Annotated in this window: 382 protein-coding genes, 1 other RNA gene and 1 pseudogene (2 of these 384 running past the window's edge); 114 read left to right on the forward strand and 270 right to left on the reverse strand. The window is 58.2% G+C overall.

Annotation, left to right across the window (positions count from 1 at the left end; translation table 11 throughout):
- The 3 genes in view from C0039_RS02625 to C0039_RS02635 are tightly spaced (at most 54 nt apart) and all read right to left on the reverse strand, a layout consistent with a single transcriptional unit that may run on beyond the window.
- A protein-coding gene (locus C0039_RS02625) for a sodium-translocating pyrophosphatase (protein WP_101517149.1) crosses the window boundary here: on the reverse strand, positions 1-1117 show its 5' portion. 1082 nt of this gene lie to the left of the window's left edge; 1117 of the gene's 2199 nt are visible here — the first part of the coding sequence; the start codon lies at positions 1115-1117; its stop codon lies beyond the left edge, outside the window.
- 4 nt (positions 1118-1121) lie between these two features.
- A complete protein-coding gene (locus C0039_RS02630; RefSeq protein WP_101517150.1) occupies positions 1122-1904 on the reverse strand; it encodes a hypothetical protein in 783 nt (260 codons plus the stop codon).
- A gap of 54 nt (positions 1905-1958) precedes the next feature.
- Positions 1959-3629: a DUF3336 domain-containing protein gene (locus C0039_RS02635; protein WP_243391537.1), complete on the reverse strand. Its 1671-nt coding sequence runs from the start codon at positions 3627-3629 to the stop codon at positions 1959-1961.
- A 245-nt stretch (positions 3630-3874) separates the two neighbouring features.
- Between C0039_RS02635 and C0039_RS02640 the strand changes: the two genes are divergently transcribed.
- Both C0039_RS02640 and C0039_RS02645 read left to right on the forward strand, forming a co-directional pair.
- On the forward strand, positions 3875-4948 hold the full coding sequence (locus C0039_RS02640) for an efflux RND transporter periplasmic adaptor subunit (RefSeq protein ID WP_101517152.1): 1074 nt from the start codon (positions 3875-3877) through the stop codon (positions 4946-4948).
- Positions 4945-8001 (forward strand): efflux RND transporter permease subunit, encoded by a 3057-nt coding sequence (locus C0039_RS02645; RefSeq protein ID WP_101517153.1) that lies wholly within the window; start codon positions 4945-4947, stop codon positions 7999-8001. The genes C0039_RS02640 and C0039_RS02645 overlap by 4 nt, the downstream gene beginning before the upstream one ends.
- A gap of 33 nt (positions 8002-8034) precedes the next feature.
- Here C0039_RS02645 and C0039_RS02650 read toward each other — a convergent pair whose 3' ends face one another.
- Together C0039_RS02650 and C0039_RS02655 are read right to left on the reverse strand one after the other, a co-directional pair.
- A complete protein-coding gene (locus tag C0039_RS02650) occupies positions 8035-9591 on the reverse strand; it encodes an acyl-CoA synthetase (protein WP_101517154.1) in 1557 nt (518 codons plus the stop codon).
- 75 nt (positions 9592-9666) lie between these two features.
- Positions 9667-10506 (reverse strand): acyl-CoA thioesterase, encoded by an 840-nt coding sequence (locus C0039_RS02655; protein WP_076000651.1) that lies wholly within the window; start codon positions 10504-10506, stop codon positions 9667-9669.
- A 103-nt stretch (positions 10507-10609) separates the two neighbouring features.
- On the opposite strand from C0039_RS02655, the gene C0039_RS02660 reads away from it, so the two are divergent.
- From C0039_RS02660 to alr, 7 genes are all read left to right on the forward strand, one after another.
- On the forward strand, positions 10610-11395 hold the full coding sequence (locus C0039_RS02660; RefSeq protein WP_101517155.1) for a putative hydro-lyase: 786 nt from the start codon (positions 10610-10612) through the stop codon (positions 11393-11395).
- A gap of 19 nt (positions 11396-11414) precedes the next feature.
- Positions 11415-12146, forward strand: a complete 732-nt coding sequence (locus C0039_RS02665; protein WP_101517156.1) for a 5-oxoprolinase subunit PxpA — start codon at positions 11415-11417, stop codon at positions 12144-12146.
- Between the two features lie 6 nt (positions 12147-12152).
- Positions 12153-12830 carry a 5-oxoprolinase subunit PxpB gene (gene pxpB / locus C0039_RS02670; RefSeq protein ID WP_101517157.1) on the forward strand — a complete coding sequence of 226 codons (678 nt, stop codon included), beginning with the start codon at positions 12153-12155 and terminating at the stop codon, positions 12828-12830.
- Positions 12827-13765 (forward strand): 5-oxoprolinase subunit C family protein, encoded by a 939-nt coding sequence (locus C0039_RS02675; RefSeq protein WP_101517158.1) that lies wholly within the window; start codon positions 12827-12829, stop codon positions 13763-13765. Before pxpB ends, C0039_RS02675 begins: the two co-directional genes overlap by 4 nt.
- A complete protein-coding gene (locus C0039_RS02680) occupies positions 13762-14598 on the forward strand; it encodes a glutamate cyclase domain-containing protein (protein WP_076000646.1) in 837 nt (278 codons plus the stop codon). Before C0039_RS02675 ends, C0039_RS02680 begins: the two co-directional genes overlap by 4 nt.
- Positions 14599-14706: 108 nt before the next feature.
- Positions 14707-15564 (forward strand): aminotransferase class IV, encoded by an 858-nt coding sequence (locus tag C0039_RS02685; RefSeq protein ID WP_101517159.1) that lies wholly within the window; start codon positions 14707-14709, stop codon positions 15562-15564.
- Positions 15564-16649 (forward strand): alanine racemase, encoded by a 1086-nt coding sequence (gene alr, locus C0039_RS02690; protein WP_101517160.1) that lies wholly within the window; start codon positions 15564-15566, stop codon positions 16647-16649. The genes C0039_RS02685 and alr overlap by 1 nt, the downstream gene beginning before the upstream one ends.
- Before the next feature lie 24 nt (positions 16650-16673).
- Here alr and C0039_RS21000 read toward each other — a convergent pair whose 3' ends face one another.
- Positions 16674-16814 (reverse strand): hypothetical protein, encoded by a 141-nt coding sequence (locus tag C0039_RS21000; protein ID WP_165787014.1) that lies wholly within the window; start codon positions 16812-16814, stop codon positions 16674-16676.
- Positions 16815-17417: 603 nt separating this feature from the next.
- Between C0039_RS21000 and C0039_RS02700 the strand changes: the two genes are divergently transcribed.
- From C0039_RS02700 to C0039_RS02715, 4 genes are all read left to right on the forward strand, one after another.
- Positions 17418-21149 (forward strand): two-component regulator propeller domain-containing protein, encoded by a 3732-nt coding sequence (locus tag C0039_RS02700; RefSeq protein ID WP_133125927.1) that lies wholly within the window; start codon positions 17418-17420, stop codon positions 21147-21149.
- Positions 21150-21324: 175 nt separating this feature from the next.
- A complete protein-coding gene (locus C0039_RS02705) occupies positions 21325-21564 on the forward strand; it encodes a TIGR02647 family protein (protein ID WP_076000641.1) in 240 nt (79 codons plus the stop codon).
- 94 nt (positions 21565-21658) lie between these two features.
- Entirely contained in the window at positions 21659-23722 is a 2064-nt protein-coding gene (locus C0039_RS02710; RefSeq protein ID WP_101517163.1) for a DUF3604 domain-containing protein, read from the forward strand.
- 99 nt (positions 23723-23821) lie between these two features.
- Positions 23822-25330 (forward strand): Ppx/GppA phosphatase family protein, encoded by a 1509-nt coding sequence (locus tag C0039_RS02715; RefSeq protein WP_101517164.1) that lies wholly within the window; start codon positions 23822-23824, stop codon positions 25328-25330.
- On the opposite strand, the gene C0039_RS02720 is transcribed toward C0039_RS02715, so the two are convergent.
- From C0039_RS02720 to C0039_RS02735, 4 genes are all read right to left on the reverse strand, one after another.
- Complete coding sequence (locus C0039_RS02720; protein ID WP_076000638.1) at positions 25321-26310, reverse strand: alpha/beta fold hydrolase; 990 nt, start codon at positions 26308-26310, stop codon at positions 25321-25323. The two genes, C0039_RS02715 and C0039_RS02720, sit on opposite strands and share 10 nt — an antisense overlap.
- Positions 26311-26363: 53 nt before the next feature.
- Positions 26364-27308 carry a Solitary outer membrane autotransporter beta-barrel domain gene (locus C0039_RS02725; RefSeq protein WP_101517165.1) on the reverse strand — a complete coding sequence of 315 codons (945 nt, stop codon included), beginning with the start codon at positions 27306-27308 and terminating at the stop codon, positions 26364-26366.
- Between the two features lie 32 nt (positions 27309-27340).
- Positions 27341-27580: a hypothetical protein gene (locus C0039_RS02730; protein ID WP_101517166.1), complete on the reverse strand. Its 240-nt coding sequence runs from the start codon at positions 27578-27580 to the stop codon at positions 27341-27343.
- A gap of 116 nt (positions 27581-27696) precedes the next feature.
- Positions 27697-28035, reverse strand: coding sequence for a P-II family nitrogen regulator (locus C0039_RS02735; RefSeq protein ID WP_076000635.1), 339 nt, complete (start codon positions 28033-28035; stop codon positions 27697-27699).
- A 213-nt stretch (positions 28036-28248) separates the two neighbouring features.
- On the opposite strand from C0039_RS02735, the gene C0039_RS02740 reads away from it, so the two are divergent.
- Positions 28249-29661 carry an alkaline phosphatase gene (locus C0039_RS02740; protein WP_101517167.1) on the forward strand — a complete coding sequence of 471 codons (1413 nt, stop codon included), beginning with the start codon at positions 28249-28251 and terminating at the stop codon, positions 29659-29661.
- 3 nt (positions 29662-29664) lie between these two features.
- On the opposite strand, the gene C0039_RS02745 is transcribed toward C0039_RS02740, so the two are convergent.
- Together C0039_RS02745 and C0039_RS02750 are read right to left on the reverse strand one after the other, a co-directional pair.
- A complete protein-coding gene (locus tag C0039_RS02745) occupies positions 29665-30495 on the reverse strand; it encodes a general secretion pathway protein GspB (RefSeq protein WP_101517168.1) in 831 nt (276 codons plus the stop codon).
- Positions 30496-30498: 3 nt separating this feature from the next.
- Entirely contained in the window at positions 30499-32166 is a 1668-nt protein-coding gene (locus C0039_RS02750) for an ExeA family protein (RefSeq protein ID WP_076000632.1), read from the reverse strand.
- Between the two features lie 130 nt (positions 32167-32296).
- Here C0039_RS02750 and C0039_RS02755 point away from each other — a divergent pair, with 130 nt between their 5' ends.
- The 7 genes from C0039_RS02755 to C0039_RS02785 all read left to right on the forward strand — a co-directional run bounded on the left by C0039_RS02755 (position 32297) and on the right by C0039_RS02785 (position 42349).
- Positions 32297-34609, forward strand: coding sequence for a patatin-like phospholipase family protein (locus C0039_RS02755; protein ID WP_084179685.1), 2313 nt, complete (start codon positions 32297-32299; stop codon positions 34607-34609).
- Positions 34610-34664: 55 nt separating this feature from the next.
- Positions 34665-36125, forward strand: coding sequence for a M48 family metalloprotease (locus tag C0039_RS02760; RefSeq protein ID WP_101517169.1), 1461 nt, complete (start codon positions 34665-34667; stop codon positions 36123-36125).
- Positions 36125-36997, forward strand: a complete 873-nt coding sequence (locus tag C0039_RS02765; protein ID WP_076000630.1) for a DMT family transporter — start codon at positions 36125-36127, stop codon at positions 36995-36997. The genes C0039_RS02760 and C0039_RS02765 overlap by 1 nt, the downstream gene beginning before the upstream one ends.
- Before the next feature lie 123 nt (positions 36998-37120).
- Positions 37121-38353, forward strand: a complete 1233-nt coding sequence (locus tag C0039_RS02770) for an HD-GYP domain-containing protein (RefSeq protein WP_101517170.1) — start codon at positions 37121-37123, stop codon at positions 38351-38353.
- A gap of 105 nt (positions 38354-38458) precedes the next feature.
- Positions 38459-39559: a hypothetical protein gene (locus C0039_RS02775; protein WP_133125928.1), complete on the forward strand. Its 1101-nt coding sequence runs from the start codon at positions 38459-38461 to the stop codon at positions 39557-39559.
- A complete protein-coding gene (locus C0039_RS02780; protein WP_101517172.1) occupies positions 39556-40926 on the forward strand; it encodes a hypothetical protein in 1371 nt (456 codons plus the stop codon). Before C0039_RS02775 ends, C0039_RS02780 begins: the two co-directional genes overlap by 4 nt.
- A gap of 118 nt (positions 40927-41044) precedes the next feature.
- The gene (locus C0039_RS02785; RefSeq protein WP_101517173.1) at positions 41045-42349 is read left to right on the forward strand and encodes a serine hydrolase domain-containing protein; all 1305 of its coding nucleotides are present in this window, start codon (positions 41045-41047) and stop codon (positions 42347-42349) included.
- 101 nt (positions 42350-42450) lie between these two features.
- Here the strand turns inward: C0039_RS02785 and C0039_RS02790 are convergent, their stop codons facing one another.
- Entirely contained in the window at positions 42451-43011 is a 561-nt protein-coding gene (locus tag C0039_RS02790) for a PadR family transcriptional regulator (RefSeq protein ID WP_076000626.1), read from the reverse strand.
- A 118-nt stretch (positions 43012-43129) separates the two neighbouring features.
- The gene (locus C0039_RS02795; protein ID WP_101517174.1) at positions 43130-45151 is read right to left on the reverse strand and encodes an oxidoreductase; all 2022 of its coding nucleotides are present in this window, start codon (positions 45149-45151) and stop codon (positions 43130-43132) included.
- A 95-nt stretch (positions 45152-45246) separates the two neighbouring features.
- Here C0039_RS02795 and C0039_RS02800 point away from each other — a divergent pair, with 95 nt between their 5' ends.
- Positions 45247-45900 (forward strand): TetR/AcrR family transcriptional regulator, encoded by a 654-nt coding sequence (locus C0039_RS02800; protein ID WP_243391538.1) that lies wholly within the window; start codon positions 45247-45249, stop codon positions 45898-45900.
- Here the strand turns inward: C0039_RS02800 and C0039_RS02805 are convergent.
- The 9 genes from C0039_RS02805 to C0039_RS02845 all read right to left on the reverse strand — a co-directional run bounded on the left by C0039_RS02805 (position 45866) and on the right by C0039_RS02845 (position 59129).
- Positions 45866-47911, reverse strand: coding sequence for a glycoside hydrolase family 2 TIM barrel-domain containing protein (locus C0039_RS02805; protein WP_101517176.1), 2046 nt, complete (start codon positions 47909-47911; stop codon positions 45866-45868). The two genes, C0039_RS02800 and C0039_RS02805, sit on opposite strands and share 35 nt — an antisense overlap.
- 45 nt (positions 47912-47956) lie before the next feature.
- Complete coding sequence (locus tag C0039_RS02810; protein WP_243391539.1) at positions 47957-51100, reverse strand: efflux RND transporter permease subunit; 3144 nt, start codon at positions 51098-51100, stop codon at positions 47957-47959.
- A gap of 1 nt (position 51101) precedes the next feature.
- On the reverse strand, positions 51102-52181 hold the full coding sequence (locus C0039_RS02815; RefSeq protein WP_076000624.1) for an efflux RND transporter periplasmic adaptor subunit: 1080 nt from the start codon (positions 52179-52181) through the stop codon (positions 51102-51104).
- Positions 52182-52353: 172 nt separating this feature from the next.
- A complete protein-coding gene (locus C0039_RS02820; RefSeq protein ID WP_076000623.1) occupies positions 52354-53022 on the reverse strand; it encodes an exonuclease domain-containing protein in 669 nt (222 codons plus the stop codon).
- Positions 53022-54929: a DUF294 nucleotidyltransferase-like domain-containing protein gene (locus tag C0039_RS02825; protein ID WP_101517177.1), complete on the reverse strand. Its 1908-nt coding sequence runs from the start codon at positions 54927-54929 to the stop codon at positions 53022-53024. Before C0039_RS02825 ends, C0039_RS02820 begins: the two co-directional genes overlap by 1 nt.
- A gap of 8 nt (positions 54930-54937) precedes the next feature.
- Positions 54938-55402 (reverse strand): hypothetical protein, encoded by a 465-nt coding sequence (locus tag C0039_RS02830; protein WP_101517178.1) that lies wholly within the window; start codon positions 55400-55402, stop codon positions 54938-54940.
- A gap of 293 nt (positions 55403-55695) precedes the next feature.
- Entirely contained in the window at positions 55696-57432 is a 1737-nt protein-coding gene (locus C0039_RS02835; protein ID WP_076000621.1) for a sodium:solute symporter family protein, read from the reverse strand.
- Between the two features lie 11 nt (positions 57433-57443).
- Positions 57444-57713 (reverse strand): DUF4212 domain-containing protein, encoded by a 270-nt coding sequence (locus C0039_RS02840; RefSeq protein WP_076000620.1) that lies wholly within the window; start codon positions 57711-57713, stop codon positions 57444-57446.
- 93 nt (positions 57714-57806) lie between these two features.
- Entirely contained in the window at positions 57807-59129 is a 1323-nt protein-coding gene (locus tag C0039_RS02845) for a DcaP family trimeric outer membrane transporter (RefSeq protein ID WP_101517179.1), read from the reverse strand.
- Positions 59130-59281: 152 nt separating this feature from the next.
- Between C0039_RS02845 and C0039_RS02850 the strand changes: the two genes are divergently transcribed.
- Positions 59282-60124 (forward strand): response regulator transcription factor, encoded by an 843-nt coding sequence (locus tag C0039_RS02850; protein WP_243391540.1) that lies wholly within the window; start codon positions 59282-59284, stop codon positions 60122-60124.
- A gap of 51 nt (positions 60125-60175) precedes the next feature.
- Positions 60176-61978 carry a DNA helicase RecQ gene (gene recQ, locus C0039_RS02855; RefSeq protein ID WP_076000618.1) on the forward strand — a complete coding sequence of 601 codons (1803 nt, stop codon included), beginning with the start codon at positions 60176-60178 and terminating at the stop codon, positions 61976-61978.
- Between the two features lie 85 nt (positions 61979-62063).
- On the opposite strand, the gene C0039_RS02860 is transcribed toward recQ, so the two are convergent.
- Positions 62064-63662, reverse strand: coding sequence for a sulfatase-like hydrolase/transferase (locus tag C0039_RS02860; RefSeq protein ID WP_243391541.1), 1599 nt, complete (start codon positions 63660-63662; stop codon positions 62064-62066).
- Positions 63663-63945: 283 nt separating this feature from the next.
- Between C0039_RS02860 and arfB the strand changes: the two genes are divergently transcribed.
- Together arfB and C0039_RS02870 are read left to right on the forward strand one after the other, a co-directional pair.
- A complete protein-coding gene (gene arfB, locus C0039_RS02865) occupies positions 63946-64365 on the forward strand; it encodes an alternative ribosome rescue aminoacyl-tRNA hydrolase ArfB (RefSeq protein ID WP_076000616.1) in 420 nt (139 codons plus the stop codon).
- A gap of 15 nt (positions 64366-64380) precedes the next feature.
- Positions 64381-65049, forward strand: coding sequence for an energy-coupling factor ABC transporter permease (locus C0039_RS02870; protein WP_101517180.1), 669 nt, complete (start codon positions 64381-64383; stop codon positions 65047-65049).
- A 29-nt stretch (positions 65050-65078) separates the two neighbouring features.
- Here the strand turns inward: C0039_RS02870 and C0039_RS02875 are convergent, their stop codons facing one another.
- Positions 65079-66212 carry an Rv3169 family protein gene (locus C0039_RS02875; RefSeq protein WP_076000614.1) on the reverse strand — a complete coding sequence of 378 codons (1134 nt, stop codon included), beginning with the start codon at positions 66210-66212 and terminating at the stop codon, positions 65079-65081.
- Between the two features lie 181 nt (positions 66213-66393).
- Between C0039_RS02875 and C0039_RS02880 the strand changes: the two genes are divergently transcribed.
- Positions 66394-67257 (forward strand): heme-dependent oxidative N-demethylase family protein, encoded by an 864-nt coding sequence (locus C0039_RS02880; RefSeq protein ID WP_076000613.1) that lies wholly within the window; start codon positions 66394-66396, stop codon positions 67255-67257.
- Positions 67254-68954 carry a TonB-dependent receptor gene (locus tag C0039_RS02885; RefSeq protein WP_101517181.1) on the forward strand — a complete coding sequence of 567 codons (1701 nt, stop codon included), beginning with the start codon at positions 67254-67256 and terminating at the stop codon, positions 68952-68954. Before C0039_RS02880 ends, C0039_RS02885 begins: the two co-directional genes overlap by 4 nt.
- A gap of 10 nt (positions 68955-68964) precedes the next feature.
- On the opposite strand, the gene C0039_RS02890 is transcribed toward C0039_RS02885, so the two are convergent.
- Positions 68965-69735: a glucose 1-dehydrogenase gene (locus C0039_RS02890; protein ID WP_076000611.1), complete on the reverse strand. Its 771-nt coding sequence runs from the start codon at positions 69733-69735 to the stop codon at positions 68965-68967.
- A gap of 185 nt (positions 69736-69920) precedes the next feature.
- Here C0039_RS02890 and C0039_RS02895 point away from each other — a divergent pair, with 185 nt between their 5' ends.
- Positions 69921-71657 carry an N-acyl-D-amino-acid deacylase family protein gene (locus C0039_RS02895; RefSeq protein WP_101517182.1) on the forward strand — a complete coding sequence of 579 codons (1737 nt, stop codon included), beginning with the start codon at positions 69921-69923 and terminating at the stop codon, positions 71655-71657.
- 301 nt (positions 71658-71958) lie between these two features.
- Here C0039_RS02895 and C0039_RS02900 read toward each other — a convergent pair whose 3' ends face one another.
- From C0039_RS02900 to C0039_RS02930, 7 genes are all read right to left on the reverse strand, one after another.
- A complete protein-coding gene (locus C0039_RS02900; protein WP_101517183.1) occupies positions 71959-73113 on the reverse strand; it encodes a pectin acetylesterase-family hydrolase in 1155 nt (384 codons plus the stop codon).
- A 242-nt stretch (positions 73114-73355) separates the two neighbouring features.
- A complete protein-coding gene (locus tag C0039_RS02905; protein ID WP_101517184.1) occupies positions 73356-74759 on the reverse strand; it encodes an MBL fold metallo-hydrolase RNA specificity domain-containing protein in 1404 nt (467 codons plus the stop codon).
- A 133-nt stretch (positions 74760-74892) separates the two neighbouring features.
- Positions 74893-76935 carry a molybdopterin-containing oxidoreductase family protein gene (locus C0039_RS02910; protein WP_101517185.1) on the reverse strand — a complete coding sequence of 681 codons (2043 nt, stop codon included), beginning with the start codon at positions 76933-76935 and terminating at the stop codon, positions 74893-74895.
- A 97-nt stretch (positions 76936-77032) separates the two neighbouring features.
- A complete protein-coding gene (gene purU, locus C0039_RS02915) occupies positions 77033-77899 on the reverse strand; it encodes a formyltetrahydrofolate deformylase (RefSeq protein WP_101517186.1) in 867 nt (288 codons plus the stop codon).
- A gap of 107 nt (positions 77900-78006) precedes the next feature.
- A complete protein-coding gene (locus C0039_RS02920; RefSeq protein WP_076000606.1) occupies positions 78007-78246 on the reverse strand; it encodes a YgaP family membrane protein in 240 nt (79 codons plus the stop codon).
- 30 nt (positions 78247-78276) lie between these two features.
- Positions 78277-78960: a GTP cyclohydrolase I FolE gene (folE, locus tag C0039_RS02925; protein WP_076000605.1), complete on the reverse strand. Its 684-nt coding sequence runs from the start codon at positions 78958-78960 to the stop codon at positions 78277-78279.
- A 102-nt stretch (positions 78961-79062) separates the two neighbouring features.
- Complete coding sequence (locus tag C0039_RS02930; RefSeq protein ID WP_198171612.1) at positions 79063-79974, reverse strand: TIGR01777 family oxidoreductase; 912 nt, start codon at positions 79972-79974, stop codon at positions 79063-79065.
- 299 nt (positions 79975-80273) lie between these two features.
- Between C0039_RS02930 and C0039_RS02935 the strand changes: the two genes are divergently transcribed.
- Positions 80274-82760 carry a penicillin acylase family protein gene (locus tag C0039_RS02935; RefSeq protein ID WP_165787016.1) on the forward strand — a complete coding sequence of 829 codons (2487 nt, stop codon included), beginning with the start codon at positions 80274-80276 and terminating at the stop codon, positions 82758-82760.
- Positions 82761-82835: 75 nt separating this feature from the next.
- Here C0039_RS02935 and C0039_RS02940 read toward each other — a convergent pair whose 3' ends face one another.
- The 4 genes from C0039_RS02940 to C0039_RS02955 all read right to left on the reverse strand — a co-directional run bounded on the left by C0039_RS02940 (position 82836) and on the right by C0039_RS02955 (position 86954).
- A complete protein-coding gene (locus C0039_RS02940; RefSeq protein ID WP_101517188.1) occupies positions 82836-83906 on the reverse strand; it encodes a phosphotransferase in 1071 nt (356 codons plus the stop codon).
- 55 nt (positions 83907-83961) lie between these two features.
- Positions 83962-85125, reverse strand: a complete 1164-nt coding sequence (locus C0039_RS02945; protein WP_101517189.1) for an Rv3169 family protein — start codon at positions 85123-85125, stop codon at positions 83962-83964.
- A 2-nt stretch (positions 85126-85127) separates the two neighbouring features.
- The gene (locus C0039_RS02950; protein ID WP_243391542.1) at positions 85128-85814 is read right to left on the reverse strand and encodes an enoyl-CoA hydratase/isomerase family protein; all 687 of its coding nucleotides are present in this window, start codon (positions 85812-85814) and stop codon (positions 85128-85130) included.
- A 117-nt stretch (positions 85815-85931) separates the two neighbouring features.
- On the reverse strand, positions 85932-86954 hold the full coding sequence (locus C0039_RS02955) for a medium chain dehydrogenase/reductase family protein (protein WP_101517190.1): 1023 nt from the start codon (positions 86952-86954) through the stop codon (positions 85932-85934).
- Positions 86955-87280: 326 nt separating this feature from the next.
- Here C0039_RS02955 and C0039_RS02960 point away from each other — a divergent pair, with 326 nt between their 5' ends.
- Entirely contained in the window at positions 87281-88720 is a 1440-nt protein-coding gene (locus tag C0039_RS02960) for an SDR family NAD(P)-dependent oxidoreductase (RefSeq protein WP_101517191.1), read from the forward strand.
- A gap of 102 nt (positions 88721-88822) precedes the next feature.
- Here the strand turns inward: C0039_RS02960 and C0039_RS02965 are convergent, their stop codons facing one another.
- Both C0039_RS02965 and recA read right to left on the reverse strand, forming a co-directional pair.
- Entirely contained in the window at positions 88823-89314 is a 492-nt protein-coding gene (locus C0039_RS02965) for a regulatory protein RecX (protein ID WP_207796356.1), read from the reverse strand.
- An 89-nt stretch (positions 89315-89403) separates the two neighbouring features.
- Entirely contained in the window at positions 89404-90465 is a 1062-nt protein-coding gene (recA, locus tag C0039_RS02970) for a recombinase RecA (protein ID WP_101517192.1), read from the reverse strand.
- 375 nt (positions 90466-90840) lie between these two features.
- Here recA and C0039_RS02975 point away from each other — a divergent pair, with 375 nt between their 5' ends.
- The gene (locus C0039_RS02975) at positions 90841-92190 is read left to right on the forward strand and encodes a malonyl-CoA decarboxylase (protein WP_101517193.1); all 1350 of its coding nucleotides are present in this window, start codon (positions 90841-90843) and stop codon (positions 92188-92190) included.
- A 193-nt stretch (positions 92191-92383) separates the two neighbouring features.
- Here the strand turns inward: C0039_RS02975 and C0039_RS02980 are convergent, their stop codons facing one another.
- The 7 genes from C0039_RS02980 to C0039_RS03010 form a co-directional block, all read right to left on the reverse strand.
- Positions 92384-94699 carry a TonB-dependent receptor gene (locus tag C0039_RS02980; protein WP_101517194.1) on the reverse strand — a complete coding sequence of 772 codons (2316 nt, stop codon included), beginning with the start codon at positions 94697-94699 and terminating at the stop codon, positions 92384-92386.
- 310 nt (positions 94700-95009) lie between these two features.
- Positions 95010-95774 carry an alpha/beta fold hydrolase gene (locus C0039_RS02985; protein ID WP_165787017.1) on the reverse strand — a complete coding sequence of 255 codons (765 nt, stop codon included), beginning with the start codon at positions 95772-95774 and terminating at the stop codon, positions 95010-95012.
- Positions 95775-95856: 82 nt separating this feature from the next.
- Complete coding sequence (gene mmsB, locus C0039_RS02990) at positions 95857-96741, reverse strand: 3-hydroxyisobutyrate dehydrogenase (protein ID WP_076000596.1); 885 nt, start codon at positions 96739-96741, stop codon at positions 95857-95859.
- A gap of 58 nt (positions 96742-96799) precedes the next feature.
- Positions 96800-97912: an enoyl-CoA hydratase/isomerase family protein gene (locus C0039_RS02995; RefSeq protein ID WP_076002309.1), complete on the reverse strand. Its 1113-nt coding sequence runs from the start codon at positions 97910-97912 to the stop codon at positions 96800-96802.
- The gene (locus C0039_RS03000) at positions 97912-98700 is read right to left on the reverse strand and encodes an enoyl-CoA hydratase (RefSeq protein ID WP_101517196.1); all 789 of its coding nucleotides are present in this window, start codon (positions 98698-98700) and stop codon (positions 97912-97914) included. Before C0039_RS03000 ends, C0039_RS02995 begins: the two co-directional genes overlap by 1 nt.
- A complete protein-coding gene (locus C0039_RS03005; protein WP_101517197.1) occupies positions 98697-99857 on the reverse strand; it encodes an acyl-CoA dehydrogenase family protein in 1161 nt (386 codons plus the stop codon). The genes C0039_RS03000 and C0039_RS03005 overlap by 4 nt, the downstream gene beginning before the upstream one ends.
- A 4-nt stretch (positions 99858-99861) precedes the next feature.
- The gene (locus C0039_RS03010; protein ID WP_101517198.1) at positions 99862-101265 is read right to left on the reverse strand and encodes an aldehyde dehydrogenase family protein; all 1404 of its coding nucleotides are present in this window, start codon (positions 101263-101265) and stop codon (positions 99862-99864) included.
- 103 nt (positions 101266-101368) lie between these two features.
- Here C0039_RS03010 and C0039_RS03015 point away from each other — a divergent pair, with 103 nt between their 5' ends.
- Entirely contained in the window at positions 101369-102247 is an 879-nt protein-coding gene (locus C0039_RS03015) for an AraC family transcriptional regulator (RefSeq protein WP_076000592.1), read from the forward strand.
- Positions 102248-102325: 78 nt separating this feature from the next.
- Positions 102326-103027, forward strand: coding sequence for a LolA family protein (locus C0039_RS03020; RefSeq protein ID WP_165787018.1), 702 nt, complete (start codon positions 102326-102328; stop codon positions 103025-103027).
- Between the two features lie 3 nt (positions 103028-103030).
- Here C0039_RS03020 and C0039_RS03025 read toward each other — a convergent pair whose 3' ends face one another.
- Positions 103031-104629, reverse strand: coding sequence for a thioredoxin family protein (locus C0039_RS03025; RefSeq protein WP_101517199.1), 1599 nt, complete (start codon positions 104627-104629; stop codon positions 103031-103033).
- Between the two features lie 223 nt (positions 104630-104852).
- Between C0039_RS03025 and C0039_RS03030 the strand changes: the two genes are divergently transcribed.
- Both C0039_RS03030 and C0039_RS03035 read left to right on the forward strand, forming a co-directional pair.
- Positions 104853-106322, forward strand: coding sequence for a purple acid phosphatase family protein (locus C0039_RS03030; RefSeq protein WP_165787019.1), 1470 nt, complete (start codon positions 104853-104855; stop codon positions 106320-106322).
- A gap of 102 nt (positions 106323-106424) precedes the next feature.
- On the forward strand, positions 106425-107222 hold the full coding sequence (locus C0039_RS03035; RefSeq protein WP_076000587.1) for a tetratricopeptide repeat protein: 798 nt from the start codon (positions 106425-106427) through the stop codon (positions 107220-107222).
- 445 nt (positions 107223-107667) lie between these two features.
- Here C0039_RS03035 and C0039_RS03040 read toward each other — a convergent pair whose 3' ends face one another.
- Together C0039_RS03040 and C0039_RS03045 are read right to left on the reverse strand one after the other, a co-directional pair.
- A complete protein-coding gene (locus C0039_RS03040) occupies positions 107668-109263 on the reverse strand; it encodes an isocitrate lyase (protein WP_076000586.1) in 1596 nt (531 codons plus the stop codon).
- 330 nt (positions 109264-109593) lie between these two features.
- On the reverse strand, positions 109594-111273 hold the full coding sequence (locus C0039_RS03045) for a class I adenylate-forming enzyme family protein (RefSeq protein ID WP_101517201.1): 1680 nt from the start codon (positions 111271-111273) through the stop codon (positions 109594-109596).
- 164 nt (positions 111274-111437) lie between these two features.
- Between C0039_RS03045 and C0039_RS03050 the strand changes: the two genes are divergently transcribed.
- Entirely contained in the window at positions 111438-112505 is a 1068-nt protein-coding gene (locus tag C0039_RS03050; protein WP_165787020.1) for a helix-turn-helix transcriptional regulator, read from the forward strand.
- On the opposite strand, the gene C0039_RS03055 is transcribed toward C0039_RS03050, so the two are convergent.
- A complete protein-coding gene (locus tag C0039_RS03055) occupies positions 112502-113221 on the reverse strand; it encodes a dienelactone hydrolase family protein (protein ID WP_076000583.1) in 720 nt (239 codons plus the stop codon). The genes C0039_RS03050 and C0039_RS03055 overlap by 4 nt on opposite strands.
- Before the next feature lie 163 nt (positions 113222-113384).
- On the opposite strand from C0039_RS03055, the gene C0039_RS03060 reads away from it, so the two are divergent.
- Positions 113385-115370 carry an SDR family oxidoreductase gene (locus C0039_RS03060; RefSeq protein ID WP_076000582.1) on the forward strand — a complete coding sequence of 662 codons (1986 nt, stop codon included), beginning with the start codon at positions 113385-113387 and terminating at the stop codon, positions 115368-115370.
- Between the two features lie 28 nt (positions 115371-115398).
- Here C0039_RS03060 and C0039_RS03065 read toward each other — a convergent pair whose 3' ends face one another.
- The 26 genes from C0039_RS03065 to trmJ all read right to left on the reverse strand — a co-directional run bounded on the left by C0039_RS03065 (position 115399) and on the right by trmJ (position 135960).
- Positions 115399-116646, reverse strand: a complete 1248-nt coding sequence (locus tag C0039_RS03065) for an Nramp family divalent metal transporter (protein WP_101517203.1) — start codon at positions 116644-116646, stop codon at positions 115399-115401.
- Positions 116636-117706, reverse strand: a complete 1071-nt coding sequence (locus C0039_RS03070; protein ID WP_076000580.1) for a hypothetical protein — start codon at positions 117704-117706, stop codon at positions 116636-116638. The genes C0039_RS03065 and C0039_RS03070 overlap by 11 nt, the downstream gene beginning before the upstream one ends.
- A complete protein-coding gene (locus C0039_RS03075) occupies positions 117706-118560 on the reverse strand; it encodes an ABC transporter ATP-binding protein (protein WP_101517204.1) in 855 nt (284 codons plus the stop codon). The genes C0039_RS03070 and C0039_RS03075 overlap by 1 nt, the downstream gene beginning before the upstream one ends.
- Positions 118560-118931, reverse strand: coding sequence for a GntR family transcriptional regulator (locus tag C0039_RS03080; RefSeq protein ID WP_076000578.1), 372 nt, complete (start codon positions 118929-118931; stop codon positions 118560-118562). The genes C0039_RS03075 and C0039_RS03080 overlap by 1 nt, the downstream gene beginning before the upstream one ends.
- A 15-nt stretch (positions 118932-118946) precedes the next feature.
- Positions 118947-119759 carry a GIN domain-containing protein gene (locus C0039_RS03085; RefSeq protein ID WP_101517205.1) on the reverse strand — a complete coding sequence of 271 codons (813 nt, stop codon included), beginning with the start codon at positions 119757-119759 and terminating at the stop codon, positions 118947-118949.
- A 2-nt stretch (positions 119760-119761) separates the two neighbouring features.
- On the reverse strand, positions 119762-120061 hold the full coding sequence (locus tag C0039_RS03090) for a hypothetical protein (RefSeq protein ID WP_076000577.1): 300 nt from the start codon (positions 120059-120061) through the stop codon (positions 119762-119764).
- 11 nt (positions 120062-120072) lie between these two features.
- Entirely contained in the window at positions 120073-120270 is a 198-nt protein-coding gene (locus C0039_RS03095; protein WP_076000576.1) for a hypothetical protein, read from the reverse strand.
- 122 nt (positions 120271-120392) lie between these two features.
- Positions 120393-120782, reverse strand: a complete 390-nt coding sequence (locus C0039_RS03100) for a group III truncated hemoglobin (protein WP_232334749.1) — start codon at positions 120780-120782, stop codon at positions 120393-120395.
- A 74-nt stretch (positions 120783-120856) separates the two neighbouring features.
- A complete protein-coding gene (der, locus tag C0039_RS03105) occupies positions 120857-122263 on the reverse strand; it encodes a ribosome biogenesis GTPase Der (RefSeq protein WP_076000575.1) in 1407 nt (468 codons plus the stop codon).
- Positions 122263-123435, reverse strand: coding sequence for an outer membrane protein assembly factor BamB (gene bamB / locus C0039_RS03110; RefSeq protein ID WP_101517206.1), 1173 nt, complete (start codon positions 123433-123435; stop codon positions 122263-122265). Before bamB ends, der begins: the two co-directional genes overlap by 1 nt.
- A 2-nt stretch (positions 123436-123437) precedes the next feature.
- A complete protein-coding gene (locus C0039_RS03115) occupies positions 123438-124145 on the reverse strand; it encodes a YfgM family protein (protein WP_076000573.1) in 708 nt (235 codons plus the stop codon).
- A gap of 25 nt (positions 124146-124170) precedes the next feature.
- On the reverse strand, positions 124171-125457 hold the full coding sequence (gene hisS / locus C0039_RS03120) for a histidine--tRNA ligase (RefSeq protein ID WP_101517207.1): 1287 nt from the start codon (positions 125455-125457) through the stop codon (positions 124171-124173).
- 25 nt (positions 125458-125482) lie between these two features.
- Positions 125483-126613: a flavodoxin-dependent (E)-4-hydroxy-3-methylbut-2-enyl-diphosphate synthase gene (gene ispG, locus C0039_RS03125; RefSeq protein WP_076000571.1), complete on the reverse strand. Its 1131-nt coding sequence runs from the start codon at positions 126611-126613 to the stop codon at positions 125483-125485.
- On the reverse strand, positions 126603-127079 hold the full coding sequence (locus C0039_RS03130) for a helix-turn-helix domain-containing protein (RefSeq protein WP_165787021.1): 477 nt from the start codon (positions 127077-127079) through the stop codon (positions 126603-126605). Before C0039_RS03130 ends, ispG begins: the two co-directional genes overlap by 11 nt.
- 1 nt (position 127080) lies before the next feature.
- Positions 127081-127851 (reverse strand): type IV pilus biogenesis/stability protein PilW, encoded by a 771-nt coding sequence (pilW, locus tag C0039_RS03135; RefSeq protein ID WP_076000569.1) that lies wholly within the window; start codon positions 127849-127851, stop codon positions 127081-127083.
- Positions 127852-127867: 16 nt separating this feature from the next.
- Positions 127868-129016: a dual-specificity RNA methyltransferase RlmN gene (gene rlmN, locus C0039_RS03140; protein ID WP_076002306.1), complete on the reverse strand. Its 1149-nt coding sequence runs from the start codon at positions 129014-129016 to the stop codon at positions 127868-127870.
- Between the two features lie 18 nt (positions 129017-129034).
- On the reverse strand, positions 129035-129460 hold the full coding sequence (gene ndk / locus C0039_RS03145; RefSeq protein WP_076000568.1) for a nucleoside-diphosphate kinase: 426 nt from the start codon (positions 129458-129460) through the stop codon (positions 129035-129037).
- A gap of 199 nt (positions 129461-129659) precedes the next feature.
- The gene (gene iscX, locus C0039_RS03150) at positions 129660-129854 is read right to left on the reverse strand and encodes a Fe-S cluster assembly protein IscX (protein WP_076000567.1); all 195 of its coding nucleotides are present in this window, start codon (positions 129852-129854) and stop codon (positions 129660-129662) included.
- Between the two features lie 54 nt (positions 129855-129908).
- Entirely contained in the window at positions 129909-130247 is a 339-nt protein-coding gene (fdx, locus tag C0039_RS03155) for an ISC system 2Fe-2S type ferredoxin (RefSeq protein WP_101517208.1), read from the reverse strand.
- A complete protein-coding gene (gene hscA, locus C0039_RS03160) occupies positions 130244-132124 on the reverse strand; it encodes a Fe-S protein assembly chaperone HscA (protein ID WP_101517209.1) in 1881 nt (626 codons plus the stop codon). The genes fdx and hscA overlap by 4 nt, the downstream gene beginning before the upstream one ends.
- Positions 132125-132664 carry a Fe-S protein assembly co-chaperone HscB gene (gene hscB / locus C0039_RS03165; RefSeq protein ID WP_076000565.1) on the reverse strand — a complete coding sequence of 180 codons (540 nt, stop codon included), beginning with the start codon at positions 132662-132664 and terminating at the stop codon, positions 132125-132127. It abuts the gene before it with no gap.
- Positions 132665-132694: 30 nt separating this feature from the next.
- Positions 132695-133018 (reverse strand): iron-sulfur cluster assembly protein IscA, encoded by a 324-nt coding sequence (gene iscA / locus C0039_RS03170; RefSeq protein WP_076000564.1) that lies wholly within the window; start codon positions 133016-133018, stop codon positions 132695-132697.
- Positions 133018-133404, reverse strand: a complete 387-nt coding sequence (iscU, locus tag C0039_RS03175) for a Fe-S cluster assembly scaffold IscU (RefSeq protein WP_101517210.1) — start codon at positions 133402-133404, stop codon at positions 133018-133020. Before iscU ends, iscA begins: the two co-directional genes overlap by 1 nt.
- 10 nt (positions 133405-133414) lie before the next feature.
- The gene (locus C0039_RS03180) at positions 133415-134629 is read right to left on the reverse strand and encodes an IscS subfamily cysteine desulfurase (RefSeq protein ID WP_076000562.1); all 1215 of its coding nucleotides are present in this window, start codon (positions 134627-134629) and stop codon (positions 133415-133417) included.
- Between the two features lie 24 nt (positions 134630-134653).
- Positions 134654-135127 carry a Fe-S cluster assembly transcriptional regulator IscR gene (gene iscR, locus C0039_RS03185; protein ID WP_076000561.1) on the reverse strand — a complete coding sequence of 158 codons (474 nt, stop codon included), beginning with the start codon at positions 135125-135127 and terminating at the stop codon, positions 134654-134656.
- An 86-nt stretch (positions 135128-135213) separates the two neighbouring features.
- The gene (gene trmJ, locus C0039_RS03190) at positions 135214-135960 is read right to left on the reverse strand and encodes a tRNA (cytosine(32)/uridine(32)-2'-O)-methyltransferase TrmJ (protein ID WP_101517211.1); all 747 of its coding nucleotides are present in this window, start codon (positions 135958-135960) and stop codon (positions 135214-135216) included.
- Positions 135961-136054: 94 nt separating this feature from the next.
- Between trmJ and C0039_RS03195 the strand changes: the two genes are divergently transcribed.
- Positions 136055-136849, forward strand: coding sequence for an inositol monophosphatase family protein (locus C0039_RS03195; protein ID WP_101517212.1), 795 nt, complete (start codon positions 136055-136057; stop codon positions 136847-136849).
- 959 nt (positions 136850-137808) lie between these two features.
- On the opposite strand, the gene secF is transcribed toward C0039_RS03195, so the two are convergent.
- The 3 genes from secF to purL form a co-directional block, all read right to left on the reverse strand.
- Positions 137809-138723, reverse strand: coding sequence for a protein translocase subunit SecF (gene secF / locus C0039_RS03200; RefSeq protein ID WP_101517213.1), 915 nt, complete (start codon positions 138721-138723; stop codon positions 137809-137811).
- Positions 138723-140600 carry a protein translocase subunit SecD gene (gene secD, locus C0039_RS03205; protein ID WP_076000557.1) on the reverse strand — a complete coding sequence of 626 codons (1878 nt, stop codon included), beginning with the start codon at positions 140598-140600 and terminating at the stop codon, positions 138723-138725. The genes secF and secD overlap by 1 nt, the downstream gene beginning before the upstream one ends.
- Positions 140601-140778: 178 nt before the next feature.
- Positions 140779-144675, reverse strand: coding sequence for a phosphoribosylformylglycinamidine synthase (gene purL, locus C0039_RS03210; protein WP_101517214.1), 3897 nt, complete (start codon positions 144673-144675; stop codon positions 140779-140781).
- A gap of 141 nt (positions 144676-144816) precedes the next feature.
- Here purL and mltF point away from each other — a divergent pair, with 141 nt between their 5' ends.
- Complete coding sequence (mltF, locus tag C0039_RS03215) at positions 144817-146244, forward strand: membrane-bound lytic murein transglycosylase MltF (protein WP_101517215.1); 1428 nt, start codon at positions 144817-144819, stop codon at positions 146242-146244.
- Between the two features lie 30 nt (positions 146245-146274).
- Here mltF and tadA read toward each other — a convergent pair whose 3' ends face one another.
- A complete protein-coding gene (gene tadA / locus C0039_RS03220) occupies positions 146275-146736 on the reverse strand; it encodes a tRNA adenosine(34) deaminase TadA (RefSeq protein ID WP_076000554.1) in 462 nt (153 codons plus the stop codon).
- A 473-nt stretch (positions 146737-147209) separates the two neighbouring features.
- Here tadA and C0039_RS03230 point away from each other — a divergent pair, with 473 nt between their 5' ends.
- The 3 genes from C0039_RS03230 to C0039_RS03240 all read left to right on the forward strand — a co-directional run bounded on the left by C0039_RS03230 (position 147210) and on the right by C0039_RS03240 (position 152819).
- Complete coding sequence (locus C0039_RS03230) at positions 147210-148391, forward strand: acyl-CoA dehydrogenase family protein (protein WP_101517217.1); 1182 nt, start codon at positions 147210-147212, stop codon at positions 148389-148391.
- A gap of 151 nt (positions 148392-148542) precedes the next feature.
- Positions 148543-149646 (forward strand): efflux RND transporter periplasmic adaptor subunit, encoded by a 1104-nt coding sequence (locus tag C0039_RS03235; RefSeq protein ID WP_101517218.1) that lies wholly within the window; start codon positions 148543-148545, stop codon positions 149644-149646.
- Complete coding sequence (locus C0039_RS03240; RefSeq protein WP_101517219.1) at positions 149646-152819, forward strand: efflux RND transporter permease subunit; 3174 nt, start codon at positions 149646-149648, stop codon at positions 152817-152819. Before C0039_RS03235 ends, C0039_RS03240 begins: the two co-directional genes overlap by 1 nt.
- A gap of 113 nt (positions 152820-152932) precedes the next feature.
- On the opposite strand, the gene C0039_RS03245 is transcribed toward C0039_RS03240, so the two are convergent.
- Positions 152933-154621 carry a TonB-dependent receptor gene (locus C0039_RS03245; RefSeq protein WP_165787022.1) on the reverse strand — a complete coding sequence of 563 codons (1689 nt, stop codon included), beginning with the start codon at positions 154619-154621 and terminating at the stop codon, positions 152933-152935.
- Positions 154590-155300, reverse strand: a complete 711-nt coding sequence (locus C0039_RS03250; RefSeq protein ID WP_101517221.1) for a TonB-dependent receptor — start codon at positions 155298-155300, stop codon at positions 154590-154592. The genes C0039_RS03245 and C0039_RS03250 overlap by 32 nt, the downstream gene beginning before the upstream one ends.
- 382 nt (positions 155301-155682) lie before the next feature.
- On the opposite strand from C0039_RS03250, the gene C0039_RS03255 reads away from it, so the two are divergent.
- From C0039_RS03255 to C0039_RS03265, 3 genes are read left to right on the forward strand one after another with little or no spacing between them, the layout of a single operon-like run.
- Complete coding sequence (locus C0039_RS03255) at positions 155683-156834, forward strand: hypothetical protein (RefSeq protein WP_101517222.1); 1152 nt, start codon at positions 155683-155685, stop codon at positions 156832-156834.
- Positions 156831-158267, forward strand: coding sequence for a hypothetical protein (locus C0039_RS03260; RefSeq protein WP_101517223.1), 1437 nt, complete (start codon positions 156831-156833; stop codon positions 158265-158267). The genes C0039_RS03255 and C0039_RS03260 overlap by 4 nt, the downstream gene beginning before the upstream one ends.
- Complete coding sequence (locus C0039_RS03265; protein ID WP_101517224.1) at positions 158264-159652, forward strand: undecaprenyl-phosphate glucose phosphotransferase; 1389 nt, start codon at positions 158264-158266, stop codon at positions 159650-159652. Before C0039_RS03260 ends, C0039_RS03265 begins: the two co-directional genes overlap by 4 nt.
- Before the next feature lie 13 nt (positions 159653-159665).
- Here C0039_RS03265 and C0039_RS03270 read toward each other — a convergent pair whose 3' ends face one another.
- Entirely contained in the window at positions 159666-160751 is a 1086-nt protein-coding gene (locus C0039_RS03270) for a DUF1972 domain-containing protein (protein ID WP_076000547.1), read from the reverse strand.
- A gap of 679 nt (positions 160752-161430) precedes the next feature.
- Here C0039_RS03270 and C0039_RS03275 point away from each other — a divergent pair.
- Genes C0039_RS03275 through pseF form a run of 4 tightly spaced genes read left to right on the forward strand, consistent with a single transcriptional unit; the run spans position 161431 to position 165560 of the window.
- Positions 161431-162684 carry a lipopolysaccharide biosynthesis protein gene (locus C0039_RS03275; protein ID WP_101517225.1) on the forward strand — a complete coding sequence of 418 codons (1254 nt, stop codon included), beginning with the start codon at positions 161431-161433 and terminating at the stop codon, positions 162682-162684.
- Positions 162677-163678 (forward strand): UDP-N-acetylglucosamine 4,6-dehydratase (inverting), encoded by a 1002-nt coding sequence (pseB, locus tag C0039_RS03280; protein ID WP_101517226.1) that lies wholly within the window; start codon positions 162677-162679, stop codon positions 163676-163678. Before C0039_RS03275 ends, pseB begins: the two co-directional genes overlap by 8 nt.
- A gap of 11 nt (positions 163679-163689) precedes the next feature.
- On the forward strand, positions 163690-164856 hold the full coding sequence (pseC, locus tag C0039_RS03285; protein ID WP_101517227.1) for a UDP-4-amino-4,6-dideoxy-N-acetyl-beta-L-altrosamine transaminase: 1167 nt from the start codon (positions 163690-163692) through the stop codon (positions 164854-164856).
- Positions 164853-165560, forward strand: coding sequence for a pseudaminic acid cytidylyltransferase (pseF, locus tag C0039_RS03290; protein ID WP_101517228.1), 708 nt, complete (start codon positions 164853-164855; stop codon positions 165558-165560). Before pseC ends, pseF begins: the two co-directional genes overlap by 4 nt.
- 193 nt (positions 165561-165753) lie before the next feature.
- Here the strand turns inward: pseF and pseI are convergent, their stop codons facing one another.
- From pseI to C0039_RS03335, 9 genes are all read right to left on the reverse strand, one after another.
- Complete coding sequence (gene pseI, locus C0039_RS03295; RefSeq protein WP_101517229.1) at positions 165754-166812, reverse strand: pseudaminic acid synthase; 1059 nt, start codon at positions 166810-166812, stop codon at positions 165754-165756.
- Positions 166809-167696, reverse strand: a complete 888-nt coding sequence (locus tag C0039_RS03300) for a methionyl-tRNA formyltransferase (RefSeq protein ID WP_101517230.1) — start codon at positions 167694-167696, stop codon at positions 166809-166811. The genes pseI and C0039_RS03300 overlap by 4 nt, the downstream gene beginning before the upstream one ends.
- Complete coding sequence (pseG, locus tag C0039_RS03305; RefSeq protein ID WP_101517231.1) at positions 167693-168793, reverse strand: UDP-2,4-diacetamido-2,4,6-trideoxy-beta-L-altropyranose hydrolase; 1101 nt, start codon at positions 168791-168793, stop codon at positions 167693-167695. The genes C0039_RS03300 and pseG overlap by 4 nt, the downstream gene beginning before the upstream one ends.
- A 152-nt stretch (positions 168794-168945) precedes the next feature.
- Entirely contained in the window at positions 168946-169944 is a 999-nt protein-coding gene (locus C0039_RS03310; protein ID WP_101517232.1) for a polysialyltransferase family glycosyltransferase, read from the reverse strand.
- The gene (locus tag C0039_RS03315; protein WP_101517374.1) at positions 169941-170852 is read right to left on the reverse strand and encodes a class I SAM-dependent methyltransferase; all 912 of its coding nucleotides are present in this window, start codon (positions 170850-170852) and stop codon (positions 169941-169943) included. Before C0039_RS03315 ends, C0039_RS03310 begins: the two co-directional genes overlap by 4 nt.
- Positions 170853-170896: 44 nt before the next feature.
- A complete protein-coding gene (locus tag C0039_RS03320; RefSeq protein ID WP_101517233.1) occupies positions 170897-172453 on the reverse strand; it encodes an O-antigen ligase family protein in 1557 nt (518 codons plus the stop codon).
- 712 nt (positions 172454-173165) lie between these two features.
- Positions 173166-174107 (reverse strand): UDP-glucuronic acid decarboxylase family protein, encoded by a 942-nt coding sequence (locus tag C0039_RS03325; protein WP_101517234.1) that lies wholly within the window; start codon positions 174105-174107, stop codon positions 173166-173168.
- Between the two features lie 206 nt (positions 174108-174313).
- Positions 174314-176782, reverse strand: a complete 2469-nt coding sequence (locus C0039_RS03330) for a YbcC family protein (RefSeq protein ID WP_207796357.1) — start codon at positions 176780-176782, stop codon at positions 174314-174316.
- Positions 176779-178332 (reverse strand): NADH-quinone oxidoreductase subunit L, encoded by a 1554-nt coding sequence (locus C0039_RS03335; protein WP_101517235.1) that lies wholly within the window; start codon positions 178330-178332, stop codon positions 176779-176781. Before C0039_RS03335 ends, C0039_RS03330 begins: the two co-directional genes overlap by 4 nt.
- A 119-nt stretch (positions 178333-178451) precedes the next feature.
- On the opposite strand from C0039_RS03335, the gene C0039_RS03340 reads away from it, so the two are divergent.
- On the forward strand, positions 178452-179351 hold the full coding sequence (locus C0039_RS03340; RefSeq protein WP_076000533.1) for a LysR family transcriptional regulator: 900 nt from the start codon (positions 178452-178454) through the stop codon (positions 179349-179351).
- A gap of 65 nt (positions 179352-179416) precedes the next feature.
- Here C0039_RS03340 and C0039_RS03345 read toward each other — a convergent pair whose 3' ends face one another.
- On the reverse strand, positions 179417-181321 hold the full coding sequence (locus tag C0039_RS03345) for an amidohydrolase (RefSeq protein ID WP_165787024.1): 1905 nt from the start codon (positions 181319-181321) through the stop codon (positions 179417-179419).
- A gap of 98 nt (positions 181322-181419) precedes the next feature.
- The gene (locus C0039_RS03350; RefSeq protein WP_076000531.1) at positions 181420-181881 is read right to left on the reverse strand and encodes a hypothetical protein; all 462 of its coding nucleotides are present in this window, start codon (positions 181879-181881) and stop codon (positions 181420-181422) included.
- 412 nt (positions 181882-182293) lie between these two features.
- Here C0039_RS03350 and C0039_RS03355 point away from each other — a divergent pair, with 412 nt between their 5' ends.
- Complete coding sequence (locus tag C0039_RS03355; protein ID WP_101517237.1) at positions 182294-184213, forward strand: DUF3604 domain-containing protein; 1920 nt, start codon at positions 182294-182296, stop codon at positions 184211-184213.
- Between the two features lie 203 nt (positions 184214-184416).
- Entirely contained in the window at positions 184417-185358 is a 942-nt protein-coding gene (locus tag C0039_RS03360; RefSeq protein ID WP_101517238.1) for a winged helix-turn-helix transcriptional regulator, read from the forward strand.
- 17 nt (positions 185359-185375) lie between these two features.
- Here the strand turns inward: C0039_RS03360 and C0039_RS03365 are convergent, their stop codons facing one another.
- Positions 185376-186149 (reverse strand): SDR family NAD(P)-dependent oxidoreductase, encoded by a 774-nt coding sequence (locus C0039_RS03365; RefSeq protein ID WP_101517239.1) that lies wholly within the window; start codon positions 186147-186149, stop codon positions 185376-185378.
- 323 nt (positions 186150-186472) lie between these two features.
- Positions 186473-186697: a hypothetical protein gene (locus C0039_RS21005; protein ID WP_165787025.1), complete on the reverse strand. Its 225-nt coding sequence runs from the start codon at positions 186695-186697 to the stop codon at positions 186473-186475.
- A gap of 52 nt (positions 186698-186749) precedes the next feature.
- On the opposite strand from C0039_RS21005, the gene C0039_RS03370 reads away from it, so the two are divergent.
- Together C0039_RS03370 and C0039_RS03375 are read left to right on the forward strand one after the other, a co-directional pair.
- Positions 186750-188270, forward strand: coding sequence for a tannase/feruloyl esterase family alpha/beta hydrolase (locus C0039_RS03370; protein ID WP_207796358.1), 1521 nt, complete (start codon positions 186750-186752; stop codon positions 188268-188270).
- A 47-nt stretch (positions 188271-188317) separates the two neighbouring features.
- On the forward strand, positions 188318-189805 hold the full coding sequence (locus tag C0039_RS03375; protein ID WP_076000526.1) for a WS/DGAT/MGAT family O-acyltransferase: 1488 nt from the start codon (positions 188318-188320) through the stop codon (positions 189803-189805).
- A gap of 13 nt (positions 189806-189818) precedes the next feature.
- Here C0039_RS03375 and C0039_RS03380 read toward each other — a convergent pair whose 3' ends face one another.
- The 3 genes from C0039_RS03380 to C0039_RS03385 all read right to left on the reverse strand — a co-directional run bounded on the left by C0039_RS03380 (position 189819) and on the right by C0039_RS03385 (position 192434).
- Positions 189819-190688, reverse strand: coding sequence for an esterase/lipase family protein (locus tag C0039_RS03380; RefSeq protein ID WP_076000525.1), 870 nt, complete (start codon positions 190686-190688; stop codon positions 189819-189821).
- A gap of 218 nt (positions 190689-190906) precedes the next feature.
- Positions 190907-191080 (reverse strand): hypothetical protein, encoded by a 174-nt coding sequence (locus tag C0039_RS21010; protein ID WP_157516146.1) that lies wholly within the window; start codon positions 191078-191080, stop codon positions 190907-190909.
- 28 nt (positions 191081-191108) lie between these two features.
- The gene (locus C0039_RS03385) at positions 191109-192434 is read right to left on the reverse strand and encodes a phytoene desaturase family protein (RefSeq protein WP_165787027.1); all 1326 of its coding nucleotides are present in this window, start codon (positions 192432-192434) and stop codon (positions 191109-191111) included.
- Between the two features lie 355 nt (positions 192435-192789).
- On the opposite strand from C0039_RS03385, the gene C0039_RS03395 reads away from it, so the two are divergent.
- Genes C0039_RS03395 through C0039_RS03405 form a run of 3 tightly spaced genes read left to right on the forward strand, consistent with a single transcriptional unit; the run spans position 192790 to position 196867 of the window.
- Complete coding sequence (locus tag C0039_RS03395) at positions 192790-194406, forward strand: class I adenylate-forming enzyme family protein (RefSeq protein WP_101517243.1); 1617 nt, start codon at positions 192790-192792, stop codon at positions 194404-194406.
- A 17-nt stretch (positions 194407-194423) separates the two neighbouring features.
- Positions 194424-195671 carry an acetyl-CoA acetyltransferase gene (locus C0039_RS03400; protein WP_076000522.1) on the forward strand — a complete coding sequence of 416 codons (1248 nt, stop codon included), beginning with the start codon at positions 194424-194426 and terminating at the stop codon, positions 195669-195671.
- Positions 195668-196867: an acetyl-CoA C-acyltransferase gene (locus C0039_RS03405; protein ID WP_101517244.1), complete on the forward strand. Its 1200-nt coding sequence runs from the start codon at positions 195668-195670 to the stop codon at positions 196865-196867. The genes C0039_RS03400 and C0039_RS03405 overlap by 4 nt, the downstream gene beginning before the upstream one ends.
- 323 nt (positions 196868-197190) lie before the next feature.
- On the opposite strand, the gene C0039_RS03410 is transcribed toward C0039_RS03405, so the two are convergent.
- From C0039_RS03410 to C0039_RS03420, 3 genes are all read right to left on the reverse strand, one after another.
- Positions 197191-199185, reverse strand: a complete 1995-nt coding sequence (locus tag C0039_RS03410; RefSeq protein ID WP_101517245.1) for a TonB-dependent receptor — start codon at positions 199183-199185, stop codon at positions 197191-197193.
- A 9-nt stretch (positions 199186-199194) separates the two neighbouring features.
- Positions 199195-199425 (reverse strand): hypothetical protein, encoded by a 231-nt coding sequence (locus C0039_RS03415; RefSeq protein WP_133125931.1) that lies wholly within the window; start codon positions 199423-199425, stop codon positions 199195-199197.
- Between the two features lie 254 nt (positions 199426-199679).
- On the reverse strand, positions 199680-201212 hold the full coding sequence (locus C0039_RS03420) for a carotenoid oxygenase family protein (protein ID WP_243391543.1): 1533 nt from the start codon (positions 201210-201212) through the stop codon (positions 199680-199682).
- Positions 201213-201250: 38 nt separating this feature from the next.
- Between C0039_RS03420 and C0039_RS03425 the strand changes: the two genes are divergently transcribed.
- A complete protein-coding gene (locus C0039_RS03425) occupies positions 201251-202276 on the forward strand; it encodes an LLM class F420-dependent oxidoreductase (protein WP_341476642.1) in 1026 nt (341 codons plus the stop codon).
- A gap of 163 nt (positions 202277-202439) precedes the next feature.
- A complete protein-coding gene (locus C0039_RS03430; protein WP_101517248.1) occupies positions 202440-203567 on the forward strand; it encodes a hydroxymethylglutaryl-CoA reductase in 1128 nt (375 codons plus the stop codon).
- Positions 203568-203589: 22 nt separating this feature from the next.
- Here C0039_RS03430 and C0039_RS03435 read toward each other — a convergent pair whose 3' ends face one another.
- On the reverse strand, positions 203590-204939 hold the full coding sequence (locus C0039_RS03435) for a spinster family MFS transporter (protein ID WP_101517249.1): 1350 nt from the start codon (positions 204937-204939) through the stop codon (positions 203590-203592).
- Between the two features lie 139 nt (positions 204940-205078).
- Positions 205079-206026 (reverse strand): winged helix-turn-helix transcriptional regulator, encoded by a 948-nt coding sequence (locus C0039_RS03440; protein WP_101517250.1) that lies wholly within the window; start codon positions 206024-206026, stop codon positions 205079-205081.
- A gap of 180 nt (positions 206027-206206) precedes the next feature.
- Between C0039_RS03440 and C0039_RS03445 the strand changes: the two genes are divergently transcribed.
- Positions 206207-207892 (forward strand): class I adenylate-forming enzyme family protein, encoded by a 1686-nt coding sequence (locus C0039_RS03445; protein WP_101517251.1) that lies wholly within the window; start codon positions 206207-206209, stop codon positions 207890-207892.
- Positions 207893-208011: 119 nt separating this feature from the next.
- Here C0039_RS03445 and C0039_RS03450 read toward each other — a convergent pair whose 3' ends face one another.
- The gene (locus C0039_RS03450) at positions 208012-208824 is read right to left on the reverse strand and encodes a universal stress protein (protein ID WP_101517252.1); all 813 of its coding nucleotides are present in this window, start codon (positions 208822-208824) and stop codon (positions 208012-208014) included.
- Between the two features lie 275 nt (positions 208825-209099).
- Complete coding sequence (locus C0039_RS03455) at positions 209100-210179, reverse strand: AraC family transcriptional regulator (protein WP_165787029.1); 1080 nt, start codon at positions 210177-210179, stop codon at positions 209100-209102.
- A gap of 233 nt (positions 210180-210412) precedes the next feature.
- On the opposite strand from C0039_RS03455, the gene C0039_RS03460 reads away from it, so the two are divergent.
- Positions 210413-212767: an arylsulfatase gene (locus tag C0039_RS03460; RefSeq protein ID WP_243391544.1), complete on the forward strand. Its 2355-nt coding sequence runs from the start codon at positions 210413-210415 to the stop codon at positions 212765-212767.
- A 62-nt stretch (positions 212768-212829) separates the two neighbouring features.
- On the opposite strand, the gene guaA is transcribed toward C0039_RS03460, so the two are convergent.
- Both guaA and guaB read right to left on the reverse strand, forming a co-directional pair.
- A complete protein-coding gene (gene guaA / locus C0039_RS03465; protein ID WP_076000506.1) occupies positions 212830-214407 on the reverse strand; it encodes a glutamine-hydrolyzing GMP synthase in 1578 nt (525 codons plus the stop codon).
- 154 nt (positions 214408-214561) lie between these two features.
- A complete protein-coding gene (gene guaB / locus C0039_RS03470) occupies positions 214562-216031 on the reverse strand; it encodes an IMP dehydrogenase (protein ID WP_076000505.1) in 1470 nt (489 codons plus the stop codon).
- Between the two features lie 81 nt (positions 216032-216112).
- Between guaB and xseA the strand changes: the two genes are divergently transcribed.
- Positions 216113-217501: an exodeoxyribonuclease VII large subunit gene (gene xseA / locus C0039_RS03475; RefSeq protein ID WP_101517254.1), complete on the forward strand. Its 1389-nt coding sequence runs from the start codon at positions 216113-216115 to the stop codon at positions 217499-217501.
- Positions 217502-217583: 82 nt separating this feature from the next.
- Here xseA and C0039_RS03480 read toward each other — a convergent pair whose 3' ends face one another.
- Entirely contained in the window at positions 217584-218231 is a 648-nt protein-coding gene (locus tag C0039_RS03480) for a Crp/Fnr family transcriptional regulator (protein WP_076000503.1), read from the reverse strand.
- A gap of 198 nt (positions 218232-218429) precedes the next feature.
- Here C0039_RS03480 and C0039_RS03485 point away from each other — a divergent pair, with 198 nt between their 5' ends.
- The 3 genes from C0039_RS03485 to C0039_RS03495 are packed head-to-tail and all read left to right on the forward strand — an operon-like array spanning position 218430 to position 221789.
- Positions 218430-219875, forward strand: coding sequence for an adenylate/guanylate cyclase domain-containing protein (locus C0039_RS03485; protein WP_084179647.1), 1446 nt, complete (start codon positions 218430-218432; stop codon positions 219873-219875).
- Positions 219872-220243, forward strand: coding sequence for a response regulator (locus C0039_RS03490; RefSeq protein ID WP_076000502.1), 372 nt, complete (start codon positions 219872-219874; stop codon positions 220241-220243). The genes C0039_RS03485 and C0039_RS03490 overlap by 4 nt, the downstream gene beginning before the upstream one ends.
- Before the next feature lie 16 nt (positions 220244-220259).
- Complete coding sequence (locus tag C0039_RS03495; protein WP_076000501.1) at positions 220260-221789, forward strand: sensor histidine kinase; 1530 nt, start codon at positions 220260-220262, stop codon at positions 221787-221789.
- On the opposite strand, the gene C0039_RS03500 is transcribed toward C0039_RS03495, so the two are convergent.
- The 4 genes from C0039_RS03500 to C0039_RS03515 all read right to left on the reverse strand — a co-directional run bounded on the left by C0039_RS03500 (position 221740) and on the right by C0039_RS03515 (position 225881).
- Positions 221740-222327: a hypothetical protein gene (locus C0039_RS03500; RefSeq protein WP_084179645.1), complete on the reverse strand. Its 588-nt coding sequence runs from the start codon at positions 222325-222327 to the stop codon at positions 221740-221742. The genes C0039_RS03495 and C0039_RS03500 overlap by 50 nt on opposite strands.
- 69 nt (positions 222328-222396) lie before the next feature.
- Positions 222397-223890: a lysine--tRNA ligase gene (gene lysS / locus C0039_RS03505; protein ID WP_076000500.1), complete on the reverse strand. Its 1494-nt coding sequence runs from the start codon at positions 223888-223890 to the stop codon at positions 222397-222399.
- A 15-nt stretch (positions 223891-223905) separates the two neighbouring features.
- Positions 223906-225004, reverse strand: a protein-coding gene (prfB, locus tag C0039_RS03510) for a peptide chain release factor 2 (RefSeq protein WP_101517256.1) whose coding sequence is annotated in 2 segments (ribosomal slippage) — positions 223906-224928 and positions 224930-225004 — 1098 coding nt in all. Because the reading frame shifts where the segments join, the coding sequence is not laid out codon by codon here.
- Between the two features lie 88 nt (positions 225005-225092).
- Entirely contained in the window at positions 225093-225881 is a 789-nt protein-coding gene (locus C0039_RS03515) for a sulfurtransferase (protein WP_101517257.1), read from the reverse strand.
- A gap of 88 nt (positions 225882-225969) precedes the next feature.
- Here C0039_RS03515 and C0039_RS03520 point away from each other — a divergent pair, with 88 nt between their 5' ends.
- A complete protein-coding gene (locus C0039_RS03520; RefSeq protein WP_232334743.1) occupies positions 225970-226488 on the forward strand; it encodes a DUF2244 domain-containing protein in 519 nt (172 codons plus the stop codon).
- 52 nt (positions 226489-226540) lie between these two features.
- Here C0039_RS03520 and C0039_RS03525 read toward each other — a convergent pair whose 3' ends face one another.
- The 4 genes from C0039_RS03525 to C0039_RS03540 all read right to left on the reverse strand — a co-directional run bounded on the left by C0039_RS03525 (position 226541) and on the right by C0039_RS03540 (position 231358).
- The gene (locus tag C0039_RS03525) at positions 226541-226993 is read right to left on the reverse strand and encodes a nuclear transport factor 2 family protein (RefSeq protein WP_101517258.1); all 453 of its coding nucleotides are present in this window, start codon (positions 226991-226993) and stop codon (positions 226541-226543) included.
- 82 nt (positions 226994-227075) lie between these two features.
- Positions 227076-229574, reverse strand: coding sequence for a TonB-dependent receptor (locus C0039_RS03530; protein ID WP_243391554.1), 2499 nt, complete (start codon positions 229572-229574; stop codon positions 227076-227078).
- A gap of 144 nt (positions 229575-229718) precedes the next feature.
- The gene (locus C0039_RS03535) at positions 229719-230819 is read right to left on the reverse strand and encodes a FecR family protein (RefSeq protein WP_101517260.1); all 1101 of its coding nucleotides are present in this window, start codon (positions 230817-230819) and stop codon (positions 229719-229721) included.
- Positions 230820-230821: 2 nt separating this feature from the next.
- Positions 230822-231358 carry an RNA polymerase sigma factor gene (locus C0039_RS03540; protein WP_165787031.1) on the reverse strand — a complete coding sequence of 179 codons (537 nt, stop codon included), beginning with the start codon at positions 231356-231358 and terminating at the stop codon, positions 230822-230824.
- 475 nt (positions 231359-231833) lie between these two features.
- Between C0039_RS03540 and C0039_RS03545 the strand changes: the two genes are divergently transcribed.
- The gene (locus tag C0039_RS03545; protein ID WP_101517262.1) at positions 231834-233141 is read left to right on the forward strand and encodes a spinster family MFS transporter; all 1308 of its coding nucleotides are present in this window, start codon (positions 231834-231836) and stop codon (positions 233139-233141) included.
- Between the two features lie 27 nt (positions 233142-233168).
- On the opposite strand, the gene C0039_RS03550 is transcribed toward C0039_RS03545, so the two are convergent.
- Together C0039_RS03550 and C0039_RS03555 are read right to left on the reverse strand one after the other, a co-directional pair.
- Positions 233169-233942: a crotonase/enoyl-CoA hydratase family protein gene (locus tag C0039_RS03550; RefSeq protein WP_076000492.1), complete on the reverse strand. Its 774-nt coding sequence runs from the start codon at positions 233940-233942 to the stop codon at positions 233169-233171.
- A 33-nt stretch (positions 233943-233975) separates the two neighbouring features.
- A complete protein-coding gene (locus tag C0039_RS03555; protein ID WP_076000491.1) occupies positions 233976-235211 on the reverse strand; it encodes a DUF445 domain-containing protein in 1236 nt (411 codons plus the stop codon).
- 154 nt (positions 235212-235365) lie between these two features.
- Between C0039_RS03555 and C0039_RS03560 the strand changes: the two genes are divergently transcribed.
- A complete protein-coding gene (locus tag C0039_RS03560; RefSeq protein WP_101517263.1) occupies positions 235366-236274 on the forward strand; it encodes a crotonase/enoyl-CoA hydratase family protein in 909 nt (302 codons plus the stop codon).
- 409 nt (positions 236275-236683) lie between these two features.
- Here the strand turns inward: C0039_RS03560 and C0039_RS03565 are convergent, their stop codons facing one another.
- Positions 236684-237796, reverse strand: coding sequence for a Fic family protein (locus C0039_RS03565; RefSeq protein WP_232334742.1), 1113 nt, complete (start codon positions 237794-237796; stop codon positions 236684-236686).
- An 815-nt stretch (positions 237797-238611) separates the two neighbouring features.
- Between C0039_RS03565 and C0039_RS03570 the strand changes: the two genes are divergently transcribed.
- From C0039_RS03570 to C0039_RS03585, 4 genes are all read left to right on the forward strand, one after another.
- On the forward strand, positions 238612-238893 hold the full coding sequence (locus tag C0039_RS03570) for a type II toxin-antitoxin system TacA family antitoxin (RefSeq protein WP_101517264.1): 282 nt from the start codon (positions 238612-238614) through the stop codon (positions 238891-238893).
- Entirely contained in the window at positions 238894-239412 is a 519-nt protein-coding gene (locus tag C0039_RS03575) for a GNAT family protein (protein WP_101517265.1), read from the forward strand.
- Between the two features lie 410 nt (positions 239413-239822).
- Complete coding sequence (gene rimO, locus C0039_RS03580) at positions 239823-241151, forward strand: 30S ribosomal protein S12 methylthiotransferase RimO (protein ID WP_101517266.1); 1329 nt, start codon at positions 239823-239825, stop codon at positions 241149-241151.
- 7 nt (positions 241152-241158) lie between these two features.
- Positions 241159-241866: a 16S rRNA (uracil(1498)-N(3))-methyltransferase gene (locus C0039_RS03585; protein ID WP_076000485.1), complete on the forward strand. Its 708-nt coding sequence runs from the start codon at positions 241159-241161 to the stop codon at positions 241864-241866.
- Here C0039_RS03585 and C0039_RS03590 read toward each other — a convergent pair.
- Positions 241863-244328 carry a TonB-dependent receptor gene (locus C0039_RS03590; RefSeq protein WP_101517267.1) on the reverse strand — a complete coding sequence of 822 codons (2466 nt, stop codon included), beginning with the start codon at positions 244326-244328 and terminating at the stop codon, positions 241863-241865. The genes C0039_RS03585 and C0039_RS03590 overlap by 4 nt on opposite strands.
- 110 nt (positions 244329-244438) lie before the next feature.
- Here C0039_RS03590 and C0039_RS03595 point away from each other — a divergent pair, with 110 nt between their 5' ends.
- The gene (locus C0039_RS03595) at positions 244439-244981 is read left to right on the forward strand and encodes a CBS domain-containing protein (RefSeq protein ID WP_243391545.1); all 543 of its coding nucleotides are present in this window, start codon (positions 244439-244441) and stop codon (positions 244979-244981) included.
- A 21-nt stretch (positions 244982-245002) separates the two neighbouring features.
- On the opposite strand, the gene msrA is transcribed toward C0039_RS03595, so the two are convergent.
- Positions 245003-245659, reverse strand: coding sequence for a peptide-methionine (S)-S-oxide reductase MsrA (gene msrA, locus C0039_RS03600; RefSeq protein ID WP_076000483.1), 657 nt, complete (start codon positions 245657-245659; stop codon positions 245003-245005).
- Between the two features lie 216 nt (positions 245660-245875).
- Here msrA and C0039_RS03605 point away from each other — a divergent pair, with 216 nt between their 5' ends.
- From C0039_RS03605 to htpX, 5 genes are all read left to right on the forward strand, one after another.
- Positions 245876-246067, forward strand: a complete 192-nt coding sequence (locus C0039_RS03605; protein ID WP_076000482.1) for a hypothetical protein — start codon at positions 245876-245878, stop codon at positions 246065-246067.
- A gap of 31 nt (positions 246068-246098) precedes the next feature.
- On the forward strand, positions 246099-246785 hold the full coding sequence (locus C0039_RS03610) for a hypothetical protein (RefSeq protein WP_076000481.1): 687 nt from the start codon (positions 246099-246101) through the stop codon (positions 246783-246785).
- An 8-nt stretch (positions 246786-246793) separates the two neighbouring features.
- Positions 246794-247507 carry a DnaJ domain-containing protein gene (locus C0039_RS03615; RefSeq protein WP_076000480.1) on the forward strand — a complete coding sequence of 238 codons (714 nt, stop codon included), beginning with the start codon at positions 246794-246796 and terminating at the stop codon, positions 247505-247507.
- 73 nt (positions 247508-247580) lie between these two features.
- Positions 247581-247901 carry a hypothetical protein gene (locus C0039_RS03620; RefSeq protein ID WP_076000479.1) on the forward strand — a complete coding sequence of 107 codons (321 nt, stop codon included), beginning with the start codon at positions 247581-247583 and terminating at the stop codon, positions 247899-247901.
- Positions 247902-247905: 4 nt separating this feature from the next.
- The gene (gene htpX / locus C0039_RS03625) at positions 247906-248787 is read left to right on the forward strand and encodes a protease HtpX (protein WP_076000478.1); all 882 of its coding nucleotides are present in this window, start codon (positions 247906-247908) and stop codon (positions 248785-248787) included.
- On the opposite strand, the gene C0039_RS03630 is transcribed toward htpX, so the two are convergent.
- Positions 248788-249501 (reverse strand): hypothetical protein, encoded by a 714-nt coding sequence (locus tag C0039_RS03630; RefSeq protein ID WP_076000477.1) that lies wholly within the window; start codon positions 249499-249501, stop codon positions 248788-248790.
- A gap of 131 nt (positions 249502-249632) precedes the next feature.
- Between C0039_RS03630 and C0039_RS03635 the strand changes: the two genes are divergently transcribed.
- Together C0039_RS03635 and C0039_RS03640 are read left to right on the forward strand one after the other, a co-directional pair.
- A complete protein-coding gene (locus C0039_RS03635; RefSeq protein WP_101517268.1) occupies positions 249633-250349 on the forward strand; it encodes a DUF1499 domain-containing protein in 717 nt (238 codons plus the stop codon).
- Positions 250350-250358: 9 nt separating this feature from the next.
- Positions 250359-251411, forward strand: coding sequence for a S1C family serine protease (locus C0039_RS03640; protein WP_076000475.1), 1053 nt, complete (start codon positions 250359-250361; stop codon positions 251409-251411).
- Between the two features lie 12 nt (positions 251412-251423).
- Here the strand turns inward: C0039_RS03640 and C0039_RS03645 are convergent, their stop codons facing one another.
- The gene (locus C0039_RS03645; RefSeq protein ID WP_076000474.1) at positions 251424-252173 is read right to left on the reverse strand and encodes an SDR family NAD(P)-dependent oxidoreductase; all 750 of its coding nucleotides are present in this window, start codon (positions 252171-252173) and stop codon (positions 251424-251426) included.
- 251 nt (positions 252174-252424) lie between these two features.
- Between C0039_RS03645 and C0039_RS03650 the strand changes: the two genes are divergently transcribed.
- Genes C0039_RS03650 through C0039_RS03660 form a run of 3 tightly spaced genes read left to right on the forward strand, consistent with a single transcriptional unit; the run spans position 252425 to position 255145 of the window.
- On the forward strand, positions 252425-253639 hold the full coding sequence (locus tag C0039_RS03650) for an acyl-CoA dehydrogenase family protein (protein WP_101517269.1): 1215 nt from the start codon (positions 252425-252427) through the stop codon (positions 253637-253639).
- Between the two features lie 9 nt (positions 253640-253648).
- A complete protein-coding gene (locus tag C0039_RS03655; protein WP_101517270.1) occupies positions 253649-254788 on the forward strand; it encodes an acyl-CoA dehydrogenase family protein in 1140 nt (379 codons plus the stop codon).
- A gap of 15 nt (positions 254789-254803) precedes the next feature.
- Entirely contained in the window at positions 254804-255145 is a 342-nt protein-coding gene (locus C0039_RS03660; protein WP_076000472.1) for a nuclear transport factor 2 family protein, read from the forward strand.
- A 10-nt stretch (positions 255146-255155) separates the two neighbouring features.
- On the opposite strand, the gene C0039_RS03665 is transcribed toward C0039_RS03660, so the two are convergent.
- Entirely contained in the window at positions 255156-257474 is a 2319-nt protein-coding gene (locus C0039_RS03665) for a putative bifunctional diguanylate cyclase/phosphodiesterase (protein ID WP_076002294.1), read from the reverse strand.
- 175 nt (positions 257475-257649) lie between these two features.
- Between C0039_RS03665 and C0039_RS03670 the strand changes: the two genes are divergently transcribed.
- Complete coding sequence (locus tag C0039_RS03670) at positions 257650-258177, forward strand: hypothetical protein (RefSeq protein ID WP_133125932.1); 528 nt, start codon at positions 257650-257652, stop codon at positions 258175-258177.
- Between the two features lie 6 nt (positions 258178-258183).
- Here C0039_RS03670 and C0039_RS03675 read toward each other — a convergent pair whose 3' ends face one another.
- The 10 genes from C0039_RS03675 to C0039_RS03720 form a co-directional block, all read right to left on the reverse strand.
- A complete protein-coding gene (locus C0039_RS03675; RefSeq protein ID WP_076000470.1) occupies positions 258184-258519 on the reverse strand; it encodes a hypothetical protein in 336 nt (111 codons plus the stop codon).
- 250 nt (positions 258520-258769) lie between these two features.
- The gene (locus C0039_RS03680; protein ID WP_076000469.1) at positions 258770-259165 is read right to left on the reverse strand and encodes a hypothetical protein; all 396 of its coding nucleotides are present in this window, start codon (positions 259163-259165) and stop codon (positions 258770-258772) included.
- A 32-nt stretch (positions 259166-259197) separates the two neighbouring features.
- Positions 259198-259641: a CheW domain-containing protein gene (locus C0039_RS03685; protein ID WP_101517272.1), complete on the reverse strand. Its 444-nt coding sequence runs from the start codon at positions 259639-259641 to the stop codon at positions 259198-259200.
- 9 nt (positions 259642-259650) lie between these two features.
- Positions 259651-264048: a hybrid sensor histidine kinase/response regulator gene (locus C0039_RS03690; protein WP_101517273.1), complete on the reverse strand. Its 4398-nt coding sequence runs from the start codon at positions 264046-264048 to the stop codon at positions 259651-259653.
- 33 nt (positions 264049-264081) lie between these two features.
- A complete protein-coding gene (locus C0039_RS03695) occupies positions 264082-266493 on the reverse strand; it encodes a FimL-related protein (protein ID WP_101517274.1) in 2412 nt (803 codons plus the stop codon).
- A 62-nt stretch (positions 266494-266555) separates the two neighbouring features.
- Positions 266556-268655: a methyl-accepting chemotaxis protein gene (locus C0039_RS03700; protein ID WP_076000465.1), complete on the reverse strand. Its 2100-nt coding sequence runs from the start codon at positions 268653-268655 to the stop codon at positions 266556-266558.
- On the reverse strand, positions 268648-269214 hold the full coding sequence (locus tag C0039_RS03705) for a chemotaxis protein CheW (protein ID WP_076000464.1): 567 nt from the start codon (positions 269212-269214) through the stop codon (positions 268648-268650). Before C0039_RS03705 ends, C0039_RS03700 begins: the two co-directional genes overlap by 8 nt.
- Positions 269215-269218: 4 nt before the next feature.
- Positions 269219-269629: a response regulator gene (locus C0039_RS03710; protein ID WP_076000463.1), complete on the reverse strand. Its 411-nt coding sequence runs from the start codon at positions 269627-269629 to the stop codon at positions 269219-269221.
- A 227-nt stretch (positions 269630-269856) separates the two neighbouring features.
- Positions 269857-270432 (reverse strand): hypothetical protein, encoded by a 576-nt coding sequence (locus tag C0039_RS03715; protein ID WP_076000462.1) that lies wholly within the window; start codon positions 270430-270432, stop codon positions 269857-269859.
- A 15-nt stretch (positions 270433-270447) separates the two neighbouring features.
- Positions 270448-273000, reverse strand: coding sequence for an AAA-type ATPase lid domain-containing protein (locus tag C0039_RS03720; protein ID WP_076000461.1), 2553 nt, complete (start codon positions 272998-273000; stop codon positions 270448-270450).
- Positions 273001-273132: 132 nt separating this feature from the next.
- Between C0039_RS03720 and C0039_RS03725 the strand changes: the two genes are divergently transcribed.
- Together C0039_RS03725 and cls are read left to right on the forward strand one after the other, a co-directional pair.
- Positions 273133-274032 (forward strand): tyrosine-protein phosphatase, encoded by a 900-nt coding sequence (locus tag C0039_RS03725; protein ID WP_165787032.1) that lies wholly within the window; start codon positions 273133-273135, stop codon positions 274030-274032.
- A 3-nt stretch (positions 274033-274035) separates the two neighbouring features.
- On the forward strand, positions 274036-275475 hold the full coding sequence (gene cls, locus C0039_RS03730) for a cardiolipin synthase (protein ID WP_084179633.1): 1440 nt from the start codon (positions 274036-274038) through the stop codon (positions 275473-275475).
- 22 nt (positions 275476-275497) lie between these two features.
- Here cls and C0039_RS03735 read toward each other — a convergent pair whose 3' ends face one another.
- The 19 genes and pseudogenes from C0039_RS03735 to C0039_RS03825 form a co-directional block, all read right to left on the reverse strand.
- Positions 275498-276847 carry a sodium-dependent transporter gene (locus C0039_RS03735; RefSeq protein ID WP_076000459.1) on the reverse strand — a complete coding sequence of 450 codons (1350 nt, stop codon included), beginning with the start codon at positions 276845-276847 and terminating at the stop codon, positions 275498-275500.
- Between the two features lie 39 nt (positions 276848-276886).
- Positions 276887-278668 (reverse strand): aminopeptidase P family protein, encoded by a 1782-nt coding sequence (locus C0039_RS03740; RefSeq protein WP_076000458.1) that lies wholly within the window; start codon positions 278666-278668, stop codon positions 276887-276889.
- Between the two features lie 102 nt (positions 278669-278770).
- Positions 278771-278947, reverse strand: a pseudogene (locus C0039_RS03745) (rubredoxin); the annotation flags it as partial.
- 93 nt (positions 278948-279040) lie between these two features.
- Positions 279041-279787, reverse strand: a complete 747-nt coding sequence (gspN, locus tag C0039_RS03750; protein ID WP_076000456.1) for a type II secretion system protein N — start codon at positions 279785-279787, stop codon at positions 279041-279043.
- The gene (gene gspM, locus C0039_RS03755) at positions 279787-280260 is read right to left on the reverse strand and encodes a type II secretion system protein GspM (protein WP_076000455.1); all 474 of its coding nucleotides are present in this window, start codon (positions 280258-280260) and stop codon (positions 279787-279789) included. Before gspM (C0039_RS03755) ends, gspN begins: the two co-directional genes overlap by 1 nt.
- Entirely contained in the window at positions 280257-281456 is a 1200-nt protein-coding gene (gene gspL, locus C0039_RS03760) for a type II secretion system protein GspL (protein WP_101517275.1), read from the reverse strand. Before gspL ends, gspM (C0039_RS03755) begins: the two co-directional genes overlap by 4 nt.
- Entirely contained in the window at positions 281438-282514 is a 1077-nt protein-coding gene (gene gspK, locus C0039_RS03765; RefSeq protein ID WP_076000453.1) for a type II secretion system minor pseudopilin GspK, read from the reverse strand. Before gspK ends, gspL begins: the two co-directional genes overlap by 19 nt.
- Positions 282495-283151 carry a type II secretion system minor pseudopilin GspJ gene (gene gspJ / locus C0039_RS03770; RefSeq protein WP_076000452.1) on the reverse strand — a complete coding sequence of 219 codons (657 nt, stop codon included), beginning with the start codon at positions 283149-283151 and terminating at the stop codon, positions 282495-282497. Before gspJ ends, gspK begins: the two co-directional genes overlap by 20 nt.
- Positions 283138-283560, reverse strand: a complete 423-nt coding sequence (gene gspI, locus C0039_RS03775; protein WP_232334741.1) for a type II secretion system minor pseudopilin GspI — start codon at positions 283558-283560, stop codon at positions 283138-283140. The genes gspJ and gspI overlap by 14 nt, the downstream gene beginning before the upstream one ends.
- Complete coding sequence (locus tag C0039_RS03780; protein ID WP_076000450.1) at positions 283557-284123, reverse strand: GspH/FimT family pseudopilin; 567 nt, start codon at positions 284121-284123, stop codon at positions 283557-283559. Before C0039_RS03780 ends, gspI begins: the two co-directional genes overlap by 4 nt.
- 2 nt (positions 284124-284125) lie before the next feature.
- Complete coding sequence (gspG, locus tag C0039_RS03785; protein ID WP_076000449.1) at positions 284126-284563, reverse strand: type II secretion system major pseudopilin GspG; 438 nt, start codon at positions 284561-284563, stop codon at positions 284126-284128.
- Positions 284564-284567: 4 nt separating this feature from the next.
- On the reverse strand, positions 284568-285788 hold the full coding sequence (gene gspF, locus C0039_RS03790; protein ID WP_076000448.1) for a type II secretion system inner membrane protein GspF: 1221 nt from the start codon (positions 285786-285788) through the stop codon (positions 284568-284570).
- A 3-nt stretch (positions 285789-285791) separates the two neighbouring features.
- Positions 285792-287306 (reverse strand): type II secretion system ATPase GspE, encoded by a 1515-nt coding sequence (gspE, locus tag C0039_RS03795; protein WP_076000447.1) that lies wholly within the window; start codon positions 287304-287306, stop codon positions 285792-285794.
- Entirely contained in the window at positions 287306-289342 is a 2037-nt protein-coding gene (gene gspD, locus C0039_RS03800; protein ID WP_076000446.1) for a type II secretion system secretin GspD, read from the reverse strand. Before gspD (C0039_RS03800) ends, gspE begins: the two co-directional genes overlap by 1 nt.
- A 39-nt stretch (positions 289343-289381) precedes the next feature.
- On the reverse strand, positions 289382-290362 hold the full coding sequence (gene gspC / locus C0039_RS03805; RefSeq protein WP_157516142.1) for a type II secretion system protein GspC: 981 nt from the start codon (positions 290360-290362) through the stop codon (positions 289382-289384).
- Positions 290363-290587: 225 nt separating this feature from the next.
- Entirely contained in the window at positions 290588-290770 is a 183-nt protein-coding gene (locus C0039_RS03810; RefSeq protein WP_076000445.1) for a hypothetical protein, read from the reverse strand.
- Positions 290767-291468 (reverse strand): tRNA (guanosine(18)-2'-O)-methyltransferase TrmH, encoded by a 702-nt coding sequence (trmH, locus tag C0039_RS03815; RefSeq protein WP_076000444.1) that lies wholly within the window; start codon positions 291466-291468, stop codon positions 290767-290769. The genes C0039_RS03810 and trmH overlap by 4 nt, the downstream gene beginning before the upstream one ends.
- Before the next feature lie 51 nt (positions 291469-291519).
- Entirely contained in the window at positions 291520-292152 is a 633-nt protein-coding gene (gene can / locus C0039_RS03820) for a carbonate dehydratase (RefSeq protein WP_076002291.1), read from the reverse strand.
- A 12-nt stretch (positions 292153-292164) separates the two neighbouring features.
- Entirely contained in the window at positions 292165-293307 is a 1143-nt protein-coding gene (locus C0039_RS03825; protein WP_076000443.1) for a GGDEF domain-containing protein, read from the reverse strand.
- Positions 293308-293459: 152 nt separating this feature from the next.
- Between C0039_RS03825 and C0039_RS03830 the strand changes: the two genes are divergently transcribed.
- Positions 293460-293714 carry a YkoF family thiamine/hydroxymethylpyrimidine-binding protein gene (locus C0039_RS03830; protein WP_076000442.1) on the forward strand — a complete coding sequence of 85 codons (255 nt, stop codon included), beginning with the start codon at positions 293460-293462 and terminating at the stop codon, positions 293712-293714.
- On the forward strand, positions 293711-294589 hold the full coding sequence (locus tag C0039_RS03835; protein WP_101517277.1) for a choline/ethanolamine kinase family protein: 879 nt from the start codon (positions 293711-293713) through the stop codon (positions 294587-294589). The genes C0039_RS03830 and C0039_RS03835 overlap by 4 nt, the downstream gene beginning before the upstream one ends.
- Here the strand turns inward: C0039_RS03835 and C0039_RS03840 are convergent.
- The gene (locus C0039_RS03840) at positions 294586-295068 is read right to left on the reverse strand and encodes a YajQ family cyclic di-GMP-binding protein (RefSeq protein WP_101517278.1); all 483 of its coding nucleotides are present in this window, start codon (positions 295066-295068) and stop codon (positions 294586-294588) included. The genes C0039_RS03835 and C0039_RS03840 overlap by 4 nt on opposite strands.
- A gap of 89 nt (positions 295069-295157) precedes the next feature.
- Here C0039_RS03840 and C0039_RS03845 point away from each other — a divergent pair, with 89 nt between their 5' ends.
- On the forward strand, positions 295158-296054 hold the full coding sequence (locus C0039_RS03845; RefSeq protein ID WP_101517279.1) for a ketopantoate reductase family protein: 897 nt from the start codon (positions 295158-295160) through the stop codon (positions 296052-296054).
- Complete coding sequence (locus C0039_RS03850) at positions 296044-296712, forward strand: lysoplasmalogenase family protein (RefSeq protein WP_101517280.1); 669 nt, start codon at positions 296044-296046, stop codon at positions 296710-296712. The genes C0039_RS03845 and C0039_RS03850 overlap by 11 nt, the downstream gene beginning before the upstream one ends.
- Here the strand turns inward: C0039_RS03850 and C0039_RS03855 are convergent.
- From C0039_RS03855 to ampD, 4 genes are all read right to left on the reverse strand, one after another.
- The gene (locus C0039_RS03855) at positions 296709-298115 is read right to left on the reverse strand and encodes a serine/threonine-protein kinase (RefSeq protein WP_101517281.1); all 1407 of its coding nucleotides are present in this window, start codon (positions 298113-298115) and stop codon (positions 296709-296711) included. The genes C0039_RS03850 and C0039_RS03855 overlap by 4 nt on opposite strands.
- A 3-nt stretch (positions 298116-298118) precedes the next feature.
- Entirely contained in the window at positions 298119-299684 is a 1566-nt protein-coding gene (locus tag C0039_RS03860; RefSeq protein ID WP_101517282.1) for a sigma 54-interacting transcriptional regulator, read from the reverse strand.
- Between the two features lie 68 nt (positions 299685-299752).
- Positions 299753-300592: a regulatory signaling modulator protein AmpE gene (ampE, locus tag C0039_RS03865; RefSeq protein ID WP_101517283.1), complete on the reverse strand. Its 840-nt coding sequence runs from the start codon at positions 300590-300592 to the stop codon at positions 299753-299755.
- Entirely contained in the window at positions 300589-301179 is a 591-nt protein-coding gene (ampD, locus tag C0039_RS03870) for a 1,6-anhydro-N-acetylmuramyl-L-alanine amidase AmpD (RefSeq protein WP_207796359.1), read from the reverse strand. Before ampD ends, ampE begins: the two co-directional genes overlap by 4 nt.
- Positions 301180-301285: 106 nt before the next feature.
- Between ampD and nadC the strand changes: the two genes are divergently transcribed.
- The gene (gene nadC, locus C0039_RS03875; RefSeq protein WP_101517284.1) at positions 301286-302134 is read left to right on the forward strand and encodes a carboxylating nicotinate-nucleotide diphosphorylase; all 849 of its coding nucleotides are present in this window, start codon (positions 301286-301288) and stop codon (positions 302132-302134) included.
- On the opposite strand, the gene rraA is transcribed toward nadC, so the two are convergent.
- Positions 302129-302608 (reverse strand): ribonuclease E activity regulator RraA, encoded by a 480-nt coding sequence (gene rraA, locus C0039_RS03880; RefSeq protein WP_101517285.1) that lies wholly within the window; start codon positions 302606-302608, stop codon positions 302129-302131. The two genes, nadC and rraA, sit on opposite strands and share 6 nt — an antisense overlap.
- Before the next feature lie 2 nt (positions 302609-302610).
- Complete coding sequence (locus C0039_RS03885; protein ID WP_076000433.1) at positions 302611-304380, reverse strand: acyl-CoA dehydrogenase; 1770 nt, start codon at positions 304378-304380, stop codon at positions 302611-302613.
- 161 nt (positions 304381-304541) lie between these two features.
- On the opposite strand from C0039_RS03885, the gene C0039_RS03890 reads away from it, so the two are divergent.
- The gene (locus C0039_RS03890; protein WP_101517286.1) at positions 304542-305498 is read left to right on the forward strand and encodes a LysR family transcriptional regulator; all 957 of its coding nucleotides are present in this window, start codon (positions 304542-304544) and stop codon (positions 305496-305498) included.
- A 133-nt stretch (positions 305499-305631) separates the two neighbouring features.
- Positions 305632-307812: a malate synthase G gene (locus C0039_RS03895; RefSeq protein ID WP_101517287.1), complete on the forward strand. Its 2181-nt coding sequence runs from the start codon at positions 305632-305634 to the stop codon at positions 307810-307812.
- 53 nt (positions 307813-307865) lie between these two features.
- On the opposite strand, the gene C0039_RS03900 is transcribed toward C0039_RS03895, so the two are convergent.
- The 4 genes from C0039_RS03900 to C0039_RS03915 all read right to left on the reverse strand — a co-directional run bounded on the left by C0039_RS03900 (position 307866) and on the right by C0039_RS03915 (position 313182).
- Positions 307866-308735 (reverse strand): glycosyltransferase family 2 protein, encoded by an 870-nt coding sequence (locus tag C0039_RS03900; RefSeq protein ID WP_101517288.1) that lies wholly within the window; start codon positions 308733-308735, stop codon positions 307866-307868.
- Positions 308736-308738: 3 nt separating this feature from the next.
- Positions 308739-310649 (reverse strand): glycosyltransferase family protein, encoded by a 1911-nt coding sequence (locus C0039_RS03905; protein ID WP_101517289.1) that lies wholly within the window; start codon positions 310647-310649, stop codon positions 308739-308741.
- Complete coding sequence (locus tag C0039_RS03910; protein ID WP_133125933.1) at positions 310646-312604, reverse strand: hypothetical protein; 1959 nt, start codon at positions 312602-312604, stop codon at positions 310646-310648. Before C0039_RS03910 ends, C0039_RS03905 begins: the two co-directional genes overlap by 4 nt.
- Before the next feature lie 89 nt (positions 312605-312693).
- Positions 312694-313182 (reverse strand): pilin, encoded by a 489-nt coding sequence (locus tag C0039_RS03915; RefSeq protein WP_101517291.1) that lies wholly within the window; start codon positions 313180-313182, stop codon positions 312694-312696.
- A 434-nt stretch (positions 313183-313616) separates the two neighbouring features.
- Between C0039_RS03915 and pilB the strand changes: the two genes are divergently transcribed.
- The 4 genes from pilB to coaE are packed head-to-tail and all read left to right on the forward strand — an operon-like array spanning position 313617 to position 318085.
- Positions 313617-315332 (forward strand): type IV-A pilus assembly ATPase PilB, encoded by a 1716-nt coding sequence (pilB, locus tag C0039_RS03920; protein WP_076000425.1) that lies wholly within the window; start codon positions 313617-313619, stop codon positions 315330-315332.
- Positions 315333-315370: 38 nt separating this feature from the next.
- The gene (locus C0039_RS03925; RefSeq protein WP_076000424.1) at positions 315371-316591 is read left to right on the forward strand and encodes a type II secretion system F family protein; all 1221 of its coding nucleotides are present in this window, start codon (positions 315371-315373) and stop codon (positions 316589-316591) included.
- A 17-nt stretch (positions 316592-316608) separates the two neighbouring features.
- Complete coding sequence (locus C0039_RS03930; protein WP_076000423.1) at positions 316609-317475, forward strand: prepilin peptidase; 867 nt, start codon at positions 316609-316611, stop codon at positions 317473-317475.
- Position 317476: 1 nt separating this feature from the next.
- A complete protein-coding gene (coaE, locus tag C0039_RS03935; RefSeq protein WP_101517292.1) occupies positions 317477-318085 on the forward strand; it encodes a dephospho-CoA kinase in 609 nt (202 codons plus the stop codon).
- A 4-nt stretch (positions 318086-318089) separates the two neighbouring features.
- Here the strand turns inward: coaE and mutT are convergent, their stop codons facing one another.
- From mutT to rsmI, 23 genes are all read right to left on the reverse strand, one after another.
- Positions 318090-318476 carry an 8-oxo-dGTP diphosphatase MutT gene (gene mutT, locus C0039_RS03940; RefSeq protein ID WP_341476643.1) on the reverse strand — a complete coding sequence of 129 codons (387 nt, stop codon included), beginning with the start codon at positions 318474-318476 and terminating at the stop codon, positions 318090-318092.
- 2 nt (positions 318477-318478) lie between these two features.
- Entirely contained in the window at positions 318479-319705 is a 1227-nt protein-coding gene (gene argJ, locus C0039_RS03945) for a bifunctional glutamate N-acetyltransferase/amino-acid acetyltransferase ArgJ (RefSeq protein WP_076000420.1), read from the reverse strand.
- 14 nt (positions 319706-319719) lie between these two features.
- Entirely contained in the window at positions 319720-322428 is a 2709-nt protein-coding gene (gene secA, locus C0039_RS03950) for a preprotein translocase subunit SecA (protein WP_101517294.1), read from the reverse strand.
- An 85-nt stretch (positions 322429-322513) separates the two neighbouring features.
- Positions 322514-323443 (reverse strand): M23 family metallopeptidase, encoded by a 930-nt coding sequence (locus C0039_RS03955; protein WP_076000418.1) that lies wholly within the window; start codon positions 323441-323443, stop codon positions 322514-322516.
- Between the two features lie 104 nt (positions 323444-323547).
- Positions 323548-325101, reverse strand: a complete 1554-nt coding sequence (locus tag C0039_RS03960) for an FMN-binding glutamate synthase family protein (protein ID WP_101517295.1) — start codon at positions 325099-325101, stop codon at positions 323548-323550.
- Positions 325102-325315: 214 nt separating this feature from the next.
- Positions 325316-326230, reverse strand: coding sequence for a UDP-3-O-acyl-N-acetylglucosamine deacetylase (lpxC, locus tag C0039_RS03965; RefSeq protein ID WP_076000417.1), 915 nt, complete (start codon positions 326228-326230; stop codon positions 325316-325318).
- 72 nt (positions 326231-326302) lie between these two features.
- Entirely contained in the window at positions 326303-327469 is a 1167-nt protein-coding gene (gene ftsZ, locus C0039_RS03970; RefSeq protein WP_076000416.1) for a cell division protein FtsZ, read from the reverse strand.
- Positions 327470-327525: 56 nt separating this feature from the next.
- Positions 327526-328764 carry a cell division protein FtsA gene (ftsA, locus tag C0039_RS03975; RefSeq protein WP_076000415.1) on the reverse strand — a complete coding sequence of 413 codons (1239 nt, stop codon included), beginning with the start codon at positions 328762-328764 and terminating at the stop codon, positions 327526-327528.
- A gap of 13 nt (positions 328765-328777) precedes the next feature.
- Complete coding sequence (locus tag C0039_RS03980) at positions 328778-329719, reverse strand: cell division protein FtsQ/DivIB (RefSeq protein ID WP_076000414.1); 942 nt, start codon at positions 329717-329719, stop codon at positions 328778-328780.
- Positions 329719-330642: a D-alanine--D-alanine ligase gene (locus C0039_RS03985; protein ID WP_101517296.1), complete on the reverse strand. Its 924-nt coding sequence runs from the start codon at positions 330640-330642 to the stop codon at positions 329719-329721. The genes C0039_RS03980 and C0039_RS03985 overlap by 1 nt, the downstream gene beginning before the upstream one ends.
- The gene (murC, locus tag C0039_RS03990; RefSeq protein WP_207796366.1) at positions 330639-332078 is read right to left on the reverse strand and encodes a UDP-N-acetylmuramate--L-alanine ligase; all 1440 of its coding nucleotides are present in this window, start codon (positions 332076-332078) and stop codon (positions 330639-330641) included. The genes C0039_RS03985 and murC overlap by 4 nt, the downstream gene beginning before the upstream one ends.
- A complete protein-coding gene (gene murG / locus C0039_RS03995) occupies positions 332065-333162 on the reverse strand; it encodes an undecaprenyldiphospho-muramoylpentapeptide beta-N-acetylglucosaminyltransferase (RefSeq protein ID WP_101517298.1) in 1098 nt (365 codons plus the stop codon). Before murG ends, murC begins: the two co-directional genes overlap by 14 nt.
- Entirely contained in the window at positions 333159-334298 is a 1140-nt protein-coding gene (gene ftsW, locus C0039_RS04000) for a putative lipid II flippase FtsW (RefSeq protein WP_243391546.1), read from the reverse strand. The genes murG and ftsW overlap by 4 nt, the downstream gene beginning before the upstream one ends.
- A complete protein-coding gene (gene murD / locus C0039_RS04005; protein WP_243391547.1) occupies positions 334295-335662 on the reverse strand; it encodes a UDP-N-acetylmuramoyl-L-alanine--D-glutamate ligase in 1368 nt (455 codons plus the stop codon). The genes ftsW and murD overlap by 4 nt, the downstream gene beginning before the upstream one ends.
- 10 nt (positions 335663-335672) lie before the next feature.
- Complete coding sequence (gene mraY / locus C0039_RS04010; RefSeq protein ID WP_076000410.1) at positions 335673-336755, reverse strand: phospho-N-acetylmuramoyl-pentapeptide-transferase; 1083 nt, start codon at positions 336753-336755, stop codon at positions 335673-335675.
- Positions 336756-336757: 2 nt separating this feature from the next.
- Positions 336758-338119 (reverse strand): UDP-N-acetylmuramoyl-tripeptide--D-alanyl-D-alanine ligase, encoded by a 1362-nt coding sequence (locus C0039_RS04015; RefSeq protein ID WP_101517300.1) that lies wholly within the window; start codon positions 338117-338119, stop codon positions 336758-336760.
- Positions 338119-339576: a UDP-N-acetylmuramoyl-L-alanyl-D-glutamate--2,6-diaminopimelate ligase gene (locus C0039_RS04020; RefSeq protein ID WP_101517381.1), complete on the reverse strand. Its 1458-nt coding sequence runs from the start codon at positions 339574-339576 to the stop codon at positions 338119-338121. The genes C0039_RS04015 and C0039_RS04020 overlap by 1 nt, the downstream gene beginning before the upstream one ends.
- A gap of 8 nt (positions 339577-339584) precedes the next feature.
- Entirely contained in the window at positions 339585-341282 is a 1698-nt protein-coding gene (locus C0039_RS04025; protein WP_165787033.1) for a peptidoglycan D,D-transpeptidase FtsI family protein, read from the reverse strand.
- A gap of 38 nt (positions 341283-341320) precedes the next feature.
- Positions 341321-341662: a cell division protein FtsL gene (gene ftsL / locus C0039_RS04030; protein WP_243391548.1), complete on the reverse strand. Its 342-nt coding sequence runs from the start codon at positions 341660-341662 to the stop codon at positions 341321-341323.
- Positions 341659-342576 carry a 16S rRNA (cytosine(1402)-N(4))-methyltransferase RsmH gene (gene rsmH, locus C0039_RS04035; RefSeq protein WP_101517383.1) on the reverse strand — a complete coding sequence of 306 codons (918 nt, stop codon included), beginning with the start codon at positions 342574-342576 and terminating at the stop codon, positions 341659-341661. Before rsmH ends, ftsL begins: the two co-directional genes overlap by 4 nt.
- 9 nt (positions 342577-342585) lie before the next feature.
- Complete coding sequence (mraZ, locus tag C0039_RS04040) at positions 342586-343041, reverse strand: division/cell wall cluster transcriptional repressor MraZ (protein ID WP_076002282.1); 456 nt, start codon at positions 343039-343041, stop codon at positions 342586-342588.
- Between the two features lie 560 nt (positions 343042-343601).
- Positions 343602-344006, reverse strand: an RNA gene (rnpB, locus tag C0039_RS04045) — RNase P RNA component class A.
- 31 nt (positions 344007-344037) lie between these two features.
- On the reverse strand, positions 344038-344874 hold the full coding sequence (rsmI, locus tag C0039_RS04050) for a 16S rRNA (cytidine(1402)-2'-O)-methyltransferase (protein WP_101517302.1): 837 nt from the start codon (positions 344872-344874) through the stop codon (positions 344038-344040).
- A 67-nt stretch (positions 344875-344941) separates the two neighbouring features.
- On the opposite strand from rsmI, the gene C0039_RS04055 reads away from it, so the two are divergent.
- The 4 genes from C0039_RS04055 to C0039_RS04070 are packed head-to-tail and all read left to right on the forward strand — an operon-like array spanning position 344942 to position 348338.
- Entirely contained in the window at positions 344942-346744 is a 1803-nt protein-coding gene (locus tag C0039_RS04055) for a penicillin-binding protein activator (protein WP_101517303.1), read from the forward strand.
- A 38-nt stretch (positions 346745-346782) separates the two neighbouring features.
- Positions 346783-347142 carry a YraN family protein gene (locus C0039_RS04060; RefSeq protein ID WP_101517304.1) on the forward strand — a complete coding sequence of 120 codons (360 nt, stop codon included), beginning with the start codon at positions 346783-346785 and terminating at the stop codon, positions 347140-347142.
- Positions 347143-347157: 15 nt separating this feature from the next.
- A complete protein-coding gene (locus tag C0039_RS04065; protein WP_084179623.1) occupies positions 347158-347757 on the forward strand; it encodes a D-sedoheptulose-7-phosphate isomerase in 600 nt (199 codons plus the stop codon).
- Positions 347758-347762: 5 nt separating this feature from the next.
- Positions 347763-348338: a BON domain-containing protein gene (locus C0039_RS04070; RefSeq protein ID WP_101517305.1), complete on the forward strand. Its 576-nt coding sequence runs from the start codon at positions 347763-347765 to the stop codon at positions 348336-348338.
- A 24-nt stretch (positions 348339-348362) separates the two neighbouring features.
- Here C0039_RS04070 and rnhB read toward each other — a convergent pair whose 3' ends face one another.
- From rnhB to C0039_RS04140, 14 genes are all read right to left on the reverse strand, one after another.
- Complete coding sequence (gene rnhB, locus C0039_RS04075) at positions 348363-348965, reverse strand: ribonuclease HII (protein ID WP_076000403.1); 603 nt, start codon at positions 348963-348965, stop codon at positions 348363-348365.
- Positions 348958-350118, reverse strand: coding sequence for a lipid-A-disaccharide synthase (lpxB, locus tag C0039_RS04080; protein ID WP_101517306.1), 1161 nt, complete (start codon positions 350116-350118; stop codon positions 348958-348960). The genes rnhB and lpxB overlap by 8 nt, the downstream gene beginning before the upstream one ends.
- A 16-nt stretch (positions 350119-350134) precedes the next feature.
- Positions 350135-350905, reverse strand: coding sequence for an acyl-ACP--UDP-N-acetylglucosamine O-acyltransferase (lpxA, locus tag C0039_RS04085; RefSeq protein WP_076000401.1), 771 nt, complete (start codon positions 350903-350905; stop codon positions 350135-350137).
- The gene (gene fabZ, locus C0039_RS04090) at positions 350902-351333 is read right to left on the reverse strand and encodes a 3-hydroxyacyl-ACP dehydratase FabZ (RefSeq protein ID WP_076002280.1); all 432 of its coding nucleotides are present in this window, start codon (positions 351331-351333) and stop codon (positions 350902-350904) included. The genes lpxA and fabZ overlap by 4 nt, the downstream gene beginning before the upstream one ends.
- 46 nt (positions 351334-351379) lie before the next feature.
- A complete protein-coding gene (gene lpxD, locus C0039_RS04095) occupies positions 351380-352390 on the reverse strand; it encodes a UDP-3-O-(3-hydroxymyristoyl)glucosamine N-acyltransferase (RefSeq protein WP_076000400.1) in 1011 nt (336 codons plus the stop codon).
- Positions 352391-352397: 7 nt separating this feature from the next.
- Positions 352398-352916 (reverse strand): OmpH/Skp family outer membrane protein, encoded by a 519-nt coding sequence (locus C0039_RS04100; RefSeq protein WP_232334739.1) that lies wholly within the window; start codon positions 352914-352916, stop codon positions 352398-352400.
- 26 nt (positions 352917-352942) lie between these two features.
- Positions 352943-355528: an outer membrane protein assembly factor BamA gene (gene bamA / locus C0039_RS04105; protein ID WP_076000398.1), complete on the reverse strand. Its 2586-nt coding sequence runs from the start codon at positions 355526-355528 to the stop codon at positions 352943-352945.
- Between the two features lie 47 nt (positions 355529-355575).
- The gene (gene rseP / locus C0039_RS04110) at positions 355576-356931 is read right to left on the reverse strand and encodes an RIP metalloprotease RseP (protein WP_076000397.1); all 1356 of its coding nucleotides are present in this window, start codon (positions 356929-356931) and stop codon (positions 355576-355578) included.
- Positions 356931-358142: a 1-deoxy-D-xylulose-5-phosphate reductoisomerase gene (ispC, locus tag C0039_RS04115; RefSeq protein ID WP_076000396.1), complete on the reverse strand. Its 1212-nt coding sequence runs from the start codon at positions 358140-358142 to the stop codon at positions 356931-356933. Before ispC ends, rseP begins: the two co-directional genes overlap by 1 nt.
- A complete protein-coding gene (locus tag C0039_RS04120; RefSeq protein WP_101517307.1) occupies positions 358139-358978 on the reverse strand; it encodes a phosphatidate cytidylyltransferase in 840 nt (279 codons plus the stop codon). The genes ispC and C0039_RS04120 overlap by 4 nt, the downstream gene beginning before the upstream one ends.
- Positions 358971-359753: a polyprenyl diphosphate synthase gene (gene uppS / locus C0039_RS04125; protein WP_076000394.1), complete on the reverse strand. Its 783-nt coding sequence runs from the start codon at positions 359751-359753 to the stop codon at positions 358971-358973. The genes C0039_RS04120 and uppS overlap by 8 nt, the downstream gene beginning before the upstream one ends.
- Positions 359754-359783: 30 nt before the next feature.
- Positions 359784-360341, reverse strand: coding sequence for a ribosome recycling factor (gene frr, locus C0039_RS04130; protein ID WP_076000393.1), 558 nt, complete (start codon positions 360339-360341; stop codon positions 359784-359786).
- Between the two features lie 28 nt (positions 360342-360369).
- Positions 360370-361095 carry a UMP kinase gene (pyrH, locus tag C0039_RS04135; protein WP_076000392.1) on the reverse strand — a complete coding sequence of 242 codons (726 nt, stop codon included), beginning with the start codon at positions 361093-361095 and terminating at the stop codon, positions 360370-360372.
- A 171-nt stretch (positions 361096-361266) separates the two neighbouring features.
- Positions 361267-361893 carry a urate hydroxylase PuuD gene (locus C0039_RS04140; RefSeq protein ID WP_101517308.1) on the reverse strand — a complete coding sequence of 209 codons (627 nt, stop codon included), beginning with the start codon at positions 361891-361893 and terminating at the stop codon, positions 361267-361269.
- A 148-nt stretch (positions 361894-362041) separates the two neighbouring features.
- Here C0039_RS04140 and C0039_RS04145 point away from each other — a divergent pair, with 148 nt between their 5' ends.
- A complete protein-coding gene (locus C0039_RS04145; protein ID WP_101517309.1) occupies positions 362042-362623 on the forward strand; it encodes a Fe-Mn family superoxide dismutase in 582 nt (193 codons plus the stop codon).
- A 94-nt stretch (positions 362624-362717) separates the two neighbouring features.
- Here the strand turns inward: C0039_RS04145 and C0039_RS04150 are convergent, their stop codons facing one another.
- The 5 genes from C0039_RS04150 to C0039_RS04170 all read right to left on the reverse strand — a co-directional run bounded on the left by C0039_RS04150 (position 362718) and on the right by C0039_RS04170 (position 367366).
- A complete protein-coding gene (locus tag C0039_RS04150) occupies positions 362718-363413 on the reverse strand; it encodes a crotonase/enoyl-CoA hydratase family protein (protein ID WP_076000389.1) in 696 nt (231 codons plus the stop codon).
- A 224-nt stretch (positions 363414-363637) separates the two neighbouring features.
- Positions 363638-365281, reverse strand: a complete 1644-nt coding sequence (gene groL / locus C0039_RS04155; RefSeq protein ID WP_101517310.1) for a chaperonin GroEL — start codon at positions 365279-365281, stop codon at positions 363638-363640.
- Between the two features lie 59 nt (positions 365282-365340).
- Positions 365341-365631 (reverse strand): co-chaperone GroES, encoded by a 291-nt coding sequence (locus C0039_RS04160; RefSeq protein WP_076000387.1) that lies wholly within the window; start codon positions 365629-365631, stop codon positions 365341-365343.
- A 210-nt stretch (positions 365632-365841) separates the two neighbouring features.
- The gene (locus C0039_RS04165) at positions 365842-366267 is read right to left on the reverse strand and encodes an FxsA family protein (RefSeq protein WP_101517311.1); all 426 of its coding nucleotides are present in this window, start codon (positions 366265-366267) and stop codon (positions 365842-365844) included.
- Positions 366268-366319: 52 nt separating this feature from the next.
- Complete coding sequence (locus tag C0039_RS04170; protein WP_101517312.1) at positions 366320-367366, reverse strand: DUF481 domain-containing protein; 1047 nt, start codon at positions 367364-367366, stop codon at positions 366320-366322.
- A 23-nt stretch (positions 367367-367389) separates the two neighbouring features.
- On the opposite strand from C0039_RS04170, the gene C0039_RS04175 reads away from it, so the two are divergent.
- A complete protein-coding gene (locus C0039_RS04175; RefSeq protein ID WP_101517313.1) occupies positions 367390-367719 on the forward strand; it encodes an MGMT family protein in 330 nt (109 codons plus the stop codon).
- Here the strand turns inward: C0039_RS04175 and C0039_RS04180 are convergent.
- From C0039_RS04180 to C0039_RS04400, 45 genes are all read right to left on the reverse strand, one after another.
- A complete protein-coding gene (locus C0039_RS04180) occupies positions 367716-368825 on the reverse strand; it encodes a hypothetical protein (RefSeq protein WP_101517314.1) in 1110 nt (369 codons plus the stop codon). The two genes, C0039_RS04175 and C0039_RS04180, sit on opposite strands and share 4 nt — an antisense overlap.
- The gene (locus C0039_RS04185; RefSeq protein WP_101517315.1) at positions 368822-370096 is read right to left on the reverse strand and encodes an AmpG family muropeptide MFS transporter; all 1275 of its coding nucleotides are present in this window, start codon (positions 370094-370096) and stop codon (positions 368822-368824) included. Before C0039_RS04185 ends, C0039_RS04180 begins: the two co-directional genes overlap by 4 nt.
- A gap of 25 nt (positions 370097-370121) precedes the next feature.
- Positions 370122-372074 (reverse strand): sulfotransferase, encoded by a 1953-nt coding sequence (locus tag C0039_RS04190; protein WP_101517316.1) that lies wholly within the window; start codon positions 372072-372074, stop codon positions 370122-370124.
- Positions 372075-372108: 34 nt separating this feature from the next.
- Complete coding sequence (locus C0039_RS04195; protein WP_101517317.1) at positions 372109-375651, reverse strand: glycosyltransferase; 3543 nt, start codon at positions 375649-375651, stop codon at positions 372109-372111.
- Positions 375652-375720: 69 nt separating this feature from the next.
- The gene (locus C0039_RS04200; RefSeq protein WP_101517318.1) at positions 375721-376650 is read right to left on the reverse strand and encodes a glycosyltransferase family 2 protein; all 930 of its coding nucleotides are present in this window, start codon (positions 376648-376650) and stop codon (positions 375721-375723) included.
- A complete protein-coding gene (locus tag C0039_RS04205; protein ID WP_101517319.1) occupies positions 376647-377549 on the reverse strand; it encodes a peptidylprolyl isomerase in 903 nt (300 codons plus the stop codon). The genes C0039_RS04200 and C0039_RS04205 overlap by 4 nt, the downstream gene beginning before the upstream one ends.
- A 92-nt stretch (positions 377550-377641) precedes the next feature.
- Complete coding sequence (locus C0039_RS04210; protein ID WP_101517320.1) at positions 377642-379195, reverse strand: hypothetical protein; 1554 nt, start codon at positions 379193-379195, stop codon at positions 377642-377644.
- A gap of 102 nt (positions 379196-379297) precedes the next feature.
- On the reverse strand, positions 379298-379738 hold the full coding sequence (locus C0039_RS04215; protein WP_076000375.1) for a hypothetical protein: 441 nt from the start codon (positions 379736-379738) through the stop codon (positions 379298-379300).
- 247 nt (positions 379739-379985) lie between these two features.
- Positions 379986-382139 carry a type II secretion system secretin GspD gene (gspD, locus tag C0039_RS04220; protein WP_101517321.1) on the reverse strand — a complete coding sequence of 718 codons (2154 nt, stop codon included), beginning with the start codon at positions 382137-382139 and terminating at the stop codon, positions 379986-379988.
- Positions 382140-382180: 41 nt separating this feature from the next.
- Positions 382181-382915: a hypothetical protein gene (locus tag C0039_RS04225; protein WP_101517322.1), complete on the reverse strand. Its 735-nt coding sequence runs from the start codon at positions 382913-382915 to the stop codon at positions 382181-382183.
- Positions 382912-383481: a type II secretion system protein GspM gene (gene gspM / locus C0039_RS04230; protein WP_084179621.1), complete on the reverse strand. Its 570-nt coding sequence runs from the start codon at positions 383479-383481 to the stop codon at positions 382912-382914. Before gspM (C0039_RS04230) ends, C0039_RS04225 begins: the two co-directional genes overlap by 4 nt.
- Entirely contained in the window at positions 383478-384491 is a 1014-nt protein-coding gene (locus C0039_RS04235; protein ID WP_076000371.1) for a PilN domain-containing protein, read from the reverse strand. The genes gspM (C0039_RS04230) and C0039_RS04235 overlap by 4 nt, the downstream gene beginning before the upstream one ends.
- Before the next feature lie 21 nt (positions 384492-384512).
- Complete coding sequence (locus tag C0039_RS04240) at positions 384513-385349, reverse strand: hypothetical protein (protein ID WP_076000370.1); 837 nt, start codon at positions 385347-385349, stop codon at positions 384513-384515.
- Positions 385346-385948, reverse strand: a complete 603-nt coding sequence (locus tag C0039_RS04245; protein ID WP_243391549.1) for a prepilin-type N-terminal cleavage/methylation domain-containing protein — start codon at positions 385946-385948, stop codon at positions 385346-385348. Before C0039_RS04245 ends, C0039_RS04240 begins: the two co-directional genes overlap by 4 nt.
- On the reverse strand, positions 385935-386342 hold the full coding sequence (locus tag C0039_RS04250) for a type II secretion system protein (protein ID WP_101517324.1): 408 nt from the start codon (positions 386340-386342) through the stop codon (positions 385935-385937). Before C0039_RS04250 ends, C0039_RS04245 begins: the two co-directional genes overlap by 14 nt.
- The gene (locus tag C0039_RS04255) at positions 386329-386802 is read right to left on the reverse strand and encodes a GspH/FimT family pseudopilin (RefSeq protein ID WP_101517325.1); all 474 of its coding nucleotides are present in this window, start codon (positions 386800-386802) and stop codon (positions 386329-386331) included. Before C0039_RS04255 ends, C0039_RS04250 begins: the two co-directional genes overlap by 14 nt.
- 44 nt (positions 386803-386846) lie before the next feature.
- Entirely contained in the window at positions 386847-387272 is a 426-nt protein-coding gene (gspG, locus tag C0039_RS04260; RefSeq protein ID WP_076000367.1) for a type II secretion system major pseudopilin GspG, read from the reverse strand.
- 50 nt (positions 387273-387322) lie between these two features.
- The gene (locus C0039_RS04265; protein WP_101517326.1) at positions 387323-388528 is read right to left on the reverse strand and encodes a type II secretion system F family protein; all 1206 of its coding nucleotides are present in this window, start codon (positions 388526-388528) and stop codon (positions 387323-387325) included.
- A gap of 3 nt (positions 388529-388531) precedes the next feature.
- Positions 388532-390277, reverse strand: coding sequence for a GspE/PulE family protein (locus tag C0039_RS04270; protein WP_084179615.1), 1746 nt, complete (start codon positions 390275-390277; stop codon positions 388532-388534).
- A gap of 135 nt (positions 390278-390412) precedes the next feature.
- A complete protein-coding gene (locus C0039_RS04275; protein ID WP_101517327.1) occupies positions 390413-391615 on the reverse strand; it encodes an acetyl-CoA C-acyltransferase in 1203 nt (400 codons plus the stop codon).
- Positions 391616-391679: 64 nt separating this feature from the next.
- Positions 391680-392471, reverse strand: a complete 792-nt coding sequence (locus C0039_RS04280; protein WP_101517328.1) for an SDR family oxidoreductase — start codon at positions 392469-392471, stop codon at positions 391680-391682.
- A gap of 10 nt (positions 392472-392481) precedes the next feature.
- Positions 392482-393684 carry an acyl-CoA dehydrogenase family protein gene (locus tag C0039_RS04285; protein ID WP_076000362.1) on the reverse strand — a complete coding sequence of 401 codons (1203 nt, stop codon included), beginning with the start codon at positions 393682-393684 and terminating at the stop codon, positions 392482-392484.
- Positions 393681-394853: an acyl-CoA dehydrogenase family protein gene (locus C0039_RS04290; RefSeq protein ID WP_101517329.1), complete on the reverse strand. Its 1173-nt coding sequence runs from the start codon at positions 394851-394853 to the stop codon at positions 393681-393683. The genes C0039_RS04285 and C0039_RS04290 overlap by 4 nt, the downstream gene beginning before the upstream one ends.
- Before the next feature lie 53 nt (positions 394854-394906).
- Positions 394907-395794 (reverse strand): SDR family oxidoreductase, encoded by an 888-nt coding sequence (locus C0039_RS04295; protein ID WP_101517330.1) that lies wholly within the window; start codon positions 395792-395794, stop codon positions 394907-394909.
- Between the two features lie 170 nt (positions 395795-395964).
- Positions 395965-397116, reverse strand: coding sequence for an acetyl-CoA C-acetyltransferase (locus tag C0039_RS04300; protein WP_101517331.1), 1152 nt, complete (start codon positions 397114-397116; stop codon positions 395965-395967).
- A gap of 106 nt (positions 397117-397222) precedes the next feature.
- On the reverse strand, positions 397223-398266 hold the full coding sequence (locus tag C0039_RS04305) for an acyl-CoA dehydrogenase family protein (RefSeq protein WP_101517332.1): 1044 nt from the start codon (positions 398264-398266) through the stop codon (positions 397223-397225).
- 3 nt (positions 398267-398269) lie between these two features.
- The gene (locus C0039_RS04310; protein WP_076000357.1) at positions 398270-399436 is read right to left on the reverse strand and encodes an acyl-CoA dehydrogenase family protein; all 1167 of its coding nucleotides are present in this window, start codon (positions 399434-399436) and stop codon (positions 398270-398272) included.
- 39 nt (positions 399437-399475) lie between these two features.
- Positions 399476-400228, reverse strand: a complete 753-nt coding sequence (locus C0039_RS04315; RefSeq protein WP_076000356.1) for an enoyl-CoA hydratase family protein — start codon at positions 400226-400228, stop codon at positions 399476-399478.
- Positions 400229-400250: 22 nt separating this feature from the next.
- Positions 400251-401315, reverse strand: coding sequence for an NAD(P)H-dependent flavin oxidoreductase (locus C0039_RS04320; RefSeq protein WP_101517333.1), 1065 nt, complete (start codon positions 401313-401315; stop codon positions 400251-400253).
- A gap of 15 nt (positions 401316-401330) precedes the next feature.
- Positions 401331-402146 carry a CoA-transferase subunit beta gene (locus C0039_RS04325; protein WP_101517334.1) on the reverse strand — a complete coding sequence of 272 codons (816 nt, stop codon included), beginning with the start codon at positions 402144-402146 and terminating at the stop codon, positions 401331-401333.
- A 19-nt stretch (positions 402147-402165) separates the two neighbouring features.
- Positions 402166-403041 carry a CoA transferase subunit A gene (locus tag C0039_RS04330; RefSeq protein ID WP_076000353.1) on the reverse strand — a complete coding sequence of 292 codons (876 nt, stop codon included), beginning with the start codon at positions 403039-403041 and terminating at the stop codon, positions 402166-402168.
- A 12-nt stretch (positions 403042-403053) separates the two neighbouring features.
- The gene (locus C0039_RS04335) at positions 403054-403518 is read right to left on the reverse strand and encodes an Lrp/AsnC family transcriptional regulator (RefSeq protein ID WP_101517335.1); all 465 of its coding nucleotides are present in this window, start codon (positions 403516-403518) and stop codon (positions 403054-403056) included.
- Positions 403508-404002 (reverse strand): Lrp/AsnC family transcriptional regulator, encoded by a 495-nt coding sequence (locus tag C0039_RS04340; RefSeq protein ID WP_101517336.1) that lies wholly within the window; start codon positions 404000-404002, stop codon positions 403508-403510. The genes C0039_RS04335 and C0039_RS04340 overlap by 11 nt, the downstream gene beginning before the upstream one ends.
- On the reverse strand, positions 404002-405591 hold the full coding sequence (locus C0039_RS04345; RefSeq protein ID WP_101517337.1) for a FadD3 family acyl-CoA ligase: 1590 nt from the start codon (positions 405589-405591) through the stop codon (positions 404002-404004). The genes C0039_RS04340 and C0039_RS04345 overlap by 1 nt, the downstream gene beginning before the upstream one ends.
- Before the next feature lie 282 nt (positions 405592-405873).
- The gene (locus C0039_RS04350) at positions 405874-406710 is read right to left on the reverse strand and encodes an MBL fold metallo-hydrolase (protein ID WP_076000349.1); all 837 of its coding nucleotides are present in this window, start codon (positions 406708-406710) and stop codon (positions 405874-405876) included.
- Positions 406711-406713: 3 nt separating this feature from the next.
- Complete coding sequence (gene fabV / locus C0039_RS04355) at positions 406714-407904, reverse strand: enoyl-ACP reductase FabV (protein WP_076000348.1); 1191 nt, start codon at positions 407902-407904, stop codon at positions 406714-406716.
- Between the two features lie 107 nt (positions 407905-408011).
- Entirely contained in the window at positions 408012-409766 is a 1755-nt protein-coding gene (locus C0039_RS04360; RefSeq protein ID WP_101517338.1) for a sugar phosphorylase, read from the reverse strand.
- A 9-nt stretch (positions 409767-409775) separates the two neighbouring features.
- Positions 409776-410999 (reverse strand): glycosyltransferase family protein, encoded by a 1224-nt coding sequence (locus C0039_RS04365; RefSeq protein WP_101517339.1) that lies wholly within the window; start codon positions 410997-410999, stop codon positions 409776-409778.
- Positions 411000-411005: 6 nt separating this feature from the next.
- Positions 411006-411857 carry an HAD-IIB family hydrolase gene (locus tag C0039_RS04370; RefSeq protein WP_101517340.1) on the reverse strand — a complete coding sequence of 284 codons (852 nt, stop codon included), beginning with the start codon at positions 411855-411857 and terminating at the stop codon, positions 411006-411008.
- On the reverse strand, positions 411854-412750 hold the full coding sequence (locus C0039_RS04375) for a hypothetical protein (RefSeq protein WP_101517386.1): 897 nt from the start codon (positions 412748-412750) through the stop codon (positions 411854-411856). Before C0039_RS04375 ends, C0039_RS04370 begins: the two co-directional genes overlap by 4 nt.
- Before the next feature lie 78 nt (positions 412751-412828).
- A complete protein-coding gene (gene aceF / locus C0039_RS04380; RefSeq protein WP_101517341.1) occupies positions 412829-414484 on the reverse strand; it encodes a dihydrolipoyllysine-residue acetyltransferase in 1656 nt (551 codons plus the stop codon).
- A gap of 16 nt (positions 414485-414500) precedes the next feature.
- On the reverse strand, positions 414501-417152 hold the full coding sequence (gene aceE / locus C0039_RS04385; RefSeq protein WP_101517342.1) for a pyruvate dehydrogenase (acetyl-transferring), homodimeric type: 2652 nt from the start codon (positions 417150-417152) through the stop codon (positions 414501-414503).
- Between the two features lie 260 nt (positions 417153-417412).
- Positions 417413-420274 carry an insulinase family protein gene (locus tag C0039_RS04390; RefSeq protein ID WP_101517343.1) on the reverse strand — a complete coding sequence of 954 codons (2862 nt, stop codon included), beginning with the start codon at positions 420272-420274 and terminating at the stop codon, positions 417413-417415.
- 3 nt (positions 420275-420277) lie between these two features.
- Entirely contained in the window at positions 420278-421378 is a 1101-nt protein-coding gene (locus C0039_RS04395) for an AI-2E family transporter (protein WP_101517344.1), read from the reverse strand.
- Between the two features lie 19 nt (positions 421379-421397).
- Complete coding sequence (locus tag C0039_RS04400) at positions 421398-421631, reverse strand: sulfurtransferase TusA family protein (RefSeq protein WP_076000341.1); 234 nt, start codon at positions 421629-421631, stop codon at positions 421398-421400.
- A gap of 164 nt (positions 421632-421795) precedes the next feature.
- On the opposite strand from C0039_RS04400, the gene C0039_RS04405 reads away from it, so the two are divergent.
- Positions 421796-423268, forward strand: coding sequence for a M48 family metalloprotease (locus C0039_RS04405; RefSeq protein WP_423810679.1), 1473 nt, complete (start codon positions 421796-421798; stop codon positions 423266-423268).
- 7 nt (positions 423269-423275) lie between these two features.
- Here C0039_RS04405 and nadA read toward each other — a convergent pair whose 3' ends face one another.
- The 3 genes from nadA to C0039_RS04420 form a co-directional block, all read right to left on the reverse strand.
- Entirely contained in the window at positions 423276-424349 is a 1074-nt protein-coding gene (gene nadA / locus C0039_RS04410; protein ID WP_101517345.1) for a quinolinate synthase NadA, read from the reverse strand.
- A gap of 177 nt (positions 424350-424526) precedes the next feature.
- Positions 424527-426521, reverse strand: coding sequence for a DUF3604 domain-containing protein (locus C0039_RS04415; protein ID WP_165787034.1), 1995 nt, complete (start codon positions 426519-426521; stop codon positions 424527-424529).
- A 1-nt stretch (position 426522) separates the two neighbouring features.
- Positions 426523-427335, reverse strand: a complete 813-nt coding sequence (locus C0039_RS04420) for an enoyl-CoA hydratase/isomerase family protein (RefSeq protein WP_076000338.1) — start codon at positions 427333-427335, stop codon at positions 426523-426525.
- Positions 427336-427585: 250 nt separating this feature from the next.
- Here C0039_RS04420 and C0039_RS04425 point away from each other — a divergent pair, with 250 nt between their 5' ends.
- Positions 427586-429295, forward strand: coding sequence for a putative bifunctional diguanylate cyclase/phosphodiesterase (locus C0039_RS04425; protein ID WP_101517348.1), 1710 nt, complete (start codon positions 427586-427588; stop codon positions 429293-429295).
- 12 nt (positions 429296-429307) lie between these two features.
- On the opposite strand, the gene C0039_RS04430 is transcribed toward C0039_RS04425, so the two are convergent.
- A complete protein-coding gene (locus C0039_RS04430) occupies positions 429308-430558 on the reverse strand; it encodes a GGDEF domain-containing protein (RefSeq protein WP_133125934.1) in 1251 nt (416 codons plus the stop codon).
- A 115-nt stretch (positions 430559-430673) separates the two neighbouring features.
- Between C0039_RS04430 and C0039_RS04435 the strand changes: the two genes are divergently transcribed.
- The 6 genes from C0039_RS04435 (at position 430674) to C0039_RS04460 (ending at position 444633) form a co-directional block, all read left to right on the forward strand.
- The gene (locus C0039_RS04435) at positions 430674-432473 is read left to right on the forward strand and encodes a putative bifunctional diguanylate cyclase/phosphodiesterase (RefSeq protein WP_076000335.1); all 1800 of its coding nucleotides are present in this window, start codon (positions 430674-430676) and stop codon (positions 432471-432473) included.
- A 34-nt stretch (positions 432474-432507) separates the two neighbouring features.
- Positions 432508-434466, forward strand: a complete 1959-nt coding sequence (locus C0039_RS04440) for a S8 family peptidase (RefSeq protein ID WP_243391550.1) — start codon at positions 432508-432510, stop codon at positions 434464-434466.
- 360 nt (positions 434467-434826) lie between these two features.
- Entirely contained in the window at positions 434827-435909 is a 1083-nt protein-coding gene (locus tag C0039_RS21015; RefSeq protein ID WP_207796360.1) for a hypothetical protein, read from the forward strand.
- 181 nt (positions 435910-436090) lie between these two features.
- Positions 436091-440542, forward strand: a complete 4452-nt coding sequence (locus C0039_RS04450) for a hybrid sensor histidine kinase/response regulator (protein WP_101517351.1) — start codon at positions 436091-436093, stop codon at positions 440540-440542.
- Between the two features lie 21 nt (positions 440543-440563).
- Positions 440564-443641 (forward strand): ligand-binding sensor domain-containing protein, encoded by a 3078-nt coding sequence (locus C0039_RS04455; RefSeq protein WP_101517352.1) that lies wholly within the window; start codon positions 440564-440566, stop codon positions 443639-443641.
- Between the two features lie 95 nt (positions 443642-443736).
- The gene (locus tag C0039_RS04460) at positions 443737-444633 is read left to right on the forward strand and encodes an FAD:protein FMN transferase (protein ID WP_165787035.1); all 897 of its coding nucleotides are present in this window, start codon (positions 443737-443739) and stop codon (positions 444631-444633) included.
- A 6-nt stretch (positions 444634-444639) separates the two neighbouring features.
- Here the strand turns inward: C0039_RS04460 and C0039_RS04465 are convergent, their stop codons facing one another.
- Positions 444640-445398, reverse strand: a complete 759-nt coding sequence (locus tag C0039_RS04465) for an enoyl-CoA hydratase/isomerase family protein (protein ID WP_076000331.1) — start codon at positions 445396-445398, stop codon at positions 444640-444642.
- Positions 445399-445526: 128 nt separating this feature from the next.
- Between C0039_RS04465 and C0039_RS04470 the strand changes: the two genes are divergently transcribed.
- Both C0039_RS04470 and C0039_RS04475 read left to right on the forward strand, forming a co-directional pair.
- Complete coding sequence (locus C0039_RS04470) at positions 445527-446108, forward strand: DNA-3-methyladenine glycosylase I (RefSeq protein WP_076000330.1); 582 nt, start codon at positions 445527-445529, stop codon at positions 446106-446108.
- Entirely contained in the window at positions 446105-447448 is a 1344-nt protein-coding gene (locus C0039_RS04475; RefSeq protein WP_101517354.1) for an MATE family efflux transporter, read from the forward strand. Before C0039_RS04470 ends, C0039_RS04475 begins: the two co-directional genes overlap by 4 nt.
- Here C0039_RS04475 and C0039_RS04480 read toward each other — a convergent pair.
- The 13 genes from C0039_RS04480 to hrcA form a co-directional block, all read right to left on the reverse strand.
- Entirely contained in the window at positions 447445-448152 is a 708-nt protein-coding gene (locus tag C0039_RS04480; protein WP_101517355.1) for a histidine phosphatase family protein, read from the reverse strand. The two genes, C0039_RS04475 and C0039_RS04480, sit on opposite strands and share 4 nt — an antisense overlap.
- Entirely contained in the window at positions 448152-449903 is a 1752-nt protein-coding gene (aceK, locus tag C0039_RS04485; protein ID WP_243391551.1) for a bifunctional isocitrate dehydrogenase kinase/phosphatase, read from the reverse strand. The genes C0039_RS04480 and aceK overlap by 1 nt, the downstream gene beginning before the upstream one ends.
- On the reverse strand, positions 449900-450691 hold the full coding sequence (locus C0039_RS04490) for an SDR family oxidoreductase (RefSeq protein WP_101517356.1): 792 nt from the start codon (positions 450689-450691) through the stop codon (positions 449900-449902). Before C0039_RS04490 ends, aceK begins: the two co-directional genes overlap by 4 nt.
- Positions 450691-451731 (reverse strand): LLM class F420-dependent oxidoreductase, encoded by a 1041-nt coding sequence (locus C0039_RS04495; protein ID WP_101517357.1) that lies wholly within the window; start codon positions 451729-451731, stop codon positions 450691-450693. Before C0039_RS04495 ends, C0039_RS04490 begins: the two co-directional genes overlap by 1 nt.
- Before the next feature lie 64 nt (positions 451732-451795).
- The gene (locus C0039_RS04500) at positions 451796-452932 is read right to left on the reverse strand and encodes an acyl-CoA dehydrogenase family protein (protein WP_101517358.1); all 1137 of its coding nucleotides are present in this window, start codon (positions 452930-452932) and stop codon (positions 451796-451798) included.
- A 16-nt stretch (positions 452933-452948) separates the two neighbouring features.
- A complete protein-coding gene (locus C0039_RS04505) occupies positions 452949-454133 on the reverse strand; it encodes an acyl-CoA dehydrogenase family protein (RefSeq protein ID WP_076000324.1) in 1185 nt (394 codons plus the stop codon).
- A 129-nt stretch (positions 454134-454262) separates the two neighbouring features.
- Positions 454263-455267 carry a glycosyltransferase family 2 protein gene (locus C0039_RS04510; protein WP_076000323.1) on the reverse strand — a complete coding sequence of 335 codons (1005 nt, stop codon included), beginning with the start codon at positions 455265-455267 and terminating at the stop codon, positions 454263-454265.
- A gap of 52 nt (positions 455268-455319) precedes the next feature.
- Entirely contained in the window at positions 455320-456174 is an 855-nt protein-coding gene (trxA, locus tag C0039_RS04515) for a thioredoxin (RefSeq protein WP_101517359.1), read from the reverse strand.
- 110 nt (positions 456175-456284) lie between these two features.
- Complete coding sequence (dapB, locus tag C0039_RS04520; protein ID WP_101517360.1) at positions 456285-457094, reverse strand: 4-hydroxy-tetrahydrodipicolinate reductase; 810 nt, start codon at positions 457092-457094, stop codon at positions 456285-456287.
- Positions 457091-458227 carry a molecular chaperone DnaJ gene (gene dnaJ, locus C0039_RS04525; protein WP_101517361.1) on the reverse strand — a complete coding sequence of 379 codons (1137 nt, stop codon included), beginning with the start codon at positions 458225-458227 and terminating at the stop codon, positions 457091-457093. The genes dapB and dnaJ overlap by 4 nt, the downstream gene beginning before the upstream one ends.
- 186 nt (positions 458228-458413) lie before the next feature.
- Entirely contained in the window at positions 458414-460348 is a 1935-nt protein-coding gene (gene dnaK, locus C0039_RS04530; RefSeq protein WP_076000319.1) for a molecular chaperone DnaK, read from the reverse strand.
- An 86-nt stretch (positions 460349-460434) separates the two neighbouring features.
- Entirely contained in the window at positions 460435-461019 is a 585-nt protein-coding gene (grpE, locus tag C0039_RS04535) for a nucleotide exchange factor GrpE (RefSeq protein WP_076000318.1), read from the reverse strand.
- Between the two features lie 139 nt (positions 461020-461158).
- Positions 461159-461373, reverse strand: partial view of a heat-inducible transcriptional repressor HrcA gene (hrcA, locus tag C0039_RS04540; protein WP_076000317.1) — the 3' end only. It continues 820 nt past the right edge of the window; 215 of the gene's 1035 nt are visible here — the last part of the coding sequence; the start codon falls outside the window, past its right edge; its stop codon occupies positions 461159-461161.

Raw genomic sequence — 461373 nt, forward strand, 5'->3', positions numbered from 1 at the left:
CCACCCTGCGGGTAGGGGAGTAGCCCGGGGAAGTAGCGTACTCGGTAGCCCTGCCAACGACGATACCGGTGACCAGGCCGGACACGACCGCACCCCAGAGTCCCCAGGGATTGGTAATACCCAGGCCATGCAGCACCGCGGCGCTGGCCAGCAGGATAAGTACGGCGCTCACATTGATACCGCGGGAAAGCGATGCCAGCAGTTGCTTCTGACTCGCACCCTCCCTGGTGGTAACGATGAACACACCGACCACAGAGAGCAGAATACCCAGGCCGGCGACGGCTAACGGGGCAACCACCGCCTTCAGTTGCATGACCGGATCCTGCGACCATGCTGCCGCACCCAGCGCGGTGGCGGCCAGCAGCGAACCGCAATAGGACTCGAACAGGTCCGCGCCCATACCGGCAACGTCGCCGACGTTATCGCCGACATTGTCGGCTATCACTGCAGGGTTACGCGGGTCGTCTTCCGGTATCCCCTTTTCCACCTTGCCCACCAGGTCGGCGCCAACATCCGCGGCTTTGGTGTAGATTCCACCGCCCACACGGGCGAACAGTGCCTGCAGGGAAGCCCCCATGCCGAAAGAAAGTCCCGTGGTGGTGATCAATACCAGTCCACCGCCCTGCTCCGCCGTGGCCGGCATAAAGGCGGTTGCGAAAAGCAACCAGGCGAGCACATTGCCAAGGCCCAGTGCGACCACGACCAAACCCATCACCGCGCCGCTGCGAAAAGCCACCCTCAGAGCACCACCCAGCGAATGACGTGCCGCGGCGGCTGTGCGCACAGAGGCACGAGTGGCCGTTTGCATGCCCACGTAGCCGGCCAATGCGGAAAACGCGCCACCGGCAAGAAAAAGTGCCGGCAGATAGCGACTCTGCACGCCGAAGCCAAAGGATAGTAGAGTGAACAGCAAACCCAGGCCAAGGAACACCCACAACATAATCCTGTATTGCTGGGCAACATAGGCCATAGCCCCGCGCTGCACATGTCCGCCAATACGCTGCATATGCTCACTGCCTGCGTCCTGACGCAGCATATCGCGGTAAAAGAGTGCGGCGAACAGCAACCCGACGATCACACCAGCAGGTGCCAACCAGAAAACCAGCTCGGAAGTCACCCTGCTAGATCCATGGACGACTCGCGATCTGCGCCGAGCGCCACCAGCTGCGACAGCGGGTTTCCAACTCGTCTATTGACGGATAGGGGTAGTAGGCGAATTCCGCGTGATCGCCCACATAGAATCCGCCCTTGACCATGCGGTACAGCACGCCTTCGGTGGCCTGCTTGGCTACCAGTTTGGTTTCCTTGTGGCTGCTGTCTATCTGTGACAGGCAGTCTCTCAGGTGCTGCAGGTTATGGTACGGCAGGTCATGTGCGTCGCCGCGCTTCGGGTCGCTGGAGAGGCCGTTCAGGCGCAACTCGGAAAAGACAATTCGCGGCACATGTATCGGCTGTGACTGATCGGTAATGAAATCGCAGAACTGACGCGGATTGAGCCGGCTGGCCACCATCGGTGTGATCGGACAGAATTCCTGGTAGAGATGGAGCTCCTTCTCCTCGGATTCGGTGTACTGCATTTTGTTCAGCTCAAGAACAACCCCGTCAGGTGTGACCAGGTAAAGACTCCCCAGTGCGCTGACCGGCACCCGCGACAGCACGCGATAAATACCCATGTATACTGACTCTTTGGGCTGACCGTCGGGGCCGGGGACACATTTTTCTACGCTGATATCAAAAGGAAAATCGTCGGAGCGCCAATCCGGGTCGACCTCAAAAAAAATAGCCTCGCCGTGCGTGTGAGCCTGCTTGCCTGTCGCATAGTAGAGTCCGAAATCGTCCGGACTTAACATGGATGCCACTAACGCCTGTGGAATCAGGCTAAGGTAAAAGCGGACCTCGCTCATTTCGCCTCCAGCAGTGTCACATCGAACGCTTCCCCGGGGGAAAAGCGGGTGCCGTCAGGCCGCTTGCCTGCCGACCGTATCGCCCTCCTTGGCAGCGGCCTTCTTCACCGCCGTCTTGCGAGCCGGCTTCTTCTTGCGCGCTGGCGCCTTTTTCTTTTTAACCGGCGCGGCCGTGCCGACATCCTCACCGGCACGGGGCTCACGTTTGGCAGCGCGATCAGTGCGGATCGGTGGTGGGCGGCGCCGCGAGGAACGCGGACGATTGACTTCCAGCGTCTGCTCCCGCAGGTCGCCGGTTTCGAACCGGTTGAGGATCTCCTCCATGGTGCGGCTGATACGCGTGCACAACCTGATCTGCTCCAGCTGCGGATACGTGGAATGTTCGCCGCCTTTCATCAGGCCGATCAGGTCTTTTTCCGACAGGTGCGAAAGTAACTTGGTCGGGTTGTACCAACGGAAGCTGGGCACAATATTGATATCACCGCTATAGTCCTGGTCCATCAGTGCGTGCACCGTATTCATCAGCATGTTGAATCGGGGCCAGTTATCGCCGTCTTTTTGCACCATCCCGCGGTAGAAATTCAACACTTCGCGACCCACGCCGATGCCCAGGCCACCCAACGCACGCGACAGTGCGCTGCGGTCGTGATCAGAATCGAGGAACGGGGTGACAATAGGATTCACCATACTGACGATATAGTGATTGGTGCTGTACAGGCGGGACAGGCGCTTCGCCGGCAGGTCGTCGGCGATAGACCCGTCCACCCATTTGCGCGTGGGCAGGTACTGCTGGGCCTCTCCGTGCATGTTCCTGGCCATCAGGGTGACCGGTGGGAACACGCCGGGCACGGCGGCGGAAGCCATCACAGCGGAGCGAATCAGGACGTTGGGTGAGGTAATCGCGTTAAGCAGACGAGAGCGCTGGTGCGTTTCCGCCGGTGCGACCGTAATGCTGACCTGGCGACCGGTTTTTTCATAGGCCTCCTGAAAGGTCATATCAGGCACCATCCGGTCGATGAGCAACTCAAGATCGCCCACATCGATCTGCGGGTTGGTGCCGAAAAACATCTTGGAAAACAAGCTGGCTTCCCGCTCCGCCTCAAAATGCACATTGGCGGGTTCGTAAAAATGCATCATTTCCTTGTCAGTGTGGGTGCCGAGAACAGCCGCCATAATGGCGCCCGCGCTGGAACCGGAAACCACCCTGGGCAACAGGCCTTGCTCCAACAGCACTTTGACCACGCCCAGATGATAAAAGCCCAGGGCGCCACCACCTGACAGCATCAGTGCCGAGCGACCAAAACAGATATTGGCCCGATAAAAAAAGTCGAGCTTCTCCTGAGGGTCTACTATGTCAGACGGCAGTTCAGCGAGGTAGCGCAGGGCGTCATCGATTTCGTCTATGTATTGCTCAATCAGCACCTTGGTACCGAAGTTGGCACGCCGATACAGGCTGTCCCGGCCCATACCACCCATGTTGCCGTGAATACCTTCATTGAGTGTGTAGAGCAGACCGTGGTGGTCCTGACGAGCGCGCAAACTGCGCAGCCGGTCCAGGCGCATACGAATCTGGCCGTAGTCATATTGATTGGTATGGTCGACTTCCCGCCAGCGCCGGGCGCCGGAGATTTCGTCATGTTCGACAGCGGCCTCTACCCAGTCTGTGTAACTGTCAGCGGTATACATCCGTTTTTGAAGCTTTTTCAGTTTGCGGGATTTACGCACTTGATACCTCTCTTGCCTGGGGCCAACCCACAGGGGTTGCGACAGCATAAAACAATTGCCTAATGATACCCAGAGCATAGTGAACAGTGATCACATTGGGCCTTGATCTCCATCAAGCGCGGCGCAATCACAAAAATTACACAAATCGGGAGCCGCCCGCAAAAACGCCAACCCAGGAGTGCAGGCTTCCCAAAAAACACATAGAATACAGCCGGTTACACTTACACCTGAATCTGGGGATATCCGTGCGCGCCTACTTTTACGTTGCTCTGCTTCTGCTTCTGCTTTTCGGAGGCATTTCCGGGTACCTGTACAACACGTTTTCCACACTCGCGTCCATGGACTTCACTCCGCCGCCGGTCCGCGTTGCCGTTGCTACCGCCCGCGAGGAAACCTGGCCTTCGACACTGGCTGCCGTTGGCAGTATCCGCGCCACCCGCGGCGTCAACCTGGCGGCTGAAACCAGTGGTGAAATTATCAACATCAGCGTTAACTCCGGCGAGCAGGTCGTTGCCGGGCAGCTATTGCTGACCCTCAATGACAGCGTGGAGCAGGCCAGCCTCAGGCGAGCCAGGGCCAACCTGGTGCTGGCGCGCCAGTTGTTCGAGCGTGACGCCAGCCTGATCAGGCAGCAATCCATTCCCCAGAGTCAATTGGACCGCTCCCGGGCGGACCTGGATGTGGCGATAGCAAGCCTGGCCGAGATCGAGGCACAGCTGGACAACAAGCGCATCGTTGCCCCCTTCGCCGGCAGTGTGGGCATTATCGACGTCAAGCGCGGTGACTACATAGAAAATGGCACGGCCATTACCACCCTGCAGGACCTCAGGGAACTGGAGATCGACTTCTCTGTTCCAGCCCGCCATTTTCCCAGTCTGCGCAAGGGCCTGCCGATAACAGTGCGCACAGCCTCCAGCGATCGCAGCTATGCAGCCATACTGGAGGCTGTAGATGTGGCGGTAGACCCCGGCACACGCAACCTGGCACTGCGTGCGGCACTGCAAGAGAGCGATGGCTTGTTGCCGGGAATGTTTGCCGAACTGCGTATCGACCTGCAGCAACCCCGCCAGGTGATCACCCTGCCGGAGACCGCAGTGAGCTACTCGCTGCAGGGAGACACGGTATTTGCGGTAGAAGAGGATGCCGATGGTCTGCTGGTCAACCCGCGGGTGGTAAAGACCGGCGTGGTGCGCGATGGCCGCATTGCTATCAGCAGCGGAGTAATGGTCGGTGACAGAATAGCCAGTGTGGGACAGAACAAGCTCTACCGGGGCGCCCGCATCGTCGCCGAGGACAACCCGCCGGCCTTCACCCAATGAAATTTACCGATCGCTTTATTCAACGTCCGGTACTGGCGATTGTCGTCAGCAGCCTGCTGCTGCTGTTAGGCACCGCGTCCGCCTTTCGTGTCGGCATACGCGAGTTCCCGGAACTCGAGCGCAGCGTTATCTACGTGGAGACCATTTACCCCGGCGCCAGTGCCCGCACGGTGCAGGGTTTTGTGACCAACCCCCTGCAGGTCCGTATTGCCGGTGCCCGCGGTATCGAATATATGGTTTCGGAGAGCAATCCCGGCCAATCCAGCATCACCGTACATATGCGACTGGGCGAAAACAGCACCGACGTACTCAACGAAGTGATTGCCAAGGTCAATGAAGCCCGCGGCGATCTGCCGCGCGATATAGAGGACCCGATCATCAGTTCAGCGTCCGGTACCGATGCCATGATGTACCTGGGCTTTTACAGTAAACAAATGAGTGCCTACCAGGTCACGGACTTCCTGCTACGCAGTGTGCAGCCCGAGTTGGCGACGCTACCCGGCGTCGGCAAGGCGAACGTGTTTGCCCGCAAACTGGCAATGCGAATATGGCTGGACCCGGTAAGGATGGCGGCCCTGGGGGTTACCGCCAGTGACGTCAACGCGGCGATTAACCGCGACAACTTCATCTCGGCGGCCGGTGCCACCGACGGCAATATGGTGCGCGTTACCGTGGACGCCAGCACCGACATGCAGACGCCAGAGGAGTTCAGCAACCTGGTCCTGCGCCAGGCGGGGGATGAGCGTGTGCGCCTGGGCGATGTCGCCGACGTGGAACTCGCTGCGGAAACCACCCAGATAAAGACCCTGTCAAGCGGACGCGATACCGTATTCATGTCGATCACGCCTGCGCCCGACGCCAATCCGCTGGACGTTTCGCGAGCCGTGCATGAAGCCCTTCCGAAAATAGAAGCCATGCTTCCGGCTGATATGGAAATGCTGCTGGACTGGGACGGCAGCGTGGTTATTGACGAAGCACTGGGCGAGGTGATCACCACGCTGATAGAAGCAGCACTGATCGTGATCCTGGTGATCTACCTGTTCCTGGGCTCATTGCGCGTGGTGCTCATACCGCTGGTGGCCATACCATTGTCGCTGATCGGCGTGATATTCCTGATTTACTCACTGGGTTTCACCCTCAATCTACTCACCCTGTTGGCCATGGTGATCGCTATCGGCCTAGTGGTGGATGACGCTATTGTCGTGGTGGAGAATGTGCACCGGCACATCGAACTCGGCCTGAGCCCCATGCAGGCCGCAATCACCGGTGCGCGCGAGGTCGCCATGCCCGTGGTCGCCATGACCCTGACCCTGGCCGCGGTCTATGCTCCCATCAGCTTTATAGGCGGTCTCACCGGGGCCCTGTTCAGCGAGTTCGCCCTGACCCTGGCCGGTGCGGTGGTCATATCCGGTGTGGTGGCACTGACCCTCAGCCCGATGATGGCGTCCCGGGTACTGAAGGATGCTGCGCACCAGGGGCGCTTTGCCAACTGGCTGGACCGGCGCTTCGAGGTACTGATAGAGAAGTATCAGGGTCTGCTCGGCGCCTGCCTGAACAACCGCGGCGCAGTGTTGCTGTTGGCAGCGTGCCTGCTGGCCAGTCTGCCCGTGCTCTTTACCATCGCCCAGGAAGAACTGGCGCCAGAAGAAGATACCGGTGGTGTCTATGTGGTCGGCATTGCACCGCGCCACGCTAACCTGAACTACTCTGATCATTACCTTGCCGAGGTCGTGGACATCTGGAAAGACATCCCCGAATTCAGCCACTCCTGGCAGGTCATCCAACCCGACAGCAATTTTGGCGGCATTACCCTGTTCCCGTGGAGCGAGCGCGAGCGAACAATGGCCGAGGCGCAGGCGGAATTGCAGGCGAAACTGGGCCAGGTAGCCGGTATGGAGCTGTTTACTTTCGCCTCGCCGTCGCTGCCCGGCGCCGACGCCGGGCTACCCGTGAGTTTCGTTGCCGCATCCACCGCCGACTATCGTGAAGTCAAGCGGGTAGGCGATGAACTGCTGCAGGCCGCGCGTGAATCGGGCCTGTTCGCTTTTGTCACCCAGACCCTGCAGTTCAACCGGCCGGAAATCATGGTGCATATCGACCGCGAACGCGCCTCAAGACTGGGCATTTCCATGCAGGATATCGGCGAGACCCTGGCACTGATGCTCGGCGAAGCCGAGGTTAACCGCTTTACCCTGGACGGACGCAGCTACAAGGTCATTCCGCAAGCGGGCCGGGATTTCCGCCTTACCCGGGAAGAAATGGAGAAATACTACCTGCGCACCACTGCAGGTGAACTGGTGCCCATGTCCGCTGTGGTAACGCTGGACACGCGCGTGGAACCCAACACCCTCACCCAGTACCAGCAGCTGAACAGCACGACGCTGCAGGGCATCATGATGCCGCCCAACAGCCTGGGAGCCGGGCTGGCGTTTCTGGAACAAACGCTGCAGGAAATCGCGCCCCCCGGGTTCCGCACCGGATATACCGATGCCTCCCGTCGCTTCGTACAGGAAACCGGGGCCTTTCCCATACTCTTTGCCCTGTCGTTGATGCTGATCTTCCTGGTACTGGCAGCGCAGTTCAACAGCTTCCGCGACCCCCTGGTGGTACTGGTTACCGTGCCACTGTCGATCTTCGGTGCAATCGTACCCATCGCCCTGGGCTTCGCCACGCTGAACATCTACACCCAGGTCGGATTGCTGACGCTGATCGGCCTGATCAGCAAGCACGGCATCCTGATCGTGGAGTTCGCCAACAAGTTGGCGGAGACCGGACTGGACCGCAGAGAAGCGGTATTGCAGGCCGCTTCGCAGCGCCTGCGGCCTATTCTCATGACAACCTTTGCGACGGTACTGGGCGTGTGGCCACTGCTGATTGCCAGCGGCGCGGGTGCCAACAGCCGCTTCAGTATCGGCCTGGTGATTACCGCAGGTATGCTGGTGGGCACCCTGTTCACCCTGTTCGTGGTGCCGGCTTTTTACCTGCCGTTCAGTCAGCGCTACAAGCGCAAACAGCAAGAGGCCGCGCAGGCCGCAGTGCAAGCGCGGTTATAGGCAAAACCGTGCGCCGCAGCGCGCCACCGCACACTACTCCTCGGGCTTGTCGTCGGCGCGTGCGCCGCCCTTGTACTCTTCCATCAGGTGGCGCTTGTAGAGTTTGCCGTTATCCAGTCGCGGCAGCTTGGGAGAAAAGTCCAGGGCTTTGGGCAGCTTGATATGTGAAATCCGTTCGCGCAGCCATTCCAGGATTTCGATCGCGGTCTCATCGGTGGCATCTGCCCAGTTCATTGGCTCTACCACCGCCTGCACTTTTTCGCCGAATTCATCACAGGGCACGCCAAAGACCGCAACATCGGCTACCTTGTCGTGACCCACGAGCATGTTTTCAATCTCCTGCGGGTAGATATTCACCCCGCCAGAGATGATCATGTAATGCTTACGGTCCGTGAGGAAGAGATATCCGTCCTCGTCGAGATAACCCACATCACCGGTGGTCGCCCAGCCTGCTTCATTAAAGGCACCAGCCGTTTTCTCCGCTTCGCCATGGTATTCGAAATTTGCCTGCTCACCGCTGAAGTAGATGGTGCCCACTTCTCCCGGGGGCAGCTCATTACCATCGTCGTCGAGAATATGCAGCACTCCGGAAAGCGCCCTACCGACAGAGCCCTTGTGCTCCAGCCAGTCGGCTGAGTCAATAATGGTGGCTCCGATTCCCTCGCTGGCAGCGTAGTACTCGACGATAACCGGGCCCCACCAGTCGATCATCTTTTCTTTGACTTCGATGGGACAGGGGGCCGCTGCGTGAATAGCAAACTGCATGGAGCTCACGTCATAGCGCTCTCGCACCTCCTGCGGCAGCTTGAGCATACGAATAAACATGATGGGTACCCACTGGCTGTGGGTGGCGCGATGTTCCTCGATCAGCGCCAGGGCCCGCTCCGGCTCAAAGCGTTCCATAATGACCGACGTTCCGCCCTGATAGAGGTTCATCATGTTGTAGTGCAGCGGCGCAGCGTGATAGAGCGGTGCGGGAGAGAGATAAACTGTCTCCTCGCTAAAGCCGAAGGCAATGCCCAGGCTCTGGGCCATGGGGTGAGGCGCATCCACATCGTCACTGGGAGGCGGTACCAGAATCCCCTTGGGCTGACCGGTAGTACCCGAGGAATACAGCATTGGCACACCGTTCTTCTCGTCGCTGATGGGCTCCTCCGGTTGCGCAAACATGGCCTCTTCCCAGGAGTCGTAACCGTCGATCACGCCCCCAACCATCAGGAAGTGCGCGACACTGCCGGCCGAATTGAGCAACTTTTCAGCCAGGTCTTTCAACTCGTGCGAGCAAATAAACAGCCTGGCACCGCAGTTTTCCAGTATGTATGCCGCCTCACCGTGCTTCAGATGATTGGAGATGGGAGTATAAATAATACCCGCGCGCTGGGCTGCCCAGCAGATCTCCAGGAACCGGGCATTGTTTTCCATCATCAGGCCGATGTGGTCACCGGCTTGCAGCCCCAGCGATCGAAACAGCTGCGCCCCCTGGTTGGAACGCTCATCCAGTTGGCCGTAGGTGACCATTTCCCCGGAGTCACCCATGATGATGGCGGGCTTGTGGGGGTACGTTTTAGCGGTGTGTCGGGGATGCGGCATGATGCGTTCCTGCAGTCGTCGGGCTTAAGCCCCCGACATTATAAGGTCTCTTGTTACAACGCAACCGGCTCAGCGTCAGCGCTTACGCATAAGGCCCTGCTGCATCACAGTGGCCACGTGCAGTCCATCGCGCGTGTGGAATCGCCCACGCACCAGAGTCCGCCCCCCGCTATTGCGCTCCAGGTTAGCGGTATGCAGCAACCACTGATCGGTCCTGCAGGGTGCATGGAACCAGATTGCGTGGTCCAGGCTCGCCACCTGCAATTCCATCTGCATCCAGGACCGGCCATGCTGTATCAGCCCGGCGTCCAGCACCATAGTGTCTGACATGTACGTCAGCAGGCATGCATGCAACGCCGGGTTAATGCCGACGGGGCCGTTGGTTTTCATCCAGTTCAACAGCTCACCTTCGGCCTGCTGCGGATTCTCCCAGTCAATGGGACGCACCATACGCACGTCCAGGTCCTCCCCGGTGGTAATCATGAAGTTTTCATCCAGCGTCCCGCTGTCGATGGCGCGCTGCCTCTCGCTGGGCAAGGCTTCGGGCGGGACAACCTCCGGAATCGGCTCCTGGAAATCAAAGCCGCCGTCGTCGGTCTGGAAGGATAGCGAACACACCAGTATGGGGCGCCCCTTCTGCAGTGCCACCACCCGGCGGGAACTGAAGCTACCACCATCCCTGGCGCGCTCTACCTCATAGACTACCGGTTCAGCGCAGTCACCGGGGCGCAGGAAATAGGCATGCTGGGAGTGAATCACCCGCGCCGGGTCAACCGTTTGCTGGGCAGCGCTCAAGGCCTGGGCCAGCACCTGCCCACCATAAACCCTGAAGCCTTGCGGGTGCATATTGCGCCCACGAAAACGATCTTCGCCCAGTGATTCAAGGGTCAGAATATCCACTAACTGCTGCAGCATGTTCGTTCTTCCGGTTGGTCTTGATAAAGCCAGCGGCCATTATCCAGAAATCGCAATCTGTGCCAAACTTAAGCGACATCTTTTTTAAATGGCAGGATCACCGATGACCCGCGATTTCTCTCCCGCTGAACTGCGCCAGGCCATACGCGCCGGCGAATTCAATGGCAATACCTCGGGTATCGCGCCAGGCTATGTGCAGTGCAACCTCGCGATTTTACCGGCGGACTGGGCCGATGAATTCCTGCGCTTTTGCCAGGCCAACCCCAAGCCGTGCCCGCTGCTGGCCATTTCACCGTCACCGGGCGACGCATCCTTACCACTTTTGGGGGATATTGACGTCAGAACCGATGTGCCAAGCTACCGCGTCTTTCGCGATGGCAGGCTCAGTGAAGAAGTCGCGGATATTGCAACGCTGTGGCGTGATGACCTGGTGGCGTTTGCCCTGGGCTGCTCATTTTCTTTTGAAGAGGCGCTGCTGGCGGACAGTCTGGAGGTGCGCAACGTCAGCGAAGGGGTTAACGTACCGATGTATCGCACCAACATTGATTGTACCCCCGCTGGCCGTTTTCAGGGCAAGATGGTGGTGAGCATGCGGCCGTTCAAAGCGGCCGACGCCATTCGCGCCGTCCAGATATGCACCCGTTTTCCCTCGGTCCACGGTGCACCTGTGCACCTGGGCGACCCGGCACTGATCGGCATAGAGAAGCTCGAAACGCCCGACTTCGGCGACGCGGTTACGGTAGCGGAAGATGAATTGCCGGTATTCTGGGCGTGTGGCGTCACCCCGCAGGTGGCACTGGAAAAGGCCAGGCCGCCCTTTGCGATTACCCACAGCCCGGGACACATGCTGGTGACTGACTTGCGCAACAGCCGCCTGGCCGTAATGTAAACCAACAGGTAGGAAACGAATGCTACTGAACTGCGACCTGGGTGAAAGCTACGGCAGCTGGACTATGGGCCTTGACGATGAGGTCATGCCACACATCGACCAGGCCAATATTGCCTGCGGTTTTCATGGTGGCGACCCGCTGACCATGCGCAACACCCTGACACTGGCCGCCACACACGGCGTCAGTATCGGCGCCCACCCCGCCTACCCGGACCTGGTCGGCTTCGGGCGACGATCCATGACGCTCACCAGCGATGAACTCATCGCCGCGCTGCACTACCAGGTGGCAGCGCTGGATGGCATGGCTGCCAGCGCAGGATTGACGGTCGACTACGTCAAACCGCACGGCGCTCTATACAACGATATGATGTCCAAGGCAGAAGTACGCGCCGCCGTCATGGAGGCGCTGGCGGCCTACCACCGCCCTCTGCCACTGATGCTGCAGGCCACACCAGAAGCTCATACCCATCGCAACGAGGCAGCGGTCCTCGGGCTGGAGGTGTTGCTCGAGGCCTTCGCCGACCGCTGTTATGACGACGACGGCAAGTTGCTGTCCCGTCGCCTGCCTGGTGCAGTGCACAGCCGGGACAAGATGCTGGCACAGGTTGCCCAGTTGCAGAACCAGGGCAGCGTGACCACGATCAGTGGACATACACTGCCGCTGGCGGCGGACACCCTCTGTGTACACGGCGACAATCCCGAGGGCGTGCAGGCTATTCGCGAAATCCGTGCCCTGGTGGGCGGGAAGTAGCAAACCATGGAACTGCACAGTGCGGGTGAAAATGCCCTGATTCTGTACCTCGGTAACGCGACCAGTCCGGAAGTATCCGCGCGGGTACAGGCGGCCGCAGCCGCCGTCGAACTGGCGCTGGGTGACGACCTGATCGACCTCGTACCTTCTTACGCCTCGCTGCTGATCATCTACAATTCCTTCACCACCGATCACCTGTCTGTAGGGCGCCGGGTGCGGGAATGCGTCACTCACCTCGCCGCCGCTGGTGAGCTCGAGGGCAAGCTGGTTGTCTTACCGGTGTATTACCATCCCGAAGCCGGCGAAGATCTCGCCGCGCTGGCTGACCGCGCCGGCCTCAGCATAGACCAGGTCATCGCCCTGCACAGCGAGAGCGAATACCGTGTTTACGCCATTGGCTTTGCGCCCGGATTTGCCTATCTGGGCGAGGTTGATCCGCGCATCGCTGCACCACGCCTGTCTACGCCCCGGCAAAAAGTGCCCCGTGGCGCAGTGGCCATCGCTGATCGCCAGACTGCTGTATACCCCGCTGTCTCCCCCGGTGGCTGGAATCTAATAGGCCGCTGCCCGGTGCGAATGTTCAATCCCGATGCCAGCCCCATCATGCCTGTAACCGTGGGTGATCGTGTGCGCTTCGAACCTATAGCGCGCGCCCGCTTCCTGGCCCTGGGGGGTGAGCTGTGAGCCTGCGGGTTCTGCAGCCAGGCATACTCTCCCTGTTGCAGGACGGCGGGCGCCAGGGCAAGCATCGCATTGGCCTGACTAACGGCGGCCCATTGGATCCGCAGGCCTTCAATTGCTGCAACCGCCTGTTGCAGAACCCGGTGGGGGCGACAGCGCTGGAAATCAGTTTTGGCGGGGTACAACTGGAAGCCGAGGTCGACACCTTTATTTGCCTGACTGGCGCGCAGATGACACTGCGCATCAACAAGCAGCCACAACCGTGCTGGGAAACCCTGCGGGTAAGGGCCGGTGACAATATCGCCGTAGAATTCGCCGAGCGCGGCTGTCGCGCTTACCTTGGCGTGGCAGGTGGGTTTGATGTTCCCCTCAGCTTTGGCAGTAGCGCTACGGTGATGCGCGAGCATATTGGCGGCCTCAATGGCGGCAAAATTGAGTCTGGAGACAGGCTGCCCTGCAGTGAGTCAAACGCACGCCGCAGGCTCTATCTGCCCGAGGACCTACAGCCGCGTTATCACGACATCGTCACCGTGCGGGTGATACCCGGCTACCAACAGGAGCAGTTCAATCGCTATCAGCAACGCCGCTTCTTCAGTCACGCCTACAGGGTTGGCGATCGCTGTGACCGCATGGGCTATCGCCTGGAGGGCCCGGCAATTGACTGTGACCTGCAGGGCATCCTCTCCGAGGGTATTTGCTTTGGCGCAATCCAGATCCCCGCCGACGGCCAGCCCATTGTGCTGTTGAATGACCGCCAGACGATAGGCGGCTACCCGAAAATCGGTTCCGCATTGTCGCTGGATTGCGGGCTACTGGCGCAATTAAGACCCGGGGGCACCGTGTATTTCACTGCGATTACCCCTCATGCCGCGCACAACGCACTGCACCTTGCGCAAAGTTATTTCCGTCGCCAACCCCTGATGGAGCGTACTCCGTGAATGAACTGGAACTGAGCATTGCCATCGAGAACGCCCTGGTAACGCGTAACCCGCGCCAGATGCAGGTCGCGCAGGCTGCGCTGGAACCCGGCTACTACCTGCGCGCTGCGCGACACTTGCGCAATGCAAAAGGCACCGTTCTCATTGGCACCGGTTTCCCGGTAAATGAAACTTTCGAAACTGACGGCCCGGTGGGTGCGATTGCGCTGTATGACACGCTGACGACCCTGGGCGCAGAGCCGGTGATAGTCTGCGGACCACCGCTGAGTCACTGCCTGGCAGACCGGTACCGGGTGCTGCCACTACTGGCGAGGGACATCACCACCGCCGAGGCAGAAGCGGCAGCAACTCTGCAACGCCTGCAGCCTACGGCGGTTATTTCTATCGAGCGCCCGGGGCTGAGCGAGGATAATCGCTATTACAATATGCGCGGAGAGGACATCACTGTCCGCTGCGGTTTTTTTGACCCCTACATGAACCTGGCCAAGTGCCCAACTATTGCCATTGGCGACGGTGGCAACGAAGTCGGTATGGGTAACATTGCTGACGCTATTAGCGCGTTGGACATCAACGCTGCAGTGACTGGCTGTGACGAACTGTTGGTGGCGGATGTCTCCAACTGGGGCGCATATGGGTTAATTGCACTGCTCGCCCGTTGGCACGATACGGACCTGCTCGCCAACATCTCGCCGCTGGCGCTTCTCGACTACCTCTCCGCCCACGGCAGTGTGGATGGCGTCACCCGCGAGAACACGCTGACCGAAGATGGCCTGGAAGCAGCCGAGGGGCAAGGGGTGATCGAAGCGTTGCGCCTGATTACCGGATTTACATAACATGGCTGCCACAGAGCGCAAGGTTTGCATCGCTCTGGCGGGTAAAGCGCGGCACTGGAATAGCGTGCCCGGCACGCACTTCAACGACAACGGAAACTGGTGAAGAACATGAATATCGTATACCTGAACGGCGACTACATGCCGATGGAGGAGGCCCGTATATCGCCTATGGACCGCGGCTTTCTTTTCGGTGACGGCATCTATGAAGTAGTGCCCTCCTACGATGGTAAAATGGTGGGCTTCGGGCCACACCTGGAACGCATGCAGGACGGTCTGGATGCGATTGAAATAAAGCTGACGGTAAACCATGCCCATTGGCGCGCGATCGCCGACCAACTGGTTGCACGCAACGGCGGTGGCAACCTGGGTCTCTATTTCCATGTCAGTCGCGGTGCCGACAGCAAACGCCACCACGCCTATCCGGAAAATATCGCGCCTACCCTGTACGCCTTCGCTTTCGAGATACCGCCGGCGCCGAGACCGGAGAAAACATCGGCTACAACCTACACCGTCGCCACTGCCGAGGATTTGCGCTGGAAACGCTGCAACATCAAGTCCACGGCGCTGCTGGGTAACGTCATGCACTACCAGCACGGACACGCGCAGGGCCATTCAGAAACGATTCTCTACAACATGGACGGCGAGATTACCGAGGCTGCGGCCTGCAACGTTTTCGTGGTCAAGCACGGCATCGTTTCCACTCCCTTGCTGGACCACCAGAAGCTGCCTGGAATCACTCGCCTGATGCTGCTGGAAATACTGCGCCGGGACGGCAGCATTGCGGTGCAGGAACGCGTGGTCAAGATAGAAGAACTGGACAGCGCGGATGAGGTATGGATTACCAGCTCCTCCAAGGAGATTGCCCCGGTCATTGAAATCAACGGTAAACCGGTAGGCAATGGCGAGATCGGCGACACCTGGCTAGCGGCGCAAACACTGTACAGCAAGCACAAATTCGATTTCTGATGAGCAGGGCAAACCAGGCGAAACTCGATCTGAGCGCATTGCGCCACAATCTGGCACATGCCAGGACACTGGCGCCGGCATCCCGGGTCATGTGTGTGGTAAAAGCCAACGGCTATGGTCACGGTGCTGTGGAGGTGGCGACAGCGTTGGACCCACTGACGGACGCGCTGGCGGTTGCCTGTATCGAGGAAGCACTGGAACTGCGCGAGAACGGTATCACCTCGCCGATAATGTTACTGGAAGGTTGCTTTGAGTCAGAGGAACTGGTGATCGCCGCGGAGCACAACTTCTGGGTAATGATCGACAATCAACGCCAGCTGGAGTGGCTGGAGCAAACCAGGCTGCCCGCCCCCGTCACCTGTTGGCTGAAAATAAATACCGGCATGCACCGGCTGGGTGTAAGCCCGGGCGACGCTGCTGCTTTTCACCAACGCCTGCTGGACAATGACAACACGCATGGAGAGATTGTCACCTGCACACACTTCGCCTGCGCAGATGAACTGGACAACCCGATGACCAGCGATCAGCTGCAACAGTTTGCGAAAGTCACCGAGGCGCTGCCAGGGCCGCGCAGCGCAGCCAATTCCGCTGGTGTGCTGGCCTGGCCGCATTCGCATTATGACTGGATACGTCCAGGCTACATGCTCTACGGTAACTCCCCCCTGAAAACAACGCACCCCAATACCACTGGCCTGCGGCCGGTAATGACGCTGGAGTCTGCTGTCATCTCTGTGCGCGAAATCGAAACAGGCGAGACCGTAGGCTACGGCGCGAACTGGACCGCCCAACGCCCATCACGTATCGCCACGGTGAGCATAGGCTATGGGGACGGATACCCGCGTATGGCCGCCAATGGCACACCTGTACTGGTCAAGGGTAAGCGCGCACCGCTTGCGGGCCGCGTATCGATGGACATGATCACCGTCGACGTCACCGATCTGGACGAAGTGAACATCGGCGACCGGGTGGTACTCTGGGGCAAAGACCTTCCCGTTGCGGAAATTGCACAAAGGGCTGACACCATCGGCTACGAGCTGACCACGCGCATGCCGGCGCGTACGCCACGAGTAATAGTTGAGCGCTAATCAAAGTCGACCACTATGCCGGGGTCAGAGAGCATTCATGTGTTCCGGATAGGCCGCTGTGCAGTGCCAGTGCCAGTGCCAGTGCCAGTGCCAGTGATAGTGATAGTGCGCCGTCTGGGTCAAAACAATGAGCAGTAAGCCGGTTACTTCGCTTTCCTTATCCACCAGTACCCCACAACTGCAATAATCGGCAGGCATACCAACGACCAGAAATTAAGTGTGATCATGACCTCGTCACCGTCGATCTGACTACCGAGGATAGTGAACACAAACGTCCCCGCCAGTAACGCAGACACTAATGCGATTCTTACCGTTTTACTCATTGTACTTACCTGGCGCCTTTCCAGCTTGCAGACTCTGGATTATCGATTAAAAACCCAGGCAGCGCATTGAAAAACCGGGCACTGTACTAGGCAATGGGACGCACTGTCCCCCTCGGGAAGCCATTGGCGGGCTCATGGCGTGTCAGTGTACCGGTATGATGCCAGGTTTCATGCGCTGATGTGCGGGTTGCCCAGGGCACACCTGCGCGAGCAGAGGTGCCTGCACAGCAATTCAATAAAACGTTGAAAATGGGATCCTGCGGCGGATTCTACAATTTGTAATTTGCAGGCATCCTCAATATAGTCAATTGAATGCACGCTGTGCATACAAACTGAATTACTGAAAAACTTAGATGACGAATTCCCGGCTACACCTTCGCAAGGCCAGTAAAGCATTCGGCAGCAAACTTTTCTGTTCTGTGCCCGCTTGATAAGTGGCAGGCTTTTGCAACGACTTCCTGCTCTGTGGGATGCAGCACTCGCATTCAGTTTGCTGCTCCTGGCCTTTGCTGCGCGAGCCGAACAGCCACCCATGGTCTTCACACATTTGTCGACAGCAGATGGGCTCTCCCAGGTAACAGTCAATTCAATCTTCCAGGACACCAGGGGCTTCCTCTGGCTGGGCACGCAAAACGGCCTGAATCGTTACGATGGCAACCAGATAAAGCGCTACCACCGGGAACGCAATAACCCTGGAGGACTGGCCAGTGATTTCATCCGGGCAATAGACGAGGACGCGGCTGGCAATCTATGGCTGGCGACGGAAGGTAGCGGCCTTGTGGTCTGGGATCGCCTAACAGATACCTTCAAGAGCTATCGCCACAATCCTGGAGACCCGACTTCACTTGCCAGTGATTCCATACGCGGCGTAGTCGTCGACCGAGGCGGGCGTGTGTGGGCAGCAACCCGCGACCAGGGCCTGGACCGCCTGGATCCCGTCACCGGTGAAATAACCCATTTCGTCCACAACGGCAGTGTGCCTGGGTCGATCAGCAGCGACCGGCAACTGCTGGCACTGCTGGAGGATAGAGACGGCTCGATCTGGGTTGGCACCAGTGCGGGACTGGATCGCTATGACGAGGAAGAGAACCGCTTCCTGCACTTTCTGCCACCTCAGGCTGTAAACGGTGTCCATGAAATATCGTCACTGGCCCAGGACCACCGGGGCAACATATGGCTGAGTAGCTTCAACGCGGGCCTGCAGCGACTTGACCCTGCCACCGGAGAATTCACCGGCTATACCCACTCAAAAGACGACCCATCTTCACTTGGTAACAATCATGTCTCAGCGGTCTTCGAAGACTCTAACCAGCGACTCTGGGTTGGCCATGATGCAGGACTGAGCCTGTTTGATTGGCACACCGGTAAGTTCCAGACCTACGCGCACGAACGCACGCGCCCCAGCAGCCTCGCCGGAAGTATTGTCAGCAGCATCAGCGAAGATCGCAATGGCCTGCTATGGATTGGCACCGAGAACAGTGGCGCAAGCCGGTGGAACTCCCGCAGCTGGTCACTGGGGCACCGCATACCGACGTGGCTGCCCGATGTCTCGATGATAAACGCCTTCGCTGAAACCGATGAGGGTGGTTTGTGGTTAGGCACTTCCGTTGGACTACTGCGAATGGGGAAAGATGGACTGGTCACCAGGGTCGCAGAAGACCAGCCCCCGGGAAATAAAGTAGTGATGTCGCTGTTGACTGACCGCAGCGGCCAACTCTGGATTGGAACAATGAACAGCGGCCTCTATCTCAGGCATACGGATGGCAGCATTCGGCCCTTTAGAGCGGCAGCTGGCGGTGAGCATGGCCTCGGGGCCGACGGCATTATGGGGCTCTTTGAAGACAGCTCAGGGCGCATCTGGATAGGCACGTTCAATGGCGGTGTTAACGTCTATGATCCGAAAACGGACGAGATCAAACGCTCACTGGACGCCACCGGCAAGTTCCCCTGGTTCGAGAGAGTGCGAGCAGCGACGATTCGCGAGGACGAAGAAGGGAGAATATGGGTAGGCACCTACGGGGACGGCCTGCTGGTGATAGCACCGGACCAGGGGCTCGTTCATCAGTTCCTGCATGATCCGAAGCAGGCTGGAAGCTTGTCCTCGAACACGGTTTACGCGTTGCATGCTGATACACGCGGTGGCCTATGGGTCGGGACTGGCGGCAGCGGGCTGGATTACCTTGCCGATACCACGGGGGATTTTCGGACGCTGCGGTTTGAAAACATTTCCCAGGCCGACGGCTTATCCAACGACGTAATTTATGCCATTGTCGCTGACAGCACAGGCCGATTGTGGCTACCCAGCAATAATGGCCTGATGCGCCTGGACCCGGAAACCCGATCAATCCGCACCTATCACACCAGCCACGGCGCGCAGAGTGATGAATTTACCTTCGGCGCCTATTTGCAATCCAGTAGCGGGCGCCTGTTGTTTGCAGGCACCCACGGCTATAACGATTTTGACCCACTGGAATTGCTTGAAGACAATATTCCTCCGCCGGTAGTGATCACCCATATAGAGGTACAAAATGAACCCTTATCTTCCGCTGTCGCTGTGCCGATGCTGGATGGGCTCGAGCTGGAATACAACGAGAATGCGTTAACAATAGAGTTCGCTGCGCTGGATTACACTGACCCCCGGCGCAATCGTTTCGCCTATCGACTGATCGGCTTCGACGAAAAATGGATACAGCTTCAGAACGAGCATCGTGTCAGCTACACAAACCTCGCACAGGGCACCTATAGGTTTCAGGTCAAGGCGGCGGGGGCAGATTCAGTCTGGAACGACGAGGGTGCGCAACTTGCCATTACAGTGCGGCCAGCGCCCTGGCGAACCTGGTGGGCCTATGCAATCTACACTGTCCTGGCAACGCTACTGGCGGTGGCGGTTTATCGACAGCAGACTCGGCGCTTTCGCGAGCAGCAGAAGTACGCGAAGCAACTCGCGCATGAGGTAAAGGCCAGAACCGCAGAGCTTGACCAGCGCAACGCCGAACTGGCGCATGCCAGCGCAGCCAAAAGTAGTTTTCTGGCCCGCATGAGCCATGAGATCCGCACACCGATGAACGGCGTAATGGGCATGGCAGAGCTCCTGTCTGCAACGGACCTGAACCCGCAACAGCAAAGCTACACACAAACAATCTCTCGCTCAGCCCGAACGCTGCTACAGATCATCAATGACATTCTCGATTTGTCGAAAATAGAGGCTGAGCAAATAGAGCTGGAGACCAAACCGTTTGCGCTCAGAAAAGTGATAGAAGACTGCCTTGCCTTGATTGCACCGCAGGCGAAGAAGAAAGATCTGGAATTGCTCACTTCGGTGGACCCCGATATTCCCGGCGTATTGATCGGTGACCGGCTGCGCATCTATCAGGTGCTGACCAACCTCCTGAGCAATGCCTTGAAATTCACCACGGAGGGAGAAGTTGTGCTCCGCGCCCGGCTCAAGCAGTCATCGGGCGAGCGCATTGTTGTGCGACTGGAGGTATCTGATACCGGAATTGGAATAGAGGAAGACGCCCTGGACCGGGTGTTCGAGGTCTTTAGCCAGGCAGATGAAACCACCTCCCGTCGCTTCGGTGGCACCGGGCTTGGATTGTCCATCTGTAAACAACTGGTTGAACTCATGGGCGGACAGATCGGCGTATCCAGTCAGCTGAACGCAGGGTCTACGTTCTGGTGCGAATTACCGCTCGCGTTGCCCGATGAAACACCTCTCACAGACACCGCGCCGGGTTCTCAGTCTCAGGAAGCCGAACGCCCCCCTGCAATATCAGGCGAGACAATAAGGCGTGTACTGGTAGTGGAAGACAATGTCGTAAACCAGATGGTGGCAGAGGCCACCCTCTCCCATCTGGGGTATCGGTCGAGCACTGCGCCCGACGGTCAGGCCGCGATTGCGCTACTGGCTGCAGAGCACTTCGACCTGGTGCTGATGGATTGCGAGATGCCCGGTATGGACGGTTTCGAAGCGACTCGCTGTATACGCGCGGCAGAGCAAGGCGATCAACATATCCCCATCATCGGGCTCACGGCCCACGCCTCCGAACATGCACGCGACGCCTGCCTGAAGGCAGGCATGGACGACTTCATTAGCAAGCCCTGCGCTATCAACGATCTGGCGCTAGTGCTGTTACGATGGCTGAAGCCGGTGGTTGATGAAAACGGAGGGGGTTAGCGCGTATCGAACCGGCGCCCATCCGGGTTGGGAAAATGCGAGCCCCGTTACTATGCCAACCCCTGTTTCCACGAAACCCGACTATTGTTGACCCTCAGATTACTAAAGCCCTATCCTCGGGCAAATTACTGGCCTACTATGCTGTTGAGACTCGCCCCTACCAGAGGATAAGACCTTGCGATTCACCCCCACCTCACTGGAAGAACTCAATCTGCTGCTACAGTTTCCTGTGGCAACAGCCAGCACCGGCATAAAGGTGCACTCAACGACTCGCCCCGAAGTTATTGCCGCGTGCCAGAACCTGTTCGACAAGGGCCTGATAGACCAACCCGACGGCGGCTATCTCACGGATGCGGGCATAGAAGCCCTGGACCATGCGCAATCCCTTTGCGGCCTATTGGCAGAGAAGAAGTAGAAGCCCGGTTTTCCCGGGCACCGCACAGCGGCCCACGGCCCAGGTAGACCGCCAATATTTCCAGCCCGCCATCAACGTGCTTTAATCACGCACAATGAATATAACGATAAAACGTGCTGCTAAAGCACTGCTCTGGTTTTTGCTACTGCTACTGCTGGCCGCGCTGCTCTCCTTTTTCTGGTTGCGACATGAGTTCGCCCGCGTGCAGAGCGCGGGGATGCAAAGCGAATACTGGCGCAATGTGCCTGTGCAATCACTCGAACCGGGACTGACCGCACCGCGGCCCTGTCATCAGACGCCCCATACACGTGCCTTCTTCGGTGCACTGCACGTGCACACTGGCGCCTCCTACGATGCCAGCGCGTTCGGCATCACGGTCAGCGTCGATGACGCCTACCGCTTTGCCCGTGGCACAACCTTGCCACTGCGCCTGCGCGCTGACCCGGAGGGATTCGGCGCACCCGTACAGACCATTAGCACGCCCCTGGATTTCATGGCCGTCACCGACCATGCAGAATCACTGGGAGAGGCGCGTCTCTGTTACACGCCAGGCAGCAGGCCGTACGGCACGCTCGTATGCCGACTGTACCGCGGTGACGTCCGCCTGCCCGTGGCGGCTGACACGCAACCCATTATGCGCCTGGCCACCCTGGCGATTTTCGGTAAGGATCGCTCTGCACGTGTCTGCGGGAAGGATGGCAGCCTCTGTCGCGAGCGCGCGGCCGATACCTGGCAGGACAATCAGCGCAGCACCGAACGCTGGCATGACCGCAGCGAGGAATGTGACTTCACTACCTTGCATGCCTATGAATACACGCTCGCCGAAGCCTCATCCAACCTGCACCGCAACGTGATATTTCGCTCCGCGGTGGTGCCGCAGGCCCCGCTGGGGTCAAAAGACGCGCAAACACCGGAAGCACTGTGGCAATGGTTGAAGCAGACCTGTATCGACGGCAATCCGCAATGTGATGTTCTCGCTATTCCCCACAACGGCAACTGGAGCTCTGGTCGCATGTGGTATCCCTACAGTAACCGCGACCTGAGTGACAGAACACGCCGCCAACAGGCAGAGCTGCGCGCCGAGCTGGAACCCCTGGCGGAAATAATGCAGACCAAGGGTGATTCGGAATGTCGCAACGGCATCGATAGTGTGCTGGGCCCGGCGGACGAGTTCTGCGACTTCGAGAAACTGCGCGCCGCCAGCGAGCCGATTGAGGACTGCGAAGAGTCTTTCGGTAGTGGGGGCATGATGCTCTCCGGTTGTACGTCACGCTATAACTTTGTTCGCTACGCGCTTGCCGCAGGCCTGCGTGAACGCAGGGAACTGGGCGTAAACCCCTTTGCAATGGGGATTATCGCCGCCACGGACACGCATAACGGCATGCCCGCGGCTGACAGTGAAAGTCAATATATGGGCTCGCACGGTATGGACAGGAATGTGCTCAGCCGCCTGCAGGGCACCAAGGAAGTACCCGGGGGAATCGGCAAGGGCTCACCGGTTCGCTACGGGCCTGGCGGCGTAGCCGGTATCTATGCGCGCGAAAACAGCCGCGATGCACTGTTCGACGCCATGCGCAGGCGCGAGACCTTCGGCACCAGCGGACCGCGAATTGAGCCACGTTTCTTCGCCGGCTGGGAACTGGACCAGGTTGATTGCCAGTCACCGGACTTTGTGGAGCAGGCAGGTAGACTGGGCGTACCAATGGGAGCAGCGCTTTACTCACACGACGACAGCGCCGACCCCCTGGGACCCGTTTTTCTCGCCAGCGCAACGCGTGACCCGCGCGATGGTGCGGGCCTTTTACAACGGATTCAGGTAATCAAGTCGTGGGTGGATAGCGCAGGTGCGACACACCAGGCGGTGCACGATATCGCTGGCGACCCGAACAACGGCGCCGGCGTTGACCCGGAAACGTGTGCACTCAGCGGCAGCGGCTTCAACCAACTCTGTGCAACATGGCGCGACCCTGATTTCGACGCTGCTCTCTCGGCAGTGTATTACGCCCGCGTACTGGAGAACCCCAGCTGTCGCTGGAGTCGGCACGCGTGTATTCGCCTGCCGGAAGCTGGCCGAGCGCCTTCCTGTGGTGACCCGGACCTGCCCTGGCAGATTCAAGAGCGCGCCTGGACCTCGCCCATCTGGTACTACGCGGACTGAAGGTGCAGGCGCTAGCGCATGGTTGACCATAGATCATGTGCGTGAAGTAAACTAATCCATTACCATGGGTGCTCAAGAACGAAACAAGAGTCCAGCCACTTGGCAGCCGAGCACAATAACACCCTCCCCGATGGCAGCGTATTGGCCGCCATTGACCTTGGTAGCAACTCTTTCCACCTGATTGTCGCACGCATCGAACACGGCGAAATGCGTCCTGTAGAGGTGCTGGCAGAAAAAGTACAGCTGGGCGCGGGCCTGGAACAAGGTCGCTTATCGGCCGATGCCATACAGCGCGGCCTGGACTGCCTGTCGCGCTTTGCCCAGTTGCTGGACAGCCTGGAACCGACCCGTATCCGCGCCGTGGGCACCAATGCGCTGCGCCAGGCCAAGAACCGCCTGGACTTCACGCTGCCCGCCAAAGAGATTCTGGGTAGCCGCGTGGACGTAATCTACGGGAGAGAGGAAGCCCGTCTGGTCTATCTTGGTGTCGCCCACACACTAGCGGACGATGCCAACTCCCGGCTGGTCGTGGACATCGGCGGTGGCAGCACAGAGTTCGTCATTGGTGAGCGCTTTGAACCGCAAAAGCTGGAAAGCCTGCAGATGGGTTGCGTGTCGTATGGCCGCAAGTGTTTCCCAGGCGATGTGATCAATGCAAAAAACTACCGGCTGGCCTATGACCGGGCACGGGTGGAGACCTCACATATACGTCATCGTTATCGCGCCGAACACTGGGCTGAGTGTGTAGGCTCCTCCGGTACGCTGAATGCCATCGAGTCGATCGTTACTCTCAACGGCTGGAGCGATGGCGGCATTACCCGTAAATCACTGAGCAAGCTACAGCAGAAACTGCTCAGCTTCGGCCGCTTCGACGAGATACAGCTGGAGGGGCTTTCGGAAAATCGGCGCAATGTCATTGTGCCGGGTGTAGCCATCGCCAGCGCCCTGTTCGACATACTTGGCGTAGAACATATGCGGACTTCGCGGGGCGCCCTGCGCGAGGGCGTGATTTATGACTTGATGGGGCGACTCCGCCACGAGGATGTTCGCGAACGCACGATCAACGCACTGGTACAACGCTATTCGGCAGACGAGGATACCGCAGCAGTGGTGGAGCGACGCTGCCGTACATTATTCTCTGCTACCGCGGGCAGCTGGCGACTGCAGGATGAGGACTGGGAACTTCTACACTGGACCGCGCGCACCCATGAGATCGGCATGGCTATTTCCCATAAACACAGCAACCGTCACTCTGCCTACCTGTTACGGAATGCCGACCTTCCCGGGTTTTCGCAGGCGGAACAGGAAAACCTGGCCATACTGTCCCAGGGCCAGCGCGGCAAGATTCACAGTGACACGCTGGACGATCTACCCAAACCGGAACGCAGGCGGCTGCGTTACCTGCTGGTGATTATTCGCCTGGCGGTGCGTTTCAAGTACGTTGAAACGCTGGCCGAGTTGCCAGACTTCGGCGTAACGGCCGACGATTCATCGCTAGCGCTGGGCTTCCCGGAAGGCTGGCTGGAGGAACACCCACTCACACTAAGCGAGCTGGAGCAGGAAAAAGCCTATCTGGGCAGGCTGGAGATCGCACTGAGCTACTCCTGAGGCGCCTCAAGTTTCTGGTATATATCTGCAAGATACTCGAGCAGAATCGCGTTGACCTCATCGGCTGCTTCCAACTGCACCATGTGACCGGCACCGGGGATCATCCGCACCGCCCGTAGATCTGGAAAAACAGCGCGCATCAGCCCGATAGGGTCATCACCGTGAAAGCCTTCCAGGTCGACATCGTGCTCACTGCCAATAAAGTAGGCGGGTACAGCGCTCTGCACGCCCTCAAACGGCCTGCGATCCTGCCACTTGATATCCATGGAACGGTACCAGTTAAGGCCACCGGTAAAGCCACTGCGACTGTACTCAGTGACAAAGAACTCCATCTCCAGCTCAGAGAGCCAGGGCCAGGGCAGTGGCGGCGGCTCAGCCATCGCATCCATGTACGAGGTGCCAGGGGGATATTGGAAGCAGTCGAAGTAATTACCGGCACCGCTGAGCGTATGGAACACCTTGTGCAAAAAGCGCCGCGGTTGCGCCTCCAGCTCACGGTCTGCGCGCGGCGGCTCTCGAAAATACTCGATGTGCAGAAAATGCTCCTGCGCAACGCGATGGTACTCAGTAAGTGGCGGCTCTTCCGGGTTGTGCGGAGCAGCCGGATTCTCAAGACCGATGACGGCGATAACGCGCTGCGGTTGGCGCAGCGCCAGGTCATAGATTGCGAAGGCACCAAAATCGAGGCCGGCGAAAACAGCGCTTTCCAGCCCCAGGTGATCCAGCAGCCCGACCAAATCCCCCGTAATCGGGCCCACGCCATAGGCCTCCGGTTCTGCCGGTGCATCCGTCTGCCCCATACCGCGCATATCGGGCACGATCACCCGGTAACCAGCACCCGCCAATGCAGTGATTTGCCGGTGCCAGCTAAACCAGATGTGCGGGAAACCGTGACAGAGTACTATCGGTAGCCCCTCGCCCTCCTCCACATAGTGCATGCGGATACCGTTGATGTGGGCGTAGTGGTGAGTCCAATTCATGCTAGCCTCGTCCTGAACGTTCTTCGCCGGCCGTATCCAGGCCCGTAATCCTGCTAATAGTCATAATTAAAAACCAGGTTCCAACCGCGCAAATCACTGCCGGTAACGCCGTGCACGCCGACGGTGAACTTCTGCAAACCCAGTGAAAGACCCAGATCAGCAAAGCGACTGAAACCCAGTTCTTCACGATTGGCGCCGATAAACTGGGTGACACCGAGATGGCCTATTATATGCACGCGGTGATCACCTATCTCCCAGCCCAGCGGGTGACTGGCATCGATGCTCGCACCAATGTTGCCAGCCTCGTCAGTGAACCCGGAAAAACGGCGCGACTCATCAAAACTGTCAATATAGCTGCCACTCAAATGGGCCCTGGCCTTGATCCGCCACTTTTCGTACCGGCGATCGTAGCGCAATGCCCCGGAGGCCCGGAGAATACTCGCCATTGTGTCCCAGTTATACAGCACGCCGTCCAGCGCCGGGGCCACTATGGCCTCGAGCGCCCTGGAGTCATACCTGGCATTACTCTCCAGACGGGTCACCCCCACCCCCAGGCTGGGCGCGAAGTAAAGGTGCTCTGTCAGGGGCAAAATCATACCCCCTTCCAGCAGGGCACCGTAGCCTTTCCAGTTAAAGTCAATGCCAGTGCTCAACCCCGGAGCGAGCGACAGGTCAGCGTCTTCTTCCATATCGAGGTAACTGGCGGTGGCCTGGAAAAACCAGCGGCGACCTTCACTGCCCGAGGGAAACTCCCGGTAAAACGGTAGCTTCACGGTCAGAATTTCGAGATCGCCGACTGCGGGGTCGTTTTGCTCCGCCGTGTAACGCCCCGCGGCAATTTCAGGCTGGGCCTCAAAACTGACCATTTGTGCGTAGCCCGCCTGCAAGCTGCGGGTGTCGAGGTCCAGGTCCTGACTATGGGAAGCGCTGGCCAGGCAAGCCGCTGTTGCCAGAGCCGGCAGCTCACAGCCAAGCAAGCGATACAGAGATTGACGCATACTGGAAGCCACGCATCGCCCTTTAGTCACCACTACTGCTCCAAACTTTTCAGCGCGTCAGTCTCCACACCGTTGGTTACTTCATTTGCGACGTTATGGGGACGTGGCCAGGCCTTGCCACCTTCCTGCCCGACCCGGTAACCGGAATAGGCAGCGCCTGCCGCCACACCGGCGGTCTGCGACCGCGCCTGCAGGCGCTTGCCCTCAGCCTCCCCGGCAAGCCAGCCTTCGCGGTACCCTGCATCAGTGGCAAAACGCGCGATCAACTTCATTCACTTACCCCTGCCAGCATAGATCGCTGCAATCACGGCTCGCCGCCATCAAGTCCTTACAGATCGCAACCGCGTTCATACCGCCGCCAGCATGGATTTTATTGGTATACCCTTGATCACAGTGCGTCGTCACCCGTCTCGCCGGTACGGATGCGTATACTCTGTTCCAGCGGCGCGACGAAAAGCTTACCGTCGCCAATCTTGCCGGTGGCTGCGGCGCTGCAGATTGCCTCAATCGCCGCGTCCAGTTCCGTATCGCTGGCGGCGATCTGAAGTTTCACCTTGGGCTGAAACTCAACCAGGTACTCGGCACCGCGGTATAACTCGGTATGACCCTTTTGCCGTCCATAGCCTTTGACCTCTTCTACTGTCATGCCGGCAATACCCACCTCCTGCAAGGCCTCACGGACATCATCCAACTTGAAGGGCTTGATAATCGCAGTGATCATTTTCATTGAGAGAATCCCGGAAATTACATTTTTAGAACAGCGTTTCCGCACCACGTGGTGCTTTGGGGCAGCGCCAGCCCATCCGGCAAGCGGCCTCCGCAATCCTGCCACAAGATGCCCGTAAAGGTAAGCGCATGACCGGCCAGAGGTGCCGCCACTGTACCAAACACCTGCTTCGTGTTATCACCTTGCCTTCAATACAAGGCGGGGCAGCCCAGCATGAAATACCTGCATTCGATTGTTTGCGCTCTGGCCGTGGCAGCCGCACCTGCGGCGGTGTCACAGACCGGGCAGGAGGACACTACTCATTCCCGCCAGGTAATCCTGATCATTGGCGATGGCATGGGTGAGCAGCAGATCACCATCGCCCGCAACTACCTTGAAGGCGCCACAGGACGCCTGCTAATGGACAACATGCCTGTGCGCGCTGCGGTACAAGTGCTGACCATAGAGGACAAGCCGGCAGGCAAACCGGTGTACGTCGCCGACTCGGCCAATACGGCTACCAGCATCGCAACCGGAGTCATAACCAGCCCTGGTCGCATCGCCACCTCAGCAGGCACTGATGAAGACCTGACCACTATTGTTGAACTCGCCGAGTCCGCCGGCTTCAGGACCGGACTGGTCACCACTGCCAGCGTCACCGATGCCACTGCTGCCGCCTTCGTCGCCCATATCAGCATGCGGCTCTGCGAGAACCCAGAGCTTGTTGATGAAGTCTTCTATGACGCAGGGTACCGGGACATACATCTGGGCGGCTGCCCGCAAGACGCGAGGAAAAGGGGTGGGCCCGGCGCTATATCCGAGCAACTGGCAAGGTCCTCGGTAGATGTCATCCTCGGCGGCGGCGCCAGGCACTTTGCTGTGCGGACAGAAGCCGGCCATGGCAGCGTGCTGGAACTCGCCCGTGCTGAGGGGTTCCACACAATAGACAATCTGGAACAACTGCAGCGCAGCCAACCGGGGCGGCCCTTGCTTGGCCTCTTCGCCAGCGGAAACCTGCCGCTGCGCTTGCAGGGTGAAGCCGCACGCATTGCCGAAAAACCCAAACCCAGCCTGCTCAACCGGCTGCACCCTTACCTGGGCAGCGTGACTCTGCCTGAGACCATGGCCTGTGAACCGAATCCGGCGTTTAAGGGTACACCCAGCCTGAAAAAGATGACCGACACCGCGCTGGAACACCTTGCGGCGGACAACGACCGCGGCTTTTTCCTGATGATCGAGTCAGCCTCCATCGACAAGGCAGCCCACAAACGCAATCCCTGCGGATCAATTGGCGAAGTAGCACAACTGGAAGAGGCGCTGCACACCGCGCTAGCCTTTGCAGCGAAACACCCGCAGACACTGGTGCTGGTCACCGCTGACCATACCCAGGCCGCCCAACTGGTCCCCTACACCAGCCTCTATGCGCAGTTCCCCGTGCCAATCTATACGCCCGGGCATCTGGCACGTATTGAGACACCCGAGGGCGGTGTGATGGCTGTCAACTATGCCACCAACGACTTCCGCCGCGAGGAGCATACCGGCGCGGCTGTGCCGCTCTACGCCAATGCGGAGGGCATCGGTCGCGTATCCCCTTTCCTCCCGCAACCGGAGCTCTTCGCAATCATGGTGGATTACCTGGGACTGTGAGCGCTACAGGTTTACCCAGCTGTTGAGCGCCCGCAGGCGGAACTGCGTGCCCTCATGGTTCAGCACTACCGAGTCGGCCAGTATCTCTTCCACACGTATGCCCGGAGCAGGGCTGTCGCCCTTGGCAAGAGGCTTTCCATTGAGCACTACGCGAGACTGGCTGGCACGGCCTGAGTACTCGTGACGCTGGTAATAAACCGTAGGGATAGCATCCTTGGCCTGTTGTGAGAGTTCGCTGATAAACGGTGCCGGGTGCTCTGCCAACCTGGCGTCTTCCAAATCACCCTCGGCCTGGCGCACCAACCGACCTATATCCACGTCCGTCTCTTCCGGGGCAGCAACTGCCACCGGTGTGGGCGCTGCCTGCTCCCGTTCCAGCTGAGGTTTCGTCTTCGGCGCTGGCCCTGCCGCCAGGATATCGGGTGTGCGCTCAGCCGGCTGGTACAAAGCCTCAACTTCGGGCGCAACCGCTGGCTCGACGGCCGGAGTCGCAGGCTCCTTGATGGCGTTATCCGCGGAGTCCATGGCTGCCGCGGAATCCGCCTTCAACGGCTGGCGCTCCGGCAGTACAACAGGCGCGGCAGGCGCCACTGCGGACTGCCCCGGCCCGGCGGCAACCATCTCTTGCGGTGTCGCCATGTCAACGTGCTTGTCGCTATCGCTCCTGTCCCAGACCAACCAGGCTATCACCAGCAGCGTGCACAGCAATGCAATGACCAGCAACAGCAGGCGTCGATCCGGCTGCTGCTCACTGTATGCGTGGCGGGTGGCCAAACCAGGCACTTCTCCACTGTCTTCACGTGATCGGTTGAGCGCATCCAGAATCAGTGACATAGGCTACCCCCCTGCAGCCGCTGGCTGCAGCGCAATGCGGGCCTGCGTCGCGGTGATATCAATCCCCAGTGCTTCATTCAGTTTGAGCAGGGTTTGCCTGCCCACTACGCCGTCGTCCTCCAGGCCATGCTCGCGCTGGAACAACACCACACGTTGTTTCAGTGCAGCGCTGAACTGCTGTCCCGCGAGCGGACGGGTTTGCCCGTCCAGCCGGGCGAACAAATGCGCCACCCTGGCGACCACCGCACCGCTGTCGCCCTGGGTCAGGGCTTGCTCGAAACCTGGCGGGACATGCCACAGGTAGCGATAAGTCCCGGTCCAGAAAGGCGCCAGCTCAGCCAGCTGAACCTCGCTGGCCGCTCCGTTGACGACTACCCATGCGCGGCGACCCTCAATACCCAGAAGTAAAACCCCGGCGGCAAAGCGCTCGGGTGTAACCATATCCAGCAGCAGTGGCCGGTCAATCACGGCCAGTTCATCCCATGTTCCGGCCCGGGCTTCGATACAGGCGATACGCCCGGAGGGATCTGCACAGAGCAAGTCTGGCGCAGGCTGGTCGCTGGACATTGCCCACAGCCGGGCACTGGCATCATCCGGCGGCAACAGCCAGGCCAGCGTGTTTTCCGCCGGGTCCGGTTCTGTTCCGGGGCCTTCTGCTGCAAGCTGTTCCGGCGGCGCCTCGATTGGCACCTGTGCAACAACCGGTTGCTGGCTCACGGCAGGTGCCAACGATGGTGTGATTGCGCCCCCTGGCACCGGCGGCGCATCCATCTCCAGTACCCACCAGGTCACACCTGCCCCGATCAACACCAGCGCGGCCAGTGCCAGGGGCCAGCGCGCAGCATGCTTCGGCCCGTCTTCACCCAGCACCTCGCGCGCTGCCGCGCGCAGGGTTGCGCGGTCGGCTCGGCTCTTGTTGCCACCATATGCCCCAAGCAGCACACGGTCGCACAACACATTGATCAGCCTGGGAATACCCCGGGTACGCTGGTAAATACCACGGACCACGGCCGGGGGGAAAATCTCGCGATCGGGCGTCATGCCCGCTACCTGCAGGCGATGGTGTATATAGGCACCGGTCTCGATGAGGTTGAGTGGCTCCAGGTTGTAACGTGCGGTAATACGCTGGTTGAGCTGGCGCAGTTCCGGGCGAGCTAACATTTGTGCCAGCTCAGGCTGACCGATAAGAATAATCTGTAACAACTTTTCACTGTTGGTTTCCAGATTGGTGAGCAGCCTGATCTGTTCGAGCACATCGAAATCCAGATGCTGTGCCTCATCGATCATCAATACGGTCTTGCGCCCGCGGGCATGATTGTCCAACAGGAAACGGTGCAGGCTGTCGGTCAGGGTCTTCAGGGTGTGCTTATCGGCATCGTATTCTATGCCCAGTTCATCACAGACCGTCGCCAGCAGTTCCATGGCATTGAGCGCCGGGTTGAGAATGATAGCGACGTCAGTATCGTGGGGCAGCTGCTCCAGCAAGCAGCGGTTGATGGTGGTCTTGCCGGTACCCACTTCTCCGGTAAGAAGGATAAAACCGCCCCCTGCGCCGACCCCATAGAGCAGGTGCGCGAGCGCATCGCGATGCCGCGCACTCATAAACAGGTAGCGCGGATTCACGGCGATGGAGAACGGGGCCTCTGCCAGGCCAAAATACTGCTGATACATATCGCCCCATTATGCACCAACCCCGGTACTTCTTGAACGCTACACTTAGCGCTGGCCGGTTTTCTTTACCGCCCGGTAGCTTAAACCTGCCGCCTTTGGCGCAGGCAGCAGTTTCAACTGCACGCCGCCAATGGACCTGCACGGCAGTCACTGGGATAATCACGCCACGCTCACGCCGGATCAACCCATGTATCGCAAGCCGCTCCTGCTCATCGCCATCGCTATTGGTATGCTGTCTGCCTGCATACCGGTATATGCGACAGAACGTATCAGCCTGGTGCTCGCCGGCGGCGGCGCCCGGGGCATCGCCCATGTTGGCGCCATCACCGCGCTGGAAGAAATGCAGGTGCCCATCCACGCGGTCGCCGGAACCAGCATGGGCGCACTGGTCGGCGGACTTTACGCCATCGGCATGGACAGCGGACAGTTGCGTGAGGTCATTGAAACCATGTCCTGGGAAGACGCTTTCGTTGATTCGCTGGACCGCAGTGAACTGCCCCAGAGACGCAAAAGCGATGATTACGATTACCCGTCGTCTGTCAGCCTGAGCTTCCAGGACGGGAGAGTCTCCATCCCGTTGGGACTGGTGCAAGGTCAGCAGGTTCGCCAGATCATCAAGGAACTCACCACGGACGCAGCCAAGGTGCGCAATTTCGACGACCTCCCCACGCCCTATCGTGCGGTCGCCACCGACCTTGAAACCGGCGACCCTTACATCTTCAGTCGCGGCAGTATCGTCACCGCCATGCGCGCCAGCATGTCGTTGCCGGCCCTGCTGGCACCGGTTGAGCACGATGGCAGGTTGTTGGTGGACGGCGGCCTGGCAATGAACATCCCGGTAGAAGTCGGCCGGGAAATGGGAGCCGATCGGCTGATTGTCATTGATATCGGCACACCGCTGCGCAGCCGCGATGAAATAAACAGCGTGTTGGCCGTATCTGACCAGATGCTGGGATTCCTCACCCGCAAAAACTCACTGGAGCAGTTGGAGGCGCTGACGGCGCGCGACATCCTGATCAACCCCGATCTCACCGGCATTGGCATGCTCGACTTTGCGATGACGCAGGAAATATTCCAGCGCGGCTACCAGGCCACCATGGCACTTCGCGAGGAACTGGCTCCACTGGCCCTGGCCGACCCTGAGTGGGCAAGTTACCTGGCTGCCAGGGAACGCCCCGCCACCCATGCACCAGTAATCGAGCATATCGCCATCGTCAACGACAGCCCGCTGCGCGACGACCTGATTCGCGTGCGTCTGCGCCAGCGCATAGGGGAGCCATTGGATACCGAGCAACTGCAGGAGGATATTGCCGAGATCTATACGCTGGGGCACTGGCAGATCATCGACTTCGACGTGACCCAGGACCCTGTGCACGGGCAGGTGCTACAGGTTCAGGCGCAGGCTAAAAGCTGGGGTGACGATAGACTGAAGTTCGGCTTAAACCTGATCAGCGACCTGGATGGTGGCAGTGACATCAATCTGGGTGTGAGCTATCTGTGGGAAGGACTGACAGACCTCGGTGGTGAATTCTACGGACGAGCGCAAGTGGGCGACACCATCCTGTTCAGCGGCGAATTTTACCAACCGCTCGACCTGTACTCGCGCTTTTTCGTTGTGCCGCAACTTCACTATTACGATTACAACGTCAGCAACCTCAAACCCGATTTTGATTTCGATGAGAGTGGCTCGCTTGGTTCCTGGCGAGTCCGCAGATTCGCCGCGCAGATGGCGGGTGGCGCCAACCTGTTCGACGATACACAACTGCGGCTTGGGTTGTACTACAACGTCGGCGAATATGAGCCCGAGATAGAGATCGGCAGCCCTTTACCAGAGGACAACTTCCATGAAGGCGGCGCAATGGTCAGCCTTCGCTACGACACGCTGGACAAGGCCTACTTTCCGACGCGCGGCGGCTACTTCTCGGCAGAGTATCGCCTGCTGCGGGAGGACCTGGGGTCAGACTACAACTTCGAGCGCTGGCATGCCGTCGGCCAGGGTGCCTTCAGTTGGGGAAAAGACAAACGCAATACCCTCATCCTTACCGGTCGCACCGGGCAGTCAATTGACGCCCGGGACACTCCGCAGAACTACTTTCAACTTGGCGGATTATTCAATCTGTCCGGCGTCAGCCAGGACCTGTTTTCAGGCCAGCAAATGGCATTTGCCATGGCCCAGTATCAACGGCGGCTGACGGCAAAATCGGTTCTACCCTTCGATATGCCCACGTATTTCGGTGCCTCCCTGGAAGGCGGCCAGGTCTGGGTCGACCGCGATGCTGTCAGCAGCGGTGACTTCGTCAATGCGGGCAGCATCTACCTTGCGGTCAACTCGCCTATAGGCCCCGTTTACCTGGCCTACGGCCGGACCGAGAAATCCCAGGATGCGCTATACATTGCGCTGGGCTGGCCATTCATCAACAACCAGATGCTGATGGGGCGTTGAGCGCCCAAGCCTGCTAGAATCTGCGCCCTGTTTTCCACGACACGCAAATCAACCCATGAACCACCCGCCTGGCTGTATGAAAACGCTGCACATTCTTTCCGCAATTATCGTTTCGCTGCTGCTCTCCGGCTGCGTCACTGCGGTGGTTACGCCGCAGCAGGAAGCCGCAGCGGGCTCAGCGATGTCACAACAGGTCGCGGAGCAAATTGGCCTGTACCAGGACCCTGTGCTGGCCAGCTACGTCGAGGCAGTAGGTCAGCGACTGGTCGCCTCGCTGGGTGAGACACCCTACCGCTTCCAGTTTGCAATCGTCGACCAGTTCGAGCCCAATGCCTTCGCCAGTCCCGGCGGCTATATATACGTTTCCAGGGGCCTGTTAGCGCAGATGAACGACGAGGGGGAACTGGCCGGGGTGCTGGCCCACGAAATCAGCCACGTCACCCGGCGCCACCATGTACGCCAGGCGGGTCGCGCCCTGGGTACCGGGCTGCTCACCCTGCCAGGGCGTGCGGTGGGCGTGGTCAGTGAAGACCTGGGCAACATGATCAACAGCCCAATCGAACTGGCGGGGGAGGTTTATCTCTCGTCCTACTCACGCGGTCAGGAAAGTGAGGCCGACCAGTATGGCATGCGCCTGGCCTCTGCAGCCGGCTACGACCCGCTGTCACTGGCCGACGCACTGGAGGGCATAGAGCGCAGTGTCAACCTGCTTACCGGCAAAGAACACCAGGCCAGCTACCTGGACAGTCACCCCACCACGCCCGAGCGAGTCGCCTCCATCCAAAACCTGGCTGCGCAGCTGCCGCCGCTCACGGACGTCAGGGTGATCGCCAATCACCAACAACTGCAGGCAAAACTGGACGGCCTCTGGTGGGGCAGGCAGAACCCGCAGCAAGGTATATTCCGCAAAGACGTGTTTCTCAACGCCGACATGGACTTTACCGTTCGCTTCCCATCTGGCTGGCAAACCATGAACACACCACGTTTCGTCGGCGCGATGGAACCAGAGGGCAATGCCTACCTGGCACTGGGGGCGAACAGCGGTGAGTTCACCCCGGAAGGCTACGCAGCTGCACTGATTACCCGCATGCGCGATCGGTCTGGCCTGGACCCCGCGGTCAGTCGCAGCTTCCGTATCCAGGACTGGCCCGCTCATCTTGTACGCTACGATGACGGCAGCGAGGAAGGGGTAATCAGCCTGTTCTACGTTTTCCTCGACACACCAGGGGGCAGCTTCACCTTCATGGGAATGGGTTTTGAGCGCCTGCGCAGCCCTCTGCGCGATGCGGTAATGAGCATGCGACCGCTGACGGCCACGGAACGTAACAGTATAGGCGGTTTGCGTCTGCGCCTCGCCGATGTCCGCCCCGGCGAGAGCCTGCAGGCCTGGAGCGAGAGAGTTGGCAGCCAGTGGTCAGCTGACCTTGCGGGCGCGATCAACGGGGTCGATGCTGATTACCGTGGCTCGGGCGAGTCCCTCAAGTATGTGCGCCGGGAAACCTATTCGGCGCCCTGATGCCGCAGGCAGAACAAACCCGGCAAGCAATCTATCTCTCGCTGGTGATGGTCTCCATCGCCAGCACTGCTGCGGTAGTGACCAAATATGCTTCCGCACATGCCAGTATCGAGGCCATCGTTACCGTGCAGTACCTGGTCTGCCTGCTGCTGTGTGCGCGCGTCACCCTGCGCCCCGGATTAGCCAACCTGCGCAGCGAACGTCTGGGGCTACACCTGTTTCGCGGCGCGGTGGGCGTACTCGGCTTCTACCTGTTCTATGCTGCCCTGGAGCACATTCCGATGGTTGACGCGGTATTGCTTCGCCAGAGCGCGCCGCTCACAGTGCCGCTGGTACTCTGGGCATGGAACCGGGAACAGGTTCCCAACCGTGCGCTGTGGCCGCTCGCCATTGGCTTTATCGGTGTGGCTGTAATTCTACGCCCCAGCACTGCCGGTCTAAGTTGGTGGCATGCGGGGGGGTTCATCTCCGCGCTATGCCTGGGCATTTCCATGGTGGCAACGCATAAGCTCGCTACCTCGGAGCCAGCCTCCCGCATTCTGTTTTACTACTTTTTCCTGTCCCTGGCCTGTGTGGCGCCATTCAGTCTCGGCGACTTTGGCAGCCTGCGCTGGCAGGATTGGGCAGCCATGGTCTATGTGGGTGTCGCAATCTACGCAACCCTGAGGCTGTACACCCGGGCTTACGCCATCGCACCGGCACATGCCATCGCACCGGTAAACTACCTTGCCGTGGTGCTCGCGGCGTTCTGGGGGTGGCTGCTCTGGGGCCAGGTGCCGGACCGCTGGTCCCTGCTTGGCAGCGCACTGGTTATAGCCGGCGCCATGCTCACGCTTCACCTGTCGCGCACAGCCGGGAAACAGCCGGGTTAGCACCCGGAATCGGCGCATTTTGGCGATTTAGAAAAAGTTTAAAAAAGTACAGTTTTTTCAGACAGCGTCGGCCTGATCAGGTATTTTTGGCTTCTAAAAGCATATATTTTCTTGGACGTATCTATGCTCCAGACTGTGAAGGTGCCCACTACGGACCTCACCAAAGGCATGTTTGTCAGCGGCCTGGACCGCGAATGGCTGGGGACTCCGTTTCTAACCCAGGGCTTCCTGCTGCAGTCAGAAACCGATATCGAGCGCGTTCGTGACTACTGCGACTTCGTCTGGGTGGACATTCAGAAGTGTGTCTACGTCAGCGCCACGCTGCAGCGCCGGGCACAGGGTGATCGACCGCGCATCCCGTTGACAGAAATCTTCAAAGGCCGGGAGCTGAAGACTTACGCCGACCAGGCGGAGTGGAAAGAGGAGCACCCTAGAGCTACCAAGGCACTCAATACCCTGCTCACCGACATTACCGACATCTTCGACAAGGCCGCAGAGAGCGGCAAGCTTGATGCCATTCGCTTAAAAACATCAGCTGACCCCATCGTCGGCAGTATTAGCCGTAACCCCGACGCTTGCCTGTGGCTGGGCCGCCTCAAACAACACGATGAATATAGTTATCAACATTCGCTGAGTGTCGCCATCTGGGCGGTCGCTGTAGGCAGGCAGATTGGCCTGCACAAGCGTGACCTGCGCTCCCTGGCCATTGGTGCAATGCTCATGGACGTGGGCAAACTGCTGGTTGATCCCGAGTTGCTACAGGCCAACCGTGAGCTGACTGAAGAAGAAACCCGGGAAATGCGCCATCACGTGGCTCACGGCGTGCACCTTGTCAAAAAAAGCGGCATCGTCAATCAGGACGTTCTGGACATGGTCGCCTTTCACCATGAACGCCACGATGGCAGCGGCTACCCCCGCGGCCTCAAGGGCGACCAGATACCCGCTTTCGCCCGCATAGCCGGTATCGTTGACACCTATGACGCGATTACCTCGCAACGCTCGTATGCGGAGGCCAAGGCCCCGGCAGATGCAATTAAAATCCTCTATGAACAGCGCGACAAACGCTTTCAGGCAGAATTGATCGAGGCGCTTATACAGGCCATCGGCATCTATCCTGCAGGCACTATAGTGGAACTCACGTCCGGGGAAGTGGGTATCGTTGTCGCCGAGAGCCGCACGCGTCGCCTCTTGCCCAAGGTGATACTGGTGCTCAATCGCAAGAAGCAGGCCTACCCCCGCCCCAAAGTGGTAGACCTGCAGGACACCCAGGGCCGCTATCAGGAAAAACCTATTTCTATCTCCAGAAGCCTGGAGCCCGGCGCCTTCGGCATTGATATCGGACGCTACCAGTTCTAGGCACTCTACAAAACGTCGCCGGACTCATGCTAGACTTTATCTGCGCCATTCGCGCGCAGAAACTCAAAGCACTGCCACCTGAGGCCGGCAACGGAGTCGTCAATTTTGTCTAGAATCCGCCAGAGTCTGGTGTTTTTTTTATTGCTTATTGGCATTGCCGGGACGGCGCGTGCGCAGACCTGGTCTGCCGACGACTTCAGCGTCGAAATGGGGACGGTGGTTCACCAGGGCGCCGGTCTCACCCTTGAACCCAACGAACAAGGACAGGTTCTGCTCGGCATTCCCGGTGCGACAATAGCGCTCTCTTCCGGGCAACGCGCCCACTTCACATTCCTGGGCCCCCCGCCACCGAAAATCTACCTGATCTGGCGCCGCAGCGACTCGGAGCAGCTGTTCCAGCTCAGCTTTGCCACCCATGGCAATTCACGCCCCACGTTTGACCTCGCCACCGTGGCGGACTGGCGGGGACAAAGTGAATCACTGCAGCTGGGCTTCAGGCTCGAACCGGGAACCAGCCTTACCCTCGTCGACGTACGCCTGGCCGCTCCCGGGATACGAGAACGTGTGGCCGAGGCACTGCACAGCTGGCGGGCCTTTCGCCCGTGGGCACCGGCCGACATCAATGTCTTAACGGGAACCCTGACATTCAATGAAGGGCCCTACCCCGCCCAGGTTTTTGCCTTTTTTATCCTGCTGCTGCTACTTGCCTACCTCGCCTGGCAACGCAGCAGGGCCCGGTGGACCGCAGTGGCAACCATTATCCTGTGCGCCTGGGTTGCGCTGGATGCACTCTGGCAATGGCGCCTGTGGCAGCAACTCGGTGTCACACGAGCGAAATATGCGGGCCTGGGAAGCAGCCAAAAGATCCAGGTATCAGAGAGCAATAAGGTCGCCAACCTGGCCATGCGCGCGACACGGGCTATCGAAGGGCCCGACCCAAGAGTTTTTATCGCCAGCCAATCTGACCGTGAGGGTATGCTTGCCGCTTACTATATGGCGCCCCATAACACCTACTGGCATAGACGGGGTGACGAGTTACCGGAAAACCGTTTTCTACGACCGGGCGACTACATCCTCGCGGTAAACCCCTCGACTATTCTCTACGACCGCAGCGACGGCCTGTTGCGCCTACCCCCGGGGGATGCAATAAACGTTATCGAGCGCTTTGCCAACAACAAGGGCCTGCTGCTGGAGGTCGCACCGTGACCGCCTTGCAACTGTGTATCGCTGTGCTGATCACAGTGGCGCCTGCCTGGGTCTGGCTGGACCGGCTGGTACCTGCAAATCTGCCTGGTCGGGGGTTTCTCCTTACCGGCTATAGCACCGTACTGGGAGTACTGGCAACAACCCTGGTGATGCGCCTGCTGAGCCTTCTGGGCATACCCTTTTCCCTGTACAGCATTGGTGCCGCCGGGCTACTCCTGGCGCTGGCAGGGTGGTTTGCCCCTGCTCACTGGCGCAGTCCCACCTCTGCGGGCCAGGTCCAGGCCCTGCAACAACCGATGACCCGCCTGCAGGTATTGCTCATCACCCTGTGCCTGGCACTGCTGGCGGCACGTCTGCTGACACTGGGCCTGGAGGTGGGCACGCGTCCGGTAACATCCTGGGACGCCAAGCAACACTGGACCAAGCAGGCCAGGGTTTTCTTTGAACTGCGCAGCGTGGTCCCCTACGTTTCACTGCAGGAATGGCTGGACCTGGACGGACAAGGCGTCTTCACCAACATGCACCCGGACTATCCTGTTGCCACCCCACTGCTGCAGGCGTGGACTGCAGTCGCCATAGGACAGTGGCACGAGAGCCTGGTAAACCTGCCCTGGCTGCTGATCTGGATGGCAATGGGCCTGGTGTGCTACAGCCAGGCAAGACTCGCCGGCGCCAGTGCGGCCCTCGCCATCGGTGCAACCTACATGTTGCTGTCCATGCCCCTGCTGAACGTTCACGTGGCACTGGCGGGCTATGCTGACCCACTTATGGCCACATGCTACCTGGCAGCGGTAGCCGCCTTCTACAATTGGAGCCAGGGCCGCCAGGCCTGGCTGCTGATTCTCGCCCTGATCAGCGCCGCAGGGTGCATGCTGATTAAAAACGAGGGCTTCTACTGGTTTCTGTCGCTACTCCCCGGGATTCTGCTGGTACTGGCAGGATTGCGCAGGGGCCTGCTCATACTGGCCGTCATCGCGCTGGCGCTGTTGTGTGTGCTGTGGTTGATGCCCGCTGATACGGTCGTTGCCGGCCACTCGCTGGCGGGGGCCGATATCCGCTATCGTCCGCAGAGCTGGCTGCCGATCTACCTCAGTTTCCTGGTGCACGACAACTGGCACTTCCTCGCTTACCTGGTGCTGGCCGCCTTGTTGGCAGCGCCGCTGTTCTTTCGAGCAACACTGCCCCTGGCGGCGGTGATCGTCTCCGCCCTGTTGCTGTACCTGACCCTATACCTGTTCACCAGCAACGCAGCTGGCGCCGTGCGCTTCACTTCACTGAACCGGGTCGCCTTGCAGTTGATGCCCGCAGCAGGCTTTTTCAGCCTTGTCGTTCTGCTGCACTGGGGGCAGAGACAGGAATGCGACTGAGCCCAGCGTCGATGGATAGTGCCGAGACTCGCTATTACATCTGCGCGCAGAAAGACGCCCCTTTATCGCAAGCGGCTTTTACCCTACCCTGACATCAATTTGTCGACGGAGAAAATTCATGACCCTGGGATATGTTCACCAGCGCTTCAACAGGCGCCTCAACGCTACACCCCTGCCTCGCGATCTCGATGAGATCACCTGCGTGGACACAGCCAACGAAGTGTCGCCTGAACAGGCCGGAATGTCGCAGCGTGAAGTCGATGCAATCTGGGCGGACACCATCAAGCTTTATCGCAAGGGCATGCACCCCATGCTCAGCATCTGCCTGCGCCGCCAGGGCAAGATTGTTCTCAACCGCAGTATTGGCTACCAGCGCGGCGATGCGCAGAGTGAAGACGCGGTCATCGGTGACCTGAACACGCCCATCTGCCTGTTCTCGGCCTCCAAGGCTATCAGCGCGATGCTGGTGCATCTGCTGGCAGAGCAGGGTGAGATTCACCTGCTGGACCCCCTGAGCTATTACATTCCGGAATTCGCCGCCAACGGTAAGGGCTACACCACCATCTACCAATTGCTGACCCACCGCGCCGGCGTGCCCGGGCTGGGTGAAGGAGTGGATACATCACTGTTGTTTGACCGGGAAGCTGCCGTAGCGGCAATTTGCGCCGCTGACCCCATCGACGATATGGGACGCACCTCAGCCTACCATGCCATTACCGGCGGCTTTATCATTGACGAGTTGATTCGCCGCACAACCGGACTGACCGTGCAGCAGTACCTGGACCGGTATATCCGCAAACCAATGGGTATGCGCTTCTTTCGCTATGGGCTCACCAAGCGCGATATACCCAAAGCAGCAGAGAATCGTTTTACCGGGCTACCACTTGGCCCGCTGGCGAAAACACTGAAGAACGCACTGGGCCTGGATTACAACGAAGTCATACCCATGACCAATACGCCGGAGTTTATGCAGGCCGTACTGCCGGCTGGCAACCTTTATTCCACCGCCGAGGAAGCCAGCCGTTTCTTTCAGTTAATGCTGAACTACGGTCGCTGGGAAGGCGAGCAGATTATGCAGCCCCTCACGGTGCATCGCGCCATTCAGGAATCGGGCAAGGCAGAGTTGGATGCCTCGCTGAAAGTGCCCATGCGCTATAGTCCGGGCTTCATGCTGGGCGGCAGCCCGGCGGGCATATACGGCCGCAATAGCCGTTACGCCTATGGGCATCTGGGCCTGTCCAACGTGTTTTGCTGGGCCGACCCGCAGCGCGACATTTCCGTGGCCATACTCAACAGCGGCAAGCCCGTTCTGGGCAGCCATCTCGCGGCCCTGCCACGCCTGCTGTTCAATATCCCAAAGCACTGCGCACCAGTGCGCGACATGGACGCCAAGCCCCTGGATTTTATCAACGCGCCTGCCTAGCGAACGGCATACGCTGCTCGCGTTGCCGTTCCGGCACTTGCCCCCGCACTGCACACATACAGTCTTGCGCGAGTATGACGGCCCCCGGTATACCGCGGATTTCAGCGGGCAGGCTGGCTATCGCCTGAGACAGTCGCTAACAGCGCAAGTGCCTGATCGCACCAGGCCAGGGTCTGCTCGCCCTGGTGTATGCCCAGTTCCAGGGCAAGGTAAACGCCCTTGTGGCGAACCGGCAGGTTGGCCGGGTCATCGTAGTGGCGCCGCCGAATGGCCTCATAAAGATACAAGCGCTGCATGACTTCCTCCCGCCGCTGGCTGATTTCTCCCACCAGGTGTTCTGCGTTGTCGTCACTGAGGTTGTATAGCTTGAGCAACAATTCGTCCTTGGTGGGCTGTATCCTGGTCGGGCCAAAAACCCACTGCGCCAGCGCCTCGCGACCCGCCTGGGTCATACCGTAGAGAATCTTGTTGGGTTTGCCGGATTGATTTACCTCGCGCTTGTTGAGCCAGCCCTTGTCAGCCAGCTTGCGCAGTTCCTGGTATATCTGCTGATGTGATGCCTGCCAGAAAAGGCCCATGGATTTTTCAAAATCACGCGCCAACTCCGATCCGGAAAGATCGGCATCGAGCAGGGACGTCATGATCGCCTGGGCCAGAGCCATTGAGAATAACCACCTGATAGAAAGCAAGGACAGCTATCAGCATAGACACTTCTGCCGCGTATGCAAAAAATTGCATGAGAATCCCGGGAGAGCCACTCTCCCCCGGAATCAGGGAAGATCAGATCGCCGCCGCCAGCCGGGTGCCCTGATCAATCGCTGTCTTGGCGTCCAGTTCAGCCGCCACATCAGCGCCGCCGATCAAATGGACTGACAGGCCATCGAGACCGTCCAGCAACTCCCGGCGCGGATCCTGGCCCGCGCAGATAATGACATTATCCACCTCCAGCAAACGCTGCTTGCCGCCAACGGTGATATGCAGGCCCTCGTCATCGATTCGATCATACTGGCAGCCGGGGATCATCTGCACCCCTTTCTTCTCCAGCCCCAGGCGGTGTATCCACCCCGTGGTTTTACCCAGGCCACCACCTACTTTACTGGCTTTGCGCTGCAGCAGACTGACCTGGCGCGGAGACGGCTCTACCACCGCCTGCACACCCTCTATCCCGCCGCGCGCCTGCAGGCTCATATCCACACCCCACTGTTCCATGAACTGCTCAATGTTGGTGGAGGGCGAGGTTTCGCCATGGGTCAGGTATTCCGCGACGTCGAAGCCAATACCCCCCGCACCGATAATCGCCACCCGGTCACCCACAGGCTGCTTGTCACGCAGCACATCGAGATACCCCAGTACGCTGGGATGATCGACCCCTGCAATCGGGGGAGTGCGCGGCTGGATGCCGGTGGCCAATACGATCTCGTCGAAGCCCGCCTCGCGCAGCATCGCGCTGTTTACCGGCGTGTCCAGTCGTAGACTGACACCGGTGAGTTCGATGCGACGGCTGAAGTAGCGCAGTGTCTCGTAAAACTCCTCCTTGCCGGGAATCTGTTTGGCAATATTGAACTGACCGCCAATCTCCCCGGCGGCGTCGAACAGCGTCACCGAGTGACCGCGCTCGGCCGCGGTGGTGGCAAAGGCCAGCCCCGCCGGACCGGCACCCACTACGGCTATCCTCTTCGCTACATGCGTGGGCTCAATCAACAGCTCGGTTTCGTGACAGGCACGGGGATTCACCAGGCAACTGGTCATCTTGCCCGAGAACACATGATCAAGGCAGGACTGGTTGCAACCGATACAGGTGTTGATCTCATCGGCGCGCCCCGCGGCAGCCTTGACGACGAATTCCGCGTCGGCGAGGAACGGCCGGGCCATGGAGACCATATCGGCATCGCCTCGCGCCAATACCTCCTCCGCCACGTCAGGCGTATTAATGCGGTTAGAGGTGACAACCGGCACGCTGAGTTCACGACGGAAGCGACGGGTGACCCAGGTGAAGGCCGCTCGCGGCACCTTGGTGGCAATCGTGGGAATACGAGCTTCATGCCAGCCAATGCCGGTGTTGATGATGGTGGCACCGGCCTGTTCTACCGCTTTGCCCAGTGCAATGATCTCTTCACTGCTGCTGCCGCCCTCGACCAGGTCGAGCATGGACAGCCGGTAAATGATAATGAAATGCTCTCCTACCGCCTCGCGCACCCGGCGCACCACCTCCACCGGCAGTCGCATACGGTTTTCATAGCTGCCACCCCAGGCATCATCACGATGGTTAGTGCGCTGGGCCAGGAACTGGTTGAGGAAGTATCCCTCAGAGCCCATGATTTCCACCCCGTCATAGCCTGATCGCTGCGCCAGGACCGACATGCGCACAAAATCGTCGATCTGCTCCTCGATTTCACTCCCGGTAGCGGCCCTGGGCTTGAATATGTTGATAGGGGCCTGCACCGCGGAGGGGGCGATAGGATTCTCGTTCATCGCGTACCGCCCCGTATGCAGGATCTGCATACAGATTTTACCCCCCTGCGCATGCACGGCATCGGTAATCAGTCGATGGTCAGCGCAGTCTGCCTCAGTTTTCAGCATGCGGGTATGTTCATGCGTGGCAGCCCGCTTGTTCGGCCCGAACCCGCCGGTAACGATCAAGCCAACACCACCGCGAGCGCGCTCGGCAAAGAATGCGGCCATACGTCGATGACCATCCGGCGCCTCCTCCAGACCGGTATGCATGGAGCCCATCAGCACCCGGTTGGGTAATGAAGTAAAGCCCAGGTCAAGGGGTTTCATCAGGTTTGGATAAGCAGTCATGGGCGAGCCCCTACATCTAGACGTTGTCAAGTTAGTTGCGCCAAACTCTAACGCCCGATTTTGACAATGTCAAGATGTGGCGGTACGCTACGCGCATGGGCTCAAAATCCTCCTATCATCACGGCGATCTACGCCGCACCCTGCTGGACCAGGCAGCCCTGCTACTGCGTGAAGAAGGCGAGAAAGGCCTCTCCATGCGCGCCCTGGCAGCGCGGGTCGGGGTGTCGCGTACCGCACCCTACCACCACTTCAAGGATAAAGAGGATCTGCTCTGTGCGATTGCAACGGAGGGATTCAGGCGCTTTATCGGAGTCCTCAGCCTGGAGAGTGCCGACCTCTCTGAAACCAACGTACGCCAATTCGTGCACAGCTACCTGGGCTTCGCGATCTCCAATGCCGAGTACTACGACCTGATGTTCGGCAGCCAGTTATGGAAGTCAGGCAGTGTCAACGAGGCGTTACGCCAGGAGGCCCAGGCGTCCTTTCGCTTCTACCTGGAGCAGGTTCGCGACTGGCAGCGGCAGGGTAAGGTCAATAACCAGCTGGACCCGCTGCGCTACGCCCAGGTCTCCTGGAGCGCACTCCACGGCATGTGCAGGCTGCTGATTGACGGTATCTACCTGGACCCGGGCAGCATGGGACCGATGTGCGACGAGGCAGGCAGCATGTTCTGGCGAGAACTGCAGGCAGGCCGCCAGGCCGGGAAGGCCCCGGCTAGCGGCCCGGGTGCTCAGCGTAGTAGTCACTGAGCAACTTGAAAGCCAGCTTCTCCCTGCCCTCTTCCGAAAGCAGGCCCTTGCGGTTCCAGTAGTGCTGCTTGTCGGTATTGAGCCGGTAGGGTGCGCGAAAGTCCTTGAGAATCCAGGGTGAGATACCCCGCAGCGCCTCGCTGTTTTCCAGCATCGCCAGCTGTTGTTGGTAAACGCGCGCCTGGTAGTCCTCACTCCATACATCCAGCGGCCCGCCCCGCTGACCCTGTTTGGCGCCCGCACCGAACTCACTGATTACCAGTGGCTTGCCAAAATCGGTGTCTATGGTGAACTTCACCATCTCGGTGAGCATGCGTTCGCGCACCTGTGCCTCAGTCACTTCCAGTCCACGCTCAACCAGCGCGTCAGTGATCATCCCCGACATGTACCAGCCCAGGTACTCGTTGTAGCCGATGACATCAACAACCTCACCCAACGGGTCCTCGATGGTCATGGTCACCGGCTCAGGGTCGGTAAAGAAGGCGACAAGTTTGCTATGCTCTGCGGCGATCAGGGTACCAATATACTCCCCCACCGCCTCCATACCACCAAAGCCCAGTAACGCAGCCGTCAACAAGCGGGTATCGTCCTGGCCGCGCACATGCTCCGCCATGGACTGGAAAAACGCGTCGCGGGCCTCGGTCTCGGGCGTTTCATTGCCCAGGCTCCACAGAATCACGGCAGCCCGATTCTGATCGCGTGCAATCAGTTCACTGTATTGTTTCTGCGCACTCCCCAGCGTGCAGGGGTTGTCAAAAGTGATGTTGTGGTAAACCGGCAGTTCGGCCCAGACCAGTATTCCGGCGCGGTCGGCAGCACGCACCATGTGCTCATTGTGCGGATAATGTGCGAGGCGCACGAAATTGGCATTGAGCGCCTTCAGTCTGTCGATAACTGCCGCGGCATCCGCTGCACTATGGGCGCGACCGGGGCGCAGCAACGACTCCTCATGCAGCGAAACACCACGCAGGAATACCGGCTCGCCATTGAGCAGGATATCTTCGCCGCGGGTTTCGATACTACGAAAGCCGATGTGATCCTTGAGCACAGACCCTTCGATTGACCACTCCACATCATAGAGATGCGGTTCCTGTGGCGACCACAGTTTCAGCGATGCATCAAGGCGAACCGTTGCCCGTCCCCGCGCATCAACCCGAAAAGTCTCGTCGATATCCGCGCCGGGAATACGCAGGCGTACTGCCTGACCCGCCCTGGCCCCCTGTAATTGCACCCAGCCCTGCAAACGCTCGCGGCTACCCTTCGCCAACTGCAATTTGTAGTTTCCGAGAAAGGTAGCGGGTGTCTCCACCAGCATGACATCGCGGGTAATGCCGCCATAGTTCAGCCAGTCATTATATTCTGTGGGTATCTCCGTGGGGGCGCTGCGGCTGTCCACCTTCACCACCACGCTATTGCTTCCGGGGCGCAAGTACTGCGTTATCTCGGTATTAAACGGCGTAAACCCACCTTTGTGACGCGCCAGCAAGGTGCCGTTCACGTACACGTCCTTGGCAAAATTTGCGCCACCAAAGTAGAGAAAAAGGCGTCGACCGTCATCGAGCTGATAGTCAAAGTCCCGCTGGTACCAGACGATGCCCCGGTACCAGAACAACTCAGCGTGCTGGCTGTTCCAGTCTCCTGGCACCTGCAGGGTGTCGCCGCCCGCAAAGCTGTATTCCAGCAGCTCTCCCGCGCCATAACTGGCATCTTCACCAACGCCACCCCTGAGAAGCGGACTGGCATCGCCCACACCGAGTTGATCAACAATATAGTTCCACTGACCATTGAGGGAGGTCACGCTGCGGCTTCTGACGTTCCCCAGCAGCGGGGCCAGAGGCTGTTCAGGGACTTTTACCCGCGCCGTGAATAGCGGGTTATCTTCATGCCCACCATCAGCGACGGCTTCCACCGGGCATAGGTCATTGGCGGCCAGCGACTGATAGCTGGGCGACTCCGCAGCGCAAGCCACCAACAGCACAGCACTGACCAGCGTAACTGCAATGGGCAACATTCTTCTCACGGGAAAACCTCTCTATTATTTTGCTTTCAGGTAGCCCTAGCTTGCGTCAGCGCGGTCGAGCTGTCTACTGCGCCCCATCAGGTTGGCGATATCGCGCCCGACAAAGTACAGAACCGGAACCAGCACCAGCGTCACTGCGGTAGCAAAGAGCACACCGAACGCCACAGAAACCGCCATCGGCTTTACAAATTGTGCCTGGATGGCCGTCTCGAGCTGGATCGGCGCCAGCCCGACAAAGGTGGTGATGGACGTCAGCACCACCGGCCGGAAACGTCGCACCGCGCCGTTGACCACCGCATCCCGCCAGACTTCCCCGCGCTCGTGCAGCCGGTGGTTGATATGGTCGACCAGCACCAGGCTATCGTTCACCACAATACCGGTGAGGCCGATCATGCCGATGGCAGATAGAATACTGACGTCAATACCCACGATCAGGTGTCCCAACACTGCCCCGGTCAGCCCGAAAGGGATCACCATCATGATAATGAAAGGCTGAACATAACTACGCAGCGGTACCGCCAGCGCCGCGTAGATCATTATCAGTACGGCGATGAATCCCCACTGCAGGGAGCCCGTGGACTCTGCCTGCGCCTCGGCTTCACCCGCCAGGCGGTGCTTGACCCCGGGGTGACGCGCAAGGATGCCCGGAAGTATGTTGCTAACGATGTCGCGATTTACGGCGCCGGGTTCCAGGCGGGCCTTGTCCACATCAGCCTGCACGTTAACCACGCGCTGACGATCAAAGCGATTGATCACACTGACCCCGGTCTGTTCCTGGGCCGTCCCCACCGCATCAAACGGTACCTTGCCGCGGCCGGGCACATCTATCCACAGCAGCTGCAGTGCATTGAGGGAATCCCGGTGCGCCCGGGGGAGGCGTACATAAGTTCTCACCTCGTGGCGGCCGCGCTGCACACGCTGTATTTCCGCACCAAAGAAGGCTTGCCGCACCTGCCTGGCCAGTTCCACCTGGCTAAGCCCCAGGGCCCGGCCCTCAGCGGTGATCTGAATATCGAGCTCCGGGCCGCCAGCGTCGAAGGTATCGCGAATATCCGATACGCCCTCGTAGTTGAGCAACGCCAGTTTCAGTTCCTGCGCAGCACCGCGCATGGCTTCCAGGTCTTTGCCGGAAAGTTCTATGTCGACAGCAGCTCCGGAAGGTCCGGCGTTGGCATCAAAGACCAGCGACTGTACACCCGACAGTTCTCCCAGGGCCTCGCGCATCCACCCGGCAAGCTCGACTGAGGTCACATCGCGCTCGGTACTCGGCAGCAGCTCAACCGCCACCGTGGACTCGGTATCCACTGTCGACAGCGTCAACAGTTCACGAATCACACTCTCGTCGAGACCGGTTTCCTGGCGATAGCGCTCGTCCATACGCCGCGCAGCTTCCTCGATCTGCAAGCTGTAGTTATGCGTGGTCTCAAAGGGTGTACCGTTGGGCATCTTCAGCTTTACGGAAATGGAGTCAGAAGGGACATTGGGGAAGAAAACAAAGCGCACAATGCCGGAGGGAATCAGTGCAAAGCTGATGATCAGTCCACCGAAAAATACCGCCAGGCTGATATACCGGTATTCCACGGCGCGCTCCAGCAGCGGGCCGTAGACGCGCTCGCTGAAACGCATCATGCCCCCGGAGCAGGCCTGCTGCAGCGCCTTCAGCCAACCCAGTGGAGAGCGCATATTCGGCGGGGTCTTGTCGATGCGGACATGACGCAGGTGTGCGGGTAAAATCAGTTTGGTCTCCAGCAGGGAGAACATTAGACTGAATACCACCACCGGCACCAGCACCGAAATAAGCCTGCCCAGGCCCTCGGTCAACATGGCGGCCGGGGCAAAAGCGACCATGGTCGTCAGCGCACCGAAGATCGTGGCAACCGCGACACGGCGAACCCCGCGGACGATGCTGTCTACCCCCTCATCCTCGTCCTCCAGTTGGGAATAGGCGCTCTCCGCAGTAACTATCCCGTCATCCACCAACATTCCCAATACCAGGATAAAACCAAATACAGAGAAAATATTAATCGTGGTGAGGCCGAACAGGTCGATCATCAGCAGGGCACCAAGAAAAGAGAAAGGCACGCCGAGAATCACCCAGAACGCCAGTGAAATATTGAGAAACAGGGCCAGGGTGATCAACACCAGTATGGCACCCTGTATCGCGCTCTTGAGCATCAGCTGAATGCGGCCCTTGAGAATCTCACTGCGATCAGCCCAGGCGGTCAGCACCACACCGGGGGGGAGCTCACTCTGCCTGGCGTCGGTAAAGGCGCGCAAGTTAGCGGTCATGGCCAGGACATCCTGATCCCCCACCCTGTCGACTACCAGGGTGATGGCGCGCTTGCCATTAAGCCGCGTTAACACCGGCTGCTCCTCGAAACCGTCGCGCACCGTGGCCACGTCCCCCAGCTGCAGCAGCGTGCCGTCGCTGCGGGTCACCAGCGGTACCCGGGCATACTCCTGGGCGGTATAGGCCTGGCCCACAGAACGCAGGGTGATGGCGCCCTGTGCAGTGCGCAGCTTACCCCCCGGCAGGTCGCGTGATTGCTGGCGCACCGCATTGACAACGCTGTCAAAGCTGAGCCCATAGCGCTGCAGCTCGGCGTCCGATACCTCAATGGAAATCTCGTAATCCCGGGCGCCATTGAGTGAGACCTCGCTGATGCCCGGGAGCATCAGTACCTCGTCACGCAACTGGTCGGCCAACTCACGCATCTGGTGTTCATCCAGGTCACCATATACCGTCAGGTTCATGGTGCGCGTTTTTGCCAGTACCTCGTCGACGATGGGCTCTTCAGCATCGGCAGGAAATGATGCGATACCGTCTACGCGCGTTTTTACCTGCACCAATGCCCTGGACATCGGCGTTCCCGGCAACATTTGCACCGTTACCGTACCTGAGCCCTCGCGTGAAACAGACGAAATCTCCTCGATACCGACGAGATCCTGCAATTCCTCCTCGATAACACGCACGATCCCCGCTTCCACTTCTTCCGGGGCACTGCCCGGATAGGGTACGGTTATGGTGATGGCCTCGGTGGGAAAGGTGGGGAACACTTCCTTGGTCAGGTTTTCGATAGCAGCCAGGCCACCGACAAACACCATCAGCATCAGCAGGTTGGCGGCCACCCGGTTGTTGGCCATCCAGGCGATGACGCCCTGTTCACGCGGTCTATCCATCTCAGCCTTCCACTTGCACAGGCATTCCATCGACCATCAGGCTCAGTCGGCTGGTAACCACCCTGTCGCCCGGGTGAAGACCTGTCCCGATGATAACGGCGTCGCCTTCCCTGCGCAGCAGGGTCACCTCACGCTGTCGCAATATGCCCTCCTCCACCACGTAAACCCTGTTGCCCATATGCAAGGCGGAGCGCGGCAGGCGCGATGCGTTCGCAATCGGGCGACCCTGAAAGCTGGCCTCTACGAACAGTCCGATAGCCAGAATATGCGGGTGTAATGAAAGGTCGTAGGGGCGCTCTACTTGCGCAACCAGGTAGAAAACCCGGGTCTGCTCGTCAACACGCCGCTCCACCCTGGCCAGGCGAGCCTGCCAGCTGTATTGCATGTCACCAAAAGAAGCGGTCAGCGTCAGCTCCGGCCAATTGCCCTGGTCGTCCTGGCCGTGCTCTACAAATGGCACATCAGATGCCAGCAGCGGCAAGCGGACCTCGGCAATATCAGTGGACAACAGTCTGGTAAGCGCTTTGCCCGTCTGCACGTACTGACCAAGGTCGACTTGTTTGGCATCGACTACTGCGTCGAATGGCGCGCTGATCTCAGTATTGGCAAGGTCAGTTCGGGCCTGGCGCAGACGATCCCTGGCGGCCACAACGCGCGCCTCCGCCTCAACGATAGCCGCCTTCTGGACCAGCACCTCAACCTCCGCCAGGGACAACTCAGCGCTGGCCAGGGCCGCCTGTGCATCCGACACCGCCACTTCGTAATCAATGGGCTCGAGGCGCAGCAGTTTTTGACCCTCCACCACCTCCTCTCCCTGCAGGAAGCCAGGATCGACCCAGACCACGCGGCCGGAGACCTCGCTAACCAGTTCGATGTCGCGCAGTGGCGTCACCATGCCGCGAGACTCGATGGTGACTGGCACCGACCCGGGGATCACCTCGATCACCTGTACCACGGGTATTGCCGGGGCACGCTCTCGGCGCGGCAGATCATCGCGGCTGTTGACCATGAAATAGGCCGCTGCGCCGGCGAACGCCAGCAAGAGAACCGGTACCAGAAAATTTCTACCAAGACGTGACATGCCAATAAATCCGTAGTCGCTGCTACATTGCGTGGGTGCTGTTCGTGCTCAACCCCCTATGATACGCAACTAAGAGCTCTCGTGGACGGGTGGAGCTGAAAAGAAATGTAAAGTTGGGCGCCGGGCCTGGTTCGGAGCCTCAGGCGGCGGAGTCCGGTGACTCGCGCGTGGGCTACAGCAACTGCGCCAGGGTCAGTGGACGACCGACACTGCGACGTGAAGCCAGGGCGATCAACAGCTCAGCCGTAGCCAGGGCATCCAGCAGGGCATTGTGGCCATGAAAGTGGGGGAGGCCATAGCGATCACGGCAGCCCTGCAGTCTCAGCTCACCGGGCTTGAGGACGTGCCCTTCGCGATGCAGCAACTTCTCTTCCTGCAACAGGGTATCCACAACGGGCATCAGTATAGGTGCATTGAATTCGCGCCTGCTGATCTTGTTGAGAAAAGCCATATCCAGGGCCGCATTGTGAAAGACCAACACCTTGCCCGCGGCCACATCCAGAAAGCGGCCCAATGCGTGGTCCCTGGTGTTGGCGTCAATCAGGTCGTAATCACGTAAATTGTGTATCGTCGCGCTCTGCCCTACCGAGTTCTCGGCGCGAATCAGGTGGTGCTGTGCGGAACCCAGGTTGATGCCGCCATTCTCCACCACAACCCAGCCAACGCTGAGCAGTTCACCTGAGTTGGCGTCCATTGAGGACATTTCCGCGTCCGCGACCAGAAAGGAAACCGTCCGCCAGTCGCTCGAAGTGGATGGCAAGGGCGCCTGCCAGCATGCTTGCAGCGCTGTTCCCGCAATCCGGCGCTGGTATGCCAGACGCCGCATCCGCAGGTGCCACATTAGCCCATTCCCGCCCGGTAGGTTTGCCTGACTGAGGATTGGGCTTCATCGATGATGGTAAATGCATCGCGCAATTGCTCCTTGGCCATCTTCGGCAGGTCGCGGGGATTCACAAAGTTTGAGACTTTCTCGCCGCGGGTTATCTGCTCGCATTGGTGTTTTATACGTAGCTGCTGAATGTAGTGCAGGGCGTCCGCGAGGTTGCGGCTCCCGGCTATAGTGAGATGCTTTTCTGCAGCCAGCGCCTTGAGCCGCTCGTCGGTATTGACCGCGGCGATCTTGTGCGCCAGCGAATGCAGGCGCACGATCTCGGTCACCGGCAAAACGCCGCGCTTCTTCAGGTCCAGCTCAGACCGGTGCTCCCCATCCCTGTCCACCACGAAACGACGGAAGATGCCCAGCGGCGGCTTGGTGTCCAATACGTTGGCCGCCAGCGCTGCGAGAAAGATGGAGTTGCGCGAGGTCTGGTCCAGCATGGTTTCCTGCAGGCGCTGTGCGAGCTTGCAGTCACCGTATATACACCGTATGTCGAAGAAGATGCTCACCCGCATCACGGCAGCGGGCGTGGGCGAACGCGCCCATTTGCGCACCGTTTTCTGCCAGGTTGCCAGCGGCTGGCGCCACTCGTCGGTTTTGGCCATGATTCCACCGGGACAGTAGATGTATCCCACCTCGTCGAGTCCGTCGCAGACGAAATTGGCGACGTCCCTGTACCAGGACAGCTGCGCTTCGGTCACGCTGTCGTCGATGATCAGGCCATTGTCCTGATCGGCACCCAGTAGCTGCTCGGAGCGGGCCTGGGAACCGAAGCCGGTCCAGCACCAGGGCACCGGGGCCGGACCAAACTCTTCCTCAGCTAACTGGATCAGGCGCACGGTAATGGCATCAGAAATAGCCGTGAGCACCTGGCTCACCTGTTGCGCCAGCATGCCGGAGTTAACCCATTGCACCATGAGGTTGGCCATACCGGAGACCAGTTCCTTGATTGTCTGCACGTCATGCTGCCGGGAAATATGCTGCACCAGATATACCGGGTCGTCCTGCTTTGCCAGAATCAGGTCAGAGGTGGTGACAATACCGCGGGTGACGCCGTTAATCTTTACCGGCAGGTGATGGAAGCGACGTTGTGTCATTAACAGCGTGGTAGCAAAGATCGTTTCAGAACCATCTACACATTCAAGGTCCGGGGTCATGATCTCGCCGACCGGGGTAGCGGACCCCAGACCTTTGGCCACCACGCGTACCCGCAGGTCGCGGTCGGTGACAATACCCACAAGCACATCGTTGTCCACCACAAAAGCGGAAGACACGCGCCGCGCCGCCATGGCCTGGGCGACTTGTTGAACAGTTTCTGAAGGCGCAACACTGAGCAGGTTGGTGCTCATCACCGTGCGCACTTCCTGCATCATGGTATTGGGTTCAGGCTGATAGCGAGCCGCCCGGCGCAGGCGACGATTGCGCTGGCCGGAAAAATAGCGATCAAAATTGCGGTCCGCGTCGCGCAGTTGCCCGTAGACTTCATCGGGTACCAGATAACAAAGCGCGTCCTCAATCACAGTGGCAATCACCTCGCCACGCTCTGCATTCAGCCCCGCAATGTGAAAGCTCTCGCCCTCACCCAGGCGGTCGAGCAACTTGTTGTCGCTGTCACGCAGTTCTACCGCGCCACTGCGCAGAATGCGCAGGCCACGCTGCGGTGTCTGGGCATCGAAAACATCGCCCTGACAGTGATACTGGATGACAATGCGTGAGATGACCGGGTAGAGAATCTCCTGGGGGAGATCATTGAAGGGAAGAGTCTGCTGTATGAACTCAGCGATGGTAATCAGCTCGGGCGTCTCCAGGCCCGGGTAACTTTTTTCAGTACCGTCGCCACCTTTAATCGGGCTGGTCGTATCGTTGGTCATGCTCTGGCTCAACTCTCAGGCTGAAGGAAGGTGGTGGCCGCATCGGCGAAGTAGCTACTGCCCGCAGCCTTCGCTACCAGGCGGACGCGCTCATCCGCGGCGGGTTTCTCACCGAGGGCAATGCGCCACTCAAGACCCGTACCGTCCGAGGCGCGCATGGGCGATGGCTGGGGTTGCGCGTCAGTGGCGTCTACCGCCAGCACGACTCCCTCCAACGGATGCGACGCGGTGAGCAGAAACTCGGGCCCCGTGGGGTCTTCCTGCAAAATCAGGCGCAACTTGAAATCCCCGTTTTCAAGATCGCAGGCGCCGCTCTGGTAGCGACAATTACTTTTTTCCACCAGCGGGTAGGACTGTCCGGGCTGCGCCAGTTTTGGCTGCTCGCCGGTGAATTCACCGACAGCAAACCACGCTAGAACAGCAAGGATCGGCGCCACAATCATGGCGATAATAACGTGCTTGTTGGTGAACATTGATTGCTGTCTCTTCTATGTGGTTTTCATCATTCTGGCACAGGCACAGAGTGTCACGTAGTCTTTATCTTGATGGTCAGGCACAGGAACTGTCTTCGTCGTCCTCGCCTGCGCGGGAACGACGAGGCATATCGCCAGGACAACAACAAGGTAGCGGCATCGCGGGGCCACTCAACATCAACTGTTGCACGATCACCACTCAGAAAAAACCAGGGTGAATGGGGATTGGGCAAAAGTTACCAATAAAAAAGGGAGGCACCGCAAGCGATGCCTCCCGAGTCAGGACTTCTGGATCAGTGGCCAGTGGCCTCTCCGGCACCTACCGGCACACGAATGTGCTCTACAAGGTCCTGCACTTCCTGCGGTGGTGCTGCAGTAACTCTGGATACGGCGTAGGCAATCACAAAGTTCACCACAGCGCCAACACAGCCAAAGGCATTCGGCTCAATACCCATGAACCAGTTAGCAGGTGTGTCGCCCAGGAATGCGGTTCCAGGGATGAACATAATGCCCTTGTGCTGGAACACGTAGAACAGGGTGATGCTGATACCGCCAACCATACCGGCGATGGCACCTTCCTTGGTCACGACCTTGGAGAAGATACCCATCATCAGTGCGGGGAAGATGGATGACGCTGCCAGGCCAAAGGCCAGGGCCACCGTTCCCGCGGCAAATCCCGGCGGATTCAGGCCCAGATAGCCCGCCCCCGCAATGGCGAATGCCATGGCAACACGCGATGCGTTCAGCTCCGCTTTCTCACTGATGTTTGGTGTGAGCATACCCTTGAGCAAGTCGTGGGATATGGCCGAGGATATTGCCAACAACAGACCCGCCGCAGTCGAGAGGGCTGCAGCGAGACCGCCAGCTGCTACCAGCGCGATGACCCAGTTAGGCAACTTGGCGATTTCCGGGTTAGCCAGCACCATGATGTCGTTGTCGATCTTTACCATCTCATTGACGGCAGGATCAGCACTGTACTGGATGCGGCCATCGCCATTCTTGTCCTCGATCGCCAGCAGGCCAGTCTTCTCCCAGTTCTTGAACCACTGGGGCCGCTCATCAATCTTCAGGTACTCGCCCGGAGAGGGTTCGATAGTCTGGATCAGGTTCAGGCGTGCCATGCCGGCAACGGCAGGAGCCGTGGTGTAGAGAATCGCAATGAATACCAGCGCCCAGCCGGCTGAAGAGCGTGCGTCCTTCACCTTGGGTACCGTGAAGAAGCGAATGATGACGTGGGGCAAGCCCGCAGTACCAATCATCAACGACAGTGTGTAGGCGAACATATTAATGCCGCTCAGGCGCACGTTTGTCGTGTACTCCTTGAAGCCAAGATCCGTTACCACCATGTCCAGCTTGTCCAGCAAGTAGACATCGGTGCCGATCAACGTACTACCCAGACCGAGCTGCGGCAAAGGGTTGCCGGTAAGCTGCAGGCTGATGAAGATCGCGGGAATGGTGTAGGCCAGAATCAACACACAGTATTGCGCAATCTGTGTGTAGGTAATGCCTTTCATGCCGCCCAGTACCGCATAGAAGAACACGATGGTCATGCCCACATAAAGGCCGGTATCGTAATCAACTTCCAGGAACCGCGAGAAAGCCACACCGACACCCTTCATCTGTCCGATGACGTAAGTGACCGAGCAGATAATCAGGCAGATTACCGCCACAGCTCGCGCAGACTTGGAGTAAAACCGATCGCCGATGAACTCGGGCACGGTGAACTTGCCGTATTTACGCAGGTAAGGTGCAAGCAGCATGGCGAGAATTACATAACCGCCAGTCCATCCCATCAGGAAAACCGAGCCGCCGTAACCGCCATAACTGAGGGCGATAAGTCCGGCCATCGAAATAAAGGATGCCGCTGACATCCAGTCGGCCGCAGTGGCCATGCCATTCTGAATGGGGTTAATACCGCCACCTGCCACGTAGAAGTCCTTGGTAGAACCCGCGCGTGCCCAGATGGCAATGCCGATGTAGATGGCGAACGTAAAGCCAACTACGATATACGTTAACGTTTGAAGATCCATGTCAGGGCTCCCTATTCTTCTTCTTCCACACCAAACTCACGGTCCAGTGCGGCCATTTTTTTGGCGTAATAGAAAATCAGTCCTACGAATACATAAATAGAACCCTGTTGGGCGAACCAGAAACCGAGCTTGTAGCCGCCGATCTGGATCTGGTTGAGCACATCAAAAAGAATGATGCCAAAGCCGTAGCTGACCACAAACCAGATCACCAGCAGCTTGACCATCAAGGACACGTTGCGGCGCCAGTATTCCTTGGCCTGCTCATCATTTAACGGGGACATATACACCTCCTGTCGGTGTTTTTATCGTTTATTACCACCCGGATGGTACTCCGGGTGGCTGTTGCTTACTCTTAGACCTTGGTCTAGCGGAGGCTAGAAGGCGTACTTCACAGCGAACTGCAGACGACTCATGTCGCCGTCACGTCCGTCTTCCATCTCCTTGGTAGCAAAAATGTACTCGCCGCCCATTGAGTATCTGGGGGCAGGTGAGTACCACAGGCTGGCATGCGCAGACTGGTATTCCTTGGCCAAAGACCCTGCCGGCGCAAAATCGCTACCACCGGGATTGTCAGCGGCAGACATTGAAAGCGTGAATGAACTACTCCACTGGTCGCTCCAGTAATGCTGATAGGAAACAAATCCACCCCATTGATCGATGGTCTGAATACCACCGCTGGCATCAACGTAGCCATCATTGAAGGAGTTGAGACCCAGGTAACGACCGAGCGCGTCACCGTAGTTGAACATGAAGCGCAGGTCGTCCTTGCCAAACATCCATTTGCCCGAAAGGCTGAGGCCGTAGCCCATCTGCGAATCGTCTTGCGCCCCGTTGTCGTAGCTCAGCTCGCGCAGGATGCCGGCTGCTGACCAGCTCAGACCGCCCATGTTGCCGTTGTAGCGGGCCACCAGGTCGGGGATGCCTTCATGGAAGTCGTCAAAGGAGGTAGATAGAGAACCACCGTTGTCGAAGTTCAGACGCGTAGCTGGATTCTCCGCGGCCAGTTGCAGCCCGCCCATTGTCCAGCGAATCTGTGGCTGTCGGTTAAACAGGGTTCCCACGGGGCCAACGAAGTCAATCTGGTTGGGCAATGCGCCGACGTTAAAGAAAGTAGACCAGCTCTGGCCCGCCAGCAACGACTTACCCTCGTCGTAGTCCCACTTCACGAAGGCGTGACGCAGGCGCGAGTTCCAGGAGTTGGAGATTCGCTCATCACCGCCGGCGCCCAGCAGGAAGTCCAGTTCCACACGGGTGGAAATCTTGCCCGCGTCCGTGTCCGTTGCGGTAGTGAAGAAGAATCGCGAGGTCTTGGCGTGCATGTTCGTGGTGCTGTAAGACGAGCCTGAGCCACCTGAAACCGGAATCAGCGAGGGCACCAGGAAATCTTCGATCAGGTCGTTACCGGGCTTACCCTCACTGTAACTGGATGCGGCCATGTCCAACTGGATAAAGCCACCGTATTGGAACTTGGTTCCTTTCTTCGAGGGCCGGGCCTCTTCAATGTCCGCTGCGTTAACCACAGTGGCCTCCCGGGCAACAGAAGCTGCCTCACTGTTGGCGCTCACAAGTGATTTCAACTCCGCCAGCTGACGTTCCAGTTCGGCGATGCGGTCTTCGGTTTCACCAGCCATGCTCAGGCTGGCGGTCGACAGGGTTCCCAGGGTCAATAGTGCGGCGGCAATCGGTTTAATTCTCATAATTATGCTCCCTCTCTCGGTATTAGTGTGACGAGCGAGCACAGTATTAGGCCGTGAGCTTGCATTGACCCATTAGACCTTAGTCACAAAAGTGGCCTTTTAGCGACCAAAGTCTAATGTCGCACTTTGCCTCGGACCATTGAATCCATGACGTGTTTGCCACGCCTGCGGCCATTCTCTTGATCACTGTATTCAAGCGGGAGCCGCTCCCGGTGCTTTCCATCCTGCTCACGGTACGCCCGGCGCAGCAGTTGCCCCTTTACACGCTTGCCGGCGACCCCCAGAATAAGTGCTATAACAACAACGGATACAATGCATTGAGCTCTCAATCACTTTCCATCCTGGTGGCGGACGATCACCCCCTGTTCCGCAGCGCCCTGCAGCAGGTGATCGCACAGATTTACCCTGCGGCAAGCCTCTATGAGGCAGCCAGCGTCGCCGAGTTGCAGCTGGAAGTTGACCGGCACCCGGACATTGGCCTGTTATTACTCGACCTGCATATGCCCGGCGCACTGGGCTTCTCTGCGCTGTCGTGGTTTATCGGCCACCGTTCCAACACACCGGTCATCATGGTATCGGCCAACGCTCACCCGGAGACCGTACGCAGGGCCATCGACCACGGCGCCGCCGGATTTTTATCAAAGTCTTCCGGCGTGTCCGCCATGGAGGACTGCATCAACCGGGTGATGGCAGGAGAGAGAGGCCTGCACCCGGGACTGGATGCCAACGCTGCGGGTGCCAGCCTGCAATCACTGGATGTAGCCGATGCTCTCGCCAGTCTCACGCCGCAGCAATTTCGGGTGGCGTCCATGCTTGTTGAGGGCTTGCTGAACAAGCAGATTGCCTATGAGCTGGACGTAAAGGAAGCGACCATCAAAGCGCACATGACCGAGATATTTCGCAAACTGGGCGTACATTCGCGAACCCAGGCCGTTCTGGCCATGGGCACACTCTCGGTGGAAACACCGCAGGACCTCGCAGAGCCACCCGCCTGAGACCAGCCGGCGACCCTGCACGACGCGCAGCATCAGGTATACTTGCGCGCGATGAATGACGCTACCCAGATTCTACAGACCGTTTTCGGCTACGACACTTTCCGTCCGCCCCAGGATGAGATAATTGACACCGTCATCCAGGGGGGTGACGCCCTGGTGCTGATGCCAACTGGCGGCGGTAAATCCCTTTGCTACCAGATCCCCGCTTTGGTGCGCGATGGCTGCGCCGTGGTGATTTCTCCGCTGATCGCACTGATGCAGGACCAGGTCAGCGCCCTGCGCCAACTCGGTGTGCGCGCAAGCTTCCTCAATTCAACCCTGGACCCCGGTCAGGCGATGCAGGTGGAGGACGACTTGCAACGCGGCGATCTGGACCTGCTCTATATCGCTCCTGAGCGACTCACCCAGGAGCGCATGCTGGGTCTCCTGGAACGGGCCCCTATCGCCCTGTTTGCAATCGATGAAGCGCACTGCGTATCGCAGTGGGGACACGACTTCCGCGCTGACTACCTGCAACTGAGCCTCTTGCACCAGCGATTCCCCGATATCCCGCGTATCGCGCTGACCGCCACCGCGGATGAACGCACCCGGGAAGAGATCATCCGGCGTCTGGACCTGGAGGCAGCAAGGCGTTTCATCGCCGGCTTTGACCGCCCTAACATTCGCTACCGCATCACGCTCAAACACAATGCAAAACAACAACTACTGCGCTTCCTCAAGGAAGAGCACGCCCACGACGCCGGCATCGTTTACTGCCTGTCGCGGAAAAAGACTGAGGACGTTGCATTCTGGCTGCAAGAGCAGGGTTTCAAGGCCCTGCCCTACCACGCCGGCCTGGACGCCAGTATGCGCGCGGACTACCAGGCGCGCTTCCTGCGCGAGGAGGAAATAATCATGGTGGCTACGGTCGCCTTCGGCATGGGCATAGACAAGCCCGATGTGCGCTTCGTTGCCCATCTGGATATGCCCAAGACGGTGGAGGCCTACTATCAGGAGACCGGGCGCGCGGGGCGCGACGGTGCACCGGCCAACGCCTGGATGGTCTACGGCCTTCAGGACGTGATCAAGTTGCGGCAGATGCTCGATGGCTCAGAGGGAAGCGAAGAACACAAGCGCGCAGAGCAACACAGACTGAACGCCATGCTCGGGCTTTGCGAAATCACCTCGTGCCGCAGGCAAAGCCTGCTCTCCTACTTTGGCGAAGATCGGGACACGCCCTGCGGCAACTGTGACACCTGCCTGGAGCCGGTAACCACATGGGACGGCACGGAAGCCGCACGCAAGGCGCTGTCTGTCGTCTATCGAACCGGCCAGCGTTTTGGCGTAAACCACCTCGTCGATGTGCTGCGCGGCAGCGAAGGTGAGCGCGTCTATCAATATGACCACCACCAGCTAGCCACCTGGGGCGTCGGTAAAGACCTGGATAACAATCAGTGGCGCTCGGTGTTCCGTCAGCTGGTTGCCAGGGGATATCTGCGCGTGGACATGGATCGTTTTGGGGCCTTGTGCCTTGAAGAGCGATGCCGGGGGCTGCTGCGCGGCGAGGAAGTCATCCACCTGCGCAAGGATGTCACCCGCAAGAGTGCCAGCCGGCAGACCCGTAGCACACTGCCCGCTGATATTGATGTCGCGCTGTGGGAGGCGTTACGCGAGCGGCGCAGAACACTGGCCGAGGACCAGGGCGTTCCGCCCTACGTCATCTTTCATGACAGCACGTTACAGGAAATGTGCGTCGCCATGCCCCGCAACTCCACGCAGTTCGGCAGGCTCACCGGAGTGGGCGAGCGCAAGCTGGGGAAGTATGGTGATGCCTTTATCGACGTAATAGAGCGCCATCTGGAAGCAGCGGGTTAGTGTCCACCTGAACCGCGCCTGCGCGGGAATGATGAAGCCCTGAGAACGCCGAGCACCAAAACCCGGGCCTGTTAATGACGACCGGCTAGCGGCAGATACCACCGCCGGCAAATCGATATGGCTCACAGTTATAGATCAAACGGCCGGCCTCGCCATGTTGCCAGTCCAGCGGCTTCAGGGCATGTGCCGGTGGCATTCCTGTGGCAGATGTATCCTGCGTTTCCTCAACAGAACGCGGATAGGTCGCCCAGTCCTTCGGTGCCCGCCAGCCCGGCGGCGGCACCAGTTCCGAACGTGCACCGGCTACCGGATGCAGAGTACGCCAGTAGTGGATTTCCCCTGCCAGCTTTTCCACCACGGCCGGGTGCTCCGCGGCAAGATTGTTGTATTCGTTAGGGTCTTCATCTATCCGGAACAGATAGTTTGTCACCGTCGCCGACAGCAGGCCCTGCTCGATTTCCTGCACCAGTTTCCAATGATCGTTGAACGCGGTGAACATAAAGGACCCACGAATGGGTGTCTCCGAGGCGAAAAACAGCAAGTCTTCACGCGGCTGCCGTTGGCCCCGGGATATCGCCGGCCACATGCTGCGGCCATCCATTTCAAATTGATCATTGCGAGGCTGGACACCCGCAGCCTCCGCGAGCGTCGGGAACACATCCATGGCACTCATGATCTGCGGCATCTTGCTCCTGGCCGGCAGGGTCTGCGGCCAGCGCAACAACGACACCACCCGAATGCCTCCCTCCCAGGTTTCTCCCTTGCCACCGCGCAGGGGAACGTTATCAGCCCCACCGGTGGCATATGCAGCGCCGCCGTTGTCGCTGAAAAACAAGACGATGGTATTGTCCGCTATTGCCTCGTCATCTAGCGTGGCCAGCACCCGCCCGATAGCGCGGTCCATGCCCTCCACCACCGCGGCATACATGGGCCGTGCACCTGGAATGCCAGACAGCCGGGCGAGCATCCGCGATTCATCGGTGTGCTTGCTGCGCGCGGGCTGGCGACGGTCGTCCATTTCAGCATATTTCTGTACCAGGTCATCAGGTGCATCCAGAGGCGTATGGGGTGCGATAAACGGCATGTAAATAAAGAAAGGCTTATCCCGTTCCCGCTCGCGTATGTAGCGCGACACCTCGTCTGCCAGAAGATATGACTCGTAACCGTCACGCTCTATGGACACGCCGTTTTCCTGGAAGTCCTTGCCGTCCTGGTTGGCAAAGGGCGGGAAATAGCCAACCTCAGTGTGCAGGTGCCCGTAGAAATGATCAAATCCACGTGCATTGGGGTGGTAGGCCTGCAGCGCATGACCCAGATGCCACTTACCGACCATGGCCGTCTGGTAGCCAGCCGCCTGGAAACTCTGCGGCATGAAGTGCTCTTCGGGGTGGATCCCGGCGTTGGTCCACGGCCAGATAACCGCATAGGAGACACCCAGGCGCATGGGATCGCGCCCGGTCATCAATGCGGCGCGGGTAGGTGAACAGATGGGCGTGGTGTAGAACCGTGACAGCTCCATACCCTCCGCCGCCAAGCGGTCCAGTGAAGGCGTATCGATATCGCCACCATGAAAACCAACGTCGGACCAGCCCAGGTCGTCGGCCACGATGATAATAATGTTGGGCCTCTCCATCGCCACAGCAGACAGGGACAGGCAAAGCAGGCCCAGGAGCAGAAAACGCAAAAGATCACCATACTGTTTTACTTATTATCAGGTGATCAGTATGCCACAGGCGTACGCGCGCGGATCAGGGGCGCAACGCCGACGTGGGGTTTTACCCGGTCAGCGCAGATTCCTGAACTGCCTGACCTCACCGTCAATCGTTGTTTGCCCAGGCAGGTGCAGCCAGCGCACCATTTCGTTGCTATCATATGGCACATGCCGACAACGGCTGTCGCTCGATCAGCAGGAGTGCGCGGTTGTTTTCAACTGCACACAAACCCGCGGTACCCCCGCCCGCTTAGTCATGAAAGTACTGCAAATCTCTTCTAACGTTGCCCTGTCGCTTGATGAAATCGACATCCAGGCTATTCGCGCCCAGGGTGCCGGCGGACAAAACGTCAACAAGGTCTCCTCTGCCATTCACCTGCGTTTTGACATCGGCGCCTCTTCGCTGCCCATGTTTTACAAGGAACGCCTGCTCAAACTGAAGGACTCACGCATCAGCAGCGACGGCGTGCTCGTCATCAAGGCCCAGCGTTTTCGCAGCCAGGAGAAAAACCGCGACGACGCACTCGACAGGCTGCGCGCCATCATCACCAGCGCGGCGGCAACACAGAAGGCTCGACGACCGACCAAACCCAGCCGCAACTCCCAGAAAAAACGCATGGACAGCAAGACGCGTCGCGGCCAAATAAAGAACCTGCGCGGCAAAGTGCGGGACTAACCGCGGGCTAGCCGAATGTTTATCGATTCAGCCTTGATCGCACAGCCCCTGGTCTGGTGGAGTATTGCCGTGGCCGCGCTGGCACTGCTGCCCTGCCTGCGCTTTGCGGATTGGCGGGCAATGTGGGAAGTGCCACTGCGGCAGCATCTGCTGTTTGCCAGCCTGCTGTTTCTGGTTCTGCTGTGGCTGATTTCGGTGCGCATCTTCGACGGTCTGTGGCTCCACTTCATGGGCGTGACCACGGTAACCCTGCTGGTGGGCCTCAGGTTCACACTACTGGTGGGCGCCCTGGCCAGTTGTGCCTATGCCCTGCTGATCAGCCAGCCGTTGACTGCAGCGGCACCCGCGTGGTTGGTCACAGTGCTGGTGCCTGCGCTATTGTCCAGGCTGCTGGTGGTCTGGCTGCGCCGGCGTCCGCAGAGCAACCTGTTCATCTACCTGCTGGGCGCGGGATTTGGCGGCGGAGCCCTGTCTGCACTGGGCCTTGCCGCCGGAAGCCTGTTGTTACTGGAGCTGAGCGGGGATCACAGGCGTGTCATGGCGGCGCTGGAGAACTGGCCGATGATCACCCTGGTGATGTTCCCCGAGGGCTTTATCAACGGCATGGTGCTGAGCGTCATCGTGGTGCTCAATCCGGAAGCGGTGAAAACCTTCGACTCGGATAAATACATGGGGGAAGGCTGACCCATCGCCTTCCCCGGTACGGCATGGCGTCAGGATTCGACCGCCCCGTCAAACCAGTCAGCGAATCCATAACTTCGGGATGGCCCAATGTGCAACTGCTCCAGTACGCCGTGACCCACCTTGTCGCCGCAGCGGGCGATCACAATCTGCTGTACGTGCAGGTTTTCCAGTGCCAGGGGATCGAGCTCGCTGTCCGTCCAGCTTTCTCCGCCTATCACCAGTTCCCCGTGCCATTTACCGTGACCCCACTCCGGGTGCTGATATCCCAAACCTTTCATGCGGTGCACCAGAAGCGGCTCCAGCGTCACTTCCATACTCTCGCCTGACCTGTCGTGCATGGTAACCACCGCCGAGCTGGCTCGCCGCGTACCTGCAACGTTGGTCACCTTGTGTTCTACTTTGCCCTGCCAGGTGCGCGCGGCCGGATCCACGGTACCGGGAATGTCTTCCATATTGGCGTAAACGGGCAGGAAGCCCTGGTCGGTATGCCACTGGTGACCTTCCGCATCCTCAAACCAGCCGGCAAGGCTGCACTCGTCTTCCCAATGGATAGGCATCCAGTTGAAATGCACTGCCTGAAATTCTGACAAGGGCGCACCGCCGGTATAGGCATCACCCACGGGACGGATGCCCCATGAGCGATCCTTGATACCGAAGGTGCTGGCACCGTCTACTTTCAGCTCCTGGCCATCATAACGAATCCAGCCAGACCAGAAACCGAACTGATCGAGGCGCGTGGCGTCCATGACCACGTGGCGTTCGTTGCGTAAGGTCTGGCGACCCTCTTCAATACAAGCGGTACGCGGAGTGAACACCAGGTCGCAGGAAATACCGGTTTCGTTCTCTGCGATCACCAGGCGATGACGACCCATGGGCTCGAGAATCTGCAGCGCCATCGGGCCGATAGTCAGGTCCGTCGGTTCCTGGGGGGCGCGGCACGAGCCGTGAAAGGCATACTGCCTGCCACCGATCGCCAGACTGAGGCTGCCGTCGAGAATGCCGAGATTGGGATAGCGACACAAACCCACACCAAAGTAGAAGCTGCCATCACGCGCGTGCGCGTTATACCAATAGCGGTCGTAGTGAAAGCGGTCACTGGAAGCGGTTTGCATGACCGGCTCGGCGGTCTGGTGTATCGGGTAATCGTCGAATCTGGAAAGCATGATAGCCCCCTGTTATTTTAGAATGCCTTATATCGTAGATAAGCCGGCGGCTCGCCGCCAGCCCGCCCGGCCTGATTGTGACCGGGGGTCTGCATGCTTGACCCGGCTGAACATTGTGCCGCGGCGACAAACATACAATCACATGGCCCCGCCAACTCCGCCGGGCCTATAATACGTTCCCATGCTCTATGACAATAACCGCCCCCGCTACCTGCCGCATATGGACAACCCCGAGGTTCTGCTGATGGGGCTTTCTCCCATGGAGCCTGGCGCATGGATAGAGACCGATAGCGAAATCCATCGTTATTATCAGCACAAGCTGCAACAGCGCAGACTAAACGCAGAGGCAGTGTACCGGGCGTCGCCGGCATCCCTGCCGGCACAGCACGAGTTGGCGCAACTGCTGCAGAATCACCTGCTCAAGGAACAAAGCGGTAACTACCAACTGGCAAACGGGCAGCTGCACTGCCTGCCAGGCAACTTCACAGCTGACCTGGACGCAGCAGAACCCCTGTGGAATGCCTCTCTTTGGGTCGCCGACGACCTGGTCATCATGGAAAGCGTTGATGACCAGTACACGCTGACTGCAGCAAGCCTGTGCAGCCCCAGCCACTGGAACCTGGCCGAGAAATTTGGTCGTCCCCTGCGCGAGATTCACGACCCCATACCCGACTTTCACCCGGCGTTGAGCGACAAGATCGATCGTTTTTTTGCGCACTTGCGGCCCAGTCATCCAGTGGTGCGATTCAACTGGGCGCTGCAAGCTGGTGATGCGCTGAACCAGCTGCCGCACCAGCAACCACGGGTGGAGCGCGAGACTCCCTTGTTTTATCGCTGTGAGCGCCAGTCATTGCTGCGCCTGCCGGCGACCGGCGCCATCGCCTTTACCATTCGCGTATACCTTCATCGACTGGAGTTGCTGGCGGATATCGAAGGTGCGCTGCCAACCTTGTTTACCGCGATAGAAAGTACGCCCACCGCGCTCTACCAGTACAAGGGTTTCGATGAACTCGCTCCCGCGCTGGAAAAATACCGCCCGGCATGACACCGCGTCGACACACGATGATATCGCTGTTTGGCTTATCCATGGCGCTGCCGGCCGGCGTGGCACAAGGGCTGGAAGAACACGTGATTGATGCCAGTCCATCCCCCATACCCCTGTTACAGGCACCGGTCGCCGCGACGGTGTTCAATGCGATCGAGCTGGACCTTTTCGGTGTCAACACGATCCCAGAATTGGCACTGCGCAGCCCCGCGCTCATTGCCTACGGCCATGACAGCAGCCTGCAGCTGCGTGGTATAGGGAGTGCATTTCCCCTGTCCGGGGTCGCTCCGGCTGTTGCGCTGTTCAGTGACGGTGTCTACCTGGGCGGATCCGCACAGACCGATGTCGCTAACTTTTTTGACCTCGAACGCGTGGAAGTTATTCGCGGCCCCAGCGGAGCGCACAATGGCTACAATGCGGTCGGCGGGGCAATCAACCTTTACTCAGCAGCGCCAACGGCAACATGGCAGAGCAAGGTGGTGGCCGAATTGGGCAGCGACGACTACCGCGCCCTGCAGGGCCTGATTCGTGGCCCCATCACCGACCAGTTCTCCATGTCCGTCGCGGGTTCTACCCTGGAGCAGTCGCCATGGGGGGGACAGGGGGCGGGCACCACAGGAGAGCGGGACAACCAATACCTGCGTGGCACTTTCACCTATCACTGGACCAACCTCTGGTACTCCACATTGCAGGTTATGCGCAGCGACAGCGGCGACAGTGACCTGGAGAGCGCCTATCTACTCAACGAGATTGCACTGGGCGAACAACGCCTGAAGTATCTGGCCTCCTCGACCCGACGTGACCGGAACCGGGAGAGTGAGTTCGCTGCGCACGAGTTGAGTTGGTATTCGGACTTCGCGGGTCGATTCAACTTTGATAACGGCCTCTCCTGGCACCGGCGCGATGATAAGCCCTCCCTGGCGCATGTATCTGAGACGACCGCGCTGTCGGCGTGGACCCGCCTGCACTGGTCCCTGAGCGCGGCGATGCAGCTACGCGGCGGCCTGCGCTATACCGACGAGGAGAGTAAGGCCAGGCAAACCCGGCGCGATGGCTACTGGGACTGGCACCTTGGGCTTGATTACGAATGGCGTGGGCAGCTACTTTATGCAACAGCCAACAGTGGTCACGGCAGCGTGGACGCAGAGACCGCGCAGGAGCCCGCTGATAAACCGGACACGCTGGCCGCACTTGAACTGGGGCATAAAGGCCAGTACCTGAACAATCGGCTGCAAACGGCGACGGCAGTCTACTACTACGATCTTGACGACCTGGAGAGCGGACGCGGTCACGCCAGCGGAGTGGAAGCAGAGGCACGCTGGGCATGGAGTCCGCATCTGGAACTGGGTGGCAGCTGGGCCCAGAATAATGGCGCCCTGCCGGCACCTCGCAACCAGCTGGCCGTGTTCACTGCAGTGCGGTGGCGCTGGGGATGGGTACGCATGGAGGCAGTGCTGGAGTACCTGTACCGGGACGCATACTGCGTGCAGGAAAATCTGTGCCTGCGATCCGCGAGGCAGTGGGATGGCAGCCTGAGCGCCAGCTACGGTTTATGGCGGATAACCGCCTATGCAGACAACCTCAGTGACGAACAAACGGCCCGCGATCCACGGACCGCGCCGCAGCAGGAGCTGCCGCGCGCTGTCGACACCAACTCGCCCCGTTCAATAGGCCTGCGGCTGGTATACCAGCTCTAGCAGGACACGTTCAGGAGCAGGGCATGCCCGGGTTACGCATGCCCGCGAACCAACCGCCGTCGGCGACAAACTCGGTACCGGTGCTGTAGCTGGCCTCGTCGGTGGCCAGAAACAAGGTCACATTGGCTACCTCTTCCGGCTGCCCGACACGCGGTATCGGGAAGTTCTTGTATACAGACTTGTTCATGTCCTCTTCAGACAACACGCCTTTACCACCCATTTCGGTAAATATGCCACCGGGATGCACGCTGTTGACACGGATCCCGTACTGCCCCAGCTCAATGGCGGCAGAGCGGGTGAGACCACGCAGGGCCCACTTGGTTGACGAATAGGCACTGAGCCCGGCGGAGGAATGCAAGCCGTCAATTGATGACACGTTGATGATAGAGCCACTCCCCGCCGCCTTCATCGGGTTGATGACAGTGCGAATCCCCATGAAGGCACTGAGCTGGTTGACCTTGACTACCCGCAAGTAATCCTCAGGCGTGGTGTCCAGAATTGACGCCATGTGCAGGATTCCGGCGTTGTTTACCAGTACATTCAGCGGCCCCAGCGCCTCGGCCGCGGCGACCGCGGCGTCCCAGTCTTCCTGGACCGTGACATCGAGGTTACAGAACACCGCTGCCTCACCCAGTTCGTCGGCCAATGCCTGGCCTTGCTCCACAAGAATATCGCCTATCACCACCCTGGCGCCGTGCTCCACAAACAGGCGTACGGTTGCCTCGCCCATTCCCCGGGCTCCGCCGGTTACGATTGCCACCTTACCTGCAAGACGCTGCATTGTTGTCTTCTCCATTCACGATTAAGCGACTCAGTATAAAGGCGAGGCCCCCGCGATCCGGTCCAACAGATTGCACCAACCGAGAATCCACTCGCATCGGCTTCCGGGCGCTTATCGTATGCTAGTGAATTTAATGTGGGCCCGGCGTATGGTATCTACCGGATTCCAGCACAGGAAATGCCCCTATGTACGACCTGCTTATTCGTAATGCGCAAATTGTAGACGGTACCGGTCGCCCTGCTTTTCAAGGCGATCTCGCCGTAACGGATGGCAAGATTGCCGCCGTGGGCACCGTCAGCGGTGAAGCTGGAAGAGAGATTGATGCCGGCGGGAATCTGCTGACCCCTGGCTGGGTAGACGTTCATTCACACATGGACGGCCAATGCACCTGGGACCCCACCTGCAGCCCGGCCGCAAACCACGGCATCACCACACTCATCATGGGAAATTGCGGCGTGGGCTTTGCGCCCTGTGAACCCAGCGACGCGGCCCATGACCGGCTGATCTCGGTGATGGAAGACGTAGAGGACATCCCCGGTTCCGCACTCCATGAGGGGGTCAGCTGGGACTGGGAATCGTTCCCCGAGTACCTCGATGCCGTGGAGAAATTCCCCCGGGCCATCGACGTGGGCGCCCAGGTGCCACACTGCGCGGTGCGCACTTACGTGATGGGCGACCGCGGCACCAACAACGAAAAAGCCAGCGCAGATGACATCAGCAAAATGGCGGACATCGTGCGCGAGGGTATTCAGGCCGGCGCGCTGGGTTTCACTACCTCTCGCACAGAGCTGCATACCACGCGGGAAGACCAGGCCATGCCCGGCACTTATGCAGACGAGGACGAATTGCTGGGCATCGGTAAGGTAATCGGCGAAATGGATGGTAAAGCCATCTACGGCGTGGTCTCGGACTGGAACAACTGGGAAGAGGAAATGGACTGGATGAAGCGCCTCTCCATTGCCAACGACTGCCAGATCAATTTTGTGCTGTTTTTCCGCGAGGAATCTGACTGGCCGCGCGTGCAGGCGCAGCTGGCATACGTACGCGAGGCCGCCAGGGAGGGTGCAAAACTGATCCCGCATGTAGGCGCCAGGCCCGTTAACCTGCTGCTGTCCTGGGACGGCACCATCAACCCGTTCAGCTTTCACAGCAACTACGCAGCCCTGTCGATAATGCCGTACGCAGAGCGGCTGGCAGAACTGCGCAAGCCCGAGGTGCGCGCAGCGATCATCGCTGAAGAGCTGCCGCTGATGGGTGATGAATTCATGGATACCATTATCGGTGGCTATGACAAGCTCTATGAACTGGGTAGCCCGCCAAACTATGAGCCCGCTCCGGAAGACAGCATCGCCGCCAGGGCGGCCGCGGCAGGGGTGTCACCACAGGAACTTTGCTACGACCTGATGATGGAGCGCGATGGCAAGAACGTCATCTACTTCCCCTGTTTTGGCTATGGTGCCGGCAACCTCAGTCGCCAGGTGGAACTGCTGGAGGATGAAAACACTGTTATATCACTGGCTGATACCGGCGCCCACTGCGGCGTCCTCTGCGATGCCAGCGTACCCACGCAAATGCTCTCTTACTACGTGCGTGACCGCCAGCGTGGTCCTCGCTTCGGACTGGAAGAAACCGTGAAGATGCAAACCCTCGATACTGCTCGCTGCGTTGGCCTGGAAGACCGCGGCACGCTGGAAGTCGGGATGAAGGCGGATCTCAATATTATCGACTTCGAGGCATTGCAGCTGGAGGCACCGGAAATCATCTTCGACCTGCCCGCCGATGGAAGGCGAATGTTCCAGGGGGCGAAAGGCTACATTGCCACTATCGTCAGCGGTGAGGTGATCATGGAGAACGGACGCTACACCGGCGCGGTGCCTGGTACCCTGATTCGCGGCACACAGTCAGCGCCGGCCGCCGCCTGAGACAGTCATACTGGCAAGCCTTGCGCTTTGAGTTCTGGCGCCAACAAAAAAGGGGCCCCTGAAAGAGAGGGCCCCTTTTTATAAGGCTCTTCGCAGATTAGCGGGGTTGCTTAGTTGATAGACACTTTCCAGCTGAGCGGCCACCACGAATGGGGCAAGCCTTCCAAGGGCGTGGACGTTTGTTTTCAACCGAGGAAGGCTTACCCCATTCGTGGTGTCCGCTTTGTTTGAATGCCTCATCGTTTGAATGCCTCATTTCCCGCTAATGTGCGATGAACCTTTTATAAGCCTGTTACCGCAATCAGTCCTGTTCTGACTGCCAGTCCGGCGAATCGTCCAGCATTAACGAAATCCACTCCATCAGTGGTACACCGCCCGCGGTGCGATCCGGCTCAGCCTGCAGGAAGGTGTGGCCCACGCCAACAGGAATCCAGTACTTGCTGCGCTCGGGGTGAGCGTCTTCCAGCTGCTGCATCTCAGGGTATAGCGCCTCTTTCCACGCGTCGAAGCCGATCATCAGGAACGCCAGCGCAAAGGTAGGATCATCACTGTGGCTGAGCATGCCGCGGCGGACGTCCGGATCCTGGTCCATCTGCCAGACATGATAGTCGCTGAGGTGGCCGTCTTCAGCAATACATTCCGGGCAACTCTCGGGGATGAAGGCGCGCGAGTTCCAGTCATCGAACAACAGCTCCAGATACTCTGGCTGATCAGGGCGCGCTACACCGACGCCGGCATCGTTTACCACGTCAATGCGTACGCCGGGATACTGAAAGCGCACCAGGGGCAGCGCCTGGGTAGTACCCAGGCCACCGGCACTGGAACCCATCAAAACAATGCGACGGGGGTTGGGAAAGTTGGTCAGAGTCACATCCAGGCCCGCCGACAGGTTGTGCAAACCGCGCTGGAAGCGGTCTGCCTGGCCATCACCATCCGTGTCGTAATCAATGTCACTACCAAAGATACCGCCGTCGCAGTAATTGAAGTAGGCAACGTTATAATCTTTTACCGGGTTGTCCTGGCGATCCGGGTCCAGTATGCCGCTCTGGGGGATGCCCGGATCCGCATTGGGTGTCGCGGCGCACAGCTCAGACCAGCACGCACCGCCGCCCTCCAGGAAGATAAGCAGGTCTTCGGATCCCGCGTCCAGCGTGGACATGACGTACTCGGAGCCGTCCAGGCAGAGCGGCCCATCGCCCGCACCGAAAGTGTGATCGAGAATACTGCTGTTGTCGGGGTTTTCTTCTGACAACATAGGCGTGTATTCACCAATGTAGCGATTGATACCCTGGTCAAAGAGTTCCTGGAACGGCAATGGCTCCGGCTCTGGCGGCTGCCTGGGGCGGTCGCTGCTGTCAGAACACCCGGCCAGCAGGCCAAGGCTGAGCAAGCTGGCGACAAACAGTCCCCTGCCATGCAGAGGGCGATGAGAGTTGAGGGCGTGGTTCTTCTTCATAGTCTTTTCCTGGCGCCGGGGTCGGCCATCCTGTTGCGTTCTTATTAGTGTCAAAGCCATGAGCAGTCTGCACTTATACACTACGCATTTCAATGCATTCCGGATCGTCTCAACGGCTCAGACCTGTCACCTTGCGGTCAGCCTGTTCACTTAAAGCCGGGATGTCAGTACGCAAATGCGATTCAAAATGGCTTGCTGCTTACCGCCATCAATGCAATAGCCCTGATGGGCAATCGTTCACCTCAGTAAACGATACTCTGGCCGCGGGCAGGAACCTCGACCGCGAGGCCCTGCTCCTCCCAGAGCTTTTCTCGCAACACATCCTGGGCCCGCGGTTCACCGTGCACCAGCACGGCACGAGGCTGCGGTTGGAAGCTGGCCATCCAGCTCAGTAACCCTCCCTGGCCGGCGTGAGCAGACAGGCCACTGAGGGTCTCAATCTGGCATTTGATAACGTAGTCTTCGTCAAAAAGCTTCACTCGCTTCGCGCCATCGACCAGAATCCGCCCCAGCGTGCCCTGGGCCTGGTAACCGGTAAAAACAATAGTGTTGCGATCATCCCAGATACGCTGCTTGAAGTGATGGCGAATACGGCCGCCTGTGCACATGCCACTGCCGGCAATGATGATCGCCCCACCCTTGATGCGGTTAATCGCCATGGACTCTTCAGTGCTAATGGCCAGGTTCAGCGTCGGTAAAAACGTTTCCAGGGAACTTCTATGGGCCTCGCTCAGCTGGCGAACTTCGTCGCTATCAAGCAGCTCCAGCCAGCGGTCATATACCCGGGTCACCGCGATGGCCATGGGGCTGTCCAGAAACACCTGCCAGTTGTCCAGTTCGCCCTGTTGATGCAGGCAACCGAGATGGAAGAGGACGTCCTGCGTGCGCCCTACCGCGAAGGCGGGAATCATCACGCTGCCACCGCGGCGCCAGGTCTCACTGAGAATATCCCGCAGCTGATGCAGGGAGCTTTCTTCATCCCGGTGCTCACGGTCGCCGTAGGTGCTTTCCATCAGCACTACGTCAGCCTTCTTCAGCAACGTCGGTTCATTCATCAGCACTGAGTCACGCTTGCCCAGGTCACCAGAAAATACCAGTGTCTTCTGCTGTGACTGCTCGTTGACGATAACTTCAACGATAGAGGAGCCGAGAATATGTCCGGCGTCATGGAAAACCACCACCCCCGCCGGCCCAAGGTCCACACGCTCCCCGAAGGCATGCCCCCGGCACAGCCCGAGCACACCTTCTACATCATCCATGTCGAACACGGCTTCGATCTCGGGTCGCCCACGGCGCGCGTTGCGTATATTGGTGCGCTCCAGATCACGAAGGTAAAGCCCTACGGAATCGTGCAGCATGACATCCAACAGTTCGGCGGTAGCCCGGGTGCAAACGATGTCCCCCCTGAAGCCCTCATGATACAGCTTCGGCAGCATTCCGCAGTGGTCAAGGTGCGCGTGCGATAACAACACCGCGTCAATGCTGACCGGATCGAATGCGAAGGTCTCGTCCTGAATACGCTCCACTGCATCGCCGCCCTGGTGCATACCGCAATCCAGCAGCACCCTGCCGATCGCAGGCGACTCCAACAGGTGACACGATCCAGTGACTTCCTGGGCAGCACCGAGAAAGGTAATAGTTGCCATAGGGTTCTCCGCCTGATGATTTACCTTCACCGTAGCAACGCCCGCTGGGCGCCGCAATAAGCAACGCCGCTGATCTCTCGCGGACATGATCCTGATCATCCAGGGCTTATAAATCGCTGGTGGGAGTTGCGCCTCAGGCGCAGGGTTCAATATCCACCGTACAATCGTAGTAGCAGGCACCGCCTGCGATATCTGCCTTGTGGCCGGGAATCAGCGCGTTGACAGTCTGCCCGCTGGCACTCTCCCTGAGCCAGGCGCCCTTGGGCACAAAGACTGTACCGGGGCGTTGCCGTTCGCTGAACTTCAGCGGCAACTCAACATGGCCCTGGTCATTGTACAGGCGCACCGACTCACCCTCATTCAGTGACCGCTCGGCGGCATCCCGGGGGTGCATTTCACAGACCAGGTCGTCCCGCTGACCGTCGATACCACCAAAGGTTGAATTGATGCGTTTTTCGGATGCGGCGCTTATCAGGATAAATGCTCGCGGTTGTTGCAGCGGGCGAAAGGCTGGCAGCCCCTGACCGCACTGTGCCTCCAGGGTCGCGCTGAATAACTCGACCTTACCGCTGGGAGTCGCGGGCAGTGCATCGCGAAACATGACCGCGCCCTGTTGCGCGCTCATGTCCACAACCTCTCCGGCGTCCAGTTGACTGGGTCGGCGCCCGCCGAGCACCTCGCCGTCAGTGAAGAGAGCCTGGTCCATCAGTTGCTCATCGGTATCCCGCAGGGCGGGGTCAGCAAAACCGAAACGCACTGCCAGGCGGCGAAACAATTCCATGTTGGAGACCGCTTCACCAACGGGCGCAATCACCGCTGCGGTGCGCTGCAGGTAGTGATGCCCGTATGCTTTGTACAGGTCACCGTACTCCAGGTGGCTGGCCGCCGGTAAAATCAAATCACAGCAGGCCATGGAGTCGGTCATGGAGATATCCGAGCCCACCACGAACACGTCTTCGCTGAGCAGGGCCTGACGCATCTCGGCAGCACGCGGGTGCACCGCGACAGGATTGTGGTTGTATATGAATAAACCCTTGATCGGCAGTTCGGAACCGGGGTCCAGGATGTGTCGCGGAAGGTCCAGTACGTTAAATTCACGGCTGTCACCACAGCGCAATTGCGGGCACGCCAGGGCCTCATCGGCGACGGGGAAGAACCCGGACACATCACAAATGCCGGCACCACTGCTGCCAAGGTTGCCGGTAAGAGCAGGCAGGGCCATCATCGCCCGCAGGCCTGATCCGCCGTTTCGATTGCGCTCAGGGCCCACGCCCACGGAAATGATCGCGGGCGCGATATCACACCACCAGCGGGCAAACTGTGCAATGGACGCTGTACTCAGCCCGCAGAGCTGCGCTGCCCGTTCGGGCGTGTAGTAGGCCGCCTCGGCAAGAAATGCCTCCGCACCGTGCACGTGCTCGTCAATAAACGCATGGTCCAGACCACCCTGCTCCGCTATCAGCGTCGCCACGGCGTAAGCCAGCACCACATCTGTACCCGGCAGCAATGGCAGGTGCAGGTCGGCGTCATCGGCTATGCGCGTGCGCCGAGGATCAACCACCACCACTTTGGCACCGCGCTTGCGTGCGTCGCGAATCAGCGTGGTCAGATGCAGGTTGCAGGCGGTGATGTTGTTGCCCCAGATGACGATCAGGGCCGCCTCGCCAATTTCCGCGTAAGGCGTTCCGCCCACATCTCCGAATACGCTGTCCCAGGCCGCGCTGGAGACACCCGCGCACAGCGGTGAGGAGTCCACCTGACTGGCACCCAGTCGATTAAAGAAGCGCCTGTCCATGGACCGCCCGGCGAGTAGCCCCATGGGGCCGCCGTACGTCAGCGGCGCAATCGCCTGGGCACCGTAAGCATCAATGATTTCCCGAAACTGCTGATAGACAATATCCAGCGCCTCATCCCAGGTCACCGGCCGGTAGGCACCGCTGCCGGGTGGACCGTCGAGCACCATGGGCTGGCGCAGACGACCGTGGCCGTGAACCTGCCGCGGCATGGCCTGTGCGACCTTGGCGCAAATCTTCCCGCGGGTGAACGGATTGGCGCTGCTACCACGCACAGCGACCACTTTACCGTCCCTGCGGGTAACCGAGAGGCTGCAGGTATCGGCGCAGTCCAGTGGGCACACCGAGGGGAAGACCCCATCGGGGCTGACGGGTTGGTTCATCGCTCAGGCCCTCTTCTTTGTTCGTGCTTCGTTCTCTATTCGTGCTTCGTTCTTTCTTCGAAATAGCTTTGCGTTGGCGACAACGTTTGCGGCCAGACTAGGGATTGAAGACCACGGTTTTATTCCCACGCACAATCACCCTGTCTTCCAGGTGATAGCGCAACCCCCGGGACAGCACGGACCGCTCCACATCGCGGCCCAGGCGCACCAGGTCATCCTTGCTGCTGGCATGACTTACGCGCACCACATCCTGTTCAATAATCGGCCCCTCGTCGAGATCCTCGGTGACATAGTGACAGGTCGCGCCAATCAGCTTGACTCCTCGATCATGCGCTTTCTGATAAGGGTTGGCGCCGATAAACGAGGGCAGAAAGCTGTGGTGTATGTTAATCAGCTGGCCCGCGTACTGCGCGCACAGCCGTGGGGGAATGATCTGCATGTAGCGGGCCAGAACAATTGTCTCCCCGCGGTGACGACCGACGATGTCTTCCATCTCGGCAAACGCAGCGTCCTTGTCATCCTTTGCTACTGGCACGTAATGAAACGGGATGCCATGCCATTCCACCATGCTGCGCAGGTTCTCATGGTTGGAAATAACGCAGGGGATGTCGCAGTCGAGATCGCCGCTGTGCCAACGGTGCAAAATATCTGCAATGCAGTGCGATGCGTGACTGGCAAAGACAACAACTCTTCGCTTGCACTGGTTGTCGCGTAGATACCACTTCATATCGAAGCCCTGGGCCAGCCTGCCAAACTCGTCGGCAAAGCCGTCCAGGTCGATATCAAGATTCCTGACATCAATCACGTTACGCATGAAAAACCAGCGCTCTGACAAATCAGTATGGTTATTCGATTCCAGCAACGAGCCACCATGCGCGGCGACAAATGATGACACCGCTGCTACCAGGCCCACCTGATCGGGAGAAGATATGACTAAAGTATAACTCTGGGGAAACTGCGCCATGGTGAATAGGGTCTCTGCCTGCCTGAAGAGCAAACAGCTATTCTAACCCTGATGGGGAAGCAACAGATAGTCAGCACAAGCGGCGCTGACATTGCCCGCCGCTTTGATCAGGACTCAGCGGACTCCAGGGCGCAGGCCGGGTCTTTTTCGCCCCTGGAATCCAGGTCCAGAATGTACCAGAGGTAACAACGGGAAAAGATTCCGTTGAGAATAAGGAACAGCGAACATATAGCCACAAACCACTCAATGCCGTTGATGTGCTCGCGAGTGACCGTCAATAATGCCAGGGCGATGCCCAGCATCAGGCGGAACACTCGCTCTGCATTGCCCAGGTTGCGTTCTATCATCTTGCATATGCCTCCATACCGCGCCGCCGGTCAGGACGTGAGAAACTCTGCACGACAACGCTCGTCGTGACGGAACTGACCGCCCAGGGCCGAGGTACGGGTCGAGGAAGTGGCGTCCATCACCCCGCGTGCTTTCACGCAGTAGTGCGCGGCGTCGATGACCACGGCGACGTCTTCCGTTCCCAGCAAAGTCTGCAAAGCAACCATGATCTGGCGCGTCAATCGCTCCTGCACCTGCGGGCGCTGGGCGAAAAAACGCACAATGCGGTTGATCTTGGAAAGCCCGATCACTCTGCCCTTGGGCACGTAGGCAACGCGTGCGCTGCCATCAATCGTGATGAAGTGATGCTCACAGGTACTCACCAGGGTAATGTCGTCCACGCGCACCATCTCGTCCACGCCCATCTTGTTTTCGATAGCAGTCGCCTTCGGGAAGCGGCTGTAGTCGAGCCCGCTGAAGATTTCGTCAACGTACATCCTGGCGATGCGCTTGGGTGTATCGCAGAGGCTATCGTCGGTCAGGTCCAGCTCAAGTGCCTGGGCAATATCCACAAACGCATCGCGGATACGCTCTACCTTCTGGTCGCGAGTAAGGCCGTTGTGCAGCATCGGCGTTTCCAGGCCGTGCTCAACCAGTGCATCACGCACCCTGCGGGCGTCCTCGGACAAGGCCTGGACGGGGGCGGCAATGGACTCCATCAGTGCTGTCTTCATAAAGGGTACTCTCCGTGAATTCTTCGTATGTAGGCCAGCCCGCGCCGGCAGATATTTGTCATGCAAAATCAGAGTTAGTTACGCGCAAGAAACGGTGCCGGATCATCCCAGCAGGTCAGTCAATGCCGGCGCAAGTGACGGAAACTCGAACTGAAAGCCGTGGGCCAGCACACGTGCAGGTTCAACGCGTTGCCCCTTGAGCAGGATTTCTTCAGCGAACTCCCCGAGCATCAATCTCGCAACCGGCGCTGGCAGGGGTATAAAAGCCGGCCGCTGCAGCACCTTGCCCAACACTCTGGCAAACTCACCCTGACGCAGTGGGTTCGGCGCCGTGCCGTTGAACACACCGCTACAGGAGGGGTTCTCCAGCAGCCACAGCATCATGGAGACCAGGTCAGTCACATGAATCCATGACCACCACTGCGCCCCACCGCCCAGCGGGCCACCCAGCCCTGCTTTGGCCGGGCCCAGCATCTCGGGCAGTGGTCCGCCGTCAGCACCCAGCACGACGCCTGTGCGTAAAAGGCAGAGGCGCGTGTTGTCTGCCAGACCCGCCCGGGCCGCGTCCTCCCAGTCGGAGCATAGCTGATGACTGTACCCGGACGCGCCTGCGGACACCTCGGTGAGAATCTCATCTCCGCGGTGCCCGTACCAGCCTATTGCCGAGCCGCTGACGAGGGTTTCCGGTGTATAGCGCTGGGCATTGCACCAGGCCACCACGTCGCGCGTCATATTCACTCTACTATCGCGAAAAAGAGCCTTGCGAGATGCGTTCCAGCGTCCGCTGTTGAGTGGCTCTCCGGCCAGGTTAACCACGGCTGACCGCCCCTCAGGCGCCTGGAAATCATCCAGCGACTGGATATAGGTCACGCCCGCGTGTTGCTCTCGCGGTGAACGACTCAGGACCGTGACGGCAACCCCGCGTGCGCTCAGGGCGGCAATCAGGTGGCCACCGATAAAGCCGGTGCCGCCGGTGACCAGGACGCTCCCCGGCAAGGGGACTGCATTCATCATCTACATTTCTCCCGGCCTCAGTTAAAGGCCGCTGGTAGCTTAATCTCGTTACGCAGCGCAAATATTGGGTCCGCAGCGGGTCGCAATGATTGAGGGACGCCTGCCCGCTTACCATGACTTCCCGCTCACCAATCAACTCGCGCGGCCCGCGCTCCAGCGCGCTGGATACAGTTGATACGCTCAGTGCATATAATCTGATCACCACGTCGCTGGCACCATGCGGCTGGATTTTGCGGCGGGTGCACGGCATATTACCCGTTGAGGAAAACGATAACGATAATGACAAGGACGCCCCCTCGATGCGCACTCTCCACCGTATTACCGTCGCCGCCATTCTCGGCCTGGCTATCACCGCCTGTAGCGACTCATCAGACAGGAGCCCAGGCGCACCGGTAGAACCGCCTGTTGAGCCACCCGTAGAACCCACCCTGTCTGCGCAGATCCGTCGCACCGAGTATGGCATCCCCCATATCAAGGCTGACGACTGGGCCAGCCTGGGCTATGGCTATGGCTACGCTTACTCGCAGGACAATTTCTGCGTCACCATGCGCGAGGTGGCGCTGGCCAGTGGTCGCTGGGCTGAATTCACCGGCGAGGACATAGACCGCGACTTTCTATCGCGCTATATCAACGGTACCAAAGAAGAGTTCACCGCGGACTTCTTCAACAAACTGCCCCAGCGCGATCAAGAGCTGATCACTGGCTATGCCGCAGGCATGGCCCGCTACCTCAATGAAACCGGCGTGGATAACCTGCCGGAAGGTGAGAATGGCTGCCGCGGCGAGCCCTGGGTATTCTCCCCTGACCGCATCGACCTGATGATGTACCTGCGCAAGATTGCCCTGCAGGCCAGCACAGACCAGGGCATAGTCCGTGGCGCTATCCTCGCTGTTAAAGGCCCGGACGCCCTGCAAATGGCAAATATTGACTCCATGGAGGTCAGGCCGGGTCTCAAGCGCGACCTGGCCGCCATGGGGCGCGAGATTCGCCCCTCCGAGGTGGGCAGTAATGCCATCGCCCTGGGCAGCGACGCCACGCAGAACGGCGGCGGCCTGTTACTGGGCAACCCTCACCAACCCTGGAACGGCAGTGGTCGCTGGTATGAAGCACATCTGACCATACCGGGTGAATACGATGCCGCAGGCGCTTCCCTGCAGGGTTTGCCCTGGATTGCCATCGGCTTCACCCGCGACGTGGCCTGGACGCATACCGTTGACTACGCCACTCGATTTACACTGTATGAGGTGCCGCTGAATCCCGACGATCCCATGCAATATGAGTACGACGGCGAATGGCGGGACATTGTGACGACCACGGTGTCCGCACAACAGTTACTTGAGGACGGCACTGTAGAGACGCAGGAGCACACTTTTTACAGCACCCAGTACGGCCTCGTATTGGACCTGGGCGGCGTCAACCCGGCTATCGGCGGCTGGCCGACTTTTGCCGGCACCCTGATGACCATGCGCGACGCCAACCTGGATACGGGTCTGCGTTCCCTGCGCCAGTGGGTGGAGAAGGCCCAGGCAACCAACATGGAAGAGTACCGGCAAGCGCTGCGCCACATCGGCAACCCGGTGTTCCACGAGTTCGCGGCAGACCGCAACGGTGGCATGTTCTATGGCCAGATCAGCGCCGTACCCCATGTCGACCAGGCCAAACTGGACCAGTGCCTGACCGGCATTGGCGCACTGGTCGCCGGTGCCACCACCAACGCCTTTATCGGCCTGGACGGCAGCCGCTCTGCCTGCGAATGGGGCGAGGACGCGGACAGCCCGGAAGGCAGCAACCTGTTTGGACTGTCCTCCCACCCGCAGATACTCGGCACCGGCACTGCCGGCAACAGCAACAACAGCTACTGGCTGACCGATGTAACGCGGCCGCTGGAAGGCTTTCCCGTGGTCTTCGGCTGGATGGGCCACGAGGGCAATCAGCAGTTCCTGCGTACACGCATCACCCACAGCATGATCGCGGACAGACTGGCGGGCGGCGACGAACTCAGCGAAACGCCGCTATTCGACCAGGAAACGCTCAAGACCCTGATGTACAGCAACCGGGTGCACGGCGCGGAACTGGTGCTGGACGATGTGCTGCAGATCTGCGATGAGTACCTCAACAATCCCGAGGCGGACCCGGCCAATGCCCCGGCGCTGGCAGACACTTGCGAGGTGCTCTCCAACTGGGACCGCAGAGTAAACGTGGACAGCCGCGGCGCGCAGGTGTTCACCGAGTTCTGGGCGGGCATACGCGACACCTATGGCAGCCCCTACCAGAACGTGGTGGTCAGCGATGAATTCTGGGCGGTGGATTTTGACCCCGCCAATCCGATTGGCACACCGGCGGGCATAGACCTGACGGTACAGGCCAACCGTGACCTGGTGATAGAAAAACTACTGCAGGCCAACCAGCGCCTGACCGATGCCGGCGTGGCGCTGGGTGCGCCCTGGGGCGAAGTGCAATTTCTTGAGCGCAACAACGAACGCGTGCCCATACACGGCGGCGCCGGCACCATGGGCGTGTTTGGTGCCATCAGTGCCAGCCTGCAGGAAGGCGGCTACAAGAACCCGCGCGCCGGCAATTCCTATATACAGGTAGTGACCTGGGATGAGAGCGAGTGCCCCATCGCCGACACCATTCTCACCCACTCCCAGAGTGTGCAGCCGGATTCAGATTATTACGCCGATCAGACCAGGCTTTACGCCGACAAGCGCTGGGTGCGCTTCCCCTTCTGCGAGGATGAGATACAGGCCGCCCAGATCGGCGAGACGTTGGTTCTGGAGGAGTAAGCTGACCGCCCCCACCAGGGCGGTAGTGATCTATCGCAACGGAAAGTTTGCCTGATCCTTATCGGCAAAGTGGGCTCAGGCCGGACTTAGAAACACGCCGGCGTCCACGTCGACGCAATGTTGCAGGTGGCGCTGTATCATCGTCAGGAACATCGCATCACTGCGCTCTGCCGGCGCGGAGAAACTGGCGCCCAGTATGGTGATCATCAGGCCGTGCATCGCCTGCTCACGGTACTGCTGCCAGCAGTCGTCAAAGCCGAGAGCCACATCGTGACTGGCAAGCAACTCACTGTACTCCCGCACCAGGTCCTGCTCCCAGTTGCGGCGATCGTCAATGTCCACGCTGCCCCCCATGAAGTAAGCGAGGTCGGTCAATGGACTGGCATAGCTGGTGGTCTGCCAGTCAACGGTACAGGCCGTGCCTCCATCAAACAGAATGTTCTCGCTGCGAAAGTCACCATGGGCCAGGGTTTTGGGTGCTGCGCTGCGGGTGGCGAATATACTGTGGTGCTCAACATAACGCGCCCCGAAGGCCACGCATTCACTGCCGATGCCATGCCCGAAGCGTTCCAGGAACCCCGGCCAGTATTGCTGCAGCAGCGCCTGCCCAAACTCGCCACCGTCGCGGGCATGAAACATGATGTGGTCCCGCTCCTTCAGGGTATCATCGCCATAGAAAGCCGCCGCAAGTTTGGCTGCCTCAGCCATGGCCACGCGCGTATGTGCCAGGGATTCACCCACCAACTGACTGCCGGGTTCTGCCGGTGCCATGTCTTCCATTGCGGTGGTAAACAGCTGGCGGTCGTCGCTGATCTCATTAGCATAAATAGCCGGCGTGCGCATGGCAGTGCGCGCGGCGAGGTGGCGGTAGAACATGACTTCGGTGTAGTAGGCGCCCTGGGCGCCCGCCATCATCCGCGCGGTTTCGTCCTCCGCCGGAAACTTGATAATCAATGACGCGGGGGCACTGCCCCGCTCCCCCTCGTACTGCAAAACGAAGCGGGCGTTGTCGCCCATCTTGCCGGTGCCGATGATGCTGTGCTCAAAACCGCTGACTGCGCCATCGCCCAGATACCCTGAGTCCTTGAGTGCCCGGGTCATCCATTCGGGCGTGACCTCATCCGGGCGCGAGACTATATCTACCATTGGTTCATTCCTGTTGCGTAATTAAACGTCTATGCAGTGTCACTGATTGCGGTCACTAGAGCATGGGTTCATCACCGCCAAGACCGAATTCAGGCCAGGCTCCGTGGACATGCGTCTGGCAATTGCCATACCCCACCGCCCCCGTATATCCGTCCTCTACCCGTATCATGCAGTCCCTGAATTGGTGGTAACGCTGGATCACATCCAGCTCGGCGGCGTTACTGACATAATCGCCGTCCACGTGCAGCGTTCCGCGCCAACTGCCATGGTAATGACCATCTCCACCGTGATAGTGACCCGCGCCCAGGTAAAACCCTGTCTCTGACAACTTTTCGAAGGTCAGCTGGCGTTCACTGCCATCCTCCATATGCAACAGAAACTCACCCCCCTGTAAGCGTTTACTGGGGGAGTCAAAGCGCAGCGTCGGGGTCATGCCTATCAACCTGGCAGTCTGCCCGGACTCGTCTTCAAATCCACCCTGGATACGCTGATGAGAGAAACCCGGGCCGGAAAACTGCAAGAAGTAGTGGTGAAAAGCGTAACGACTGCCGTCCGCCTGCTCGAATAACACGGGATTCCAGATCGCCAGTGCCTGGGGAATATGTTGATGGTAGTCAGGCTCCAGATCTTCGGCGGGAAGCCCCACCGAGGGACGAACCCCCCAGGACTTGTCACGGGTAGCAACCCAGGCATCAGGAGTGATGTCCACACGCTCACCGTCAATCTCCAGCCAGCCACTGGCAAGGCCGGTCTGGTGGTAACGGATCTGGTCAGTGGCCTTGCGAAAACCGTGCGGGTCGCGACGGTCTTCGCGCTCCTCCACCACACAGGCCGCGGCGGCATGGAAGAACAGCTCGAAGGCAATGGGTTGCGCAGCGTTCGGCTGAAGACTGACCCTGACCTGTCGCAGGGGCTCAATCACCTCATAGTGAATGGGCCCCACATCAACGCTTTCGGGGTCAGCATTGAGCGCACGGCTGCCGCGCACCACCCACTGTTCCACACCTCTTGAAATCCCCGCGTAGGCATCGACTACATTGCGGTTGGTGTATTTGCCAAAGCCAAAGGCGATCTGCAGGGAGCCGTCCCGCGCGGCCGCCATGCCGCAGACTTTTTCTGTCCATGCGGGATCGCTCTGGCCGACCGTGGCAAAGGTCTCTACAACCTGGTGATTAAACTGCTCGTCGCTGGGCAGCAGAGGCCCAATCGTTCCCGCCATGCTCAGATCCCCGCTATGGTGATATCGGGTGTATCACCCTCGATGATAGACAGAATTTCCAGGTTGATGCCGCGCTTGAGACCAGACAGCGCCTCGCGCTGCTTACCGCACATAGGTTGCGCCAGTTCCAGTGCCAGGGCACCTAACATATCCAACGGCGCAGCGCGGTCCACAATGCCCCATTGCTGGGCTTCGGGCCCGCTGACGCGTCGCCCGGTTTGCAACACGTCACGCAGCACGGCACCGGTCAACTTCCCGCATACCAGGGCATTCATCCTATGGGTCAACGTCATCCCAAGATCCACCTCGGGCAGGCAGAAGTAACCGCGGTCCTCACGCATCACCTTGTAATCCGAGGCCAGGGCGATCATGGCCCCCAGGCCAAAGGCGTGACCGTTGATTACCGAGACGACGGGTACCGGGAACCACAACAGACGACCCACCACGCGCATGCAGTCGCCAACAAACTGCATACCGTTGTCCGGGTTGGCCATCAGGTACTCCAGATCAAGCCCCTGGGAGAAGTTCTTATCCTCGCCGGTGATGAGCAGCATGCTGGCCTCTTCATCAGACAGGACCGTATCCAGGGCGGCATTAAAAGCGGCGAGCGAGTCCGGGTTGAACGCTCCCCCGTTTGCCATAGTGAGGGTGTGCACGCTGTCGGCACTGTCGATGGTCATGCTGTCCATTGGTTCTCCCTGAAATACATAATGACATACAAACGGCCCTGAGCTTCGGCAACGCGCCTGTTCCCGACTGCCGTTCAAGTATGCCGAAACGCCGCCTGCACTTACCAGTCGCCGCGGTTACTCGCAGTTTAAGACAATCTTGCCCGCGACCTCTCCTTTGTCGAGCAGGCGATGTACATCGGCCACTTCAGCCAGGGGCACGACGGCCTGCAGCGCAGGCGACAGTTTGCCGGCTTTGAGCAGATCAAACAGCGCAGCCACGTCATCCTTGAACTGCCGGGGTTCCTTTTCACGGCGGGTCTGGATGTTGTAGAAGGCTGTACTGCGACCGTCCGGGATCATGCGCCAGGCGGCGAGGAGCTTGAAGAATCCCCATAGTAATGAGGGCACGCGTTCCTCGCCGGTGGTTATCTGCAGCGCACCGAAGGCTACCAGAATGCCGCCGCGCGCGACGCAGCGATAGGAGCGGGACCAGTTCTTACCGCCTATGGTATCGAATACAGCGTCCACACCGCGACCACCGGTTTCGGCCAGCGTACGGGCAACGAAATCCTCGTTGCGATAATCAATGGGAATGGCACCGAATTGCCTGACCACATCGTGCTTACCCTGCGAGGCCGTGCCATAAACGGTCAGGCCCATTTCCCTGCCCAGTTCGAGTAGCGCCGTACCCACCGCACCGCCTGCGGCATGCACCAGGCAGGTTGCGCCCGGCTCCAACGTTCTGATACGGGTCAGCATCTGGTACGCCGTGGTGTAGGAAAGAATCATGGCTACCGCCTGGGCAGCATCGAGACCCTCCGGCGCAGGCACCACGCGCTCTGCCGACACACACAGATACTGCGTGTAACCCCCGATAACCGGCATATCCGCAACAAACTGCCCCACACTCAGGCCCTCGACGCCCTCGCCCAGTTTATCGACCACCCCGAACCAGTCGTAGCCGGGTATAAACGGGGGCTTTTCCTTTACCCCAACATACTGGCCCTGGCGAATAATGGTGTCGGTAAAACCCGTGCCGGCAGTCAATACCCTGACCCTGATCTCGCCCGGCCCGGGCTCGGGCAGGTCGGCAACGGATTCCAACTGCAATTGTTCAGGCCCGCCAAATGCTTTGAGTGTGATGTGTTGGTAGCTCATGCTCTATTTTCCAGTCAATCCGCCGGCACTGGCATTCGTGCCGGGCCCGACGATCATCAGAAGTGTTTTCCCACCACCCAGACCAGGGTGGGCGCGCCACGCCGACATTCTCGTGGATCCTGCCGGCCAGGGCGGGCGCGTTAGCATAGCGATGATTCCACCGCAGTAACAGGGCAGATGGCCCCGCTATAGCCCGGCAATGTCGACAGGCTGCGATACAGCCGTGGCCTTGACCGACCAGAACGGCCGCAGCCACGGAGATGACGCAATGATCTGCACCGCCCTCTTGAGCGTACTCTAGGCAAATCATTAATCTGGACTACCCCATGAGCAACCTTGTTACTTTGGACGAAACCATTGAGGTCAACCGGCCGTTGACGGAAGTATTCGCCTACGTTTCCGCATTCAACCGTATTGAAGAGTGGGACCCCGGCGTCGCCAGGGGTACAAAAATGAGTCGGGGGGCAACGGGTGTGGGCACGCAGTTCAAAATCGACATGAAGGCTGGCTTTTCACTGCAGTATACGGTCCGCGAGTTCGAAGCGGAGAAACGCATGCTGATGGACGTCGACTCCAACGTATTCACCGCTGTGGAAGAAATCTCCTTCGCAGCGACACGCAAGGGCACGAAAGTGCGCTACCTGGCCAGGTTCGACTTCCCTACACCACTGGCAGCCGCCCACAAGATCTACCCCGGCCTGATGGACAAGGTCGGCAAGGACACCATGAAGGGCCTGGAGCTGGCCCTCAACGACGCATTTGCAGCACCTGAGGCTTCAGCAACACTGGCGGCGGCAGACAAATTGATCCTGCCCGGCATCTGGCGGTTTACACGACTCGGTTACCGGGAGGCCAAAAGGCGCTGGAAACCCCTCTCTGCCTATCAGCGCGGTCGCCATGTGGTTATCACCGGCGCCACGTCAGGCATTGGCCTGGCGGCCGCGGGCCAGTTGGCCGCTCTGGGTGCCTCTGTCACCCTGGTCGCCCGCGACAAGACCAAAGGCGAGGCCACGGCCCGCGAACTCGCCAGCGCTACAGGCAACCAGCAGATTACAGTAGAAATTGCCGACATGAGTGTGATGAGCGACGTACACCGCCTCGCAGAAAGGCTGGTCAGGTCAGGCCGCCCCGTGGACATGTTGATCAACAATGCCGGTGCGCTGTTCAACCCAAGACAGCAAACCATAGAGGGTTTTGAGAAGAGCTTTGCCTTGCTGCTGCTTGGCCCCTACATCCTCACCGAGGGCCTGCGTCCAGTCCTCGCTGCCGCTGAGTCGCCCCGGGTGGTCAATGTACTCTCCGGCGGCATGTACTCACAGAAAATCCGTGTGCATGACCTGCAAAGCCAGCGTGGTCGCTACTCGGGCGCTACCGCCTATGCACGGGCCAAACGCGGCCTGATGATACTTACAGAGGAATGGGCGCAGGCCTGGGCTGACGACGGCATTGCCGTCAACGCGATGCATCCCGGCTGGGCAGATACACCCGGGGTTGAGACAGCCTTGCCTGCGTTCCACCAACTGACCCGTAAGTTCCTGCGCTCACCTGAAGAAGGCGCAGACACAGCCGTGTGGCTGGCAACATCAACTGAAGCGGGGTCGGTAACGGGGAGGTTCTGGCTGGACCGGGAGCAACATCCCAGCCACCTGAGCCAGTTCACTGTCGAGTCGACGGCCGATCGCGAGACGCTGCTGCAGACACTGGCCGATCTGCGCGACTCGACTCGACCGGCGCGTAAACGCGGCCGGCCGCGTAAGTCCGCGTGACCGTACAGGGGCGAAGTTCGGCGAGCGTACCCGTGTTTCAATATGGAATGGAAGCATCGCTTCGCCACATTGAGCGCTCGTTGAACTGACTAAAAACCAGTTCTAGACAAGGTTACTGAAGTGATCCGCACTGAAACCCCGGTACTGCATAAACCGGGTGCGGCGCGCCTTTTCTTTTAGCTCAATAGCGCATCCGTTTCCGTACTTACGGCTGAGCACGCGTTCGGCGCTGGCACACCAGTCAAAGTCTTCAGCCGTCATGGCTACGCTGATCTCCCCGTCGGATAATCCCTTCTGGCGCATTTCCTGGCGAATTCGCAATGGTCCATAGCCGCGATTGAAGCGCTGGCGAACAAAGCTCTCTGCATACCGAGAATCTGACTGCAGGTTTTCTTCCGCCAATTGATTCAACTGTGCGTCTATGACGGATTCATCGTCAAAGCGCTTCTGCAGCTTCTGCTTGAGCTCCTTTCGCGAGTGCTCGCGGCGTGCAAGCAGATTCATCGCCGCAACGCGAACATCCGCTGGGTTGATCGCCGTTAAGTTGGCGAGTTCGCCCTCATTGAAGGCATCGCTGAAGAGAAGATCAGGCATAAAAAGAGGCGCCGGAACCGAGAGTGGGATAAGTGGAGCCCCGGCGCCTCGTGGGAAAGCTTGAGGTTTTGAACAACACAGAGCAGGAGTTACTTCTGCTCTGTTGCTGTTGCTGCGCCCTCTTCGGCCTTGGCCTTGGCTTCAGCTTCAGCTTCGGCCTTACCTGCGTTTAGCGTCTGTGCACGAATAGCTGTCTCGATCTCATTGGCCACCGCCGGGTTATCCTCCAGGAACTTGGAGGCATTCGCCTTACCCTGACCGATCTTGTCGCCCTTGTAGGCATACCAGGCACCCGACTTGTCGACCAGGTTGAGCTTCACGCCCCAGTCAATGACCTCGCCCATGTGGTAGATGCCCTTGCCGTACATGATCTGGAACTCAGCCTGCTTGAAGGGCGGGCAGACCTTGTTCTTGACGACTTTTACCCGGGTCTCGTTGCCGACTACTTCGTCGCCGTCTTTTACCGCGCCGATACGGCGGATATCCAGGCGCACGGAGGAATAGAACTTGAGTGCGTTACCACCGGTGGTGGTTTCCGGCGAACCAAACATCACACCGATCTTCATGCGGATCTGGTTGATGAAGATAACCAGGCAGTTGGTCTGTTTGATGGCAGCGGTGAGCTTGCGCATCGCCTGGCTGAGCAGACGTGCCTGCAGACCCACGTGGGAATCACCCATTTCGCCTTCAATCTCGGCCTTGGGCGTCAATGCCGCCACCGAGTCCACGACCAGCACGTCCACGGCACCGGAACGCACCAGCATTTCAGCCACTTCCAGGGCCTGCTCACCGGTGTCGGGCTGGGACATGATCAGTTCGTCCATCTGTACGCCCAGCTTTTCCGCGTATTGAGGGTCCAACGCGTGCTCAGCGTCGATAAACGCGGCGGTGCCGCCCGCCTTCTGGGCTTCGGCGATGACTTGCAGGGTCAGCGTCGTCTTGCCGGATGATTCGGGTCCATAAATTTCACAAATACGACCCTTGGGCAGGCCACCTATACCCAGGGCGATATCCAGCCCCAGGGACCCGGTAGAAATGGCCGGAATAGCCACCTGCTCATGGTCGCCCATGCGCATTACCGTACCCTTACCAAACTGCCGCTCTATCTGTGTCAGCGCCGCTTCGAGTGCTTTTTCTTTATTCGCATCCATGTTGTTGCTCCCTTTACTCTTCTTGACCACTTGCTTGACCACCTGCTGAATCCATCTGGTTATACAGTAAAACTACTGTATATATACTCAGTGCTTTGAAATCGAATTGCAAGCCCTAAAAGGCACTAAATTCGACCACGCCAAATCACCTGCATGATTTGGCGACAGGTTTTGGCGAAACGCTGTGTGTGCCTGTTTTTTGCCCAACCGACGCGAGCAAAAGCCAGGGCTCCAGGGCAGTCGGCCCATGTTGCAACAGTACTGGTGAACTACCTCATCAGTGTAGTGTTCTTGGATTTCAGGATATGTCATGCTGTGCTTCGATGCAGCCAACAACACCCGGATGCACTCGCTACGGTATCAAGGAAATGTCTCATGTTGTCGAATAACGATGAGCAGGAATTACCTGCCCAGACCCGCGCGGAAGGCGATAGACCACTGGGTCGCGCTCTGACCTCCGTGATCGCGGCAGGCAAGGAAATACTGGCCAAGCGGCGCCCTTTTGCCGCGGCCCCCAGGGGGTCAACAGAAGCATTGGTAGAGCTCTGTCACGCGATTATTCACCATCGGGGCGAAGCCTCCGGGCTGGCGCTGGCCCAGGAAATCACTGCGGCTTATCGCGACCTGACGGAGCCGGCGCAACTGGAATTTTTTAAGCGGTTGGCAGCGGACTTCGACATTGACAGGGAGGCGCTACGCGCGGCCGCACAGGACTATGCAGAGCAGCCGGACTATCAACACCTGCTGAATATTTCTCACGCAGTGGAAGCACCCAGACTCAAGCTGTTCCGCCGTATCAATACCGCCCTGGACGGTACCCGCACCCTGGTTGCCATGCGCGGTGACCTGCTGCGCGTGCTCAGGGCAAACCCGGAGCTGAAGGCGGTAGATGCCGATCTCAAGCATCTGTTTATCTCCTGGTTTAACAAGGGGTTCCTGGAGTTGCGCAGTATTGACTGGTCCTCCCCGGCCGTGGTGCTGGAAAAACTCATCGCCTACGAGGCGGTTCACGAGATCAATGGCTGGGACGACCTGCGCGGCAGACTGCGCGAAGATCGCCGCTGCTTCGCCTTTTTCCATCCGGCCATGGGCAATGACCCGCTGGTGTTTGTGGAGGTCGCCCTCACCGACAGCGTTCCCAACGCCATCGCACCGCTGCTCGCCCGGGGACGCGAGACGGTTGCAGCCGAGCAAGTGAATACGGTTGTGTTCTACTCCATCAGCAACTGCCATCCGGGCCTCGCCGGAATCTCCTTCGGCAACTTTCTGATCAAGAGTGTGGTAGAACACCTCAACAAGGAAATGGACGGCCTGAAAACCTTTGTGACCCTGTCTCCGGTGCCTGGTTTCCGGCGTTGGCTGGCAACGGCTGACCTGCAGGGGCTGGTTGACGAGGACCTCTACGACAAGGTCAGGCAGCCGATCGGCAGGGTGGTAGAGAGCGTTGTGCAGGCGGCGCTAGTCAAACTGTGCGCACACTACCTGCTCAACGTGAAGTCCGGTGAACTGGCAAAAGATCCAGTGGCGCGCTTCCACCTCGGCAACGGGGCTCGCCTGCACGGATTGCATTGGGGTGCCGATACCACGCCCAACGGCAGGGAGCAGTCGGGCAGCATCATGGTCAATTACCTCTACGATTTACGGAAAATAGAAATCAACCACGAGGAGTACTTCAACGAGGGCCTGATCAGCGCTTCCAGGTCGGTGAGGCGGCTATTGGACTGAGCACTGGCACAGGGCCAGCTGAGCCACCTGCAACGGCGCTAAGGCATCACCCAGCGACACCTGGCTCATTGACAGACATTGGAGGGGTGCGCCGTAGGGTTGCCTGAACGGCGCATGGCGACCCGATTTTCATGGGGTCGCCACATGGACGCTGCTCACCAGGCCGCAGCAACGAGCCAGGTCAGCCGGTGAGCTACCAGTTGTAGGACGCCGTAAACATGTAGGTACGCGGTTCCTGCCAGGTCCCATTGAGGAACATGCTGAAGTCGATGCCCTGTATTTGCTCTTCTTCATCCGTCAGGTTACGTACGAAGAATGAGAAGTCCATCGTACCCTCGCCGACTTGCACGTCAGACAATTGCAGGCGCATGTTCAGGTTCTGCGTGTCGGGTACCTCGTCGATACCCTTCACGTAACTGCCCCCGGCATTCGGTGCGGACAAACTCTTGTTGACCGCATACAGGTACATCTTGTCTGTGTACGTGTAATCAAACAGCAGGCGCAGTTCGCCGAAGCTGAAATTGGCGAGCGTCCCCTCAAGCTGCAATGCGGCTGTGTTCTCGGGCGCGTAAGGAGCCAGTCGATTTGACGCGGTATCGATAATGGGTCGGCCAGGCGCAAACGAGTTGTCCAGGTATTTATCGAAACTCGTGTCAAGATACCCGTAGTTGCCGGAAATGCGCCAGTTGTCCGAGAGCTGGTAGGCAAACTCCATCTCAAAGCCCTGGTAAACGGCCTCGCCTGCGTTGGTTAGCAGTGACTGAGTGGTGCCCGGCAGCAACTGTGTTATCTGCAAGTCATCAATGGCGTTATGGAACACCGCCAGGTTGAGTCGCAGGGCACCGTCCAGCCACATTGATTTCATGCCCAGCTCTTTAGACAGTGACGTCTGCGGGTCAAAGGGCGTACTGACGGCGGGGTCTGCGACTTCAGAGCTGAAACCGCCACTTTTGAAACCCTTCGCGACGCGCGCATAGAAATTGATATCCGGCGTCAACTCATAGGAAAGCGCCGCCATCGGCGAGGTATCGTCAAACGTCTCGCTATAGCTGGTAAAGGGGAGAAGACCGTCACCTTCATCGGTGATCAGGCTGCCACCAAAGCCGTTGGTCAGGTAGCGATGGGAAAAGCCGGTGCGTTTCTCTTCCGTGTAGCGTGCACCCACCGTCGCAATCCAGCTCTCGGCGAACTGCCAGTCCATCTGGCCAAACACCGCCCAGGCTTCGGTATCGGCGCCGTAATTCACCTGCTGTGGTGCCTGACCAAACAGAGTGAACAGTTGGCTTCCGTTGGTTTCGCCGTCATCCTCAAAGTAGTACAGGCCCATTACCCAGTTCAGTGAATCACGATCGGCTATCCACTGCAGTTCATGGGAGTTCTGGTCGTACTCGGTTTCGCGGTTGTAACTGGCAGACATTCCCCAGGACAAGACACCGGGAATGACATCAATCGCATCCAGTGGCATGCCGTCGATATCCTGGCTGTCATTAAACGTCATGGTCCGGTGAGCGCCGATATATTTGAGCTGATCCTGATCAGTCAGGTCATACTCAAGGGTCAATGCGTGAGCGCGAGTGCGGCTACTTTCAAGCGGCCCTTCCTGACCCGGCGCCATATTGGTCGACACTCTGTCAGGTCGGCTGGTGGTTACAAACGGCTGCGCCGCACTTTCGATGGCGCCACCAAGAAAGTCTCCGAAAACACTGGGGAATGTACCACCCCAGCCTTCCAGGGATATCAATGATGAAGGTATGGGCGTTTGGTCGATATAGGAATAGTCAAAATCATAAACAGCCGTGAAATTGTCGGTGGGCTCAAACATCAGCGAAGTGCGGAAGGCTTCATTATCGACGGAGCCCATATCCGGCCCGCTACTGTTCTTAGCCCAACCATCCGCAGTTTCCTTACGGGCACCAACGCTGGCAGAGAGCATGCCCATCTGCGGCAGATCCATCTGCAACCGGCCGACTCGCCTGTCGTAATTGCCTACTTCCGCCCGCGCCGAACCACTAAACTCACCAGTGGGCCGGCGCGTCACGAAATTAATAGCCCCGCCTTCAGTGTTGCGGCCAAAGAGCGTGCCCTGCGGACCGCGCAGAACTTCTACACGCTCGATATCGACCACATCAAAAACCGAGCCCTGCGTTTTGCCCAGGTATATACCGTTCAGGTAGAGACCCACCGGTGAGTCGATCCAGATCGCGGGCTGATTGGTCACGCTGCCACGAATCGCCACCGTAGACACCAATCGCGCACCCGGATTATCGCGGAATATCACGTTTGGTGCGACCGCGTTGAGGTCACCAAGACTCTCGATATTACGCATCTCCAGTTCAGCTGACGATAGCGCGGATATTGCCAGCGGTACAGTCTGCAGATTCTCTTCGCGCTTTTGCGCGGTCACGATGACTTCTTCCAGCATCGCTCTTTCCTGAGCGTATAATCCGGCTGACGCGGTGGATCCGAGGGCGACACACAGGGCTGTAGCGAGATAGCGTTTTTTAGTCATGGGGCGTCTTCCTGTTTGTTATTAGACGGTATATCCGGCCTCCAATCTTCATCACCCCGGGCTGGAGCATGAAGTCAATATCGAGATCGACAACCGAGAGCATAAGCTCTGTTCCCATTAAAAAAAAAGTAAATATCTCACACTTACGGGCGGTAAATTCTGACTATGGGCATATCGCCGATGGGGTTGTTATCACGGCCGGCTGACGCAAAAAAATGTCCGCGCAGGGACAGAGCGCTTAACCAGGATACAGAAATTATCCGCTGCGGTTGCGTAACCGATACAGAGGCCGGGACTGCTGGACGGAGAGCTAGTAGAGGATCAGTTTGTTAACCTCGGACGGCGCTTCATACATTGCCCAGTGGCCCACACCTGGCAGAACATGAAATTCAGCGTCGGGCCGGGTAGACATAAACAGCCTCTTTCTCGCTTCCAGGTTTTCCTCGCCGCCGGCTGTCGCATCATGCTCACCCCAGATTCCGACCAATCGCGCCGGTATCCGGGGCAGAATTTCTGCCAGGTCGTTGCTGCCGGCCATGCTGCGACTACGCAGTCGATGCCTCGCCAGGTTGTCTGCGTGAATGTGAACTGCCAGTGCATCAATTCTGGCCGGGTCGCGGAGCATCAGGCGCGCGAGGTTTTCGCGGTGTATCGCTTCGGCAACGTCCGCTTCCGCATCCGCTGCCGGCGGCGGCAATAAATCGACCTGCACATGCAGCGGGCCGAAGCCGGAAGCCCCGATGAGGATACAACGCGTACACTGGCTGCCCAGCATGGCGGCGAGCTGCCCGGCGATAATGCCGCCAAAACTGAAACCCGCGAGTTGCAGCGCCTGATGCGCAGGTGGCAAAACTCGCCAGCCAGCCAGAACCAACTCGGTGATGCCGCGGGTGCTCCAGGGCTTTGGCAGGTTGCCCGAACCGCCAAGACCCGGCAGATCAACCGTCCATACTGCATAGCGCGCGCTGAGCGCTTCTATATTTGCTATCCAGTGTGACCAGGAACCGAAGCCGCCGTGTAGCAGCAGGATGGGCTGCGCATCAATTGCCTGCGTCGGCCACTGCTGCCAGGCCAAGCGGCATCCCTGAGCCTCTGTCACGTGGTGTACAGCCCGCCGGGACAGCGCAGACAGTACAGACACAGGCGCCGACAAACGCCTATTCCTGCAGTGCTTCCAGGATGCTGGAGAAGTCACGCTGGCCGTTACCGTCCTGCTGGTGCTTCGCGTACAGCGATTGCGCCAGTTGACCCATTTGATTGTCCACGCCTGACTGTTGCGCGATTTCCAGGGCCAGACCCAGGTCTTTGGCCATCAGGTCCACCATGAAGCCGGGCTTGTAGCCGTTGCTGGCAGGTGCATTTTCCATCACCCCGGGATAAGGGTTGTAGACCTCCAGCGACCAGTTGCGGCCGGAGCTGGCGAGCATGATCTCGGAGAGAACCTTTGGATCCAGGCCGTTGCGCGCACCCATCTCCAGCGCTTCACAGCTACCGATCATATGGATGGCCAGCAGCATGTTGTTGCAGCCCTTCGCCACCTGACCAGCACCGGCAGGACCAGCATGAAAGATGTTCTTGCCCATGCCGGCCAGAATGACCTTCGCTTTCTCGAAGGACTCTGCGCTGCCACCACACATAAAGGCCAGGGTGCCTGCGGCTGCCGCGGCGACGCCACCGGATACCGGTGAGTCCATAAAGCCGATGCCCGCGGCCGCTGCAGCCTCACCGACCCGCCGCGCGGTGGCAGCGTCAATGGTGCTGCAGTCCAGTACGGTGGTGCTGCCATCCAGGCTGTCCAGCAGGCCGCCTTCGTCCAGGTATGTGGAGGCCACATGTTTGCCAGCGGGCAGCATGGAGATCACATAGTCCTTGCCGATGGCGGCGTCAACGGCGGAACCCGCTACCGCTGCGCCGGCTTTCTCGAGGTCCGCGCAGGCGGCGGGCATCAGGTCAAAAACGGTAACCTCATGACCAGCGGCCAGGAGGTTTTTGGCCATGGGTCCACCCATGTTGCCTAGGCCGATAAATGCGACTGTGGACATCTTGCATGCTCCTTATTCATTGTGAGTTTTCGCTTACCGCTGGTGGGCTCTTCCGCCGTCACCCAAGGTCTGCCAGCGGGTTCTCGTCCCACGGCGGTTCGAAAAAGCCGTCGAGCACGGCCTGCGGCACCTCGCGCGAGGTCGGGTACAGCCACGCAGGGTTTCGGTCTTTATCGATCAGCAAGGCGCGCACACCCTCGGTAAACTCCGGATGGCGAATGATATTGGTCGCCAACTGGATTTCCTGCTGGAACACCTGGGCAAGCCCCGAATGGCGGGTTTCCCATAGCTGCCGGTGAATCCACAGGGCCGCCAGCCTGGAGCCGTGGGCCAAGCCATCCCGCGCCTTGGACAGCCATGGATCATCTGTTTCCTGGGCGATGATCTTGTCGATGATGTCGTGCACGTCATCACCATCCAGCAGCTGCGCGATGGTAGCAGCGTGGGGCTCCACCTGACCCGCAGGGGAAGCAGACAGACTGCGCTCGGCAAAGGGCCGCAACACGTGGCGCACCCGTGCGTGGTTCTTCTCGCTCTCTACGGACCAGTTCTGGGCCAGCAGCCCGTCGAGCACGGCCTGCTTGTGTTCGCTGCTGATAAAGCGGTCGGCGATGCCGATATAAATCGCGTCTGCGGCGTTGATCGAAGCGCCGGTCAGGGCCAGGAACTCACCGGTCTTGCCTGGCGAATGATTGAGGAACCAGCTACCGCCCACGTCCGGGAACAGGGCAATAGTGACCTCGGGCATGGCGATGCGCGTGCGCTCCGTGACCACCCGGTGCGAACAACCCGCCATCACCCCCAGACCGCCGCCCATAACAATGCCATGGCCCCAGCAGACGATCGGCTTGGCGTAGGTATGCAGGGTGAAATTCATGCGATATTCGCGGGCGAAAAACGCCTCGGCATAGTCACAGGGCCCGCCTGGCTGTTCTATCGCGGAGCGATACAGCGCCTGCACGTCCCCACCTGCGCAGAAGGCCTTTTCGCCGGCGCCTTCTATAAATACGGCAGCGATGCCGTCGTCCCCGGCCCACGCATCGAGCTTCTCCTGCAGCAGGTCCACCATCTCCAGGGTCAACGAGTTGAGAGTTGCCTCGATACTGAGGGTAATACGACCAATGCTACCGCCTGCGGCGGGCACCTCGGCAAATATAATCGGCTCACTCATCAGCAGTTCTTCCACTGGGCTTTGCGCTTTTCCAGGAAAGCATTGACGCCCTCACGCTGGTCCTCGGTGGAGAACAGCTCGACAAACTCAGTACGCTCATCCGCCAGCCCCTTGGCGATGGTGATCTCGCTGGCGCTGTGAATCAGGCGCTTGCAGGCAGCCACCGAGGTCGGGCTTTGCTCGCCCACCTGTGTTGCCAGCGCCAGAGCACGCTCAAGCGCCGTGCCCGACGGAACCACTTCTTCCACCAGGCCGATCTCCAGTGCCCTGTCTGCCTTGATGCGCTCTCCACAGAGAATCATCCTCTTGGTCCAGCCAAGACCGACCAACTGAGTGAGGCGCTGGGTACCACCGGCGCAGGGCAACAAACCCACTTTGGCTTCGGGCAGGGCCATTTGCGCCTGTTCCTCGGCAATACGTATGTCACAGGCCATGGCCACTTCCAGGCCACCGCCCATCGCGAAGCCGTTAACCGCCGCAATCGACACACCGCGAAAGTCCGCCAGCGTCTCAAACGCCTGGCCGAATGCTTTGGCCATGCGATCCGCCGTTGCCGGATCGCCGTCCGCGAACAGCTTCAGATCTGCACCGGCAGAAAAAAACTTGTCGCCGGCGCCGGTCAGCACCAGGGCATAGACGTCACGGTTGGCATTCAGGCTTCCCACCAGGCCTGCCAACGCGGGGAGGCTTTCCTCGTCCCAGGTATTGGCTGCGGGATTGTCGATGGTGACCAACGCTGTATTACCGCTGATCTCTACCTTGATCTTGTCGGACTGACTCAAACTCATTTGATTACCTCCAGTGCGCCGTCCATCAACAGGCGGCGAGAAATGATGACGCGCATAATTTCGTTGGTACCTTCCAGAATCTGGTGGACGCGGGTGTCGCGCACATGCCGCTCCATGGGGTACTCCTTGATATAACCGTAGCCGCCGAATAACTGCAGGGCGTCGTTGCAAACATTGAAGCCCACGTCGGTAGCAAACCGTTTGGCCATCGCACAGTACGTGGATGCCTGGCTGTCCTGATTGTCCAGCTTGCTGGCTGCCAGGCGCACCATCTGCCGGGCAGCGACCAGCTCCGTAAGCATGTCTGCGAGCTTGAACTGAATCGCCTGAAACTCGGCAATGGCGGTGTCAAACTGCTTGCGCTCCTGCACGTAAGCCGCGGCTTCTTCCAGCGCCTGCTGGGCAGTACCGATGGAGCAGGTCGCGATATTGATGCGCCCCCCGTCGAGACCTTCCATGGCGATGGCAAAGCCCTGCCCCTCGGCGCCCAGCCGGTTGGCCACGGGGACACGCACGTTATCGAAGGTCACCATGCGCGTGGGCTGGGCGTTCCAGCCCATTTTTTCTTCTTTCTTGCCGTAGGAGATACCCTCGGCGTCGGCCGGTATCAACAGGGCAGAAATGCCCTTGGGACCGGTACCACCCGTTCGCAGCATCACCACCAGCACATCGGTATCGCCGGCACCGGAGATAAACACCTTGGCGCCGTTGACCACATACTCATCGCCCTGCTGTACCGCTGACGTGCGCAATGATGCGGCGTCGGAGCCAGCACCGGGCTCAGTGAGACAGTAGGAAGCCAGCTTACTGCCCATCACCAGGTCCGGGCACCAGGCGTCTATGACTGCCTGGCTGCAGTACTTGCCGACCATATTGGTGGCCATGTTGTGAATGGTCAGGAAGGCCGCTGTCGCGGTGCAGCCCTTGGCGAGCTCCTCCACGATCAGGCTGGCATCCAGCCGGGACATCGCCAGGCCACCGGCCGCTTCCGGGGTATACATCCCCATGAAACCCAGTTCACCGGCCTGGGCCAGGACATCTTTCGGAAAAATGGACTTCTCGTCCCACTCTGCCGCATTGGGAGCAAGCGCTCCTTCGGAAAACGCCCGCGCACTGTCTACAAAGGCGCGCTGATCATCACTCAGGGAAAAGTCCATATCGTTAGTCGAACTTCGCCATTACCGAGCCAAACAGCTCTTCATCACCGGGGATGATCTTGGTGGTCGCCAACGGTTTGGATACCCAGGTCTCGTTGATCAGGTCACGCCAGGTGATGTTGTGATTGATCGAGTTACCACCCCAGGAGCCACAACCGAGGGAGAAGGTCTGGCGCATACCGTTCCAGACATTCCCACTATTGGACGCCGCCTGCGGCTGGTTGACCATGACCCGTGACGTGCGCGTTGCGCTCGCCAGCTTGAGAATATTCTCATCGTTGTAGGAATAGATACCACAGCTATGACCCTGGCCCTGGTAGGCCTGTATCTTGTTGGTCATCGCGATCGCCTCGTCGATATCCTTCACCTTGTACAGCGCCATGGTGACCGTCAGCTTCTCTCCGGAGAACGGGTAGTCCGGTCCGGCGCCGGTTTCGGGCACGATAAGGAAAGTCTTGCCCTCGGGCAGATCGATACCGGCCTGACCAGTGATCGTCATCGCGTGTTGGGCAACAATTTTGGGATTGAGGTGACCATCTTCCCAGATCACCCTTTGCAGCTTTTCCTTGCTCTCGCCCTCGATCACAAAGCCGCCCTCGTGCTGCAGCTTCGCCAGGAACTCGTCGTACACCGACTCAAATACCAGCACAGAATTGTCGGAGGAGCAGGACGCCGCCAGGTCCAGCGTCTTGGATGTGCGAATCTTGTCGGCGGCTTCGTCCAGGTCAGCGGTATCGTCTACCGTGATCACCGCGTTACCGACACCTACACCCAGGGCCGGCGTACCGGAGGAATAGGCTGCGGTCACCATGGCCTCACCGCCAGTGGCGAGCACCCGGTCGCACTGTGCCATAAGCTCATTGGTTTTCTCCAGTGAAGGTACGTCGATGCTCTGAACCAGGTCTGCGGGGGCGCCGCAACGCTCCAGCGCATCGCGCATGTAGTCACAGATCTTTTTGTTGGTCAGTTTGGCACGGGGGTGCGGGGCCACAATGATCGCATTGCGCCCCTTTACTGCCGAGATGGCCTTGATCACTGGCGTGGCCTCGGGGTTGGTTGACGGCGAGAGGGCACCAATGACACCCACAGGCTTGGCAATCTTGACAATATTGCGCTCGGGCAACTCCTCGATGATGCCCACGGACTTGTCGTTGATGATGTCCAGAAGGGTCGCGCGGGTCTTGCGATGAATCTTGAGGTACTTGCCTTCATAGTTCCCCAGTTGGGTCTCTTCAACCGTGAAACGCGCGATCTCCTCCGAGCGGTCTTCCCGCGCTACGGAGTACACCATGGCGGTGATCAATTCATCCACCTGTTCCTGGGTGTATTCGGCAATCTTTTCCTGGGCCGCGCGGGCGCGCGATATCATTTCGGCAATTTCCTGGGCGGGACTCTTTGCGTCTGACATGTTGCATCCTCTGATCGATTATTAATGATGGCCGCAAAGACTAGCACTACTGACGCAAGGGCCATATTGACTAAATTGCGAATTACATGGACTATATTGCGGTATGAGCACCCCATCAAAATGGCCTCTCCCACAGGCCGGCATCCGCTTTATCACGCCGGCTTTCATGATCGAGAAACTGGCGCGCCATCCGCTCACCAAGGACTGCTACCCCACAGCCATGGGCTACTATCCCCGCGCCAGCGGCCACCGCATGCTACGCGAACGCCACGACGACAACCTGCTGTTATATTGCACCGAAGGCAGAGGCCAGCTTGCCGCCGGAGGCTGGTCCGGGAATGTGGGCCCCGGCCAGATCATGCTGTTGCCGCAGGGGCTCACACATGCTTATGAAGCCGATCCTGGCGACCCCTGGTCGCTTCACTGGATACATTTCCAGGGGGCCAGCACCCGGGTGCTGATGCAATACCTCGGCTACCGGGAAGACCGCATCGTCACCGACGCCGGGGTATCCCCTGTGCTCATCGGCGCCTTTACCAGTTTGCTGGAGGTGCGCCGCACCGGTTACTCGACACGGGCTTTCATAAACGCGGCCAATCACCTGCGCCACCTGATCACCCAGATGACCATGGAAATCAGCGCCCATGCAGGGCGCCTGCAGTCGGGTTTTGGGCTGGACCAGGTGCAGGCGTACATGCTGGAGCACATCGACCAGACGGTTACGCTGGAAAGCCTTGCGGGCGTGGCCAACATGTCCAAGTACCACTTTTCCAACCGCTACAGGGAGCTCACCGGCTACTCCCCGATCAAGCACTTTCTCAACATGAAGATGGAACACGCCTGCCGGCTATTGGACTCCACCGACCTGGGCGTGGGGGAAATTGCCCGCCGCGTGGGTTACGAGGATCCGCTGTACTTCTCCCGCCTGTTTCGAAAAACCCTTGGCCGTTCACCCCGTGACTACCGTGCGTCCATGCGCTAATGGGCTTGAACGGCAGCGCATGGCCGAAAAATCGTGCACAATACTGACCTGCCCAGCAGCCAAGCAATGGAGACCCACATGAAAAACTTCTGCAAAACACTGTTCTTTACCGCTATAGCCGCCATCGGACTGGCTGGCAACAGCGCCCTGGCCGACGGCCCCAAAATCACCTGGGACCTGGACGACGCCCTGAAGCAGGTTGACCGCCAGGCGGATGACTTCCAGACCGTGATGGCGCGAGTTGAAGTCGTGCGCCGCGATCTGGGCGGCAGCGAACTGAGCCGGGAACGCGGCACGCTGTTCATAGACAGGAAAGGCAGGATCCGCCTGGATGCGGATGCACCCGAGCAGCGCACCTACCTGGTAGAAAAGAGCACGCTGTACATTCACTATCCCGCGCAAAAACGCGTGGAGGTGTATTCGCTCTCCAGGCATAAGGATCGTATGGAGCCCTTCATGCGCCTTGGCTTCACTGACAGCGGCAAGGACCTGAAGGACGACTACCTGCTGACCTCACTGGGAGAGCGCGATATCGGTGAGAGCCGTTCACTGGGCCTGGAGCTGACACCGGAGAAAGAGAAGCAACGGGCAGTGATGGGCAAAGCGCAGCTATGGATAGACCAGGCTTCCTGGATGCCCGCACAGCAGGTCTTAACCGCCAGTTCAAAGGGCGAGGAAATCACCCTCACCTACACTTTCGTGGCGCGCAACCTTGAACTTAACCCCGACCTGTTCAGCAGTAAATGGCCACGGGGCACAGACAAGCAAAAAATGAAATAGTGTTCAGGCCTGCGCCGGAGCCGACACCAGGAAACTGGCACAGGCCTCTGGCGCAACGCCCTGCAGCCCCGTGCAGAAGTGGTCCATCTGCTGCCGCAAGCTACTGATCACCTGTTGACGCGATGCATCGGCTGGCTGCTCTTGGGCCCAGGCCAGAAGCAAGTTGCTCATACGTTCCACGCCGCGCGCGGTGCGCTGGTGCAGTCCGTCAGCCTGCTCAGCCAGCTCAGTCAACAATGCCTGCCCAGTAGCACCAATAGTCGCCACCGCATCAGGACTGAACCGGACCTGGGCCTGCAGATAGTTCACACCCCATTGCTGGCGGGTCGCCGGCCCCTTCGCACCTTCCCAGGCCTGACGATACCAGGCTAACGCGGCCTCGCCATTACCCTCCTCTGCCTCCAGGTATCCCAGGTCCGCCATGAAATAGTAGGGCTGCTTGGAGACTTTCACGCCATCTTCCAATGCCGCCCTGGCTTCTGCCTGCAGGCCAGCGCCGTAATAAATCTGCCAGATGCCATTGATTCCTGCGTGCACCTGATAAGGGCTGAATTGCTCGCGCAGGGAACGCAGTTGCTCTCGCAACCAGGTCTCCCGCTCGGCGGATAACGGCTGATCCTCTCCCGCCAGCGCACGCTGCACGTCCAGCCAGCCCTGCAAAGCATCAACGCGCAGCAGTACATCAGCCTCCGGGTCGTTGATCACTGACAGTTGCAGGGCATGGAGGAGCCCTGCGAGCCGCTGCCTGTCATCCCCCTCCGCCAGGGTCTGCACCATCTCTCCCGCGCTGAACAGGAAGCTGCCCCGGTTCTGCGCGGCGAGCGTGTCGTCATCAAGGATGTGCTCTACCACGGCCAACTGGGCCGGCGCGAACCGGGAATCCCGTGTCTCGCCCTGAACCCAGGCCTCTACAGCCAGCATCTGCAGCAGGCTTTTTTCAACCACGAGCCTGTCCGGGCAGGCCGCCGCCAACTGTGGCGCTACCACTGCCAGGGACTGCTCTCCCAGTGCGTGGCCACGGTCTTGACTCCAGGAGTAATAAGCCAGTAATTTCCAGTCCGCGTCCTGCAGGGGCTTACCCGCAAGAACGTCGTCGAGCAACGCTGCGACCGGGCGAATGGCGTTGAGCGCCAGATCCAGCACACCCACATACTGTTCGATATTCATACCCCCGGGAATGCGCGTGACTTCCTCTCCATCGGCAGCAAAAATAATAACGGTGGGGTAGCCCATCACCGAAAATTTTTCTCCGTACTTCTGTGCCCTGTCGCTGTCTCCGTCCAGATACACATTGATAAACTGCCGCGATTGGCGAACAAACTCGGGGCGCTTGAATATCGTCGCCCTGAGCTCGTGACAGGGCGGACACCACTGTGCTCCCCAGTAAAGAAACACCGGCTTTTTCTCACGCGCGGCATTCTCAAACGCCGACTCCACGCTACCTGCATACCAATCAATCGCCATTGGCTGCGCGGCATCGGGCGCTTCGGATTCGGCTATGGCGCCTGACCCAGTGGACTGGTCGACCGACCGCTCACTGCAGGCGACAAGCGACAGCGAAGCAATGAAAAAGAAGGACAAGGCAAGGACTGGTGGTCTCATTTGTACTTTTCCCTGGAGAGGCGCAATGCAGGCGAGCGCTCATCTTAAAGTGAATCGCCGGAAAGCTGTAGGGGCGACGCGGGACTATACCGCTGCCGTCACCCCCTGAGCCAGTGGCATTCTTCCTGCCAGCGCCAACTGGCCCAGGACCCGGTGTTGCCAAGAGATCACCGCGCCGAGTATGCTTCGTCGACCCCCTGAAAAAACTATAAACAGGAAGCAGATGAATACCAGATTATTATGCGCCATGACCCTGGCCCCGCTGACTCTGATCGCATGCAGCGACAGCAGCGATCGCCCCTCCACACCGCCCGCTGTAGCCTGCAGCGGAACCGCGGTTACCCCCGAGCGACTGTTCCTGCAACAAGTGGGCAGTGACCGGGCCATTATCAAGTGGCGGGGCAACACCGATGGCGGCGCCGAGGCTGATGCAGTCTGTTTCGGCACCGAGATGGACTTCCTGGATGAAGACAGCCTGACCGCCGCCGAAGTGACGGCGACGGGTCACAGCGAGGCGCTGTTGCAGGGGCTGACCCCGGATACCACTTATTACTATTCCGTAGGCGGCGCCGGTTCGGCGCAGGCGCAACACAGTTTTCGCACCGCACCCGAAGCAGGGCAGCTTCCCGCGGACGGCAACATTCGCCTGTGGATCGTCGGCGACTCCGGTGTCAACAGCCAGGAGAACGAGTACCAGGGCGGTGCTGACCTGGTACGCGATGGTTACCTGGCCTGGGTGAATGAAAATGGCGGCGAGCCCGCCGACCTGTTCCTGATGCTGGGCGATAACGCCTATCCGGAGGGCACAGACGTCCAGCACCAGATAGCTGTCTTCGACACCTATCCGGACATTCTCAGCTCCACCGGCCTTTGGCCAACTATCGGCAACCATGAAATGGGCTTCTTCGGCGCATCAACCAGCTCTGATCCTGACAGTTTCTCGGCCCCCCAGGGTGGTGAGCCCGACCCCGCGCCGGACAGCCCGATGCCCTACCTGAACATCCACACCCTACCCACCAACGGTGAGGCCGGCGGCGTTGGTAGCGGCACGGAACAGTACTACAGCTTTGACTACGGCAGCGTGCACGTGGTCAGTCTGGACTCCCAGCTGGCCGTGCGCGACCCCGCCAGCCGTGAAGCAATGCTGCAATGGGTAACCGACGACCTGGCAGCCAACACTAGCGACTGGACAGTGGTCATCTTCCACCATCCGCCCTACACCAAGGGCAGCCATGACTCCGACAAGATACTGGGCGGAATAGACCAGCCTATCTTCGATATGCGCGAACAATTCACACCGGTATTCGACGAGTATGGTGTGGACCTGGTGTATAGCGGTCACAGCCATATTTACGAACGGTCTTTCTATATCGGTGGACACACGGGCCTTGCCGCAACCTTCGACCCCGCGACCAATGCCGAACTCAACGATGCCGGCCAGCCGGCCAGCGGCCAGGGGGACGAGGAATACACCCAGGTCACTCGTAATGGCACCGACGACAAAGTTGTCTACACCGTTGCCGGCAACGGCGGCAAGGCGACCGATGTCGCCGACAGCTTCCCCCACCCGGCGCACTTCTTCGGTGGCCTGGTAATCGGCTCGGTAGTCGTCGATGCCGCCGAGAGCAGCCTGACCGCGCGCTTTATCGACGACAATGGCGAGGTGCTGGATTCCTTCACCATCAACCGCTGAACAGTGTTTTGCAGTTCACAGGCGCACTCAATATGGGGGCGCCTGCCCCCGCTACCGTACCCGCAGTCCCGCGCCAGGCTAATACTTCACACGTTTTCCCTGGTGCTGGCACTCGCCACAGCAACTGTCACAGCAGGCCCGGCGGCGGGCTCGCGGGTGGACATTCTTAGCGCTGAAATAAACAGCAACCCGGAGGAGCAGCAACTCTACCTGCGGCGCGCTCTCGCCTGGGCGGACAGTGGTCAAAACGACAAGGCCATGGCCGACGTCAATCATGCTGAGCAACTGGGCGACCCATTACAGGCTACCCTGGTGCGCGGTATCCTGTGGTTTCGACAAGACCAGCTGGAACCGGCCAGAACCTGCTTTGACGCCTTTCTCGACCGCTACCCTGACCATCCGGGAGCACTGGGCTACCGTGCGCGGCTGCTCAGAAGTTCTGGCGACAACGCCGGCGCGCTCGCCGACTATCAGCAACTGATAGCGCTGCAACCGGCGCAGGACCCAGGCATCTACCTTGCCACGGCCCAATTACTGGCAGCGGAACCAGACCTGCAGATACCCGAGGCGCTGGCATTGCTGGACCGACGCATCACCGAAGTCGGCGCCATCCCCCAGCTGCAACGCTACGCAATCCGCCTGGAAAAACAGCGGGGTAATTACTCCGCTGCGCTGCGTCGCCTATCGACCCTGGATGACAGCATACGCGCAACGCCACAGTGGCACGTGGAGACAGCAGAGCTGCTGTTGTTGAGCGGCCACCCGGCGCAGGCGCAGTCCCACCTTCTCGTCGCCACGGAACAACTGCAGAACCTGCGCCCCACACCGGCGAGAGCGGTCACCCGGGAAAAAGCCGCTACCCTGCTGGAACAGGCCAATAATCTGCCGATACAAAAGTAAGGCGGTGGGTGCAGGCTGCCCCGGGCCGAAGTGAAATGCGGCCATCGTCGCGGCAAAGGACGACTAGAAAAAAGAGGCCATGTCGGGCAGGGAAGCCCACCTGAAAGCGTGTGCTTTTGGACCGAAGTCAGGCTTCCCTGCCCGATGTGGCCGTCTGGCAAACATAGATACTTAGCACTGAACGCGATGATAGGAAGCAAAAAAAAGGTTCATCGCAGATTAGCGGGGTTGCTTAGTTGATAGACACTTTCCAGCTGAGCGGCCACGAATGGGGTAAGCTTTCCAAGGGCGTGGACGTTTGTTTTCAACCGAGGAAGGCTTACCCCATTCGTGGTGTCCGCTTTGTTTGAATGCCTCATCGTTTGTATGCCTCATTTTCCGCTAATCTGCGAAGAGCCAAAAAAAGGGCGGGATATACCCGCCCTTTTCTCTACACCGACTGAACTCAGCCAAACTGGTTCATGGTGTTGTCTTTACCACCGGCCTTCAGCGCGGCTTCACCGGCGAAGTATTCCTTGTGGTCGTCGCCCATGTCAGAACCTGCCATGTTCTGGTGCTTGACGCAGGCAATACCCTGACGGATTTCCTTGCGCTGTACACCTTCGACATAACCCAGCATACCGGCATCACCGAAGTACTCCTTGGCAAGGTTGTCAGTCGACAGAGCCGCAGTGTGGTATGTAGGCAGGGTAATCAGGTGGTGGAAGATACCTGCTTCGCGAGCCGAGTCCGCCTGGAAGGTACGGATACGGTTGTCAGCCTCTACCGCCAGATCGGAAGCGTCGTAGTCAACGCTCATCAGGTTGTCACGGTCGTAGGCAGAAACGTCCTTGCCCTCTTCACTCCAGGCATCAAATACCTGCTGGCGGAAATTCAGTGTCCAGTTGAACGACGGGCTGTTGTTGTACACCAGCTTGGCATTGGGCACGACTTCACGGATACGATTTACCATGCCACCGATCTGGCCGATATGCGGCTTCTCGGTTTCAATCCATAACAGATCGGCACCGTTCTGCAGGGAAGTGATGCTATCCAGTACGCAGCGGTCTTCACCGGTACCTTTGCGGAACTGGTAAAGGTTGGAGGGCAGGCGCTTGGGGCGCACAAGCTTGCCGTGATGATTGATGATCACGTCGCCGTGATTCATGTCACCCGGCTCCAGCTCTTCAACATCGAGGAAGCTGTTGTACTGGTCGCCCAGGTCGCCCGCTTCGTGGGTTACAGCGATCTGCTTGGTCAGGCCGGCGCCCAACGAGTCAGTACGGGCGACGATGATACCGTTATCCACGCCAAGTTCCAGGAAGGCATAACGAACGGCGCGAATCTTGGCCAGGAAGTCTTCGTGGGGGACCGTTACTTTACCGTCCTGGTGGCCACACTGCTTCTCATCGGACACCTGGTTCTCAAGCTGGATGGCGCAGGCACCGGCTTCGATCATCTTTTTGGCCAGCAGGTAGGTCGCTTCCGCGTTACCAAAACCAGCATCGATGTCGGCGATAATAGGTACCACGTGGGTCTGGAAGTTATCAATCTGCTTCTGGGCGTCCTGTGCCTTGACCTCGTCGCCGGCTTCCCGAGCATCATCCAGAGCGCGGAACAGACCGCCGAGTTCGCGCGCGTCAGCCTGGCGCAGGAAGGTATACAGCTCTTCGATCAGGTTGGGTACTGACGTTTTCTCGTGCATGGACTGGTCGGGTAACGGACCAAACTCGGAACGCAGTGCCGCGATCATCCAGCCGGACAGATACAGGTACTTCTTTTTGGTGTCGCCGAAGTGCTTCTTGATGGCGATCAGCTTCTGCTGGCCAATGAAGCCGTGCCAACAACCCAGGGACTGCGTGTACTGACTGGGGTCGGCATCGTATTCGTCCATGTCCTGGCGCATGATATCAGCAGTGTAACGGGCGACATCCAGGCCGGTTTTGAAGCGGTTCTGCAGACGCATGCGAGCGGCGTATTCGGGGCTGATAGCATCCCAAGCGCTGCCATTTGTGTCGCGCAGTTGGGCGATATCGGAGATGTCATTCTGGTATGTGGACATGATCCTACCTCTGATTGTGTGGGGACTAGAAATTGGCGGGCGACACAGTGTCAGCCAGTCAGTGAGGGGATATTAGTCCCGGCAGCACCATAAATGAAATAAATGGTAACGATTTTTGGTATTCACCAACGAAATAGAGTGGCGTTCCGGGAAAGCCCGGGGCAAGCGGTACAAGAGCTGCCGCCCGATCTGCTCAATCCCGGGATGGTAGGAAGGAGATGAGACCCCGAAGCCGGGTGATTAAAGACCCTGCCCCGGGTGGATCATCCGAGGCAGGGCCGCTTTGGTAAGGGTCAGCGAGTCAGACCCGCCAGGCCGAAACTGAGCGCTTCATTGCTCTAATAACGCCGCCTTGATATCCCGTTTCAACAGCTTGTTGGTCGCATTGCGCGGCAAGGGCTGCTCCGAGAAAAACACACGCGTAGGCACCTTGTAGGTCGCCATATTTGCACGTGCAAAATCAACTAACTCCTGTTCAGACAGCGTCGCTCCCGGGTGCAAGTGCACCACCGCAGCAACTTCCTCCCCCAGGCGTTCATGCGGCAAGCCAATTACAGCGACTTCCCGCACCGCATCATGCTCAATCAGGGTACTCTCAATCTCTACCGGGTATATGTTTTCCCCACCGCGAATAATCATGTCCTTCGCCCTGTCTGCGAGGCACAGAAAGCCATCCTCGTCAAGGAAGCCCACATCGCCGGTTTTCAGCCAACCATCGCGAAATTCAGCCGCGTTGGCCTCCGGTCGATTCCAGTATTCACGGATGTTGGCCACGCTGCGCACCCATATTTCCCCGGTCGCTCCAGGGGGCAGTTCACCACCTTCTTCATCGCAGATACGGATATCAACAATAGGGTGTGGAATACCAGCGGTACGGTTCTTCTCCTGAAACGCCTTACCCGTCAGCGATGCGCCCTGGGCATTTGTCTCGGTCATTCCGTAACCTGTGCCACTGAAATTCATCGGCAGCTTTTCACGCAACAATGCACCAACCTTGGGCGGTGTGGCGGCACCACCAAGACCCACAGAAAAGAGGCTGCTGGTGTCAGCGGCATCAAAGCCCTCGCTTTCCAGCAGATCCAGCACCATGGAGGGGGCGGCAGCCATGGTGGTCACCCGTTCTTCCTCGATATATTTCAGCGCCCTGTCTACATCCCACTTGTACATCATCACGATGCGGCGACCACCGCGGATATTCGCAAGGAACTGTGCATGACAGCCGCTGACATGGAATAGCGGAACCGCCAGCAGTGAAGTGGGCTCATTGCCCGCCTCCAGCATTTTGGTAATCAGTTCCCCGTTGGTCATGGCGGCAGCCATGCCGGCGCACTCCATATTGACCAGGGACTGGGCCACAGCTCGATGGGTAGAAGTCGCACCCTTGGGCTTGCCACTGGTGCCAGAGGTATACATGATCAGTGCCAGGTCTTCACCGTCCAGTTCAACCGGCTGTGGGGCCTTGCCGGTAAAATCGGCGGTAAAACGGGCAAGGCTGTCCGGGTCATTGTCATCGGCAGGCCGCGCTATCAGTACGCGCATGCCTTTTGCCTTCAGGCGCTCGGCAACGCCGTCATAGCGCTGTTGATCACAGATCACCAGTTTTGCCTCGGCATCCTCCACCGTGAAGGCAATATCATCGGGCTGCCCCCAACTGTTCACCGGCACAACTACCGCGCCAATAGCAGTTACCGCGATAAAGGCGGCCATCCACTCGGGATAGTTGCGCATGGCCAGAGCCACCCTGTCTCCCTTGGCAATTCCTGCCGCTTGCAAGGCGGCACCCAGCGCATCCGCCTCGTCCATCACCTGATTGAAACTGCGCCGTTCACCCTCGTAGACCAGGAACTCCCGATCACCGTGATTACGAGCCACTGCCAGCGCATCCCGCAAGTTGGCCGGGGCTCCCTTGTAGTAGCGTTCGCCGTGTTCACCGACTGCAATCTCGTAGGGAGCACCCTCCCCGGTGAGTTGCGCCATAGCGGTGTCGAATTCCTGTTTTAGCGCGGTCATGTATAGTCCCCGTAAGCGTTAATATCTATTGTAGTCTAGCCTGAATTTGGGCAACCGGCATCAGCGAGACTTTGCAGATAGGATTAACCCGATTTTGCACCAAAGACGACCGCTGCCCAACCGCGTTGCCAAGCGGAATGGGTAACAGTTCAGGAGTTCATCCCATGACCAACACAATCCCTCTACGCTACGCGCAATCCTTGTTGCGGCTTACCCCAATGTCGGCGAGCGAACTGGGAGAACAGCTGCAGGCACTCAAGCTCCCCATGGTATTGCTAGAGGATAAAGCGCTGGCTGATGCCAGCATTTCAGTGGAGGACTACGGACGTCTATTCATCCACCTGGTACACCGCATCCAGGACACCCTTCCCGACACTATCGCAATGCCGGATGACAGCCGTAAGTTCAGCGCTTATCGTATGATGTTTCAAGCAATGCTGCATGCACGCGACCTGGAGCAGGCTTTGCAGCGAGCCGCAATCTATTTCCGTCGACTTCAGTCTGAGGGGGAGAGTTTTGAGCTTGAAACGGACGACGACAATATCATCTGTCGCTTTGTGTTCAGCAGCGACAGCTCCCGAGCCCTGACTTCACCCGAAAACTTCAGCATGGAGCACCTGCACTGGCTACCCGGGATGACCGGACGCATTCTATCAATGGCAATGTGGCACCGGGTGTGCGGGTGGTTCATCGGCAGCTACATCGACCTCAGTGCAATTGAGATGACGCAGGTCGCGGAAAGCGACAAGGACTATCGCCAGGTGTTCGGAAGTCCCATCAAGTTTGCTGCAGACCGCGACGCATTCATATTTCACCGGCGCTACCTGTCATTCCCCATCGTGCAGAGTGAGGGTTCGCTGGAGTCCATGCTCTCCAGCTATCCGGCGGAACTATTCCGCATCAGCCCTGAGGAGCACAGTACCGCGCAGCGCATACGCGATTTGATAGGAAGCGATTTCCGACGGCCGATGCCAGGGCTGCAGGACATGGCTGATCGCCTGCATACGACCACCCCCACCCTGCACCGTCGCCTGCGCGACGAGGGTACCTCTTACCAACAGCTAAAGGACCAGTGTCGCCGGGATGCCGCTATCGCTTACCTTGCCAGCGGCAACCGCACTACAGCTGAGCTCTCGGAGCTAATGGGCTTTTCCGACAGCAGCACGTTCCATCGCGCTTTCAAGAAATGGACGGGCATGACTCCCCAGGATTACCGGGAAAAGCACTGCTAGGCCAATACCTCATCGAAAAAGTTCTGCATCGCCAGCCAGGAGCGCCGGTCCGCGACCGGGCTATAGGCAGTGCCTCCATCCGGATCGTCTGCCGCAGGGTTGGTGAAGGCATGCACCGTATTGCCATAGGCATGTATCTGCCAGTCAGCGCCGGCAGTGGTGAGCTCACTGGCAAGGGCAAGAACGCTGTCCGGCTGCGCCATAGGGTCGTCGTATCCATGCAGGCATAGCACCTTGCTGCGTATGGTCGGCGCAGGAACGTTATCTGCCGGCGTGAACAGCCCGTGCAGACTGACCACACCGCGCACATCGGCACCGCTGCGCGCCAGATCCAGCACACAGAGCCCGCCAAAACAGTAACCAATGGCCGCGATACGGCTGGCATCCACCTCTTCCAATGCAGCTGCGGCTGCAAGGCCGGCATTTATGCGCGCCTGCAGATCTGCGCGATCTGCCAACAGAGGGGCCATCAGCGCCGCGTTTTCCTCCGGCCCGGTTCCACATAACCCATCGCCGTACATATCCAGTGCCAGCGCGATATAGCCAGCTTCCGCCAGTTTGCGCGCCTTGCCCTCCTCAAACTCACCGCGGCCCGCCCAGGTAGGTGCAATCAATACGGCCGGGCGGGGTCCTGCCGCCGCCTCATCCCTCGCCAGATAGCCCTGAAATTGTTTGCCGTCCAGACTGTAATCAAGCAGTCGTGAAGTCACCGTCATGTTTGGAACCCCTTGTGTTATTCGCCTGGCAACATTATGGCACAGCCTTCAACCGGCGATTGAAAAATCCTGCACCTGCACTTTGCCAAAAGGCGCAATTGCCGCGTTCACAGGAACATCTAGACTAGCCCGCAAGCTAACCACAGCAACTGGAGACAAAAAAATGGCCTACTTCATTACTGGCGGCACCGGATTCCTTGGACGATTCTTCATCGAGAAACTGCGCGAGAGGGAGGGTGACATCTATGTACTCACACGCAAGGGCTCCGAGAGCAAGTTCGAGGCGCTGCAGGAGCGCATGGGCGACCAGGCAGATCGCCTGATCCCGGTGACGGGCGACCTCTGCCAACCCCTGCTGGGTCTGGACGAAGCCACTGTAGCAGACCTCAAGGGCACGGTTCATCACTTCTGTCACTTCGCGGCCATCTATGATCTCAAGGCTTCCGCAGAATCACAGATCGCGACCAACATAGACGGCACACGCAACGCTGTGGAACTGGCACAGGCAATCGATGCCGCTTGTTTCCAACATGTCAGCTCAATCGCCGCCGGTGGTCTCTACCAGGGTACCTGGCGTGAGGACATGTTCGAGGAAGCTGAGAACATGGAGCATCCCTACTTCGCCACCAAACACGACTCAGAGGCTGTGGTGCGCAATGAGTGCAAGATCCCCTGGCGCGTATACCGCCCAGGCATGGTCGTGGGGCACTCCAGGACCGGTGAAATCGACAAGATCGACGGTGCTTACTACTTCTTCAAGAGCCTGCAGAAGATCCGTAATGTCCTGCCACCGTGGTTCCCGTTGATAGGCATTGAAGGCGGCAAGTTCAACGTGGTGCCAGTGGACTACGTGATCGACGCGATGGATCACATTGCCCACCTTGACGACCTGGACGGGCGCGCGTTCCACCTGACCGACCCTGAACATCACAGCATGGGCAACATGCTCAACATATTTGCCGATGCCGGTCATGCGCCGCGTTTCAGTATGCGCCTGGACACTCGCATGTTCGGCTTTATACCCAAATTTGTGCGTGAGACGCTGGCGAACCTGCCACCGGTCAAGCGCATCATCAACACCCTGCTTGCCGACATGGGCCTGCCCGACTCGGTAATGATGTTCACCAATTACCCCACTCGCTATGACAACCGGGACACGGAACGGGCACTGAAAGGCAGCGGCATCAAATGCCCTGACCTTCGCGACTACGCACCGGTGATATGGGACTACTGGGAGCGCAACCTGGACCCCGACCTGTTTATTGACCACTCCCTGGAAGGCAACATCGGCGGAAAAATTGTGCTCATTACCGGCGCATCTTCCGGCATTGGAAAGCACTCTGCAGTACGCCTGGCAGAGGCTGGCGCACACGTCCTGCTGGTCGCCCGTTCAGCGGACAAACTCGAGGCTACCGCGGCCGAAATCGCCGCACTCGGTGGAATGGCATCCATTTACCAGGCGGACGTTTCCAACCTTGAGGACTGTGACCGTCTTGCCGCCGAAGTACTGGCCAAGCACGGTCACGTGGACGTCCTTCTCAACAACGCGGGCCGTTCTATTCGCCGTTCACTGGAGCTGTCCTACGATCGTTTCCACGACTTCGAGCGCACCATGCAGGTGAACTACTTTGGCGCCATCAGGCTGACCCTGGCACTGCTTCCCTCAATGAGCGCGCGTAAGCAGGGCCATGTTATCAACATGTCGTCCATCGCCGCACTGACACCAAGCCCGCGCTTCTCTGCCTACGTCGCCTCCAAGTCGGCGCTGGACGCATGGACCCGCGCAGCCGCCGTGGAGTTCTCTGACCTTAACGTGCGCTTTACGACCATCAATATGCCGCTGGTACGGACGCCTATGATCGAGGCAACAACCGTCTACAACTCCATGCCTGTACTCACCCCTGATGAAGCGACCGACATGGTGGTTGAAGCCGTGATCAAGAAGCCCAAGCGCATTGCCACCAATATGGGCATTTTCCTGCAGATCCAGAACGCGCTCGCGCCCAGGGTCTCAGAGGTGGTGATGAACATCGTATTTCGCATGTTCAACGACTCTGCTGCAGCCAAGGGTGAGAAGAAGCCAGAGGAAGTTCAGGTATCGAATGAGCAGGTGGCCATCGCCGCGCTGATGAAAGGCGTGCACTTCTAAAGGCAAGGCGACCCTGGGTGCAGCGCGCTCAACCGGCCAGGCCAAAAACCTGCAGCAGTTTGAGCGCACCCAGGCCCAGGGTCACCAACACCACGGCCACCCCAAGCAGGTTACTGAGCGGACCATTGCAATACTCGCCTAGTTGCCGCCGACTATTCATCACCAGCAACAGAAAAATTGCGCATATGGGTAACAGGAAACCATTGGCGGCCTGGGCAAAAAGTATGGCCGCCAACGGCCTGGTGCCGATAACGGCAAAAAACACACCACAGGCCAGCACGGCAACCCAGACCATACGAAACCGGGGAGAGGCCATACCCTGCTCCCAGCCCAGCGCGCCGCACACCGCATAGGCCGCCGCCAACGGCGCGGCCACGGCACTGGAAAGCCCCGCGGCAAACAATCCAAGGGCAAAGAAATAGCGAGCGAAAGCACCCAGTACCGGCTCCAGTTGCTGCGCAATATTGGCAGCAGAAACCACCCCGCCTGTACCAAAAAACGCCGCGGCAGAAGTACTCATGATGGCCAGCGTAATCAACCCACCGAGCCCGATAGACAATCCACTGTCGACCCTCGCTGCACGCAGTGATGCATCCAGGGGGTACTGAGTTCCCCACTTTTCCTGTACCGCACTGGCATGCAGGAACAGGTTATAGGGCACCACGGTGGTGCCAATCAGTGCGATCGCGGTGAGCAGTGAACCGGCGGGGAGAACAGGGCTGAACATTCCACTCAGAAGCACACCCAAGGGAGGACGTACCATCAGAAAGGTCAACAGGAAAACTGTGCTCATCAGCAGCACCAGAGCAACCAGCACGCGTTCGATCGCGCGATAGCGACCGCTGGCCAGCAACGCCCCGGCTGCTGCGCCAACAGCCAGCGACCACACCGGGGCCGAGACGCCGCTAATTTCCTGCAGGCCAAGCGCAGCGCCGGTAATATTGCCTGCCTCGTAGGCGGCATTGCCGACCCCTATAGCAGCCACCACCAGGATCACAGCGGCCTTGCCGTACCAGTGACCGGACAGGGACTCCCGCAATGCCTGTGCCAGACCCTTGCGGGTCACCAGCCCCAGGCGAGCAGACATTTCCTGTAACACTGCCGTGGCGAGAATCGAGAACAGCAGCGCCCACAGCAGTGCGTAGCCAAAACTGGCGCCGGCGACGCTGGCAGTGGTTACCGTGCCAGGGCCAATAAATGCAGCTGCAACCAGCAGGCCAGGACCAAAGAACCCCGGGGACCGCGCGCCCTTATGTGGGTCCGCTTCAGAGCTCAAAGCGGTAGCGCCGCAGGTACACGCAGGCGGCAAGGCTTGCGGCGGTGAACGCAAGACCAGCAAACAGGCTGAAAAAGTCGAATTGCTTCCAGAACAGACTATGGAAATAGAAAACCTCAGTGCCTTGCCCACCGATGAAATGTGGCAGATGGTTGCTCACCGCCGTCAACACGAAATCGCTGCCTAGCAGCAACCTTTCCAGCAGCATCAGGGCAACCACCGGCGCAAACGCGACCATAAACGGCGCGCGCCTGGCCCACGCCGATGCAAGCATCAGCCAGCCGTATGCCGGTGCCACCCACAGAGCCGTCATCACCCAGCCGCCAATCTGCTTCAACAACAGATCGGCAACACGAATGTTGCCCAGTATGATATCGAATGGGTCAAGCTCCATACGCCAGACCAGCAGCATCGCCAGCAACACGAAAACCAACTGCAGCAACAGGGAGACGCCGATATAAATGGCTGGGGCGACCACCAGAGCGATGGCCATACGGGTCAGCACCTCCTCCCATTCGGACACGGGCATCGACTTCCAGAACAATATGCTGCGGTCCTTGCGGTCATTAAACAAACACCCCAGCAGATAACTGACCGTCACCAGCACCAGCACTATCAACAAAAGACCGTGCACCAGATGCAACGCCGGATTCAAACTGCCGACCTGCTCGGATTCGTATTCAGGCTTGTCCCGCTGCTGCGGCTCAAAACGCCACTCACGGTCAAAGTTCCAGTCCTCTTCCGGCAGAGGCTCGTCCAGGCTCTGTATGCGCAGTTCGGCTGCACCCCCAGCCGAGGACGACTGGGCCGAACTGTCTTCGTCATGATCATCTTCAAGACTAATGGTAATGACCGGCGAGATACCCATCTCCTCCGCCATCACTACTTGCAGGAATGTATCTCCCATAGCGGTGATACGGTTGGCAAGCAGGACGCTGAGCAACATCAGTACTGAGAGCACGCCGGCGATAATAAGCGGTGTCCACAGCAGGGAGAACCTGTACTCCTGCAATTCCTTTTGCAGCAGGGTGAACAGGCGCATTGAACGAGTGGCTGCCATTATTGATCTCCTCCCATCATCGCCACAAACAGGTCAGACACCGAGGGCGTGCGCAGCTCTCCCAGAGGGGCCAGCGAATCACGCGCTATGTCCTCGTAGATTATCGCCTTGCCACCAAGGATGCTGTGCGATCCCAGGTGAGGGATACCCTGCGCTTTCACCGCGCTCTCACCGACCGTGTTGAGCTGCACAAACTGCTGCTCTATCTGTTCCATGGAGCGCGACAGCACCAGCTTCCCGTGGTTGAGAAACATCACGTCGGTAAGTATATGCTGCACCTCGTCGACCTGGTGTGTAGAGATAATAATGGTGCGCTCCTGATCAAAATAGTCCGAGATCAGTTGCTCGAAGAAACGCTTACGGACCAGTATATCCAGACCCAGCGTGGGCTCATCAAGTACCAGCAGGCGCGCATCAATGGCCATGACCAGCGCCAGGTGCACCTGTACCATCATGCCCTTGGACAGGTCGCGGATACGCCTTGTGAGTTTTACCTCGGTATCACGAAGAAAGGCCTCTGCCTGCTCCCTGGCGAACCGGGGATGGACGCCGCTGGCATAATCAAGCAGTTGCTCTACCCGCATCCAGCCTGGCAATACGGCCGTGTCGGCTATAAAGCAAACCTGTTCCATCAGTTGCGCGCGCTGCGAGCGCGGGTCCTTGCCCAGTACTTCCAGTTCACCCTCGAATTCACTCAGGCCCAGCAGCGACCGCAACAACGTGGTTTTGCCTGCACCGTTGGGACCGATCAGGCCCAGCACAGAGCCCGTGGGCACCCGGAAATCAATATTGTCGACCGCTTTGATATCAGCAAAGCTTCGAGACAGGCCACGCGCCTCGACGATAGTTTCCATCAGCTTTCACCCCCTGTTTGCAGCAATAACTCGGCTAGCTCCCGCGTTTCCATACCCAGCACCCTGGCGCGCGCGAGGAAAGCGGGAACCTCCTCGTCAACAAACTGCTGCTTCTCATCCCGGGTGAGCGCAGACCGGGCGCCTTCCCTGACAAACATGCCCAGACCCCTGCGCTTCTCCAGCAGGTCTGCGTCCACCAGTTCCTGATAGGCTTTGCCCACGGTCAGGTGATTGATCTGGTAGTCGGCTGCAACCTGGCGCACAGATGGCACCGCCTCACCTTCGGCGAAACTCCCATCCATAATACGCTGCGCCACCAGGTCCCTGAGTTGGCGGTAAATAGGCTGCTTTTCGTTCCACTCGACAGTCAAGACACGGTCTCCAGGTCAGCGACGGCGATTAAGGTCTCCGGAGCCCAGGACATTGCTATCCAACTCCGGCGTACCGGCGTAGAAAATATCGCCACTACCAATGATGTTCGCCTGCAGTTCACCCACTTCGCCGATCCGGGCATCGCCTGAGCCGACAATATTCACTTCCGCAGATTCCGCATCCAACTCAGCAAGATTAATCTCACCGTTGCCGACAATATTGAACTCAACTGACAGGGCCTTGCGGCGCGTACTCTGTACGCTGATATCACCCGAACCACTGACCATTGCTTCAACACTGTCTGCAGCGAGTTCCCCGATGGCCACATCACCAGAGCCGGAAACCATTAACTCCAGGCGCTTTGCCTCGAGCTCCGCTGCCTGCACATCGCCGGAACCGGCCACATTGAGCCGCACCGTGTCCCCGGTCACCGAAAACAGCTTGATATCGCCGGACCCTTCAACCGTGACCCGTATGTCATCCACTTGCAGGGGCCTCACAAAGACATCGCCGCTGCCACTGAGGCGTATTTCACTCAGCCGCATCACGCTCAACTTGTATTTGACGCTGGAGAAGTCCTCCCCGGGATTTGCCTGCGAGGCACCCAGTATCAGGGTATTCCCCTTCGTATAAAAAGGCTGCGAGGACAGATCATCGCTATCACCCCTGACCAACAGCAGATTCTCATCGCCCTGGCTGATTTCGACTTCCACACTGCCCACAACATGGACGCCCTCAATTTCCAGGTCACTCACCTGCAGCGTCTCAGCGCCCAGCGCCAGGCTCCAGAAGGCCATCACACCCATCATTGCACTTCGAAGAATCATTGTTATCGCCCCCACGCCGCTCGCGAATCATCCGCGGACCGCTCACGTCCCATTATCCACTCTGACAATAGTGCCACCGGCACCAGGCATAGCAAGCTCATCAGGCCTATTCCCAGCGTTGCCACCAGGCCACGCAGGGTGATACCACCGCCCGGTCCAGCCGCCGGCATATCGCCCTCAGCCACCGGCGCATCCAGGCAATAGACATCCCTTGCCTCGGCCGCGTCGGCCGGGTTCGGGGTCGCCACGGCCAGTACCGCAGTAGACAGGGTAACAACCAACAGCAGGCAAATTCGCCACATGACTCGCTCTCCTACAGCCGTGTGCTGTGTTTCTTCGGGGCAAACCCGGACAGCGCCTCGGAAAGCGCCGCCGCCGGTACAAAGCACCAGAAGGCCGCCACCCCCATGCCCAGGGCGGCCAGCATTGCACAGATGACGAAAAGCCCGGCATAGACCAGCACGCGCTCGTCGCTTTGTACCAGTACATTTTTTCTCGGCTTGATGCTCATCTTTAAACTCTCTGGTTGATATGGTGTTATGCATAACTATAACACTATATTCAAATGCCGCAAGTTTTCGATAAGAATAATTAAATATGCTTTTAATTCAGAGAGTTAGGATAAATAAAGGGTTAGCCAGGGAGTCCCTCCCGCATATTGGTGGCAATCGCCACCGCTATACGGCGCGCCTTTTCAGCGTAAGGGCCGGCGTAATCCGCATCCAGCGTCGCCTCAAACAGGCCAATCCACCGGGCAAAGTCCTGTTCACTCAGGGCCCGGCGTGCGTGTAGCTCCCGGTGGATAGCCATGGTATGGCGCCTGTACCCCGACTCACCCAGCAGCAGCTTGCACCAGTAATCCTTGATATGGGTAAGATGAACCTCGAGGTCGATAGCGGCCACGTCGAGAAAAATCGGCGCAAGCTCCGGGTCAGCCAGCACCCTGGCGTAAAAACCCTCGATGAACTGCTCGATGTTGGCGCGACTGTCGAGATCAGCGCACACGAAAGAGGCCTTCGTCACCAGGTTGACGTACGCCCGGCTGGACCCCACTTTTCAGCATCGTCGCCAGCGCGGATACGCCATGTCGATCATTGTTACTTCTTCTTTTTCTTGTTCTTTTTAACATGCGCCATCATCCGCCGCTTGCGCTGCACCTGGCGTTGCGTGAGCTTATTGCGCTTCTCGGAATAGGGATTGTCGGAAGTACGGAACTCAATGCGTACTGGAGTCCCCACCAGCTTAAGCTCGCGGCGGTAGATTTTTTCCAGATAGCGCTGGTAACTGTTGGGGACCTTGCCAGTCTGGTTGCCGTGAATAACGATAAGCGGCGGGTTCTGTCCACCGGCGTGCGCATAGCGCAATTTGATGCGGCGACCATTCACCATGGGTGGTGCATGATCGAACACTGCACCTTCGAGAATACGGGTTAACGCATTGGTAGACAGCTTGCGTGTGGCTGACTCGAAAGCCGCGTCAATGGACTTATAAAGGTGGCCCACCCCGGTGCCATGCAATGCAGAGATAAAGTGCGTGTCTGCGTAGTCGGCGAAAGACAGACGGCGGCCCAACTCGCTCTTTATCCAGTCTCGCTGATCGGGCTCGACGCCGTCCCACTTATTCACTGCCAACACCAGTCCGCGACCAGCCTCAATACAGTGTCCAAGCAGATGCATGTCCTGGTCGACGATGCCCTCATGGGCGTCCATGACCAGCACCACCACATGCGCATCGTCAATCGCCTTCAGCGTCTTGACGATGGAAAATTTCTCTACGGTTTGCTTCACGTTCTTGCGTCGGCGCACACCAGCAGTGTCGATCAGCGTATAGTCACGGTCGCCGCGCTGGTAATCAATATAAATACTGTCCCGGGTGGTTCCCGGCTCGTCGTACACCACCACACGGTCCTCGCCCAGAAGGCGATTCACCAGGGTGGACTTGCCCACATTGGGCCTGCCGACAACAGCCACCCGGGTGCTGTTGGGAAATGCCTCGTCTTCCTCGACCTCTTCTGCGGGAAACGACTGCAATACGTCCGCGATCATGGCGCGTACACCGCGGCCATGACTGGCCGCAATCCCGAACATGGACTCAACGCCCAACGCATAGAAGTCACTCATGGCAACGTCAGCGTCGATGCCGTCTATCTTGTTGACCACCAGGTGGAAGGACTTGTTACGTTGCCTGAGGTGAAGGGCCAACGACTGGTCAGCCGGATTCAGCCCCTCTCGCGCATCCACCATAAACAGCACGGCATCGGACTCTTCGATTGCCACCAGTGACTGCTCGGCCATCTCCGAATCGATACCGTGCTCATCGCCACTGATGCCACCCGTATCAATAACCACAAAAGGTCTATCACCCGAGCGCGCCTCGCCATATTTGCGATCGCGAGTGAGGCCGGGGAGATTGGCTACCAGCGCGTCGCGGCTGCGGGTCAGCTGGTTGAAAAGCGTCGACTTGCCGACATTGGGGCGCCCTACCAGGGCGATAACAGGAATCATCAGTTGATGGCTGTTATCTCATAGGCAATGAGCTTGCCGTCGTTGGTAAAGACGTAGAGTACATTACCGTCGGCGAGCATGTTGGCGCGAGCCCCGCCACCCCCCGGCCTGACCCGGCCAACAAATTTGCCGTCAACCTGGGACATCAGGTGCAGATAGCCAGCGTAGTCCACCACAGCGAGATAGCTACTCACCGGTGTGGGCCGGGAAAGTTCGCGATAACCCAGGGCGTCCTGCTGCCAGCGCAGCCCCTGGCCATTGCGCAGATAGGCGCTGACGGTCCCGTTGTCATCAGTCACGTAAACATTACCAAAGCCCTGGGACACCCCGGAGAAAGAGGAGACATCCTTCTGCCAGGTCTTGCGGCCTGCAGCCACATCGATCGCCACAACGCGCCCCTGGTAACTGGCGGCATAGAGTTCATTGCCGATCAGCGCCATTGCCCCATCGACATCCACTATTCGCTCGATCTCCGAACGTCCCTGGGAAATCGCGACGCGCACCTCCCACTTCACGCCACCATTGCGGGCGTCAAACGCTATAACACGGCCACTGGCAAAACCGGCATAAACCGTGTCGCCATTAATGATGGGCGTACTGGTGCCGCGAATAGTGAGCACTGGCACGTCACTGTCATAAGTCCACAGTTTCTCACCGGTGGCGAAATCCAGGCCCTGTAACTTGCCGTCATAGGTCTGGGCGACGACCACTTCCCCGTTGCTCTGGGGTGGGGCCAATACCTCCCCCTGCAAGCGAGTGGACCACTGCAACTCTCCGTTGACGGCAGAGACTTTCAGTACAGAACCGTCGGAACTACCCAGAAACAGGGAATCCTCATAAAGTCCTACTCCGCCAGACAGCCCGGTGTCCAGTTCGGTGTCCCAGAGTGTCTTGCCGCGCTCGCGGTCCACCGCCTTGATCTCGCCGTCGGCGCCGGCCGCATAAATAGTGTTGCCGACCATAACGGGTTGTAGCTTGTAGAGACCCTTGCCCTGACCATCACCAACACCCGTGGACCAGAGCTTCTTGATCTTCACGGTCTCTTCGATATCGACCAGGTCAACCGGTGCCGTTGGATCGTCATCGTCGACCTCAAACCAGCCCTCGATGGTGCTGCAGGCCCCGAGACTGAGCACCAGAAGCAGACTCAACAGCCACTGTGTTGAACGCATGTCTAGTCCTCCCCGCCCGCAGCATCCTGCTCCGAAGCGGTGGGCGCAGTCACGGAGAAATCACGCGGGGCCTGCTGACTCAGGCTCTGCAGTTTTTGCTGTAGCATGCCCATATTCACCTGGCCTTCACCACGGGATGCGAGCACAACCGCTGAATTGTATGCCTCGCGCGCCTCGTCCTCACGCTCCAGCAGGAGCAGAGTGTCGCCGCGTGCAACCTGGTAGGTCGCGGCATAAGCCCCCGGGTCGGCGCTTTGCAGAATAGTCAGGGCCTGTTCCGGGTCACCGCTTGAAGCCAGCACCCGGGCCAGGCGCAACTGCGCCAGCAACATGGTGTCCGAGCCCGGGTCGGCTTTGCCGAGTACCCACCGCAGCTCAGACTCTGCTGTCACCAGGTCCCCCGCGTTCACGGCTAGCCTCGCCAGGTGTAACCCGGCGAATTGAGCATAAGCGCTGCGGCTGAACTCCAGTTTCATTTCCCTGGCGACATCCCCGGCAGCGCTTTCGTCACCGGCAGACAATAGCTGCAGCATATTCTGGTAACTGGCGGAAGCACCCTCTTCCTGGCCCTGCTGATAGCGTTGCCACCCCTGCCAGCCAAGGCCCAGGCCAACGGCAACAATCACGGCGACAATGATAGAGCGGCCATTCTCATCCCACCACTTCTTCAGCGCTTCTACCTGTTCTTCTTCAGTGCGGTACTGTTCCACTTTCGCTCTATCCTCTCACTAAATCTCAGTCTGCAAGCAAAGCCCGCAGGGTTTCTTCCAGTTGCTCGCGGGCCACGGATTGCTGGCCCTGTTGTGCGTCGTTCCTGCTGCGCAGGGTTTTGAGGCTGACGGTGCCGGCGGCCACTTCGTCCTCTCCCCATATCAGCGCCACTCTGGCGCCGCTTTTATCTGCCTTTTTCATCTGACTTTTGAAGCTGCCGCCGCCCGTGTGCTGCACGATTCTGAGGCCAGCAAAGACATCACGCAACTGCTCTGATGCCGCAACAGCCTCTCGCTGTGCAGCATCCCCATAAGCAACCACGTAGACGTCAGCCGCTGCCACAACCGGCGGCAGCTGCTCACAGGCCTCCAGCAGCAGCACCAGGCGCTCGATACCCATGGCAAACCCCATGCCGGGAACGGGTTTGCCGCCCAACTGCTCAACCAGACCATCATAGCGTCCGCCGGCGCAGACCGTGCCCTGGGCACCCAGCCGATCGGTAACCCACTCGAATACGGTCTTGTTGTAGTAATCCAGACCACGCACCAGCCGCGGGTTCTCGGTGTAGGTGACGCCCGCGGCGTCCAGCAATTCCTTGACCCGGGCGTAATCTGCCCTGGACTCGGCGTCCAGGTAATCGCCCAGCGCCGGCGCAGCATCAAGCAGCGCCTGGGTGGCTGGGTTTTTACTGTCCAGAATGCGCAGGGGGTTGCTGTCCAGACGGCGCTGGCTGTCTTCGTCGAGACTCTCCCTGTGCTGCTGTAAATAGTCCACCAGCGCTTCACGGAAGGCGCTTCGGGCCTCAAGACTGCCGATCGAATTCAGTTGTAATTGTACGTCAGCGGAAATGCCCAGCAGCCGCCACAGCCGCGCACTAAGCAAAATAACCTCCGCATCCATATCCGGCGTGGCGACACCAAAGGCCTCGACACCGATCTGGTGAAACTGACGCTGGCGACCCTTCTGCGGCCGCTCGTAGCGGAACATGGGTCCCGCGTACCATAGCCGCTGGGTCGTATTGAGCAGTCCGTTCTGGATTGCCGCGCGCACGCAGCCTGCAGTACCTTCCGGACGCAGGGTGAGGCTTTCACCGTTGCGATCGTCGAAGCTGTACATTTCCTTCTCCACGATATCGGTGACTTCACCAATTGAACGCTTGAAGAGGTCGGTCTGTTCGACAATGGGCATGCGAATCTCGGCGTACCCGTAACTGGCCACCAGTTCTCGCACCGTGGCTTCCACATACTGCCAGATCGCTGTCGCATCCGGCAGGATATCGTTCATCCCGCGAATGGCTCGGATATTACTCACATTGGCTCCGTTATTTGTGGCCGGGTCAGGCCGATGTCTTGACGATCAGCCTTTCGGCTTCCTCGGCACGCTGTTGCTCCAACTGTGCCGCCTTGTCGCGTATTACCTTTTCGAGATGGTCGACAAAGTCCTCATTGCTGATCTTGTGGTCCGGCTCGCCGTCGACGTAGATCAGGTTGCTGGGGGTGGCACCGGTGAGGCCGACATCAGCCTCTCGCGCTTCACCCGGGCCATTGACGATACAGCCTATGACCGCGACGTCCATGTGCGTGCGCACGTCCTCAAGACGTTGCTCCAGCGTGTTCATGGTGGCCACCACATCGAAGTTCTGCCGGGAACAACTGGGACAGGCGATAAAATTGATGCCGTTGCTGCGCAACTTCAGGCTCTTGAGAATTTCAAAACCTACCTTTACTTCTTCCACAGGGTCAGCAGCCAGGGAGACGCGCAGGGTGTCACCGATCCCGTCCATCAGCAACATGCCCAGGCCAACAGCCGACTTGACCGTGCCGCCGCGCAGGCCGCCGGCCTCGGTGATTCCCAGGTGTAACGGTTGCTCAATCTGCTTTGCCAGCAGGCGGTAGGCGTCCACCGCCATAAAGACTTCGGACGCCTTCACACTGATCTTAAAGTCGGGGTAGTTATGCTTGTCGAGTATATCGGCGTGGCGCATGGCGGATTCCACCAGTGCCTCCGCCGTGGGCTCGCCGTACTTGCGTTGCAGATCCTTGCCCAATGACCCTGCGTTCACACCAATGCGGATGGGAATACCCTTGTCCCTGGCGCTGTTGATCACTTCACGGACCTTGTCGTCCCGGCCAATGTTGCCCGGATTGATACGCAGGCAGTCAACGCCGTATTCAGCCACCTTCAAGGCAATTTTGTGGTCAAAGTGAATGTCTGCCACCAACGGCACATCTACCCGCGCACGGATCTGCTTGAAGGCCTCTGCGGCATCCATGCTGGGTACGGAAACGCGCACAATATCAGCGCCCGCGTCCGCAATCGCCTGAACCTGTGCCACCGTGGCATCCACGTCACAGGTTTCAGTGTTGGTCATACTCTGCACACTGATCGGGGCATCACCACCCACCGCCACATCACCGACATAGATCTTGCGGGAGACTCTGCGTTTGATGGGAGATTCAGTCTTCATAGTTCACCTGCGGGGCCTCTGCTGTAGGCGCTTGCACCTCGTTAGGTTGTACAGACGCGGGGATAACTTCATCCTGGCCCTGCCAAAACCACAGGGCAAAAACCATAGCCAATAGAATCACCAGACCGATCACCACGCCTGTTCCGGTACGCTGTAACTGTAAGGGGCGTGTTTCAACGCGCTTCTTCTCCTTCTCCCAGTGCTCACGCTGCTCATCGAAGGCCCGCAGTAATTCGGTCTCCTCCAGTTTCATCAACTGCCCGTAGGCTCGCACATAGCCGCGAGCGAATGCCGGACTTCGCAGCGCCTGGTAATCATCACGCTCAAGGATGCCCACGTAGCCGGGCATCAAATTCAGTAAATCCTCTACTTCTCGCTCAGACAGTTCTGTCTGTAGACGCGCACTGCGCAGCATAGTGCCTGGCGTAACAAAGGCATCAACCTGTAGTGGGGTATCGACAGTCAAATCACGGGCCCCGTTGATACGCCTCGTACTCCGCTGACTTCGGGTAAAGGTTGGACAACGCCAGCGCATAACTGCCTTCGGCGTCCCGGTCCCCGGTTTCCCGCGCCAGACGAATTCCCAACCACAAACCACGTGCTGACTGTTGCCGCACTACCGTTCTATAGGTGTCGTAGTACTGCTCGGCCGTCTTGATATCCCCTGCATCGTAACGCAATTGCGCCAGCTCCAGCAGGGCGATACTGTTAGTACGGTCCATAGTCAGCGCACGCCGAAAAGCCTCTTCCGCGGCCAGCGAGTCAAATAACTGCACCCGACATAGTCCCAGGTTAACAAATGCCCTGGGCCGCGCCTTGTACAGCGAATCCTTTACCACGTATTCCAGCTGTTCTGCCGCCTCGTCGTAGCGCTGCTGCGAATAGAGGAACGCGGCATAATTGTTGCGGGCCCGGGAGAACTTCCGGTCCAGCCGAATCGCAGTGCGATAACTTTCTTCCGCCAGCTCAAACTCACCGGTGCTCTGATACACCAGCGCAAATGCCTCATGTACTTCAGCATTGTTGGGGTCGATCTCGTAGGCAAGCCTGAGATTGCGTTTGGCATTATCCCAGTTGCCTTCACCGATGTACTGGCGGGCCAGCTCAACGCGACGCTCCAGCGCAACCCCGGGGTCCGCTTTTTCGGTGAATACGCTGTCGGTGGTGGTCACACAGGCACTGAGCAACAGTGCGACAACCGCCACCAGGGCGAAACGCGATTTCCTCCCCACAATCATCACTGCCTCGCTTCCCTCAAGGGTTTTTCTCCATATTCTGTGCCGCCTCGCGATAGCGTTCGCTGCGGCGGGTACGGTCCACTACCTGGCCTACCAGTTGCCCGCAGGCGGCATCAATGTCATCTCCGCGAGTAGTGCGCACGGTCACAATATATCCTGCATCCACCAGTACTTGCCAGAAACGTGACACCGCATTACCACTGGGTCGCTGATAATCAGATTGCGCAAACGTATTAAAGGGGATCAGGTTTATTTTGCAGGGAAAATCACGTAACAACTCCGCCAGTTCGACGGCGTGCTCGCGCTGGTCATTTACCCCGGCGATCAGCGTGTACTCAATGGTCACCACGCGCTTCCTGTCTGACTGGGCATCAATGTAATTGCGGGCGCTCTCCAACAGGCGGGCGATAGGGTACTTGCGGTTGATCGGCACCAGCTCATTGCGCAGGGCATCATTGGGGGCGTGCAGCGAGACCGCCAGAGACACCTCGCTAACCTTCGCCAGCTCATCGAGTGCCGGGACCACGCCTGAGGTACTGAGCGTCACCCGGCGCTTGGAGATGCCATAGGCATTGTCTTCCATCATCAGGTCCATCGCCGACACCACGTTGTCATAATTGAGCAGGGGCTCCCCCATACCCATCATCACCACATTGGTGACCACCCGGCCCTTGCCAGAGCGGAAGGCGTCATAGGATTTGATCGCCAGCCATACCTGGCCAATGATTTCCGCAGCCGTCAGGTCGCGCTGAAAGCCCTGCTTGCCAGTGGAACAGAAACTACAGTCCAGGCTACAACCCACCTGCGAAGACACGCACAGGGTGGCGCGTTTGCCGTCGGGGATCAGGACAGTCTCCACCAGACCACCGCCTTCCACGCGAATTGCCCACTTGCGGGTACCGTCGCTGGAGTCGTGTTGGCTAACGATCTCCGGTGGACGAACCTCGGCTGTCTGCGCGAGCAACTCACGCAACCCCTTGCCGAGGTTGCTCATTTGTTCAAAATCCGTAACCCCGTGATGATGTATCCACTTCAGCACTTGCCGGGCGCGGAACTTTTTCTCCCCGATATCGAGGAAATACTGTTCCATTGCATCCAGCGGCAAGCCCAGCAGGTTCACCCTGGCAGGGTCCGGCTGTCTCGCGTCGACTGAAGTGGCGATCATCTGGGTCACGGCAATTACCTAGCGCTCACAGATCTCGCTGGCGGCGAAGAAGTAGGCGATCTCGCGCGCGGCGGAAGCAGCAGAGTCTGACCCGTGCACCGCGTTGGCATCGATACTGGAGGCGAAATCGGCACGAATAGTGCCCTCGGCCGCTTCCTGTGGGTTGGTAGCGCCCATCAACTCGCGGTTCTTGGCAATTGCGTCTTCCCCCTCGAGAACCTGGACGACCACAGGCCCGGAAGTCATGAATTCCACCAGGTCCTTGAAAAAGGGACGCTCGCGGTGTTCGGCGTAAAAACCACCCGCTACCACATCTGACAGACGCAGCATTCTGGAGGCGACAATCTGCAGCCCATTGGACTCAAAGCGAGAATAGATCTTGCCGACGATGTTTTTGCCAACGGCATCGGGCTTGATGATGGAAAGGGTGCGTTCTACTGCCATGTGAGGCTCTCCAGTTACGTTACAAAGGTAAACACCCGTCCCGCGAGCTGCCTTTTCGGCGCCGCGTGGGCAGGTGCGGATAAAACCGCGCAATTATACGGGCTTTGGGTGGGGGTTTCACCCTGAAGACGGTGCAGGAAGGAGAATAAAGCCCCGTTTTATCAGCAGCTTACGGGGAGCCCAAATAATACCGCCCAAATCAGTCCAATTCTTCTATCCAGGCGGCCTGGATAGCCTCGAGTATCTTCTCGCCACAGTGGTCGGGATCATCGTCAAAACCGGGCAGAGCCAGCACCCAGGAGCGAAGATCGACGAAGTTGATACTGAGCGGATCAACGTCCGGCCGGGCCTCGGTCAGCTCTATGGCGATGTCAGTGATATCTGTCCAACGCATGCCGAATTACCTCCTGTCGTTGCTCTGTTTACTGCGCCAGGTAGCCTGAGCCGGTCAATGGCGCTCAGACACCATATTGATAGTGTAGCGCGGTATCTCCACCACCAGGTCTTCATCGGCGACGACCGCCTGGCAGGAGAGACGGGAGTCAGGCTCCAGCCCCCAGGCCTTGTCCAGGTAATCGTCTTCCAACTCATCCGGCTCTTCCATGGAGTCATATCCCTCGCGCACGATCACGTGGCAAGTGGTGCAGGCGCAGGACATTTCACAGGCGTGCTCTATCTCAATATCGTTGCGCAACAGCGCTCGACACACCGTTTCTCCCGGCTGCGCCTCTATAACCGCGCCCTCCGGGCAAAGGGTTTCATTGGGCAGGACTACGATACGGGTCATTCGTTTATCTCCTCGTCCAACTCCTGCAGGCTGACGCCGGCCAAAGCCTGTTTAATACTTTTATCCATGCGTCGCGCGGCGAAAGCCTCACTGGCGCGCCCCAGGGCATCGGTCAGCCGACGCATCAGCTCCACGTCTTCTCCCTCAGTCGCAGCGTATAACTCACGCATTTTTTCGTGCAGCGCCTCACACTCGGCCTCGCTGAGCAGTTCTGCGGCATCTTCGCCCAGGGCGCTTTCCAATCCCTCAAGCAATTGCCGCGCATCCAGGCGCCGCTCCGCCACCTGCCGGGCCTGCTTGTCATCTTCAGCATGACTGAAAGAGGCCTGCAACATGTCGGTGATCTGCTCATCGCTAAGGCCAAAAGACGGCTTTACGGTGACACTGCTCTGTGCCCCGGTGGTTTCCTCGCGAGCGGCAACATGGAGCAGCCCGTCAGCGTCCACCTCGAATACCACCCGAATGCGGGCCGCGCCCGCTACCATAGGCGGAATACCGCGCAGTTCGAAGCGTGCCAGCGAACGCGAGTCAGCCACCAGCTCTCGCTCACCCTGGACGATATGCACGGCGAGAGCGGTCTGGCCGTCTTTGAAAGTAGTGAATTCCTGGGCGCGGGCAACCGGGATTGTGGTATTACGCGGAACGATTTTTTCCACCAGCCCACCCATTGTTTCCAGCCCCAGGGACAGCGGAATGACGTCCAACAGCAGCAGGTCTCCCTCTGGCCGATTACCGACCAGGATATCCGCCTGTATCGCGGCACCGATCGCCACTACTTCGTCAGGGTCGATATCTGTCAGGGGTTGCCGCCGGAAAAACTCGGCTACGGCCTCGCGCACCAGAGGCACACGAGTAGACCCTCCCACCATAACCACATCACCGACCCCCTCCAGTTGAGCGTCGCGCAGGCAGCGCCGGCACGCTCGAAGCGTTCGCTTCACCAGGGGGTGTACCAGCTCTTCAAACAACTCCCTGGACAGCGTTGCCTGTCCGGCGCCCGGCACAATATCCTCCACGGCGAGCGTCACACTGGAGCGGTCTGAAAGCTGCTCTTTCGCGCTGCGGGCAAGACTGTGTAGAGCCCGATGCTGCCCGGGCTCCAGGGACGGGATGTCCAGTTCCTGCAGCACCCAGGAGACGATAGCCGCATCGAAATCGTCGCCGCCCAGTGCAGTATCACCGCCCGTTGCGAGCACCTCAAACACACCCCGGTGCAAGCGCAGGATAGAAATATCAAACGTACCGCCGCCCAGGTCGTAGACAGCAATCACGCCTTCTTCGCCGGCATCCAGGCCATAGGCTACTGCGGCGGCGGTTGGCTCGTTGAGCAGTCGCAACACCGGCATACCCGCCAGGGTTGCAGCATCTTTGGTAGCCTGGCGCTGGGCCTCATCGAAATACGCCGGCACGGTAATCACCGCACCCTCGATTTCTCCGCCCAGGCTTTCGCGCGCCCGCTCCCCCAGTACAGATATAATCTCCGCTGATGCCTGCACCGGGCTGACTTCGCCAGCACTGGTAACAAAGCTGACCATGCCAGACTCACTGTCGGCCAAACGGTAGCGTGATCGCTGTGCGTCGTTCTGCGCGTCTGCCCTGCCGCGGCCCATGAAGCGCTTTACTGAAACCAGCGTATCCTCGGGATGCGCGCTGGCCATAGCCAATGCTGCAGCGCCCACCACGGGGCCCTCCTCAGCGGAGTAGTTCACGACAGAAGGCAGCATGACTGCGCCCTGGGCATCCGCCAACACGTCAGCGCGACCGCCGCGTACCGTTGCCACCAGGGAATTCGTTGTGCCCAGGTCTATCCCCACCGCGAGTTTTGCCTGGTGCGGTAAGGGCGACTGGCCGGGCTCGGCAATTTGCATTAGCGCCATCTAGCGTTCCATTAGTTCTGATTCAATCTGCTCGGCTTCCTGCAGCAGTTTTTCCAGGTACTGCATCTTCACACAGGCACTCGCTGCTGCGGGCAGCTCCGACGCCTGGTAGGCGGTCTCAAACTCCGCCTGGTGCACTTTAATGTCGCCGGAAATCTCGGCAACCAGGTGTTCGAGCACCGTATCGGGGTCCACCAGGTCGTGCAGGGACTCAAGCTTCTCACGCAACTCCATTTGCTCTATCAGGAAGCCACCATCCAGTTGCTGCCGCGCTATTTCTTCCTGGGTCATGCCGCCCAGCTCAAGCAAATAAAGCGCCCGTTTCAGCGGCGCCCGCAGCGTCGCATACGCTTCGTTGACAAAAGCGGAGTACTGCACTGCCAGGCGCTGTTCATGTGCTGCCGCCGCCGCAAAGCGATCAGGATGCAGCTCCTGCTGCAATTGGCGATACCGCTGCCCCAACAAGGTGGCATCGATCTCGAATTGCGCGGGTATATCGAACAACTGGAAGTAGTTTTGGGAAAAATTGCGGGTAGGCATAGCCCTGGCCTGGGGTTAGAAGGAGGGGGATTATACGGTGAAACTCTCTCCACAACCGCATTCCGCTGAAACATTGGGGTTGCGGAAGGCCAGACCCTCGTTAAGTCCCTCGCGGACAAAATCCAGTTCCGTCCCTTCCAGGTAAACCAGACTCTTGGGGTCGATGAATACCTTAACGCCGTAACCTTCCACCACCAGATCCTCGGGAGCCTGCTCATCGACAAATTCCAGCACATAAGCCATGCCGGAGCACCCGGACGTGGTAACGCCCAGGCGTATGCCCAGGCCCTTACCGCGACTGTCCAGTTGTGAGGCCACGTGCTTTGCTGCGGCCTCGGTGATGGTAATTCCCATCAGTCCTCTCCTCGTTTCCCGCGCAGATCCTTCACCGCCGCCTTGATGGCATCTTCCGCCAACACGCTGCAGTGGATCTTAACCGGCGGCAGGGCCAACTCCTCGGCGATCTGGGTATTCTTGATCTGCTCAGCCTCGTCCAGGTTTTTGCCTTTCACCCACTCGGTAAGCAGCGAGCTGGAGGCAATGGCAGAGCCGCAACCATAAGTCTTGAACTTGGCGTCTTCGATAACACCGTCAGCATTGACTTTAATCTGCAGACGCATCACATCGCCGCAGGCGGGCGCGCCGACCATACCGGTACCGACGCTCTCGTCGCTGGCGTCCATCTTGCCGACGTTGCGCGGATTTTCGTAATGATCCAGTACTTTTTCACTGTAAGCCATGATTGCTCTCCTAGTGGGCTGCCCACTCAATGGTATTCAGGTCGACACCGTCCTGATACATATCCCAGAGGGGCGAAAGCGCCCTCAATTTACCGACCGCATTGCGCAAATCTGCCACCGCCGTATCCACATCTTCCTCGGTAGTGAAGCGCCCGAAACTGAAGCGCAATGAACTGTGTGCCAGCTCATCATTCAAGCCCAGCGCGCGCAGAACATATGACGGCTCCAGACTGGCTGACGTGCAGGCGGAACCGCTGGAAATCGCCAGGTCTTTCAGCGACATAATCAACGACTCGCCCTCGACGAAGGCAATACTGACGTTCATTGCACCGGGTAGTCGCTGGTCCATATCCCCGTTGACATGCACTTCCTCTATATCCTTGATGCCGTCCCAGAAACGCTGACGAAGCGCTTTGAGTCGCTCCGCTTCATCGGCCATCTCTTCTGTGCAAATGCGTGCGGCTTCGCCCATGCCGACTATTTGGTGAGTAGCGAGAGTGCCGGAACGCATGCCGCGCTCATGACCGCCGCCGTGCATCTGCGCCTCCAGTCGCACCCGCGGCTTGCGCCGCACATACAGAACACCAACCCCCTTGGGGCCGTACATTTTGTGGCCGGAGAGAGACATCAGGTCTACCTTCATCTCCTCCAGGTTGATGTCGATCTTGCCGGCACTCTGCGCAGCATCCACGTGGAAGAGCACACCGGCACCGCGAGTGACCTCGCCGATGCCCGCTATGTCATTAACCGTACCGATCTCATTATTGGCGTGCATTATGCTGACCAGCACGGTGTCATCGCGCAGCGCTGCTGCGACCGACTCCGGCGTAATGAGGCCCTGCTCATTCGGGTCCAGGTATGTCACTTCAAACCCCTCCCTCTCCAACTGACGGCAGGTGTCGAGCACGGCCTTATGCTCGATTTTGGAGGTGACAATGTGCTTGCCTTTCTTCTGGTAGAAGTGCGCCACTCCCTTGATCGCCAGATTGTCCGATTCGGTGGCACCGGAGGTCCAGACGATCTCCCGCGGATCGGCGTGCAGCAAGTCCGCTACCTGGCGACGCGCCGTCTCTACTGCTTCTTCTGCCTTCCAACCATAATAGTGCGAGCGGGACGCGGGGTTACCGAAGTTCCCCTCCATGGACAGACAGTGGGTCATTTTCTCCACCACGCGTCCATCGACGGGCGTCGTCGCCAAATAATCAAAATAGATTGGTTTTTGCATTACAAACTTACTCCGTTACTGCATTCACGCCCGGCTCACCACAAGCGCGTCGTCCTGTCCCGCCCGGGCATCCTGCCGCGCGGATATGTTCTTTACTTCACTGCGCTCAACCAGGTTGGCCAGGCTGATTTGACTGAGAAAGTTATGAATCTGCTTGCTCAGATCGCACCAGAGGTGGTGTGTCAGGCACACTTCGCCCTGCTGACAATCACTGGTGCCGCCACAGCCGGTGGCATCCACCGCTTCATTCACTGCATCGACAATCTGGGCCACGAAAATCTCACCCAGACCACGGCTGAGGCAATACCCTCCGCCTGGGCCCCGCACACTGGTAACGAGGTCATTGCGACGCAGTTTCGCAAACAGCTGCTCCAGGTAGGACAGGGAAATATCCTGTCGCCCGGAAATGTCGGCCAGGCTAACCGGGCCATCATGCCCGTGGAGAGCCAGATCAAGCATGGCGGTAACGGCGTAGCGTCCTTTGGTAGTCAGTCGCATGGATTCACCCCTGCTGATTCGATAGCGGAATTATGCAATAACCTACTATTTTGGTCAACTATAAAACCAAGTGATTTACTTGGTCTTTACTCCCCGGAACGGGCTTTCCTGACCCACTTCTGCGTCTCGGTGAGAATGCCGCGGAGAATGTTCAACTCCATTTCGTCCAGGCGGACGCGGCTATAGAGTCTGCGCAGTCGCGCCATTAACTGGCGGGGCGCTGCCGGGTCGAGAAACTCAATATCTACGAGGGTGCTCTCCAAATGCTGGTAGTAGCGCTCCATATTCTCGCGCGTGGCGAAGGGCGTATCCCACTCGGCGTCTTCGGCAGCGGATAAACGGTCAACGTCCAGCAGCATGCGTAGTTCATAACAGACGACCTGCACGGCCATGGCCAGGTTCAGGGAGCTGTAATCGGCCGAGGTGGGAATATTAAGGTGCAGATTACATATCTTCAGCTCGTCATTTGTCAGTCCCCGGTCTTCGCGCCCAAACAGCACGGCCACCTGCTCAGAGGCAGACTGGGAGGCCATACGCTCAGCGCAGCGTCGTGGGTCCTGCAACGGCCAGGGAATTCTCCGACCGCGCGCACTGGTGCCCACCACAAACTGGCAATCGGCCACCGCCTCATCCAGTGAGGCGGTCACCACCGCATTGTCCAGTACATCCGCAGCAGAGGCGGCCCGCCAGCTCGCCTGCTCATCAGGAAATTGCTTTGGCTCAACCAGATACAACCGCGAGAGCCCCATGTTCTTCATCGCACGCGCCACACCGCCAATATTACCGGGGTGGCTGGTGTTGACCAGAACGATGCGTATGTTGTCGAGATTCATGTGACTGTGGGCCGTTTCGGGGCGCGAAGTTTAGCAGATTTTTTAGCGGAGTTGCTCTATAATCCCGCGCCCGCTGACCCCTGAGGAATACACCATGGAACCGATGATCAACATTGCGCTGCGCGCCGCCCGCAAGGCCGGAGAGAATATCGTACGCGCCTCGGATGACCTTGATCGCATCGATGTGGTGGCAAAGGGCGTCAACGATTATGTCAGTGAAGTGGATGTTAACGCCGAGCAGGAGATCATCTATCACCTGCAGAAAGCCTACCCGGACCACGCCATCCTCGGCGAGGAAACCGGCCTCACCGGCAGTGCTGATGCAGAGTACCAGTGGATCATCGACCCACTCGATGGCACCACTAACTACGCTCGCGGTATCCCCCACTACGCCATTTCCGTCGCCTGCCTGCACAAGGGCAAACTGGAGCATGCGGTAATTGTCGATCCGGTGCGCCGGGAAGAGTTCACCGCCTCCCGCGGCCGCGGCGCCCAACTCAACGGGCGTCGCCTCAGGGTCAGCAAGCGCAACAGCCTGGACGGCGCGCTGCTGGGCACCGGCATACCTTTCAAGGGTCACTGCGACGACAAACTGGAGGCCTACGCCAAAACTGTGGAATTACTGGCCGGGGAATGCGCCGGTATCCGCCGTGCCGGTGCCGCCTCTCTGGATCTGGCCTATGTGGCCGCGGGTCGCCTGGATGCGTTCTGGGAAATTGGCCTGGCCAAGTGGGATATTGCGGCGGGTGCGCTGCTGATCAAGGAAGCGGGTGGACTGGTCGCGGACATCAACGCCTCTGACAATTACCTCGAATCCGGCAATATCGTCTGCGGGAGCCCCAAATGCTTCAAAGCTGTGCTGCAGGTGACCAAGCCACTGCTGGGCTAGTTTGAGAGGGCTTTGGTAATAGGGTTCCCCAGGCTCAGGGCCGGGAAAGGCCTTTGCAAACGACCGCAAGCTCCGCCCTATTTTTGGGTCGCCGCCGAACTCGGCAAAGGTTGCTGAGCGCAACCTTTCAACGCCTCAGACAGTCCTCGCGAAAAGCCCCCAAAAAACACGGCTGCGCAAAAAACGGCGGCCTGATTGTTTGCAAAGGCCTTTCCCGGCCCTCCGCCTCTGCAGAGAACGACCGCAAGCTCCGCCCTATTTTTGGGTCGCTGCCGAACTCGGCAAAGGTTGCTGAGCGCAACCTTTCAACGCCTCAGACAGTCCTCGCGAAAAGCCCCCAAAAAACACGGCTGCGCAAAAAACGGCGGCCTGATTGTTTGCAAAGGCCTTTCCCGGCCCTCCGCCTCTGCAGAGAACGACCGCAAGCTCCGCCCTATTTTTGGGTCGCTGCCGAACTCGGCAAAGGTTGCTGAGCGCAACCTTTCAACGCCTCAGACAGTCCTCGCGAAAAGCCCCCAAAAAACACGGCTGCGCAAAAAACGGCGGCCTGATTGTTTGCAAAGGCCTTTCCCGGCCCTCCGCCTCTGCAGAGAACGACCGCAAGCTCCGCCCTATTTTTGGGTCGCTGCCGAACTCGGCAAAGGTTGCTGAGCGCAACCTTTCAACGCCTCAGACAGTCCTCGCGAAAAACCCCAAAAAAACACGGCTGCGCAAAAAACGGCGGCCTGATTGTTTGCAAAGGCCTTTCCCGGCCCTCCGCCTCTGCAGAGAACGACCGCAAGCTCCGCCCTATTTTTGGGTCGCTGCCGAACTCGGCAAAGGTTGCTGAACGCAACCTTTCAACGCCTCAGACAGTCCTCGCGAAAAACCCCAAAAATACGGCTGCGCAAAAAACAGCGGCCTGATTGTTTGCAAAGGCCTTTCCCGGCCCTGAGCCTGTGCAGAGAACGACCCCAACTTCAGGGGATAATCTCTTCCTGCTCTGCCCCTTCCTTCACCGGAATCATCAGGTCTTCTTTGTTCACGCCCATTAACAACAGCGCGTTGGCAGCAACATAGATCGACGAATAGGTACCGATAAACACACCCACCAACAGCGCGATGGCAAAGGCGTTGATCATTTCGCCACCGAACAACGCCAGTGCGACCAGCACCAGCATGGTGGTCAATGACGTCACCAGGGTACGCCCCAGCGTTTCCGACAGCGATATATTAATCACTTCCACCGGGTCGACCTTGCGCAACTTGCGGAAGTTTTCACGGATGCGGTCAGATACGACAATGGTGTCGTTAAGCGAGTAACCAATCACCGCCAGCAGCGCGGCAAGTACGGTGAGATCAAACTCCATACCAGTGACGGAGAAGAACCCCAGCACCACCAGCACGTCGTGTATCAATGCCACAACTGCACCCACCGCAAACTTGAACTGGAAGCGGAAGGCGATATAAATCATGACCAGACCTAGGGCAAGCAGCATGGCCAGACCGCCCTGCTCGCGCAACTCATCGCCGACCTGCGGACCGACAAACTCGATGCGCCGCAGCTCCACCGTACCCTCATAGGCCTGCTGGAGTGTGTCCAGCAACTGCGCACCCTGCTGGTCTGAATAGCCCTTGGGTAGACGGATCAATACATCCCTGTCGGTTCCGAAGCTGACCACGATCGCACCGGCAAAACCCTCAGTCTCCAGTGTCCCACGCACAGCGTTAAGGTCCGCTGTCTCGCTGTAGTTTACTTCTACCAGCGTACCCCCGGTAAAATCCAGGCCCCAGTTAAGCTGTTTGGTTGCCAGTGAGCCTATGGAGACCGCCAGCAGAATCACCGAAAAGAGGATAGCGATTTTGCGCTGCCCCATGAAATCCAGAGTTTTCATTAGTGGCCCCCTCCAATAGACAGCGACTGCACACGGCGTCCGCCGTAAATCAGGTTAATTAGAGCCCTTGTACCTACAATGGCGGTAAACATGGAGGTCACGATACCCACAGACAGTGTCACCGCAAAGCCCTTGATCGGACCGGTGCCGACGGCGTAGAGAATTACCGCGACAATCAGCGTGGTGATATTGGCGTCGAGAATCGTCGACACTGCCCGCTCAAAACCGGAATGAATCGCCATCTGGGGAGATAACCCGTTGCCGAGCTCCTCCCTTATTCGCGAGAAGATAAGCACGTTGGCGTCCACCGCCATACCCACCGTGAGCACAATACCGGCGATACCGGGCAGGGTCAGGGTGGCGCCGATCAGCGACATAAACGCGAGCATCAGTACCAGGTTGCAGCTCAACGCCACCACGGCAGCGATACCGAACACCCGGTAGTAAAGGACCATAAAGATGACCACGAGGGCGAGGCCGATTTGCACGGACTTGACACCCAGGCGGATATTCTCTGCACCCAGGGACGGACCCACTGTGCGCTCTTCAACGAAGGAAATGGGCGCAGCCAGGGCGCCAGCGCGCAGCATCAACGCCAGTTCGGAAGACTCCATCGGGCTGTCCAACCCGGTTATCTGAAACTGCGCGCCCAGGGCGGACTGAATCACTGGCGCTGTCAGCAGCTTCTTCTCGTCGTAGGGCACCTTGATGACAACCTCGGTCCCATCCTCCTGTTTTTCATAGCGGGTGCGGAACTTGCGCTCGATAAACAGTACGCCCATGCGTCGGCCCACGTTGTCGCGAGTAGCCCGGCTCATCAACATACCGCCCTCGCTGTCCAGGCTGATTTGTACGTTGGGGCGCCCGTTCTGGTCGAAACTGGCCTGGGCATTGGAGACCCGTTCACCGGTTAGGATCAAGTCTCGCTCAAGAGACTCACTCATACCCGCGCGATCCGGGCTACGGTATTCGAAGCGCTGCTTCTCCGAGGGCGCCGCTTCCAGCTTCGCCACCATGCGAAATTCAAGATTGGCCACCTTACCCAGGATGCGCTTTGCTTCCGCAGTGTCCTGAATACCGGCAAGCTCTACTACAATGCGGTTCTGGCCCTGCCGCTGAACCAGTGGCTCGGATACGCCAAGTTCATTCACCCGGTTGCGCAAGGTGGTCAGGTTCTGGCTCACCGCGTATTCAGCTATCTCGCTGCGCGTAGCATCAGTCATCGCTGCATAGAGATTCCAGCTGTCGGCCTCGTCCACACGATCCAGCATGAGCTCCGGGTGGTTTTCAGCGATGAGGTCCCGAGCCTGCTCTCGCAGCGCCTCGCTCTTGAACTTTGTTTCCACTCGCCCCTGGTCATCCATATTGACGTAGCCGCGAATACGCGCCTCACGCAGGGCGCGCTTGGTCGCATTGAAGTAGTACTCCATGCGTCGATCTATCGCCGATTCGACATCCACTTCCAGTTTAAAGTGCACACCGCCACGCAGGTCCAGGCCCAGCTTTACCGGCTGTGCGCCAAAGTCACTGAGCCAGTCAGGGGTGGTCGGAGCGAGGTTGAGGGCGATGATAAATCCGTCGCCGAGAGCGCGTGCAACCCGCGACTGGGCCTGCAACTGCACCTCTGCATCCCTGAGCCGGATGAGCGCGTTACGCCCGTCCGCATCAATTTCTTCACCAAAGTACTCTATACCGGCCTCGTCCAGGGCTTTCTCGGCACGAGCCAGCATGACAGCATCAATTACCTGTGAGCTGTTCTCGCCGGTGATCTGCAAGGCAGGATCGGGCTTGTAAAGATTCGGCGCGGCGTAGAAAAACCCCAGCGCCAGAACAGTGAGCACCAGCAGATATTTCCACAGGGGATATTTGTTCAGCATGTATATTGCTCAATACAGGAGCCGGACATTGGGTCCGGCTCGAAAAAAGGCGACATTATAAGGATTCGACCTCACGCCACAAGGCCGCTATCCGTTGTGATGGGGGCGCAGGCCCCGGCTTTCAAGGTCACTGACTCAATTGTGCGCGGCGTTCTGCGACAGGGCAGACTGCATACAATCATCCCAGCCATGCCCTGGCGTTGCGGAACAGCCGCATCCAGCCACCGTCCTCACCCCATTCCTGGGGCGCCCAGGAAAACTGTACCGTGCGGAATACACGCTCTGGATGCGGCATCATGATGGTGACACGACCATCCAGGCTACTCAGGCCGGATATGCCATTGGGTGAACCATTGGGGTTGGCCGGGTATCGGCTGGCCACCGAAAGGTCATTTTCAACATAGCGCAGGGCCACAGTGCCCGTGCTCTCGCAGCCTGCAAGGGCTGCATCGTCTGCAAATTCTGCTCGGCCCTCCCCGTGCGCGACCGCGATGGGCAAGTGCGAACCGGCCATCCCCGAAAGCAGGATAGAGGGACTTTCCTGGACCTGTACCAGGGCGAGGCGCGCCTCAAACTGTTCAGAACGGTTGCGCACAAAGCGCGGCCAATGCGCCGCACCCGGAATCAGGTCCTTGAGAGTAGAGACCATCTGGCAACCGTTACAAACGCCCAGGGTGAAGCTGTCATCGCGGTTAAAGAACGCGCTGAACTGCTCACGGACAGACTCGTTGAAGCGAATGCTCTTGGCCCAGCCCTCACCGGCACCGAGCACGTCTCCGTAGGAAAAGCCGCCGCAGGCGACCAGCCCTTTGAAATCGGCCAGTCGTTGTTGGCCGGATAAAATATCGCTCATGTGCACATCAAAAGGTGCAAAGCCTGCCCGGTGGAAGGCTGCGGCCATTTCCACGTGACCATTCACGCCCTGCTCGCGCAACACGGCGATGCGCGGACGTACGCCGGTGTTGATGTATGGCGCTGCGACATCTTCCGACGGGTCGTAACTCAGCGACACCGACAGCCCCGGGTCTTTTGCCTCAATGCGGGCAAATTCTTCATCAGCACATGCCGGGTTATCCCGCAGGGCCTGCATTTCATAGCTGGTGCGGGCCCAGAGCGCCTGTATCGTGGCGCGCTGGCCGCCAAAAATACTGCGGTCGCCGTCGTTTATCACCAAGGCCTCGCTGCGGGTAGCGCGCCCGATAAAGTGCACGCACTCTTCCAGTCCCAGCGCCGCGGCCTGCTCGCGAAAAGCGGTAACATCAGCATCAGCTATCTGTACAACAGCGCCGGCCTCTTCATTAAACAATCGATCCAGGTCATCTCCCGGGACCGCAGCAAGGTCCACAGCCAGGCCGCAGTGACCAGCAAAGGCCATTTCTGCAAGGGTCGCCAGCAGGCCACCGTCGGACCGGTCATGATAGGCCAGCAGCTTGCCTGCCCGCAGGAAGCCCTGAATGAGCGTAAAAAACTGCTTGAGGTCCGAGCTGTCAATATCGGGCACGGTGTCGCCCATCTGCCTGCAGCTTTGCGCCAGGGCGGATCCACCCAGGCGGTTGGCGCCCCGGCCCAGGTCAACCAGCAGCAGGCTGGCACCCTCGTCCGGCTGCAATTGCGGCGTCAGCGTCAGCCGCACGTCAGTTACCGGCGAAAATGCAGAGACAATCAGGGAAAGGGGGGCGGTGACCGACTTGTCTTCGCCGGCATCGTTCCAGGTGGTGCGCATGGACATGGAATCCTTGCCGACGGGAATGGTAATACCCAGCTGTGGGCAGAATTCCATACCAACGGCGTGCACGGTATCGTAAAGGGCCTCATCCTCAGCACCGTAGCCCGCTGCGCACATCCAGTTGGCGGATAGCTTGATATCGCTGATGTCGGCGATGGCCGCTGCGGCGATATTGGTAATGGCCTCGGCGACCGCCATGCGCCCGGAAGCGGGACCGTCCAGCAGGGCCAGGGGAGTGCGTTCACCCATGGCCATGGCTTCGCCAACACAAGTATCGTAGGAAACAGTCGTTACCGCGCAATCGGCCACAGGCACCTGCCAGGGTCCCACCATCTGGTCCCGGGATACCATTCCGGTCACGGTGCGGTCGCCTATGGTAATGAGAAAACTTTTACTGCCCACAGAAGGCATTTGCAACACGCGCTCTGCCGCCTCGGCGACCGTCAAATCCAGCGCCAGTTCGTCACGCGGCGGCGACTGGCGGGTAATTTCCCGGTGCATCCGTGGTGGTTTGCCAAACAGTATCGACATGGGCAGATCCACTGGAGCGTTGCCGAACTCCCTGTCAGTCAACAGCAGGTGCATTGCCTCCGTCGCCTCACCGACAACTGCGTAGGGACAGCGCTCCCGCGCACAGATTTCTTCAAAACGGGCCAGGTTCTCCGGCTCCACCGCCATGACATAACGCTCCTGGGACTCGTTACACCATATTTCCAGGGGCGACATGCCGGGTTCATCGTTGGGCACATTGCGCAGCTCAAAAGTGCCGCCACGATTACCGTCCTTGACCAGCTCCGGGAACGCATTGGACAGGCCGCCTGCGCCCACATCGTGGATAAAGGCAATAGGGTTTGCCTCTCCCAGTTGCCAGCAGCGGTCGATAACCTCCTGACAACGTCGCTCAATCTCAGGGTTTTGCCGCTGCACAGAGGCAAAGTCCAGGTCCTCGGCACTCTGACCACTGGCCATCGACGACGCGGCGCCGCCACCCAGGCCGATCAGCATTGCCGGTCCGCCGAGCACGATCAATTTGGCACCTGGACGGTACTCACCCTTTTCGACGTGCTCTTCGCGGACATTGCCATAACCGCCGGCGATCATAATAGGCTTGTGGTAGCCGCGAACTTCACGACCATTGACTCCCGGTGCCTCCATTTCAAAGCTGCGGAAGTAGCCGCACAAATTAGGCCTGCCGTACTCGTTATTGAATGCGGCGCCGCCTATGGGCCCCTCCAGCATGATGTCCAGGGCCGAAACAATGCGCCCGGGTTTACCGTACTCGCTCTCCCATGGCTGTATGTATCCCGGAATATTCAGGTTGGACACCGAGAAGCCAGTGAGTCCCACCTTGGGCTTGGAGCCACGGCCTACCGCACCCTCGTCGCGGATCTCGCCACCAGAGCCCGTGCCGGCACCCGGAAACGGGGCGATCGCGGTGGGGTGATTGTGGGTTTCCACTTTCATCAGCAGATGGATATTCTCCTGGCTGAAACCGTACTCGCAGCTGTCAGGATCTGGATAAAAACGTCCGGCGCGAGGACCGGCTACCACTGCCGCGTTATCGGAATAGGCGGAGAGTACGTTTTCACCCCCCTGCTCGTTGGTATTGCGAATCATCTTGAACAGCGACAGGGCCTGTTCCTCACCGTCGATACTCCAGCTGGCATTAAAAATTTTGTGCCGGCAGTGCTCGGAGTTCGCCTGCGCGAACATCATCAACTCAACATCGTTGGGGTTGCGGCCCAGGCCGGTAAAGCTCTCCACCAGGTAATCGATTTCATCGTCCGCCAGTGCCAGTCCCAGCGCACGATCGGCTGCTACCAGGGCCGCCCGGCCAGCACCGAGAATATCCACCGAGCTCATGGCCGCCGGGGACGCTTTTACAAACAGCTCTGACGCCTTTTCAAGGTCGGTATGGACAGCCTCGGTCATGCGGTCGTGCAGCAAGGCCAGCACCGCTTCATACTGCTGCGCGCCGAGGTCCCGGGGGAATGACAGCTGGTAGGCCACACCACGCTCTATGCGCTTCACTGCATCCAGGCCACAGTTATGGGCGATGTCGGTCGCCTTACTGGACCAGGGTGATATCGTTCCCGGACGGGGCAGGACCAGAACCAAATCACTCTGCTCAGCCCTGGCGACGTGTCCGGCTTCGCTGATGGTAGGGCCGTACTGCAGCAATTGTGCCAGTACCGTCTCCCGCTCGGCGGGCAACGGGCCAGCCAGATCGACGAAGTGGACATACTCGGTGTGCAGTAGTTTGATGTCAGGGTGAACAGCGGAGAGTTTCTGTGCCAGCTTGTCCAGACGAAAGGCTGACAGGGCCGGTGCGCCGCGCAGGGTAAGCATGCTGTGGATTGCTCCAGGAGGGGGTGATTTATTGAGGCGGTATTGTACTGTAAATGCGCGTTACCCGGTAACCGAAATTCCCCTCGCGGCCATGGTAATTCTTCCTGTCCGCCGCTGTCCGTCCTTGGCTAGAATAGGAACATGATACGCATCGCACACCTACTTTCGTTGACCCTGCTCATACTCCTGATGGGCTGCGCACCACAGGACAGTCTGGACCAGATCCTGAAGGATGGCCGCCTCACCGTGGTCAGCCGCAACAGCCCCACGACCTGGTACATTGACAAGGACGGACCGGCGGGGTTCGAGTACGCGCTGGCCAGCAAACTAGCCCGTCAGCTGGGGGTAGAACTGGAGATCGCGCCAGCATTCAGCCTGGACGATATCTTCCTGCAGCTGGATCGTAGCGATGCCGACGTGGCCGCAGCAGGGCTGGCACTGACAGGCGAGCGGGAGAACAAGTATCCTCACAGCGTGCCCTACTACACCCTGCGGCCCCAGGTCATCTACGTTGCCGGCAGCTCCCGACCCAGGGAACCACGCGACCTTCTGGGTAGAACTATCCTGGTGCTCAAAGGGTCCCGGCATAGTCGTTACCTGCAAGCGCTGAAAGGGAACGGCTACCCGGAGCTCTCCTGGGAGGAGATCGCCGAGGCCGACTCCATGGAGCTACTGGAGAGACTGAACAAGGCGGAGGCCGAACTGGCAATCGTCGACTCCAACGAGTTCGAGGTACAGCAGCGCCTGTACCCTCGGCTGAAGGTGGCTTTTGACCTGGGCTCCAGTCAGGACATGGTCTGGTTCCTGCCTCCCGGCCGCGACAACACGCGCCTGCTGGAATTCATCGACGGCTTCCTGCAAGAGCAACGATCAAACGGCACCCTTGACGCACTGCGCGAGGAACACTTCGGCCACAGCCGTATTATCTCTCGCATAGGCTCCCACACATTCGCCCTCAATATGCGGCGCAACCTGCCGCGCTACGAGAAGCTGATCCACCAGGTGGCCAGGGAATACAAGATGGACTGGCACCTGCTCGCCGCCATCGCCTATCAGGAGTCGCACTGGGATCCGTCGGCGCAGTCACCCACCGGGGTACGCGGCATGATGATGCTCACCCTGCCCACCGCGAAAGAAATGAACGTTACCGACCGCACGGACCCCGGGCAGAGCCTGCGCGGAGGGGCCCGCTACTTCAAACAGCTGAAGCGGCGCCTTCCCGATGACATCTACGAGCCGGATCGCACCTATCTTGCACTGGCTGCCTACAACATCGGCCGTGGCCACCTGGAAGATGCAAGGGTGCTCACGGTGCGCCAGGGCGGAGACCCACACTTGTGGAGCGATGTAATGAAGGCGCTGCCGCTACTGGAGAACAGCAAACACTACTCCACGCTAAAGCGTGGTTACGCCAGGGGACGGGAGGCAGTCTCATATGTGCAGAATATCCGCCATTACCAGGGCATTCTGGAATGGCAGGATATCGCGCGCAATCAGCCCCTGCCTCCCATCGAAGCAAGGGATTACCTGCCTGAAGTGCTCACTGGAGTGACCCTGAAAGCGCTGTAATTGGTGCCCGAAAGGCTGCGCGCAACCAGCCTATTTACGCCGTTGACGAAAAAATGCCTGCAAGCGCTCGCTACTCTCTTCGGCCAGAACACCGCCCTCCCAGCTGACCTGGTGATTGTAGCGCGGCTCATCGAGCAAGCTGCAGGTGCTGCACACCACTCCGGCCCTGGGCTCCCTGGCTGCAAACACCAGCCGGTCGATACGCGCGTGAATCATCGCACCGGCACACATCGTGCACGGCTCCAGGGTCACATAGACTGTCGCCCCGGGTAGCCTGTAGTTGCCGACTAAACGGGCTGCGTCGCGCATGGCCACAATTTCCGCATGCGCCGTCGGGTCGCTCAACGAGATAACCGAGTTCCAGCCTTCACCCAGCAACTTGCCGTCGCGAACGACCACCGCACCAATCGGCACTTCGCCTTCGTTTTCGGCACGGTCGGCCAGCGCCAGCGCCCGACGCATCCACTGCACATGTTCGGCCGCGGAGGTCACGATGCACGACCCGACTGTAGGTTGGAGCTGCAGGCAAACGATAACTGCCCGCAGTGACGCTGGTTGTATACAAGCATGCTGGTGGTACATATCCATTGCAGAGTCAGGCGCCCATTATGCGTTCCAGATGCCAGCTTCGCCAGAAATAGCGTTATGGCTGCACTCTACGAACCACGGCTCACCACCGGCGATATTTACCGCGATGCACTTTAGCTCCTGGGTAGCCCCGGACCGGACTTCGGTTTCCGCGGCTGTTGGCAGTATTGCGATGAGCGGCAGACTACTCATCGCATGGAGCGGGACCCCGATACCACCGGTAGCAAGAAGCCCAACATTGATCACATGGCGTTCGGCGCACCCGGGGCTGCGGCTGCCCGCCCATCACCTGTCAATTTACCTCAAACGGGCTAGAACCATGTGGTCCGGGCCTGCGTAACTACCAGTAATACCCACACTCTTCAGGAGAGAGGATCATGACCGCAGCAGAAAAACTGAAAAACAAGCAGGCTACAGCCAGCACCATGCTCGACGCCATCATTGCCCTCAAGCCGCAGTTCCGGGAACGCGCCGCCCAGGCGAAAAGCGAGCGCCGGGTGCCGGCACAAAGCATAAGCGACCTGCAGCAAGCCGGTTTCTTCCTCGCTCTTCAGCCGCAGGAATGGGGCGGCTATGAACTGGACCCGCAGGACTTCTTTCGCATGCAGTGCACGATTGCCGAGGGTTGCATGTCCACAGCCTGGGCCAGCGGTATTATCGCAGTGCACGCATTTCAACTGGCGTTGATGGACAAGCGTGCTCAACAGGACGTATGGGGAGACGACATCCACACCCGCATTTCCTCCTCCTATGCCCCAATGGGCAAAGTCGAGCTGGCCGAAGGCGGCTTCCGCCTGAGCGGACGCTGGGGCTGGAGTTCGGGGTGCAACCACTGCAGCTGGGTGTTGCTGGGCGCAATAGTCCCGGGCGAGGGCTTTCGCACTTTCCTGGTACCAGAATCTGATTACACCATTGAGGACACATGGCATTCAATGGGATTGCAGGGCACCGGCTCCAACGACATCGTCGTCAATGACGTGTTCGTGCCCGACTACCGCACGCACAAGCAGACGGATGGTTTTACCGGCAACAACCCGGGTGTCGACGCGTCCTCACCCTCACTCTACCGACTGCCCTGGGCGCAGACCTTTATCAGGGTGGTCTCCACTCCCGCAATCGGCGCGGCCAGGGAAGCGTTGCGACTTTACAGCGAGACCGTTGTCGGCAAAGCCAGCGGCGACCCCACCAAACTCTCCGGAGACACCAGCACCACAGAGCGCGTGGCCGCTGCCACCAATGCTATTGATGAAATGGAAGCGCTGTTGTATCGCAATTTCGACGAAATGATGGACGCGGTGAACCGCGGCGAGGCGGTGCCGGTTGAGTACCGGGTCAAATACCGTTATCAGGCATCCCTGGTCATCGAGAAATCCATGGGAGTAATAGACAGCCTGTTCTCTTCCGCAGGCGGCGCCTCGGTGTTCACCGGTGCCGAAATTCAGCAACGCTTTCTCGATATTCACACGGCCCGGGCGCACGTTGCCAACAATCCCACGCCCTTTGCCAGAAACCTGGGTGGCGTCAGGCTGGGCGCAGACAACCAGGATATGTTTATCTGAACCCCTGGCGAGGACAGCACAGCGATCGCAGCCCGGGTGCCGATAGGGGCTGCCCTCGCTGCGTACTGGCTATTGGCTCAATTACCCCACTCCCGGCTTTAAACCGCCCTGCTTTCCGTTATGCTAGCCCGTATTACTGACCTGGACCCGGATGAATATGCCTCGTACCATCACTTGTCCCTATCCATTGCGCGCGATCCTTTTGCTTGCGGCCTGCCTCGCATTGCCCGCTAACGCCCAGGATAAAGCCGGCGCACCGGTGGTGGTGACCACCGTACAGGAACAGGAGGTCTACCGGGTCCTGCAGCTTACCGGCACAGTCACATCCGCCCGTTCAGCGCGCCTGTCGCCGGCCACCAGCGGCCTGGTGTCGGCACTGCAGGTCGATGCTGGCAGCCGGGTGGAGGGTGGCCAACTGCTGCTGCAAATGGATGACGAACTCGCCCAGTTGCAGGCTCGCGGCGCTGAAGCCGCTGTCGAACGGGCAAATCTTGCGCTGCGTGATGCGCGACGACGCCTCGAGGAGGCTCGCACGCTGGCCCCCCAACGCAGCATCGCCGAGTCAGTGGTGAAGGATATTGCCGCGGAGGTCTCCCAGGACGAGGCTGCGCTGCATGAGGCTGAAGCGGAAGCCGGATACCGGCGTGGCATTCTGCAGCGACACCAGCTAAAGGCGCCCTTTGCCGGCGTCATCAGCGCAAAACTGACCGAGCTCGGGGAGTGGGTGAGCCCCGGCCAACCGGTTCTCGAACTGGTTGCGCTGGATGATGTACATCTGGATTTTCCAGTGGCAGAAGACTATGCCGCTTTCATAGCGGTGGGCGCACCCATGCAATTCAGTATCACCGCCGACCCCACCACCCATCACAATGGTGCAGTAACCACCGTGGTGCCAGTGACTGATCCGAATGCGCGCACTTTCCTGCTGCGCGTACAGCCGACGGACCCGGAGCAGACGTTCACCCCCGGAACATCAGTGCAAGGCAAGCTCAGACTCGCAGCAGGTCGGCGGGCCGTTGTCGTGCCGCGCGACGGCATTGTGCGGTCACCTGATGGACGTATTGTTGTGTGGACAGTTGATGCTGCAGACGGCGGCACGGTCGTGCGCGAGAACGTGGTGACCAGCGGACTCTCATTCGACTCGCTGGTAGAAATAAGCAGTGGCCTGGAACCCGGTGCCCGCATCGTGGTGCGTGGTAACGAGGCGCTGCAGAACGGCCAGAACGTGGTTATACGCCAGGCCGGTGAAGGCTGATGTTTGAAAACATCATTCGCAACGGGACCCTGGTAACGGTCATCGTACTGATTGTCTGCGTACTGGGCATTGTCGCTGCCACCCGCATTCCCGTACAGATGATTCCAGACCTGGACGTACGCGCCATCAGCGTGCGCACGGCGTGGCCCGGCGCTACGCCGCAGGATGTCGAAAAGGAAATTCTCATTGAGCAGGAGGACTACTTACGCAACCTGCCCAATCTATCCCGGATTATCGCCACCGCGCGCAGCGGCGTCGCGCAGATACAACTGGAATTCCCCTTCGGTACGGACATTACTGAAATGCTGATCCGGGTCAACAACGCGCTCAGCCAGGTGCCCTCGTATCCGGAGAACGTCGACGAGCCACGCATTTTCGCCAACTCTTTTTCCAGCAATCCGTTCATGTTTTTCAGCGTGCAGCCACTGCCGGGAAACCCGCGCAAACTGGACATGGACCTGGTACGGGACTTCCTGGTCGACAACGTAAAGCCTCGTATGTCCAGTGTTCCAGGCGTTTCCCAGGTCGATGTCTATGGGGGGGCGGAAAGACAGGTACAAATACTGGTCGACCCCGCGCGACTGGCCCAGCGAGGACTTTCCCTGAGCGACCTGCGCGAGGCCATTCGCAGCCGCAACCGGGACAGGTCTGGCGGCGAAATCGAGTCCGGCAAGCGCCAGTACCTGTTGCGCACCATAGGTCGCTTCGAGGATTTAGCCGAACTGGAACAGCTTATTCTCGCCCGCCGCGGCGACACGATTATCCGCCTGTCTGATGTGGCCACGCTGCGCCTGGATCATTTTGAAAAAAACGCCATCACCACTTATAACGGCTCGCCCAACATATTTATGCCGGTGCGCCGTGAATCCGGGTCCAATGTCATCGACATCAAGCGAAAGATGGTTGCAGAGGTGGCCGCCATCAACGAGGAGTTGCTGGAGCCGGCCGGCATGCAGATCGCGCTTATGGCCGACGATGTGCGCTACGTGCAGGATTCGGTGCGTAACGTCTGGCAAAACCTGGTCCTGGGTGCGCTGCTGGCCACGGCGGTAATGTTTCTATTCCTGCGCTCGGTGCGAGCCACTCTGGTCGGTGTGATGGGTATCCCTATCTGTATCATCATTGCATTTCTCGGGCTGCTGATCGCTGGACGCACCATTAACGTGATCTCCCTGGCGGGTATCGCCTTCGCCATCGGCATGACCCTGGACAACAGCATCGTTGTTCTGGAGAGCATAGAACTGGAGCGTCGACGCGGCGCTGCGCGATTGCAGGCCGCTGTTGCTGGCGTTACCCAGGTGTGGCCCGCCGTCTTTGCCTCTACCATGACCACCGTGCTGGTGTTTATACCGGTCGCCTTCGTCGAACAGGAGGCCGGGCAGCTTTACTCCGATGTCGCTATCGCGATTTCCGCGGCGATCCTCGCCTCCATGCTGGTCGCAGTCACCGCGTTGCCTACCGCCACCGCTCGCCTGGATTTTGGTGGTAATAAGCGCACCCCGACTAACGCACCGGCAAAACCTCACCGGGTACGCAACGCTACCCTTGAACTGATCGCTCGCCTGCTGGCCACACCCGCCCGCCGCATGAGCTGCGTCGGCGTGACAGTACTGCTCAGTGCGCTGGTGATCTGGCAACTGACGCCGGCGGCGGAGTATCTTCCCGAGGGAGAAGAGCCCAAGGTCTTCGCGGTGATGAGTTCGCCCCCGGGGTACAACCTGGCGGCGATGGCGGCGATCGGTAAGGAGATAGAGGACTACTTCAGCCCGCATATTGGCGCTGACCCGGCATCGTTTAAAGACGGCATGACAGACGTCCCAGCCATAAACTATATCAACCTGCGCGTGGGCTCTGACTTCCTGCGGATTATTTCCGAACCGGTTAATGCCGACGAGACCGAAGCACTGATGGATGTGATCACCAGCAAGTACCGTGAATACCCGGGGATGCGCGCATTTGCTGCAAGAGGTTCCATAATCAGCAGCAACAACGGCGGCACCCGTAGTATCAACGTGGATATCGCCGGGCCGGACCTGGCTGTTATCTACGAGGTAGCACTGGCCGCCTATCGCCGCGCCGGGGACGTATTCGATAACCCCCGCATACAAAGCCAGCCCTCATCCCTGGCGCTGTCCCAGCCCATGGTGGAAATCAGGCCAAAATGGGAGCGGGCCGCTGAACTGGGCATGACCGCCGAGGCTCTTGGCTTTACCGTATCCGCCCTGACCGACGGCAGCTACGTGGATGAGTTCTTTGTCGCAGACGACAAAATCGATATCTATCTCTACAGCCAGGCAGGTCAGAACGCATCGCTGGACGTCCTCCCTCAATTACCCGTGTACACACGCGCTGGCGAAGTGATACCGCTGGGGGCGCTGGTGGACATTCGGGAGACGGTCGACACCAGTTCCCTGCGCCGTGTCAACGGCCGCCGTACCGTGACCCTGAACATCATCCCACCTCGCCAGGTCGCGCTGGAAACAGGCGTCAACCGGGTGCGGGAGGAGGTACTGGGTCATCTGCGTCAGCGCGGTGAGATCCCGGCCGACGTGAATATCGCCATCTCCGGTGCCGCCGACCAACTCGACGCCACCCGCGAGGCACTGGTATCCAATTACGTGGTTGCCCTGCTGGTCATCTACCTGGTCATGGTGGCCATTTTCAGGCACTGGGGTTACCCGTTGCTGATCATGACCTCAATCCCGCTGGGCATTGCAGGGGGTATCGTGGGGCTGTCGCTGCTCAATGGTATAGGCGGCCTGCTACCCCTGGTCGGCTGGACGCAAATCGTCCAGCCCTTCGACATGATCTCCATGCTTGGCTTCCTGATTCTGATGGGAACGGTCGTCAATAACCCCATACTGATCGTGCACCGGGCCGTGCAGAACATGCGGCAGGAGGGCAGCACACCGCTGGCCGCAGTGACCGAAGCGGTAGAGGCGCGCCTGCGCCCCATCGCCATGTCAACCATCACCACGCTTTGCGGGCTCGCGCCACTGGTGTTGATTCCCGGAGCGGGCACCGAGCTCTACCGCGGCGTCGGCGCTATTGTGATGTTCGGCATTTTGGGCGCCGCGCTGGTTACACTCACCATGTTGCCCGCATTGACGGTGACCGTGCTGGAGCGCTGGCGCCCTGTTCCGGCCACTATCGCTGATGATACGCAGCATTAATGCAGTACCGCCTGGTGGGAAGATTTTATTCGGCGCGTGCAAATCCAGCACGTAAAAAAGCCCGGATCACTTCGTGAGCCGGGCTTGCAGCGGATCCTGGTCCAGAATCGGGCTTAGAAATTGTAGCGCGCTGTCAGTTCAAAGGTCTGCGGCGGGTCAATTTGCTTGAAATAGGTTTTCGAGAAACCAAAGTTTGCCAGCGGCACATCATTACCCCAGGTAAAGGTTTTCTCGTCACCCAGGTTCTTGCCGATCAAGGCAACCACCCAACTGCCATCGCTGGCCGCCAGTGAGATGCGCGCATTCCACTTGTCATAGCTATCCTGGATGAGTTCCTTGTCGAGGTCATTTGCCACCACCACGTCGTCCGACCACAAATAGTCCACGCCCAGGCCGAGATCCAACGAGTCGCTAATCGCCGTGTCGTAACGGACCCCCAGGTTAAACGTATAATCAGGTGCAAACTGCAGTGGCGCACCGGACAAATCCTGTACACAGCCAGCGCGGCCACCCGTTTCTGCTATGTGTTCCTGAAACTGGTCTTCGTTGCACGCAGCGTCGGCGAAGGACTTGTAGCTGGCGTCCAGCCACGCTGCAGCAGCATTGACAATGAGCGCATCGGTGACAGCAAACTCGATATCTGCCTCAAAACCCTCCACCTCGGTCTCAGCGGCATTACCCACCACGAAACCGGCGTTGCCGTCAAAGGTACTCACCTGCACATCTTCATAGTCACTCTGGAAATAGGCCATGTTAAGTCTTCCACGACCCTCCATCAGGATGATCTTGGCACCCACTTCCCAGGAGTCGACTTCCTCGTCTTCGAAAGTAGAGACGTCGCGACCCAGAGTTTCATCAAACTCTCGGCCTAAACTATTGTCCTCATCGAAACCGCCTGCTTTGTAACCATTGGCCCAGTTGGCATAGAGCATAATCTCATCAGTCGCATCCCACTGAAGGTTTACGTTACCTGTCGTGTGGTCCTCGGAGCGAGACTTTTCATATTCATGCGCCGTTGCCAGATTGAGGGCCGCCGGACCCCATAGGAATCCAAAGAAACCGTCGTCCAATAGACCGCTCAGGTTGTCCAGAGTGCCGACTTTCTTTGCATCCTTGTCATCTTCCGAGTAGCGAATACCGGTGGTCAGCCGCAGTGCATCAGTAAGATTCCAGGTGAACTCGGTAAACACGGACCAGGAATCGGTATCCTGCTCAAACTGGTTCTTACCATCGCCGTCGATAGAGGTCGATGGCAAATTCAGGGGTGCCAGTGCCGGATTGGAAAATATCTGGGATTCAATGGGTGGGACATTACTGAAAATCACCAATGTATGGCGATCGTTGCTCAGCTCTTCAGTCTGATAATACGCGCCTGCCAAATACTCGACGAAGCCGCCGGTGGGAGAAGACCAGAGTAACTCCTGACTGAACTGCTCGAACTCTTCGGTACGGCCTCGATTGAGGAAGCGCAGTGGACTGTAGTCTGTGTCAAGCTCATTGGTAAATTCGTATTCCGTGTAAGCGGTGATAGAGCGCAGCGTATGCTCCCCCAGCGCCCATTCAGCGGTTAACTGCACTACGCTGGAGTCAGTGTCGTCAAACAGGCCGCGCTCCTCAAAGTTCAGGTCGTACTGTTCGTAATCAAAACCCGCCTTGAAACCGGGGTCTCCAAACCCCTGATACAGCGCCGTTGCGGTCGGGCTGGCCCGTGAAATCACCTGCTGCCTGCCGTCCACGTCATTGCGGTTATATTCTGCTTTCAACAGGAAGTTAAGATTCTGGGTGGCGTCCCAGTCCAGCACACCGCGAACCGCGAACCGCGAGATTGTCCTGCTGTGGGCCGTCCTTTCCACCCCGGGCCTTGTTTTCGACATAACCATCATCATCATATTTCTTGGCCACTACCCTGCCGCGGAGACTGTCGGTGATCGGACCAGAGACCATGCCGGTTATACCGAAGCCGTCATACTCGGTGCGGTAACTCAGGTCGACATAGGATTCAAATTCATCGGTGGGGCGCGCCGTGGTAATGTTGATTGCACCGGCGATGGTGTTTTTGCCAAACAGCGTGGACTGCGGTCCTTTTAGAACTTCCACACGCTCTATATCGAGGAACCGGCCCCGCGCACTGCGTCCGCGCCCGTAATACACGCCGTCAATAAACGTGCCCACGGACTGTTCAAAACCGTAGTTGATGCCCGAGCCGATGCCACGGATAAAAAGCTGGGTACCTGCACCGCCCTCCGCTACGTGGATATTCGGCATGTAAACGGTGAGGTCCTCGAGACTGCTCAGGCCGCGCTCTTCGATGGCCTCGCCACTCATCACACTGATGGCGATAGGCACATCCTGCAGGCCTTCTACCCGTTTGGTCGCCGTAACAACGACTTCTTCAAGCGCCTGGGCGTAAGTGTGAACACTGGCGAGGCCGCTAGCGGCTGCCACGGAAACGGCAATTGCAGATTTACAGACAAAGTGCATCTTTGTGCTCTCCTGTTTTGTCTCTTATATTTGTTGTCGACGCCACGGGAGGCGCGCGGACTTGAGTCTAACAAGTCACGGGCCGTGCTGTACAGATTACGGGGCCCTGGAGGTTCGCCAGCGGGTCAGCGCGCGTCCCAACCGTTGGCGCGAACCGCAACAAGCCTGATTTGCGAACATCTCGTGGACTCTGCTACATTCACCACCGCCATCTACCCAACTCCAATTCCATGGCGCTATTACAATCTTTCTGCGGCCAGATCTTCAATGAAGCGTCCCGACGGGCATTGCAGACGCCCCATACAGACCGCCCCGAGGACCGAATATCCCAGATTCGATGAACAGCCTTTCAGCCAGATCAGTCCTATATGCGTTTGTCGCAATGATTGTCGCGGGCCTGCTGCTGTCTGCTGCTTCGGTTTGCTATTTACTCCTCAATTCACCCGAGTCCGAACCGCAGCGATTATTAAGTGCATCAGAATTTCACGCTGTTGTAGGCAGGGCGCGCAACGAGGGCAGCAAATTGGTGGTCAGCGGCCGCATGCAGCCAGACAACTACCAAAGGGCCATTCTCAGCAGCCTGCAAACCATCAACACTGAAAAGTATCGATATATTTCGTTGACGGTTGACCCGCCCCACGCGGCGCGGGAGTTAACGCTATTCTGGCGCTCTATCGAACAACCAGATGAATTCCATAGTCAGCCGTTCCCCGCGCTCGGATTACCTGGGAACACCCTTGATATGAAGCACTTTCCGGGCTGGCAGGGTGATATCGCAGAAATCGGACTGATAATGGAAAGCAGGACCACAACCTTTCCCGCGACTTTCTCAGGAATGACCCTGGAACCCGGTGGAAAGGCCGCCCCAGCACTGCAAAGCCTCATCAGCCAATGGACGGCTTTCCGTAATTTCGACCAGACTACCATCAATTGGTTGCCGGCAAGCTTCTCGGCAAAGGCACTGTCTCCGGTACTTATTGCCGCAGGCTGGAGTGCCCTGGGGCTGGCCCTGCTGTTGCTGGCGAGGCTATTCTGGCGTCCACCACCCTTCGCCTCCTTCTTGCTGGTGATACTGTTTGGCTGGATGCTTTTAGACCTGCTGTGGCAGCGCCAGCTAACGACACACCTGGGCCTGACTCAACACCTGTTCCAGGGCAAAAGCATTGAGGCCCGCCATCTGCGGGATATCGATAGCGAGTACTATGAACATGCAATGCAGATCAAAAGAGAAGTGTTGCCAATAAAGCCCGCTCGCATCTTCATATTGCATGATTCCGTACAGCACGATTACCAGCGCCTGAAAACGCAGTACTACCTGCTACCCCACAATATATATAACTTCGGCCTGTTTCCCCCGGTTAATGGTATCGTCCCGGGCGACTTCCTTCTGGTGCTTGGCGACATTCCGGGCCTGAATATTGACGCCGCAGGGGGCACTTTCACATGGGGCAACGGCTTGACTTTGCCGGTGCAACAGAAGCACAGCCACCCCCTGGGCAAACTTTACCAGGTGGTGGCGGAGTCGCCGCTATGAGTGAGCCGGCAATCTCAATAAGCGGTTTGGCCCTGGCGATCTTGTTGCCGTGGCTTGCCGGCATCTCCGGCGCACTATTGTTGATTCCCAAAGGCATACCGGGGCGAATTCCAGTCGTGGCAGGCATGGGGTACTTTCTTGGGGCATGGTTTTCAACACTGGCGATTCGAGGTGTAGACGCGCTGGGTATACCGCTCAGCTTTGCGATGGTAGCCACAGTCCTTGCGGGGTTTGGCCTGGTCCTGGCCCTGTTCGCAGTGGACCGGACACCCCGCCAGGTTCCGTACACTACTCCGGAAGACAGCGTCTCTATTACAGGCAAGCTACTGATTGCCCTGTTATTTCTGCTCATGGGCTGGCGCTACTTCACCATCCTGGGCATTGTCATTGAACAACCGCTTTTCGGATGGGACGCAATGATGAACTGGGCCCCCAAAGCCGTAGTCTGGTTTCATCAGGGTGAACTCACTGAATTCGTCAACCCGTCAACGTGGTTACAGCACGGCAACGCGGCAGAACCCTACACGCTGGGCAATCCGCCAGCATCCGAATACCCCGAAATGGTGCCGCTGATATTCCTGTGGCACATGCTAGGCGCGGGCACCTGGGACCACCCACTGCTGCAACTGCCCTGGCTTCTGGCAGGGCTGAGCACTGGCCTGGCGCTGTATGGCTTCTTGCGGATGCGCCGCGTGCCGACTCTGCTATCGGCAGGCGCATGCTACTTGCTACTCAGTCTCCCCTTCCTGAATATTCATGCGGTCATAGCTGGATATGCTGACCTGTGGCTGGCGTCTGCCTTCAGCATCGGTGCCATCGCGCTCCATCTACGGGAACAGCAGCCTGCTCCTGGTGTGACTCTCATTGTGCTCTTGATGGCGCTGATCTGCATACAACTGAAGAACCCCGGTATTATTCTGGGCCTGATATTGCTACTGGGAACAATACGGCAATGGCTGAAGCTCTCCTGGAAAACGGAATCAGTGATTATTCTCGCCGGGGCCGGCCTGGTGGCATATTGTGTGATAATGGGCGTGCGGGTGGAGGTGCCTGGTCTGGGACTGGTCAACGTGGGCACCGCCGGGTTTCAGCTGGGTCGGTTTGTAGTCTATGACTTCCAGTTCCACCCTGAAGTGACAACGCCGGTACTGAGGTCACTATATTCGATGGGAAACTGGAACTTGCTCTGGTATCTGGTGACTGCCGGCATTCTGTGGCGTCTGCGCAATGCAATACACTGGCGAAGGCCGGGCACGCTGGGACTGATACTCACCGGCATTTTCGTTTTCTACTTTGTCGTCTTCTTTGTTTCAAGCTATCACTACCATGCGATTACGTATATTACCCTTAATCGCGCGATACTCTATGTCATACCAGCTCTGCTATTCTGGGTTTTCACATTTTGCACGCCTGAGGAGGTGAGAGATTCGTGAAGTTGTTTCAAAGCCAGGTAGACTTCTACCAGCGCATGATCGATGCGGTAATCGTTAGCGGAACGCTACCTCTTGCCTTCTGGCTCTACTACGGACACCTTAACTGGAACGACAAGTACATTATTACCGCTATCGCGGCGATACCAATCTTCTATCTCAGCGCCAAGGCTAGCAATCTCTACCGCCCTTACTTTGTTCAATTCGGAGAGCAACAAATTCGCTCACTCCTGGTAGCCTGGTTCCTGACTCTGGCGGGACTGCTACTGATGGGCTACGCCTTCAAGAGCACTCACGAGCTGTCGCGGGTTACCATGGGCCTCTATGCCATCATTCTTCCTGTGTTTCTGCTCATAAGCCGTCTCGCTGTCTGGCGCTTCATCAGGGCCATAGACGAACGAGGATACGGGGTACGCTCAGCGATCATCATTGGCACCGATGACAATGCGAGGGCACTTGCCGAAAGCATTGCCTGCTCCTCGTCGATCGGACTCCGCTTCAAGGGTTTTGTGGAACTGGATGACCGGCGCCCAACGGAAGCTCTGGCACAGGGACAAGTCCTGGGAAAGGTTTCTGACATCGCCCAGTTACTGGCAGGCGACGATGTGGATATCGTCTACATCTCGGTGCCCATGTCTGACACAGACACACTGAGCAAGATCCTTAAGGTCCTGGGTGACTCCACCGTTTCTATTTTTCTGGTGCCGGACCTATACACTGCAGAGATCATGCAGGGAACCTGGATTACGCTTGGCGATGTGCCCACAGTTTGCGTTATTGATGGCCCAACACAAGGCATTAATCCAATCCTGAAGCGTATCGAAGACCTGGTGATATCAACGGTTTCGCTGACACTGCTCGCCATCCCGATGCTGTTCATCGCCATCGCGGTGCGGCTCACCTCGCCTGGGCCCGCCCTCTATAAGCAGGTCAGATATGGCATCAGTGGCAAGCCCATTGTGGTTTGGAAGTTCCGCACAATGAGTGTGATGGAAACCACCGAGGACTTTGTCCAGGCCACCAAAAACGATTCTCGGGTCACCCGCCTGGGCGGCTTTCTACGCCGCACCTCACTGGACGAAGTACCGCAACTATTCAATGTACTAATGGGGGACATGTCCATTGTGGGCCCAAGGCCGCACCCGGTGGCACTTAACGAGGCTTACCGGGACAAGATTTTTGGCTACATGCTACGCCACAAGGTCAAGCCGGGAATCACCGGACTGGCGCAGGTGAACGGTTTCCGGGGCGAGACCGACACCCACGACAAAATGGAACATCGTATTCGTTACGACATCGAATACATCAATAGCTGGAGCATGTGGCTGGACCTGGCCATTATCATACGCACGCCGCTAAGCCTGCTGCGCAGTGAGAACGCCTATTAAACCGCTGGCCCGGTCAGAGCAGTGATTCGTATGACGCCAGAATTGCAGGCCACTGAAATGCCTCCAGATGCCGCTTCGCGCTTGCATCCGACATAGATGCGAGCTGCGAGTTGTCATTCAGTAGCTCACGAAGCACGCTTTCACACTCATCTACGCCGTCAAAAAAACGTGCCGCGCCGCCCAAAACCCAGCGATTAAAGCGATTATCATGAGCCAACACCGCTGATCTGGCGGCCAATGCCTCAACCAGTGAGGGGTTGGTTCCTCCCACAGTGTGACCATGAATATACAGTCGCGAATGAAAGCGAAGCGCCCGCACTGTAGGCTTGTCAAAAATTGCACCCGGGAACACAACATCCGGACCCGCAGCATCAAGCACACGACAGTGATATTCATTCTCCCGGGTGTAGTCACCAAGCACGAGCAGTTTGGTCCCTGCCTGTATGCGCGAGAAAGCGCTGACAATCTCAAGAATCGAGTTCTCTGGAACGGGCCTTGCTATCAGCGTGCAATATTGTTTGGGCTGAAGACCAAGAGCCGCTAGTGGCGCGATATCAGGTTCCACGACTTGATCCGCCCCATACGGAATCATGGTGATTTTTCGCGACGATACGCGCGTCTCCAGGTGCTTTTTTATTTCCGGATGATCTGCTACGAGATGATTGCCGAGCCAGCACCCAAGCCAGTCATTGAGATAAAACCATGCTTTGGCCAGCGGACCCCACTTCGCCCGGCGATACTCTATGCCATCCATATTGATCACATTACGCATGCCCAGCAGGCGGTATACGAACCCGAATATGGCGGTGTTATAGCCCAACGTCAGCATTGTCCCCTGGCCACGGGCTGAGATCAGCGTCGCTTTCCAATCAAAAAAAATCGTGCCCAGCGCACCCTCGTTCTCAATCGGGATATTGACGCGACGGATGTCCCGCCACTGGTCTTCATATACCGCACCCTTGCCCGAAATTTGACAGTAAACGGTAACAGTCCAGCCGTTATTCGCCAGGTAGACTGCGAGATGTTCAGCCAGATACTCAAACCCGCTGTGGGCCGCGGGAATGCCGCGAGACCCAAGAATGTGCACTTCTTTGCCCATGTTGTGCGTACAAGACCCCTGTTGCCAAAATCTTCGTCACGGTAGCTACTGAAACCGGTCATGACAACAACAATCGTCCTGAAAATTGAGTCGACACAAGTTATCTTCTGGCGCAGGCAACCACCAAATTGAAGAGTTTAATCTGCTCAAACCCAACCATGTGCTGAAGCATTTTCCTCTGCTACCGCGCCTGCCGGGCGGACTCCTCAAGTAAATACTGCGTGCAGAGCAATAGCCTGAAAGTTGGCAGCTAGGGCGGCGAAGTTCACCGGACTCCCGGTTTACGGCAGCGTCATGGTACCGCGTATCATCGACATCAGGACCGATATAGACTACTTTCTGCTTCATGAATGCCAACGCTGCCCGCTAGATAATGCGGCATTAAGTCTCGCATTGAGGTGCCCCGCCCATGGAGACATCCCTGGCAGCCAGTGAAGGTAAAGCTGTATCTCCTATCAATACTTACTGCAAGGACCTCCAACAATGTGCGCAAAGCAGGATAGCAAATCCAGGTTATTGCCTTGTTTGACTGTGCTGCGCTGCGCCTCAAGGCCGGGGTTCATCAGTTATTCACAATGATTGAGTCAAGCAAAACCTGGAGCCTGCTGTACTGGTCGTACCTGGTCTCCCGTTACGGGCCCGCCCCTGTTCTCCAACATGTGGGGGGCGCTCAACCGCCATGCACAGGCAACTGATCAACCTCGCTGTGCGCGGACTGAGCCAGGCATGCCGACTGCTGTTGCTGCTGACGCTGGCCCGCTTTCTGTTGCCCGAGGAACTGGGGATGTTTGGCCTGGTCTTCGCGATCGTCAACTACGGTTTAATGATTGCGGGGCTGGACCTGTATGCCTTCGCCAACCGCAAAATCGTCGATGCCTCGCCGGAGCAACGCCGGCACATTCTCGAAAACCAGGTAACCGTGTACTGTGTTGCCTATGCGGTGATCCTTCCGACCGGCTGCCTTCTGGTGCTCAATGGCCTACTGTCCTGGAAACTCTATGCCATTAGCAGCCTGTTGCTGGTCGCCGAGCATCTTTCCTATGAGGTCTACCGGGTGCTTAACGCCATCGGCAGGCCGTTAGAGGCCGTCCTGGAATTTTTTATCCGCGCCGCGGCCTGGGTACCGCCACTGCTATTAATTTTCATTTTGGTTCCCGCCCTCCAGACTCTGGAAACTGTGTTTGCCTTATGGTTACTCGGGACATCACTGTCGGTCGTGTTTGGCCTCTTTGTACTCGCCGGGCAGGGTTTGCGTATCACCCGCCCGGGGCGCGACCTGCAGTGGATAAAAACTGGCCTGGCGATAGCTCTGCCCTACATTATCGGAACCCTGGCGTTACGCGGCATGTTCACGGCGGACCGCTTTTTGGTTGAGGAGATCGGCGGCCTCGCGTTGCTCGGCGCCTACACATTCTATGTCGGCATCGCGGTAACCATGGTGGGGTTATTGGAGTCCGCCGTCTTCAGCTTCATTTATCCCCGTTTGGTAGAAAAAGCCAATCGCAGGGACATGGTGGCGTTTTCACAGTATTACCGCTCACTCGCGCTACAGACTCTGGCCGGCACCGGCGGGCTGATCGCCATGATCATCTGGCTGGCGCCGTACCTGATGAATATCTCCGGTCACACCATTTACGCGGAGAATATCGGCCTGCTGCACATGACCCTGATCGCCTTTGGCATGTTTTGCCTGGGGATGGTTCCCCACTATGGCCTTTTCGCGCTGCGGGCCGATAAATCCATTATGTTCTCGCATTTGTTTGGTATACTTGCCTTCTTGCTGGGGGCTCTATTTTTCTCGCAAAACAATAAAGGCGTGTACGCGGTGCCATACGCAATGATTACCGGGTTTACGGTGATTTTAATCGCCAAGATCGCCCTGTTCACTCACAAATATTCCGCTTTCAAGGCCACAGGACCTGCTCATGTTTAATGACAAGTCGATTCTGATCACCGGGGGAACCGGCTCCTTTGGCAAAAAATACGTCAAGAGCATTCTCGATAGGTACCGGCCCGCCCGGCTGATCATTCTGTCCCGCGATGAACTGAAGCAGTTTGAAATGCAGCAGGTTTACAACGACCCCTGTATGCGTTATTTCCTCGGCGACGTGCGCGACGCCGAACGCCTGACCCAGGCTTTTCAAGGTGTGGACTACGTCATTCACGCGGCCGCACTCAAGCAGGTGCCCGCTGCCGAATATAATCCGATGGAGTGTATCAAGACCAATATCCACGGGGCCGAGAACGTAATCAGTGCGGCCCTTGCCAACAACGTGGAAAAAGTCATCGCGCTGTCGACCGACAAGGCGGCGAACCCCATCAACTTATACGGCGCCACCAAGCTTGCATCCGACAAAATGTTCGTCGCCGCCAACAACATGGTGGGCAAACGCCAGACCCGGTTCGCCTGTGTCCGCTACGGCAACGTGGTCGGCTCTCGCGGCTCGGTCGTACCCTACTTCAAGAAGCTGTTGGCCGAAGGCGCCGACAGCCTGCCCGTCACCCACGAGGAAATGACCCGTTTCTGGATTACTTTGCAACAGGGCGTGGATTTCGTGCTGAAGAACTTCGAGCGAATGCAGGGCGGCGAAATATTCGTACCTCAAATTCCATCCGTCAGGATACAGGACCTCGTAGAGGCCTATGCACCGGGTACGCCGTATCACGTGGTGGGCATACGCCCCGGGGAAAAGCTGCATGAAATCATGTGCCCCTCGGACGACTCCCACCTGACCCTGAAGTTTGACGACCACTACGTCATTCGGCCCAGCATTACTTTTTTCAATGCGGCCTATGACTACACGGAGAACAAGCTGGGAGAAACTGGAACCCCGGTGCCCCAGGGCTACGAATACAATTCAGGCAACAATCCCGATTTTCTCGACATCACGCAGATTCGCGAATTCGATAAATTCAGCGAGCTGTAGGAAGCACCCGCATGATTCCCTACGGCAGGCAAGACATTTCCCAGGCGGATATCGATGCCGTGGTGGAGGTGCTGCAGTCGGACTTCCTGACCCAGGGACCGCAGGTGCCCCTGTTCGAAGAGAGCATCGCCGGGTATACCGGCGCCGTCCATGCCGTCGCTGTCAACAGCGCCACCTCGGCCCTGCATATCGCTTGCCTGGCACTGGACCTGGGGCCGGGGGACTGGCTATGGACCAGCCCTATTACCTTCGTTGCCTCCGCCAACTGTGCACGCTACTGCGGCGCCAGTGTCGACTTTGTCGACATTGATGCAGACACCGGCAACCTGTCTCTGCCCGCGCTGGAGGACAAACTACGCAGGGCTGAGCTAGCCAACTGTTTGCCCAAAATCGTCGTCCCCGTGCACCTCAGTGGCCAGTCCTGCGAAATGGCAGGCCTCGCCGAACTCGCGGCACGCTACGGTTTTCGCGTCATAGAGGACGCCTCTCACGCCATCGGCGGCAGATATCGTGACGCGCCGGTGGGCAACTGCGCCTATTCCGATATCACTGTGTTCAGTTTTCACCCGGTGAAAATAATCACCACCGGTGAGGGCGGAATGGCCACCTGCAACGACGCGGCGCTGGCGGAGTCGATGCGCCTGTTGCGCAGCCACGGCGTAACCCGTGACCCGTCACTGATGACCGCTCCTGCACACGGCCCCTGGTACTATGAGCAAATCACACTGGGCTTCAATTACCGGATGACTGATCTGCAGGCGGCACTCGGGCTTAGCCAACTACAGCGTATTGATGAATTCATTCCCCTGCGCCACGCCGTCGCAGACCGCTACGACCAGGCGTTAGCCGACCTCCCCCTGAAGCTGCCCAGGCGCATGAAAGACAGCTACTCATCCCTGCACCTGTACATCGTGCGCATCGATACGGCCGACTCTGCGCTGAGCCATCGCGAAATATTTGATGCTCTGCGAGAGCGAGGTATAGGGGTAAACCTGCACTATATCCCAGTGCACACCCAGCCCTACTACCAGCAGCAGGGAGTGGAGTACGATCCGCTACCCGAGTCAGCTGCCTACTACCGGGAGGCGATCTCCCTGCCCATGTATCACCACCTGGGCAAGGACCAACAGGAGCAGGTTATCGCTGCGCTGCGTGAGGTATTCGGGCAGCCGGAATGAATATCGCCATGATCCCCGCCAGAGGCGGCAGCAAGCGCATACCCCGCAAAAATATCAAGCCATTCCACGGCAAGCCGATCATCGCCTATTCCATCGACGCAGCCCGGGCCAGCGGGCTGTTTGACGAGATTATTGTCTCCACAGACGACGAGGAAATCGCCGCTGTTGCGCGGAATTTCGGCGCCAACACGCCCTTCACGCGACCCGACGCGCTGGCCGACGACCACAGTACCACTCTCGATGTCATCGCCCACACCATTGACTGGTACAGTGAGATGGACGTGAAGCTGGACAGGCTGTGCTGCCTCTACGCGACGGCGCCGATGATCAGGGCGGAGGACCTGACCCACGGGTTTGAAGCGCTGCAGGAGGAAAGCGCATCGTTCGCCTTCAGCGCCACGGCGTTCGAGTTTCCCATCCAGCGTGCCGTGCGCCTGCTGCCTGACGGCGGCGTCGAGATGCTGCAGCCGGAGCACCTGCTTACACGCTCACAGGACCTTGAGCCCACTTACCACGATGCCGGGCAGTTCTATTGGGTTAAGCCGGATCGATTTCTCGCGGGGAAAGGTATCTTTTCCAGGGACTCCAGGGCGGTAATCCTGCCTTCCTATAGGGTGCAGGACATCGATACCGAGGAAGACTGGCTCAGGGCCGAAGCACTGTATTCCGTTGCGCAGGATGCCAGAGGTAAAGTGTCGGGCTGATGAGTTGCACTCTATAAGAAACCAACACGGCAGAACTGTACAATGCGCTCAGCTGCGCAAATTTTTGGGCACCCACCGACCCGGTTGGCATTTTCCGGGTTTCAGTCGTGCTGACATTCGCTCAAATACGACTTTGGCAGGTGAAAGGGATTGCTCCGCTGACTATCAATCTGCCGCACTGTAACGAGCAGTGTTAGCTGAGCACATCCCAGCTTATGGGAGTACCCTTTTTAAGATGTCTGCGTACCTTTCTGCCTAATAGAAGGTCATAGTACTTGGGAGGAAGACCGTACCCAGGCCTGATACACCGCATGTTGGAGGCAGTTAAAGTCTCACCAGGCTGTACATCCTCAGCGATATAAATAGACCGTCGAAAAATCATAGAACCTCTTTCGGAGCCCTCTAACGCATAAGACACTTCACCTTTCGCCTCCCACGCTGTCTTACACTCTTCTACTAACATCTTAAATTCAGCAGGCTCCATTGAGAATGCAGAGTCCACTCCGCCTTCAGCTCTATCAATCGTGAAGTGCTTTTCTATGACAGCAGCGCCGAAAGCGACGCTGGCAATGGCAACACCGATACCCATGGTGTGATCCGACAGCCCTACTTCGACTCCAAAGGTCTCTCTCATATTGGGAATCGTAAGTAAGTTGGCGTCTTTAGGCGTTGCGGGATAAGCGCTGGTACATTTCAACAGACAGAGGCTCGCACAGCCCGCAGCCCTGGCTTCGCTAACGGCCTCGGATATTTCGGACACAGTAGCCATACCAGTGGAAATGATAACCGGCTTTCCTGTCTGCGAAACCCTTCTTATCAGTGGCAAGTCGACATTTTCAAATGACGCGATCTTGTAAAACGGTACGTCTAATTCCTCCAGAAAATCCACCGCTGTAGCATCAAAAGGCGTGCTGAAAAAGATAATGCCCTTTTCTTCACATCGCTTCATTATTGGTTCGTGCCATTCCCAAGGTGTCATTGCTTCGCCATACAACTCGAACAGACTCCTTTTTTTCCAAAGACTATCAGGATCATCAATAAAAAAATCACCTTCTGCCAGGTCTAATGTCATCGTCTCTGGTTTGTATGTTTGAATCTTCAGTGCATGTGCACCGGCATCGGCGGCGGCATCAACAATTTTTAATGCTTTATCGAGCGACTGATTGTGATTGCCAGACATTTCAGCGATTATGAATGGGGGATGATTCTCTCCGATACGGTACTGACCAATGGTAAACTCGTCTTTGATCATCGCAGAATCACTCCGACTGGAATCGTTTGTTTGGATTGCATTCCGTTATCCTCTATCGAGTATTCCAGTATCTTCACGATACCGTCAGCGGCTTTCACGTAAAGACTGCCATTGTCGCTTTTAACGACCTGGCCAATACACGTTTGATTATCAATTTTCTCATCTGCCAAAACTGCTTTCCACAAATAAACTTTTCTACCCGCCCATAAACAGAACGCACCGGGGTAGGGATTTGTCAGCGCCCTTACCCAGTTATAAATTCGCTGCCTGTTCCAATTCCAGTCCAGCAGGCCGTCTTCGGGGGACCGCTTTCCAAAGTAGCTACTATCCTGCTCATTTTGCTCGATATACACACACCTATCATCTCTCACTAATTCCACGGCCTGCTTTAGCAATTCCGGATACAAATGCCTGAACTGTTCGATCAAATCACCCCCCGTGGTAATGGGGGTTACAGCGATTTCTCGTTGAATCAGGATGCCTCCCGTGTCACAACCAACATCAATCTGATGAACCGTGATTCCGACCTGCTCTTCACCGTTGATGATTGCCCAAATATGCGGCGCTCTGCCGCGGTATTTGGGTAAGAGAGACCCATGGATATTGAGTGCCGCTTTGCTGGGCAGACCAATAAGGTCTTCTTCGATAATAAACAAGTAGTTAATAGATAGCAGTATCTCTACAGCATCCAAGGCAGATAGAAAGTCACTGCAGCTGCCGTTTCGGGGGTTTCCAGTGAAGACCGGAACAGCATTATCACCAGCCCAATTGATGATAGATTGCGAATTTTTATCTGTGAGAACCGCCAGGATATTGAGTTCGGACGAGATATTCTCCAGCGTGCTGAATCCTAAATCTCCACTGGCACAGATCACTGTGTTCATAGTGCCTTCCGTAGATCACGGGCTATCTTCATGGCCCCGGTTCCATCAGTCAGATCGAAGCCTTTGAGGGCCATGGTTTTTACAAGATACCTGTCAGAAAGGATGTCGCTAAAGAGATTGAGCCAGTCTGATTTAGTCACTGATTCAGCCGCGCCCAAATAGTGGGCCAGGCCCTCCCTTCCCAGACTCTCACATATGCCTACCTGATTTTCGGCCATGGAAATCACCGCCGACGGAATTCCCAATGTGGCACGTTCCCAGCTCGTCGACCCACCGGCACCGATAAAAAAGTCATGCTCCATCATCAACTCGGAAAACGTTGACGTAAAGGATATGAGGGAGCAACGCTGTGGATTTGAGCTCACAAATTTCGTCATTTCTGGAAACGTTCCGTGGCGCTGATCCAGAACGAAAGTAAATTCATACTTGCCAAGCATATCGCCATTCAGGGCTCGCGCCAGGTTTATCGTGCTATTGCATATGTCCCCGCCACCGAAAAAGACCAGTATTTTCTCGATGGCTTTATCCCCAATTGTATCCGGGTCTATACGTGCGCGAAGAGTGGAGAAGCTCTTGTCCTGAAGTGAGTAGCGAGGCCCTAAATATGTCCTGGTCGACGCGTTTCGCCTGAGCAGGCGATGAGTACGCATGCTTGATGGTAGATTCTGGTCCAAAAAATAGTCGCAGCAATGAGGTCGGCCTGATAGGTCATCTATCACAAACAACTTTGCACAGCGAAGACCTTTCTCATAGCTCAAACCCAGAGAGTAGTGGTCTATCACTACTAAACCAGCTTCCGAGTACTGTGAAAGAACGGCGTTTGTTGACCTGAGATCATCCTCCCAGCTACCGCCCAACCACTGGGAGTAATTATCCTTTTCAACTTCCTGCCCTTTCTTTAAACCACCTGGGATCACATGAATGGAAATGTACTCAGGGATTTCCTCTATCGCCGAGCCGAAATGATCTTTGGTAATGAAAGAAACACTGAACCCAACTTCATGCAGGGCATCCGCAAACGACAAGCACCGCCTCAGGTGGCCCGAGCCGATATGGCTGCCTGAGTCCACTCTAAAAAAAACGCCGTTCATCGCCATTTATCTCGTTATCGAATACCTTAGAAGCAAGATGATATCACTTGGGTCGTGCAAGCACGCTAATGCAAGTACGCTTGTTGACGGGAGGCTCCACCGCCGGGTTTTTACCCTCATCCAGTGTACAGACCTCGCAGGTTATTCGACGTACCCGCCTACACTTTTCCTTCCACTGCTACCACTTCAATACCCAGACCAGAAAAAATATCGGCAATAGTTTTCGACACCCCATCAATCTGTACAGGCAGGTAATTGGCTCCGACCGCCACGCATTGCACCTCCGGGTATAGCTCCTTAATGTTAATCAGAGCCGAACTGCAAAAACTGACTACCGCTTTAGGCTTGATCTCATCGATAATCAACTCTGCAGGCTGCGATCGATACTCGGCGGCCACCCATGTTTCTGTTGGTGGCTCCTGACGATTACGCATATCGTAATGGGGTTTTATCAGCACCTCGCCGGAAATCTGCTCCACGACTCTGGCCATTTTTTTCCTGAGCTTGTCAGCATCAGTTGCATCTAACAGTAACTCAATATTCTGGTCGAGCATCAGTATCACGCCCGATGATCTCCATTGTTCCCCAGAGCGGTGATAGCGATTAATCGTGAAAACCTCCCCATAGCTTTCTCGTCTCACCATCTTTTCGGGATAGCTTACGAATGCCCGGTCGTATTGCCTGGCATCGATTCCGCTCAAGAAACCCTCATACAGTGTGTACTTCAGGCCAATAAGCCAACCAAAGCGATGACGAAACATCATGCCTCGTAACTGATTCTCGGTGAGTACCGCATCGTAATAATTAAGAATTCCATCTTCGAAAATACAGCGCTCATCAACCTGCGGATGAAAAAAGAGAAAATTGCCCAGCAAGTGGTCCGGATGGGGAAGGCAGATGGAGACCCGTCGATACCTGAGAAGAAGCACTCTTGCGTACAGACTGGCTAGCAAAAAGCCGAGAAACTTGGTGAAGCGATTGCGCATATTGGGTGACAGCCACGCCACACGATCAGCGTAATGCACAATTCGCCTGTCACAGCTGAGAAAACAATACTGATCTGCGCCGGCAAAATGATCCAGCAACGCGCCGATAGAGATCGCGTTGTTCGGAGTATAGCCCATGAAGATAACGCATTTTTCCCTTCGCCAGGTCATTGCGCTTTAGCTGGGCTCTTTTGCAAAAAAAACCCCAGAATGCCAGTGCGGCCGAAAGGAATAGCCAGTACCTCAAGCGCAAAAGCCAGGGGTAACAGCATGGCGATTCGGGCCATCAGCGGCAGCGTACGTCGGTGCTTTAGCGCAACGATAATGTTGTCATTGAACCCGGTTCTTGAGGCCAGGGCCTGCAACATCCCCAGAACCCCTAAATGCACGGAGAAGCGTCGTTGCCCGATAACCTCATAGCCGATCTCGTTCATCTTGCTTGCCAGGGTGTCATGGGTCCAGTGCGTCAGGTGCTTGGGAAAATCCAGATGCATCCACCGACGACCAGCGAGCCGCGATTGCCAGGAATCGAGCCTTGGCACCTCGAGCATCACGACGCCGCCATCTGCGAGGTTGTTCACCAGAAGCCTATCCAGCAGCGCGACGGGCTGCGGCAGATGTTCCAGCACGTGATTCAGGGTAATCAGGTCGTACCCCTCGCCATCGAGCTTGCCATCTGTATACAGCCCCTCCTGCACAGCCACGCCATAACAGTTTCTGGCGAACTCGGCCCGCTCGGGTGCCGTCTCCACGCCCGAGACGACCCAGCCTTCCTGCGCCGCCCGGTACAGAAACTGCCCCTTGCCACAGCCGAAATCCAGTAGTCGATTTGCACCCGGTGCCAGAAGGCGCCTTGCTTGTTTAAGAACAGACCCCGCCTCTCGCATAATGATCTTCTCGAATGCAGAATCCCGATTGTCCACTACTGCATAGACTTCGTCGGCGTATAAAGCGGCAGTGTCTACTTCCCGGAGTATCAACGTCCAGGTGACTCCGCAACGGCTGCACAGGATCAGACTGAGTTCCTGCTCCTCTGCATTCGGGGCCAGGCTGCATACAGGGCATTGGGTTTGGCGCATGTCGCTAATCAGTCCTTTTCGGAAAACGCCGCGGTGCATACAGGTCATTCATCGGACACATTCCCCTCGCCTATACCCGCGCAATACCGCCAGCCGGGATCCTCCGCCACGTTTTCAGCGCGATATCTCAGGGCCATCATGGCAAACAAGGCCAACATCGTGAATATCTGGTGTTTATGACTGTTGGAGTTACTCAACGAGCACATGGACAAAGTGATTGAAAAGACCAGGAAAGGACAATACCGAAACATCAGCATCCGGTCCTGGTAAGCCAGCTTCAGCGCTGTTATCCACGGTGTAGCATACAGAAAAAGAATAAATACACATCCGACAATCAACCCCGAACACGCAAGATAGTGAAGATAGTCGTTGTGCGAATCGAGCATGGTATCCCAGTGTATGGCGTAACGCGACTTGACGAAGTTCCATTCACCGGCACCTACACCATACAGCGGGTTCTCCTGGATCATCTGCCAGGCGCCCCTCCAAAGAATCATACGGGTCTGCGTGGTGGCGGTTTCGGTGGTTACAGGGGCGTCGTTGACGCTGGCTCTTTGCGCTTCGTCAACGACCTTGGGCAACACCTCCCCCACGTATTCTCCAACATTTTGCAGGTTGGAGATACCGAGCGGGGACATCAACACAAACATCGCCACGACCACCGGCACAAGGGCACTCAGTCGCACAATGCGATAAAACGCCAGGTGAAACAGGATCAGACTGGCAAGCAGGGCGAGTGCAGACATGCGCGTATCTGTCAGGAAAGCCGCGCTGGTAAACACCAGGAAAAAAATAGCGAGTACCCATTGATTCGGCGATTCCATCCGCCTGGCGCTAGAGTAGTGTGCATAGCTGACCATCGCCACCGCGGCCAGATAATTACCGAATGCATTATGCCCCAGGTTCCCGCTGGTCAACCGGTGCTCCGACAGGCCGCCCAGCCGAAATTCTGTAAACAGAATCGACTCGACTATGTTCAACAGTGTCGCCAGGTAGAGCCCCCATAGCATCAACCATACGCGCTGCCCCTGCAGGGAAGGCAGGCTGACAAAAGCCATCGCCAGCAGAATATAGCGGTACTGAAACGCCCACACGGCGAAACCGCCCAGGCTGCGTTGGTCTGACCACATCGCATACAGATACCCGCCCAGATAAGCGGCCAGAACTACAAGCATCCAGATCGGGTTGATCGCGCCCGGCCTCTCACTTCCGCTGCGCGCACCATGAAAGATGATCCCGAACAACAGATAAAGATCGATGTGAGTAAAAAAGGCGAAATGGGCTGCCCCTAAATCGCTCAGGGGGGCCATGGCATAGGCGGGCAGAAGATCATTGATCGCATTGGGCACGCTGATCACGACAACAGGGGTCAGCAGATAAAACAATCGCAGGCTGTGGCTGGAGAGTAACAGCAGCAACACGAAGTAGACAGCAGATACAAGAACCACGCCATCGATATAGTAGGACTGGAAGAGTTCGTTCCCCCACTCGAGCATGATCGCTATAGCCGCGGTCAGGTATACCAGCACGAATATGGCTGACTGCAGCGTGTCGGAGCGTCCCGGCGAATTCGCCGTCAGATTGTCGGGAGAGTTATGCATGTCCGTTTCGAAATCGCTCCTTGATTCTGCCAAAAGGCATATTTACCACAACTAGATTCGGGCAAGTACCGCGCTGCGCACTAAAGCTTGATTCTTGCCATCTTGTCCTGAAAGTTCCGACCAATCAAAACCTGGGAGCAGAAAAAGCCTCGCCTCTCCGCACTATGGCTCACACATATCCTGTTACCAGTGGGGTTGCCAACCAGGTCTGCCCATCCCTGGCCCCATGAGCACCCGCAGCCCACAGTGACTTCGAAGGTTTCGCTCATCATCTGGCGCTTTCCCTAGTGACCCGGGGATGGCCGGTCACTGTGTTCTGTCAACTCGATGGAGCGGGCGACATTGCCACCCACTCAAGGCTCGCAGGTATAGTGTACCTACCCCGATCACCAACATCGACGCTCCCGGTAGAATTTTCTTCGACTGGAAAGCCACCCCTGTCTCGATGCACAGTCCCGGCGGCAAAACCCGGCGCCAGACAATAATGCCTGGACTTCAGGCTTATTGTTTAAAACCAGAATGAGCCAGCAATCGCGGTAGTATGAATGGTATGGGGTGGGGTGGCGCAGGATGGGGCGAGCCCCCCATAATCAGGAAGCGCCTGCGTAACCGTTCGGAGGCAGACAAATCAACCAGGATCAACCATAGTACTCTCGAAGCCTGTAAACCCAGCCCTTACCTGTCGAGTGTCTGGCGCTTTCTCAGGAGAGCATCACGCAAGCGAACTGAAGTAGGCGACTGTCAATTCTAGCCCTTTATCCAGCGCGATCGTTGGCGCCCACTGCAGTTGTTCCTTTGCCAGAGCAATATCAGGCTGTCGCTGCAACGGATCATCTGCAGGTAACGGCTTGTACTCCAGCGTCGATGAAGAGGCCGAAATAGCAATGATACGCTCTGCAAGTTGTTTGATCGTGAATTCACCTGGATTACCCAGGTTAACGGGCCCCGTAAATCCGTCTTCGCTGTCCATTAACTTCATGAGCCCATCGACCAGGTCTTCTACGTAGCAGAAAGAGCGGGTCTGGCTTCCGTCGCCATAGATTGTAATGGGCTCATTCGCCAGCGCTTGCATAATGAAGTTTGACACCACCCTGCCATCATTAGGGTGCATGTTCGGCCCATAGGTATTAAAAATTCTCGCTACCTTTATGCGTAAATCGTGCTGACGGTAGTAATCAAAAAACAAAGTCTCGGCGCAGCGTTTGCCCTCGTCATAGCAGGATCGAAAACCGATAGGGTTTACATGGCCCCAGTAATCTTCTTTTTGCGGATGCACCTGAGGGTCGCCATACACCTCGCTTGTCGATGCCTGTAGGATCTTTGCTCCGGTGCGCTTGGCCAGACCGAGCATATTTATCGCCCCATGCACACTGGTTTTGGTGGTTTGCACGGGGTCATGCTGATAATGCACGGGCGAAGCAGGACATGCCAGGTTATAGATCTCATCTACCTCGACATACAGCGGAAACGTCACGTCATGACGCATCAGCTCAAAATGCGGGTTGAGTAACAGATCTGCGATATTGTCGCGCGTGCCCGTGTAGTAGTTGTCCAGGCAGAGCACGTCGTGACCACGACCAAGCAACGCCCGGCAGAGGTGGGAGCCAAGAAAACCCGCGCCTCCGGTTACCAGAACTCTCTTCCTTATATGCATTCGTTATCCAACACCCCGATTTTCGCTACACTTTAACGACAAAGGTCGTCGTTGCATAGTGAATGCTGTGGGGGAGGGTAAAACCCTGGCCGGGCCCGCTATCGTGGTAGTCCCATGGTTGGTACCTGGCATGCAGGTGTGACGGGGCACCCAGGGATCAGGTACGTACCTGTCACTAAGCCTTCGAAACCGGGCCGGGCTTGTCATCACCCAGCTCGCCGGGCCTCCCATCGTTGCCAGCTGCCCTCGCGATAGCATTCCATCTGTTCGCCTTCCAGCCGCATCAGGTAGAGCCAGCGGTTATCAAGCAATTGCTGCACCATCTGGTGATTGGCAATCACTGTGTCGATCGCCGCCTGCGGTGCGTCAATCACCACCGTCAGCCGCAAGGGCGTATGCATCCAGTGATCGCCATCGTGTAGTGACTGCCAGGGCAACCCGATGCGCAGGTCACCCCCATTACCCTCGAACACCCCTATGCGTCCACCGGTCACGTTGTGCAGCGTCTTGTTTCCGCTACCGAAACGCTTGTTATCCACGGTAGAGGCGAAATACTGCATGTTGATCCAGTTGGTGACGATCATAGGCGCGGTCATGATCAGCTCAAGCAGGCTGCCGTCAGGGTCCTTACGATAATCATAGTCATGAAGAAAGCTACGCCCCTCCAGGTCAACACCCCGTGTCCTGGTGCGCGGCGCAACAATAAAGGCAGCGTTGTTCGCCAGCCCCCACTCAGGCCGCGTCTGCGCCCAGTCGTTGGCGCGTTCGCGCAGCGCGCGTTGCAGTGCCTCTGGTTGGCCTACCAACGCATCAAGACCCAGTGCCGGCGCCCTCTCCTCCCGCGCAGATGCGCCGGCCGCAGCCAGCTGCGCGGTGATGCGCTGCAGGTCCCGCGCATGACTACCCGTCAGGTCATCCAGATCGTAAAGGGTAATTTCATCAGTGGTCGTATTGTGTAATCCGGCAACAAAGCGCGTGTTGTGGGGAATGATCACACCCTTGTCCACCAGTCTCTGGCGTACGTCAGGATCATTCAACAAACCAGCCAGGGCCCGGGCATTGACCTCACCGGTCTGCCCACAACAGGCACCGCAGTCGAGTCCCGCGCGATGGGGGTTATTGCGGGCCTGGCTGCCATGACCAATCAGCAACACCAGGGGAGCGACGTACTCACCCAGCCCCATGCCGCCCAGAACCCGCGCCGCTATGTCAGCCTGACCCTCGACGCCACCTGCAGTGGCCGTGTCCAGCGTAGGCTGTACGTCATATGCCTGGCGGGCGTCCAGACCCAGGGTATCCACTGAGGTGAGCGCGGCGTCACCGGGCAAACTGCGTTTAACCAACTTGCCCAGGTACCCCAGGCCCAGTGATTCCACCAGGGTAAAAGTCGACAGCGGCACAGACTCAAAAACACGCCAGCCCAGCATTGAGCGCAAACTGCGGGTGCGGCTCTCGACAATCTCAGCATCACGGGCGGCATTTCCGGCGCTGTCGGTGATATCAAGGACGGGGGCCAGCAGCCCGGGCAACTGCGGCCGCCTTGCCGCTGTGCCCAATGGTGCATAGCTGATGGGCAGGCCAAAAAAGCCAGCGAAGCCGAGGGTCTGAATGTCAGGTGACTGGGCCTCCAGGTGGCGGCGAAATACTTCGGATCGAACATCAATGCAGAAGGCGGCCTGCACTGCAGGCTGCTCTGTCACTTCGACCACTGGCTGGAGCTGCAATTTCTGCCGTAAACCCCGCTGGTAGCTAAGCTCATGGGCACGCTGCCACAACAGCGGGATCTGTAACGCGCCGCAATAATCCTCGCCAGAGCGCTGCAGCCAGTCCGCCTGCCAGGCAGCCCACTGCGAGTTGTCTCCCCGGGCACCGTCGTCCAGCAATGACTCCCAGCTCAGGCGAATGGCGAGCAGGTCGATTAGCGTTTGATCATCACCCCCTTCCAGGCGAGCCTGCCAGCGCAGGTACGCGCACCAGGCAGCCCAACCGCTCACCCGCATCAACACCGCCTGCAGGTAAGCTGGCCACTCACTTTCCGGCACAGCAAGTTGCACCAGCGCGTCGAGTATCTGCTGCTGCGGGTCCTCCGCAAGCGCGGTGGCTTTGGCCGGGATGTGCGGGGCCCGCATCAGCAGGGCCACACTGTGATCACTGTGCAGCGCACTGCGCCAACTGGCATAGAGACGGCCAGCCTGATCCGGGTGCCAAACGGCCTGTTCACGATCAAAATAGGCGGCACAGAACTGGGAAATCTGGTGGGTGATGGTGTCACACCAGGCTGGCTGCTGTTGCAGGTCGCGCTTGCGGTCCAGCAGATCGCTCAACAAGGGCAGTAAGACCGGTGCTGGCTGCGGCGCCTCAAGCGCGTCGATCAGCTGCTCAACGGTCAGGTCGCTATCACTCTCTGCCAGCGCCCGCTGCACGTCCTGCTCGCTGATTTCCCCACGCTGCCAGGCTTCGCGATAGTCCAGCAGCGGCAGCGTCATGGGCGAGCCAGCGCTACGCGACAGTAACGCTGCGACGTCTTCGAAGGGCTGGTCAATACGTCCCCAGTAAGGGTTGACCGCGATCATTCTATCCAACGGCCAGTTGGGTGCGATACTGTCGATGGCCGACGCAATCGCTTCGGGGAGCAGATCAAGGTTGGATAAGAGAGGCTTGGCAGCTGCGTTCACAACGAATCTCCTTGCAGGGCAGTTTTTCGGATTGCCAGGGTTTGCGCCTGGGTGGGACTCAGTTTCACCGGCCAGATCTTAAAAGTGAGCCGCGTATAGGTTTCATCGAGATAGAACCCGCAATAGGCCCAGGGATAGAAGGCCCTGGCAAAGCGACCGCCGGGGTAACAGCGCAGCCAGACCTGGGTGCCATAGAGCACCGCAAAACTCAGCATCACCCAGGCTACCAGCGGCGACCCCACCTCAGCAGGCGCCGGGGCCAGCCCTGCAAACAATGCATGCCAGAGCAGGTAGAGCTGGGTCAGTGCCAGAATCTGTACACAGCCTCGCAGCAGCATCGCGCGTGCACCGTACTGTTCCATCCACAACAGGGAGGCCAGGCCCAGTGACACGATCAGCAGGGCCACCGGGGGAACGCCCAGGGAAGGTAGGAACAGCTGCCAAACAGCGGCTGAAGCCGTCACCAGCACAGCGCTGAGACCAAGGGCCGCCAGGTACCAGACCGGGGCGCGCGGGGCGCTTTCGGGAGACAGAAAGTCATTGCTGCGAGCAATGCGCACCGTCTCTCCCGCGCTCAGGAAAGCATGCGCCTTGTATAGCGAGTGCGCCACCAGGTGGAGCAACGCCAGTTCGTAAAGGCCCAGCCCGATTTCCATCAGCATGAAGCCCATCTGCGCACAGGTAGACCAGGCGAGGCGGACCTTGATACTGATCCGGGTCAGCATCACCAGTCCCGCAAGCACCGCGGTAAGACTGCCCACTAAAACAAGTACCCCCTGCGCAACCGGCGCCAGGGAAATCAGGTCTGCCAGCCTTATCAGGACAAAGCCCCCCATGTTCACCACTCCCGCATGCAGTAAAGCGGATACCGGTGTCGGAGCCTCCATAACCTGAATCAGCCAACCGTGCAACGGCAGCTGCGCTGTCTTGAGGACAGCGGCAAAAGCGAATAGCAGTGCGGCCCACTGCAGGGACGCAGGGAGCGCATCCAGCTTGGAAAGGTATTCGTTGAGGCCGCCCAGGGACAGCGTGCCTGCGGCCTGGTACACAAGAAGCAATGCAATCACCAGGCAAACTTCGGCAAAGCGGCTCACCAGGAACTTCTTGTGCGCCACAACCTGGGCGGCTTTGCGTTCGTGATAGAAAGTCAGCAGGTAATGCAGGCCCAAACTAGTGCCGGTCCATGACAGCACGATAACAAGGAGATGGTGACTGACTACCAATACGGCCACGGCGGCAAGGGTAAACAGCATGGCGCGCACGAATCGCGCCTGATTGGGCTCGCCATTGAGGTAGCGGGACGAGTAATTGATGATGACCCAACCCAGTAACGCCACCAGTAACGCCACCGTCAGCCCCAGGGCGTCCACCCCGAGCGGCGCAAACCGCGACCAGAACAGCGCCAGCAAGACCATCGCGACAGTCACAAGCAGACCGGTGCATGCCGTCAATCGCGCCGTCTTCCAGTAGTCGTTCGGCCTGATGCACGCGAGCATAAAACCGGTAACGTAAACTAATGGTAACAACCAGCCACCGTGAAAATCCGTCATGCGTATCCTCCATTCGCGATGTGTCACAGAACCCCGATGCCGGCATACTGAGGCCGGGAAACTCTTTTGTATAATATATTGTTAAGATACTATTGTTCTTTTATAAAGAATGGTTATGTATGCGCAACCTCAACTTCCATCACCTCTACTACTTCTGGGTCGTGGCCAAAGAAGGCCATCTCACGCGAGCCGCCCAACAACTGCATGTTTCGCAGTCGGCCTTGTCGACACAGATACGCAAACTGCAGGAGCAACTGGGTCAAGAGCTGTTCACACGCGACGGCCGCAACCTGCGACTCACTGAGGTGGGTCACCTGGTACTCGAGTACGCCGAAAGCATTTTCAGCCTCGGCAGCGAGTTGCTGGCCCTGACCGAGAGTGGTGAACTACAGCGCTTGCAGCGGCTGCGAATCGGCTCGGTCGCGACCCTGTCGCGAAACTTCCAGGAGAACTTTCTCCGCCCGGTAATCGGCGAGGCGAAGGTCAAGCTAAAGATGCACTCGGCAAGCCTGGAAGAATTGCTGGAGCAGTTGCGGGTGCACAAGCTGGACCTGATCCTGTCCAATCGTGCCGTGGCAGCAGATAATTCCACTCCCTGGCGCTGCCAGCAGATTGCCGAACAAAGTGTGTGTATCGTGGGGCCGCCAGGTAAGGCGGCGAAGCAGTTTCGCTTTCCCGATGACCTGGGAAAACTCCCCTTACTACTGCCGGGACCCAGCAGTGACATTCGCAGTCAGTTCGACCTGTTGTGCGACGAGCGGGGTGTAGAGGTCGACCCCTATGCCGAGGTGGATGACATGGCCATGCTGCGCCTGTTGGCGCGCGACTCGGGCGGGCTGGCAGTGGTGCCAGAGGTGGTCGTTCAAGACGAATTACACAGCAAGCGACTGCAGCGTTACTGCGTACTGGACGATGTGGTGGAGCGCTTCTATGCGATCACTGCCAAGCGCCACTTTGAAATGGTAGCGCTGAATACCTTGCTGGAGCAGTCACAGCAGAGCTTACAAAGTACCAAATGAAACCCGTAACCTATAGAGAGTGGAGCCGATCGCAGGCCAAGCGGCTGGATCGCAAAGGTCCTCGCTCAAGGCGAGTTTTGGCAAAACAGATCGAATCCGGGCTGCGTATTGGCAAAATCGCGGCTGGCCGCAAGCTCCCAGGGGCGCTCACAAGTTTGAGTCTTTTCGCACCAGGCAAATCCCGCTGACCCGATACAGCCCCTGGTATCCCGGTCTCCACCGGGGCGCAGCAGGGGCTTCATTTTCATCTCGCCTTTGTACACAACACCAGCGACAGGAATGTCCTTTATGGTGATAGGCGCGACCTTGAACGGGTTTTGTGTAAGCAAGGTGAAGGTGGCGTCCTTGCCGGCCTTGATAGAACCTATCTCGCCGTCCATCCCGAAAGTGCGTGCCGCGGTAATGGTGATCCCCTTCATTGCGTCAAACACCGATATACCCTGCCGGGGACTGACAATTGCGCCGCTGGCAATCTGCCGATTGATCGCTACCCAGGCCAGCAACAATGGATCAGCAGGTGCCATGGCAAAGTCCGAATGCAGAGAGACAGGAACACCACGCTCGGTGAACTCTCTCAACGCCACCATACTCTGCGCCCGCACTGCGCCCATCCCTGTTGCAGCGTATTTGTCCGCCAGAGCCCAGAGATAGTAAGGATTGGCGGAAATTTCTACGCCCAGGTCCGCCGTTCGTTGCGCCAGCGCCGCGTCAAACAGGCCGACATGGTGAAACGTGGTGCGATGATCAACCCTGGGATTGCGCTGCATGGCGCGCTCGACGATATCAAGGTAAGTCTCATACGCTTTGTCGCCAGTGATATGAATATGGATTTTATAGCCCTGGTCCCACCAGTAACTAAATATTTGCTCACCCATCTCAGGAGGAATGATCCACTCTGCGTGACAGTCTTTACAGTTCACGAATGGCTCCCTGAGTTGCAAAGCCAGGGAATAAATAGCGCCGTCACCAAATGTCTTGAACTGCTTGGGCATAAACTTGATATAGCGTGTGTCGTAGTTCGCAGGAAAGCTATCGACACGCTGTTCATAGTCTTCGTTGCTCATTTTCCTGACGAACTGCTCGGGAAAGCCGGCGATAAGGTATATACCGTAAGCACCGGCTTTTTCAGTACCCTCTTTCAGCACCTGATACTCAATGTCGAATACGCTGTTGGGGAAGCTGGGTTCGGCCATCGCGGTGAGACCATTATTGAGCATCACCTCCGAGATACGCTCCATGCCCCGCCTTAGCATCTCCTGGTCACCAAAAAAAGGCGCGAGTTTAGTACCTTTCATCATCTGGTAAGCACGCTCCCAGAAGTGATAATTCTCCCAGTCCGCCTGGGCATCATCCTCTGGGGCCAGGTCGCCACGCTTGATCTGGTACTTCCTGGCTGCGGCGCTATTGAGATAAATCTCATGAGTAGAACGCTGCCAGATGATAGTCGGCACATCACCGGTCACACCATCGAGACCAGCAAGGGAGAGTTCTCCGTGCCAGGACTTGTGATAGCCCCAGATCATCACCGTTCGATCTGGACTCTGTTTGGAGTCGATCACGGCCTTGACGGCTTTGAGATAATTACCCTTGCCGCTGACGCCGGGATAGGTGTGGTGGGGCATGCGCCATTCATGGGGTGCTACGATATCGTTGGCGAGTATGAATGCGCCGATGGACACAGGGTGCGCGTGGGGCTCGATAAACCCGGGCATCAGGGTCATGCCCTGCAAATCCACTTCTTCGGTGCTGCCGGCAAAGTCCCGGTTTACGCCTGCCCTGGAGCCGGCGTATACGATCTTTCCGCCACGTTCAACGACCACGTCCACATAGGCCGGGGTCTCGCCTTCCATGGTGATAATGTCGCCACCGTGATACAGCGTCTGTGTCGCCCCATCGGTGGCCCCGCCAAGCGTGGAGCCAGAGCCAAAGAGGGTGGCAAGCAGCAAGCTCAGGAGGTATTTATTGGTCATGGGAGGGCCGCCTTGTCGCCATCGGGGACTATTCCCCATGGCGACCTACAGCATAAGAGCACCCATGGGCAAAACGCACTGATTTCAATCGCCAGCGCTCAACCGATCAGCGCGGCTTTCGCAGAGAGCGCTCTCAAGCTATCCATTCGCAGGCAAATATAATGATGACGGGCGCTACTCGGATTGCCTTTGGCCAAAATCAGGGCGTCTTTCCAGATACGCTCATTGTGGTTCCCGGTGTCAACTTCTTTGGCGGCGATAGCCTGAAGGACTGCCTCTTCACCTACCCTGTTGAGATCTTCATCTAACCTGGGTGCAGGTGCCGTGTGCGTTGGTTCAGGTTTGACCTGACTCAAGGTGGACTGTTCTGGTAATGCGTTGGCCTCCGGTTGGCTAGCCTCTTTGCCCAAGGCGTCGACCCGGAGGTGAATGTACAGATACTTCGCAGCGAGTTCCTTACCGGATGCCATCTCCAGCGCCTGAGCCCAGACAGCTGCGTCCATCTGGCCCTTTTCGAACTCCCTGCAAGCTTGCTGATATCGTTTTAGTTCGGGCAGCATGATCTTTTCAGTTTAAAACTCTGTGGCATGCATCGTCACTTCTTTGTTGTCTGCGGCGCTTGCTAACCGACCTCACAGGACTGCCAGCCTGGAACACCCCAGCCCCGCTAAAGACCGCTTCCTGATACGATTGTCCTCGCCGGTTATTTCCTAGTCAACACAATTAATAACCCACCGTGGTTAACCGGTAAGAACGCTCAGGAACACCGTTGCCAGGGAACAAATCCGCCGTACCGCCATGGTCGCAGGGCAGCGAGCGACGCGGCCTGACCTCCTCGCCGAACTTCACGGGTTGCAATCAAAAACCTAAGCTTTTCAATAACTTCCCTGATCGGCACTGTGCAGCAGGCTGATAAGCGTCTATTCTGGATGGACACCAGAACTCTACTGGCGACCAAGGGAGAAGAAAACCATGCCAATATCCAGAACAACACAGTGCCTGACCGGGTTACTGCTTGGCAGCATCACCCTGGCCACGCAGGCCCAGGTTCCCCCACCACCGGACCAACAGATTTTGTCCAGCGCCTATACAGGCACAGCCTATTCACCCTATGCGGGACGCGATTTCGCCACCGATGTTTACTGGGGCGACACCCACTTACACACAGATATCTCCATGGACGCGGGTGCCTTTGGCAACCGCCTTGGGCTGGACGAGGCCTATCGCTTTGCCCGAGGTGAAGAAATCAACGCAACCAACGGCGGCCCGGTAAGGCTGTCACGCCCTCTGGATTTCCTGGTAGTGGCCGACCACTCCGACAATATGGGCTTCTTCCCGGACATGCTGTCGGGGGCACCGCACATACTCAAGGACCCCAAGGGTAAAGACTGGTACGAACGCATCAAAGCGGGTGAAGGCGTTGGCGTTGCGCTGGAACTGATCGGCCTGTTCTCCCAGGGCAATTTCCCCAAGGGCCTGGTCTACACACCTGACTCACAGCCCTACAAGGACGCCTGGGCGCGGACGGTGGAGGCAGCCGAGCGCTTCAATGACCCTGGCAACTTTACAGCTTTTATCGGCTATGAGTGGACCTCGCTGGTACGCGGAAACAATATGCACCGGGTAGTGGTGTATCGCGACGATGGCGACAAGGGCGGGCAGATGGTGCCCTTCACCACCATGGCACCCTTTGGCAGCACCACACCGCGAGACCTGTGGACATGGCTGGAGCAGTATGAGGAACAAACCGGCGGCAACGTGCTGGCCATTGCCCACAACGGCAACCTGTCCAACGGCATCATGTTCCCGATGGTAGAGCAGAGTGACGGCGAGGCACTGGACAAAAGCTGGGCCGAGCGACGCGCCAAATGGGAACCGCTCTACGAAATCACGCAAATCAAGGGCGATGGCGAAACCCACCCCTTCCTGTCGCCCAACGATGAGTTTGCCGACTACGAGACCTGGGATATCGGCAACCTGGATGTTTCCGAAGCCAAGACCGATTCAATGCTGGCAGGTGAATATGCCCGCGAAGCGCTCAAGAACGGCATGCAACTGGCCGCAAAATTCGGCACCAACCCCTACCAGTTCGGCCTGATCGGCTCCACCGACAGCCACACCTCGCTCGCCGCCGTCCAGGAGGACAACTTCTTCGGCAAGCACTCCGGTGCAGAGCCCGGACCAGAGCGTATGTATCATCCGTTCATGGCCACAGACTCGGGTACGATTATGGGTTGGCAACAGGTGGCCTCTGGCCTGGCGGCGGTATGGGCGAGGGACAACACGCGCGAGGCGCTGTTTGACGCCATGGAGCGCAAGGAGACCTACGCAACCACCGGTAGCCGCATGCGCGTGCGCATGTTTGGCGGGTGGAACTTCACCGCCGATGACCTGAATAACCGCCAGCCCGCATTCGCTGGCTACGACAAAGGCGTGCCCATGGGCAGCGACCTGCCCAAACAGGAAGGCAAGCAAGCGCCCAGCTTCATGGTGTTCGCCCTGCGCGACCCACAGGGCGCGAACCTGGACCGGATCCAGATCGTGAAGGGCTGGTATGACGGCGAGCAACTGAAGGAACAGGTCTACGATGTGGTGTGGTCCGGTGAGCGCAAACCAGACCGCAACGGCCGCTTGCCGGCGGTGGGGAATACCGTCGACGTGGCCCGGGCGAGCTGGACCAACACCATCGGCTCACCCGAGCTGGGGACCGTGTGGAGCGACCCCGATTTCGATCCGCAGCACAACGCCTTTTACTATGCCCGGGTCCTGGAAATACCGACGCCCCGCTGGTCCACGCACGATGCATTCCGCTTCGGGGTGGACCTCCCCGAGGGCGCACCCACCAGCACGCAGGAGCGTGGCTACACCTCTCCCATCTGGTACAAACCATAAGGTGAACCATACAGAGAGTCCGGAGATATAGCGCAGCAGCCGGGCACGCCCCAGGCAGCGCTCCCGCATCGCCCCAGGGTAAACCTGGCGGACGCAATCCTCCTGCCCCGCGTCTGTGAGATACACAAGCGGGCAGTGTATACTGCAAGGCGCGGGCAACTCTCGTTACCCGGGCCTCCTCGCAACAACACAATGGATCATGCGTGAATACATTAACGACCAGAGCGAGCTCTATCAATCGGGCCCTGGACCAGATAGGAGACAAGTGGTGCCTGCTGATCATTCAGGAAGTGTTCTGGGGCATCAATACCTTCAGCGAAATGCTGGCAACCACGGGCGCTTCCCGGGGGGTATTGTCTGACCGGCTGCAGTGGCTGCAAAAAGTAGATTGCCTCACCAAGGCGCCCGGCCGCAAAGGTGGGAAGCGCATGATTTACCGCCTGACCCCCAAGTCGATCGAGCTGTACGACAGTGCGCTGATGGCCCTGGAATGGGAGCGTCGCTTCTTCCCTACACTGGAGCTGGAAAGCGTAACACTGCTGCACCGCACATGCGGTCACGTATTCACGCCGCAAATGCGCTGTGGCAAATGCAACGAGTCCATCAGCATTTACGATGTCAGCTACAAACCTGGACCAGGCGCCGCCCGGGACGAGCGAGAGAAGAAGGTGCGCCGCCGCTCCTCACTTTCGGTACAGGATGTACCCAGCAAACGCAGTGTCTACCGCAACCTGATCAATATCGTTGGCGACCGCTGGACCGCTAACGTGATCGCGCTGTCGTTTCATGGTTTCAACCGGTTTGAACAGTTTCATGAAGAACTACCCGTTGCCACCAACATACTGACTGATCGTTTGAAGTTCCTTGTTGAACACGGCATTTTTCAGCAAGTGCTCTACAAGGAGCGCCCTCCCCGCTACGAATACAGGCTGACAGAAAAAGGGGAAGCGACCTACCCCTGGTTCCTCAGCATCCTGCAGTGGGGCGACAAATGGTGTGACCCAACCGGGGCCGGCAAGCCAATGCGCCTTATCCACAAGCGCTGCGGCCATACGCTGCACGGCCAGGTGAAGTGCAGTGAGTGTGAAAAGGTATTGAACGCACAGGAAGTGCAGTTTGATATCGGGGATCCCAGGGCCGCGTAATAAACCCTGTTGGTCATTTACAGGGAATTGCTGGAGTGGCCCCCGTCCACTGTGATGGTGGACCCGGTCATATAGCGCGAAGCCTCCGACACCAATAATAGAAAGGCGCCGTCAAGGTCTTGCACGTCGCCCGTGCGCCGCTGCGGTATCACCGCCCGCAGCCGTTCTAGCGCAGCGGGGTTATCCTTGAGGTCGGACAGGTCACTGGCAATAAAGCCGGGTAGCAAGGCGTTGACGCGTATGGCATGGCGTGCCAACTCAATCGCCATGCCCCTGTTCAGGTGTATAACCGCCGCCTTACTGGCGGCATAGGCCGCAGCCATGTTGCCCGCGCGCACCCCCAGTATTGAGCCGATATTGAGGATGGCTCCGCCCCGCTCTGCCGCGATCATCCGCCGCGCCACCTGCCTGGCGACATCGGCCAGACCGATCACGTTAGTCTCCAGTTGATATCGCCAATCTGCATTGTCAGTTTCCAGAAAAGGACGCGTCACAGACACACCGGCGTTATTGACCAACACATCGACAGGCGAAAATTCTCGCTCAACGCACTCAAGGGCCTGCGCGATACTGCTTTCATCGCAGACATCCATGCGTACAGAGAACACTTGCCCCCCCGCACTTTCAATAATGCTGGCGAGACTGGCCAGCCGTTCCTCCCGGCGCGCAGCCAACACCACGCGTGCACCCCTGAGCGCGGCTAATTCGGCAAAATGCGCACCCAGGCCACTGGAGGCGCCGGTCACCAGAATGCACTTGTCGGTGATATCGAAAAGTGGGTCAGCGGACATATAAACCTCCAGGGTGTGTTTGATTTTACGCCGGGCGCAGTGACGCGCACGACACTATCTCGTCGAACACCAGCTGTGCTGATTTTGCCGCACCCATGGAGCCCTCGTACCCAGGCCGGCAAACACCATCACCCACGTTGTAGAGGTTTTCAATGGAGGCTTGAATCTGCCCGGGTTGACAAGATTATTGATACGGCCATTTGATTGCATAATTAGACCATGCTGATCCTGCTGAGACAAATCATTTCACCAACCGGGGTAAGTCATGGCCGCACCTTTTACAACACCATCGGCGAGCGCTTCAGCCGAATACACGGACTTCGTCAGCGCATCAGCCACTGCAGCAGAAAGCGGCAACCCTCCCCCGCAACAATAGACCAGCGGATGGCGCTACCCGGTTCCCGTCTTAACCGTAACGCGGCAATGGTGAGCAGCTTGATAAACGCTGGCAGGATACCGAAGCGCAGTCTGTGCTTGTGCGTCCGCCACGCCCGAAGACCCGGCCTGTTTAGTCTGTTGCGCCACACCTCCGCAACTTGCATAATCATACTTTTAAAGACCATCGTACTTCAGGAACCCGCGATGCACAGATTAAAGTTAATGGCTGTATGTCTCGTAACCGTCCTGGGTAATCCTATGGCCTGGTCGAGCAATGACACCGCTCCCGCCATGGCATGCAATAACCTGATGACAACGCAGGCACCTGAGACCAGGCTGGCCAGCGCAAAATTCTTTATGGACCATGCCAACCTGCCGCCTTTCTGCCAGGTGGAAGGGAAAATCGCGGAACGACTGGGATTTGTCATGCGCCTGCCGGTGGATGCCTGGAACGGCAAGTTTGCGGTGACCGGCTGCGGTGGTTTTTGTGGCAGCCTGAATCCTGACAAGCCAGGCTACTCCAATAGTATGAATGCGTCGCTCAAACTCGGGTATGCCGTTATCCAGACGGATGGCGGACACCAGGCGGACAGCTGGGATACAGACTGGGCCATTGGCGACCAACGGGCACTGGAACTGTATGCCGGTGCATGGATGCCACTCGCAGTTGCCAGCGGCAACGCGCTGCTGAAACAGTACTATCAGGACAAACCGCAAAGAACCTATTTTTCAGGCTGCTCAAACGGCGGTCGTCTGGGCATGGTAGCCGCCCAACGGTATCCGCGCCTGTTCGATGGCATCGCCGCTGGCGGCGCCATCTTCGACCTCACCGGCAATGCGGGAATCCATGGCATGTGGAAGCTGCAGACCACACACGACGAAAACGGCGGGGAGATCATCGACCAGGACAAGCTGCCCCTGCTCACAGAGCACGTCATGCAGCAGTGCGATTCGCTGGATGGCGTGGAAGACCACGTCATATCCCGGCCACAACTGTGCCAACCGGCACTGGACAGCCTGCGCTGCAGCGATACCCGGCCCGAGGCGTGCTTTAGCGATAGAGAGCTGACCGCAATCCAGCTGCTCTACCAGGGAGCAACGGTGGATGGGCAAGCACTTTTCCCCGGCATCCCACCCGGGTCGGAAAGCCTGTGGTCGCGGTGGATTGTGGGCACGGATGAAAACCCTGCCTGGGGCACCCGCGCTTCAGAAGGTAACCTGAGACTGACCTATGGAATTCCGTCAAACCGCCCCTTCAACCCACATGCGTACACCCTGGCCGACGAGCAGCAAAACCTGCAACGCCTGGCACCGGTGCTGAATGCCACGAACCCGGATCTGTCAGCATTGGCCGCAGCAGGGGGGAAGTTATTCTACTACCACGGCCTGGCAGACCCCTTGATACTGGCAGGTCGCGCACAGCAGTACCACGATGAGGCCGCAGCAGTGATGGGCAAGGAGAAGCTTGACCAGACAGCGCGCTTTTTCATGGTACCCGGCCACGGTCACTGCTGGGAGATGCCAGGACAGGTCGCAGACGATTTTAACCCGCTGGTCGTCATCGACCACTGGGTAGAGACGGGCAAAGCCCCGGACCACGTTATTGCCGGTATGGCGCAAGACGCCTCCCCGAACAATCGCACACGCCTGCTTTGTCCCTATCCTCTTACCGCCACCTTCCAGGGCGGCGACCCTGACAATGCACAAAGCTTCCGTTGCCAGGCGGCCGACCGCCAGGATTGAATACACACAGTGCCGACCCTGTCACGACATCACCACGGAACCAGATTATGAGACAACTGAGCGGACAAGATGCCACATTCGTTTTCATGGAAGACCCCGCTGCACCACTGCACCTGAGCTCCCTGTATATTTATGATCCAGGCACAGCGCCGGGCGGCAAAGTAACGCACAAGCAGTTGCTGGCACATATTGAAAGCCGTCTGCCTACTTCAAGAGTCTTTACCCAGAAGCTGCTGCACGTGCCGATGAACCTGGATTTCCCCTATTGGGTGGACGATCCAGGCTTCGACCTGGAGTTTCATGTGAGACATATCGCGCTGCCCAGCCCACGGGACTGGCGCCAGCTGTGCATTCTTGTTTCCAGGCTGCATTCCCGGGGACTGGACATGTCCCGGCCACCGTGGGAAATGTACATCATAGAGGGGCTGGATAATGTTGATGGCGTGCCACCGGGTAGCTTCGCCGTACTGTCGAAGTACCACCACGCGGCCATCGATGGCGCGTCCGGGGTGGAGATCATCTCTGGACTGCATGACCTGAGCGCCAGGCCAGCGCCGCGAAAGCACACCGCGCAGGCCACCGAATCCACTCCTTCCAGTCTGCAACTGCTGGCACGATCCGCCGTGAACAACGTCAAGCTGCCCCTGCACCTCGCATCAGTACTTGCTCGATCCCGGCCGCAACTGAATTGGCTGCCGCGTCGCAGGGAGCCCGAGGAACAGCGCTTCAGTCCATCGAAACTCCCCATCCCCAAAACCCGTTTCAACTACCAGGTATCACCCCACCGGGTATTCACTGGCCAGATGCTCGACCTAGAAGACTTCAAGGCAATACGCAGTGCCGTAGCAGGCGTTACTATAAACGATGTGATACTGGCGATCTGCGCCGGTGCCCTGCGCGCCTACCTGCAGGCCAAGGAAGAACTGCCGGATGAACCACTGGTCGCCGCCGTTCCCATCAACACCCGGACCGAGGCCGATGAGGGCCTTGCCGGCAATGTCATCGCCGCCATGTCGATCGCCCTGCAAACGCATGTGGAGGACCCGGTACAACGTCTGCAAGAAATTCGCGACCTGACTGCGGCAGAAAAAACCACCGACAAGGCCGTCAGCGCACGGCGGATGACCGACATATCCCACCACCTGCCAGCCACCACGCTGACCATGGCCAGCCGCCTCATTTCCGCCACCGGCCTGATGCACCGCAGCAAGCCTGTTTTCAACCTGGTGATTACCAACGTACCCGGGCCACAGATACCCTTATACCAGTGCGGTGCCGAGCTACTCGCCACCTGGGGCTGCGGTCCAGTGCTGGACGGTGTGGGCCTTATCATCTCGGCGCACAGCTACAATGGGAAACTGTTTCTGTGCGCAACATCCTGCCGGGAAATCATGACCGACCCCGGTTTCTTCGCTGACTGTATGCAGCAATCCTTCGACGAACTACACAAAGCTACCCGCCCCCTGCGCAAACGCGGTAAAGCAGCACGAGGACGGCAGAGTAAAAAGTCGGGCGGGACCAAGCCAAAGACCTGAGTGGTCTGCACGGTCAGCGCGACAATGCGGTTCCTTGTGATCGACCGCGAGCGCTTACCGGCCGCTTGCGTCTTGATAAGTTAAGTAAACGGCGCAGGCGGCGATGATTGAATGGCTGCCAGGCCTGGGCGTCAGCACACAATCGGTCGGCAACCGCAAACAGGATACGCGGGTTAACGCCCATGCCACCGTGTGAGGCAACAATACGCACATTCTCGCGCACGGCCGGCGCTTTGCTGCTGTCAACGGTCTCCTGCGGAATCAGCGCAAAAGGCTCGCTAACCGCAGCATCAATAGGGCTGACGATCGCTACACAGGGTATGTCAGGCTGGTGCGCCGGCCAATGTCGGGTTCCGGCATTGGTAAACACATCCTGCATTGGCCGCCCCATCTGGCGTTCGCCCATCAGCCGTATCAATGCATTGTGACGTCGCAGGCTAGCCGCAGGGAATACCGGCGCACCCAAGGTGATAACCCTGTCGATATCCGGCGCCAGGTGCAGGGCAAGCTCTCGGGCGCAAACGCCGCCCAGGCTATGACCAATCAGTGCAACGCCGCGGCCATGTCGATTCGCGAGTATTTTGACGTGGTGGCGCAGCTTGTCCGCCAGCTGCGCAACATAGGCATCAAATCCTGCTTCCGAGGGCCCCTCGTTGACGCCCAATCCCCACGCGTGAGCATCAAAACCGTTGCGATTAAGAAAACGCGTGAGATGACCCATGCTGTTTTCCGGTGCATTGAACCCTGGAATCAGCATCACCGGTTGCGCGCCGTCGCCCTGTGCGCAGCACCGATCCAGCGCGTTCGACATAGCAAGGCCAGCGCCCAGCTCAGTCAGGGTGAGGCCCATATCCAACTGTAATCGCAGTGCGTCTTTCAGCATGCTCTTCCTCACCTGGCCGCCTTTTTAATTCGTTTATAAAAGTAACTCTGGCAACGTAGCATAGGGAACCGCGAAGATAAACTGCGCAAAACGCTATCGAATAGTGCGTGCTTTCACCGGGCCCGAAACAATCCCGCTAGCGGCACTTGATGAACAACGGGTGGGGCCGCCACCGGTCCCGGGATTGCATTGATCAGCGAACCGGCCACGCCGTAATGCTATGGCGTGGTGCGGCATGGGTGCCCCTGGAGCACACCGGGATCGATACTGATTCCAGCGAAGGCAGTCCTTTTATCTGCATCGACCAGCTCCAGACCAGGGTGATCAAGCACCGCACGCAGACAGGTTTTGCCCATGCTGCCGGTCGCCCACTGGATAACCTTGATGCTCATGTTTCACTCCCTCCTTGCCAAGAACTGTTTATTTGCGCGATGCCAGTATCATCGCCACCGCGTCGCGCGCCGACGCTGCCGCGCTCTCGGTACCGATGGTTCCTGGCGGGGCGCAGCCATCACCCACGTTATACAGACCCACGACAGGCGTATTGACCGGCAGACCAAAACCCGCCCAGCGATGCATGCCCGGTGCCGGTGCCCGGTGCTTTGCCTTCACCAGGAACGTCGCCTGCTCGGTGACGCCCGGAAAATTCTTCTCCAGTTCCTCCATAGTGACCTTGAACTCGTTTGCCAGGTCGGGCTTTGCCGCATCCGCCGGCGCGCCATAGGCGGTGTGCAAATACTTACCCGCCGGTGAAATGTGGGGCGATATCTCAGAGGGTATTTCCAGATAGATAAGATTGCGATTGTTGCCAAAAACCATACACCCTTCGAATCCTTCGATCAGGGGCTTATCCATGACAAAGCTGATGTGCATGATAGGCGCATCCGCTGCGTTGGTTCGTAGTTCCTGTATGTAGCTGCGTTCAAATACCGACGCACCCCCGGCCAGATCAACGGTCCTGTCGGGTCCGGTATTGGACAGCACCAGGTCAGCGAGAATCACCTCATCCTTACCGTCACTGCTATTGACCTCAACGCCAACCACCCTGCCCTCGTCTATGAGGATACGCTTGCAGCCTGTCTGGCGGCGGACCTGAGTGCCCTTGCTTTCCATCGCGGTGGCCAGAGCATCCATCAGCGCGCCGTTGCCGTGGGCAGCCATGCCGAAGCGGCTGCATTTACTGCTATATTTCAAAAAGCGGAAAAACTCTCCGGCCGGGATCTCATGCAGGTTGATACCCATCAGTGCCGCGCAGTAGCCCTGGAACAGGTTCTTCACTTCACCGTTGTCGGTGTACTGGTCGAACCAGTCGCGAATGCTGATAGAGTCCAGCGGAGTCCATTGAAACAGCGCATTCTGTATCTGCTTGAACAGCGCGCGGGCGGCGGCCTCATCCTGCATCGCGAATTCGATCATGCCGTACAGGCCACCGCCACCGGGCGGCAGGTCGTAGTCCCCGTGGTCCAGGCGATACCGCATGCGGCCGGTCAGGTCGATCATATCCATTTCCGCACCCACCACATCAAACGCCTGACGGATTGCGCTGGCCGGTCCCATTGGAATCATCAGCGCACCGGTGGTTACGCTGCACCCTTCACGCACTCGATGGCCCATACGACCACCGAGGTAGGGCGATTTTTCCGTCAACAACACTTTCATTCCAGCCGCTGTCAGGCGCGCCGCAGCGCACATTCCACCGATGCCGGAGCCGATAATCACGGCGTCAAATTTCTCTCCAGACTCCATATAACACCTTTTGCCGAGGGTCATTTGTTAGCACGTGGCACCGTTCACTGACAGCTATGCTGAACTCTGTCGCCACGCGAACTGCTCCATAAATGCCCTGCTTGCCTCACACGCCCTGTGCAGTATAAGCAAAGAGTCTAATTACGCAAGCAATCGGCCGCTTGGCCTTCTTCGTGAAACTCGAGGGGAGCCAACCGGTCCCGGCGCTCTGCCACCATGCCGGTCCCCTTGAATTCGGCTGGAACCATCAGCCCACGTTCCCGGGTGGCTTTGGTACCAAAGTAATGTTGTTGGCATCCAACATTTATCTTACAATTAGGTCTATTTATAAAAGTATAATCACACAGGTGGCGAGGTGATAACGTCAGATAAAAATCGAATCGCGGCACTCACCGCCGCGGGCAGCTGGGGAACAGAGACCCTGCACGGCCTGCTGGCACGCCATGCCAGTGAGCAGCCTACTCGGCTGGCGGTAAAAGACCAACCCGACCGGGAACAGCTGACCGGAGATGCCCCGCAAGCACTGAACTGGGAGGAACTGGACAGGGCCAGTAGCAACCTGGCCATGCAGTTGCACGCCGCCGGCCTGCGCGAGGATGACCGGGTGATCATCCAACTGCCCAATATCGTTGAACTGCTGGTGCTGTACTACGCACTGAGCAGAATGAATGCAATTGCCTCGCCAGTACCGGTGCAATACGGCAGCCACGAATTGCAACACATGTCACACGCACTCGAGGCGGCGGCAGTGATCACTATTGGCAACTTCCGCGGCGCCGACCTGGCCGCTGCGGCCCGCACGGCCCTGCCGGGCACCCGGGTTCTGGCTTTCGGCCAGGATATCGAACTGGATACCCGTGAAGCCGACGGCTACAGCCAGCCGATGTCAGCGGACGCCAACCGCGTGGTGACTATTTGCTGGACCTCCGGCACCACAGGCACGCCCAAGGGCGTACCTCGCTCTCACAATATGTGGTTGGCCTCCGGGCGCTGTACCGCTGAGGCTGGCAACTACTCGGCAGAAGACACGCTGCTCTGCCCCTTTCCCATGGTCAATATGTCGGCACTGGGTGGCTTTGTATTCCCTGCTGCAGTGCATGGCTGTGCCATCGTGCTGCACCATCCGCTGGACCCGGCTCTATTTCTGCAGCAGATGCAGGATGAACGCATCAGTTTCACCATTGCGCCCCCGGCCCTGCTCAACCAACTCGCCAAGTCGCCAGACATGTGGAACCAATATGACTTCAGCGCGCTGCGCAGGGTGGGCTCTGGGTCGGCGCCGCTGTCACCGTGGATGATTGAAACCTTCGGCAACGACTTCGGTGTAGACGTGGTCAATATTTACGGCTCCAACGAGGGGATCGCACTCTATTGCGCGCCAGAGAAAGCGGCCGACCCGGAAGTTCGCGCGACCATGTTTCCACGCCCGCAAGAGGATGAGTACCTGAAAACACGGGTAGCCGACCCCGAAACCGGCGCGGAAGTCACCGCCATCGGGGAACGCGGCGAACTGCTGGTCAGTGGAGCCACCGTATTCGACGGTTACTTCCACCACGACAACAAGGACGTGTTTGACGCCCAGGGCTACTTTCGTACCGGCGACCTGGTGGAGATTTGCGGTGAACAGGGCGACTTCTACCGCATCGTTGGCCGCTGCAAGGATATCATCAACCGCGGCGGCATGAAGATATCGCCCGTTGAACTGGACCTGGCGCTGGAAGACCATCCGAGCGTGCAGGAAGCCGCTGTTTGTGCCTATCCGGACGAACGCCTGGGTGAAAAAATCTGCGCCTGCGTGGTGATGAAACCCGGCATGGAGCCACTGTCCATGGAGGCGTTGCAAGATTATTTGCTGGGCCTGGGCCTGGCCAAATTCAAACTACCCGAACGTATAGAAATACTGGAGCAACTGCCGCGCAACGCTGTCGGCAAGGTACAGCGCTTTGCCCTGCAGGAGACCCTCAGCGCATAACAGAAGAGACCAACGCTATGAAACAAACACAGGACATCTACATACTCGGCGGCAGTCAGACCGACTTCGCCCGCAACTGGCAGCGTGAAGGCAAGGACATCTACGCAATGTTCGAAGAGGCCCTGCGCGAGGCTGTGAGCAATGCCGATATCGAGCCAGGCCAGATTGAAGTCGGCCACGTTGGCAACTTCGTCGGCGAACTGTTCACGGGCCAGGGCTTACTGGGCGGCTTCTTCGGCCAGGTGTTTCCGGAACTCGCAGCCCTTCCCACCTCGCGTCATGAAGCAGCGTGCGCTTCGGGTTCAATCGCCATTCTAGCAGCGATGCGCGATATAGAGGCGGGACACTATGACATGGCCTGTGTACTGGGCCTGGAACTGATGCGCAATGTGGATGGCAAGACCGGCGCAGAGTACCTGGGTGCTGCCGCCTGGAAAGGTCGCGAGGCATTACCCGAGCACTGTGACTACCCCTGGCCACACATGTTCGACCTGTTGACGCAGGAGTATGACCGACGCTACGGGATCAACGTGGACCACTTGAACCGTATCGCGGAAATCAATTTTGGCAACGCCAGGGAGAACCCGCGTGCGCAAACCCGCCAGTGGCAGTTTCCCGAGGGTGCCTTCAGCTGTGACGACGACCTCAACCCGGTTATAGAGGGTCGCGTGCGCAAGCAGGACTGCGGGCAAATAACCGACGGGGCCGCGTGCATCATTCTGGCTAGCGAGGCAAGAGCGAAAGAGCATGCAGCGAAGCTCGGCATGAAGCTGGCGGATATTCCACGCATAAAAGGCTGGGGGCATCGCTCCGCACCAATCCTGCTGGAAACCAAGCTCGCCCTCAGCGCCGACCAGCCGCTGGTATTCCCGCATGCCAGTGCCACCCTTACCGAGGCGGCGCAGCGCGCCGGCTTTGCCCAGGTCTCGGATCTGGATGGGCTGGAGACCCACGACTGCTTCAGCATGACAGAATACATGGCCATCGATCACGCCGGGCTAACCGCGCCGGGTGAGAGCTGGAAGGCAGTTGAGGATGGCCGCATCACCCGCGACGGTAACTTCCCCATAAACCCCAGTGGCGGCCTGATCGGCCTGGGTCATCCGGTGGGTGCCACCGGCGTACGCATGGCCCTTGACTGCGCCAGACAGGTCACCGGCAGAGCCGGCGGCTACCAGCTACCCAATGTGGAGAATATGATCACCTTCAACGTAGGTGGTAGCACTACCACCTGCGTCAGTCTGGTTGTGGGAGTCGGCCAATGAAGCCCGTCTTCATCTACGACGCTATCCGCACGCCGCGTGCCAGGGCCAAAGACAGCGGCGGCCTGTATGACCTGCGCCCGCACGACCTGTTGAAGACGCTATACCACACACTACAGGAGCGCACGGGACTGGAACCGGCAACAGTGGGCGAGGTGGTGTTGGGCTGCGTCACGCAATACGGCGAGCAAGCGGCCAATATCGCCAAGACATCGACACTGTATGCGGGCTGGCCCAGCAGCATAGGCGGCCTCACCGTGAGCCGTTTCTGCTCTTCCGGCGTAGACGCCATCAGTGTTGGCGCGCTGAAAATCGCTGCCGGGCAGGAGCATGCTGTCATTGCCGGCGGCATTGAGATGATGTCACGCGTGCCCATGCTGGGTGACAAGGCTGCGGTGTTTATCGACCCGGAATACGCCGCGCAATGCCATATGCTGATGATGGGCAATGGCGCGGATTTGATCGGCACGCTGAACAACGTAACCCGGCAACAGGCGGACGAAATAGCAGTACAGAGCCAGCAACGTGCGGCACACGCACGCAGTAATGGTTATTTCAAATCCATTGTCCCGGTACACAACCCGGTCAAGGGGATCACCGTAACAGAAGACGAGTGCATTCGGGGCGACACAACCCTGGAGGCGTTGGCGCAAATGGAGCCGGCCTTCGCCGCCCTGGGTGCCAAGGGTCCCGATGCGGCACAACTGGCAGCCTACCCACATCTGGAAGCGATCAACCACATTCACACAGCAGGTAACTCACCGGCGATGGCGGATGCCGCCGCGGTAACCCTGCTGGGCGATGAAGAACTGGGCCGCAAACTCGGCATCGAGCCACGTGCGCGCATCGTCGCGGCAGCCACCGCCAGCGACGACCCGCTGCAGGTACTCTCCGGCTGCGTTGCCTCTACAGGCAAGCTGATGCAGGAGCAGGGACTAAGTTCGAACGACATAGACCTGTTCGAGTTACACGAGGCCTTTGCTGCCACCGTGGTCAAGTGCCAGCTCGACCTGAACATCCCCAACGACAAGCTCAATGTAAACGGTGGCGTGATTGCCCTTGGCCATCCCATGGGGGCCACCGGCGCGATTATGGCCGGCGTATTACTGGATGAACTGGAGCGGCGCGACTTACAGCGTGGCATAGTCGCAGCAAGCGGTGCCGCGGGTGCGGGCAGCGCGATACTGATTCAGCGTTAGATTGACCCGGCAACGCCAACAACGCTAATGAACCCCGCAAATCCCGGTCGCTGCCAAACACATAGCCGGTAAACAAAGCCAGCGCATGGACCCCAGGCCCAGTTCGAAAAAGTTGGTCACCAACAGTATGAGGGCTGAAACCTGGGTCCGCATATAGTTAGACGTGATCAACTGTGTCCCTAGCACTTGCGCAGCATAGAAGCTACTGAGACAGGACTTGCCTCACGCGCCAGGCACAAAACATCCACGCAAAAAAAAGAGGAGTTCAAAGAACTCCTCAAATCAAAGCCGCAAGATCTGGACCTGGTGGCTCCGAACCTGAGCTACAGCCAGTAGTAGTTGAAGCTCATGCCGTAGGTACGGGGCGGCGCCCACAAGTTGGTCACACCCCCAAACGTGCCGAGAATTTTGTGCGATGAGTACAGCTCGTCGTCAAGGTTCTTGCCCCAAACGGACAGGGTCCATGACCCATCAGCGGCTGTATAGTTGGCAGACGCGTCCCACACTTCGAAACTCTCCTGTACAGAACGCAGATCGTTGCTCGCCTCCATAAAGTAATCGCCGGTATGTGAAACCGTGGTGACCAGATCCAACGCGGCACCACTGTCAAACCCTATCGTGTAAGTACCACTCAAGGTCCAGGTCTCCTCGGGCGCTCGGGACAGTTCGTTCCCCGAGAAGTCATCATCCTCCAACTGGTACTCTGTGTACTCGCCATCCATATTGGCATAGCTGCCGGTCACCAGCAGGTTCTCGGTCAGGGCGAGCGCGAAATCCAGCTCAATGCCGGACACCTCAGCGTTGGCATTGGCCGAATTCAGGACGTTGTTAGCCAGGAAGAAAACCTGGAGGTCGTCGTAATCGAGGTCGAAGTAAGCAATATTGAAACGTAAGCGGTTATCCCACCATTGTGTCTTGGCACCGATTTCGATATTGGTGGCCTGCTCTGGATCAATAGGCGTCGTTGCAGCATCACCCGTTTTGGCCTGCGACGGGAAAATACCGCTTTTAAAACCTTCGGAGTAGGTTACGTACAGTAACTGGTCATCAGCCACGGTCCATTCCACCGAGCCCCGCAGAGTGGTGTCATCCCATGACTCTTGTCCTTTGGCTGTGTCATAGCCGGGCGCGACAAGGGGAATACCACCTATAGGGCTATCGAGATTATTGACAGCTGATGCCTTGATTTCCTTATCATCTTCGGTATATCGGGCGCCCAGTGTAAAGGCCTGCGCATCGGTCGCATTCCAGGTAGCCTGTCCGAAAACGGCATAGCTCTCTGTCGTCGCATCCTGGAAATAAGTAACATCACCCGGGCTCAGGCCCGCCAGTGGCGTAATCGGGTCCCACCAGGTTACAAACGTCTCATCACGCTCTACATTCTCTTTGATGTAGTAGAGGCCGGCGACCCACTTAATGCTGTCGCTTTCTCCTGAAAGCCTGAACTCCTGGGAAAACTGATCTGCGTCCTCATTGGCCCCATCAATTACTTCTGAAAGTCCGGCAACCCGGTCGCCAGCGATAGGTGGCTGCCCCTGTACAGGCGTCAACGACTGCAGCCACGAGGTTTCACTTTCACGGTATGCAGTAATCGAGGTCAATACACCCCAATCCATGTCTACATCCACACGGCCGAGGAAACCCAGTATCTCTTTCTCGGCATGCTGTACTACGCCGTGCGAGGATTCACGTTCGTCCAGTCCCGCAACCGAGGCCTTGCCGATCTCAAGGAAAGCAGGTATCGAAGCGAGCCCACTTAAAGCAGGTGTGTCATAGTCTGTAATGAAGCGGCTTTCACCGTTGGAGTCGATGTCGTTATAGTCGACGCCCAGCAATACCTCGACCCTGTCCGATGGCGTGAACAGCAGCTGACTGCGGACGTTTATGGCGTCCATATCCTCAAGTTCCTGTCCGGTAGTAACGTTGTCTGCATAGCCATCGCGGTCATGCGTACTGATGGTAATTTTACCCGCAATAGTGTCGCTGAGTGGCCCATTCACATAGGCATTAACTTTTAAGAGGTCATAATTGCCAGCTGTAACACCGGCCCTTGCTTCAAACTCCTGCTGCGGTTTTTTGGAGAATATATTGATCGCGCCACCGGCCACATTCTTTCCATACAATGTCCCTTGTGGCCCGCGAAGCACTTCGATTCGTTCGAGGTCATAGAGGTCGGTGGAAGCGCCGCCCGGTCGGCCGAGGTAAACCTCGTCGACGAAGATCGCCACCGCCGGATCAGACGCTGCGGAGTCATTGGTCGTACCAATACCGCGCAGGAATATCTGCGGTTCCGCAATATTAAAGGTGGTCAGGTTCAGGTTTGGCGTCTACAAGGAAATATCGGCGAGGCTGGAGATTCCGGCATCGCTTATCTGATCGCCACTAAACACGGTGACCGACATGGGCACATCCTGCAGACTTTCCGCACGCCGTTCCGCGGTGACAATAACCTCCTCCAGTGCCTGGGATTGCGCGAACTGTGGAGCTCCCAGTAAAAATGCATTTGCAGCGATAACCGAGAGATAACCAACCGACTTCTTAAAAGTTGACTTGTGCATCATGTTCTCCATCGAGATATTTCTTATTAGTTGGGGAGCCGGCGCCCGAAGCGAAACGGACCCGCATCCAGTTCTTCCAGCCCTGACCCGGGCCGCGATGCGCACTGAATACACACCGACCAGGACCCTTTCTATCCGTTGAGTACAGCGACGGAAATGCCAATACCCTAGATAGCTTTGTTATTTGAACCCAAATATCGTATGACAATCAGTTCAGTTACACAAGTCTGCATTGAGCGGTAATATTTGTGTCTTCAAGTGTACAGATCCTCTCCGCGCGCCCACGTGGCGTGAAAACCCGCAGGCACTCGCTGAGGCAGTTTGACGCGGGCAATTGGGCCCAGAGTTATATCACGCGCATCAAACACCAGCGCCTCAGACTTCCAGGTGTTACTGTCTGTCACCATGGTGATGACGTAACCATCATCCTCGTCGCTGTCACGGGTTGCACCCTTGACCGGCGCAAAGGCTGCCTCACTGCCGAAAACACCATCGCCATAGTCCCACTTGTCGTACTGACCGGTTTCATTGTTGTACTTCACCAGCCCGTTGAAACGAAGCGTATGGCCATTCTCGTGGAGCAAAGGAATGTGTTGGTGATAAGCGTACTGCGTCTTCACGCCGTGGAACATCTGGTTGGATTTATTAAACTCTGTGTTCAGGTCATCAATGTCACCCTCGCGCACTTCACCCGTCTTGAGATTGAAGCGCCAACGGTAATTATTGGTTTCGTTGCGCATGTACACCAGCATATGCGCGAGTTCTCCACCCCCTTCGGGCTGACGTAGCGGATTTGCCGAGCGACAGCCATCCATTACGATCCAGTCGCCCTCCTCCCAACTATTGGATATGTGCAGTACAAAACAGGGCTCACATTCGAACCAGCGAATATCGGCGGAGTCACCATACCGCGGGATGATGCCAAACCTCGCCGGAATGTCGCGATGAAAGTCCAGCACCATCTTGCCGTGCCTGCGCAGAAGATTCGCATCATGGAAGAGCGGCAGGTCATGGAGAATAGTATAATTCGTAGTGAAGCCCAGATCGTGAGGTCGACGCGGACCGGGTAACTCAATCGGCACCTCCGAACGCAGGGTGCCATCCGCATTGGCGACCCCGTAAGTCATAAAAGGCGCCTCATCGCCGTAATCCATAAACAGCATTTCACCGGTATTCCAGTCAACGTGGTTGTGTGCAGACATATTCGTTCGGGTTCGCCCCGGCAGGCTGTATTCACCGAGATTCTCCAGGCTGAGAGGGTCCATTTTGTGCGGACGCCCGGCGTGGTACCAGGTCGGCATTAGCTTTCCCGCATACCATGTCACGTCCGTGTTGCAGGTATCCTTGATCGGGAATTCAGGTAGCGAGAAATCAAAGGTGCCCATCACACCCGGCCACATGGCACGACCCTCCTCCTTCTCCAGCAAGTAGCCGGCCGTGTGTATGTAGCTATTGCGGTAGGACGCCTTGCCGTCCTGGAAATAAACTGCATGCACCATGCCATCGCCGTCAAAGGGGTGATGAAGGCCGGTTGGCTTGTGTATCGTATTAGGTCCGTTACGATAGTAAGCGCCATATATACCCTCCGGTAATTCACCCGTTACTTCCAGTTCATCGACGGCCATTTCGTCTACAGTGGGCGCATACACGCCATGCAAATACGGGTTATCTACTTCGTAAATCCACTGCGGTGCATTCTCGAAGTGGGTGACTTGACCGATGGTCTCTTCGGTGATCGGATAGCTGGCATTGCTCATTGCCTGAACCTCGTAAAGTGACTTGTACAACCAGACTATCATTACTTTTATAATTAGACTAGCACTGGATGCAGCTCTATACTGCCTCTGAAAAACTGCATTTATTCATTCTGACGGATCAAGCTATGACAATCAGTGTAGTAACCCCTCTCTGGCAGGATCAGCCTGCAATCGACAATGTAAACGTTGCCCGCAACGCAGAGCGCTGCGGCTTCTCGGATTTATGGATAGGCGAAATGGCCACCTTCGACGCCTTTGCTTTTGCCACCGCCATCGGCTCCGTTCCGGGGAAAATGGCGTTGAATATTGGCCCGTTGGCCGTATCCGTGCGCACACCGACGACGATCGCCATGGGCGCAGCCTCGGTCGCTACCTTAACGGGACGAACAACGCGAGTCGCCATCGGCGCCTCCAGCAAGGTCGTTGTCGAGGAGTGGCACGGGCGTCCGCGTCTCCGCACGGCAAAACACCTCGAGGAGACCAGCATCGCACTCAGAGGCTTGCTGGACGGCGAGAAAGTAAAGTTTGAGGGAGAACTCGCCAGGTGCAACGGTTTTCATTTGCGCACGGAAGCACCCGGGGCCCACATCACGGTGGCTGCATTCGGCGCACTGGCGGTAAAAGTCGCCGCCAGGCACAGTGACCGCATGCTGCTGAACATGGTGACCACCAGTTCCACCGCCCGGCTCAGGCAGCAACTGGAGGACGCAGCTAAAGAAGCCGGACGGCCGACACCCAAACTCGCGGTATGGCTGGGTTGCGCACTGGACCCCGGCGAGGACGCAATCACCCAGGTGCTGCGCTCAAAAGTCGGCTACCTGGCTGCACCAGGCTACAGTGACATGTTCATTGAAGCGGGCTTTAAAGAACTTGTCGCGCTTGCTAAAACACGGCCACACCCGCGGGAGATATTGTCGGCAATGCCGGCCGAACTGGCGGCCTCCGTCGGTCTCCTGGGCACTACAGACACACTGAGAGAGCGTATTGCCGAGTACCGCGCTGCCGGAGCCGATGAAATTTGTATTGTCCCGGCCACCGCGAGCGACCCGGGGGCAGAGCGCACGCTGCAAGCAGTCAGTCGCTTGCTACCCTGATTGCACTGCGGGCCAGTCATGACTGCACTCTCAACCGGCCAACAATTGATATTAGGGAAATACCGCTTTACTATCGGTCTAGTTAGCAAAGTTTTGCGGCCCAGGCAAATCCTGAGTCACCACAAATTCACTGAGCATGTAAACCTCTTAAAGGAACAAGCTGATGACAGACTCCAGGCAAACAACAACATACCCCGCCCCACTTGCTGACGGCAGCAGTGTTTTACAGCGGGAAAGCGATATCTACCAACAGCCTTCAGCCGGCAATATTGAAAACTTTGCGGGTACTGCACGTGTTCCAGTGGGCATTGCAGGACCGGTTACTGTGCATGGCGATGCGGCAAAGGGCGATTTCTTCATACCCATGGCGACCACTGAAGGCACACTGGTGGCGTCTACATCCCGTGGCATGAAGGTCATCAATGAAAGTGGTGGCGTTCGCGCCCGGGTGATCAGCAACGGTGGAATCCAGCGTGCGCCGGTTTTCGAGTTCCACAATATCGATGACGCTGCCGATTTCACGCACGCTCTCACCGAAGACTGGTCGTGGCTGGTGCCCATCATGGAGTCCACCACTTCACATGGCAAGGTAATGGACATCAGTTGCTGGCAACTGGGAAGCCTGGTGTGCATGCGCGTAACCATGAACTCCGGGGACGCGTCAGGGCAGAACATGGTCAGCATCGCTACCGCCAAGGCGATCAAAACCATAATAGAACGTCACCCGGAGATCAAACGGCACCTGATGGCGGGCGGCATGAGCGGCGAGAAAGTGGGCAGCAACATTAATGCCTTGTTGGGCAGGGGCAAGAATGTTGTCGTCAGCGTCGACATACCGGCTGAGGTCATGCATCGCATAACCCGGGCACGTATCGAGGACATTCCCAGGCTGCATCGCTCGTACACTGACTTTGCAATGCTGGCGGGCAATCATAATTCACACCACAGCCACAATAACGTTCTCCCGGCCATCTATATTGCCACGGGGCAGGACCCCGCTACGCTTTGTGAATCGTCCTATGCCCAGAACTCTTTCGATCTGGATACAGACAAGGGCATGCTGCGCTGGCAAGTACACCTTCCCAATGTAAACGTGGGCACCGTTGGTGGTGGAACAGGCCTTCCCACACAGCGGGAATGCCTGGAGCTAATGGGCTGCCACGGTGCGGGCAAGGTCAACGAACTGGCCGAACTGTGTGCAGTGACGTCCCTGGCTAACGAGATTTCGTTCTGGGGATCTGTATGCGCCGAGGAATGGGTAGACGCACACGCTGGCCTCAGGGAGAAGTAACCGCGGGAGCCGCCGCAAGCCCTCAGGCCCTGGCCAGCTCCTGTTTAAGGATACGCAGCTGGCCGGTGGCATAGACTGACAGCAGCAGTCCCGCCAAACATGCCCCCACACCGACAATAGCCAGTGAATAGCGCAGTGCTGCCGGGTCGCCAAAGGCATAGTCAGTCAGCAGGGCAACAATAGTCGGACCAGTACCCAGGCCCAAAATATTCAGCAAAAACAGATAGATAGCGGCTGCCTGGGCGCGCAGCCGGTTTGGCGTCACCTCATGCACCGCGGCCATGGCGACCCCCAGGGGCAGACCGCTGAGGAACTTGATCACTGCCACCAGCCCCAGGGACACCCAGGCGCTATCAACCAGCGTCATGGTGGCTGCGGGTATCAACAACCCCAGGAAAGCGTATGTTGCCATGCGTGCGTTGGCCAACTCATCACCACGCCGGAACTGCCGGCTGGCCAGCCATCCCCCGGCGAGAATCCCCGCGGGACCGAAGATCAGCATGACCATGCCGTAATTCTGACTCACCTGAAGTGTAGTCCAGTCGTGTGTGCGGATAAAAAACGAGGGGGTCCATGCGGTAAGCGAATAGGAATACAGGGTAATGAACGTCATCGCCAGGTAAAAACTGAGGTAAAAGCGCTTTCGCTGCAGAAACCAACCCATCGCCTCACCGAGCGGAATCACCTGCACACGAGCGCCTAGCGCAATCCCCTGTCGAGCGGGCTCACGAAGTGCCATAACCAGTACAAAAAACACCAGTCCAGGCGCGCCAACGATAACAAACGTGAGCTGCCAACTGTACATCTCGCCCAACACCGGCAGCGAAACAGTGTCCATAGTCGCAACCCACTCAATAACCGCGCCACCCAACAGCAGCGCCATGCCCACACCCAGGTAAAGCCCCATGGTGTACACACTCATTGCTCGCGCACGCTTTTCCTCCGGGAAGGAATCGGAAATCAGCGAGTAGGCAGCGGGAGATAGTGCCGCCTCACCAACTCCCACGCCAATTCTGGCCAGAAAAAGCTGACCGAAGTCCTTTGCCAGTCCACATGCAGCAGTCATCGCACTCCACACCAGCACACCGACAGCAACAATAGAGCGCCGGTTTTTGCTATCTGCCAGCCGCGCAATGGGAATACCCATGATCGTGTAGAAAATCGCAAAAGCGAGGCCATAGAGCAGGCTCACGTGGGTGTCGGTCAGCTGCAAGTCGCGCTTGATGGGTTCTATGAGAAGCACAATGATGGTGCGATCAAGAAAGGAAAACATGTACAAGACCATCAACAGGAAGGTCATATACCAGGCATACGCCGGTTTGGGCCACTCATGTTCATGTTCTTTACGGTCAGACCTGGTATCGGAAGTCATTTATTATTCTCCAAGGCTATTACCGGGATCCGGCAGGAGCTACTGTCGAAACAGGCGCCGGATAATCCGCATGCGTCAGTAGCAAGAGTATATCTCTTTTTTATCTAGACCATAAAGGCGAGATTCATGGTTTCTCCGCTCAAGCGCTTGCGGGGAAAGGTACAGGAGAGACGCTATCGGCATGCAGGCGCTCTCCGCAGGCATCGCAACACAGTATCGGGGACAATAACTCCCCACAGGGGACGTGCCTCATCAGATCCGGCGGCCCATCAAATCCGGCGAGCCAGCGATCCCCCCACTGAATGAGCGTGATGATAATCGGAAAAATATCCCGTGCTTTGTCGGTCGCCCTGTACAGTGACATGCGCCTGTCCAGGGCATTTTCATGTTGCTCAAGCAACTGCAGGCTCAACAGAGACTTGATACGGACTGTCAGCACACTGGTGGAAATCGATAGCGCCTTCTGTAAGGCGTCGTAGTTCTCAATACCGCGCAATACCGCATTGAGTACCAGAATACTCCACCCGTCACCGACTACAGCGGCCGCCAGGTAATCATCTCCCAGCGCTTCCAGCTCATTGAATATGCGTGGCTTACGCGCTGGCTTTTCTATTCCTCCGGGCACGTCCAGGACACATTCAAAGGCAACATCACCAGACTCAACTGCTTCATCGCAAGCGGCGCAGCGTATTACCGGGCTCATGCTCTTGCCGCAACTGCGATGATAGAGCTTTGCTGGTAGTACTGACTCATTCAGATGCCAACGACGGTGCCAGCGCCATATCATCAGGATAAAACTATAGAGATCTCTTCCTTTAGGCGTGAGGTGATACTCATAGACAATCCGCTCATGCTTTACTGGCTTTTTGTACACGATGGCATTTTCTGCCAGTTTTTGCAGGCGCAGCATCAAGGTCTGCTTGGGTATACCCAGGCTATTTTGGAAGTCCTGGAAGCGGCGCACCCCTTGAAACAGTTTACGCAGTATATTCAGAGTCCAGGGGTCCCCAATCACATCAAGTGAACGACTGAGGGACAGCGGGATGATAGCTTGCGGGATACTGGATGGATATGGATCGGCCTGCATTGGGTCGCGCCTGAGCCCGGAAAGTAGCCTGCAGTATATAGCGATACGACCGGGCCCGTTAAGCAGAGAAACAGAAGGAGCCAGGGCACCGCGTATAGCCACATAATTCCGGTGTTTGAGTCTAGATAAAGAAGAGGACTATACTGTCACCCGCTGCAACATTTTGCCCAGGAGGAACAGATGATCACTTCCAACCCGGAGAGAATCGATAAACTCACCCGTGCGGGGGTGTGGGGCGAGGATACGCTGCACCAGTTGCTCACGCATCATGTTGCGGAGCGCCCCGACATGCTGGCTGTCGCCGATCAGCCCAACCGCAAAGAGCTAACGCCAGGAAACAATGCCCGACTAAACTTTCGTGAGCTAGACCAGGCCAGCGATGCGCTTGCTACCGCTCTGCTTGAGGCCGGGCTGGGGGCTGACGATCGGGTTATTGTACAGTTGCCTAACATCGCCGAACTGGTGGTGTGCTACTACGCCGCAAGCAAACTGGGCATTGTGCTGTCACCCATACCTGTACAGTACGGCGCTCACGAACTGCGTCATGTAGCCGCGGAGATCAATGCCCAGGCGCTTATCACCTGCGAACGGTTCAAGAGCACAATGCTGGCCAGGGAAGCAAAGAGCGCACTGCCTGAGATAAAAATCCTTTGCTGGGAAAAAGAAATTCCGACCCTGGCTGAGCTGGTGTCTGCGGGGCCGGCTGAACACTCCCGTGTACTCGACTTCCAACGTCAACATCCGGTGACTGCAAACCACATCGTCACTATCTGCTGGACTTCGGGCACGACCGGCACCCCCAAGGGGGTGCCCAGGTCGCACAATATGTGGCTGGCCACAGCGCAAGGTACCGCATGGGCAGGCGACTACCAGACTGGCGACAGGCTATTGATGCCTTTTCCCATGGTAAATATGGCCGCGCTGGGTGGCTTTCTGTTTTCTTCGGCGCTACGCGGCTGCTCACTAGTACTACACCATCCTTTTGACGCGGAACTCTATCTTCAACAACTGCAGGATGAACACATTAACTTTTCTGTGGCCCCCCCCGCTGTACTCAACCAATTGGCGAAATCGCCCGAACTATGGCAAAGCCTGGACCTGAGTTCACTGCGGGCCATAGGCTCCGGCGCTGCGCCGTTGGCGCCCTGGATGGTGGAAAGGTTCGAGCAGGACTATGGCCTGCAGGTCATCAACTTCTATGGTTCGAACGAGGGCATCAGCCTGCACTCAACACCCGCCACGGCGCCCAGCCCAGAGATTCGCGCCACCATGTTTCCCCGCCTGGGTGTCCCCGGGTTGCCCTGGGAAGGCATGCGCCCGGGGGTGATCACCCGGGTGGCAAACCCGGAAACCGGCGAGGTGGTCACCGAACCCGGCATCGCTGGCGAGTTGCTAATAGCGGGGCCCACAGTATTCGACGGATACTATGGCGGCAACAATGAAGGTGTATTCAGCGATAGTGAATTCTTTCGCAGCGGCGACCTGGTTGAGATCTGCGGCGAAGCACCGGCTTATCCCTACTACCGAATCGTCGGGCGCTGCAAAGACATTATCAATCGCGGGGGCATGAAGATCTCGCCGACTGAGATCGACCTGATGATTGAGAACTTTCCCGGTGTGGCTGAAGCCGCGGTTTGTGCCTACCCGGATGAGCGACTGGGTGAACGGGTATGCGCATGCCTGGTGATGGCTGATGCGACCCCGACACCGGAGCTCGGCGCTCTTCAGGAATGGCTGCTTGCCAGGGGGTTGGCCAAATTCAAGCTTCCAGAGCGTATTCAGGTACTGGATGCTCTGCCACGCAATGCGCTGGATAAAGTCCAGCGCAACGCACTGACCGCCATTGTCGAAAAACTACCAACCTGAGGAGTCGCGCAGGATAAAGGCGCGTTTCAGGCGCTCTGTATAGCGCGTTTATGCCGGACAATTGTCAGGCGCGCAGAGCGCGGATACAACCCGCCCACCCTGTTGCATAGTAACCGGGATCAAGGCATTACCAACAAGTCACACTCCAGTTGGTCCAGTACTTTTTCGGCGGTGTTGCTGTTCAGCATCGCCGACAGGCCGGAGCGCGCAGAGGTACCCATGACCACCAGACCCGCCTGTAATTCTTTGGCCGTTTTGATAATGGCATCGTGTGCTTCATCCATCACGATGTGCACTCGCTCACCCGGCACACCGCAGGCGCGTACCAGAGATCCCCGATCGGGTCGACTTGGAAGGTCCTTATGGGCGCTGACGTAGTGCACTTCGGTATCAGTCTGCTCGAAAAACTCGCGGCACATATCGAGAATTTTCTGGTTGAGGGTGCGATACGCCTCCTGATCGCCGCGCGTATCCAGCGCGGCCAAAACTGTCTGTGCCCGATTGCTGCCGTCGCCTTTGACCAGCAACACAGGGCAATTACACTCGCGAATAAGCGTCCAATCAGAGGTTCTCTTGAGACGCCGTTGTGCGCTGGAGTGCCGGCGGGATGACTTCACCACGCCGTCCACCGCATGGCGTACGGAAGCGCGTACCACGGCCTGGTACCAATTGCTGTCCCACTCCACCTCCACGGCTACCGGTAAGCCCTTCTCCCGCAATGAAGCAACTGCAGCATTCACTACCTCTTCCTGTGCGGCAATGCGCTGCTGAATTTCAGCGTCCCGGCCGTCACTGCGGGGGAGTTCTTCATGAATGCAGCAAAAAACCTGCAGCTCCACTTCTGTGTTTTCAGCGATGTCCACCATCCGGGCAAGGGCGGGTTGCGACTCCTGTGTGGGGTCGAAAACAACCAGATATTTGGTGCTGCTCATGTAATACCTCAATTTTGGTAAGTGGGTGATATCCCTCTATTATCTCCAATTGCATGGCCTCAAAACCATGACTTCTGACATGTTAGGGGTAGCAATTTTAAACCGGGGGCTGACTTTGGCACCTAAAACCTACAGCACACCTGTGACGCCGTCGTGCACAGCTGTTTTTCGATCATTACCTGCCCGAAGGGTATGCTCTATCAGCAGCCGGGGCATGCCTGCCCGCTCGGTGCCAGGCACACGTCGCCCGCGCCGGAAACCATGAAAGACCCGACTCAACTGCCCGGGCTCACCCCCGACACTCTCTGGGCTCGCCATTGCCTTGGACTGAGTCCTGACCAGCTGCGAAAAGCCCGGGAGAATACTGCGGCATCGGCATAGCAGAGAGCACCCGAAATCTGCGTCATCGAGAGCGCCGTATCGTGAAGCAGGTGTCGGGCAAGCTCGAATCGTGTTGCTCGAAGCAGTTCATGCATGGTTGTCCCCTCCCGATGCAGCCGCTGACGCAATGTACGCTCGGCCAGGCCAAAGTGCCTGGCCACGCTGGAACTGGCGGTAACCCCTTCTGGAATAAGTTGCTGCAGTACACCCTGTACCTGCTCTGTCATACTCATGGGAGCTTCCGCCTGATTACGCCGCTCGGCCTCATCCAGGCGATGAAACATTACAGTATCAGCTCCGGGAATGGACTGATCCAGCCATGAGGCGGCAAAGTGCAGCCCGGATATTCCAGCATCGAACTTGAGATTCGTGGCAAAAACCTTACGGAAGCTGGGAAGGCAGTGTGGCCGACTATGGGAAAACTGAACTGACGAAGCGCGCCAGGCCGGTCCGCAGAGCTCACGCATGATTCTTGCCGCAATCGCAATAGCGGCATTTTGCGCCTGGGCACTGCCGGCCAGGTCCAGCCGCTGCGGTGAATAGCCCAGGAACATACCAGCAGGCCCTGTTTTAAACATCACAGGAAACGCAGCTCGATCATAAAAGTGCAGGTGCATGTTCAGGCGACGCAGAGCCTTACCCACGGTGGGCGAATGTCGCATCAATTCACCCAGCTGCCCGAAGTCCTCAAGATTAAATCGTGCGCCAGTAAGCACGCCGATATCGTCACGATGGCTCAGTTTTTCACTGATGTGCAGCAGTTCACACAAGCGATGATACTCGATCCGGTTATCGGGCCGAGCAAACAATTCCGGGGCTATGCCAGCCCGGAAGAATACCTGGTCGGATGGCACACCCAGCTCCCGTAACAGTAGCGGCAGGTGAGTCATGGGGCCTAACCGTATTTCGCCAGCCGCACTGACCAGCTGAGAGCGAACACCGTCGAGTCGATCATTATTATCGTCAGATGTCATGAATGCGTGGCTGCTGTAGTAAACGGGTTCGGCGCCTGTACTCGATGCAAGCGTGTGTGAAACTTGCTGATCGGAAGCCTTGCGTGGCCGCGCTCGGGGTAGCGGCCCGGCATCCGGAAGTGCACAGACTCGCAAATTCATGCCGGAATTGCAAAGTATTGGCGGGCGATACGTCGTAAGCTGATAAAGATTAACTATGACTAATCAGGCGTATTTTTTCTTGGAGCGTTCTTATGCAGATGAAGATGAACAAGCTGTTGCTGGGCCTACTGGTCGCCTCCTGTTTCGTGTCGGCGCAGGTGCAATCCCAACCTCAGGGCATTGATCGCACTGTTCTGCCGATTCGTGAGCCCGCGCGGCCGGACATTAAAGAGCTCGATGTGCGCAACGTGACGCCACCACCGCGTTTCGAAGTAAATGCCCCGGCCGATGCGCCCAATGTACTCCTTGTGCTGATTGATGACCTCGGTTTTGCCGGTACGAGCACATTTGGGGGTGCTGTGACCACCCCAAGCTTTGAGCGCATCGCGAGCCAGGGTGTTTATTACAATAATTTTCACACCACGGCTGTTTGCTCACCAACACGTGCGGCACTAAAGAGCGGTCGCAATCACCACGTCAATAATATGGGCGCGATCATCGAAACCGGGACACAGTTCCCGGGGAACACCGGCCAGATACCCGCAGACGTCACGCCCGTTGCGGAAATGTTGCGCCTGAACGGCTACAGCACAGCAGCTTTCGGTAAGTGGCATGAACTCGCCGCCTGGGAGGCCAGCATTTCAGGCCCCATGGATCGCTGGCCTACGCGCCAGGGTTTCGACAAGTTTTACGGATTTCTCGGAGGTGAAACCAATCAATGGGCGCCTTTCATTTACGACGGTACACACCAGGTTGAATTACCCGAAGACCCTGATTATCACTTTTTGACGGATATGACTAATCAGACTGTGTCCTGGGTGAAGTATCAAAAAGCACTTACCCCTGATAAGCCTTTTTTCGTTTACTACGCGCCCGGCGCTACCCATGCGCCGCACCATGTGCCGCAAGACTGGATCGCTCGCTGGAAGGGAAAGTTTGACCATGGGTGGGACGTGCTGCGGGAGCAAATTCTCGCACGCCAGATCAAACAGGGCATTGTGCCCAGGGGAACGCCGCTCGCGCCCAAGCCTGCTGCAATCCCCGACTGGGACAGCCTGAGTGCGGACGAGAAAAAGCTGTTCTCCCGCCAGGCCGAAGTTTTTGCCGCGTTTGTCGAGATGACAGACCATGAAATCGGCAGGGTAATTGATGCCATAGACGAAACCGGGCAACTCGATAACACCCTGGTAATTCTGGTTTATGGCGATAACGGCACCAGTGCTGAAGGTGGCCGAAATGGTATGTTCAGCGAGATGACGTACTTCAACGGTGTCCAGGAGAGAGTGCCCGACATGCTCAAGCTGTTGGATAAATGGGGTGGCCCGGAAACCTATCCCCATATGGCGGCAGGCTGGGCTGTGGCTTTTGATACGCCCTACAAGTGGACCAAGCAGGTGGCATCCGATCATGGCGGTACCAAGGTTGGAATGGCGGTATCCTGGCCCAGAGGAATCAGTGTAAACGGAGAGTTAAGAACGCAGTTTCACCATGTTATTGATGTGGCTCCGACCATACTTGAAGCCGCCGGTCTTCCCGAGCCCACAGAAGTGAACGGTGTCCAGCAACGCCCGATGGATGGCGTTAGCATGGCCTATAGTTTTGATGACGCCAACGCTAAAGACCGCCACACCACCCAGTACTTTGAAATGTTTGGCAACCGCGGCATCTATCAGGATGGCTGGTTTGCGCGCACCATCCACCGGGCACCGTGGGAGCAGACGCCCCGCCGTGGCCTGACAGAGGATATATGGGAACTCTTCGATACAAGGAGCGACTTCAGTCTGGTCAATGACCTTTCACAGGCGAACCCCGAAAAGCTTGCTGAATTGCAGGCACTTTTCATGCAGGAGGCCGAGGCAAACCAGGCTCTACCTATTGACGACCGTGTGTTTGAGCGTGTGAATGCCGCCCTGGTTGGACGCCCTGATTTAATGGGTGGGCGCACCTCATTGACCCTTGGGGACGGAATGACGGGAATGTCCGAGAACGTTTTCCTGAACATCAAGAATCAATCAAAAACCATCACAGCAGAGGTTGATGTTCCCGCTGAAGGTGGTAATGGCGCAATCATTGTACAGGGAGGACGTTTTGGCGGCTGGGCGTTGTATGTCAAGGATGGTGTACCGGCGTACGACTACAATTTTCTCGGTCTGCAAAGCTACTCCATCTCGGCCACTAAGAAGCTCAAACCGGGCCGATCATCCCTGCGCTTTGAGTTCGACTATGACGGCGGAGGCATGGGCAAAGGCGGCACCGGCAGACTGTTCGTAAATGACAGGCAGGTGGCTGAGGGTAGAATCGATCGCACCCAACCGATGATATTCTCAGCTGATGAAACCGCAGACGTTGGGATTGATCTGGCGACACCTGTCGTTGAAGCGATAGGCGCGGAAGCGCGATCGAAATTTACTGGACATATTTCCAGGGTCACCGTCGAAGTGAAATAGAGCGAAACGGCATATGGCCCACGAGACGCTCCCGACCCGACCGGATGCTCCAACAGTTCCGGTCACTCCCACTCGATGGTAGCGGGCGGTTTGGAGCTGACGTCGTAAGTCACCCGGGACACGCCAGATATCTCGTTGATAATGCGGTTGGAGACGCACTCCAGTAACTCGTAGGGAAGGTGCGCCCAACGGGCCGTCATGAAGTCCACGGTTTCCACCGCACGCAGGGCGATTACATACTCGTAGCGACGGCCGTCGCCCACCACGCCTACCGACTTGACCGGCAGGAATACGGCGAACGCCTGGCTGGTTTTTTCATACCAGCCCTCCCTGCGCAGCTCTTCGATAAAGATGGCGTCCGCTTCGCGCAACAACTCAGCATACTCTTTCTTCACTTCACCGAGAATGCGCACACCCAGGCCGGGACCGGGGAAGGGGTGGCGGTAGACCATGTCATATGGCAGACCCAGTTCCAGGCCTATCTTGCGTACCTCGTCCTTGAACAGTTCCCGCAGTGGCTCTACCAGTTCAAAGCTCATGTCATCGGGCAGCCCGCCCACGTTATGGTGCGACTTGATCACATGGGCCTTGCCGGTCTTGGCGCCGGCAGATTCAATCACGTCCGGGTAGATGGTACCCTGGGCCAGCCACTTCACCCCGGTCAGTTTGGTGGCCTCCTCGTCAAACACGTCAATGAACGTGTTGCCAATCACCTTGCGCTTCAGCTCCGGGTCGGACACGCCCTTGAGCTTGCCCAGAAACAGTTCTTCCGCGTCAGCCCGTATGACTTTAACGCCCATATTCTGGGCGAACATGTCCATGACATGCTCACCCTCGTGCAAGCGCAGCAGACCATTGTCAACAAATACGCAAGTGAGTTGATCCCCAATGGCCCGGTGCAACAGGGCCGCCACCACCGAAGAGTCCACACCCCCGGAAAGCCCCAGCAGTACCTTGTCCGTACCTACAGTAGCCTGCACCCGTTCGATAGCATCCTCAACGATGTTGGCCGGCGTCCACAGGGCCTCGCAAGCACATTCCTCCAGCACGAAGTGTTCAAAAATCCGTTTGCCCTGCAGGGTATGGGTCACTTCCGGGTGGAACTGAATTCCAAAGAACGGCTTCTCCTTATGGGCCATGCCGGCGATGGGGCAGCTTTCGGTCTCGGCGATGAGTTCGAAATTGTCCGGCAGCTCCACTACCTTATCGCCGTGGCTCATCCAGACATCCAGCAACGCACTGCCATGGTCATCGATGTGGTCGCGTATATCGTGCAACAGCCCACCGTTACCCACCTGGCGAATCTGCGCATAGCCGAACTCGCTGACGTTGGAACACTGCACCTTACCGCCAAATTGCTCGGCCATAGTCTGCATGCCGTAACAGATACCCAGCACCGGCACGCCCAGCTCGAAGACCAGTTCCGGCGCCCGGGGAGAAGCCTCTGCCGCCACCGACTCGGGCCCGCCAGAGAGAATAATGCCGCGCGGGTTGTACTCGCGTATCTCCTGGGCGGTCATGTCAAAAGCGCGAATTTCACTGTAAACACCGACCTCGCGGACGCGCCGGGCAATTAACTGCGTGTATTGGGATCCGAAATCCAGAATGAGAATTTTCTGGGCGTGGATATCTGCGCTCATGGCTGTTCCTGCTTACTGTTGGTTATCCGGGCCGGTATTCGCGGACCCAGAACGCGTCACCCCCGCACGGGCGGGGGCTGATGGTATCTGGGACCACCTATGACGGCTCAATTACGCACACGGCGCGGTGCCCAGTGGCGGACCTGGTGAATCGTTAACGCACCGGGTAATTCGGCGCTTCCTTGGTAATAGACACATCGTGCACATGGCTTTCCGACATCCCTGCAGCGGTCACGCGGACAAATTCCGGTTGGGTACGCATGGTATCCATATCGGCGCTGCCGGTATAACCCATCGCTGCGCGCACGCCGCCCATCAGCTGGTGAACGATAGCTGTCACTGGGCCCTTGTAGGGTACGCGCCCTTCAATGCCCTCCGGCACCAGTTTCTCCGAGCCTTTACTTGCATCCTGGAAGTAGCGGTCAGACGAGCCCTGGGTTTTGGACATTGCGCCTAGCGAACCCATGCCGCGATAGGCCTTGTAGGTCCGCCCCTGGTACAACTCCACTTCACCGGGTGCTTCCTCGGTGCCGGCGAACATGCTGCCCATCATGACTGCGTGGGCACCGGCGACAAAGGCCTTGGAAATGTCCCCTGAGAACCGAATGCCGCCATCGGCAATCAGCGGGATACCGCGCGAAGCCAATGCGTTGGCTACGTTGGCGATCGCGGTGATCTGCGGTACACCTATGCCGGTGACAATACGCGTGGTACAAATTGATCCGGGACCAATACCGACTTTCACCGCATCGGCGCCGGCATCGGCGAGGGCCACGGCTGCCTCACCGGTAGCAATATTGCCGCCTATCACCTGCATGGAAGGATAGGCCGCCTTGATCATGCGCACGCGCTCAATCACGTTGCGGGAATGACCGTGAGCCGTGTCCACCACCAGCACGTCCACGCCGGCATTGATCAACGCCTCCACCCTGTCATCGGTGTCAGGACTGGTCCCCACCGAGGCGCCTACGCGGAGCTGGCCATAGGAATCCTTGCAGGCGCTGGGGAAGCTTTCCGCCTTGTCAAAGTCCTTGACGGTGATCATACCCTTCAGGTCAAAGGCGTCGTTGACCACCAGAATCTTCTCGATCCGGTGTTGATGCAGCAGGCCCTGCACCTCTTTGGCACTGGCCCCTTCCCTGACCGTAACCAATTGGCCCCGCGGAGTCATGATGTCAGAGACCAGTTTGGTGTGATCAGATTCAAAGCGCAGGTCGCGGCGAGTAACAATGCCCACCAGATCCTCGCCATCCAGCACAGGTACACCGGAGATCCCATGAAAGGCGGTGAGCTCCAACAACTGGGCGATGGTCGCAGTCTGCTGGATCGTGATAGGGTCCTTTACCACACCGCTTTCGAACTTTTTAACCTTGCGCACCTGCTCGGCCTGCTCGGATAGGGACATGCTTTTGTGGATGATGCCGATGCCGCCCTCCTGGGCCATGGCAATGGCCAGTCGGGCCTCGGTTACCGTGTCCATAGCGGCGGACACCAGCGGGATATTCAACTCGATCTCGCGAGTGAGCCGAGTCTTCAGGCTGACATCCGTCGCCACGACTTCGGAGTACCCGGGCAGTAGCAAAACATCGTCGAAGGTCAGGGCTTCCTGGGCAATACGCAGCATTGAGGTATCTCCGGCTGGCGGGTTTCAGATAAACGTGCAATTATAACTTTCCGGCCCGCCCTCAGTAAATAGAAGTTCAAGTTGTCAAACCCATTCAACAACGATGCACAGCCTGTCGCGCTGACCGTCAGTCAGCTGAATCGCCAGGCCCGCAGCCTGCTGGAGACCCACTTCGATTTCGTCTGGGTAGAGGGAGAGGTCAGCAACTTCGCCGCGCCCTCCTCCGGCCATTGGTACTTTTCGCTCAAGGATGGCAATGCCCAGGTACGCTGCGCCATGTTTCGCGGCCGCAACCAGAGGGTGCGCTTTACTCCCCAGAACGGGGATCATATCCGCTTGCGCTGCCGCGTCTCGCTCTACGAGGGCCGCGGCGAGTTTCAGCTGATCGTTGAGCACATGGAGCAGGCCGGTGCCGGGGCCCTGCAAGCCGCCTTCGATCAGCTGAAGGCAAAGTTGTTGGCGGAGGGACTGTTCGACGCGGCGCGCAAGAAGCCACTGCCCGACAGTATCTCCCACCTCGGCGTGGTGACCTCTCCCACCGGCGCCGCTATTCACGACATCCTCACCGTACTCAAACGGCGCTGTCCGGCTATCGAGGTCACGATCTTCCCGGTTGCGGTACAGGGTGAGGGCGCAGCAGCGCAGATTGCCGCCGCTATCGACACGGCCAATCGACTGCAGCGTGATGGCCGCATTGACCTGGACGCGCTGATCGTCGGCCGTGGAGGCGGCTCTCTGGAGGATCTCTGGGCCTTCAACGAGGAGATCGTCGCCCGCGCCATCGCCGCCAGCGAACTGCCCGTAGTGGCCGCAGTGGGGCATGAAGTGGATTTCAGCATCGCCGACCTGGTGGCGGACCAGCGCGCACCCACGCCCTCAGCCGCAGCGGAGATGCTCAGCCCGGACCAGCGCGAGCAACAGCAACAGCTGAACAAGCTGGAGTTAGACCTGACCCGACTGATGCGCCGCAAACTGGCGGACGCGCGTACCCGGCTGGATCACCTGCGCGCGCGCCTTAAACACCCCGGCGCACTGCTGCGCGAACAGTCACAACGCCTGGACGACCTGGAACAGCGACTGATCCGCGCCCAGCTCAACCTGCTGGCGCATCGAAAGAGTGAGCTGGCGCTGCTGGAATCACGCCTGCAAGCAGGCTCCCCATTACCCCGACTGCGTCAACAGCGGCAAGACCTGCACTCGCTGGAACAACGACTAAACGCAGGCATACAGTCACGCCTGAACACACAAAAACAGCGGCTGGCCCACCTCGCGCAGATGCTGGGCTCATTGAGTCCGCTCAATACACTGGCGAGGGGTTACGCGATTGTCACAGATAGCGCTGGCGGCGTGGTCAGCGACGCATCCCACGTCAACCCGGGTGACCAACTGACAACCCGATTGGCAAAAGGCAGACTGCGGGTGACGGTCGAGCAGGTGCTGGACGACACAGGGCAGCCATTGCCCCGCTGAACGCCAGCCGGCACATCATCCTCGACACAAAAAACCCCGACCTGTCACCAGTTCGGGGTTTGGCGGGTTGCGCGATCGTACGCTAGTACTTCGCCGGCAACCGGGTATTGATGATGATATGACGACCTTCGAAGCGAATGTACTCGCCGATGGTCAGGTCCTTGAGAATGCGCGCCACCATCTCACGCGAGGCCCCCACCCTGTCGGCGATGTCCTGCTGGGTGAGCTTCTCGGGAATGTAAAGCGTCCCGTCACCGCGCTCTTCAGACAGATCCATGAGCACATTGGCGACGCGACCATACACATCCTGCAGGGCCAGGCTCTTCACGTCTGCGGTGAGCTTGCGCACCCGCTGGGCGAGATTCCTCACCAGCTTGCGGCCAATGTTGGGGTGCTCATCGAGAACGCGGTTGAAGTCATCCTTGAAAATGATGCAAAAACTGGACTTTTCCACGGTACGCACTGAGGCTGAGCGCGTGGAGTCGTCGAGCAGGGCAAGCTCGCCGAAATAATCGCCGGCACCCTGGGTGTTCATGATGAACTCCTTGCCGTTCTTGTCAGAACAGTAAACCTTGACCTTGCCACTTTCGATGATGAACAGGGAGTCTGCCGGGTCGTTTTCATGTATCACGACCGTATTCTTTGGAAACGAACGGCTTGAGCTGCTCGCTGACAACGCATCCAGCTCTTCCTGAGACAGACCCTGAAAAATTTCTACTTGCTGCAACATTAAAGCACCTGATCCCTTGCCTGGCTTTAGCCCCGGAAGCTATGCGGACAATAGTAACCTAAAGTTTCCTAAAAACGCACCATCAGACAGCAAAAATCGCCACTAGTCTTTCTATGTAACGAAGGAATACCCGATTACCACAACCACACCTACCTCGTTATACTGGCACCCTTCACTACAAAAGGACTCCGCCGCGTCGTGACTTCCGGCCCCAGTAAAAGTACTGCCCCCTGGAGCGACCTGTTGTTACGCAACATGGCTGAGCTGCGCGAACTCTACAACCACGCGAGTGACCAGTTCGACGAGGACGCCCAGGCGGATTTTGCTCGCCTGTTTGACGGCTCCTCTCGCATGGACGAGATGCTGCGGGATGCGGACAGCAGTCGCCATGACCTGATGAACGTACTTTCCGCCGTTCGCGGCTACAGTGAAATACTGCGCGAGGACCTCTCGGCGGAGCACGCTGATATAGACGCTGCACTGGCCCGGCTGCTCAAGGCGGTGGACTCCGCCAACAGCGATTCCGACAGCACACCTGCCAGGGCCAGCTCCAGGCGCATCATCCACTCGGAGCCAGGTTTTATTCTCGCAGTGGACGACCTGCAGGAGAACCGGGAATTGGCCGCCCGCTATCTGTCACGGTCCGGGCACATCGTGGTGACCGCCGCCAGCGGAGAAGAAGCCCTGCTGACCCTGGACCAGGCGGATGTCGACGTTGTTTTGCTGGACCTGATGATGCCCGGCATGGACGGTCATGAAGTGCTGCGCAGGATCAAGGAACACCCCGAGTGGCGAGCAACTCCCGTCATCGTAATCTCCGGCCGGCAGGATATGGACGGCATCATCGAGTGCATTGAGGCCGGCGCTGACGATTACCTGTTCAAGCCCTTCAATCCCGTTCTGTTACAGGCCCGCATCAAGGCCGGCATCGAGCGCAAGCGCTGGCACGACCGCGAGGAGCTCTACCGACAGCAACTGGAGCGCAACGAGAAGTTTATCCGCGCGACCTTCGGCCGCTACCTCTCTGATGAAATTGTCACCGATATTCTCGAGCGACCAGAAGGGCTGGAGCTGGGCGGTGACCTCAGGCGCGTAACCATCATGATGGCAGATATACGAGGCTTCACCACGATCAGCGAACGGCTGGCGCCGGCCCAGGTGGTAACCCTTATCAACCGCTACCTCGGCGCGATGACCGACATCATCATGGCCCACCAGGGCACTATCGACGAGTTTATCGGTGACGCCATACTCGCCGTCTTCGGTGCCCCGCAGCACCGCGACGACGATGCAGACAGGGCGGTGCGGTGCGCCCTGGCCATGCAGCAGGCCATGGAAGAAATCAACCAACGCAACCGCGAGGACGGCCTGCCGGAGATCAGCACAGGCATTGCCTTGAATACGGGCGACGTGATTGCAGGCAACATTGGCTCGGAGCGTCGCAGCAAATACGGTTTCGTGGGGCATCCCATGAATGTGACCTCGCGTATTGAAGATGTCACTGCAGGCGGTGAGATTCTGATCGCCGGCAGCACGCTGGAGTCCCTGCAGCGTGAGTATCGCGTGGGCCAGTCCCGCGAGTTGAATGTAAAGGGTATCGACGAGTTGCTGCAGGTGTACCCTTTGCTTGGAGAACAGTCATGACGGGTACCATTCTGCTAGTCGAGGACAACGAGCTCAATCGGGATATGCTGATACGGCGCCTCAACCGCGCAGGGCTGGAAGTCATCGCTGCGGGAGACGGACAGCAGGCACTGGACCTGATGCGCAGTGAACAGCCTGCGGTGGTGCTGATGGATATGAACCTGCCGGTGATGGATGGCTGGACCGCCTGCCGCCACGCCAGAGAGGACGCCAGTATCAGCCAGATTCCCATTATCGCGCTCACCGCACACGCCTCGGACGCCGACCGTCTCACCGCGTTGGAAGCCGGCTGCGACGACTATGCGACCAAGCCTGTAGACTTCCCGGGCCTGTTGATCAAGATCGAGAAAATGATGGAACCCCGTTGAGGGAAGCAACAAGCTTATGAGCCTGCGCCGTCGACTGACCCTGTCACTGATTACCATCCTGATCCTGTTTTCGATCAACGTGGGCACCCATTTCTGGGGCAGCTTTGCGCGAAACGAGAGTATGGAGGCCTACCGCAATTCTGTTACCGCCGCCCAGCTTTCCACACAGGTGGAACAGTTGCTCATTGACAAGCGCCAGACCATCCTGGTGCTTGACACCATCCGGGACAACACCGAGGAACCCCTGGAAGAGGGGGAACTCAGGCAGGCGCTGGAGCAGATAGAATCCATACGCCTGCGCATACGCGAACTCGGCAAGGTCAGCCACGATGTCACCCGCCTGCATTTTGACCGGTTGCAGGAAAGCAGCGATGGACTACTCGATCAGTGGAAGGCGTTTTACGAGGGCTACAATACACCAGAGTACCGCTCCGATGTGGATGACCCGGTACCTTACCTGAAGGCCAGTGAGCACCTGAAGGAGCTCGAACAACGCCAGGCCTTTATCGCCGTGCAGCGCGCCAATATCATCGATCGCACCATCGCCCTCACCGATCGCATTACGGTAATCGGTTTCATTGCATCTATTTTCCTGACGGCGACCCTGGGCTTCTTCCTCGTGCGCTATACCAACCGTTCACTGAAGCATCTCAAGCGTGGCACCGAGCGCATAGGCAGTGGCGACCTGAACTTTCGCATCGACAATATCGACGACACCGGTGAACTGGGAGACCTCGCCGACGCCTTCAATAAAATGTCGGAAAAGCTGCGTAACGCCATGTATGACGTTAGCAAAGCACGGGATTCTGCTGACGAGGCGAATGCGGCCAAGAGTATCTTCCTGGCCAACGTATCCCACGAGTTGCGCACACCGCTCAACGCCATCATCGGCTACTCCGAGATGCTGCATGACGAGTTGTCCGACCAGCTCGAGCTGGACCGTCCACAATTTCAGAAGGACCTGGAAAAAATCATCCGTTCCGGCCGGCAACTGCTCATGTTGATCAACGACATTCTCGACCTGTCCAAGATTGAAACCGGCAAAATGATGCTCAACTGCGAAACATTCCAGCCGGGTGAGCTGCTGGAGCAGGCCTGCGACGCGATTGGCCCACAGTTGCGCGAGCGCGACAACCAACTACACAAAACGGATTTTTCAGCACTGCCGACGATGTATAACGATGCCACCAAGTTTCGGCAGATTTTTACCAACCTGCTGAGCAATGCCTGCAAGTTCACCGAGCACGGACAAATCAGTGTATTGGCCCGAGAGCCGGCGGCACACCCGGGATGGGTCGAAATAGCGATAACGGACACCGGCATTGGCATGACCCCCGAGCAGCAGGAGCTGGTGTTCGAGGCTTTTGTGCAGGCCCAACCCTCCACCAGTGCCAACTACGGGGGTACCGGCTTGGGACTGGCGATTTGCCGTGATTACTGTGAGTTGATGGGCGGTAGCATCCGGGTAGACAGTGACCCGGGGGCCGGCTCAACGTTTACGGTGCTGATCCCGTCTGACCCAGAGTTAACTCTCGAAGCCGCTTGATTGCCTCTTCACGTTTCTCCAGGTCCTGTTGCAGGGCCTCGTTGGTTTCACGCAACTCTTTTACCCTGCGCGACATAATCAGGAAGCTCTCCAGCGAATGACGCAGCAGCAGGGTCTGTTCGTGCAGTTGCATGGATTGCCAGTCGATATCGTTGAGGTCACGGAAACGCTTGCGCGCCTCCTTAGGGTCAAAGATGGGACTGTCCGGCAGCGTCATCACAAAGGTGATCGCCACCTCCGCTTCCCAGTCAGCCTCAGCGGATGACTCCAGCCGGAGATAGCGCCGGAAATACTCCACGGCCTCATCGTACTCATTCACCGCGAGCAAGCCGTAGCCTCGCTCCAGGAAGGTATAGTCGCTAGAAGCCGACTGTTCTGGACACTTGCACTCCGGCTGTTGCGAGGGCAGGTTCAGTGTGATTTCAGGCGCCGCTTCAGGGGCGGGGGCCGGGGCCTGCTCGACAGGCGTCCGGGCACAAGCTTGCACCAGCACCAAAACAACGCCAAGGCCTAATCTCGACAGGGAACGGTGAAGCAAGCGACCTTCCTCAGAACAAACAAAACCAGAGTGTAGCCTAATAAACCACTACTGAGCACCCTCACCCGGCTATTCCGGACGCATGTGCGGAAACAACAGCACGTCGCGAATGGAAGGGGAGTCGGTGAGGAACATCACCAGGCGGTCTATACCAATACCTTCGCCCACGGTAGGCGGCAGGCCGTACTCCAGCGCGCGAATGTAGTCCGCGTCAAAATGCATGGCCTCATCGTCGCCGGCGTCCTTCTCGGCTACCTGGGCCAGGAAGCGCTCAGCCTGGTCCTCGGGGTCGTTAAGCTCGGAGAAACCATTGGCCAGCTCTCGCCCGCCGACGAAAAATTCAAAGCGGTCAGTAACGAACGGGTCGTCGTCATTGCGGCGCGAAAGAGGCGACACCTCGGTCGGGTAGCGGGTGATAAACGTGGGCTGGTCCAGCAAGTGCTCTACCGTCTTTTCGAATATTTCAATCTGCACCTTGCCCAATCCCCAGCTGTCCTTCAGCGCAATACCCAGGCCGCGCGCAATCTCACGGGCCCCGGCTTCATCAGCCAGTTGCTCGGCACGCATCCCGGCATTGTAATGCAGGATAGAATCGAATACTGAAAGCCTGGCAAACGGCCTGGAGAAGTCATAGCTGTTACCCTGGTAAGTCACAGTGGTGGTGCCCAGCACGTCCAGGGCCAGCTTGCGCAACATGTCCTCGGTGAGGTCCATTGCATCTTCAAAGGCCGCATAGGCCCAGTAATACTCGAGCATGGTGAACTCGGGGTTGTGCCGGGTGGAAAGGCCCTCGTTACGAAAGCTGCGATTGATCTCGAACACGCGTTCGAAACCGCCCACGGTGAGTCGCTTGAGATAGAGCTCGGGCGCAACGCGCAGGTACATATCCTGATCGAGGGCATTATGATGGGTTACAAAGGGACGCGCGGTGGCGCCGCCAGGTATCACCTGCATCATCGGGGTCTCCACCTCCATAAACCCCCTGTCCATCATATAATTGCGAATAAACGCGATGATCTTCGACCGGGTACGAAAGACCTTGCGGGACTGCTCATTAACAATGAGGTCCACATAGCGTTGCCGATAGCGCATTTCCTGATCGGCCAGGCCGTGATACTTGTCGGGCAGCGGACGCAGCGCCTTGGTTAACAGGCGCGCTTCTTCCATATTGATGTAGAGATCGCCCTTGCCTGACTTTTGAATGGACCCGCGGGCCCCGACGATGTCACCAAGGTCCCAGGACTTGATCCGGGCCAGAGTATCTGCGTCCAGTCCCTTGCGATCCACATAGAGCTGGATCTGGTCAGACCCATCCTGGATCAGCAAGAAAGCGCCACGGTTGCGGATAAGGCGTCCGGCAACAGCATAGTGCTTGTCAGCGCTCGCGAGCTCCTCCTTGGTTGATCCCCCGTACTCCTGCTGCAGGTGGCCCGCCTCGGCGGTACGACGGAAGTCATTGGGATAGGCGTTGCGCTGTTCGCGGATGGCGTCCAGCTTGGCGCGCCGCTCGGCGATCAGCTTGTTTTCGTCGTGAATCTCGGGGTCTGCCTGGTTATCACTCATAATCTCTGCTTCTCATTACAGCCCGCTCTTCAGCGAGGCCTCGATGAACTGGTCAATACTGCCGTCCAGCACAGCCTGGGTATTACTGGTTTCCACGCCTGTGCGCAGGTCCTTGACGCGCGAGTCGTCCAGTACATAGGAGCGGATCTGGCTGCCCCAACCGATGTCAGCTTTGCCATCTTCCATGGCCTGCTTCTCTTCGCTGCGCTTGAGCATTTCCATCTCATAGAGTTTGCCGCGCAGCAGCTTCATGGCATTGTCCCGGTTCTGGTGCTGCGATCGCTCGGTCTGGCACTGCACCACAATCCCCGAAGGGTTGTGGGTCAGGCGCACCGCCGAGTCAGTCTTGTTGACGTGCTGGCCACCCGCGCCGGAGGCGCGATAGGTATCCACCCGCAAATCCGCCGGGTTTATCTCGATTTCAATGTTGTCGTCGATCTCGGGCGACACGAACACGGAGGAAAATGAAGTGTGACGGCGATTACCCGAATCGAAAGGCGACTTGCGCACCAGCCTGTGCACCCCGGTTTCGGTGCGCAGCCAGCCGAAGGCGTACTCCCCCTCGAATTTAATGGTGGCGCTCTTGATCCCGGCCACGTCGCCACCGGATACCTCAATCAATTCGGTTTTGAAGCCTTTGGCTTCACCCCAGCGCAGGTACATGCGCAGCATCATTTCCGCCCAGTCCTGGGCCTCGGTACCGCCGGACCCGGACTGGATATCAAGGAAGGCGTTATTGGCGTCCATTTCACCACTGAACATGCGGCGAAACTCCAGCTTCTCCAGCTGCCTTTCCAGGCCGCCAATTTCAGCCTCGACCTCGGCGGCGGTGTCCTCATCGTCTTCCGCTGCGGCCATTTCCAACAAGTCCCCGGCATCGGCTGTGCCGGAGTCAAGACTCTCGATAGTATGCACAATCGCCTCCAGCGAGGCGCGCTCACGACCCAGTTCCTGGGCGCGTGCGGGGTCTTCCCATACGCTGGGCTCAGAGAGTTCCAGTTCTACTTCTGACAGGCGATCCTTGCGATTAGCGAAGTCAAAGATACCCCCTGAGCACGTCTGTTCGCGCCTCGATATCCTTGAGTTTCTGCAGCAGGGGGTTGATCTCCAGCATGGTCTGGCCCGGTTAGGTCAAAAATGGCCGCGCATTTTAACGTAGGCTGGGCCGTGGGCCTAGCCCGAATATCCACATCTGCAGTTTCCTACAGATAACTGCACCAATCACTCCAACTGCCAGCGTAGAGGATGTCGTTCTCCCTGCCCATCAGGGACAACGAAAAAAGGTTTACGCAGGCGGTCACGCCGGAGCCACAGTACACCACCATTTGCGCACTGTTGAGGCTGTCACCCCAGTGCTCGCGTTGAGCGGCGGGCCCGCTATAGCGGCCGGCCTCATCAGTCACGCCTTGCCATGGATGGTTAACCGCACCGGGAATATGCCCGGCGACCGGATCAATCGGTTCATCCACGCCCTGATAGCGCGGCGTCTCGCGAGAGTCCACCAACAGTGCGCCGCTGGCTTGCAGTTCGGTGAGGTCACCAATATCGCAGTAGCCGCTGAACTTGCGCGGCGGGTAGGCACTGTCACGCAGCGCAGGGGTGCGCGTTTCTGTGACGCCATCGCAGGCCAGCCAGGCAGCGTAGCCGCCATTCAGTAATCGCGGCGGGCGGTAACCCAGGCTGCGCATCAGCCACCAGAGGCGCGAGGCAAAGGCAAAGCGGGAGGCGTCGTAGGCGATGACTTCGGTATCCGGGCCTATGCCGCACTGGGCGAGACGCGCCTGCAAGGCCCCGGATTCGGGTAAGGGATGCCTTCCCCCGTGCTTCTGCACGGGGGATGACAGTTCCAGGTTCAGGTCCAGGTAAAAGGCCCCGGGGATATGTCCTGCTGCATAAAGGCGACGTCCCTCGTCTGCATCTGCCAGGGAAAACCGGCAGTCGACGATCACGGCATCCTGCGCCGCGTCCAAGGCCTCGGCTTCAATCAGCATTTCCTTGCGCGCACTCGCTCCAGAGCAACTCTTCAGAAGAGATACGATAGTAGGCTACCCGCGTATTTTTCACTAGACTAGGTTCAACGTGGAGAATCAAGCAGTGGTCACCAGCACCCGGTCCAGTAACCAGTTGATGATTGTCGCCAGGCCAAACCGGTCGGCCAGCTGGCGCAGCAACCTTTACGTCCTGATAGGTCTGGCGGTTCCATCCCTGGGAGCGGCCATCGGTTTTACCCTGCTGGGGGCCTGGCCTATTCTGCCTTTTGCCGGGCTGGAGATGTTGGCGCTGGGCGCTGCCCTCTACTACGTCAACTGGAAACTGCAGTACCGCCAGGTGATCACCGTGAGCGACGACAGTATCCGTATCGACAAGGGGCACTATCGTCCCCGCCAGAGTTATCAATTTGCTCGCCAGCGCACCGGACTCACTGTGGTCCCCGAGAAACACCCCTGGGATGGTCCGGAGCTGGCGGTACATGATCGCCAGCAAAGCGTCTGCGTGGGCGAGTTTCTCAATCGGGAAGATGCCCTCGCCCTGCTCGCCCTGCTGCGCAAGGAGATCAAGGTGGATAGCTACAGCACCAGGGAGGGGCGAAAGTTCTAGGCAGCGATCGCGGGCTACGGCAGCAGACCGAGGCCTCTACTACTCGCCGGCATCACAGCCAGCCGTCCACGGGTTTGGCGAGATAACACATGTTGAGCTTCCGGGACCTGAACTTCCACACGCCCTGTTCGCGGACATAGACATCCTGATAGTAGCCTGACCCCATCAGGCTCTGCCCATCGCGAACGCAGCGCAAATCCAGGTAGCAGGTCCCCGCCGCCTCCACGACATCACCGCAATCATCAGGACCATAGTCGATAACGTGATTGTGGACAAAGGGGTGCAGCAACAAGTCACCACCGACCTTTTCTGCGTAGATGGCGCGTAAATTCTGCCGCCCCTTGATAACGCCGTCCGGTCCCATATCCATCAGCCCGTCGACGGCAAACAAATCGACAGCATTCAGAGCCTGACCCTGCCAGACGTAATGGGCGTAGCGACGCACCAGGTCACGTATTGCCTCCAGGTCGGTCAGGCGCCGAATCAGGGTGGGCAAATCATCCATCACCAACCCTCAACCACCTGCCGGCAATAAGTAATTCCTGTGGAAAGGCGGAACAGAAACCGGCATTCACCCCTTATACCACTCAGAACTCATAAGTCAGGTCGATGCCCGTCGACCGCGGGGGACCGTACTGCGCACTGAGCTCACCAAGGTTGGTCGTTGACAACCGGTACTCCTCGTCGCCCAGATTCTTACCCCAGGCCGCAACTCGCAGATCACCCACTATCCCCAGGGGAATCTGCGCGAGTTCCAGGCGCGCGTTCCATATCTCGTAGCCAGACGTCAGTGTCGTCTTCTTTGGATTGGAGTAGAACTCGTCTTGAGAGCGATAATCAATACTCACGGTCACATCGCCAAATCCAGTTGATGGAAACTCATAGGTTAGCCCTGCACCAACCTGCCAGTTCGGAGAGTTTGGTACCACCCGACTCGACTCCAGCTCCACTCCCCCATCAATATAGGAATCATACTCGGCATTCAGATAGGCGTAGTAGAAATTTGCGCTAAGACCAGCGACAAGCACAGCCGACCCCTCAATTTCCATTCCCGACATGGTTGCGGCACCCGCGTTCAGCGTATCGACAAAGACGGGAGGAGAACGCACCTGGTCCACCTGCAGGTTCTCATACTCGTTGTAAAAAACTGCAAGGTTTACCAGGGCACGGTCCTGGAAAAATTTGGACTTCAGGCCCACCTCGTAGGAATCAACATCCTCCTTATCAAAGCCCGCACTAAATAATTCAGGAGTACTCTGTGTGTTGAACCCACCCGCACGGTAGCCCGTGGAATACTTGGCATAACCATTGATATTGTCACTGAATGTGTAGGCCAGCGTGACCATAGGGTCGGTAGAATCAAAGTCTGTATCTCCGTCGAGCACCAGTCCGGTAATATCGGGAGTGAAGCCTGGATTCCTGTAGGTCTTTCTCGCATCACGCGTGTCGGATGTGTAACGCAGACCCAGCGTCAACGCCAGTTTTTCGTCAAAACCACTGGGAGTCCAGGTGACTTGCCCGAAGGCTGCAGCGGAAGTCGCCTCCGCCTCTACCATCCAGTCATCAACCAGCGCACCACCGGCAAAGCTGGATATTGCTGTTTCGTCTGCCTCTTCCTCAATATAAAAGACTCCCGCCACGTAGCTTAGCCGCCCATCCATCGCATCGCCCAGGAACTGCAATTCCTGCGAAAACTGGTTTTGATCCATCGTCCGGCTTTGGGTGAACGAGTCGATGAAGTTCATGTGGGTATTGCTATCAAGATCCCGGTAGGCCGTTATCGACTTCAGGGTGATGTCGCCAAGCATCCAGGTTAGCGTCAGGTTGTGTCCTGAGATATCTGCGTCACTTGGATACAGACCCTGTGTCGGCGAGGCTTTCTCCTGCCGACCCGAGACTGCATTGGGGCCATCAATAACCTGATAGAAAAGATTGCCATAGGTCATATTGGAAAAGTCATAACCGTAATCCACGGTAATCTCATCCGTCGCTTCATAGCGGACGGCAAGCTTCATAGCCTCTTTCTCATCCTCATTGAAGTTAATCTGATTTGGCAACGTGGAATTGTTGTTGTCGACCCAGCCATCGTTCTCGGTGTACATGTAGCCGGCCCGCACAAAGAGCTTGTCATTGAGCGGTGCATTGATGGAGGCGCGTACGCCACGCTCCTCCCAGCTACCTGCCGTCAGTTGCACCAGACCCGAAAGCTCATCGTCGGGCTTTTGGGTAATAAAATTAATCGCGCCAGCGGTCGTATTACGCCCCCACAGTGTTCCCTGTGGTCCTCGCAGCACCTCTATACGTTCAAGGTCGGCGAAGTCCGTCGCCAGCCCGATACCACGGCCTACCGGGACCCCATCAATATAAATGCCGGTTGCCATATCGTTGGTGGACTGTGTGTTGAGATTGCCCATACCGCGAATGAACAGGTTGGGGGCCACACGTGTGCCGGCGAATGGAACAAGGTTAAGCGCCGGTACTTTGTTCGCCAGGTCCATGACGTTGGAAATACGCTGATTCTCCAGCTCACGGGCACTAAAAGCGGTGATAGAGATGGGCGTCTCCTGCAGGGATTCTTCCCTTTTTTGCGCGGTGACCACCACCTCTTCCAGTATTACTGCACGCTGCTGCACTGGCGCTTCTTCAGCATTCGCCACCAGAGTCGTGAACCCCGCCAGTAGTGCAGTGAAAACACCTTTGTTACTGCATTTATTTGATCGCATGAACCATATCCCCTCGTTGGTATCAGTCGCTGTCAGCACCAGGTTGCCAGCTGCACTGGCATTGATTTCCAGACAGGTACCCGCTACGAGTGTCTCTATACCCCCAGCGATGCTGTACCGACCTGACAATCCCTTTAGCTGCATATCCTTGACGAGGTCAAACGGATAGAGGATCTGGATATCTGCCTGCTGTGCAAACAGATTCAGCGCCTTGTAAGCCGTGGAAGGCGGGATTTCAAAGTGTATTTTCCCGTCATCACTCCAGGCCAGGGTTGTACTCAGCAGGGAACCAAGCAGGGCTGTCATCATCAACCAGAGCGTCCACCTGCTACGCTCTGAAGTGTGTATGGCCAGCCCGGCCATTGATTTCACGTACTGATCCCCACTTGCCCTATTCGGACCCGTCATTAATACAGACCGATGAGACATGAAAATCCACTACTGTTGGCGAAATTAAATTCTTGCCAAAATATGGCCATCGAAAAGAACAACTCAAACTAACTGCCGCTAAGGCGCGACACTGGTATCCAGGGCGGAAAGTTGTATCAGCCCATCGTTGACGCTTGTGACCGATACCCCGAACCCATCTTGCAGAACACTCAAAAACTCATCGAGTTTCCCAATATCGAAGTACCCGCCAATACGCAGGTCGGCAATCCTCGGGTCCACAATCGTAATATCGGTGAGGGTATAACGCGATACCTCGCGAACCACCTCTTCCAGTGTTTCTCCGGTAAACAGCCATTTACCTTCACGCCAGGCCAGACGCCGCTCGAGGTGCTCTGGCGACAGCTGGCTAACGTTCTGCAGGGTGTCGGCGTAATCTGCACTGCCACCGACACCGAGCGTGACCGATTTCCGGCCGGTTTCAACCTCGACTAACGGGCTTGCTGAGGGTGACGGAGGCATTGCCACTGCGCCAACTTCAACCGCTACCGTGCCTTCCTGCACCATTACCTCGGTGACACCCTGCTTGACCCACACACTGAAAGCGGTGCCCAGGGCACGCACCTTTCCGCGCCCTGCGTGGACCACAAACGGCACATGCGCATTCTTTGCCACTGTAAAGAAGGCCTCCCCACGTGTCAGGTAAAGTGTACGTTCTCGCTTGCTATAACTCACCCGCACCTCACTATCAGTATTGAGGGCCATGGTGGAACCGTCCGCGAGCACAGCCTCCGACTGTTCGCCAATACCGGTGCGGTAAACCAGCTCCTGCGGTGAGCTGTGAGTTGCAACAGTGTGCGGCGCGGCAACTTCTTCCCGGGGGAAAAGCAGTAGGTAAACTGTAAGTACCACCGCGAGACTGGCAAGACCCGCCACGGCGCCCGGATAGAGCATCCATCGCCAGGCCGGGCGCTGGGGCGGCGGAGCCGCTGCGGGGAAAAGTTCGGCAAGCACGCTCAAGCAATCCATGGCGTCCCAGAGCTGGGCCATGTCGACCACCGCCTGGGCATGGCGGGAATCAGCGGCCAGCCAGCCTCGCAGTTCAGACTCCAGCTGCGGAGACAGCGCCGCACCATCGAGACCGTCAAGGCGAACCAGCCAGGCAGCTGCTTCACGCCTGACTTGCGCAGAACTACTCGGAAAGCGAATAATATTTCTCATAATCACCGCCACCGCGAAGAACTGGCGTTGTCCGCATCATCAGGACCCTGGGCCTGAGGACCATCCATAGAAGCTGCACATCGCATCAACGCTTTGGCCAGGTGTTTTTCAACAGTACTGACACTGATACCGAGCCTTTGGGCAACCTCTTTCTGTGACAAGCCGTAAACCTTGCGCAAAATCAACACCTCACGGCACCGTTCGGGCAAATCCAGCGTTGCATGGCAAAACAGCTCGAAACGTTGCTCATGCCCAACCTGATGCTCCAGTGACATCCCATCTTCTATGACACCGGGATCGGCCAAATCCTCTATATAAACAGACAGCTGATGTGATTTGCTGGCCAGCATATTCAGCGACAGGTTGCGTGCAGTGCGATAAAGATAGGCCTGCGGATGCTCTATCTTGCCCTTGGAGCCCGCCTCCAGCACTTTAAGAAAGGCCTCCTGGGTTAAATCCTCAGCGTCCTCTCGCGTCTTGCAAAACCGGGAAACAAAACGCTGCAAACGCGCATGTAATGTATTCGTCTCTCCCGTCACGCCAAGCTTTCCTCGCTCACCATCTATTCAGCACATTCACACCTCAGGCAAAACTCAAGCCGAGCTGACCACTTACGGCACGCCGCGGCGATACATGCTTCCATCCGTGCATGCAGAAACACACGCTAATCGAAGAGCTGACGGCACACCGTAGCGCTGCGGTTTTCTTTCGTGACGATACACCCAATACCGCCTTGGCAACAACAATCGAAACGCAATCTGCCGGCCCTGGTTTACTTAGCACACAATCTTCGCCCGCAAGTCACAGGTCAGGCGGGTTATTCTTGAATCTGCTACATACGCGGTATATAACTTCTTTTCCAATGAGTCGCGTCTTCAGCCCGGTTATGTCGAAGCGACCTCAACGTTCAGCTATTGCGGCACTTGCTGCCACTGCACAGCGAACGGCCAACAATCCGATGGCCCGGTTCTAGTACTCTATGGCGCCCTTATACACAACCCAGGAACAACAACCATGACCGGACCCGACGAATCGCCCGGGGAGCAGGTGCAGAGTGAAGAGCCCAGTCTCTACTCCTATTACGTACTGGTATTACTCTCCATAGTCTATGTGTTCAACTTTATCGACCGGCAGATTATGGCGGTGTTGATAGACCCCATAAAGGCTGAGTTTGGCGTCTCGGACACCGCTATGGGCTTCCTTTCCGGTTTTGCCTTCGTCTTCTTCTACACGCTGGTGGGGATTCCCATTGCGCGCTGGGCAGACCGCGGTTCCCGCCGATTCATTATTTCCCTGGCAATCGCTATCTGGAGCCTGATGACCGCTGCTTCGGGTATGGCCAGAAACTTCGGGCAACTGGCGGCGATCCGCGTGCTGGTGGGGGTGGGTGAAGCGGGTGCGACACCGCCATCCCACTCACTCTTATCGGACTATTTCCCGCTGAACAAGCGCGCCACGGCGCTGGCTATTTATTCCTGGGGCGTATACATAGGCGCCGCGCTGGCCTTCCCCATAGGCGGCTATCTGGTAACGCACTATGACTGGCGAACCGCGTTTTATGCGGTTGGCCTACCCGGCGTAGCGCTGTCTTTACTGGTGTGGTTTACAGTGAAAGAAGTGCCGCGCGGCAGCACTGAAGCCAGCTCAGCGAACGTCGAAAATGCATCCCTGGGGGAAGTCATGCGGTTTTTGCTCTCCCGGCGCTCATTCGTTCTGATCGTGCTGGGGTCGTCACTGCAATCTCTTTCCGGATTCGGCGTCATCACCTGGGGTGCGCCCTTCCTCAGCAGAGTGCATGACATGGGCTGGACCGAAATCGGCGTTACCATGGGTTGGATTATCGGTGTTGCCGGCTGCGCGGGCGTGTTCCTTGGCGGCCGTCTCGCTGACAGATTAGGCCGCCGGGATACATCGTGGTACATGCGCCTGCCTGCACTGGAGTCCTTGCTCTGCATACCGTTCGTGACTGGTTTTGCGTTACTCACTGACACCCGACTCGCCATACTGAGTTTCATACCTTTCTACTTCCTGGGCGCCGCCTATGTGGGCCCCATGCATGCCATGGTGCAGAGCCTGGTGCGGGTTCGCATGCGCGCCACAGCATCGGCCATTCTGCTGTTCGTGGTAAATATGATCGGTGCCGGGCTGGGCCCCCTGGCCATTGGCCTGCTGAATGATTACGTGTTCGGCCCGACCTATGGTGATGGTGCAATTCGGTATTCGATATTGGTAATAGGTCTGGTCGGGGGCCTGGGCAGTATACTTTTCTGGCAAGCATCGAAAACGCTTAGCGCCGATTTAGCCAGTCGCGATATCGACTGAACGATCCGGTGCCAAACGCGATCTATACTAGATATCGTCAAACTTGCCGTGGCGCCCTTTTCCTGCCGCGAACCGCGTTGCACCGCTCACCGTTTCCAGGGACTCAACCACCTGCATACCGCGGCGAAACTCATTTTTCATGGCATCATCCAGAGGGAGGCCCCACTGTTCATAAGCGCTCATGCGGTCTGAACGAAGGCAGTTCTGCGGATAGGCAACCAATTGTTGCGCCAGCTCCAGCGCCGCATCCAGCGCTCGGCCATCGTCCACCAGTCGGTTGGCCAGACCCATCGCCAGCGCCTCATCTGCCGCCACCGGCCTGCCGGTAAGAATAAGGTCCATAGCCCGACTGTGACCAATGAGGCGCGGCAGCCTCACCGTCCCGCCATCGATCAGCGGTACGCCCCAGCGGCGACAGAACACCCCCAGCACAGCGCTTTTTTCCACCACGCGCAGGTCACACCAGAGAGCCAGCTCAAGGCCGCCGGCAACAGCATGACCGGATATTGCCGCGATAACCGGCTTACCCAGTACCATGCGCGATGGCCCCATAGGCCCATCACCGACTTCACTGAGTGCATTGGAGCCGGCCTGCGCGGCTACCGCCTTGAGGTCGGCCCCCGCGCAGAAAGTACCATGTGCGCCATGAAACACAGCCACATCACTGCCTTCATCCGCGTCGAAGGACCTGAAAGCCGAGGCGAGCTCCTCCGCTGTGACGCCGTCCACGGCATTGCGCACATCTGGTCTGTCCAGAGTAACGATGGTGATACGCCCCTGCGTCGAACTGCTAACTGCCATGAGTTCTTCCTTTGCCGGGCCAGCCCGTGCATTTCAGGTCAATAGTGCCCACTGCCACCAACCGGCACACAGGCCCAGTAATCCGCCTACCAGCACCAGCTTCCACTCATCTTCGGCTATCACCGGATGCAACAGCTCGAAGAACTCCTCGGGCGGCAGGCCGCCCACCCGTTCGGCTACCGTATCTTCAATATCGAAGGCCTCATCGAGATACTTGAATGAGCGTTTATCCGGCTGCTGGAATTCCTGCAGCGCCCGCGCACTGATGATCTTGCCGATCTTGGCATATTCGGCGCGCCCCAATGACAGTACGGTGAGCGGCTTGAACACACCCTGTGTATCCTCCAGGGCGCGATTGACCTCCCGCTGTATCACATCGTGAATGCGATCCAGAGCCCGCTCTGTTTTCAGCATTTCGCCCATTACCACCTCTGCCGTGATCAGGTCCTGGGCAAAGACCTTGCCGAAGTATCTGGACACTTCCTTTTGCCGCTTGATAAACAGGCCCTGCACCGTGAACGGACCGACCTTCACCGGGTTTAACGGCTTCTGTATCAAGTAGATGGCCAGGGCGTTGGTGACATAACCAACCAGAAGCCCGAACAGCGGCAGCAGCCACCAGACGGGAAAGAAATACCAGGCAAACATGACCGGAATACCCAGGGGGAAACCAAAATACAGACCACTACGCTCTATGAACTTGAATTCCCTGGCCGCAGAGATCCGAAATATATCGATCAGCATGCGTTTGTTGTTGCCCAGTTTGTCGACAATCACCTCATTGAGGTCAATCATGTCATCGAGCTGGCCACGAAGATCTTCCACTGTCCGGTGCAGGACATCCGGCAAGCTCTTTTTAACCTCGCTATAGACCCGGGCCTTGAATGCACCGGGTGCAGCGCTCCACAAAAAGTCCGTTACCGGAATTCCATGATGCGAGGTCTCAGACATCACTTCATCGACGATATCCTCGACAAAAGGCTCGACGCGGCTCTGCAGGGCGTCAATCAGTTTATCCGTCTCGATGCGGTTGATCAGTTCCTGCTGGGTCAACACCCGCTTGACGCTGTGTTCAACCACCAACCGCGCCATCTTCTGTGAGTTGGCCGGGATCACACCCTGCCAGCCCAACGGGCCCACACCAGTGAACTCCACCGGGTACATCATCATTTTGACGGCCAGCCAATTGGTGCCAAACCCAACCACTCCACTGACCAGCGGAATAGTCAGGTAGGCCCAGTACTCGCCAACAAATGCGGCTATATCCAATATTCTGCTCCCGGCATCGGCACATTCTCCATGTTAGTACATCTGCACCCTCAAATGCGCGCTGGTTATTTCCTGTCCAGCATCAACTGGATAATGGCAGCGCATCAGGTATCATCGCCCGCCAGCACCACTTCTACCTGCCGGGGTCACCGAAATGCCTGCTTTTGCCACACTCTCTATTGAGCCAGACCCCGATTGCCCCCGTGTCGCGCGCCTTCTGCTCAACCGCCCGGAACGGCTCAATGCGATAACGGATCAGACCCCGCGCGACATCCGTGCAGCTGTGGAGTGGGCAGAAGGGAACGATGACATTCACGTGATCGTTGTCGAAGGCGCCGGAAAGGGGTTTTGCGGAGGTTACGATCTTGCCGACAGCGCGGAGCAAATGCTTGATCATCCCTGTCAGCAGGAAAGCGACCCCTGGGACCCCATGCTCGACTACGCCTTCATGAAGCGCAACACTGAAGACTTCATGAGCCTTTGGCGCTGCAGCAAGCCAACTATCGCCAAGGTGCACGGTTATGCCGCGGCGGGCGGCAGCGACATAGCACTCTGCTGCGATCTGCTGGTCATGGCGGAAGACGCTAAAATCGGCTACATGCCTACCCGGGTCTGGGGCTGCCCGACGACAGCAATGTGGACTTTCCGCATAGGCTTCGCCAGAGCCAAACAGCTTATGTTCACCGGTGACCCTATCGATGGCGTGACTGCTGCCGAGTGGGGGCTCGCCAATGAGGTTGTGCCCCGGGAAAAACTGGACGCCGCGACGATGAGGCTTGCCGATCGAATTGCGGGTGTGCCCAAGTCCCACCTCGCGATGCATAAAATGGTGGTCAACCAGGTCATGCTGACACAGGGGTTGGAGCAAACCCAGATGATGGCGACCGTGTTCGATGGCATTACCCGCCACAACCCGGAGGGTGTCTGGTTCCGGCGCTACGCCCAGGCGGAAGGATTCAAAGCTGCGGTCAACTGGCGTGACAGTGGCCGCCCGATTCCGGAGGGTGACGAGGCCCGCGAGATGATCAAGGAGTTGGAAGCGCGCCTGAAAAAAAACGTGTGAAGAGACCTCTTCAGATATCATCGCCGCCACTGAGAACTATCCGCTGCATGTGACAGATCACGCTCCCCGTTTATCCGGTAGCGATCGACAGCTGATCAGCACAAGTGAGCATGGAATGACCAAACCAGACAGCAAACGTGTGGCTGTGTGGCTTGGGGTGGCCCAGGTTGTCAAGGCCAAACCATTGTCTCTCACCAAAACCCAGCACGAAAGAAATATAGGGTTGTTCACCCTACGGCCATTCGGCCTGGCATGAAGTAACACGATCATTCTGATTCGTAAGGTGTAAGGCGTACGATCTACCTTACATTTTCACGCCTGCTGCTCTCATAATTCATGATTAACCCTATACTCGTGAATTTCCCCAGCCAATTTTAGTCATGGGGTTTCGCTTGCCAGCTTTACACGCCTATCGTTCTACAAGTTGCGCAAGAAATCGGCTGAAGGGTTGGATGTCCTGATCGACACTGGCAGACTCCAGCGAGGCCATATACTCACTCCTCTTTTCAATGGGAATGATGGTCCAGGGATAACCGCCGGCCGCCATCATGGTATTCATCAGGAATCTACCAATCCTGCCGTTGCCATCCATATAAGGGTGGATATACACGAAGATAAAGTGTCCGAGTACCACGCGCACAGCTGATTCAGTTTCCTCCTCAAGCAGATCAAAAAAGGCGGGCATAAGATCACGGACGGCTTCTCGGTTTGGCGGTGCGTGCATCGAACGCCTGATATAGACAGGACCATTTCTATAGCCAGCGAGATCTGCGGGTTGAAGAATGCCAGCGGTTACACTCGGCGCCCACAGCTCTCGATACCAGATTGAATGATCCTGTCGTATAGTCGCGCCGGGATTTGCCCCTTCCAGAATCCTCTCAATACTCTGTTTTACAGCCTGAAAAGCCTGCCAGTAGCCTCTCGCGGCCATGGCATCGCGGTGTTCCTGGTCACCCTCATCGCTGTCCGGGTTCCAGGCTCCCGCTTTGACACGCTCGATGAGTTCTGTGTTTACACGATAGCCTTCAATAGATAGTGAGTGATAAGCATCCGAAGTATAGAGGTCATCAACTTGTTTGAGGTAAGCAGTTTTGTCTTCTGGCAGACCGGGTGAAGGAGGGAAGTCTTTGAGGACCTGCTCGCGCATTTCCGTCCAGAGAATTCGAAGGCGACTGACATAGGGGGAGCTTTCTCGCCCAGAGAATACTATTGGACTCGTGGCTTCGAATGGATCAGTTTCCCGGATGGTGTATCCAGCTGCTTCCATCGAGCCGCTAATATTATCTGCGATATCGTTCCGACCTATATTGCGAAAAGCACCCGCCAGTCGTCCGGCGATGGTGCTATGCCCTCCCTCCAGTAGACGAGTAAGGAGATCGGATGCATCGCTTACCAATGAGAGAGCCGTACGGATGTCAGTAGGGTGTTGTCTGTAAGTACTCGGAGTGCAGGCAATCAATGCCGCTGGTAACGAGAACAGACGCATTCCCTCCCTGATCACCGTATCTTCTTCATCAGGCAATTCGGCCCGTATATCGAGAAGAGAAGTGTTATGCGGCAACCTGGTGACATTGTTCCGGGGCCTTTTGGCGCGGACCAGGAGCTGTCTGGGGACGGTCCAATTTCCAGCATGGAGCGCAACGGACTGCTCGGGAGATAAGCACCAGTCCTGACCAAACCGAATGCTAAGGTACGAGGCTGAGAATGCCCAGAAGGCAGCATACCAGGAGGTGCTCTCCCCGGCCTGCTCGTCCGGCCGGGACGAAATGTACCACCCCTTAATAACTTCCTGTAAAAAGCCATTCTTAAGGAGCCGTTCTCGGTGAGTGCGGGTCAAGTCTCTGGAGCGGATGGCAACAACCCCGCGGTCCTGGAGGTCTTTCAAGCTCTCCAGGGACTCTGCCAACTTTTCAGATGGGGTAGCCATAGCCAAACCTCTCGTTTGTCTCTTACCATATTTCGCCTATTGCGTTGTACTATTATTCGCTTATTGCGTCAATCTATTATTCGCTTAATCTGCTGTTCCACTGTACGCATATCATGCTTTCAGGTCTTTTTTTTGAGCTGCTACATGGAGAAAATCAACGGAAATGCTCGCCAGGAAAAGCGGACTTTAAATTTTACATGAATTTGAATTATTTACTTTTAATTCAATAGCTTATTGAATTATTCAATATTCAGGATATACCCTATAATCTTGAATTTCTTAGACGCAGTATGGGCAAACATGCACTAAGTCAGCAATGTGTATCGAAATCACTCACTACGCTTTCAATGTACGGCAGATTGCCGTACGATATCCCCGTCTGTATTGCAGATGATCATTAGGAGTAAGACATGGCTACAGCAGCACGCACTGAGCGCCTCGATATGCGAGTGGATTCAGACACCAAGCAATTGGCTGAACGGGCATCCGCGGCGGCCGGCTATGCCTCTCTCACGGATTTCGTGACTCACCTCATCCGCGAAAACGCACCTGAGATCCTCAAGCAGCAAACCACAATTGACCTAACCAACCAGCAGTTCGATAGCTTCATGGCCGCCTGCATGGATGAAACTTCTGAACCCAGCCCCCGTATTCTCGAAGCCGCCAAGAGGCTCGATGAAGAGGGCTTCTGATTGGCAATTCAGCAGGAGTTTGGTGCCCTCAATCCGTCCTACTTCAATGTAAAAGCCTTTGATTGCGGCAAGCCCGATATGAACACCTATCTGGCCCGCTTCGCCGCCAAGAATATGGGCTTAAAGCTCAGCATGACCTGGGTGCTACCCGGTGAGGAACCGGTCGCGGGACAGAAAACGCCGGTCGCCGCTTACTACACCCTGGCTTCCTGCACTGTGACCAGGGATGAAATTCCCACAGATGACCGTTTGCCTGGTTACCCGGTTCCCGTGGTATTGCTGGCCAGGCTGGCGGTCGATCAGCGATTCCAAGGACAACGTCTTGGGGAGAAAACGCTGGTGTCCGCACTCCGCCGAAGTGTCACCCTGACAGAGCGTGGATTGCCGGCAATGGGATTAATCCTCGATGTGCTGGACGAAGACGCACTGGCATTCTATCAGCGCTTCGACCTCTTCAAGCCCTTCACCGATGATCCGATGAGATTGTTCGTGCCTATGAAGGTGGTAGCGAAGATCTAGGGTACTTCACACACTGTGCGGTAGTGTCCTGGTCCTCTACTTTTGAAACTCGTGCATATCCAATAATCATAGGTCCTCCGATTTGAGTAATGGAGTGCCAAATGATTTTAGATCGCAACAGGATTTCTCTATCCGTAAGTCTAAGATTGTCCGTAGGCGCTAAACCGTTGCATAAGCGAGCATTATTGCAATAGTGCAGGGCCACATATCATGTTTCATTGCGATGCAGAGCGAAATGAGGAATGGATCGATTTTCGCCACATAGGAGTATCACGCTGTAACTGTTTCGCGAATGCACAGCTCGTGGAAAATAAAGTCCCCCATCAGCCCAAATATGGCCTGAATTCGATGACGCCCTCGGTGGCCAATCACGGTACAATATTCTTTCTCACAAGCATAAAGCCCCGCACATGACTGACTCCCCTGACAGGCAAAAAGTCGGATTTATTAGCCTCGGTTGCCCAAAAGCACTGGTGGACTCTGAGCGCATTCTCACCCAGCTGAAAATGGACGGGTACGACATCGTTCCCAGCTATGAGGGCGCAGAGGTAGTAGTGGTCAACACCTGCGGCTTTATCGACAGCGCCAAACAGGAGTCCCTGGACGCCATCGGTGAAGCCATAAGCGAAAACGGCAAAGTGATCGTGACCGGCTGCATGGGTAAGGGCGATGACGCGCAAGCGATTCAACGATTACACCCCAAGGTGTTGAGTGTCACCGGGCCCGCCGCTTACGAGGAAGTTGTCGGTGCCGTGCATGAGTTTGTGCCACCGACATTGATACACGACCCCTATACTGACCTGGTACCCCCCCAGGGCGTAAAACTGACACCTCGTCACTATGCCTACCTGAAAATTTCTGAAGGTTGTAACCATCGCTGCAGTTTCTGCATCATCCCCGATATGCGCGGCGACCTGGTCAGCCGGCCCATCGGCGATGTAATGGAAGAGGCCGAAAGACTGGTTCGCGCCGGCGTGCGCGAATTGCTGGTTATCTCGCAGGACACCAGCGCCTATGGTGTCGATACCAAATTTCGCACTGGCTTCTGGAATGGACGCCCCATGAAAACCCGCATGCAGGAACTCTGCGAGGCATTGGGGGAATTCGGCATCTGGGTGCGCCTGCACTACGTGTACCCCTACCCGCATGTGGACAAGGTCATCCCGCTAATGGCCGACGGCAAGATTCTTCCGTATCTGGATGTCCCCCTGCAACACGGCAGCCCGGAGGTACTCAGGCGCATGAAAAGACCGGCGGCGGCTGAGAAATCCCTGGAACGCATTCACGCCTGGCGCCAGGGCTGTCCCGACATCACCCTGCGCAGCACCTTTATCGTCGGCTTTCCCGGCGAGACTGACGCAGACTTCGACACCCTGCTGGACTTCCTGGAACAGGCCCAGCTGGACCGTGTGGGCTGTTTCCAGTACTCGCCGGTGGCCGGGGCAAAAGCCAACGACCTCCCTGATCATGTACCGGATGACGTCAAGCAGGAGCGCTGGGAGCGTTTTATGGCGCTGCAGCAGGAAATCAGCGCGAGCAAGCTACAGGACAAGATCGGCTCGACCATTGAAATACTCATCGACGAAGTCGATGAGCAGGGTGCGGTGGGACGCTCCAGCGCAGATGCTCCAGAGATCGACGGCAAGGTTTACCTGGACGGCGCCAGCGGGCTTAACCCTGGCGACATGGTGGAAGCCGAGGTGACCGGCGCAGACGAATACGACCTGTGGGCAGGCTGAGTAACCTGTGAACCTGCTGCTGTTTGCTGCTCATGAGCGTAATGCAGAGGGCCTGGTACGCATCGAAGATGGGCGCCTTGTTCACCTGCGCGAGATCATTGGCAAGGGCCAGGGCGACAGCCTCCGAGTAGGTGAGATCGGCGGTGACATGGGCGAAGCCGAAATCGTGAGCATGGATGAGGGCCATGCGCTACTGCGCCCGCACTTACACACCCCTCCCCCGGTAAAGCTGCCGCTGACACTGGTGCTGGCGCTGCCCCGGCCGAAGATGCTCCGGCGTATACTGCGCACGGTGGCCGAACTGGGCGCAGCCGAACTACACCTGATAAACAGTTACCGGGTGGAAAAAAGCTACTGGCAATCGCCTGCGCTGCAGGAGGATGTCATTCGCGAGTATTTGCTGCAGGGACTGGCGCAGTCACGTGACACCCGCCTCCCCGCCGTCCGCTGCCAGCGGCGATTCAAGCCTTTCGTGGAAGACGATCTGCCGCTACTTGCAGAGGGAAAGCAGGCATTACTTGCTCACCCGGGACAATACCCTCCCTGCCCTCGCGGCGCGCAGGGTGCAACGCTACTAGTGATAGGTCCAGAGGGAGGCTTCATTCCCTACGAAGTGGAAAAGTTACAGACAGCGGGCTGCGAGGCGGTCAGCCTCGGCCCGCGCATACTGCGAGTGGAAAATGCGGTCAGCAGCCTGATCGGCCGCCTGTTCTAGAAACGGTACTGTACTTCAGCGCCGTACATACGCGGCGGGTTGGCTACCGTACCGCCATTGCCCTGCGATTCCACCAGAGCGCCACCGCCGATGATGTGATCTTCATCGGTCAGGTTTGTTCCCCACAACGCTGCCGTCCAGTCGCCATCCGGGGAGAACCAGGTAATACGGGTGCCCAGATCAAACTGTTTGTCTTCAAGCCACAGGCCGCTGCGGCAACTGGCTGAGTCAAAGCAGTAATCGATGTCGAACTTCCAGCTGGCCTGCACGCGCGGCTCCACCAGCCCCCAGGGCGACTGCCAGCTGTATTGCACGGCCAGCATATAGCTTTCTTCCGGCAGGCGGGGCAGGTTCTCATCGGAGCGGTCATTGGGACACTCGTCCACATTGATTATCGAGAGATTGGTGCGCGTACAACCGGCGGGGGTTTCCGGCGTGGTACCCACCGTCAGTTGCACATCATCAAACTCTTCAATGTCACCGTCGTTGACCGCAGCATTAAACGTGATCAACCAGTTCTCACTGGCCAGCCAGGTCGTTTCCAGTTCCACGCCCTGAATGGTAGAGGACTTGGCATTAATGGTGGCGGGAGCAGGTGAGCCGGTTGCCGGGTTTACGACCAGCGTGGTGAGCTGGCGGTTGGTGTAGTCCATGTGAAACAGAGCGCCGTTCACCCTCAGGCGCCGGTCCAGCATGTCCAGTTTGAAACCGAACTCAATATTTTCTACCTCCTCCGCGTCAAACTCTTCAATATCGCCACCCGGTGCTTCAGACAGCCCTCCGGACAGGAAGCCTTCACTGTAGGTCAGGTAAAGCGAACCGTTATCGACAACACCGCCCTCTCCAAACAAATACTGGATACTGCCCATAGGCGTGACATCGCTGTTGGAGACGTTGCCAGAGGGTGCATCGCCTGTGATGAAGTCAAAGCTCGGGTTGTACAGGAAACCCGGGCGACTGACCACGTACAGGCCGCCCCCAACAGGAATGACCGGCCCGCCGTTGGCGTCGAGGGTGGCAGGGTCAGGCGCGAACACCTGACGCGTGAAGTCCCGCTCTTCATCTGTGTAGCGCAGACCTGCCGTAACTCGCCAGTGTTCGTTGAACTCCCATTCCACCTGGCTGAAAATTGCCCAGGCCTCGTTTTCCGCCTCTTTCAGGTTCGCCGTGGTGTTGAGAAAGATCAGCCCACTAACGGCAGGGTCATAGGGGCCAAGCAAATTAACTGTTCGACGATTGTCGGACTCCTCACGAAACCAGTAAGCGCCAGTCACGTACTGCATGCGGTCATCAAAGGCGCTGCCAATAAGTTTCAGTTCCTGGCTGTACTGGTCTGTTTTTGCTGGCGTACTGAAAGGGTGCACCGAATTCGTACGATGCAGGAAAGGCAGTCCGGTGTTATCGATATCGTCATTCTGCTCGGCTTCGGTGTAGCGCCAACCGGTAGTGCTCTTGAGGGTCAGGTCATCGTTCACGGCCCATTCAGCGGTGAGCGAGACGCCCTGGTTTTCCGCCTCATAAGTAGAACCCAGGTCGGAGATAACCTTGCGTGGATCGCCGCCGCCGGCATTCGCACCGTCCAGGCAAAAGTCAGCGTAGCTGCGGCCGGTGGAGGGAATCACCGCCAGGGTGTCGAACAAGGCCTCCTGCCAACCGACGTAACCGGGAACCTTTAAACACTTCTGGGGACGAGCAGTCTGGTCGGTCTGGGCCCAGATTACATTAAGGTCCAGAGTGAGGTCCTCGGTGGCCAGCCAGCGCGTCTGCCACATCAGACTCTGGCGATCTTCGTCTATATAGTCCTCACCATCGAAAAGGTTTTCAACATAACCATCCCGGGAGCGGTGGGTCGCCGATAGTCGGGTAAACAACGAGTCGGTCAGCGGCACGTTGAGCATCAGGTCGCCATCGAGGCGATCGTAATTACCTGCACGCAGGCCCACCATACCCTCAAACTCATCCTGCGGTCGGTTGCTGGTGAAGACCAGTGCGCCACCAGTCGTATTCTTGCCAAACAACGTACCCTGGGGACCCCGTAAAACCTGCACGGATTGCACGTCATTGATGTCCAGCAGCGCCCCATCGGGTCGCCCTACATAGACATCGTCCATGTAGATTCCAACACCTGAGTCGATATTCGCTCCCGAGTTGCGCTGCCCCACACCGCGAATGTAGATGTTAGCCAGACCGGCATTCCCGTTGCCGGCCGCAACTTCAATATTCGGTACAACCGTGTTTATGTCCGAGAGATTTCTGACGCCTTGTTCACGCAGGGCTTCGGAGCTCAGAGCGGTAACCGCGACAGGTGTTTCCTGCAGGCTCTCTGCGCGTTTGCGCGCGGTAACAATAATCTCTTCCAGCACAAGGTCCTGGCCGATTGCAGTAGCACTGAATACCGGAAATGAAGATGCGGGAATGCAAACCGCAAGAACACACTTGCGAAACAACGTTTTCGCGTACATAAACACCTCAAATATTATGGTTATTTTATAGACGACAAAGCATCCCGGCTTTTTTAGCCGAACCAATTTTATACGCTTAACGGAGCATAGCCTCAAGAAGTAATTTGACGGTGATCAAGGCAATAAATGCGCTGGAGGTTATTGTGGTCCTGCATTTGGACAAACACATACAAGAGGACTTCAGCATGCTGAGCGTTGCAGAAATCATGACAGCACAGCCACACACCCTCGGGCCTGACGACAGCCTGACACAGGCGCGGATGATGATGTCGGAGCAGCATATTCGACACATTCCCGTAGTCGATAAAACAGGTACTCTGGTGGGAGTGGTGTCACAGCGCGATGTGCTTGCCGCGGCCGACTCCAGCGTGTTACCAGACCAAAAGGCGCATGAAGAAGAAGAGCGTTACGTGGCCCTGTCCGCCATTATGACCACGCCTGTACAGACCGTTGAGGAGACCGCCGACCTGCGCGCCACCGCCATGCATTTGCAAAGCAATCGCCTGGGCTGCATGCCGGTGATGCGGGAGGGCAAGCTGGTGGGCATTATTACCGACTCTGATTTCGTCACTATCGCCATTAACCTCATGGAACAATTGGAGCAGGCAGAGCCAGAGGACTACGACGATGGCTTTAACGACGGGGAAATCTAGACGCCGCTTGCGCCGTTGTCGTCAACTGGTCACCAGCCCGACCGGGCAGCTCACACCCGTTCCGCCAAGACCACAGTAACCTCCCGGATTCTTGGCAAGGTACTGCTGGTGATACTCCTCAGCAAAGTAAAATGTTTCCGCAGGCACTATCTCTGTGGTGATCTCACCCAGCCCGGCTCCGGTCAGGGCCTGCTGAAACGCCAGCTTTGATTCATCCGCCAGCCCCTGCTGCACCTCATCGTAAACATAAATGCCGGACCTGTATTGCGTGCCCAAATCATTACCCTGGCGCATGCCCTGAGTGGGATTGTGGCCCTCCCAGAAAACTTTCAACAGTTCCGGGTAGGTCACCACGGCGGGATCAAACACTACACGCACCACCTCATTGTGGCCCGTCTTTCCCGTGCACACCTCCTGGTAGGTGGGATTTGGGGTGAGTCCGCCAGCATAGCCTGCAGCCGTGCTGTACACGCCCGCCAGCTTCCAGAACACACGCTCCACACCCCAGAAACAGCCCATACCAAACATGGCAAATTGCATTTGCCCGGGGAATGGACCCTCCATGGGGTTGCCGTTAACAAAGTGAGCAGCCGGCACGGGGATCGCTTGATTGCGGCCGGGAAGAGCCGTTTGCGCGTCTGGCATGCTGCGTTTGCGCCGAATATCGAACAGGGACATAGTTAAAAAGCCTTTTCAGTGAACTTGCAATCCAAAATACAGTCGATACAGTAGACACGTGTCCGGGTGGAAAATTCAAGCTCCCGCGACACACCCGCCAGCACACCAATTTCATATCTGTGTCATAAATACGGATTAGGCTCTCATCCAGATGAATTAGTGATGTCACCGAGCTGTGCCGTCTGGCGGCATATAACAACGAAGAGTGAGTAAACAATGCAAGTAACAGAATTCAACCCCAGTGAGCTCTGCAGCCGCAAGCTGTGGCAACTGGTTAACGATGAAGATAGAGAGGGCGTGGACCGATATCAATTACAGCAGGCCATCGAAGAACTGGCCAGCCGTCGCCACTACCTGGCGGAATTGACGCGCACAGGTAAACTACAGAATCCTATCCACAAAAACTGATTAATGCGCCCCCGGGGCGCGATGCCCGGACATGAGCAAACTACCCGCCCGCCAATCAACCAAATCGGAAGTCGACAGTTTCCTGACCAGGAAAACTGCCATCAGCACCGTCAGGGACCAGCAACCCCGACTGCTGTTTTGTATGGACGCCACCGCCAGTCGCCAACCCACCTGGGACCGTGCCTGCCACCTGCAACGGGAAATGTTCCTGGCCGCCAACAAGGGAACCAGCCTGTGCGTGCAGCTTTGCTACTTCCGCGGTTTCAACGGCTTCCACGCGGGGCCCTGGACCAGCGACTCACAGCAACTGGCCAGGGACATGGGCCGTGTCTACTGCGAGGGGGGGCAAACCCAGATTCAGCGCATCCTGCGTCACGCATTGACCGAGCACGGCAAGAAGCCAGTGCAGGCTGCGGTTTTCATTGGTGATGCCATGGAGGAAAAGGCAGACACACTTTGCCAGCTTGCAGGCGAATGCGGAATCCACCGACTGCCGCTGTTTATTTTCCAGGAGGGGCAGCTTGCCGATGCCGAGCGCTGCTTTCGCAAGATGGCGAAGCTGAGCAAGGGCGCCTGGGCCAGCTTCGATCACAGCAGCGCCGATACCCTCGCAGCCCTTTTGGGCGCTGTCGCCTCCTATGCATCCGGCGGCCTGGCTGCACTTGAACGACAGCGTACCCGTGGTGCTAAACTGCTGCTTGAACAACTCAAAGACTGAGGGCCAACGTGCCGAGACTGATACTGCTGGCGGCGATCGCCTTCGTTCTTTACATCCTCTTTAAGCGGGCCCAGGCGGCGCCGCCTCACAAGCGACGCGGCGAATTCATCAAACTGGCCCTGGGTATCGCCGTGGTCAGCGTTATCCTGCTTGCGCTGGCGGGTAAGATGCACTGGATAGGCGTGGCCCTGACCGGCGCATTGGTCGCGCTGCGCGCACTAGGCCCAACCCTGATTCGGTTTTTCCCCCTGCTCGCGAGCAAACTGGGCCAGTCCCAGGGAGCCAGCGCCGGTCAGTCTTCCACCGTGGCCACCACTATTCTGCGCATGCAACTGGATCACGAAAGCGGCGACCTGTCAGGAGAGGTGTTAGCCGGGCGTTTCGAAGGGTGGCGCCTGCAGGATATGGATCGATCACAGCTGGAGGAACTTTTTGCCTACTGCCAGCGCGAAGATGCTGATTCAGAGCGCCTTCTGGACAGCTATCTGCAGCAGCGCTTTCCGGGCGAGACAGACTTCGGTGCAAATCAGTCACCACCAAACAATGACAATGGCATGACTCGCAAGGAGGCACTGGCAATCCTGGGCGTGAACGAGGATGCCAGCGAAGAAGATATCGTTGCGGCTCACCGCAAGCTAATGCAAAAAATGCATCCTGACAGGGGGGGCAACGATTACCTTGCTGCCAAAATCAACCAGGCCAAGGACCTGTTGCTGGGTTAGGCAGCAGCGCTTCTTGGCAGGACAGGGGCAAGGGCTTACACTGCCCGCGTTTATTTCAGGAAACCTGTTCGCCATGACTGACGTTTATGTAATCCGCAATCAGCTCGGCCACTACTGGGGCAAGAGCAAAGCCTGGGTCAGCGGCAGTGAGCCCAAAAAGGTCTTGCGCACCAAACACGAGGACGAAGCCGTCAATACGCTGTTCGAGCTGTCCAGCAAGGACGTGGAACTACGCGGCGCTGTAGTCAGCGCCGAACTGTCGGAGCGCGGTGAGCCCATCGTAGAAGTCAGTGCCGTACCCCTGCCCTCTGCGGAGGATGATATTGAGGCCGGGGAACCTGAAGCCATCGTCGAAGTCGAACCAGCGCCTACCCTACAACCGGAGACAAACTGAGCCCATGCGCATTCTGCTGTTTCTTGCCACCAATATGGCGGTGCTGGTTCTGGTCAGCATTGTTTTCAACCTGCTGGGACTGGAGGGCATTCTCGCCGCCAACGGCGTGGACCTCAACCTGAAGAGCCTGCTGATATTCTGCGCCCTGTTCGGCTTTGGCGGTTCCCTTATATCCCTGCTGCTGTCTAAATGGATGGCAAAACGCGGCACCGGCACTCACATTATTACAACGCCAGCCAATCGCGATGAGCAATGGCTGGTCGATACGGTGCGCGAGTTAGCCGAAGAAGCCGGGATAGGCATGCCAGAGGTGGGCATTTTTCCCTCTGAGGCCGCCAATGCCTTTGCCACAGGCTGGAATCGTAACGATGCCCTGGTGGCCGTCAGCGCAGGCCTGCTGCAGCGCTTCCGCCCCGAGGAAGTGCGCGCGGTGATGGCCCACGAGATTGGCCACGTGGCCAACGGCGACATGATTACCCTTACCCTGATACAGGGTGTGATCAATACGTTTGTGATGTTCTTCGCGAGGATAATCGGTCACACCGTGGACCGGTTGGTCTTCAAGACCGAGCGCGGCTATGGCCTGGGCTACTACGCCGTGACCATCGTCGCTGAACTGGTGCTGGCTTTCCTGGCCAGCATGATCGTCTTCTGGTTCTCACGCTGGCGGGAGTACAGGGCGGATGCCGCTGGCGCTGCCCTCACCACCAACGCACACATGATTGCGGCGCTGCAGCGTTTGCGCGCGGAACAGAATCTGCCGCAGGACTTGCCTGGTGAGCTCACAGCCTTTGGCATCAGCGAGCAGCTCAAGCAGGGCGTAGCGGGCCTACTGCGCTCGCACCCACCGTTGGAGGAGCGCATACGCGCACTGCAATCGGCTTGATCACCCTATCGATTTGAGCAGGTATTCACTCATGGGGATGACGTCGATACGGTCGAAGTCGATAAACCGCGAGCAGCTCTCAATCATCGCATTGGCGTGCGCACGCAAACCCTCATCGTCGCCCTCCTTGACGTTATAGAACGCATAATCCGAGGCCATGGCTTGCGGCGGGAAGTGCTCCTCGATCATCGCATCCAGTGGCGCTGCCGCATAGCTCAAACCGCGCACGATGACATTCTGTCGATAGCCGAAGGTAGACTGGGTGTCTATGGCCACCGAGGTGTGCAACCCCTGCCAGTTAGCCAGCCACTCCTGCTCGGACAGGCGCTGTGGACGCTGCAGAAATACGACATGACACATGCCGTACCCCCGTTCCCCCACCGCCGGTGGGTGCTGCGTATTCACAATGGGTTCGGACTCGGTGACCAGGTAGCAGCTGTGGCGAGTCGCCAGGGTATCCAGCAACGCTTCCAGCGCTGCACGCTGCTGCGCAGCGGCGTCCAGCCAGACAGAAACCATCGCGTCCGGTAATGGTCGGGTCGCCGCCATGCGCCGCCCCTGTCCGGCGGCAACCGCACTGTCCGCCACCGCCAGCCGAAGACCGCGCACACCAGGCAACCCAATCATGTCGTCTCCGGCTGCCAGCAGATTGTCCCGGAAGGCGTCCGCGTCCAGTGCATCAGACTTCCACAGGGGGTAAATCAGTTTTTCCACGTTGTTTTATCCTTGATTTTGTCAGTGGCGGCCTCAAGTAAAACAAATACGCCCGCGCCGCTCAATGGATCGCCTCGCGCCAGGAGCCCGGGGATAGTATTCTTGTACTCCAGGCTGAATAGGAACGCGCAATGAGCACCCATCAATCCACACCCGGGCTGGTAAACTGGGTAGGCTACCTCGCCATTACCTTGTTGGTAACCCTGCCCCTGGCAGTCCTCACCGTGCGCTCGGGTGCATGGCAGCAGGGCCTGCTGGTTTACGCAATCAGCTGCCTGGGAGCGGCTGTGCTCCTGCTGCTGGTAGCACTACTGATGGCGCTGCCGAAATTCGCACCCTGGCGCGGTGCGCTGGCCAAACGTGCGATATTCGCCCTACCCGGGGCCCTGTTGTTGCTGTCCATGCTGGGCGGCGGCAACTATCCCGCGATTCACGACATCTCCACGGATACGGAGGACCCGCCAGTATTCGTCGCCGCGCCGAAACAACGCGGCGATGGGAGCAACAGCCTGGACATCGAACCCGCGACCCTGGAGGCGCAGAAGGCCGCTTACACTGACCTGGACACGCTGGTCACCCCTGCATCGATTGAAGACGCGTTCATCCGGGCGAAGGAGACCTCGCTGGCACTGGGTTGGGATATCTATCACGAGGACCTGAGCGCCGGCATCATCGAAGCGGTTGATACCACCAGGATCATGGGCTTTCAGGATGACGTGGTGATACGCCTGCGCACCAATGCTGACGGCACCCTGATTGACCTGCGCTCCGTATCCCGGGTAGGCGTCAGCGACCTGGGGGCCAATGCCGCGCGTATCCGCCGCTTCGTGGAAGCGTTTCCAGGATAGGTCACCGCTATGCGCTGCTGCCTCCTCACCTTTTGTTTGGTCCTGCTCTTACCGCTGGTGGCCAGCGCTGAAGACAGGGACTATCTCAGCTTTGCCACTGAGGATGAGGCCAACACGACAGAGATTTTCGGCAAAGCGAGCCCCTCGGTCGTCTATGTCACCAACACTGCATTGCAGCGCGATCTTTTCTCGCGCAACGTTCAGGAGATTCCACGCGGTTCCGGGAGCGGGTTTGTCTGGGACGACTCAGGATTGATCGTTACCAACTTCCACGTCATAGCGGGCGCGCACAGGCTGATTGTCACCCTCGCGGATCAGCGCGAGTTCCACGCCGAGGTGATCGGCGTTGCGCCGGAGAAGGACCTGGCGGTACTGCGCCTGAAGGAGCCCCCCGATGACATTCAAAGCCTGCCACTGGGCGACTCCTCGGAATTATCTGTGGGGCGCAAGGTGCTGGCTATTGGCAACCCTTTCGGCCTGGATACTACACTGACCACGGGTATCATCAGCGCGCTGGGCAGGGAAATCCGGGCGCCCGGTGGACGCACCATACGCGGCGTCATCCAGACCGACGCGGCCATCAATCCGGGCAATTCCGGCGGCCCACTGCTCAACTCTCTGGGGCAACTGATTGGTGTTAACACGGCGATCTATAGCCCCAGCGGGGCCAGTGCCGGCATCGGTTTCGCTATACCCGTTAATACCGTGAAGGACGTGGTGCCTCAATTAATCGCCTACGGCAAGATGCTCAACCCCATTATCGGCGTGGAGCTGGCCAGTGACAGCTGGATACGCCGCTACCGCATCACCGGGGTGCCCATTGTGCACGTCTATCCGGGCCTGCCAGCGGCGCAAGCGGGGATGACGGGAGCCAGACGCATATCACGAGCGAAAATTGAGCTGGGCGACGTCATCATCCGCCTGGACGATCGCGACATCCGCTCCAACGACGACTACCTCAGCGTCATGGAGAGGCGCAAACCGGGCGATACGGTGACCATTCGCACACGCCGCGACGACCAGGAAATGGAATTTCGAGTCAAACTGGTGGAGTCCCAGTAAGCGTGCGGCCCGTCAGGAAAGCGTGCCGCCGTCCACGCGAATATCCTCGCCGGTGATATGGGCGCCATCTGCAGAGATCAGCATGGCGATAACACCCGCCACCACTTCCGGCCCCCTGGCGCCGGTTAGCGATGAAATACGTGACATCAGGCTGAAATCCATGGTCTCGGGAAAATCCACTTTGCTGGTCATACCGGTCTTGATGTCCCCGGGACACACGCAGTTCGCGCGCACACCGCGCTTGGCATATTCCACGGCAACACTGCGCGTAAAGGCAAGCACACCACCCTTGCTGGCGGAGTAGGCCGCACCACAGGGAAGCCCGGACAGGGCAGCGGTGGAGGCCGCATTGACGATGCTGCCTTTACGCTCAATAAGGTAAGGCAACACCTCGCGGGTTAACAGCATAGTGCCGGTCAGGTTAATATCGATGACGCGCTGCCACTGGGCCAGTTGCATCTCCCCGGTGTCCTCAAAGCACAGCACCCCGGCCATATTGACGACGGCATCCACGCCGCCGAACTTTTCCACGCAAGCGGCCACACAGCCCTTGATCGAGTTCTCGCTGCTGATATCGCAGGCGTGGGCAGCGGCCTGCCCACCCTCCGCTTTGATATCAGCGACCAGGCTATCCAGCGCATCACTATCGATATCCACGCACCATACCGACGCGCCTTCAGCGCTTGCACGCAAGGCACTGGCCCGCCCTATTCCGTTGGCTGCTCCGGTTACCAGAACAGTCTTTCCCACCAGACGCTGCATTCTCTTTCCCTTTTATTATCAGATACTTGAATATGCCCAGCTCCCTCAGCCAGGTCAAATGCTGCGGTATGGTGCAGTAAACCTCAGAACCCCAATTAAGGCAGCCGCCCGGGCTGTCCCATATTGTCATCCGGGCTGACTTATTAAGCCATTGCCATCAGATGGCACGGGAGTACCCTTACCGAACTTCAAGCGGGGACCAAGCGCGCATACACTTGCCCTGCCCTCGGTAGATCACATCCGGAGAGCCTATGACCGCCCCCATCAGGAGAGACGTTTTGCAGGACCTCGAACAGTTTCGCAGTGAAGCTCGCCAGTGGCTTGAAGCCAACTGCCCAGAGTCACAGCGCCAGCCCATGACCGCAGCGGATCAGTACTACGGCGGACGTAACGCTGAGTACCCCAGTGCCGATGCGCAGCTGTGGTTCGAGCGCGTGCGAGACAAGGGCTGGATCTGCCCTGAGTGGCCCACCGAGTATGGAGGCGGCGGCCTTAGCGCCGAGCATGCGAAGATCATCAAGGAAGAGATGAAGGCGATCCGCGCTCGCACACCACTCTACAGCCTTGGCATCTGGATGCTGGGCCCTGCACTACTGGAATTTGGCAACGAGTCACAGAAGCAGCAGCACATCCCCGCAATCATCAACGGGGAAATACGCTGGTGCCAGGGTTATTCCGAGCCCGGCTCAGGGTCCGACCTGGCCAGCCTGCAATGCAAAGCCGAGGACCAGGGCGACCACTTCCTGGTAAATGGCAGCAAAATCTGGACGACCGGAGCCGATAAGAGCGACTGGATTTTCTGCCTGGTGCGCACCGACCCTGATGCCAAGAACCAGGAGGGCATCTCCTTTCTGCTGGTCGATATGGACGATCCCGGTATCAGCACCACACCAATCGCATTGATCAGCGGTGAGTCCGAGTTCTGCCAGACCTTCTTCGACAATGTGAAGGTACCCAAGGAAAACCTGATCGGCGAACTCAACCAGGGCTGGAGCGTGGCCAAGGCACTGCTGGTGCACGAGCGCAAGCTGATGTCTGAACTCGGTAGTGAATCGCCACGCGAGATACTGGTGCCCAGCGTCGCTGCCCGCCAGTATCTTGAGCTGGACGACGGCAAAGTGGTGGATGCCCAACTGCGCTCCGACCTCGTCGACTACGACATGGAGATGCATGCCATCGGACTCACGCACTTCCGCACTTTTGAGGAAAAGCTCGCGGGCGTGCGCAGCGCCGCACCTCTGGTCATGAAATATGTGGGCACAGAGGCAGAGAAAACGAAAAGTGAATTACTGCTGGCAATCCTTGGCAGTCAAGGCCTGGGCTGGGAGGGCGAGGGCTTTAACCGCGCCGAACTGGATACGTTGCGCCTGTGGGCCATGTCCAAGGCGATGACCATCGCCGGCGGCACCTCGGAAATCCAGCTCAACGTGATTGCTAAAAACATCCTGCAACTGCCCCAGTCTTAGGAGTAAAGCATGGCTCTGGTATTGAACGAAGAACAGCGCTTCCTGCAAGACAGCGCCAGGGAATTTCTCGCTGCCAACGCACCCGTGGAATCACTGCGGACGCTGCGTGACGACCGCGATGCCCTGGGGTACTGTCCCGAGACCTGGCAGAAAATGGCAGAACTGGGCTGGGCCAGCATTATCCTGCCGGAGGAATACGGCGGCCTTGATTTCGGCTTCACCGGCCTGGGCGTGGTAATGGAAGAGGCCGGACGCACGCTCACCGCTTCGCCTTTATTCGCCTCTGCGGTGGTCGGCGCCTCCGCGCTGCTACTCGGCGGCAGTGAACAGCAGAAGACCGACTTACTGCCCCGAATCGCGGCCGGCGAACTCACCCTGGCACTGGCACTGGAAGAATCACAACACCACCGCCCGACACACATCACCACCACAGCACAAGCCAATGGCGATAGCTTCGTAATCAATGGTCGCAAGACCTTCGTCATCGATGGACACAGCGCCGACCACCTGCTGGTGGTGGCCCGCAGCAGTGGCGAGAGCAGGAGTCCACAAGGCCTCAGCCTGTTCCTGGTACCCCGCGAGGCGCCAGGCGTCAGTGTGCAACGCACCATCATGGCCGACAGCCGGAATGCAGCAAACATTACCCTGGAAGGGGTTGAGGTGAATGCCGGGGCACTTGTAGGCACCCTGGAAAACGGCTGGGAAGTGCTCGAGCCCGTACTCGACCGCGGCCGAGTAGCCCTGGCTGCAGAGATGATGGGCCTGGCACTGGAGGCGTTCGAGCGCACGGTGGAATACCTCAAGGAACGCGAGCAGTTCGGCGTGCTCATCGGTAGCTTCCAGGCACTGCAGCACCGCGCTGCGCACATGCAGGCGCAGTTGGAACTGTGTAGATCGGTGGTACTGCAGGCACTTTCCACTGTAGATGACGCACCGGAACAGCTGCCCCTGCTGGCCAGCCTGGCCAAGGCTAAGCTCAATAAGCTGGTGAAGCTGGTGACCAACGAGGCAGTGCAAATGCACGGCGGCATTGGCGTTACCGATGAGTTTGAAATAGGCTTCTTTCTCAAGCGCGCCAGGGTCGCCATGCAGATCTTCGGCGATACCGGCTTTCACAAGGACCGCTACGCCACCCTGTGTGGCTACTGACAGGACAACAAGACAATGGACAACGCTGCAAAAATTGCTGTAGTTAAGCGCTATGTGGAAGCCTTCGACAAGGCAGATCTGGGTATTATTCGCGAGATGTACGCCGACGATGCGACCGTCGAGGACCCGGTCGGCAGTGAGCCCCATGTCGGCATTGACGCGATTCTCGGCTTTTACGAAGGCGCTCTGGCGAGCGGTGCCAAACTGGAGCTGACCGGCGATGTGCGCTGTGCGGGAAACACGGTCGCCTTCCCTTTCAAGGTGATCATGCCCGGAATGGAAATATCACCGATCGACGTATTCGAATTCAACGCGGATGGCAAGGTGCAGTCCATGAAGGCCTACTGGGGAATGTAACATCGCGCCTTCAGCGCTGAATATTCCCTTCCAGACCCTGGATTTGCTCCTGGAAATGCCAGGGGGACAGCAGCGGGGCCAACTCGTCGGCCGGCACTGGAGGACTGAACAGGTAACCCTGTATGACAGTGGCACCGGTTGCCGTCATGAAATCGTACTGTTCCAGCGTTTCCACGCCCTCCGCAACCAGCTTCAGGCCAAGGCCCTGCGCCATCGCAACAATGGCCCGAACCAGACTTGCCCCTTCCTCGCTCTCGACCGCATCAACAACAAAACTACGATCGATCTTCAACTCATCAAGGGGGAAGCGACTCAGGTAGCTCAGCGAGGAGTAGCCCGTGCCGAAATCATCGATAGAGAGACTAACGCCCAGGTCGCGCAGTTCGCCCAACGCCTGCACTGAGGTGCTGGTATCACCCATGACCACACCTTCGGTCAGTTCCAGCTCCAGAACCCCGGGGTCGACGCCCGTCTCTTCCAGAATCGCCCTGACTTTGCGGCTGAAACTTGGCGTGAATTGCAGCGCAGAGACATTGACCGCGACCTTGGGAAGCACCACCCCAGCTGCCGCAAAGCGCTTCACCTGGTTGCACGCCTCACGTATGGTCCACTCTCCCATCGCAGCAATCAGGCCCATCTCTTCGGCCAGGGGAATAAAACGGAACGGCGGTATCAGGCCCTGTTCAGGGTGCCGCCATCGCATCAGCGCTTCCGCGCCAACCACCTTGCCGGCCTGCGTATCCACCTGCGGTTGATAGAAAAGAACCAGCTCATTGTTTTCAAGGGCCTTGCGCAGGTCGTTTTCCAGGGCGAGCCGCTCCAGCCCCGTCTCTTCCATGCTGCTGTCGTAAAACAGGAACGCAGCCTTACCGGCAGATTTGGCGTGGTACATGGCGGTATCGGCGCAGCGCAGCAAGCCCTCTACATCCTCAGCGTGCTCCGGCGCAAGCGCTATGCCAATGCTGGGCGTCACCACCAGTTCGTGACCATCGATCAGCATGGGCTCGGTAAGGGTTGTCATCAAACGCTGGGCGACCAGCGCAGCGGACTCCGCCTTATCGACCTGGTTGAGAACAACCGTGAACTCGTCTCCGCCAAGGCGTGATACATCAATCTTTGCCGTATTGTCCACGTAGTGCGCTACAACGTCGCTATCGCGAACACAGCCAGAGAGCCTCAGCCCTACCTCTCTAAGCAAGAGGTCGCCCGCGCTATGCCCCAGGGAATCGTTGATGCGCTTGAAATTGTCCAGGTCGAGGAACAGCAGTGCAAGCATCTGCGAATTGCGGTTGGAAAGCTTCAACAGCAGCGACAACTGCTCAGTAAACAAGCGCCGGTTGGGTAGGGAAGTGAGTGCGTCGTAATAAGCCATCTGTCGCAGACGGTTCTTGGTCTTCGTTACCTGCTTTACCGCGCGATTCAGCTCCTCGTTGCGTCGTGAGAGCTGAACGTTGCGCTCTTCAACTTTCATTGACAATAACTGGTGGTCGACGTCGCGCTCTTTCTTGTAGGAACTGACGTCGGCGATCACCCGGTTGATGATGTTGGCGATGTCGCGGACTTCTCCGCTTCCGCTGACCCTTACCGGCTCCTCAAGATTGCCGGAAGAAATGCCATCAGCGACTTTTGCCAGGTGGGATATCGGTGCGGTGATACGGCGTGTGAATGCCAGGCTAAGAAACAAACACAGCAAAGCAAATATGACACAGGCGACAATAACCAGCAGGATGCCTGGCAACACCTGCAACAGCAGCGCGCGCTGGTTTACGGCGAGTTGCAGGTAACCGATGACGTGGCGTGCTTTTTCAGCTGCGGGCCGCGAGGCGGCCAGCAGGAAATCCTCCTGGCTTATACCCTCCTGCATGGGGTTCACCGCAGACACCAGCGGTAGGGTCAGATGGAAGTAGCGGTCTGCACCCAGCAGTGCACCCGGCAAGCCCCCGCCCACTTCATGCCCGGCTGCATCAAGGCTGGATAGCCCACTGTCGGCCTGTGAGAGGCCCTTGCGCAGCGCGGCAAACTGGGGCTTCTTATCCCGGTTAGCTGACGGCCGAGTCAGTATGACCTCCCCCTCGGTGTCAAAAATGACAGCGTAGTGCACAGGCTCCGGCAGCAGCAACCCGTCAACAGAGGCTGTGAGCGCGTCTTCGGCACCAAAAAAAAGGTATAGCGCAAGGTCCGGGCCTCCGGTCGCCTGCGCCGCCAGACCGGAAAGCAGCCTATCGCGCTCCAGGCTATATTCGCTGATACTGGTAAAACCGGTGACCAGCACACTCATGCTCACCACGATAGCAATAACCAGGGCATTGATTTTTCCGGCTATTGTCACTACCAAACTACCACACCTTTTACGTCTTGCGCGTTATCGCTTATGCGCACAGTATCTGACATCGGGAAGAAAACCCCAAGCCTGTAATACTTCACTTTTTGCGCAATATCTCTGGTCGCAGTTTCGCCCCTGTGATTCAATTCATACCAATACAAAAATGGGGCGTGTTCACCGCATGTCAGAATTCCAAATGACACATGTCGCGTTGGTTGGCGCGAGAATGCAAAGCTTTCTGCCGCTGGGATTTCGCAGCCGCAGCGAGCTGACCATGCATCGTGCCCTGCCACCGCCGGGCCCCGTGCTGTTGCAACATATGGATCAGAAGGAGCTGCGCTCCCTGTTTGCGCAGCAACTACCAATTTGGGTCCACAACGTAATTACTGACCCGGGTTTCCCCGGACGCGACCGAATGCTCATGCACCTGCGCAGATTTGAGGGCGAGTTGCGCGATAACCGCGACAACGAAGTCATTGCCGAAGTACTGACATCGGGGTTTCGCAATCGACAGCTGAATCCGCTCGACCTGCCGGAGAGCATGCCCCTGCGGCAACGCTGCCGCATACTGATGAGCGTGGAGCCCTGGCAAGAGTCCTACCGGCAACTGGAGACTGAGTTGGTCAAGGTATTGACCGATGAGGCCGAAGCGATTGATATCTGGTTGGCGACGGCGCAGCCGGAAATCGACCACGCGCTTGCCGTCTGACCACTACTAGGCGTCGGCAGGACGTCGCTCTGCAGCAGAATTTCCCGTTACCATGCGCACTGTGCGCTGGCAGGTTTCCAGCCAGGGCTGGACTGTCTCCGTCTTGAGGGCGCGTACATAGCCGCCTTCGCTTTTGCAAGAGATGCTGGTCTTGTTCGGTGTCCAATCGCCTTCTTTAGGACGCGGCTTGCGAGCACTGTAGTACCACAGTCCGCGGCGGTCCTGCATGATGTAGTTGGCGTCTTCCGGTAAGAAGACTTTCTTCCCTTCAATGACGGCGAACACTTCCAGTTCACCCCCGGGGCTATGATCCAAAACTGCTGTAGGTGTAATCGTCAACATGACTGGCTCCCTGACTTTTTTATCCTGTTCCCTCGAAAGCGGGCATCCCCTGGCTGTGCGCCTGCACCCACTGCACGTTGGCTCCTGCCTTGTGTGGAATCAGTTATAAGTGGAGAGAGTGGTAGCGGCAACGGTGTGCCGGCCATTTTTTTAGCCAAAATACAAAAATGGCTAGTTTCGAGCCATTTTTTTTCATTTGCCCAAAAAAAAGCCCCCTGATCAGGGGGCTTCATGCCATTTTTTTAGCACGCTAGCTGCGAATAAGGTGCATATGAGGCGGAGAACTCGAGTCAGGTTCCAGCAATTTGAGCCGCGCGGGAGCGCCAGAAGACAGTAATTCGGCGGCCTGTTCAACAGAGCTCATCAACATGTGCAGAGACAACGAAGCCCTTGCCTCGTGGCTGCCAATCAGCTCTTGCAGGTCAGCCATTTCCGGCTGCGGTATAAAGCCAAGCATCACCGCATTGGTGAGGTAATCGCGAATAATCTGGCGATTGACCTGGTCCTGCAAGTACACCTGATAGCCCTGGTCGCCAAACACACGTATGAGTACCTCCCGGTCATCTGAGCCCAGGCCGTCCGAAGTAAAAGGTGGTGTATCACCAAATGCAGTGTCAATTTGATCTACCAGTTTATCCAGTCTCAAAAAAGTCTCTCCTGTAATGTTGCTGGAGCTGCTCAGGCCGACGCAGCGGTGTTTATATCAATAGCCATACACTGCAGTGCGGGAAGGTCCGGGACCTGGTATGTCTGGCCTTCCAGTTCAAATGCAGCCAGCGAGTGTTCCTGAATCGCCTCCGGCTTGTCCTTGCAGTCACAGTCCTGCAGGTCTCGCATGGCCAGCCCCCGTCCACGCAAGGCGACCCCCCAGTAATCGTACCCGGGGCCCTTGACCCCGAGAATAACGGCTATCAACCCGGTGCCGCTTTGCGGGTCCCGCCACGGCACGCTGCCGCCAGCGCCGAAATCAATAACCGGAATGTCCACGCCGCGCCAGTTCACCTCTCCGGGAACGATATCTTCCATCGCCGGTAGCGTAAGGATTTCCCCGAGGCAGCTCTGGGGTATGGCCCATTGCCTGTCTGATGCACAGGTCAGCAGCACGCAGATACGCTCATTCATGTGTCGTTCCTAGCCCAGTTCCAGCCGCTGCCCGGTCAGCTCATTAATCTGGCCGATCAGCATGCGGAAGTTGAAGGGCTTGCCCATGTATCCATTGCACCCTGCTTCCTCCGCCATCGTACGGTGCTTGATACCGGTACGGGAGGTGACCATGATCACCGGAATATGGCTGTAACGGGCCGACTTGCGGATCTCGCGCAGCGTCTGGATACCATCTTTTACCGGCATCTCTACATCCAGCAATATCACATCAGGCAAGTGCTCAGTTGTATTGAGCCAGTCGATAGCAACGGCGCCGTTCTCGGCTGTGGCAGTCTCTATTCCAACTGTTTCCAGCTGGCTGGTCGCCACCATACGCTGCGTACGTGAGTCGTCCACGACCAGAGCAAGGAATTTCTCCTCCTCGGGCTGTTCGTCCGCGACCGCAGTGCCCTGCCCCTCGGCAAAACAGCTGACCAGCACATTCAGGTCCAGCGCCACAACCGCTTCACCGTCCGCCGTCGTGGCAGCGCCGGCGACACCGGGTACGGAAGCAAACTGCGCGCCCAGGGAGCGAATCACCAGTTCCAGGGCCTCTTCAACGTCGTCAATGGCAATCGCCATGTAACGCGCCTCAGAGCCGGCCACAATCACTGGTACGGTATGCCGCCAGGCCGAATGGTCCGGCAGATTACAACTCTGGCAGAGCGTGCCCAGGTAGGCGGGCTCGCACTCCAGGCCTGACAATTGCAAGGTTTCGCCTGTCTCTACAGCATTGAAGAACTGTTCAACCGGTACTTCATCCACCGAAATCAATCCGCCCAGCGGGATCGCATAGGAGTTTTCACCCGCCGATACCAACAGAGCACCGTTGACAGTGACGTTGGTCGGCACGCGGATATGGAAGGATGTGCCCTTACCCACGGCAGACTCGATACGGATGTCGCCACCCATCTGCTGTAGCTCACTGAGCACGATATCCATGCCTACGCCCCGGCCGCTGATCTGGCTCAAAGTCTGGGCGGTAGAGAAACCCTTGTGGAAAATCAGGTTGCGGGCCTCATCATCGCTGAGGGCATCCGCATCGACATCCAACCCTTTGCGAATCGCTGACTCGCGCATGGCGTCCGGGTCGATACCGCGGCCGTCATCTGACAACACGATGACAGAATCAGCGCCGGACATACGCACATCGACGGTGATCTGGCCAACGCTGGGCTTGCCGGTCGCTTTGCGTTCCTCAGTGGTCTCAATGCCGTGGTCCAGGGCATTGCGCACCATGTGTTCAAGTATGGTCTGACAACGGGTGTAGTCATCGCGGTCCAGCGTGCCCAACTCGTTGGCCACACGGAACGCCACATCCTTGCCCAGGTCGTTACTGACCGTGCGTACCAGACGGCGCAGACCAGGCATCAGCCGGGATACGGGTACCACTCGCGCAGCGCGAATGGTGGATCCTATTGAGCCGATAACGGAAGCCTGCTGCTTTAATAGCGCTTCTGCCTGGGCGTTGTGACGGCTGGCGACCTCAATCAGGTCAGCCAGGTCCTCTACGCCCTCGCGCAGGATATTGGCCGCCTCCTGCAGATCAGAGTACTGATCCATCTCCAGTGCATCCAGATCACTGGCACGTGTCGCGCTTCTCGCACTGACATTAAACAGCGTCCTGTCGGCGATGTCGGCGATGTGCGCACGCACGGAAGAGAGGCGCCCCATCAACTCGGCGGAGGCGCGCTTGTTGCGCGTAGTGCTCTGAGCGGTGCGCACCCCAAGCTGCTGCGCCTGGTTGCTCAGGTTCAGCAACAGGTCCAGCTTCTCTGAAGTAATACGCACGGACTGCTGTGCTGCCAGTGCCCGGGCACCCTCGTCAGCAAGCCGCTTGTCTTCCTGCTTGCGCCTCGCATCCTTTTCAGGCTGGCGGGCTACCATCGGTTCGGCGACAGCGAGACCAGGTTGCAGTTGCTCCTCGACAGCAGCGTCCTCACTGACAACTGTTGTTTCGATCTCTCCCGCTGCGCCGGTCGGTTCGGTGATATCGCCGCGTGATGGGAACTCAGTGACAATGTCCCGACGCTGGTCCTGGACGAAGTCAAGGCCACGTACGGCGGCATCAAGCCAGGCATTGACGATACGGAAGTAGTCGTGTTCCTCGCCTGTTGCGGGGCGCGGCATACGTTCCAGCAAGGTTTCGAAATTGTGAATCAGCGTGCCGTAAAAATGCAGCCCGACACCCTTGGCGATACCTTTTATGGTATGCAGGATGCGTGCAACCTGGGTGAAGCTCTGCTCGTCGGCAATATCTGCTTCCCAGGCGCTGACCGCGTCCTCGAGTTTCTCCAACTCAGAGGAGCCCTCCTCAATAAATGCCTCGAGAAACTCCGCAAAGATCTCACCGCTACCGGGACTGCTGTGATGGAAATCAATACCTTGCGGTATGCACCAGGACATATCCTCTGTGGTCTGCGCTACGGCAGGGATCGCTACCTCCACGGGCGCTTCCTCGGGCGCATCGTCAATCGACAGCTCCTCGTTGGCGGATGAGCCCGCAAACGCTTCCACCTCTACGCCGCAGATTTCTCCGGGAAGCTCAGTATCCGCACCAAGATCCTCCAGCAAACGATCGATATGCTCTGCCGAAGCCGCTTCCAGTGCCTCCTCTTCAGTCAGGTCAGTATCGAAGATGTCCTCTTCGAATACCTGCAGTACTTCGTCTTCCCAGTTTGAATCACCCAGCACGTCGGGCTCTGCCGGGGTCACCTCAACTACCGGCGCGTCGACTGTCTCTGCAACAGTCCGGGCGCCGTGCTCAATACCGGGCAGCTCACCGACTTCAGGCAGTACTTCCTGTTGCTCGCCACCAACATCGGCCTCTGTCTGTTCTTCCTGCAGATACAGGGCACTTGCTGCAGCCATCTCTTCGACATCGGGAAGCGGGGTATCGAACTCCAGTGAAAAGTCGTCGCCACCAAAGTCATCAAAGATCGCATCGATTTCCTCGCTCTCCGGCGCCCATTCGGCAGCTGGAATAGCGCCTTCGATATCCTCGCCGAAGATATCGTCATCAAAGACGTTATTCTCGACAACGGTAAGTAAAGGCGCGAGTGATGCCGGCGCATCAGGTGCTGCCGGATCCTCCTGGAACAGGCTGTTACAGGTCTCCCCCGTCTCCACCTCGCCCAGGCGTAGCATCACTGCATCGAGCTCGGTTTGCTGCAGGCCTGCAAGCGCTTCCGGAACGGCCCCGCAAATTGCCATCACCGGCTCATAGCCCTGCTCCAGGGCAGTGGCGCGGGTTTCTGCATCCGTAGCGATGGAAACATCGGCAACAACCGCGTCTCCCGGCTTGCCCAGTGCTACCAGTCGGGCGCCGACCGCGGCGTTAACTTCCTCCATAAACGACGCAACACGCGGAGTGATCACCGCCATCAGGTCATTCTCGAACCCATCCATGGCGACAAAGTCGTCATGCAGCTCCAGGTCATCATCGAGATCTGTATCAACGGAGAATGCAAGCTCCTCTTCGCTGAGCACCAGCGCGTCAAAGTCCTCTTCACCCTCGTCGAGGTCACTGCCTGCCAGCAGGAATGCATCGAAGGCCTCATCATTCTCGGGTGCGTCCACACTGGCCACGTACGCCGTTACATCGGTGACAGGCATATCGACTAGGGCAGGTTCGTTCTCTTCGATCACCCCGGCGGCAACGATTGCCTCGACGTTATCCGCTGACATCCCGACAGCGTCCACAGGCTCTTCATCCGGCAGTTCAAAACCATCGCCGGATACATCTTCTACAACTATTTCTTCTATTGTCTCCGCCATAGCCACGAGGTCTTCAACCGCCTCGCCAGGCTCGGGCTGTGCCTCATTCGCAGTGACCTCCGGAGCGGCATTGGTTTCTGCTGCCAGAATCTCAGCTTCGGCCCCATTCGCTATAGGCGTAATGACCGCTGGCTTCTCCTGCGCCGCTTTGGGTACACGCTTGACTACCAGGAAGGACTCGCCCATATCATCCTCGTCAGCCAGACCGAGAATGTCACTGCCGTCATCGACAGCCGCGGACTGCGACTCGTTATCGATTTCGTCCTGGCGAGAGAAATCAATCGCCATAAGCCCATCAAGGGCTGCATCCTCGCCATCTTCGTCGCCAGCGGAGCCATTGGCATTGGTATTGCCGTCTTCAGAGAGTACGATTTCTTCAGATATATAGGTATCCAGGTCGTCCGCACCGGTGCGGCCTCGCGTCATAGGTCTGGCGGCGAATTCCGTCTCGAAAGCACTGAGGGATAACTCGGTCACCTTGCCGTCGACTTTGAACAGGTTCTCTTCTGGTTCGTCGCGGTCCAGTTCCATCAACCACTCAAGGGTGCTCTCCTTGGAGCCCTCAAGCGTATCCTGGGCGGTTGCGGGGTTGTCTTTGTCAGAATGCACGTTATCTCTCCAGCTTGATTTTTATCGGGTCCACTACTGGCCCAGGTTATCGGAGACAGGTGCGCCAGACGCACCACCGTGTACTTGATCATCAACTTCGGGCAGGTCAGCCGCGAGGTCATCACCGGCGTCTTCCGCCATGCGGAAGGCCCGATCAGTCAGTTCGCGTACGGGAGCGGAATCCCAATCGCCAGCTTCTTTGTATGAGCCGATCAATGCGGGCAGCGCTCTCACCACGTCCTGCAGTAAACCCTGCACCGCAGCAGAGGACTCGAGGTCGCCATCGAGCACGCGATCCAGTAAATCCTGTACGGCCCATCCCAGCTCACCAAGTATGTTGGCACCGACAGCGCGCCCATTGCCTTTAAAGGTATGAAAATGCCGGCGAATATCGCGCAGCAACTGCTGGTTATCCAGCTCCTCCAGCCAAAGCGGGGTCAGGCGGGCGATTTCATCAACAATTTCTTCGGACTCCTCGAAGAACACTTCGCGGAACTCAGCGGGCACCTCGGCGTCTTCAACGTAGTTACGGGGTTCCGCCCAGCTTTTCTGGGAAACTTCCGCGCCCTGCGAGAGGCCACCGGCGTGTTCGCTGAGTTCAGCAGCACGCTGTTCAGCGATGGCCAGCATATGGGATGTATCGTCCAGCGGGTCGACGACCGAACGCTGCAAATGTAGCTCAAGCTGCGCGAAGGCACTTGCAAAGCAGCGAAAAGCCTCATCCTCGCGCACAGCTCCCGCTTTACTTGCTGCGCTCAGCCACTGCTGGCATGCGTCGATAATTTTCGCTTCCCGCTCCATGCCGGCAAAGCCCAGTGCACCGGAGATCTCTGTCAGGAGCTCCAGCGACATATCAATGGCCTTGCGGTCGGCGATGGTTTCCTGCTCGTTAAGGAAAACCCTTGCCAGGTCAAACAGGTGGTCGAGATCGGGACTTCCGGCGTCGGCCTCACGTACCGCCTGACGCAGTTGCTCGTGACCCTGGTCAGACTTGTTAAGGTAGCGATTAAGCGCAACCGTCAGGCGCAGTGTGCTGTCCGCATCATTGGGCTTGCGCGCCAGTGCACTGGCCAGCTCCTTGCGGCGCAGTATCTGGTGCATATAGTTCTCGACCAGACCCATATGGTTGAACGTTGCGTTGACTACACTCTCGCGCAGTTCAAACTCACGGCTGGAGAAGGAACTACACAGCCCGTGCTCCAGCTTGTGCTCAATGTCCAGCTTGACGTCAACGATGCCACGAATAATCTCGTTGATCATTTGGTTGAGCTGCACGGGTGATTCGTTGTAGGCACCGCGGTACAGTTTTTCCAGGCGGCCAGCAACGGACTGCAGAGAGTCTGCATGCGCAATTTGCCCTGCGGCTTCCAGGCGATAGCGTGTTGCTTCGATCCCATCCAGCGCCTGTGCACTCAGGCTGCCATCACCCCTACGGGACGACTCAGCAAGATCCTGGGAATTGAGATAATCCACCACACCATTGAGCTGATCCAGTGCTGAACTCAGCGCAGTAACCAGCGCGTCAACATGGATGAGACCCCGGTTCGCCTGCTCCAGCGTGCTGTCGTCAATGGCAAACACTTCACGAATTCTGGAGATGTGCAGCGGCTTGGCCTTGCAACTTGCGATATAGAACAGCATCTGCTGTTGCAGCGCATCGTAGTCCACAGACTCATCGACTGCGGCACCGTTCTCACGTGCATACTTGATCATGAAAGCGCCGGACTTGAAAATTTGCGCGATACACTCATCAGGCACAATCAAACCGCCCGCCATGCCTTCGCACACGCCGACCATGGTGAACCAGAAGCGCTCGGTCACGGTACCGCTGAACATGGTCTGCATGCGGCGCGAGATACGTGCCACAGTCTTCATGCTCTCGACCATGTTCTTGCGCCGCAGGCCCATTTTGGCCATTTCCAGGTACAGGGCCAGCATCACATTGGCACGGTTGCGTACCTCTTCATCGTCCGCCGTGGTGCCTCCCTCGGTAATGCCGCGGTGGTCGGGCACTTCCATGTGGAAGAAGAAAGCCCGGGGACGAGGGCGCTCGCCTATCCAGCGACGCAGGTCGTTCACGTGCTGCTCAAGGCCCTGTCCCGTGTCAGCACGGGCGTTCTGCGCATGCGCCAGGTAAGCGGGCAGCACTTTGAGGGCCTGCATCAGGCCACCCATAGTGAGCTTGCGGCGCTCGCCTACCACTTTATCCTTGTACAGGTAGTTGAGACTGCGCTCCATCTCCAGAGTCAACATCTCGCCCTTGCGCATTCCCAGCGCCCTCAGCGTAGAGGTAATCTGGTGCACTGCCCACATACACTGCAGCAGGGGACGCTTCTCGCTGGTGTCGTTACTGTACTCCACCAGGGACGCCTCAGCGTTCTCTGCCTGCTTGTTCATCAGGCCAACCACCCATTTAAGGGCTACGATGTCAGTTTTACTGGCCACTACTAAACCTCCGGTTCTAGTCTGCACAGGGACGGGGCATGGACCCGACTAATCCCTCGCTTTTATAGAGAAGCTCGTGTTTTTTCCGCACTTTCCAGTGCGCTCATTTCTTCTTCGCGATACACCTGGGTTGCGGCACGAATGCTCTCCAGGTCACTCACATCGCCCTCCGTAGCGACCGCTGCCTGGTAGGCGCTGTCTCCTTCAATACGGAACTGGCCAAGATTCTGTGCGGCATCGCGCATGGAACGCTGCAGTGAATTCACGCCTTTTTGAGCCGTTTCATTGAGTTCACTGATTTCCAGATTACGTTCTCGAATCTCGGCCATCGAGCTGCTCATATGCAGCGCATTGACGGCAGATTGCCCGGCGGCCTCATCGACGTTGCGAATAATCTCGCTGATCGCGTCGGAGCCGGCGTTGATTTCCTCGAGTGAGCTATCCAGCCGATCGATGTATTCAAGAATGGTGACAACAGTGCCAACCGTGTTCTCCATACTCGCCAGGTTGTCCGCTGACATGTTTTGCAGCATGCGTACCTCGGAGATAATCTTGCGACCCTCTTCTTCCGCTTCACGTAACAGATCGGCGATAGATTCGGCAATGCCAAGGAAGGGTCGGCCGTATTCACCGGCTTTTTCTGCCTCGATTCGGGTATTGATCGCAACAACCGAGATCTTGGTGTTGAGGGCCTGAATGTACTCCGCCGCCGCGGTAACCGATTGAATCAGCTCACCCTGGCGCTTGGCTGTCTTGGACGTTTCCTGCACCGACTCGCGCACATCGGCCGAGGCTTTCGACATGTCCTTGGTCAACTCATAACCCTGCGTCACTGTCTTACAGTTGCGATCCGACGTGTCTGCGGCTTCTGCTGTCGACTGCTTGATCTCTTCACTGGTGCGCACCATCTCTGTGGCAGTTTCTGTGGACTCCACTACCGAGCGGGTCAATTCTCGCCCTTTTTCTACCTGTGCCTGTGCGCTGTTGCCAATTCTGTCAATCTCATCGACTGCGGCCTCAAAGGGCTGGCGTATATCACGTATCAGTTGGCATTGACGCTGGGTAGCCTTATTCAGTCCCTGGGCAATGTCACTGGTCACAGAGTTGTCTTCAGCCGCACTGACAGTGAGGTCTCCTTTGGATAGCTGTTCGAGGACACCGTTTACATCGGCCACACCGCGTGCGGTATAGGCATCGCGACGGCGCTGCCCCAGCATCATTGTGACCAGCAGGCCCAACGCCAGCAAACCGGGCGCAATGAACAGGATGAGCAGGTTACCGGCATCATAGAGGCGGCCTACTGCCAGGCTGGCGATCGCCGGCTGCAGAGTGGCGATCGCGTCATTGAGCGGCACGCTGTTCTCGACAATGGTCTGGCGGGCCAGGGCGGCCTGACGCAGTTCAGTGGATGCGCCGGCGATACGATCAACCGAAGTCGATACGCCGGAGAACAGCCGGAATGCGTTGCTCAGTGCCTCGATGGCAGAAGTGCTGGTTACCTTGTTGATGCCGATAAGTTCGTCACCGCGGGTCAGGCCCTCGATGATGCGAAAGAAATCAGCTGCGTCGGAGCTGAATTCATCAGCGGCCAACTGACTGTCACTGTCGCCGACCAGCGTGCGGTCGACATTGCGCGCCATGCGCTCCAGCAGCCAGGGCGCCTTCTGCGCAGCGATCAGTGTGTCAGTGGAAACGCGCTGGCGCTGCAACACGGTGACAACCGAAGACAGCTCACGCTGCATGGGCTTGATATTTTTTTCCAGTTCCGCCGCCACACCCTGGACGAATATCGCCCGGGGCGCTGCATCTACCAGCGTTTGGGCGGCGCGTTTGATCGGCTGCCAGTTAAGGTCAACCATGCTGATCTCGTCGTTGAGCTCAGGCGCATCAATTGCTGTCAGCTGAGCCTCAAACTGTTTAACCTGCTCCGCCAGTTGATTAAAGTCCTGCTCCTGCCCATTGCGGGTGGCCTGCGAACTCACTGCTACCTGGCGCGCGAGACTGGAAAGTGACTCCGCCGCCGCCGCATACTGCCCCTCTTCACCTGACTCTTTCTGGATGGTGAAAAAGCTGTAAGCAACACCACCAAGGCAGGCCACGATTCCCAGCCCAATCAGCAGGGTGCGCATCTTACCTGCGCTAAATTTATCGCTATTAATCATTGCTCAGTTCCTCACGTAACTCAGGGTCGTTCGCAGCGGCGTTGGACAAGTCGTCGTCCGCAATCAGTTTGTCGATGTCCAGCACTGCCAGGAAACGCTCCTGATCAGCGAAGCCACCGAGGGTATATTCAGTAAAGTCCGGGTCAACCGGTGTATCCATATCTCGCAGTTCAACTGGAAATTTCATGTCACGCTCCAGGCCGCTCAGGGTAATTCCAAAGTAGAAGCCCGGGCGACGCAGCACCATGCAGTAGTCACGAACACGGCCCGCATAAGAGCGACCGCGAAAAAAAACATCGCCACTGATGATGGGGATGAGCCCACCCATGTGCGAACCCACACCCAGCACCCATGGCTTGGTTCCGGGTATCGACATGACATTTGGCGTTTCGATAATTTCTTCCAGCTCGCCCTCACCAATAAGCAGGGGAACGCCGGCTATGCTCAGGCAGGTACCCACCCACTGCATGCTCTCCGGGGGCTTCACCGGAGCCTCTACCGCTTCTTCCAGGAAGCGTTGCTCCAGTGCGTCCAGCGACTGAATGGCGAGAGAGGCCACGTTATCAGGCCGCTCGACGCTGTTTGGTGTGATTAAAGATCAACTGGCGGAGAACACTCTCCGGCGGAATCTTGGTCACGTGAGCGGTGGCACCACGTGCCTGCCCCTTGGCGATATCGAAGATACCGTCCGAGGATGACAGCATCACCACGGGCGTATCGCGAGTATCCTCAGCGTTGCGTATCAGCGTGCAGGTCTGGTATCCGTCCAGCTCCGGCATGGTGATATCAAGAAAGATCAGGTCAGGCTTGAAGCGACGCAGCATGCCCAGGGCTTTGTAACCGTCCTCGGCGCATTCGACCTCGCAGCCCATCCCCTTAAGGGTATGAGACATCATCATCCTGATGGTCTTCGCATCATCGACAATCGCAATCTTTACGCCGCTGATGTCCATTTCTTCGAGTTGTTCGTTCATCTTGCCCTCACTAGGAGTCAGTATTGTGAGTCACGTCACATGGGGTTATGCCGTCACAGTATTTCGAGGACAGGCCATAGGCAGCAACCAAAAACTGGAGTTTTCTCCAGAAACCGCCGACATTTCGTGACCGAACGCACAAAAGCGCCGGGAGTGGGGGCAAAAGGGGGATTAAAAGGCGGGTTTGTGCCATGCCAGGGGCATGGCAACGGCGCGGTGAGAAGGGCTCAGTCGCCCGGGAACATGTAGTTTCGGAAGGGTTCGAGGTGCCCGGGCTGAAAATCCTGGCTCTCGTATATATTGAATTTGTGCATCAGGCCCAGGCAGCGTTGAAACGCCTTGTCAGCATCGTAGCTTGAAGGTGGAATCCCGTATTCCTCAGTAACCTGGGCAAAGATAAGCGAGGCGATTTCGCGCCGTGCCTGGTCCCGGCGGTACATGGCGTGATTGACCGGCGAGGACACCACGGGCGACCCATAGATGAGAAAGGCCTCCCAGCGCTCCACGTCCTGCCCCTCATCGAGTTGGGCAATAAGGAAACGAACCATGTTGCGCAGGTCTTCCCGTGAGGGAAGTACATCCTTCTGTAACCACTTGCGAATATCCGATTCACGCCAGCCAGTGTTAATCGCCATTATCCCGAGCACACGTCCCTCGTACTGGGACGGCGCAACACCGGCAAGGTCCCAGAGCATATTCAGTCGCGCGGAAAAGCCCAGGCTGGGCGGCAGCTTTTGCTCCTCGAGACTGGCGTATTCTTCTGCGCAGTCTTCTATTGACTTACGATGGCTGTTCTCGGCCATAGTCAGCAATCCTCTCTAGGCTTCTTGCATCAGTTGCTTCACACGTTTCTGGTATGTAGGTGTAGATACACCCATGATTTTTGCCCGCTCTGCCGTACTCAGTGCCTCGCCTTGCTGGAGTATCAGGGCCATCAACATCTGCTCGCCCATCTCCTGGGCCGGCGTGTCTCCCGGCGCCGATTCCAGCACCCACTGGTGCACCAACTCGCGAACAGGTTGCCACAAAAGGCTGGCTTCGCGTTCAGCCTCACGCTCGCGGATCCTGGGAATCCAGCGTCCGACGTTGCGGGTTCGCACCTGTAAGAACTCGGCTGCTCCCCTGGTGTCACCACCACTACGTTCAAGCGCTGCATCGATAATTTCGTCATCCAGCCAGGCACCCAACGGCCGACGCACATCCGTCTCCAGGGAGACCGCCAAAGCCTGCCCCAGAGCCAGACGCAGTTCTTCGTCAACAGAGGGCCTGTACTCGACTTCATCGGTGGAGTCCTCACGCCTGGACTCCAGGAAGGACTGATCCGTTCGCGGCGCGGTATGCCCATCGGCAGAGATCCCGAGGAATAGCCCCAGGTCGACCGGCGTCACCCAATCCTTATCGGTGCGTTCCAGCGCATCATGAATAACGCCGCGCATTTCGCTGATATTACCCGACCACTTGTGTTGCAGCAGAGCCTGCTCTGCATCCGGCGTAAAGCCCAGCACCCTGCGGTCTGACTGGGTACTCTCCTGTTCAAGTATCTTGTGCGCCCAGCGCAGCACTGCACGTGGGCGCTCGCGCAGCGGCGGCACGATAATGGGATAACCGGCAAAAACACTGGCCAGGCGGGCATCCAGGTCACCTTTTTGCAGCAGGCGCTGCGGGGTATCGGGCAACAGGGCCAGGTAACGGTTAGGCGCCAGGTACCGGCTCGCGCCATCTTCTGTAGTGGTTCGTGAGGCCAGTTGCCGGGCAAGTTTGGCCTGTATCTCCGGATGCAATAGCTGCGGCGACTTGAAAACCAGGGTGCGGCCCGTGCCCTGCTGCAGTTCCTTGCTGATGCGTGACCACGCTTCCCGTCGGTTGCGAAAGCCACGACAGTCAAGGCGCACAAGTTCCTGCGGCCCACCGCCCGCTTCCGAGTGAATAATCTGGGCGACATACATCTTGCCAGTACCGCGTTCGCCAACTATCGCGACCGGCATATCCACTCGGGATAGAAAGACGGCCTGGTCTATCGCCCCCTCCATGTTGTCCAGCACGTAACCCTCAATGCCCTTCTCCATTTCCCGGGCCACCGGCATCACCGAGGCCTGGTCACTGAGCGGGCCACCACCGTGGCGACTGGATGCGATGCGCTCTCCCATTTGCTGCAGGGCGCCAGCTCCAGGACGAAAGCCCGCCTGCCCTGCGCGTTCATCAGCCAACAGCAAGCAGCCCTGTACCGCACCGCGACTGCGCAGCGGTAGCGCAATCATACCCTCGGCAACCGGTATCTCGCGGCCCTCCAGGTCAGCAGCCTGCAGCCGGGTAAGAGTGGCTTTCAACGCACGCGGGAGACGGCTGCGGGAGAGCACCTGTGCACCTTCACTACTGTTTTTCGTTGCACAGAGCATGTCGAGACTGCCATTATTCTCAACCCGCAGCAGGGCTGCCAGCGACAACCCACCCTGCTCCAGCGTCATGGCGAGGGCACCCTGACAAAAATCCTCGATACGCCGTGTGTTCTCTGCCAAGCCAAGCAAGTCGGTGAGGTATTGCCGGTGACGATCATCTATCGCGGTATCGCGGAACACGCCAGTGGCGTTGAGCGCGCGCGCGGCCTGCCCAAGTGGGTCCCAGGGGCTGGAGAAACGGATACGTTCATCACCCCCGGCCTGTGCCTGTAACAAGGCAGCATTGGCAGCCACCAGGGCAGTAATGGGGGCCTGGTCCCGCAGGCGCTGCGACAGCCCGATACAGGCACGAGCATACTGCGCACCGCCGGTGAGGCCAGCAAGGCCCTGGTGGAGATGCGAAAGCAGCGCCCGCGATACATCCAGGGCCGCTTCAGGCTCCAGGCCGCGCAGAATGACGGTGATAGTGGCCCCTTCTGGCACACCCAGCCAGTCACCATCGCGCAATAACTGCTCCAGGCCCGAGCGCAGCTCCATCATCAGGCCTTCTGTTTCCGGCACTCCCCAGGCAGGGCTGAACTCAAGATGGTCGACGCCCAATACCGCGACCACATCCTCGAACCCGATGTGCTCCTCAGTGTGCAGCCCCCAGGGTAGTGACAGGCGCCGCAAAAAAAGCAGGACTGCGGGCTCATTTTCCCAGGCTTGGGGTACCAACATGCCTCCCATCAGGTAGTCAGAGTCAGCCCCGGCGCCGACAATCAATGGGGGCAGGAATGCTGCTACACCAGCGGCGATCGCGCGTTCGATTACCGCCGTGCTGTCACCGGGAATCGCCAGGGCGTCACGCCAGTCCCGGCCGACCAGACCTTCAGGCGCGGCAAAGGGAAGGCTGCCAAAGCTCGCCACAACGAGACCGCTCTCCCGGCCGATGACGACCAGGCAACTGTCAATATTTTGATAATGTCTTTCCAAGGTTCTCACGCAGCCAGTATAGGTGATATCCCCGCGGGGCTGTAGGCAGCAAGTCCCATGCGCCGCGGCGCGGGCAATGCTATGCTCGTTCGCCACAGGCTAATGCATGCCGATGTTTGGGGGGAGAGTATTTTGCACAAAAAGGCAGTTTACTGGGCGTTATTCGGCGTCTGCGCCGTGGCCATGACCGCTATCCAGTTTATTCCTTCGACACCCGTACTGGTACCCGTGCAGTTGCCTGAGGGCCAGCGTGCGGAAAACCGGCTGGTCAACTTCGAGGGCATAGATAATTTCCGCGATCTTGGCGGTTACCCCACCGCTGCGGGGGAGACAGTGAAATGGGGCAGCCTGTACCGCTCGGCAAACTTGAGCGAGGCCAGCCGCTCGGACCAGCAGGCACTGCTGGACATGGAGCTGGACACGTTGATAGATCTGCGCTCCAGTGCAGAGAAAGAAGCCGAGCCGAATCAGTTGCCGGATGACCTTCCTTTCAAGGTGATCGAGATACCAGTGCTAGACGGGGGCGCCATGGGCCTGGCTGATGAAATCACCGCACGCATTGATGACGGCAGCCTCGCAGAGTTTGATGCCGAGGAGTTTATGCTTTCAGCTAATCGCCAGTTTGCTGACGACTTTACTCCCCAATTCGCCGAGTTCATTCAGGCGGTGCTGCAGGCACAGGGGCGTGCTGTGGTTTGGCACTGCACTGCAGGCAAGGACCGCGCCGGCTTCGCTGCAGCTATCCTGCTAAGGATACTGGGCGTACCACAGGAGGTAGTCATGGATGACTATGCCTTGAGCAAGCAATACTCACTCGATGCGCATAGCAGGGACCTGTTGCTGTTGAAGTTATTCAAAGGAGAGGAGGTCGCGGACAAGGTCGCCGTGTTGCTGGGCGTGGAGAAGCCCTGGCTACAGGCTGCATTTGATCAAATAGACCGGCGCTGGGGTAGTTTTGACCAGTACGTTGAGGCCGGACTTCAGTTGACACAGGAAGACATCACCAAACTGCGAGCTCAACTTCTGGAGTAGGCCGTGGACTATGACCTGATGGCAAAGCTGGTTGGTGTTGGCCTGCTGCTTATGTACCTGGCCTCGATCATCAGCGCACTCGAGGCCATTCTCAAATCACGTACGTCGCAGGGGGCGGTGGCCTGGACGATTTCACTGCTTACCTTCCCCTTTATCGCTTTGCCCGCCTACCTTATATTTGGTCGTAACCGCTTTGACGGCTACCTTGAAAAGCGCGACGAAATCGAGCGGGAGTCCCTGCGCCTGATCCAGCGCACCAGTGACAACATACAGGACCACCTTGCTCCCGTAAGCGCTGGCAGCCCCATGCATACCAGTCTGTTAAATCTTGCGAGAATGCCAGCAACACGGGGTAATGCGCTGCAACTGTTGGTGGACGGGCAGGCCACTTTTGACGACATAAAGTATGGGCTGGCGTCGGCGCAGCACTACATCCTGTTTCAGTTTTATATCATCCGCGATGATGCGCTGGGGCGCAGCCTGGGGCGAGTGTTGGCAGATAAAGCGCGCGATGGACTCAAGGTTTACCTGCTCTATGATGAAATTGGCAGCCGTCAATTCCAGAAGTCCGGCTTGCTGAAGCAGTTGCGCATGGCGGGGGTAAAAGCGGCGCCTTTCAATACCACCCAGGGGCCACGGAATCGCTTCCAGCTGAACTTTCGCAACCACCGCAAAGTGGTGGTGGTCGACGGTCGCAAAGCCTGGATAGGAGGCCATAATGTCGGCGACGAGTACCTGGGACTGAACAAACGTATCGGCCACTGGCGTGATACCCATACCCGGGTCGAGGGCCCCGCCGTACTGGGCGCCGAGCTGGCCTTCGCAACCGACTGGCTTTGGGCCAGCCAGAGCCATCTTGAGGTGGACTGGAACTTCAGCCGTGAGGCACCGGGGCAAAGCACCGTGCTGGTCTTCCCCTCTGACCCTGCCAGTGAGTACGAGGAAGCCGGGCTGATGTTCCACCAGTGCATCGTGGCGGCAGAGCGCCGGATCTGGATAGCCAGTCCTTATTTCGTTCCCGACAGAGGCATTATGGCAGCCTTACAACTGGCAGCACTGCGCGGGGTCGACGTGCGCATCATGATCCCCGACGAACCGGATGGCCCGCTGGTGGCCATGGCCAACTGGTCCTTCACCCGCGAATTGCTGGCCTGCGGGGGAAAGGTCTACCGATACCAGGGCGGGTTCATGCACCAGAAAGTGCTACTGATGGACGACGAACTCGCCGGCGTCGGCACCGCCAACTTTGACAACCGGTCTTTCAGGCTTAACTTTGAGATAACCCTGCTGGTCAATGACCCGGGGTTCGCCGGCGAAGTGCAAGCAATGCTGGAACAGGACCTGGAGCGCTCTCGCCAGGTAGGACTGTCGGAGTTCGACAGCAAACCCGTCTGGTTCCCCCTGGCTATGGCCATTGCCCGCCTGTTTTCCCCTGTTCTCTAGGCCCTACAGCCTCAGTTAGTGCTCAGCCGGTCACACCCACCACGAAAATGATCAGCACGGCCGGCGGGACCACGAAGCGAATCAGAAAATACCAGACGGAAAAGCCTCTCTCCCCCAGGGTAGGCAACTCATCGCGGGCTGCCTCCCTGCTCATCACCCAACCGGCAAATACCGCCAGCAACAATCCACCCAGGGGAAGCAGAATCTGATTGGAGAAGTAGTCCATGATGTCATTGAAGTTGTGGCCACCCAGCCCAAGGTCACCGATCACGTTGTAGGACATGAGGCTGATCACACTCAATACGGCAACCGAGCCCACCACAATCAGCGCACTCTTATGCCGGGCGATCCCGAAGCGCTCCTCTACCCAGGCGTTCACCGACTCCACCAGGCCGACCATGGAGGTAATGCCCGCAAAGGCGAGCATCAGGAAAAACAGCACGCTGAATCCCCAGCCGCCGGGCATCTGCGCGAAGGCGACGGGCAGCGTCTGAAAGATCAGCCCTGCCCCGGCGGCGGGATCCAGGTTGTAGTTGAAGACCGCGGGGAAGATCACCAGACCGGCCAGCAATGCGACCAGGGTGTCCGCACAGACAATAATCAACACGGATTGGCCAATGGATATGGAACGGGGCAGGTACGAGCCGTAGGTCATCATACCGCCCATGGCCACGCCGATGGAAAAGAAGGCCTGGCCGATAGCAGCCAGCACCGTCGTCGGCCCGATCTTGCTGAAATCAGGGGTGAACAACCACTGCAATGCCTCCTTGAACCCGCCGGCGAAATAATTGTAGGTCGCCAGCCCCAGCAAGAGCACAAACATCGCAGGCATCATCACTCGAACGGCTCTTTCAATACCATCTTTTACACCGGAGTATATGATCAGTCCGGTTATGGCCAGCCCCACCAGAGTCCAGAACAGCATGCCCATATTGTCCTGCAGGACACCACCGAAGGCAGCCTCTGCCATCTGCGCATCTACGCCAACGAAGCCGGTGGTAATCGCCTTGTACAGGTACCAGAGTACCCAACCGACGACGCCGGCATACACTATTTCGATCGTGTATGCCGCCAGAAGACCCATTCCACCCACGAGTCGCCAGTGTTCAGATCGTTTGTTTTCGCGCGCTACCGTGGCCATCGCGTTGGTTGGGCTGCCCTGCCCGCGACGGCCAACCATCAATTCCGCCATCAGGATGGGGACGCCAATGCCGAAAGCGCAGCCCAGGTAGATAATGACAAAGGCGGCACCACCATTTTCGCCGGTCACATAGGGAAAGCGCCATATGTTACCCAGGCCCACGGCAAAGCCTACGGAGGCCATGAGAAACGCGAATCGGGAAGACCAGTGCTCGCCGCCGGCTGCAGCCATGCTATGTTGCTCCAGTTAGAATTGTTATTAGACGCCAGTCTACAGCGGCTGCGTGGCCTGTTCCAGCCAGGTCAAATCAGTGCCGCCAAGTGACGGGGCCACTTCCTTTGCCACCAACTGGTGATAGCCGTTGATCCAGTCAATTTCTGCCGGGGTGAGCAGCGACAGATCAAGCAAGCGGCGGTCGAAGGGCACCAGGGTCAGCGCCTCGAATTCAAACACGGGAACGTCCCCGTTCACGTCTGCCTCACGCACCACCACCAGGTTTTCGCAGCGTATGCCGTAACAACCGTCCTTGTAATACCCGGGCTCGTTACTGACGATCATTCCCGGCTGCAGGGCCCATGGGTTGTGCGCCTTGGCGATGCGCTGCGGCGCTTCGTGCACACTGAGGAATGCCCCGACGCCATGGCCGGTGCCATGGTCGTAGTCAAAACCCGACCGCCAGAGAAACTGACGGGCCAGCACGTCGACCTGGCTCCCAGTGGTGCCCGCGGGAAACCGCACCTGGTCAAGCGCAATGTGGCCTTTCAATACCAGCGTGAACATGCGCCGCACTTCAGCGCCAGGGTCGCCAATCGCCACAGTGCGGGTAATGTCCGTGGTGCCGTCAGAGTACTGACCACCACTGTCGACAAGGTAGACCGAATCCATGGCCAGCTTTCCCGGCGACGGCACATTGAGGTGATTGTAGTGACACATTGCAGCATTAGCGCCGGCTGCAGAGATCGTGTCAAATGAGGGCCCGTGATATTGCTCGCCCGATTCACGGAAGGTACCCAGGGTCTGGGAGAGCACCGCTTCATCGTGCAAGCGACCGGCGGCGACTTCGGCATCCAGCCATGCCAGGAAGCGCACTTCCGCAACTGCATCCTTGCGATGTGCATTTCGCGCCCCTTCCACTTCCACTGCATTCTTGCACGCCTTGGGCAGCAGCACCGGATCCGCCCCGGCGACCAGTTCTGCGCCGCCCGCCTCCAATGTGAGCTGGGCCCAGGCATTGGCACTGTCCGCGTCGGCCAGCACCCGCTTTCCTGAATAGGTTTGTAGAACCTCGGCGGCTGCGGACTCCGGGAGGTGGCGCACACCTTCACCGACATGTGCAGCCAGCCCATCCGGGACACGACCCGGATCGACAAAAACAGTGACCTCGCCATTGCGCTCGAGCATGGCGAAGCTCTGCAATACGGGCATGCAGGGTATATCCGTGCCGCGCACGTTGAGCAACCAGCTCACCGAGTCGGGTGCGAACACCAGTGCGGCATCGGCATCCTGCTCGGCCACCAGCGCTGCTATACGCTGGCGTTTTTCCGTGCAGGAGCTTCCGGTATATACCTCGTCGAGGAGCAAGGCAGGACTGACTGCCGGGTCGGGTCTATCGTGCCAGCAGTAGTCGATCAGGTTGTCCGTGTCCGCAACCAGGTGCAGGCCAGATGCTTCAAGCGTTCGGGCGGCATCACGGTACCAGCTCAGGCTATGCATGCGCGGGTCACAGGCGACCCTGGCACCGGCACCGAGCTGTTTGGTCAGCCAGTCGATGTGAGGGACCTCAATCAGGTGCTGGTATTCAAACAGGTCCGCGGAGACCTCATTACGTACCTGAACGGTATAGCGGCCGTCTACGAAGATCGCCGCGCGGTCGCGCAGTACCACCACCGTGCCAGCAGACCCGGTAAATCCGGACACCCAACGCAGTCTTTCATTATGTGCGGGAATGTACTCCCCGAGATATTCATCAGCGCGGGGAACGACCAGTGCCTCGTACCCCCTGGTGGCCATCTGTGCGCGCACCGCGTCAAGACGTTCGGCAATAAGATTCATGACTGTTGATCCACAGGAAATTTGATCGCAAGTCTAACCGATTTTACCGGCCCATACAGGACCGCATACAGCCGGGACCGTTTACCCGGTGAGGCAACCCTACTCTTCGTACAGGTCAAAATCCGCTTTCGAGATGCCGCAGTCCGGGCACTCCCAGTCCTCCGGAATATCTTCCCAGCGTGTACCCGGGGCAATGCCATCATCAGGCAGGCCCTCTGCTTCATCATAAATAAATCCGCAGATCACACACTCGTACTTTTTGAAGTCACCGTCGCTCATTTATCGGATACCCGTCCCTGAATCAAACCAAAATTATAGATCACGCACTTCGCTATTCGCGACAGCTAAAAGTCTGCAGTGCTATACCGCCGGTCACAGCGTACCTTCAAGTTTTATACGGTAGGCATCACCCTCTGGAGACGCTACCAGCTGAATGGCCTGGCGCAACTGCGGATCAGACAGGCCGGGGCCGGATATCAACACATCGAACTCGTAGTCTGCCTGGCGCAGGACTACTGGCCCCGAGGCTTTGACATCACCGGCAAGCGTTATCACCTCGCCGTTTATTACGCCTGGCCCTGCGGCACTTACATCCAGTACATAGCTACCCAGTGACCGGCGACCCTGTGGAGACCGCCAGGCGCCTTCTTCCCAGACGACGCGGCCCTGCGCCTCTTCAGGCAGCCCCTCGCGAATCACCAGGCGCTCAAACTGCAGGCCCACAGACCCCAGCAGCGCAACGGGCAGGTATCGACGCAGCAGGCCAGCGTCAAACACGGCGTCCAGCGCCTCCAGTTCCATATCGCGCTCAGAGTGATAGGTGACTTGTGCATTAAAACGCTGCCGGCCCCATTGGCTATCCAGGGTGACAGTGGGGCTAAACAGCGCAAGGGAGATTGGACTAAGCTGCCAGCTCAGGGAGCCCAGATGTAGCCAGTCATCGCCGGTTGCAATTAACGCACGCGCCGCCTGGCCACGCCAGAGCGTTCCGCTGACACCCTGCAATACCACGCGCTCGGGTGGCACCAGGTGGAACAACAGGCGAGCAGGCGCTGCTGCCAGCAGTAGCGCCACAAAGCACAAACACAGGCAAGCCCCTGTTAACCAACGTGCGCGCATCAGCCGGCCTGGGCCAGGCGAACAGTCGCATTGACCCGGCCAACACTGCCAGCCTGGGTAATTGACGCCTCACGCACCAGCATTCCCTCGCGGTACTCGATCTGGTGCAGCCAGGCGACAAGGTCATCAAACACGGCATTTTCCAGCCGCACCTGTACCTCTCCCCGGCTGTTCGGCTGCAAGCGATCTACCTGCAGGTTAAAACGGGAAGTTGAGCGGTTGATCAGGCTGGTGAGGTTGCGCCTGGCACCGCTGCCGCGGCCATTTTCACGCATCTGGAGAATCTGCGACACCAGCACATCCACACGCTGTAAGGATTCGGCGACTCCGCGGTTCTGCACGGCCATCCTGTCCCGGGCACCGTCCAATGGCGCTATAAGTACGATGAAAAGAAGGTAGAGGCCCACTGCCAGCCCCATAACCAACACACTGAGTTGTTCCCGCTGGGTCAGTCCGGTGAACCACTGCTTCATGAGCCTTCCCCCACACGCAGTCGAGCCCGTACCTGATCACCCTGGGCGCTGCTGTTTTCCAGGGTTGCCTGCAGGCCACTCTCAGCAAGCCCGGCACGTATCCGCTCAACGGACTCGTAGTTGGCGGCCAGCAGGTTAAGGCGCATCTCCGCGGCCTTGTCGCTGTAGTTGATACTGATAATGCTGCCTTTCCCGTCGGCCACTACCTTACCCGTACGGGCCAGCATACTAATGAACCCACTACTCTGGGCAGAGCCGCTGAGTAAGCCCAGCTGCTGACGCAACTGCTTTTCAGGGTCAACCACTGCGCCCCGGGGAATTGCCTTACGAAAGGTTTCCTGCACCGCACCACGCAGGGCCAGGTTTTCCTCGCTGAGCTGTCGATAGTCGATCCAGGTCGACAACAGGTGTATCGCCACCGCCGCAGCGAACAGCGCCGCTACATTCCGCCACTGCTGCCACCAACGCTGCAGGGGCAAGCGCACCGCCCACTCGCCCTGGCGTAGGTTAAGAGCGGCCCGTGGCGCTTCTGCTATTAACATCGCAGAGTAAAAGTCGCCGCTGCGCCACTGGATGCGGTCGCGCAACGCGGCCGGAATCAACTGCGTATCCGCCTCCTGCTCATCGCCATAGACGATGATGGCTTCAGGGTCCCCGCTGCCGCCCTGCAATGCCTGCAACAGCATGGGCAACATTGTTTTCTCCGCACCGAATCCCGCACAGTCGCCGCTGCGCACAATGGCCGTTTCCTGCTCCAGGACCACACACCACTCGCCCTCTTGCCATGGCAGCAACAGGGGCTCAGGTAGCCACTGGCTGACCCCGGGGTATTCATCCAGCGCCTCGGCATACTGCTGCATAGACTGGCGCGCACAAACCGCTACTGCATAATTCAGCTGTCCCTGGGCACAGTGGGAGAAATGCAACTCCGCGACATCCTCTGCCAGATCTTCTTCCAGGATGAACGGCAGGGACTTGTCGAGGTGGCGGCGTTCCTCGGCTGCTATCTGCAGCTCGAGCAGGCGTACATCTGCGGCGGGGACGGCAAACAGGGGCGTCAGTTTGCGCTGTTGCAACACGGCACGCAGGGTGTCCTGCGCCTGTGGTTGGTCCAGCCACTGGGGGCCATCATTGGCACCTGCCGGATACCAGGCCAGGCGACCCTGGAGCAAACGGATTACAGCGACTTCTCGCAAGCTGGTTCTCTCTTCGGTTGAGGGAGTGATACCCGGCCGTCGGCAATGCGACTGAGCACACTCACCTGACGGTTTTGACGTTGCAGCACACTGTACAAGCGCTGGTTCCTGCCGGCAACTTCAACCCGCGCACGCAGCAGGAAATATTCCGACTGCTGGGTCAACAGGCCTGCCATCTGTACCTGCAGTTTCTCCTTGTTGTCAGCGAGCACCGGGTGGTCGAAGAAATCTGCCAGGTCGGTAAAGCCGTTCTCACAGCGATAGCTGGCGAGTGCCGCACCCTCTTCAGCGCTCAGCGGAACCAGTTCGTCCTGTGGGGCCACTGAGCGCAGTACCATGGCTGGTGCAGTGTGAATGTTCAACCGCCCGGAGACCTGCGGCCAGACCGTGACAAACGGTTGCAATGCCTGGAATAGCTCCGCTGTCATACCCTTCACCGCACGCAATTCGCTGACGCTCGCCATCGGACGATTGGCAACGCGGTAGGCAGGCGTCAGCCCGGTATAATAGTCGTCTTCTGCACCATCGAGGCGCGCCTGCTGATCGCCGTCAACCCAGTCGCCAACGGCCTGGGTAATGGTAATGGCCTGCTGCTCACTGAGTTCTGGCTCCGCAACCGCCTGCAACAGGCGGATAAACTGCGCCTGGGCCGGAGTAAAGCGGGGCTGCCCTGCTCCCTGCTGCGTCACTTCGGTGAGCGAGTTGAGGTTGAACCGGCCCTGCAGATCCTCCACTTCACCGGCAAGCCAGCCGCCGTCTTCCAGAGGATAAGGCACCTCGTCACGCGCCCAGATATCCTCTAGCGTGTCCTGTGCCACCTCCGCCTTGGCGTCGGCATCATAATCGGCAAGTAGTGCCAGGGTCGCCAGCCCCTCTGCGCCGCGCAGGTAGGATCGTGATTGCTCGTCAATAAAAATGTTTGAGCTGCGCTGATAAAGGCGGGTGAAATCACTCTGCATGGCGACAATCAGCGCTGCACTGAGGGCGAACACCAGCATGGCCGCCACCAGGGCAGCTCCGCGTTGGGTGCAGTGCGGGTTAGAGTGGCGGCAGCGCATAGATTCGCCTCATTTCTCCCCAGTCACTCAGCTGCAGCCGCACCTCTATGGCCAGCGGAGGACCCAGGCCTGCTCCCGGCCGGCTGGTGTCGGATACCCAGTTCTCCGTCCAGCCGCGAGTATCGAGTTCCGTCCCGGTGCCCACACTACGGGCGCCGTCGACGCCGTCCAGGAATAGCAGCCTGATCTCATCAACATCCTCCAGCAGCAGCGCGGATTGCGCTTCGGTATCCCCGGCGCGGTCCAGCACCGGATAACTGTCCCGCCACAGGCTATTGTCTTCCAGGCGATAGTTGACGCGCTGCACTTCAGGCCGCTCCTGCCCCAATGGGTTGTGCCAGCCACCCCGACTCAGGCTGAGCGGAAAACGCGCGGCCATACCGCCCTGCATGGCAGGTTCCAGTTCACCGAATTCATCGCGCACGGGACGCGCCACAAACTGCTCCAGGTCGCGGGAGATTATCATCCACGCCCGGTTGATTCGATACACCCTCTCAGCCGTCGCCTGCGTGCTCTCTACGCCGGTGATAACAGTGCTGAAACTGGTAAAGGCGATGACCGAGACGAAGGCAGTGATAGCCAGGGCTATCAGTACCTCAACCAGGGTGAAACCCCGCTCGCGATCAGTCCTGCGCACCGTTCACTTCCACTTCGGCCTTCAGGTCAGCGGGCAGGAATGCCACCAGGGTATAGAGCGGCTGCCCCGCATCACCCTCCTCCGCGGCAACGTCGATCTCCAGTCGGTAGAAGAGCGGCACATCGGTAACCTTGCTCTCCATCCACCAGTACCAATCACGATCGGCCATACGGGTAACACCGCTGTCACGCCCCTTGAGCAAGTCCTGTCGGGCATAGGCAAGTATGCGTGCCTCCGCCAGCTTATTGGCGGCCACGGCATGGGCCAGGGCCTTGTCGCGAAGATAGGCGGTCGCATCCACCTGCCGGCTCAGGGTTACCATCAGCGCCGGCAAAGCCAGCGCTACAACGGCCAGGGCTACCATTACCTCCACCAGGGTGAAGCCGGTGACCGCGCCATGCCGCTTCACAGATCTTCCTCGTCCGCAGACTGCCCCCGGCGCAATGCCTGGAAGTTGCCCAGCAGATCCCATTCCAGTCGCCACAGCAGCTCGTCCGTTTTCGTTTCGCGTATCGTCATTGCGCCGGGTGCGGTCTCACCGCTGGCGTAAAAAACCAACTGCGGTTGCGGAATGGCCGGGTTGGCAACCAACGCCTCTTCATCCTCTGCCACGCCGTCCAGCTCCAGTTGCACGACTACACCGGGTGGCAGTACTGTCGGCGCAAAGACCTCTTTACTACCGGTGGGGGGCTGCCAACCCGTGGGGCTCTCTTCATACCAATCAAAGTGGAAGCGCCACTGCCCCTGATCATCTTCCATGGACACTGCCAGGGCGTAGTTAACGCCGGTGAACTGCGCCTCGTCGAGGGCATAATTGGCGCTGTCGGCCAGGCCTTCAACCGCGGCCTGCAATAGAATATCCCGGTCGCCGGAGCCGATATTGAGCGTTACCAGCGAGGTAACCAGGACGACCACGAACAGGGCAACCAACAGCTCCAGCAGGCTGAACCCTCGCTGCCGGTCACCTTTCACGATTACTCTTCAGCTGTTTTCCAGTTACCGATATCGGCATTCTGATCCTCCCCTCCGGAGAGGCCATCAGCACCCAGGCTATAGATGTCCACTTCGCCATTCTCGCCGGGGCTGAGATAGAGGTAGGGTCGACCCCAGGGGTCAATGGGCAGCTCGGGCAGGTAGCCGCCCTTCTTGAAATTGCGCGGCACCGGGTCCAGGGAGCTGGCTTCCACCAGCGCTTCCAGTCCCTGCTCAGTGGTGGGGTAGACGTAGTTGTCCAGGCGATAGATCTTCAGCGCCGTTTCTATAGCCTTGAAGTCGGCCTGGACTTTCTGCACTCGCGCCTCATCGGCCCGATTGAGGACCGTGGGTGCCACCACGCTGATCAGCAGCCCCATAATGACCAGGACCACGAGGATTTCCACCAGCGAAAACCCGCCGTTTCTGAATGCTTTCATGTCGTTATTTCACCATTGTGTTCAAGTCGAATATGGGCAGCAGGATAGCCAGCACGATGAGTAACACCATGCCGCCCATCACTACCACCATGAGCGGTTCAAACAGGGCCATTACCGTGCCCAGTGTCATCTCCAACTCCCGTTCCTGATTGGCAGCGGAGCGCTCAAGCATGGTTTCCAGCTCACCACTTGCCTCACCGCTGGCCACCATGTGCACCATCATCGGCGGAAAGCGGCCGCTCTGTTGCAGTGCCCGATTGAGACTGCTGCCCTCCTGCACAAGTTCCGCGACCGCTTTACTGTCGTCGCGCAGCACCAGATTGGTCAACACCTGCCCGGCGATACGCAGTGCATCCAGCAGGGGCACACCGCTGGCCATGAGGATACTCAACGTGGAGGCAAATCGCGCCGTGTCCAGAGCGACTATCAGTCGCGACAGCCCGGGCACCCGCAGTAGTAAACGGTGCCACTTGCGCCGCCTTGACTCACTGCGCAACAGCCGACGAACCAGCATCGCCGATGCAATGAGGCCCACCAACACCCAGACGCCCCAGGCCCGGAAAAAGTTACTGGTAGCGATCAATGCCTGGGTCAGCCAGGGCAGCTCGCGGCTGGAGTGAGTGAAGATACCCACCAGCTCGGGCACGACAAAAACCATCAACGCCACAACCACGGCGATGGCCACACCCACCAGTATGAACGGGTAGATCATGGCCATTTTCAGCTTCTGGCTGGTGTATTGGCGCTGCTCCGTATAATCCGCCAGTTGCTCAAGCACCGGCCCGAGAAAACCGGCGTGCTCGCCTGCAGTCACCATGGCCCGGTACATTTCGTTGAATACCAGCGGAAACTCTGCCATGGCGTAAGCCAGGGTATAGCCCTCCGACACCCGCGAGCGCACCTGCAACAACAAGCCCTTTATTCGTGCATTACGGCTTTGCTGGGCCGCGGCCTGCAGCGCCTCGTCCAGGGGCAGGTTGGACTGCACCAGGGTGGAAAGCTGCCGCGTGACCATGGCCAGGTCGCCGGCGGATATTCGCGGCTGCAGGAAGCCGGGGCGCCAGGAGGCGCTATTGGCAGCCGTCCTGTTGGCTTCCTCCACCTCCACCGGGCGCAGCTTGCGCGAACGCAACTGGCCACGCACCTGGCGTTCCGAGTCGCCTTCCAGGAATCCCTTGACCAGCTTTCCGTCGGCATTCAGCGCCCGGTAGCGATAGGCCGTCACCGGTCAGGCCACTGAGGTGACGCGCATCACCTCTGCCAGGCTGGTTTCGCCGGCAAGAATACGGCGACGGCCATCTGCCTGTATGGAAGGATAAAGCTGACGCGCGTGCGCCAGCATGTCCTGCTCACTCGCGCCCTCGTAAATCAACGCGCGCAGGGTATCGTCCACCTCAATCATTTCGTATATACCGGTACGGCCACGATAGCCGGTGTAGTTACACTTGTCGCAGCCCTGGGCCTGAAACAGGGTAATCGCTTCACCTCCGGCATCCACCTGCAGCAGCTCCCGCTCGGCATCACTGGCCGCGGCACCTTCGCGACAGGCTTTACACAGCAGGCGCACCAGTCGCTGGGACATCACCGCCAGCAGACTGGAGGACACCAGGAACGGTTCGATCCCCATGTCCTTCAGGCGGGTGATAGCGCCGATAGCCGTATTGGTGTGCAGTGTTGACAGTACCAGGTGGCCGGTGAGCGATGCCTGCACCGCTATTTCACCGGTTTCCAGGTCACGGATTTCACCCACCATCACCACATCGGGGTCCTGCCGCAGAATGGCGCGCAGGCCGCGGGCAAACGTCATCTCAACCTTGGCATTAACCTGGGTCTGTCCCACACCGGGCAGCATATATTCCACTGGGTCCTCGATGGTGAGGATATTCCGCGAAGTCTGGTTGATATCAGAGAGGCCGGCATACAACGTGGTGGTTTTGCCGGAGCCGGTTGGACCGGTGACCAGAATAATACCGTGGGGGCTGTGCAGGTGCCGGCGATAGGCCTCCAGCACCTGCTCATTCATGTTCAACTGATCAAGCTTTAGCTGACCCGCAGCAGTGTCCAGCAAGCGCAGCACCACGCGCTCCCCGTGAGCCGACGGAATGGTAGACATGCGTATGTCCACCGAGTGCCCGGCGATTTTCACGGAAATGCGACCATCCTGGGGAACGCGCTTCTCCGCAATGTCCAGCTTGGCCATGACCTTCAGGCGCGATACCAGCAGCGGCGCGAGTGCACGCTTTGGGGACAGTACTTCCGCCAGCACCCCGTCGATACGGTACCTGACACTCAACCTGTCCTCGAAGGTTTCGATATGAATATCCGAGGCCTGTTCACGTACCGCCTGGGAGAGGATGGCGTTAATGAGGCGAATGATGGGCGCATCGTCGTCTGCCTCCATCAGGTCACCGGACTCGGGGATCTCTTCTGCGAGGCGCGAAAGATCGACATCCGCGCCGATGTCCTCCGCCATCTGCACCGCTTCACTGTTGTCGCGCTGGTAAGCAATGGTCAGCCGACGCTGAAACTCCTGCGCGTCAACCAGTTCCAGGCGGAAGGGGCCTCCCAGGTAACGTCGCAGCTCAATGAGCACCTGCAGTTCAGGTTCACCCTGGGCAAGAACTAAAGGCCCATCTGCGTGATCCTGCAGCAGTACTCCCTTCTGCTGGGCAAACGCGAATGGCAGGCCGCCATGCACCGAGGAGCGAGGCGGGTCCTGCACTGCGGCATCTGCTGCCGTCATTACTCTTCCTCCACAGTGCCCGCGCTGGCTTCCTGTTCCTGCACCATCTCATCCAGCTGCTGGATCTGCTCTTCCCACTCCGGTAGCACAGGCAGGTTACCGTCATCGAGGAACATCAGGCCCTGCTCCCTGCGCAGCAGTTGCTGGTCACGAATGTAGCGATACTTGTCGGCCGTCGCGCCGTCCAGTTCTTCATCGTCGCGAATGATTGTCGGGCGAATAAATATCAGCAGGTTGGTTTTATCCACCTGTACGCTGTCGCTGCGGAACAGGCGCCCAAGGAAGGGGATATCGCCAAGAATGGGCACTTTCTGTTGGCCATCCTGCACCTGGTCCTCGATCAGCCCACCGAGCACCACGACCTGATTGTCCCGTGCCAGCACCTTGGTCTGTATTTTGCGCTCACTGGTGATGAGGTCGGCGGCGTCAGAGATCTGTGAAGCACCAACAATGACATTGGACACTTCCTGCTCGATATCGAGCACCACCGAGTCCCCTTCGTTGATATGCGGGGTCACGGAAAGCGTAATACCAACGTTTTCACGCTCAATCGTCTGGAAAGGGTTGGACGCACCTTCATTGGAGCCCGTATTGGTAAACGAGCCAGTGATGAAAGGCACATTTTGGCCAACCGTGATATACGCCTCCTGGTTGTCCAGGGTGAGCAAGCTCGGTGTTGACAGGATATTGGCATTCCCCTGAGTCTTCAGGGCGTTGAGCACAACGGTCATGGTCAGGTCGTCGTCGACGCTACCCCAGCCCAGGGATAGCCCGGGGATACCGGCCAGGGCACCGGCGAGGTCCTGCGCATTGAACTCGCCATCGCGATCGTCATCATCGTCATCACCGCCGGGCGCAATCGCCCCGGCCAACTGCTGGGCGGTGCTCTGGCTGTTAATATTGCTGCCATAGAAGCCCTCATCGTTGGCAAACAACCACTGCAGTCCCAACTCCTGGGCATCGCCGGCGGTCATTTCCACGATAATGGCCTCCACCAGCACCTGTGCACGGCGTATGTCCAGTCGACGAATCACCGATTCAACGGCCGCCATCTCATCTGCGTCAGCTGTAATGATCAGCGCGTTGGTGCCCTCATCAGCTTCTATCGTTGACGTATTCCCGGAAGAACGCGCGGGTTTGTTTCCCTCTCCCGAATCAAGCCGCTCGATGTTCTGCATTACCTTGGTCAGGACTTCGGCGATTTCTTTGGCCTGGGCATACTCCAGATAGACTACTTTGACGTTGCCACTTTGCTCCAGCGGGGTGTCGAGATGACGAATCAACTGCGCCATACGCGCCCTTTCCATCTCGTCGCCACTGACCAGCACGCTGTTGGTGCGCGCATCGGGCACCAACAGCACCTCTGGCTCGGCACCGCCGCTCTGCTTGGCCTCGGACTTTTTCAACTGATCGAGCATGGACACCACATCATCAGCCACCGCGTAGCGCAGCTTGATAATGTCTGTTTTTTGCACCGCTGACTGGTCCATGCGCTGGATGATGTCGCGGATTCGCTCAATGTTGGCTGATACATCGGAAATGATAATCGCATTGCTGGGCGCGTAAGCGGCCATGTGCGCCTGCTGCGGGACCAGAGGCCTCAATACCGGGATCAGTTTGGCCGCGGAGATATTGTCCAGGCGGATTACCTGCGTCACATACTCGTCGCTGCTCCTGGGGCCATCATCTGCGACAGAGACAGGAGAAGAGCGGGCGTCCTTGCTCTGGATCACTCTGACTACACCCCCGGAGCGAACGGCGGTGTAGCCATGCACATCGAGGATAGAGAGAAACAGGTCGTACAGCTCTTCCTTGGACACAGGCTTGCTGGAAACAACCTTGACTTTACCTTTAACGGCAGGGTCCACGACGATAGTGGTACCCGTCACTTCAGCGACGAACTTGATCAGTTCCTGAATGTCGGTTTCTTTCAGGTTGACGGTGTAATCCTGGGCGAACGCGGCGCCGCCCGGGAGTACCGCAGATAACAGCGCGGCCAGAAGTACGGCCCGGATGCGGCGCAAAGTGGCTTTCACGTATGCTTGTCCTCTATTCACTTGCAGTAGGGGCACGGTCTATTCACTTCCCGTGCCAAGGCTCACACTGATAGAAATCTGCTGGTCCGCGCGCTGCAGATCGAACACCGCCTCGCTGGCTGAGCGCATCGTCTGGTATAGCCGCATGGTATTGGCCGGGTCATCAAGCACAATACCGTTCACGCTGGTCACCAGGTCACCCGCTTTGAAACCCAGCTGGGAAAACTGCTCCCTGTCCTTACCCGGGGCGATCCGGTAGCCCAATAGCCGACCGTCCTCGCGCACGGCACTGATAGCCACCACATCTGCCAATGACTGTGGATTCTCATACAACCGGTTGCGGTACTCCCTGGCCAGTTCGGTGGCCGAGTCCTCATCGCGCTTGTCCACCAACTCAGGCGCCCCGCGATTAGCCGGCGCCCGGGTATTGGTGCGCACAGGCGTCCGCGCTGTAGCTTCGACGGCGGCACCCACATCGCTCTCCTCGAACAGCACCAGCAATTCATAGGTACCGTTATTGTCCAGCACGACCTGCCGTGGCATCACCTTCGCCAGCACCACGTTGTTGCCTACCGGCAACTCGTCCTCCACCGCATACACTGCCTGTTTTTTGCGATGTTCGATGATAGCGTGGCCCAGGCCGTTCTCCGAGGAGGCCACCACGCCACGCAAGACCAGCTGCAGACGCGTCTCCCTGGCGTTGTTCTCTATGCCATCCCTTGACTCGTCCACCGCCGCCTCTGGCTCCGGGACCGCGGCCGCCACTGCATCGTTGGAGATAGCCTCGCCAAACAAGTGCCTGCCCCGCAGCTCTTCAATGTCCACGGGAACCCTGTTGGCGCCGGTCGACGCCTGGATCACGGGGTTTACGACTCTGGCCCCTTCCGGCTCAGAGACTTCGGCCGCGGGAAACAAGGCCCAGAACAGGCCTACCACGGACCAAACCATCCACAACACCAGCAGCAGTGCCAGCGCCAGCCGGAGTCGCCGGGCCCGGTCTGGCTGCGCCAGACTGCGCAAGACTGACTCCAAAGCGGCACTTGCTCGCGCGCTGAAATCACCGGTATTACTGAGCCACTGCGCTGGCAAAAGATACCCACTTTTTTGCTAAAGAAAAGGACCGCAAGCGCAGGCGCCAGCGATAGTCGTATTGTCCCGATTATAGGGGGCGAATGTAAAAGTTAAAACCACGGTTCGCGTGGATATTTACGGCTACGGGGTTAGCGGCCAGCAGTCACCGCAACCTCAGCCCTGCAGATAGTAACGCAGCCCCGCCAGCACCAACGAAAGGCCTACCAATGGATAGATCCAGCGGCTGACCCGCTGCATCTGCTCGGGCTCCATGGGCTTGGCGATGCGCTCCAGTATGAATGACAACAACGCTAGACCACCAAAGATACCGGCCAATAACAGTAACAGATTACTCATTGATCCTCCCGGGGAGCCACACCCTCTTTGACCCGCGCATACCAGCCCGAGGGGTTTTCAATCTCTCCTTCTGCGTTCAAAGGCGGGTATGCGAGGCCCCGCTGGCGACAGAAGTCCCTCACCTGGGGATGCCCCCACTCAAAAAAGAGCCGGTCATAGGCTGCTGCGTCGAGCCTGGGCCTGGCGTAGCAACCGGCCAGCTGCCGTTGACGCTGAGCTTCAGCGAGGATAATTCCGGCGGCAACTGACACATTGTAGGACTCTACCATTCCCATCATCGGTATTGTCACGCAGTGATCTGCTTCTTCCAGCGTGGCCGGCCCCACCCCCCGGCGCTCCGCCCCAAAAACGATGGCAGTGGGCCGGGTATAGTCAACCGACCGAAAGTCCACGGCACGCGCATCGAGGTGCGCGGCCACCAACTGGCACCCTGCCCGTCGGAGCACGGCAAAGGCATCGGCAGGCTGCCTGTAGTGGCGAATACTCACCCAGTCATGGGACCCCATGGCTGTCCCGCGAAAAGCGGTATAGTCCTCTTCTCCGATCACCGCATGCAGATACTGGATGCCTACCGCGTCACAATTGCGGACAATCGCCGAGAGATTCCGCTGCTTGTTAACAAAGTCAGTAACAACACAGAGATCAGGCTGGCGCAGGTCCAGCACCTGGCGCAAGCGGGCAATCCGCTCAGGTGTCATGTATAGAAAGGCCCCTGAACCTCGCACCAAAAGCGCCGGCCGGAATCACCCTCAGTCAGCAATCCGGTAGGCATCTGGGATCTGGTCGAGTCTGTCGACCGAACACTCGAGGTCCTTGACCAGACCATCACAAAGCGAATAAACCCAGCCATGTACGGCGAGCTTTTGCCCCCTGGCCCATGCCTGCTGGACAATAGTCGTGTGACAGACATGTGATACCTGAGTGATGACGTTAAGCTCACAAAGGCGCGAAAGGCGCTCTTCCTCATCCTCGATTGCTTCCAGGTCTTTCTGATGACGAAAGTGCACATCCCTGATGTTGCGCAGCCAGTTATCAGCGAGCCCTGAGTAGGGACTCTCGTATGCCGCCCGGATGCCACCACAACCGTAGTGCCCGACCACAATCACATGTTTGACCTTGAGCACCTCTACCGCATACTGCAGAACCGTGAGGCAGTTGAGGTCAGTATGCACGACAATGTTCGCCACATTGCGGTGGACAAAGACCTCGCCCGGTCGCAGCCCGACTATTTGGTTAGCCGGTACACGGCTATCTGAGCAGCCTATCCACAAGTACTCTGGATTCTGTTGCGCGGCCAGTTTCTCGAAGAATTCGGGATCTTCTGTCTTGACCGAGCTCGCCCAGTCACGGTTTTTTTCAAAAAGTACTTTAACATCTTCTATCACAACAATTCCTCACACCAGCAGGGTTGCCAGACGCGACAATACAACGGTGTTGCCGCCTTTGGCGCATGCACTCTCCTGCGCCTTCAAACCGACCGACTCCATCTGCCTCGCGAGTTGGTCCATGTCAACCGCAGGATACTGGCTTGGTTCCCATGTGACCAGACCGATGCCAATGGTTACCTGTAACACCGCCCCGCGGCCGTCATCAATAGAGAACGCTTCAATGTCCTGGCGCATGCGCTCAGCGATATCACTAGCCAGTGACTCCCCACTACCGGGAATCAACACCGCCATGCGCGCGCCTTTGAGCCGCGCCATCATGTCCGTAGCACGCAGATCTGAGGAAATGCGCTGGGCCACTCTTTTCAACACGAATCGGGCGCGACCTTCACCATAGTGCTGGTAGAGATCATCATATTCGTCGATCTCGATCATCAACAGGGTAACCGGTTTGTCGGCGCGTTTCGCACGGGCAATCTCGCGACCAAGATCGAGCTCGAAACCACGCGCGTTACTGACCAATGTGAGTGAATCAAGCATGGTCAGGCGGGAAACCTGCTGATGGCTCACGGCCTGTGTCAAACAGCGTGCGATCATCGCCGCCAGGTGGGCAAGCAGACTCTCCTCGGCCCCGCCCAGCGCAACCATATCATCGGCGATACCGACATGCAGGCTACCAAGGAGCCTTCCCGACTCAGTCAGCGGCAAAAGCAACGCATAATCAATACCGTGCTCGGACTTGAGCACCTCAAACATCCTGGAGTCCGTGGCGTCAACCAGATCAATGTCGGGCTCTAATCCATACAGCTCCTGCATTTCAAATGCGTCGCCATGCAGTTGCAGAAAGTGCCCGTAGCGCTCACCTCCCACGATAAGTTCAGCGAGAATGCCATCCGGGTCATGTAACCACAGCTCGGCCGAGCGAAACGCAAAATGCCTAGGGAGACTGACCAGCAACACCTCGAGCAGAGCCTGCAGGTCATGCGCGTCCAGCAACATGTGCTCAAACTGCTGCGTTTGCAAGTAAAGATATCGATTGAGTTTGATGGCCTCCACGAGGCGTCGCTCACGTAATTCCGCCGGAGAGGCGACCGGTGGCGCACCCTGAATTTCCTCCCCCCGGAAGCCACGCCTGCCCTGCTCATCTACCATCTATGCACCACACCACGATTACAGCCAGGCTATTCGTGCCTGAACTCATTGTTATTGGCGAGTAAGTGTAAGCGCCATATAATCCCGTTGCAATGGCGAACCGGGCATACCCGTCCCACATCGCGGCAACACTCGCAGAATGAGGTAGCGCATTGAAGCTAACAGCAGAACTCAGCCTATATCCACTGCAGGAAGACTACATCACGGCCATCAAGGCATTCATAGAGATGGCCTCGGCAAATCCCGATGTAGAACTGCGCACCAACGCCATGAGCACACAGGTATGCGGAGAGTGGAACGCAGTATTCGCTCTGGTCAACGCAGGCCTGCAGGCCAGCCATGAGCGCTTTGGCAAACAGGTGCTGGTGTGCAAATTTATCCCGGGTGAACTTGATATAGCCGGGTGAACCGTTCTGCAGACACACATCCACACCAGTTAAGGCTGCAGCAAACCCTGGCCCAGTGGCAGCACTGGCAGTGCAAGCCGCCATTGACTGCACCACCCGTGCTGGAAGGCCCCCTGGGCGGGGGACTTAGTAACCACAACTTTTTAGCAAGCGCGGGGCAACATCGTTTCGTGGTACGCATCGATGGCATTGATCCCCGCAGTCACGGCCTCAGTCGCCAGGTTGAGTGGCGGACATTGCAATCGGCCAGCGCGGCCAGAATTGCGCCTGTACCGCGCTACTTCAATCCGGATCTCGGTGCGATGGTCGTTGATTATCGTAAGCCGGACGCGGAGCAAGGTGTCGCCCTGGATGAGCTTGCCGGATTGATCCACAGAATCCACGCACTGCCACCGGTGCATCACCGGGTGAACCTTGCTGAACGCATACAGCGCTATCAACGCCGCCTCACCCGCATGGCCAGGCCTGGACTGCCGGACGCCTATGGGCAGGGCGTGAAAAACCTGCTGCAGACTCTGCATGATACAGACGATGGGCGCCGCACCATAACCCACAATGACCTGCTGCCGGCCAATCTGCTGCGCAGTGAGGACCGGCTACTGGCACTGGACTGGGAGTACTGCGGGCTGGGGTCGCCCTGGTTTGACCTGGCGGTGGCCAGCCTCGGGCAGCAGTTAACGCCGAAGAGGCAAGCGGCATTACTGGAGCACTATCTAGGGGAATCGCCGACGGCGGAGCAGTGCCTGAGGTTGCGTCGTTATCGCGCACTTGCGCGTTATATCGAGCTTCTCTGGCACCTGGCAGAGTCGCCGGCAGAAGATCTCGGCCAACGACTGCATAGCGGGCTGCGGTTGATCGACAAGGAACAGTACTAGTCGCGAAAGTTATTGAACTGCAGGGGCGCGCCAAAGTCCCCTTCGCGCAGCAACGCCATTACCTGCTGTAAGTCGTCTCGCTTTTTGCCCGTGACGCGAACCTGCTCCCCTTGCACCTGGGCCTGCACCTTGAGCTTACTGCCCTTGATGGCCTTGACAATGGACCTGCACTGGTCGCTATCGAGCCCATGACGCAACACAACTGTCTCTTTGACCTGCTTGCCTGAGGTGACCGGCTCCGAGCAATCCATTGCCGCGGGATCGATATCGCACTTGATCAGCGCGCTTCGCAGCATGTCTTCCATCTGGGTGACCTGGAACTCTGCCTCTGCAGTGATCAGTACATTATGCTCCTCGCGGGTGAAGCTGGCCTCGACCCCTTTGAAGTCAAAGCGGTTGGCGACAATTCGTCCAGCCTGGTCGACCGCATTGGTCAGTTGATGCAGGTCCACTTCCGAAACCACGTCGAATGATGGCATAGTGCGAGTCCTTGAGTTCAAACGCCTTCAGTGGAGCCCATGGTAATGAGCCACGGCATATTTACAACCGCAACAGGAACAACTTCGACTTGAGCGCACACCACTGGCATGTGCTGGGCGCGGGCGCAATGGGCTGCCTGTTCGGCCAGCAACTGATGGCGGCAGGCTGTACGGTGACACTATTACAGCGAAGCGCGCCAAAGAAAAACACGGGCACGCTCTGCGTAGAAGCAGAGGGAATCCACAGGCACTTCCCGGTGCAAGTGGCAGCGGCGGACGCGGCAGGTGACGTGGACCTGTTACTGGTGGCAACCAAAGCGCCTGATATCGCGAACGCGCTATTTGCCATGCGCCACCGGCTGCGCACAAGTACGGACATTGTTATCGCCGCCAACGGTATGGGCTTCGTCGCAGCGGTGGAGGCAATGCTGCCTGAAAATCGACTGTTTTGTTGTACAACCACTGAGGGTGCTTACCGCGTCCAACCCCTGCATATCCACCACGCAGGTCGCGGACTGACCCGGATCGGCAGCCTGGATGGAGGCGGCCCGCCGGCCTGGTTTGAGGCCTGGCTGGACACTCCCCTGCACTGCCAATGGGAGCAGGACATCAATGCGGTGCGGTGGGAGAAACTGGCGGTTAACTGCGCTATTAATCCACTGACCGCAATCAACCGGTGCAAAAACGGCACGCTGGCAACAAGCGAGACACTGCGCGAACAGGTCACCCGATTGTGCGATGAGATCGCTGCCGTGAGCAGCGCCAGAGGCAACACGCACACTGCCAGCATAGTGCATGCTGCGGTAGCGGAAGTCATTGCCGGGACAGCGACCAATCGCTCATCAATGCTGCAGGACATAGAGGCCGGGCGCCCCACAGAGATAGACTTTATCACCGGCTACCTGATAGCCGAGGCCGCACGGCTGGGTGTCGATGTTCCCGCCAACCAGGCACTACTAAACGAGGTAAAAGCCCTTGATCAATGAATCGCTTGCCATCAGCACTGTCGCCGTACCGGCACTACTCTCTCTCCTCGCCGTCACAGGCCTGATGGCGAGCGACTATTACGAATTTCTCGGTGGTCGCTTTGTTTTTAAACCACTGGCCGCCATGGCGTTCATCTGGCTCGCTCTGGTAGCAGGCGCGCTCGATAGCACCTATGGACAGGTTTTACTGGCAGGACTTCTGCTGGCCGCGGCCGGTGATGTATTCCTGATGTTCGAATCGCAGGGGGCGTTCATGGCCGGCCTGGTGTCATTCCTTTGCGGTCACCTGCTCTATGCACTGGCTTTCCTCCAGCTTCCGATAGACACCATGGGACTGTCAGCCTCCCTGGTTCCCGCCTCTCTTCTGGTGCTAATCACACTGAACTGGCTGCGCGGTCATCTCCCCGGGGCCATGCGTTACGCCGTTCCTGCTTACATGCTGGTGATAGCCGCCATGCTGGTCTTTGCCGGTGGCACCTGGGGCCAGCCCGGTGCCGGACTGATCATCGTCGGCGCCTGGGGTTTTGCTTTCTCCGACGTTTCAGTGGCGCGCCGGCAGTTTATCTCTACCGACCCATGGAACAAGCTGTGGGGAACGCCATTGTATTTTGCCTCACAAATGCTGCTGGCACTTTCAGTTGCCTGTCATACGCTTTAGGGAAACAGTGCTCGACTGTTGTGCTCAACGAGAGTCGTCCAAGCGGTCTCTGGCAGGCCCGGACTGATCACGGCCTGGCGGAAATCAAACTGCCCCGCATTCTCGCGGGAAATAGAAAACACACAAAGTACCGCACTACAGCGCAACCCAGTGTTGATAACGTATTCGGGCTCTTTGTCAGCAAGGCTGGCGTAATACGCCCTGGGATGCACTGAACCACTGACCTGCATAGCGCCCAGCTCTCCCCCTACCGCTGCCTGTACGTTACGCATCAACCACTCACGGTTAATGTCCCCGGGCACACCGTCCCTGCTGGCAAACACTATTTGTGGCGCTTCGAAGTGCACACGCACCGGGCGTTCGTGGGTTGCCACGGCAACCAATGCAACGCTGGTGAACAGAAAAACCGCGGCCAGCGTTATCCGCGTGAACATTCTCAGACCGGACAGATACCGCAGCAGGCGACTACCAGCGGAATACTCCAGCCTGGAGCGCCCTTTTTCACACAGTGGCCTGGGAATCTCCAGCGGAATATCTTCGGGGGATTCAGGTCGATAATACGGACTCGCCTCATCCTGCAGACTATTTGCTGCATGCAAAGGCAAGCTTCGCTGCAGCGCGCGCAGTTGGCTCCTCACAGGGTGGGTATTCTGCGGCCTGTCTGCTGGATCGGTTTGCAGCAAGGACTCGACAAGGGGCAGCAGGTCGCCGGGAACAGCCTCCTGGCCCGGCATCTGTGCCCAGAGCTGGGACCGGTCAACCTCGAGCAGAGCGGCCGTATCCGTTTTACCGTGGCGGAAAAAGGCGTGTTCCCCAGTCAGCATTCTGAATAGCAGGGCACCCAGTGCGAACAGGTCGCTGCGCACATCCAGCGAGCTCCCATCCACATGTTCAGGAGTGATAGCACCCGGACTGCCGGCCGTTGCCGGCCCGGCATCGGCACAGTGCCTGGCAATACCAAAATCAGTGAGCTTGATATCACCGCTGCGGGCGATCAGAACATTCGCTGCCTTCAGGTCACCATGAACAATACGCCGTTGGCGCGACGCAGCCAGCGCTGCAGAGACTTCGGCAGCCACAGCGAGAATACTGGAGAGACTGAGACGACGGTGCGTCAGCACTTCCTCCAGATCAACGCCTGGAACGTACTCCATCACAATGGCGAGGTACCCACCGGACTCAACCAGGTCATAGATCTGCACTACATGCGGTGAGTTAATGCGCGCCGCCTTGCGCGCCTCTGCGAGGGCGCGCCTGCGCGCTGCTCTGCTCTCGGGCAATGCGTCGATCTTGATAGCCACCTTGCGCCGTAAACGACCGTCATATCCAAGATAGACTGAGCCCTGGCCACCCTGTTTGATCAGCCGGACAATGCTATAGGGACCAATGCTGTTTTCTGCCACGCGTCAAAAGCCCGCGGGAGACCCGGCCGCACACAAGCGGGTCCGCAGCGCGGACTCCGAGACTTTCAGTTGAGCTGCACAGCGGCTGACTTCTCCCGCACACACGGCAAGCACCGCCTCCAACTCCTGCGCCGGAACCTCGCTGACACGCCTGTACACGGTGGATTTATCGATACGTCTATAGACAGACTGGTGAGATACGCCCAGCGCCTCTGCCACCGGTCTCACCTCGTAACCGTGAGCCGCCATGGTATCGTCGAACTCGCGCTGACTGATATCCTTCATTCTTCGAACAGGATTGACGGGTTTACGCTCCGGAATGCTCTGGGTGTCTGTCGCCAGAAAGGCCGCGAGTAAATTGGGCGGAATAACTGGCGACTGCTCACTGGCGATCACCACCTGGCTGGCAAAGTTCGCCAACTGACGCACATTGCCAGGCCAGTTGTAGGACGCAAACCTTAAAAACAAGCCCGCCCAGTGTGCCAACTGCAGTGGTGGGCTGTCTTCATGCGGCAAGCGCTCAGGGCAGCCCTCCGCATCACAGGCCAGGCGCAGGCCATGGAGTAAAAGGCTGCCAATGTCCTCCGGATGATCGCGTAGCGGTGGAACTTTTATCTCTATGGCACCGAGGCGGTGACGTAAAGCGGATTTGAAATCGCATTCGACCTGGTCGATAGCCGCATCCGTCGCAGAAATGACGCGCACATCCACAGTTTCGATTTCACCACCCACAACCTGAACTTCCCGTTGCTGCAGTGCCCGTAACAGCAATGGCTGGACTTCTTCCGGTGTATCGCCCACCTCATCGAGGAATAGCGTGCCGCCATCGGCTTCACGAAAATAACCTCGGCGCGCACGTTCAGCGCCAGAGAAAGCGCCCCGGGTATTACCGAATAGAAACGCAGCTGCCAGAGCGGAGGGCACGGCTGCCATATTCACGGTCACCAGTGGACCTGTCGCGCGACGGCTGCCAGCGCAAACGGCCTGCGCAACCAACTCCTTACCCACGCCCGTTTCACCGAGAACAAGCACGTCCTGGTCACTGGCAGCAGCGCGGCGAACCTGCTCGCGCAGCGCGCACATCGCACGACTGCCTCCAACAAGGGTATCAATTTCAATGCCGGCACCGGATGTCGCCGGTGCATCGACAAGTCGCAGCATCAGCACCACCGAATGCGCGAGCAGCAGAGGCACGCCGCGCGCCAGACTGGCTTCATCCAGCTGAAGTTGTTCCCGCAAATCTACATCCTGAACCCGGCAGCGGCTGGCCCGGTCAGGTCGTTGCAGTAAAATGCCATTTCCTTGCAGCGAAACCTGCAGGGCACGCCGGCTGATATAGGGATCATCCAGCGGTCTACCGGGCGTCTCGACCCCCGCCGCAGCAAAGCCAGGCGAATACCTGCCCAGCACCCATTGGTCCAGGTTGTCCTCCAGAATCGCCTGCTCGCCAATTCTCTGCACCTGCGGATGAAAGAGGATAGTGCACTGAAGCTGCGGCTGCGGGTTTACCCCTGAGACCACGTGATGCAGCGTGGGTAAGGTACTTTCACCGCAATGAGTATCGAGCATTCTGTAGCCGTATTCTGGTTTTTTTGCTTATTGACCAAAGCTTAGCAGCTACTGAAAACTTTGCCCGCTCAGAGCAGAATTACCAGCACAGAGATTATACCAACCCAACAGACACTGGCCCGGCGCACCAGCGCCGACAGCGTCTCGTTCTGCGCCGCAGCGCGCTGGCCATCGATCCCGCCGTCCTCACACAGTGGAGGTTGCTCCCCCGTTGCCGCCAGTGCGACGCTGTAGAGAACCTCCTGTGAGGCCATGGCCGAGTCGCGCCAGGCGTGCCACATAGCATCGATACTGGCAACAAAATTTCCTGTCAGGGCGAAGGTGGCGGCGAGCAGGCGAACCGGTACCCAATCGACCCAGAAGAGCGCCCGCTCCCCAACAGCGTCTTCACCACAGGCCAACTGCAGCAGCCGATAGGCCAGGGCACCCACTGGGCCCAACAACAAAAAATAAAACAGCACCCCAAACCAGCGCTGGTAACCCTGGTAGAGAAAGCCTTGTTGAACGCTATCGTGAATTTGTGGCGCACCCAGTTCATCGTCTTGCACAACCCAGCCGTGTCGAGAGCTCATGTCCAGCAGAGCTGCTTCAAAGTCGCCGCGCCGGCATTGACTGCGGTAGCGCTCCTGCTCCGCACCCTGACTTCCCCTGCCCAGGGCGTAAAGCAGGAGCAGGACAGCAGCAGCTATCCACGCCAGGCCAAAGAGCAACGGCTGAAACTGATCAAGTAAAAACTGGGCGACAGCGCAGGGCAGGGCCACACCCAGCAACAGACGCCAGCGAGCCGACACGCCCAGGGACGCCAGCCACTTCAACCAGCTATAAAACCAGGCATCGCGGTGCAGCCAGTCCTCCAGCGGCGACAGTCGCTCCAACACCAGGGCAATGATCATGGCGAGAAATGTCATGGGGCAGACTCCTTCTGCGCGGGGCTCTCGAGGTCCTGCAGGTAGCGGGACCAATCAAAAGCGGGCCCGGGATCCGTCTTCCGGCCGGGTGCTATATCGCTATGACCGGCAATGTGGTCGCGGCTCATACTCGGGTACGTTTGCAGCAGGGCGCGGGTAACCGCGCGCAGCGCGTGATACTGGGCATTTGTGTAGGGCAGGGAATCCGTGCCTTCCAGTTCAATGCCTATGCTGAAATCGTTGCAATTCTCACGACCACCATAACAGGATAGCCCCGCATGCCACGCCCGATCGTCAAAACTGACGAACTGCACCAACTCTCCATCCCGCCGGATAAGCAGGTGAGCCGACACTTTTACATCGCGAATCTCGGCAAAAAAAGGATGCTCGTCCCAGTCCAGGGTGTTGGTGAAGAAGCGCTCGATGCTGCTGTCTCCGAACTGTCCCGGGGGCAGGGAGATGTTGTGAATAACCAACAACTGCGGAACGATACCGACAGGGCGGGGTTCGCAGTTCTCTGTACGCACGGTACGCGCCGCCGTTAACCAGCCCGACTTGATTTGCAATGTCGCGTCACCTTTTCCCATGATTACATCATAAGGTAGCCGCCCCACCCTCTCAACGGGCAAACGTTCGCAGCCGTTGCCCTCCCCTGCTACAATTTGCGCCCCTACCCTGACTCGCCAGCACGCTATGACCACGCCTCCCAGTATTCGTCCTACCCCGGAACAGATTCGCGTCAATGTTATGGCAGCCCTGGCTGAAGACATCGGCGACGGTGATATCACCGCGCAGCTCATTCCCCCGGAGAACCGGGCCGAAGGACGGGTGATCACCCGGGAAGATGGCGTGCTCTGCGGCACTGAATGGGTCGACGCCGTATTTGCCGAGGTGGACCCCGCCATTGAGATAAGCTGGCACAAACACGACGGTGAGATGCTATCAGCAGGTGCAACGCTGTTTACCTTTGCCGGCCCCGCCCGCGGCCTGCTGACAGGCGAGAGGACCGCACTGAATTTCCTCCAGCTGCTTTCCGGCACTGCCAGCGTTTGTCAGCGCTATGCCGCAATGGTCGCCGGAACAGGCGTAAAGCTGCTGGATACCCGTAAAACGATTCCCGGGCTGCGTATTGCCCAGAAATACGCTGTCTCCTGCGGCGGTTGCCACAATCACCGGGTGGGACTGTTCGACGCCTACCTGATCAAGGAAAATCATATCAACGCCTGTGGCGGTATCGCTCAGGCTGTGGCCACCGCGCGCAGCCACTCAGCGGACAAGCCGGTTGAGGTAGAGGTTGAAAGCCTTGAAGAACTGGAGATAGCACTACAAGCCGGGGCGGATCGCATCATGCTGGACAATTTCTCCCTGCAGCAGCTGCGTGAAGCGGTTGCCGTGGCGGGCGGCAAGGCGGAGTTGGAGGCCTCGGGCAACGTCACCGACAAAACACTGAAGCCGATAGCCGAAACCGGCGTGGACTATATCTCTATCGGCGCGCTCACCAAGGACTGCAAGGCGCTCGACCTGTCCATGAGGCTGCTATAACAGGCTTTCGGCGCTGACTATCACGCCGTTATTGTCCGCGTAGACATACTCGCCAGGCACGATCGTCACACCGCCTAAGGATACCGGCACGTCGCGCTGACCAACACCCAGTTTCTCGGTTTTCAATGGAGTGGTGCCCAGGGCGGCAACACCCAACGCAGTATTGCCAATCTCATCCACATCGCGAATAGCGCCATAGATCACCAGCCCGGCCCAGCCATTCCGGGCAGCCTGTTCCGCCAGCATGTCCCCCAGCAGGGCCCGGCGCAGGGATCCCCCGCCGTCAACGACGATCACCCGCCCCTCGCCGGGCTCCCCGACGCACGCCTTTACCAGCGAATTGTCCTCATGGCATTTGATCGTGACTGCAGGACCGGCAAACCGGGTCACCCCGCCATAACTGTTGAACTGCAGCTCTATCGCACGGGAAGCGGGTGCTGCGTCCGTCAGATCCGGTGTGGAGAAAGCGTCCATGATCAGATCCACTCCAGCGGAAATGACAGCAGGGCGCCATCAGCACCGGCCACCGCACCCGCATGGGCGGCGCAGCGCGGCAGGATCTGTTCTGCGTAGAATTGGGTAGTCGCTATTTTTGCATCGTAGAAAGGATTATCACTACCACCGCGCGTGCGTTCCAGCGCGACCAGCGCAGCGCGGGCCATATGCCAGCCGCCGAACAGGTAACCGGTCTGCATCATATATTCGAACGACGCACCCATGGCAACCGTGCTGTCTTCCTGCAGCGCCTGCAGTACCCGCTGCGTGGATTGCTCCTGCAGTGCCAGGGCCGTGGTCATTGCAGTGCCGATAGCTGCCAACCGATCGTCCGCGGACGACTGCAACTGGCTGACCGTAGCGCGAACCTCTTCCAGCACCGCTTCCATGGCGCCGCCTCCGTCCCGGCCCAGCTTGCGCGCGACCAGGTCCGCCGCCTGAATGCCGTTGGTGCCCTCGTAGATGGGCGTAATACGCACATCACGGAAGTACTGTGCGGCACCGGTCTCTTCCACATAACCCATGCCACCATGCACCTGCACGCCCAGGGACGTGACTTCCTGGCCTACCTCGGTCATCCAGCCCTTGATCACGGGGATCATCAAATCTATACGGGCCTGCATCGCCGGGCGCTGGTCAGCCTCGCCGCGATGGGCAAGGTCCATGGTTACCGCCTCGGCATAGCCCAGGGCGCGCATGGCCTCGCACAGACACTTCATAACCAGCAGCATACGTTTAACGTCGGCATGCTCGATAATCGGAACACCGCCCTGCACCCGCTCGCGGGCATAGGCCGTTGCTTTCTGCAATGCGCCTTCAGATGCACCCAGCCCCTGGATTCCCACCTTCAATCGGGCTTCGTTCATCATGGTAAACATACAGGCCAGGCCCTGGTTCTCCTTACCCAGCAAGTAGCCAACAGCGCCATCATTGTCACCGAAGGCCATCACGCAGGTAGGGCTGCCATGAATGCCCAGTTTGTGCTCCACCGACACCGGGTAGACATCATTACGCTCACCGAGGCTGCCATCCGCATTGATCAGGAACTTGGGCACAATGAACAGGGAAATACCGCGACTGCCCTCGGGGGCATCGGGCAGCTTGGCCAACACCAGGTGAATGATATTATCGGTGGCCTGATGGTCACCCCAGGTGATAAAAATCTTTTGCCCGGTGATGCGGTAGTGGTCGCCCTCGGGGACAGCGCGCGCCTTCATCACCCCCAGGTCCGAGCCGGCACCCGACTCGGTCAGGTTCATGGTACCCATCCATTCACCGCTGTGCATTTTCTCCAGGTACGTCTGCTTCTGTTCTTCGGTGCCATGGGCATGTATGGCCAGCGCCGCGCCACTGCTGAGCATAGGCGCAAGCGCCAGCGCCATGTTGGCGCTGTTCCACATCTCGTGACCCACAGTGCTGTAGATCTCCGGGAGCCCCTGACCGCCGTAATTGGGGTCGCAGGAAATCCCGATCCAGCCACCGGCTGCCATCTGGTTCAGTGCAGCCTCATGACCCGGTGATGACGTCACCGCGCCGTTCGCACAGGAAGCCGGCTGCTCGTCCCCCACCCGCCGCAGCGGAGCCAACTCATCGCCTGCCAGTTTTGCGGCCTCATCGAGCAGCGCAGTGGTCAGTTCCGGTCCCACGCCCAACTCAGCAAAATCCGGCAACGTGCCCAGGCAGGACTCTGCATTCAGAACCTCGTCAATGAGGAAGCACATATCTTCAACGGGTGCGCGATAGTTATCCATGGTGACTCCTGCTTGGTGCATTGTGACTGAACATACGCGAAATACGGTCGAGCAGGTTTCACTCCCCACTCAAAAGCATTGGCAATTTTAGCGCCACGGGTATAATTCCCCAAAGGAATAGCCAGTATTTTCACCATTCACTATGTGAATACGGAGTCCCAGTGAACGTCAATCGAGTTGACCTCAATCTGCTGGTCTACCTGGATGCCCTGTTGCGCGAGCGCAATGTTACCCAGGCTGCTAACCAGCTCAATCTCAGCCAGCCGGCCATGAGTAATGGCCTACGCAGGCTGCGGGAGCTGTTCGACGACCCCCTGCTGGTTCGCACCAGCGACGGTATGACCCCCACCGAGCGCGCCCTGGAACTGGAACCCGTGGTACGTGAAGTACTAACCACCATAGACCGCGCGGTGCAACCCCGCACGGAATTTGAACCAGCCCAGGCCCAGCGCGTGTTCAGGATCATGGCCAGCGATTATGCAGAGGCCACCCTGTTTCCCGAGGTCCTGTCCAAACTGCGGAATCTCGCACCCGGGCTGACTCTGGACATCATGACCCCCTCCGATGTGAGCTTCCTGGATGTGGAGCGAGGCAAGGTCGACATGGTCATCAACCGCTTTGATTCCATGCCGCAGTCGTTTCACCAGATCCACCTCTGGGACGATACGTTTTCCTGCATCCTGAATGTGGAGCACCCGATGCTGGAGGACTTCACCCTGGAGAACTACCTGGCTGCCGATCACGTCTGGGTCAGCAAAACCGGAATGGGCGTGGGAGTAGGCGTCAACCCGGATGATGTACAACGCCTTGGCTGGGTGGACGTCGCACTGAACAAACTGGGCAAGAAGCGGCAGATCCGGGTTTTTACCCGTCATTACCAGGCTGCCATGACGCTGGCTGAGCAGAACGACCTGATCGTCACCCTGCCCACCCGGGCTGCGCTGTTAAAGCGGGATAATCCGCGGGTGGTTCTGCGCGACCCGCCACTGGACATCCCGCCGCTGAAGCTGAAAATGGCATGGAGCCCACTTCTCCAGCACAATCCCGCCAACCGCTGGCTGCGCAAACTGATTGCCGATACGGCGCGAGAGCTGGATGGCCTGGCGCCAACGCTCTGAGCGGAGCCAGAGACAATTCAGCACCGGAATGGCGGTGATAAAAACGATAAATTAGCTAAATCTTACCCCTGCTCCTAGAATCATTGCGTTACCCGGGAGAACTGCCTCCCTGCGCATTGACAAGGACAACACCATGACAGAACGCATCCAGCTCGGTGGCCTGCAGGTCGCCACTGTTCTTCACCAGTTACTCGAAAACGAGATCGCGCCCGGCACAGGGATAGCGCCCGCCGACTTCTGGCTTGCTCTGGAGTCTATCGTCAACGACCTGGCGCCCAAAAACCGCGCCCTGCTCGAGGTCCGTTCCGAGATGCAAGCCAGGATCAACGCCTGGCATAAGGCCAACCCGGGCCCGGACTATGACCGCACTGCCTACAAGGCCTTTCTCGAGGAAATAGGCTACCTGCTGCCCGAGGGCGATGACTTTGCGATCACCACCGAACAGGTGGACCCGGAAGTCGCCACCCTGGCAGGCCCACAACTGGTTGTGCCGGTGATGAATGCACGCTATGCACTCAACGCCGCCAACGCGCGCTGGGGTAGCCTGTACGATGCGCTCTATGGCACCGATGTGATCTCAGAGGAAGGCGGTGCACAGCGCGCTGGTGACTATAACCCGATACGCGGTGACAAAGTCATCGCCTTCGCTCGCGACTTTCTCAACAAGCACTGCCCATTGTCCTCAGGCGACCACACTGACGCCGCTGCCTACGCGGTTGTCGACGGTAAACTGCAGGTGGCGCTCAGCGACGGACAACACAGTTCCCTGGCGTCGCCAGGGCAACTGGTCGGGTTTACCGGCCAGGCCGAAAACCCACAGAGCGTGCTGCTGAAACACAACGGCCTGCATATTGAGATTCAGATTGATCCCTCCAGTCCGATAGGGGCAACCGACAAGGCAGGGGTCAAGGATGTGGTTCTGGAGGCGGCGCTGACCACTATCCAGGACTGCGAAGATTCCGTTGCGGCAGTGGACGCCGAGGACAAGGCAGTCATTTACACCAACTGGCTGGGACTGATGCGCGGTGACCTCACCGACACCTTCCAGAAAGGCGGCAAGGACCTGACCAGGACGCTCAATGCAGATCGCACATTTACCGCCCCGGATGGCTCCGAACTGGTGCTTGCGGGCCGCAGCCTGATGTTCGTGCGTAACGTTGGCCACCTGATGACCAACGAGGCGATTATTGACCGCGACGGAAATGAAATCCCCGAGGGCATCATGGACGGGATGTTCACCGCGATGATCGCGCTGCACGACCTCAAAAAGCCTGCAGGCGAAGCTCGCAACTCACGTGAAGGCAGTGTCTATATTGTGAAACCGAAGATGCACGGACCGGATGAAGTCGCATTCACCTGCGAATTGTTCGACCGCATCGAAGATGCTCTGGGCATGTCACGCAACACGTTGAAAGTGGGCATTATGGATGAAGAGCGCCGCACAACGGTGAACCTCAAGGCGTGCATTCGCGCGGCAAAAGAACGCCTGGTGTTCATCAATACAGGCTTTCTGGATCGCACCGGCGACGAGATCGCCACCAGCATGGAAGCAGGGGCCATGACCCCCAAAGGGGCCATGAAGCAGGAGCCCTGGATCAATGCCTACGAGGACTGGAATGTCGATATGGGCCTGGCCTGTGGCCTGCTGGGCAAAGCCCAGATTGGTAAAGGCATGTGGGCCATGCCAGACCTGATGGCAGAAATGGTGCGCACCAAGGTCGGCCACCCCCTGGCTGGCGCCAGCACGGCCTGGGTGCCCTCGCCCACCGCCGCCACACTGCATGCCATGCACTATCATGACGTCAACGTTGCGCAACGCCAGCAAGAACTCAAAGCGCGGGAAACAGCCTCCCTGGATGACATTCTCAGCATCCCGCTGAAGGGCGCGCAGGGCTTGTCAGCAGCCGATATCCAGCGAGAACTGGACAACAATGCCCAGGGCATTCTCGGTTACGTGGTGCGCTGGGTGGAGCATGGCGTGGGCTGTTCCAAGGTGCCTGACATCAACCACGTGGGGTTGATGGAAGATCGTGCAACGCTGCGCATCTCCAGCCAGCACCTGGCAAACTGGCTGCACCACGGTGTGTGCAGCGAGGAGCAGGTCCGCGAAACCCTGGAGCGCATGGCAGTGGTAGTTGACGAACAAAATGCCGCAGACCCCGGGTATCGCAACATGGCTCCGGACTTTGCCAACAGTGTTGCTTTTCAAGCTGCCTGTGACCTTGTATTCCAGGGCCGCGAGCAGCCCAGCGGCTACACCGAACCGGTGTTGCATGCACGTCGACGTGAAGCGAAGGCGAAATTTGCGGTCTGACCGGAGCTGACGTACACCCCACTGCAACAAAAAGCCGGCTTACGCCGGCTTTTTCATAATTCTTCCTCAGAGTCCTTGTATTGCAGATTGGTCAGCTGCTCGGCGAGCAAACCGATCAGGAAGATAATCATACCGGAGAGAATCAGCAGGGTGCTCATATTGGTAAAACGCCAGGCACCGGAGGCAATATTAGCGACAATATAGTTGGCGATGCCCAGACCGCTCACGAGAACAGCCATTGGAAAGTAGACTTTAAGCGGCGAGTACAGAGTGCCAATTTTGAAGATGATCAAAAAGAAGCGTACGCCATCGCGAAGTACACTTATGTGGCTCTTGCCAAGCCGTTTGGCGACAACGATGGGCACAAAGCCAACGGAATAGCCCGCACGGAAAAACGCCATGGTCGAGGTTGTCGGATAGCTGAAACCGTTCGGCAACAGGTAAAGGAAGCTGAGAAATTTTCTGCGATTAACAATTCGAAAGCCTGAAGTCAGGTCATCAATCTTACGGTTTACCATCCAGCTTGCCAGCCAGTTATAGAGGCTGTTGGCGCTCCATCGTGCCAGACTGGCCTGGTCGTCACGACTGGTGCGCGCCCCGACCACCATGTCGTAACCTTCCGCTACCTTATACAGCAGTTTTTCAACATCCGCCGGGGAGTGCTGGCCATCGCCGTCCATAAAAACAATATAGTCACCGGTAGCACAGCGTGCACCTGACTTGATAGCGGCCCCATTGCCTTTGCTGTATGGGTGATCAACCGTTTTCACGCCGTGCTGACGACATACCTCACCGGTACCATCACTGGAACCATCGTTAACCACAATGATTTCGGCCTCCGGGTAAGCGTCCAACAAACGTGGCAAGGTCAGGGCAAGGCCCTGTTCTTCATCCTTCGCCGGAATGACAATCGACAGCTTCAAATTTTACTTCTCCAGATACAAGGCCAGGTTGGCCAGCTCAGCTTGCGTCAGTTTCCCTGCTCGCTGCAATTCTTGCAAGCGCGCAATGTACTCTTGCGCCTCAGAGGTCTTGCCCAGGGCTGTCGTAAAGTGCAGTTGCATGAGCATGCCGCGAACACTATGGGGGACCAGCGCCAGATGTCGCGCATTGTAGGCGTAGGCGTATTCCCAGTGCTGGTGGGCGTTGGCAAGCATCGCCAGCGCGGAGAACATATTATGCGAGGCCAGGCTGGTATCAAATTCAGTCAGGTACAAACTGGCCAGGTGCTCCAGAAAACCGTCCCAGTCAAATCGTGGGCAGCGCTCTTCCTGACGCAGCTTTATAACCACGCCCATGGTGACCACCTGCCCCAGGGGTCGCTGCGGTTGCACCCGGCCAATCACCTCATACTCTTCAGGCACCAGTGGCTCACCGGCCAGGCAGGCAAGTGCAACATTGCGCAGTACAAAGTCCCCAAAATGCTCATCTCCAGCTGCCGGGGTTGCCAGTGAGGCCTTGTAAGCACGCTCCGAATATAGCAGCGCGGCATCCCTCGCCCCCGACATTGCCAGCTGAGAGGCGTAGTCCCGGTTGGCACGGGCAGAGTGAGGATGACCGTTGACGTGGTGCATCATCAACAAGGGCCTGCTGGACCAAATACTGACCTGGGAACTGGTCTGTATCGCCATCGCGACAATCGCCACCATGCACCAGGCCAGCAGCGGGTAACGCACTTCAGGCCATTTTTTTACAGCATAAGCATAAACACATAGCGGGATGACAATGAGGCCGACACTCGGCAGATAATTGCGGTGTTCGAAATACAGCTCAAGCGGCCAGACAGTGGACTCCATCGCGTGCCCGGCAAGAAAGAACAAAGGCCCGTAGAGCAGTCGCCTGGGCCATTTCCACCACCACAGAACAGGCACCAGTAAAATCAACACAAGCCAGCCCAACACAGCATAAGCGGTAGATCCTGGCTGCGACAGTGAGACAGATACATGCAGGTCATCATGATAGATGCCCAGACGAGACGTCTCGGGAAGGTAAAACTGACCCACGTAATCCCAGACAACCCTCGCCTGCGTCAGTAGACGCTCCACCAGGGTAAATTCACGGAACTGGTGATAATCGACCAATGTGTCCCAGAAGATACCAAGCAGCAATACAATGGCGAGCGCGCCACCGGCAATCAGCATTAGCGTGAGCGACTGCAACCACAGAAGGATACGACCCGAATTGTCACGAAATTGCAGCCAGAACGCTTCCGTCAGCAGTATCAGCGGCACGACCAGGATTCCGTTTTCCTTGGACAGCACAGCCAACGCGATACAGGCCATGACCAGCAATAACCAGGCATGTTGCGGCTCACCCGAGCCAACCCCTCTGCGCCACCGCAAATAGGCAATCAGCCCCAGCAGGGAGAACACTGTCGCCAGCATCGTCATCCGCTGCACAACATAGAGCACCGTACTCACGTGGAGTGGCGCCAGCAGCCACAACACGCTGAGCATTACCGCTATGGGCACAGGCGCTTTAACACCGATGGCAGTGAGCAGGAGTACGATGAAATATGCGATTAACGCGCCCGACACCGTATGCAGCATGATATTCACAGCTTTTGCTGTCGCAGTGCTACCGTCGCCAAGCAGCCGCTCGGCGACAAATGTGGCCATGGATACAGGTCTCCCCAGCGGGCCGGAGTTTTCACCCAGAACGAAATCCAGGGCCTGTTCGGGACGCTCTTCCAGACTCTCCAATTTGGTCAGGCTGGATCGATCGTCGAGCATGACAGGTCCCGACGTGCCCGGCAGGTAGATCCAGTAGACGGCCAGATACAGCGTGACAAAAAGGAGTGTGGCCCCCCAGGCTCGCAACGACGGATAACCCTTCATTTGCCAGACACCTGCTCAATGTCCGCCGCAGGGGCGGCAAACAAGCCGCGCATGAACTGCAGATTCTGTCGCCCGTCGTCATACAGCATCCACGACCTGATGGCTTCGTAGAGCCCGGACAGGTTTCCCGATTCAGAAAACTCCGTGAGCTGGTGCTGGTAAACGACAGTATTGCCGGGCTGCAATCTCCTTGCTCGCTCGAGGAGAGCAAGCCGATGCTCAGGAGGCGCCGCGGTTGCGCGCAGATAGCGGTATCGCAGCAGTAGAAACCTGACATCGTCGATATAGCGCCGTTCAAGCGTATCCATCAAGGCAAACAACTCGCTCTTTGGAGCGTCGCACAACCTGGCGACGAAGCAATCCAGGAGCACATCCAGGGCGGCGATATCCGAGGCCTGCAATGGGCGATCGCCCGCTACCTCCCGCAAAACAGCAAACCAATCATTATATTGCCTGAGGTCTCGGAAATGATGGCTGTCGAGGTAGTACAGCATGACGATTGCCGCAAAATCCCGCGGGTTCTTCTGGTACATGAGTTCAAAGTGATGGCGGGCAGCCACCAGGTACTGACCGCGACCCTCATCTGCTTGCTGCGCCGCCAACGAGCTTTTGTAGGCCTTCAGCCAGGCTTCCGCGAGGAAGTAGTGTGAACGGGAGGATTCAGGGTGATTGTCGACGTTTACCGCTGTCAGGCGCAGGTGCTCGCTCCAGACCTGCACCCGCAGGAACAATACTGTAGACAGTATCGCCAGCACTGCAAAAACAGGGATGGCGGGACGCACCCAATGCTGGCAATGAAAAGCCATCTGCAACAGGTAGGCCAGGAGAATAAACAGACCCACGCTGGGCAGGTAGTTGCGATGCTCATAGACCATCTCCAGCGGCCAGACGCTGGACTCCAGGGCATGTCCCACCAGATAAAACAACAGTGCAAAGCCCAGCAACGGCAGTCGCCTACGCAATAACCAGGCCACCCCTGCAGTGACCAGCCAGGCCAGCGCCGAGAAAAGCGTGGTGACCGGGTTCACCCATGAGGTGGAAAGCGGGATATCGTCGTGCTGAAAACCCATGCTGGTGATATCCGGAAAAACCAGCCAGGACAGATACTGCCAGAGCAAGCGCAACTGCGTGAGCAGGCGCTCCTGCAGACTAAACTCCCTTCCCGTGTACCGGTCCGGTATCAGCTCCGGCACCAGCAGCGTGGTGCCGACGATAACCAACAGTGGTACCAGCAACCCAATCCAGCCGAGCAAAGTGATGATGCGGTTCTTCGAGCCGGCCCAACGCCCACGAAACAGAGTCACTTCAAATACCGGCAGTAGCCATAGCAGCAGCACGCCGTTCTCTTTCGACAGTACCGCGAGTAACAACACCAACAACAGCCATAAGCTTGTGGCGATCAAGTCTGCAGGGGAGGCACCTCGCTCTGCCCACTGCTCCCGCCGCCGCACAAACAACCACAGCCCCAACAGGGTAAACAGCGTGGCCAACTGCGCCATGCGCTGAACAGCGTACAAGACCGTTGAAACGTGAAGCGGCGCCAACAACCAGAGCGCCGCCGCCAACAGCGCCACCTGCTGCCGGGATGACTCAGACCCGCCTGGCACCACCTGCCGCAGGATACCCAGCGCCAGAAGGTATACCAGTCCACCACATAGCAAGTGAATGACCAGGTTGACCAGTTTGACCTGGAAGGTATCGATGCCGCCAGCAACTACACTGTTGACAGCGAAGCTCCACATGGCGATGGGCCGCTGCAGAGGGCCCGACTTTGAACTGAACGTCGCTGTCCGCCAGTCCTCAAACGCACTCCCTTCCCCGTTCAGGTATGGGTTGCTCGTCAGCGCAGGGCCGTCATCGAAAAGAAAGGGGCCTGAAAGGCCGGGTGAGTAGAGCGCCACTGTCAGCAAAGCCAGCAGCAGAAGCAACGCCCTATGCGTTCTCAAAATAGACAAGGGGCTGGATGCTCTCAACCAATGCGGAATTAATAAATCTAACACAAAAAAAAGCCCGGTATAAACCGGGCTTCGACCTCAACCGCAGCTTAGCGGCAGTTGGACGGCAAGTACTTCGAGGGGATGACGACAGCAGCAGTAGAGCCACTTACAACACCGTCGGTTGTGGACTTACAAGTCCATACCAGGGTGTTTCCGGAGCGCGTGGTGCCCGAGAGCGAGAAGCCATAGTCTGTCTCAGTCGTATCGGAAGGTATAACGCCGGTACGAATTCTGGCAGTAACAATGGGCAGGCCGCCGGATGAAGTATAGCCAAGTGATACAACAATCGGCTTGTCCGGGTTGGTCAGCAGGCCGGCCTCTGTTGCATCTACGGGAATGTTAACGTTAGTTGAATAGAACTCTGCGATTGATGTTTTCGCTTCAGCCAATGCGGCAGCAGGCTCAGACATCTTGGAACGCACGATATAGTCCTGGTATGCGGGCAGCGCAATGGCCGCAAGAATGCCGACAATCGCAATAACGATCATCAGTTCGATCAAGGTAAAACCCTTCTGGGCTGTTTTCTGAATATTCATATGCTCTAACTCCGTTGAGACTGATTACTTATCGGGGCCGTGTTTTTTGTCAGAACCACACGATTTCCCACATGCCCAAGAACCAATGCAGGTAGCGGGCCAATTATTAAAAAAATATATTTTATTGTTATAAATCAGCTTGTTAAGCGCATATAAGCGCCGCGTTAAAGCCGTTGACCAGGGAACGCATCGCTGTACACAACGTCCAGAACTGACAAAAAACGTCACTCTGCGATATTTTGCGCCTTCTGCAGTGTCTCCACCCTACTGCGCAGCGACCATCCCGGCTTTGGGGTGGTATGTGAAAACTCCAGTTTTCCCCAATCTAAGTCATGCAAACGCTAGGAGCACATGCACACAGTGTTTATACTTCCCGCAGAGATGCGATTAAAAAAAGAGATACATCTGACGGTTGTACCAGGGGCCCAACGGAGATGAATGACAAGGGAATAGGACAGCTAAGCGGTCTTGCCGGTCGCCTGGTCGCGGAGGGCTTGATTTCCGCTGAGGCGGCTACCAGCGCCCAGCGCGAGGCCTCCATGGAGCAGGTCCCGCTGGTCTCCTTCCTTGTGGAGAAAAAAAACGTGGACAGCTTTCGGCTGGCTGCCGTCGCCTCACAGGAGTTTGGCGTTCCCCAATTTGATGCGAGCTCTTTTGACTTAAGCGCCCTCCCTGTCGGCCTGGTTGAAGTAGGACTGGTAATCAAGCACCACGCCCTGCCCTTGTACCGACGGGGCAACCGCTTGTTCATTGCTGTATCTGACCCGACCAACCTGGCCGCCCTGGACGAAATCAAGTTTCACACCGGGGTCAACACAGACGCCGTATTACTGGAAGAGCGTGCACTCGCCGCGATGATCTCCGCATGGGTGGAGACCCAGGATGACCTGAGCGACGGCCTGGGCGACCTGGACTCAGATGACCTTGAAGGCATTGATGTCTCCAGCGGCGAAAGCACTGACAACGATGACAGTAACGAAGCCGTTGATGAAACCCCGATCGTACGCTTTGTCAACAAAGTCCTTATCGATGCCATCAAACAGGGCGCATCGGATATCCATTTCGAACCCTATGAGCACGACTACCGGGTGCGCTTCCGCACCGACGGCGTGCTCCGGGAGATGGTCAAGCCTCCGCGCAACCTTTCCAGTCGACTGGCCGCACGACTCAAAGTGATGTCGCAAATGGATATTTCCGAACGGCGCTTGCCGCAGGACGGGCGCATCCAGATGAAGCTGTCGCGAAACCGGGCCATCGACTTTCGTGTAAACACGCTGCCGACCCTGTTTGGCGAGAAAATCGTCCTGCGTATACTTGACCCCACCAGCGCCCAACTGGGGATTGATGCACTCGGGTATGAACCCGAGCAGAAGGAGATGTACCTCAAGACCCTTAACCAGCCGCAGGGCATGATTCTGGTCACCGGGCCAACCGGATCCGGTAAGACCGTATCGCTTTACACTGGCCTGAACATTCTCAATACACCAGAGCGAAATATCTCCACGGCGGAGGACCCGGTCGAAATCAATCTCGCGGGAATCAACCAGGTACACGTTAATGCCAAGGTGGGACTCAACTTTGCCGAGGCACTGAGGTCATTCCTGCGCCAGGACCCCGACGTCATCATGGTCGGTGAGATCCGTGACCTGGAAACAGCGGAAATCGCCATCAAGGCGGCGCAAACCGGCCACCTGGTTTTATCCACCCTGCACACCAACAGCGCCGCTGAAACGGTAACACGCTTGCTTAATATGGGCGTACCGGCATTCAACGTTGCCTCTTCGGTGGACCTTATAATTGCCCAGCGACTCGCGCGCCGCCTCTGCAAGGAGTGCGCTGTGCCGGCGGACATACCCCACGAAACGCTGCTGCAGGAAGGCTTCCTCGAAGAACAGTTGGCAGATGCCGCGATCATGAAAGCCGTGGGATGCAGCCTGTGTAATGACGGTTACAAGGGCCGGGTTGGCGTATACGAGGTGGTCAGAATCACCCAGAAGATCGCGTCCCTGATCATGGAAGAGGGCAATTCCCTGCAGATTCAGGAAGCGGCCAATGCAGAAGGTTTCCACACACTGCGTCAGTCGGCCTTACGTAAAGTCGCGCAGGGCATGACTACATTAGAAGAAGCCAACCGGATTACGGTGGACTAAAAAAAGACCAAGGGACAGGAACAGGGGCGCTATAAATTATGGCTACAGCAACAGGCAACGATACATTCACATGGAGCGGCATCGACAAGAACGGCCGCAACAGCAAGGGCGAGATTTCCGCCGTAAGCAGCGCCATGGCCAAGGCACAGTTGCGCAGGCAGGGCATCAAGCCAAAATCAGTGAAGAAAAAAAGCAAGCCGTTGTTCGGTTCCGGGCAGGGCAAGGCGATCAAGCCGTCCGACATCGCTGTGTTCACCCGGCAGATGGCAACCATGATGAAGGCTGGTGTCCCCCTGGTGCAGGCCTTCGAGATTGTGGCTGACGGCATGGATAAGCCGCGCATGAGAGACCTGGTCATGCAGATCAAGAACGACGTGGCCTCGGGTACCGGTCTCGCCCCCTCACTGGAGAAACACCCCCGCTATTTTGACGAGTTGTTCTGCAGCCTGATTGCCTCGGGCGAGGAATCGGGCACGCTGGAGGTCATGCTCGACCGCGTGGCCACCTACAAGGAAAAAACCGAGGCGCTAAAAGCCAAGATCCGCAAGGCCATGACCTACCCTCTTGCGGTCGTCTCGGTGGGCGTGGTGGTTACACTGATCCTTATGCTCAAGGTCATTCCGGTATTTGCCGAGACTTTCCAGAATTTTGGCTCCGACCTGCCGGCGTTCACACAGATGGTGCTGAACATGTCCGAGTTCGTACAGGAATACTGGTTCATCTGCCTGCTTGCGATAGTCGCCATTGCCTTTGCTTTTCGCGAGGCGAAGTTCCGCTCCGAGAAATTTTCCCAGTGGCTGGATAAGGTGGCGCTGAAGATACCGGTCGTCGGCGGCATCGTTCACGATGCTGTGATTGCACGTTTTTCTCGAACGTTGTCGACCACGTTTGCCGCGGGTGTACCGCTGGTGGACGCCCTGGAGTCCACCGCCGGCGCCGCCGGCAACTCGGTTTACTCCCGGGCCATCCGCCAGATCAAGGATGACGTTACCACGGGCTCCACGCTGTATAATTCAATCAAGGCAACCGGTCTTTTCCCGAACCTGCTGCTGCAGATGGTCTCCATTGGTGAGGAATCCGGCGCGCTGGACGACATGCTCGGCAAAGTGGCGGACCACTATGAGGCCGCAGTAGATGACGCAGTGGACAATCTCAGTTCGCTGCTTGAGCCACTGATCATGTCTATTCTGGGTGTGATGGTAGGCGGCCTGATGATCGCCATGTACCTGCCCATCTTTATGCTCGGGTCCGTTATTTAGGGAGCGTCGCACACCACATGTTGGACGTCCTCAACCAGCAGGGCTGGCTACTGGGTCTGGCTCTGCTGACGCTGGGGTTGGTCGTCGGCAGCTTTCTCAATGTTGTCATACATCGCCTGCCTATCATGATGGAGGCACGTTGGCGCGGCGACTGCTGCGAGTTGTTGGAGCTTGAGCGGGAAGCTACAGACCCCGTGCTGACGCTGTCAACGCCCAACTCCCATTGCCCAAACTGCAAAGCCGCCATTCGCGCCTGGCAGAACATACCCGTGTTCAGCTACCTGTTCCTGGGCGGCAAATGCGCCCGGTGCAGCGTGGCAATCTCGCCACGTTACCCACTGGTAGAACTGGTGACGGGGTTGCTCACACTTTCATTGATATTGCAGTTCCCCGCCTCTGCAGGACTACTGGGGGCTATGCTGCTGACCTGGTCCCTTGTTGCACTGACCATGATCGACGTCGACCACCAACTTTTGCCTGACGACATCACCCTGCCGCTGATCTGGCTGGGGCTGCTGTTTAATATCAGCGGCACCTATGTCAGTCTTACCGATGCCGTGATCGGTGCCATGGCCGGTTACATGGTCCTCTGGAGTGTTTACTGGCTATTCAAGCTGCTTACTGGCAAGGAAGGCATGGGCTATGGTGACTTCAAGCTTCTGGCTGCGCTGGGGGCATGGCTGGGCTGGCAGGCCCTGCCTTCCATTATCTTGCTGTCCTCTGTCGTAGGTGCGCTGGTGGGCATCACCCTGATGATATTCAAGCGCAGGGACAAAGATGTTCCCATGCCCTTCGGCCCTTACCTGGCAGCGGCTGGATGGATTGCACTGATGTGGGGCGATGAAATCAGTGCTGCTTACCTGAGTACAGTGGGAGTGCAATAGAATGAGCCTGGTTATCGGTATTACCGGCGGTATTGGCAGCGGCAAGTCAGCAGTGACCGACCGTTTTGAAGAACTGGGCATTGTTGTTGTAGATGCCGACAAGGTGGCCCGCGTGGTGGTGCAACCCGGCGGCCCTGCACTGGACGCCATTGCCGAACACTTCGGCGCCGAGGTGCTGCTAGCCGACGGCCAACTGGATCGCGCTGCGCTGCGCAGTATCATATTCGCCGACGATGACGAACGTCGCTGGCTGGAGCAACTGACCCACCCGCTCATCGGCCAGGAAATTCGCCAACAGCTGGAGGCAGCCGGTTCTCCCTACGTGATGCTGTCCTCGCCGCTGCTGCTTGAGACCAGCCAGAGCGCGTTGGCAGACCTGGTTGTGGTAGTAGATGTGCCTGAAGCAATGCAGTTACAACGCACCATGACCAGGGACAACAACGATGAGGATCAGGTGAAACGTATCATTGCAGCGCAGCTGCCTCGCGATACCCGCCTCGACCAGGCGGACATTGTTATCGATAACTCCGGCTCGCTGGCAGAGTTGGATGGAATCGTGGCGGAACTGCACAGGGAGTTTCTCGCACGCGCAGGGTCGAGAGCTTCATAGCACTCTAGGTCAGCAGTTTCACCACAGCGGCGACAATTGGCTCATTGGCGGCAGGAAACGCGTAAGCGGCCAGCTCACTCGCGCCGACCCAGGCCATTGGCTGACCCTCCAGCGCCTGCGGTTTGCCAGCAAACTCCCACACCACGTGCACGTCAAGCAGTACGGACTTATCACTGTAGTCGTGCTTAACCTCCAGCAGAGAAGTGGTACGCAGAGGTGTTATCGACAATTCCTCACGCAACTCGCGATCGAGCGCTGCAGCCAGGCTTTCCCCTGCCTCTACCTTACCACCAGGAAACTCCCACAGCCCCCCCTGGTGTACGTGTCCAGCACGACGGGTCAGCAGCACCCGACTGCGGCCATCGACAATCACCCCCACGGCCACGTGCACGCTCAAGTCCGGTACTCTGCATTGATACGCACGTAATCATAGGAAAAATCAGTGGTCCATATTGAAGCTGCAGAGTCCCCCCTATTGAGCTCAATGCGAATCCGTATTTCCTCAGGTGCCATGGCGGCGATACCCTGCTCCTCCGTATAACTCGCTGCCCTGCAGCCCCGATCGGCAATGAGCACATCATTGAGGTACAGGGCAATCCGGTTCACATCAAGTTCCGGCAGGCCCGCGCGACCGATGGCAGCAAGCAAGCGCCCCCAGTTGGGATCCGAGGCGAACAGTGCTGTTTTTACCAGGGGCGAATGGCCGATAGTGAACCCCACGTCCAAGCACTCCTGTTCATCCCTGCCGCCATTGACTTCGACAGTGACGAATTTACTTGCGCCCTCGCCATCGCGGACCAGCTCCTGCGCCAGGGCAACACACACTTCCTGGACAGAATCGGCCAGGGCCTGATACAGCGGGGAATGGTCATCCTCAAGGATTTCATTGCCGGCAGCCCCGGTGGCCACCAGCATGCAGGCGTCGTTGGTTGAAGTATCACCATCGATGGTCACGCGATTAAACGACATATTGACCGCAGCAGAGAGAATGCGTTGCAGGACGGCGGGTTCGACTGCGGCATTGGTACCCACATAAGCCAGCATGGTCGCCATATCGGGCCGAATCATACCCGCTCCCTTGGCGATACCCGTGACCACATACTCCCTGCCTTCACTACTGAAGCTGGTGGAAAAGCCCTTGGGCCTGGTGTCGGTGGTAAGAATGCCTTCAGCGGCATCAGCCCAGCCCCCGGCATCCAGCGCAGCAACTGCGGAGGGCAGCGCCGCGGTAATCAGGTCAACGGGAAGGGGCTCACCGATCACTCCGGTGGAAAAAGGAAGTACTCTCTGCGCATCGCCGCCAGCGCTGGCTGCAACAGCGGCGCAACAGGCCCGGGCGTCCTGCAAACCCTGTTCACCAGTACCTGCGTTGGCGTTGCCGGTATTGACCAGCAGGTAACCCGGCCGTGCGTCGGATAGCCGCAGGTGCTCGCGCGCCACGGTTACCGGCGCTGCGCAAAAGGCATTGCGGGTAAAAACACCGGCACAGGTACTTCCCGGAGCAAGCTCTATAAGCACCAGGTCCTTGCGACCGGGCTTCTTGATGCCCGCGGACGCTGTGCCCAGGCGTATTCCCGGCACCGGCTGTAGCACGGGCAGCTTGTCTTCACCAACCGCCATTGATTATCCCCCGGTCACAGTTTGCCGTGGCACTGTTTGTATTTTTTGCCACTGCCGCAGGGGCAGGGATCGTTGCGTCCAACCTTGGGCTGATCGCGTACAAACGTCTCCGGTATAACCGGCCGCTGAGGCTGCTGGTCTTCCTCCGGTGCTACCATGGCTGATGCCTCGGCGTGCTGGAATGCAAGCTTCTCGCGTTCGGCGGCCTCTCGGCGCTGCTTTTCAATCAGCTCAGCCTCATCCTGTCGCTGAATCTGCACATGGCTGAGAAACTTCACCACTTCCAGCTTCAGGTTGTCGAGTAACTCCTGGAACAGCTCGAAAGATTCGCGCTTGTACTCCTGTTTGGGGTTTTTCTGGGCATAGGCGCGCAGATGAATACCCTGGCGCAGGTGGTCCATTGTGGCGAGGTGCTCTTTCCACAAGGTATCGAGTACCTGCAACATGATCTGCTTCTCGATCTTGCGCATGTCCGGGCCCACACTCTCGCACTTCTCATCATAGGCGGCCTGCACGGCATCAAGAATCCGTGTACGCAGTGCCTCCTCGTGCAACTTGTCATCTTCATCCAGCCATTGCTGCAGCGGCAGCGGCAGTGCAAATTCCGCCTCCAGCGCGCGCTCCAGACCGGCAATGTCCCACTGCTCCTCCACGCTCATGGGCGGCACATAGCTGTCGATGGCGCCATTGACGACGTCAGCGCGGATGGTTGTGACCGTTTCGGAAATATCGGCCTCGCCCAACAGGTCATTGCGTTGACCGTAAATAATCTGGCGCTGGTCGTTGGCCACATCGTCGTATTCCAGCAATTGCTTGCGGATATCAAAGTTGCGCCCCTCGACCTTGCGCTGCGCTTTCTCGATCGCATTGGTCACCATGCGGTGTTCTATAGCCTCACCCTTCTCCATGCCCAGGGCCTGCATGAAGTTCTTCACCCGGTCAGAGGCAAAGATGCGCATCAGGCTATCTTCAAGGGAGAGATAAAAGCGTGACACACCCGGATCGCCCTGGCGCCCCGCCCGGCCGCGCAGCTGGTTGTCGATTCTTCGTGACTCGTGGCGCTCCGTACCCAGGATGTGCAGGCCCCCGGCTTCCAGCACCTGCGTGTGGCGCTGCTCCCAGGCGGCTTTTAGTTCATTGCGGCGCTCATCACTGATCTCACCGGCGGCAGCCATCTCCGCATCCAGGTTACCGCCCAGCACGATATCGGTACCACGACCGGCCATGTTGGTGGCAATCGTTACAACGCCCGGGCGCCCCGCCTGGGCGATAATCTCCGCTTCCTGCTCATGGTACTTGGCGTTCAGTACCTTATGCGCAATCTTCGCTTCCCGGAAGCGTGCCGACAACTCCTCGGAGGTTTCAACAGATGCTGTACCCACCAGCACTGGCGCGTTGTTAGCCATGCAGTCCTTCACGTCGGCTACGATGGCGTCGAATTTTTCCTCCCTGGAAAGATACACCAGGTCGTTGAGATCCTTGCGCAACTGGGGAACGTTAGTGGGGATAACCAGCACTTCCAGGCCGTAAATCTGCCGGAATTCAAATGCCTCGGTGTCGGCAGTACCCGTCATTCCAGACAACTTGCCGTAAAGCCGGAAGTAATTCTGGAAAGTAGTGGAGGCCAGGGTCTGGCTCTCGCTCTGAATTGCCACGCCTTCTTTGGCCTCTATGGCCTGGTGCAATCCCTCCGACAGGCGTCGCCCTGCCATGGTGCGTCCGGTGTGCTCGTCAATCAATACGACCTGGCCATCCTGAACGATGTACTCAACATCCCTCTGGAACATGACATGCGCGCGCAGCCCGGAGTAGACGTGATGCAGCAGGTTAAGGTTAGTGGCGGCATACAGGCTGTCGCCCTCTTCCAACAACTTTTCCCGTATCAACATTTCCTCGACGAACTCGTGGCCAGCCTCGGTGAGCTCCACCTGACGCTGCTTTTCGTCCACGGTGTAATGGCCGGCCTCACCCTCAAGGTCCGGCTTCAGAGCAGGGATGAGGGCGTTGATTGTCTTGTAGAGCTCGGAGCTATCCTCGGACGCGCCAGAGATGACCAGCGGCGTGCGCGCCTCGTCAATCAGGATGGAGTCCACCTCATCGACAATCGCAAACGCCAGATTTCCCTGCATGCGGTCTTCCAGCGAAAACGCCATGTTGTCACGCAGGTAGTCGAAACCGAACTCGTTATTGGTACCGTAGATAATGTCCGCGTTGTAGGCCTCGCGCTTTTCTTCAGCCATTTGCCCGGAGCGTATGACACCGACAGAGATACCCAGGAACTCATAAAGCGGCCCCATCCAACCCGCATCCCGGCTCGCAAGGTAATCGTTCACCGTAATCAGGTGTACACCGTCGCCAGTCAGGGCATTGAGGTAGGCCGGCAGTGTTGCCACCAGGGTCTTACCTTCACCGGTGCGCATCTCGGCGATTTTACCCTCATGCAGCGCCATCCCACCTATCAGCTGTACATCGAAGTGGCGCATACCCAGGACACGCTCACCCGCCTCGCGGACCACCGCAAAGGCCTCGGGTAACAGATCGTCAAGAGATTGCCCATCAGCAATTCGCTGCTTGAACTCAACGGTTTTGCCTGCCAACTGCTCATCGGTAAGAGCCTTGACCTCTTCCGCCAGGGCATTGACCTTCTTGACCACTTTGCCCATTCGCTTCAGTTCCCGGTCATTGCGGGAACCGAACATCATCTTCAGAAATTTGTTAATCATCAGGTTTCATCTTGTACTGGATACGGGAATGCCTGCCGGGCCAGGAGCCGGGCAGGTGGAATTCTACAGGAGTGGGACCGCGACTTCAGCGTCGGGTGCGCTGGACGTAACTCGAGGGGTCAACAGAGCGACCGTGTTTATAGACTTCGTAGTGAACATGGGCGCCGGTAGAACGCCCTGTGGAGCCCATCAGGGCAATCGCCTCACCCTTGCGCACTACATCTCCGGGCTGGACCAGTGCCTGCTTGTTGTGCGAATAGCGGGTGACAAAGCCGTCTCCATGGGAGATTTCGACCATCTCACCATAGCCGGATTTGCTGCCCGTCCAGGTGACCACACCGGAGGCCACGGCGATCACATTGGAGCCTTCCTTGCCGGCAAAGTCGATGCCGTGATGGAAGGCGGGCTTGCCGGTGAAGGGGTCGGTGCGTTTGCCGTAATAGGACGATATCCAGCCTTTTTCGATGGGGCGGCCAGACAGCCAGCCCTGCTCTTCCAATTTACGATTGGTCAGCAGCGTTTCAAGAATATCCAGTTGTTGCTCACGGTCTGACAGTTGATCCTGGAACAGGCCCAGCTCAACTTCCAGTCCTGAAGTTTCATATTCAACGTTGAATTCACCCGCCAGCGGCCCGCCCATCGCCGGCGGCTGACTGAAGTCAAACTCACCTTCCTCGAGGTCAGCCATGGCTGTCAGGTGCTGACCCAGGGCGTCCAGGCGGGTCAATCTCGCCTGCAACTGCGCCAGGTTGATCGTCATCGCCTGCAGCTTGCGCTCTGCACGATCCTGCAGCGCGGCCAGCTCTCTTTGCTGCGCTTCCAGTTCTTCCTGCAGGCCGTCCAGCGCAACGCCGCGCATGGAATTCGCCTCGTTTTCCTGACCGAAAAGATATCCGCCGGCCACCAGGCCCAGAGGCAAACCGAGGCAGCAAAGAGAAAGCAGGGCACGAGACAAGCGCCCCAGTTCAATGGAGCGGGAGCCCCCAAGCTTGCGATTAATGAGAATAACTTTCATTTACGCGGACACGAGGCTAAATGGCCGCAAACTATGCCACAACGGTCGGCAAAATTCCACGTAACATGCGTGACCCAGTACCCAAATTCGGGCATCTGCTGCGGCTAGCCTGTCTGGCTGCGCGACAGCGCATCGGCAACTCCCGCATATTCAGCCTTCACCGCCGGCAGGGGATGCAATTCAGCCATACTGCGGGATGCACCGGTAGACTCAATTATGCGCACGTGGCCGCGCTGCATGCCGCGTGGCTCAGTCACCCCGCAGGAGTGGGCAATAATGCCCACGCCATAAGCCATCTGCCGCGCATAGGCCGCGACCCTGATGCTTTTCTCAGCCGGAACAAGACCGCGCTGAAGGTCCTCATCGTGGGTGGTAATGCCGGTGGGGCAAGTGTTCCGGTTACACTGCAGAGACTGCACACAACCCAGGGCGAACATAAAGCCCCGTGCGGATACACAGAAGTCCGCGCCCATGGCCAGTGCCCAGGCAACCCGGGCCGGTGCGATGAGCTTGCCCGAGGCAATCACCTTTATCCGCTCACGCAGGCCATATTCCTGCAACAGGTCTACTACCAGCGGCAGACTCTCCTGCAGCGGCATGCCCATATAGTCGATCAACGGTTGCGGGGCGGCACCGGTGCCGCCGTCGGCACTGTCGATGGTGATAAAGTCCGGCGCGAACTCTGGTCCGCGACTATGGATAGCGCGAAACAGGTCATGGAAGAAGTCGAGCTGCCCGACCACCATCTTGAACCCCACAGGCTTGCCGGTAAGCTGGCGAATACGCTCCACCATGTCCAGCAGGTCATCGGCGCAGCGAATGTCAGGGTGGCCATTGGGGCTGATTGAGTCCACCCCGGGCTCGATGCCGCGTATTCGTGCCACTTCCTCAGTCACCTTGTCGCCGGGCAGGATACCGCCCTTCCCGGGTTTGGCGCCCTGACTCATTTTGATTTCAAACATCCGCACCTGCTCGTGGGCAGCCACGGCCAGCAACCGGTCATCGCTCAGCAGGCCAAACCCGTCCCGAACCCCGTATTTGGCCGTTCCAATCTGGAATACCAGATCCGCACCCGACTCCAGGTGATAGGGTGACAACCCACCTTCACCGGTATTCATCCAGATGCCTGCGTCTTTTGCACCGCGGGCCAGCGCCCGCACGGCTGGCTCAGAAATCGCACCAAAGCTCATGGCGGAAATATTGAGAATCGATGAATTTGTGTAGGGCCGCGAGCAACTGCCGCCGCCGATCGTGACCGGCCTGGGCTGAACCGCGTCTTCATCGAGTGTGGGAAATGCGCTATTGAGAAAGAACACATCCCCTTTGATATTGAGCTGGCGGGTGGAACCGAAAGCCACCGTGTTGTCCACTTCCTTGGCAGCCCGGTAAACCCAGGAACGCTCGGCGCGATTGAATGGCAACTCCTCTCTGTCCATGGCGAAAAAATACTGACGGAAAAACTCACCCATATGCTCGAACAGGTACCGAAAACGCCCGACAACCGGGTAGTTGCGACGGATAGCGTGCCTGGTCTGGGTCTTATCAATCAGGAACATGACCAGGATGGAGATCACCCCCAGGCCTAACAGCAGTGCAACGAGAATCGCGCCCCACTCTATAAGCGACTGTGCCAATTCCTGCAGACCTGTCATTTCCATCGGTTCCAATCTCCAATTGCCAACGCGGCAGGTACTAATCACCCCGCCCAGTATAACCGCCCAAGCCGCATTTACGCAGGCGGTACCACCCACGCAACCCGCAGGGCGCAAGGCACACGGGCACACAACAGTGGGCGTTTGCAGAATTCAGGGGAAGCTAGATTGTACCGGTGCGAAAACACCGGGACCAGGGATGTTACCGGCCGATAACTGCCTAGGCGGCTACGACCGGACTGAGAGAATAGGAAATGGGGGCGGTGGCCTCGTCCTCGAACGTCACCACCTCCCAGGCATCCGGTTGCGCGATCAGTGCGCGCAGCGAGGCGTTATTCAGGGCATGGCCCGATTTGTATGCACGGAATTCACCAATCAGGCTGTTGCCCAGCAGGTACAGGTCACCAATGGCATCCAGCACCTTGTGACGCACGAATTCGTCGTCGTAGCGCAAGCCGTCCTGGTTGAGAATGCGGTACTCATCCACCACGATGGCATTGTCTACGCTGCCACCCCGGGCCAGGCCCTTGGAGCGCAGGTACTCGATCTCATGCATAAAACCAAAGGTGCGGGCGCGGCTGATTTCCTTGACGAACGACGTCGTCGAAAAGTCCACATCCGCATGGGCAGTGCGATCGCGAAAAACGGGATGGTCAAAGTCGATAGTGAAAGAGACCTTGAAGCCATCAAAGGGGAGGAAGCTGGCAACCTTGTCGCCGTCCTCGACTGTGACCTTCCGTTTTATGCGAATGAACTTCTTGGCCGCGTTTTGCTCCTCGATCCCTGCGGACTGGATCAGGAAAACAAAGGGGGCCGCACTGCCATCCATAATCGGCACTTCCGGGGCACTGACATCCACATAGGCATTATCAATCCCAAGACCCGCCATCGCTGCCATCAGGTGTTCTACCGTGGACACCTTGGCGCCATTGGCAACCAGGCCGGTGGAGAGCATGGTATCGGCAACGTTGTCAGCACGACCGGGTATTTCCACCACCGGGTCGAGGTCAACCCTGCGAAAAACGATACCGGTATTAACCGGCGCAGGAGCGAGGGTCAGGTAGACCTTGTCGCCCGTGTGCAAGCCGACGCCCGTCGCCTTGATCGCGTTCCTCAGTGTGCGCTGTCGAATCATAAGTACTCCAACCGTAGCCTTTGCCGTCTGGGACGACGCGGCCTCGCCGGGTAGCTACCCGATCACGGCCTGTTAGTCTGCCTGGCGACGCAGAAACGCCGGAATATCGAAATACTCCTCGTCCGCATCGGATGCCACAGCATGTGCCTGGCCACCTGCGGCGCGCTGTCTGCGCTGTACCGCGGGACGATCCAGATCCCGGTAGTCGGGCGCCTCGTCAGTGTCTGTGGTCGCGGTCACTGGCTTGGGCGTATCAATCACCTGCAGAGGCGTTTTTACGGCCTCGGAACCCAGCCCTGTGGCGACAACAGTTACCTTAAGCTCGTCGGTCATATCAGGATCGATGACCGTACCCACCACAACTGTTGCTTCTTCGGATGCAAATTCCTCGATCGTGTCGCCAACTTCGGCGAACTCGCCAAGTGCGAGATCGAGTCCGGCAGTGATATTCACCAGTATTCCGCGAGCACCCTGCAAATCAATATCATCCAGGAGGGGACTGTTGATGGCTCTTTCCGCAGCTTCCCTGGCGCGATCCTCGCCTTTCGAGCTGCCGGTTCCCATCATCGCCATACCCATTTCTGACATCACGGTACGCACATCGGCGAAATCCACGTTGATCATGCCAGGGCGGATAATCAGATCTGCGATCCCCTGAACTGCGCCCAACAATACATCATTTGCCTCCCTAAAGGCATCGAGCAGACTGGTATTTTTCCCCAGAACTTCCAGCAGTTTTTCGTTGGGAATGGTGATCAGTGAGTCCACATGCTGCTGCAGCTCGGCCACGCCTTCCTGGGCAATTTTCAATCGTTTCTTGCCCTCGAAAGGGAACGGACGCGTCACCACTGCAACCGTCAGGATGCCCAGCTCACGGGCCACTTCCGCGACCACTGGCGCGCCTCCGGTACCGGTGCCGCCGCCCATACCGGCGGTAATGAAGACCATATCCGCACCGCGCAGGGACTCGGCGATACGCTCGCGATCCTCCATAGCAGCGGCTCGGCCAATCTCCGGGTTAGCGCCTGCTCCCAGGCCCTTGGTAATGTCACCTCCCAGTTGCAGCACGGTCTTGGACGCAATGTCCGACAGCGCCTGGGCATCGGTATTGGCACAGATAAAATCTACGCCTTCTACAGAGTTCTCGATCATATGCTTGACTGCGTTGCCGCCGCCTCCGCCTATGCCGATCACCTTGATCACCGCAGTGGATGGTACGTTGTCGATTAGTTCAAACATGGTTGTAGCTCCCCTTTAAATAAAAAAAGCCGCACTATCGCGCGACGGTTTACCGCTTAAAAATTGCTAGATATCCAGGCTTTGGCCCGGGTTAACCAACTCTCTGTGGACCCGGAGGACTTGGCCGCTATCTGGCCAGACTCCTCCATGTGGTCCACGCCGTACTGCAACAGACCCACGCTGGTCGCGTAGATCGGGTTGCGGACAATATCGTTGAGGCCCTGCACGGTTTGCGGATAGCCAACCCGCACCGGCATATGAAATATCTCCTCGGCCAGTTCGACCACGCCTTCCATTTTTGACGTGCCTCCGGTCAGCACGATGCCTGCAGGCACCATGTCCTCGTAGCCAGAGCGTCGCAGTTCCGCCTGCACCAGAGTGAATAATTCGTCGTAACGCGGTTCCACCACTTCTGCCAGGGACTGTCTGGAGAGATCCCTTGGTGGTCGGTCTCCTACGCTGGGCACCTTGATGGTCTCGTCCGGTCCCGCCAATTGGGTCAGTGCACAGGCATACTTGATCTTGATTTCTTCGGCATGCTGAGTGGGAGTACGCAGGGCCATGGCGATATCGTTAGTCACCTGGTCGCCGGCAATAGGGATTACTCCGGTATGACGGATAGAGCCGTCAGTGAAAATGGCAATGTCGCTGGTACCCCCTCCGATATCCACCAGGCACACACCCAGCTCACGCTCATCGTCGGTGAGGATGGAATAGCTTGAGGCCAGCTGCTCGAGGATGATTTCCTCCACTTCCAGCCCACAGCGGCGTATGCATTTCTCGATATTCTGCGCGGCGTTTACCGCGCAGGTAACCAGGTGAACCTTTGCCTCCAGGCGCACGCCGGACATACCCAGCGGCTCCTTGATGCCCTCCTGGCTGTCGATCACGTATTCCTGGGGCAAGATATGCAGAACTTTCTGATCCGCCGGGATCGCTACCGCCTGGGCCGCATCAATAACCCGCTCCAGGTCATGATGAAACACCTCCTTGTCCTTTATCGCGACGATGCCGTGAGAATTCAGACTGCGGATATGACTGCCGGCAATGCCCACATAGACCGAGTGAATCTGGCAGCCCGCCATCAGCTCCGCCTCTTCCACCGCACGCTGAATTGACTGCACCGTGGACTCGATATTGACCACCACGCCTTTCTTCATTCCTTTGGAGGGGTGCGAGCCAATGCCAACCACCTCGATGTCTCCATTCATGCCGACCTCACCCACAATCGCCACCACCTTGGAGGTACCGATATCAAGTCCGACGATCATTCGTTTGTCCTGCGCGCTGCCCATGGCAGTGTCTCCCCTACGCCTTTTCTTCTTTACTGGTCGTTGCCGACAAACCGGCAGGCTCACTGAAGCCCACCGCCACCCCGCGTGCATAGCGCAGGTCTATACTTTCCACTGCGCCCATCCGCCCCGCCAATTCGCTGCGGTAAACCGCCTTGAAACGATTGATACGGGCGAGAAAATCCACACCCCCTATCACCAGTCGCTGGCCACCGCCTAGCCTGGCCTCAACTTCACCACGCTCATCTATCGTCAGTTGCGCAACGCTCAGGCCCACGGGCTTGAGCAGGTCCACCAGCCGCTGATAGGTGCGCATCAATTCCGGCGCCGAACCCTGGGGCCCGCGCAGTTGCGGCAGCCCCTGCCACGCCTCAAGCTTGCTCGGCCGGAACACTTCACCCTCATGGTTCAGAAAGGCACCGTCGCCCCAGCGGGCAATCGGCAGCTGCTCAATGACATGGATCTCCAATGCATTGGGCCAGACCCGACGTACACTGGCCTCGTGAATCCAGGGCAACGCCTCCAGCTGCTGCTGCACGCGAGACAAGTCTGCCCAGAGGAATCCGCCACTCAGCGCCGGCTGCACCATGTCCTGCACGGCAGCGGTCTGGGTATGTTCCAGTTCCCCGGTCACGCTAATGCGCTCAACAGGAATTGCCTGCAACTTCAGGTAAGCCTGGGTCGCCGCTATCGCTACGATGCCAGTGGCCAGCAGCACCAGAATCCGGTTTAGCCAGTGGAAGCTGCGAGGCTGCTTTTCAGCCGTAGCGACAGGCTTACGCGTTGCCCCTTGCACCTGCTGGCCACGCGGCTTGCGCTGCGGCGACGCTTTTTTCCGGCTCGTCGGCTGGGCAGCACCCGGCTTTATCGCCCTGCGCTTGCTCTCCGACTTCGCCCTGGTACTGTTTTTCGCCGCCGGACGACGACCCAGGCGCGGTAGTTTGATCGCCACACCCATCAGCCTCGCTCCTCCCAGGCCAGGCCCAGAATCCGCTCTACCAGGTCAGGGACTTCCATGCCTGCCTCGCGCGCAGCCATAGGCACAAGACTGTGCGAGGTCATGCCGGGGATAGTGTTTACTTCAAGAACGTAGAAGCGGCCATCGCGATCACGCATGGTGTCCACACGTCCCCAGCCTTCACAGCCCAGGGAGTTGAAGGCGGCAATAGCCAATGCTCTCACCTCCCGTTCAGACTCTGCGTCAAGACCACTTGGGCAATGGTAGGTGGTGTCGTCCGACAGGTACTTGGCCTCATAGTCGTAAAACTCGTTGGCCGTCTCCATGCAGATTGAGGGCAGCGCCTGGTTTCCAAGCACCGCCACGGTGTACTCCGGGCCGTCGATAAATTGCTCTGCCAACACATCGCCGCTGTAGGCCGCCGCGTTGCGATACGCACTTTCCAGCTCCGCTGCGTTGCTCGCCGGTGCCATACCGATGGAGGAGCCTTCACAGGCAGGCTTCACGAACACCTTACCCAAGCGCTCTATCACTGCGCCCCAGTCAGTCCCGCTATCGAGAATTTCAAAGCCGCCCGTGGCGATACCCACGCCTTGCCATAGCTGCTTACTGCGTCGCTTGTCCATTGCCAGGGCCGAGCCCAACACACCCGAGCCGGTATAGGGGAGACCCAGTACCTCCAGAGCGCCCTGCATCGTGCCATCTTCACCACCGGGGCCATGCAGGACGATGAATGCCAGCGCGACATCTTCGAGCAGACGCATCCAGCCGGGCTCCGCGGGATCGATTTCACGAACCTGATAACCGAGACTCTGCAGCGCATCAGACACAGTGCGCCCGCTCAGCAGGGAGACCTCGCGCTCGGCAGAGTCGCCGCCGAACAGCACGGCAATAGTCTTGTCTCGCAGCGGCTGCACGCTCATTGGCCCTGCACCTTGTGAAAATCCATCTCGGCCAGCTCTCTTGCCAGCCCACCAATATCACCCGCCCCCTGGGTGATGATCACATCTCCCTGCTCAACCACCGAGCAGAGAATCTGCGGCACGTCTTCGATACGCTCGGCAAAAATCGGCTCTACCTGCCCGCGTTGGCGAATACTGCGAGTCAGGCTGCGACTGTCGGCCCCTGGAATGGGCTCCTCCCCCGCGGCATAAACCTCCAGAAGAACCAGCACATCGCAACGCGACAGGACCGCAACGAAATCCTCGTATAGATCCCGGGTACGACTGTAACGGTGCGGCTGGTATACCATCACCGCGCGACGTTCGGGCCAGGCCTGGTGAGCAGACTCCAGTGTCGCCCGCACTTCAGTTGGATGATGCCCGTAGTCATCCACCAACAGGGCCTCACCACCGGGCAATTGCAGGGCACCCATAGATGTAAAGCGCCTGCCAACCCCGGCGAAAGACAGCAAGCCGCGCTGAATCGCCGCATCATCCAGGCCCTCGTCCCCCGCCACAGCAATAGCCGCGGTAGCATTGAGCACATTGTGTTCACCGGGCATGTTGAGTGTCACTGCGAGGGCGTCTGCACCAGGGCGATGTACGGTAAACGTCGTGGTCAGTCCCTGCCCCTGCATATCGGACACACGGTAATCAGCATCCTCGGCAAAGCCGTAGGTGATCACCTGACGACTGACCTCAGGCAACAGTTCACGAATCACCGGATCGTCGACACACAGCACAGCCACCCCATAAAAGGGAAGGTTGTGCAGGAATTCGATAAATGTGCGACGCAGCACGGCAAAGTCACCGCCGTAGGTGTCCATATGGTCGGCTTCGATGTTGGTAATCACCGTGACCATGGGCTGCAGATGCAAGAACGAGGCGTCGCTCTCATCAGCCTCGGCGATCAGGAAACGACTGGCGCCCAGCTGGGCATTGCTGCCAACACTGTTTACCAGGCCGCCGATGACGAAGGTAGGATCCAGCCCCGCTTCCCCGAAGACGTTGGCGATCAGGCTGGTTGTAGTGGTTTTGCCATGGGTGCCGGCCACGGCAATACCATGGCGGTAGCGCATGAGCTCTGCCAGCATTTCCGCGCGCGGTACCACAGGTACACGCGCCGCCCTGGCAGCAACCACTTCCGGGTTGCTCTCGTCCACGGCGCTGGAAGTAACGACCACGTCGGCGTCACCAAGATTTTCCTGCCTATGGCCGATAAGCACGTGCACGCCTCTGCCCTGCAGGCGCTGGGTCACCGCGCTGGCGCGCAGGTCGGAGCCCGTGACGTTATAGCCCAGGTTGACCAGCACCTCGGCAATCCCGCTCATGCCGGTACCGCCCACGCCAATCATATGAATGCGGCGGATGCGACGCATCTCAGGCACGGTGTAAACATTGCGATCAGGCTGCATCAGCAAGTGCCTCCACCTCATCGGCCACCTGTTGCGTTGCCAGCGGATACGCAGCTTTATGCGCTGCCTCCGCCATGGTCCGCAGGCGTTCGGGATGTTCCACGTACGTGCGCAGTGCGGTCAGAAGCGCATCTTCAGTCATGTCACTTTGACGCAACAGAGTGGCGCCACAGACGCTGGAGAGGGAACGCGCGTTGGCTGTCTGATGGTCATCAATGGCATGTGGTAATGGCACCAGAATAGCGGGCCTTCCCGTCACTGCCAGTTCAGACACCGTCAACGCACCGGCGCGACAAATGACCAGGTCTGACCAGATATAGGCATCCGCCATATCTTCAATAAAGGGCACTACGCGCACAGTTGCGCTGATCAAATCACCGTACTGTGCGGCAACATCGGCGGCATGCTGTTCGCCCGCCTGGTGCAGAATCTCGGTGGGATACGTGTCGCCAGACAGCAAGCTGCGGACCACGCCTGGCATGATTTCATTGATAGGACGCGCTCCCAGGCTCCCGCCCAGGACCAGCAGTCTCATCGCGCGCTGACCATCGTAGTCGTACTCTGCTGCCCCGGCTGCAGTGATCAGGTCGGCTCGAACCGGGTTGCCCAGTACGGCAACCTCGCGATCATCGCTGAAGGCACCGTCAAAGCCAGCCACTATCTTGTCAGCCAGCGGCGCCAACATCCGGTTGGTGGTGCCGGCCACTGCGTTCTGCTCGTGGATCAACAGAGGCCGCCGCAGCAGCCAGGCAGCCACACCGGCGGGACCTGCCACGTAGCCACCCATACCCACCACACAGGCGGGCCAGGTACGCAACACCAACCACAGGGCTTGCAACGAAGCCAGAATCAGGAGAAGCAGGCCTATCAGCCGGTCACTCACACCCTTACCACGCACGCCTCGAACCGCAAGGTAATGCAGGGCAAACCCTGCCGCAGGCACTACCCGGTGCTCCAGACCCCGGCGCGTGCCCACCCATTCAACCTGATAGCCGCGTTCACGCAGTTCGCTGGCCACCGCCAGGGCAGGGTAAACGTGCCCGCCCGTACCGCCGGCCATAATCAGAATACGCTTATTGCCGCTCATACCCGCCCTCCGCGGCAGCGCACGTGCTGGTCGATCCGCAACACCAGGGCCAGCATGGCGCAGCATACGATCAGGCTGGTTCCGCCGTAGCTCACGAAAGGCAGGGTCAAACCCTTGGTGGGCAACAGGCCTGAACTCACCCCCATGTTGACGAAGGCCTGGCCCGAGAAGACCAGTGCCACGCCGTAGCAGACGTAGGCACCGAATGCGTATGCCGCCAGCTGCGCAGAGCGGCCCACCCAGAGGATGCGTCCGATCAACGCTGTATAGAGCAGGATGACGGCCAGCGCGCCGACGAACCCGGTTTCCTCAGCCCAGATGGAGAAAACAAAGTCGGTATGCGCCTCCGGCAGGTAAAACAGTTTCTGGACGCTGTTGCCCAGCCCCACCCCAAACCACTCGCCACGCCCAAAAGCAATCAGTGACTGGGTGAGCTGGAACCCGGTGTCATAGGGGTCTGCCCAGGGGTCCGTATAAGCAGTCAGGCGTTTCATACGGTATGGCGCACTGACTACCAGCACCAGCAAGGCACCCAGGGCACCGGCAAGCACCACCATAAAGTGCCCCAGCTTGACCCCCGCAAGAAACAACATGCCAAAGGCGCTGCCGACGACAATCACCGTGGCACCGAAGTCCGGCTCGACCATCAACAACAGGGTGGCCGCAAACAACACGGCCATAGGCTTGAGGAAGCCCTGCCACTCATTCCGTACCTGGTGCTCACGGCGCACCATGTAACCGGCCAGGTAGATGATCATTGCCATCTTGGCAAATTCGGAGGGCTGCAGCGTGAAGGGCCCTATGGGCAGCCAGCGCTGGCTGCCATTTACCTCGCGACCAATGCCGGGAATCAGGACGAGGATCAGCAGACCGAGCGCGACAAACAACCATATCCACCCGCTGTCTTCCCAGAATTTCAACGGGATGCGATAGATGGCCACGGATCCCACAGCAGCAATCGCCATGTAGATAAGATGCCTGTAAGTGTGGAACCAGGTGCTGTCGTAATTAATCTGCGCGTACTCGATGGACGCAGAGCTTATCGCTACCAGCCCTACCAGAATCAAGGCCAGAGTCAGCGCCAGCAGAGTTGTATCGGGCATGAGCCCGACCTGTGCAGTGGAACGGCGGCTCATGACCCTTCCTCCAAGGCATGCACTGCCGCGGTGAACGCCTCGCCTCTGGCAACAAAGCCGGAGAACATATCGAAGCTGGCGCAGGCGGGTGAAAGCAACACAGTATTGCCCGGCTCGGCCACCTGCGCAGCCTCGTGCACAGCGGCCTCGAGACTGGGGGTATGAGTCACGGGCACAGCGCTACGCAGGGCATCGGCAAGCAAGCCCGCATCCTCACCAATCGCAAACACCTGCCGGCAGTGACGGGTCACAGCTGGCAGCAATTCACCAAAATCAGCGCCCTTACCCTGGCCTCCGGCGATCAGCAAGATATCCTTGTCGCCGCCAAGTCCCTGCAGTGCCGCCTGGGTCGCACCGACATTGGTACCCTTGGAATCGTTCACGAAGCGCACGCCGGCGATCTCTGCCACGAGTTCACAGCGATGGGGCAGGCCATTAAAGCTGCGCAGTGTGTCCAGCATAATAGCGAGCGGCAGCTCTGCTGCGTGTCCCAGAGCGAGTGCAGCCAGGGCGTTGGCCAGGTTATGGCGGCCCGCCATGCGCAGGTCACCTGCGGGCAGCAGTGCGTCAAGACCCAGGCAGATGTACTCCACTCCCTGTATCGTGCACAGACCAAAGCCGTCAAGCGCGGGTTCGCCCATGCGCCACTTGACCACCGGCACCTTGTCTTCGAGCAACGGCACGGTGAGCGCGTCGTCCGTGTGCGCCACCGCACTGCGGCAGCCTCTAAAGATGCGATGCTTGGCCTGGTGATACTGAATCATGCTGCCATGACGATCGAGATGATCGGGACTCACGTTGAGCACCGTTGCAACCGCCAGACCTAATTTGCCGGCCCGCTCCAGCTGGAAACTGGACAGCTCGAGCACATAGAGTTCGCGGTCGGTCCCCAGGAGATCCAGCGCGGGCGTACCCAGGTTGCCGCCCACCCCAACATTAAGGCCTGACTGCCTGGCCATCTCACCGACCAGTTCGGTAACCGTGGATTTGGCATTGGACCCGGTGATACCGATCACCGGTGCCTTCGCCTCGCGCATAAACAGGTCGATGTCGCCAAGTATCTCGGCGCCGGCTTCCCGCGCTGCAACCACCAGCGGATCTTCCAGCGCAATACCTGGGCTGACGATCAATTCTGCGGCAGAGTTGATCAGTTCCTGTGGGTATTCACCGGCGTAGACTTCAATGTCGGGCATCTGGGAGCGCAACACGTCCAACCCGGGAGGATTCCTGCGGGTATCGACCACCGCAAAGGACAGGCCCAGGCTATACAAGTGGCGCGCACAGGACAGACCAGTGAGCCCCAGGCCAACGACGACCCGGTTCACGCTGCTTGCTATCAAATCCTGCATCACTGCCTCACTCACTCCCCTGGCTCTAACGCAATTTCAACGTGGCCAGCCCGAACAGCACCAGCATTACGGTGATAATCCAGAAGCGCACAATGACCCGCGGCTCCGGCCAACCCTTCAATTCATAGTGGTGGTGTATGGGCGCCATACGGAATATGCGCTTGCCCGTCAGCTTGAAAGACGCTACCTGCAGAATCACCGAGACTGTCTCCAGCACAAAGATTCCGCCCATGATGAAAAACACGATCTCGTGACGGGTGATGACCGCCACCGTACCCAGTGCCGCACCCAACGCCAGGGCCCCTACATCGCCCATGAACACCTGTGCCGGGTAGGTGTTAAACCAGAGAAAGCCCAGGCCTGCACCACCAATAGTCCCGCAGAACACCACCAGCTCTCCGCTGCCCGCGACATACGGGATGTGCAGGTAGCGGGCGAAATCCACGTGACCGGTCAGGTAGGCGAGTATTCCCAGCGCACCACCCACCATGACAGTGGGGAGAATCGCCAGGCCATCCAGGCCATCGGTGAGATTCACTGCGTTGCTGGACCCAACAATGACGAAATAGGCAAGCAGGATGAACAGGGGCCCCATGCTCCAGGAAAAGTCCTTGAAGAAAGGCACGTAAAGATCAGTTGTCACCGGTGTATCAAAGGCAAAATAGAGATAGCAGGCCGCTGCCAATCCGGCGACAGATTGCCAGAAGTACTTCCAGCGTGCCGGCAGCCCCCGGGAATCCTTCTCCACTACCTTGCGATAATCATCCACCCACCCCACAGCGCCGAATACGCCGGTCACCAGCAGCACGATCCAGATATACGGGTTGCTCAGGTCGGCCCACAGCAGGGTGGATATAGCTATGGAAACCAGTATGAGCGCGCCTCCCATAGTAGGCGTGCCGGCTTTGCTGAGGTGACTCTGCGGACCATCGTCACGAACTGACTGACCGACCTGGTGAAAACTGAGCTTGCGAATCATTACCGGGCCTACCACCAGCGAAATCGCCAGTGCGGTGCCAGTCGCCAGGATGCCGCGCAGGGTCAGGTACTGAAACACCTGGAAAGCGCCGATATACTGGGTGAGATACTCTGCCAGGAACAGCAACATAATCAGTCCTCTCCCTCTGCGGATTGCGCCAGTGCTTGCAGAACACGCTCCATCCGGGCACCACGCGAGCCCTTGATCAATACCGTGTCCCCCTCACCGAACTGCTCCCCGGCCGCGATGCAGGCTGCTTCCGTATCAGCAAACCAGCGCCCGCTGTCGCCAAAGGCCACTACCGCGTCACGCAGCGCATCACCCACACCCCAGAATTGGTCGAGCCCCGCCTCACGTGCATACACGCCCAGTTCCCGATGCATCGCAGCGCTGTCGCTGCCCAACTCCCGCATTGCACCCATTATCAACGTGCGCCTGCCGGCACTTGCAGCCAGGGTATCGATAGCAGCATGGGCAGAGCCCGGGTTGGCGTTGTAGCAATCATCAATTAACTGCGCGCCTGCTGCGCCGCGAACAAGCGCAAGGCGACCCGCCACCGGCGCAACAGACTCAAGGCCAGCGGTGATCTCGGCAAGACTGAGCCCACAGGCCAGGCCAACGGCAGTCGCCGCCAGGGCATTGGCCACGTTGTGTACACCGGGGAGAGGCAGCATGACGCTGATCTCGCCCTCAGGAGTCTGCGCCTCGAACAAGGTGCCATTGACCCCATGCGACTCGATACGGGTGGCTCTCACTGCCGCCTCACCACGCAAGGAGAAATCAATAACCCGCGCATCGCCAGCGCGTGCGCGCCAGGATGATACCCAGGGTTCGTCTGCATTCATGATCGCCACATCGTCCGCACCCAGCCCATCGAAGATCTCTCCCTTGGTCTGGGCGACCCCCTGCAGGCTGCCCATCCCCTCGAGGTGCGCGGGCATCACATTGAGCAGCACCGACACAGTGGGCCGACCCAGTTCGCACAACAGGGCGATATCACCGGGCTTACCGGCGCCCATCTCCACCACGGCAAACTCGGTGGTGGCATCTATCTGCAACAGGGTCAGCGGCACACCGATTTCATTGTTCAGGTTTCCCGCAGTGGCGAAGGCATTACCCCGCTGGGCAAGCACCGAGTGGACCAGGTTCTTGGCTGTGGTCTTCCCGCAACTACCGGTTATCGCCACCAGCGGGCCGGTATACTCGCTGCGATTAAACGCGCCCAGCCTGCCCAGCGCAGCGGTCGTGTCACGAACGCAGAGCTGGGGCAGCGCAGTACCCGTGGGCCGGCTGACCAGAGCCGCTGCTGCGCCGCGGTCAGCGACAGCGGCAACGTAATCGTTGCCATCAAAATTTTCGCCGACCAGGGCCACGAACAGCCCTCTATCCGCAGGGTGACGGCTATCGGTAAAGACCACGCTGAAGCTGACATCCTCACCCAGCAACTTACCCTGCAGCGGCTCCTGTAATTCAGCGAGAGTCATAGCGCGCATCACAGTACCGACCTCCCCGCCAGTGCCGCGACGGCGTGCTCTTCGTCACTGAATCGCAGGTAGTCGCCCTCAACAATCTGGTAGTCCTCGTGCCCCTTGCCGGCGATGACAATACAGTCGCCGGGGCGCGCCTCCTGAACGGCCAGAGCGATGGCCTCAGCGCGATCAGCCTGCAAACGGTAATTACCGCTGCAACCACTTTCGATATCGGCCAGTATTGCCAGCGGATCTTCACCGCGAGGGTTATCACTGGTCAGCACCACGCGATCCGCCAGACCACAGGCAATACGGCCCATGAGTTGGCGCTTGTTGCGGTCGCGATCACCACCACAGCCGAAGACCACAGCCAGCTCACCCTGCACGTGCGGCTTCAGTGCGGACAACACCTGCTCCAGTGCGTCAGGCGTGTGGGCGTAATCAATTATCACCTGCAGCCCATGGTCATTGGGTATGGACTGCATACGTCCGGGTACAGGGCGCAGCGCCGGCACCGCGGCCAGCACGTCCTCCAACCCCTCTCCCGCAAGCACTGCTGCGCACACCGCGGCCGCCAGGTTCGCCAGATTGAAATCCCCTGGCAGCGGACTGAAAAAGGCACCGCTACCCCAGGGCGTGCGCAGAATGCCACGAACGCCATCGGCGCCAAACTCTGCCTGCTCTACAAATACGTCGGCCGCAGGATTAACCAGCGAATAGCTGAGTATCCGCACACCGGGTTCTACTACCGCCTGCACACAGCTGGCAAAATCATCATCGAGGTTGACCAGCGCATGCCTGAGCCCCTCACAGGTAAACAGGCCAAGCTTGGCCCGACCGTAGGCTTCCATGCTGCCGTGGTAGTCAAGGTGATCATGGGAAAGATTGGTAAACACGGCGGTTTCAAATTCCACGCCGTTCACCCGCCCCTGAACCAGGGCATGGGAAGACACTTCCATACTTACAGCGTATACGCCCTGGTCGCGCCAGCGCGCCAACTGTTGCTGCAAGGTGACGGCATCGGGCGTGGTGTTACCGCCCTGTGACACCTCCTCCTCCAGTGTTGCGCCCAGCGTACCGATGACACCACAGGACCGACCCCGCTGCCTGATCAACTGGGCGATCAGTCTGCTGGTGGTGGTTTTGCCATTGGTGCCGGTCACGCCGATCATGTGCATCGCCGCGCTGGGTGTCCCGCAAAAGCGCGAGGCCAGGTAACCCGACTCCTGCTGCAACTCTGGCAGCTCCAGTAACGGGACTGACAGCGCATCAACGAACCCGGAGACAGGCGGCTCTGCCACCACGGCCACAGCACCACTGGCGACGGCCTGTTCGATAAACTGGCGTCCATCATGTGCCTCGCCCGGGACAGCGAGAAACAAGTCTCCCGCCGAAATTTTTCGACTGTCCAGCTCAATACCACTGATCAGCGTATCTGCTGCCGTGCAGCCAGGCATGGCCAGGACATCTTCAAGGGACATGTGACCCATCAGGCCGCCCCTCCGCGCACGACGGTGGCCGTCGCCACGTCTTCGGGAAACTCGGTAGGCGTCACGCCCAACAGGCGCAATGCACCGTCGGTTACTGCGGAAAAGACAGGGGCCGCGGCCGCGCCGCCGCCATAGGACTCGCCTTTGGGTTCATTGATCAATACCACCGTCACCACACGGGGGTCATTCACCGGCGCCACCCCGGCAAACAGGGCCACATAAGCATCTTTAATGTATCCCTGCGGCCCCACCTTATGCACCGTGCCGGTCTTGCCGCCAACCTGGTAACCCTCGACGCGCGCCTTGCGGGCAGTACCGTGCTCTCCCGTCACCCGGTGCAAAACCTGCAGCACCTGCGCGGCGATATCGGGAGCGACCACCTGCCGTCCTTCCGGCAGTTCACCGTCCAGGGCCAGCAGGGAGACCGGTCTCTGCACACCCCCATTGGCAAACACGGTATACGCCCTGGCCAGTTGCAACGGGGTGGTGGTAATGCCGTAGCCAAAAGCAAGTGAAATCCGCTCGGTGGAATACCAGCGAGCCCGATTCGGCAACAGGCCACTGCTCTCCCCTGGGAACCCGGTGTTCATGGGCTCGCCTATGCCAAAGCGGCGGAACACCTCCCAGATGCGCTCATGGCCCAGATCAACCGCCAGCTTGGTAACACCTACCTGGCTGGATTTTTCGATGACTCTCGACAGTGATATTTCGCCGTAATTACGGGGGTCCGGATACGTCTTGGGGCCTACACGAATCCACCCGGGTGAGGTGTCTATCAGCGATTCCGTGGTATACCGTCCGCTCTCGAGAGCGGCGACCAGCGTCAAGCTCTTCATTGTGGAGCCGGGCTCGTAGGTGTCGGTGATGGCCCGATTACGCATGCTGGACGCTTTCATGCCCTTGCGGCTGTTGGGGTTGTAAACCGGGTAGTTGACCATCGCCAGGACTTCACCGGTTCGCGCATCCAGTGTCACCACGCTTCCGGATGCAGCACCGGTGGCAGTTACAGCTTTACGCAGTTCGCGGTGCTGTAGCGTCTGCAGGCGCATGTCAATGCTCAGGCGCAGGTCCTTGCCGGGGCGCGCCGGCTGCACCACGCCGATATCACGCACCATCTTGCCTTTCAGGTTTTTAATATATTGTTTTTTCCCCGGCACGCCTTTGAGCCAGTCGTTATAGGCAAGCTCTATGCCGTCTATACCTTCATCATCAAGGTTGGTGAAGCCTATCAACTGGGCGGCGACCTCACCTGCGGGATAAAAACGACGATACTCGCGCTCTCCGTAAACCCCGGGAAAGCGCCTGGCCAGAATATCGCGGGCCTCGTGGGGAACGCGGTGGCGCTGCAGATACATAAAGTGCTTACCGTCGTAGCGCTGCAAACGCTCCTGCAGCGCCGGCAGCGCCATCCCCAGCGACTCTGCCAGCTCTGGCAATCGCTCAGAGCCCGCCAGCAGCCGCGGGTCTGCCCACAGAGACACCACCGGTGTACTGACTGCAAGCGGCTCGCCGCGGCGGTCTGTAATGACGCCGCGGTACGCGGGAATCTCGGCGCCGCGCAAGGACCGCGCATCACCCTGATCCTGCAGGAAGCTGTACCCCCTGTCCGTCTCCAGGATCTGCAGAGAAAGCACCCGTCCCACAAGGAGGGACAACATGGACAGCAATAGCCCAGCCACGAGATACAGGCGCCACATCCGCGGCGTCCTGCCGGCGCGCTTTTTCGCTACCGCCTTCAATGCCCGACTACCTCATAGCGCGTGAGGTCAGGGGCACTCATCTGCAGTTCTGTACGCGCCACTTTTTCCACACGGTGATGCGAGGCCCAGGCGCTCTCTTCAAGCAACAGGCGACCGTAGTCTTCCTGCAGACTCCATTGACTGGCTTCCAGTACCTGTAGCCGCGTGTAGAGTTCTCGACACGCATGCGTGGAATGAATCACAGCAAAAGCAGAACCCATCACCAAAGTGAGCGCACCCAGGTTGAACCACAACAGCGCGCGACTGGCACTCGCAGGTTTAACGCTGGCCGTAACCATGGTCTTTCCCGCCACGGCACCCACCGTACCCCGCTTCACGCTATTTTCTCCGCTACGCGCATCACCGCACTGCGCGCACGTGCATTCTCGCCCACTTCCTCTGGCGAGGCCTTGATCGCCTTGCCCACAAGCTTCAGTCGACGATTGAGCGCGGCGTCCAGCACCGGCACTCCGGGCGGCAGCTGCTCGCCGCGTGCCATATCGCGCATGTAGCGCTTGACCATGCGATCTTCAAGCGAATGAAAGCTGATGACCACCAGGCGACCACCCACCTTCAACAGATCGACAGACGCCTTAAGCAGGTCCTGCAGGTCATCCAGCTCGCGGTTGACCTTGATACGTATCGCCTGAAAGGCCCGGGTAGCAGGATGCTTGTGCTTCTCCCAGCGAGGATTCGCCTCGCTGACCACTTTTGCCAGGCGGCCGGTGGTGGTCAGTGGTGCCTCATCACGCGCATCAACAATGGCATTGGCAATGCGCTTGGCGAAGCGCTCTTCTCCATAGTCTTTGAGTACGGCAGCAATGTCAGCGGCATCGGCATAAGCCAGCCACTGCGCTGCGGTCTCTCCGGATGTTGTATCCATGCGCATATCGAGAGGGCCGTCGTGCATAAAACTGAAGCCGCGTTGCGCCTCGTCCAACTGCGGACTGGATACACCCAGGTCCAGCAGAATCCCGTCCACAGCCGAGACGCCCATGGCCCGCAGCCGCGCCGGCAGATCGGCAAACGAACCGTGATAGAAAGAAAAGCGCGGGTCTTCATCGGCCATCGTTTCCGCGACTTCGCAGGCAGCAGGGTCCTTATCAACAGCCAGCAGGCGACCCTTGTCGTCCAGCGCCTGCAACAGCAGCCTGCTGTGCCCGCCACGGCCGAAGGTACCATCTACATAGAGACCACTGGGCGCTGTTACCAGAGCGTTGACTGCCTCTCGTAGTAACACTGTCTGATGCATGGGCGCCACCTAGAGCTTCAGAGAGAGAAGTTCAGCGGGCAGCGGCTCACCTTCCGCGGATGCCGCCAGCGCCTGCTCCTGTTCGGCCAACCACAGAGCCTCAGACCAGATTTCAAGCTTGTCACCCTGCCCGACGAGAACCAGCTTCTTGCCCAGCTGGGCGTACTCGCGCTGCGACTGCGGCAGCAACATTCGCCCGTTACCATCAAGCTCTATGTCTGTGGCGTAACCAAGCACCTGGCGCTGGAAGCGCTTTATCGCCGGATTGAGAGACGGGAGCTCTTTAATATCTTTTTCGACTCGCTCCCACTCCGGGAGGGGGTACACTACGAGGCACTTGGTCTGGGTATCAATGGTGATGACAATTTTACCGTCACAATGCGACAGCAATGGCTCGCGCTGGCGCGCTGGCATAGCCAGCCGCCCCTTTGCGTCCATATTTACGTGCTGTACACCGCGAAACACCCAGACTTCCCCACTCACCTGCCTTCAAACCCACAAAAAGACAGATTTATCCACTTATTCCCACTTTTCGACACTATAGGCCTGGCAAGGATGCGCGTCAACTGGAGCCGAAGGGAAAAAACACTGTAAATTCAGGCCTTTACGGGGGTTTTCAAGCGTATTTCGGAGGTTCTTTGAGCGTAAAAAATCCACAAAAACAGCCCCCTAACCTCATGTGTTAAGGTTCTACTTTAAGTTACAGGCTAAATTTTCATGTGAGCGGGAGCGCGTTAGTCTAAAAAGGCATAAGAAACGAGCCGGAGGACAGCGGGCGTGATCATTTGCTTGAGACTGACCGAGCATCGGCCCCGGTCAGACGCCAGAACGCCGGGCGAAGAGGTGGGTTACTTCCTGACCTGGGACGCTCCGGCTTCCTGCCTCTCGCTGGTACTTGATACTTACCCGGGACCCGGTACTTATTCCCAGCCGCGTCCCCTCCGGCATCCTTGCCTCCCGGGGACGTACCGCCCGTCCCTGGGCATAAAAAAACCCCCGGTCCGCAAGAGGACCGGGGGTCTGATTCAAGGAGTCGGTCGATAAGCCGGGTTCTGTCGTGGACGACCATTCATCTGCGACAGCTGTCGCCAGCTGCCTGAAGCGACCTACCCGAATCCACCGCGGGCCACGGCTTACGGATTCCTATTTGGTCTTGCTCCGGGTGGGGTTTACCATCGCCACGCCTGTTACCAGCCGCGCGGTGCGCTCTTACCGCACCTTTTCACCCTTACCCAACCATAAAAGGGGTCAGACCCCTTTTAGCGGTTCTCAAAAAGGGGCGAACCCCTTCTTTGGGCGGTTTCCTTTCTGCTGCACTTTCCGTAGGCTCTCGCCCCCCAGGCGTTACCTGGCACCCTGCCCTGTGGAGCCCGGACTTTCCTCCCCCCGCGAGCCCGAAAGCCGCGAGAAGCGATCGCCTGACCGACTCGGGCGCAAGATTAACAGTCCGCGCCCGCGCACTCAATCACCTTTCACGGACAGCAGGTAATCGTAAAGGACCTTCTTGCGCAGCCCCGTGTATTCAGCAACCAGCGCGGCTGCGCGTTTCGCCGGCAGCTCTCCGGCAAGGCGCTGCAACAAACCGGCGGTGGAAGCATCCAGTTTGAGCTCCTCCGCAGGCATACCGGCAACAATCAATACGATCTCCCCTTTCTGCTGGTTGGCATCAGCGTTTACAAATTCGCCCAGCCCCTGCAGCGTATCGCGTTTTATAGTCTCGAATGTCTTGGTGATCTCCCGCGCCAGCACTGCCTCGCGGTCACCTCCGAATGCCGCGGCCATCGCGGCGAGAGTAACGGCTATCCGATGCGGTGCCTCGTAAAACACCAGTGTCGCAGTTTCCGAGGCCAGCGCCTGCAGCCGATTGTCGCGAGCGCCTGCCCTGGCCGGGAGAAACCCCTCAAAACGAAACCGGTCGGTGGGTAAACCACAGACACTCAGCGCGGCGATAGCCGCACAGGGACCCGGTACAGGGTATACCCGAAAACCCCGCGCCTGCATCTCTCGCACCAGGCGATAGCCCGGATCAGAGATAAGCGGGGTTCCTGCGTCAGAGATCAATGCCACGCTGCCGCCGCCCTCCAGCACCTCTGCGATGCGCTGCTGCGCGCGCTCATCGCTGTAATCGTGGTAGGCGGTCAGGCGCGAATCGATGGCAAAGTGCTGCAGCAGGCGCTGACTGTGGCGGGTGTCCTCCGCCGCCACCAGGTCAACGCCTTGCAACACATCCACGGCCCGCGAAGTCATGTCCCCAAAATTGCCAATCGGTGTCGCTACAATATAGAGCCCAGTCTCCACGATTACCCCTTATACTATCCACCTCGCCACCGGGTGGACCCAACAGAATCAAGCAACGCAGGATAGCATGACCGCAATACATACCCCGTTAAGAACAATCGGCACTTCCATTGTGCTACTGGCAGTGGCCCTGTTGCAGGCCTGCGGCAGCGCACCCACCGACACAACGCCACGGGAAGAGACCGTGGCGCCCGTCATCAGCCAACCCGATGACAATGCTGTTCGGTTAAGCTTACCAGCTTCGCTGTTTGCGACGGAGTTTGCCGGCGCCGATGCCGCACTCGTCAACGGCGACTGGATGAGTGCCAGCGCCACTCTCTCACCGCTGGAGGAAGCAGACCTGAGCCAGGACGATGCCGACTACCTGCAGTACCTGTTGGCGCGCCTCGACTACCGGCGCGGCGAACTGCAAAGCGCCCGGTCGCGACTGGACCAGCTGGCCCGCCCTGACGTGCACCCCGCCATCGCCTACCGGGCAAGCAACTTCCAGCGTCACTTACTTGGCCTCCAGGGGGAACACCTGCAGAGCGCGCAACTGGGGACGCGCATCATGGACACCGCGCCGGAAGCAGACCGGCCCGCAATCAAGCGCAGCATCTGGCAAGACCTGTTGCGCTGCACCCCGGAAAAAATTGCCCAGGCACAGCGAGAGGCAACCGACGCCAGCTGGCGCGGCTGGCTGGAACTGGCGCGCATCGACAATGACAGCGTACTCGCCCTGGGGGCGGAGCTCACCAGTTGGCAAGAGAACAACCCGGGCCACCCGGCAACCCATCCGCTACCCGGTGGGCTGGAACTGCTGGCACAATCGGCGGCTGCACCCACCAGGGTGGCGCTGATATTGCCACTCAGTGGGCGACTGGCTCCCGCTGGCAAGGCAGTTCGCGACGGTTATCTCGCCAGTTACTTCCGCGCTCGCCTCGCGGGGGAAGCACCCGGCGAGATTATGGTAATCGACTCAAGTCTCTATGCAGGCGCCAGCGATGCCTACAGTGATGCCATTATTCAGGGGGCGCAATTGGTCGTTGGGCCGCTGAGCAAGGGTTCCGTCGGCGCGGTCGCAGCAATGCCCCAGCGACCGGCCCCGGTTATCGCCCTGAACCGCATTGAGCAGGGGGCCACTCCCGCCCAAAGTGCGCTGGTGCAGCTGTCGCTTTCACCTGAGGATGAGGCAGTTCAGCTGGCCGACACTGCCTTTGGACAGGGTGCTCGACGGGCACTGGTCCTGCGGCCTGCGGGCGCCTGGGGAGACAAGATAGAAGCAGCCCTGGACAGCCGGTGGCGGGCGCTGGGCGGAGCCCTGGTCCAGAGCGTCTCCTACACAGGCAAGGATGACTACTCCGCCGGTGTAAAGTCGGGCCTGGGCATCGAAGCAAGCGAGCTACGCCGGCGCAAGGTGCGCGATATGCTGGCCAGCAATGTGGAGTTCACGCCACGAAGACGTCAGGACATCGACGCCGTATTTATGCTCAGCCGCACGCCGGAGGAGGCCAGGGCCATCAAACCCTTACTGGCGTTTCACTATGCCGGTGCCCTGCCGGTCTACGCCACATCCAGCATACACGGCGGCCGGACAGACACGCGGGACAGGGATCTCGATGGCACGCACATTCTCGAAATACCCTGGTTGCTCGGCTCCGACCCCGATTTGCTGAAAGCCCTGAGCAATAGCAACAGCCATCAATACAGCCGGCTCAATGCGCTGGGCGTTGATGCTTATCGTGTGCAATCGCGCTTCGCACAGTTGCAGGCGGGGCCAGATGCCTTGATCAGGGGACATACCGGGTTACTGAGCCTGAATCCAGACCTGCAGATAGAACGCAAACTGCCGGCGGCGGTTTTTGATGGCGACCGACTGAAGCCGCTATAGTTACACTCCCTCTGCATCAGCATGGGGAGGGCAACAGCTTGAAGTCGCTGGGAGATAACTACGAAGAACAGGCGGCCTGCTGGCTGCAGCGTCAGGGCTTGACCATCATTGAGCGCAATTTTCGCTGTCGCGTCGGAGAACTGGATATCATTGGCCAGCAAGGGCAATACCTCGTCTTCATTGAGGTGAGGGCTCGCAGCAATTCTCGCTTTGCTTCCGCCGCGGCATCCGTGGACCTGCGCAAGCGCCGGCGTCTGGTAAGAGCCGCACAGTGGTTCCTGCAACGCCACCGAAAGTACGCGCACCTGCCCTGCCGATTTGACGTGGTCGCCTTCCAGCCGCCACAATCCGCTACCGAACAGACGCCGCTGTGGATTCGCGGCGCCTTCACCGAATAGATACCAGAGGACGACTTGGACCACTACCAGAACATTGCAGCTCGTTTTCAGCAGACGATCGAAAACATCGCGATGTCTGTGGACCAACTCGCGGAACCCATAGCCCAGGCCAGTGAACTGATGACTCAGGTGCTGCTGCATGACGGCAGGCTGTTCAGCGCAGGCAACGGTGTGGATGCAGTAATCAGTCAGTTGCTCGTCACCTCATTGATAGGCAGGCTAGACCAGGAGCGCCCGGCACTCCCCGCGTTCAACCTGTGCGCAGACGGCGCCGGCATCACCGCGGTGCTCAGCGATGAGGGCCCGGCAGACATCTTCTCAAGGCCGCTGCGAGCGCTGGCCCAGGAGGGCGACCTGCTACTGGCGCTGCATAGTGGGGGAGATCCCGCTGCAGTGGTCGCAGCGGTGGAAGCCGCTCACGACAGGGGCATGCTGGTGGTCGCCATCACCTGTGACGACGGCGCGGCACTGTCATCAGTGCTGCAGACCGGGGACGCCAATATCGCCATAAACGCCGCCAGGCGCTCGCAACGGGTGGAGCTGCAGACGATCGTTGTGCAGTGCCTCTGCGAACTCATCGAACAAAACCTGTTCGGCAATTACCAGGAGAATTAATCGCCATGCTGCAACGCTTCACTCTTACCCTGTTCACCCTCGGGCTGCTCAGCCTGGGCGGCTGCGGCAGCATGTTGGCTACGATGGAGATGAACACCATCGAGGAGGACGAGGGCGAGCGCACACTGGGCCGTCTGATCGAGGACGAAAACATAGAAACCAAGGCACTGGTCAACATCCACGACGCCAATGAGGACTTTGACCACACCAACATCAAGGTCGTAAGCTACAACGGCTACGTGCTCATCGCTGGTCAGGTAGCCAACCAGGCCCTCAAGGACCAGGCTACCAGGGTGATCAAGGAGGTGCGTGGCGTGCGGCGAATCTACAATGAACTGGAGATCGCCGCCCCCAGTTCGGCGATGACCCGCACCTCGGACACCTGGATCACCACCAAGGTAAAGTCTTTCTTACTGGGTAACTTCGACATTGAAGGGACCAGAGTAAAAGTTGTTACCGAGGACGGTGTTGTTTACCTGATGGGCCTGGCGACGCCGGAAGAAGCGGAGCGCATTGCGGCAGAGGCTGCAGACATTGGCGGTGTCCAGAAAGTGGTCAAGCTGTTTGAATTGCTAAATTAGCCGGACTGCCAGTCAGAATGGTAATCAGCTGCCGGTTTCCAGCAACTTGCGCACCGGACCGAAGCTGCGCCTGTGGGCAGGCGTCACCCCCAGTTCGCGCAGGGCGTTGAGATGCGCAGACGTCGGATAGCCCTTGTGCGCGGCGAAGCCGTATCCGGGGTATTGCGCTTCCAACGCCACCAGCTCCCCATCGCGCTGCACCTTGGCAAGAATAGATGCGGCAGCAATCGCCGGCACCCTGTCGTCACCCTTGACCACGGGCTCTGATGGGTAGCGCCATTGCGGCAGTCGGTTACCATCCACCAGCACATAGCCCGGTTGCGGCTGCAGCGCTTCCACGGCTCGCTTCATCGCCAACAGCGATGCCTGCAGAATATTGAGTCGATCGATCTCCTCCACGCTCGCCCTGGCGATCGACCAGGCTATAGCGTTGGCACAGATGATCCCTGCCAGCTCTTCGCGCCGCGTTGCAGAGAGCTTTTTCGAGTCCCGCAGGCCTTCTACCGGGCGCCGGGGATCAAGGATCACCGCTGCGGCGACGACATCGCCCGCCAGCGGACCACGGCCCACCTCGTCAACGCCAGCAATATCCGCGCCCTCGTAAGCGACCTGAAACAGATCATCCACGATTCAGTTTTCCCTGTGCCAGTTCCAGCAAGGCATGTGCACTCTCGCCAGCGTAACCGCGAGCGAGCTCCCGGTGCATCTCGTCAAAGGCCTGCAACTGGTCAGCGGCGGCCTCACCCGCCTTCAACAGGGGCTGCATACAGGCCACCACGGCCTCGGGGGTGGCGCGATCCTGCAGCAGTTCAGGGACCAGTGCGCGACCGGCAAGCACATTGGGCAGCGCCACATATTCAGTGCGTGCGAGACTGCTAATCAACCACCATGAGAGCGCTGCCATGCGATAGGCAACCACCATGGGGCGCTTGAGCAGCGCCGCCTCAAGGGTAGCCGTGCCCGAGGCCAGCAGTACCGCATCCGCAGCCGCCATCGCTTCACGGGATCGACCCGATATCAGCGTCACCGGTAAATCTGGCTGCTCGGCAAGCAGCGTGCGCAATTGTGCCTCGCGTTCTGCATTGGCTGCGGGCAGCACAAAGGACAGGTCCGGTTGCTGTTGCCACAGGTCCCGGGCCGCCTGCAGAAATAGCGGCGCCAGCATGCTCACCTCGCCGCCGCGACTACCCGGCAGCAGCGCAAGCAGGCGGCCGTCGGGTTCCAGACCGAGATCACGCCGCGCCGCAGCCGCATCCACTGTTGCCGGCAGCTCATCCGCCAGCGGGTGCCCGACAAAACGCACGGGCACGCCATGCTCCCGATAAACGCCGGTTTCAAACGGAAACAGGCACAGCATCAGGTCTACCGACCGCTTGATCTTGCGAATGCGACCCTGTCGCCAGGCCCAGATAGAGGGGCTGACCAGGTGAGCAGTGGGAATACCACACTCACGCAGCTTGCGTTCGAGACGCAGATTGAAGTCGGGGGAGTCGATACCAAGGAAAAGATCGGGAGGGTCGTCGCGAAAGTGCTCGAAAACGGCTCGCCGGATACGCAACAGTTCGGGCAAGCGCTTGAAAGGCTCAACGAAGCCCATGACCGAAAGGCGCTCCATCGGAAACATACTGCGCAGACCCTGCGCTTCCATCAGGGGGCCACCAATCCCCTCGACAATCAGCTGGTCACACTGTTCCCTGAGCGCTGCCAGTATGCGGGAACCCAGGATGTCTCCGGAGGCCTCGCCGGCAAGCACACCAACGCGCAAGACGCCATGGGGCATCTTCAGGACCCAGTCACTAGCGGACGATGCCGCGCTCCGAAGCGCGAACGGAGTCAATCAACACCTGAACCTCCGGCGTCTCCTTGAGCATGGTTTCTAACCGTTGAAGCGCCAGTTCCAGGGTCAGGCCCTGGCGGTAAAGAATTTTGAAAGCGCGGCGCAACTGACTGATCGCTTCAGCGGAAAAACCTCGACGGCGCAAGCCTTCCGTATTGATGGTTTTGGCCTCTGCCGGCGAGCCGCTGACGGTGACGTAGGCCGGAACATCCTTGCCGATAGCCGTGCCCATACCACTGAAGCTGTGCACACCGATTTTGCAGAACTGGTGCACCAGGGTGTAGCCGCTGAGTATTGCCCAGTCCCCCACATGAACATGCCCGGCAAGTGCGGTGTTGTTGACCAGGATGGTGTGGTTACCAACAACAGAGTCGTGACCGATGTGGGCATAAGCCATGATCAGGTTCTCGTTCCCAATCGTCGTTTCCGAGCGGTCCTGCACCGTGCCGCGATGAATGGTTACATTCTCACGGATAATATTGTTGTCACCGATGACCAGCCGCGTGGGTTCGTTGCGATACTTCAGGTCCGGGGTCGACTCGCCAATACTGGAAAACTGGTAGATGTGGTTGCCCGCGCCAATCTGGGCCGGTCCGCGAATCACCACATGGGGCTCGATAATCGTACCCGGTCCTATCTCCACATCTGCGCCAATCAGCGACCACGGGCCCACGGTCACATCGTCAGCCAAACGTGCTCCGGGTTCTATAATGGCGGCTTCGTGGATCATCGGTCAGCACAGAGGATAGTGGCTGATGCGGCAAGCTGACCATCGACATCGGAGCTGACGTCGAACTTCCAGATGCCCCTGCGCTCAGAAACAATCGCTGCCCGCAACATTACCCGGTCACCGGGTATGCAGGGCCGCTTGAAACGAAGCTTGTCTGCGCCGACAAAATAATAGATGGAGCCGTCGGCCGGTGTTTTGTTCATACTCCTGAAGCCGAGTATGCCCGCTGCCTGGGCCATGGCCTCCACCAGCAGCACACCCGGGAAGACCGGCTTGTCGGGAAAGTGCCCATCAAAGAAAGGTTCGTTTATCGTCAAATTCTTATACGCGACAATGGACTCTCCAAGCTCCATTTCCACAACCCTGTCGACCAGCAGGAAAGGGTAGCGGTGCGGCAGATATTTGCGAATTTCGTCGATTTCCATCATCGGTGGATCCTTGTCCTGGGAAGCCAGGCGCAACCGCGCCTGCCTGTTAATGCTGCTGCTTTTCCAGGGCTGCCAAACGCTGCTGAATCCGCTCAAGCTGGGAGAAACGGACTGCATTTTTGCGCCAGTCTCTGGTGGCCGCCATGGGTGTGCCGGAGGAGTAAGAGCCGGGCTCGGTGATGGAACGGGTGACCATGGTCATGCCCGTCACATGCACGCCGTCGCAGATCTCTACATGCCCGACAACACCGACGCCTCCTGCCAGCGTACAATTAGCGCCTATGATCGTGCTTCCGGCCAGACCCGTGCAACCGGCGATCGCGGTATTTTTTCCGATGTGGCAGTTGTGCGCAATTTGCACCAGGTTGTCGATGATCGCCCCGTCTTCAATCACGGTGTGATCAAGCGCGCCCCGGTCGATGGTGGTGCAGGCCCCGATTTCCACGTCGTTGCCGATACGTACACCGCCCAGCTGGTGGATTTTCTCCCAGCCCTCCGGACCCGGCGCAAAACCGAAGCCGTCTGCACCCAGCACGGCCTGGCTGTGCACCTGGCAGCGCTCGCCCACCCGAACATCGTGGTAGATCACCACCCCGGGATTGATCCGCGTCCCCGCACCGACAAAACTGTCATGCCCGATATAGGCGTTTGCACCCACCAGCGCCCCGGCACCGATCCCTGCGCCTGCCTCGACGACGGCATTGGGACCGATACTGGCATCAGCAGCGATAGTCGCGTCTGGTGACACCACTGCGGAGGGATGAATACCTGCCGCCGCTGGAGGCGAGCGGTCAAACACCGCCGTAATCCGCGCAAAGGCCACGTAGGGATGCTCTGTAGCAAGCGTCCAAACGGGACACTCATCCACCAGATCAGGGTGCAGAATCACTGCGGCGGCCCTGGTTGTGGCCAGTTGACTGACGTACTTCTTGTTGGAGAGGAAGCCGATCTCGTCTGCGCCAGCACTCGCCAGCGTCGCCAGGCCGCTGACAGAGCGATCGGGGTCCCCCGACAACTCCAGGTCAAAACGCTGCGCCAGCTCGCCCAGACTAATCACCTCGTGCTTACTCGGCGGGCATTTGATTCAGCTTGTCTGTCACTTTAGCGGTGATGCTGTATCCGGCGTCAGCGTGGATCACAGAGGAGCGCTGCAGTAGCAGTCCAATTCCCTCGGTAGTAATCAACTCGCGCAACACTTCCTGTACCCTGGGCGACATTTCCTGCAGCAAACCCTGGCCAGCACCCTGCTCTGCCTGCTGCAGCTTTCCTGTCACATGCTCCAGGTCAGACTGCTTGTTCGCCAGCTTTTGCCGCGCAGCTACCTGCTGCTCCTGGCTCATCACGGCGGCATCTTTCTGGAACTTTTGCACCAGTTGATCAAACTCCTTTTTGAGCTTGTCGAACTCGGCCTTGTCTGCCTTGTAGTCTTCCTGATTACGCACTTCCGTCAAACGCTTTTGCGCGATGTCTGTTTGCAAAATGGCTTCCTGCAGGTTGACCACAGCGATCTTGCCCTGCGCCATTGCCAGGGTGGGCAGGGTAAAAGCCAGTGCGGCGAATGTAACTTTTAAAAATCTAAACACGTTTTTCTCCAGGTTTTAAACAATAATCAGAATCCACGGCCCAGCGTAAACTGGAAGGCCTCTTCCTCGTCCTCATCACCCGCATTCAGAGGCTTGGCGAGGCTGAAGGTCATGGGGCCGAAACCGGTAATCCAGGTCACACCGACACCCACCGAGTAGCGCAACTCATCGGCATCCACGTCGAAGCAGTTGATCTGGGAAGCTGAGCACTTGGTGTTGAACACGTTGCCCACGTCGATGAAGAAAGCGGAACGCAGTTTACTGCGGTCCTTGATAAAGGGCAGCGGGAACAGCAACTCAGCACTGCCCTCTACCAGCACGTTGCCACCGAAGGGATCCGGGTCATCTCGCAGGGTCTGTACGCCCACCTTGCCATCCTGTCCCACATAACCGAATTCACCAACCTGTGTGGGTGTACCATTCTCATTGACCGCCGTCACCGCGTTGCGGGTATCGTAGAGCTCGGCAGGCGTGGAGCGAGGTCCCAGGGTGTTGCTTTCAAATCCGCGCACCGAACCGAAGCCACCGGCATAGAAATGCTCGTAGAAAGGCAGCTCTGTGGTATCTCCGTAACCATCGCCATAACCCAGTTCCCCACGCAAACGCACCGTCCACAATCCCCTGATCGGGAAGTAGATCTCGCCGCGATAAGTCAGCTTGTAGAACTCCAGGTCAGACCCGGGCATGGCGACTTCCAGAGCCACTGAATTAGCGGTACCGCGAGTGGCCATGCGGCCCCGGTTAAGTGTGGATTGGCTCCAACTGGAGGTGATGGTCCAGTTAGTGAAATTGTCGCCATTTTCGTCAAGGAACCCGGGTTCAGCCGGCGCAGTGAGGTATTCCGGTGGAATGGTATTGATAGGGAAAACTTCCTCAGGCCCCGTGAACAGACCTGTGCGGACCCCGTCGACAAAGATCTCGTTACTATCGAACCAGTAATCAATGTTCCGGTCGAGACGAGGGCTCGCCTTGATTTCCTGCACTGCAAATCGACCCGCTGTAATCTCCGTGTCGGACACACCAAAGCTGAAGCCCAGGCGTTGAGTTTCTTTTATTGGGTAACCAAAGTTGAGGGCGGCCCCGAAGGTGTCGGTCGTATAGCTGGCCACGTTAACCTCGGAAAGATCTGTAGAGCGGTAGTAAACGTTGAATCCACGACTCACCCCATCCTCGGTAAAATACGGATTGGTGTAGCTGAAGTTGTACAGGTCCTGGTAACGGGATGAGTTCAGGCTGATCCCCACGCGTTTGCCCGTACCCATGAAGTTGTCCTGCTGCAGGTTCAGGCCGAGTATGAGGCCGGCGTCCTGCGCATAACCAAAGCTCGCCCCGATACTGCCGGAGGACTGCTCCTCGACCTCAAACTCCACATCGATGAGGTCATCATGTCCTGCCACCTGCGGGGTTTCCACAGTTGCCCTGCTGAAATAGCCCAGGCGCTCCAGGCGAATACGCGACTGCTCGATTTTCGACGATGAAGCCGGGGCACTTTCCATCTGGCGCATTTCACGACGCAATACGTCATCGGCGGTCTTCTGGTTGCCCTTGAAACTGATACGCCTGACGTAGGTGCGCTTGCCCGGGTCGACGAAGAATTTCATACCAACCACGTTGCTGCCTTCTTCGACCTCGGGAATACCGGTGACCTTGGCGAAGTTGTAGCCTTCATTACCCAGGCGTCGAGTGATGTACTCTTCCGTGGACGTGACCAGCTGCTGGGAAAACGTCTGCCCCTCATTGACCAGCAGGAAACGCCGCAGGTCTTCTTCTGGCAAAACCAGGTCACCGGAGAGATCAACCTTGCCAACGGTAAACTTCTCACCCTCGGATACATTGGCCGTAATGTACACCTCTTCCTTATTGGGTGAGACAGAGACCTGGGTGGAGTCGATACGGAATTGCAGGTAGCCGCGGTCCATATAATAAGAGGTCAGAGTCTCCAGGTCGCCGGTCAGCTTCTCCTTCGAATACTTGTCGTCATTGGTGAAAAATGAGAGCCAGCCGGTGGTCTTGAGCTCAAAGATATCGTCGAGCTCACTATCACTGAATACCTCGTTGCCCACCACATTAATGTGTTTGATGGAGGCGACAGTACCCTCGTCCACGTCAATATTGATGGTCACGCGATTGCGTGGTTCGGGTAGTACTTCGGTCTCAATTGCGGCGTCGTAACGACCTTGCTGCACATATTGCCGCGCCAGCTCCATTTGCATGCCTTCCAGGGTAGAGCGCTGGAATACCTGGCCAACCGCCAGGCCCGCCCCTTTCAGGCCGTCCAACAAGGCCTCAGTCTCAATAGCCTTGTTGCCGTCGATATTGATCTCGCTGATGCTCGGCCGTTCCGCAACCACGACTACCAGCACGTTGCCGTCCCGGCCGATTCGAATATCGTCAAAGTTACCCGTGGCAAACAAGCTGCGGGCAGAGGCGCGAATGGCATATTCGTCAACCATGTCGCCCACCCCGACAGGCAGGGCAGCAAAGACACTGCCTGCGGAAATACGCTGCAGCCCCTCTACGCGAATATCGGAAATGAGAAAGGTCTGGGCAGCAGCCAGCGGTGCCCAGAAAATCAACACCAGCGCCAGAAATTTGGGAAGTCGTCTAATCAAAGTTCAATCAACCAACGGATCCGACTGTGAGCGATGCTGAGCGCGCACTACAGACGGGTAAAATCGTTATAAAGGGCCAGCATCATCATCCCCAGAACCAGAAACAAGCCTACCTGGAAACCCAGCGCCTGTATTTTCTCAGGTACTGGCCGGCCAGCCAATAGCTCTATGGTGTAAAAAAGCAGGTGCCCGCCATCAAGTACCGGGATGGGCAACAAGTTGAGTACGCCAAGGCTGACACTGAGCAAAGCCAGGAAGCCTATGTATGACTCCAGACCCGACTTGGCCGAGGCGGACGCCACTTTAGCAATGGTAATTGGGCCACTCAAGTTTTTTGGCGATATCAATCCCATCACCATCTTCTTGATGGAGTTGACGGTGAAGCCCATCAGTTCCCAGGTGCGGACCACGGCAGCGCCCGCAGCCTCGATTGGCCCACGGTTAAATTTACGCAGCATTTCTTCTGGCATCGCCGGCGGCACCACGCTGACGCCTACCCGACCATATTCGACACCGTCCTCGTCGCTCACGGCCTCCGGAACGATATCGCCCTGCTGCGCCTGCCCATCGCGCTCAAAGCCCAGCGTAACCGTCTGTCCGGGACGGGCACGCACATGACGTACCCAGTCCATCCAGCTGGTCATCGGTTCGCCGTCAGCCGTTAAAATCCGATCGCCGGTCTGCAGACCCGCGCGCTCTGCTGGGCTGTCGGCCATCACCTGATCAACCACGGGCGGCACTGCCGGGCGGTACATCACCAGACCCAGGCCACCGAACAAATCAGGCTCCTCCTGTTCGGAAAGCCAGCGGGTGACCATCGCCTCGGATTCGTAAACCATATCCGAGCCCGGGTATTTCACTGAAAACAGAATCGAGCCAGTATCGCCAATACGGTCCAGCAGCGCGAAGCCCAGCGCCTGCCTGGTGGGCGTGTCCTTTCCGTCGACGGCCAGTATTTCCTGTCCGGCCTCCAGCCCCGCCACATCAGCAATCGAGCCCTGCTCAACTTCGCCAATCACCGGGGTATAACCGCTTTCTCCGGCCATAAACAGGAACCAGTAGGCGACAACGGCAAGAATCAGGTTGGCAAGGGGGCCAGCGATCACCACCGCAATTCGCTGCAGTACCGGTTTGCGGTTGAATGCCTTATCGAGGTCGGCCTGCGGCACTTCGCCCTCGCGCTCATCGAGCATTTTGACGTAGCCACCCAGCGGAATTGCCGCCACGCTGTATTCCGTGCCCAGCTTATCGGTCCAGCCCGCCAATGGTTTGCCAAAGCCGATAGAAAAGCGCAACACCTTGACACCGCAGCGGCGCGCCACCCAGAAATGCCCGTATTCGTGCACCGCCACCAGAACGGCCAGGGTGCCAAGCGTAATTGCAATTGTGTACAGCGTATCCATCACGCGAGACTTGCTTCCTCGGGTTTGCCGTTCATGTCCGTAAGCAGCGCTACAGCCTGCGCGCGCGCTTCTTCATCTGCCGATTCGACCACGGCAAGCGAAGTGGGTTCAACCACCGGCGTTGTTTCCAGCACTCTCTCGATCAGTACCGGGATATCGGTAAAGCGCACACGCCCCGCCAGGAATGCTTCCACGGCAATCTCGTTCGCCGCATTGCAGATGGCCATCGCCGTGCCGCCGGTGGCGACGGCCTCGCGCGCCAGGCGCAGGCAGGGAAACAGTGATTCGTCTGGCGCAGCGAAATCCAGTCTCGCGGTTGCGACCAGGTCAAGCGGGGCCACCCCGGAAGCCAGGCGCTGTGGCCAGCCCAGCCCATAGGCAATGGGCGTACGCATGTCGGGGTTGCCCAGCTGCGCCAGTACCGAGCCGTCCAGGTATTGCACCATGGAGTGAATAATACTCTGTGGATGCACCACCACCTCGACCTGCTCCGGGCTGAGATCAAAAATCCAGCAGGCTTCGATGAATTCCAGGCCCTTGTTCATCAAGCTGGCAGAGTCCACGGATATTTTTCGACCCATCGACCAATTGGGGTGGGCGCAGGCCTGATCCGGGGTGGCCTTGTGCATCTGCTCCCTGGTCCAGGTGCGGAACGGCCCCCCGGAAGCGGTAAGTAGCACTTTACTGACACCGTCGCGTCCCGGGCGGGCCTGTGGATCCACCGGGAGGCACTGAAAGATGGCATTGTGCTCACTGTCTATGGGCAGCAAGCGGGCCCCGGAGTCGCGTACCGCCTGCATCAGCAGGTGCCCGCCCATGACCAGAGACTCCTTGTTCGCCAGCAGCAGGGTCTTGCCCGCGTGTGCAGCTGCTAGCGTGGAGGGCAGGCCGGCAGCGCCAACAATAGCCGCCATGACACAGTCCACCTCATCATCACTGGCTACCCGGGCCAACGCCTCCTCGCCATGCAGCACCTGAACAGCAGACTCCGCCGGCAGCTTCTCCTGCAGTTTGGAGGCGCTGGACTCATCCATCATCACCGCATATTGCGGCTGAAATTGCAGGCATTGGGCCAGCATCAGTTCAACGGAGCGGTTCGCGGCGAGCGCGTAGACCGAGAAATCGGCCGGGTGCCGGGCAATTACATCCAGCGTGCTGACACCGATCGACCCGGTGGAGCCCAACACACTGACCACTCGCCTGGTGGTCATGACCAGCCTGCCAGCAACAGGCCCAGTGCAAACACCGGCGCTGCGCCGCTGAGGCTATCCAGGCGGTCCAGCACACCACCGTGGCCGGGCAGCAGACTGCCGCTGTCCTTGGTACCACTTTCCCGCTTGACCATACTCACCGTAAGGTCGCCAACAACAGAAGCCATGCTGGTTGCCAGCACGACCGCGAGCACCGCGGGCAGGGAAATGTGCGCTCCGCGAACCGGCAGCATGTACCACAACAAAACACCGATCACAGCGACCGAGAGGGCTCCACCCCAGAATCCTTCCCAGGTCTTGGCCGGGCTCACTGCAGGCGCCATCTTGTGTTTGCCGAGGTTTTTGCCGGCAAAGTATGCGCCAACATCCGCGGCGGCCACCACCAGCACCATGATAACCATCAATGCCCCGCCCCGCGGGTAGCTGAGCAGGTAGATTGCAGCGGTCCAGGCCGGGGCCAGAATCAGCAGGCCCATCAGGCTGCGCATGATGCGATTACTCCACATCGCAGCGCTGCCCGGATAGCTCTTTACCCAGAGCAGGGCGAATGACCACCATAAACAAGCCAGCCCCAATACCGGCTGCACACGCTCCCGTGTAGGTTGCGCATCCAGCTGACAATAAAAGAACAGCAGGATCAACAAACCCATCAAGACCAGTACGAAGAGGCCCCGGGCGATGGGTGATTCCCAGCCAGCCATCCGCGACCATTCCCAGCCGCCCGCCAGCACCAGCGCCCCAAACAACACCGCCAGTGCCGTCGTCGGCAGGAATAAAATTGCCGCCAGGAAGAGCCCGGCCATGACCAGGGCGGTGATAATGCGCTGCCTAAGCATCGAGCTCTCCCCCGGACAACAGCCCCCCGGACTCCCGCAGGCCAAAGCGGCGCTCGCGGCGACTGTAATCAGCCAGGGCACGAGCAAACTCCAGTTCACCGAAGTCAGGCCAGAGAGTATTGGTAAAATAGAGCTCACTGTAGGCAAAGTGCCAGAGCAGGAAGTTCGAAATCCGGGCATCGCCACCGGTGCGAATACACAGGTCGGGACGCGGCAGATCGCTGATGGATACGTGCTGATCCAGGAGATCCTCATCGATATCCTCCACCGCAATCTCTCCGGACAGGGCCTGCTGGGCCAGTTGCCTGGCGGCCCGTGCGATGTCCCACTGACCACCATAATCTACGGCGATAACCAGCGTTGCCGCGCTGTTTCCGGCGGTCAATAGCTCAGACTGGTGCATCAGGCGCTGCAGGCGCGGGCTGAAGCGACCGCGCTCACCAATAAACCGCAGGCAAATGTTGTCGTCGTGCAAAGCGCGCACTTCACTGCGCAGATAGCGGGACAAGAGCGCCAGTAAAGCACGCACCTCTGGCAATGGCCGCCCCCAGTTTTCACTGCTGAAGGCAAAGACGGTGAGCACCTCAACCCCATGGTTGCGACACGCGCGCAGCACATTGCGAACGCCCTCTACGCCAGCGCGGTGCCCGGCAGGACCGGGCAGGCCTTGTCGCTTGGCCCAGCGATTATTGCCATCCATGATGATGGCGACATGGCGGGGAATATGCGGCGGGCCGGGATCTGTTTCGCCTGTCGAGGCGCTATGACCGGACATGTATATGATTGGCTCCAGGGTCGAGCGACCCTAGATCTCCATCAGGTCGGCTTCTTTTTCAGCCAACAGCTTTTCGACTTTGGCGATAAAGGCATCGGTCAACTTCTGGATGTCTTCCTGTCCGCGACGCTCATCGTCTTCGCCGATTTCCTTATCTTTCTCCAGCTCCTTGAGCATGGCATTGGCATCGCGACGGGCGTTACGCACTGACACCCGCGCAGACTCGGCCTCAGCGCGTGCCTGGCGAATATAGCCCTTGCGGGTCTCTTCCGTGAGCATTGGCATGGGAATGCGAATCACCTCACCGGCTGTCGCCGGATTCAGACCCAGGTCGGATTTCATTATCGCTTTTTCTATGGCGGGAATCATGCTCTTGTCCCAGGCAACCAGGGACAGGGTGCGGGCATCTTCCACGTTGATGTTCGCCATCTGGTTCAGCGGCGTGTCCGCTCCGTAATAATCGACCCTGAGGCCGTCAAGCAAACTCGGATGAGCGCGCCCGGTGCGAATTTTGTTGAAGTTATGACCCAGCGCCTCAAGGCTTTTTTCCATGCGCTCGCTGGCTTCGTTCTTTATATCGTTGATCACTTGCTCGTTCCTCCGGTGGGCCTGCGCGTCACTCGATCAAAGTGCCGTCGTTACCGCCGCGCACAATTTTGAGCAGCGCGCCCTGTTTTTCCATTTCAAATACCCGCACCGGCATATTGTGATCGCGGCACAGGCAAATTGCGGTGAGATCCATCACTTCCAGCTTCTTATCCAGCACCTCGTCATAGGTGAGGCGCTCATATCTGACAGCATCCGCCACTTTCATGGGGTCTGCTGAGTAGACACCGTCGACCTTGGTGGCTTTCAACACCAGTTCGGCCTCTACCTCTATTCCGCGCAGGCAGGCTGCAGAATCTGTTGTGAAGAACGGGTTGCCGGTACCCGCCGCAAAAATCACTACATCACCATTGCTGAGGGAGCGGATGGCATTGCGACGGTCATAGTGATCGACAACGCCACTCATGGGGATAGAGGACATGACCCGTGTTGCGATATTCGACCGCTCCAGCGCATCGCGCAAGGCCAGGGCATTCATGACCGTTGCCAGCATGCCCATATGATCACCGGTCACCCGGTCCAGCCCCGCCGACTGCAGGGCAGCGCCACGAAACAGGTTTCCACCGCCAACCACCAGTCCAACCTGAACTCCGATACCAACGAGTTGGCCTATCTCCAGCGCCATCTGGTCCAGAATTCTGGGGTCTATACCGAAGCTTTCGCTACCGCTTAGCGCCTCTCCACTGAGTTTCAACAGTATGCGCTTGTACTTCTTGTCAGCCGTCGCCTGTGGCATAGAAAACCTCTCTTGAACTGCGCCCGTATATTACAGGACAAAGGCCCTGCACCCCAGCGGGAATTTGGCGGAATTGGCAGCGCAAAAACAGCTGCCTGCAATCACACAAAAACCCCGTACAGAGAAGGTCTTACTTCTCCGCCACGGGGTTTATCAGGAGCGGACGGTATCCTAGAGAAACGCCAGCAGCGCCCAGATGACCGCGGTCAGACCAAGACTGCAGTGGATAACACCCTTTACACTGGTCATCGGACCGGTCTTGCCAAATATTGCATTCGCCTCAAGTAGCAGTATCAACACGACGCAGGCTATCAGACCCGTCGCACTTGCCTCCATCGGCAGGTGCTTGGAAGCGAGCATACCGAACAGCATTGGGCCAGAGAACAGGGTATTAGTGCGGGAGGCCAGGCCGGCCTTGGCCGCCGATGCGGGGCCGTCTCCCTCTTTGAGCCCTATCACCACTTGCTGGTTAGGCCAGATAATCACCCATACGTTGAGGAACATCAGGATGCCGGCCAAAGCACCAACCCAAATCGCCGCTGAGCCAACAAAGCTGTAAGCCGCGCCGACAAAGTGCAACAGAACCAGACCCGTGAGGAAGGTAAACATCGCCCCCCAGCGGAACCACCAAAGAGCCCGTGGCGCCAGTTTTTTTACTGCGTCCGCCTTGGCATCCGCTTCAGCTTCCTTAAAGTATTCGGTCTGCACAAAGTTGAAATAGTAGAGCATTCCTATCCACACCAACCCGAACAGTACGTGCGCCCAACGGAAAACGAACTCGAGAATCAGACTACTCATATGCTTACACCCTGGTTATATTTTGTTGTTAATCCCGAGTTATTATACACTTTCCACCGCGGCCTTAAACGATGCCGTCCCGCAGCCCGGCTATCCTGCCGCGTTGATACGTTATCCACTCGATTATTCCAATGTGAGGAACTTGCTCATGGCTTTTGAATTGCCCCCACTGCCCTACTCCCAGGACGCCCTGGAGCCACACATCTCTGCCGAAACCCTTGAGTTCCACTACGGCAAACACCACAAAACCTATGTGGACAAGCTTAACGGACTGGCCGAGGGCACAGACCTGGCGAAGAAGAGCCTGGAAGAGGTGGTCAAGGACTCTGAGGGCGGCGTGTTCAACAATGCGGCGCAGATCTGGAATCATTCATTCTACTGGAACTGCTTGAGCCCCAATGGCGGCGGCGCTGCAACTGGCGCTGTGGCTGAGGCTATCGATGCCGCCTTCGGCTCTTTCGATGCGTTCAAAAAAGCGTTCACCGACAGCGCGGTCAACAACTTTGGCTCATCCTGGACCTGGCTGGTAAAAAACGCAGACGGCTCGGTAGCCATTGTCAATACGTCCAATGCCGGGACACCACTTACCGATAGCAGTGTCACCCCCCTGCTGACCGTTGATCTGTGGGAGCACGCCTACTATATCGACTATCGCAATGCCCGCCCCAAGTACATGGAGGCGTTCTGGGCACTGGTGAACTGGGCGTTCGTCAACGAAAACTTCGCTTGATAGCGAGCGCCCAATACCAGGGCCGCGCATCCATCGGGTGCGCGGCCTTGCTTCTTGGTACTGCACGGATACCTGACGGCAGGAAGCAGCGGCCCTAGAGCCCTCCACCCGCAGCCGCGTCCATCACCATGGCCTCATCCAGGGCCTTTAACAGCGGCGCGCGTACGCGCGCTTTCGTCTGTTTGTGAGCGGTCATGTCCAGGCCCGAAAGCTGCTCGGCCATCGCAATGGATCGACTCATGAGTTGATCGACATCCACGGCCTCATCAAGATATCCCGCCGCAACAGCCCCGTCGGCGTCATAAATCTGCGCGCAACTCACCGACAGCTCGAAATGCGCCGGGTCCAGCCTCGCCCGCGCAATTTCCACCCCGAAGCAGGGCATGGTCATGCCGATCGCCACCTCATTGAGCCCCAGCTTGTAGCTACCTGCCGTGCCTATGCGGTAATCGGCAGTCATCAGCAGAATGGCCCCCATCGCCAGCGCATGGCCGGTGACTGCCATTACCACAGGCGCTGGAAACTCCAGGAAGCGCCTGGCCAGTTCAGCGCCACTACTCACCAGTTCCATCAGCTTGTCACCGCCCTGCCCCATTACCGACAAGTCAAAGCCTGCGGAGAATTTGCCTGGACGCCCGGTGATAATAACCACCTTCCCGGTTGCTTCAGCCTGGTCCAGAGCCGCATGAAGCTGCTCCAGCAACGCAAAAGAGATGGCATTGACTTTGCCATCGTCCAGGGTGATCAGGGAGTACTTTTCTTCTTCGTTGAACGTGACGATTGGTGACACGGAGGCCCTCCGGAGAAACGGCTAAAAAGGGCGAGTAACTTAGACGATGTGGCCGATAAAGGCCAGCCCGTGCATCTCTATGATAGCCCACAGCATTGGGGCACTGGCAAAGCTTGCGGCGAGAAAACCGGACAGAGGGCGGGCCACAACCGAACATGCCCGCCAGAAAAACAAAAAAAAGCCCGGCTCGAAGGCCGGGCTTTTGAGTTGGTAGCGGACAGGGCTTACATCATGCCGCCCATGCCGCCCATGCCGCCCATATCGGGCATTGCAGGCGCTGCAGAAGCTTCCTGCGGCGCGTCGGCAACCATCACTTCGGTCGTGATCATCAGCGCGGCAACCGAGCCGGCAGCCTGCAACGCTGTGCGGGTTACCTTGGCGGGATCCAGGATACCCATCTCGATCATATCGCCGTACTCACCGCTTGCCGCATTGTAACCGTAGTTACCCTCACCCTGGCGCACCTTGTCCAGCACGACTGAGGCTTCGTCGCCAGCGTTGGCGACGATCTGTCGCAGAGGACCTTCCATGGCGCGCAGCGCTGCAGCGATACCGTGGTTCTGGTCTTCGTTGTCGCCTTGTAGATTGGCAATAGCGGACACCGCACGTACCAGAGCAACACCACCACCGGCTACCACGCCTTCTTCCACCGCAGCACGGGTAGCGTGCAACGCGTCTTCAACGCGGGCCTTCTTCTCTTTCATCTCGATCTCAGTGGCTGCGCCAACCTTGATCACGGCAACACCGCCGGCCAACTTGGCCACGCGCTCTTGCAGCTTCTCACGATCATAGTCAGAAGACGTGTTCTCGATCTGGGTGCGGATCTCGCTCACGCGTGCAGTAATTGCAGCATGATCGCCAGCGCCATCAATAATGGTGCTGTTGTCCTTGTCCATGGTCACGCGCTTGGCGCTACCCAGGTGCTCCAGAGTGGCGGATTCGAGATCCAGGCCCACTTCTTCAGAGATCACAGTACCGCCGGTCAGGATAGCGATGTCCTGCAGCATGGCCTTGCGACGATCACCGAAGCCCGGCGCTTTACAGGCAGCCACTTTCACAATACCGCGCATGTTGTTCACCACCAGGGTAGCCAACGCTTCACCTTCAACATCTTCGGCGATGATCACCAGCGGCTTGGAGGCCTTGGCGACCTGCTCCAGCAGGGGCAGCAGCTCACGGATATTGGAGATCTTCTTGTCGACCAGCAGAATGAAAGGCGCTTCAGACTCAACGCTCATGCTTTCCTGGTTGTTGATGAAGTAAGGTGAAAGGTAACCGCGGTCAAACTGCATACCCTCTACCACGTCCAGCTCGTTTTCCAGGCCGGAACCTTCTTCAACGGTAATCACGCCTTCTTTGCCCACCTTGTCCATAGCCTCGGCGATGATGTCGCCGACCTGGGTGTCGGAGTTGGCAGAGATAGTGCCTACCTGGGCAATAGCCTTGGTGTCCTCACAGGGGATAGCGTTTTTCTCGATCTCGGCTACGGCGGCAATAACCGCTTTGTCGATACCGCGCTTGAGGTCCATGGGGTTCATGCCCGCGGCAACGGACTTCAGGCCTTCGTTAAGGATGGACTGTGCCAACACGGTAGCGGTCGTGGTGCCATCACCGGCAGCGTCAGACGCCTGCGAGGCGACTTCCTTGACCATCTGTGCGCCCATGTTCTCGAACTTGTCTTCCAGTTCGATTTCCTTGGCCACGGATACACCGTCCTTGGTCACGGTAGGTGCGCCAAAGGACTTGTCCAGAATTACGTTGCGGCCCTTGGGACCGAGAGTTGCTTTTACTGCATTGGCGAGAACATTCACGCCATTGAGCATGCGGGAGCGAGCTTCGTCGCCGAAAAATACGTCTTTAGCTGCCATTTTCTAAATCCTTCAATCTAAAGTTCTTGTCTGTGAAAAGCGGGAAATCTGCTCTGTCTTTACTCGACAATCGCAAAAATCTCGCTCTCGCCCATGATGATCAGTTCTTCACCATCCATTTCGATGGTGTTGCTGCCTGCGTATTGGCCGAAGACAACGGTATCGCCTACTTTCACGGCGAGCGCGCGCAGTTCCCCGTTATCCAGGATCTTGCCCTCACCTACAGCGACGACTTCACCCTGGTTGGGTTTCTCTTTGGCGGAACCGGGCAGGAGGATACCGCCGGCGGTGGTTTCTTCTTCAGCGTTGCGACGAACGACCACGCGGTCGTACAGCGGACGGATGCTCATTTCTCTAAATCTCCTAGTAACTGTGTTATGAGAAGCCCCGAACGCGGGGTTGTTCTGCTCTATGGGGGCGTGATTTGGCTTTTCAAGGCTTGATTAGCACTCTTTTCAAGAGAGTGCTAATTCTAGTGCTGGCTGCGCTGCAGTCAAGGCTGGGAGCCGACTGCCAACAAGGCCCGAAGCGACCGGGAAATAGCCATACATATCAGTGGGTTAGTTGCGATCCTGCTCATTCACGCGAGTATATTGCCCCTCAATGGTGGTCTCACTATGAACATCTCGTTGCGCAACGTAGGGTTCAACCTGCGACCCACCAAGCAGCGCGGCCACACGCCGACGTAGCGGCCCGATCATGACCACCAGGGCGGCGGCATCGGAGATCATCCCCGGAAACATCAGCAACATGCCGGCCAGCCCCATCGCCATATCATCTACCAGCAACTGTGAGCCTAACACTCTGCCCTGCTGCACATCACGCAGGCGCTCGAACATGTGCATGCCCTGTCGGCGCAGCACGACCATGCCCAGTACCAGGGTGACAAAAACGTAGAAGATGGCAGTGAGCGCACTGGTATTGATCCCGAGCTGGATCAACGTGAACAGTTCCAGCCAGGGCAGAAGCAACACAATAAATCGCATAAAAACTCTCCCTCAGGGGGAGTTATGGGGCTGCGCGGTGAAAAAACAAGCGCTACCAGTCATAGTTCACCCCGACAGACCACTTCCGGTCCACCTTATCGATAGCGGTCTCCGCAGGCAGGTTGTCGTAGTTGTATTCCAACTGGATAATCGAGCTGAGTGAGCCATTGATAGGATACTTCAGACCAGTGATGGTGTTGACCTCGAAGTCATCTCCCTGCTCGAACGACTGCAGGATGGCGTGGCGATGGAAAACCTCTGCGCCCTGCCCGTCTACACGCCAGGCAAACTCCAGATTCCACAGAAATGCCGGCCGCTCCCGCACAACCCCGTTGGTGAAGCGCTCTTTTACGTAGTTAAGCGACCCCTTGCCCAGCAAATCAAAATAGGCTGTCTCCAGGAACTGGTAACCCAGACCGCCACCCACGGAAGCCCGCTGGTCGAGATCACGAAACCTGTCTTCGTCGTAAAACGCGTTGCCTGTGGCAAACCATTGCTCAGTCAGGAACTGGTCATACTGGTAGGTACCCAGCCAGGACTCGCGTGTTTTGTCGCCATTGGAGCTTTCGTCCTGGTAGCGCATGCTGATCGTGTGGCGCGATTCGAGATAGCGCAACTCCGTACGGGCGTTAACGTCGTAACGGGTAACGTCGGTATTACCGGCTGCGTCCTCCAGGGCAAGGATCACGCTGCCTTTCTTTTTCAGCCAGGGCTGTGGTTCAGTGATGGTTTCACCTGCAGCGATGACCAGTTGCCAGTTTGCCAGTTGCTGTATCCCCTCATCACAATGCAAATGCTGTTTGCCTCGCTGCAGAAACATCCAGCAGTTGTTCATTTCCGCGCCCGTGATCTCCATATCGAAATGGTCGCCACTTTCTATATAGCGGACGTGATGAAGGTCGATGAACAGGTCCCCGAGGATTGCCGAGTTCCACTGCACCTGACCGTCAGCTATGCCCAACATTGCGCCAGTGATAGACTCCCCGTCATTAAAGTGCAGGCGATCGGCAGATGCTGGAGCCGCGATTATCAGCATGAGCAGACAGAAAGGCGCAACCCAATCCGGTTTGCGTGAGCAGATGATTGGTAGTCTCAACATGAACGTCCTGTAACTCGATGTGTATGACTTACCCGGAACCCGACATCAATCAGCGCATCTGGCAGATTGTGGCCTTGATTCCGCGCGGTAAAGTCGCCACTTATGGCGACGTTGCCGCGCAGGCTGGCATGCCTGGCGCAGCAAGGCGCGTCGGCCGCGCGCTGAAACACCTGCCCCGGGATACGCGTATACCCTGGCACAGGGTGGTCAACGCGCAAGGCCGTATTTCGCTGGCAGAAGGCTCTGCCGGGCAGTATACCCAAAGGGAGCGGTTGGAGGCAGAGGGCATTGCATTCCAGCCCAACGGCAGGATTAATTTGCGTGAGTTCAGGGCTTTTTCCGCAGCGGGCTAGGCTTCGGGCGGGTCGCCTTCGCTCTCCTCCAGCAACGCATTCAGCCGCCTGTTCTCAGCGGCCAACTCATCACTGCGCTCAGCAAAAGACTCCACAAGGTGGGCCAGCTCGTTCACCAGTTCCACATAATAGTCGGTGCCAATTGCGCAGGGCTCGGGCAACAGCGTTTCTTCCTCTGACGCCTCTACCGCGGCAAACCCGCTTTCCTCACCGAGAAACTGATTCAGAAAATCAATCCTGCGGTTAAAGCGCCGCGCTTCTTCTTCGTCGAATTTGATCTGCAGCTTAAGCGGCTGGTCACCGGCGGCACGCATAGCCTGATAAAAAAGGTGCAGGCGCCGCGCCAGTCCTCGCTGGGGGTTAAAAGCCCCGTCCTGGTACTGTGGATAACGCTGATTGAGTGCCAGAAGAAATGCCGTGCCATCGGCTCCCAGCGACTGATTGCTCTCCACTTCCTCTATGGCCGCCTCGCCGAACCCTTCGACACCGAGCGCAAAGAAGAAGTCATCGACCAGGCTGCCGTTGTGAAAGGCTGCCGGCTCAAACTTTCTCACCAGCAGATTTTCAGCCCCCAGGCAATCACTCCATCTCTGCAGGAAGCGGTAGCCCATTCGCCGCTTGGTGCGCTGCAATAATGCCTGCGCATCCATGGGCTCCTGAAGCTCTTTGACGTCCTGCTCCCACTGGCTCTTCAGCGACTTGAGGGGATCGCGAACATAAGCGATAGCCTGGACCTTGGTGAAATAAGGGGCTACAAATGCCTGCAGGGATTGAATCTCGGTGAGGGAGAGGCGAGTCAGGTTTTCCGCGGAGATGATGCAGGTTCCCTGCGCCATTGAGGAAAACAAATCAATCCACTGCTGGCGCAGCCGCTGCAACTGCTTACTCCACTCCTCGTCAGTAATGGGCGACTGCTGCTTGTAGAAGAAGCTCTTCCTGGGCTCCTCCAGAAAAAGCACGGTAAAGTCAAAAGAGTGGTTGAACGGCTTCCACGGCGCGCAGAGAATACCTCGCTCTCGCAGCACCGCACTCGCTTGACCCAGGCTATTCTGGATGGTGCTGGTGCCCGTCTTCGCCATACCGATATGCAGCACAAGCGTCTTCATCTGATACCCTCCTGCGCACTGGTGTTGCCAGCCGGGGCCTTGTTCCACGGGGCCACCCAGAACAACAGCAACATGCCTGGCAGAGCCAACACAGCGCAAAGCAGGAAAAACGGTGTCCAGCCAAGCTGCTCCACAATGACGCCCGTACTGGCATTGGCAAAGGTTCGAGGAAGCGCCGCCAGCGCAGTGAACAGGGCAAACTGGGTGGCTGCATAGGCTCGGCTGGTTTCGCGGGCGATAAATGCCGTGAATGCGGCAGTACCCATACCCACGCCTAAATACTCGAAGGATATCACCGCGGCGAGCAGCCAGAGTGACTGCCCCACCGAAGCAAGGACGGCAAAACCCAGTATGCTTACCACCTGAACCACGCCAAACAACCACAGTGAGCGATTAATACCAAACCGGATCATCAACCCACCGCCAAGGAGTCCACCGATAATCGCCGGCCAGAGCGCCGCGTGCTTGGCCACCAGACCGATCTGCGTCTTACTGAAGCCCAGGTCAAGATAGAAGGGCGTCGCCAGCGCCGTGGCCATGTTGTCGCCAATCTTGTAAAGGAACATGAAGCCAAGTACCAACAACAGCCCCTGCCAACCTCTGCGTCCCAGGTATTCACGAAAGGGGGCGATAACCGCCTCACGGAGACCGCTGGTCTCCGGCACCTCAGACCGAGGTTCACTGACCGCCAGCGTCATCAACATGCCGACCAACATGAAGCCACCGGTGATCCAGAATACGCTGCTCCAGGGCATCATATCCGCCAGAATCAAGGAAAGAGAGCCCGGCACCAGGGAGGAAATCCTGTAAGCCTGTATATGAACAGCATTGCCCAGACCCAGTTCCTCATCGGGCAGAATCTCGCGTCTATAGGCATCCAGGGCTACATCCTGACTGGCACTGAAAAACGCCACAGCAAAAGCCAGCCAGGCGATGGTGGCGACGTCCTTCTCCGGCTGAAGCGCTCCGAGCATGCCGATTGAAACCAGCAACGCCAACTGGAAGATAAACATCCAGCCGCGCCGGCGACCCAGCAGTGGCGGCACCCAGCGATCCATGAAGGGTGCCCAGAGAAACTTCCAGGTAAAGGGGATACCCACCAAAGCGAACAGGCCAATCTCAGCCAGCGACACACCACCCTCGTGAAGCCAGGCAGGAACCAGCTGAATCAGAACGTAGAGGGGCATGCCGGAGGCGAAACCGGTAAACACGCAAATCAGAATGCGCCGGTTAAATACCGACTGCTGCCAGGTCGCGGTGGAATCGCTCATGGGTCAAACCGGGTCGCGATAGCCATCACTCCACATCGAAACCCATCTGCTGGACGAAGTCTATATCCTGCGGGTCGAACACTGAAAGGTCCTGCTGCCTGAACCGGCCGGTGGTATTGGGCGGCGCTACCTGACTGGCCAGCTCGGCCAATCGCCGCTTGCTGACCTGGATACCTGCGAATTCACGCAGCGCCTCCAGCTCTCCCTCCGGGTCCACACAGAGCCTGTCGAAACTCAGGAAGTGCAGTCGGTGCCCCATACGCTGGCGAAAACCCTGCATCCGTTTGTGCGCAGCCACCCAATAGCGCAAAGCGTTCACCGGCGTGGGGGAAATATCGCCCTCCAGCAGCAGGTCACCCCAGAAGTACTTCAATTGATTCTGGTTTTCACTGAATGCCATATCCAGGCCGTTGCGCACGACATAAACAAACTTCATCTCCGGAAAAGAGCGATCCAGCATCGGCAGCAGAATGTGACTGTTGGGCTGTTTCCACCCCCAGTGCTCGTCGCGGGCTGCGCCGCCGGGGACCGACAACAGAGACTCATGTGCCCTCGCCAGCAGATCCGGTGGCAGCACCGGACTGCGGTCATGATCGCAGGCCTCCTCAAGCAGCGGCTTTAACTCAGGCGGGACTTCCAGCCCCTGACGCATGGCGTTGGTGAACAGCCACGCCAACTTGTCCATCTCCTCGTCAGAGCGCAGTAAAATAGTGCGCCGCACATACAACAAACTGAACCAGAGGTTGTCCAGCGACTCATTGAGTTCCCCACCGAAGGTCACCCCCATGTCGCCTAGTAAACTGACCACCAGGCGCGTCCCACTGCCACCCAGTCCGCCAATGACTATCGGCGCGGCGTCTTCCGGGGATACGCGATAGACTGGGTTCGCGGCCTGATGACCGAGAACGCTGTGCGCCAGAAACCGCGCTGATTGACGCTTCTGGAAAGCCATCGCATCCCTGTAGGCCTCAATCTGATGACCAAGCTGCCTGATCAATTCAGGATCTTCACGGTTCAGATAGGCGGTAATCGATGCCGCTGTTTTCACGGATAGGTCGTTGCCCTGCCAGGCGTCATCTGCCGAGGGTTCGGGCTCAACAAACAGCGCACCGTCTCCGCGGCCAAGAAACAGCCTGGCGACCAGCTCATTGCCCTTGCGGCAGCTTTCTATCACCTCCAGTCTCTGCTCCGGGGAGAGCACCGCCTGGTTGGAAAACACACTGGTGGAGGAGGCGTCGACTTCGGCGGAGTATTGCATCAGCAGGTCGTTGAACCGGCCATTCTGTTCAGCGTCTTCAATCAGGCAGTTGACCATGCGCTTATACTCACCCGCCGCCAGCGAAAGTCGCGGATTAGAGTTACCCTGGTGGAGGTCGAACTGCTCACCCAGTTCCGCACCAAAAACGTGGTACATAAAGTCCCGGCGTATGTCTTCGCCATGAAACTGCTGCCGCTCATAAGGACGCACGATGACCTTGCCCGGTTCCAGCGAATCCGCCCACGGTGCGAGGATGCGTGGATAGTCAAAGCGCTCCATCTGCTTGCGAAAGATGAGATCAATGCGCCGTCGCTGCGGACCGGCTTTTATCTGCTGGTTATAGCTGGCCATGATGATGTTGTCCTGGCGCCGCACGTAGCAGACCACATGCAGGTCAAACCAGGCCGACACCTGGGCGCAGAACTTTCTGGCCCGGGCTTCATCAGCCCATGCCATCAGCTCAGACGACAGCAGCACATTGCCCACGCTCTCCTCCGCCAGCACTGGCGCCCACTCATCTACTGTCTCGAACTGCCACTGGTCTTCAAGGAAGCGCGGGATATGCGGGGACAACAGGTGGTGCGCGTTAGACATCGTGCCGCGCTCGGGATAACTGATGCCCATCTCGCCCAACGCCTGACGGTTGTGCGCGAAGAAATCCTGCAACGCAGTGGTACCCGTTTTACCCATACCTATGTGCAGATAAAGCTTCTTCTTCATTCCGTCTCTAATTCCTGACTGTGCGAATCCGCTGCTATGGGGCTTTCACGCCCAGAGCAGCCCGGTAAGCCTTATCGTGTTTGCCGGCCAGTATGGCCGGGTCAAACTTCTCGGCTGCCGCGGGCACGGCGCGTTGCATGCAGCGGTAGGTTTCCTCGTTACCCGCAACACTGGCAAGCAAGGCCGCCAGCGCCGGCACATCGATATTATCATCTTCCAGTGGGAACACTGCGCCCGCAAAGCCATTATCACCCTGCAGCATGCGTGAAATCTCTCCAAGATCACTGGCCAGGAATGGCACGCCGCTTTGCAGGCATTCGATAATCACCAGCGGAAAGCTCTCACCCCGGAACTTTGACGGCAGAAAACCCATGTCCGCAGCAGCAAAGTAACCTCTCACGTTGCGCTGGAAGCCTTCCAGGTGCACAAAAGCAGGGAGTGCCGTATCGCGCAGCCGGTCGTATTCCGGACCATCTCCTACCAGTAGCAGATGGATGTCCGCGCCACCGAGGATCCGCGCATTTTTCACTGCCTCGATAGCCTCGACCCACCCCTTCTCTGCCATCGCGCGGCTCACCAGGGTCAGCACGAAAGCCTTCTCGGGAATACCCAGGGCCTCTCTTGAGACCGGCTCAAAGTCCTCCAGTTCCAACGCGTTATCGATGCACTGAAGGCGGGCGTGCTCAAGCAGGCCATGACTGCGAATGGCCTCAAGGTTCTTCTCTGCGACATAGATCAACACCGCACTGCGCTGAACCAACCGGGGCAAAATGGGACGCAAGTCATATTCATTAATCGTCTCATACATCCCGTGCAGGGTAACCACAGTACTGACACTCGTGTCTTCGGGAAGGATGTCGAGCACAGTGCTGTCCATCCAGGCATGGTGAGAGTGGATGATGTCGATGTCGAAGTCATCGACAATACGTTCCAGCTGGGTAAAGTCCGAGACGATCGGGATATCGCGGCGCAGCCTGTTGCGCACACCTTCCTGCCGTGGCTCGCGGTCGCAGTCCAGGTAGGTCACATTATAGCCGTGGGCCTTCATAATATTGGCCAGGCTGACCGGGAACGTTTCTCCGCCTCCGGCGCAGAATGCATAGGAGGCCATCAGTAAATTAGGCGTCCTGGCCTGACGGGCTTCGGCAATTCGCCTGACGCTGAAACAGCTCTCCAGCGCCTCGTCGCTATATTCCCCGCGCGTCTCCCGCCAATGAATCGCCAGGTTATCGCGCAAGGTATCGAACACCCCGGATGGCACATCATAGAAGCGCTGAACCGTCTGCGCCACGACTTCGTGCTCCCGATAAAATGCATCCTGGGAGTATGAGCCAACCGACGTATTCTCACCGTGGATGCGGTAGTAATTGCACGCCTCGGGAGAATAGGCGAGCATCCCGCCACGCAACAAGTGCAGGTAAAGAACCCAGTCCCCGCAGGTGCGCATTTCCCGCCATTGCGGGTCTTGCAGAATTTCCAGCTGGCGCGGCGTCCTGAACAGCGCCGAACTTACATTGGGGATGATGTTCTTCACGGCGAAAGCATCGCGCACAATCGCTGAGCCCGTCTCGATAATGCTGCGGTTCCAGCGCTGGGGGTCGATATCGTGCAGGTACTCGTTGATCGACCAGATCTGCTTTTCGCCGTTGCCGTCCATGAATACGGTTCTGGAGTAGGCGAGCATAATCGCCTCATTCTCGAAATACGGAACCAGTGTTTCGAGGAAGTTCTCGGTGCACCAATCATCACTTTCGGCTATCCAGACAATGTCACCGCGGGCCAGGTTGAGACCTTTTTCCCATTGATGGAATACGCCGCCGGAGTTTTCCTCGTTGATGACCAGCGTCGACTTTTGCGGATAGCGCTGGTGAAACTCGCGCAGTACGCTCGCGCTATCATCGGTAGAGGCATCATCGAGGAGAATGACCTCAAAGTTGCTGTATGTCTGGGAGAATATGGACTCCAGCCGCAGCGTCAAATAAGCCTGATGGTTGTAGTTGGGCACGATCACACTGATCAGCGGTGCAAAATCAGCACTCGCCTCGCGCTGCTGATACAGCATCGGCGTCAGCAAACCGGCATCTGCGGGCAGGTGCATGTCCCGGGGTACTGTGCCAAGCAGGCGATTGAACCCGCGGAAAAACGGCCTGACCACGCGGCGCAGGGTCCAGGCAACACGCGGTTGCCGCAAACTCATGCGATGATATATGAGAATAGATTTCAGCCGGAACTGTACCCAGCGCCCCGCGGACCAGGATTTGAAACGCTGTACCCGAAACACCAGGCTGCGCAGCGGTGCAGTAAGCTTCCAGGAAGTTGACTGTTCCATAGCCGTCAGCTGGGCGGAGATATCACCAAGCTGCTCTTGCAAATACGCTTTCTCGTCGCTCAATTGCAGATTGCTAGCTTCCAGTTGGCCAGCACGCTCGATCGCCTCCCCGAGCTGGACCTGATGCTCTGCGCTGATCTTGTCAATCTCACGGCCCTGCTCGTCCAACTGGGATTGCAGGTCCCGGTTACCCGACTGCAGGCGGATGGCTTCCTCGCGCAAGGGCTGTAACACCGACTGATGCTCATCGCGCATCCGGCCGATGTTGTCATCCCTCTCCTCAAGCTGCCGCCCAAGATCGTCGATCACATCCCGGGAATGAACAAGCGCCAACCGGTCGTTGCGGCAGCTGTTGCTCAGCCGCGATAGCGCGGGCGTGGCAATTTCCGCCATGCGCTCCCGCGTATCCTGACGATGATAAACAGCCAATGCCGGCTCGACGGCCTGCCCAGTCGTGTTCTCCAGCAGACGTTCCAATAGTTCCTCGAACTCCAGCACCTGCGGAAACCCTGCTTTCAATTCAGCCCTGGCCTGCGCATCTTCAGCGGATCGATAGAGGCCGGGATCGACAAAATTACTGCAGAAGTCTTCAATAAGCGCGTTGTCGACAGGAACCTTGAGATATGCGGCCAACCCCTCCAAAACCCTCGCCGGCTGCTGTAGAAGCTCAAGATAGGGTACATAGAACGCGGGTAGACGTGCCTCCAGTGCCTGGGCGGTCAGGGAAAGCCACAACGCCGCTCCCTCTGCCAGCGTCTTGCCGTATTCGTAAAAGGTATCATTGGCACGGGCACGATTGCGTTGCGAAAGCGCCACTTCAACCGGTGATCTCAGGGTGTGAATATAGAACACCCGATCTGGGTCATAACCTGCCCGCTCAAAAGCTGCCTGCCAGAAACCCAATAACTGGCACATGCGTGGGTCTTTCACCAGCGCTACGGGCGCTTCGCCATAAATTTTCTGGAGCAGGAGAGAGGCATCTTCCAGCCAAGCCTGTGAGTCGCTGAAGTCATCCAATTCAGGGGCCCGGAAAAGCGGGTTGTCCCAGCTGCCCCCCAGGTGAGCCAGCAACTCATTGTTGAAGGTAACGATATCGGGGTGCTCGAAGAACCCCTTCTGGTTTTCATCGTTGGCGTAAATTTCGTCCAGGCAGGCATCAGCACCCAGGCTCGCCAGGGCTGCGGCACAGAGTGACGTGCCGGAGCGGTGGGCGCCCAGTATAACAATCAGTTTTTTGGAATCAGACATATGCACCGGGACATACCAGACCAGGCACCCAAGGATCAGAATAGTGGGGCAGCATTATACGCAAACCCACTAGATTTTCTTCAACAACGTGGCGAAGAAAAGGCCCAGGTTGGCACTTCGGGTCTGTGCGTAGAAACCGCCGCGGCGCAAAGCACCAAGGCGCTGTAAAAGACCCCCATTGTGCAGTTGCTCAAAGTGCGCGAGTGACGCCCTGCCCTGTTCTGTGAGCAGTGAATCAGCCTGGCGCAGCGCTGCCACATTACGCGCATTCCAGTCGCGGTTGGTTCCGCCCAGCGCTTTGAGGTAGCGCCTGCAGCGCGAGACAATGCCCATATTCGCACCCACCAGGTTGTCCTCATGCTGCCGGTACATCAGGGAAGGCCGCGGATCGTAAGTCACTGCACCGCCGGCACCGCTGACCAGCAGGTAGCACCACCAATCGTGCATCACCACATCGACCGGCCCCGCTTCCTGCAACAACGTCCGCGCAGGGGCATTCATGACCATGGTATTGCCGCCGGCAATATTCTGGATTAGCGCGTTGGCGAAAGCAGGCGGCCTGGCGAACAAGGGTGAAAGGCCGGCCGAAGCGGCGGACTCTGCAAGGGAACGGGTGCGGCTTCCATAGAGGGCTGGCGTTTGCGCGTCGTCGCCAGCCAGGGCTTCGAGGGCGCGTGCCAGTTTGTCACTGTCCCACACATCGTCCTGATCGCAAAAAGCAAAATAGTCCGCCTGAATATCAGGCGCACAAAGCAGTGAAAGGAAATTCGCGCAGTGCCCTGTACCCGGGCCCCTGCGAATCGAGAGCGAATGTGCTCCGTGCTGCCGGGTGTACGCCCCCAGGACAGAGAGTGTGTCATCGCTGGAGCCATCATCCGATACATAGATGTGCCCCGTCACCCCGACGGGGAACGCAATCGAGTCGAGCTGCTCAGCGAGAAAGCGGCCCCCGTTATAGGTACAAAGGAGAACCGCTAATGATTGCTGCGTACCCGTCACTCAGTCGCGTTATAGGGTTCAAGGATGGCGTTAATCGCCTCTTCGTCAATAATGACATCGTCAGTCATCTGGAACTGGGAAATGAAATCTTTCATCGCGAGGCGACGATACTCAGTTTCCATCTCATTGATGATGGTGGCTTTCACTTCGTCGAACGACTTGTATGATTTTTCCTGGATACCGTCTAGGCGGATGATGTGCAGGCCAAACTCGGAGTTGATTATTTCAGAGTACTCGCCCACTTTCTCAATGGAAAAAACGCCCTGGCTATAGCGCGGTGAAACGCCCTCCTCGCCAAAAGCGACCCAGCGGTTGAATTTCCCTTGCTTATTTTCGGCACCCGGCTCATCCGAATGCAGGGTAACCATCTCCACAAAGTCTGCACCGGCGCGCAGTTCCTCAAGCACAGCCTGGGCCTCCGCCGTTAACTCGGTACGATCCCTGCCGGGAGGAGATGAAAAAAGAATGTGTGAGGAGATACGACGTTCAGGTATCAGCGCATACTTGTCCTTGTTCACCGTATACTGCTCTTTAGCCAATTCAGTAAAGTCCGGCATTTCAACTCTGGCAGCGACACTTCTCAGCATGAAATCACGCTGGTAGGCCAGTAAGCCATTACGGTACTCCACCGCCAGATCGGGGTTATTGGCCACATAATCTTCTGCTTCTGCCGCCAGCTTCTTGTTGGCCAGCGCAAGGTTTATCAACTCCAGGCGATCACCCTCATCCTGGATTGCGGCGCGCCGCATTTGGGGCGTCCAGCGTGTCACCGTGTCCGCCAATTCCTCGTAGTCGAGTGTTGTAGCACCGTCTTTTACTACAATGCGCTCCTCGGAAAATGCAGGGGACATAAACAGTACTGCGGAGAATGCCAGAACAAGGTATTTGAAATTGCGCATAACAGAATTAACTCTTAGATCTCGTTTTTCAACAATAAAAAAAAGCCGACACCCTGGGGTGTCGGCCTTCACTTAGGTCTTACGCTCTTGACTTACGGAGTGACAGACTGGGTACGGCTGTGACGTACGATACGGCCATAGTTGGCTGCAGGCAGGTCAGCGAAAGCACGCTGCCAGGCTACGAAGCCGACCATGGGCGCAGGAGAAGTCACAGGCGCACAAGTCATCGCAGGGATGTCATAGCCAAACACTGCACCAATGGGGTTCACGGTGCCAGGCACGTATTCACATACGCGAGTGTCAGGAGATGAAGTCGCTGCTAGGCTAGTCCAACCGAAGCGTGCGCCGTCAGGCTTGGGCACTTCGATGAAAGCAGGCGCGTTCAGTACGGGAGCAGTACCCCACTGGAGAACGTTTACTTCCTTGTCCAGTACGTCCACAGGAATCTCGCTAGGAGGCTGCGGAGATACCACCAGGTCGCCTTCTTCAACAATGATGCCTTGCTCTTCACGATCGTAGACAGTGAAAGAAGCAGTCATCGGGATGTCTCGGAAGTCACAAGCCGGGATGGTGTTGCCGTCGATCACAGTGCCGGTGCGAGTACATACGTCAATACCCGTGTCCAGACCAACCTGGAAGAAAGGCAGATCAACCATCAGGTACTGACCTGGGATAGTAACAACCCAGTCAGTGTCGACAGTGAAGTCACCGCTGGAGTTTGCAGACCAGTCGTTGATCAGGGTCTGAGCGCCAAGCACAGTACGCAGGCTGTCGTACAGACCAACAGTTGCGCCCGGGCCAGCGGCACAAGTGGGATCAGGTGAACCACCGTTCAGGTCAGGATGGTCGAAGCCACACAGGTCGCCGTCGAACACACCCAGCTGCTGGTTGGTCATGGCGGGGCCGTCAAAGTAGTTCTCAACGTGAACGGCGTTGTCGCCGAATTCTACGCCGGTCTCATCAGACTTGATGAAGTAGGATACCTTGAGGGAGTTAACCGCTTCTTCCCAATCGTTGTCAGTGGGGACACGAGAGCCATCGGCCTGCAGTGCGCGCTGAACAGTCAGAGCTGAGTTAACAACACCGCGAGTAGTGGCTGAAACACCACCTTTGAAGAAGTTGTCGCGTACGCCGGTACAGTCAGCAGGAACGCCAGTAGCGTCGTGCTTGGCAGCAACAGCAACAGCAGAAGTCTCGGAAACCGGAGAACCCATGCTCAGGATCTCGATGTAACCTGTTTCTGCGCCTTCACGGTAGATGTTAGGCATTACAAAACCGCCAGCAGGGTATGCGGGGGCAGTACAGCTGTTGTCATTGGAGATGAACTTGATGTCGTCGCCGGCAAGCGCAACGAAGCCGGTGTACACGTCGTTGGGAGACAGTACAACGTTGAAGTCAAGTGCGTCCATGGAATCTTCAGCGCGACGCAGGCGAATTTTCAGTGCCTGGGTGCGGTTGGAAGAGTTGATTACGTTTACGCCAGTGGCATAGCCTTCCTGTACTGTGTAGTAAGGAACGATGGCCAAGTCGCCGAGCCTGGTTTCAGCAGCCAGGGCACCGGACTGGGCATTCGCCATTCCAGCATAACCGGCAGAAACGGCTGCAACTGCAGCGGCGATGCCGAGAGGCTTAAAGTTTGTGTTCATAGGAGACTCCTAGTGTTTAGTCTTGTTTACAACCTAAAGGTACTTACATTTTGCTAGCGCTATTATTGCTAGCTGCAGCCAGCTGTCAACCGACAACTACAACTAATAGTTGGCACTAAACCACCACTCACCGTCGACAAGGATCCACCTCTCGTGCAGTTCGCGCGGCATAGCACCCAACGCTTTAGCCGCAGCTGAGGTTTGTTTGGTTGGTCTGGACATGACCCCGACCACCACACTCGCTACAGCTGCAGAGCGATCATAGTGAGTTATCTCGATACCTGTCAACTCCCAGTCCGCGGTATATGAAAACTTTTTTACATACAGATGCTTAGGGAATACTTCTCGGTAAGCGGGCGAACTGTACTCCCAGGCCTTGCCCCAGTCGTGGGCAATGCGGGCCTGCCAGCGCTCCTCCACCCTGTTCTGCAGATCCTGGCGCTGGGCCTCGGTGAGCTCAGTGGGTTCTTCAGCAGCCTCCTGACAGCCTCCGAGGAGGACCAGGGCCAGCACACCAAGCGGCAACAAAAAACGTCGTAACATACTGATTTTCTTAACCATTTACTTAAAAGACGGCGCGATTATACGCGAACGGAAGGGGAATTGATACGCATGGCAGCAGGAGCCGCACTATACGCCCCCTGCCAGGACGTTCAGGGCTGGCAATGTACACCGTGCGGGGCGCTGGCAGAACGAACAAAGGATGCTCTGTATCCATTTTTCTGAAGGCGTGATCCCGGCCTGCACAACAGGCCGGCTATTTTCGTGAAAAGTACCAAGTGCCCGTAAACTAGAGGCTATCTTCGTCTATCAGATCAAGATTCCGCACTCTTGAACGCATCTCCCGGCTGACCTCCCGCAGGGCTTCTTCATTATAAAGAGCACGCGGCGTGATGATCACCAGGAGCTCAGTGCGGTTGGAGGTATCTGTATCGGTTCCAAATAACGCGCCAAGGACCGGGATAGAGTGCAACCACGGTAAACCCTGGGAAGCGGTACTGGCATTTTCCCGGATCAGCCCGCCCAGCACCACTGATTCATTTGAGCGCACTGCCACACGGCTTTCGATATTACGCTCAAGGAATGCACGTTGACCGGTAGCCGCATCGATCTCACCCACGTCGGTGACCGACTGCTTTACATCCATAGTTACCAGGCCGCCGGCGTTGACCGAGGGTTTCACATCCAGCTTTACCCCGGTATCGCGATAGGTAATGGACTGGGTGATGCGGTCAGTGTCGCTGGCAAGGGAGCCGGTCTGTGAGTCGATGATTGGCACCTGCTGGCCTACGTGGATATAGGCAGAGTGGTTATCCAACACCATCACCGAGGGCGTGGAGATAATATTGAGCAAACTGTCCTTGGCCAGCGCGTTCAATACCGCACTCACATCGCCAATAGAGTTGGTTACCGTGTAGGAAAAGCCGGGCACGATAGAAGCCGGCTCAGTGGCGTCAGCAATACTGGAAAGAAAGCCCTGGCCACTGTAGTCGCTGCCCAGTCCATTCTTGAAGGTCCACTCCAGGCCATAACTCAACTCGTCGGTTAGGCTCACCTCGATAATACTGGCCTCGATGATCACCTGGGTCGCGACGACGTCCAGTTGCTCCAGTGCCGTTTCGATAATCCGGTACTGCATGGCGCTGGCATAGATCATCAGCGCATTGTTCTCGTCGTCGGCCACCACGCGCACGTCCGCCACGGCTTCCCGGCTGCCGGTCGCCCCTTCCATATTCAAGTTAGCTACCGAGCTGCCCGCCCGCGAACTGGCACCGGAGCCGCTGCCACCGCCAAAAGCGGAGCCTACAGATTCTGGTGACATCCCCGGCGCAACGCCACCCCTATCGCGCACGTTGTCATCGTCGTCGTAGCCAGATCCGTTGCCGCCGGAATAGATGCTGTTAATCAATTTCGCCAGGCGTTTGGCCGTGGTGTTCTGCACCGGATAAACGTACAGCCGCTGGTCAAACTGGGAATAGTGTGCGGCGTCCAGGCGCTCGATCCATTTCTGCACGCTCTCCAGATAATGGGCTCGCGGTGTCACGATCAGTATGCTGTTCAAACGCTCCACCGGCACCACGCGAACCATGTCCTTGAGATTACCGCCATCGCCCTCGCTGCCCATCATGGCATCCAGTGCCATGGAGACTTCCTCCACGCTGCTGTTCTCCAGGGGGAACAGGCCCACGGACATCCCCTTAAGCTGATCCACGTCGAAGGTGTAGACGATATCGAGCCAGCCATCCAATTGCTCTCGCGTCCCCGCCAGCATGAGCAGGTTTCGCGTGCTGTCCACGCGAACAAACGCCGATTCATCCGCCACCGGCTGGAGAATCTCGGCCATATTCTTGGCACTGATATACTGCAACGGCACGATGATCGTGGAGAAACCGGCAATATCATCCCGCGGATTCGACAGTCCCGGCGACAACTTGCTGCCGCGGTTGGTCCCGGTAACAAGGTAGCGGCCATCGCTACCGCGAATCATGATGGTGTTGTTCGCCTTGAGTAGCGATTCCAGCACGCCCAGCAACTGGTCGCGGGGAATGGGGGTGCGAGTGCGCAGGGTGACCTGGCCCTGGATGGGGTTGTCGACAATGTAATCCAGGTCGAGTATGTCACCCATGATTGCGTGGGTGACCTCGCTGAGCGGCGCCTGCTCAAAATTCAGGCTTACATCCTCGCCCACGAAGCGCACAGACTCCCGCTTCTTGGGCATATTAACGTGCCGATCATTGCCCTTGTAAACAACGGCTTCCTGAGAGGGTTTGGTTTCCGCACTCTCCGCCAGTTCTGCAGCGGAAGTCGCCAGGGGGGAGATCTCTTCCACAGGCGCGGCACTGGCTGACGTAGCCTGCTCTGCCGGCGAGCGGCCGCCGGTTGATGCGCAACTGGTCAGCAGCGCCATAACCAGTGCCGAAACCGTAAATCGAAGGGTGTTCATTCCTGTTGGCCTGCTCATATATTCTTCTACTTTGCTATTCATTATCTGGACCCGCGCCCAAGGCTCAGGCTGTCTTCGCCAGCGCTGGCTTTGGCTCGGGGTTTCCCGTTTCCGGGGTTTTTCTTCTTGCCGGACCCGCTATCCTTCCCGGATGCCACGGCACCGGGTGACTCAGCCGGCTGCGCCGCTGCCTCGGGAGCCGGGGCTGGCGCCGTGCTGCCCTGTGCAGCCCAACTGCCGCCCCGCTGCAACGCAAGCGTGGCCTGGCGACCATTGCTACTGAGCACCGCCTCGGTAGGGCTCACCGACTCCAGCGTCCAGCCATTGACCGCCTGGTTTATCGTTACCCGGTGCTGCTTATTCTTTTCCTTGGCGAGCACAATAATACCGGCGGTCTCTCCCGCACCAAAAACGCCGGCTAGTTCCAATCCTGCAATCTTTGCCGCCTGTCGCTGTTCCGCCTTGGCATCGGCTATCGCGGCGGCCTCCGCCGGTGCCGCCGTGTAATGCGGCCTGCGCGATATCCAGAACAGCGGACGCTCGCGGATCTCGTTCCTCAGTTCAGGCGTTATCGGGGGAGTGGAGCGCAGGCTCTGTATTTCCAGCGCCTCCGCAGTCGGCTGTACCGGCGCGGGGACGGAGGGGAACACGCTGCGATAGGCGCCCCAAATCAATTGCAAAACCAGCAGCGCCAGCAAAACCAGCACCACCAACTCCACCCGTCGTTCAGAGCGCAAGGGATCCAACTGTCGCTGGTAGCGCTGCAGGAAACTCATATTACCGACCTCAGTGACAGCAGGCGTATGGATACGGTTGCCTCCTGCACTTCCGGTTCACCTTTGCTGCGCCTCTGCCGGGTAGGCCAGATATCAAGGCCCTCAACAATGACCAGGGGAGCAAATCCCGCGAGTTCGTCCAGCGCCCGGTCAAGGCTCTCCATATCACCCGCCACCGTGAGCTTTACCGCGATGTAGTCAAACCTCTCCTCTTCCCTCACGGGAAGCACCTGACTGTTACTGACATTGAGGCCCGCGTCGGTCATCAACTGCCGCACATCGGTCTGCATGGATGCTGCCACCGACGCGCGCTCCGAACTGGCGGGATAGACCAGCCGGGCCATCTGCTGCTGAACCCGGCCGGAGGATTCCCGCAAACGCGCCTCCACCTGTTTCACACCCTGCAGTCTGGCGATGCGTGGAGCGACGCGCTCAATCTCACCGACATACCCTGCCCTGAGGTCCCAGGCGCTGAATAGCAGGTTGAGATAAACCAGCAGCGGGACAAGCAGCGTCGCACCGCAGATGATGGCACTGCGCTGATGTGACCTCACCCAGTCAATCACGATGCATCTCCCCTGCGTTGAATCTTCAGGTGAAACTGCTCAACATTGGTCCCCGGGATTTTACGAATCGGGCTGGCGGCAGTCACTCCAGCGTATTCCTCCTGCTCAGTGAGCAACTCCATAATGGCAGCAGCATCGGCTGCCCTGCCGCGCAAATCGATTTCCTGCCCGCTAATCGCCAGTCGTTCGACGTAAGCCGTATCACCGACGATGTTCGTCAGCCGTGCGAGCTCTCGGTGTGCGTCAGGGTAGAGAGCGGTCACCTCATTAACCGCGACAATGGTCTCGTTGGCAGCACCCAGGGCAGCGCGCAGGCGCGATGCGTCCGCCGCTTCACGCTGGGTCGCTGCGACCACGCTTTCCAGGCGCCCCAACTCCAGCTTCTTGAAGCCAGCGCCAACGGCGGCAAGCAGCAGCAACACCAGTCCCGCGATGGCGAGCATACCGCCCACCCGGATCAATCTCCGGCGATACTGACGCTCGCGATTTCCTTCGCCGAAGCCCCGTACTACCACCATCCGTCCGGCTGTATCCACCCAGACTTCCTGCGCATGCGCATCGTGACTCTCGTAGTGTTGACCAACATAGGTCATGGTTGCGCTCAGCGACACAATCACCAGCGTCACCTCCAGCTGTTGCTCATCACGACCCGTGATCACCCAGCCGAATCCGGTATCGTCTGCAGAAAACGGGCTGTTTGCGCTCACCTCCAGGGCCAGCGCAGCCTCCAGGTCGGTTTCTACAGCCAGCGGCAAGCGCAGGTGCCTGCACAACGCCTGCTCCTCCGGCAACAACACCGCCGAGCAGGCTGCCGGGATGTTGGCCACGGGTCGCCCGCCATGGTAGACACTTTCGCCAGCCGGGGTTCGCAGTTTTACTGCCTCATCAAGGTGAGCGCGTACCGGGGAATCATAGGCCCACAGCAGATCACGCCAGGCGGCCATAAAGTGCCGACCCAACTGGCGCATATCATAGCCGAACAACTCCCAGTTCTGGCTGGATTCAAACATGCACAGACCCCAAATTCATCGCTATCCCCCGACCACTCTTGGCGCCTCAGTGCGCACTGCCTGCCACGGAAGCGCTGAGCCCCGCACCGACTCCATTTTTAACCAGCGGCGGCGCAGCCAGGTACGCCCGCCATAGCTGACCAGTGCGTCTGCACGGTATACGCCCCCACCGCGCAAACGACCCACTGAGCCCGCCGAGGCCATTGACGCTCTACGTCTGCCGATCGCGTCTGCCTGCCCCGGATTCACTTCCGACAGTAAATTCATCATCGACTCAGGCGCTGAACTCCAGTCCATGGCGCCGCTTGTCCAACTGCCGGCAACGGCATAGTCGCGAATACTGTCCAGCAAAGTACGCGTTACGCCATCAACCCGCAGCATGTCTTCCAGCGAATAGAAGCGGCCCTTTTCTTTTCGCAATCGAGTTCGCTTACCCGCTGTGTCATCGGCCAGCCCGCTGCGCCACTTTATCACACTAGCAGCCACCATTTGCGCCTCGCCCTTGTCCATCCCGCCAGCAAAATGGAACAGCCCCTGCAGCATTTCCGGGGAGGCGTTATTCACGTCGACAAAACCCGCTGCCGGGATAATTCTCACCAGTACCTCCACATCGCCCAGTCGCTGCCGGGACTCCGAAACCATGGGGCCCCCGCCGGCTGCATCGAAGCCGCTGCGGCGTTCAACCATCGCCAGGGTGATGGCACCATCACCTGCGGCAACCGCCTTGGCCCGCGCCAGATAGAGCTGCGTCGTTTTCGTGTCCACCTTCGCCGAGGCGACAATACCCGCCACCAACAGGGACATGCCGGCAATAAACCAGACCACGATGGCAAGTGCCACTCCGCGTTGCCGCTTCATCGCTGCACCTGCATGATCAGGTCTGGCCAGAAGCGCCCGGAGGATTTCATCTGCAGGCGGACCAGCGCCGGAGCAACGGCATTTTCCTGCCAGCGGTCGGTCCAGTCTGCGTTGTATTCCTCACGCAGCGTGACCTCGAAGGCTTCCAGATCAACGACCAGTGGCCTGGACGGTGATTGCTGCCACTGATCGTCATTCAGATCGGTGGCCGTTGGCGCCATCCAGCGCAGCATCAGCTGCCCTTCCTCTTCAGCGATTCGCACCACGTGAGTACCACCATAGGCCTCACCAAAGAGCAGGTTGGTTTTCCATTCCAGAAAACCGTCACCCAGGCGAAAGTAGGTTGCATCCCGGCTGCCGCTACCCAGACTCAAACCGCCACTCGAGCTGCCCACGACAGCCGACTCCATCAGGTCTCGCAGGAACTCGCTGACCGAGCGAATCTCATCAACACGCCCACTGACTTTCTCCAGTGACACCTGCGTGTTAGCCAATGTGCGCAGTGCAGTCACCGTACCCAACAACACCATGCTCAGGATGGTTAGCGCCACCATCACTTCAACAAGTGTAAATCCACGCGTGTGTCTAGCGCCGTTCACGCTGGTAACCCTCGACCACTGAATTGAGCACTATTTCACGGCGCTTGCTGCCGTCGAACCAGGCAACACCGATTTCCAGGTTGTGCAGCTGCGTGCGCCCCATTCCGGTCCGCTCCAGGTCGACCGGACTGGTCTGCACGCGCCAGCTGTATCCCCCACTGGTTTCACCGGCCTTATCAACACCATCGGCCGCAACCATGCCGTTGTCGGCGAGTAGCGAACGGGCAAGCTCAATGCCGTAGGCATAACGCTCCGAAGTCCGCACATTGCGCGTGGCACCGCTGGCGGCCTGGTAGAGAGAACCCAGCGCAAGTCCGAGTATGGAAATCGCCACCACCATCTCCAGCAGGGAGAAACCCTGCTGCCTGCCCTGTATCCGCTTACTGCGTTTCATAACTCACCTGGCTAACACCACCCATCAACCAGTCCACCGTTATGTGCACGCCGCGGCCAACCGGTGAGCGGATTTCGATATCGCCCCCGGTGGAGCTGCCCTCGGGATAGAAACGGATCACACCGAGGTTACCGCGATTGACTTCGCCCGCAGTCGTCACACTCAACTCGAATCCCCCTGGCAACTGCAGCACGTCCTCGTCAAACGCAATGCGTTTGTCGCCGGGGTCAAAGGTGACATCCTGCGCCTTACCTCTGTCCATTGCCTGCTGCCGTGCAGACCCAAGCGTACTGAGCACATCGCGCACAGCCTGGCGGTACTGGATAGACTCATAGAAACGCATGGAAGCGGGCACGGTCACCGCCAGCAAAAGCCCGACGATGGCGATAGCAACCATAAGCTCAACGAGCGTAAAAGCTGACTGCCGGGAAGCAGGAGCAATCGATGTCAGGGCTGTCATCAGAGTTCAGCGGAAACGGTGCGAACCGCGGGGGCGGGCTTCGCTTATTTCCAGTTGCCCACGTCGGCGTCTTCGCCTTCACCACCGGGCGAACCATTGGCCCCGTAAGTGAAAATATCTATTTCGCCGTTCTCCCCGGGGTACTTGTACTGGTAATCATTATTCCAGGGGTCCTGCGGCACGTCAGACTTGAGATAAGGCCCATTCCAGCCAGTGGCATTCCCGGGTTTCTTCACCAGTGCGTCCAGCCCTTCCGAGGTGGATGGGAAACGCCCCACGTCGAGCTTGTACATCTCCAGCGCCTGTTCCAGGTCCTTGATCTGGATACCCGCTGTCTTGGTCTTGGCACCACCCAGCTGGTTCAGCACCTGGGGCCCGACCAGGCTCATCAACAACCCAAGAATGGCCAGTACGACCAGTAGCTCCATCAGGGTAAAACCGCCCGCATGTTTTCTTGTTCTACGCATCATTTGCTTCACGTCCTTACATTTTTTCGCGCTGCTTGTGGCGCGTTATTTTCCTAAACTGCCAGGTTGTTGACTGACAGTATCCCCGACAAAATGGCGATGATAATCACTGCAATGATGGCACCCATGGTCAAGATCATCACCGGCTCCAACAGGGCCAGTCCTCGCTTCACACCAGACTGCACATGGCCATCAAACACCTTGGCCAGCTCCAGCATCATCTTGTCCAGGCTGCCGGATTCCTCACCCACGCGTATCATCTGAATGACCATGGGCGTGAACATATTGGTCTCCTCCAGCGCCACCGACATGCGTTTGCCCGCCTTCACCGCCGGGGGCAGTACCTGCAGGGACTCCCGTATCACCCGGTTGTCCACGGTATCAATGGCAATAGAGATCGCCTTCAACAGAGACACCCCGTTGCCCAATAAGGTTCCCACCGTTCTGGCGAATTTGGATACTTCGAACTCGAAGACAATGCCACCAGCCAGCGGCAGCTGCAGCAGACGCCTGTCCATAGCGACCTTGCCCTGCTCAGTTGAGGACCAGTTGCGGAACATTATTCCACCGCCGATCACCAACAACAGTAACAACCAGCCCCAGGACTTGAGGAAGTCGGCACCGCTGAGCACGACCTGTGTCAGCACCGGCAATGCATCGCCCATATCCTCAAACAGACTTTCGAACTGGGGCACCACGAAACCCAGCATCAGGACAATGGAAAGCACCGCCACCACCAGCAGAATTGCCGGATAGATCAATGCTGAGACGACACTGTCACGGTTTGTCTTGGCGTTCTCGAGGTACTCTACAAGCCGGTCCAATACGGCCGATAACTGCCCACTGGCCTCACCGGAACGCACCATACTGATGTAAAACGTACCGAACAGCTTCTCGTGGTGCTGTAGTGCGGTGGACAGTGACTTGCCGCCCTTGACCGCTTTGAGCAGTTCATTGAGCAACTGCAGCATGGACGGCTGCGCCGCCATATCGATCAGTACCTTGAGGGCGCGGTCCAACGGCAGGCCTGCGCGCAGTAGCACCGCCAGTTCGGAGGTCATGGACAGGATTTCCTGGCGAGTCGGTGGCTTCCCCGCGGCTTTCTCCGCCTGGTCAAGCTTACCGCCCTGCTCCAGCTTGAGCAGGGTCAGTCCCTGGGACCGCAGCTGGCGAGAGGCCAACTCCAGGCCGTCTGCATCTATCACGCCCTGGCGCGTCTTCCCGTCACGACTGACCGCCTTGTAACTGAATGTGGCCATGTCCTAGACAGAGACCGCCTGTTCCGCCTTCGGCGCCACCTCAACGACCTCCGGGGCCGCCATGTCTTCACTCTGGTCCTGGGTAACGCGCAGTACCTCTTCCATTGAAGTCAGGCCGGCAGCAACTTTGCGCAAACCGTCCTCATACAGGGTGATCATGCCCTGGCGCCGGGCAGCGGCATGCAGCACCGTGGCGTCGGCACCGCTCATGATCACACGGTGCATCTCTTCATCCAGGGGAAACAGCTCGTGGATAGAGGTACGGCCGCTGTAGCCTGTTTCCATGCAGTGCGAACAGCCCGCCGCCTGGTAGACCTCGTGCTGCCCGTCTGCCAGGTAGGGCGCAATACCGGACCGAGCGATCGTTTCCGGGGAAAGTGTGGTCTTTTGTTTACAGTGTGTGCAGAGCGTGCGCACCAGTCTCTGCGCCAGCACCCCGTTCACCGAGGAGGTAATCAGGTAACGCTCCACCCCCATGTCCTCGAGGCGGGTAATTGCCCCGGCTGCGGTGTTGGTATGCAGGGTTGATAGCACCAGGTGACCGGTGAGTGCCGATTGCACACCTATCTGCGCCGTCTCAGTATCGCGCATCTCACCGATCATGATGATATCCGGGTCCTGGCGGAGTATGGAGCGCAGCGCGCGGGCAAAGGTCAGCTCAATCTGTGACTGTACCTGAATCTGGTTAACGCCCTGCAACTGATACTCCACCGGGTCTTCAACGGTGATGATCTTGAGATGACCCGAGTCCAGTGAGGCAAGCGATGCATACAGCGTGGTGGTTTTACCGGAGCCGGTAGGACCGGTCACCAGCAGCACGCCGTGGGGCCTGGCAAGAAGCTCCCGGTAGCGACCCAGCGTGTCATCGCTGAAACCCATATCGGTGAGGCTGAGGCGAATGCTCTCGCGGTCCAGCACACGCATCACAATACTTTCGCCGTGCACGGTGGGAATCGTAGACACACGCAGGTCCAACTCATGTCCCTTGACCCGGGTCATGATGCGCCCGTCCTGGGGCAGGCGCTGCTCGGCGATGTTCATGTGGGACAACAATTTAATACGCGAGGCGATGGCGGCACTCAGGCTGGGCGCGGGAGCGTCAGGGTGCTCCTGCAACACCCCGTCCACGCGGTAACGCAGGTGCAGGCCATCTTCAAAGGGTTCGATGTGGATATCTGAAGCAGACATGTCCACAGCGCGATGAATGATCTGGTTAACCAGGCGAATAACCGGTGCTTCACTGGCGAGGTCACGCAGGTGCTCGATAAATTCGTCGTCGCTTTGCCCGGCGAACTGATCGTTGACGTCATCTTCCTCGCCCTCTTCCCCGGACTGCAGGTAAACCTGCAGCGCCCGATTGATATCGGACTCCAGGCCCAGGGCGATATCGACCGGCTTATCCAGGGCCATGGACAGAGCCTTGCTGATGAAGGGGTCCTGGGGTACCGCGGCGGCAAATTTCACCTGCCCGGCGTCAGCACTGACGGGCACCACGGCATTGGAAAAGAGGAAGTCCAGGGCAACGCCGTCGATCGCCAGCGGTGCGTCGGGATAATCGGCGGCAGCGTAAAGTGCCAGCCCCAATTGCTGGCTCAATACCTGGGCGAAGTCGAGTTCGGACACCAGGCCCAGCTTGATCAGCACCTGGCCAAACATGTCGCCCATTTCACTCTGGGCCAACAGGGTCCGCTCCACGTCTCGCTCCGAGACCTTGCCCTGCTCCACCAGCAATTCGCCGATTTTTTTCATTGCCCACCCGAGCCGCTGCATAAATAGTGGCCACACATCAACAAGATACGTGACACGGACTGCGTCATTGTAACACAGCGATTTGACGCTAAAGGGTGGTAAAAGTTCGGGGCCGAACGGCCCCGAGTGGAGAAATCAGGCGATTTCGAACAATCCTGCAGCGCCCATGCCACCGCCGATACACATGGTGATCACAACACGCCTGGCGCCGCGACGCTTACCCTCAAGCAGGGCGTGGCCGACCATGCGTGCTCCGCTCATGCCGAAGGGGTGGCCGATGGAAATGGAACCACCGTTGACGTTGAGCTTGTCGTTATCGATGCCCAGCTCATCGCGGCAATGAATCACCTGGCAGGCAAAGGCCTCGTTGAGCTCCCACAGGTCGATATCAGCAACTGAAAGACCGTGGCGCTGCAGCAGTTTCGGGATCGCGAAAACAGGACCAATGCCCATCTCATCGGACTTGCAGCCCGCCACGGCCAGGCCGCGGTAGATTCCCAGTGGCGCCAGGCCCTTCTGCTCGGCCAGCTTCGAGTCCATCACCACGCAGGCCGATGCGCCGTCGGAGAGCTGAGACGAATTACCGGCAGTGATAAAGCGCCCCTCCTTCACCCAGTTACCGTCTTTCCACACCGGCTCCAGACCGGCGAGGCTCTCCAGTGTAGTGGATGGCCGGTTGCAGTCGTCACGGTCTACCACCACGTCTTCATAGGTGGTTTCCTTGGTCTCTTTATTGAATACAGCCTTGACCGCATTCATGGGCACAATTTCGTCGTCGAACACGCCCCCCGCCTGCGCGGCAGCGGTGCGCTGCTGGCTCTGCAGGGAATAGATATCCTGGGCTTCCCGGCTGATACCATAGCGCTCGGATACAACCTCAGCCGTCTCCAGCATAGGCATGTAAGCCGTCGTGTCGATGGCCGCTACGGTCTCGGAGACGGCGCGATGGGTGTTCTTGTGCTTGGTCTGTACCAGGGAGATGGATTCGACGCCACCGGCAACAGCGATGTCGTATTCGTTACAGATAATGCTTTTAGCCGCCGTGGCAATGGACATAAGTCCGGAGGAGCACTGGCGCTCGATGGCCATGCCGGCAACTGTATCCGGTAAACCACCGGCGATACCGCTGAGGCGGCCAATGTTATAACCCTGCGTACCCTGTTGGGCGGCGGCGCCAAAGATACAGTCGTCTACTTCCGCCGGATCAATACCGGCACGCTCCACTGCTGCGCGGACCACATGGCCACCCATGGCCGGCGCTTCGGTGTTGTTAAAGCCGCCGCGGAATGACTTGGCCAGGCCGGTTCTTGCGGTAGATACAATTACTGCTTCTCTCATGTTCTGTCTCCTAGTTGGACTACTTGTTGGACAATATCTTCGACAACATGCTGGAATATCGTATTCAGGAACGCTGGCTGGAGCAGGAGACAATCTCCCCTGTCATATAGCTGGAGTAGTCCGAGGCGAGGAACATCATCACGTTCGCCACTTCCCAGGCCTCGGCGGCTCGGCCGTAAGCCTCTTTCGATTCCAGCTCTTCCAGCAACTCCTCTGAGGCGGATTTACGCAACATGGGGTGCAGCACAATAGACGGTGACACCGCGTTGATACGCACATCAAACTCAGCCGCTTCCAGGGCCGCGCAGCGCGTCAGCGCCATAACCCCTGCCTTTGCTGCCGCATAGTGCGCCTGTTCCTTTTGTGCGCGCCAGCCCAGTACGGAAGCATTGTTAACGATAACACCTCCCTGGCCCCGCGCTTTCATCACTTTCATCATGTAGCGGGTCATACGCATGGTGCCGTTGAGCGTAACATCAATCACCTTGTTCCACTCGTCGTCTTCCATGTCGATAAGCAACTTCGACGTACCCAGCCCGGCATTGTTGATCAGAATATCCACACCACCGGTCTGCGCCTCGGCAAAGTCCACGAGAGCCTGCACATCATCCTCTACAGCGACGTTCCCAACCTTGCCAAAGACATCCTGCAAACCGCTCTCGGTCTTCAACTTTTCCACGGCGGCATCCAGTCGCCCCGGGTGAATATCACTGAGCACGATTGCCCGGGCGCCTTCTTCCGCGGCACGCATCGCCGCGGAAAAACCAATTCCAGCGCCGGCAGCAGCTGTAACCAGCACTGACTTGCCCTTGATCAGGCCGTGGCCCGCTACATATTCCGGTGTCTTTAAACTCATAAGTGATTTCCTACTTGGCCGCTACACGCGGTTCCTTGGGCATGCCCAGGCCGCGCTCGGCAATAATGTTGCGTTGGATCTGGTTGGTACCGCCATAAATCGTATCGGAGCGCACGAACAGGTACATGGACTGTAATCGACTGAGCTCGTAAGGTCCTCCCTCGAGTATTTCGCACTCAGGGCCCATCACGTCCATGGCCAACTCACCGAGACTGCGGTGCCAGGTAGCCCAGAACAATTTGTAGATCAGCGCTTCCTTCTGCAGCGAGCCGTCGGAGCCGCTCTGGCCTGACAACATGCGCATGGCGTTGTAGCGCATTATTTTCAGTTCGGCATGGGCGCGGGCGATACGCTGGCGAATAGTCGGGTCCTGCCCGGCGCCGTTTTTTCTGGCCAACTCCACCACCTGATCAAGCTCGTTCTGGAACTGCATCTGCTGGCCCAGTGTGGACACGCCACGCTCAAAGCCGAGCAGGCCCATGGCCACTTTCCAACCATCGCCCGGTGCACCGACAATATCTTGAGCATCGCATTCTGCGCCGTCGAAGAACACCTCGTTGAATTCAGAGGTGCCGGTAATCTGTTCGATGGGACGCACCTCCACACCCGGCTGATCCATCTTCACCAGGAAAAATCCCAGGCCTTTGTGGGCAACCGAATCCGGGTCAGTACGGGCAATCACAAAACAGTAATCCGACTCATGGGCCAGGGACGTCCACACCTTCTGTCCGTCGAGAATCCATTTGCCGCTGGCTTCATCAAAGCGCGCCTTGGTCTTCACGTTCGCCAGGTCTGACCCGGCACCCGGCTCGGAGTAACCCTGGCACCATAGCTCGCTACCGGCCACGATGCCGGGCAGGTACTTCTGCTTTTGCTCTTCCGTACCAAAGGCGATAAGTGTGGGGCCGGCCAGGCCTTCACCTATATGGCCGACGCGCCCGGGCGCACCGGCGCGTGCATACTCTTCAAAAAAGATAACCTGTTGTTCAATGGAGCAGCCGCGGCCGCCGTATTCCTTTGGCCAGCCAACACAGGTCCAGCCGCCTTCGGCCAGCTTTTTCTCCCACTGCTGGCGCTCCTGGGGGAAGGTGTGCTCATCACCGGGGCCACCACGGTACTTGAGTTTGGCAAACTCACCGGTGAGATTGTCGTTCAGCCAGGCGGCAATTTCCTCTCGGAACTGTTCGTCCTCTGCACTAAAACTGAGTTTCATGCGACATCCTCCTTGTCCAACAACAGGGTGGCGAGGCGCTCGCGATGGGCCGCGCCGTTACCGAGCAGGTGCTCGGACGATTTTGCGCGTTTGAAATACAGGTGCACGTCATACTCCCAGGTAAAGCCCACGCCGCCGAACAGTTGCAGCGCATCGCCGGCGATCGCAAAGTAAGCGTCTGAGCAATAGGACTTGGCAACGCTTGCCGCCTCGGGTAACTCGCTGGCAAGCTCACCACCCGCCAACGCCTCCTGCGCCACACAGGCGGCATAGTACACACCGGAACGGGCCACCTCTGTTTGCAGCATCATATCCGCCGCCTTGTGTTTCACCGCCTGGAAGCTGGCAATAGGTCGATTGAACTGCACTCGTTCAGTGGTGTAATCGACGGTCATGTCCAGCAGCTGCTGGCAGCCACCCACCTGTTCTGCAGCCAGCGCTACGCTGGCCAGGTCGATCACTGTCGCCAGAGCCGGCCAGCCGTTGCCCGCCTCGCCCATTAGCGCCCCGGCGCTGAGCGCTACATCAACCAACTGCAGACTCGCCTGCTTGCGGGCCTGATCCATTGTCGGTAGCCAGCTACTGCTGACGCCCTCGGTATCAGCGGGCACCAGGAACAGACTAACGCCCTGTTCCCCGGAAGTACCTTCCTCCCGTGCCGCAACAATGATCAGGTCGGAGGTATGGCCGTCGATGACATAGCGATAGTCACCGTTGAGCAGGAACGCATCACCATCACGCCGATAGGTCGCGGTCACGCACTGTGCATCCCAGCGATTGACGCCCCCATTGAAGGCGACCGTAGCCGTTAATCCTTCAGTGCAGAGCTTACCCAGCCACTGTGACTTTTGTTCTTCATTGCCCAGCACCAGCAGGGCATTACTTGCCAGGCACACGGTGGAGAAAAACGGCGAACACAGCAGGTAGCGACCCATCTGTTCCATCATTGCGACGACTTCCACGTAGCCCAGCCCCATACCACCGTAGGCCTCCGGCACATGTATCGCCTGCCAGTACATCTCGCCGCAGATACGCTGCCATAGCTCGGCGTCGTAGCCCCGTTCGGTGGCCATGGCCTGGCGAATGGCCTCGCTGGTTGAGACTTCTGCAAGAAATGCAGCCGCGGTATCGCGGATCATTTCCTGTTCTTCGGTAAACGCAAATTCCATAGTTACTCCATCCTGGCCATCGCTGTCGCGCAGGCTGCGATATCCGCCCCTTATCAGGTTCCCCAGACTTTCTGGGCCGGTGTTTCTTTCTCCAGTAGCACTTTCATGGCCTCACCCACTTCCGCCGGCGGCCAGGGGCCATTGCGATCCACACCGTCGGTGGTGCGCCAGCCGTCACATATACAGATGCGACCGCCCTCTGCTTCAAATACACGCCCGGTAACCTGCGCTGCCTCGGCACTGGCAAGCCATGCCAAAAGATTGGACACGTTCTCGGGGGCGAAGTGATCGAAGCTGCCGTCTTCGGGCTTTTTCATGCGCTCGGCCATCTCGGGTACGGCGCTGGTCATGCCGGTGCGCGCTGAAGGCGCCACGGCATTGGCGGTAATATTGTAACGACCCAGTTCTGCGGCCTGATTCAGGGTCAGCGCGGCAATACCGGCCTTGGCGGCGGCATAGTTGGACTGGCCGATGGAGCCCTGCAGGCCGGCGCCGGAGGTGGTGTTGATGATGCGCGCATCCACTTCCTTGCCTTCTTTGGACTGTCCGCGCCAATAGTGCACGGCGTGGGAGCTGATGCAAAAATGCCCTTTCAGGTGCACGCTCATGATGGTGTCCCACTCGGCTTCGGTCATGGAAGCGAACATGCGGTCGCGGTTGACGCCGGCGTTGTTGAGCACGATATGCAGGTCACCGAAGCTGTCTATGGCCTGTTTGACGGCGTTCAAGCTATCGTCGTAGTTGGTGATGTCGGAGCTGTTGACGACGGCTTTGCCGCCGGCGGCGATTATCTCGTCGACCACGACCTGGGCGGCCTCGGTGTTGATGTCGTTAACGACTACGGCGCAGCCTTCGCTGGCGAAGACGTGGGCGTGGGCTGCGCCCAGACCGCCGCCGGCGCCGGTGATGATGGCTACTCTTCCTTCCAGGATTCCGCTCATTGTTTGCTTACCTCATATTGGTTCGTGTTTGTTCCTAGCCCGCGCCCTGGACTGGAGTATTGCTCCCCGGAGTCGCAAAGGCGCCATCCGTGGCAGCTCGGGCTCGCACATCCCTGTGCTCGCACGCTCCGGGAAAGCACCTCCAGCCCCGGACGCTGCTATTTTGCTCGTTAGCCCAGGCGCTCCAGGATCGTCACATTTGCCTGGCCGCCGCCTTCGCACATGGTCTGCAGGCCGTACTTGCCGCCGCTGCGCTCCAGTTCGTGCAACAGGGTGGTCATCAGTTTGGTGCCGGTGGCGCCCAGCGGATGACCGAGGGCGATGGCACCGCCGTTGACGTTGGTTTTGCTGTAGTCGTAACCGGTTTCTTTCAACCACGCCATGGGCACGGAGGCGAAAGCTTCGTTAATCTCCACCAGGTCGATATCGTCCAGCTTCATGCCGGACTTCTTCAGGGCGTACTCGGTGGCCGGAATGGGCGCGGTGAGCATCCAGATGGGATCGGCGGCGCGCACGCTCATATGGGCGATGCGGGCGCGGGGTGTCAGATTGTAGCGCTTGAGCGCTGCTTCGGACACGACCAGCACGGCGGATGAGCCGTCGCAGGTCTGGCTGGATACGCCGGCGGTCACTTTGTCGCAACCAAACAGGTAGTCCAGCTCGGCCATTTTCTCCAGGGTGGTCTGCCGTGGGGTCTCGTCCATGGTGACGCCTTCCAGCGGGGCGATTTCTCGATCGAAGCGGCCCTCGCCTATGGCTTTCAGGGCCCGGGTGTGCGACTCGAGGGAGAATACTTCGAGTTCTTCTCGGCTGAGATTCCAGTGATCGGCGATCATCTGCGCGGAACGGAACTGGGTGGGCGGGGTGTCGCCGTAGCGCGCGACCCAGCCGGCGGATCCGGTGAAGGGGTCGCTGAATCCCATGGGCTCTGCGGCAGTCATCGCCGAGGAAATCGGGATCTGGGTCATGGTCTGCACGCCACCTGCGATGACCACGTCGTTGACACCGGCCATAACGGCCTGCGCGGCAAAGTGCACGGCCTGCTGTGAGGAACCGCACTGGCGATCTATGGTGGTTCCGGGCACTTCGTCGGACAGGCCGGCGACCAGCCAGCAGGTGCGAGCGATATCACCGGCCAGGGGCCCGATGGTGTCCACACAACCGAACATGACGTCGTCATACTCGTTATCGGGAATGCCGTTTCGGTCAACCAGTGTCTTGATCACGTGGGCGCCCAGGTCAGCGCCGTGCACGTGTGCCAGGCCACCCTTGCGGCGCCCGGTGGGGGAGCGTACTGCGTCTACGATATATGCATCTGCCATAACTTGTTCCTCTTCTTCTGGTTCTCTATCCGCAGCCGAATAGCCTGTTTACTCTTGATGCACCACGCCTCTATCGAGTGTGGTCATCACCGGGTGTTCACGATCTTCAAAAGGTAGCGCCGGCACCCAGTACCGCGCCTTCCGCGAAAATGTGCTCGCCTATGCGCGTTTTGTGAAAACCCGCGTCGCCCCAGGTGTTCGCCAGTGCCCAGGCCTTCTTCATAAAGATGTGCAGGTCTACTTCCCAGGTGTAACCCATGGCGCCGTGCACCTGTATGCAATTCTTCGCCGCCAGTTTCGCAGCGTCACAGGCAACCAGTTTGGCGTGTGACACGGCATGGCTGGCAATCGGCTCGCCGGCAGCCACGCTATAAGCGGCGCGGTGCACGGGCGCCCTGGCGTATTCCAGGGACACTGCCACGTTGGCCATATGGTGCTTGACCGCCTGGAAGGCACCGATAGCCTGACCGAACTGCTGACGTTCACTGGTGTATTGCACAGAGATATCCACCATGCGCTGCGCCAGTCCCAACGCCTGGGCCGCACAGCCAAGGGCGCCGCGATCCAGGGCGCCTGTCACCAGTGCCTGCGCCTGCTCTCCCTCTGCGACAACGGTTGCAGAATCTGACACTTCAACGGCATAGAGCTTACGCGATGGGTCTACTGATTCGTTGTGACGCAGTTCAACCTGCCCCGGCGTAGCGGCGACAATGCTGTCGCCACGCTGCAGCAATAACAGGTCGGCCACATGCGCATCCTCTACCAGCAGGTTCTGCTCCAGGCCTACGACAACTTTCGCTTCGCCGGCGGCAATTTTCGGCAACCAAAGATCAGCCAGTTCGCCGCCAATCTGGCAGAGCAATGGCACGGCGACCATGGCGGTATGCACCAGCGGCTCAGGTAGGGCCACATAGCCGCACTCCTGGGCCAGCAGCACAAAGTCGAGCTCGCTCATCCCCAGACCGCCGTGTGCCTCGGGCACAGTCAAACCGGTGAGGCCCATCTCCGCGAGCTGATTCCACAGGGCACTGTCACGACCGTCGTCTGACTCCCAGCTGGCGCGAATGCGCTCGGGCGTCACTTCGTTAGTCAGGAAGTCCTTCACGGACTCCTGGAACAGCAGCTGATCTTCGCTAAAGGTAAAATCCATAACTTACTTCCTCGGCATTCCCAGCATTCTTTCGGCAATAATGTTGCGCTGCACTTCGTTGGTCCCGGCGTAGATGGGCCCGGACTGGGCGAACAACCAGCCGTCCAGCCAGCTGCCCACGCCCCGCGCGTCGGGCGCATGGGGCAGCAGTTCCGCGCGGGCGCCAAGAATGCTCATCGCCGTGGCGTGCATGTTCTGGTCCAGTTCAGACCAGAATATCTTGTTGGTCGATGACTCCGCGCCGATCTTGCCGCCCTTGTTCAAGCGGCAGGCGGTTTGGTAGGTGGTGAGGCAATAGCTTTCGGCATCCAGGTAGGCACGCATCACCGCATCACGTACCGCGGGATCGCTATCGGCCGCAGCCTGGTTCTCGCGGTAAAGCTCCACCAGGCGACGGGCGGTTTCCTGGAACCGCGCGGGAGAGCGCAGCATCAGGCCGCGTTCAAAGCCGGCGGTTGCCATGGCCACGCTCCAGCCGGCGCCTTCGTCGCCGAGGCGGTTCTCTACTGCCACTTCCACATTGTCGAAGAAGATTTCGGCGAACCCGGGCAGGCCATCGAGCTGCGGTATCGGGCGTACCGTGATTCCCGGCGTGTCCAGTGGCACCAGAATGAAGGTAAGCCCACGATGCCGCTGGGAATCCGGGTCGGTGCGGAACATACCAAAACACCAGTCCGCCCAGACCGCGCGGGTAGACCAGGTCTTCTGGCCGTTGATAATGTACTTGTCACCCTCCAGCCTCGCGGTGGAACGTATTGCCGCCATATCGGACCCGGCATTGGGTTCAGACCAGCCCTGTGCCCAGACTTCCTCGCCGTTTGCCATCTTCGGCAGAATGCGTGCTTTCTGCTCTTCGGTGCCGTACTCCATGAGCGTGGGGCCAAGCAGGAAGATACCGTTCTGGTTTACCCGCAGGGGCGCACGCGCCTTGTAGTACTCCTCCTCGAAGATAAGCCACTCAATCAGGTCGCAGGCGCGCCCGCCAAGCTCTTCCGGCCAGGTGACCATGCCCCAGCGGCCTTCATTGAGTTTTGCTTCCCATTCACGGTGCGCTGCAAAGCCTTCGGCTGTATCGAATGTCTGTAATGCTTCGGCGGGAACATTGTCCGCCAGCCAGCTGCGCACTTCCTCGCGAAAGGCGTTCTGTTTGTCTGTGTACGTCAGGTCCATGATGATCCTTTTACTGTTTGCTGCGCGGGAATAACACGATCAGAACTTTGCATCGCGTTTCTGCACGAACGCGTCGCGGGATTCCTGGGAATCGCCCATGGTGTAGGCCTCCAGCGTAAAGCCCTGCTCCCAGCGGTACTTGTCTTCCAGGTTGCCGTCTTCAATACCGGTAAGGGCTTCTTTGGCCAGCCTCACCATTGCCGGCGACTTTTCCGCAATTTTCGCGGCGATCTCGCGCGCGGCGGGTAACAGTTCATCACGGGGAACGACTCGCTCCACCGCACCCAGGCGATAGGCCTCCTGCGCGTCGATAAACTCACCGGTGAAGTACATGTACCGTACTTTCTGCACCGGGAACATGCGCTGCAGGTGAGCGCCGCCGCCCATGGCACCGCGGTCGATTTCGGGTACACCGAATCGGGCGCAATCGGAGCAGAGAATGATATCCGCTGCGCCCGCCATGCCGATGCCGCCGCCGAGTACGAAGCTGTGCAGCGCCACAATGACCGGCTTGGGATTGCGATGGATGGCGCGGAAGGTCTCGTAGTTGCCCTTGTTCACATCCACGATCTTGCTGCCGTCTGCAGCCAGCTCCTTGATATCAACACCGGCGCAAAAGCCCTTGCCTGCGGCAGCGATAATAATCACGCGCACGTCGTCGTTTTCACCCAGCGCGTCGATCTCGTCGGCGATGGCGAACCAGCCCGCGCTATCGAACGCATTGACCGGCGGGTGATCAAGAATCATCTCGGCAATGCCGTTGTCGATGGCGGTATTGAATGGCTTGGACATAGTCAGGGTCTCGTCTGTCAGTTCAACCGGCGCGCTGCGCCAGCACAGCCAGGCGCGATTCCGCCTCGGCTACAATGGAGTTAATCAGGTCTTCACAGCTGAGCAGTTCGTCGATCACGCCAGCTACCTGGCCAGAAGGCAGCACGCCGTGAGCAGGCTGACCGTCCACCATGGCTTTCTGGATAATCATCGGGGCATTGGCCGACATGATGGCCTGCGCTGTGGTGATGTCGTCGTCCTTGTGCATCTGCCAGGCAGACTGCAACAAGCTGAGGAAGGTGGCGCCGGTATGTTTGCGGAACGCCATACCGTTGCGCATGGCTATCATCAGTTTCTTCAGCGGGCCGGCTTTCTCCAATTCGGTCAGCAGCTCGTTCATGATCATGCGCTGGGGGAGACCGTCCATGGCTTTGGAAACGATAATTTCACCCGGGTTTTTACAATCCACGTACCGCTGCAGAGTCTGCCTGGGCACCGGGCTTTCCTCGGTCATCAGGAAACGTGTACCCATGGCAATACCATCGGCACCCCAGGCCAGGGCCGCCACCAGGCCGCGTCCGTCCTTGAAGCCACCGGCGGCGACTACCGGCACCTTGCCGCCCACCGCGTCGATCACCTGCGGGATCAGCAGAGTCGTGGGCACCGAGCCGGTGTGACCACCGCCCTCCCCGCCCTGCACAGTTACAACATCGGCACCCAGCTCTACCGCCTTGATGGCATGCTTGGGCAGGCCCACGGTGGGCATACAGATCACCCCTGCATCCTTGAGCTTGGCAATAAACTCGGGACCGGGAGAACGCGAATAACTCACCGCCCTGACGCCATGGCGAACCACCATGTCGACAATGTCCGCCGCGTTGGGCTGATACATGTGAAAGTTCACGCCGAACGGTTTGTCGGTGAGCTCTTTCACCCGCAGGATATCCCGCTCCATCTCATTGGCAGGTATGGTGGCACCGGCGAGAAAGCCAAAGCCGCCGGCATTACAGCTGCCGGCAACCAGCTTCGGGTCGGCCACCCATCCCATCGCTGTCTGCACGATGGGGTACTGGCAGCCCAGTAATTCAGTAAGGCGCGTTGCTAGCATCCGTCAGTCCTCGATTCAGGCGAAATCCGCAGCGGTGCGCACGCCGGGGGGATTATCCTTGATCTGGTAAGCGCGCTGGTTGTGCGGGTCCAGGGCAGCAATAATGTCCAGTTGGGTCTGGGTGGGTGCCGCTGTCACCGGCACATCGCCCTCCACGTGAACCGGGTAGCCGGTGCTTTCCTGAACCTGCTCCAAAGAGACACCGGGGTGCAGCGAGACCAGACGTATCTGGTGATCGGGGCCACGGAAGTCCATGACACACAGGTCCGAGACGATCAGGCGGATATCGACATCGTCGAGGCTGTGGCCCTTGGGCAGACGCGCCGGGTTATAGCCGATGGAGGAAACAAAATCGCACTCGCCATCCATAAACACACGGGTGTTGTGCGCGGGGACAAAGAAGCTGTTGGGATGAGATATGGAGTTACCGGGAAAACCCCGGGCACCCAGCATCATCACCTTGGGGGCCTCGTAGGTTCCACCCAGGGCGGAGGTATTGGTCTGCCCGAACTTGTCGATCTGGGTCGGTCCCAGCATGGCGTGACGCTTGCCGCTCCACACGTTGTCGAAGATCCGGGAGAAACCCATCCAGCTTTCACAGGCCGGCACAAAGTCATCGCCGCGCTTGCCCAGCGGGTTGGGCTCACTGAGCATCCAGGCCTCGGAGTCCGTCATCATCATGTCGGGATTGATGGTTTTCATGGCGAGGCTGGCGGCCAGGCGGGGAATCACGCCAATACCGGTAGCCAGCACTTCGCCGTCATTTTCAAACGCTTTGCTCGCCGCCACGATGCACAGTTCAGCGAGGGTGTAGTCAGTTGCTGCAGTCATTTGCTCTCTCCTTCGCCGTTCAGTATGTGGGCAGTTCAATAGCGCGGATGGCGTCAAGGCCGCCCACGTTCTGCTGGTATTCGTCTTCCGAGCCGCCCAGGTACTTGTCCAGGTAGCCCTGGAAGCCACTTTCCTCTTTCGCGGAACCGGTATAGGCCTTGAAGTGAGGAACGTCGAAGCCATAGAGAGGTGTGCAGGAACTGGGATGTGCGCCTCCGGGAATGTGCACCACGCCGGTGGTCTGGCTGCGCTCCCAGTGCACCAGGCGCGCTTGCGCGGGATCGTGGAAAAAACTGGTCTCTACCAGTTCGTCGCAGGAAACGTAGGTTTTCTGCGCCGCCCGGGCGAACCAGTCGTCCAGATAGTGATCGGGGCCGGCGATCTGGCAGACGCCGCGATTGTCGGCGCGGTCAGCATGAATCAGCGATGCGTCGAGCTTTAGCGCCGGCATGGCGACCCACTCCTTGTCGTCGTAGGGGCTGTCTATCACTTTGATATCGGGGTTACGATTGATGACATCGGTACCCAGACCCACTTCTGTGGGAATGTAGGGCAAGCCCCAGGCAGCAGCGCGCAGACCCAGCAACATCATGCCCTCGTCGATCTCCATCACCTCGATGGACCCCGACTGGCGTGCCTGGCGGAAATACGGTTCAAGTGGAATAAAGTCCAGCGAAACAAAGGCGAAAACCACTTTCTTCACCTTGCCTGCAGCGCAGAGCATACCAACGTCGGCACCGCCATAAGCGACGATAGTCAGGTCCTTGAGGTCGGAGCGGAGTATCTCCCGCACCAACGCCATGGGCTTGCGCCGGGGGCCCCAGCCACCGATACCGATGGTCATGCCATCTTCGAGGCTGGCAACAACTTCTGTTGCCGTCATTTGCTTGTTCATCTGCTTTCCTTCTTAACTGACGATCCGCGCCATGCGGTAATCGTGTTTGACGAAATTAACACCCAGGGTGCTTTCAGCCCGACGCACACCCGGTATACAACTGATATTGCTGTGCACGAAACGAGCGAGATGCTCGGTATTGCGCACCATTGTAATGGCGAGAATATCGGAACGCCCGAGCATGACCGCAACAAATCCCAGTTCCGGAATACCGGACAGACGCTGGGCAACTTGCCTGGCCTGATCAGTGCGTTCTACCTCGATCCAGATATAGGCCAGCGTCGCATTCTGCAGTCGATCAATATTGGTAACCGCGGTGATACGAATCTGGCCCTCCTCCTCCATACGCTTGATGCGAGCGCGCACCGTTCCTTCACTGACTCCCAGGTGCTCTGCGATCTGGCTGTTGCTGATACGCGCATCCGGCGACAGTCGTTCAACGATAGCCTGGTCTACCGAATCCAGCTTACGCGTCATAGAACGGTACCCAGTCCGGCTGGTTTTTCAACACATCGACCGCGAGTGCCGGCGTCAGGCGACGCACACCGGGAATACCGCCCAGGGTTTCCGCCAGCAGCTCATTGAGGCTGGCCGGGTCGCGCGCCATAACCAGTATTTCCACATCGTGGTTGCCCACCGCCACATTCACCGAAAAAACCTCGGGAATTCGCGCCAGGTCCTCGGCGACCGCTTCCGGAGTACGACCTTCCACCTGCACGCCCACAGCCAGCAACATATCAAAGCCCGCTGCCTGCGTGTCGGTAACAGCAACCACACGCATGGTGTTACTGTCTTCCAGCCGCTTGACCCGCGCGCGCACGGTATTCTCCGTGACACCCAGTTCCCGGGCGATAGAGCGATAGGGCATGCGACCGTCTTCGCGCAACAGGTCGATAATGCCCTGATCGATCTGGTCCAGTTCAACCGGGGCGGTCACGGCGGAGGCAGCCGGGCTGTTCACTACGAGCTCCCGGCGGCGAGCTCGCGCAGCTCATTCTTCAACACCTTGCCACCAGCGTTCATCGGCAACTCATCGAGGAAATGCACAGTGCGGGGCACCTTGTAATTGGCCATGTTCTCACGCGCCCAGTCCACCACTGACTGTGCATCCAGCGTTGCACCGGGCGCTTTCACGATATAAGCCTGTGCCACTTCGCCCATGCGTTCATCGGGCACTCCGATCACCGCAGCCCGGGCCACGCCGGGCATGCTGCACAGTATGTTTTCGATCTCCGCCGGGTAGGTATTGAAGCCTCCCACGATGAACATGTCCTTGATCCGGTCGGTAATGCGCACATAGCCATCCGCATCCATCACTCCCACGTCACCGGTCTTCAACCACCCATCAGCGGTAATGGTGCGTGCCGTCTCTTCCGGGTTATCCAGGTATCCGCGCATCACATTGAACCCACGAAACCATATCTCGCCTTCTGCACCAGTGGCGACGGCGTTACCATCCCGATCAACGCATTTCATTTCCACGCCATCCATGGCGCGGCCAGAGCTGTGCGAAATGCGTTCGGCACTGTCATCGGCGCGACAGATGGAAACAACACCACAGGACTCGGTGAGTCCATAGGCAGTCACCACAACTTCGAAGCCCAGCTCACTGCGCATTTGCTCCACCAGCGCCACCGGCACAGGCGCTGCCCCGGTTACCGCCAGGCGCAGGCTGGAGAGGTCATAATCCGCCCGGCGGGGATGGGCCAACAGCGACTGGTAGATAGTGGGCGGCCCCGGAATCATGGAAATGCGGTCACGGGCTATCTGCGCCAGCACCGCGTCCAGATCGAAACTTTTTACCGGCAGTATATGCGCACCGCGAATGATCGCCGCCAGCCAACCGGCCTTGTAGCCGAAGGAGTGGAAAAACGGATTGATCACCAGGTAATTGTCGTCTGCACGCATATCGACCGTGGCGCTCCAGTTCTCGAAAGTGCGAATATTCTGGCCGTGGCAGGTCACCACGCCCTTGGGGTTACCCGTGGTACCGGAGGTAAACAGGATATCCAGGGTATCGTCGGGGGTGATGGCATCCGCACGTCGGGCAACCTCGTCTTCGCCCACTGCCTCGCCGGCGGCGAGAAAGGCTTCCCAGTCCTCGCAGCCCTGGCTTGCGGCAGCGCCGCCCTCCAGTAGCACCGTACGTTGCAACGCCGGCAGGTCCTGCCCTTGCAACAGGTCCGGATAATTCACTCCCAGGAAGTCACCTACGGTGAACAGCAGTTTTGCACCACTGGCCCTGAGCACGTAGGCAGCCTCTGCACCCTTCATGCGGGTATTCAGGGGAACCAGCACACCGCCCACACTCTGGGCGCCGATAGCGGCGATGACCCATTGATAGATATTGGGTGCCCAGATGGCGATGCGTTCGCCGGGCTCAAGACCGGCGGCTATGAAGGCGCGGCCAGCCGCAACACGGGCGGCATCCAGCTGGCGATAGGTCAGGCTCACATCGCCGTCAGTGATTGAAGGACGTTCGGCAAACGCCTTCGCTGACTGGGAAACCAGCTGAGGAAGGGTTCTCGCCTGATAAGTGTCTGCTGCCATGCGGTGCGCGTGCTCCAGAACGTTGTGAGACCTGCATATTAGTCAGTACCACGCATGAGAACAAGCGGTATTCGTAATATATGGTTTAATATTTTACGAATACCGTCAGTTTCGCAGCATTTCGAACCAGGTATGCGTAGCGGCATTGGACGAAGCAAAGCCGATAACAGGGTCGCTTGAAGCGAGCCACAGTTCCCATGGAGACGGGCGTACAGCACATGCCTGTATTGCGCTGATGGCGGTCTGCACGGGGGTAACAAGCAATCCACCCCCTGCGACCAACTAGATTTGAACCAATTCCCAGGTCAGGTCCTCGGAATGCTGCAGCGCGCGATTTTCCTGGTGCAACTTGATCAGGTGGGCACTCATGGAGAGCTTGGCCATCTCGTGCAGACTCTCGTCCACATCGTCGTACACCACCTTCACCAGCGTATCGAGGCCAGCCCTGCCAGTAGTGCGTAATCCCTTGATCACCTTGCTCTCCCGCTTCAAGCGGTGATTGACCAGCCATTCGACCACCGCACGGGAATCCTCCATGACCTCACCATGCCCGGGAGCAATCAGGCGCAGGTCATAGCGCAATAGCAGTTGCAGTGATTCGATATACGCTTTCATATCACCACTGGGCGGTATGATCACCACGGTGGAACCGTTCATGATGTGATCGCCGGCAAACATCATGCGCTCCTCTTCAAGGTAGAAGCAGTAGTGATTGCTGACATGGCCGGGGGTATGCACAGCGCGCAGGGTGAACTCATCGGTCGCCAGCACGTCATCGTGCGTCACCTTCCAACTGGGGCGGAAGGTATCGTCCTGAAACATATCGTCCGCGGGCAACGCCCCCAGCACCTCCGCGCCGGTAGCCTGGTGCAGCGCCTGCCAGGCAGGTGAATGATCAGGATGGGTGTGGGTACATACAATCCACTTGATGCGCCCGGCTCCCGCTTCCAGGATGGCGTCTATGTGCTCAGTAATGGCGGGACCGGGGTCCAGTACCGCTATCTCTTTATCGCCAAGCAAATAGGTGTTGGTACCCGCACCAGTCATCACGCCCGGGTTCGGCGCAACGATGCGCCGGACTCTCGGGTTCAGCCGAAAGGCGATGCCGTGATCAAGCATCGGTCAGACCATGTTCTCTATGGGGGCTACCGGATCGACATCTGCCTCGTAATCCACTCCATCCACTTCAAAGCCAAACAGCTGCAGGAACTCACGCTTGTAGCCGACAAAGTCTGAAAGCTGGTGCAGGGTGTCGGTGTTGATGTCCTGCCACAATGCAGCTACCGCAGCCTGGATTTCGGGGTCCAGCTCTTTGCCGTCGGCGCGCAGCCTGCCCTCGTCATCGAGGGTGGGTGACTTGCCGTAAAGTGAGTCACGGAACAGACCGTCCACCTGCTCGATGCAGCCTTCATGCACACCGCGCTCTTTCATCACCTTGAACAGCAAAGCCAGGTAGATCGGCATGGCGGGAATGGCAGCACTGGCCTGGGTCACCACCGCCTTGAGCACAGAGACACGGGCATCGCCGCCCTTAGCCGCCAGTCGTTCACGGATATCAATTACCCGCTTGTCCAGGTCCTTCTTGGCCGCGCCGATAGTGCCGTGCCAGTAGATATCCCAGGTGAGCTTGTCACCAATGTAGGTATAGGCCGTGGTCTTGGCGCCGTCCGCCAGCACACCGGCTTCATCCAGGGCCTCAATCCACATCTGCCAGTCCTCTCCACCCATCACCGCTACGGTGTTGTCAATTTCTTCCTGGGTGGCCGCCTCGAGGTGAAAATCCTGAACTTCTTCCTTGTCAGTGTTGACGCCTTTCTGGGTGGCATCGGCGCCAATCGGCTTGAGCGTGGAATTGTAGACAACCCCGGTATCCGGGTGCTGGCGCCGCGGTGCCGCGAGGCTATAGACCACCAGATCGACCTCGCCCAGATCTTCCTTGATGGTTTCAATGGTCTTCTGCTTGATCTCATTGGAGAAGGCGTCGCCATTGATGCTCTTCGCATACAGCCCATCCTGCTCGGCAAACTTGTGAAAAGCCGCTGAGTTGTACCAACCCGCTGTACCCGGCTTGCGCTCAGTGCCCTCTTTTTCAAAGAAGATCCCCAGGGTGGAAGCACCGCCACCAAAGGCGGCGCTGATACGAGAGGCCAGTCCATAGCCGGTTGACGCACCGATTACCAGAACACGCTTGGGGCCATCTTCGATGGTGCCCTGTTTTTTAACATAGTCTATCTGGTTGCGAACATTGGCTTCACAGCCGGTGGGATGGGTGGTTATGCAAAGAAAACCGCGTACGCGAGGTTTGATGATCATGTGCAGAGTATTCCTGGCCTATTCAGTGATGCACTGGCGCGAACCAGTGACCCGAAAGTCTACCACAGGCTGCCGCACGCATCATGCGCCCAGCATCCCGCCTGCACTCAGATACTGGTGATCCAAAGGGTCTGGTAGGGCTGCACCTCGACCACCTCATCACGCGAATGGAAGTGCGCCCCGCCGATCAGGTCCAGCCATGCGTCGGTACCGATAAGACTGATGTCAGACAGCGCCAGGGGAAGTGGCTGGTCACTGATATTGCTGATGCAAAAAACGCTCTGGCGTCTATCGATACTCTGCCGCCAGAAACCGAACAGGGCGCTGCCCAGGTGCAGGGAGAACTGCGTGGCATTGGGGTGAAAAGCGGATTGTTCGCGGCGCAGCGACAGCAGTGCCTTGATACGTTCAAATACTCTGGCGTGAATCGAATCCTCACTGGACAACACCGCCTTTAAATGCGGATAGCTCCATTGATGCCGGTTGATGGCGCGATAGTGCCCACTGTGCTCGACCCGGTCGTAGTCATTGCGCGTACCCAACAGGCTGTGAATATAGATGCCGGGAATACCCTCGAGAGCCAGCATGATAGCGTGAGCGCAGACGAAGCGCTCCAGCCCCCACTGGTCCGGCCCCTCGGTTGTGCCCTGCAGGGCATCGAACAGGGAAATGTTGATCTCGTAAGGTTTGCTCTCGCCATTTTCCAGCGCGCGGTGGGACACATGACCACCGAACCGGTGCATGGTCTCGACCAGGGCATCCAGTTCCTCATCGCTTAACAGACCCTCCGCTGGACGCAGCCCGATACCATCATGCGAGGCAATAAAGTTGAAGTAGGCGGTGCCGCTCTGCGCCGGCGGCATGCTCATCATCCACAATTTCAGGTGACTGCAGTCTCCGGTCACCAGCGTGTTGACCAGCAGCGGCGGGAGGGAGAAGTTATAAACGCAGTGCGCCTCGTTGGCGTTGCCAAAGTAGGATAAGTTCTGCTGGATGGGGATATTGGTCTCGGTGATCAGCAGCGCGTCGGGCTGGGCATGCTCTACCAGGGTACGCAGCAGGCGCACCACCTCATGGGTTTCTTCCAGATTAAGACAGTCCGTGCCGGGGACTTTCCACAGGAAGGCCACGGCATCCAGACGAAAAATACGCACGCCGTTGTCCAGGTATTGCCGCGCAATAGAAACGAACTGCCTGAGCACGTCTGGATTGCGAAAGTCCAGGTCCACCTGGTCGTGACTGAAGGTGCACCAGACGTGACGCGTGCCCTCAGCCGTCTCTACCTCGCGCAACAAGGGTGAGGTGCGCGGGCGCACCACGGCACTGAGGTCATCCTGCGGTGAGGCTGTGAAAAAATAATCTTTGCCCGGCGACTCGCCGCGCAGAAAATTCTCGAACCAGAGGCTGCGCCCGGAGCAGTGGTTGATCACCAGGTCGGCCATCAGGTCATAGTCGCGCGCAATGGTGTTGATGTCGCCCCAATCACCGAGGAACTCATTAACACTGGAGTAATCCAGCACGGCGAAGCCATCGTCGGAGCTCCAGGGATAAAAGGGCAGAATATGGACACCGGTGAGCAAACCATCTGTGTGGTCGTCGAGGAATTGCTTGAGCGTCACCAGCGGTTTTTCTTGGTCCCTGAGCAGACTATCACCGTAGGTGATCATCAACGCATCGCGCTGGCTCCAGTGATTTACATAGGCGGGCCGGGTGTCACTGTGCTGATCCAGACCCATAAGCTCCAGCAGAGCCAGGGCGAGCTCGCCATGATCCATCGCAATAGGCGTATCGTGATAGATCGCCTCCACATGGTGGCGGACGCGCTCCAGCAGGCGCCCGCTCTCCTCAACCTTCTGCAGCATCGATCTACCCTATTTGCCGTACTCTTCGTGGTCAGCTTCCACCGCGTCGTGTAACTGTTCGAGGATATCCGGCACGGCGCTGATGACCCTGCTCCAGCTGGGTATGAACGGCCGCTCCATGGGCCGGTCCAGGAATGCCTCGCCAGCCTTCATGACATTCTCGGCAAACAACTCAACCGCTTTTTCCTCGCCATGCACGTCCAGCGAGAGACCGTTCATCACCGCGTCGTTGTGATAGGTCTCCACGAAGTCCAGTGCTATCCGGTAGTAGGTTGCCTTGAGCGAACGGAAGGTCTCGGTATTGAAGGTCACACCGCGGGTTGCCAGCTTGCGGAATAAAGCCTTGGAGATATCAATGGACATCCTGGATAGCCCGCCCTGGTCATCATCCTCGGACAGGTCCTGGTGCTTGTGATCGTAGACATCAGCAATATCGGCCTGACACAGTCGATTATTGGCGTAATTGCGATACATCTCCGAGAGCACTCCAATTTCCAGCCCCCAGTCGCTGGGGATTAGGATGTCGTTGAGCACGTCCCGACGGAAAGAAAATTCGCCGGCGAGTGGATAGCGGAAACTGTCCATATAGTCCAGATACTCCATCTCGCCCAATACCTTTTTCAGGGCCCGCAGCAGTGGCGTGACCAACAGCCGACTGACCCGCCCATTGATCTTTCCATCCGCCACGCGTGCGTAATACCCCTTGCAGAATTCGTAGTTGAACCGCGGGTGTGCCACGGGATAGATCAACCGTGCCAGCATTGAGCGCTCGTAGGTCAGGATGTCACAGTCGTGCAGGGCCACCGACTCGGTACGGTTGGAGGCCAGGGTGTAGCCCATGCAGTACCAGACATTGCGGCCCTTACCCAGTTCACGCGGCGCAAGATCCTGTTCCTGCAGCAACTTGTCCAGCGCCTGCAGACGCGGCCCCTCGTTCCAGAGAACGCGATGGCGCTGGGGCAGCCGGCCAAAAAACGTCAGCGCGTTGCGGAATTGCGACTCATCTGCCCTGTCCAGACCAATTACGATTTCCGACAAATAACTCGCTGGTTTCAATTCCTCGAGGATGGCTGGCAGGGCCTCACCTTCCAACTCGGAATAGAGGGAAGGCAGTATCAAACCCATGGGGCGTTCTCTGGAAAATCGCTGCAGCTCTGCCTCGAGATCCGGCAGCGGCCGGTTCGCGAGATTGTGCAGGGTTGTAATTATGCCGTTCTGGTAGAAATCACCCATTGCTCATCATCCTTTGAAATGCTTGTGCGGGTCCTCGGCGGCCAGCCACTGGCCGACCCCTTCGACCCAGCCTTCAGGTCCGTACCCTGCGCTGCGCATGACGCCGCTGTCGCGCTTCAGCTCGGGGAAGTCATGCACCGGGGAGCGCACCAGCAATGCACTGCCCGCCGCGTCGAGCATGGCCACATCGTTGCCACTGTCGCCCACCGCGATATCCATTACCGCCGATGCCTGCCAGGCCCGCCGATATTCGGTACGCAACCAATCCAGTGCCCTGCCCTTATCGCAGTCCCCTGCTATCGTCAGGAAACGCCCCCCCTGCAATGCGTGAGCACCTTGCAGCGTCAGGGCTTGCACAAACGCAGCCTTGCGATCATCTGCGCCACGCCATTGCACTGGCTCGCTGTACTCGCGCTGGTTGGCCAGCACTGCGCCCTCGGGGCTCAAACCCGTCATCGCCGCGATACCCGCGGGACCCGCCCGGTAGAAGTTTTCAAACTCACCTTCAAATTGCGGCCGCAGCTTGTCCAGCAGGTCCAGCCAGCGCTGCCGCGGGCCTGACATCGCCTTCACCCAATAGCCGTCGACTTCTTCTGTCCCGTGAGGCGCCTGCTCAAAATAACCCTGCGGTATGAACACCGCTGCGCCGTTCTCCACGATGAAGGGATGCGTATTGTCCAACTGCTGGCGTAACGCCTCGATCTCCACACGGGTTTTGCTGGTCACTGGCACCACGGGGATACAGGCCGCGGCCAGTTCAGCCAGCAGGGGGGTGGCAGGCGCGAACGAATAGCTTTGGTGATCGAGCAGGGACCCGTCGAGATCGGTAAAGACCAGTCTGGGTACTGGCGCACTCATGGGCGGACTCCCGGTGTCGCCGTGTAACGGCTGATCTGGCGCTGCTGATCCAACCTGAACAGGTGATTGACCCGCGAAGGCAGGCGCTGCAGACAGTACTCCGTCAGGCGCTGGTAATGGCAGACAAATCGCGCCACCTGTTGCGCATCCATCACACCCTCCCCCTCGCGCTGCGCGGACAGCTTGCGCTCCTGCTCCAGGCGCCAGTCGTAAACGCAGTCAAATGATGGTGCGCGCAGCATCACCCACTCATCCACCCGCTGGTAAAGCGGGGAGAACTGATCACTGAGCACGCCATTCACGTAGTTACGCCAGACACCGTCAGGGTCTTCACTCTGCTCCAGGGCATTGACCGGCTCAACCAGTTCATCGATGGGCTGCGCCGTCGCACCCAGGCACCACCCCTCCAGCAGCACGACCTGCACTGGCGTGTTGACTGTATCCCAATCCGCTTGTGGGTAACGGTCATCAGCGGCCTTGTCGAAGCGGGGAATCTGCACCGGCTCGCCCGCCAGCAGACTGTCCAGCGTGCGACAGAGAAGGCCCATGTCATGTGTTCCCGGAACGCCCCGGGTGGCCAACAGCGGGTGCACGTCGATAGCCAGTTGACGCCGCTGGGGCGCAGTGAGGTAAAAATCGTCCAGCGACAGGGTCACAGAGGCAAGCTCGAATTCCGCCTGGAATAAGGCACCGAGGTAATCGCACAACGTCGACTTACCAGAGCCCTGACTCCCGTTAACGGCCACCAGCCAGCACCGGGACGCACTCTTTTGGTGCTCGGCGATAATAGCGGCCATGGGATTGAACCATTTTTGCGCGCTATCCAGGTACTCTACAGGCAGCCGGTTGCGCTGCAGCAGGGCCTGTTGCCACTCAGGCCGCGGCTCTGGCATAGGGGTGCCCTGTTTGTTCGTCACGCATAAACAGAACATAGCAGGTTCCATGCCAGCAGCGCCAAACCGGGTCGCGGCTCACATTATCAGCCTGCGGATATCCCCAAGCAGAGCGACCAGGCCGGTAAGGAATCGACCGCCATCGCCGCCATTGATAACGCGATGATCGTAGGAAAGGGACAGCGGCAGCAGTTTGCGCGCGACAAACTCGTGACCGTCCCAGACCGGCTTCATTCCCGCCCGGGACACGCCAAGAATACCCACTTCCGGAGCATTGACGATGGGGGTGAAGCCGTTCCCGCCAATATTGCCTAGACTGGAAACAGTGAAACACCCGCCCTGCATCTCGCCTGGTTTTAGCTTGCGATCTCGCGCCTTGCCCGCGAGTTCCAGTACTTCCTCCGCCAGTTGCCAGATACTTTTCTGGTCAACGTCGCGTATGACCGGCACCAGCAGGCCTGCAGGTGTGTCCACTGCCATCCCGATATGAATGTACTGCTTGTGTACCAGTGATTCGCCGCCATCGGCCACCGAGGTACAAAACTTGGGGTTATCGCGAAGGGCCACGGCACAGGCCTTGAGAATAAACGGCATGGGCGTCAGCTTAACGCCTCGCTGCTCGGCCTCGGCCTTCATACCGTTACGAAATGCTTCCAACTCAGTGATATCGGCATCGTCGTACTGGGTAACGTGAGGGACGTTCAGCCAGCTACGCTGCATGTTCCTGGCGGTGAGCTTGTCCAGCTTACTGCGCTGGGTGACCTCAACTTCACCAAACAGGGAGAAGTCCACCTCAGGAATGGCGGGGATGCCAGCGCCCGCTGTCTCGCTCGCCGCAGGCTGACTCAGCCTGCGCTGCACAAACTGGTGCAGGTCTTCTTTCAGCAGGCGCCCGCGAGGGCCTGAGCCGGACACCTCGGCAAGCGGAATGCCAAACTCGCGGGCCAGCTTACGTACCGCAGGACCGGCGTAGACGCCAGCCTGCCCGCTGTCAGCCGACGCTGGCTGTGCGGCCGTCGCACCCGGGGCTGCTGCAACTGCCGGCGCCGGGCGCTGCTCCGGCTCTGCCGGTGCAGGTTTAGCGGCAGCGGGTGCCGGGGCGGAAGCGACCGCAGCGGCAGTCTTCATATCCAGCAGGGCATCACCCTGGCGCACGCTGCTGCCCTCCGCGACATGAATCGCTGACACTTCACCGGCAAACGGCGCAGGCACTTCCATGGAGGCCTTGTCAGACTCGAGCACCACCAGTGAGTCACCCTCGCCTACGGTGTCCCCCACCTTCACGCATACTTCAATCAGTTCCACCGCATCGTCGGTACCGATATCGGGGACCGCTACGCCCTGCACGGACCCACCCGTGGGTGTCGCCGGGCTTGCGGCTTGCTCCGGCTGTATTGCGTCGGCCTCCGGCTCTGTCGGCGCGGCCGCTGTTGTGGGTTCGGGCTCCGCAGCGACCATTGCAGAGTCATCGCGGGCGGCAGGTTCGTCGGCGGCTTCACTCGCGGTTTCGATCACCGCCAGGGGGGCTCCCTCGGCCAATTGCTGACCCTCGGTGACCAGCAACTCGACAACCACTCCCGCTGCCGTTGACGGTATTTCCATAGAGGCCTTGTCGGACTCCATCACCACCAGGCCCTGCTCCTCACCTACCTCGTCACCTACTGCCACCAGCAGCTCAATAACCTCGGCTTCTGCACCGCCGATGTCCGGGACTGTTATCTGTTGTTTGGCCACGGTCTATCCCCTATTGTTAAACGGTCAGTGGGTCCACTTTGTCGCCAGAAATGCCCAGCGATTCCATCGCAGCCGACACCACCGCTGGCTCTATACTGCCTTCATCCGCCAGCGCCTTGAGCGCGGCCAGCACAACAAACTCCCGGCTCACTTCGAAAAAGTCACGCAGCTTGCCGCGCGTATCCGAGCGGCCATAGCCGTCCGTGCCGAGTACCGTATATCGACCCGGAATGAATTCACGAATCTGGTCAGCAAGGGACTTCATATAATCCGTTGCCACAACAACCGGCCCCTGCGCACCTGCCAACTGCTGGCTGACATAGGGCACTCTGGGAGGCGATTCGGGATGCAACATATTCCACCGCTGTACCGCCTTGCCTTCACGCTGTAGCTCATTTATCGAGGTCAGGCTCCAGATATCTGCTTCCACGCCATAGTCAGCCTCCAGTATTGCAGCCGCCGCTTCCACTTCACGCAAAATAGTGCCGGCACCCATCAATTGCACCTTGAGGCTGCCGCCGCCGGCGCTGCGACGCAAGGGGTACATGCCGCGGATGATGCCCTCCTCTGCACCCTCGGGCATAGCCGGCTGCACATAGTTCTCGTTCATGGTGGTGATGTAGTAGAACTTGTTCTCGCCCAGCTCAAACATTCGATGCAGGCCGTCCTGAATGATCACCGCCAGCTCATAGGCATAGGCGGGGTCATAACTGATGCAGTTGGGTATGGTGCTGGCCTGCAGGTGGCTGTGGCCGTCCTGGTGCTGCAAACCCTCACCATTGAGGGTCGTGCGGCCGGCCGTGGCGCCGATCAGGAAACCCCGCGCCTGGCAGTCGCCGGCAGCCCACGCCAGGTCGCCAATGCGCTGGAAGCCGAACATGGAATAGTAGATGTAGAACGGCACCATGGGGTAATCACTGGTGCTGTAGGAGGTGGCCGCCGCCAGCCAGGCGGAAAACGCGCCGGCCTCATTGATGCCCTCCTCGAGAATCTGCCCCTGCTTGTCTTCCTTGTAAAACATGATCTGCCCCGAGTCGTGCGGGGTGTAGCGCTGCCCGACAGAGGAATAAATGCCCAACTGACGGAACATACCCTCCATGCCGAACGTGCGCGCCTCATCAGGGACGATGGGCACAATCCGTTCACCGATCTGCTTGTCCTTGGCAAGGCTGGACAACATGCGAACGAAGGCCATGGTGGTCGAGATTTCCCGCTTGCCGCTGCTTTCCAACTGCTTGGAAAACGCCTCGATTGGCGGGGTCTGCAGCAGCTTCATCTCGCTGCGGCGGGAGGGAATGAATCCGCCCAGTTGCTCACGGCGCTGGCGCATATAGCGCATCTCGGGGCTGTCCTCGGACGGCCGATAATATGGCACGTCGGCCAGCTCCTCGTCGCTGACCGGAATACCGAAGCGGTCGCGGAAAGCCTTGAGCGCGTCCATATCCAGCTTTTTCAGTGAGTGCGTTTCGTTGTTGGCTTCCCCGGCCTCGCCCATGCCGTAGCCTTTTACCGTCATCGCCAGGATGACCGTGGGTCGCTCCTTCTCGGCAACCGCCTCGGCATAAGCGGCGTAGACCTTGTAGGGATCATGTCCGCCGCGATTCAGGTACATGATCTCCTCGTCGGAGAGATCCTTGACCAGCTCCAGCAACTCCGGGTACTTGCCAAAGAAATGCTCCCGCGTGTAGGCGCCCCCGTTGTACTTGTAGTTCTGCAGTTCGCCGTCGCACACTTCATCCATGCGCTGGCGCAGCAGGCCAGTCTTGTCCTTCTGCAGCAAGGTATCCCACTTGCGCCCCCAGATGACCTTGATGACGTTCCAGCCAGCACCCCGGAACACACCCTCCAGCTCCTGGATAATTTTGCCATTGCCGCGCACCGGCCCGTCCAGTCTCTGCAGGTTGCAATTGATCACAAAGTTGAGGTGGCCCATTCCCTCACGCCCGGCCAGGGCGATAGCACCCAGGGATTCCGGTTCATCACATTCACCGTCGCCCATAAAACACCAGACGTTGCGATCGCCGTGATCGACCAGACCTCGGCTCTGCTGGTACTTCATGACATGCGCCTGGTAGATGGCCTGGATCGGCCCAAGCCCCATGGAGACCGTCGGGAACTGCCAGTAATCCGGCATCAACCACGGGTGGGGATAGGAAGACAGGCCGTTACCGTCGACTTCTCGACGGAAGTTGTCCAGCTGCTCTTCCTGGAGGCGGCCCTCGAGATAAGAGCGTGCATACATTCCCGGGGCGGAGTGCCCCTGGTAGAACACAAGGTCCCCGTGATGGTCACTTTCCGGGCCACGGAAGAAATAGTTGAAACCGACGTCGTAAAGCGTCGCGCTGGAGGAAAAACTGGAAATATGACCGCCCAGTCCCTCGTCATTATCATTGGCGCGCATCACCATCGCCAGGGCGTTCCAGCGCACCAGTGAGCGAATTTTCCGCTCCATGAACAGGTCGCCCGGCATGCGGCGCTCTTCTACCGGGGGAATCGTGTTGACGAAAGGCGTGACAATGGATGATGGCAGCCGGACATGGCCTTCCAGGGCGTGCCGCCCCAGTTCCCGCATCAGGAACCCCGCGCGCTCGGCGCCGGCGTTCCTGATTACCTCATCCAGCGCGTCAAACCACTCCCGGGTCTCAATCGGGTCTATATCTTCTGCCATGCTCACCTCTGCCTGTTTTGGGGTGCTGATGGCCTTATGAGTTCCTTTTGGGAACTTAACATGAGGTTGACCTCGACCATCCCGGTGTTTCGGAGCTACGCAAAACCGGGAGTGGTGACTCCCGGACGCGATAATGAAAGAATACTACACCACAGGCGAGGAAACTGGAAGGTCAGTTCTAAATACGAACCCAGGAAATTCAATTAAAACAGGTGTTTACAGTGAACACTCTGTATTTTTGTAATTTTATTTCACAAGCACTACTCAATCAGGTAGCTGGCATGTCCGGCCTTCAACGTCTGCGCAGACTCGACGCGCCGCTGGCTCCCGGCTGGCAATAACCCGTTCTTGCCTGGTGCGGCCACCTGTAGCGAGCGCCGCTGTTCGATAAACACGGTGTTGTAGTAGGCCTGCCATTGCTCCAGGCTAAGACCTTCTATGGCCTCGGCCAGCGTTTCCCTGCCATCGAAAGCGTACTGCTTCTTGGCAATCGACTGCCAATAGAATTCGGCCCGCTCCCAGATGTTCTTGTGCGGCCGCGTGACCTCGTTAATGAGCGCTTTCTTGTGTCGCTGGAACTGCGCCTCATCCAGGCTTGCCTCGACACCGCGCATAAACGTGTCCATGGCGTCAGCCAGGGCGGCCGAGTCCGCCACCGGCGACTGCACCAGCATCACCAGCCCCGGCACGTCCAGCTGCGGCCAGGCAAAGGCGCTGGCGATATAACCCAGTTGCTGTTCGGTGCGCAGCTGCTGAAAAAAACCGGACTTCATGATCTGGGCGGTCAGGGCCGTCGCTGCACGGTCTTCCCAACTATTCCCACCCCCTTGCAGGTACCAGGCGAGCACGGCATCGTCATGCTTGATATCCACCGGATACAGCACTGACTCACCGGCGTCCATTTTCAGCACTCGCAGCTGCGGAACCGTATCCACACTGCTCTGCGCAAGCAACATGTCCAGCCGCTGGGAGAGACCCGCAACCTCATCACGTGAGTAGTTGCCATAGATCAGCGCCTCGGCGCTGGCGCTTTGCCAGAACGCCCTGGCGTAGGCGACAACGTCCTCCAACTGCATATCACGCAGGGCATGGATCACCGGCTGCTCGCCCCATTCACCGTATAACAAGGCCTCGCGCAGATCATCCAGCGCCTGGCTGCTGGGTCGCTTGGCCACCGAGTTTTCCAGGCTGCGAATCATGTCCTTACGAATATTGTCATAGCGCTGACCATCAAAATCGGGATTCGCCATCACTTTAAGCATTGCATCCAACAACTCCGATTGCTTGTCATCGTAACCACCGATGCGCAGACTGATGCCCTGTGCATGCTTGTAGACACTGAAATTGAGGCCGGCGAGCAATGCGGGGTAGGTGAACTCATTGACCCTGTCCTTCAGCATGGCCGTGTACAGCACGGCACTGGCGCTTTGCCGGGCATTTTCTCCCACCAGCGGTGAGCGGAAGTTGATATAGGTGACGCCCCGTGGCAAACGGAATTCGTCATCCTGGGCAAACCAGATCGTCTTGCGACCCTCCTCCAGCACGCGCACCGGCGCCGCGACGTAATCCTTCTCCAGTTTCACCAAAGAAACATCTTCGGCGATAAACTGGTTAGGGGCCGGGAGACTGAATGCGTCCTCCGCCACCGGGTTCTGCCAGATGGCAAGTTGTTCAGCAGTGGGAGACTGCACCGAGTAGGGCGTGTCGTAATGCCGGGAACGCCGATCCGTGGACACGTCAGCATCCTCCAGTATCACCACGGCGTTCCCGGGGACGATACTTTCCATCAGGCCAGCCAGCATTTCTGCCTGGTAATCATCCATGATATAGGGGCCCTGCAGCACATCCCCGGGACGGTAGTCGTGCATGCCCGTGGCGAGGCGACTCACGTATCCCATGGGACTGGAATCCTCCTGGAAACGGAAGGAGAGCTCCGCCAGACGCGACTGCTCGTCGTACAACCACTCTTTGGGGCCCTCGGCGCGGAGCATTTCCATGTAGGCGAACAGCATCTGTGCAATGCGATCATGCTCCGCCACCCCTTTTTCGGTGAGTGTGACCGTCACGCTGAACAAGGCTCCACCACGCCAACCCAGGCCCGAACCCGCGGCGAGGCTTTCCACCAACCCCTCGTCTTTCAACCGCGACAGCAAACTACCCTCACCCTCGTGTCCAACAAGGTTCCCAAGATAGGAAAGCGGCTTTGCATGGTAGTCAGCCCGGTAGTCAGCTATCGGAAACAGCAGCTGCAACTGCCGCTGGGTAGCCTGCGGCTGGATCTGCACCATCATCGGCAGCTGCTCGGGGTTGAAAAGCGGCTCATCTATCCCTGAAAGTTCATAGGACTTGTTGGGCACCTGGGAAAACATAGGCGCTACCAGCGACTGCAATTCATCCAGTGACTCGGCACCCAGCACGACCAGGCGCATCTGGTTGGCGGAGTAGTACTTGTCGTAGAAGCTCAGCAATTCGTCGCGAATACTGGATCCGGGGCGATCCGCCAGGCTTTCCAGACTGCCCACTGAAAACTGACTGAAGGGGTGACCCGGATTCATTATCTCCTGCAGAACGTCCAGTCCGCGACGCCCGTCGCTCTTCAACCCCATCTGGTACTCTGCCTCTACCGCATTCTTTTCCCGGTCCACGTACTCTGCGTCAAAACGCGGCGCGATAAAGAACTGCGCGAAGCGGTCCAACGCCTCCGGAAGATAGGGTGCATTGATGTCGAAGAAATAGTTGGTGTGCTCAAAGCTGGTGTACGCATTGCGATTGCCACCATGCTCGGTAATAAACTCTTCGTACTCAGCCGCATCGGGATACTTGTCAGTGCCAAGGAAAAGCATATGCTCGAGGAAATGAGCCAGGCCGCCACGGCCCTCGGGGTTGTCGCCACTGCCCACATGCACGTCCAGTGACGCAGCCGCCTTGGGTGTCTCAGGGTCCGAGACCAGCAGCACCTGCATCTCATTGTCCAGCGTCAGCAGGCGGTAAGCCTTATCATCGTTAGGACTTTGTACCGGCTGGACCACCGACTCCGGCGCGGAGGCACAGGCAGCGAGAATAGCAGTCAGAAACAGGCCGCACAGAAGCCATGGCGTCTGCCGCGAACGCAACACGGACATGAATTACTCCTTTGAAATTGTTGTTTCGGGGGGCGCTACTGGAGCGGGCTGCTCGACATCGCGAGAAGGCCAGGCATAAATGATAGCCTTGATCAGGGTCGCCAGCGGAATGGCAAAAAACACACCCCACAAACCCCAGATTCCGCCAAAGAAAAGTATCGCCAGAATAATGGCAACCGGGTGCAGGTTGACCGCTTCAGAGAACAACAGCGGTACCAGCACGTTGCCATCCAACCCTTGGATAATCAGGTAGACCACACACAACGTATAAAATTCATTGGTGAACCCCCATTGGAAAAATGCCACCAGCACAACCGGGAGAGTGACGATCACGGCACCAATGTAAGGAATAATCACGGACAGGCCCACCAACAGTGCCAGCAACGCTGCATAGTTCAGGTCCATCCAGGCAAACGCCAGATAACTGGCCGCGCCCACCACGATAATCTCAACGACCTTGCCCCGGGCGTAATTGGCAAACTGCAGGTTCATCTCCGCCCAGATTCTGCGCAGCAGGGGTCGGTTCTCAGGCAGAAATCCGGCTAGCCACGCGAGTATCGAGTCGCGATCGCGAAGAAAGAAAAAAACCAGCATAGGGATAAGGATCATGTAGACCATGATCGTAAACAGGCCCGAAATAGACGCCAGGGACTGGGTCACGATCATCTGCCCGCCTCTCGCCGCCTCGGCCTGCGCCATGCTGACCAACTCGTTCATCTGCTGAACACTGAAAATCTCTGGATAACGCTCCGGTAACAACACCAGCAGCTGCTTGCCTCTGTCCAGCATCGCCGGAAACTCGGAAGCCAGGCCCAGCAACTGGCGCCAGGCCAGCGGCAGCAGCCACAGGGTCACCCCAAAAAAGATACCGATAAATACCAGGTAGGCAACGGTCACGCCCAGCCAACGAGGCACGCCGTGACTTTGCAATTGCGAGGACAGGCCCTCCATTAGATAGGCCAGTACGATAGCGGCCAACAGCGGCGCGAGGATATCGCCAATGGTCATCAGCAAGGCGACGGAGATCGCCAGCAATACCAGCAGCAGTACTGACTCCTCCTCGAACAGGTAGCGCCGGTACCACTTCTCAAAAACCTCCATCATCGTCGGTTTCTTCCTTTCATTAACGCTTCTCAATCAGGTAACAAAAGACGCCGTCACGCTGGTCGGCGTCCAGCAACAGGTGGCCGGACTGTTCCGCAAACACCTGAAAATCCCGCTGTGAGCCTGTGTCAGTGGCCAGCACACGCAGCCGGTCACCTGACTGCAGGGTGTTCAGGGCCCGCTTCGCCTTCAGCAGGGGCATGGGGCAGTCCAGCCCGCAGGCATCGACTTCTGTCACCGTAACATCTGGCATAGCGGATCCACCGTATCTATAACGCGGCACAGTATACGCATTACCTGTGGCCGAATGAACTTTACTCAAGGCATTTGCTCGAAGTAACCAAATGGACTATCCGCCAGGCCACCATGCAGTACAATGGTGGCCGTTTCTGAGACGAGATGTGAATTGAACCGGTGTTGAAACAACTGCGAGCCGCAGCCAGTCAGTGGAGATCAGTGCTGGGGCTATCTCTCCTGCTGGCGAGTGCCCCGCTAGCCACGGCCCAGACTGAAGACCTGAAGCTGCCTAACCTGGGCGAATCCAGCACCAGCATGTTTTCTGCTGAATTTGAATACCAGCTGGGGCGCACCTGGCTGCGTATTTTTCGCAGTCAGGTCACAACCGTAAACGACCCACTGCTCTTCGAGTACCTGGAAAGCCTGATTTATGAACTGGTCACCCACAGCCAGCTTCAGGACCGGCGGGTGGAACTGGTGGTCGTGGACAACCCGACCATAAACGCCTTTGCTGTGCCCGGCGGCGTCATCGGCGTCCACAACGGCCTGCTTTTATATGCCGAAACCGAAGATGAACTGGCTACGGTTCTGGCACACGAAATTGCCCACCTCAGCCAGCGTCATTTCTCGCGCGGGGTGGAATTCCAGAAACGCCAGGCGCCCATTAACCTCGCGGCCATGCTGACCAGTCTGGTGATCATGGCTACGGCAGGTGGCGATGCGGGCCTTGCCGCCCTCAGTGCGACGCAGGCAATGGCCCAGGACAACGCTCTGCGCTACAGCCGGGGAAACGAACAGGAGGCCGACCGCGTGGGCATGCAGACCATGGTCGATGCGGGCATGGACCCACATGCAGCGCCGGCCATGTTTGAACGCATGATGCAGGCCTCGCGCTACACCAGCGGCGAACGTATCCCGGAGTTTCTGCGCACCCACCCGTTGTCGGAAAACCGGATTGCAGACACCCGCAACCGCGCGCGTCAGTACCCCAAGTCAATTCGCCCGGTGAACCTGGAGTACCAGATGATGCGCGCCCGGGTGGTCAATCAGCTGGCCGATACCCCCGAGGAGGCGGTGCAGCGCTTTCGCGGCGAACTCAAAGGCAAACCACGCTCACGGGAAGCGGCACAGTACGGCCTGGTGCTCGCATTAACCGAGGCCGGCAGAGTAGACGAGGCCGCGCTGGAACTGGACACCATCTGGTCCGGCGACCCGGAGCGCCTGGAGTACCTGATTGCCGATGCAGAAATCGACATCCGCCGGGGTCACGCAGACCAGGCCGCGGAGAAGTTGTCCAGGCAGCTCAGGCTATCACCAGGCAACCACCCGCTGACCATGACCTATGCCAACGCATTGATGAAAGACCAGAAACCCCATATCGCCGAGGAGGTCCTGGTAAGCCAGAGCAAGCGGCGACCCAACGACCCGGGGCTATGGTATTTGCTGGCTGAGGTGCAGGGACTTTCCGGAAACATCATCGGCCTGCATCGGTCCCGGGCCGAATATTTTATTCTCAACGGTATTCTCGACCAGGCGGAGAAACAGCTCGCCTACGCACTGAAGTTGGTCAAGAATGACTATCTGACCAGCGCCCAGATCAATCAGCGCCTGCAGGACATCGGGGCGATGCGCGAACAGATGGAGAACCTTTAGCCGCGGTTCAGGCGTTACCCTTAACGCTCACTTTCAATTCCGCGGCAAAATCAAGCATACGCCGCAGCGGCACCATGGCCTGCTCACCCACGGCAGGATCAACGAAAATCTCGTTATCATTACGATCGAATACCGTCGCCAGTGTCTCCAGTTCATTCATCGCCATCCACGGGCAATTGGCACAGCTGCGACAGCTGGCGCCGTTGCCGGCCGTAGGCGCAATGATGAACTCCTTGTCCGGTGCCTGCTGCTGAAGCTTGTAGAAAATGCCCTGGTCGGTCGCCACGATAAAGCGCTGGTTGTCCATTTCCCTGGCGGCGTTGATGATCTGGGTAGTCGAACCCACCCGATCCGCCAGTTCCAGCACCGCGGCGGGTGACTCGGGGTGCACCAGCACCGCGGCGTCAGGGTAGACCGCCTTGAGGTCGGCGATCCCACGGGCCTTGAATTCCTCATGCACGATGCAGGCGCCATCCCACATGAGGATATCAGCGCCGGTCTGGCGGCGAACGTAGTCCCCCAGGTGCTGGTCAGGGGCCCAGATGATTTTCTTGTCCTGCTCGGCTAAATGCTCGGCCACGTCCAGGGCGATACTGGACGTCACCACCCAGTCGGCCCTGGCCTTCACTGCCGCTGAGGTATTGGCGTAGACCACTACCGTGCGCTCAGGGTGGAGGTCACAAAAAGCGGAGAACTCTTCTATGGGACAGCCCAGGTCCAGGGAGCAGGTAGCCTCCAGGGTGGGCATAAGCACGCGCTTTTCCGGGGTGAGGATCTTTGCCGTCTCACCCATGAACTTTACGCCGGCAACTATCAGGGTCTGCGCCGGGTGATCATGACCAAATCGCGCCATCTCCAGTGAATCGGAAACGCAGCCGCCGGTTTCCTCGGCAAGTGCCTGCACCGCAGGAGAGGTGTAATAGTGGGCAACCAGCACCGCGTTCTCAGCCTTGAGCCGGGCAGCGATCTGCGCCTTCAGCGCGCGCTCCTGCTCAGGGTTGTGATGATGCCGTTCCGCGTGGTCCAGGTGGTACTGTACCTGCTGGCGGATCGTTTCCAGTTTGTCGGTGGCGATGCTCATACTGTTCGGAAGGGGGAGAGCTGAAAGGAGCGGGGGATTCTAGCACAGATTGGCAGCACTGGAATCGTCCAACAACAGGCAATAACTAGGCGGCCAAACCCGGGGCACCAACACCTGCTGAGCACGCCACCAGCGCTGCCGCATTGGCCACAGGCAGGTCCGCGTCAGGCAGACACGCTAGCCGCTCACATCTGGCGTGTACCAGATCGGCGAACTCCAGGCGCGCTCCTGTATCACCGGGTCCATCAATGGCTGCTCGCAATCACCAGGGCGCTCCGCTGCAGGCAGTTGCAGGCATTGGTGCGCGGTGTAACGACAGCTGGGGTTTTCCACCGCACGCAGGTAATAGACGGAGGCGACGCCGGCATCGAATTCCGGGTCGCGCCACACCGCGCACAGCTGGCCAAACCCGTCACCTCGCGGCGCACAGGTCTGCGGATCGACGTCGGCGCCGTTATTGGCTTCGCCCGCCACGTCATATACGCGCTGATGGTGATTGCCCTCCTCATCAGCCCAGCCCTTGATCACCTGCAGTCGCTGCAGGGGCGTTCCCGGAAACCGGTCGCTACCGGCGTCTGCCGTCGCCGCCACCAGGAACACAGGCGCGTCACCCGCCCGAGCGGGCAAATCCCCGCCCATGGGCACTGCCTGCGCATAGGCGCGAGCGGTACCGTCAGGCCCTTCACACAGCGCGGCATCCAACTGCCAGGCGCCAAAGAAGCGCGGCCTGATTCGCGGACCACTGGTGCCAAACACCTCCCTGCGCTGCAAGGCATCGAATATGGAGTCGCGACTATTCTCCTCCGCCCAGACACCAATCAGGCCGCCGGGATTATTGTAGGCATTGCCTGCGTTGTCAGGACTGAAGGACACCCGCTGCTGCGGCATCGAATCACCGTTGCCCAGGTGTCCGGGGAAATCCGCCTCCTGCACCCCACCGCCGGTACCGTTATGCGTATCCGTACTCGCGGAAAGACCGAACTTGAATGGGTTCACCCCCAACCGCTTTTGCTCACGCAGCCCCTCCACCAGCGCATAACGGGCGTAGTTCTTGCGGTCCAGGCAGTTGGGGCCCAGATGCGGGAGCCAGTCTGCCAGCGGGCCGTCATAGCACTGCCCTACTTCTTCACCCTCACCCACAAAGCGACTGAAGGCGAGCTCTTCGAACCGCTCAAATCGGCACAATTCATCTTCTGCGCCGAGCACGCCCTGCAGGCCATTGCGACACTCGGAATCTCCCTTGTGTTGCATGATCTCCACCACTGGCTCTATCTGTTGGCGCAGGCGAGCGCGCGCGGCCTGCTCGGTTACGCTGCTCGCGCCGGGGTAGTCCACCGCAAACATGCGTCCGTTGCTGATATTGGAATTGTGTGGAATGGCGAGCACATCACAACCGGTGTCGCCGTCTATGCACTGCTCCTTCAGAATGCGCCAGAGATCCCACTCCCGGTGCACATCCAGATAGGAAACCGGGCGCTGCAGTACCGCCGTATTGCGGAATATAACATTGCGATGCAAGTTGGAGCCCAGGCGAAAGGAGCTGTATTCATAGGCGATAAAGGTGGTGCGCTCGCAGTTGTCGCTGGTGTCATTCCAGCGTTGAGCCGCCTCGATCATGTGCCGCCAGGTATTGCCTGTGCGTACGGCACAATCCGCGCCCGCGTCGCCGCACACCGACTGCTTGCGTTTGGAGAAGGGTGACATAATCTGCATGACCAATTGCGGCGCCCTTCCCTCGCCGCTGCGCATAACCTCACAGAACGAACTTGCATAGCCGGCAGCATCAGGGTCCTGACAGACCGCTTGCTCACCGAAGAATTCAGCGTGGTCGGTCACGCCGGCGAAATCCAGTGGTCGGTCAATCTGCGCCCTGCGCGCCCGGTAGTCATCACCCAGGGGCAGCAGAATGGGCTCACCAAACGCGTAGGCGTACGCGTCGTCCGGCTGTACGCGCACATCAAAGTTCCAGGCGTCGTTGGAGAGAGAGGTGTGAATGTGCAGGTCGCCAAACAGAGCCTGACGCGTCTCCTCATTTCGCTTACAGGGCGCCCGGGCGATAGCGGGTGCAAATTCGCGTGCCGCATAGGCGCTCTCCGCCGGCGGCTCCACACCGCCGCAGGCACTCAGCAGCAGGCCGGCAGGTAACAGTAAAAAGGCGGGGACCCTGATCACTTTATTCATCCATCCAGGCAGGCCAGTCCTCTGCCAGACTACCCTGCCAGACCGGCTCGCGCCGCTCGAACCAGGCCATGCCTCCCTCAATGGCGTCGGGTTTACTCATGGTAAAGTTCAGTGCCCGGCTCTCTTTTTCAGCCAGGCCGTTATACGTCATATGCAGCCCCTGCCAGAGCAGGCGCTTGTGCATGGCCACCGCCATTGGTGCCGAATTCACCGCGATATCACGGGCAATCTCCAGGGCCGTTGCCAACACCTCCGCCGCCGGGACACTGCGCCCCGCCAGTCCCCACGCAACCGCCTCCTGCCCACTGAGGCGCTGCCCGCGCATTAACAGCTCCAGCGCCTTCTCCATGCCCACTACCCGTGGCAGGATAAACTCCATGGCAAAATCGGTGACCACTCCCCGGCGAGATTGCAAAAAACCGTACTTGCACTCGTCAGCAAAAACCCGGATATCTGTCTGCATGGCGATACCCAGACCTGCACCCACGGCATGGCCGCTGCAGGCGGCAATGACCGGTTTGCGCACCTCAAACGCCTGCATCGCAAGCGGACAGGAGTCCACCTCTACACTCACCGCCTCGCCATCAAATGTCTGCGCGCCCGCACTCATATCCGCACCCGCACAGAAACTCTTTCCGGCGCCGGTGAGAACCACGGCGCGCACGCTATCGTCGGTATCGCAGCGTTGATACGCCTCGCCAAGACCCTGGATAATTCCCGGCGACAGACTGTTGTGCGCCTGCGGACGATTGAGCGTGATAACGGCGACGGGGCCATAAGCCTCAACCAACACTTCCTCTGCCATATCCTTGTTCCTGCTACTGACCTGGCCAACAACCATAGTACAACCTGCCGTCCATCCAATGCCTGTCGGGGCCATGAATGACCGACACAACTGCTCATTGCGCGCTCGAGTGGTAATTTTCAATAAACTATGAGTAGAATTTCATTGAATTATTCCGTATAACCTCATGTTATATAAAGAATTAGCTCGAGCGCGAGACTAATCAGTACTTCGCCACTAGGCCACCGGGCCCGGCGTGCAGCAGAGGTAAATGGTGCAACAACACACGGTTCTTATCATTTCAGAGAGCAATTCAGATCATTTGATCCTGTCTGACTGCCTCGGCCGCGCCGTGCCTGACCGCTTCAAACTGGCCACAATCGCCTCCATGGAGCGTCCGCTGGAAGCCCTGCTGGACCCCCTGATCGACACAGTCATCATGGCCTTTGGCCCGGAAACAGAATACCTGCTGCGGCTTGCAGAGAAGAATGAGGCAACGGTGCCCATTATTCTGCTGCTGGATGACGCAGATGAGAACCGCTCCGAGCAACTGCGCGAACTCGGCGCACAGGACTACCTGCTGCGTAGCCAGTTACAGGATGGCCTGGTGCATCGCGTACTGGACTACGGGATTCAGCTTAAGGCAGCGCGTGACCGCATACAGCAGCTATCGAATCGCGACACGCTCACCGGCGCACTCAACCGGGTGGGATTCAGGGCGCATATGGAGCGCGCCATGGAGCGCAGCGAACGCTACGGTTTTAACACCGCTTTACTGTATATCAACATGGACCAGTTCTCGCAGGTCAACGACCACTACGGTGAAGCCGATGGCGACCTGCTGATTAAAACCATCTCTCGTCGACTGATTAACAAACTGCGCAGCACAGACAGCATCGCGCGCATTGGCGGTGACGAGTTCGCCATCGTACTGGAAGACGTCAGCAGCTTTAAGGACGTGGAGATGATCGCCGGGAAGATGCTCAAGTCGATTACCGCGCCAATGATTCTCAGCGAGCAACAAGCTTCTATTGATGCCAGTATCGGCGCGGCTATCTATCCTGACGACGGCACTGAGTTTTCAGACCTGGTCGATTTCGCTCGCTCTGCCATGCAGCAGGCGAAGGCCATCACCGGCAGCAAGTTTGTGCGCTACAGTGAACAGTTGTCGTTTGATCACGGCGGCGCCACATCCCTGGCAGCGGAATTGCGCACAGCAGTACGCAAAAATCAGTTTGAGCTGCATTATCAGCCCAGGATCGACCTGGCCACGGGTGAACTGGTGGGGCTGGAAGCCCTGCTGCGCTGGAATCACCCCGAGCGCGGCATGGTATTACCCGGCGAGTTCATCGCGGCCTGTGAAGACATGGGTCTTATGCGCACCATTGGCTACCAGGTCATTCAGCACGCCTGTTCCGCACAGGTATGGATAGAGGAACAGGGCTTTCGCGACGTGGACGTTGCCGTGAATATCTCTTTCAGCCAGTTCCAGGATGACCGCTTCGTAGACATTGTTAAGGACATAATCACCCGCTGTGGCACCAACGCGGCGCAGATAGAGTTCGAGTTGACCGAAACAACCATTTTGAGCTGCCCGGAACAGGTCAAACAACGCATGGAGCAACTGCGTTTATTGGGCATCTCGTTTTCGCTGGATGACTTTGGTACTGGCTTCTCTCAGCTATCACACCTGACCGAGCTGCCCATTTCTGCGCTGAAAATAGACGCCTGCTTCGTCAGGGAACTGCCCGCCAATCCACACCAGGAAGCGGTTTGCACGATGATCATCGAGATGGCCCGCCGGTTGGGCATGGTGGTCGTGGCTGAGGGTGCCGAAACCTACGAGCAGATTGAATACCTTCGCGGCCAACAATGTCAGCAGGTACAGGGCTTCTATTACAGCCCCGCAATACCCCTGCAGCAACTCCCGCGCTTCGTTCGCGAATTGAACCAGAAACGCCGCGACCCCCTGTTCTCCTGACGCCACCGCGCCCTAGAAAATAACGCGATTCCTGCCCGTCTTCTTGGCTTTATAGAGCTTGCTGTCTGCGGCGAGTATGACCGCTTCCGGGTCCGGGCAATCCTCATCTCGCGCTGCCACCCCGGCACTGATGGTAACCGAGACCTCGTCGGTACCGACTCTGGTAGCCCCACGCCTTCGCGCACCGTCCTTTGAACGTTGCGGCCGACTGCGACGGTCACGTATGGACATCTTGTAATCCGCTATACGCGCGCGCACGTCATCCAGTGCAGCAGCACAATCTTCCGAAGACCTGCGCGGAAAGATGATGCAGAACTCCTCGCCACCATAGCGATAGGCAATGCCACCGTTACCCACCTGGTTCACCCTGGAAGCGACCAGCTTCAATACCTCATCACCCACGTCGTGCCCATGCTTGTCGTTGAAGCGCTTGAAATGATCGACGTCGAGCATGGCGATACTGTAGCGACGACCCAGCGTATTGAGTCGCTCGTTCAACGCCCGACGACTGAGCAGGCCAGTGAGTTCATCGCGATAGGCCATCGCATAGGAGCTGCGCAACAGGCCCCATACCAGGCAGAGCCCCCCGGCTATACCCATGGCAGCGGAGATGTCCTCCAAATGTAACAGTGCCAGAGAGAAGAACCCCGAGGCCAGCACACCCAGCAAAACGCTCTCTGCAACGGTATTGCGCATCACCACCAGGCCCAGGCCGACAATGGCGACGGCCAGCGCCAGCTTGCTCGCGCCCACAGAAAGAACATAGCCCTCCAGGGGACGCGCGGAAAAGGCGCTATCGCCAGTGGTTGCAGCCTCGACAAGAACGTCGGCCAATGGAAAACAGATACCGGCAATACCCAGAAAAACAACGGTAAACAACAGGCCGAAGGTATTGAACATACCGCGCTCAGGTATCAATAAAAGGTAGAGGGACAGGAGCGGCAAGGCCAGGCTCGCCACCAGGAACAACCTCGCCGCATCCGGCTGCGCCAGGCTGACCTGCAAATGGGTCTGGATCAACCAGTAGAGCGCAGTGATGCCCAGGGTAGCGAGCATCAGGCGCAGGCGGCGGAACTGGTACGCCATGACGACGCAGCCCACGGCGATCAAATACGGGAGATTGACGAGTATAACCCGGGCGTCACCACCCAGATCAGGCATATATTCCCGCGCAATCAACGCTGCGCCGACGATTAACGTCGGTGCCAACAGCCTGACCAGCGCTGCCCAGTGAAGATGCATCACGCCTTTCGCTCGCCCCAATTCGACAATTCCACGTCCCCTGCCAAGCAATCTGCCGGTTTGACCTATTCCTGCTAGGCGGGAAGTTCGAGTGATGATAGCCTAGAACTCTCATAACAGCATTACTCCATTTCTCATGTCCAGCGAAGACCGACGACACCATCGGCCCAAGATTCTCGTTTGCGATGACGACTTCAATGTCCGTCTGCTCACCCGGCAGTGCCTGGAAGCCGAAGACATGGTGGTAGTGGAAGCGGCTGACGGCGCCGAAGCCATCGATGTATTCATCCGCGAACGGCCAGACCTGGTATTTCTTGACGTGGAAATGCCGGGAATGACAGGCCTTGAGGTTTGCCAGCGGTTACGGCAATTGCCCCAGGGCGAGTCTATTCCCATCATGATTGTTACCGGGTCAGATGATCGCCAGTCCATCGACGACGGCTTTGAGGCCGGTGCGACCCAGTACAAAACCAAGCCGGTCAATTGGTCATTACTGGGCAGAGACGTGCTGTACATGCTGCGCGCCTCGGATGCATTTAATGCACTGAAGCGCCAGGAGGATCGCCTTCGCTACCTGGCCTACTACGATCCATTGACCAGCCTACCGAACCGGCGCAGTTTTAATGAGCAGCTCAACCGCATACTGAAACGCTGCCGTCGCCACAAGACCAACGCCGCGCTGTTATTTATCGACCTGGATCATTTCAAACGCATTAATGATTCTATCGGCCATGGACGCGGCGACCGCCTGCTGGTAGAAATCGCCAAGCGCCTGACCGTGGAACTGCGCGAAGACGACGCCATCAATTATTACACCGACAACAACGCCGAGGACGAGGCTACAGACGCCGGCACGGAGATAGCCCGACTGGGTGGCGATGAATTCACCGTTGTGCTTTCAGACATCACCGATGCGATGCAGGTGGAGCGCGTGGCCAAGCGCTTACTGGACACACTGTCCGAACCGATACCGCTGCAGTCGCACAATCCGGTGGTGACGCCCAGCCTGGGTATTGCCCTGTATCCACAGGATGGAGAGGACCCGGACACGCTTGTACGCAATGCGGATACCGCAATGTATGCCGCCAAAGCCAGCGGGCGTGCCTGCTACCGCTTTTACGACGAGGACATGAATGCCCGCGCCGTCGAACAACTGAAGATGGAAGAAGAGCTGCGTGACGCCATGCGCAATGACGAACTGGAGCTGCGCTATCAACCGCAGGTCGATACGCGCACTGGCGAAGTTGTGAGCATGGAGGCACTGGTACGCTGGAAGCATCCGCAGCGCGGCATGGTGTCACCACTGGAGTTTATACCTGTTGCTGAACGCACCGGCCAGATCATCGAGCTGGGCGAATGGGTGATGGGTGAGGTTGCGCGTCACTGCCAATACTGGGACGCAATCGGCCTGCAGTCCTTTCGAGTTTGCGTCAACATCTCACCACTGCAGTTCAACCAGAGCAACCTGCCACAGTGGATCGCGGGCTTCCTGGAGCGCTCCGGGCTTGATCCGCAACGACTGGAGCTGGAACTGACCGAAAGCGCGATTATGACCGATGCCCAGACCAACATCGAAAAGCTCAGCCTGCTCAAAAAACTCGGTGTAGAACTGGCCGTAGATGACTTCGGCACCGGCTATTCATCGCTGAGTTACCTGAAACGCTTTCCAATTGACACACTCAAGATCGACCAGAGCTTTGTGGCCGACCTTTACCGGCCCGACGGCGCCGCCATCGTCGATGCCATCGTTGCGCTGTCCAAGACTCTCAACCTGCGTGTGATTGCTGAGGGCATTGAGGACAAGGAGCAGCTCGAATACCTGGTGGCACGAGGCTGCGACCTGCTGCAGGGTTACTATTTCTCTCATCCACTCTATCCAGAGGACGTGCCCGACATGCTGCGGCACAATTTCAGCAAGGACTTGCAGATCGAATGATCGCAGTCTCATCGGTCGCCGAAATATGAGGGCCTTGTTTCATATTGCTCTATTCGGGGTAATCCTGCTCACCAGCCTCAGGCCTATGGCGGATGACGAGCCACTCCTGCACGTGATGCTACAGGGTGACTCCGCTGCCAGTATGCGCTCTCTCGCAGAAACACACGGCGGCAAACTTACCCACTACCTGCCCATCATCAACGCGGTGGGCGCCGAATTGACCCGCGCTCAACTCGACGCTGTGCTGGCTTCCGACGACGTGCAGCGCCATATCGACGATCTCGCCCTGAACGACCAGCCCGATGGACCCGAGGAACCGGCTGACACCTGCGATGTGGCAGGCTCTGTAGAAATTGTGCGCGGCAATGACGGTTTTGAGTGGTACCTCTACAACAAGGGAGACCACGCGGCGCAACTGACAGAGCTGGAAATCAGCTGGCCCGAAGCCCTGGGCGCTATCCGCAGCATCCGCCTGGGTGAAAAAGTACTGCCATCCTCCGCATGGGAAACGCAGGCTGCGCAAAATGCTCACATCAAATTACAGCCCGAGAGCGCTCCAGGATTGAACAACCGCCAGGCGCTGGATGTGCGATTTACCAGCCCCGTCGCCGATACGCCTCTGCAAAGCGACTATCACGTTGTCGCGCACTTCGGCGCGGAGTGCCAAACGAAGCTGCTCCCCGGGTATCCGGAAAACAACACAGACTTTTACTACAGCACGGTCACTGGCGCAGAACAGTTGCACATTCATGGTGTAAAAGGTGGCGGCGTCACGGTGGCGGTGCTGGACTCAGGCCTCTGGGACCATCCTGCGCTGACCCTGGACAGCACGGGCAAGAACCGGGTACTGGCCCGCTATGACGCCATCGGCGACAGCGAGCATGAAGGCGTTTTCGACGAGAGCGGCCACGGCACACACCTCACCAGCGTGATCGCGCACAGCGAGCAAACCTTCAGACAGGGCAAGGCTTCCGGCGGGTACAAGGGCATAGCACCCGACAGCAGCATCGTCGCAATCAAAGCGTTTAACGAGACCGGCCAGGGCGGCATGCTGGACATCGTGCGCGGCCTGCAGTGGGCGGTCGACAACCGGGAGAAATACCAGATACGCGTGCTCAACCTTTCTTTCGCGGCGAGACCCCGATGGCCATACTACCTGGACCCGATAAACCAGGCAGTCATGCGAGCCTGGGCTGCCGGCATAACGGTAATTGCCGCGGCCGGTAACGAGGGGCCAGAGAATATGACAGTCGGCTCTCCCGGTAATCTGCCCTATATCATTACCGTGGGTGCTGTCACTGACTCGTGGACCGCGGATACCAGGGAAGATGACTACATTCCCGATTTTTCTTCACGCGGGCCAACGCCAGCCGCACATATCAAACCCGATATCGTGGCGCCCGGCGGACACATCACCGGCATCACCCGACCCGGATCCAGCTTGACCCGGGACAACCCGGAATACGCACTTCCAGGAGGGGAGTTCGTCATGACCGGCTCATCACAAGCTGCGGCAGTTGTGTCTGGCCTGGTCGCCCTGCTGTTGCAACTTGAACCGGAGCTCAGCCCTGACGACGTAAAGTGCAAGCTGCTGGGTACGGCGGAACCCGCCATCAATGCTGATGGCCTGCTGGCATACAGCCCGTTTACGCAGGGGCAAGGTTACGTCAACCTGTCACGAGCCATCACCCTGGGAGAGCGTGGCTGCGGCAATCAACAACTTGACCTGAGTCGGGACATGGCCCTGCAGGAACACTTCGAGGGCCCCGCAATCATCGACTCGCAGGGCAACATCAGCCTGCCCGGGCTGGCAGACATGCTTGCTACAGAGGCGACAGAAAAGGGATACAGTGAAGACAGGGTGTGGGGTGTGAAAGGCCACATCGAACGTCTCCCCGAGAGCTACCGGCCTCCCTTGAATCATCCGTTTCCGTGGCAGGAAATGTATGAGCTGGAGCGACAGAAAATTGAAGAACTTTCCAAACCAGACTAGCTCCTGATCCGCAAATCCCCTACTATATATACGGTTAAAGCCTCTCCGAAATCCATTGACCCTGCTCAGGGCATTGGCCTTGCGCAGAGAAACGACCTCAACTGCGCGTAATCACCCCGGGCAGTTATGCAATTCTCGCTGCTATAAACACCATCCCTGACCGCACGACCCCAAACCAGTAACCCAAACTGGTTATGTACATCCCTTCTACTTCATCAATTCCGCCCGTTTAATAAAGTCAAGCGTCCAATCAAGAAGATGCGAACTGGATCTCAGTAGGGATCACCAAACTTTTAAGCGCGTCACACCAAGTGACATTAAACGGCAGCACAAAGAATTTTTTTGAAGGCGGACAACGATATGAATACTTATAACGTAGCAAAGCTTGCAACCCTCGGTGGCCTGACAATGGCGCTGCTGAATCCTTCTCTTGCCCTGGCTGGAGCAACCCAAACATCAGCGAACAACGTCGACGCAAGACTTGTTCACACAGTTAGTCATTCTCTGGCGGACGCCCAGTCCTACACACGAAGTGGCACCGCTGGTTACAAGTGGGGCAAAAGCCCACAAACCTCCTCGAGCACCACAAACTGGGCTGACAATGCGCCCGTTCGCGCCGGATACAAGTGGGGGAACGCTGATACCCAGGCTGAGACAGAGTCATATGCTGACAACACCAGTTATCAGTGGGGTAGCATGAGTTTTTCTGAGCAGTCTGGTTACCGTTGGGGGATCCGTTCCTTCGCTGACCAGTCCGGCTACCGCTGGGGAGTTCGCTCTTTCGCTGACCAGTCCGGCTACCGCTGGGGAGTCCGCTCTTTCGCTGACCAGTCCGGCTACCGCTGGGGAGTCCGCTCTTTCGCTGACCAGTCCGGCTACCGCTGGGGAGTCCGCTCTTTCGCTGACCAGTCCGGCTACCGCTGGGGAGTTCGCTCTTTCGCTGACCAGTCCGGTTACCGCTGGGGAGTTCGCTCTTTCGCTGACCAGTCCGGATACCGCTGGGGAATTCGCTCATTCGCTGACCAGTCCGGCTACCGCTGGGGAGTCCGCTCTTTCGCTGACCAGTCCGGCTACCGCTGGGGAGTCCGCTCTTTCGCGGAACAGTCCGGCTACCGCTGGGGAGTTCGCTCGTTCGCTGACCAGTCCGGCTACCGCGGGGGAGTTCGCTCTTTCGCTGACCAGTCCGGCTACCGCTGGGGAGTCCGCTCTTTCGCGGAACAGTCCGGCTACCGCTGGGGAGTTCGCTCTTTCGCTGACCAGTCCGGTTACCGCTGGGGAGTTCGCTCTTTCGCTGACCAGTCCGGTTACCGCTGGGGAATTCGCTCATTCGCTGACCAGTCCGGCTACCGCTGGGGTGTCCGCTCTTTCGCTGACCAGTCCGGCTACCGCTGGGGTGTCCGCTCTTTCGCTGACCAGTCCGGTTACCGCTGGGGCGTTCGGTAAAGCCTGACTCCCTCAAGCAATAGATTTAACAGGCGTAACTTCTTGAATCCGCCTTCTGGGCAAGAAGTTTACGCCTTTTTTATTTTCTGGTTTTCGCTCGTTCAACCTTCTCTAACTCCTACAAACTGAGCTACCCTAGCCTTTCGGAAAGACCCTGGCACCCTGGGACCTTCTTTTGGCTATGAAAAAAGGATCACTAAGCTTAATCATCGCACTCGCGATCTTCTCAGCCCTCTCTTCCGCAGAGCCAGCTGACGATATCAGCGTGACCTTTCTCCACTCGCCATTATCAGAAGAACTAACTCAGCAAAGCGTACTCCAAACCTTCCAAGATTCAACAGGGGCGCTTTGGTTCGTAACTCAAGAGGGACTGGGGAAATATACGGGAAAATACCTCAAGCACTATATACACTCGCCCACTGATCCAGGAACGATATCGAGCAACATAGCAACAAGAATTGCAGAGGACAGCGACGGCAACTTATGGGTAGCCACGGCCGGTGGAGGGCTCAACCGCTATGACAGACGACTTGAGAACTTCGAGCATTTTTCAGCCGATGTAAATAACCGCAACTCACCACTCTCCAACTACATTACGACTCTCTTTTATGATTCGACCGGCCATTTATGGCTAGGCTATCGAAACGGATTCAGCATTTTCGACCCGGCAAATCTCGAATACAGGCACTACCAATCGGATACTGAGGACGAACTCCAAGTGGGTGATATCGTCGAGTTCAGTGAGACCGCTGATGGCACAATTTGGGCGATAACAAGTAATTCAGGGCTAGTAAAAATAGATATTCGCACTCTTGAGCCATCAAGAGTTCCGATCGGTATAGTCGACGAAACTGGAAGTAAAATACGACTAAAAAGGCTACTAGCTTCATCAATGCAGCTATGGATTGCAACAGCAGGTCACGGCGTACTTCTCTTTGACACTGAAACCAATGAAAAAGAACAGTTCGTTCATAAGGTAAACGATCGGTCTTCTCTTTCGTCTAACAATGTCGCCTCTATTTATCAAGATAGCGATGGTCATGTATGGGTAGGCACCCACGAAGGCCTGAATTTACTTTTAGAGTCGACCAGGAGCTTCGCACGATACAACACAGATAGCTCCGGCCTGCCAGGTGATCTTATCCTAAGCATTTATCAGTCAAGAGAAGGGGTCTACTGGGTTGGTACGCACTATGGATTGAGTTCGGGAAGGCACACACAATTTTCCAAGTTTGATATCACTAACAGCGGACTATCCAACGACTCAATCAACACCTTTAGCGAAACAAAGGATGGCAGCCTATGGGTCGGCACAGATGATGGGCTAAATCGCCTACGACCTGGAGAGGAGCACTTCGAATGGATAAATCAATACACTGACCCTGGAATATCTAGCAATGTTGTAATGAGCCTGCTCGCGGATAACGATCATTTATGGGTTGGTACTTTTAACGCTGGCCTGAACCTACTCGACCTCAGCAACAACAGAGTAAAAACTTTCCGACATTCTGCTAGTGATCCCCGCTCGATTGGTGACGATGGAATAACTTCACTCTTAAAAACCTCCACAGGGGAAGTATTAGCAGGCACCTATGGTGGCGGGCTCAATCTATATGACGAGGCCAGCGACTCGTTCATCTCCTTCAAAAACGATCCTCTCGACCCACTAAGCATAAGCAACAACAATGTGCTTGCATTGCATGAAGACTCTTTGGGCTACGTGTGGGTTGGAACAGAATCAGGGCTTAACAAACTAGACCTCAAAAGACGAACATTTTCTCGAGTAACTGGTCCAGGAATCAAAACGGACACACTTAAAAGCATCGTATGGGCGATTCATGAAGGTCTAGACGGAACACTTTGGCTTGGCAGCGCAGGTGGTGGCTTAACTGGCTGGCCAATTGAAGACAGAAAAAAACTGAAAGTCAACTTCCGGCAACTCTCAGAGTTTGTCACCTTGCCTAGCTCAAACATATATGGGATTCAAAATGATGACAGGGGAAATCTATGGCTGTCTCACAATAGGGGCATATCAAGAGTAGACAATAAACTCGAAAGTGTCGTCCATTACGGCGCGCGCGACGGCCTACAGGGGCTAGAATTCAATATGGGTGCCTCTCTTAGGGCGAGAGATGGCATTCTGTATTTTGGGGGAATACGCGGGTACAACACAGTGGACCCTAGAAAAGCTGGAGGCGCTTCAGCGCCTCCACAAGTAAGCATTCATTCAATTAAAATCATGAATGAGAAAATAATATTTGAAGAACCATACGATAGGTTAGATCACATCGAACTAGGCCACGAAGACAAAATGTTTTCAGTGGAGGTATTTGCAGCCAACTATACTGAACCCGAGTCACTTCAGTATGCCTACAAGCTAGAAGGAATAAACTCGGAGTGGGTGATATCAACCGACTCAAGAGTCGCATCATTCACCACCCTTCCACCTGGTCAATATGAATTAAAAATGGCCGCGGCAACGCCTGACGGTAGCTGGAACTGGGAGGCTATATCACTTCCAATATCTGTAGCACCGCCACCGTGGCTTAGCGGTTACGCGTACGCTCTTTATGCCTCCACCGCAGTAGCTATAATCATGATAATGATACGGCGGCAACGCAAGGAAACAGAACTGGCGTATCTCAGGCAAAAGGAGCTAGAACAAAAGGTTGAGGAACGAACCTCCGATTTAGAAATAGCTCGACAAACTGCAGAAAAAGCAAACAAGGCCAAATCCGAGTTCCTTGCCACGATGAGTCACGAAATTCGGACACCTATGCATGGAATGATAGGAATGACTGAGCTCCTGCTGCATACCGACCTGGAATCGGAGCAGCGAAGATTTGCAGAGGCAGCGCACAGTAGTGGTGTTTCGCTTTTGTCCATTATCAATGACGTTCTTGATTTCTCAAAAATTGAGGCGTCTAAAGTCGAAGTCGAGAATGTGAGTTTCGATCTATTGGACCTTATAGATCAGGTTTGTTACCTCCAAAGCGAACCCGCTCACCGAAAGGAAATTGAGCTCGCTAATATTACCGCACCGGAAATAAAGTTTGAGACGATCGGAGATCCAAATAAGATTCGGCAGATCCTTATGAACCTAGTGAGCAATTCGATCAAGTTCACTCACCAGGGCGCAATTGTCGTGAAGATAAACTTGCTTGAGAAAGATGAAGAAGCGAGAAACTACAAGCTCGCATTGTCAGTAAAAGATAGCGGAATAGGAATGGACGAAGATACGCAAGAGCGAGTTTTTGACGCTTTCACCCAAGCAGATGCTAGCACTACTCGCCAGTACGGGGGGACAGGCCTTGGCCTATCTATATCAAAAAAATTCATTGAAATGATGGGCGGCACCCTTTCTGTAGAATCCGAAGTCGACAAAGGGACAACTATCACCGTAGAACTAGACTTGCCTATTGGAGAAACCCGCTTATCGACAAGAGCAATAAAAAACGGATCGGCAATCGTTCTCTCCGACAGCTCACTTCACTCTGAAATGCTCACATCCCATTTAACCAGAGCCGGTTTCGAGTGCGAGGTAAGCAATGATATTGGAAGAGCTCGGTCCAACGCAGACCTGATCGTGGTCAACGGAGCTTGGCTGCGAACTCAGCCCTTCATACAAGAAAAGATGAACCAACTAAAATCAAAACCAGGCCTGATAGTTGATAGCTTGCCCAGCAATAGTTCGAATGAATGCCCCGATCATTGGAGGAAAATTGTTTCACCACTCTCTCTGAACGAGCTATTGGAAAACATTAACGAGACTCCTGGATCAAAACTTGTCCACATCGAAAAAACAAAAAAACGAGAAGATTCTCCAAAGTTTCACGCCAGCGTTTTGGTCGCAGAGGATGTAGAAGTAAATCAGAGAATTGCCAGAGAGATGCTGCAGATGCTGGGCTGCGAAATAACGATAGCATCGGACGGGCTTGAAGCAGTGGGACTATTCAGAAAAAATAAATTCGATATAGTATTAATGGATTGCCAGATGCCCAGAATGGATGGTTTTGAGGCAACCAGAGCTATTCGCGCCTACGAATCACAGGCACGCAAGCAAAGGACACCGATTATTGCTCTAACTGCAGGCACATCCAAGCATGATGCAGACAGATGTAGATCGGCAGGAATGGACGATTTTTTCTCCAAACCTTTTGGACTTACTGATATCGTGTCGGCCTTGGAGAAAAACCTCCCCCAAAGGGTGGCTGCTTCCCCAAAAGATGCAACCTCTAGCGACAGCTCGCAAGAAATAATCGGAGATGATGCAATTATAGTTATCAACCAATCTGCTATAAGTAATATTCAAGAGGTAGAAAGCCAAACAGGGAACCCCTTACTACCTCAAATATTCTTAGGCTACGAAGAGCAGTTCAACACCAAATTGCTTGAACTGAAAGACGACATCAGTCGAAAAGACTCTCAAGCTTCGTTTAAAAGCGCTCACGCTATAAAGTCCATGAGCGCTAATATCGGCGCGGAAAGAGTTAAAAAAATAGCAGAGAAGATGGAGCGCTTTGGCCGTTTGGGGGATGTAGATTCAATATACGGCATGTTCTCAGAACTGGAACTTGCGAAGGAAGAGTTTTCACAAGAAATGCAACGCGTAGAGTTAAAGAAGTACAGTTAGTGCGCGTGTTTTTAGTTCAACGTGACTAGAGTCTTTGTAAGGCCATATTATGCTGGTTTTTCAGGCATTGTTCTTCAGCTCCTTTTTCTCATTTCGACAAACTGGGCGTTTGCAGGAAGTTCGCTGAAGCTGTTCCCATCCCCTATCTCATACGAGATAGCTGCGCCGGTCATAACAGAAATTTTTCAAGATAGCGCGGGCCACCTATGGGTTGGCACTCAAACAGGCCTCTATCGATTTCAGGGAAAGAATTTCGAAGTATTTTCATCAACTAGCGAAGGGGGTTTTAAACTGCCTGTCTCTGACATTCGGGGGGTGTTTGAGTCTTCATCTAAAACCTTGTACATAGCTACTTACGGTGCAGGCCTACTCGAGTGGAATCCACTATCGCTGCAATTTGAACAACTCTTTACCTCAAATAGCAATGAGCCAAAGCATGAGCATATTGTTGGCTCTTTTGCAGATTCTCAGGGAACGGTGTGGCTTGCAACAACGCTAGGTCTAAAAGCAATCACTTTGCCATCTGGTGAGGACCTGGACTGGCTAGAGAGAAGCACATCCCTAAACCCAGTTGAACCAACTTCTAAGTTTGTAGAACTCACACCAGGCGTTCTGATCATCACTTCTGGAAGCAAAATTTTCAGTATTGACGTCAACTCAGAGTCCGTCACGCTTCTTTCAAATTCATCAAAGTACAAAACTATAACCGCGATAGCCAAGTATTCTGACACCGAGATTTTGGCGGGCGCGGATGATGGAGCCCTGTACTTGTTTGATGTCGGCAAAAAACAGTTAAGCGAACCACATACGGCGCTGTATAGCATGAAATCGCCGATTACAGCCTTGGCTACCTTCGAGTCTCGCATCTGGGTTGGGACAACGACGGGTCTTTTCTCGTTCAGCGAAGACATGGAGAGCCCTCTCGCTCACTACTCAAAAGACTCATCACTTTCACATAATCATGTGACAACTTTCGCCGAGGTAGGCGAAGAGCTTTTTGTCGGAACCTATGAGGGCCTAAATCAGATCGGTATAACGTCCTTTGAGAATAAATATTTTTCAAACAGTGGAGTTTACGACGATGTAATGAGCTTTGAAGTAGATACAAATGGGAATCTATGGGTTGGAACCTTTGGAGGGCTATTCGTTTCCACTCAGGAGGAACCCGGCCACCAGAGTGTAGCCACATCTTTTCCAAATTCCGTCTCAAAAGACAATCGGATCATGACGCTAGAAGCGGCTGAAAACAAACTTTGGATAGGAACCTGGAGTGATGGAGTCCGATTCCTTGATCTGCGCTCTGGGAACATTCTACCTGATACCATTCCTCAACTTAAAGACAGCTCCATAACCAAGATACTGGCAACGGAGGGCGACGGTGTTTGGGTAGCGACTTTCGATAAAGGCTTATGGAGAATAGAAACCGATTCAATCGAAAATTTCTCAGCGTTTGATAGGCTATCTGTAACGGGGCTTGCTTACAGCGAAGATAGAAAGCTTTTAGCCTTCACTGAGAGCGATATTTACGCGTTCGATCGACACCAAGATTCTTTTGATAAGCTGTCTATCGACTTTCCAGTAAAAATGGGTCGCGTTACCCTTTTCACCACGACTATTGTGGACCAAGAAACGCTCATAGTTGGCACAAAGGATCATGGAGCACTTTTACTGGAAAGGTCAGCTGATGGGTCGCACTACACAGCATCAAAGTTTGGAATGAATAAAGGTATACCAAATATTTCGGTATACGCGTTAGTGGAGGACGAATCGGGCGATTTCTGGGCTTCAACTAACAACGGCGTTTTCCGATTGGACCGCACTGGAAGAGTTCTACAACGTTACGGTGAATCCCAGGGCCTTCATGGTTTAAACTTTAATTTTGGTGCGCACTATTACTCAGACAGTGGTGTTATCTACCTCGGGGGGACAAAGGGCTACACTTCTTTCGACCCTAGGCATGTTTTCCTAGATCGGGAACAGCCTGAAATTCTGATATCCAGCCTTCAGGTTGATAAGGCCTCGCCCATTAGTTTCGAGCAACTGAGAGCTTTGAGTGTTATTGATCTGGCATACGACAGTATGGCTGTTACCTTTACTATCAATGTCTTGGACTACAAAGACCCCTTTCACAATCAGTTTGCATACAAACTCCAAGGCTTCGACCCAGAATGGATCGACAACGGCACCAACAATAAGGCCACCTACACCAGCCTGCCAGCAGGCGACTATACCTTCATGGCCAAGGGTGCGAATGCAGCCGGTGTTTGGAACGAGGAAGGGGTTTCTTTGCGGGTCAGGGTGCTGCCTCCATGGTGGCTAACCCAGTGGGCTTATGCCTTCTATGTCCTTTGTGCGCTGTGCATCGTATGGAGCGTGATGCGTTTGTATCGTGCTCAACTGTTGCGGCAGGAAGCTGAGCGCAGGGCCGATGAGATGCATGCGCTGGCGGATGCGATTCGGGACGAACTGCAAGAAAGTCAGGAATTGCAGGACGGGCTGGTTCACTCGGCTTACCGCCACAACGTCGAGACGATAGCACTGATCAAGCAGCTTACCGCGGTGACCGGCAAGTCGTCCGGTGATGAGCACCTGCCCGGTGACCTCGCTGCCATGGAGGTACTGCAGAAGAGTTACTATTTCCAGAACGCTGAACTCACGGTGAACCTCCATGAATACGTAGATGGCCTATGCAACCTGCTGCTGCCGCGCGCAGCGGTGGACCCCGCTACAATCACCACGATTAACCTGGCAACTTCGTCGCTTATACCGGTGCAGATTGCCACGCCCCTGGCGATCATTCTGTACGAGTTGTTGGATAACGCAATGCAGCACGGTTTCCCGGAAACATCGCCAGCCAATTTCATCCAGGTCTCAGCGGAAATCAAGCCATCAATCTCCCAGGCACCCGATGTACTCACCATTACAGTCCAGGACGATGGCGTCGGTCTTTCTCCCGGGCTGATAGTGCAGAGCGCACGCTCCCACGGTTTCATGGTCGTTAACGCACTCACCCAGCGCCTGAATGGCAACATTGATGTCGAACTGGGCAAGGGCACCACAATTTCTGTGAGCCTGCCGCTGGCTGAGGAGACTGCCTGAAGCACCACCGTATGGCAGAGAACGTTGCCTCTGGCCGCAGGTGTTACTACTATAAGGCCGTTATCCGAGCGCAAGAGAGAAAGGGACAATCCAAGATGATGCCAAGAAAGCGTCTTCACTGCTTTGGAAGTTCCTGCCAGCTAACGGTCAGTGCTACTCCCGGTGAGGCAGCGCGCCTCTTTGATCTCGCGCTTACCGAACTCTCACGAATAGAGGCCAAGTTCAGTGTCTATGACGCTGGCAGCGTGATCAGCCGGGTCAATCAGGCAGCGGGGACAGGCTCTTCAACTGAACTCGACAGCGAAGCCAGAAGCCTGTTCGACTTCGTGGCGGCCCTCTGGAAAGAAAGCAACCACCTCTTCGACCCCACCACCAGGCTGCTGCAGGACTGCTACGACGACAATGGCAGGCTCAAGGCCACGGAACAACAAATCAAGGCAATGGTCAGCCTGGTGGGCTGGAACAAGCTCCAACTGGACAGCGACGGCGCCTACCTGCCCGAGAAGGGCATGCTGATCGACCTCAACAGTTGCATACGCCCCTACGCGCTGGACACCGTGCGTAAGCGGCTAGTGAAGGAAGGTGTTGAGCATGCGCTACTGGAGCTGGATCACGACGCGGTCACCATTGGCAAGCAGGCGGATGGTGCTAACTGGCTGCTCGGCTTACGGCATCCCCACGGCCGTCGCACGGCCATCAACCGGGTAAAGCTCAACAACCGTGGCTTTGCCATGCGCGGCGACTTTGAGCGCCGGATTACCTTTGATGGAGAGAGCTTTGGTCGCGGCCTGAGCCCTGTGGACGGTTTTCCTGTACCCGGGATGCTCAGTGTTTCGGTGATCGCCGACACCTGCCTCAACGCCTGCAGTGCGGCGAGCATCGCTCGCCTGAAAACGGAGCAGGCGGCTGTCAACTGGCTGGACCGCCTGGGCCTGCCCTGGATGGCAATAGACCGGCAGCTGAAATGTCATGGCCCGCTGGCCCCTAAATAGCGGATACTAGACGCCTTTAAATAACGGTCTTCTCTTCTCGCGCTGGGCACTGAACCCTTCCTGCAAATCCTCCGATGCCAGGCACAGTTCAGACAGCTTACCCGCTGCCTCCATGTCTATCCCGCCGGCAGCGGCCTGCTGCAGTAACGTTTTCATGGAGCGCACTGCCAGTGGAGCCAACCCGGCAATGTGCTGCGCGAGGTCGTGGGTAGTCTTCTCGCGTTGCGCAGGGAGCACCAGGTGATCGAGAAAACCGATCTCCAGCATTGCCTCGGCATCAAATGTCTCTGAGGCTACAAGAATACGCTTTGCCAGGTTTACCCCCAGGCGCTCAACAAAACGGTTGATACCCCGCAGTGGATAACACAGCCCTATGGCCGCAGCGGGGACTCGCATACGGCTGCCCTCAACACCCACACGGAAGTCACAGGACAGTGCCAATTCCACGCCGCCGCCGAATACATTGCCGTTGAGTGAGGCAATGGTGGGTATCGGCAGCTCGGCTAACTGGTCAGTGGTGGCCTGGAAGCAATCACCGCTGATCTTGCCTGCCCCCAACTCGCCCAGGGAGGCGCCTGCACAGAAGGTTTTCTCGCCGGCACCGGTCACTACCAGCACCCTGACATTGGCATCCTCACGTACCTTGCCGAGATGGGCCTGTATCGCTTCCAGCTCACCCTGGCCAAGTGAGTTGTGACGGGCCGGATTATTCAGCGTCAGCAAGCCAACGTGGCCAGCCTGCTCGTACAGAATCGTTTCGCTCATGAGATTTCCTGACTATAGAATCGGCCAGAGTTTGGCACAGCACACTGTGGTGTTCCAGTCGCCTGGCTGCGCTGGACAGGTTTCGGCGCCCGGCCCATACTCGGTGTTCACCAAACAGGGGCGGAAATTTGTCAAAGCGTTGCACATGGTGTGGGGATAACCCTCTCTACGTCAGTTACCACGATGAAGAGTGGGGAGTACCGGTGCGCGACGATCAGACGCTGTTTGAGTTTATCACTCTCGAAGGCGCGCAGGCCGGGCTCTCCTGGATCACCGTGCTCAAGAAACGGGAAGCGTACCGCAAGGCATTCGACGGTTTTGACGCCCGGAAGATAGCCCGCTATAGCGACAAAAAGCTGGATAAACTGCTACTGAACCCCGGCATCATCCGCAACCGGCTGAAAGTATATGGGGCTCGTAAGAACGCGCGGGCCTTTCTGGAAGTCCAGGCCGACAAGGGCAGCTTCGCTGACTACATCTGGGATTTCGTGGATGGGGTGCCGATACAGAACCGGTGGAAGAGCATGGCAGAGGTGCCCGCCACCACCCCTATCTCTGACGCACTGAGCAAGGACCTGAAGCGGCGCGGCTTCACCTTTGTAGGATCCACCATAATGTACGCGCACATGCAGGCCACCGGCATGGTCAATGATCATACCGTCGACTGTTTCCGCCACAGGGAATGCAGGGCCATGGCCGATAAAACATGACCTCCCTTACTTCGACCAGCCGCCGGGTCTGGCAGCTGGCATGGCCCACGATTATCTCCAACCTGCTGTTTGCCACCGTGGGCTTCATGCACATCAAGATTGTCTCCGGTCTGGGCAATTCCGCCGTGGCCGCAGTAACCAGCGGCCATCGAATTTTCTTCCTGATCCAGGCTGTGCTCATGGGCGTCTCTGTCGCCACCACAGCGATGGTCGCACGTAGCTGGGGAGCGCAACGCATCGCGGAGGCAGAACTGGTCACCTGGACATCCCTGGCTCTGGGTATGGCGGTAGCCGCTACCCTGTCGTTACCCACGCTTTTGTTCCCTGAAACCGTCGCGGGACTGTTCGGTCTGGACGCCGAAACCACCCATCAGGCTGCGCAGTTCGTGTTCTGGCTGGGCCTGTTCAATGTGTTCACGGCCATAAATATGGTTTTGTCCACTGCCTTACGTGCCACCGGGGACGTGATCACCCCGCTCTGGTTCCTGTTGCTCAGCTCCACATTCAATGTCTCGTTTGGCTATATGCTTGCTCACGGCGTGGCGGGCCTCCCCGCCCTGGGTGTCTCGGGCGTTGGCCTGGGCGGCGGCTTCGCCGGTGCGATGGTCTCATGCCTGTTCGCCTACATCTGGTGGCGTGGCAAGTTCAAGCTGCAGGCACTGAAACGGCTCACCCTGGACCGCCCCACCCTGCGCCAGTTAGTCACCATCGGCGCGCCTTCAGTCCTGGAGCAAGGCATTATTCAGGTCGCCTTTATCGCCTTCTTTTCCATCGTCGGGCAATACGGCACGGCTGCGTATGCGTCCTATGGCATCGGCATCAGCCTGGTTTCATTTTCGATCGTGGTGGGATTCGGATTCAGCATTGCGGCCGCCACACTGGTAGGCCAACAGCTTGGCGCCGGCGAGCCGGAAATGGCCAGAGCGGCGGGCTGGCGCGGCATGCGCATGGCAGTTGCAGCCATGACGATGTTTTCCATCTTCCTGGCATCATATGCGAACGAACTTGCCGTGTTCATGATCGATGACCCGGAGACCCAGCACCTCACCGTCATCTTCATTTATCTCATTGCCCTGGCGCAGCCAGTCATGGCAGTTGAGATAACGCTGTCAGGAGCACTGCGCGGAGCGGGCGATACCCGCTACCCGCTGGTAGCGACACTGTGCGGTATTATTTTCGGGAGACTGATCCCGGCATTGATCATCCTGGCGCTGGACTTGTCGATTACCTGGCTATTCGCAGTGATGCTGCTGGACTATGTCATCAAGTCGGCGATGATATTGCGACGTTATCGCTCAGGAAAATGGCTGACATTGCGGATCATGCCGAACAGCAGCTAACGATAACTGATCAGCTTTTCCCCGTGTTCCTGACCAAGCATCTGCAGGAAAGAACAGTCGTTGAAATAAGAGAGGGACACCCGCGTTCCACTGTAAAAAAGCTGCGTGACCGAGCAGTTAAAAATTGGCTCGTAAAAGCGATAAGTTTGCGCGCCATTCAGCCCGAGCACCTGGGCGACGATCGTCGCGATAGTGCCCCCGGAGGTAAAGATTCCGACGGTCTTTCCGCCACCCTCGCTGCGCATCACCTCAAGCAGGGCGTCACTGGCCAGCGCGGAATACTCCTCCCAGCTCTGGATACCGTACTCACTGCAATCGTGACTGACCCAATGGTTGAAAACCGCCTCGATCACCTTCTGGTAGTCTTTGCTACTACTGAGTCCACGCTGCAGCAGTGCGTCAATCGCCGGGTCCTTGCTGGCAACCACGGGGGCAAGACGCTTTACCTGTTCGTCGTTGCGAATTTCATTGAAACGCACATCCACGGTATGGGGTATGCCGCCGCCCAGCTCAGCACAAACCCGTTCGCAGGTTTCGCGCTGGCGCGAGAGGTCGCCGCTGTACGCTGCATCCAGATCAACGCCGGCCCGCGCCAGGTACTGGCCGGTCCGCTGCGCCTGCAATTGCCCAAGGGGGGAAAGCTGGTCGTAGTTAGCCGCGCCAAAAGACGCCTGCCCGTGACGAATCAGGTATATCGTGGCCATCAGGCATGCTCCGCACGATCGAAACTCAGCTTGCGACGGTAGGGGTAAAAGCTTTCCACGTAGCCGCTGCGAATCTGTTCCTGCAGGCCCTGCCAGAAAGACGCCTCATAGAGGTCGCTGTGGATTTCGTCGAAGACCTCGCGAGCGCGCTGGTTACCGGAGAAGAACAGGCGAAACTCTTCCGGAAAAATATCGTTGGGACCAACGGTATACCACGGTTTGCTGGACATCTCTTCGGCCTCTGTACGCGGCTCCGGTATCTTGCGAAAGTTACACTCCGTCAATGGTTGAATCTCATCGTAGTCGTAGAACACCACACGGCCGTGACGGGTTACACCGAAGTTCTTCAACAGCATGTCGCCGGGGAAAATATTGGCAGCAGCGAGCTGCTTGATCGCATTCCCGTACTCGTCCATCACATCCCTGACCTGCTCGTCCGTCGCATCCTGCAGATACAGGTTAAGCGGAGTCATGCGTCGCTCCACGTAAACGTGCTTGATGACCAGCACTTTGCCGTGCTCTTCAATCATGGAGGGTGCAACCTTATACAGTTCCTCCATTAACTCGTCAGAAAAGCGCTCACGGGCAAAAGCGAGATTGGCAAATTCCTGGGTGTCGGCCATGCGGCCGGCGCGGTCCCAGCGTTTCACCAGCGCATACTTGTCCTTGACCTGTTGTCGCGTCATCTCCTTGGGTGGCGTGAACCGGTCCTTGATGATCTTGAACACAAAGTCGTAGGACGGCATGGTGAATACGCACATCACCATGCCTTTGATTCCTGGGGCGATCATGAACTTGTCTTTTGTGCTGGCCATGTGACGGTAAGCACAGCGGTGGTAGTAGGTCTTGCCGTGTTTGTTGTAACCCATCGCACTGTAGATCTCGGAGATGGGCTTGGCGGGCATTAACTGCTGCAGGAACAATACGTAGGCAGACGGAATGCTCGCATCGACAAAAAAGTAGGACCGCGTAAAACTGAAGACCACGCTGATCTTGTCGGAGCCAAACAGCACCGTGTCTACGTAAACCGCGCCTTCCTCGTTGTGTAACACGGGCAGCACAAACGGCATGGAATCTTCACCATTGACGATACGGCCAACGATGTAGGCGCCCTTGTTGCGGAAAAAGTGATGCTCAAGCACCTGAAACTGCACTTCATCGCCATCCAGCGTAAAGTGCAAACGCAGGTAACTGTCCACCACCTGCATGATATTGCGTACGTCGCGGCCGAGGTCCTCATAGGGAATATCGAAGGAATAGTCAGTGAGGATCGCTTCCCACACTGTATCCAGCGAGTCCTCTACCTGATAGGTGCGATACACGGAACTGACATCCGCCGGTGGCATATCACCATGCGGTGAAAACACAAAGGCGTAGTCATTGCGAATCATGCGGTGTTCGAACACGGCGCAGAAAACCGAGTTGAAAAACGTTTCGGCAATCTCGAAGTTGTTGTGGCCCTCGATCATGTCCGCATAGATATCGCGTACCTCCTTCCAGAACTCATAGTCCTTGAGGTATTCGCCGGCGATCAGCTCAACGTACTGAATGATCTCGGCGGTTTTTTCCTTACGCAGGTCAATACGGCGGGTGGCCGACTCTTGCATACCCCGCCAATCGGCATTTTCAAAGCGCGTCTTGGCGGCAAGGGTAATATTCTGGAACTCGCAGAAGAACGCCTCAAACCCATTGAGGATGGTCCTGGCGAAACGTTCCTTACGTTCCAGACCCTGGATATTTTTACTCATCATATTGCCGGGTTGCCTGTGGCCCGGCGCAGTTTACGCATGCCGCTCAGCCAGCGGTCATAATCCTCGGCCTTGCGCTCGCGGTAGGCCTGCACCTCCTTATGCGGCAGGACCAGGAAACGCCGTTCCGCCAGCGCGGTAATCACTTCCTCGGCAACGTCTTCCGGGGTCAGCACACCGTCGACACCGGCTGTGCCGCCGTCCCCGGTATCGCCGATCATCCGCGTGGCAACCGCCTGCGGACAGAGCACGGACACACCTATGCCATCATCTCCATGGGTGATCGCCAATGCCTCGGCAAAACCCACCGCCGCGTGTTTGGTGGTGGAATAGGCGGCGTCGCCGATCGGGTTGAGGAGGCCCGCTGCTGAGGCGGTATTGAGGAAGTAGCCGTCACTGCGCGCCAGCATGGCGGGCAGGCAGGCGCGCGCCGCGTACACATGGGACATCACGTGAATATCCCACATTGCCTGCCAGGTTTCGTTAGGGGCAGACGTCGCCCACCACGGCTCGCCGTCCAGCGCGATAATGCCCGCGTTACTGCAAAACAGGTCTATCTGGCCGTGGTCTGCTTCAACCTGTGCCACCATGGCGGCTATCGCCGCCTCTTCGCGCACGTCGACGCCGTATGCGTCGCCATCCAACGTTTGTGCCACGGTACGGGCGTTGTCCTCTTCGAGGTCAACAACCACCACTTTGCGGGCACCGGCGGCATGAAATCGCTCGCACAGTGCACGCCCTATGCCGTTGGCGCCGCCGGTAACAACCACTACCTTACCGGCTACATCCATCAGAGCATTTCCTCGGCGAAGAGCTCCAGTACTTCCGGATCATGAACGCCCAGCAGCATGGTGGTGACGTGACCTTTTTCGCCGGCTTCCTTCCAGGCGCCAAGACGATCACGGATGCGGTCCTTGGAGCCTACCAGGGCAACCTCGTCAATCAGCTCGCGCGGCACCTCGGCACAGGCTTCAGCCTGCTTACCAGACAAGTACAGATCCTGAATCTTGTCGGCCGCCTCGCCGTAGCCCAGGCGTGTGGCGTAATCATGGTAGAAGTTTTTGCCCTTGGCACCCATGCCGCCGATGTACAGGCCCAACCACGGGCGCAGCGAATCAAAAGCGGCATCAAGGTCGTCATCCATCGCCACAGACACAAAGGGCGCAATATTGAAGTCGCTCAATCCCTTGCCACCCCCTGCCTTGGCAAAGCCCTTTTCAATATGCTCGCCAATGATCCCGTACTTGTTGGGATCCATCCATACCGGGAACACACCGTCGGCCACCTCACCGGCACACCGCAGGCCGGCGGGCGTGATGGAGGCAGTATAAATTGGAATATTGGGGTTGGCGTCGAGAATGGACTTCAGCGGCTTGCCCAGTCCCGTGGTGCCCTCGCCCTTGTTGGGCAAATGGTACATATTGCCATCGAACTCCACGGGGCCTTCACGCTCCATGATCGCACGCATGATCTTGATGTATTCCCGGGTGCGGGTAACGGGCTTGCCGTAGGGCACGCCGTGCCAACCCTCGACCACCTGCGGGCCGGAAGCACCCAGACCAACAATGAAGCGCCCGCCGGAGAGCTGGTCCAGTGACATGGCGGTCATCGCTGCCATCGCCGGGGTACGTGCCGGCATCTGCATGATCGCGGTACCTACCTTGATCTTTTCGGTCTGCGCCAGCACCCAGCTGGCCGAGGTGACCGCATCGTTACCATAGGCCTCAGCGGTCCATACGGAATCGTATCCCAGTGACTCGGCATGTCGAATCAGGTCCATGGGGATTTGAATTTGCTTGCCGGAATAGCCCAGCAGAATACCCAGTTTCATTTATCACTTCTCCTCAAAAGGCGACACCCTTCCGCAGTGCGAAAGGGCGCTCGCAAGGGGTCTGTCAGTTATAGCGCAGAGCGTTGAATTGTGCCTGATGATAGTCGCCATTACCAAAGGTAGTGTTGATCATCATCAGCCGCTTGGCGTAGTGGCCGATGTCCAGCTCGTCGGTAATGCCCATGCCGCCGTGAAGCTGAATGGCCTCACCGAAGATGTGCTTGCCTGCCTTGTCCAGCAACACACGCAAAGCGTGAATAGCCTGCGCCTCGTCTTCCTGATCATCGGTGAGTGCGCACACCGCTCTATACAGCAGGGACTTGGCCTGTTCGTAGCTGATGAAGGTATCCACCATCCGGTGCTGCAGCGCCTGGAAACTGCTGATGGCAACACCGAATTGCTCGCGGGTCCTGGTGTACTCCACCGTCTTGGCGTTGAGCTGCTGCATAATACCCAGGGCTTCTGCGGACAGCGCCAGGTTGGCCTCCATCACGACCTGGTCAATCAATGAGTAGCCAGCGTTCAGCTCTCCCACCAGGTTGCCGGCGGGAACCTTGACGTTCTTGAGCACCACATTGGCCACGCGCTGGCCGTCCATCATGCGGTAATCAATGCGCTCCAGGCCGGCGGCATCGGCAGGCACCAGGAAAAGGCTGATACCCTGCTCGTCGCTCTGCTCGCCGCTGGTGCGCGCGGAAACAATGAACTGGTCTGCGTTGGCACCGTTCAACACCACCACTTTCTCGCCATTGAGCACGAAGCCGTCATCGCTGGCGGTCGCACTGGTCTTCACATCGGCAAGCTCATAGCGACCCTGGCGCTCAAGGTAAGCGAAAGCCCCCAGGCTACTGCCATCAATAATGGAGGGGATCTGCGCCGCCTGTAGCTCGGCACTGCCACCTTTCTGCAGCAGACCGCCGTAGAGCAACACGGTAGCCAGGTAGGGCTCAAGCACCAGGCCCTTGCCCAGCTCTTCCATCACCACCATCACGTCCACAGCGTTGCCGCCAAAGCCGCCATGCTCCTCGGCAAAGGGGATGGACAGCCAGCCCAGCTCGGCAAAGGTCTGCCAGCGCGCGCGGTCCATGCCCTCTTCTGAATTGGCGATGGCGACACGCGTTTCCCAGTCGTAATCGTCCTGTACATAGCGCGCCACGCTGTCGCGAAGCATTACCTGCTCTTCTGTAAAATCAAAATTCATGTTCTATCTCCGCGTGTTACAGGCCCAGAACGGCCTTGGCGATAATATTTTTCTGCACCTCGTTGGATCCACCGTAAATGGTGGAGGCACGACCATACATGTAGCTCTTGAATGCCTTGGTACCAAAGCCGTGCCCCAGCACCTCTGGATCCGGGCCACCCGGAAGCACGCCCTGGTAGTGCGCAGCGACATCCATCATCAACTCCTGCACCGCCTGCTGCATTTCTGTACCGCGAATCTTGAGCAGGGATGACTCCGCCCCCGGCGCACCACCGGCCGCAACCGAGGCAAGGACGCGCAACTCGGTGAATTCCAGCGCCATCAGGTCTATCTCAATATCCGACAGGCGCTTCTGGAACAAGGGGTCATCAATCAGTCGCTTACCCGCGTTCACTTCCTCTCTGGCAAAGCCTTTGATCAACTCCAACCCGCGCTTGGAATCGGCAACACCGGCAATTGCTGTGCGCTCGTGGGCAAGTAGCGCCTTGGCGTAGGTCCAGCCCTGGTTCTCCTCACCAATGCGATTGGCGACCGGCACCCGCACGTCGTTGAATTCCACCTCATTGAGACTGTGGTGCGCGTCGATGGAGACAATAGGGTTAATCTTGATCCCGGGGCTCTTCATGTCGATCAGCAGGAAGCTGATTCCAGCCTGCTTCTTGCCTTCTGTGCTGGTGCGGACCAGGCAGAAAATCCAGTCAGCGAACTGCGCATAGCTGGTCCAGATCTTGGCGCCCGTAACCACGTATTCGTCGCCCTCGCGCACCGCACGGGTTTTCAGTGACGCCAGGTCAGAACCGGCGCCGGGCTCAGAATAGCCCTGGCACCACCACTCATCGCTGGAAAGGATGGGGGGCAGGAAACGCTCTTTCTGCTCGTCTGTGCCGAAGGTATAGATGACCGGCCCGACCATTTTCAGTCCGAAGGGTATGACGTCGCGGATACCCCGGCTGGCGCGCTCGCTCTCATAGATAAAAGCCTTGGTGTCATCCCAGCCGGTGCCGCCATACTCTTTGGGCCAGCCGGGGGCGATCCAGCCACGCTCGTTCAGGCGCTTCTGCCACTCAACAATCGCCGGCTGGAAAATAGCCGGGTCGGGGTTATTCAGGCGGGCGTCGAGCTCGTCATCGTAGGCTGAATCAAAGAACTCGATGACTTCCTCGCGGAAGGCGATATCTTCCGGTGCAAATGCGGTATCCACTGCGCTTACTCCTTGGCTGTTGGACTACTTAAGTTACGGCAAAGCCGCAAATTTGGGTCAGTTACCCTAGCCCCAGCCGCCCGGCGGCACAATGTTGACAGCGATCACGAAAATTGACCGCAGCGCACTCTAGCTGTCGGTGCCGGTGTCGTCGTTGGTCTGCTCTCGCAGGTAGCGGATATTGTGTTCGAGACGCATCCGCACCTGGTAGTCGCTGACCCCCTGCGCGAGCCCCTCTTCCAGCAGGTCTGCGGCGAACCCGTGCCGGCCACGTTTTACTGCCAGATTGGCCAGGTTATTGAGCACATTCAGGGTCCGGTAGCCGGCTTGATACAACGCCAGATAGTCCTCGTAGGCCTGGTCCAGCTCGCCCTGCCGGTACCGCGCCTCGGCGATGAACTCACGGTTTTCGTTCACCTTGTGACCCAGATCTACCGCGCGCTGCAGGTAGCGTATCGCCCGGGGCAGGTCATCGGCGTAATACAGGCAGATACTGCCAGCCGCAGTCCACAGGCGACCGTCGGTTTCGTTCTCCAGGTCCTGCTCGATAATACGCAGGTAATTGAGCTGGCGCTGGGCCTGCTTCTTGGTGGGGTCCTCATCCATATGGTGATGGATGGGAATGTCGAGATGCCGAAAGCGACCCGCCGGCAGGGTCTTATCGATAACCTCGTGAACGCGCCCCTGGTAGCGGATGCTATCGCGGTTGCGAAACAGCCTGGCGATGGGGTTGCGACGGTAACCGCTGTAATGACGGGAATAGGCGGTCTTGCCTGCCAGCGGCACCCAGTTCTTGTCCAGGGGCTCAACACTGTAATTGTACTGGCAGAGGAAGTAGGCGTCGTTTGCCGCGTCTTTGATCTGCTCGCGCAAGGCCTGCCAGTCTTCGGGGGCAATAACCTCATCGGCGTCCAGCACGATGATCCAGTCGCCACTGGCCTGGTCCAGTGAATAATTGCGCGCATCGGCGAAGTGATCCTGCCAGGCGAAGTCATATACCTTGTCGGTAAACTCCCCGGCGATTGCCCGGGTATCGTCCTCGGAGCCGGTATCGACAACGACAATTTCGTCTACATAGGGCGCGGCCTGACGCAAACAATCACGGAGGAAGAAGGATTCGTTCTTCACGATCATGCACAGCGAGAGGGTGCAGGGCGCGGTGTCCAGGGGAATTACCCGTTGCCGCTCAGTAAAGCAGGCTGTAAAGCCTGCGCTGGTATTCCGCAGCCAGGGGGTCGCCTTTGCCCAGGCTGGCGATGGTGTCGAGCAATGACTTTTTGGTCGCGCCGTCAGCGTGGTCCAGGTCCTTTTGCAGAATCGTCACCAGGTGCTCCATGGCCTCCTTGAACTGACCGGCGTTGGTGAACTGCACGGCCAACTGGTGGCGCACATCCAGATCGTCCGGATTGGCTGCCAGCTTCTGCTCCAGGGCGTCGATTTCCGGCGACTTGGCCGCCTCGCGTTTGATTTCCAGCTGCGCTTTCAATTGTTCAAAGGCCGCATCCTGGTCCGCCATGCGCACGCCGTCCAGCAGGGTCTGTGCTTCGTCGAGGCGCAGGCACTCGATCAGGGCGTGGACATACATCACGGTGATCTCGTACAGCTGCCCGGACTCATCCCAGGCCTGGCGCAGAGGCGTCAGGGCGCGGGCGAAGTCACCCTCGTCGATGGCTTCCTGGGCCAGCTGCAGCAGCCCGTCCCAGGGCTTGGGCAGGTATTTGCCCAGTAATTCACGTACCGCATTCTCCGGCTGGGCGCCGGCGAAGCCATCCACCGGCTGGCCATCCTGAATCACCATGACCGTGGGCAGGCTGCGCACGCCGAACTGCTGGGCGATCCCGCCCTGCTCGTCCGCGTTGACCTTGGCCAGCAGAAAGGCGCCGTTATATTCTGTGGCGATCTTTTCCAGCATGGGCATCAGCACCTTGCAGGGCTCACACCAGTCCGCCCAGAAGTCCACCACAACCGGGCGCTTGTGGGATTCGTCGATCAACAACGCCGCGGCGTTGGTTTCATCGATATTGACGATATGCTCGCTCAACTGTCGCTCCTTCTCTGCTACCTTGTTCTTGCCAAGAGGCCTTCTCTTGTCGCTATCACCGGCACTTTACTGGCCAGCATCGCCTCCCCGTCTTCACGGGGAGAACGGAATCATTTCAATCCCAGTACATCCTGCATATCGTACAGGCCCGCATCCGCGGACTTCAACCAGCCGGCGGCGCGCACGGCACCGCGGGCAAATGACATACGGCTGGAGGCCTTGTGAGTAATCTCCACACGCTCTCCGTCAGCGGCGAAGGTCACTGTGTGATCGCCAACGATATCGCCGGCACGCACCGTGGCAAAGCCGATGGTCTCCCGGTCGCGGGCGCCGGTCTGGCCTTCCCTGCCGTACACCGCAACCTTGTCCAGGTCACGTCCCAGCGCGTCGGCAACCACCTGCCCCATGCTGAGCGCAGTGCCGGAGGGTGCATCGATCTTGTGGCGATGATGTGCCTCGTAGACTTCGATGTCCACGTCGTCACCCAACACCCTTGCCGCCATATCCAGCAGCTTGAAGCACAGGTTCACCCCGGTGCTGAAGTTGGATGCCTTGCACATCGGTATCTGCGCTGCAGCGGCATCGAGCACTGCCTGCTGCGGGGCGGTAAAGCCGGTGGTCCCGATAACAATGGCCACTCCATGCTCTACACAGGTCTGCACGTTGGCGGTGGTTGCATCGGGAACCGTGAAGTCAATCAGTACATCGATATCAGCTATCACCTCCTCCAGCGCACCAACAACGGGAACGCCGTTGCGGCCCTGCCCGGCCAGTTCGCCAGAGTCGGCACCGACCAGGCTGCTCTCGGGCCGTTCGATAGCGGCGGCAAGAGTGAGGTCGCCAGCAGCAAGCGCAATCGCCTCGATCAGTGTTTTACCCATGCGTCCGGCGGCGCCGGTGATGCCTACTCGTGTCGTCATGATGTCATATCGTCAAAGAAATTCTTCACCCCTTCGAACCAGCTGTGCTGGCGAGGGGACTGGCGTTTACCGTCCTTGCCCAGGGTCTCGGCCAACTCTTCCAGCAACTCTTTCTGTCGCTTGTTCAGGTTGACGGGGGTTTCCACCACCGCCCGACAGAGCAGGTCGCCCACGCTGCCACCGCGCACCGGCTTTACACCCTTGCCGCGCAGGCGGAAGAGCTTTCCGGTTTGCGTTTCCGCGGGAATTTTCAATTTCACCCGCCCGTCCAGGGTCGGCACTTCCAATTCACCGCCAAGCGCAGCATCGACAAAGGTGATCGGCACTTCGCAGTACAGGTTTTTGCCATCGCGTTCGAAAATGGGGTGTTGCTTGACGGACATCTGTACGAACAGGTCACCGGCCGGACCACCGTGCGGGCCAGCCTCACCCTCGCCGGACAGGCGAATACGGTCACCGGTGTCCACACCGGGGGGAACCTTCACCGAAAGTGTGCGGGTTTTTTCCACGCGACCCTGGCCGTGGCAGGTATTACAGGGGTCGGAAATCGTCTGGCCCTGGCCGCGACAGGCGGGACAGGTCTGCTGCACCTGGAACAGGCCCTGCTGCATCCGCACCTGGCCCACACCGCCGCAGGTGGTGCAGGTCTCGGGGCTGGAACCTTTCTTGGCACCGGAACCGTCGCAGGTTTCGCAGTTGGACAGGCTGGGGACACGAATCTCGACCGTTGTGCCCTTGACGGCATTTTCCAGGGAGATGTCCAGGGTATAGCGCAGGTCAGAGCCGCGCTGCGGACCGCCGCGGCCTCCGCGGCCACCACCGCCGCCGAAGATGTCGCCGAACACGTCACCAAAGATGTCGCTGAAGCTGCCGCCGCCAAAGCCGCCGGCACCGCCGCCCATATTCGGGTCTACACCAGCGTGACCGAACTGGTCGTAGGCCTGGCGTTTCTCTCTGTCCATGAGGACATCGTATGCTTCGGTCGCGTCCTTGAACTTCTCTTCGGCCTTTGGGTCGTCCGGGTTGCGGTCGGGATGGTATTTCATCGCCTCGCGGCGATAGGCCTTCTTGATGTCTTTCTCGTCGGCACTTTTACCGACCCCGAGAATTTCGTAATAGTCGCGTTTTGACATAGCTGTTCGGTGCTTTTTTTTTCGTCTCTAGAAACCGTTAAACCCGCGAAGGTGAGAACCCAGTGCCGAGGCTGCTGGATTCCCGCCTACGCGGGAATGACGAGGTTTTTATCCCCGCGTTAGCGCATCGTCTGGTGACTTTGCGCCCGGCGCGGCGATGACCATGGTGGGCCGAAGCCCAGCATTTTACTTCTTATCGTCTTCCTTGACCTCTTCGAACTCGGCATCGACAGCGTCGTCAGCTGCTCCGCCGGACTCCTGGCCTGCGTCGCCCTCAGCGGCACCCGCCTGAGCCTGTTCAGCCTGGGCAGCGTACATCTTCTGCGCTACCGGACTTGTCGCCTCGGTCAGCTTGGTGGCCGCCGCGTCGATGGTGTCCTTGTCGTCAGCCTTCATCGCTTCTTCTGCTTCAGTGATCGCAGCTTCGATAGCCGCTTTCTCTTCGTCAGAGGCGTGCTCGCCCGCTTCCTCGATGGTTTTCTTGGCAGCGTGGATCAAGCCGTCGCAGGTATTGCGCGCGGTGATCAGCTCCTCGAACTTGGCATCGGCATCGGCGTTGGCCTCGGCATCCGCCACCATCTTTTCGATGTCTTCGTCAGACAGGCCGCCAGAAGCGGTAATGCGGATCGACTGCTCCTTGCCGGTTGCCTTGTCCTGCGCAGAGACATGCAGGATACCGTTGGCGTCCAGGTCGAAGGTCACCTCAATCTGCGGCATGCCGCGCGGTGCCGGGGGAATGTCGGCGAGGTCGAATCGACCCAGCGACTTGTTCTGTCCCGCCTGCTTGCGCTCGCCCTGTACCACGTGAATGGTTACCGCCGTCTGGTTGTCGTCCGCGGTAGAGAAGGTCTGCGACTTCTTGGTGGGGATAGTCGTGTTCTTCTCGATCAGCGGTGTGGCCACGCCACCCATGGTCTCGATACCCAGGGTCAGCGGAGTCACGTCCAGCAGCAGTACGTCTTTCACATCACCGGACAATACGGCACCCTGGATAGAAGCACCCATGGCAACGGCTTCGTCGGGGTTCACGTCCTTGCGCGGCTCTTTGCCGAAGTAGTCCGCTACAACTTTTTGTACCATCGGCATGCGAGTCTGACCGCCTACCAGAATCACGTCGTCGATCTCGGAAGGAGACAGGCCAGCGTCTTTCAGTGCCAGTTTCACAGGCTCCATGGAACGCTTGACCAACTCTTCAACCAGTGACTCCAGCTTGGCGCGGCTCAGCTTCACCACCAGGTGCTTGGGGCCGGTCGCATCAGCAGTAATGTAAGGCAGGTTCACCTCGGTCTGCTGTGAGCTGGACAGCTCGATCTTGGCTTTCTCGGCAGCCTCTTTCAGGCGCTGCAGGGCCAGGGGATCGCTGTGCAGGTCGATACCACTCTCTTTCTTGAACTCTTCCGCCAGGTACTCGATCAGGCGCATGTCAAAGTCTTCACCACCAAGGAAGGTGTCACCGTTGGTGGACAACACTTCAAACTGGTGCTCGCCGTCGACTTCGGCAATCTCGATGATGGAGATATCGAAAGTACCGCCACCGAGGTCGTAGACCGCGATAGTGTGATCACCCTTGGCCTTGTCCATGCCATAGGCCAGTGCCGCCGCGGTGGGCTCGTTAATGATGCGCTTTACGTCCAGACCGGCGATCTTGCCCGCGTCCTTGGTCGCCTGGCGCTGGGAGTCGTTGAAGTAGGCGGGAACGGTGATAACAGCCTCGGTAACCGGCTCACCCAGGAATTCCTCGGCGGTCTTCTTCATCTTGCGCAGGACTTCGGCTGACACCTGCGGGGGAGCCATTTTCTCGCCCTTGGCCTCTACCCATGCGTCACCGTTATCGGCTTCGATGATCTTGTAGGGAACCATGCTGATGTCTTTCTGTACCACATCGTCCTTGAACTTACGGCCGATGAGGCGCTTTACCGCGTAAACGGTGTTGTGCGGGTTGGTAACCGCCTGACGCTTGGCGCTCTGGCCAACCAGGATTTCTCCGTCTTCGGTGTAACCGACAACAGAAGGAGTAGTGCGATCACCCTCGGCGTTTTCGATAACGCGAGGCTTGTCGCCGTCCAACACGGATACACAGGAGTTAGTGGTACCCAGGTCGATTCCGATAATCTTGCCCATAATTTGTCTCCAGTTCTCTGGCGCTTCAGGCGCCGTGTCAATTGCGATGTTCTGTATGTGGGGCCGGTTTCGGCCAATTCAAGGCGTTACGCGCCTTTGCTGACCATCACCATGGCCGGACGCACCAGGCGTCCATTCAAGGTGTAGCCCTTCTGCATCACCGCGATCACGGTGTTGGGCTCTACCTCGTTGTTTTCCACCATGCTCATGGCCTGGTGCAGGTTGGGGTCGAAGGGTTCGCCCTGGGGGTCAACCATTTCAATATTCTGCTTGCCCAGCGCGTCGAGGAAGCTCTTCAGGGTCAGTTGCACGCCCTCGGCGATGGGTTTGACCACTTCCTCGCCTCCGGAGGCTGATTCCAGCGCGCGCTCCAGGTTGTCCACCACGGGCAGCAATTCACCAACAAAGCGCTCCAGGGCGAACTTGCGCGCCCGTTCCACATCCTGTTCGGCGCGGCGTTTGACGTTCTGAGCGTCGGCCTGCGCGCGCAGCGCGGTGTCACGGGCCTGCGCCACTTCTTCCTGCAAGCGGGCGATTTCCTCCTCCGGGGACATCTCCGCCCCCTCGGCTGGCGCCTCTCCCGCTACGTCAGCGGCGGTCTCTTCTTCGGGCGTAACTGGATTTTCTTCCTGGATTTCAGCTTCAGGCTGCTTGGGATCATGCTCGGCCACGTCTGCGCTCCATATGGCGTTAAAATTAGAGGTTCACCGGCGATATGGGGACGGATCAGGGGGATTCAAGTGCAACGAAGGGCAATTTACCCGCGCCTGGCAGGGTTTTTACAGCGCAGCCGTGATCACGGCCTGAAAACTACTTGGCGAGGGCGGAGCTGAGCATGCGCGCGGTGACGTCGACGATGGGAATAACCCGGTCATAAGCCATCCGCGTGGGACCAATGACACCCAGCACGCCCAGGGTGTGGGCACCGTCGCTGTACGGGGCGGTCACCACGGAATAGTCACCGAACACCTCGTAGCCGGCCTCTTCACCGATGAATACCTGTACACCCTGGCCCTGGGAGCAGC

Source organism: Pseudohalioglobus lutimaris (genome assembly GCF_002866825.1).
GTDB classification, from domain to species: Bacteria; Pseudomonadota; Gammaproteobacteria; order Pseudomonadales; family Halieaceae; genus Halioglobus; species Halioglobus lutimaris.

What these genes read in the sequence shown, in the direction of transcription:
- C0039_RS03980 (WP_076000414.1), bottom strand. Translation starts at nt 329,719, where the DNA reads ATGGGTGTGGCGATCAAACTACCGCGCCTGGGTCGTCGTCCGGCGGCG.
- C0039_RS04070 (WP_101517305.1), top strand. Translation starts at nt 347,763, where the DNA reads ATGCTGCAACGCTTCACTCTTACCCTGTTCACCCTCGGGCTGCTCAGC.
- C0039_RS03240 (WP_101517219.1), top strand. Translation starts at nt 149,646, where the DNA reads ATGTTTGAAAACATCATTCGCAACGGGACCCTGGTAACGGTCATCGTA.
- C0039_RS02995 (WP_076002309.1), bottom strand. Translation starts at nt 97,912, where the DNA reads ATGAGTGAGCCGATTATATTTGCCGAGGTGCCCGCCGCAGGCGGTAGC.
- C0039_RS21005 (WP_165787025.1), bottom strand. Translation starts at nt 186,697, where the DNA reads ATGATTATGCAAGTTGCGGAGGTGTGGCGCAACAGACTAAACAGGCCG.
- C0039_RS02765 (WP_076000630.1), top strand. Translation starts at nt 36,125, where the DNA reads ATGCCGCAGGCAGAACAAACCCGGCAAGCAATCTATCTCTCGCTGGTG.
- iscR (WP_076000561.1), bottom strand. Translation starts at nt 135,127, where the DNA reads ATGCGACTGACTACCAAAGGACGCTACGCCGTTACCGCCATGCTTGAT.
- C0039_RS03365 (WP_101517239.1), bottom strand. Translation starts at nt 186,149, where the DNA reads ATGTCCGCTGACCCACTTTTCGATATCACCGACAAGTGCATTCTGGTG.
- C0039_RS03590 (WP_101517267.1), bottom strand. Translation starts at nt 244,328, where the DNA reads ATGTACGCGAAAACGTTGTTTCGCAAGTGTGTTCTTGCGGTTTGCATT.
- C0039_RS02745 (WP_101517168.1), bottom strand. Translation starts at nt 30,495, where the DNA reads ATGTCACTGATTCTGGATGCGCTCAACCGATCACGTGAAGACAGTGGA.
- C0039_RS03060 (WP_076000582.1), top strand. Translation starts at nt 113,385, where the DNA reads ATGGCCTACTTCATTACTGGCGGCACCGGATTCCTTGGACGATTCTTC.
- alr (WP_101517160.1), top strand. Translation starts at nt 15,564, where the DNA reads ATGAGCAGGGCAAACCAGGCGAAACTCGATCTGAGCGCATTGCGCCAC.
- nadA (WP_101517345.1), bottom strand. Translation starts at nt 424,349, where the DNA reads ATGAGCATCGCCACCGACAAACTGGAAACGATCCGCCAGCAGGTACAG.
- hscB (WP_076000565.1), bottom strand. Translation starts at nt 132,664, where the DNA reads ATGCCTACCCGCAATTTTTCCCAAAACTACTTCCAGTTGTTCGATATA.
- iscU (WP_101517210.1), bottom strand. Translation starts at nt 133,404, where the DNA reads ATGGCTTACAGTGAAAAAGTACTGGATCATTACGAAAATCCGCGCAAC.
- C0039_RS04280 (WP_101517328.1), bottom strand. Translation starts at nt 392,471, where the DNA reads ATGAGTTTAAAGACACCGGAATATGTAGCGGGCCACGGCCTGATCAAG.
- C0039_RS02785 (WP_101517173.1), top strand. Translation starts at nt 41,045, where the DNA reads ATGACCCTGGGATATGTTCACCAGCGCTTCAACAGGCGCCTCAACGCT.
- C0039_RS04460 (WP_165787035.1), top strand. Translation starts at nt 443,737, where the DNA reads ATGATGCCAAGAAAGCGTCTTCACTGCTTTGGAAGTTCCTGCCAGCTA.
- guaB (WP_076000505.1), bottom strand. Translation starts at nt 216,031, where the DNA reads ATGCTGCGTATTGCCCAGGAAGCCCTGACCTTCGACGATGTTTTGCTA.
- C0039_RS03810 (WP_076000445.1), bottom strand. Translation starts at nt 290,770, where the DNA reads ATGAGTAATCTGTTACTGTTATTGGCCGGTATCTTTGGTGGTCTAGCG.
- C0039_RS02660 (WP_101517155.1), top strand. Translation starts at nt 10,610, where the DNA reads ATGACCCGCGATTTCTCTCCCGCTGAACTGCGCCAGGCCATACGCGCC.
- C0039_RS02965 (WP_207796356.1), bottom strand. Translation starts at nt 89,314, where the DNA reads ATGCCTGATCTTCTCTTCAGCGATGCCTTCAATGAGGGCGAACTCGCC.
- C0039_RS03740 (WP_076000458.1), bottom strand. Translation starts at nt 278,668, where the DNA reads ATGAATCTTATTGCCGAACGTCTTGACGCGGTGCGCGCACAGATGGCC.
- C0039_RS03490 (WP_076000502.1), top strand. Translation starts at nt 219,872, where the DNA reads ATGACGGGTACCATTCTGCTAGTCGAGGACAACGAGCTCAATCGGGAT.
- C0039_RS03055 (WP_076000583.1), bottom strand. Translation starts at nt 113,221, where the DNA reads ATGACGGTGACTTCACGACTGCTTGATTACAGTCTGGACGGCAAACAA.
- C0039_RS02960 (WP_101517191.1), top strand. Translation starts at nt 87,281, where the DNA reads ATGAGCAACCTTGTTACTTTGGACGAAACCATTGAGGTCAACCGGCCG.
- C0039_RS02805 (WP_101517176.1), bottom strand. Translation starts at nt 47,911, where the DNA reads ATGTTGCCCATTGCAGTTACGCTGGTCAGTGCTGTGCTGTTGGTGGCT.
- C0039_RS03005 (WP_101517197.1), bottom strand. Translation starts at nt 99,857, where the DNA reads ATGGACTTTTCCCTGAGTGATGATCAGCGCGCCTTTGTAGACAGTGCG.
- C0039_RS04015 (WP_101517300.1), bottom strand. Translation starts at nt 338,119, where the DNA reads ATGCGCGCTATGACTCTCGCTGAATTACAGGAGCCGCTGCAGGGTAAG.
- pilW (WP_076000569.1), bottom strand. Translation starts at nt 127,851, where the DNA reads ATGATTGTGGGGAGGAAATCGCGTTTCGCCCTGGTGGCGGTTGTCGCA.
- C0039_RS03445 (WP_101517251.1), top strand. Translation starts at nt 206,207, where the DNA reads ATGATCACTTCCAACCCGGAGAGAATCGATAAACTCACCCGTGCGGGG.
- C0039_RS03310 (WP_101517232.1), bottom strand. Translation starts at nt 169,944, where the DNA reads ATGACCTGGCGAAGGGAAAAATGCGTTATCTTCATGGGCTATACTCCG.
- C0039_RS04020 (WP_101517381.1), bottom strand. Translation starts at nt 339,576, where the DNA reads ATGTCCCTTGAAGATGTCCTGGCCATGCCTGGCTGCACGGCAGCAGAT.
- C0039_RS04120 (WP_101517307.1), bottom strand. Translation starts at nt 358,978, where the DNA reads ATGCTTAGGCAGCGCATTATCACCGCCCTGGTCATGGCCGGGCTCTTC.
- C0039_RS03000 (WP_101517196.1), bottom strand. Translation starts at nt 98,700, where the DNA reads ATGAGTTTGAGTCAGTCCGACAAGATCAAGGTAGAGATCAGCGGTAAT.
- argJ (WP_076000420.1), bottom strand. Translation starts at nt 319,705, where the DNA reads ATGGCGGTTGGTGAAGACAAGCTGCCCGTGCTACAGCCGGTGCCGGGA.
- gspM (WP_076000455.1), bottom strand. Translation starts at nt 280,260, where the DNA reads ATGAAGCAGTGGTTCACCGGACTGACCCAGCGGGAACAACTCAGTGTG.
- C0039_RS02810 (WP_243391539.1), bottom strand. Translation starts at nt 51,100, where the DNA reads ATGGATAGACCGCGTGAACAGGGCGTCATCGCCTGGATGGCCAACAAC.
- rlmN (WP_076002306.1), bottom strand. Translation starts at nt 129,016, where the DNA reads ATGATCGCCACTTCAGTCGACGCGAGACAGCCGGACCCTGCCAGGGTG.
- C0039_RS02890 (WP_076000611.1), bottom strand. Translation starts at nt 69,735, where the DNA reads ATGCAGCGTCTTGCAGGTAAGGTGGCAATCGTAACCGGCGGAGCCCGG.
- C0039_RS04255 (WP_101517325.1), bottom strand. Translation starts at nt 386,802, where the DNA reads ATGACAGCCCTGACATCGATTGCTCCTGCTTCCCGGCAGTCAGCTTTT.
- pilB (WP_076000425.1), top strand. Translation starts at nt 313,617, where the DNA reads ATGAATGACAAGGGAATAGGACAGCTAAGCGGTCTTGCCGGTCGCCTG.
- C0039_RS02845 (WP_101517179.1), bottom strand. Translation starts at nt 59,129, where the DNA reads ATGAGAATTAAACCGATTGCCGCCGCACTATTGACCCTGGGAACCCTG.
- C0039_RS03400 (WP_076000522.1), top strand. Translation starts at nt 194,424, where the DNA reads ATGAAACAAACACAGGACATCTACATACTCGGCGGCAGTCAGACCGAC.
- C0039_RS02930 (WP_198171612.1), bottom strand. Translation starts at nt 79,974, where the DNA reads ATGATGAATGCAGTCCCCTTGCCGGGGAGCGTCCTGGTCACCGGCGGC.
- C0039_RS03345 (WP_165787024.1), bottom strand. Translation starts at nt 181,321, where the DNA reads ATGACCAATAAATACCTCCTGAGCTTGCTGCTTGCCACCCTCTTTGGC.
- C0039_RS02735 (WP_076000635.1), bottom strand. Translation starts at nt 28,035, where the DNA reads ATGAAAATGATCACTGCGATTATCAAGCCCTTCAAGTTGGATGATGTC.
- C0039_RS02940 (WP_101517188.1), bottom strand. Translation starts at nt 83,906, where the DNA reads ATGGTAGATATAGTCTCGCGCCCGGATGAGGTCACGCCCGAATGGATG.
- C0039_RS04320 (WP_101517333.1), bottom strand. Translation starts at nt 401,315, where the DNA reads ATGCTAGCAACGCGCCTTACTGAATTACTGGGCTGCCAGTACCCCATC.
- C0039_RS03650 (WP_101517269.1), top strand. Translation starts at nt 252,425, where the DNA reads ATGACCGCCCCCATCAGGAGAGACGTTTTGCAGGACCTCGAACAGTTT.
- C0039_RS04210 (WP_101517320.1), bottom strand. Translation starts at nt 379,195, where the DNA reads ATGAACACAAACTTTAAGCCTCTCGGCATCGCCGCTGCAGTTGCAGCC.
- C0039_RS04160 (WP_076000387.1), bottom strand. Translation starts at nt 365,631, where the DNA reads ATGAGCATCCGTCCGCTGTACGACCGCGTGGTCGTTCGTCGCAACGCT.
- gspG (WP_076000367.1), bottom strand. Translation starts at nt 387,272, where the DNA reads ATGATGCGTAGAACAAGAAAACATGCGGGCGGTTTTACCCTGATGGAG.
- C0039_RS21015 (WP_207796360.1), top strand. Translation starts at nt 434,827, where the DNA reads ATGAATACTTATAACGTAGCAAAGCTTGCAACCCTCGGTGGCCTGACA.
- C0039_RS04450 (WP_101517351.1), top strand. Translation starts at nt 436,091, where the DNA reads ATGAAAAAAGGATCACTAAGCTTAATCATCGCACTCGCGATCTTCTCA.
- nadC (WP_101517284.1), top strand. Translation starts at nt 301,286, where the DNA reads ATGACCACGCCTCCCAGTATTCGTCCTACCCCGGAACAGATTCGCGTC.
- C0039_RS03710 (WP_076000463.1), bottom strand. Translation starts at nt 269,629, where the DNA reads ATGAACGAACAACTCGAAGAAATGGACATCAGCGGCGTAAAGATTGCG.
- trmH (WP_076000444.1), bottom strand. Translation starts at nt 291,468, where the DNA reads ATGACACCTGAGCGGATTGCCCGCTTGCGCCAGGTGCTGGACCTGCGC.
- C0039_RS02800 (WP_243391538.1), top strand. Translation starts at nt 45,247, where the DNA reads ATGGGCTCAAAATCCTCCTATCATCACGGCGATCTACGCCGCACCCTG.
- C0039_RS02645 (WP_101517153.1), top strand. Translation starts at nt 4,945, where the DNA reads ATGAAATTTACCGATCGCTTTATTCAACGTCCGGTACTGGCGATTGTC.
- C0039_RS04290 (WP_101517329.1), bottom strand. Translation starts at nt 394,853, where the DNA reads ATGGAATTTGCGTTTACCGAAGAACAGGAAATGATCCGCGATACCGCG.
- C0039_RS03075 (WP_101517204.1), bottom strand. Translation starts at nt 118,560, where the DNA reads ATGGAAACTATCGTCGAGGCGCGTGGCCTGTCTCGAAGCTTTGCTGAT.
- C0039_RS03270 (WP_076000547.1), bottom strand. Translation starts at nt 160,751, where the DNA reads ATGGGCAAAGAAGTGCACATTCTTGGGTCTCGCGGCATTCCCGCGGCC.
- C0039_RS03095 (WP_076000576.1), bottom strand. Translation starts at nt 120,270, where the DNA reads ATGAGCATCAAGCCGAGAAAAAATGTACTGGTACAAAGCGACGAGCGC.
- C0039_RS02650 (WP_101517154.1), bottom strand. Translation starts at nt 9,591, where the DNA reads ATGCCGCATCCCCGACACACCGCTAAAACGTACCCCCACAAGCCCGCC.
- C0039_RS03230 (WP_101517217.1), top strand. Translation starts at nt 147,210, where the DNA reads ATGACCGCAGCAGAAAAACTGAAAAACAAGCAGGCTACAGCCAGCACC.
- C0039_RS21010 (WP_157516146.1), bottom strand. Translation starts at nt 191,080, where the DNA reads ATGAGCATCAAGGTTATCCAGTGGGCGACCGGCAGCATGGGCAAAACC.
- C0039_RS03605 (WP_076000482.1), top strand. Translation starts at nt 245,876, where the DNA reads ATGCAAGTAACAGAATTCAACCCCAGTGAGCTCTGCAGCCGCAAGCTG.
- C0039_RS03670 (WP_133125932.1), top strand. Translation starts at nt 257,650, where the DNA reads ATGTCAGAATTCCAAATGACACATGTCGCGTTGGTTGGCGCGAGAATG.
- dapB (WP_101517360.1), bottom strand. Translation starts at nt 457,094, where the DNA reads ATGACGACACGAGTAGGCATCACCGGCGCCGCCGGACGCATGGGTAAA.
- rimO (WP_101517266.1), top strand. Translation starts at nt 239,823, where the DNA reads ATGACTGACTCCCCTGACAGGCAAAAAGTCGGATTTATTAGCCTCGGT.
- C0039_RS04465 (WP_076000331.1), bottom strand. Translation starts at nt 445,398, where the DNA reads ATGAGCGAAACGATTCTGTACGAGCAGGCTGGCCACGTTGGCTTGCTG.
- uppS (WP_076000394.1), bottom strand. Translation starts at nt 359,753, where the DNA reads ATGTCCGGTCATAGCGCCTCGACAGGCGAAACAGATCCCGGCCCGCCG.
- C0039_RS04140 (WP_101517308.1), bottom strand. Translation starts at nt 361,893, where the DNA reads ATGAGTAGTCTGATTCTCGAGTTCGTTTTCCGTTGGGCGCACGTACTG.
- C0039_RS03275 (WP_101517225.1), top strand. Translation starts at nt 161,431, where the DNA reads ATGCACAGGCAACTGATCAACCTCGCTGTGCGCGGACTGAGCCAGGCA.
- pseG (WP_101517231.1), bottom strand. Translation starts at nt 168,793, where the DNA reads ATGGCGATGAACGGCGTTTTTTTTAGAGTGGACTCAGGCAGCCATATC.
- mmsB (WP_076000596.1), bottom strand. Translation starts at nt 96,741, where the DNA reads ATGTCCACAGTCGCATTTATCGGCCTAGGCAACATGGGTGGACCCATG.
- rraA (WP_101517285.1), bottom strand. Translation starts at nt 302,608, where the DNA reads ATGGACGCTTTCTCCACACCGGATCTGACGGACGCAGCACCCGCTTCC.
- rseP (WP_076000397.1), bottom strand. Translation starts at nt 356,931, where the DNA reads ATGGATACGCTGTACACAATTGCAATTACGCTTGGCACCCTGGCCGTT.
- C0039_RS02840 (WP_076000620.1), bottom strand. Translation starts at nt 57,713, where the DNA reads ATGTCCCCGTTAAATGATGAGCAGGCCAAGGAATACTGGCGCCGCAAC.
- C0039_RS02750 (WP_076000632.1), bottom strand. Translation starts at nt 32,166, where the DNA reads ATGTATCAGCAGTATTTTGGCCTGGCAGAGGCCCCGTTCTCCATCGCC.
- C0039_RS03660 (WP_076000472.1), top strand. Translation starts at nt 254,804, where the DNA reads ATGGACAACGCTGCAAAAATTGCTGTAGTTAAGCGCTATGTGGAAGCC.
- htpX (WP_076000478.1), top strand. Translation starts at nt 247,906, where the DNA reads ATGCGCATTCTGCTGTTTCTTGCCACCAATATGGCGGTGCTGGTTCTG.
- secD (WP_076000557.1), bottom strand. Translation starts at nt 140,600, where the DNA reads ATGCTGAACAAATATCCCCTGTGGAAATATCTGCTGGTGCTCACTGTT.
- C0039_RS02790 (WP_076000626.1), bottom strand. Translation starts at nt 43,011, where the DNA reads ATGGCTCTGGCCCAGGCGATCATGACGTCCCTGCTCGATGCCGATCTT.
- C0039_RS04300 (WP_101517331.1), bottom strand. Translation starts at nt 397,116, where the DNA reads ATGGCAGATGCATATATCGTAGACGCAGTACGCTCCCCCACCGGGCGC.
- C0039_RS03560 (WP_101517263.1), top strand. Translation starts at nt 235,366, where the DNA reads ATGCCTGCTTTTGCCACACTCTCTATTGAGCCAGACCCCGATTGCCCC.
- C0039_RS04335 (WP_101517335.1), bottom strand. Translation starts at nt 403,518, where the DNA reads ATGACGCGTAAGCTGGATTCGGTAGACCAGGCTATCGTTGAACGACTG.
- C0039_RS03700 (WP_076000465.1), bottom strand. Translation starts at nt 268,655, where the DNA reads ATGATTAATAGCGATAAATTTAGCGCAGGTAAGATGCGCACCCTGCTG.
- hscA (WP_101517209.1), bottom strand. Translation starts at nt 132,124, where the DNA reads ATGGCGCTAATGCAAATTGCCGAGCCCGGCCAGTCGCCCTTACCGCAC.
- C0039_RS03325 (WP_101517234.1), bottom strand. Translation starts at nt 174,107, where the DNA reads ATGCATATAAGGAAGAGAGTTCTGGTAACCGGAGGCGCGGGTTTTCTT.
- C0039_RS04510 (WP_076000323.1), bottom strand. Translation starts at nt 455,267, where the DNA reads ATGATCGTGAAGAACGAATCCTTCTTCCTCCGTGATTGTTTGCGTCAG.
- coaE (WP_101517292.1), top strand. Translation starts at nt 317,477, where the DNA reads ATGAGCCTGGTTATCGGTATTACCGGCGGTATTGGCAGCGGCAAGTCA.
- C0039_RS03930 (WP_076000423.1), top strand. Translation starts at nt 316,609, where the DNA reads ATGTTGGACGTCCTCAACCAGCAGGGCTGGCTACTGGGTCTGGCTCTG.
- trmJ (WP_101517211.1), bottom strand. Translation starts at nt 135,960, where the DNA reads ATGAATCTCGACAACATACGCATCGTTCTGGTCAACACCAGCCACCCC.
- gspG (WP_076000449.1), bottom strand. Translation starts at nt 284,563, where the DNA reads ATGAAAGCATTCAGAAACGGCGGGTTTTCGCTGGTGGAAATCCTCGTG.
- secF (WP_101517213.1), bottom strand. Translation starts at nt 138,723, where the DNA reads ATGAAAACTCTGGATTTCATGGGGCAGCGCAAAATCGCTATCCTCTTT.
- murG (WP_101517298.1), bottom strand. Translation starts at nt 333,162, where the DNA reads ATGAGCGGCAATAAGCGTATTCTGATTATGGCCGGCGGTACGGGCGGG.
- bamB (WP_101517206.1), bottom strand. Translation starts at nt 123,435, where the DNA reads ATGCGTTCAACACAGTGGCTGTTGAGTCTGCTTCTGGTGCTCAGTCTC.
- C0039_RS03260 (WP_101517223.1), top strand. Translation starts at nt 156,831, where the DNA reads ATGAGTGAGCCGGCAATCTCAATAAGCGGTTTGGCCCTGGCGATCTTG.
- C0039_RS04250 (WP_101517324.1), bottom strand. Translation starts at nt 386,342, where the DNA reads ATGAAACGCAGTAAGCGGATACAGGGCAGGCAGCAGGGTTTCTCCCTG.
- C0039_RS04480 (WP_101517355.1), bottom strand. Translation starts at nt 448,152, where the DNA reads ATGGCCACGATATACCTGATTCGTCACGGGCAGGCGTCTTTTGGCGCG.
- C0039_RS02655 (WP_076000651.1), bottom strand. Translation starts at nt 10,506, where the DNA reads ATGCTGCAGCAGTTAGTGGATATTCTGACCCTTGAATCACTGGGCGAA.
- C0039_RS02920 (WP_076000606.1), bottom strand. Translation starts at nt 78,246, where the DNA reads ATGATAGAACGCAACCTGGGCAATGCAGAGCGAGTGTTCCGCCTGATG.
- lysS (WP_076000500.1), bottom strand. Translation starts at nt 223,890, where the DNA reads ATGAGTGATAACCAGGCAGACCCCGAGATTCACGACGAAAACAAGCTG.
- guaA (WP_076000506.1), bottom strand. Translation starts at nt 214,407, where the DNA reads ATGAGCGCAGATATCCACGCCCAGAAAATTCTCATTCTGGATTTCGGA.
- C0039_RS04270 (WP_084179615.1), bottom strand. Translation starts at nt 390,277, where the DNA reads ATGAAAAAAATCGGCGAATTGCTGGTGGAGCAGGGCAAGGTCTCGGAG.
- C0039_RS04175 (WP_101517313.1), top strand. Translation starts at nt 367,390, where the DNA reads ATGACTTACCCGGAACCCGACATCAATCAGCGCATCTGGCAGATTGTG.
- C0039_RS03825 (WP_076000443.1), bottom strand. Translation starts at nt 293,307, where the DNA reads ATGGTAGATGAGCAGGGCAGGCGTGGCTTCCGGGGGGAGGAAATTCAG.
- C0039_RS04310 (WP_076000357.1), bottom strand. Translation starts at nt 399,436, where the DNA reads ATGGACCTGACGTACACAGACAAACAGAACGCCTTTCGCGAGGAAGTG.
- iscA (WP_076000564.1), bottom strand. Translation starts at nt 133,018, where the DNA reads ATGGGAATTACCATCACCGAGGCCGCAGCAAAGCACGTGGCCTCACAA.
- pyrH (WP_076000392.1), bottom strand. Translation starts at nt 361,095, where the DNA reads ATGCCACAGGCGACGGCTGACAAGAAGTACAAGCGCATACTGTTGAAA.
- C0039_RS04365 (WP_101517339.1), bottom strand. Translation starts at nt 410,999, where the DNA reads ATGGGTGATTTCTACCAGAACGGCATAATTACAACCCTGCACAATCTC.
- C0039_RS02725 (WP_101517165.1), bottom strand. Translation starts at nt 27,308, where the DNA reads ATGCGTCAATCTCTGTATCGCTTGCTTGGCTGTGAGCTGCCGGCTCTG.
- C0039_RS04490 (WP_101517356.1), bottom strand. Translation starts at nt 450,691, where the DNA reads ATGGATGTAGCCGGTAAGGTAGTGGTTGTTACCGGCGGCGCCAACGGC.
- C0039_RS03405 (WP_101517244.1), top strand. Translation starts at nt 195,668, where the DNA reads ATGAAGCCCGTCTTCATCTACGACGCTATCCGCACGCCGCGTGCCAGG.
- C0039_RS03570 (WP_101517264.1), top strand. Translation starts at nt 238,612, where the DNA reads ATGGCTACAGCAGCACGCACTGAGCGCCTCGATATGCGAGTGGATTCA.
- C0039_RS03550 (WP_076000492.1), bottom strand. Translation starts at nt 233,942, where the DNA reads ATGGCAGTTAGCAGTTCGACGCAGGGGCGTATCACCATCGTTACTCTG.
- pseI (WP_101517229.1), bottom strand. Translation starts at nt 166,812, where the DNA reads ATGATCAAAGACGAGTTTACCATTGGTCAGTACCGTATCGGAGAGAAT.
- C0039_RS03180 (WP_076000562.1), bottom strand. Translation starts at nt 134,629, where the DNA reads ATGCAAAAACCAATCTATTTTGATTATTTGGCGACGACGCCCGTCGAT.
- C0039_RS02900 (WP_101517183.1), bottom strand. Translation starts at nt 73,113, where the DNA reads ATGAAGAAGAACCACGCCCTCAACTCTCATCGCCCTCTGCATGGCAGG.
- msrA (WP_076000483.1), bottom strand. Translation starts at nt 245,659, where the DNA reads ATGTCCCTGTTCGATATTCGGCGCAAACGCAGCATGCCAGACGCGCAA.
- lpxB (WP_101517306.1), bottom strand. Translation starts at nt 350,118, where the DNA reads ATGCCCCATGGCGTCTTGCGCGTTGGTGTGCTTGCCGGCGAGGCCTCC.
- C0039_RS03020 (WP_165787018.1), top strand. Translation starts at nt 102,326, where the DNA reads ATGAAAAACTTCTGCAAAACACTGTTCTTTACCGCTATAGCCGCCATC.
- C0039_RS04330 (WP_076000353.1), bottom strand. Translation starts at nt 403,041, where the DNA reads ATGAACAAGCAAATGACGGCAACAGAAGTTGTTGCCAGCCTCGAAGAT.
- C0039_RS03440 (WP_101517250.1), bottom strand. Translation starts at nt 206,026, where the DNA reads ATGCAGGCCGATCCATATCCATCCAGTATCCCGCAAGCTATCATCCCG.
- C0039_RS02760 (WP_101517169.1), top strand. Translation starts at nt 34,665, where the DNA reads ATGAACCACCCGCCTGGCTGTATGAAAACGCTGCACATTCTTTCCGCA.
- C0039_RS02665 (WP_101517156.1), top strand. Translation starts at nt 11,415, where the DNA reads ATGCTACTGAACTGCGACCTGGGTGAAAGCTACGGCAGCTGGACTATG.
- mltF (WP_101517215.1), top strand. Translation starts at nt 144,817, where the DNA reads ATGATACGCATCGCACACCTACTTTCGTTGACCCTGCTCATACTCCTG.
- C0039_RS04205 (WP_101517319.1), bottom strand. Translation starts at nt 377,549, where the DNA reads ATGCGCAATTTCAAATACCTTGTTCTGGCATTCTCCGCAGTACTGTTT.
- C0039_RS03735 (WP_076000459.1), bottom strand. Translation starts at nt 276,847, where the DNA reads ATGGCTGCAGCCGGCGGCGAGCACTGGTCTTCCCGATTCGCGTTTCTC.
- C0039_RS03895 (WP_101517287.1), top strand. Translation starts at nt 305,632, where the DNA reads ATGACAGAACGCATCCAGCTCGGTGGCCTGCAGGTCGCCACTGTTCTT.
- C0039_RS02955 (WP_101517190.1), bottom strand. Translation starts at nt 86,954, where the DNA reads ATGAGCTACCAACACATCACACTCAAAGCATTTGGCGGGCCTGAACAA.
- C0039_RS03430 (WP_101517248.1), top strand. Translation starts at nt 202,440, where the DNA reads ATGACAGACTCCAGGCAAACAACAACATACCCCGCCCCACTTGCTGAC.
- C0039_RS04170 (WP_101517312.1), bottom strand. Translation starts at nt 367,366, where the DNA reads ATGTTGAGACTACCAATCATCTGCTCACGCAAACCGGATTGGGTTGCG.
- C0039_RS03015 (WP_076000592.1), top strand. Translation starts at nt 101,369, where the DNA reads ATGAGCACCCCATCAAAATGGCCTCTCCCACAGGCCGGCATCCGCTTT.
- C0039_RS03375 (WP_076000526.1), top strand. Translation starts at nt 188,318, where the DNA reads ATGAGACAACTGAGCGGACAAGATGCCACATTCGTTTTCATGGAAGAC.
- arfB (WP_076000616.1), top strand. Translation starts at nt 63,946, where the DNA reads ATGAAAGTACTGCAAATCTCTTCTAACGTTGCCCTGTCGCTTGATGAA.
- mraY (WP_076000410.1), bottom strand. Translation starts at nt 336,755, where the DNA reads ATGTTGCTGTTCCTGGCAGAGTATCTCACCCAGTATATCGGCGCTTTC.
- C0039_RS04500 (WP_101517358.1), bottom strand. Translation starts at nt 452,932, where the DNA reads ATGAATTTTGATTTTACAGAAGAGCAGGTAATGCTTCGCGACAGCGTG.
- C0039_RS02630 (WP_101517150.1), bottom strand. Translation starts at nt 1,904, where the DNA reads ATGAGCGAGGTCCGCTTTTACCTTAGCCTGATTCCACAGGCGTTAGTG.
- C0039_RS02740 (WP_101517167.1), top strand. Translation starts at nt 28,249, where the DNA reads ATGAAATACCTGCATTCGATTGTTTGCGCTCTGGCCGTGGCAGCCGCA.
- C0039_RS03320 (WP_101517233.1), bottom strand. Translation starts at nt 172,453, where the DNA reads ATGCATAACTCTCCCGACAATCTGACGGCGAATTCGCCGGGACGCTCC.
- aceE (WP_101517342.1), bottom strand. Translation starts at nt 417,152, where the DNA reads ATGGCAGAAGATATAGACCCGATTGAGACCCGGGAGTGGTTTGACGCG.
- C0039_RS04055 (WP_101517303.1), top strand. Translation starts at nt 344,942, where the DNA reads ATGACCGCAATACATACCCCGTTAAGAACAATCGGCACTTCCATTGTG.
- C0039_RS04275 (WP_101517327.1), bottom strand. Translation starts at nt 391,615, where the DNA reads ATGAGAGAAGCAGTAATTGTATCTACCGCAAGAACCGGCCTGGCCAAG.
- dnaK (WP_076000319.1), bottom strand. Translation starts at nt 460,348, where the DNA reads ATGGGCAAGATTATCGGAATCGACCTGGGTACCACTAACTCCTGTGTA.
- C0039_RS03955 (WP_076000418.1), bottom strand. Translation starts at nt 323,443, where the DNA reads ATGAAAGTTATTCTCATTAATCGCAAGCTTGGGGGCTCCCGCTCCATT.
- dnaJ (WP_101517361.1), bottom strand. Translation starts at nt 458,227, where the DNA reads ATGTCAAAACGCGACTATTACGAAATTCTCGGGGTCGGTAAAAGTGCC.
- C0039_RS02870 (WP_101517180.1), top strand. Translation starts at nt 64,381, where the DNA reads ATGTTTATCGATTCAGCCTTGATCGCACAGCCCCTGGTCTGGTGGAGT.
- der (WP_076000575.1), bottom strand. Translation starts at nt 122,263, where the DNA reads ATGATTCCTGTTATCGCCCTGGTAGGGCGCCCCAATGTCGGCAAGTCG.
- fabV (WP_076000348.1), bottom strand. Translation starts at nt 407,904, where the DNA reads ATGATCATCAAACCTCGCGTACGCGGTTTTCTTTGCATAACCACCCAT.
- C0039_RS03495 (WP_076000501.1), top strand. Translation starts at nt 220,260, where the DNA reads ATGAGCCTGCGCCGTCGACTGACCCTGTCACTGATTACCATCCTGATC.
- C0039_RS03050 (WP_165787020.1), top strand. Translation starts at nt 111,438, where the DNA reads ATGACCAACACAATCCCTCTACGCTACGCGCAATCCTTGTTGCGGCTT.
- C0039_RS04240 (WP_076000370.1), bottom strand. Translation starts at nt 385,349, where the DNA reads ATGAAGCGGCAACGCGGAGTGGCACTTGCCATCGTGGTCTGGTTTATT.
- secA (WP_101517294.1), bottom strand. Translation starts at nt 322,428, where the DNA reads ATGATTAACAAATTTCTGAAGATGATGTTCGGTTCCCGCAATGACCGG.
- C0039_RS02770 (WP_101517170.1), top strand. Translation starts at nt 37,121, where the DNA reads ATGCTCCAGACTGTGAAGGTGCCCACTACGGACCTCACCAAAGGCATG.
- C0039_RS04265 (WP_101517326.1), bottom strand. Translation starts at nt 388,528, where the DNA reads ATGGCCACATTCAGTTACAAGGCGGTCAGTCGTGACGGGAAGACGCGC.
- C0039_RS03195 (WP_101517212.1), top strand. Translation starts at nt 136,055, where the DNA reads ATGGAACCGATGATCAACATTGCGCTGCGCGCCGCCCGCAAGGCCGGA.
- C0039_RS03090 (WP_076000577.1), bottom strand. Translation starts at nt 120,061, where the DNA reads ATGTGGCGAATTTGCCTGCTGTTGGTTGTTACCCTGTCTACTGCGGTA.
- C0039_RS03905 (WP_101517289.1), bottom strand. Translation starts at nt 310,649, where the DNA reads ATGAAGGGTTATCCGTCGTTGCGAGCCTGGGGGGCCACACTCCTTTTT.
- C0039_RS04475 (WP_101517354.1), top strand. Translation starts at nt 446,105, where the DNA reads ATGACCTCCCTTACTTCGACCAGCCGCCGGGTCTGGCAGCTGGCATGG.
- pseC (WP_101517227.1), top strand. Translation starts at nt 163,690, where the DNA reads ATGATTCCCTACGGCAGGCAAGACATTTCCCAGGCGGATATCGATGCC.
- C0039_RS02720 (WP_076000638.1), bottom strand. Translation starts at nt 26,310, where the DNA reads ATGAATTGGACTCACCACTACGCCCACATCAACGGTATCCGCATGCAC.
- ftsW (WP_243391546.1), bottom strand. Translation starts at nt 334,298, where the DNA reads ATGAGCCGCCGTTCCACTGCACAGGTCGGGCTCATGCCCGATACAACT.
- C0039_RS03250 (WP_101517221.1), bottom strand. Translation starts at nt 155,300, where the DNA reads ATGCACTTTGTCTGTAAATCTGCAATTGCCGTTTCCGTGGCAGCCGCT.
- C0039_RS03045 (WP_101517201.1), bottom strand. Translation starts at nt 111,273, where the DNA reads ATGACCGCGCTAAAACAGGAATTCGACACCGCTATGGCGCAACTCACC.
- C0039_RS02825 (WP_101517177.1), bottom strand. Translation starts at nt 54,929, where the DNA reads ATGACCAACGATACGACCAGCCCGATTAAAGGTGGCGACGGTACTGAA.
- C0039_RS03460 (WP_243391544.1), top strand. Translation starts at nt 210,413, where the DNA reads ATGCAGATGAAGATGAACAAGCTGTTGCTGGGCCTACTGGTCGCCTCC.
- C0039_RS02885 (WP_101517181.1), top strand. Translation starts at nt 67,254, where the DNA reads ATGACACCGCGTCGACACACGATGATATCGCTGTTTGGCTTATCCATG.
- folE (WP_076000605.1), bottom strand. Translation starts at nt 78,960, where the DNA reads ATGAAGACAGCACTGATGGAGTCCATTGCCGCCCCCGTCCAGGCCTTG.
- groL (WP_101517310.1), bottom strand. Translation starts at nt 365,281, where the DNA reads ATGGCAGCTAAAGACGTATTTTTCGGCGACGAAGCTCGCTCCCGCATG.
- C0039_RS03675 (WP_076000470.1), bottom strand. Translation starts at nt 258,519, where the DNA reads ATGTTGACGATTACACCTACAGCAGTTTTGGATCATAGCCCCGGGGGT.
- C0039_RS03620 (WP_076000479.1), top strand. Translation starts at nt 247,581, where the DNA reads ATGACTGACGTTTATGTAATCCGCAATCAGCTCGGCCACTACTGGGGC.
- C0039_RS03370 (WP_207796358.1), top strand. Translation starts at nt 186,750, where the DNA reads ATGGCTGTATGTCTCGTAACCGTCCTGGGTAATCCTATGGCCTGGTCG.
- C0039_RS03960 (WP_101517295.1), bottom strand. Translation starts at nt 325,101, where the DNA reads ATGGAAATGACAGGTCTGCAGGAATTGGCACAGTCGCTTATAGAGTGG.
- C0039_RS04185 (WP_101517315.1), bottom strand. Translation starts at nt 370,096, where the DNA reads ATGAGCGATTCCACCGCGACCTGGCAGCAGTCGGTATTTAACCGGCGC.
- C0039_RS02795 (WP_101517174.1), bottom strand. Translation starts at nt 45,151, where the DNA reads ATGACTGCTTATCCAAACCTGATGAAACCCCTTGACCTGGGCTTTACT.
- C0039_RS04395 (WP_101517344.1), bottom strand. Translation starts at nt 421,378, where the DNA reads ATGATGGAGGTTTTTGAGAAGTGGTACCGGCGCTACCTGTTCGAGGAG.
- C0039_RS03685 (WP_101517272.1), bottom strand. Translation starts at nt 259,641, where the DNA reads ATGAATGAGCGTATCTGCGTGCTGCTGACCTGTGCATCAGACAGGCAA.
- C0039_RS03085 (WP_101517205.1), bottom strand. Translation starts at nt 119,759, where the DNA reads ATGATTCTTCGAAGTGCAATGATGGGTGTGATGGCCTTCTGGAGCCTG.
- C0039_RS03040 (WP_076000586.1), bottom strand. Translation starts at nt 109,263, where the DNA reads ATGTCCACATACCAGAATGACATCTCCGATATCGCCCAACTGCGCGAC.
- fdx (WP_101517208.1), bottom strand. Translation starts at nt 130,247, where the DNA reads ATGACCCGTATCGTAGTCCTGCCCAATGAAACCCTTTGCCCGGAGGGC.
- C0039_RS04390 (WP_101517343.1), bottom strand. Translation starts at nt 420,274, where the DNA reads ATGTCCGTGTTGCGTTCGCGGCAGACGCCATGGCTTCTGTGCGGCCTG.
- C0039_RS03350 (WP_076000531.1), bottom strand. Translation starts at nt 181,881, where the DNA reads ATGCTGCCCGAACTAAAACGATATCAGCAAGCTTGCAGGGAGTTCGAA.
- C0039_RS03840 (WP_101517278.1), bottom strand. Translation starts at nt 295,068, where the DNA reads ATGCCATCATTCGACGTGGTTTCGGAAGTGGACCTGCATCAACTGACC.
- C0039_RS03335 (WP_101517235.1), bottom strand. Translation starts at nt 178,332, where the DNA reads ATGACGGATTTTCACGGTGGCTGGTTGTTACCATTAGTTTACGTTACC.
- C0039_RS04375 (WP_101517386.1), bottom strand. Translation starts at nt 412,750, where the DNA reads ATGCCAGAGCCGCGGCCTGAGTGGCAACAGGCCCTGCTGCAGCGCAAC.
- C0039_RS03640 (WP_076000475.1), top strand. Translation starts at nt 250,359, where the DNA reads ATGCGCTGCTGCCTCCTCACCTTTTGTTTGGTCCTGCTCTTACCGCTG.
- C0039_RS03385 (WP_165787027.1), bottom strand. Translation starts at nt 192,434, where the DNA reads ATGGAGTCTGGAGAGAAATTTGACGCCGTGATTATCGGCTCCGGCATC.
- C0039_RS04350 (WP_076000349.1), bottom strand. Translation starts at nt 406,710, where the DNA reads ATGCTTGATCACGGCATCGCCTTTCGGCTGAACCCGAGAGTCCGGCGC.
- C0039_RS04420 (WP_076000338.1), bottom strand. Translation starts at nt 427,335, where the DNA reads ATGGCAGAGGAAGTGTTGGTTGAGGCTTATGGCCCCGTCGCCGTTATC.
- ampD (WP_207796359.1), bottom strand. Translation starts at nt 301,179, where the DNA reads ATGGGAAAAGGTGACGCGACATTGCAAATCAAGTCGGGCTGGTTAACG.
- C0039_RS03645 (WP_076000474.1), bottom strand. Translation starts at nt 252,173, where the DNA reads ATGCAGCGTCTGGTGGGAAAGACTGTTCTGGTAACCGGAGCAGCCAAC.
- C0039_RS02905 (WP_101517184.1), bottom strand. Translation starts at nt 74,759, where the DNA reads ATGGCAACTATTACCTTTCTCGGTGCTGCCCAGGAAGTCACTGGATCG.
- C0039_RS03530 (WP_243391554.1), bottom strand. Translation starts at nt 229,574, where the DNA reads ATGGCCGGGCTGGCCATACACACTTCAGAGCGTAGCAGGTGGACGCTC.
- C0039_RS04165 (WP_101517311.1), bottom strand. Translation starts at nt 366,267, where the DNA reads ATGCGATTTATTGTGTTGCTTCTGCCCTGGCTGGAACTGTTCACGTTG.
- C0039_RS03255 (WP_101517222.1), top strand. Translation starts at nt 155,683, where the DNA reads ATGATTGTCGCGGGCCTGCTGCTGTCTGCTGCTTCGGTTTGCTATTTA.
- C0039_RS03010 (WP_101517198.1), bottom strand. Translation starts at nt 101,265, where the DNA reads ATGTCAGACGCAAAGAGTCCCGCCCAGGAAATTGCCGAAATGATATCG.
- C0039_RS04495 (WP_101517357.1), bottom strand. Translation starts at nt 451,731, where the DNA reads ATGAAACTGGGTATTCTGCTGGGCTATTCCGGCAAGCAAATTCAAATC.
- ndk (WP_076000568.1), bottom strand. Translation starts at nt 129,460, where the DNA reads ATGGCAGTAGAACGCACCCTTTCCATCATCAAGCCCGATGCCGTTGGC.
- C0039_RS04190 (WP_101517316.1), bottom strand. Translation starts at nt 372,074, where the DNA reads ATGAAGAAGAAGCTTTATCTGCACATAGGTATGGGTAAAACGGGTACC.
- C0039_RS03415 (WP_133125931.1), bottom strand. Translation starts at nt 199,425, where the DNA reads ATGCACAAGTCAACTTTTAAGAAGTCGGTTGGTTATCTCTCGGTTATC.
- C0039_RS04425 (WP_101517348.1), top strand. Translation starts at nt 427,586, where the DNA reads ATGGTGCAACAACACACGGTTCTTATCATTTCAGAGAGCAATTCAGAT.
- C0039_RS04315 (WP_076000356.1), bottom strand. Translation starts at nt 400,228, where the DNA reads ATGTCCAAGCCATTCAATACCGCCATCGACAACGGCATTGCCGAGATG.
- C0039_RS02895 (WP_101517182.1), top strand. Translation starts at nt 69,921, where the DNA reads ATGTACGACCTGCTTATTCGTAATGCGCAAATTGTAGACGGTACCGGT.
- gspK (WP_076000453.1), bottom strand. Translation starts at nt 282,514, where the DNA reads ATGCGCTGCCGCCACTCTAACCCGCACTGCACCCAACGCGGAGCTGCC.
- ispC (WP_076000396.1), bottom strand. Translation starts at nt 358,142, where the DNA reads ATGACCACCAGGCGAGTGGTCAGTGTGTTGGGCTCCACCGGGTCGATC.
- C0039_RS04295 (WP_101517330.1), bottom strand. Translation starts at nt 395,794, where the DNA reads ATGAGCGGAATCCTGGAAGGAAGAGTAGCCATCATCACCGGCGCCGGC.
- C0039_RS03455 (WP_165787029.1), bottom strand. Translation starts at nt 210,179, where the DNA reads ATGACATCTGACGATAATAATGATCGACTCGACGGTGTTCGCTCTCAG.
- C0039_RS03925 (WP_076000424.1), top strand. Translation starts at nt 315,371, where the DNA reads ATGGCTACAGCAACAGGCAACGATACATTCACATGGAGCGGCATCGAC.
- C0039_RS03535 (WP_101517260.1), bottom strand. Translation starts at nt 230,819, where the DNA reads ATGAGAAATATTATTCGCTTTCCGAGTAGTTCTGCGCAAGTCAGGCGT.
- C0039_RS03610 (WP_076000481.1), top strand. Translation starts at nt 246,099, where the DNA reads ATGAGCAAACTACCCGCCCGCCAATCAACCAAATCGGAAGTCGACAGT.
- C0039_RS03860 (WP_101517282.1), bottom strand. Translation starts at nt 299,684, where the DNA reads ATGCTCGATACTCATTGCGGTGAAAGTACCTTACCCACGCTGCATCAC.
- C0039_RS02950 (WP_243391542.1), bottom strand. Translation starts at nt 85,814, where the DNA reads ATGGACAGCATGACCATCGACAGTGCCGACAGCGTGCACACCCTCACT.
- C0039_RS03450 (WP_101517252.1), bottom strand. Translation starts at nt 208,824, where the DNA reads ATGAGCAGCACCAAATATCTGGTTGTTTTCGACCCCACACAGGAGTCG.
- C0039_RS04180 (WP_101517314.1), bottom strand. Translation starts at nt 368,825, where the DNA reads ATGAAGACGCTTGTGCTGCATATCGGTATGGCGAAGACGGGCACCAGC.
- C0039_RS02880 (WP_076000613.1), top strand. Translation starts at nt 66,394, where the DNA reads ATGCTCTATGACAATAACCGCCCCCGCTACCTGCCGCATATGGACAAC.
- gspE (WP_076000447.1), bottom strand. Translation starts at nt 287,306, where the DNA reads ATGACGGCAGCAGATGCCGCAGTGCAGGACCCGCCTCGCTCCTCGGTG.
- C0039_RS04345 (WP_101517337.1), bottom strand. Translation starts at nt 405,591, where the DNA reads ATGGCAGCAGACACTTATCAGGCGAGAACCCTTCCTCAGCTGGTTTCC.
- ftsA (WP_076000415.1), bottom strand. Translation starts at nt 328,764, where the DNA reads ATGGGCAGCGCGCAGGACAAACGAATGATCGTCGGACTTGATATCGGT.
- C0039_RS02820 (WP_076000623.1), bottom strand. Translation starts at nt 53,022, where the DNA reads ATGTGGCACCTGCGGATGCGGCGTCTGGCATACCAGCGCCGGATTGCG.
- C0039_RS03025 (WP_101517199.1), bottom strand. Translation starts at nt 104,629, where the DNA reads ATGAGACCACCAGTCCTTGCCTTGTCCTTCTTTTTCATTGCTTCGCTG.
- C0039_RS02685 (WP_101517159.1), top strand. Translation starts at nt 14,707, where the DNA reads ATGAATATCGTATACCTGAACGGCGACTACATGCCGATGGAGGAGGCC.
- C0039_RS03380 (WP_076000525.1), bottom strand. Translation starts at nt 190,688, where the DNA reads ATGCTGAAAGACGCACTGCGATTACAGTTGGATATGGGCCTCACCCTG.
- gspD (WP_101517321.1), bottom strand. Translation starts at nt 382,139, where the DNA reads ATGAACACCCTTCGATTTACGGTTTCGGCACTGGTTATGGCGCTGCTG.
- C0039_RS03915 (WP_101517291.1), bottom strand. Translation starts at nt 313,182, where the DNA reads ATGAATATTCAGAAAACAGCCCAGAAGGGTTTTACCTTGATCGAACTG.
- C0039_RS02875 (WP_076000614.1), bottom strand. Translation starts at nt 66,212, where the DNA reads ATGCTTTCCAGATTCGACGATTACCCGATACACCAGACCGCCGAGCCG.
- C0039_RS03315 (WP_101517374.1), bottom strand. Translation starts at nt 170,852, where the DNA reads ATGCGCCAAACCCAATGCCCTGTATGCAGCCTGGCCCCGAATGCAGAG.
- pxpB (WP_101517157.1), top strand. Translation starts at nt 12,153, where the DNA reads ATGGAACTGCACAGTGCGGGTGAAAATGCCCTGATTCTGTACCTCGGT.
- lpxA (WP_076000401.1), bottom strand. Translation starts at nt 350,905, where the DNA reads ATGATCCACGAAGCCGCCATTATAGAACCCGGAGCACGTTTGGCTGAC.
- gspN (WP_076000456.1), bottom strand. Translation starts at nt 279,787, where the DNA reads ATGCGCGCACGTTGGTTAACAGGGGCTTGCCTGTGTTTGTGCTTTGTG.
- C0039_RS02730 (WP_101517166.1), bottom strand. Translation starts at nt 27,580, where the DNA reads ATGAAGTTGATCGCGCGTTTTGCCACTGATGCAGGGTACCGCGAAGGC.
- C0039_RS03070 (WP_076000580.1), bottom strand. Translation starts at nt 117,706, where the DNA reads ATGGCAGCCACTCGTTCAATGCGCCTGTTCACCCTGCTGCAAAAGGAA.
- C0039_RS03715 (WP_076000462.1), bottom strand. Translation starts at nt 270,432, where the DNA reads ATGGCCGAGAACAGCCATCGTAAGTCAATAGAAGACTGCGCAGAAGAA.
- pseB (WP_101517226.1), top strand. Translation starts at nt 162,677, where the DNA reads ATGTTTAATGACAAGTCGATTCTGATCACCGGGGGAACCGGCTCCTTT.
- C0039_RS02835 (WP_076000621.1), bottom strand. Translation starts at nt 57,432, where the DNA reads ATGGATCTTCAAACGTTAACGTATATCGTAGTTGGCTTTACGTTCGCC.
- C0039_RS03235 (WP_101517218.1), top strand. Translation starts at nt 148,543, where the DNA reads ATGAATATGCCTCGTACCATCACTTGTCCCTATCCATTGCGCGCGATC.
- fabZ (WP_076002280.1), bottom strand. Translation starts at nt 351,333, where the DNA reads ATGATGGAAATCGACGAAATTCGCAAATATCTGCCGCACCGCTACCCT.
- iscX (WP_076000567.1), bottom strand. Translation starts at nt 129,854, where the DNA reads ATGCGTTGGACAGATATCACTGACATCGCCATAGAGCTGACCGAGGCC.
- C0039_RS04400 (WP_076000341.1), bottom strand. Translation starts at nt 421,631, where the DNA reads ATGCCAGATGTTACGGTGACAGAAGTCGATGCCTGCGGGCTGGACTGC.
- C0039_RS04145 (WP_101517309.1), top strand. Translation starts at nt 362,042, where the DNA reads ATGGCTTTTGAATTGCCCCCACTGCCCTACTCCCAGGACGCCCTGGAG.
- C0039_RS03985 (WP_101517296.1), bottom strand. Translation starts at nt 330,642, where the DNA reads ATGAGCGTGCAGCCGCTGCGAGACAAGACTATTGCCGTGCTGTTCGGC.
- recQ (WP_076000618.1), top strand. Translation starts at nt 60,176, where the DNA reads ATGAATGACGCTACCCAGATTCTACAGACCGTTTTCGGCTACGACACT.
- C0039_RS04370 (WP_101517340.1), bottom strand. Translation starts at nt 411,857, where the DNA reads ATGAGTGCGCCAGTACCCAGACTGGTCTTTACCGATCTCGACGGGTCC.
- pseF (WP_101517228.1), top strand. Translation starts at nt 164,853, where the DNA reads ATGAATATCGCCATGATCCCCGCCAGAGGCGGCAGCAAGCGCATACCC.
- C0039_RS03425 (WP_341476642.1), top strand. Translation starts at nt 201,251, where the DNA reads ATGCAGCTCTATACTGCCTCTGAAAAACTGCATTTATTCATTCTGACG.
- C0039_RS04235 (WP_076000371.1), bottom strand. Translation starts at nt 384,491, where the DNA reads ATGTTTGAATCCAGCCAGAACTGGGAGTTGTTCGGCTATGATATGCGC.
- C0039_RS02755 (WP_084179685.1), top strand. Translation starts at nt 32,297, where the DNA reads ATGGACCTGCACGGCAGTCACTGGGATAATCACGCCACGCTCACGCCG.
- C0039_RS02980 (WP_101517194.1), bottom strand. Translation starts at nt 94,699, where the DNA reads ATGACTAAAAAACGCTATCTCGCTACAGCCCTGTGTGTCGCCCTCGGA.
- lpxC (WP_076000417.1), bottom strand. Translation starts at nt 326,230, where the DNA reads ATGATTCGACAGCGCACACTGAGGAACGCGATCAAGGCGACGGGCGTC.
- C0039_RS03480 (WP_076000503.1), bottom strand. Translation starts at nt 218,231, where the DNA reads ATGTTGCAGCAAGTAGAAATTTTTCAGGGTCTGTCTCAGGAAGAGCTG.
- purU (WP_101517186.1), bottom strand. Translation starts at nt 77,899, where the DNA reads ATGGCGCAGTTTCCCCAGAGTTATACTTTAGTCATATCTTCTCCCGAT.
- C0039_RS04305 (WP_101517332.1), bottom strand. Translation starts at nt 398,266, where the DNA reads ATGGATTTTACCTTTAGCGAAGATCAGCTGCTGTTCCAGGAGTCCGTG.
- C0039_RS04360 (WP_101517338.1), bottom strand. Translation starts at nt 409,766, where the DNA reads ATGCTGCAGAAGGTTGAGGAGAGCGGGCGCCTGCTGGAGCGCGTCCGC.
- C0039_RS02815 (WP_076000624.1), bottom strand. Translation starts at nt 52,181, where the DNA reads ATGTCACGTCTTGGTAGAAATTTTCTGGTACCGGTTCTCTTGCTGGCG.
- C0039_RS03355 (WP_101517237.1), top strand. Translation starts at nt 182,294, where the DNA reads ATGCCAATATCCAGAACAACACAGTGCCTGACCGGGTTACTGCTTGGC.
- C0039_RS03545 (WP_101517262.1), top strand. Translation starts at nt 231,834, where the DNA reads ATGACCGGACCCGACGAATCGCCCGGGGAGCAGGTGCAGAGTGAAGAG.
- C0039_RS03515 (WP_101517257.1), bottom strand. Translation starts at nt 225,881, where the DNA reads ATGCTGATTGAAGCCGAGGCCTTGGACGCGGCGCAGGATGCCGTGATC.
- purL (WP_101517214.1), bottom strand. Translation starts at nt 144,675, where the DNA reads ATGCTTACCCTGCGCGGCGCACCGGCCCTGTCAGCCTTTCGTCTGGAC.
- C0039_RS03300 (WP_101517230.1), bottom strand. Translation starts at nt 167,696, where the DNA reads ATGAACACAGTGATCTGTGCCAGTGGAGATTTAGGATTCAGCACGCTG.
- C0039_RS03435 (WP_101517249.1), bottom strand. Translation starts at nt 204,939, where the DNA reads ATGACTTCCGATACCAGGTCTGACCGTAAAGAACATGAACATGAGTGG.
- C0039_RS04195 (WP_101517317.1), bottom strand. Translation starts at nt 375,651, where the DNA reads ATGTCTGATTCCAAAAAACTGATTGTTATACTGGGCGCCCACCGCTCC.
- ftsZ (WP_076000416.1), bottom strand. Translation starts at nt 327,469, where the DNA reads ATGTTTGAACTAATCGACAACGTACCATCCACTGCGGTGATCAAGGTG.
- ispG (WP_076000571.1), bottom strand. Translation starts at nt 126,613, where the DNA reads ATGAAGACTGAATCTCCCATCAAACGCAGAGTCTCCCGCAAGATCTAT.
- C0039_RS04435 (WP_076000335.1), top strand. Translation starts at nt 430,674, where the DNA reads ATGTCCAGCGAAGACCGACGACACCATCGGCCCAAGATTCTCGTTTGC.
- C0039_RS04225 (WP_101517322.1), bottom strand. Translation starts at nt 382,915, where the DNA reads ATGAGTTTCCTGCAGCGCTACCAGCGACAGTTGGATCCCTTGCGCTCT.
- C0039_RS03340 (WP_076000533.1), top strand. Translation starts at nt 178,452, where the DNA reads ATGCGCAACCTCAACTTCCATCACCTCTACTACTTCTGGGTCGTGGCC.
- C0039_RS04215 (WP_076000375.1), bottom strand. Translation starts at nt 379,738, where the DNA reads ATGTTACGACGTTTTTTGTTGCCGCTTGGTGTGCTGGCCCTGGTCCTC.
- C0039_RS04325 (WP_101517334.1), bottom strand. Translation starts at nt 402,146, where the DNA reads ATGACTGCAGCAACTGACTACACCCTCGCTGAACTGTGCATCGTGGCG.
- C0039_RS04025 (WP_165787033.1), bottom strand. Translation starts at nt 341,282, where the DNA reads ATGTGGCGCCTGTATCTCGTGGCTGGGCTATTGCTGTCCATGTTGTCC.
- C0039_RS02830 (WP_101517178.1), bottom strand. Translation starts at nt 55,402, where the DNA reads ATGTTCACCAACAAGCACGTTATTATCGCCATGATTGTGGCGCCGATC.
- C0039_RS03655 (WP_101517270.1), top strand. Translation starts at nt 253,649, where the DNA reads ATGGCTCTGGTATTGAACGAAGAACAGCGCTTCCTGCAAGACAGCGCC.
- C0039_RS02935 (WP_165787016.1), top strand. Translation starts at nt 80,274, where the DNA reads ATGCGCACTCTCCACCGTATTACCGTCGCCGCCATTCTCGGCCTGGCT.
- rsmH (WP_101517383.1), bottom strand. Translation starts at nt 342,576, where the DNA reads ATGCATCAGACAGTGTTACTACGAGAGGCAGTCAACGCTCTGGTAACA.
- C0039_RS02945 (WP_101517189.1), bottom strand. Translation starts at nt 85,125, where the DNA reads ATGGCGGGAACGATTGGGCCTCTGCTGCCCAGCGACGAGCAGTTTAAT.
- recA (WP_101517192.1), bottom strand. Translation starts at nt 90,465, where the DNA reads ATGGATGCGAATAAAGAAAAAGCACTCGAAGCGGCGCTGACACAGATA.
- ampE (WP_101517283.1), bottom strand. Translation starts at nt 300,592, where the DNA reads ATGACATTTCTCGCCATGATCATTGCCCTGGTGTTGGAGCGACTGTCG.
- C0039_RS02710 (WP_101517163.1), top strand. Translation starts at nt 21,659, where the DNA reads ATGAATATAACGATAAAACGTGCTGCTAAAGCACTGCTCTGGTTTTTG.
- C0039_RS02910 (WP_101517185.1), bottom strand. Translation starts at nt 76,935, where the DNA reads ATGAACCAACCCGTCAGCCCCGATGGGGTCTTCCCCTCGGTGTGCCCA.
- C0039_RS03525 (WP_101517258.1), bottom strand. Translation starts at nt 226,993, where the DNA reads ATGGATGATTTGCCCACCCTGATTCGGCGCCTGACCGACCTGGAGGCA.
- C0039_RS03635 (WP_101517268.1), top strand. Translation starts at nt 249,633, where the DNA reads ATGAGCACCCATCAATCCACACCCGGGCTGGTAAACTGGGTAGGCTAC.
- C0039_RS03885 (WP_076000433.1), bottom strand. Translation starts at nt 304,380, where the DNA reads ATGGATAACTATCGCGCACCCGTTGAAGATATGTGCTTCCTCATTGAC.
- C0039_RS03030 (WP_165787019.1), top strand. Translation starts at nt 104,853, where the DNA reads ATGAATACCAGATTATTATGCGCCATGACCCTGGCCCCGCTGACTCTG.
- C0039_RS02975 (WP_101517193.1), top strand. Translation starts at nt 90,841, where the DNA reads ATGTTGTCGAATAACGATGAGCAGGAATTACCTGCCCAGACCCGCGCG.
- C0039_RS04285 (WP_076000362.1), bottom strand. Translation starts at nt 393,684, where the DNA reads ATGAAACTCAGTTTTAGTGCAGAGGACGAACAGTTCCGAGAGGAAATT.
- aceK (WP_243391551.1), bottom strand. Translation starts at nt 449,903, where the DNA reads ATGATGAGTAAAAATATCCAGGGTCTGGAACGTAAGGAACGTTTCGCC.